The 461,373-nt window shown below is 36.0% G+C and carries 405 protein-coding genes, 7 tRNA genes, 1 pseudogene, 1 CRISPR repeat array and 1 riboswitch (2 of these 415 cut by a window edge); of the genes and pseudogenes, 187 read left to right on the plus strand and 226 right to left on the minus strand.

From position 1 onward, the window contains the following. Nucleotides 1-579 carry the 5' end (the start) of a response regulator gene (locus tag REB14_RS19265; protein ID WP_309523000.1) on the minus strand. 3,030 nt of this gene lie to the left of the window's left edge, so the window shows 579 of its 3,609 coding nt (coding positions 1-579); it begins with the start codon at nucleotides 577-579; the stop codon falls past the left edge of the window. Nucleotides 580-584: 5 nt separating this feature from the next. Next, nucleotides 585-2,060: a hybrid sensor histidine kinase/response regulator gene (locus tag REB14_RS19270; RefSeq protein ID WP_079241509.1), complete on the minus strand. Its 1,476-nt coding sequence runs from the start codon at nucleotides 2,058-2,060 to the stop codon at nucleotides 585-587. A gap of 309 nt (nucleotides 2,061-2,369) precedes the next feature. Here REB14_RS19270 and REB14_RS19275 point away from each other — a divergent pair. Continuing rightward, nucleotides 2,370-2,441 (plus strand) — tRNA-Arg (locus REB14_RS19275). Nucleotides 2,442-2,670: 229 nt separating this feature from the next. On the opposite strand, the gene REB14_RS19280 is transcribed toward REB14_RS19275, so the two are convergent. Beyond that, nucleotides 2,671-5,634 carry a response regulator gene (locus tag REB14_RS19280; protein WP_079241508.1) on the minus strand — a complete coding sequence of 988 codons (2,964 nt, stop codon included), beginning with the start codon at nucleotides 5,632-5,634 and terminating at the stop codon, nucleotides 2,671-2,673. 661 nt (nucleotides 5,635-6,295) lie between these two features. Here REB14_RS19280 and REB14_RS19285 point away from each other — a divergent pair. The 3 genes from REB14_RS19285 to REB14_RS19295 all read left to right on the plus strand — a co-directional run bounded on the left by REB14_RS19285 (nucleotide 6,296) and on the right by REB14_RS19295 (nucleotide 9,005). Beyond that, on the plus strand, nucleotides 6,296-7,321 hold the full coding sequence (locus REB14_RS19285; RefSeq protein WP_309523001.1) for an NAD(P)-dependent alcohol dehydrogenase: 1,026 nt from the start codon (nucleotides 6,296-6,298) through the stop codon (nucleotides 7,319-7,321). 230 nt (nucleotides 7,322-7,551) lie between these two features. Next, a complete protein-coding gene (locus tag REB14_RS19290) occupies nucleotides 7,552-8,580 on the plus strand; it encodes a LacI family DNA-binding transcriptional regulator (protein WP_079241506.1) in 1,029 nt (342 codons plus the stop codon). Between the two features lie 29 nt (nucleotides 8,581-8,609). Beyond that, a complete protein-coding gene (locus REB14_RS19295; RefSeq protein WP_079241505.1) occupies nucleotides 8,610-9,005 on the plus strand; it encodes a hypothetical protein in 396 nt (131 codons plus the stop codon). Between the two features lie 78 nt (nucleotides 9,006-9,083). Here REB14_RS19295 and REB14_RS19300 read toward each other — a convergent pair whose 3' ends face one another. The 8 genes from REB14_RS19300 to kduI all read right to left on the minus strand — a co-directional run bounded on the left by REB14_RS19300 (nucleotide 9,084) and on the right by kduI (nucleotide 18,688). Beyond that, the gene (locus REB14_RS19300; RefSeq protein ID WP_309523002.1) at nucleotides 9,084-10,697 is read right to left on the minus strand and encodes a UxaA family hydrolase; all 1,614 of its coding nucleotides are present in this window, start codon (nucleotides 10,695-10,697) and stop codon (nucleotides 9,084-9,086) included. A 5-nt stretch (nucleotides 10,698-10,702) separates the two neighbouring features. Further along, nucleotides 10,703-12,166 carry a tagaturonate reductase gene (locus tag REB14_RS19305; protein ID WP_079241503.1) on the minus strand — a complete coding sequence of 488 codons (1,464 nt, stop codon included), beginning with the start codon at nucleotides 12,164-12,166 and terminating at the stop codon, nucleotides 10,703-10,705. Nucleotides 12,167-12,215: 49 nt separating this feature from the next. Beyond that, entirely contained in the window at nucleotides 12,216-13,742 is a 1,527-nt protein-coding gene (locus REB14_RS19310) for an MFS transporter (RefSeq protein WP_079241502.1), read from the minus strand. Between the two features lie 216 nt (nucleotides 13,743-13,958). Further along, a complete protein-coding gene (locus tag REB14_RS19315; protein ID WP_309523003.1) occupies nucleotides 13,959-14,627 on the minus strand; it encodes a bifunctional 4-hydroxy-2-oxoglutarate aldolase/2-dehydro-3-deoxy-phosphogluconate aldolase in 669 nt (222 codons plus the stop codon). 2 nt (nucleotides 14,628-14,629) lie between these two features. Next, nucleotides 14,630-15,634, minus strand: coding sequence for a sugar kinase (locus REB14_RS19320; protein WP_309523004.1), 1,005 nt, complete (start codon nucleotides 15,632-15,634; stop codon nucleotides 14,630-14,632). Between the two features lie 10 nt (nucleotides 15,635-15,644). Beyond that, nucleotides 15,645-17,042 carry a glucuronate isomerase gene (gene uxaC / locus REB14_RS19325; protein ID WP_309523005.1) on the minus strand — a complete coding sequence of 466 codons (1,398 nt, stop codon included), beginning with the start codon at nucleotides 17,040-17,042 and terminating at the stop codon, nucleotides 15,645-15,647. Nucleotides 17,043-17,060: 18 nt separating this feature from the next. After that, a complete protein-coding gene (locus REB14_RS19330) occupies nucleotides 17,061-17,843 on the minus strand; it encodes a gluconate 5-dehydrogenase (RefSeq protein ID WP_309523006.1) in 783 nt (260 codons plus the stop codon). 8 nt (nucleotides 17,844-17,851) lie between these two features. Continuing rightward, complete coding sequence (kduI, locus tag REB14_RS19335; RefSeq protein ID WP_079241497.1) at nucleotides 17,852-18,688, minus strand: 5-dehydro-4-deoxy-D-glucuronate isomerase; 837 nt, start codon at nucleotides 18,686-18,688, stop codon at nucleotides 17,852-17,854. Nucleotides 18,689-19,564: 876 nt separating this feature from the next. Between kduI and REB14_RS19340 the strand changes: the two genes are divergently transcribed. From REB14_RS19340 to REB14_RS19405, 14 genes are all read left to right on the plus strand, one after another. After that, nucleotides 19,565-22,582, plus strand: coding sequence for a SusC/RagA family TonB-linked outer membrane protein (locus REB14_RS19340; protein WP_309523007.1), 3,018 nt, complete (start codon nucleotides 19,565-19,567; stop codon nucleotides 22,580-22,582). A gap of 10 nt (nucleotides 22,583-22,592) precedes the next feature. Then, nucleotides 22,593-24,428: a RagB/SusD family nutrient uptake outer membrane protein gene (locus REB14_RS19345; RefSeq protein ID WP_309523008.1), complete on the plus strand. Its 1,836-nt coding sequence runs from the start codon at nucleotides 22,593-22,595 to the stop codon at nucleotides 24,426-24,428. A gap of 75 nt (nucleotides 24,429-24,503) precedes the next feature. Beyond that, entirely contained in the window at nucleotides 24,504-25,526 is a 1,023-nt protein-coding gene (locus REB14_RS19350) for a pectinesterase family protein (protein WP_309523009.1), read from the plus strand. A 21-nt stretch (nucleotides 25,527-25,547) separates the two neighbouring features. After that, on the plus strand, nucleotides 25,548-26,963 hold the full coding sequence (locus REB14_RS19355) for a pectate lyase (protein WP_309523010.1): 1,416 nt from the start codon (nucleotides 25,548-25,550) through the stop codon (nucleotides 26,961-26,963). After that, nucleotides 26,950-28,008: a DUF4861 family protein gene (locus REB14_RS19360; protein ID WP_238594400.1), complete on the plus strand. Its 1,059-nt coding sequence runs from the start codon at nucleotides 26,950-26,952 to the stop codon at nucleotides 28,006-28,008. Before REB14_RS19355 ends, REB14_RS19360 begins: the two co-directional genes overlap by 14 nt. A gap of 11 nt (nucleotides 28,009-28,019) precedes the next feature. Then, on the plus strand, nucleotides 28,020-29,273 hold the full coding sequence (locus tag REB14_RS19365) for a glycoside hydrolase family 88/105 protein (protein ID WP_079241492.1): 1,254 nt from the start codon (nucleotides 28,020-28,022) through the stop codon (nucleotides 29,271-29,273). A 56-nt stretch (nucleotides 29,274-29,329) separates the two neighbouring features. Beyond that, nucleotides 29,330-30,973, plus strand: a complete 1,644-nt coding sequence (locus REB14_RS19370) for a glycoside hydrolase family 43 protein (RefSeq protein WP_309523011.1) — start codon at nucleotides 29,330-29,332, stop codon at nucleotides 30,971-30,973. A 6-nt stretch (nucleotides 30,974-30,979) separates the two neighbouring features. Then, nucleotides 30,980-31,825, plus strand: coding sequence for a rhamnogalacturonan acetylesterase (locus REB14_RS19375; protein ID WP_309523012.1), 846 nt, complete (start codon nucleotides 30,980-30,982; stop codon nucleotides 31,823-31,825). A gap of 1 nt (nucleotide 31,826) precedes the next feature. Beyond that, entirely contained in the window at nucleotides 31,827-33,494 is a 1,668-nt protein-coding gene (locus tag REB14_RS19380; protein ID WP_309523013.1) for a glycoside hydrolase family 28 protein, read from the plus strand. A 198-nt stretch (nucleotides 33,495-33,692) separates the two neighbouring features. Next, nucleotides 33,693-34,601, plus strand: coding sequence for an alpha/beta hydrolase (locus REB14_RS19385; RefSeq protein WP_309523014.1), 909 nt, complete (start codon nucleotides 33,693-33,695; stop codon nucleotides 34,599-34,601). Between the two features lie 16 nt (nucleotides 34,602-34,617). Beyond that, nucleotides 34,618-35,598: a pectinesterase family protein gene (locus tag REB14_RS19390; protein WP_079241487.1), complete on the plus strand. Its 981-nt coding sequence runs from the start codon at nucleotides 34,618-34,620 to the stop codon at nucleotides 35,596-35,598. Between the two features lie 300 nt (nucleotides 35,599-35,898). After that, nucleotides 35,899-36,633 (plus strand): rhamnogalacturonan acetylesterase, encoded by a 735-nt coding sequence (locus REB14_RS19395; protein WP_309523015.1) that lies wholly within the window; start codon nucleotides 35,899-35,901, stop codon nucleotides 36,631-36,633. A gap of 46 nt (nucleotides 36,634-36,679) precedes the next feature. Further along, nucleotides 36,680-37,018 (plus strand): cupin domain-containing protein, encoded by a 339-nt coding sequence (locus REB14_RS19400; protein WP_309523016.1) that lies wholly within the window; start codon nucleotides 36,680-36,682, stop codon nucleotides 37,016-37,018. Between the two features lie 369 nt (nucleotides 37,019-37,387). Next, a complete protein-coding gene (locus tag REB14_RS19405) occupies nucleotides 37,388-38,494 on the plus strand; it encodes a pectate lyase family protein (RefSeq protein WP_309523017.1) in 1,107 nt (368 codons plus the stop codon). A gap of 112 nt (nucleotides 38,495-38,606) precedes the next feature. On the opposite strand, the gene pelA is transcribed toward REB14_RS19405, so the two are convergent. Further along, nucleotides 38,607-39,626: a pectate lyase gene (gene pelA / locus REB14_RS19410; protein ID WP_309523018.1), complete on the minus strand. Its 1,020-nt coding sequence runs from the start codon at nucleotides 39,624-39,626 to the stop codon at nucleotides 38,607-38,609. Between the two features lie 70 nt (nucleotides 39,627-39,696). After that, nucleotides 39,697-40,884, minus strand: coding sequence for a DUF4861 domain-containing protein (locus REB14_RS19415; protein ID WP_309523019.1), 1,188 nt, complete (start codon nucleotides 40,882-40,884; stop codon nucleotides 39,697-39,699). Between the two features lie 216 nt (nucleotides 40,885-41,100). On the opposite strand from REB14_RS19415, the gene REB14_RS19420 reads away from it, so the two are divergent. The 5 genes from REB14_RS19420 to REB14_RS19440 all read left to right on the plus strand — a co-directional run bounded on the left by REB14_RS19420 (nucleotide 41,101) and on the right by REB14_RS19440 (nucleotide 47,380). Continuing rightward, nucleotides 41,101-41,454 carry a hypothetical protein gene (locus tag REB14_RS19420; protein WP_079241482.1) on the plus strand — a complete coding sequence of 118 codons (354 nt, stop codon included), beginning with the start codon at nucleotides 41,101-41,103 and terminating at the stop codon, nucleotides 41,452-41,454. A 188-nt stretch (nucleotides 41,455-41,642) separates the two neighbouring features. Beyond that, nucleotides 41,643-43,895 (plus strand): TonB-dependent siderophore receptor, encoded by a 2,253-nt coding sequence (locus REB14_RS19425; protein ID WP_309523020.1) that lies wholly within the window; start codon nucleotides 41,643-41,645, stop codon nucleotides 43,893-43,895. A gap of 3 nt (nucleotides 43,896-43,898) precedes the next feature. After that, nucleotides 43,899-45,344, plus strand: coding sequence for an ABC transporter permease (locus REB14_RS19430; protein ID WP_309523021.1), 1,446 nt, complete (start codon nucleotides 43,899-43,901; stop codon nucleotides 45,342-45,344). Then, on the plus strand, nucleotides 45,345-46,691 hold the full coding sequence (locus REB14_RS19435) for a DUF3526 domain-containing protein (RefSeq protein ID WP_309523022.1): 1,347 nt from the start codon (nucleotides 45,345-45,347) through the stop codon (nucleotides 46,689-46,691). It abuts the gene before it with no gap. Then, nucleotides 46,685-47,380 (plus strand): ABC transporter ATP-binding protein, encoded by a 696-nt coding sequence (locus tag REB14_RS19440; protein ID WP_034696659.1) that lies wholly within the window; start codon nucleotides 46,685-46,687, stop codon nucleotides 47,378-47,380. The genes REB14_RS19435 and REB14_RS19440 overlap by 7 nt, the downstream gene beginning before the upstream one ends. A 98-nt stretch (nucleotides 47,381-47,478) precedes the next feature. Here the strand turns inward: REB14_RS19440 and REB14_RS19445 are convergent, their stop codons facing one another. Further along, nucleotides 47,479-48,774 carry a cryptochrome/photolyase family protein gene (locus REB14_RS19445; protein ID WP_309523023.1) on the minus strand — a complete coding sequence of 432 codons (1,296 nt, stop codon included), beginning with the start codon at nucleotides 48,772-48,774 and terminating at the stop codon, nucleotides 47,479-47,481. A 194-nt stretch (nucleotides 48,775-48,968) separates the two neighbouring features. On the opposite strand from REB14_RS19445, the gene REB14_RS19450 reads away from it, so the two are divergent. Further along, on the plus strand, nucleotides 48,969-49,211 hold the full coding sequence (locus REB14_RS19450; RefSeq protein WP_114821848.1) for a hypothetical protein: 243 nt from the start codon (nucleotides 48,969-48,971) through the stop codon (nucleotides 49,209-49,211). Between the two features lie 160 nt (nucleotides 49,212-49,371). On the opposite strand, the gene REB14_RS19455 is transcribed toward REB14_RS19450, so the two are convergent. The 3 genes from REB14_RS19455 to REB14_RS19465 form a co-directional block, all read right to left on the minus strand. After that, the gene (locus REB14_RS19455) at nucleotides 49,372-50,136 is read right to left on the minus strand and encodes a hypothetical protein (RefSeq protein ID WP_309523024.1); all 765 of its coding nucleotides are present in this window, start codon (nucleotides 50,134-50,136) and stop codon (nucleotides 49,372-49,374) included. Next, complete coding sequence (locus tag REB14_RS19460) at nucleotides 50,133-50,627, minus strand: MarR family winged helix-turn-helix transcriptional regulator (protein ID WP_309523025.1); 495 nt, start codon at nucleotides 50,625-50,627, stop codon at nucleotides 50,133-50,135. Before REB14_RS19460 ends, REB14_RS19455 begins: the two co-directional genes overlap by 4 nt. A gap of 112 nt (nucleotides 50,628-50,739) precedes the next feature. Beyond that, entirely contained in the window at nucleotides 50,740-51,585 is an 846-nt protein-coding gene (locus REB14_RS19465; protein ID WP_309523026.1) for an AraC family transcriptional regulator, read from the minus strand. Between the two features lie 71 nt (nucleotides 51,586-51,656). Between REB14_RS19465 and REB14_RS19470 the strand changes: the two genes are divergently transcribed. Both REB14_RS19470 and REB14_RS19475 read left to right on the plus strand, forming a co-directional pair. Continuing rightward, on the plus strand, nucleotides 51,657-53,033 hold the full coding sequence (locus tag REB14_RS19470) for an MFS transporter (RefSeq protein ID WP_079241473.1): 1,377 nt from the start codon (nucleotides 51,657-51,659) through the stop codon (nucleotides 53,031-53,033). Between the two features lie 38 nt (nucleotides 53,034-53,071). Beyond that, nucleotides 53,072-53,461, plus strand: a complete 390-nt coding sequence (locus tag REB14_RS19475) for a hypothetical protein (RefSeq protein ID WP_309523027.1) — start codon at nucleotides 53,072-53,074, stop codon at nucleotides 53,459-53,461. Between the two features lie 68 nt (nucleotides 53,462-53,529). Here REB14_RS19475 and REB14_RS19480 read toward each other — a convergent pair whose 3' ends face one another. The 3 genes from REB14_RS19480 to REB14_RS19490 form a co-directional block, all read right to left on the minus strand. Further along, a complete protein-coding gene (locus REB14_RS19480) occupies nucleotides 53,530-54,180 on the minus strand; it encodes an HD domain-containing protein (RefSeq protein WP_309523028.1) in 651 nt (216 codons plus the stop codon). 91 nt (nucleotides 54,181-54,271) lie between these two features. Then, nucleotides 54,272-55,129, minus strand: a complete 858-nt coding sequence (locus tag REB14_RS19485; RefSeq protein WP_079241470.1) for a helix-turn-helix domain-containing protein — start codon at nucleotides 55,127-55,129, stop codon at nucleotides 54,272-54,274. Nucleotides 55,130-55,250: 121 nt separating this feature from the next. Beyond that, nucleotides 55,251-56,408, minus strand: coding sequence for an MFS transporter (locus tag REB14_RS19490; protein WP_309523029.1), 1,158 nt, complete (start codon nucleotides 56,406-56,408; stop codon nucleotides 55,251-55,253). Between the two features lie 192 nt (nucleotides 56,409-56,600). On the opposite strand from REB14_RS19490, the gene REB14_RS19495 reads away from it, so the two are divergent. Further along, nucleotides 56,601-57,212, plus strand: a complete 612-nt coding sequence (locus REB14_RS19495; RefSeq protein WP_079241468.1) for a GNAT family N-acetyltransferase — start codon at nucleotides 56,601-56,603, stop codon at nucleotides 57,210-57,212. 52 nt (nucleotides 57,213-57,264) lie between these two features. On the opposite strand, the gene REB14_RS19500 is transcribed toward REB14_RS19495, so the two are convergent. Both REB14_RS19500 and REB14_RS19505 read right to left on the minus strand, forming a co-directional pair. Continuing rightward, nucleotides 57,265-58,179 (minus strand): helix-turn-helix domain-containing protein, encoded by a 915-nt coding sequence (locus tag REB14_RS19500; protein WP_079241467.1) that lies wholly within the window; start codon nucleotides 58,177-58,179, stop codon nucleotides 57,265-57,267. A gap of 79 nt (nucleotides 58,180-58,258) precedes the next feature. Continuing rightward, entirely contained in the window at nucleotides 58,259-59,056 is a 798-nt protein-coding gene (locus REB14_RS19505; RefSeq protein ID WP_079241466.1) for an SDR family oxidoreductase, read from the minus strand. 134 nt (nucleotides 59,057-59,190) lie between these two features. Between REB14_RS19505 and REB14_RS19510 the strand changes: the two genes are divergently transcribed. Further along, on the plus strand, nucleotides 59,191-62,535 hold the full coding sequence (locus REB14_RS19510; RefSeq protein WP_309523030.1) for a DEAD/DEAH box helicase: 3,345 nt from the start codon (nucleotides 59,191-59,193) through the stop codon (nucleotides 62,533-62,535). A gap of 98 nt (nucleotides 62,536-62,633) precedes the next feature. On the opposite strand, the gene REB14_RS19515 is transcribed toward REB14_RS19510, so the two are convergent. The 5 genes from REB14_RS19515 to REB14_RS19535 all read right to left on the minus strand — a co-directional run bounded on the left by REB14_RS19515 (nucleotide 62,634) and on the right by REB14_RS19535 (nucleotide 68,051). Beyond that, a complete protein-coding gene (locus tag REB14_RS19515) occupies nucleotides 62,634-63,944 on the minus strand; it encodes a T9SS type A sorting domain-containing protein (protein ID WP_309523031.1) in 1,311 nt (436 codons plus the stop codon). 240 nt (nucleotides 63,945-64,184) lie between these two features. Further along, nucleotides 64,185-65,360: an acetyl-CoA C-acyltransferase gene (locus REB14_RS19520; protein ID WP_079241463.1), complete on the minus strand. Its 1,176-nt coding sequence runs from the start codon at nucleotides 65,358-65,360 to the stop codon at nucleotides 64,185-64,187. A gap of 157 nt (nucleotides 65,361-65,517) precedes the next feature. Beyond that, nucleotides 65,518-66,045 carry an endonuclease V gene (locus REB14_RS19525; protein ID WP_309523032.1) on the minus strand — a complete coding sequence of 176 codons (528 nt, stop codon included), beginning with the start codon at nucleotides 66,043-66,045 and terminating at the stop codon, nucleotides 65,518-65,520. Next, nucleotides 66,032-66,841, minus strand: a complete 810-nt coding sequence (locus REB14_RS19530) for a GNAT family N-acetyltransferase (protein ID WP_309523033.1) — start codon at nucleotides 66,839-66,841, stop codon at nucleotides 66,032-66,034. Before REB14_RS19530 ends, REB14_RS19525 begins: the two co-directional genes overlap by 14 nt. A 169-nt stretch (nucleotides 66,842-67,010) precedes the next feature. Further along, complete coding sequence (locus REB14_RS19535; protein WP_079241462.1) at nucleotides 67,011-68,051, minus strand: M28 family metallopeptidase; 1,041 nt, start codon at nucleotides 68,049-68,051, stop codon at nucleotides 67,011-67,013. Between the two features lie 161 nt (nucleotides 68,052-68,212). Between REB14_RS19535 and REB14_RS19540 the strand changes: the two genes are divergently transcribed. Beyond that, nucleotides 68,213-69,352, plus strand: a complete 1,140-nt coding sequence (locus tag REB14_RS19540; RefSeq protein ID WP_309523034.1) for an aminotransferase class I/II-fold pyridoxal phosphate-dependent enzyme — start codon at nucleotides 68,213-68,215, stop codon at nucleotides 69,350-69,352. 130 nt (nucleotides 69,353-69,482) lie between these two features. Here REB14_RS19540 and REB14_RS19545 read toward each other — a convergent pair whose 3' ends face one another. Continuing rightward, nucleotides 69,483-72,215, minus strand: a complete 2,733-nt coding sequence (locus REB14_RS19545) for a sodium-translocating pyrophosphatase (protein WP_309523035.1) — start codon at nucleotides 72,213-72,215, stop codon at nucleotides 69,483-69,485. Between the two features lie 135 nt (nucleotides 72,216-72,350). Between REB14_RS19545 and REB14_RS19550 the strand changes: the two genes are divergently transcribed. Then, complete coding sequence (locus REB14_RS19550) at nucleotides 72,351-74,072, plus strand: amidohydrolase (protein ID WP_309523036.1); 1,722 nt, start codon at nucleotides 72,351-72,353, stop codon at nucleotides 74,070-74,072. 83 nt (nucleotides 74,073-74,155) lie between these two features. On the opposite strand, the gene REB14_RS19555 is transcribed toward REB14_RS19550, so the two are convergent. The 15 genes from REB14_RS19555 to REB14_RS19625 form a co-directional block, all read right to left on the minus strand. Then, entirely contained in the window at nucleotides 74,156-74,767 is a 612-nt protein-coding gene (locus REB14_RS19555) for an inorganic pyrophosphatase (protein WP_047375226.1), read from the minus strand. A 17-nt stretch (nucleotides 74,768-74,784) separates the two neighbouring features. After that, nucleotides 74,785-75,297: a DUF7935 family protein gene (locus REB14_RS19560; RefSeq protein WP_062670185.1), complete on the minus strand. Its 513-nt coding sequence runs from the start codon at nucleotides 75,295-75,297 to the stop codon at nucleotides 74,785-74,787. Nucleotides 75,298-75,321: 24 nt separating this feature from the next. Continuing rightward, nucleotides 75,322-76,497 (minus strand): hypothetical protein, encoded by a 1,176-nt coding sequence (locus REB14_RS19565; RefSeq protein ID WP_309523037.1) that lies wholly within the window; start codon nucleotides 76,495-76,497, stop codon nucleotides 75,322-75,324. An 89-nt stretch (nucleotides 76,498-76,586) separates the two neighbouring features. Then, entirely contained in the window at nucleotides 76,587-77,519 is a 933-nt protein-coding gene (locus tag REB14_RS19570) for a phytanoyl-CoA dioxygenase family protein (protein ID WP_079241457.1), read from the minus strand. A gap of 73 nt (nucleotides 77,520-77,592) precedes the next feature. Continuing rightward, nucleotides 77,593-78,507, minus strand: coding sequence for a hypothetical protein (locus REB14_RS19575; RefSeq protein WP_079241456.1), 915 nt, complete (start codon nucleotides 78,505-78,507; stop codon nucleotides 77,593-77,595). Further along, a complete protein-coding gene (gene radC, locus REB14_RS19580) occupies nucleotides 78,504-79,181 on the minus strand; it encodes a RadC family protein (RefSeq protein WP_079241455.1) in 678 nt (225 codons plus the stop codon). The genes REB14_RS19575 and radC overlap by 4 nt, the downstream gene beginning before the upstream one ends. A 29-nt stretch (nucleotides 79,182-79,210) precedes the next feature. Beyond that, nucleotides 79,211-79,789, minus strand: a complete 579-nt coding sequence (locus tag REB14_RS19585) for a murein L,D-transpeptidase catalytic domain-containing protein (protein WP_079241454.1) — start codon at nucleotides 79,787-79,789, stop codon at nucleotides 79,211-79,213. A 13-nt stretch (nucleotides 79,790-79,802) separates the two neighbouring features. Then, nucleotides 79,803-80,471: an ABC transporter ATP-binding protein gene (locus REB14_RS19590; RefSeq protein ID WP_047431228.1), complete on the minus strand. Its 669-nt coding sequence runs from the start codon at nucleotides 80,469-80,471 to the stop codon at nucleotides 79,803-79,805. 483 nt (nucleotides 80,472-80,954) lie between these two features. After that, the gene (locus REB14_RS19595) at nucleotides 80,955-81,533 is read right to left on the minus strand and encodes a hypothetical protein (protein WP_309523038.1); all 579 of its coding nucleotides are present in this window, start codon (nucleotides 81,531-81,533) and stop codon (nucleotides 80,955-80,957) included. A gap of 5 nt (nucleotides 81,534-81,538) precedes the next feature. Further along, on the minus strand, nucleotides 81,539-82,105 hold the full coding sequence (locus REB14_RS19600; protein WP_309523039.1) for a DUF6705 family protein: 567 nt from the start codon (nucleotides 82,103-82,105) through the stop codon (nucleotides 81,539-81,541). A gap of 44 nt (nucleotides 82,106-82,149) precedes the next feature. Beyond that, nucleotides 82,150-82,713 carry a DUF6705 family protein gene (locus tag REB14_RS19605; RefSeq protein ID WP_309523040.1) on the minus strand — a complete coding sequence of 188 codons (564 nt, stop codon included), beginning with the start codon at nucleotides 82,711-82,713 and terminating at the stop codon, nucleotides 82,150-82,152. Nucleotides 82,714-82,725: 12 nt separating this feature from the next. Beyond that, nucleotides 82,726-83,871, minus strand: a complete 1,146-nt coding sequence (locus REB14_RS19610; protein ID WP_309523041.1) for a hypothetical protein — start codon at nucleotides 83,869-83,871, stop codon at nucleotides 82,726-82,728. 428 nt (nucleotides 83,872-84,299) lie between these two features. After that, on the minus strand, nucleotides 84,300-85,892 hold the full coding sequence (locus REB14_RS19615) for a 2-oxo acid dehydrogenase subunit E2 (protein ID WP_309523042.1): 1,593 nt from the start codon (nucleotides 85,890-85,892) through the stop codon (nucleotides 84,300-84,302). 108 nt (nucleotides 85,893-86,000) lie between these two features. Beyond that, nucleotides 86,001-87,002 carry a pyruvate dehydrogenase (acetyl-transferring) E1 component subunit alpha gene (pdhA, locus tag REB14_RS19620; protein ID WP_034696713.1) on the minus strand — a complete coding sequence of 334 codons (1,002 nt, stop codon included), beginning with the start codon at nucleotides 87,000-87,002 and terminating at the stop codon, nucleotides 86,001-86,003. Between the two features lie 317 nt (nucleotides 87,003-87,319). Next, nucleotides 87,320-87,748 carry an NIPSNAP family protein gene (locus REB14_RS19625; RefSeq protein ID WP_309523043.1) on the minus strand — a complete coding sequence of 143 codons (429 nt, stop codon included), beginning with the start codon at nucleotides 87,746-87,748 and terminating at the stop codon, nucleotides 87,320-87,322. A 200-nt stretch (nucleotides 87,749-87,948) separates the two neighbouring features. Here REB14_RS19625 and REB14_RS19630 point away from each other — a divergent pair, with 200 nt between their 5' ends. From REB14_RS19630 to REB14_RS19640, 3 genes are read left to right on the plus strand one after another with little or no spacing between them, the layout of a single operon-like run. Beyond that, on the plus strand, nucleotides 87,949-88,551 hold the full coding sequence (locus REB14_RS19630) for a phosphatase PAP2 family protein (protein WP_079241451.1): 603 nt from the start codon (nucleotides 87,949-87,951) through the stop codon (nucleotides 88,549-88,551). Nucleotides 88,552-88,559: 8 nt separating this feature from the next. After that, complete coding sequence (locus REB14_RS19635) at nucleotides 88,560-89,051, plus strand: BlaI/MecI/CopY family transcriptional regulator (RefSeq protein ID WP_309523044.1); 492 nt, start codon at nucleotides 88,560-88,562, stop codon at nucleotides 89,049-89,051. A gap of 24 nt (nucleotides 89,052-89,075) precedes the next feature. Further along, nucleotides 89,076-90,860, plus strand: coding sequence for a DUF4153 domain-containing protein (locus REB14_RS19640; protein ID WP_309523045.1), 1,785 nt, complete (start codon nucleotides 89,076-89,078; stop codon nucleotides 90,858-90,860). A gap of 64 nt (nucleotides 90,861-90,924) precedes the next feature. Here the strand turns inward: REB14_RS19640 and REB14_RS19645 are convergent, their stop codons facing one another. Together REB14_RS19645 and REB14_RS19650 are read right to left on the minus strand one after the other, a co-directional pair. Further along, a complete protein-coding gene (locus REB14_RS19645) occupies nucleotides 90,925-91,677 on the minus strand; it encodes a hypothetical protein (RefSeq protein WP_309523046.1) in 753 nt (250 codons plus the stop codon). A 138-nt stretch (nucleotides 91,678-91,815) separates the two neighbouring features. Beyond that, on the minus strand, nucleotides 91,816-92,166 hold the full coding sequence (locus tag REB14_RS19650) for an RNA recognition motif domain-containing protein (protein WP_034696719.1): 351 nt from the start codon (nucleotides 92,164-92,166) through the stop codon (nucleotides 91,816-91,818). A 367-nt stretch (nucleotides 92,167-92,533) separates the two neighbouring features. On the opposite strand from REB14_RS19650, the gene REB14_RS19655 reads away from it, so the two are divergent. The 9 genes from REB14_RS19655 to REB14_RS19695 all read left to right on the plus strand — a co-directional run bounded on the left by REB14_RS19655 (nucleotide 92,534) and on the right by REB14_RS19695 (nucleotide 102,393). Then, on the plus strand, nucleotides 92,534-92,947 hold the full coding sequence (locus REB14_RS19655) for a DUF6157 family protein (RefSeq protein WP_079241447.1): 414 nt from the start codon (nucleotides 92,534-92,536) through the stop codon (nucleotides 92,945-92,947). A 97-nt stretch (nucleotides 92,948-93,044) separates the two neighbouring features. Then, nucleotides 93,045-93,440, plus strand: coding sequence for an acyl-CoA thioesterase (locus REB14_RS19660; RefSeq protein WP_034696721.1), 396 nt, complete (start codon nucleotides 93,045-93,047; stop codon nucleotides 93,438-93,440). Next, entirely contained in the window at nucleotides 93,437-93,997 is a 561-nt protein-coding gene (locus tag REB14_RS19665; RefSeq protein ID WP_079241446.1) for a helix-turn-helix domain-containing protein, read from the plus strand. The genes REB14_RS19660 and REB14_RS19665 overlap by 4 nt, the downstream gene beginning before the upstream one ends. A 201-nt stretch (nucleotides 93,998-94,198) precedes the next feature. Further along, on the plus strand, nucleotides 94,199-97,060 hold the full coding sequence (locus tag REB14_RS19670; RefSeq protein WP_309523047.1) for a heavy metal translocating P-type ATPase: 2,862 nt from the start codon (nucleotides 94,199-94,201) through the stop codon (nucleotides 97,058-97,060). A gap of 4 nt (nucleotides 97,061-97,064) precedes the next feature. Further along, a complete protein-coding gene (locus REB14_RS19675; protein WP_309523048.1) occupies nucleotides 97,065-97,793 on the plus strand; it encodes a DUF72 domain-containing protein in 729 nt (242 codons plus the stop codon). A gap of 296 nt (nucleotides 97,794-98,089) precedes the next feature. Next, nucleotides 98,090-98,956, plus strand: coding sequence for a polysaccharide deacetylase family protein (locus REB14_RS19680; RefSeq protein WP_309523049.1), 867 nt, complete (start codon nucleotides 98,090-98,092; stop codon nucleotides 98,954-98,956). Nucleotides 98,957-99,030: 74 nt separating this feature from the next. Next, a complete protein-coding gene (locus tag REB14_RS19685) occupies nucleotides 99,031-99,690 on the plus strand; it encodes a YggS family pyridoxal phosphate-dependent enzyme (protein WP_079241442.1) in 660 nt (219 codons plus the stop codon). Nucleotides 99,691-99,746: 56 nt separating this feature from the next. Continuing rightward, nucleotides 99,747-100,931 carry a sigma-54-dependent transcriptional regulator gene (locus tag REB14_RS19690; protein ID WP_034696726.1) on the plus strand — a complete coding sequence of 395 codons (1,185 nt, stop codon included), beginning with the start codon at nucleotides 99,747-99,749 and terminating at the stop codon, nucleotides 100,929-100,931. Between the two features lie 100 nt (nucleotides 100,932-101,031). Further along, nucleotides 101,032-102,393, plus strand: a complete 1,362-nt coding sequence (locus tag REB14_RS19695) for an MATE family efflux transporter (protein WP_079241441.1) — start codon at nucleotides 101,032-101,034, stop codon at nucleotides 102,391-102,393. Nucleotides 102,394-102,535: 142 nt separating this feature from the next. Here REB14_RS19695 and REB14_RS19700 read toward each other — a convergent pair whose 3' ends face one another. Both REB14_RS19700 and REB14_RS19705 read right to left on the minus strand, forming a co-directional pair. Next, on the minus strand, nucleotides 102,536-103,039 hold the full coding sequence (locus REB14_RS19700) for a GNAT family N-acetyltransferase (RefSeq protein WP_309523050.1): 504 nt from the start codon (nucleotides 103,037-103,039) through the stop codon (nucleotides 102,536-102,538). 487 nt (nucleotides 103,040-103,526) lie between these two features. After that, nucleotides 103,527-104,090 carry a Crp/Fnr family transcriptional regulator gene (locus REB14_RS19705; protein WP_079241439.1) on the minus strand — a complete coding sequence of 188 codons (564 nt, stop codon included), beginning with the start codon at nucleotides 104,088-104,090 and terminating at the stop codon, nucleotides 103,527-103,529. A gap of 76 nt (nucleotides 104,091-104,166) precedes the next feature. On the opposite strand from REB14_RS19705, the gene REB14_RS19710 reads away from it, so the two are divergent. Then, on the plus strand, nucleotides 104,167-104,856 hold the full coding sequence (locus REB14_RS19710; RefSeq protein ID WP_079241438.1) for an HAD family hydrolase: 690 nt from the start codon (nucleotides 104,167-104,169) through the stop codon (nucleotides 104,854-104,856). An 87-nt stretch (nucleotides 104,857-104,943) separates the two neighbouring features. Here REB14_RS19710 and REB14_RS19715 read toward each other — a convergent pair whose 3' ends face one another. Beyond that, nucleotides 104,944-107,346, minus strand: a complete 2,403-nt coding sequence (locus REB14_RS19715) for a S9 family peptidase (protein ID WP_079241437.1) — start codon at nucleotides 107,344-107,346, stop codon at nucleotides 104,944-104,946. Nucleotides 107,347-107,464: 118 nt separating this feature from the next. On the opposite strand from REB14_RS19715, the gene REB14_RS19720 reads away from it, so the two are divergent. Then, on the plus strand, nucleotides 107,465-107,614 hold the full coding sequence (locus tag REB14_RS19720) for a bacteriocin-like protein (protein WP_309523051.1): 150 nt from the start codon (nucleotides 107,465-107,467) through the stop codon (nucleotides 107,612-107,614). 58 nt (nucleotides 107,615-107,672) lie between these two features. On the opposite strand, the gene REB14_RS19725 is transcribed toward REB14_RS19720, so the two are convergent. Then, on the minus strand, nucleotides 107,673-108,101 hold the full coding sequence (locus REB14_RS19725) for a DoxX family protein (protein ID WP_034696730.1): 429 nt from the start codon (nucleotides 108,099-108,101) through the stop codon (nucleotides 107,673-107,675). A gap of 68 nt (nucleotides 108,102-108,169) precedes the next feature. Further along, nucleotides 108,170-109,045 (minus strand): GTPase Era, encoded by an 876-nt coding sequence (gene era / locus REB14_RS19730; RefSeq protein ID WP_079241436.1) that lies wholly within the window; start codon nucleotides 109,043-109,045, stop codon nucleotides 108,170-108,172. A gap of 350 nt (nucleotides 109,046-109,395) precedes the next feature. Between era and REB14_RS19735 the strand changes: the two genes are divergently transcribed. The 3 genes from REB14_RS19735 to REB14_RS19745 all read left to right on the plus strand — a co-directional run bounded on the left by REB14_RS19735 (nucleotide 109,396) and on the right by REB14_RS19745 (nucleotide 111,371). Further along, nucleotides 109,396-109,959: a Crp/Fnr family transcriptional regulator gene (locus tag REB14_RS19735; RefSeq protein WP_079241435.1), complete on the plus strand. Its 564-nt coding sequence runs from the start codon at nucleotides 109,396-109,398 to the stop codon at nucleotides 109,957-109,959. Nucleotides 109,960-110,187: 228 nt separating this feature from the next. Further along, nucleotides 110,188-110,520 carry a DMT family transporter gene (locus REB14_RS19740; RefSeq protein WP_034696733.1) on the plus strand — a complete coding sequence of 111 codons (333 nt, stop codon included), beginning with the start codon at nucleotides 110,188-110,190 and terminating at the stop codon, nucleotides 110,518-110,520. A gap of 140 nt (nucleotides 110,521-110,660) precedes the next feature. After that, nucleotides 110,661-111,371, plus strand: coding sequence for a T9SS type A sorting domain-containing protein (locus REB14_RS19745; protein ID WP_309523052.1), 711 nt, complete (start codon nucleotides 110,661-110,663; stop codon nucleotides 111,369-111,371). A gap of 57 nt (nucleotides 111,372-111,428) precedes the next feature. Here REB14_RS19745 and REB14_RS19750 read toward each other — a convergent pair whose 3' ends face one another. The 5 genes from REB14_RS19750 to gpmI form a co-directional block, all read right to left on the minus strand. Next, nucleotides 111,429-112,196, minus strand: a complete 768-nt coding sequence (locus REB14_RS19750; protein WP_034696735.1) for a class I SAM-dependent methyltransferase — start codon at nucleotides 112,194-112,196, stop codon at nucleotides 111,429-111,431. Continuing rightward, nucleotides 112,196-113,005: a type I methionyl aminopeptidase gene (gene map, locus REB14_RS19755; RefSeq protein ID WP_309523053.1), complete on the minus strand. Its 810-nt coding sequence runs from the start codon at nucleotides 113,003-113,005 to the stop codon at nucleotides 112,196-112,198. Before map ends, REB14_RS19750 begins: the two co-directional genes overlap by 1 nt. 161 nt (nucleotides 113,006-113,166) lie before the next feature. Further along, entirely contained in the window at nucleotides 113,167-113,598 is a 432-nt protein-coding gene (locus REB14_RS19760; protein ID WP_034696738.1) for a BT0820 family HAD-type phosphatase, read from the minus strand. 88 nt (nucleotides 113,599-113,686) lie between these two features. Further along, entirely contained in the window at nucleotides 113,687-114,664 is a 978-nt protein-coding gene (locus REB14_RS19765; protein ID WP_034696739.1) for an acyl-ACP desaturase, read from the minus strand. A gap of 150 nt (nucleotides 114,665-114,814) precedes the next feature. After that, nucleotides 114,815-116,356: a 2,3-bisphosphoglycerate-independent phosphoglycerate mutase gene (gpmI, locus tag REB14_RS19770; protein ID WP_309523054.1), complete on the minus strand. Its 1,542-nt coding sequence runs from the start codon at nucleotides 116,354-116,356 to the stop codon at nucleotides 114,815-114,817. A 524-nt stretch (nucleotides 116,357-116,880) separates the two neighbouring features. Between gpmI and REB14_RS19775 the strand changes: the two genes are divergently transcribed. Then, entirely contained in the window at nucleotides 116,881-117,204 is a 324-nt protein-coding gene (locus REB14_RS19775; RefSeq protein WP_034696743.1) for a translation initiation factor, read from the plus strand. 2 nt (nucleotides 117,205-117,206) lie between these two features. Here REB14_RS19775 and REB14_RS19780 read toward each other — a convergent pair whose 3' ends face one another. Further along, nucleotides 117,207-118,106, minus strand: coding sequence for a leucine-rich repeat domain-containing protein (locus REB14_RS19780; protein WP_309523055.1), 900 nt, complete (start codon nucleotides 118,104-118,106; stop codon nucleotides 117,207-117,209). A gap of 57 nt (nucleotides 118,107-118,163) precedes the next feature. Further along, nucleotides 118,164-120,317, minus strand: coding sequence for an alkaline phosphatase PhoX (locus tag REB14_RS19785; RefSeq protein ID WP_309523056.1), 2,154 nt, complete (start codon nucleotides 120,315-120,317; stop codon nucleotides 118,164-118,166). Between the two features lie 338 nt (nucleotides 120,318-120,655). Here REB14_RS19785 and REB14_RS19790 point away from each other — a divergent pair, with 338 nt between their 5' ends. Then, the gene (locus tag REB14_RS19790) at nucleotides 120,656-121,066 is read left to right on the plus strand and encodes a helix-turn-helix transcriptional regulator (RefSeq protein WP_079241430.1); all 411 of its coding nucleotides are present in this window, start codon (nucleotides 120,656-120,658) and stop codon (nucleotides 121,064-121,066) included. A gap of 206 nt (nucleotides 121,067-121,272) precedes the next feature. On the opposite strand, the gene REB14_RS19795 is transcribed toward REB14_RS19790, so the two are convergent. After that, nucleotides 121,273-123,102: a cytochrome-c peroxidase gene (locus REB14_RS19795; RefSeq protein ID WP_309523057.1), complete on the minus strand. Its 1,830-nt coding sequence runs from the start codon at nucleotides 123,100-123,102 to the stop codon at nucleotides 121,273-121,275. A gap of 230 nt (nucleotides 123,103-123,332) precedes the next feature. On the opposite strand from REB14_RS19795, the gene REB14_RS19800 reads away from it, so the two are divergent. Then, the gene (locus REB14_RS19800) at nucleotides 123,333-123,818 is read left to right on the plus strand and encodes a hypothetical protein (RefSeq protein WP_309523058.1); all 486 of its coding nucleotides are present in this window, start codon (nucleotides 123,333-123,335) and stop codon (nucleotides 123,816-123,818) included. Nucleotides 123,819-123,840: 22 nt separating this feature from the next. Continuing rightward, on the plus strand, nucleotides 123,841-124,695 hold the full coding sequence (locus REB14_RS19805; protein ID WP_034696753.1) for a nucleoside phosphorylase: 855 nt from the start codon (nucleotides 123,841-123,843) through the stop codon (nucleotides 124,693-124,695). A gap of 190 nt (nucleotides 124,696-124,885) precedes the next feature. On the opposite strand, the gene REB14_RS19810 is transcribed toward REB14_RS19805, so the two are convergent. Beyond that, nucleotides 124,886-125,647 (minus strand): NAD-binding protein, encoded by a 762-nt coding sequence (locus REB14_RS19810; RefSeq protein WP_309523059.1) that lies wholly within the window; start codon nucleotides 125,645-125,647, stop codon nucleotides 124,886-124,888. Beyond that, on the minus strand, nucleotides 125,644-126,075 hold the full coding sequence (locus REB14_RS19815; protein ID WP_309523060.1) for a MarR family winged helix-turn-helix transcriptional regulator: 432 nt from the start codon (nucleotides 126,073-126,075) through the stop codon (nucleotides 125,644-125,646). Before REB14_RS19815 ends, REB14_RS19810 begins: the two co-directional genes overlap by 4 nt. A gap of 157 nt (nucleotides 126,076-126,232) precedes the next feature. Between REB14_RS19815 and REB14_RS19820 the strand changes: the two genes are divergently transcribed. Then, nucleotides 126,233-126,499, plus strand: coding sequence for a hypothetical protein (locus REB14_RS19820; protein ID WP_079241425.1), 267 nt, complete (start codon nucleotides 126,233-126,235; stop codon nucleotides 126,497-126,499). 78 nt (nucleotides 126,500-126,577) lie between these two features. On the opposite strand, the gene REB14_RS19825 is transcribed toward REB14_RS19820, so the two are convergent. Both REB14_RS19825 and REB14_RS19830 read right to left on the minus strand, forming a co-directional pair. Continuing rightward, the gene (locus REB14_RS19825) at nucleotides 126,578-127,855 is read right to left on the minus strand and encodes a hypothetical protein (RefSeq protein WP_309523061.1); all 1,278 of its coding nucleotides are present in this window, start codon (nucleotides 127,853-127,855) and stop codon (nucleotides 126,578-126,580) included. Nucleotides 127,856-128,113: 258 nt separating this feature from the next. Beyond that, entirely contained in the window at nucleotides 128,114-128,668 is a 555-nt protein-coding gene (locus tag REB14_RS19830; RefSeq protein ID WP_309523062.1) for a DNA-3-methyladenine glycosylase I, read from the minus strand. Nucleotides 128,669-128,807: 139 nt separating this feature from the next. Here REB14_RS19830 and REB14_RS19835 point away from each other — a divergent pair, with 139 nt between their 5' ends. Together REB14_RS19835 and REB14_RS19840 are read left to right on the plus strand one after the other, a co-directional pair. Next, on the plus strand, nucleotides 128,808-129,107 hold the full coding sequence (locus tag REB14_RS19835) for a DUF883 domain-containing protein (RefSeq protein WP_034697596.1): 300 nt from the start codon (nucleotides 128,808-128,810) through the stop codon (nucleotides 129,105-129,107). Nucleotides 129,108-129,227: 120 nt separating this feature from the next. Further along, entirely contained in the window at nucleotides 129,228-130,037 is an 810-nt protein-coding gene (locus tag REB14_RS19840) for an enoyl-ACP reductase FabI (RefSeq protein ID WP_034697597.1), read from the plus strand. A gap of 159 nt (nucleotides 130,038-130,196) precedes the next feature. Here the strand turns inward: REB14_RS19840 and REB14_RS19845 are convergent, their stop codons facing one another. The 6 genes from REB14_RS19845 to REB14_RS19870 form a co-directional block, all read right to left on the minus strand. Continuing rightward, a complete protein-coding gene (locus REB14_RS19845) occupies nucleotides 130,197-131,636 on the minus strand; it encodes a glycoside hydrolase family 30 protein (RefSeq protein ID WP_309523063.1) in 1,440 nt (479 codons plus the stop codon). 39 nt (nucleotides 131,637-131,675) lie between these two features. After that, on the minus strand, nucleotides 131,676-132,485 hold the full coding sequence (locus tag REB14_RS19850; protein ID WP_309523064.1) for a glycoside hydrolase family 16 protein: 810 nt from the start codon (nucleotides 132,483-132,485) through the stop codon (nucleotides 131,676-131,678). Nucleotides 132,486-132,591: 106 nt separating this feature from the next. Then, complete coding sequence (gene bglX, locus REB14_RS19855; protein WP_309523065.1) at nucleotides 132,592-134,814, minus strand: beta-glucosidase BglX; 2,223 nt, start codon at nucleotides 134,812-134,814, stop codon at nucleotides 132,592-132,594. Nucleotides 134,815-134,823: 9 nt separating this feature from the next. Then, complete coding sequence (locus REB14_RS19860; protein ID WP_309523066.1) at nucleotides 134,824-136,248, minus strand: glycoside hydrolase family 30 protein; 1,425 nt, start codon at nucleotides 136,246-136,248, stop codon at nucleotides 134,824-134,826. Between the two features lie 3 nt (nucleotides 136,249-136,251). Then, on the minus strand, nucleotides 136,252-137,790 hold the full coding sequence (locus REB14_RS19865; RefSeq protein ID WP_309523067.1) for a RagB/SusD family nutrient uptake outer membrane protein: 1,539 nt from the start codon (nucleotides 137,788-137,790) through the stop codon (nucleotides 136,252-136,254). Nucleotides 137,791-137,802: 12 nt separating this feature from the next. Next, entirely contained in the window at nucleotides 137,803-140,718 is a 2,916-nt protein-coding gene (locus REB14_RS19870; RefSeq protein ID WP_309523068.1) for a SusC/RagA family TonB-linked outer membrane protein, read from the minus strand. Nucleotides 140,719-140,894: 176 nt separating this feature from the next. On the opposite strand from REB14_RS19870, the gene REB14_RS19875 reads away from it, so the two are divergent. The 8 genes from REB14_RS19875 to REB14_RS19910 all read left to right on the plus strand — a co-directional run bounded on the left by REB14_RS19875 (nucleotide 140,895) and on the right by REB14_RS19910 (nucleotide 153,302). Continuing rightward, nucleotides 140,895-142,079: an MFS transporter gene (locus REB14_RS19875; protein ID WP_309523069.1), complete on the plus strand. Its 1,185-nt coding sequence runs from the start codon at nucleotides 140,895-140,897 to the stop codon at nucleotides 142,077-142,079. A gap of 16 nt (nucleotides 142,080-142,095) precedes the next feature. After that, nucleotides 142,096-142,884: an NUDIX hydrolase gene (locus REB14_RS19880; protein WP_052186977.1), complete on the plus strand. Its 789-nt coding sequence runs from the start codon at nucleotides 142,096-142,098 to the stop codon at nucleotides 142,882-142,884. A gap of 128 nt (nucleotides 142,885-143,012) precedes the next feature. Beyond that, a complete protein-coding gene (locus REB14_RS19885) occupies nucleotides 143,013-144,191 on the plus strand; it encodes an acyl-CoA dehydrogenase family protein (protein WP_034698448.1) in 1,179 nt (392 codons plus the stop codon). Between the two features lie 159 nt (nucleotides 144,192-144,350). Beyond that, nucleotides 144,351-146,309 carry a T9SS type A sorting domain-containing protein gene (locus REB14_RS19890; protein ID WP_309523070.1) on the plus strand — a complete coding sequence of 653 codons (1,959 nt, stop codon included), beginning with the start codon at nucleotides 144,351-144,353 and terminating at the stop codon, nucleotides 146,307-146,309. A 292-nt stretch (nucleotides 146,310-146,601) separates the two neighbouring features. Next, the gene (locus REB14_RS19895) at nucleotides 146,602-149,397 is read left to right on the plus strand and encodes a TonB-dependent receptor plug domain-containing protein (protein ID WP_309523071.1); all 2,796 of its coding nucleotides are present in this window, start codon (nucleotides 146,602-146,604) and stop codon (nucleotides 149,395-149,397) included. A 21-nt stretch (nucleotides 149,398-149,418) separates the two neighbouring features. Next, a complete protein-coding gene (locus tag REB14_RS19900; RefSeq protein WP_309523072.1) occupies nucleotides 149,419-150,639 on the plus strand; it encodes a DUF4876 domain-containing protein in 1,221 nt (406 codons plus the stop codon). A gap of 1 nt (nucleotide 150,640) precedes the next feature. Then, nucleotides 150,641-152,155 (plus strand): DUF6850 family outer membrane beta-barrel protein, encoded by a 1,515-nt coding sequence (locus REB14_RS19905; protein ID WP_309523073.1) that lies wholly within the window; start codon nucleotides 150,641-150,643, stop codon nucleotides 152,153-152,155. Nucleotides 152,156-152,162: 7 nt separating this feature from the next. Then, a complete protein-coding gene (locus tag REB14_RS19910; RefSeq protein ID WP_079243900.1) occupies nucleotides 152,163-153,302 on the plus strand; it encodes a cytochrome-c peroxidase in 1,140 nt (379 codons plus the stop codon). A 98-nt stretch (nucleotides 153,303-153,400) separates the two neighbouring features. On the opposite strand, the gene REB14_RS19915 is transcribed toward REB14_RS19910, so the two are convergent. The 7 genes from REB14_RS19915 to REB14_RS19945 form a co-directional block, all read right to left on the minus strand. Continuing rightward, complete coding sequence (locus REB14_RS19915; RefSeq protein WP_079241411.1) at nucleotides 153,401-155,764, minus strand: patatin-like phospholipase family protein; 2,364 nt, start codon at nucleotides 155,762-155,764, stop codon at nucleotides 153,401-153,403. A 186-nt stretch (nucleotides 155,765-155,950) separates the two neighbouring features. Then, the gene (locus REB14_RS19920; protein ID WP_309523074.1) at nucleotides 155,951-158,638 is read right to left on the minus strand and encodes a PD-(D/E)XK nuclease family protein; all 2,688 of its coding nucleotides are present in this window, start codon (nucleotides 158,636-158,638) and stop codon (nucleotides 155,951-155,953) included. After that, nucleotides 158,635-159,171 (minus strand): DUF922 domain-containing protein, encoded by a 537-nt coding sequence (locus tag REB14_RS19925; RefSeq protein WP_309523075.1) that lies wholly within the window; start codon nucleotides 159,169-159,171, stop codon nucleotides 158,635-158,637. Before REB14_RS19925 ends, REB14_RS19920 begins: the two co-directional genes overlap by 4 nt. After that, entirely contained in the window at nucleotides 159,171-159,575 is a 405-nt protein-coding gene (locus REB14_RS19930; protein ID WP_309523076.1) for a hypothetical protein, read from the minus strand. The genes REB14_RS19925 and REB14_RS19930 overlap by 1 nt, the downstream gene beginning before the upstream one ends. Nucleotides 159,576-159,637: 62 nt before the next feature. Beyond that, the gene (gene rsmG, locus REB14_RS19935; RefSeq protein WP_034698484.1) at nucleotides 159,638-160,273 is read right to left on the minus strand and encodes a 16S rRNA (guanine(527)-N(7))-methyltransferase RsmG; all 636 of its coding nucleotides are present in this window, start codon (nucleotides 160,271-160,273) and stop codon (nucleotides 159,638-159,640) included. A 98-nt stretch (nucleotides 160,274-160,371) separates the two neighbouring features. Next, entirely contained in the window at nucleotides 160,372-161,709 is a 1,338-nt protein-coding gene (locus tag REB14_RS19940) for a M20/M25/M40 family metallo-hydrolase (RefSeq protein ID WP_079241408.1), read from the minus strand. 69 nt (nucleotides 161,710-161,778) lie between these two features. After that, the gene (locus REB14_RS19945; RefSeq protein ID WP_309523077.1) at nucleotides 161,779-162,615 is read right to left on the minus strand and encodes a GLPGLI family protein; all 837 of its coding nucleotides are present in this window, start codon (nucleotides 162,613-162,615) and stop codon (nucleotides 161,779-161,781) included. A 178-nt stretch (nucleotides 162,616-162,793) separates the two neighbouring features. Between REB14_RS19945 and REB14_RS19950 the strand changes: the two genes are divergently transcribed. The 5 genes from REB14_RS19950 (at nucleotide 162,794) to REB14_RS19970 (ending at nucleotide 168,411) form a co-directional block, all read left to right on the plus strand. Beyond that, nucleotides 162,794-163,987, plus strand: coding sequence for a pyridoxal phosphate-dependent aminotransferase (locus REB14_RS19950; protein WP_079241406.1), 1,194 nt, complete (start codon nucleotides 162,794-162,796; stop codon nucleotides 163,985-163,987). Nucleotides 163,988-164,020: 33 nt separating this feature from the next. Further along, a complete protein-coding gene (locus REB14_RS19955) occupies nucleotides 164,021-166,960 on the plus strand; it encodes a M16 family metallopeptidase (protein ID WP_309523078.1) in 2,940 nt (979 codons plus the stop codon). Between the two features lie 146 nt (nucleotides 166,961-167,106). Continuing rightward, entirely contained in the window at nucleotides 167,107-167,739 is a 633-nt protein-coding gene (locus REB14_RS19960) for a peroxiredoxin (RefSeq protein ID WP_034698496.1), read from the plus strand. 115 nt (nucleotides 167,740-167,854) lie between these two features. Further along, nucleotides 167,855-168,163: a thioredoxin family protein gene (locus tag REB14_RS19965; RefSeq protein ID WP_034698499.1), complete on the plus strand. Its 309-nt coding sequence runs from the start codon at nucleotides 167,855-167,857 to the stop codon at nucleotides 168,161-168,163. Continuing rightward, nucleotides 168,163-168,411 (plus strand): DUF6952 family protein, encoded by a 249-nt coding sequence (locus tag REB14_RS19970; protein WP_002980002.1) that lies wholly within the window; start codon nucleotides 168,163-168,165, stop codon nucleotides 168,409-168,411. The genes REB14_RS19965 and REB14_RS19970 overlap by 1 nt, the downstream gene beginning before the upstream one ends. An 868-nt stretch (nucleotides 168,412-169,279) precedes the next feature. Here the strand turns inward: REB14_RS19970 and REB14_RS19975 are convergent. From REB14_RS19975 to REB14_RS19985, 3 genes are read right to left on the minus strand one after another with little or no spacing between them, the layout of a single operon-like run. Then, a complete protein-coding gene (locus REB14_RS19975) occupies nucleotides 169,280-169,969 on the minus strand; it encodes a Bax inhibitor-1/YccA family protein (RefSeq protein WP_309523079.1) in 690 nt (229 codons plus the stop codon). Nucleotides 169,970-170,008: 39 nt separating this feature from the next. Beyond that, a complete protein-coding gene (locus tag REB14_RS19980; RefSeq protein WP_238594396.1) occupies nucleotides 170,009-170,446 on the minus strand; it encodes a peptidylprolyl isomerase in 438 nt (145 codons plus the stop codon). A 47-nt stretch (nucleotides 170,447-170,493) separates the two neighbouring features. After that, nucleotides 170,494-171,528 carry an acyl-CoA reductase gene (locus tag REB14_RS19985; protein WP_309523080.1) on the minus strand — a complete coding sequence of 345 codons (1,035 nt, stop codon included), beginning with the start codon at nucleotides 171,526-171,528 and terminating at the stop codon, nucleotides 170,494-170,496. Nucleotides 171,529-171,587: 59 nt separating this feature from the next. Between REB14_RS19985 and REB14_RS19990 the strand changes: the two genes are divergently transcribed. The 8 genes from REB14_RS19990 (at nucleotide 171,588) to REB14_RS20025 (ending at nucleotide 180,815) form a co-directional block, all read left to right on the plus strand. Continuing rightward, nucleotides 171,588-171,938: a 4Fe-4S binding protein gene (locus tag REB14_RS19990; protein ID WP_034698512.1), complete on the plus strand. Its 351-nt coding sequence runs from the start codon at nucleotides 171,588-171,590 to the stop codon at nucleotides 171,936-171,938. A 107-nt stretch (nucleotides 171,939-172,045) separates the two neighbouring features. Further along, nucleotides 172,046-173,110 carry a 3-phosphoserine/phosphohydroxythreonine transaminase gene (gene serC, locus REB14_RS19995; protein ID WP_079241401.1) on the plus strand — a complete coding sequence of 355 codons (1,065 nt, stop codon included), beginning with the start codon at nucleotides 172,046-172,048 and terminating at the stop codon, nucleotides 173,108-173,110. 109 nt (nucleotides 173,111-173,219) lie between these two features. Next, complete coding sequence (locus REB14_RS20000; protein ID WP_079241400.1) at nucleotides 173,220-174,185, plus strand: D-2-hydroxyacid dehydrogenase; 966 nt, start codon at nucleotides 173,220-173,222, stop codon at nucleotides 174,183-174,185. A 2-nt stretch (nucleotides 174,186-174,187) separates the two neighbouring features. Then, nucleotides 174,188-175,432 (plus strand): DUF1015 domain-containing protein, encoded by a 1,245-nt coding sequence (locus REB14_RS20005; RefSeq protein ID WP_079241399.1) that lies wholly within the window; start codon nucleotides 174,188-174,190, stop codon nucleotides 175,430-175,432. A 54-nt stretch (nucleotides 175,433-175,486) separates the two neighbouring features. After that, nucleotides 175,487-176,890: a M28 family peptidase gene (locus tag REB14_RS20010; RefSeq protein WP_309523081.1), complete on the plus strand. Its 1,404-nt coding sequence runs from the start codon at nucleotides 175,487-175,489 to the stop codon at nucleotides 176,888-176,890. Between the two features lie 2 nt (nucleotides 176,891-176,892). After that, on the plus strand, nucleotides 176,893-178,251 hold the full coding sequence (locus REB14_RS20015; RefSeq protein ID WP_309523082.1) for a M28 family peptidase: 1,359 nt from the start codon (nucleotides 176,893-176,895) through the stop codon (nucleotides 178,249-178,251). A gap of 3 nt (nucleotides 178,252-178,254) precedes the next feature. Continuing rightward, nucleotides 178,255-179,613: a M28 family peptidase gene (locus tag REB14_RS20020; protein WP_309523083.1), complete on the plus strand. Its 1,359-nt coding sequence runs from the start codon at nucleotides 178,255-178,257 to the stop codon at nucleotides 179,611-179,613. A gap of 971 nt (nucleotides 179,614-180,584) precedes the next feature. Beyond that, complete coding sequence (locus REB14_RS20025; RefSeq protein WP_156106539.1) at nucleotides 180,585-180,815, plus strand: hypothetical protein; 231 nt, start codon at nucleotides 180,585-180,587, stop codon at nucleotides 180,813-180,815. Between the two features lie 95 nt (nucleotides 180,816-180,910). Here the strand turns inward: REB14_RS20025 and REB14_RS20030 are convergent, their stop codons facing one another. The 6 genes from REB14_RS20030 to REB14_RS20055 all read right to left on the minus strand — a co-directional run bounded on the left by REB14_RS20030 (nucleotide 180,911) and on the right by REB14_RS20055 (nucleotide 186,968). Continuing rightward, entirely contained in the window at nucleotides 180,911-182,518 is a 1,608-nt protein-coding gene (locus REB14_RS20030; RefSeq protein ID WP_309523084.1) for a reverse transcriptase domain-containing protein, read from the minus strand. 458 nt (nucleotides 182,519-182,976) lie between these two features. Continuing rightward, the gene (locus REB14_RS20035) at nucleotides 182,977-183,198 is read right to left on the minus strand and encodes a hypothetical protein (protein WP_309523085.1); all 222 of its coding nucleotides are present in this window, start codon (nucleotides 183,196-183,198) and stop codon (nucleotides 182,977-182,979) included. 147 nt (nucleotides 183,199-183,345) lie between these two features. After that, complete coding sequence (locus REB14_RS20040) at nucleotides 183,346-183,921, minus strand: hypothetical protein (protein WP_309523086.1); 576 nt, start codon at nucleotides 183,919-183,921, stop codon at nucleotides 183,346-183,348. 172 nt (nucleotides 183,922-184,093) lie between these two features. After that, nucleotides 184,094-185,131, minus strand: coding sequence for a peptidylprolyl isomerase (locus REB14_RS20045; protein WP_238594424.1), 1,038 nt, complete (start codon nucleotides 185,129-185,131; stop codon nucleotides 184,094-184,096). A gap of 82 nt (nucleotides 185,132-185,213) precedes the next feature. Further along, the gene (locus REB14_RS20050; protein ID WP_309523087.1) at nucleotides 185,214-185,726 is read right to left on the minus strand and encodes an FKBP-type peptidyl-prolyl cis-trans isomerase; all 513 of its coding nucleotides are present in this window, start codon (nucleotides 185,724-185,726) and stop codon (nucleotides 185,214-185,216) included. A 171-nt stretch (nucleotides 185,727-185,897) separates the two neighbouring features. Next, nucleotides 185,898-186,968: a branched-chain amino acid aminotransferase gene (locus REB14_RS20055; protein WP_309523088.1), complete on the minus strand. Its 1,071-nt coding sequence runs from the start codon at nucleotides 186,966-186,968 to the stop codon at nucleotides 185,898-185,900. Between the two features lie 85 nt (nucleotides 186,969-187,053). Here REB14_RS20055 and mnmC2 point away from each other — a divergent pair, with 85 nt between their 5' ends. Beyond that, nucleotides 187,054-187,728, plus strand: coding sequence for a tRNA (5-methylaminomethyl-2-thiouridine)(34)-methyltransferase MnmC2 (mnmC2, locus tag REB14_RS20060; protein WP_047431425.1), 675 nt, complete (start codon nucleotides 187,054-187,056; stop codon nucleotides 187,726-187,728). A 213-nt stretch (nucleotides 187,729-187,941) separates the two neighbouring features. Continuing rightward, a complete protein-coding gene (locus REB14_RS20065) occupies nucleotides 187,942-188,358 on the plus strand; it encodes an NUDIX domain-containing protein (RefSeq protein WP_079241390.1) in 417 nt (138 codons plus the stop codon). 25 nt (nucleotides 188,359-188,383) lie between these two features. Here the strand turns inward: REB14_RS20065 and REB14_RS20070 are convergent, their stop codons facing one another. Continuing rightward, a complete protein-coding gene (locus REB14_RS20070) occupies nucleotides 188,384-189,088 on the minus strand; it encodes a DUF4294 domain-containing protein (RefSeq protein ID WP_034698532.1) in 705 nt (234 codons plus the stop codon). A 51-nt stretch (nucleotides 189,089-189,139) separates the two neighbouring features. Here REB14_RS20070 and chrP point away from each other — a divergent pair, with 51 nt between their 5' ends. Next, nucleotides 189,140-190,213, plus strand: coding sequence for a chryseobasin maturation metalloprotease ChrP (chrP, locus tag REB14_RS20075; RefSeq protein WP_062670358.1), 1,074 nt, complete (start codon nucleotides 189,140-189,142; stop codon nucleotides 190,211-190,213). A 340-nt stretch (nucleotides 190,214-190,553) separates the two neighbouring features. Continuing rightward, nucleotides 190,554-191,204 (plus strand): ribulose-phosphate 3-epimerase, encoded by a 651-nt coding sequence (gene rpe, locus REB14_RS20080; protein ID WP_034698534.1) that lies wholly within the window; start codon nucleotides 190,554-190,556, stop codon nucleotides 191,202-191,204. 215 nt (nucleotides 191,205-191,419) lie between these two features. Here the strand turns inward: rpe and chrI are convergent, their stop codons facing one another. From chrI to chrA, 3 genes are read right to left on the minus strand one after another with little or no spacing between them, the layout of a single operon-like run. Continuing rightward, nucleotides 191,420-191,905, minus strand: coding sequence for a chryseobasin maturation helper ChrI (chrI, locus tag REB14_RS20085; RefSeq protein WP_238594395.1), 486 nt, complete (start codon nucleotides 191,903-191,905; stop codon nucleotides 191,420-191,422). Between the two features lie 38 nt (nucleotides 191,906-191,943). Next, nucleotides 191,944-193,041 carry an MNIO family chryseobactin maturase gene (gene chrH / locus REB14_RS20090; RefSeq protein ID WP_079241387.1) on the minus strand — a complete coding sequence of 366 codons (1,098 nt, stop codon included), beginning with the start codon at nucleotides 193,039-193,041 and terminating at the stop codon, nucleotides 191,944-191,946. A 3-nt stretch (nucleotides 193,042-193,044) separates the two neighbouring features. Next, on the minus strand, nucleotides 193,045-193,266 hold the full coding sequence (gene chrA, locus REB14_RS20095) for an MNIO class RiPP chryseobasin precursor ChrA (protein ID WP_309523089.1): 222 nt from the start codon (nucleotides 193,264-193,266) through the stop codon (nucleotides 193,045-193,047). Between the two features lie 154 nt (nucleotides 193,267-193,420). Between chrA and REB14_RS20100 the strand changes: the two genes are divergently transcribed. Next, the gene (locus REB14_RS20100) at nucleotides 193,421-195,268 is read left to right on the plus strand and encodes an alpha-L-fucosidase (protein ID WP_309523090.1); all 1,848 of its coding nucleotides are present in this window, start codon (nucleotides 193,421-193,423) and stop codon (nucleotides 195,266-195,268) included. Between the two features lie 79 nt (nucleotides 195,269-195,347). Here REB14_RS20100 and REB14_RS20105 read toward each other — a convergent pair whose 3' ends face one another. The 9 genes from REB14_RS20105 to REB14_RS20145 form a co-directional block, all read right to left on the minus strand. Beyond that, entirely contained in the window at nucleotides 195,348-195,764 is a 417-nt protein-coding gene (locus REB14_RS20105; protein WP_034687444.1) for a nucleoside-diphosphate kinase, read from the minus strand. A gap of 588 nt (nucleotides 195,765-196,352) precedes the next feature. Further along, complete coding sequence (gene rsgA / locus REB14_RS20110; protein ID WP_079241384.1) at nucleotides 196,353-197,279, minus strand: ribosome small subunit-dependent GTPase A; 927 nt, start codon at nucleotides 197,277-197,279, stop codon at nucleotides 196,353-196,355. Nucleotides 197,280-197,442: 163 nt separating this feature from the next. Further along, complete coding sequence (locus tag REB14_RS20115) at nucleotides 197,443-198,522, minus strand: chorismate mutase (RefSeq protein WP_079241383.1); 1,080 nt, start codon at nucleotides 198,520-198,522, stop codon at nucleotides 197,443-197,445. A gap of 400 nt (nucleotides 198,523-198,922) precedes the next feature. Then, nucleotides 198,923-199,498 (minus strand): hypothetical protein, encoded by a 576-nt coding sequence (locus tag REB14_RS20120; protein WP_309523091.1) that lies wholly within the window; start codon nucleotides 199,496-199,498, stop codon nucleotides 198,923-198,925. A 38-nt stretch (nucleotides 199,499-199,536) separates the two neighbouring features. Then, entirely contained in the window at nucleotides 199,537-200,622 is a 1,086-nt protein-coding gene (gene dnaX, locus REB14_RS20125; protein ID WP_309523092.1) for a DNA polymerase III subunit gamma/tau, read from the minus strand. Nucleotides 200,623-200,720: 98 nt separating this feature from the next. Next, complete coding sequence (locus tag REB14_RS20130; RefSeq protein WP_034698548.1) at nucleotides 200,721-201,353, minus strand: TetR/AcrR family transcriptional regulator; 633 nt, start codon at nucleotides 201,351-201,353, stop codon at nucleotides 200,721-200,723. A 5-nt stretch (nucleotides 201,354-201,358) separates the two neighbouring features. After that, on the minus strand, nucleotides 201,359-202,615 hold the full coding sequence (locus REB14_RS20135) for an aminotransferase class I/II-fold pyridoxal phosphate-dependent enzyme (RefSeq protein WP_079241381.1): 1,257 nt from the start codon (nucleotides 202,613-202,615) through the stop codon (nucleotides 201,359-201,361). Nucleotides 202,616-203,043: 428 nt separating this feature from the next. Continuing rightward, complete coding sequence (locus REB14_RS20140) at nucleotides 203,044-203,397, minus strand: helix-turn-helix domain-containing protein (protein ID WP_309523093.1); 354 nt, start codon at nucleotides 203,395-203,397, stop codon at nucleotides 203,044-203,046. 97 nt (nucleotides 203,398-203,494) lie between these two features. Beyond that, nucleotides 203,495-204,232, minus strand: a complete 738-nt coding sequence (locus REB14_RS20145) for a LuxR C-terminal-related transcriptional regulator (RefSeq protein ID WP_079241379.1) — start codon at nucleotides 204,230-204,232, stop codon at nucleotides 203,495-203,497. An 89-nt stretch (nucleotides 204,233-204,321) separates the two neighbouring features. Between REB14_RS20145 and REB14_RS20150 the strand changes: the two genes are divergently transcribed. The 3 genes from REB14_RS20150 to REB14_RS20160 all read left to right on the plus strand — a co-directional run bounded on the left by REB14_RS20150 (nucleotide 204,322) and on the right by REB14_RS20160 (nucleotide 209,320). Then, complete coding sequence (locus REB14_RS20150) at nucleotides 204,322-204,969, plus strand: DUF1349 domain-containing protein (RefSeq protein WP_309523094.1); 648 nt, start codon at nucleotides 204,322-204,324, stop codon at nucleotides 204,967-204,969. Between the two features lie 743 nt (nucleotides 204,970-205,712). Beyond that, a complete protein-coding gene (locus REB14_RS20155; protein WP_309523095.1) occupies nucleotides 205,713-208,703 on the plus strand; it encodes a sensor histidine kinase in 2,991 nt (996 codons plus the stop codon). Between the two features lie 5 nt (nucleotides 208,704-208,708). Beyond that, nucleotides 208,709-209,320 (plus strand): response regulator, encoded by a 612-nt coding sequence (locus REB14_RS20160; RefSeq protein ID WP_309523096.1) that lies wholly within the window; start codon nucleotides 208,709-208,711, stop codon nucleotides 209,318-209,320. A gap of 135 nt (nucleotides 209,321-209,455) precedes the next feature. Here the strand turns inward: REB14_RS20160 and REB14_RS20165 are convergent, their stop codons facing one another. Then, nucleotides 209,456-210,301: a hypothetical protein gene (locus REB14_RS20165; RefSeq protein WP_309523097.1), complete on the minus strand. Its 846-nt coding sequence runs from the start codon at nucleotides 210,299-210,301 to the stop codon at nucleotides 209,456-209,458. Between the two features lie 271 nt (nucleotides 210,302-210,572). Between REB14_RS20165 and REB14_RS20170 the strand changes: the two genes are divergently transcribed. From REB14_RS20170 to REB14_RS20205, 8 genes are all read left to right on the plus strand, one after another. Further along, nucleotides 210,573-211,529, plus strand: a complete 957-nt coding sequence (locus REB14_RS20170; RefSeq protein WP_309523098.1) for a helix-turn-helix domain-containing protein — start codon at nucleotides 210,573-210,575, stop codon at nucleotides 211,527-211,529. Between the two features lie 116 nt (nucleotides 211,530-211,645). Continuing rightward, entirely contained in the window at nucleotides 211,646-212,848 is a 1,203-nt protein-coding gene (locus REB14_RS20175) for an MFS transporter (RefSeq protein WP_309523099.1), read from the plus strand. Nucleotides 212,849-213,045: 197 nt separating this feature from the next. Further along, on the plus strand, nucleotides 213,046-213,459 hold the full coding sequence (locus tag REB14_RS20180) for a hypothetical protein (protein ID WP_309523100.1): 414 nt from the start codon (nucleotides 213,046-213,048) through the stop codon (nucleotides 213,457-213,459). Between the two features lie 133 nt (nucleotides 213,460-213,592). Then, nucleotides 213,593-214,192 (plus strand): Crp/Fnr family transcriptional regulator, encoded by a 600-nt coding sequence (locus tag REB14_RS20185; protein WP_309523101.1) that lies wholly within the window; start codon nucleotides 213,593-213,595, stop codon nucleotides 214,190-214,192. Between the two features lie 65 nt (nucleotides 214,193-214,257). Further along, complete coding sequence (locus REB14_RS20190) at nucleotides 214,258-214,878, plus strand: hypothetical protein (protein ID WP_079241369.1); 621 nt, start codon at nucleotides 214,258-214,260, stop codon at nucleotides 214,876-214,878. Between the two features lie 13 nt (nucleotides 214,879-214,891). Then, nucleotides 214,892-215,293 carry a DoxX family protein gene (locus REB14_RS20195; protein ID WP_079241368.1) on the plus strand — a complete coding sequence of 134 codons (402 nt, stop codon included), beginning with the start codon at nucleotides 214,892-214,894 and terminating at the stop codon, nucleotides 215,291-215,293. A gap of 139 nt (nucleotides 215,294-215,432) precedes the next feature. Continuing rightward, the gene (locus REB14_RS20200; RefSeq protein ID WP_309523102.1) at nucleotides 215,433-216,344 is read left to right on the plus strand and encodes a PhzF family isomerase; all 912 of its coding nucleotides are present in this window, start codon (nucleotides 215,433-215,435) and stop codon (nucleotides 216,342-216,344) included. A gap of 90 nt (nucleotides 216,345-216,434) precedes the next feature. After that, a complete protein-coding gene (locus REB14_RS20205) occupies nucleotides 216,435-217,673 on the plus strand; it encodes an RNA polymerase sigma factor (RefSeq protein WP_309523103.1) in 1,239 nt (412 codons plus the stop codon). A 47-nt stretch (nucleotides 217,674-217,720) separates the two neighbouring features. Here the strand turns inward: REB14_RS20205 and REB14_RS20210 are convergent, their stop codons facing one another. Then, nucleotides 217,721-218,368: a DUF1062 domain-containing protein gene (locus tag REB14_RS20210; RefSeq protein WP_079241365.1), complete on the minus strand. Its 648-nt coding sequence runs from the start codon at nucleotides 218,366-218,368 to the stop codon at nucleotides 217,721-217,723. A gap of 496 nt (nucleotides 218,369-218,864) precedes the next feature. Between REB14_RS20210 and REB14_RS20215 the strand changes: the two genes are divergently transcribed. Continuing rightward, nucleotides 218,865-220,280, plus strand: a complete 1,416-nt coding sequence (locus REB14_RS20215) for an aldehyde dehydrogenase family protein (RefSeq protein WP_309523104.1) — start codon at nucleotides 218,865-218,867, stop codon at nucleotides 220,278-220,280. Nucleotides 220,281-220,395: 115 nt separating this feature from the next. Then, nucleotides 220,396-221,193, plus strand: a complete 798-nt coding sequence (locus tag REB14_RS20220) for a helix-turn-helix domain-containing protein (RefSeq protein WP_079241363.1) — start codon at nucleotides 220,396-220,398, stop codon at nucleotides 221,191-221,193. Between the two features lies 1 nt (nucleotide 221,194). Here REB14_RS20220 and REB14_RS20225 read toward each other — a convergent pair whose 3' ends face one another. Together REB14_RS20225 and metE are read right to left on the minus strand one after the other, a co-directional pair. After that, nucleotides 221,195-221,905 carry a hypothetical protein gene (locus REB14_RS20225; protein WP_309523105.1) on the minus strand — a complete coding sequence of 237 codons (711 nt, stop codon included), beginning with the start codon at nucleotides 221,903-221,905 and terminating at the stop codon, nucleotides 221,195-221,197. Between the two features lie 209 nt (nucleotides 221,906-222,114). Beyond that, nucleotides 222,115-224,418: a 5-methyltetrahydropteroyltriglutamate--homocysteine S-methyltransferase gene (metE, locus tag REB14_RS20230; protein WP_309523106.1), complete on the minus strand. Its 2,304-nt coding sequence runs from the start codon at nucleotides 224,416-224,418 to the stop codon at nucleotides 222,115-222,117. 179 nt (nucleotides 224,419-224,597) lie between these two features. Then, nucleotides 224,598-224,783, minus strand: a riboswitch (cobalamin riboswitch). Nucleotides 224,784-224,978: 195 nt separating this feature from the next. Between metE and REB14_RS20235 the strand changes: the two genes are divergently transcribed. After that, nucleotides 224,979-225,440, plus strand: a complete 462-nt coding sequence (locus REB14_RS20235) for an Lrp/AsnC family transcriptional regulator (protein ID WP_309523107.1) — start codon at nucleotides 224,979-224,981, stop codon at nucleotides 225,438-225,440. A gap of 23 nt (nucleotides 225,441-225,463) precedes the next feature. On the opposite strand, the gene REB14_RS20240 is transcribed toward REB14_RS20235, so the two are convergent. The 6 genes from REB14_RS20240 to REB14_RS20265 all read right to left on the minus strand — a co-directional run bounded on the left by REB14_RS20240 (nucleotide 225,464) and on the right by REB14_RS20265 (nucleotide 230,158). Beyond that, nucleotides 225,464-226,231 carry a LytR/AlgR family response regulator transcription factor gene (locus tag REB14_RS20240; protein WP_309523108.1) on the minus strand — a complete coding sequence of 256 codons (768 nt, stop codon included), beginning with the start codon at nucleotides 226,229-226,231 and terminating at the stop codon, nucleotides 225,464-225,466. Between the two features lie 3 nt (nucleotides 226,232-226,234). Then, a complete protein-coding gene (locus tag REB14_RS20245; RefSeq protein ID WP_309523109.1) occupies nucleotides 226,235-227,257 on the minus strand; it encodes a sensor histidine kinase in 1,023 nt (340 codons plus the stop codon). Nucleotides 227,258-227,324: 67 nt separating this feature from the next. Next, nucleotides 227,325-228,062, minus strand: a complete 738-nt coding sequence (locus REB14_RS20250) for a hypothetical protein (RefSeq protein ID WP_309523110.1) — start codon at nucleotides 228,060-228,062, stop codon at nucleotides 227,325-227,327. Between the two features lie 211 nt (nucleotides 228,063-228,273). Next, on the minus strand, nucleotides 228,274-228,816 hold the full coding sequence (locus REB14_RS20255; protein ID WP_079241356.1) for a hypothetical protein: 543 nt from the start codon (nucleotides 228,814-228,816) through the stop codon (nucleotides 228,274-228,276). A gap of 105 nt (nucleotides 228,817-228,921) precedes the next feature. Continuing rightward, nucleotides 228,922-229,290 carry a VOC family protein gene (locus tag REB14_RS20260; RefSeq protein ID WP_309523111.1) on the minus strand — a complete coding sequence of 123 codons (369 nt, stop codon included), beginning with the start codon at nucleotides 229,288-229,290 and terminating at the stop codon, nucleotides 228,922-228,924. 7 nt (nucleotides 229,291-229,297) lie between these two features. After that, nucleotides 229,298-230,158 carry an alpha/beta fold hydrolase gene (locus tag REB14_RS20265; protein ID WP_167595387.1) on the minus strand — a complete coding sequence of 287 codons (861 nt, stop codon included), beginning with the start codon at nucleotides 230,156-230,158 and terminating at the stop codon, nucleotides 229,298-229,300. A 273-nt stretch (nucleotides 230,159-230,431) separates the two neighbouring features. Here REB14_RS20265 and REB14_RS24245 point away from each other — a divergent pair, with 273 nt between their 5' ends. Both REB14_RS24245 and REB14_RS20270 read left to right on the plus strand, forming a co-directional pair. Continuing rightward, complete coding sequence (locus REB14_RS24245) at nucleotides 230,432-230,575, plus strand: bacteriocin-like protein (RefSeq protein WP_002980068.1); 144 nt, start codon at nucleotides 230,432-230,434, stop codon at nucleotides 230,573-230,575. Between the two features lie 27 nt (nucleotides 230,576-230,602). Continuing rightward, nucleotides 230,603-230,749, plus strand: a complete 147-nt coding sequence (locus REB14_RS20270; protein ID WP_309523112.1) for a bacteriocin-like protein — start codon at nucleotides 230,603-230,605, stop codon at nucleotides 230,747-230,749. Nucleotides 230,750-230,864: 115 nt separating this feature from the next. On the opposite strand, the gene gwsS is transcribed toward REB14_RS20270, so the two are convergent. From gwsS to REB14_RS20325, 11 genes are all read right to left on the minus strand, one after another. Beyond that, nucleotides 230,865-231,953 (minus strand): grasp-with-spasm system SPASM domain peptide maturase, encoded by a 1,089-nt coding sequence (gwsS, locus tag REB14_RS20275; RefSeq protein ID WP_309523113.1) that lies wholly within the window; start codon nucleotides 231,951-231,953, stop codon nucleotides 230,865-230,867. A 163-nt stretch (nucleotides 231,954-232,116) separates the two neighbouring features. Then, nucleotides 232,117-232,953 carry an ATP-grasp domain-containing protein gene (locus REB14_RS20280; protein ID WP_309523114.1) on the minus strand — a complete coding sequence of 279 codons (837 nt, stop codon included), beginning with the start codon at nucleotides 232,951-232,953 and terminating at the stop codon, nucleotides 232,117-232,119. A 74-nt stretch (nucleotides 232,954-233,027) separates the two neighbouring features. Further along, entirely contained in the window at nucleotides 233,028-234,071 is a 1,044-nt protein-coding gene (locus REB14_RS20285; protein ID WP_309523115.1) for a hypothetical protein, read from the minus strand. 56 nt (nucleotides 234,072-234,127) lie between these two features. Next, nucleotides 234,128-234,388, minus strand: a complete 261-nt coding sequence (locus REB14_RS20290) for a hypothetical protein (protein WP_309523116.1) — start codon at nucleotides 234,386-234,388, stop codon at nucleotides 234,128-234,130. 554 nt (nucleotides 234,389-234,942) lie between these two features. Next, nucleotides 234,943-235,027, minus strand: a tRNA-Ser gene (locus tag REB14_RS20295). A 216-nt stretch (nucleotides 235,028-235,243) separates the two neighbouring features. Further along, a complete protein-coding gene (locus tag REB14_RS20300; protein ID WP_079241354.1) occupies nucleotides 235,244-235,738 on the minus strand; it encodes a hypothetical protein in 495 nt (164 codons plus the stop codon). 86 nt (nucleotides 235,739-235,824) lie between these two features. Continuing rightward, nucleotides 235,825-236,490, minus strand: coding sequence for a hypothetical protein (locus REB14_RS20305; protein ID WP_309523117.1), 666 nt, complete (start codon nucleotides 236,488-236,490; stop codon nucleotides 235,825-235,827). 2 nt (nucleotides 236,491-236,492) lie between these two features. Next, entirely contained in the window at nucleotides 236,493-241,295 is a 4,803-nt protein-coding gene (locus REB14_RS20310) for an RHS repeat-associated core domain-containing protein (RefSeq protein WP_309523118.1), read from the minus strand. An 18-nt stretch (nucleotides 241,296-241,313) separates the two neighbouring features. Then, entirely contained in the window at nucleotides 241,314-242,573 is a 1,260-nt protein-coding gene (locus REB14_RS20315; RefSeq protein WP_309523119.1) for a tetratricopeptide repeat protein, read from the minus strand. Nucleotides 242,574-242,578: 5 nt separating this feature from the next. Further along, nucleotides 242,579-244,741: a type VI secretion system Vgr family protein gene (locus tag REB14_RS20320; protein ID WP_309523120.1), complete on the minus strand. Its 2,163-nt coding sequence runs from the start codon at nucleotides 244,739-244,741 to the stop codon at nucleotides 242,579-242,581. Between the two features lie 547 nt (nucleotides 244,742-245,288). Beyond that, nucleotides 245,289-245,792: a DinB family protein gene (locus REB14_RS20325; protein ID WP_079241349.1), complete on the minus strand. Its 504-nt coding sequence runs from the start codon at nucleotides 245,790-245,792 to the stop codon at nucleotides 245,289-245,291. 157 nt (nucleotides 245,793-245,949) lie between these two features. On the opposite strand from REB14_RS20325, the gene REB14_RS20330 reads away from it, so the two are divergent. The 3 genes from REB14_RS20330 to REB14_RS20340 all read left to right on the plus strand — a co-directional run bounded on the left by REB14_RS20330 (nucleotide 245,950) and on the right by REB14_RS20340 (nucleotide 247,922). Further along, entirely contained in the window at nucleotides 245,950-247,086 is a 1,137-nt protein-coding gene (locus tag REB14_RS20330) for a tetratricopeptide repeat protein (protein WP_309523121.1), read from the plus strand. Nucleotides 247,087-247,179: 93 nt separating this feature from the next. Then, the gene (locus REB14_RS20335; protein ID WP_079243898.1) at nucleotides 247,180-247,515 is read left to right on the plus strand and encodes a nuclear transport factor 2 family protein; all 336 of its coding nucleotides are present in this window, start codon (nucleotides 247,180-247,182) and stop codon (nucleotides 247,513-247,515) included. A 62-nt stretch (nucleotides 247,516-247,577) separates the two neighbouring features. Continuing rightward, nucleotides 247,578-247,922, plus strand: coding sequence for a YciI family protein (locus REB14_RS20340; RefSeq protein ID WP_079243897.1), 345 nt, complete (start codon nucleotides 247,578-247,580; stop codon nucleotides 247,920-247,922). A 60-nt stretch (nucleotides 247,923-247,982) separates the two neighbouring features. Here the strand turns inward: REB14_RS20340 and REB14_RS20345 are convergent, their stop codons facing one another. The 4 genes from REB14_RS20345 to REB14_RS20360 all read right to left on the minus strand — a co-directional run bounded on the left by REB14_RS20345 (nucleotide 247,983) and on the right by REB14_RS20360 (nucleotide 250,623). Then, nucleotides 247,983-248,546 carry a DUF6624 domain-containing protein gene (locus REB14_RS20345; protein ID WP_079241347.1) on the minus strand — a complete coding sequence of 188 codons (564 nt, stop codon included), beginning with the start codon at nucleotides 248,544-248,546 and terminating at the stop codon, nucleotides 247,983-247,985. A gap of 42 nt (nucleotides 248,547-248,588) precedes the next feature. Next, on the minus strand, nucleotides 248,589-249,140 hold the full coding sequence (locus tag REB14_RS20350) for an AAA family ATPase (protein ID WP_309523122.1): 552 nt from the start codon (nucleotides 249,138-249,140) through the stop codon (nucleotides 248,589-248,591). 64 nt (nucleotides 249,141-249,204) lie between these two features. Further along, a complete protein-coding gene (locus REB14_RS20355) occupies nucleotides 249,205-250,200 on the minus strand; it encodes an MsnO8 family LLM class oxidoreductase (RefSeq protein WP_079241345.1) in 996 nt (331 codons plus the stop codon). 66 nt (nucleotides 250,201-250,266) lie between these two features. After that, complete coding sequence (locus REB14_RS20360) at nucleotides 250,267-250,623, minus strand: winged helix-turn-helix transcriptional regulator (RefSeq protein ID WP_105682708.1); 357 nt, start codon at nucleotides 250,621-250,623, stop codon at nucleotides 250,267-250,269. A gap of 106 nt (nucleotides 250,624-250,729) precedes the next feature. Here REB14_RS20360 and REB14_RS20365 point away from each other — a divergent pair, with 106 nt between their 5' ends. After that, nucleotides 250,730-251,875 (plus strand): MFS transporter, encoded by a 1,146-nt coding sequence (locus tag REB14_RS20365; protein WP_309523123.1) that lies wholly within the window; start codon nucleotides 250,730-250,732, stop codon nucleotides 251,873-251,875. 54 nt (nucleotides 251,876-251,929) lie between these two features. On the opposite strand, the gene REB14_RS20370 is transcribed toward REB14_RS20365, so the two are convergent. The 3 genes from REB14_RS20370 to REB14_RS20380 all read right to left on the minus strand — a co-directional run bounded on the left by REB14_RS20370 (nucleotide 251,930) and on the right by REB14_RS20380 (nucleotide 253,750). Further along, nucleotides 251,930-252,094, minus strand: a complete 165-nt coding sequence (locus REB14_RS20370; protein WP_156121439.1) for a bacteriocin-like protein — start codon at nucleotides 252,092-252,094, stop codon at nucleotides 251,930-251,932. A 69-nt stretch (nucleotides 252,095-252,163) separates the two neighbouring features. Next, complete coding sequence (locus REB14_RS20375) at nucleotides 252,164-252,409, minus strand: hypothetical protein (RefSeq protein WP_079241343.1); 246 nt, start codon at nucleotides 252,407-252,409, stop codon at nucleotides 252,164-252,166. A gap of 39 nt (nucleotides 252,410-252,448) precedes the next feature. Beyond that, complete coding sequence (locus REB14_RS20380; protein ID WP_309523124.1) at nucleotides 252,449-253,750, minus strand: Ig-like domain-containing protein; 1,302 nt, start codon at nucleotides 253,748-253,750, stop codon at nucleotides 252,449-252,451. Between the two features lie 236 nt (nucleotides 253,751-253,986). Here REB14_RS20380 and REB14_RS20385 point away from each other — a divergent pair, with 236 nt between their 5' ends. The 7 genes from REB14_RS20385 to REB14_RS20415 all read left to right on the plus strand — a co-directional run bounded on the left by REB14_RS20385 (nucleotide 253,987) and on the right by REB14_RS20415 (nucleotide 261,277). Further along, entirely contained in the window at nucleotides 253,987-254,871 is an 885-nt protein-coding gene (locus REB14_RS20385; protein WP_309523125.1) for a cupin-like domain-containing protein, read from the plus strand. 123 nt (nucleotides 254,872-254,994) lie between these two features. Next, on the plus strand, nucleotides 254,995-255,708 hold the full coding sequence (locus tag REB14_RS20390; RefSeq protein WP_309523126.1) for a hypothetical protein: 714 nt from the start codon (nucleotides 254,995-254,997) through the stop codon (nucleotides 255,706-255,708). A gap of 51 nt (nucleotides 255,709-255,759) precedes the next feature. Further along, nucleotides 255,760-256,296 (plus strand): TetR/AcrR family transcriptional regulator, encoded by a 537-nt coding sequence (locus tag REB14_RS20395; protein WP_309523127.1) that lies wholly within the window; start codon nucleotides 255,760-255,762, stop codon nucleotides 256,294-256,296. Nucleotides 256,297-256,306: 10 nt separating this feature from the next. Beyond that, nucleotides 256,307-256,840: a Crp/Fnr family transcriptional regulator gene (locus REB14_RS20400; protein ID WP_079241338.1), complete on the plus strand. Its 534-nt coding sequence runs from the start codon at nucleotides 256,307-256,309 to the stop codon at nucleotides 256,838-256,840. Nucleotides 256,841-256,906: 66 nt separating this feature from the next. Beyond that, complete coding sequence (locus REB14_RS20405; RefSeq protein WP_309523128.1) at nucleotides 256,907-257,290, plus strand: hypothetical protein; 384 nt, start codon at nucleotides 256,907-256,909, stop codon at nucleotides 257,288-257,290. 134 nt (nucleotides 257,291-257,424) lie between these two features. Then, nucleotides 257,425-260,235 carry a TonB-dependent receptor gene (locus tag REB14_RS20410; protein WP_309523129.1) on the plus strand — a complete coding sequence of 937 codons (2,811 nt, stop codon included), beginning with the start codon at nucleotides 257,425-257,427 and terminating at the stop codon, nucleotides 260,233-260,235. 7 nt (nucleotides 260,236-260,242) lie between these two features. Next, a complete protein-coding gene (locus tag REB14_RS20415) occupies nucleotides 260,243-261,277 on the plus strand; it encodes a phytase (RefSeq protein ID WP_309523130.1) in 1,035 nt (344 codons plus the stop codon). A 330-nt stretch (nucleotides 261,278-261,607) separates the two neighbouring features. Here the strand turns inward: REB14_RS20415 and REB14_RS20420 are convergent, their stop codons facing one another. Further along, nucleotides 261,608-263,857 carry an ATP-binding cassette domain-containing protein gene (locus REB14_RS20420; RefSeq protein WP_309523131.1) on the minus strand — a complete coding sequence of 750 codons (2,250 nt, stop codon included), beginning with the start codon at nucleotides 263,855-263,857 and terminating at the stop codon, nucleotides 261,608-261,610. A 51-nt stretch (nucleotides 263,858-263,908) separates the two neighbouring features. Here REB14_RS20420 and REB14_RS20425 point away from each other — a divergent pair, with 51 nt between their 5' ends. Further along, the gene (locus tag REB14_RS20425) at nucleotides 263,909-264,331 is read left to right on the plus strand and encodes a MarR family winged helix-turn-helix transcriptional regulator (protein ID WP_079241333.1); all 423 of its coding nucleotides are present in this window, start codon (nucleotides 263,909-263,911) and stop codon (nucleotides 264,329-264,331) included. A gap of 10 nt (nucleotides 264,332-264,341) precedes the next feature. Here the strand turns inward: REB14_RS20425 and REB14_RS20430 are convergent, their stop codons facing one another. The 9 genes from REB14_RS20430 to REB14_RS20470 form a co-directional block, all read right to left on the minus strand. Next, complete coding sequence (locus REB14_RS20430) at nucleotides 264,342-265,064, minus strand: sterol desaturase family protein (protein WP_079241332.1); 723 nt, start codon at nucleotides 265,062-265,064, stop codon at nucleotides 264,342-264,344. A gap of 80 nt (nucleotides 265,065-265,144) precedes the next feature. Further along, on the minus strand, nucleotides 265,145-265,414 hold the full coding sequence (locus REB14_RS20435) for a hypothetical protein (RefSeq protein ID WP_034698669.1): 270 nt from the start codon (nucleotides 265,412-265,414) through the stop codon (nucleotides 265,145-265,147). Nucleotides 265,415-265,494: 80 nt separating this feature from the next. After that, on the minus strand, nucleotides 265,495-266,835 hold the full coding sequence (locus tag REB14_RS20440; protein WP_309523132.1) for a S41 family peptidase: 1,341 nt from the start codon (nucleotides 266,833-266,835) through the stop codon (nucleotides 265,495-265,497). 6 nt (nucleotides 266,836-266,841) lie between these two features. Then, entirely contained in the window at nucleotides 266,842-267,585 is a 744-nt protein-coding gene (locus REB14_RS20445) for a hypothetical protein (protein ID WP_238594392.1), read from the minus strand. 180 nt (nucleotides 267,586-267,765) lie between these two features. After that, nucleotides 267,766-268,689: a T9SS-dependent choice-of-anchor J family protein gene (locus REB14_RS20450; protein ID WP_309523133.1), complete on the minus strand. Its 924-nt coding sequence runs from the start codon at nucleotides 268,687-268,689 to the stop codon at nucleotides 267,766-267,768. Between the two features lie 76 nt (nucleotides 268,690-268,765). Beyond that, the gene (locus REB14_RS20455) at nucleotides 268,766-270,058 is read right to left on the minus strand and encodes a hypothetical protein (protein WP_079241328.1); all 1,293 of its coding nucleotides are present in this window, start codon (nucleotides 270,056-270,058) and stop codon (nucleotides 268,766-268,768) included. A 320-nt stretch (nucleotides 270,059-270,378) separates the two neighbouring features. Beyond that, a complete protein-coding gene (locus REB14_RS20460; RefSeq protein WP_309523134.1) occupies nucleotides 270,379-271,665 on the minus strand; it encodes a hypothetical protein in 1,287 nt (428 codons plus the stop codon). A gap of 56 nt (nucleotides 271,666-271,721) precedes the next feature. After that, nucleotides 271,722-275,024 (minus strand): TonB-dependent receptor, encoded by a 3,303-nt coding sequence (locus REB14_RS20465; RefSeq protein ID WP_079241326.1) that lies wholly within the window; start codon nucleotides 275,022-275,024, stop codon nucleotides 271,722-271,724. 51 nt (nucleotides 275,025-275,075) lie between these two features. Further along, nucleotides 275,076-276,032: a FecR family protein gene (locus REB14_RS20470; RefSeq protein WP_309523135.1), complete on the minus strand. Its 957-nt coding sequence runs from the start codon at nucleotides 276,030-276,032 to the stop codon at nucleotides 275,076-275,078. Nucleotides 276,033-276,272: 240 nt separating this feature from the next. Between REB14_RS20470 and REB14_RS20475 the strand changes: the two genes are divergently transcribed. Continuing rightward, entirely contained in the window at nucleotides 276,273-276,899 is a 627-nt protein-coding gene (locus REB14_RS20475) for an RNA polymerase sigma factor (RefSeq protein WP_309523136.1), read from the plus strand. Nucleotides 276,900-276,992: 93 nt separating this feature from the next. On the opposite strand, the gene hxpB is transcribed toward REB14_RS20475, so the two are convergent. Both hxpB and REB14_RS20485 read right to left on the minus strand, forming a co-directional pair. Then, entirely contained in the window at nucleotides 276,993-277,640 is a 648-nt protein-coding gene (hxpB, locus tag REB14_RS20480; protein ID WP_309523137.1) for a hexitol phosphatase HxpB, read from the minus strand. 36 nt (nucleotides 277,641-277,676) lie between these two features. Next, nucleotides 277,677-278,297: a helix-turn-helix transcriptional regulator gene (locus tag REB14_RS20485; protein WP_309523138.1), complete on the minus strand. Its 621-nt coding sequence runs from the start codon at nucleotides 278,295-278,297 to the stop codon at nucleotides 277,677-277,679. Nucleotides 278,298-278,491: 194 nt separating this feature from the next. Here REB14_RS20485 and REB14_RS20490 point away from each other — a divergent pair, with 194 nt between their 5' ends. From REB14_RS20490 to REB14_RS20515, 6 genes are all read left to right on the plus strand, one after another. Next, nucleotides 278,492-279,118, plus strand: a complete 627-nt coding sequence (locus REB14_RS20490; RefSeq protein ID WP_309523139.1) for a superoxide dismutase — start codon at nucleotides 278,492-278,494, stop codon at nucleotides 279,116-279,118. Between the two features lie 23 nt (nucleotides 279,119-279,141). Further along, nucleotides 279,142-279,642, plus strand: coding sequence for a DUF2480 family protein (locus REB14_RS20495; protein ID WP_309523140.1), 501 nt, complete (start codon nucleotides 279,142-279,144; stop codon nucleotides 279,640-279,642). A gap of 4 nt (nucleotides 279,643-279,646) precedes the next feature. After that, complete coding sequence (locus tag REB14_RS20500; RefSeq protein WP_309523141.1) at nucleotides 279,647-280,216, plus strand: NADPH-dependent FMN reductase; 570 nt, start codon at nucleotides 279,647-279,649, stop codon at nucleotides 280,214-280,216. A gap of 1 nt (nucleotide 280,217) precedes the next feature. Next, nucleotides 280,218-281,270: an NAD(P)/FAD-dependent oxidoreductase gene (locus REB14_RS20505; RefSeq protein ID WP_079241318.1), complete on the plus strand. Its 1,053-nt coding sequence runs from the start codon at nucleotides 280,218-280,220 to the stop codon at nucleotides 281,268-281,270. Between the two features lie 5 nt (nucleotides 281,271-281,275). Then, the gene (locus tag REB14_RS20510) at nucleotides 281,276-281,599 is read left to right on the plus strand and encodes a 2Fe-2S iron-sulfur cluster-binding protein (RefSeq protein ID WP_079241317.1); all 324 of its coding nucleotides are present in this window, start codon (nucleotides 281,276-281,278) and stop codon (nucleotides 281,597-281,599) included. A 144-nt stretch (nucleotides 281,600-281,743) separates the two neighbouring features. Continuing rightward, the gene (locus REB14_RS20515) at nucleotides 281,744-282,094 is read left to right on the plus strand and encodes a 4Fe-4S dicluster domain-containing protein (RefSeq protein ID WP_079241316.1); all 351 of its coding nucleotides are present in this window, start codon (nucleotides 281,744-281,746) and stop codon (nucleotides 282,092-282,094) included. A 90-nt stretch (nucleotides 282,095-282,184) separates the two neighbouring features. Here REB14_RS20515 and REB14_RS20520 read toward each other — a convergent pair whose 3' ends face one another. From REB14_RS20520 to REB14_RS20530, 3 genes are all read right to left on the minus strand, one after another. After that, nucleotides 282,185-283,120 carry a ketopantoate reductase family protein gene (locus tag REB14_RS20520; RefSeq protein WP_309523142.1) on the minus strand — a complete coding sequence of 312 codons (936 nt, stop codon included), beginning with the start codon at nucleotides 283,118-283,120 and terminating at the stop codon, nucleotides 282,185-282,187. A 64-nt stretch (nucleotides 283,121-283,184) separates the two neighbouring features. After that, nucleotides 283,185-283,766, minus strand: coding sequence for a Crp/Fnr family transcriptional regulator (locus tag REB14_RS20525; protein WP_309523143.1), 582 nt, complete (start codon nucleotides 283,764-283,766; stop codon nucleotides 283,185-283,187). Nucleotides 283,767-283,956: 190 nt separating this feature from the next. Beyond that, a complete protein-coding gene (locus tag REB14_RS20530) occupies nucleotides 283,957-284,751 on the minus strand; it encodes a class I SAM-dependent methyltransferase (protein ID WP_309523144.1) in 795 nt (264 codons plus the stop codon). Nucleotides 284,752-284,878: 127 nt separating this feature from the next. Between REB14_RS20530 and REB14_RS20535 the strand changes: the two genes are divergently transcribed. Both REB14_RS20535 and REB14_RS20540 read left to right on the plus strand, forming a co-directional pair. Beyond that, complete coding sequence (locus tag REB14_RS20535) at nucleotides 284,879-285,703, plus strand: helix-turn-helix domain-containing protein (RefSeq protein WP_309523145.1); 825 nt, start codon at nucleotides 284,879-284,881, stop codon at nucleotides 285,701-285,703. Nucleotides 285,704-285,730: 27 nt separating this feature from the next. After that, nucleotides 285,731-286,891, plus strand: a complete 1,161-nt coding sequence (locus REB14_RS20540; protein ID WP_079241312.1) for an FAD-dependent oxidoreductase — start codon at nucleotides 285,731-285,733, stop codon at nucleotides 286,889-286,891. A gap of 114 nt (nucleotides 286,892-287,005) precedes the next feature. Here REB14_RS20540 and REB14_RS20545 read toward each other — a convergent pair whose 3' ends face one another. The 3 genes from REB14_RS20545 to REB14_RS20555 form a co-directional block, all read right to left on the minus strand. Beyond that, entirely contained in the window at nucleotides 287,006-290,008 is a 3,003-nt protein-coding gene (locus REB14_RS20545) for a reprolysin-like metallopeptidase (RefSeq protein WP_145953229.1), read from the minus strand. 645 nt (nucleotides 290,009-290,653) lie between these two features. Further along, nucleotides 290,654-292,078, minus strand: a complete 1,425-nt coding sequence (locus REB14_RS20550; protein ID WP_309523146.1) for a tetratricopeptide repeat protein — start codon at nucleotides 292,076-292,078, stop codon at nucleotides 290,654-290,656. Nucleotides 292,079-292,249: 171 nt separating this feature from the next. Continuing rightward, nucleotides 292,250-293,743: a tetratricopeptide repeat protein gene (locus tag REB14_RS20555; protein WP_309523147.1), complete on the minus strand. Its 1,494-nt coding sequence runs from the start codon at nucleotides 293,741-293,743 to the stop codon at nucleotides 292,250-292,252. A 407-nt stretch (nucleotides 293,744-294,150) separates the two neighbouring features. On the opposite strand from REB14_RS20555, the gene REB14_RS20560 reads away from it, so the two are divergent. Beyond that, complete coding sequence (locus REB14_RS20560) at nucleotides 294,151-294,639, plus strand: GNAT family N-acetyltransferase (RefSeq protein ID WP_309523148.1); 489 nt, start codon at nucleotides 294,151-294,153, stop codon at nucleotides 294,637-294,639. A 155-nt stretch (nucleotides 294,640-294,794) separates the two neighbouring features. Further along, nucleotides 294,795-295,661: an alpha/beta hydrolase family protein gene (locus REB14_RS20565; RefSeq protein ID WP_309523149.1), complete on the plus strand. Its 867-nt coding sequence runs from the start codon at nucleotides 294,795-294,797 to the stop codon at nucleotides 295,659-295,661. 110 nt (nucleotides 295,662-295,771) lie between these two features. Here REB14_RS20565 and REB14_RS20570 read toward each other — a convergent pair. Beyond that, nucleotides 295,772-295,844, minus strand: a tRNA-Lys gene (locus REB14_RS20570). 519 nt (nucleotides 295,845-296,363) lie between these two features. Between REB14_RS20570 and REB14_RS20575 the strand changes: the two genes are divergently transcribed. Continuing rightward, nucleotides 296,364-297,905, plus strand: a complete 1,542-nt coding sequence (locus REB14_RS20575) for an autotransporter outer membrane beta-barrel domain-containing protein (RefSeq protein ID WP_309523150.1) — start codon at nucleotides 296,364-296,366, stop codon at nucleotides 297,903-297,905. Nucleotides 297,906-298,676: 771 nt separating this feature from the next. On the opposite strand, the gene REB14_RS20580 is transcribed toward REB14_RS20575, so the two are convergent. Next, nucleotides 298,677-298,749, minus strand: a tRNA-Lys gene (locus tag REB14_RS20580). 326 nt (nucleotides 298,750-299,075) lie between these two features. Here REB14_RS20580 and REB14_RS20585 point away from each other — a divergent pair. Beyond that, nucleotides 299,076-299,237 (plus strand): hypothetical protein, encoded by a 162-nt coding sequence (locus REB14_RS20585; RefSeq protein ID WP_309523151.1) that lies wholly within the window; start codon nucleotides 299,076-299,078, stop codon nucleotides 299,235-299,237. Nucleotides 299,238-299,402: 165 nt separating this feature from the next. Here the strand turns inward: REB14_RS20585 and REB14_RS20590 are convergent. The 6 genes from REB14_RS20590 to REB14_RS20615 all read right to left on the minus strand — a co-directional run bounded on the left by REB14_RS20590 (nucleotide 299,403) and on the right by REB14_RS20615 (nucleotide 305,616). Further along, a tRNA-Lys gene (locus REB14_RS20590) sits at nucleotides 299,403-299,475 on the minus strand. A gap of 229 nt (nucleotides 299,476-299,704) precedes the next feature. Beyond that, nucleotides 299,705-300,337, minus strand: a complete 633-nt coding sequence (locus tag REB14_RS20595; RefSeq protein WP_309523152.1) for a DJ-1/PfpI family protein — start codon at nucleotides 300,335-300,337, stop codon at nucleotides 299,705-299,707. A gap of 105 nt (nucleotides 300,338-300,442) precedes the next feature. Continuing rightward, a complete protein-coding gene (locus REB14_RS20600) occupies nucleotides 300,443-301,444 on the minus strand; it encodes a GlxA family transcriptional regulator (protein WP_158521350.1) in 1,002 nt (333 codons plus the stop codon). Between the two features lie 195 nt (nucleotides 301,445-301,639). Beyond that, nucleotides 301,640-303,232, minus strand: coding sequence for an MFS transporter (locus REB14_RS20605; RefSeq protein ID WP_309523153.1), 1,593 nt, complete (start codon nucleotides 303,230-303,232; stop codon nucleotides 301,640-301,642). Next, nucleotides 303,225-304,289: an HlyD family secretion protein gene (locus REB14_RS20610; protein ID WP_079241303.1), complete on the minus strand. Its 1,065-nt coding sequence runs from the start codon at nucleotides 304,287-304,289 to the stop codon at nucleotides 303,225-303,227. The genes REB14_RS20605 and REB14_RS20610 overlap by 8 nt, the downstream gene beginning before the upstream one ends. A 4-nt stretch (nucleotides 304,290-304,293) precedes the next feature. Beyond that, complete coding sequence (locus tag REB14_RS20615; protein WP_079241302.1) at nucleotides 304,294-305,616, minus strand: TolC family protein; 1,323 nt, start codon at nucleotides 305,614-305,616, stop codon at nucleotides 304,294-304,296. A gap of 132 nt (nucleotides 305,617-305,748) precedes the next feature. On the opposite strand from REB14_RS20615, the gene REB14_RS20620 reads away from it, so the two are divergent. The 7 genes from REB14_RS20620 to REB14_RS20650 all read left to right on the plus strand — a co-directional run bounded on the left by REB14_RS20620 (nucleotide 305,749) and on the right by REB14_RS20650 (nucleotide 311,583). Beyond that, nucleotides 305,749-306,561 carry a helix-turn-helix domain-containing protein gene (locus tag REB14_RS20620; RefSeq protein ID WP_309523154.1) on the plus strand — a complete coding sequence of 271 codons (813 nt, stop codon included), beginning with the start codon at nucleotides 305,749-305,751 and terminating at the stop codon, nucleotides 306,559-306,561. 102 nt (nucleotides 306,562-306,663) lie between these two features. After that, complete coding sequence (locus REB14_RS20625) at nucleotides 306,664-307,095, plus strand: RrF2 family transcriptional regulator (RefSeq protein WP_079241300.1); 432 nt, start codon at nucleotides 306,664-306,666, stop codon at nucleotides 307,093-307,095. A gap of 54 nt (nucleotides 307,096-307,149) precedes the next feature. Further along, on the plus strand, nucleotides 307,150-307,599 hold the full coding sequence (locus REB14_RS20630) for a hypothetical protein (protein WP_309523155.1): 450 nt from the start codon (nucleotides 307,150-307,152) through the stop codon (nucleotides 307,597-307,599). 14 nt (nucleotides 307,600-307,613) lie between these two features. Continuing rightward, nucleotides 307,614-308,042, plus strand: coding sequence for a c-type cytochrome (locus tag REB14_RS20635; protein WP_309523156.1), 429 nt, complete (start codon nucleotides 307,614-307,616; stop codon nucleotides 308,040-308,042). Between the two features lie 43 nt (nucleotides 308,043-308,085). Further along, nucleotides 308,086-308,811 (plus strand): iron-sulfur cluster repair di-iron protein, encoded by a 726-nt coding sequence (gene ric / locus REB14_RS20640; RefSeq protein ID WP_079241297.1) that lies wholly within the window; start codon nucleotides 308,086-308,088, stop codon nucleotides 308,809-308,811. Nucleotides 308,812-308,824: 13 nt separating this feature from the next. Next, nucleotides 308,825-311,068: a nitric-oxide reductase large subunit gene (locus REB14_RS20645; protein ID WP_309523157.1), complete on the plus strand. Its 2,244-nt coding sequence runs from the start codon at nucleotides 308,825-308,827 to the stop codon at nucleotides 311,066-311,068. Nucleotides 311,069-311,130: 62 nt separating this feature from the next. Beyond that, the gene (locus REB14_RS20650; RefSeq protein ID WP_309523158.1) at nucleotides 311,131-311,583 is read left to right on the plus strand and encodes a hemerythrin domain-containing protein; all 453 of its coding nucleotides are present in this window, start codon (nucleotides 311,131-311,133) and stop codon (nucleotides 311,581-311,583) included. A 57-nt stretch (nucleotides 311,584-311,640) separates the two neighbouring features. Here the strand turns inward: REB14_RS20650 and REB14_RS20655 are convergent, their stop codons facing one another. From REB14_RS20655 to REB14_RS20680, 6 genes are all read right to left on the minus strand, one after another. Further along, entirely contained in the window at nucleotides 311,641-315,126 is a 3,486-nt protein-coding gene (locus REB14_RS20655) for a glycosyltransferase family 117 protein (protein WP_309523159.1), read from the minus strand. Between the two features lie 88 nt (nucleotides 315,127-315,214). Then, nucleotides 315,215-316,003, minus strand: coding sequence for an SDR family oxidoreductase (locus REB14_RS20660; RefSeq protein WP_309523160.1), 789 nt, complete (start codon nucleotides 316,001-316,003; stop codon nucleotides 315,215-315,217). Between the two features lie 97 nt (nucleotides 316,004-316,100). After that, on the minus strand, nucleotides 316,101-316,490 hold the full coding sequence (locus REB14_RS20665; RefSeq protein WP_079241292.1) for a RidA family protein: 390 nt from the start codon (nucleotides 316,488-316,490) through the stop codon (nucleotides 316,101-316,103). Nucleotides 316,491-316,590: 100 nt separating this feature from the next. Beyond that, entirely contained in the window at nucleotides 316,591-317,154 is a 564-nt protein-coding gene (locus REB14_RS20670; RefSeq protein WP_309523161.1) for a Crp/Fnr family transcriptional regulator, read from the minus strand. 38 nt (nucleotides 317,155-317,192) lie between these two features. Then, nucleotides 317,193-317,795: a TlpA family protein disulfide reductase gene (locus tag REB14_RS20675; protein ID WP_309523162.1), complete on the minus strand. Its 603-nt coding sequence runs from the start codon at nucleotides 317,793-317,795 to the stop codon at nucleotides 317,193-317,195. 157 nt (nucleotides 317,796-317,952) lie between these two features. After that, nucleotides 317,953-318,672 (minus strand): DUF6796 family protein, encoded by a 720-nt coding sequence (locus REB14_RS20680; protein WP_079241289.1) that lies wholly within the window; start codon nucleotides 318,670-318,672, stop codon nucleotides 317,953-317,955. 199 nt (nucleotides 318,673-318,871) lie between these two features. On the opposite strand from REB14_RS20680, the gene REB14_RS20685 reads away from it, so the two are divergent. From REB14_RS20685 to REB14_RS20695, 3 genes are all read left to right on the plus strand, one after another. After that, the gene (locus REB14_RS20685; protein WP_079241288.1) at nucleotides 318,872-319,855 is read left to right on the plus strand and encodes a helix-turn-helix transcriptional regulator; all 984 of its coding nucleotides are present in this window, start codon (nucleotides 318,872-318,874) and stop codon (nucleotides 319,853-319,855) included. 322 nt (nucleotides 319,856-320,177) lie between these two features. After that, a complete protein-coding gene (locus REB14_RS20690; protein ID WP_309523163.1) occupies nucleotides 320,178-322,508 on the plus strand; it encodes a TonB-dependent receptor in 2,331 nt (776 codons plus the stop codon). Between the two features lie 3 nt (nucleotides 322,509-322,511). After that, complete coding sequence (locus REB14_RS20695) at nucleotides 322,512-323,330, plus strand: DUF4249 domain-containing protein (RefSeq protein ID WP_309523164.1); 819 nt, start codon at nucleotides 322,512-322,514, stop codon at nucleotides 323,328-323,330. A gap of 51 nt (nucleotides 323,331-323,381) precedes the next feature. Here REB14_RS20695 and REB14_RS20700 read toward each other — a convergent pair whose 3' ends face one another. Next, entirely contained in the window at nucleotides 323,382-324,107 is a 726-nt protein-coding gene (locus tag REB14_RS20700; RefSeq protein ID WP_079241285.1) for a YoaK family protein, read from the minus strand. Between the two features lie 398 nt (nucleotides 324,108-324,505). Between REB14_RS20700 and REB14_RS20705 the strand changes: the two genes are divergently transcribed. Then, nucleotides 324,506-325,192 (plus strand): Crp/Fnr family transcriptional regulator, encoded by a 687-nt coding sequence (locus tag REB14_RS20705; protein WP_079241284.1) that lies wholly within the window; start codon nucleotides 324,506-324,508, stop codon nucleotides 325,190-325,192. Nucleotides 325,193-325,292: 100 nt separating this feature from the next. Further along, complete coding sequence (locus REB14_RS20710) at nucleotides 325,293-325,688, plus strand: VOC family protein (RefSeq protein ID WP_079241283.1); 396 nt, start codon at nucleotides 325,293-325,295, stop codon at nucleotides 325,686-325,688. A gap of 68 nt (nucleotides 325,689-325,756) precedes the next feature. Here REB14_RS20710 and REB14_RS20715 read toward each other — a convergent pair whose 3' ends face one another. The 4 genes from REB14_RS20715 to REB14_RS20730 form a co-directional block, all read right to left on the minus strand. Beyond that, a complete protein-coding gene (locus REB14_RS20715) occupies nucleotides 325,757-326,704 on the minus strand; it encodes an alpha/beta fold hydrolase (RefSeq protein ID WP_309523165.1) in 948 nt (315 codons plus the stop codon). Nucleotides 326,705-326,853: 149 nt separating this feature from the next. Further along, nucleotides 326,854-327,261, minus strand: a complete 408-nt coding sequence (locus tag REB14_RS20720; RefSeq protein ID WP_079241281.1) for an ACT domain-containing protein — start codon at nucleotides 327,259-327,261, stop codon at nucleotides 326,854-326,856. 479 nt (nucleotides 327,262-327,740) lie between these two features. Continuing rightward, nucleotides 327,741-328,394 carry a response regulator transcription factor gene (locus tag REB14_RS20725; protein WP_099049839.1) on the minus strand — a complete coding sequence of 218 codons (654 nt, stop codon included), beginning with the start codon at nucleotides 328,392-328,394 and terminating at the stop codon, nucleotides 327,741-327,743. Beyond that, complete coding sequence (locus REB14_RS20730) at nucleotides 328,372-330,105, minus strand: sensor histidine kinase (protein WP_309523166.1); 1,734 nt, start codon at nucleotides 330,103-330,105, stop codon at nucleotides 328,372-328,374. The genes REB14_RS20725 and REB14_RS20730 overlap by 23 nt, the downstream gene beginning before the upstream one ends. A 684-nt stretch (nucleotides 330,106-330,789) precedes the next feature. Between REB14_RS20730 and REB14_RS20735 the strand changes: the two genes are divergently transcribed. From REB14_RS20735 to REB14_RS20770, 8 genes are all read left to right on the plus strand, one after another. Next, nucleotides 330,790-331,977, plus strand: a complete 1,188-nt coding sequence (locus REB14_RS20735) for an FAD-dependent oxidoreductase (protein WP_079241279.1) — start codon at nucleotides 330,790-330,792, stop codon at nucleotides 331,975-331,977. Nucleotides 331,978-331,989: 12 nt separating this feature from the next. After that, nucleotides 331,990-333,765 carry a flavin monoamine oxidase family protein gene (locus REB14_RS20740; RefSeq protein WP_309523167.1) on the plus strand — a complete coding sequence of 592 codons (1,776 nt, stop codon included), beginning with the start codon at nucleotides 331,990-331,992 and terminating at the stop codon, nucleotides 333,763-333,765. Nucleotides 333,766-334,038: 273 nt separating this feature from the next. Then, the gene (gene panB / locus REB14_RS20745) at nucleotides 334,039-334,857 is read left to right on the plus strand and encodes a 3-methyl-2-oxobutanoate hydroxymethyltransferase (RefSeq protein WP_309523168.1); all 819 of its coding nucleotides are present in this window, start codon (nucleotides 334,039-334,041) and stop codon (nucleotides 334,855-334,857) included. Between the two features lie 17 nt (nucleotides 334,858-334,874). Next, nucleotides 334,875-335,837 carry a bifunctional helix-turn-helix transcriptional regulator/GNAT family N-acetyltransferase gene (locus REB14_RS20750; RefSeq protein WP_309523169.1) on the plus strand — a complete coding sequence of 321 codons (963 nt, stop codon included), beginning with the start codon at nucleotides 334,875-334,877 and terminating at the stop codon, nucleotides 335,835-335,837. Between the two features lie 3 nt (nucleotides 335,838-335,840). Next, a complete protein-coding gene (locus REB14_RS20755) occupies nucleotides 335,841-336,251 on the plus strand; it encodes a DUF2000 family protein (protein ID WP_309523170.1) in 411 nt (136 codons plus the stop codon). Between the two features lie 12 nt (nucleotides 336,252-336,263). Continuing rightward, nucleotides 336,264-336,665 carry a PaaI family thioesterase gene (locus tag REB14_RS20760; protein ID WP_309523171.1) on the plus strand — a complete coding sequence of 134 codons (402 nt, stop codon included), beginning with the start codon at nucleotides 336,264-336,266 and terminating at the stop codon, nucleotides 336,663-336,665. A 281-nt stretch (nucleotides 336,666-336,946) separates the two neighbouring features. Further along, complete coding sequence (locus REB14_RS20765) at nucleotides 336,947-338,086, plus strand: vWA domain-containing protein (protein ID WP_079241273.1); 1,140 nt, start codon at nucleotides 336,947-336,949, stop codon at nucleotides 338,084-338,086. Nucleotides 338,087-338,147: 61 nt separating this feature from the next. After that, complete coding sequence (locus tag REB14_RS20770) at nucleotides 338,148-339,602, plus strand: sigma 54-interacting transcriptional regulator (RefSeq protein WP_309523172.1); 1,455 nt, start codon at nucleotides 338,148-338,150, stop codon at nucleotides 339,600-339,602. A 75-nt stretch (nucleotides 339,603-339,677) separates the two neighbouring features. Here REB14_RS20770 and REB14_RS20775 read toward each other — a convergent pair whose 3' ends face one another. Beyond that, nucleotides 339,678-340,085 (minus strand): YybH family protein, encoded by a 408-nt coding sequence (locus REB14_RS20775; RefSeq protein WP_309523173.1) that lies wholly within the window; start codon nucleotides 340,083-340,085, stop codon nucleotides 339,678-339,680. Further along, nucleotides 340,085-340,333 (minus strand): hypothetical protein, encoded by a 249-nt coding sequence (locus REB14_RS20780; protein ID WP_079241270.1) that lies wholly within the window; start codon nucleotides 340,331-340,333, stop codon nucleotides 340,085-340,087. Before REB14_RS20780 ends, REB14_RS20775 begins: the two co-directional genes overlap by 1 nt. Nucleotides 340,334-340,496: 163 nt before the next feature. Between REB14_RS20780 and REB14_RS20785 the strand changes: the two genes are divergently transcribed. The 7 genes from REB14_RS20785 to arsB all read left to right on the plus strand — a co-directional run bounded on the left by REB14_RS20785 (nucleotide 340,497) and on the right by arsB (nucleotide 346,297). Continuing rightward, nucleotides 340,497-341,321, plus strand: coding sequence for an AraC family transcriptional regulator (locus REB14_RS20785; protein WP_309523174.1), 825 nt, complete (start codon nucleotides 340,497-340,499; stop codon nucleotides 341,319-341,321). Nucleotides 341,322-341,390: 69 nt separating this feature from the next. After that, on the plus strand, nucleotides 341,391-342,515 hold the full coding sequence (locus tag REB14_RS20790) for an agmatine deiminase family protein (protein ID WP_309523175.1): 1,125 nt from the start codon (nucleotides 341,391-341,393) through the stop codon (nucleotides 342,513-342,515). 126 nt (nucleotides 342,516-342,641) lie between these two features. Beyond that, nucleotides 342,642-343,583: a 3',5'-cyclic-nucleotide phosphodiesterase gene (locus REB14_RS20795; protein WP_079241268.1), complete on the plus strand. Its 942-nt coding sequence runs from the start codon at nucleotides 342,642-342,644 to the stop codon at nucleotides 343,581-343,583. A gap of 171 nt (nucleotides 343,584-343,754) precedes the next feature. Beyond that, a complete protein-coding gene (locus tag REB14_RS20800; protein WP_062670547.1) occupies nucleotides 343,755-344,084 on the plus strand; it encodes an ArsR/SmtB family transcription factor in 330 nt (109 codons plus the stop codon). 77 nt (nucleotides 344,085-344,161) lie between these two features. Further along, nucleotides 344,162-344,635, plus strand: a complete 474-nt coding sequence (locus REB14_RS20805) for a DUF6428 family protein (RefSeq protein WP_309523176.1) — start codon at nucleotides 344,162-344,164, stop codon at nucleotides 344,633-344,635. 16 nt (nucleotides 344,636-344,651) lie between these two features. Continuing rightward, nucleotides 344,652-345,263 (plus strand): arsenate-mycothiol transferase ArsC, encoded by a 612-nt coding sequence (locus REB14_RS20810; protein ID WP_079241266.1) that lies wholly within the window; start codon nucleotides 344,652-344,654, stop codon nucleotides 345,261-345,263. A 2-nt stretch (nucleotides 345,264-345,265) separates the two neighbouring features. Further along, complete coding sequence (arsB, locus tag REB14_RS20815; protein WP_079241265.1) at nucleotides 345,266-346,297, plus strand: ACR3 family arsenite efflux transporter; 1,032 nt, start codon at nucleotides 345,266-345,268, stop codon at nucleotides 346,295-346,297. A 53-nt stretch (nucleotides 346,298-346,350) separates the two neighbouring features. On the opposite strand, the gene REB14_RS20820 is transcribed toward arsB, so the two are convergent. Then, complete coding sequence (locus REB14_RS20820; protein ID WP_309523177.1) at nucleotides 346,351-347,643, minus strand: hypothetical protein; 1,293 nt, start codon at nucleotides 347,641-347,643, stop codon at nucleotides 346,351-346,353. Nucleotides 347,644-347,908: 265 nt separating this feature from the next. On the opposite strand from REB14_RS20820, the gene REB14_RS20825 reads away from it, so the two are divergent. From REB14_RS20825 to REB14_RS20835, 3 genes are all read left to right on the plus strand, one after another. Then, nucleotides 347,909-348,730 (plus strand): helix-turn-helix domain-containing protein, encoded by an 822-nt coding sequence (locus REB14_RS20825; protein ID WP_079241263.1) that lies wholly within the window; start codon nucleotides 347,909-347,911, stop codon nucleotides 348,728-348,730. An 81-nt stretch (nucleotides 348,731-348,811) separates the two neighbouring features. Next, complete coding sequence (locus REB14_RS20830) at nucleotides 348,812-349,378, plus strand: sugar O-acetyltransferase (RefSeq protein WP_079241262.1); 567 nt, start codon at nucleotides 348,812-348,814, stop codon at nucleotides 349,376-349,378. A 12-nt stretch (nucleotides 349,379-349,390) separates the two neighbouring features. Continuing rightward, nucleotides 349,391-350,440, plus strand: a complete 1,050-nt coding sequence (locus tag REB14_RS20835; RefSeq protein ID WP_309523178.1) for an alpha/beta hydrolase — start codon at nucleotides 349,391-349,393, stop codon at nucleotides 350,438-350,440. Nucleotides 350,441-350,676: 236 nt separating this feature from the next. Here the strand turns inward: REB14_RS20835 and REB14_RS20840 are convergent, their stop codons facing one another. Further along, the gene (locus REB14_RS20840) at nucleotides 350,677-352,272 is read right to left on the minus strand and encodes a tail fiber domain-containing protein (protein WP_309523179.1); all 1,596 of its coding nucleotides are present in this window, start codon (nucleotides 352,270-352,272) and stop codon (nucleotides 350,677-350,679) included. 374 nt (nucleotides 352,273-352,646) lie between these two features. Between REB14_RS20840 and REB14_RS20845 the strand changes: the two genes are divergently transcribed. After that, on the plus strand, nucleotides 352,647-353,435 hold the full coding sequence (locus REB14_RS20845; protein ID WP_079243892.1) for a PhzF family phenazine biosynthesis protein: 789 nt from the start codon (nucleotides 352,647-352,649) through the stop codon (nucleotides 353,433-353,435). Nucleotides 353,436-353,558: 123 nt separating this feature from the next. On the opposite strand, the gene REB14_RS20850 is transcribed toward REB14_RS20845, so the two are convergent. Then, nucleotides 353,559-353,669 (minus strand): Hsp20 family protein, encoded by a 111-nt coding sequence (locus tag REB14_RS20850; RefSeq protein WP_309523180.1) that lies wholly within the window; start codon nucleotides 353,667-353,669, stop codon nucleotides 353,559-353,561. A gap of 480 nt (nucleotides 353,670-354,149) precedes the next feature. Here REB14_RS20850 and REB14_RS20855 point away from each other — a divergent pair, with 480 nt between their 5' ends. Together REB14_RS20855 and REB14_RS20860 are read left to right on the plus strand one after the other, a co-directional pair. Beyond that, nucleotides 354,150-354,749 carry a lysoplasmalogenase gene (locus REB14_RS20855; RefSeq protein WP_309523181.1) on the plus strand — a complete coding sequence of 200 codons (600 nt, stop codon included), beginning with the start codon at nucleotides 354,150-354,152 and terminating at the stop codon, nucleotides 354,747-354,749. Continuing rightward, nucleotides 354,733-355,713, plus strand: a complete 981-nt coding sequence (locus REB14_RS20860) for a sterol desaturase family protein (protein WP_309523182.1) — start codon at nucleotides 354,733-354,735, stop codon at nucleotides 355,711-355,713. The genes REB14_RS20855 and REB14_RS20860 overlap by 17 nt, the downstream gene beginning before the upstream one ends. A gap of 393 nt (nucleotides 355,714-356,106) precedes the next feature. On the opposite strand, the gene REB14_RS20865 is transcribed toward REB14_RS20860, so the two are convergent. The 4 genes from REB14_RS20865 to REB14_RS20880 form a co-directional block, all read right to left on the minus strand. Next, the gene (locus REB14_RS20865; protein WP_309523183.1) at nucleotides 356,107-356,799 is read right to left on the minus strand and encodes a hypothetical protein; all 693 of its coding nucleotides are present in this window, start codon (nucleotides 356,797-356,799) and stop codon (nucleotides 356,107-356,109) included. Nucleotides 356,800-357,299: 500 nt separating this feature from the next. Beyond that, entirely contained in the window at nucleotides 357,300-358,469 is a 1,170-nt protein-coding gene (locus REB14_RS20870; protein ID WP_309523184.1) for a hypothetical protein, read from the minus strand. A 9-nt stretch (nucleotides 358,470-358,478) separates the two neighbouring features. Further along, complete coding sequence (locus REB14_RS20875; RefSeq protein WP_309523185.1) at nucleotides 358,479-359,591, minus strand: tetratricopeptide repeat protein; 1,113 nt, start codon at nucleotides 359,589-359,591, stop codon at nucleotides 358,479-358,481. A 5-nt stretch (nucleotides 359,592-359,596) separates the two neighbouring features. Beyond that, entirely contained in the window at nucleotides 359,597-361,063 is a 1,467-nt protein-coding gene (locus REB14_RS20880) for a hypothetical protein (protein WP_309523186.1), read from the minus strand. 302 nt (nucleotides 361,064-361,365) lie between these two features. Between REB14_RS20880 and REB14_RS20885 the strand changes: the two genes are divergently transcribed. Then, the gene (locus REB14_RS20885) at nucleotides 361,366-362,505 is read left to right on the plus strand and encodes a DUF3800 domain-containing protein (RefSeq protein ID WP_309523187.1); all 1,140 of its coding nucleotides are present in this window, start codon (nucleotides 361,366-361,368) and stop codon (nucleotides 362,503-362,505) included. 862 nt (nucleotides 362,506-363,367) lie between these two features. Here the strand turns inward: REB14_RS20885 and REB14_RS20890 are convergent. After that, a complete protein-coding gene (locus REB14_RS20890; protein WP_309523188.1) occupies nucleotides 363,368-363,832 on the minus strand; it encodes a transcriptional regulator in 465 nt (154 codons plus the stop codon). A gap of 907 nt (nucleotides 363,833-364,739) precedes the next feature. Here REB14_RS20890 and REB14_RS20895 point away from each other — a divergent pair. Both REB14_RS20895 and REB14_RS20900 read left to right on the plus strand, forming a co-directional pair. After that, complete coding sequence (locus tag REB14_RS20895) at nucleotides 364,740-365,561, plus strand: RNA polymerase sigma factor (protein ID WP_309523189.1); 822 nt, start codon at nucleotides 364,740-364,742, stop codon at nucleotides 365,559-365,561. Between the two features lies 1 nt (nucleotide 365,562). Then, complete coding sequence (locus tag REB14_RS20900) at nucleotides 365,563-366,657, plus strand: transposase (protein ID WP_309523190.1); 1,095 nt, start codon at nucleotides 365,563-365,565, stop codon at nucleotides 366,655-366,657. A 591-nt stretch (nucleotides 366,658-367,248) separates the two neighbouring features. Here the strand turns inward: REB14_RS20900 and REB14_RS20905 are convergent. The 10 genes from REB14_RS20905 to REB14_RS20950 form a co-directional block, all read right to left on the minus strand. Continuing rightward, nucleotides 367,249-368,217, minus strand: a complete 969-nt coding sequence (locus REB14_RS20905) for a hypothetical protein (protein ID WP_309523191.1) — start codon at nucleotides 368,215-368,217, stop codon at nucleotides 367,249-367,251. 453 nt (nucleotides 368,218-368,670) lie between these two features. Further along, nucleotides 368,671-369,219, minus strand: coding sequence for a DUF922 domain-containing protein (locus REB14_RS20910; RefSeq protein WP_309523192.1), 549 nt, complete (start codon nucleotides 369,217-369,219; stop codon nucleotides 368,671-368,673). Between the two features lie 19 nt (nucleotides 369,220-369,238). Next, nucleotides 369,239-369,529: a hypothetical protein gene (locus REB14_RS20915; protein ID WP_309523193.1), complete on the minus strand. Its 291-nt coding sequence runs from the start codon at nucleotides 369,527-369,529 to the stop codon at nucleotides 369,239-369,241. 191 nt (nucleotides 369,530-369,720) lie between these two features. Next, complete coding sequence (locus REB14_RS20920; RefSeq protein ID WP_309523194.1) at nucleotides 369,721-370,704, minus strand: hypothetical protein; 984 nt, start codon at nucleotides 370,702-370,704, stop codon at nucleotides 369,721-369,723. Nucleotides 370,705-370,828: 124 nt separating this feature from the next. Further along, complete coding sequence (locus REB14_RS20925) at nucleotides 370,829-371,248, minus strand: hypothetical protein (protein WP_309523195.1); 420 nt, start codon at nucleotides 371,246-371,248, stop codon at nucleotides 370,829-370,831. 226 nt (nucleotides 371,249-371,474) lie between these two features. Beyond that, nucleotides 371,475-371,858, minus strand: a complete 384-nt coding sequence (locus REB14_RS20930; RefSeq protein ID WP_309523196.1) for a DUF2750 domain-containing protein — start codon at nucleotides 371,856-371,858, stop codon at nucleotides 371,475-371,477. A gap of 205 nt (nucleotides 371,859-372,063) precedes the next feature. Further along, a complete protein-coding gene (locus REB14_RS20935) occupies nucleotides 372,064-372,603 on the minus strand; it encodes a suppressor of fused domain protein (protein ID WP_309523197.1) in 540 nt (179 codons plus the stop codon). Then, complete coding sequence (locus REB14_RS20940) at nucleotides 372,600-376,058, minus strand: DUF6443 domain-containing protein (RefSeq protein WP_309523198.1); 3,459 nt, start codon at nucleotides 376,056-376,058, stop codon at nucleotides 372,600-372,602. The genes REB14_RS20935 and REB14_RS20940 overlap by 4 nt, the downstream gene beginning before the upstream one ends. Before the next feature lie 6 nt (nucleotides 376,059-376,064). Beyond that, nucleotides 376,065-379,490 carry a hypothetical protein gene (locus REB14_RS20945; RefSeq protein ID WP_309523199.1) on the minus strand — a complete coding sequence of 1,142 codons (3,426 nt, stop codon included), beginning with the start codon at nucleotides 379,488-379,490 and terminating at the stop codon, nucleotides 376,065-376,067. A 7-nt stretch (nucleotides 379,491-379,497) separates the two neighbouring features. After that, nucleotides 379,498-381,042: a T9SS type A sorting domain-containing protein gene (locus REB14_RS20950; RefSeq protein ID WP_309523200.1), complete on the minus strand. Its 1,545-nt coding sequence runs from the start codon at nucleotides 381,040-381,042 to the stop codon at nucleotides 379,498-379,500. Nucleotides 381,043-381,909: 867 nt separating this feature from the next. On the opposite strand from REB14_RS20950, the gene REB14_RS20955 reads away from it, so the two are divergent. Together REB14_RS20955 and REB14_RS20960 are read left to right on the plus strand one after the other, a co-directional pair. Then, nucleotides 381,910-382,590 (plus strand): nucleotidyl transferase AbiEii/AbiGii toxin family protein, encoded by a 681-nt coding sequence (locus REB14_RS20955; RefSeq protein ID WP_309523201.1) that lies wholly within the window; start codon nucleotides 381,910-381,912, stop codon nucleotides 382,588-382,590. Between the two features lie 37 nt (nucleotides 382,591-382,627). Beyond that, nucleotides 382,628-382,945, plus strand: coding sequence for a DUF6922 domain-containing protein (locus REB14_RS20960; RefSeq protein ID WP_309523202.1), 318 nt, complete (start codon nucleotides 382,628-382,630; stop codon nucleotides 382,943-382,945). A 186-nt stretch (nucleotides 382,946-383,131) separates the two neighbouring features. After that, nucleotides 383,132-387,478: a CRISPR direct-repeat array (repeat unit 47 nt; unit sequence GTTGTGAATTGCTTTCAAAAATTATTATCTTCGTGATTAGTCACAGC). Nucleotides 387,479-387,535: 57 nt separating this feature from the next. On the opposite strand, the gene cas2 is transcribed toward REB14_RS20960, so the two are convergent. Genes cas2 through cas9 form a run of 3 tightly spaced genes read right to left on the minus strand, consistent with a single transcriptional unit; the run spans nucleotide 387,536 to nucleotide 392,958 of the window. Continuing rightward, the gene (gene cas2, locus REB14_RS20965) at nucleotides 387,536-387,874 is read right to left on the minus strand and encodes a CRISPR-associated endonuclease Cas2 (RefSeq protein ID WP_007842732.1); all 339 of its coding nucleotides are present in this window, start codon (nucleotides 387,872-387,874) and stop codon (nucleotides 387,536-387,538) included. Further along, a complete protein-coding gene (cas1, locus tag REB14_RS20970) occupies nucleotides 387,871-388,764 on the minus strand; it encodes a type II CRISPR-associated endonuclease Cas1 (RefSeq protein WP_309523203.1) in 894 nt (297 codons plus the stop codon). Before cas1 ends, cas2 begins: the two co-directional genes overlap by 4 nt. Before the next feature lie 12 nt (nucleotides 388,765-388,776). Continuing rightward, nucleotides 388,777-392,958: a type II CRISPR RNA-guided endonuclease Cas9 gene (gene cas9, locus REB14_RS20975; protein WP_309523204.1), complete on the minus strand. Its 4,182-nt coding sequence runs from the start codon at nucleotides 392,956-392,958 to the stop codon at nucleotides 388,777-388,779. 594 nt (nucleotides 392,959-393,552) lie between these two features. On the opposite strand from cas9, the gene REB14_RS20980 reads away from it, so the two are divergent. Both REB14_RS20980 and REB14_RS20985 read left to right on the plus strand, forming a co-directional pair. Then, the gene (locus REB14_RS20980; RefSeq protein WP_309523205.1) at nucleotides 393,553-393,825 is read left to right on the plus strand and encodes a DNA-binding protein; all 273 of its coding nucleotides are present in this window, start codon (nucleotides 393,553-393,555) and stop codon (nucleotides 393,823-393,825) included. Beyond that, nucleotides 393,812-394,114, plus strand: coding sequence for a hypothetical protein (locus tag REB14_RS20985; RefSeq protein WP_309523206.1), 303 nt, complete (start codon nucleotides 393,812-393,814; stop codon nucleotides 394,112-394,114). The genes REB14_RS20980 and REB14_RS20985 overlap by 14 nt, the downstream gene beginning before the upstream one ends. 49 nt (nucleotides 394,115-394,163) lie before the next feature. On the opposite strand, the gene REB14_RS20990 is transcribed toward REB14_RS20985, so the two are convergent. Further along, nucleotides 394,164-395,537 carry a site-specific integrase gene (locus tag REB14_RS20990; RefSeq protein WP_309523207.1) on the minus strand — a complete coding sequence of 458 codons (1,374 nt, stop codon included), beginning with the start codon at nucleotides 395,535-395,537 and terminating at the stop codon, nucleotides 394,164-394,166. A gap of 293 nt (nucleotides 395,538-395,830) precedes the next feature. Next, nucleotides 395,831-395,915, minus strand: a tRNA-Ser gene (locus tag REB14_RS20995). 232 nt (nucleotides 395,916-396,147) lie between these two features. On the opposite strand from REB14_RS20995, the gene REB14_RS21000 reads away from it, so the two are divergent. Then, nucleotides 396,148-397,839 carry a C1 family peptidase gene (locus REB14_RS21000; protein WP_309523208.1) on the plus strand — a complete coding sequence of 564 codons (1,692 nt, stop codon included), beginning with the start codon at nucleotides 396,148-396,150 and terminating at the stop codon, nucleotides 397,837-397,839. Between the two features lie 2 nt (nucleotides 397,840-397,841). After that, nucleotides 397,842-398,441 carry a hypothetical protein gene (locus REB14_RS21005; RefSeq protein ID WP_309523209.1) on the plus strand — a complete coding sequence of 200 codons (600 nt, stop codon included), beginning with the start codon at nucleotides 397,842-397,844 and terminating at the stop codon, nucleotides 398,439-398,441. A gap of 240 nt (nucleotides 398,442-398,681) precedes the next feature. On the opposite strand, the gene REB14_RS21010 is transcribed toward REB14_RS21005, so the two are convergent. Continuing rightward, nucleotides 398,682-398,769 (minus strand) — tRNA-Ser (locus tag REB14_RS21010). A 284-nt stretch (nucleotides 398,770-399,053) separates the two neighbouring features. Here REB14_RS21010 and REB14_RS21015 point away from each other — a divergent pair. Next, complete coding sequence (locus tag REB14_RS21015) at nucleotides 399,054-399,428, plus strand: helix-turn-helix domain-containing protein (RefSeq protein WP_309523210.1); 375 nt, start codon at nucleotides 399,054-399,056, stop codon at nucleotides 399,426-399,428. A 67-nt stretch (nucleotides 399,429-399,495) separates the two neighbouring features. On the opposite strand, the gene REB14_RS21020 is transcribed toward REB14_RS21015, so the two are convergent. Further along, the gene (locus REB14_RS21020) at nucleotides 399,496-399,708 is read right to left on the minus strand and encodes a glyceraldehyde-3-phosphate dehydrogenase (protein WP_142014796.1); all 213 of its coding nucleotides are present in this window, start codon (nucleotides 399,706-399,708) and stop codon (nucleotides 399,496-399,498) included. Nucleotides 399,709-399,916: 208 nt separating this feature from the next. Here REB14_RS21020 and REB14_RS21025 point away from each other — a divergent pair, with 208 nt between their 5' ends. Beyond that, nucleotides 399,917-400,768 (plus strand): hypothetical protein, encoded by an 852-nt coding sequence (locus tag REB14_RS21025; protein WP_309523211.1) that lies wholly within the window; start codon nucleotides 399,917-399,919, stop codon nucleotides 400,766-400,768. Between the two features lie 186 nt (nucleotides 400,769-400,954). Here REB14_RS21025 and REB14_RS21030 read toward each other — a convergent pair whose 3' ends face one another. The 3 genes from REB14_RS21030 to holA form a co-directional block, all read right to left on the minus strand. Beyond that, a complete protein-coding gene (locus REB14_RS21030; protein ID WP_306596096.1) occupies nucleotides 400,955-401,332 on the minus strand; it encodes a VOC family protein in 378 nt (125 codons plus the stop codon). 463 nt (nucleotides 401,333-401,795) lie between these two features. Next, nucleotides 401,796-402,737 carry a thioredoxin-disulfide reductase gene (gene trxB / locus REB14_RS21035; protein ID WP_105701657.1) on the minus strand — a complete coding sequence of 314 codons (942 nt, stop codon included), beginning with the start codon at nucleotides 402,735-402,737 and terminating at the stop codon, nucleotides 401,796-401,798. 285 nt (nucleotides 402,738-403,022) lie between these two features. Beyond that, a complete protein-coding gene (holA, locus tag REB14_RS21040; protein WP_114821601.1) occupies nucleotides 403,023-404,060 on the minus strand; it encodes a DNA polymerase III subunit delta in 1,038 nt (345 codons plus the stop codon). A gap of 7 nt (nucleotides 404,061-404,067) precedes the next feature. Here holA and REB14_RS21045 point away from each other — a divergent pair, with 7 nt between their 5' ends. The 4 genes and pseudogenes from REB14_RS21045 to REB14_RS21060 all read left to right on the plus strand — a co-directional run bounded on the left by REB14_RS21045 (nucleotide 404,068) and on the right by REB14_RS21060 (nucleotide 406,980). Then, nucleotides 404,068-404,499, plus strand: coding sequence for a type I restriction enzyme HsdR N-terminal domain-containing protein (locus REB14_RS21045; RefSeq protein WP_079241249.1), 432 nt, complete (start codon nucleotides 404,068-404,070; stop codon nucleotides 404,497-404,499). 30 nt (nucleotides 404,500-404,529) lie between these two features. Beyond that, a complete protein-coding gene (locus REB14_RS21050; protein WP_309523212.1) occupies nucleotides 404,530-405,150 on the plus strand; it encodes an HAD family hydrolase in 621 nt (206 codons plus the stop codon). A gap of 193 nt (nucleotides 405,151-405,343) precedes the next feature. Beyond that, a pseudogene (locus tag REB14_RS21055) lies at nucleotides 405,344-405,595 on the plus strand (thrombospondin type 3 repeat-containing protein); the annotation flags it as partial. Nucleotides 405,596-406,236: 641 nt separating this feature from the next. Further along, nucleotides 406,237-406,980, plus strand: coding sequence for a dienelactone hydrolase family protein (locus REB14_RS21060; protein WP_079241246.1), 744 nt, complete (start codon nucleotides 406,237-406,239; stop codon nucleotides 406,978-406,980). 63 nt (nucleotides 406,981-407,043) lie between these two features. Here REB14_RS21060 and REB14_RS21065 read toward each other — a convergent pair whose 3' ends face one another. The 10 genes from REB14_RS21065 to REB14_RS21110 all read right to left on the minus strand — a co-directional run bounded on the left by REB14_RS21065 (nucleotide 407,044) and on the right by REB14_RS21110 (nucleotide 413,547). After that, nucleotides 407,044-407,424, minus strand: coding sequence for a PEGA domain-containing protein (locus REB14_RS21065; RefSeq protein ID WP_079241245.1), 381 nt, complete (start codon nucleotides 407,422-407,424; stop codon nucleotides 407,044-407,046). 249 nt (nucleotides 407,425-407,673) lie between these two features. Further along, a complete protein-coding gene (locus REB14_RS21070; protein ID WP_079241244.1) occupies nucleotides 407,674-408,045 on the minus strand; it encodes a cupin domain-containing protein in 372 nt (123 codons plus the stop codon). After that, a complete protein-coding gene (locus REB14_RS21075; RefSeq protein WP_309523213.1) occupies nucleotides 408,042-408,569 on the minus strand; it encodes a GNAT family N-acetyltransferase in 528 nt (175 codons plus the stop codon). Before REB14_RS21075 ends, REB14_RS21070 begins: the two co-directional genes overlap by 4 nt. Nucleotides 408,570-408,572: 3 nt before the next feature. Next, a complete protein-coding gene (locus REB14_RS21080; protein ID WP_309523214.1) occupies nucleotides 408,573-409,175 on the minus strand; it encodes a DUF2911 domain-containing protein in 603 nt (200 codons plus the stop codon). A gap of 128 nt (nucleotides 409,176-409,303) precedes the next feature. Further along, entirely contained in the window at nucleotides 409,304-409,909 is a 606-nt protein-coding gene (locus tag REB14_RS21085) for a CDP-alcohol phosphatidyltransferase family protein (RefSeq protein ID WP_079241241.1), read from the minus strand. Between the two features lie 61 nt (nucleotides 409,910-409,970). Beyond that, the gene (locus REB14_RS21090) at nucleotides 409,971-411,017 is read right to left on the minus strand and encodes a bifunctional transcriptional activator/DNA repair enzyme AdaA (RefSeq protein WP_309523215.1); all 1,047 of its coding nucleotides are present in this window, start codon (nucleotides 411,015-411,017) and stop codon (nucleotides 409,971-409,973) included. Beyond that, nucleotides 411,014-411,781, minus strand: coding sequence for an isocitrate lyase/PEP mutase family protein (locus REB14_RS21095; RefSeq protein WP_079241239.1), 768 nt, complete (start codon nucleotides 411,779-411,781; stop codon nucleotides 411,014-411,016). The genes REB14_RS21090 and REB14_RS21095 overlap by 4 nt, the downstream gene beginning before the upstream one ends. 96 nt (nucleotides 411,782-411,877) lie before the next feature. Beyond that, entirely contained in the window at nucleotides 411,878-412,390 is a 513-nt protein-coding gene (locus REB14_RS21100; protein ID WP_079243891.1) for a methylated-DNA--[protein]-cysteine S-methyltransferase, read from the minus strand. A gap of 39 nt (nucleotides 412,391-412,429) precedes the next feature. Beyond that, the gene (locus REB14_RS21105) at nucleotides 412,430-412,975 is read right to left on the minus strand and encodes a DinB family protein (RefSeq protein WP_309523216.1); all 546 of its coding nucleotides are present in this window, start codon (nucleotides 412,973-412,975) and stop codon (nucleotides 412,430-412,432) included. A gap of 53 nt (nucleotides 412,976-413,028) precedes the next feature. Further along, nucleotides 413,029-413,547 (minus strand): Crp/Fnr family transcriptional regulator, encoded by a 519-nt coding sequence (locus tag REB14_RS21110; RefSeq protein WP_079241237.1) that lies wholly within the window; start codon nucleotides 413,545-413,547, stop codon nucleotides 413,029-413,031. A 69-nt stretch (nucleotides 413,548-413,616) separates the two neighbouring features. Here REB14_RS21110 and REB14_RS21115 point away from each other — a divergent pair, with 69 nt between their 5' ends. Both REB14_RS21115 and REB14_RS21120 read left to right on the plus strand, forming a co-directional pair. Then, nucleotides 413,617-414,471 (plus strand): hypothetical protein, encoded by an 855-nt coding sequence (locus REB14_RS21115; protein ID WP_309523217.1) that lies wholly within the window; start codon nucleotides 413,617-413,619, stop codon nucleotides 414,469-414,471. A gap of 30 nt (nucleotides 414,472-414,501) precedes the next feature. Then, the gene (locus REB14_RS21120; protein ID WP_079241235.1) at nucleotides 414,502-415,518 is read left to right on the plus strand and encodes a hypothetical protein; all 1,017 of its coding nucleotides are present in this window, start codon (nucleotides 414,502-414,504) and stop codon (nucleotides 415,516-415,518) included. A gap of 360 nt (nucleotides 415,519-415,878) precedes the next feature. On the opposite strand, the gene REB14_RS21125 is transcribed toward REB14_RS21120, so the two are convergent. From REB14_RS21125 to REB14_RS21135, 3 genes are all read right to left on the minus strand, one after another. After that, a complete protein-coding gene (locus REB14_RS21125) occupies nucleotides 415,879-416,931 on the minus strand; it encodes an alpha/beta hydrolase (RefSeq protein ID WP_309523218.1) in 1,053 nt (350 codons plus the stop codon). Then, entirely contained in the window at nucleotides 416,915-418,189 is a 1,275-nt protein-coding gene (locus tag REB14_RS21130; RefSeq protein WP_309523219.1) for a PepSY-associated TM helix domain-containing protein, read from the minus strand. The genes REB14_RS21125 and REB14_RS21130 overlap by 17 nt, the downstream gene beginning before the upstream one ends. Before the next feature lie 216 nt (nucleotides 418,190-418,405). Further along, nucleotides 418,406-420,556, minus strand: coding sequence for a TonB-dependent siderophore receptor (locus REB14_RS21135; RefSeq protein WP_079241232.1), 2,151 nt, complete (start codon nucleotides 420,554-420,556; stop codon nucleotides 418,406-418,408). Between the two features lie 199 nt (nucleotides 420,557-420,755). Between REB14_RS21135 and REB14_RS21140 the strand changes: the two genes are divergently transcribed. Continuing rightward, complete coding sequence (locus tag REB14_RS21140; RefSeq protein WP_079241231.1) at nucleotides 420,756-421,157, plus strand: nuclear transport factor 2 family protein; 402 nt, start codon at nucleotides 420,756-420,758, stop codon at nucleotides 421,155-421,157. A 144-nt stretch (nucleotides 421,158-421,301) separates the two neighbouring features. On the opposite strand, the gene REB14_RS21145 is transcribed toward REB14_RS21140, so the two are convergent. From REB14_RS21145 to REB14_RS21170, 6 genes are all read right to left on the minus strand, one after another. After that, nucleotides 421,302-421,802, minus strand: a complete 501-nt coding sequence (locus tag REB14_RS21145) for a hypothetical protein (RefSeq protein WP_309523220.1) — start codon at nucleotides 421,800-421,802, stop codon at nucleotides 421,302-421,304. Nucleotides 421,803-422,005: 203 nt separating this feature from the next. Beyond that, the gene (locus tag REB14_RS21150; RefSeq protein ID WP_309523221.1) at nucleotides 422,006-422,842 is read right to left on the minus strand and encodes a hypothetical protein; all 837 of its coding nucleotides are present in this window, start codon (nucleotides 422,840-422,842) and stop codon (nucleotides 422,006-422,008) included. 14 nt (nucleotides 422,843-422,856) lie between these two features. Then, nucleotides 422,857-423,294, minus strand: a complete 438-nt coding sequence (locus tag REB14_RS21155) for a hypothetical protein (RefSeq protein ID WP_079241228.1) — start codon at nucleotides 423,292-423,294, stop codon at nucleotides 422,857-422,859. A 118-nt stretch (nucleotides 423,295-423,412) separates the two neighbouring features. Further along, nucleotides 423,413-426,595, minus strand: coding sequence for a carbamoyl-phosphate synthase large subunit (gene carB / locus REB14_RS21160; RefSeq protein ID WP_309523222.1), 3,183 nt, complete (start codon nucleotides 426,593-426,595; stop codon nucleotides 423,413-423,415). Between the two features lie 160 nt (nucleotides 426,596-426,755). Then, entirely contained in the window at nucleotides 426,756-427,829 is a 1,074-nt protein-coding gene (locus tag REB14_RS21165) for a carbamoyl phosphate synthase small subunit (protein WP_309523223.1), read from the minus strand. A gap of 171 nt (nucleotides 427,830-428,000) precedes the next feature. Beyond that, nucleotides 428,001-428,891, minus strand: coding sequence for an aspartate carbamoyltransferase catalytic subunit (locus tag REB14_RS21170; RefSeq protein WP_309523224.1), 891 nt, complete (start codon nucleotides 428,889-428,891; stop codon nucleotides 428,001-428,003). A gap of 240 nt (nucleotides 428,892-429,131) precedes the next feature. Here REB14_RS21170 and REB14_RS21175 point away from each other — a divergent pair, with 240 nt between their 5' ends. Then, nucleotides 429,132-429,593 carry an Lrp/AsnC family transcriptional regulator gene (locus REB14_RS21175; RefSeq protein WP_034696246.1) on the plus strand — a complete coding sequence of 154 codons (462 nt, stop codon included), beginning with the start codon at nucleotides 429,132-429,134 and terminating at the stop codon, nucleotides 429,591-429,593. Between the two features lie 272 nt (nucleotides 429,594-429,865). On the opposite strand, the gene argH is transcribed toward REB14_RS21175, so the two are convergent. The 8 genes from argH to REB14_RS21215 form a co-directional block, all read right to left on the minus strand. Then, nucleotides 429,866-431,170: an argininosuccinate lyase gene (gene argH, locus REB14_RS21180; RefSeq protein ID WP_309523225.1), complete on the minus strand. Its 1,305-nt coding sequence runs from the start codon at nucleotides 431,168-431,170 to the stop codon at nucleotides 429,866-429,868. A 271-nt stretch (nucleotides 431,171-431,441) separates the two neighbouring features. Beyond that, nucleotides 431,442-432,524, minus strand: coding sequence for a M20 family metallo-hydrolase (locus REB14_RS21185; RefSeq protein ID WP_309523226.1), 1,083 nt, complete (start codon nucleotides 432,522-432,524; stop codon nucleotides 431,442-431,444). Beyond that, a complete protein-coding gene (gene argB, locus REB14_RS21190; RefSeq protein WP_309523227.1) occupies nucleotides 432,499-433,293 on the minus strand; it encodes an acetylglutamate kinase in 795 nt (264 codons plus the stop codon). The genes REB14_RS21185 and argB overlap by 26 nt, the downstream gene beginning before the upstream one ends. A gap of 68 nt (nucleotides 433,294-433,361) precedes the next feature. Beyond that, entirely contained in the window at nucleotides 433,362-434,318 is a 957-nt protein-coding gene (locus tag REB14_RS21195; RefSeq protein WP_079241222.1) for an N-acetylornithine carbamoyltransferase, read from the minus strand. 200 nt (nucleotides 434,319-434,518) lie between these two features. Then, complete coding sequence (locus tag REB14_RS21200; RefSeq protein ID WP_309523228.1) at nucleotides 434,519-435,658, minus strand: aspartate aminotransferase family protein; 1,140 nt, start codon at nucleotides 435,656-435,658, stop codon at nucleotides 434,519-434,521. A 111-nt stretch (nucleotides 435,659-435,769) separates the two neighbouring features. Then, entirely contained in the window at nucleotides 435,770-436,738 is a 969-nt protein-coding gene (argC, locus tag REB14_RS21205; RefSeq protein ID WP_309523229.1) for an N-acetyl-gamma-glutamyl-phosphate reductase, read from the minus strand. 52 nt (nucleotides 436,739-436,790) lie between these two features. Continuing rightward, on the minus strand, nucleotides 436,791-437,987 hold the full coding sequence (locus REB14_RS21210; protein ID WP_309523230.1) for an argininosuccinate synthase: 1,197 nt from the start codon (nucleotides 437,985-437,987) through the stop codon (nucleotides 436,791-436,793). Beyond that, nucleotides 437,959-438,648 carry a GNAT family N-acetyltransferase gene (locus REB14_RS21215; RefSeq protein WP_079241218.1) on the minus strand — a complete coding sequence of 230 codons (690 nt, stop codon included), beginning with the start codon at nucleotides 438,646-438,648 and terminating at the stop codon, nucleotides 437,959-437,961. Before REB14_RS21215 ends, REB14_RS21210 begins: the two co-directional genes overlap by 29 nt. Before the next feature lie 160 nt (nucleotides 438,649-438,808). Between REB14_RS21215 and REB14_RS21220 the strand changes: the two genes are divergently transcribed. The 12 genes from REB14_RS21220 to nhaA all read left to right on the plus strand — a co-directional run bounded on the left by REB14_RS21220 (nucleotide 438,809) and on the right by nhaA (nucleotide 454,318). After that, complete coding sequence (locus REB14_RS21220; RefSeq protein WP_079241217.1) at nucleotides 438,809-439,225, plus strand: IS1/IS1595 family N-terminal zinc-binding domain-containing protein; 417 nt, start codon at nucleotides 438,809-438,811, stop codon at nucleotides 439,223-439,225. 242 nt (nucleotides 439,226-439,467) lie between these two features. Next, nucleotides 439,468-440,847, plus strand: coding sequence for a porin (locus REB14_RS21225; RefSeq protein ID WP_309523231.1), 1,380 nt, complete (start codon nucleotides 439,468-439,470; stop codon nucleotides 440,845-440,847). Nucleotides 440,848-441,019: 172 nt separating this feature from the next. Then, the gene (locus tag REB14_RS21230) at nucleotides 441,020-442,600 is read left to right on the plus strand and encodes an MFS transporter (RefSeq protein WP_309523232.1); all 1,581 of its coding nucleotides are present in this window, start codon (nucleotides 441,020-441,022) and stop codon (nucleotides 442,598-442,600) included. A 43-nt stretch (nucleotides 442,601-442,643) separates the two neighbouring features. Further along, the gene (locus REB14_RS21235) at nucleotides 442,644-442,871 is read left to right on the plus strand and encodes a DUF6814 family protein (protein ID WP_034696261.1); all 228 of its coding nucleotides are present in this window, start codon (nucleotides 442,644-442,646) and stop codon (nucleotides 442,869-442,871) included. A gap of 62 nt (nucleotides 442,872-442,933) precedes the next feature. Beyond that, nucleotides 442,934-443,128, plus strand: a complete 195-nt coding sequence (locus REB14_RS21240) for a hypothetical protein (RefSeq protein WP_079241214.1) — start codon at nucleotides 442,934-442,936, stop codon at nucleotides 443,126-443,128. Continuing rightward, nucleotides 443,121-445,823, plus strand: a complete 2,703-nt coding sequence (locus REB14_RS21245) for an ATP-binding protein (protein ID WP_309523335.1) — start codon at nucleotides 443,121-443,123, stop codon at nucleotides 445,821-445,823. Before REB14_RS21240 ends, REB14_RS21245 begins: the two co-directional genes overlap by 8 nt. A gap of 9 nt (nucleotides 445,824-445,832) precedes the next feature. After that, nucleotides 445,833-446,192 (plus strand): response regulator transcription factor, encoded by a 360-nt coding sequence (locus REB14_RS21250; protein WP_079241212.1) that lies wholly within the window; start codon nucleotides 445,833-445,835, stop codon nucleotides 446,190-446,192. Between the two features lie 144 nt (nucleotides 446,193-446,336). After that, a complete protein-coding gene (locus REB14_RS21255; RefSeq protein ID WP_079241211.1) occupies nucleotides 446,337-448,235 on the plus strand; it encodes an AMP-binding protein in 1,899 nt (632 codons plus the stop codon). A gap of 52 nt (nucleotides 448,236-448,287) precedes the next feature. Beyond that, nucleotides 448,288-450,195 (plus strand): acetate--CoA ligase, encoded by a 1,908-nt coding sequence (gene acs / locus REB14_RS21260; protein ID WP_079241210.1) that lies wholly within the window; start codon nucleotides 448,288-448,290, stop codon nucleotides 450,193-450,195. A gap of 256 nt (nucleotides 450,196-450,451) precedes the next feature. Then, on the plus strand, nucleotides 450,452-450,817 hold the full coding sequence (locus REB14_RS21265) for a hypothetical protein (protein WP_079241209.1): 366 nt from the start codon (nucleotides 450,452-450,454) through the stop codon (nucleotides 450,815-450,817). Between the two features lie 109 nt (nucleotides 450,818-450,926). Beyond that, on the plus strand, nucleotides 450,927-453,137 hold the full coding sequence (locus tag REB14_RS21270; protein WP_034696272.1) for a RelA/SpoT family protein: 2,211 nt from the start codon (nucleotides 450,927-450,929) through the stop codon (nucleotides 453,135-453,137). Nucleotides 453,138-453,139: 2 nt separating this feature from the next. Beyond that, on the plus strand, nucleotides 453,140-454,318 hold the full coding sequence (nhaA, locus tag REB14_RS21275) for a Na+/H+ antiporter NhaA (RefSeq protein ID WP_034696273.1): 1,179 nt from the start codon (nucleotides 453,140-453,142) through the stop codon (nucleotides 454,316-454,318). On the opposite strand, the gene REB14_RS21280 is transcribed toward nhaA, so the two are convergent. Beyond that, nucleotides 454,315-455,328: a YihY/virulence factor BrkB family protein gene (locus REB14_RS21280; RefSeq protein WP_309523233.1), complete on the minus strand. Its 1,014-nt coding sequence runs from the start codon at nucleotides 455,326-455,328 to the stop codon at nucleotides 454,315-454,317. The genes nhaA and REB14_RS21280 overlap by 4 nt on opposite strands. Nucleotides 455,329-455,597: 269 nt before the next feature. Here REB14_RS21280 and REB14_RS21285 point away from each other — a divergent pair, with 269 nt between their 5' ends. Beyond that, nucleotides 455,598-456,071 (plus strand): 23S rRNA (pseudouridine(1915)-N(3))-methyltransferase RlmH, encoded by a 474-nt coding sequence (locus tag REB14_RS21285; RefSeq protein ID WP_047376769.1) that lies wholly within the window; start codon nucleotides 455,598-455,600, stop codon nucleotides 456,069-456,071. Between the two features lie 160 nt (nucleotides 456,072-456,231). Here the strand turns inward: REB14_RS21285 and REB14_RS21290 are convergent, their stop codons facing one another. From REB14_RS21290 to REB14_RS21305, 4 genes are all read right to left on the minus strand, one after another. Further along, nucleotides 456,232-456,684, minus strand: coding sequence for a tRNA (cytidine(34)-2'-O)-methyltransferase (locus REB14_RS21290; RefSeq protein ID WP_309523234.1), 453 nt, complete (start codon nucleotides 456,682-456,684; stop codon nucleotides 456,232-456,234). 68 nt (nucleotides 456,685-456,752) lie between these two features. Continuing rightward, the gene (locus tag REB14_RS21295) at nucleotides 456,753-457,565 is read right to left on the minus strand and encodes a tetratricopeptide repeat protein (protein ID WP_309523235.1); all 813 of its coding nucleotides are present in this window, start codon (nucleotides 457,563-457,565) and stop codon (nucleotides 456,753-456,755) included. Further along, nucleotides 457,562-458,128: a phosphatase PAP2 family protein gene (locus REB14_RS21300; protein ID WP_034696278.1), complete on the minus strand. Its 567-nt coding sequence runs from the start codon at nucleotides 458,126-458,128 to the stop codon at nucleotides 457,562-457,564. The genes REB14_RS21295 and REB14_RS21300 overlap by 4 nt, the downstream gene beginning before the upstream one ends. Before the next feature lie 2 nt (nucleotides 458,129-458,130). Then, entirely contained in the window at nucleotides 458,131-458,472 is a 342-nt protein-coding gene (locus tag REB14_RS21305; protein ID WP_034696279.1) for a Sec-independent protein translocase subunit TatA/TatB, read from the minus strand. Between the two features lie 322 nt (nucleotides 458,473-458,794). Here REB14_RS21305 and REB14_RS21310 point away from each other — a divergent pair, with 322 nt between their 5' ends. Next, nucleotides 458,795-459,742, plus strand: coding sequence for a hypothetical protein (locus REB14_RS21310; RefSeq protein ID WP_309523236.1), 948 nt, complete (start codon nucleotides 458,795-458,797; stop codon nucleotides 459,740-459,742). Between the two features lie 74 nt (nucleotides 459,743-459,816). Here the strand turns inward: REB14_RS21310 and REB14_RS21315 are convergent, their stop codons facing one another. Next, nucleotides 459,817-460,620 (minus strand): arylamine N-acetyltransferase family protein, encoded by an 804-nt coding sequence (locus tag REB14_RS21315; RefSeq protein ID WP_309523237.1) that lies wholly within the window; start codon nucleotides 460,618-460,620, stop codon nucleotides 459,817-459,819. A gap of 108 nt (nucleotides 460,621-460,728) precedes the next feature. Continuing rightward, nucleotides 460,729-461,373: the 3' portion of a TCR/Tet family MFS transporter gene (locus tag REB14_RS21320; protein WP_079241201.1), read on the minus strand. It continues 609 nt past the right edge of the window; only the last 645 of its 1,254 coding nucleotides appear in the window; the start codon falls outside the window, past its right edge; its stop codon occupies nucleotides 460,729-460,731.

Here is a 461,373-nt window from a genome sequence, read left to right on the forward strand (position 1 = left end):
GACAACAACTGCGGCAATGGCAGAAAAAAGGATAAAAAGAACGGTTGTACCGGACGAACGGTTGAGATCGTTATTTTTAATTTCAACCTGACTTTCTTCATATTGTACAAAATCATTGACAATTTTCCGGCACTGATCCATATAGGTTTTACCCTCAGTAATCTCCTGTTGCGTCATGATAATGCCTCTTCGTCTGTTCTCAACCAAATGTTTCAGGTTCTGCATTACCTGATCAACTGCTGCTTTTAAGCCTGCAAGTCTTTGAATTTGATTCTGATCATTGATATCCAAAGATTCAGCACGTACCAAAGCTTTAGGGTATTCTCTTAACCCTCGTTTATAAGGTTCAAGAAAATCTTCCCTTCCGGTAAGCTGATACCCTCTGTTTCCTGTTTCTGCATCCAGTAATGCAACCAGCACATCTTTCACCGCTGTTACAGAACGTCTGCTTTTGGAAAGACTTTCGCGGTGTTTCATTTGATTTTGGATACTCCAATAAGAGGCCAGTGAACTGGCTATTAAAATCAAAAGTGAAAGACCTACACCAAACTGAAGATTTCTTATTATTTTTTTCGGCATTAAAATTAGTTTAGTGGTAATGTGAAATAAAAAGTAGAGCCTTCATCTACTATACTGGAAACTCCAACGTTTCCATGGTGCTGTTTGATGATCTCGGAGCAGATAAACAATCCGATTCCCATTCCCTGGAACTGCAGTGAAGATTCTTCTACACGGTAGAATTTTTTGAATACAGCATCCTGTTTAAAATCAGGGATACCAATTCCAAAGTCGGTTACGTTCACTCTTACTTCTTCAGCTTCTTCATCTACAAAAGTGGTAACAATAACCTGATTATTATCTGGTGAATATTTTATAGCATTGGTCAGAAAGTTGATGAGTACCTGTTCTATACGGATTTCGTCTAAAGGAATTAAAATATCAGGTTTTGTTCCGTGACGCTCAATTTTCACTTCACGCTGATCGTGAGTTTGTATGATTGTTTCAATCGCATTACTGATCAAATTTTCCAGATTCACCGGCTTTTTATTAATTTTTAGCTTGCCATTTTCTATTTTAGAAACATCCAGCAGATCAGTGATCAATGTATTCAGCTTTTCAATCTGTCCCTGAACTTTCGTTACAAATCCTGCTTCAGAACTTTCTTTGTCGAGTTTCAATTTTCTTTCTAATAACTGAACATAGGCTTTAATACTCGTTAAAGGGGTTTTCAGCTCATGGCTTGCAATGCTTAAAAATTCATCTTTTTCTTTTTCAACTTTCTTCTGATCATCAATATCGGTAAAAGTTCCCACCCAGTTTTTAATACGGCCTTCATCATATACCGGCGTTACTCTAAGCAAATGATAACGGTAATTACCTGAAACCACATTTTTAATTCTAACTTCCAGCTCAAGAGCTTTTCCTTTTTTTCTGCATCTCTCAAACTCCTCTGTTATATCAGGGTCATCGGGATATATTTCAGGAAAATTCTGTTCAGAATCTGAATATTCATACCATTTACCATTCACAAAATCCACCGTTCCGGCTTCATTAAGGGTAAATGCAATTTGTGGAAGTGATTCCAGCATTAAGTGAAAATGGTCAATCTGCGATTTCATCGTCACTTGTGATTCACGTCTTCCTTTAACCTCCAGCTCAAGATTCTGTTGGGCCTTCTTCATCGCTATATTCTGCTCCTGAAGATTATAGAATGTTTTTACTTTCAGTAAAAGAATTTCAGGATCTACAGGTTTGGTGACATAATCTTTAGCACCAGAAGCATAGCCTTTCGTTATAAATTTCTTGTCTGTATTAACAGCAGATAAAAATATAATGGGAACTTCTTTTGTTTTACTGTAATCTGCAAGTGTTTCTGCTACTTCAAAGCCGTCCATATCAGGCATCTGAACATCCAGAATAATGAGGGCATAGTCGTTTTTAAGGGCTTTACCCAGAGCCTCTTCACCGGAATTGGCTGTTTCCACCTGAAAATCTTTGGACTCTAGTAATTTTTGCAGTGAATAAAGATTACTTTGATTGTCATCAACAATTAAAATCATAGAAGTTAAAATCAATAATTAGTTACAGATATTTAAACCTCAAAAATACTTACAATATTTCAAAACATAGCAATTTTTAAAGTATTATGAATAACTAATTCATACCACATTTTATGCTTTAAATAGGAATAAAATGAGGATTAAGGGAGCTCATCCCATTTAAAAAAAATTCTATAATTTCAGAGAAAGCCGGATTATAAAAGTCCTAAAACCTACTTGAGCATTTATTGTTAAAGTTTTTCTCTTGAATCAACATCCTGATCATTACGCTACTCCGGCAAATAATTTGTAATTTTATGATCTTAGCAAGGCCTCATAGTTCAATGGATAGAATAGAAGTTTCCTAAACTTTAGATCCAGGTTCGATTCCTGGTGCGGCTACAAAACTTGAACTCTTTGTTGAAGAATCTAAGAAGACTAAATGTTCTTGATCATAAATTATCTAATTTGACAATTAAGTTTTGAACCATTACAAGAAAATAATACTATTAAAAGGGGCTACCTTTTTAAGATAGCCTCTTTTTTATAGATTGTGTAAAATCTTTTTTGTAAAAGTAATTCTAAGTAAAAAGTAACTTAGTAGAAGAAATCGAGCACCATTTTCATAATTCTAAACACTAATATATTTTTTGAGTACTTCAAGAAGGTCTGCCTTTCTTACAGGTTTGGGAAGGAAATCATTCATTCCGGCTTCAAGACACTTTTCTTTTTCGCCCAGCACATTTCCGGCTGTAACGCCTATGATAGGTACATGTTCATATCCCGGCAGCATTCTAATATTTTGTGTTGCCTCAATACCACTCATTATCGGCATCTGTACATCCATCATGATAATGGAAAACTGCTTTTTCTTGCATTCCTCCACAGCCTGCAGCCCGTTGACCGCTTCTGTTAAGTGTATACTGGGAGCTAGAGACTTCATCATTCTATTATTCAGGACCATATTCACAACGTTATCATCCACCAAAAGCACTTCTAATTCCGGGGCAAATAAATGCGAAACTTTTTCAGACTGATCCTTACTAATTTCTACCGTATAACTTCGATCTACTTTTTTTAAGGTTTTGTATAGTTCATGTGATTTGATAGGCTTCAACAGTAAATGTGCATTTTGTATTTTCCTAACCGAGGCAAATATGCCCAGTTCTTCAGAAGAAGAAGAAAGAATTATAAATGGAGAAGTCTCTTTTCGCTGATTGAATAGCCCTGTCATTTTATCAATCGTTTCCAATCCGGACATAAGAGGCATATGATAATCCATCAGGATCACATCGAACCGTTCACCTTTCAACAAGATCTCTAATGCTTCCATCCCATTAGAAGCCAGGGTGGATTTTATATTTTTATAGCTAAGCATGTGCTCAAGAATGATCCTGTTGGTTTCATTATCATCAACCACCAGAGCCGTTTTAATAGTTATTTCATCTTCCTCTCTAAATTGAGAGATCTCGTAAGGAATCTCAATGTCAAAGAAAAATACAGAACCACTTTCCTTTGCGCTGCTCAGCGACAAATGGCTTCCCATATATCCCAGGATATTGTTCGAAATAGTAAGCCCTAGACCCGTGCCTCCATATTGTTTACTGATGGAGCTATTTTCCTGAGTAAAGGCATCAAAAATGTATTTCTGTTTTTCAACAGGGATACCGATCCCCGTATCTCTAACCGAGAAACGCAAAGCAATAGTACTATCATCCATGCGTAATTTCTCTACTTTTAGCTCGATCTCTCCCTTTTCTGTAAATTTCACAGCATTCCCAAGAAGATTGATCAAGATCTGTTTTAACCTTGCTTCATCCATAAAAAGTATTTTTGGAAGACCCGGCTCTATATTGAGAAGAAGTTCGATGTTTTTTTTCTGGGATTGATAAATAATAACATTTATAACCTGGCTCAACATATCATAAACATCACATTTTTCAATCAAAAGCTCCATTTTCCCGGATTCTATTTTAGAAAAATCCAATATATCATTGATGATGCTAAGCAGGTTTTCCCCGGACTCATTGATATAATTCAGATATTGCATCTGTGTTTCATTCAACGGTGTCGTAAGGAGAAGGTCTGAAAAACCAATAACTCCGTTTAAAGGAGTCCTGATCTCATGACTCATATTGGCAAGAAATTCGGATTTTGCTTTGCTGGCTATATCTGCTGTTTCCTTGGCATTTTTCAGTTCTTCATTTATCTTTACAGCATTTGTAATATTCTGTATGGAAATAATTACCCCTCCTACTTCATCTTTTGTAAGATACCAAGGTCCGACTTTAAGGTCATAATGCTGAATTTCTTCTTTTCCTTCTACCTTTAATGTATAGTCACTGTTGATATAGGTTTTTCCCAACAGCGCATTGTCATAAATCTCTTTTCTTTCTTTGGGAATATTAGGTGATATAGTAAAAAGATTATTACCAATAAGATCTACATTATTCATACTAAATTCCTCTTTCCATCTGTTGCTTACAGCAACATAGTTAAGGTCTTTATCAAACATAGCCAAAGGAACAGGAACATCAGTGGCAAAAGACTGCATTATAGCCTCCTTCCGGGTAACCTCCAGAAACATCTTTTTGAAGGCATCAATATCCTGAATGATTCCGAAAACTCTTTTGCAGCTGTCACCTTCAAATTCAGGAATCCCTTTTACTCTTACCCAGATCGTAATGCCATCATTACGCAAAAGCTGAAACTCCTCATCAAAAGTAATTCCTTGTTGTATTGCCCTGTTAAAAAGATATTTTATTCTCTCCCTACTTTTTCCTTTGTAAAATTCAAAGGCACTTTCGAAAGTAGGCTTGAAATCATCTTTTAGTTTGTGAATTTCTCTTGTACTTTGAGACCAGAAGAGCTTCCCGGTCTTCATATTGGCTTCCCAACCTCCCACTTGGGCTACTAAGCCTGTTTCCTCAAGCATTTCCTTAGTATAAAACAGATCTTTTTCTAACTTCCCACGGCGGATAAGGTCAGATTTTAGTTGTATATAAACAAAAATAGTTACACCAATGGCGGCCATGGCAGAAAAGACGATGAACAAAACGGTCAACTCGGAAGACTTGTTCAGTTCTTCATTTTTTATGGCAAGTTGAACTTCCTCCTTTTTTACAAATTTCTGAGCGAGCATGCGGCATCTGTCCATAGCTTCCTTGTTTTGTACAAGTTCTTCCGGACTCATTAATATCCCTTTTTTACGTTTCTCAATAAGCAATACATATTCTTTCATCACTATCTCTGAAGTATGCAGCAATTCATTTAGGATATTAATCTGATCTTTATCTCTAAGATGAAGTTTACCTTTGTTAGAAACAAGCAACGGATATTCACTCCTACTTTTATTGAAAGGTTCAAGAAAATTTTCTCTTCCGGTAAGCTGGTATCCCCTATTTCCTGTTTCAGCATTTAAAAGAGTATTTAAGATATCTTTTGCTAAGCTTATAGATTCCTTATTTTTTAATAAGTCTTTCCTATTCTCCATCTGCTTATGTATGCTTATATAAGATGCTACGGAACTAGTAATCAGAAGTATTAAAGAAATCACTACTCCAATTTGAAGATTTCTTATAATTTTTTTTGGCATTAAATAGTATTTTTGTAATAAAATACTAAAAATAGATCATTTTATAATATTAACAAATTAATTTAGAAATTTGTCAGCAGATAGGGGAATATGAGTACAATCCAAGTCGTTTAAAGATAGAGATGCCCAATTTAAAAGTTTATTTTGTATGCTTTCCTGATTGTTAATTATTATCTAATTTGACTGAAACGAATTAAATTTAGATGACAATATACTTAAATGTACTTGATCATATTTTTATAAATTTTGAAATCAAAATATTCATATATACTTTCTATCTGAAATAAATATTCTTTAAAAAATTTTGAAAAATCATCCGTTGGGGCTACATGTATCCTGTAAATCAGTATTTCTAATTTTATATTGAAATTTTTCCACAAAAAAACCTCCCGAAACAACGAGAGGTTATACTGTAATTTGTCAGAAATATGAAATTTTCAATGCTCAAATATAATCAACTGCTTACTCCCTCTAATATGATCTGAATCATACTGCCCCCAAAACCATTTGACATGTAGTTTAATATAATGATTTACAAGCAGACTATCAGGGAAATTTCCCCATAATTTACTGACATATATTAGTTTAATATCAATTAAATCACTCGTTATTCAAGATCAATTTTCGTATATTTAAGGTATAAGTTTTAAAATATTAAGTTATGAAAGCAGTACGTTTTTTCGGGCACAAAGATGTCCGTGTTGTAAATAATATGGAGAAACCGACTCCTAAAGGAGATGAAGTCTTGTTAAAAATCGGAGGAGCAGGTGTATGCCACTCTGATCTTCATATTATTGACGAGGGAACTGTAGGAGGTTCAGTATTCACATTAGGCCATGAAAATGCAGGTTGGATCGAAGAAATTGGCCCTGACGTTAAAGGTTATAAAAAAGGAGATGCCGTTCTGGTCTATGGTCCTTGGGGATGTGGCCATTGTAAACCCTGTCAGCAATCCAAAGAAAATTATTGTGATCATCAGTCAGAAATGGCTTATGGAGGCGGTTTGGGACTAGATGGAGGAATGGCTGAGTATATGCTTGTTCCTTCTTCAAGATTATTAGTTCCTATTTATGATCTGGATCCCGTGATTGCCGCTCCGCTTACTGATGCAGCATTGACTCCTTATTCCGCAATTAAAAGATCATTGTCTAAACTAACACCCGATGAGTATGTTGTAGTGATTGGCGTTGGAGGACTTGGGCATGTTGCTCTGCAGATTCTTAGAGAAGTTAGCGGCAGTACCATCATTGCCTGTGATGTGACAGAAGAAAAACTGGCCTTCGCCAAAGAACTTGGAGCAACGTTCACTGTGAACTCAAAAGATACTGATACTGCAGAACAGATTCAGAAAATCACAGGAATTAAAAAAGCTAAAGTGGTTATTGATTTTGTAGGCGCTACATCAACCATTGAACTTGGAACTAAAATTGTGAGTCTGGATGGAGATCTTACCATTGTAGGATTGGGTGGCGGTCATTATCAATACAGCATGTCTGGACTTCCATTTGGGGTAAGTATGACAAATCCTTACTGGGGATCAAGAGTTGAACTTATGGAAGTGGTAGGATTGGCAAGACAGAAAAAAATTCATATCGAAATTGAAAAATATAATCTGGATGAGGCCAATGAAGTTTATGATAGAATGAGAAACGGAAAGATCAAAGGCAGAGCTGTTTTGATTCCATAATAAAATGAAAATAGAATATACAGCCGGAAGTAGTTTTGCTTTCGGTTTTTTTATTATCTATCCATCATGAAATCAGAGGTTTAAATTTGATAAAAATAAAATATGTCCAAAATCTGCAGAAGGCCTACTTAAAATGCATCTTTTTGCTTTCAAATAGCTATAATTTGATTAAATTTACGTCAATAACGTCTGCTGTTCAGACTTCATAAAATTGCTCAGAAAAAATCAGTATGAATAAGAAAAGTGCCACCATCTATGATATTTCCAATAAGCTTAACGTAAGTGTGGCAACTGTTTCAAGAGCACTGAATGACCATCCGCGAATAAGTGAGGCAACCAAAGAGCTGGTTCGTAAAACGGCCAAGGAAATGAACTATAAGCAGAACAACCTTGCCAAAGCTTTAAAAAGTGGTGAAACCAAAAACGTAGGGATCATTGTTCCGTATATCAATACCAATTTCTTTTCATCTGTGATCAGAGGAATTGAGGAAGAGCTTTCCCCACTCGGCTATCATGTGATCATCTGTCAGAGCCACGAAGATGTCAATATTGAAAAAAGACAGCTTAATACGTTGCTGAATGCACAGGTAGATGGCATTTTTATGTCTGTTTCTAAAACGACAACAGATATCAGTCATATTCAAAGCATTATAGATACTTCCAATACCCCGGTTATCTTTTTTGACCGTAAAAAAGATATTTCAGGGATCAGCACTGTGACTATTGATGATTATCGTGGGGGCTATATGGCTACAGAACATCTTATCAAAGAAGGTTATAAGAATATATGCCATTTTGCAGGAGATCTTAACCTTGAAATTTATCAAAACCGTCTCAACGGATATAAACAGGCTTTGGCGGATCATCACCTTCCTGTAAAAGAGGATAATGTTATCTTCACAGGCAGTTCTATTGAGGAAGGTACAGAAGCCATTAAAAAACTTTGGAGTAAAAAATCTGTTCCTGATGCTATATTTTCTTCCAGTGATTTTGCCGCATTAGGTGCCTGCCAGGAATTAAAGAAACGAAATATCAAAATTCCTCAGGAAGTGGCTATCATCGGGTTTTCTAATGAGCCTTTTACCCAATTCATGGAACTTCCAATCAGTTCTGTGGATCAGACTCCTGTATTGATGGGAAAAATGTCCGGACAGGTATTTTTAGAAAGTGTAAAAGAAAACGGTTCCGGGGTTTCTATTGAGAAAAAAGTGGTACTTACACCGCAACTTTATATAAGGAAATCTTCTAAGAGAAAATAATCTTAGTTTAACTACATATAACAATCGTATTGGATAATCAATCTCTTTATATTTTTCTTGGTGGCTTTGGTCAAATCATTTTATGGTTATCTTATAAAAAATTGAAGAACAGAACAACATATTTGATTGTATTATTTTTCACTATTTTGATAGCCTTACTTGGTTACTTCAACTTGAACAGAGAATCATTGAAAATGCCAAACGGCAATGCAGCGACTTGGGCATTTTTCCCTTTGCTTTATATGATTTATTACTGGATATTTAGAAATTTATTTCTTATCATTTTTGGGAATGAACCTTTAATGACAGGTTATATGCAATCCAGTTGGGAACAGGGAGAATATCGAAAATTACATATAGGAGATGCTATTTTCACAGTATCAACTCTTTTTTTACCGTTTTTAACAACTTTATTATTTCAATAAAATATATAAAAAGAAAATGCCTCCTACAAAGTAGAAAGCATTTTCATCCCTAATTAATATTTATAGTCAAAAAACATTTTATAAACTAACCCCTCTTTTCCAGGGAATAAAGTCGTTTTGATTTAAAATAGCAGCCTTGGTTTTTACTTCTCCGCTGGCTACTTTGATGATGTATTCCAGCAGTTCTTCTGCTTTTTCGTCAATTGTCTTTTCCCCTGTAATCACATCACCTGTGTTGAAGTCGATGATATCAGGCATTCTTTCGGAAAGTGAAGTATTGGAGGATATTTTCACTACGGGAACGACAGGATTTCCGGTAGGAGTTCCAAGGCCGGTTGTAAACAGTACAATATTAGAGCCTGAGCCTACCAGAGCTGTTGTACATTCTACATCGTTTCCTGGTGTGCACAATAAATTCAATCCCGGTTTCTTAATATATTCTGTAAAGTCAAGAACATCATTAATAGGCGATGAGCCTCCTTTTTTAGCCGCTCCTGCAGATTTCATGGCATCAGTGATCAATCCGTCTTTAATATTCCCCGGTGACGGATTCATATCAAAACCAGATCCTGCAGCAACGACTGATTCTTCAAAATCTTTCATCAACTGTAAAAATCTTTCTGCATCTTTTTCATTCACACAACGGTTCACCAGCTGCTGCTCTACTCCACACAATTCCGGGAATTCTGAAAGAATAGTTGCGCCACCAATTCCGGCCATTAAATCTGACAACTGCCCTAAAACCGGATTGGCAGAAATTCCGGAAAAACCGTCTGAACCGCCACATTCTAATCCTAATACCAGTTTTGAAATAGGTGCCGGTTTTCTTTGAATCTCATTGGCTTTTTTAATCGCTTCATAAGAATCTTTGATAATTCCACTCAGCATTTCATCTACTGTTCCGGATTTTTGCTGCTCATACACAATAATCGGTTTTTTATTCTCAGGACTGATCTTGTCCAGAGCATCTTTGAAAATCTGTACCTGAAGATTCTGACATCCCAGACTCAAAACGGTTGCTCCGGCAACATTTGGGTTATTAACATATCCTGCCAGCAAACGCCCCAAAGCTTCTGCATCCTGACGAATTCCACCGCAACCGCCCTGATGAGTGATGAATTTAACGTCAATATTTTTAAAAATTCTTTCATCCTGATCTTCTTCCGCAATGGTTTCCGTATCTGAATTATTGATCAGAGATCTCAGCAAAAGCTGATGTTTTGTTACTTTTTCGAATAAGAGTTCTTTTTCAAAAACCTCTTTTAAAATCTCAACATTTCTGTTTTCACAAAAAACCAAAGGAAAAAACAACCATACATTTTCTGTTCCTACCTGTCCGTCTTCTCTGTGATATCCCATGAATATTTTATCTTTCCACTCCTCTACATTTGGAGCTTTCCAGGCAGTTGTTTCTGTTTTAGCTTGTACTTTTGCACTTTGATGTTTTACATTTTCAGTCGTGATGACTTCACCTTTTTGAATCGTTTGGCTGGCTTTTCCCACCAAAACTCCATACATGATGACAGCATCCCCCTCAGAAAGATCTTCCGTGACAAATTTATGCTTGGCATTCGTGTCTTTTATAATTTCATAGGTAAAATGATCCAAAATAACAGTTTCGCCCTGATGAAGATCAACGAGAGCTACAGCAACATTATCTTTGGGATTTACTTTCAATACTTTCTTCTGCATGATTTTTAAGAATAGAATTGAACAAAATGGTGATATGCTGTTTCTACATCGTGATGATCAATTTCCCACAAAGCTTTTGCTACAGCATCTTTCAAGCCTTCCGCTTCTGTGAGATCTGTATCCCAGAAAGAAATTTCACTTAAGGCAAATTCCGCTACCTTTTCATAATCACTGGTGGACCATATTTCTTTGAAACGATCAATAATTGTCTGTTCATCATTTAACGGAAGGGCTTTATCCCCGAAATTTCCCTGATAGAATCTGATGAGAGCAGCTAAAGAGAAAGTTAAATTAAGTGGTAATTTTTGATTGATTTCAACATATTTCAATAAGCTTGGAAGCACTCTCACTTTAAATTTAGATACAAAATATAAAGCGATACTTGCCAGATGATGTTTAATAAAAGGATTTCTAAATCTGTCGAAAACTTCTTCTGCAAAATCTTTCAATTCATTTTCATCCAATCCTAAAGTTGGATTGACTTCATTGAAAATGGTGTCTTTTAAAAACTGCCCAATGAACGGATTATCAATGGATTCTTTTACCGTTTCTTTTCCTGATAAAATGGTTGGAGCCAGCATCAAAGTATGTCCACCATTCAGAATTCTTACTTTTCTAAGACGGTACGGCAGAATATCATCTACCACCAGAATCTGCTCATTAATTTGGTCAAAAGGAATTCTTTCTTTTAAATTTTTAACTTCCTGAATGACAAATAGTAAAAAGACTTCAGAAACGACCATCATCCGGTCTTCGTAATCCAACTGTTCTTCGTAGGATTCTGCATCATCTTTAGGATATCCCGGAACAATTCTGTCTACCAAAGTATTGTGAAAACAATTACATTGTTCAATCCATTGCACAAAATCTTCTTTTAAATTCCATAATCTGGCATATTTAATAATGATATCTTTTAAAGCCAAAGCATTATCTTCAATCAGTTCACAAGGGATAATTCTTAATCCTTTTTCTGGTGCTCCTTTGAAATATTTAAATCTTTCATACAATAAAACCGTGAGTTTCGCAGGAAAGTTTTTATGTGGTCCTGCATGATATTCTTCGGTTTCATCATAGGCGATCCCGGTTTCTGTTGTATTGGAAAAGATAAATTCCAATTCTTCTTCTTTTGCTAAAGCCAGAAATTCGTCATAATGTGTATAAGGATTGATGGACTTCTGAATGGAAGAAATCACCTGTTTTTCATCAATAATTTCATCTTTCTTTATTCCTCTTGTAAAAAGGGTGTACAGATTATCCTGCTCTTCAAGCTTATGAACAGAACCTCCCGGTGTAGGCTGTACATTTACAATTCCTGCATTGAACGCTGCTTTTTTATTAAGCTGATCAATGACATAATCTGTAAATCCTCTCATGAAATTCCCGCCTCCAAACTGTACTATTTTAATAGGAAGTTTTTCCTGAAAACCATAGAATTCACGATTTAGTTTTTGTTTTATCTGATTTTCCATTTTTTTCTAATTTGAATGAAACTATCTTTAGGTTTGATAGTTTTTATTTCTACTTAATTACTTTGTATTTAGGAACCAAAGTCTTCATGACATTCCAGGCAATCAGGTAAGCGACTGCACACACAGAGAAAATGATCATGTATCCTTTATCAATTCCATCAGAAATAATAGCGCCCGATTTTTCCAGATCGTGAAGAAAATTCTCCGGCAAACGCTCATTGATGTATTGCGGATATTTCTCCAGCAAAGGCATTCCATCAATAGTAGTCCATGCTTTATGAGCATGATCAAATAACACACCTGATGATTTATTGATTAAAAAAGAACCGATTCCTCCTGCCATTCCACCAATTCCTGTAATGGTTGCAATGGCTTTTTTGGGAAACATATCGCCTACCGTTGAGAAGATATTTGCTGACCAAGCCTGATGAGCGGCTCCTGCCACTCCAATGATTAATACCGGAATCCAATATGAAACAGAGCCCAATGGCTGTGCCAATAATGCCAGCAAAGGGAAAAAAGCAAAGATCAACATCGCTTTCATCCTTCCAGAATACGCATCCATTCCTTTTTTCTCTACGAAATACTTCGGAAGCCATCCTCCAATGATGGAAAATAACGTAATCATATAGAGAACAAATAACGGTAAGGCACTTTGGGTAGAATCCATTTTATAAACAGAACTCAGATAGGCAGGTGTCCAGAACAAGAAAAACCACCAGATCCCGTCTGTCATAAATTTTCCGAAAGCAAAAGCCCACGTCTGCCTGTGACTGAAACATTCTTTGAAAGAGAATTTCTTCTCTGATGCTGATGAATCTCCTACAGCCAAATCGTCCTGATCCTGCTGAATATAAGTAAGCTCATGTTCATTGACTTTATGATGTTCGTGAGGTTTTTTGTAATAGAATACCCAAAGTCCCATCCAAACAAAACCTAAAGCTCCAATGATGATAAATGCCCATTCCCAACCCATAGATTTTGCAATAAAAGGAATGGTTACTGGTGCAGCCAAAGCTCCTACTGTTGCTCCTGCATTAAAAATACTGGTTGCCAGTGCTCTGTCTTTTTTAGGAAAATATTCTGCCGTAGTTTTTATCGCAGCAGGAAAGTTTCCGGCTTCCCCTACTGCCAGGACGAAACGGGCAAAAATAAACAAGGTAACACTGGTACTGATAATGGCACCCACATTATCAACTCCTCCGATAATCTCTTTAGATTCCTGAAAACCTACCCACCAGTTTCCTGTAAGAACTCCTGAAGTGGCAATTCCACAAAAGGCGTGAATAACAGCTCCTACAGACCAGATTCCTATAGCCCAGAGAAAACCTTTTTTGGTATCCATCCAGTCTACAAACTTTCCGGCAAAAAGCATACTTACGGCATAGAAAATAGAAAATAATGCAGTGATGTTCCCGTAATCATTATTGTTCCAGTGAAACTCAGGAGCAATAAAATCTTTCCAGGTAAGTGACAGCACCTGCCGATCCATATAATTGATGGTCGTTGCAATAAAAAGAAGCACGCAGATCGTCCATCTGAAGTGAGTCGGTTTCGGGGATATTTCTTTATTCATATCAATCGTTAATAGTATTGATTTTTATTGATTTTGACAACAAAATGGGGCAAAAAACTCCTTATCCATACTGCTTTAGCACGGAAATGATTGATTTTTTAAACCATTTGAATTTAATTAAGGGATTGATATTAATTAGATTGAATGTCATAATCTTGTTTGACCTCTAATTAATTTGTCCGAGTTCCCTTTATGGCTTTAAAATGATAAGAACAATTATGTTAGTTCTTTAATAATCTGTATAGAATGAGCTACAGCTTCTGTGATTTTTCCATAGTCATATTCCCCATTTTCATTTTTCACAAACAACTGCGAACCCAATCCTAAGCAATATGCCCCTGCAGAAATCCATTCACTTATGCTTTCTTTCGTGGGAATAACTCCACCTGTAGGCATTATATTGGACCATGGCATCGGACCTTTCACTGCTTTGATGAATTCCGGGCCACCTACTTGTGTTGCTGGGAAAATTTTTACAATCTCTGCTCCCAGTTCTTCAGCATAAGAAATTTCAGAAACAGAGCCACAGCCAGGTATCCATACAATTTTTCTCCGGTTGCAAACCTTGGCCACTTCAGGATTTAAAATGGGAGCTACAATAAAGTTCGCGCCATTCTGAATGTACAAAGAGGCGGTTGCCGGATCAAGTATGGAGCCAATTCCCAAGATCATTTCAGGAATCTCTTTGACTACGTATTTTACCAGCTCAGCAAAAACTTCATGGGCAAAGTCTCCCCTGTTGGTAAATTCAAAAACACGGGCACCGCCATCAAAACAAGCTTTCACAATTTTTTTGCATACATCTATATCTTCGTGATAAAATACAGGAACAATCCCTGTCTGCTTTGCCATCAAGGCAACTTCTATTCTATTAAATCTTGCCATAGTTATCTTTTTATTCTTCCCCCTGAATTTCCGTTCATTACTTCCAGAATATCTTCTGCACTTGCGTAGTTAATATCTCCGGGAATCGTGTGTTTGATTGCACTGGCTGCATTAGCAAAACTCAAGGCTTTCTGATGATCAAAATGCTTTAAACCATAGATCAGCCCAGCCGCAAAAGCATCTCCGGTTCCAATTCTGTCAACAACAGGATTAATTTCAAGGAGATCGGTTTCAAAATAAGTTTCATCTACCCAAGCTCTTCCCTGTGTTTGCTGTGTACTTGCTGTAACCCCAATTCTTATTTTATCAAAAATCCTTTGAACAGAAGGAATTTGTTGTTTTAATTCTTTACAGGCATAAATGAAGCCTTCTTTATCTGAAGAAAACTGAGTTCCGAGAATTTCATTAATTTCGTTTACACCTCCAATAAAAATAGTGGAATAAGAAACCAGTTCTTTAAGTACTTCATGTCCTTTTCTTCCATACTTCCAGAGATTGGAACGGTAAGCAGGATCTGTGGAAATCTCAATTCCTTTATTCTGTGCAGTTTTCAGACCTTCTTTCAATGCTTTATAAGCAGATTCTGAAATACCAGGGCTAATGCCTGTCCAATGAAAACACTCACAGCCTTCAAGTGCTTTTTCCCAGTCTATATTTTCTGCATTGATATTGGCAAAAGAACCATTCAACCTGTTATACGCAATTCTGCTGGCACGAACAGATGATCCCACTTCAAGAAAATACAGCCCTAAAGGATGTTCATTTTGATGAATGAAAGTGGTCTCAATTCCAAAGCTTTGAATGAAAGAAACTGCAGATTCGCCTACAAAATCATCCGAAACACAGCTGATATGTCTTACTTCACAACCCATTGTTGCTAATGAAGAAGCAACATTCAGTTCAGTTCCTCCAAAAAAGAACTCCATTTCGTGGCTTTGTTTCATCATTCTGTTTCCGGGTGGGGAAAGTCTCATGATCACTTCACCGAATGTGACTATTTTGCCCATAGCTTTTCATTTAAAAATCAAAATAGTTTTTCGCATTATGGTAGCAGATATCTGAAATGGTTTTCCCTATCAGCTCTATATCATCCGGCAATTCACCGTTTTTCATTTCTTCACCGAAAAGATTGCACAATACTCTTCTGAAATATTCGTGTCTCGGATAAGAAAGAAAACTTCTGGAATCGGTAAGCATTCCTACAAAACAGCTTATTAACCCCATATTGGAAAGGGCATTCATCTGCTTGATCATTCCGTCTTTCTGATCGAGAAACCACCATCCTGAGCCAAACTGTACTTTCCCTTTGATGCTTCCATCATTGAAATTCCCGATCATTGTTGCAAAAATTTCGTTATCAGCCGGGTTTAAATTGTATAAAATGGTTTTGGTGAGTTTATCTTTTCCGTCTAAAGTGTTCAAAAATCGGGACAACGTTTCTGCCTGCACAAAGTCTCCGATGGAATCCCAGCCGGTATCCGGTCCTAGAATTCTGTGCATTCTTTCATTATTATTTCTCAAAGCTCCTAAATGGAACTGCTGAACCCATCCGTATTGATGATAAGCTTCCCCTAAGAATAATAAAATGGTTGTTTTGAATTGATTCACCTGCTTTTCAGCAATCACTTTTCCGGCTAGTTTATCATTGAAAATAGCATTCACTTCCGCTTCTGTAGCTTCTTCAAAAGAAATATTATTTAAGCCGTGATCACACAGTCTGCACCCATTTTCGTGGAAATATTCGATTCTTTTAAGCAAAGCATCACATAAAGTCTGGTAAGAATTGATTTCAATCCCTGCTGATGCTCCCAGTTTTGCAATATAATCTGCGAAGTTGTGGTTTTCAATCAGAATAGCTTTATCCGGACGGAATGCAGTACTTACTTTGATACTGAAATCACTTTTCGCCAGATCATGATGGTAATTCAAAGTGTCTGTAGGATCTTCTGTAGTACATAGAGATTCCACATTCATCATTTTCAAAAGACCTCTGGTAGATTTTTCAGGGGTTTGAAGCTGAGTGGTGATGTTTTCATAGATTTCCGATGCATTATCTCCATTCAACAGTTCATCAATTCCGAAATATCTTTTCAATTCCAGATGAGTCCAGTGATACAGAGGGTTTCTCAAAGTATACGGAACTGTTTTTGCCCAGGCCTCGAATTTTTCTTTGTCTGAAGCATCTCCCGTGATAAATTTTTCATTGACTCCCATCGTTCTCATAGCTCTCCATTTGTAATGGTCACCTGCAATCCAGACTTTGGAGATATTGTCAAAAACAGTGTCTTCTGCAATATCTTTAGGAATCAAATGATTATGATAATCGATGATGGGCTGTTTTTCTGCGAATCTGAAGTAAAGTTCTTCAGCGCATTTATTTTGTAATAAGAATTGGTCTGTGATAAAAGGTTTCATTTTTTGTCTAATCTAGTGTTATTCATTAGCAGGTTTTCCAATAGTGGCAAGAATTCCTCCATCTACGTAAATAATCTGTCCGTTGATGAATCTGCTTGCATCAGAAGCAAGGAAAATAGCCGTTCCGGCCAAGTCTTCCGGATTTCCCCATCTTCCTTCGGGTGTTCTGCTGATGATAAAATCATTGAAAGGGTTTCCATCCACACGGATGGGTTCTGTTTGGGAGGTTGCAAAATATCCGGGACCGATTCCGTTCACCTGAATATTGTGTTTTGCCCATTCTGTTGCTAAATTTTTGGTAAGCATTTTAAGGCCGCCTTTTGCCGAAGCATAGGCTATTACATTATCACGTCCCAGCTCACTCATCATCGAGCAGATATTGATAATCTTTCCGGATTTCCTTTTAATCATATATTTCCCGATTAATTTCGACATGATAAAAGGTCCGGTCAGATCTACATCAATTACTTTTCTAAAGTCTTCCACTTCCATATCAATAGCCGGAATACGTTTGATGATTCCTGCATTGTTGACAAGAATATCTATTTTCCCATGAGTGGCTTCCATTAACGCTACTTTTTGGGCAGCTTCCAGTTCATCCGTCACATCAAAAATATAGCCTGTTGCCTTATACCCTTTTTCGTGGTAATAATGCAATGCTTCTTCCAGTTTTGAAGGTGTTGTACTGGTAATAGCCAGTTCAGCCCCTGCTTCAGCAAGTCCTTCTGCCATTGCCATTCCTAATCCGTGAGTACCTCCGGTAACGACTGCTACCTTACCCGATAAATCAAATAAATTCATTGGAAAAATTACTTTAGTTCGTTTGTTTTAATACCGTCCATATCTCCGTAGTCCATGTTTTCTCCGGCCATGCCCCATATAAAAGTATAATTTGTAGTTCCTACACCAGAGTGGATAGACCATTCCGGAGACAATACCGCTTGCCTGTTCGTCATAAACAGGTGACGGGTTTCGTGAGGCTGTCCCATAAAATGACTTACCGTCTGCCCTTCTTCCAGGTCAAAATAGAAATAAGCTTCCATTCGTCTGGTGTGGGTATGTGCAGGCATCGTGTTCCAGACACTTCCGGGATGGAGTTCAGTCATTCCCATCTGAAGCTGACAGGTTTCTACCACAGAATTGACAATCAGTTTGTTGATGGTACGCTTATTCGCATATTTTTCCTCACCCAGTTCCACAATTTCGGCTTCGTTTCTGGTAATTTTCTTTGTGGGATATTCATGATGTGCCGGAGCTGAATTGATATAGAAATAAGGCTGTTCTTCGCCTGTCTTTTCAAAGATCACTTCCTGAGCTCCTTTTCCGATGTATAGAGCTTCCTTGTTTTCAAGCTCATATACTTTTCCGTCTACTGTTACTTTTCCTGCTGCTCCTACATTGATAATGCCCAGCTCTCTTCTGTCCAGAAAGTTTTCAGCTTTCAGATCACCGGTAGGCTCCAGTTTCAAAGCTTTGGAAGAAGGCATTATACCTCCTACAATAAGCCTGTCATACATAGAATAGACCAGTTTTATTTTATCCTCATTGAATAAATCATCGATTAGAAACTCCCTCCTGAGATCTTCTGTGGTATATTTTTTCACATCTTCAGGATGATGGGCGTAACGAAATTCTGATTGTGCCATACTACTATTTTTACTTTTTCTTTTTACGGTTTTCGCAAACCTGTTAAACTAAATGTAATCGATTGCATAAAATTACACTAAAATTGCAGAAATACTTGTGGGGTTAAATATATAATTATTCTTTAAGTAGTTAACAAAAAATTAATTTTATTTTAAAAAAATCTGATTATCAAATAAATAAAATTAAGAACAGATTAAAAAACAGATAAAAAAGAGAAGGGAAATCTAAAATAAATTTCCCAAAATTAGAAACTAACCGGACTTAAAATATAAAATCATGCCAAAATAATACAGAAAACAAGCAGTGAAATATTGATTAAAATATCATCAAATTAATACACATATGATATATACTCGTAAATATTAATGAAAAGTACAAAATATAGAAGTGCTGATAATTTCAAAAAGATGACAAAAATCAGAAAATGATTAAAATTTTTCTTCCCGGACATTAATTTTGGGATTTTTTATATCCGAAAACAGACATAGTTTTAATCAAAATTTAAGTTTTATAAACATTAAACACTTCCTAAACACATTTTTATTGTGAAGATTTAGAAAAGAACAAAACATATATATACAACTGATTTACAATGCTTTAAATTTAAAAAACAAATATATGTAAGGCTAAACACATTGTATTAAACACATAAATTAATGAAAAAATAACATTTTTTTCTTTGCGTATTAAAAAATAATATTAGTTTAGAAGCCAGATTAATTTATTACAAATAATTACGCAATCGATTGCACAACAGCGTAAGAAAATGATTAAAATACGTAATGGCCACTAAAATCCGCAGAATACTTAAAAATCCTAATCAAAAAACGATTGAAAAAACTTTCAACCAAGAATTAAAACTATAAGGATACATAATGGATAAAAGAGTACAATCAATAAAGTGGTTATATTTAACTGTTTTTCTGCTTCCTGTCCTTTCCATGGCTCAGGAAAAAGAAACAAAAAAAGATAAAGAAACCAAACTGGATGATGTGGTTTTGGTAGGCTATACAAAAGTTTCCAAAAAAGATGTTACCAACGCTGTTTCTTCCGTAAAAGGAGAAGCTCTTAAAGATATGCCTTCTACTAATGCTGCTGAAGCCATCCAGGGAAGGCTTGCCGGTGTACAGGTTTCCCTGAGTGAAGGATCTCCCGGTGCAGATGTAGACATTGTAGTGCGCGGAGGGAACTCCATTACCCAGAGTAATGCCCCACTCTATATTGTGGATGGGATACAAATGGATAATGCCCTTACCATCTTATCTCCCAAAGAAATAGAATCTATTGAAGTATTAAAAGATGCCTCTTCCACTTCTATTTTCGGATCAAGAGGAGCTAACGGTGTAGTTCTAATCACTACAAAGGGCGGCCGCAAAAAAGGAAAAACAACAATTAACTATAATGGTTTTGTAGGGGTAAGAAGCATTCAGAATAAGATCAATGTACTTGATCCTTACCAGTATGTTCTTTATCAGTATGAACAATATTATAAGAATGGAGATGCAAAAGATATTGAAACTTTTAACACACGCTACGGAACTTTTGATCAGCTGGATAAGTATAAATCTGTCAAAAATGTAAACTGGCAGGATAAACTTTTCGGGAGAGAAGCATTCAATTTTACCCATAATGTGGCATTGTCCGGAGGATCTGAGAATTCTGCATTTTCATTGACCCTTAATAATGTGGAGGAAGACGGAGTGATGATTGGATCCGGATTCAAACGTAATATGGCCAACTTCAGATATGATTATGATATTTCAAAAAAACTGAGTATTGGCCTGAACGCTCGTTACAGCCGTCAGATGATCTATGGAGCGGGAACATCAGCTTCAGGTTCGCAAACCACCAACCGATTGAGAAATGCCATCAGATATCAACCTTTTGAGGGTGGTTCTACGGTAGATGTTGATGATTTTGATCCGTTGTTCGCAGACCAGACCAATCTTGTCAATCCCGTTTTATTGGCTAACGATGAAGTGAAGGAAAGTGGTAGAAACGATTTATTACTGAACGGAACAATTGAGTATAAAATCAGCAAAGATTTTACCTTCCGCAGTGTTATCGGTTATGTACAGAGGGATCAGATTGTGAATCAGTTTTCCGGTCCGGTTACCAGTCTTGCCAGACAGAATAATGATCAGCCAGTGGTATTTATGAGTAATTCTCAAACCAGAAGAATCACCAATACCAACACATTGAATTATAGAAGAACATTCGGTAATCATAAGTTTGATCTCCTGGCAGGGCAGGAAACGGTAAGAACCGATGGTGAATCTACCTCCATCAATATCAAGTGGTTCCCGAAATCTTCTTCAGCACAGGAAGCCTTTGCCAATTCGCAGCTGGCATCACCACCTTCAGGAATGGTTCAGGATGCTCCTAAAACCGCAAGAGAAGTAGACCGTCTGGCGTCTTTCTTTGGAAGGGTAAATTATATCTACAACAACAAATATATTGCAACGGTTTCCATGAGAGCTGATGGCTCGAGTGTTTTCAAACCTGGTCCCAATCAGTGGGGATACTTTCCTGCAGCCTCTCTGGCATGGAAAATCAAGGAAGAAAATTTCTTAAAACAAAGCAATTTTGTCAATGAACTAAAACTTCGTTTAGGATATGGAAAATCAGGAAATAACAGAATCGGAGCTTTTTTATATGATACCTTCTTTACATCTTCGTCAGATTACGGCTACGCTTTCGGAACCAGTGTTACGCCAGGGGCTACCACCGGAAATATCATGGCCAATCCTAATGTAAAATGGGAAACAGCTACTTCATACAATGCGGGAATTGATTTCGGATTGTTTAATGGAAGGCTTTATGGAACTCTGGATGTTTATAAAACAGATACCAAAGATCTTTTATTATTAGCCAAAATACCACAGACTTCCGGGTACGAGTATCAATACCAAAACTCAGGAAGCAGCGAAAATAAAGGGATAGAATTATCAATGGGAAGTACCATCATCAGTAAAGAAAACTTTTCATGGAAAATTGATGCCAATATCTCATCCAACAGAAATACGATCAAAAGTTTAGGAAATAATGCTTCTGCAAGTTCCAATTCCTACTACTACCCTTCCGGATGGCAGAATAACCTGTTTGATTTCCTTGTACAGGTAGGAAAACCGGTAGGAACTTATTGGGGATATGTAACGGCCGGAAGGTATGAAGTGAGTGATTTTAATTATGATGCAGACACTCAGATCTATACTTTAAAAAACGGAATAGCAAGCTCGGCTGCTGTGGCTAACGGGGCAAAAGCTGTACAGCCGGGAGATCTTAAACTTCAGGATCTCAATGGTGACGGAGTGATTGATAATAAAGACATGACCGACCTTGGAAGCGCACAGCCTAAATTCTATGGTGGTTTTACTCAAACATTCCGTTATAAGAACTGGGATATGAGCTTACTTTTCAATTTCTCCATAGGAAATAAAGTATACAATGCCAACAAAATAGAATACACGACTCAATATCTGTATAAGGATAATAACATGCTTGCTGAAGTGGCAGACCGCTGGAGATGGTTTGACAATGCTGGAAATAAGGTGACAGATCCTACCGCTCTTGCTGCTCTTAACGCCAATACAACGATGTGGACTCCTCCCGCAGGAGCTTATTTCCTACATTCTTATGCTATTGAAGACGGCTCTTTCTTAAGACTGAATAACCTTACGATTGGATACAGCCTTCCAAAAGGATCTCTTGAAGCCATTGGAGTGAAAAACCTGAGACTGTATGCTACCGTGAATAATTTATTTACAATTACCGGTTATTCGGGATTTGATCCGGAAGCCAATACCAGAAGAAATCCATTAACTCCTGGAGTTGATTATTCAGCTTATCCAAGAAGCCGATTTATCTTATCAGGAGTAGATATCACTTTCTAAAACGAACGCTATGAACAAAAATAAATTTTCAAGTCTTTTCTTATCTCTTGCCTGCGTGGTTACTCTTAACTCCTGCAGCGATTACTTAGAGGTAGAAAATCTTTCCAATACTGCTGAAAAGCAACAGTTCGACTCAGCTCCGGACACTTTTGCTGCCCTTGTCGGGGTTTATAACAGTGCCATGGGTGACAATACTTATGGACAGAGAATGAATCTCATTCTTTCCCAATCCGGAGACGATCTCAGAACCTCCGGAGATTATAACGCCAATGACAGAAGAGGAATAAGCTGCTTTGGAGCAGTTCCTACCAATACGGAATTATTAAGACCTTTTCTGGATACTTACACAGGGATTGAAAGAGCTAATCTTGTAATCAAAAATATTCCTCTTTCTCCAGTTTATCAAACCGGATCTGCAGCTGATAAAAAGCTGATGGACCGCTATTTGGGAGAAGCATTAACACTGAGAGCATTGTTTTATTATGATCTTATTAAAAATTGGGGTGATGTTCCTTTTCAGGATGTCCCTTCTGCTGATCTCCCATCCGTTTATATTCCGAAAACAGACCGCGATGTCATCTATGAAAAACTCCTTGATGATCTGGCAAAAGCATCAGCGCTGGTACCATGGAAATCTGAAGGAGGAACTACTGCACAAAGACTTTCCAAAGCAGCAGTAAAAGGATTAAGAGCCAGAATCGCACTGGCAAGAGCCGGATATTCTTTAAGAAGAAGTCCACAACTGATGGTACAGGGCACAAATCCTCAGAAATATTATCAGATTGCTTATGATGAATGTAAAGACATCATCACTTCCGGGCAGCACAAGCTGAACCCAAGCTATGAAGGACTTTTCAGATCTTTGCATACCAATACGCCGGACACGACGAGTGAAATTATTTTTGCTGTTGGAGCTTTTGGCGGAAACTCAAGAACAGATTCAAAAATCGGATATTATAATGGCTTAAGACATGATGATTCTGACTGGAAATCAGCCGGAGGAATCAGTGCTATTCCAACTTATTTCTATGAATTTAGCAAATATGATTTGAGAAGAGATGTTAATATTGCTATTTTCAGGGTGAGCACATCAAAACAGGAGGATCTTCAGACTTCCATCAACTGGAATGACGGAAAATTCAGAAAGTCGTGGACGAGTATTACAGGAACTTCACAAAATCTGGGAATCGACTGGCCGTTGCTAAGATATGCCGATATTTTATTAATGTTTGCCGAAGCAGACAATGAACTTCACAGTGCTCCTTCTCAGGAAGCCATTGATGCTGTAATGGCTGTAAGACAAAGAGCCTATACAGGTAATTTGGGTCAGATAGGAACCATTCCTACTTCCAAGAATGACTTTTTCAAATACATTGTTCAGGAAAGATTATTGGAATTCGGGGGCGAAGGGTTGAGAAAATATGATCTGATCCGCTGGAATCTTCTGGAAACAAAGATCAATGAAACCAGACAAAAGCTTACAGATTTCATGAACGGTACCGGAGCTTATGCGAACGTTCCCGAATATATTTTTTACAAAAAACCGGCTTCCACTGTTGTCAATTATGTTCCGACAAAAACTGCTCAGCAAAATGTACTGGATATGGACATTTATGTGAACGGAATCAATAAGGCTGATGTTTTTTATAATCCAAATCAAAGTGTTGCCACTCCTTCAGGATATACAAAAGTAAACTGGAGACTGGCTATGACACAGCCATACATTAGTGGAGATCCGGTGAAAAGTTATGCCTATTATTTCCAGCCCAATAAAAGGGAACTTCTTCCTATTGCACTGGATGTGATCAATTCAAATTATAACCTTACTCAGGATTACGGATACTAGATAGTTCAACATTCATATCAAAATACAGGCTGTCTTCCACCAAGATCAGTCTGTATTTTACCTCAAAACTGCTTTATGAAATTCTCCATCTTTTTAAAAAAGGCAACTCTGTTTTCCGTTGCTCTGATCGCTTTATTCAGCCTTCTTTCATTCAAAACCAAGGATAAAACCATCGTGGTTTCGAAAGATGGAAAAGGCGATTTCACAACCATCCAGCAAGCGATTAATGCTATTGAAAACAGTTCTTTAGTAAGAACAAAAGTTTTTATTAAAAACGGAATTTATAAAGAAAAGATTACCATCCCGGAAACAAAAGGAGCCATATTGCTGGAAGGTGAAAATCCAGAAAAGACAATCATTACTTACGATGATTATGCCTCAAAAAAGAATCCTGAAGGAAAAGAGATCGGAACGACAGGTTCATCCACAATATTTATTTATTCGAATGATTTTACAGCGAAAAATATTTCATTTAAAAACAGTTCCGGAAGAGTCGGACAGGCAGTTGCCGTATTAACCTCAGGTGACAGAATCGCCTTTGAAAACTGCCACTTTTTAGGGAATCAGGATACTTTATATTTAAAAGGTGCACAGGATCTTGAAGACAAGACAAAACCGTCAAGAAATTATTTTAAAAACTGTTATATAGAAGGAACAACGGATTATATTTTTGGAGCAGGAACTGCCGTTTTTGAAAATTGTATGATCTACTCCAAAGAAACAGCAAGTTATATTACAGCCGCTTCTACTCCACAGGGAAATGAATTTGGGTTCGTTTTTATCAATTCAAAGATTATTGGAAATGCAAAAGACCATTCCGTCTATCTGGGAAGACCGTGGAGACCTTTTGCCAGGACCGCTTATATTGACTGTGAGCTTAACTCAACGATAAAGCCTGAAGGATGGCACAACTGGAACAAAACGGAAGCAGAAAAGACTACATTGTATGCAGAAGGCAACTCAAAAGGAGCTGGAGCTAATAGTACTCAAAGAGTTCCTTGGTCACATCAATTAAATAAAGAAGAAAGAAAAAAATACACTCCTGAGAACATTCTTAAAGGAAATGATCAGTGGAATATAAAAAAGAGCCTACAATAATTCATACGAGCATCTTCAATTATGACAAAAAACTTCATCAAACTACTCACCACAAGCCTTTTATGCAGTATTTCTACGCTGGTTAGTGCACAGGAAATATTGAGTTTCCCTGGTGCTGAAGGCTTTGGAAGGTTCACCACAGGCGGACGCAGCGGAAAAGTATATTTTGTAACCCATCTGAGAGACGATAGCTCTGAAGGAAGTTTAAGATACGCTTTAGATCAAAAAGGTCCGAGGTATATTGTATTTAAAACCAGTGGAACAATTTACTTACAGTCTCCTTTAAAAATAAAAGAAGGCGATATCACCATTGCCGGACAAACCGCTCCCGGAGACGGAATTACCATTGCCAATTATGAAACATTTGTAGCAGCTGACAACGTTATTATCCGTTATCTGAGATTCAGAATGGGAGATCAGAAAAAATTAGAAGGCGATGCTTTGGGAGCTAGATTTATTAAAAACCTTATGGTAGATCATTGTTCTATGAGCTGGTCTACAGACGAAACAGTTTCAATTTACGCCAATGAAAAAACGACTCTTCAATGGTGTCTCATTACGGAAAGCCTTAGAAATTCAGTTCATCAGAAAGGGGCTCATGGCTATGGCGGAATTGCAGGAGGTAAATGGGCATCCTTCCATCATAATATCTATGCACATCACGACAGCAGAAATCCAAGACTGGGGGAATACGCAGGAAGTCAATTTGCGCTGACGGATCTTACCGATTTCAGAAATAATCTGATCTACAACTGGGGACACAACAGTATCTATGGAGGTGAAGCAATGAACGTAAATCTCGTTAATAATTATTACAAACCGGGCCCTGCAACCCTAACCAGACAACGGATTGTCGCCATCGATAAAAATGAAAACCAGGAAACAGAAGTTTATCATATCTGGGGGAAATACTACATCAATGGAAATGTAATGGAAGGAAGTCCGGAAATTACCAAAGATAATTGGACAGAAGGTGTTTTCAGCCAGATGAAACCCAGCTACAATTTAACGGAAAAGGATAGAAATTCTATTAAAATCAATCAGCCTCATGATATTGAAAATAACATCAAAACCCATTCTGCGGAGGAAGCTTACAGTAAAATGCTCAAATCCAGTGGAGCAAGTCTGGTAAGAGATGCTGTTGATCTTCATGTTTTAAAAGACATTAAAACCGGAAGCTTTACTTACACAGGCTCAAAAGGAAGTAAAAACGGTATCATTGATTCACAAAATGATACAGGAGGATTTCCCCATTTAAAACAGGCAAAACCTCTCCTCGATTCGGACAACGACGGAATGCCGGATGAATGGGAAATAAAACATCATTTAGACCCAAAATCAGCCAATGCCAACGGAAGGGATCTTGATAAAAACTATGACAATATAGAAGTCTACATAAATGATATTGTCCGTAGAATAACTGATGAACAAAACTAATAACCATGAAAACTCATCAACAGAAATCGGTAACCCAACAGGAAGAAGTATGAAATTCAGTTTATTTAAAATAATTATAGCAGGTGCTTTTATCAGCACAAATCTTTCAGCGCAGACTTCTGTGATTGAAGCCATTAAGAAAACCCCAAAAGCTGCATTTTCTTATGCTGAACTGTCTGTAAAAGAAGGCGGAAAATGGGAAGGGAATCAATACATTGGAGGGACTTTCAAAAATGTTCAGGAACTCACGCTTCCGGAAGCCCATACAGATCATTCTTCTTATATCAGATACGAAGGAATTGGTCTTGAAAATAATCAGGTTGGCTACAGACTCTATCTGGACTGGAGAAATGCTACTGATATTTTCGGTAAAAAAGTAACGGGACTCGTATTGCCTGAAGTAGGCCAGGACGGTTTTGAATCTTATCATCACGATGCTCCGTGGGGACAGGATATTTTGAAATCCGGACGTACCATAGGAATAGGCTCTTACGGAAGATATGATGAGCAGAATGATTATGTTGAAACCTTTAAAATCGTAAAAAATACGAATGCAAAAGTAGTCAATGAAAAAGATCAGTCTTATGCCCTTATTGCTTACAAAGGTTGGAAAACCTGGGGCAATCCCGTAGACCTGCAATCAAAACTAACAATTTTTCGAAAAGACCGTTTTGTAAAAGTAGAATTAAATCTGAGCAGCAGCCTTTCAGGTCTTTGTACCGGAATCGTCGCTTTCAAAGATATTCCCTTGAAACAAGGAGTCAGTAAAAATAAAAAATGGGGCTATATTGCGACTTATGGGCAACAGACTCTGGCCAAAAAAGAAGACAATCTGGGAATGGCAGTCTTCTATCCGCTTGAAAGCTTTGATAAATATGTGAAAACAAAATCTACCCATACCATCATTTTCAAAAAAACTAAAAATGTATCCTATTATTTTATGGGAGCATGGTCTCAGGAACCTAACGGCTTAACAACCGAAGAATCTTTTTACCAGGATCTGGATCAAAAACTGGATATTCTCGATCAAACTCACCAACTTTAAGGTTTACAATCATGAACTTTATCAATAGCTCTATTAAAATCTATGCGCTGGCAGCTGTATGCTCCGGATTCTTTTCTTCCTGCGCACAAAAGCCATTGCAAAACACTTCAACAGAAATACAATCAGAAGCCAACAGCAAAATTTCAGCTAAACTTCCATGGTCTCAGAGAATGCTTCTTTCTGAAATAAAAAGATTTCCGCAAGCGTGGATGCTGGATTATAACAAAGCCCCGAAATGGAGCTATCCCACAGCAATTGTCCTGGAAGGCGCAGAAAGATTGTACGAAAAAACCGGAAACAAAGAATATTATCAGTATATCACAACTTTCGGTGATACAATGGTGAAAGAAGATGGAAGCATCGTTTCTTATGATCTCTCCAAATACAACATTGATATGCTGAATTGTGGAAATGTCCTTCTCTACCTTTACCAACAGGAAAAAAAAGATAAATATTTAAAAGCTTTACAAACCCTGCGTTCTCAGATAGATGGTCAGCCAAGAACTTCAGAAGGCGGATTCTGGCATAAGAAAATTTACCCTAACCAGATGTGGCTGGACGGATTATATATGGGTGAACCATTTTACGCACACTACACTCATTATTTTTCAAAAGGTGAAGAGGCTGAAAAGGCATACAGTGATATCATCAACCAGTTTGACCTGATTCAAAAGCATCTTTTAGACAAAAAAACAGGGTTACTCTATCACGCCTGGGACGAAAGCCGTCAACAGCAATGGGCCAACAAAGAAACAGGTCTTTCACCCAATTTCTGGTCGAGAGCAATGGGCTGGTACGGAATGGCTATCGTAGATGTTTTAGACTATTTGCCTCAGAATCATCCCGGAAGAGCAAAATTACTTTCCTATTTAAAATCATATTGTGATGCAGTCATCAAAGTACAGGATTCCAAAACAGGACTTTGGTATCAGGTACTGGATAAAGGCGGAGAAAAAGGAAACTATCTGGAAGCTACAGGCTCATCTATGTTTGTGTACACCATGATAAAATCTGTCAACAAAGGATATCTACCCAAATCGTATAAAGCATCTGCGAAAAAAGGATACGACGGCATTATCAAAAACCTTATTACAGTAGATGAAAACGGTGTAGTAAGCTTAAATAAATGCTGTGCAGTGGCTGGACTAGGCGGAACACCATACAGAAGCGGCTCTTATGAATATTACGTGAATGAAGAAGTCCGTTCCAATGATCCGAAAGGAACAGGTCCTTTTATCCTGGCAAGTTTAGAATTTGAAAAATAAAAAAAGATTGGGAAACCCTCATCCTTGTCAAGATAACTTTAATGTTTAATGATTGTATGAAGACAAAAAGTATTTTAAATATCATTGCGATTACAGCATGTTCAGTGGCTTCACCCTATCTTCAGGCTCAGGAAAAGAACTATGTCTCCGATGTCTGGACTGCCGATCAGGGAAAGAACTACCGAAACCCGATTTTATACGCAGACTACTCTGATCCGGATGTTATCCGTGTGGACAACGATTATTATATGACCGCATCCAGTTTCAATGAAACTCCAGGGCTTCCTATCCTTCATTCTAAAGATATGATCAACTGGAAATTGGTTAATTATGCCATTCAGGACATCCTTCCTCTTGAACATTTCTCCACCCCGAAAAGAGGTGACGGAGTTTGGGCTCCAAGCATAAGATTCCACAAAGGAGAATTTTATATTTATTGGGGAGATCCGGATTTTGGAATTTATATGGTAAAAACTAAAGATCCTCTGGGAATTTGGGAAAAACCGGTTTTGGTGATGGAAGGAAAAGGATTAATAGATTCCTGTCCGTTCTGGGATGAAGACGGAAACGCTTATCTTATTCATGGTTGGGCGGGAAGCCGTGCCGGAGTAAAGAGTATATTAACCCTTAATAAAATGAATCCTGAAGGAACAAAAGTTCTGGATAAAGGTGTTCATGTATTTGATGGGCATGACGCTCATCCTACCGTTGAAGGGCCTAAACTATATAAAAGAAACGGCTACTATTATATTTTTGCTCCGGCAGGCGGCGTTGCAACAGGATGGCAGTTGGTATTGAGATCAAAAAACATTTATGGTCCTTATGAAGAAAAAACAGTATTGGAACAGGGCTCAACAGCCATTAACGGACCTCATCAGGGAGCATGGGTAGATACTCCTTCCGGTGAAGACTGGTTTTATCATTTTCAGGATGTGGATGCTGGAGGAAGAATCACTCACCTGCAGCCGATGAAATGGGAAAAAGACTGGCCGGTAATGGGAAATGATCATAATAAAAACGGAATTGGCGAACCTGTTTCAACCTATAAAAAGCCTGATGTTGGGCAATACTACCCTGCTTCAACACCTCCTGAAACTGATGAATTTGATGGTGAAAAACTAGGATTACAATGGCAATGGAGTGCTAATGAAAATATTGTATGGTCATCAAAACTTCCCGGACAAAAATTTTTAAGACTCTTCTCCATCAAAGTTCCGGAAGGAGAAAAAAACCTCTGGAATATCCCTAATCTCTTAACCCAAAAATTTCCGGCCCCGAATTTTGCCGCCACAACAAAGGTAAAATTAGTTCCCGAAGAAGCTAAGGAAGGCAAGACCTCTGGATTATTGATAATGGGGCTAGATCATGCATCATTGGTTATCACCAACAAACCTGATGGGTATTATCTCCAACTCAGAAAAGCGGAAAAAGCAGAAAAAGGTGGAGAAGAAAAAATGCTATTTGAAACTCCATTAAAAAGTAACGAAGTCTATTTGAAAGTCAATGTAAATGAGCCTAATGGTTTATGTCAGTTCAGTTACAGTGAAAATGGTAAAAATTTCATCAAAGCTGGTGATATTTTTCAGGCAAAACCAGGAAAATGGATTGGAGCAAAAGTAGGACTCTACAGCATCAGTACAGCAAAAGCACCTCGTGGAGGATATGCAGATTTTGAATGGTTCAGCATTACAAAGAAATAAAAAATCATGAAGAAAAATCTACATAAAACCGTTTACTTTTTGTTCAGTCTAACTCTCTTATCAGCATGCCAGTCTCAGGATAAGGCACAAAAAACGATTACAAAACTGAATAAAAAAGTTACTCATATCTACCTCATCGGAGACTCCACCATGGCCGATTACACCGGAGATTATGATCCCGGAAAAGACTATATGAAAGTGCGGTATCCCATTACAGGTTGGGGGCAGGTCTTTCAGCCTTTCTTTGCAAAAGACAGCATTGAAACTCTGAGACCAGCTTTCACAACTGATTCCGTAGTCGTAGTTGACAGAGCTCATGGCGGAAGAAGTACACGAACTTTTTTCCAGGAAGGAAGATGGCGTTATGTGTATGAGCATCTTCAGCCCAATGATTATGTGATCATGCAGTTCGGACACAATGATGGTTCAGAAAAGCATCCCGAACGTTACGTGAATATTCAGGGATATAAAGAATTTTTACGGTTATTCGTTTCTCAGACAAGAGAAAAAGGAGGAAGTCCTGTTATTGTAACTCCTGTAGCAAGAAATTATCCGTGGAAAGACGGAAAACTTGAAAATGTACACGGTGAATACTGGCAGGCTCCTATGGATGTCGCTAAAGAAATGAACGTTCCTTATATTGATTTAAACAAACTATCCATGGAGTATTTTACTAAAAAAGGACAGGATTTTACAACGAATTATTATTTTATGAATTTTCCGGAAAATACTTACGTAGCTTATCCTAAAGGGCAAAAAGACAATACTCACTTTCAGCCTGAGGGAGCAAAGATAGTTGCCGCTCTGGTCTATCAGGAATTTAAAAATATAATTAAAACTCAAAAAAAATAACATGAAGAAGTCACTTACCATTATCAGTTTAGCAGTAACCATGATGTTTTCCGGGCATGCCTATGCTCAGAATCTGGATATTTATAAAAACATTGAGTTTACAATGCCTCAGGTTGCGGAAACATCTTTTCCAGCCAATACGGTTTCCATTATCCAATTTGGTGGAGTTTCAGGCGGAAATGTAAAAAATACGCTCGCTTTCAAAAAAGCCATTGATGATCTTGGCAAAAAAGGAGGTGGAAAACTGATTGTTCCGAGAGGAATGTGGCTCACGGGACCTATTGAATTAAAAAGCAATATCAATCTTTATGTGGAAGAAGGCGCTTTCATTATTTTCAGCAAAGATAAAAATGATTATCCATTGGTAGATGTAAGTTTTGAAGGGTTAAACACGACACGTTGCCAATCTCCTATTTCAGCAAAAAATGCAACTAATATCGCCATTACAGGCAAAGGGGTCATTGATGGAAGCGGAGATGCCTGGAGAGCCATTAAGAAAAGCAAAGTGGCAGAATCTGAATGGAAAGAAATCGTAAAATCCGGTGGAATATTATCTTCCGATGGCAAAACATGGTATCCTTCAGAAAGCTATAAAAAAGGATTTGAAAGCAGCTCAAGCTTCAATGTTCCCGATAAAATATCAAAAGACGAACTGAACACAGTAAAAGACTTTCTGCGTCCGGTGATGGTGAGTCTGGTGGGTTGTGACAAAGTATTGTTAGATGGTCCTACCTTCCAGAATTCCCCGGCGTGGAATCTTCATCCTCTGATGTGCTCCAATCTGATTTTAAGAAATCTTACCGTAAGAAACCCATGGTTTTCGCAAAATGGTGACGGTGTAGATCTTGAATCCTGTAAAAATGTACTGATCTACGACAATACATTTGATGTAGGTGATGATGCCATCTGTATTAAATCAGGGAAAAATGAAGACGGCAGAAAAAGAGGAATGCCTACTGAAAATGTCATCATCAAAAACAATATCGTATATCATGGACATGGAGGATTTGTCGTAGGAAGTGAAATGTCCGGAGGTGCCAGAAATATTCATGTTTCCGACTGTACTTTTATCGGAACAGATATTGGGCTTCGTTTCAAAACAACCCGTGGAAGAGGCGGAATTGTAGAAAATATTTATATTAAAAATATTGATATGATTAATATTCCTACCCAAACGATTGGTTTCAATATGTTCTATGAAGGCTCTTCCCCTGTTTTAGAAGACGGACAGAAACAGGAAGGCAATAAAACCCCGGAAAAAGTATATCCCGTAACAGAGGAAACTCCGATTTTCAGAAATATATTCTTTAAAAACATCAATGCGGTTAATTCGTATGAAGCCATTACGTTATTTGGGCTTTCCGAAATGAATCTTAAAAACATTGTGATTGAAGATTCAAAATTCGATACAAAAAAAGGGTTGACTATTGTTGATGCAGACGGAATTCAGTTGAAGAATGTAACCCTGAAATACACGGAAGGAACGGGAGCAACGGTTTATAACAGTAAAAACATTAACCTGTCTACTGTGAAATTTGAATCACCAATCAAACCTTATATCAAAATCTTAGGAAACAAAACCGGAGCTGTAGCTTTACCTAAAGATTTACTCTCTGATAAAAGCACAGTTTCCATAGGAACGGAGGTAGCTAGAAACTCAGTAAAATAGTTGATTATCGCAAAGACGTAAAAGATTGAATTAACAGTGCTTTTAAGACGCAAAGATTTTATCTTCGATAAAATTGAAAGCTTCTCATTTTGCTGAAAATCTTTGATTTTCTCGCGACTTATAAAACAAAAGAAAGGATAAAAATTTTGTGCCTTTGCGTATTCCAACATTTATAAATTAAAGAAATCGCTTTATCAGATGATTTTCACCAAAAGACATACTTATATTTCTATTTTCTTCGTAGGGACGATGGCATTCGGGCAGGTAAGCAGACCGAATGCTTCTCCTTACACCAATGAAGGAACTTTTGAAAAATTAAAGAAAAAATACTCTTTCATAACTCCAATTGATCGCCCGGTTCCGCCAAATATTAAAATCGACAAGGATATTGAATACAAAAACATCAACGGAACATCATTAAAAGCCGATGTATACTACCCTCTTGATGATTCAAAAAAGCATGCAGGAATTGCAATGGTTCACGGTGGCGGATGGATTTCCGGAAGTAAGGATAATGAAAAATATATGGCAATGGAATTAGCTTCAAAGGGATTTGTTGTTATCGCTGTTGGCTACCGTCTTGCGGATGCTGCAAAATATCCTGCCGGAATTGAAGACATAGAAACCGCTATTCAATGGTTAACTACACATCACAAAAAATATTCTTTAGACAAAAAGAAAATGGTTGTTTTTGGGGAGTCTGCCGGAGCGCAGATTGCAACTTTGGTCGGAGTACAAAAGAAAAATAACATAAAGGCGATCATTAATATTGACGGAATTGTATCCTTCATTCATCCTGAAGCTGAAGAAAGTACTTACGCCTCCTATTGGCTGGATGGAGACCGGAATACCAATCTAAAAAACTGGACGGAAGCTTCACCGCTGGAATATGTTGATAAAAATACTCCGCCTATTCTTTTTATCAACAGTTCTCAACCCAGGTTTCATGCCGGAAGAGATGATATGATGAAAAAACTAAAGGCTTACAATATTCCTTGTGAATTTCATGAAATTAAAGATTCTCCACACTCATTCTGGTCTGCAGAGCCATGGTTTACAGAAACGTTGAACTATACCGTTGATTTTTTAAATAAAGTTTTGAAATAATTTTTAACCAGATCTTATGAAAAAATTATTTGTAATACTATTGCTGGCAGTTTCTCAATATATTTGGGCGCAAAGCAAACCTTATATCACCCTTACAGTTGCTCAGGATGGAAGCGGAGATTTTGCCACCATTCAGAAAGCAATCAATTCTGTAAGAGATCTTGGTCCGGCAGAAGCATTCATAAGAATCAAACCGGGAATCTATCATGAGAAAGTGGTCATTCCTTCTTCGAAACATAAGATCACACTGGAAGGGGAAAACAGAAACAATACGATAATTACCAACAATGATTTCTCAGGAAAAACAGATTCTTTCCATGAAAAGATGACGACTTTCAATTCCTATACTCTTCTGGTAATGGGTGATGATATCAAAATCAGCAACCTGACCGTTCAAAACAGTTCATGCAATGAAGGACAGGCGGTTTCGCTTCATGTAGAAGGAGACCGTTTTGTAATGAAAAACGCTGATATTATTGGTTGTCAGGACACTTTTTATGCTGCAACCAACCACAGCAGACAGTATTTTGAAAACTGTTATATAGAAGGAACTACCGATTTTATTTTCGGACAGGCAACCGTTGTTTTTAAAAACTGTACGATTAAAAGCTTAGCCGATTCTTACATCACTGCTGCTGCCACGGAAATTGACAGAAAATATGGATTTGTTTTTTTCGATTGTAAGCTTATTGCTAAAGATGAGGTGTCTAAAGTGTATCTCGGAAGGCCTTGGAGACCGTATGCTAAAACAGTTTTTATCAATACGGAAATGGGAAAACATATTCTCCCTGAAGGCTGGAATCCCTGGAAAGGAGACAAAATGTTTCCCGATAAAGAAAAAACCGCTTATTACGCAGAATACAGAAGCAAAGGCGATGGTGGAAATCCTTCAAAACGGGTAAGCTGGTCTCATCAACTGACAACAAAAGATCTTAAAAATTACAACTTAGAGAAAATATTTGACGGCTGGAACCCTAACATAAATAATAAGCAATAGGTAATAAGTAATATCCAATATACAGAAGATACTTAAATAAAAAAGCAAATGAAAAATAATGACCAATTTTTCTATCCCATTGACATTGGAATATGAAGCGTTAAAAAAATTATTTCTGTGAACGTTAAGAAAATTCTATTGTTTGAGCGCAACACCAGTAATGACCAGAAGAAGAAAAATCGAATTCGCATGAGTTTAGAATTTTTAGAGAATAGAATTAATTTTTAGCGGAAGATTCCCAGTCTTGAATTTTTGATTCTTTTGTTTCAAGACAAAAGAATTATACTAAATAAAATAAACATGAAAAAAAAACTTACCCTTCTTATCTTCTTCCTTTCCATCATCACCTATGCACAGCAACCTACGCTATTCCTCATTGGTGATTCTACCATGGCCAATAAAGAAAATCCGGACAAAAACCCGGAGCATGGCTGGGGACAAATGCTTCCATCTCTTTTAACAACTGGAATATCCGTTCAGAATCACGCCACCAACGGAAGAAGCTCCAAAAGTTTCAGAACGGAAGGCAGATGGAATAAAGTGATGAATCAGCTTAAGAAAGGGGATTTTGTGATCATCCAGTTTGGACATAATGACCAGAAAATAAATGACTCCACGCGTTTTACCAATCCATACACTCAATACAGAGCCAATCTTGAAAGATATGTCGGCGAAGCCAGAGCTAAAGGTGCTATTCCGATCCTCATGACTTCAATTGTAAGAAGGAATTTTAATGAGAACGGTGTTTTGGTGGATACACATAAAGAATATCCTTTGGTGGTCAGAATGGTTGCCAATGATCTTAAAGTTCCTTTTGTTGATTTACAATTATTGTCAGAGCAGCTGGAAATTTCCTATGGTCCGGAAAACTCAAAAAAACTGCATCTGCATTATAAAAAAGGTGATGAACCTTATTATCCGGAAGGAAAAGATGACGATACTCATTTGTCAAAACTAGGAGCCGAATCTGTTGCATGGCTGGCAGCTACCTCTTTAAAAGCCTTGAAAATCGGCTTGGAGAAGTATATTAAATAACACGGATTGTATTGATCCCACAAAATTGTAATTAAAAAAATATAAAATGGATTTCAAAAAAGAACCTTTCTTCGATAGGAACACTGCTTGGGAAGATTTAGGAAATGGTATTTCCAGGCAGTTTGTTGGATATAATTCTCAGGTGATGATGGTTATTGTAAAATTTGAGAAAGATGCTGTAGGAGCATTACATCAGCATTTTCATTCTCAGATCACGTATGTTGCTTCAGGAAAGTTTGAAGTTACAATAGATGGTGAAACAAAAGTTTTAAAGGAAGGAGATGGATTTTTTGCACAGCCTAATATTTTTCATGGGGTGAAATGTCTTGAAGAAGGAAAGCTCATTGATGCTTTTACGCCTTTCCGGGAGGATTTTCTTATTTAATTAAAAGAATGTTGGAAAACGCAAAGGCACTAAGTTTTTTTTTAATACCATTCGTTTTTAAGGCGCAAAGATTTTATCTCCGATAAAATTGTAAACTGCATCCTTTGCTGAAAATCTCATATGGGCAAAGTCAAATGTTCTTTGCGATAATCCAACAAAAAAACAAAGCATTAAAAATATAAAATACTGCCATTTTTAGTGACTCGTTTAAAGCAATAAATAAATTTTAAATAAAACATAAAATGCAACCGATTGATCAAATAAAATATTTAATATTGTAATTATATAAATATTAATATAGTAAAATATAAAATAATTTAATATTAATAATATAATTTTATACCAAGAACAAATCACAAAATATAAACTATGAAAACAACGTTCAAGGCGGCCTTATTAACAGTCGCTCTAAGCTCTGCTTTTACCTTAACCGGATGTGGTCAGGAAGAAATGAACAATGACCTTACACAAAGCGAACTCAACATCAAAAACTCTTTATCACAAAAGATTGTTCCTCTGGCCAATTGTGTCGCTCCGGGATGGGCTTCTCAAAACGGTGGAACTACCGGTGGCGGAACAGCAGCAGAAACAACTGTTTCTACTTACGCACAATTAAAAGCAGCTATTGAAAATACAGCCGTAAAAGTGATCAAAGTAACCGGAACTATTACCATCACTACCCGTTTATCTCTTCAGGACCAGACAGGAAAAACAATTTACGGAACAACCGGAGCCAAACTCGTTTCTACTGACCAGACGAAAGACGGTTCAGGTATTATCAATATTAAAAGATGTAATAATATCATTATCCGTAACCTTATTTTTGAAGGTCCTGGCGCTTATGACACCGATGGTTGGGATAATGCCATTCTGGACGACTGCCGAAATGTATGGATAGATCACTGCGAATTCAGAGATGGAGTGGATGGAAATTTCGACATTAAGAATAAATCCGATTATATTACTGTTTCTTATACGAAATTCCATTACCTGAAAGCCCCAAAACCTGGAGGCTCAGGAGGAACAGATGATCACAGGTTCTCGAACCTTATCGGATCCAGCGACGGAGCAACTGCTGATGCCGGAAAGCTGAATGTAACTTTTGTCAGATGTTGGTGGGCACCTGGGTGCAGGGAACGTATGCCAAGAGTAAGATTTGGTAAAATTCATATTCTGAACAGCTATTTCAACAGTTCTGTAAGCAACAAATGTATTGCAGCAGGGGTTCAGGCTAATATTCTGGTAGAAAGAAATGTTTTTGAAAATGTAAAAGAGCCTATCAACCTAATGAGTGGATTTACAGCGGTAACCCAATCCGGAAGCAGTTTCATCAATGTTACCGGAAATACAGCAGGAAGCGGAACAGCATTCACTCCGCCATACACTATCACAAAACTTAATGTAGCAGATGTAAAGGCAGATGTAACAGCTAATGCGGGAGCTACTTTGGGAGGAAATGTTTGTGATCAGTTTTAGCACAAGACTTCAGTAATAGTAGTCATAAAAGGAAGAGGGCGTCTCAGAAATGAGATGCTCTTTTTTATTTGAAAAAAATAAGCGGGTAAAACCCGCTCTTATTGAATACCAATTATTCATTTAATTTATTTTTCTCCAGCCATTTCGGGTATTCTTTGACTAAAAGCTTTTCTGCAAAATCACCAAACCAACTGTAACCGTTTCTTCTTTCTTCTGAGACTTCATTGTAGTTATATTTTACACTTCCATCACGGTCTCCAAACAAAGGTTTATTGGTATGAATATCATAAAATCTTGCCCAGATCACGGAATTTTTATCTTCAGCCAATACTCTTACAGCTTTTCCATTCTGTTTGGTAACATTGTAGCTGTACCCTTCTATTTTATTCTCTTTGAACCATTGTATGGCGGCTTTGATTGATTTTTCAATCTCAGGAGTTACCGGTTGCATCATTAAAAACCTTACAATTCCGACAGATTCTCCGGTGGCTAATGAAATGGGCTCAAAAGCTCTTGCTTTATCCGGCTGCAGTGTAATCTCATGATACTGATCTGCCCAAATGGAAGAAACTCCTTTCTGCAGGACCTGAGTTTTTAAAATACACCCAATTCCTTTTTGTACGGCAATTTTTGATTTTTCTTTTAATAACGAGGAAACCACATCAAAATTATTCTTTCCTTCCGCTGCGTTAAAAAGAACTGTCAAAGCGTTGATCATCGCATTATCATTATAGGTCACCTGCTTTCTGTAGAGCCCTGAATTAGGGTAATACTGAGGAAAACCTCCGTTTTCATACTGCATAAGAATGAGGTAACTGATTCCTTTTTCCGCTGCTTTTAAATAATCCGGATTTTTGGTTGTTGAATATGCTCTAATCAACGCATTGATCTCTCTTGAAGTAGCATTGTTATCAATCGTAGCATGATCATCACCTGTTGATTTTATTTTTTTTAAAAGAGCTTTATCAATCGGCTGATTATAGTTGACCACCGATTTATCCTGAAGCTGTTTTCCCCAACCGCCATTCGGAAGCTGATACACCAGCATTTTCTCCGCTAATGTATCTTTCACCTGGGCTGAACAGTTAACCGTCAGTATTCCTAATGCCAATGTATATATCTTTAAATTCATTTTCTAATATTTAAAATTAAGCTGAGCATTTCACCCTAAAACACTTCCAACCTACAACTCTCCCACTCTCTCACCTAATAACTTTCACCACCAATGGTTTCGCAATAATTTCCGACTGTTTCTGAAGCAAATTCTCCCAATCTTTCTGTGTCTGAACCTGTCCGCTTTTCTGCCACGCAAATCCGGCATAATAGGTTAAAACTTTTGAAGGCTTGGTGACAACATACAAATTGCTTTCATCTGGAATTTCAGAGGTGAAGGCAAGTGATTTTTCAACAATTCTGGGATCTATTACAATTCCTTCTCCTACAAATGCATCATCTATTTTTTCCCAGTGAAGATAATAGCCTTGTTGATTATTCAGCTGAGTTGTTCCTTCGTTTTTATGCAAAGTAATTCCTACAGTAAAATTCGGAACAGGTTTTTCCGTTTCAAAAGTGGATTCAAATTTTGAGAAATTAGAATCCAGATCTAAAGAAATTCTTTTTGTTTCTTTCACTCCATATTCACTCCATGGCTGGTAAGTAAGTTCAAAAACAGTTCTTAAAGGACCTTCTGCAATTGTTTTGGATGATATAAAGTTTTGGGAGGTCTGAAGTTTTTCATTTTCCCATATCCCGATTCCGCCCGTTCCACGGCTGTTTCCTACATGATAAGGATCGTAACCCTCACCTCTTGTATCTTTATGATAATACATAGGATCTGTAAGATAACCTTTGTACCATTTGTTGATAACAGGCAGATCTGTTCTTTTCAGCCAGATGTCTACACCGCTTGAAAGGGTGCTGCTTTTTATTCCTTGTAAAGCTTCCTGCTGACCCTTCGGACCGTATACCCTGAAGGCAACCTTATCATTTTCCCAGGCATAATCATCTACTCTTTCAGGAACCAGCCTCGAATAAGTAGAAACCCTGCTTTCCGGAATCTGTCTCTTTCCGTCTGTTACAATAGTAAAAGTATTTGTTTTCCCTGCATCAATATTCACCTGAAAAAGTAATTCTTCACCCTTTCCGTCACCATTATAATCAATCCACTGAATGGGAATCCAGTTTCCTTTTACATCTTTTATTCTAAGGTCTTTTTCAGTATGCTTACTTAAAAATGATTTCAATAAAGTATTGGGAATAGTTACCACTTCATTTCTGGCAAAACCCGAAGGGTTTGTAACCTGAACAATACTTTGAGCAGATAAAAATCCGAAAACAATGCAACCGATTGCGCAATTTAAGCCCCGAAAGGCAGTTTTTGATATCAACATAAATTTAATCAATTAGTTAATTGACCAAAAATATAAATAATTTACTAATATTTCACTGAAATTCATTTAAACTTTTAAGATTAAATTTATAATAACGATCGTGCTCCATACAGTAAATTTCAATCTGCTGATTTCAAGTAAAAGCTAAAAATATTCGCTACTTTTTATTCATCATTCAATTTTTATCAAATTAAATTGTACATTTGTCTTTCTATTATGCAAAAATTTCTCAGAGTCTTTTTTGTTTTTTCTTTACTTCTGATATTTGTTTCGAATGTCAGCGGGGTAACGACATGTCTTGATCATGCCAGGCACGCCAAAAGTAAAGTAATCTATAAAAAAGGTTCAAAAGAAGAGAAAATTCCTACCTTTTCCCAGGACGACGAATGTCAGTGTGCTCTTCATATGCATATGACTAATATTCTTCTTCCCGAACCCTTGAATTTGGATTTTGCTATCGACACTACTAATGATAACGAGATGCCGCAGCCGAAAGCCATTTCATATCGTTGTCTTCTTGATTTTTTCAGCTCCAGAGCTCCCCCATCCACATTTTCTACGGTAGCTTAATCTATGCTGCCCTAATATTTCGTTTACAGATTTTTGAGTCTGTACTGTAATTCCGTGGATACCTGTGTCTTCACATTAGTAAGGATATCCGTTTATTAATGGGCATTTTCGATGTCCGTACATCCCTATTCATGACTACCAGTAATTTTAATTATTCGGGAATAATTCATTGTATTTCCCCAAATTCTGTGAAACTTTTCAGTCTAAGTTTCATCACCGCATCGTCATTTCTGTATGCTCAGTCCCGTTCTGAAGATTCTTTATCTACAGTGGTTCAAACCGTTGAGGTCATCGGAAGAAAGTCTAAAGATTATATGTCCGACTACTCTTTTGCAGCCACCAAGATAGCTATGAAAAATAAAGATCTGCCTTTAACGCTTAATACCATTACCAAAGAGCTCATCACCGACCGTCAGGCTTTCCAGCTCGGAGATGTAATGAAAAATGTGAACGGAGTCTCTCCTTCCAGCTATTATAACCAATATAACATTCGGGGAATCAGCCAGAATGAGGAAGGTCAGATCATTAATGGAATGCGGACAAGACAATATTATTTCCTACAGCCTATGACAGCCAATATAGAACGTGTAGAAGTTTTCAAAGGTCCGGCAAGCATTACCATGTCCAGCGTAGATCCTGGAGGAACAATTAATATGGTCACGAAAAAACCATTATCAAATCCACGTCACGAAATCAGCTTATCGGGAGGCAGTTTTGAAACTTATCGTGTCACTACGGATCTTACAGGTCCTTTAAATAAGAGTAAAACTTTATTATATCGTTTTAACGGAGCGTATCAGAATGCTCATTCATTCAGGGATCATGTTAAAAACAGCGGTATTCTGATTTCACCTTCTATCACTTTTGTTCCAAATGAAAAAACATCCGTGAATGTAGAAATGATTTTCAATGATCTTTATGGAAACTTGGACAGAGGACAGCCGATTTTCGGAGCAGTTGCAGGAAAAACAGATTTGTACAGCACTCCAAGAAGTCTGAATTTAGGAGCTCCGGATGATTTTTTTAAAACCAGAGAACTCATAATAATGGGAACAGTTGCCCATCATTTTAACCAATCCATCAGTTTCAATGCTTCCTATATGAAGCAATATTGGAGAGAAAACCTGCAGGAGCACAGAACAACCAACTCTTTTGTGCCTGATATGGAGAACAAACCGGTTTCCAGCCTTGCCATGATGCAGTTTGTACAGAGAAAGCAAAACTGGGCTACAGATAACATTAATGCTTATTTTAATTTTAAATTCAAAACAGGATCTGTGCAACATCAGGCTTTGATAGGCTATGACAGTCAGATCTGGGAAAAAAGCAAAAGCGGACAACAGAATGCGGCAAGAGGATTTCTTTTGAAGAACGGTTCTGTAGCTTCTTCTTACAATCCAGCAAAAGCTTCGGAGTACCAAATCGTTAATTATAATGGAACAATCATTCCAATGCCTAATGTCACACCATTTGATCTGAATCCGGGAGCTGTAAATTATCAGGGTGTGGATTTTAATACACTTAATGTGATTACGCCTTTACCTTCTGCTCTTACCACAACACATGCAGCTTATATCCAGCATCTTTTGACCTGGAAAAAGTTTAAAATCTTATCGGGAATCCGTCAGGAGTGGTTTCAGGATATTACCAATTTCAAAGAAGCCAATGAAACCTCTTTTACCAATAACAAACTGCTGTACAGATTCGGTATTACTTATAGTGTAACGGATCATATCAATGTGTATGGGACTTATTTAACAGGCTATCAGCCTCAATCCAATACCGTAACGTTGATGCCTAATACCTCCAGTCTTACAGGATCTGCAGCCAGATTTAAACCTTTAACTTCTGATCTCAAAGAATTGGGAATCAAAGCACAACTTTTTGGAAGAATTTCCCTGAATCTTGCGGTGTATGAAATCAACCAGAGAAATATTCTAATCAATGCCAATAATCCTTCGGAACCTGACGAACTTGTACAGCGTGGTGCTGACCGAAGCCGTGGATTTGAAGCTGAGTTTTCGGGACATATTCTTCCTCAGTGGCATATTTACGGAGGCTACAGCTATATTGATGCTAAAATACTGGATGACACCAATCGTGATCTTGTAGGAAAAAGGAAAGAAAACACTTCTAAAAATTCGGTGAATATCTGGACCCGTTACAATTTTTCAACTATTGAATTCCTAAAAGACTTTGGAATTGGGGCCGGAATGCTTTATCAGAGTTCTAAAGTTCCGTGGTTCACAAGGAGTTTTGAACTTCCCGCCTATACTACAATAGATGCCGCTTTATATTATACACCGGCAAAAACTGTTCAGCTCTCTTTTAATCTGAATAATATTACCAACAAAGTCTACTGGATCGGGGCTCAGAACTACTTGAGGCTGTTCCCGGGAACTCCAAGAAATTATTTACTAACTGCTACTTATAAATTTTAAACTATGGCTATTTCAAACTTACAATTGATGGTAAGAAAAACCTGGCAGGATTTGTTTAAAGGAAAACAAAATCTGCTCACCACTGTTGCCGTACTCCTGTTCTGTATGCTGAGTATTGGCATAGGATATACAAAATACACGGATTCTTTTTCGAAAATAAAAGAATACCGGAAAGAAGTCCGGGAAAGCTGGGAGCACAGGCCTGATAAGCATCCACATCGTATGGCCCATTATGGTTATCTGGTTTTCAGAATCGGGCATCCCTTAAATATTTTTGACAACGGACTGGATGATTATTTAGGAAATGTCATATTTCTGGAGGCTCATAAACAAAATACTGCCAACCTTTCGGAAGCAGGAAGTTCCGGAACTTTAGTCCGATTTGGGGCGTTTAGCAGTGCCTTTATTCTGCAGAGTATTGTTCCATTGATTATTCTTTTTCTGGGATTTGGATTAATTGTTCAGGAACGGGAAAATGCCACTTTAAAGATCATTAGTGTGCAGGGAACTTCCGGAAGGGATATTATCTGGGGTAAAATCCTGGGACTCTGGCTGTTTTCTTTATGTTTCCTGATTCCGGTCATTCCTATTGTTTTCATGGCTGCCTTCATGTCGGAGACTACCAATACAGCGGATATTGTATTACGATTATCATTTCTGTTACCTGCTTATATGATCTACTACTTTTTTATCTGTACATTGACTGTTGTGGTTTCTGCGAATAGTAAAAGTACCTCATCTGCGTTGATCAGCCTTATTGGTTTCTGGCTTCTTTTCATCATTGTTTTGCCTAAAGGAATTCAGTTTGCAGCACAGAATTTATATCCTGCACCTTCCCGGATTGCTTTCGAAACCACTCTGGAAAAGGATATTTTAAAATCGGGAGACAGCCATAATCCGGATGATCCGCATTTCAAAAAGATTAAAGATTCTTTACTGGCAAAGTATCAAGTGAAAACAACCAATGAACTTCCTTTTAACTACGGTGGATTCGTCATGAAGGAAGGAGAAAAGATAAGTTCACAGATTTACATCAGACATCAAAAGGAATTGCAGACCATTTACAACAAACAGCAAGATCTGACAGATTTTTCAGGGTTGATTAATCCTGCCATTGCAATCAAAAATTTTTCCATGATTGCTACAGGCACAGATTTCTTCTCTTATAACCAGTTTCAGAAGCAGGCAGAAGAATATCGTTATCAGATGGCTCAGCATCTAAATGATTTGCAGATTGAGAAGATCAGTAATATTAAACCGGAAAATGGAGGGCCGCCTGCTGTCATCGACAAACACAACTGGGAAAAGTTTCCGGATTTTCAGTACCGGTATACTCCCGTTCTGGAAAGTCTGAAAAAACAACCCATACCTGCAGCTGCATTAGTTCTCTGGATGGCTGTCTGCATTATTGCGATTGAAATAAGTGGAAGAAAATTAAAATTAATCTAAATGAATCGTTATTTATATACCCAATTTTACCGTAACAAAGCCTATATTATCTCACTGCTGTTTTTATTGATAGCCGGACTGATGGCTATTTATACAGGGAAAAAATTTTTAGACAGAAACGAAGATATTATCTCCAAAAGTGGAGCATTTCAAAAAGAAAGTATAGAAAGGAATACAAAATTTCATAAGGATGATCTGGGACTGGTTCTTTACTATATTAAATTCAATCTGGTGAATGAAACACCTAAATTGGCTGCTTTAAATATCGGAATGCGTGATTTAAATCCTTCTATTCAAGGAGTAACCATCCGAAATCTGGAAGAACAACGCTACAATGCTGACTTTTATAATCCCGCCAATGCAGCGGTTGGAAATTTTGACTTTAGTTTTGTCATTGTTTTCCTTTTTCCACTGGTGATTGTGGCATTCTGTTATAATTTGATTTCTGAAGAAGAAGAAAGAGGAACCTGGAAACTGCTTTCCGTTCAAAGTGGTAATTTGCAAAAGCTTCTGGATCAAAAGATGTTCATCCGTCTTTTGGCTATGACGGCTGTTTATCTTGCATTAATTATCATCGCTTCGGTTTGGATTAAAATACCCTTAGACTCTTCCTATATTGTTTTTGTGATCAGCGGTTGGTTGTATATTCTGTTCTGGTTTGCCCTTTGCAGATGGATTGTTTCTTTCCGGAAATCATCAGCTCAGAATGCATTAATCCTTCTGATCGTATGGGTGGCAATCAATTTTATTATTCCGATGAGCAGTAATATTCTGATACAAAAGATCTACCCTGTTCATGAATCCCTTAAAGCAGTAATGGAACAAAGAGAAGGTTATCACAACAAATGGGATGAAGCCAAACGTCCTACCATGGAAAAGTTTTACAAAACCTATCCACAATACAGCAATTTCACTGTGGAAGAAAATGATGCGTTCACCTGGACATGGTATTATGCCATGCAGCATATGGGAGATCTTGAATCGGCAAAATCTTCAGAACAGTATACGGAAAAAATGCAGAAACGGAATCAGGCAGCAAACTATTTAGGCTATCTCCTTCCGAATCTTCATACTCAGCTTGTAGAAAGCCATCTGGCAAAATCTGATATGCAGAATCATTTGCAGTATGCTTCATCCCTCAAGAAATTCCATGAGAAAAAACGATTGTTCTTCTATCCTCTTATTTTTTCCGGAAAGAATGCTGAATCTATCAACTGGGCACAACAAACGATAGAGGTCTTCAAATTCTCTTCCTCTATTAAATGGATACAGATCCTTCTTCCCTACCTTATCTTCATTGCTTTATTCATCATCCTTTCACAATACAAATACAGAAAACTATGTTAAAAACGATCAACTTACATAAAAAATACAACGATTTTACTGCCCTTCATTCTCTCAATCTGGAAGTAAAGAAAGGAGAAATTTTTGCGCTACTCGGGCAAAACGGAGCAGGAAAAAGTACAACCATCAATATTCTTCTGGGACTCATTAAAGCGACCTCCGGAGATGCTTTCATTAATGATATTTCGGTAAAAGAAGAACCTCAAAAGATTAAGAAACACCTTGCGTACATTCCTGAAACAGTGCTTTTATATCCTAACCTTACCGGAATAGAGAACCTTGATTTTTTCTCCAAAATCGCAGGTTTTGATTATCAGAAAGATGAACTGGCTGCATTACTCAAACGTACAGGATTGCAGGAAATCGCACATCATAAAGCTTTGGGAGGCTACTCCAAAGGAATGCGCCAGAAAGTAGGAATTGCCATTGCTTTGGCCAAAGATGCAAAAGTACTTCTTTTAGATGAGCCTACCAGCGGACTGGATCCCATTGCTACAGCAGAATTTACAGAAATTGTACGTCAGCTGGGTAAAGAAGGAAGAACTGTTTTAATGGCTACTCACGATATCTTCAACGCAGTGAGTGTAGCCACCAATATTGGCATTATGAAACAGGGAGAACTGGTACAGAATTTACCTTCCAAAGCATTTACAGCACAGGAATTACAGGAGCTGTATCTGCAAACAATCTGATGACTCCGTTACTTCAGTAAGTAACTTTTCATATTAAATATCAATTGGTTGATGCCCGGTGACGTTTTCGTTACCGGGCATTTTTTATACTATATTATTTATGTTAACGCTTTCTTGTATTCTGATAAAGCTCTTTCACGGGCAAAAGTATGCTCTACGATTGGAGAAGGATATGCTGGTGTATTCCATTCCGGAAGCCATTTTTTGATGTACAGTAAATCTTTATCAAATTTTTCTGTCTGGGCCGTTGGATTAAAAACCCTGAAATAAGGAGCTGCATCACAACCTGAGCCTGCCGCCCACTGCCAGTTTCCATTGTTTGCGGAAAGATCGTAGTCGTTCAGTTTTAAGGCAAAGTAAGCTTCTCCCCAACGCCAGTCGATCAGCAGATGCTTACATAAAAAACTCGCCACGATCATTCTCACACGGTTATGCATAAAACCAGTCTGATTCAATTCTCTCATTCCGGCATCTACGATTGGATACCCTGTAGTTCCTTCGCACCAGTGTTTAAACTCATCTTCATTATTCCGCCAATGGATATTGTCATACTGTTTTTTGAATGAGTGATGAACCACCTGAGGGAAATGATATAAAATCTGCATAAAAAATTCTCGCCAGATCAGCTCCGAAAGCCATACCGCATTATGTTTCAGCGCAAAATCAACACACTTCCGGATGCTGATAGTTCCGAACCGTAGAGCAATGCCGAGTTGTGTAGTATGTTGTAATGCCGGATAATCACGAAACTTATCATAATTATCTATAATAGAAGCTTCCAAAATGGGTTTTTTAAAATCAAAATCCGTTTTTTTGAAACCAATCTCCTTTAAAGTCAGAATCTCAGAATATTTCTGTGGAAAAAGGTTTTTAAAATTTAATTTAAGAGATTGATAATATTCAGGTGTTAACGCTTCCCGCCATTTCTTGGCAAAAGGAGTATACACCGTATAGGGTGAACCATCTTTTTTAATGATCTGGTCTTTATCAAAAATCACCTGATCTTTATAGGCTCTAAAAGGAATATTCTTTTCCTTAAAAAAATAATAGACTTCCTTATCTCTCTCAATCGCCTGAGGTTCATAATCCCGATTACAGAAAACCCCTTCAATAGTATATTCTTCAGATAGTTTTTGGAATATTTCTATAGGTTTCCCATAATAGGTATTGACTTTTGAGTGGTATTCTTTTAATGAAATATTAATACCCGTCAAAGCCTGATGAATATAATCTACTCTGCGGTCCTCTTTATCTTCAAGCTTTTCCAGAATATCGGTATCAAATATAAAAATGGGTATTACCGGAGCATCAGACTGGAGCGCATGATGAAACCCCATATTATCCTCCAACCTCAAATCACGTCTGAACCAGAAAAGGGTGATTGTATTTTTCATAGAAGTTCTTTTCAATTTCATTGATCATTCCTGCTTGGGAATGACTTCATAACTAAGGATAAAGATACAGATTTTAACTTATAAATAATTTCGGTGATTTACAATATTTGGCTTTACCATTACAGTTTCTATGATGATATGAATTAAAATTTTCCGACATTTGCCCGAATTTAATTGAATAGAAACTTACATCAATGGAAGAATTTGAAGTACCCGTAATGTATAAAGGTCAAGAACTGCTTTTCAATGGAAAGCTTGCCACATTCTCTTATGGATATAAGCTTTATGTAGATGTGGATGGAACTGAAGTTGTTATTGAGCGTGATGATCACGGAGATTTAAGGGCTCTTCTGCCGGATGCTGCTGCAGAAAAAAATATAGATAAAGGACTTATTGAAGCCATCATTGAGGTTTTTAAAGAACTTCAGGTTTTATAATACGTTCTGCATAAAAAGTCGTCTCAAAAGTCGAACAATTTGGTTTCTGTCATTCTGACGAAGGAAGAATCTCATTAATAACCAAACATATGAGATTCTTAATTACATTTCATTTCATTCAGAATGATACCTTGGAGATAATCTTTTTCATTTAATTCGTTTATTCAAAAACTACATAATTGACCTTATCTACGCCGGTATTTCCGGTTTTTTCATGATAGGCATACAGAACAAACTCATAATTTCCCGGAGAATTGATTATGTGATTCCCTTCAAAAAGATTGGTTGAAACTAAAGACATATCAATATTCTTTACCCATTTTCCGTCTTTCTTCAGAATTCCTTTCACTTCTATTTCATCGGAATTCCATACTCCTCCTTTATCAATGACACATCCGCACATCATCACAATATTTGCCTGAAATAGGAAAGGCTTATCTTTAATACTTTTCAGGGCAATATACTGATGGGTTCTTGGTTTCAGAATATCAATAATATACCCAGGAATCTCAAGGATTATTCCTTCCCCAAGAATATGTTTCCCGGGAATTAGCCATAGTTCTGTACTTACCACTGCCTGAGCCTGCTTGCTATTCAAAGGAGAAATCACTTCTATATTCACAAATGTAGGTTCATCAATATCTATGGCAGCCATAAAACCTCCTGTCTGTTCGTCTGCAATGGTGTTTCCTCTGATTTTGGGTATTTTCATAATCAGATCGGTATTTCCTGTGCTTCCAGCGGTATTTCCTTCTGCCAGAATTCTTTGATTAAGCTTGTTTCTGATGATAATATGAGCTCCACCCAATGAAGTTCCGATAAACTTCGCATCTCTTGCTTTGGCTCTGATCATGATTTTCGTTTCCGTTGCCGAAATCAGATTCGTGGAAAAAAGAAATGCTGTAATGAGAATTAATGCTTTCATGATTGAATTGATTTTAAATATTCCTGTTTAAACCTGTGGTGAAAAGATTCATTTTTTAATTCCTGATCAATATGATCCAGATAAGCGAAAATCGAAAGATCTTTTGATAATACCTTCAGAATTGCTTTTTCACAACTGTCCCAGATCTGCTCAAGCTGAGGAAGCATTTCAATAGCTTTGGGAGATAATGAAATGATCTGTTTCCGTTTATCCACACGGTCTTTTTTGATGATAACATAACCGCTTTCGTTCATTTTTTTAACGATAACCACAACGGATGGATGCGAATATCCCAAAGGCTCAGCAATATCCGTAATTGAAATTTCACCCTTTTTTTGCAACAGCATAAAAACCAGATACCAATTGGGTTCCACATCAATTCCAAATTCTTTATAAAATTTCCGGACATCGTGAGACATTCGGTCACTGATCCTTTTCAACCTGCTATCCAAAGCTTTATAGCCTAGTTCTTTAATAAAGTCAAAATCCATCTGAAATATATTTACAGCAAATATATAAAAATATAAAGTCAACTATATAGTTAACTTTATATTTTTATGAGTTTAATTAAACCTTAGTAAAAAACTTTACTTCAAAATTGATCTATTTGAAACTTTTCCTGTATTCTCCGGGAGTTACTCCTCTATATTTTTTGAAAAGTTTGGAAAGGTGGCTTTCATCACTGAACTGGAGTTCATAAGCAATCTCACTTAACCTGACACTGCTGTATTTTAAATAGGTTTCGACCAGTTTCAATCTATAGTCCAGCAGATAATCCTGATAAGAAATTCCAGTCTGTTGTTTAAAATATTCTCCGAAATAATTCCCGGAAATTCCAAAATGATCGGCAATGGTCTGAATTCCTGTCTTATCCCGATCCTTTATATGTTGTTGAATATAAGCTATGATCTTCATGATGGAAAAAGCTTTCCGGTTTTCCTGCAGATCTGAAGTTTCACTCTGAATGATATTCCGGGCAATCAGGTTCAGAAGGATCGACATGCAATTTCTGATAATCAGATAATCTTCCGCCTTATTTTTGAATTCATTCGCAATTTGCAGAATAAGGGTTTCTGCAAAATGTTCATCATTGTTATTTCTGAAAACGCACCCTGCTCTTGCATGATAATTATGGCTGATATATTGTAACTTATACAAATTCTCACAACTTTCAATACGGTCTGCTTCCAGACGGATTTTATCAATAAATTCCACCGGACACTGAATGTTGATGAGCCGAGCAGCATCACTTTCAAAACGATACACTTCCTGCTGTGGAATAATGAAAAGCTTACCCTGAGAAAAATTAATGTTTCGCCCATCATAAGTAAGCGTTCCTTTTCCTTTGACAATATAAATGAATGAAAGAAAAGTGTTTGTTTTAAATACAATCTCTTCTTTCAGCTCTAATTCTCTTACATTAATCTCTTCAAGAGGTAATCCTTTCATGATACACTGTATTTTCCTCCAAAAGTACAATTTTAACAGAACACAAAGCGGGTAATTTTGCATAAAAAAATATGAATGTACATCCGAAACGGTGGCACGCACTCAATTTTTTGATTGCGGGTGCTTTTCTTTCACCACTGGATTATTTTATTGTCAATATGGCTCTGCCTTCCATCAAAAAAGCATTGAATGCCAGTGATCATCAGCTTCAGATGGTTATAGCCATTTATGGACTCACTTATGCGGCACTTGTTGTTTGTGGCGGACGTCTGGGTGATATTTACGGTCGCAAAAAAGTTTTCATATCAGGACTATACACTTTCCTGTTTTCATCTCTTGCCTGCGCTTTTTCTCCGGATGTTAAATGGTTGATTATTTTCAGACTTTTTCAGGGTATTGGCGCATCATTGCTTGCTCCACAGGTATTAGCTTCGATAAAAGACCTTTTCAACAGTCAGGAACAACCTAAAGCTGTCAGTCTCTTTAGTTCGGTATTTGGCCTTGCTTCGGTGATCGGACAGTTATTTGGGGGAATTCTTTTAAGCATGCATTGGGGAAATTTTTCCTGGGAAATGGTATTTCTTGTGAATGTACCGATTACGATGATCTGCATTCTCGGGATCCATTTTACAATGGATAACGGTACTAAGAAAGAGCAAACAGAGATAGATTTTGTGGGAGCTTTGTTATTAATCCTTGCATTACTCATGCTCATCTGCCCTCTTATTTTTGGTCAGAAATTCGGATGGGCATGGTGGATTTTCGGAATTCTTATTGCCGGAATTGTATTATTAATTTCATTTTTAAAATATGAAACTGTACAGCTTCAAGATAATCGTCCGATCCTCATAGATCCGGCTTTGTTGCTGCAGAAACCTTTTGCATTAAGTCTTCTGATTATTTTCTTTTATAATTTCACGGCAGGTTTGTTTATTTGCTATCCTTATTACCTTCAGGAGTTTCTTCATCAAAATACAATGCAGACAGGATTTGCCATCATTCCTTATGGTCTTGCTTTTTTTCTGGCACCCTTAATTACTTCCAGATTACAACTGACAGCATCCAAAATGATCTACTTAGGATTAGGTCTATTGACAACAGGCTTTCTGATGAGTGCGGTTACTTTTTATTTTCAGCAGAAACCCTCTTTTCTCACATTTCTGACCCTGTTTATTGCAGGATTTGGACATGGTACCATTATGCCGGTCATGATGCGGACGGCTATTTCTTTGGTTTCTAAAGATAAAGCTGGACAAGCCTCAGGGTTGGTAAGCATAGGAATTCAAATTGGGAGTGTAACCGGAGGAGCTATTATTGGTACACTGTTTTTTAATCTGATCCCAATTCTGGGATTCACAGAAGCATTTGCAGCCGCCATAGGAATGATAGGTCTTTTTCAGCTGGCTGGGCTTTGGGCAGGAAACAGATTAAGGAAAATTATTGACTGAAAGATAAGTTTAAATCAAAAAATATAATACATTTAACAATGAGCAATACAGAAAAGATCATTTGGGAAATAGAAGAATTTCACCGAAATATCGAAAAATGGTTTCAGGGGAAAACCAAAAATCAGGAAAGCCTTTATCAAGAGTTATTAGCCGGATTTTCACAAGACTTTAAAATGATTAATGGAAACGGAGATACTGTTGCCTTTTCTATGCTTGGAGACTGGCTTCCCACCGTATTTGGGAAATTTCCGGAGCGAAGTATTCAGGTGGAAAATATTGAAGTCAGCCATTCTGACGATCACGGACTTGCGACCTATATTGAAACACAAGTCACAGGAGAAATCATAACTAAAAGAAAATCATCAGCGGTCTTTCTGCTCGATAAGGAAAAAGCACTGTGGCTTCATCTTATTGAAAACTGGATATAAACAGTATATAACAGCCCTGACCCTCTTAGAAAGGCCGGGGCTTTATATTTTTTGAAAGAACTGTTTACCTATTCAGACCAAGGAGAATGTAAAATACAGTCGCAGAAGTTTTTTCTTTCAAAATTCGGGATCATGAAGGCGCAGACATCTGCTTTTATATTTCCGAAAGTAGTTTCTGTTTTATGTTCAAAACCACCGAAAAATGTAGGAATAATCTTCTTTTTGAAATCATTTCTCGGAAATGCTCTGATAATCTCTTCCCGATGTTCTGCACTCAGGTTTTCATATCCTTCTCCCATCACATCCAATCCCACTCCTGAATACATTAAAGCAACCTCATTTTCTTTATGTTCTGCAATTCCAATGGTAGTGTGAAGTGCAATGGCATCCCAAACGAGCTGAAGTTTATCCTGAGCAATACCATGGCCTTTCAAAAAGTCTCTGGCTGCATTGGCTCCGTCTACCTCAAATCTCAGATCAGTGCTGCTGTAATGAGAAACAAGTCCCAGATCATGAAACACAGATGCTATATACAATAATTCCGAGTCATGAGCTTTATTTTCACGCTTAGCATTTAATGATGAAAAAAGGAAAACACGCAGAGAGTGATTGTAAATAAACTCCGTTCCGTGTTCCAAGAGAAGTTCTGTGGCTTCGGTTGCAATTTTACTGTCCGGGATGATGATTCCCGCAACTTCTTTTATACGATGTACTGACATATCTTTATATATTTTTATCCAAAGATATCCTGATTGGAGAGGTCTGAGAATAGCAATAAATACCGATGAGATGTCAAAATTTCTGTCGAAACTATACTCCAATATGCATGAACTTACTGCGATAGTTGGCAGGAGATATTTCCGTACTTTTTTTAAAGAAATGGCTGAACTGTTCCGATGTACCGAAATGAAGCTGATAAGCAATCTCTTTAACAGAATGGGAACTGAACTGAAGAAGTCTTTTGGCTTCCGCGATAATCTGCCCGTTGATGATTTCTTTGGCACTTTTATCAGAACAACGCTTACACAATTCACTCAACCTTCTTGGTGTAATATTCAACCTCTCTGAATAGTCATTCACAGCATGAAGGCTGTGATACTGACTACTCAATAATTCCATAAACTTGCGGTAAATGATATAATCCTGGCTGTCAAAAGTTTCTTCTCTTATCATTTTTACATTCGCCAGCTTGATCATTATAATTTTTAGGTAGGCAGCCAGAACATCCATCTGGTTGGTATAAGATTCCGTTTTATACTCCGTTAGTAAGCTTTTAAATAAGCTTAAAAATTCATCTGTTTCGGTTTGATCCGGGATCAGTTTTTGATTCGCAGCAGCATTATTAAACAAAACTGCCTTGCAATTGCTGGCACTGGAAGGAACTCTTTCCCAGAAACAGTCTCCGAAGGAAATATGATAACCACAGACTTCAGAATCATTTTCAAATCTGCAGATCTGACCTTTGGAGAGTAAAAAAATTTCATGATCTGCAATATCAAAAGAATGCTCATCAATCACCAGTACTCCTTTACCCTTTTCAATGATTACAATATGATGATAATTAAGTCTCACAAAATCCACTAAATACGGTAGATCATCTTCCAATCGTTTTACAGAAAAAGAATGGTCAATAACAGATTCTGATACAATTCCTGAGACTGGTTTCATAAAAGGAAATTTTTAATAAAGATAAAAAGTATTTTAAAATGTAAGATTAGACAAAGACCATGAACCAGAACATGCCAAAAAACGCTTAAAAGATGTCAAAAATCCCTTAAAAAGAAATTGATTATGATTTCCTGAAGACTTTCATCTGACCCGCCATAATCGCCAGCAAAATTCCAAAGCAGGCAAAAAGACCGTATGAATACCTAAGATCAAAACTTTCTGCAATATATCCGATAAGAGGTGGCCCCATCAGAAATCCTAAAAATGATATGCTGGAAACAAATGATAAAGCAATACTCGGAGCCACCGTACTCACCTTTCCTACTGTACTGTAAACGGAAGGCACACTCAGGGAACTTCCAAGGCCAATGATCATAAAAGCAATAATGCAGATCCATAGCTCCGGAAAGAAAACACTTAGAAAAAGTCCGCTGCTCATCAATATGCCGCAACATTGCAGAACGATCTTTTTTCCATATTTTTCAATGATTTTATTCCCGATAAAACGACCTAAAGTCATCATTAAGATAAAACTTGTATATCCTAGAATAACAAGGTTTTCAGGTGCTTTAACTATAGTCTGAAAATAAACCCCGCTCCAGTCGAACATAGCTCCTTCAATCGCCATACTCAGAAAGCCTATCATTCCCAAACCAACTAGTGTAGGATTCACTGCTTTAAAAATTGACCTGGTTTGAGGTTCCGCTTTATGGATAATATTGGTCAGATTTTTTGTACTGTAAAACCAAAGTATACCGACCAGAATGAAAATAATAACAAAATGATAAAAAGTTCCCACATGGAGATTAATCATCAACAAACCTATGACTGCCCCTGTAAGACCGGCAAAACACCAGGCACCGTGATATGAAGAAAGAAGTGTTCTTTTCGTGATAGATTCTATTTCTATAGCCTGAGTATTAATGGCAATATTGCACATGTTTCCGGAAACTCCAAAAAAGAAAAGTACAGCACCTAATGTCCAGTATGAAGGTGATAAACCAATTAATAACAAGAAAAAAGGATACAGCATAAAGCATCTTTTAATAATTCCGCTGCTTCCGTAGATACTGATGAGTTTTCCAGCCAAAACCATTGTTGAAAGCTGTCCTATCGGCATAAGAAGCAAAAGTGTTCCCAATTGTGCTTCATTAATGGAAAGCGCTGTTTTAATGATAGGAATACGGCTCGCCCAGGAAGAAAAAACAAGCCCATGGGCAAAGAAAAGTAAAAAACAGGCTGTTGGCATTTTGCCATTAAAAGATTCTCTCTCGTTCATTATAACAGGGTGATAAAAATTCCTTTTGCAAATTTAGACACCCAACTCCATTAAAATCTAGTTCATTTTTGTCATTTTTATGTTCCATTTTAACCAATAACAGAAATTCAGACCTTATCATGGTAGAAAATCACTTTATTATTTGAAAACAGATATTCATTTTTTTTTAATTTCGATCTATAAAAATGAACCATGAAAGAAAAATGGATTGCCTATCCGACTATTTTGAAAGGAGAAACAATTGAATTAATTCCTCTTGAAAAACAGCATTTTGAAGAATTATATACTGCTGCTTCAGATAAAGAACTCTGGGAACTAATTCCTACAGACTGCTCAGACGAAACAGTGTTTTATAGAACCTATGAATTTGCCTTATCAGAAAGAGAAGCTGGAAATCAGTACCCATTTGTTATACGCCATAAAGAAACCGGAAAGCTGATTGGTTCCACACGCTTTTTTGAAATTTACCCTGCAGACCGGAAACTGGAAATCGGATGGACCTGGGTCACCAAAGAATTCTGGGGAACAACCATCAACCTTGAATGCAAACTCCTGCTCCTCACCTTTTGCTTTGACGTACTGAAAACCAACAGAGTACAATTAAAAACAAAAGATAATAACCTCAGATCAAGAAAAGCCATCGAAAAAATTGGTGGTGTATTTGAAGGTATTTTACGTAAAGACAAAGTTCTCAGCGATGGTAGTACAAGAAATGCAGCTTATTACAGTATTTTGGATGATGAATGGACCACTGCAAAATGTAAAATTGAAGCTTTAATCAAAGAAAAGCAACGTGTTGGCTAAAAAGCATACAATAAAAAACACCTGATATTTGAACCAAGTGCTTTTAATTTATTTAGTTAAAAGACTGTCTGTAGCTCAACGGTGTTTTATCGGTTTTCTTTTTAAACAGTTTGTTGAAGGACTGCGGATGTTCAAATCCAAGAGCATACGCTACTTCAGATACAGAAAAACCTGTGGTAGTAAGATATTCTTTCGCCTTCTCAATCAGTTTTTCATGAATATGCTGCTGAGCATTCAATCCTGTAAGATTACGAAGCATATCACTCAGATAATGAGGTGACAAATTGAGTGTAGAGGCCAGAAATTCTACTGTAGGAAGTCCTTTATTTAATGTTTCCTGCTGATTGAAATAGTTTTCCAGCACAACATCCATTTTGGTCAATAAATCATTATTAACCGCCTTTCTGGTGATAAACTGTCTTTTATAAAAACGGTTGCTGTAATTGAGAAGAACATCCATATAAGAAACAATAACGTCCTGACTTACTTCATCAATAGCGGTATTCAGTTCATTTCCAATATTGTCAAGTAACCCTGTAATGATTGTCTTTTCCTGATCAGACAAGTGCAGTGCTTCATTCGTATCATAAGAAAAGAAACCAAAGTTTTTGATATTCTTTGCCAAAGGATAACTTCTGATAAAATCCGGATGTACCATCAAGGTGTATCCACAATATTCCGCATTCTCATCAGTAGAAAGAACCTGTCCGGGAGCCGTGAACATCATTCCTCCCTCATTAAAATCATAATATCCCTGTCCATAGCCCATTTTTCCGTTGGTAGAATATTTATAAGAGATTTTATAAAAATTCAGGATAAAACTTCGCTTCAGCATATCCTTTTTGATACTCATCTTTGTATTATCAACAAGGCTTACCAAGGGATGAAGGGGTTTTGGGAGCTGCAGCATGCTGTGCAGTTCTGATATGGATGAAATTTTCAAAGGAGCATTATCTTTCTTTTCCATGATATAAAATTATAAATTATTTGGTGGAAAAGGCAGTATAAAGAAGATTTACTTTATGCTACCTTAAAAAAAATCCGGATTAAAGAAACTGTTTTCCTAACTGGTCTCTGAATATTTCATCACCCAATTCAAGACGCTGAGCATACAAAGCTTTAGCATCTTCTCCGGCTACATATCTCAGATTTCTTTTGCCATCAGTAGCTGCTTCATACACTACTTCTGCAATTTGTTCAGGAGTAGAAGCCACTTCCATCATTCCTCCCATTTTGGAAAACAAGGAATCTATCATTTCTTCATAGGCAGGACTTGAAGCGGAATCTAAAGAACGACTTACAAAGTCAGTCTTAATTCCTCCGGGAGAAACGGTTTTAATATCAATTCCAAACTGATTCAGCTCAAAAGCCATACTTTCGCTCCAGCCTTCCAACGCCCATTTTGTAGCATGGTAAATAGAATTTAAAGGGAAAGCTATCAAGCCACCAATGGAAGTAGTAGAAATAAACATTCCGTTGTTTTTCTCTCTGAAATATGGGATGAAGGCCTGCGTTACGCGAATAACTCCTAATAAATTGGTGTTTAACTGTCTTGCAATCTGGTCGTCCGATAATGCTTCCAGAGGCCCCATAAGACCATACCCTGCATTATTAAAAACCAGATCTACATCAGTGAGTTCCAAGGTTTGTTTCACTGTAGACTGTATTTGGTCGAAGTTGGTTACATCAAGAGGAAGTACAGTTACGTTTTCCAAAGTGGCAAGATCAGCCGCTGCTTCAGGATTTCTCATCGTTGCGATTACTTTCCATCCTTTGTTTTGAAATAATTGGGCAGTTGCTTTTCCTAATCCTGTAGAAGCACCTGTTATAAAAATTGTTTTCATTTTTCTTGGTTTAAAATTACAGGACAAAGTTCAGCATTAGAAGAAACGCAGGAGTTGCCAAAATGGGGTAAGCTGTAGCCAAAACGGATTCTTCAATACATTTGTTTTTTGTAAGTTTGTCCCCATCTATTTTTATGGCAGAATATATTCTTGACAACATCAATATCAGTACACTTTCCGTGTATGACCTGCTGAAACATACCTCAGACAGCGCATTTATCGGGATCAGGGATTTTCGTGAAATCTATCCGGTGGCTATTGAAAACAATACAGGAATATTTACAAAACAATCTTCTTCATTACAGGATTTTCCAGTGATTACTATCAGTAAAATAGGCAACTCCTTACTTTGTTCCTGTACCTGTGACCACGAGAAAAACCAGCTTTGTGCTCATCAGGCAGAGATTATTCACTGCATTATTGAAGATAAAAATTATCGATTGTTTTTTGATGAAACGCTACGCAAGAAAATATTTCTCCCTAAAGCTAGAGGATATGGTCTGGAAAACGAACCGGATCTGGATCAGTATTTTGAACTGGAATACAAAGATGGCCAAATTGGGATATTGCCCAAGATCAAGGAAATGCTTCCTGTAGATGATGTAATGCTGGCAAGAGATCTACTTCCTCAGCATCTTTCTAAACTGGATGAACTGGCAGTATTGGAATCGGGTAAAAAGCAAATATTGGTTATCGGTAAACACCGTTATTACAATCATATGACCTTCTCTCTGATGGAGGCAGAGGTGACGCAGACAGGAAAAATCAAAAATCCGGTCACTCCAATAGATGCCATGCAGCTGATATGGAAAGCAGAGAAACCGGCAGACATTAAATTTTACACTGCTATCACTTCTTTTCAGAATAATTATAATGAAGATTACAATCCGTCAGAACTGGAAGCTTTAAAGCTCATTGTACAGAATCCTCTGGAGCTGGAAGTCTATTATCATGACCGGGAAATCGCAGAAACCGTTTCCGCAAAGTCACTTTCTCATATTGAATTAAATACTTTAGATGCAGAGATTCAACTATCTGTTTTTAAGAAAGATCCGTTTTTTGAAATCAGCGGAGAATTACTGTTTAACGATATTGCTCTCCCATTTAAAAATATTGTTCTAAGAAATGAATATTTTGTCTATAACCGTAACGTTTTCAGCTTCGTAGATGATCCGGACATGCTTAAAATCATCAGGTTCTTTAAGGCTAATAATGAAATTTTACTGGTTCATTCTTCGAAATATGAAGCGTTTATGCACAACACCCTTTCCTCTATAGAAGAGCGTATTCATATTAATTACAGCTACATACAGCCTGCAACAGAAGTACAGCTTGAAGATAAAAATTATCAGACTGAAAAAGTCATTTATCTCCGTCAGCAGGAAAATTATATCGGAATTACTCCCGTTATGAAATATGGTGATGTAGAAGTTCCGGTGTATTCCAGAAAGCAGATTTTTGATACCGACCAGAATGGAAATCCTTTTAAAATAGAAAGAAATGAATCAGCCGAAGCCCGCTTTACTTCATTGGTGATGCAACAGCATCCTGATTTTGAAGAACAGATCGATGGCTATCAGTATTTTTATCTTCACAGAGACAAGTTCCTGGATAACAACTGGTTTATTGAAGCGTTTGAGACCTGGAGAAATGAAGGAATCATCATACTTGGTTTTAACGAATTAAAAAACAACAAATTAAACCCTCATCGGGCTAAAATCAATATTCAAATCACCAGCGGACTGGATTGGTTTAATGCCAAATTAAAAGTGAGATTTGGGCCTAAAGAAGCTTCTTTAAAACAACTTCACCGTGCCATTCGGAACAAGAGTAAATTTGTCCAGCTGGATGATAGCAGCATGGGAATTCTCCCTGAAGAATGGATGGAAAAAATATCCGCTTATTTTCGGGCAGGAGAAATTGATGAAGAACTCTTAAAGATTCCGAAAATCAATTTTACGGAAGTTACCTCATTGTTTGAAAAAGAAGTCCTGAGTAAAGAGGTTCAGGAAGAACTTACTTCATATTCCACGAAATTTTCAAAAGTAAAAGACATTCCGGAAGTAGCTATTCCTGCTGAGCTGAATGCTGAACTGAGGGATTATCAGCATGATGGACTGAACTGGCTCAATTTTCTTGACGAGTTCAACTTCGGTGGATGTTTAGCGGACGATATGGGATTAGGAAAAACGATCCAGATCATTGCTTTTATTCTTTCACAGCGGGAAAAACGAGGCCATACCACCAATCTGATTGTGGTTCCTACTTCCCTTCTTTTCAACTGGCAGGAAGAGATGAGCAAATTTGCGCCTTCTATAAAAGTTCTGCTTCATTATGGTACTGAACGGCCAAAAACAACGGCTCATATGCCTGATTATGAAGTAGTCCTTACCACCTATGGAATGCTTCTTTCAGACATTAAATTTTTGAAAAATTTTAATTTCAGTTATGTATTTCTTGATGAATCACAGGTGATTAAAAATCCTAATTCAGAAAGATACAAAGCAGCACGTCTGCTTCAGTCGAGAAACAGGATTGTACTGACCGGAACTCCTGTCGAAAACAGTACATTTGACCTTTACAGCCAGCTTTCTTTTGCCTGTCCAGGATTGTTGGGAAGCAAACAGCATTTTAAAGATATTTATGCCATTCCTATTGATAAATTTGAGTACAGTAAACGTGCAGCGGAACTTCAGCAAAAGATAAAGCCATTTATCCTCAGAAGAACAAAGAAACAGGTTGCTAAAGAACTTCCGGATAAAACAGAAACAGTCATCTACTGTGAAATGAATACGGAACAGCGCAAGATCTATGATGCTTATGAAAAAGAACTTCGTGAGTTTATTGCAGCCAATGATGACGATGATCTGAACAAGAACAGTATGCATGTTCTTACAGGCCTTACGAGGCTCAGACAGATCTGTAATTCCCCTGTTCTGATGAAAGAGGGATACTCCGGTGAAAATGCTGTTAAAATCGAAATTTTGATGGAGCAAATCCTTGGGAAGTCAAAAGATCATAAAATCCTTGTTTTCTCACAGTTTGTAGGCATGCTTGATTTGATCAAAATTGAGTTGGAACGTCATAACATTCAGTTTGAATATTTAACGGGTCAAACGAAAGACAGAGGTGAAAAAGTAGCTCATTTTCAAAACAATGAAGATATCCGTGTATTTTTGATTAGCTTAAAGGCTGGAGGAGTTGGTCTCAATCTTACCCAGGCAGATTATATTTATCTTGTAGATCCATGGTGGAATCCTGCAGCAGAAAACCAGGCTATTGACCGTAGTTACCGTATAGGACAGACCAAAAATGTAATTGCTGTACGGATGATCTGCTCCAATACTGTGGAAGAAAAAATTCTTACGCTTCAGAAAAAGAAAAAACAATTGGCCCAGAATCTGTTGACCACCGATGGAAAGAAACTTCAGGGACTTTCTAAGCAGGATTTGATGGATTTACTGGGATCTGGTTCATAATATTAAACTTAAAACCTGACAAATAAAAAACCGACAGGTAAAGGACCTGTCGATTAAAAAACAAAAATTGATATGGATATGATTTAGATATGATGTGTTTATTTTTTAATAATCTTTTCTGTGACTGTTTTATGATTTTTTGTCTGAATTTTAATCAAATAAGTTCCTGGAACAAAACTGTCCATAGAAACCGTCATCGAGTTACCTTCCAGCATCTTTTGTCCGGACATATTGTAAATCTGGTATTTCTCCAATCCTTCCTTCATCTTAATTGTTACAGAATTTGCGGTAGGATTTGGATATATTTTCACTTGGGCTGATGCCTCTTTAGAAACTTCAATGGTTGAAAGACTCTCAGGCTGAATATTTAAAGTATAATCCTCTGCCTGACCGATAAACCAACCTGAAGGACAAGGAAGATTCTTTAAAGCTCCCATCCATGAATTGGATTCGTATGCTTTTACCAGTCTGAAACGCGTTTCTCCCAACTGCGCTCCTGCCGGAATGGTGATATTACCTGTTGTAACTCCAGACTCATGACCGGAAACTGGATTAGAATTATCCAGATAGCCCAGATTAAATTGCTCATCAGCATCAAACTGATTATTATGATTAAAATCAATATAAGCATAAGCTGATACGGTAGTCTGGCCATGTGTACCTCCTGTAACTGTTATTGGATAGGTATTTCCACGGTTCACATTGAAAACTGTTGCTGTGAAATTTTCAAGAACATCAGAATTCCCGTCGAGCGCACTGTTTCTAACAACTCCGGCAAATTCTACTGTACTGATCTCACTAACTGTTAAGCTTGTAATATTTTCAGTTCCACAATAAGGAGCAGGGAAACTGACTGTATTTCCTATGATATTAACCGTATAATCTTCCGTCTGCCCTGCTCTTAAGCTGCTGTCACAAGCTGAACTTATAGAATTAGCTGCTGCCGGATTTGAATAAGCCTGAACATTGGTATTTTTAAGAACCCTCATTCTTGTACTTCCGTTGGCTGCAGTGGCAGGAATCGTTATTGTATTGTTGATAGTAAACGCATTCGCAGGATTGGCTGCTTCAAGTCTTCCAATATAGAAACTTTCTCCGGCATCATCAAAATTACCATTCTGGTTAAAGTCTATAAAAACGACTACATCGCTCGGAAATGTACTGGAAGGACCTTTCACGGATATTGGGTAAGAGCTTCCTGACTGCAAATCTGTAGAGATTGCCGTAAAGTTCTCATAAATTTGTGCATTTGACGACTGAACGGGTGATGAATTATTAATCATTCCGAAAGTCACATTACTGATCATATTGCTGTCAGCTCCATACTGAAAGGTTGGCATACAATATTGCAGCTGCGCATTCATCAGCGAGGCAAGTACAATACCAGAAAGAGTAGTTATTTTTTTCATTTTCTTCGTTAAATTTCTTGGCACAAATTTATATTTATTTAGAATGAATAAAAATAACAACGTAATGATATTTGTCAGTTTAGTAAAAATAACCTATCGGTGTTCTATCTATATACATTTAATAACTTGATTTACCAATGGATAATCAATCTGTTATCCATCCGAAAAGATCTTTCTCAATTTTACTTCAAGAAAGATCTTTTTAATAGCAAGGATAAAAATTTATGATATTTTACTGCTTTAGTCTATATTTTCAATAAGAACCGCGGAAGCTCCTCCTCCACCATTACAGATGGCAGCAATCCCATATCTTCCTTTTTCCTGACGTAAAACATTTACTAAAGTAGTCATAATTCTTGCTCCTGAAGCACCGATCGGATGCCCCAATGCCACTGCTCCTCCATAAACATTTACTTTACTGATATCATAATCCAGAATTTTTTGATTGGATAAAATGACTGATGAATAGGCTTCATTAATCTCGAAAAAGTCGATATCAGAGAGACTAAGACCGGTTTGTTTCAACAGTTTCTGAATAGCAATGGAAGGTGAAGTGGTAAACCATTCCGGTGCCTGTGCGGCATCTGCATAGGCAATTATTCTTGCTAATGGTTTCAGATGATATCGTTCTAAAGCTTCAGAAGATGCTAAAATGATAGCTGCTGCACCATCATTCAGATTGCTTGAATTGGCTGCTGTAAGTGTTCCGTCTGCTTCAAATGCTGGTTTCAACAAAGAAATTTTCTCTGGGATCAGTTTATCAATATCTTCGTCTTTATCAACGATTGTAGTTCCTTTTTTGCCTTCAATCGATATTGGGATCAATTCATTTGCGAACTTGCCATTTTTAGCCGCTTCCTGAGCTCTATGATAGGAAAACAACGCATACTCATCAAGCTCATGTCTGGTGAGTTCATATTTCTTAACGCCCAGTTCGGCTGCACTTCCCATGTGAAAATCATTGTAAACGTCCCACAGCCCATCTTTAATCAATCCGTCAGTAAGATTAGTATCTCCCAGCTTTGTTCCCTGTCGGATTTTGATATAATGCGGAACATTGCTCATACTTTCCATTCCTCCTGTCATAACAATATGATCCAGTCCAAGCTGAATCTGCTGAGCTCCAATCATCGATGATTTCATTCCGGAAGCACAGACTTTATTAATCGTGGCAGCATCTTTATCAACGGGAATTTCAGCAAAAATTGCAGCTTGCCTGGCTGGCGACTGTCCCAATCCGGCACTTAGTACATTTCCCAAATACACACTATCAATGTGCTCAGGAGAAAGTCCAATACTTTCATAAGCATTCTGAATGGCCAAGGCACCCAGTTGAGGCGCAGTAAATCCGGACAGGCTTCCCATAAAACCACCTATCGGGGTTCGTTTTGCTGCTACTATAAATACTTCTTTCATAGATTTTATTTTTTATAATATACCGATCAGTATATTTTTAATTAAAAAAAATCCCTTTTATTTTTGATCAGGGAATTACAACAAAGATAACCAAAATATACTAATCGGTATATTTATAAATAAGAAAAAATCTTACTTTTTTGTAAGACTTTATTATTTATGCTCTGCTTAGCTGATCTAATTTTTTCAACAGCGTAGGCATTCTGTAATCTCCATGCATCTGCTCTACTTTAAATTGAATATCATCCACATCTATTCCTCTGGAAGTTACAAAAAGAGGTGTTTTACTTTCTCCACGGAAAACACTTCTTCGCTGGAAATCCGGCGTTGTAAATTCATTTTTTGCAATCCCAACAATAGGATACTTTTCTTCCAATTCTTCGTAAAGGTGTCCACCCAGACCAATTTTTCCATCATTATCCAAAGTGACATATCCATCGACAATGATAATGTCCTCCGCTCTTAATGTTATTTTCTTCAACAGACTTAAAATACAGGGTAATTCTCTTTTGTAAAAGGCTCCGCTTTCATATTCTGAACTCACAGGAGTCTGTTCTATGAAAGTTTCCACTTCTTTTTCAGAAGTCCAGTCTTCAAATGCAATACACACTGTATTGGCATAATCCTCATAATAGTAGGTGTCGAATGCGTAAATCATATTTTTCTCTTCCTTAAAAAAACTCACCAAAATGCCACAATATCCCTGACGGATCGTGAACAAAACATTCTTTTCCCCAATCCATTGTTCTTACAGGAGTCAATTTTACATGTTGATATTTGTCTGTAAGTCCTAAAGACAGCAGTTCGTTCCAGAATTCATCGGTATTGGCAACTTCCATAAAAATCATGATATTGTCCACCCAGTCTTTTGCGTAATAATCCTGAAGATAAAAACCAATTTCTTCACGTATAAAAAGCGATAATTTTGGCTCCAGGATCACTTCTTCAAAACCCAGATCTTTATAAAAATTTCTGCTGATCTCAAAGTTTTGTGCTCCGATAAAAGGTCTGATGGATTTTAGTTTTGGGGTCATCGTATTTTTATTTTTCCAGTTTTCAAAAGTCATTTCAAACCTCATTTCTCCGTTTCCGTGAGTTCCGGCTTCCTTCCATCCAGATTTCCTGTAGAAGATTTCAGCCCTTGTTTCAGGTGAAGTACCCAGCCATACGAAATCTTTATTTTGCTCAAAATACCAGTCCAGCATAATATCATGGAGTTTTCTGCCGATTCCGTGATTTTCAAAATCTGGATGTACAAAAAGTGCCCAGATATTGTTTTCTTTCAGATCTGCAATGGAAAACCCAACAACCTGATCTTCTACTTCACAAACCCAGCCTTTTCCTCTTTGAAACAGAAACTCTTCACAATCTTTATCGGTAACCAATCCAGGATCTGACAGCGTGTTTTCTTTCACAGCATTTCTTACCTTCTGAATCTGTGGAATGTCTTCTGGCTTTGCTTCTCGGATTATGTTTTTCATGTTGATGGTTTGTTGATAAACGCAAAGGCGTAAAATATTTTATGATGAAATTTTTAAGGCGCAGGATTTTATCTACGATAAAATTGATTATGTTCAAAGCGCTGTAAATAAAAGATACTTTATGCCTTTGGGCTTAACAATGTATTTCAGTGTGCTCTAAAATTAATAATTATTTTCTGTCAACGACAATTCTTTCTTCTCTGTTGGCAATATCCCAGGCTGTAGTAAAAATAAGCTGGGTTCTTTTCTCCAACAACTGATAATCAATCTTTTCAGGATCATCTCCCGGTTTGTGATAATCTTCATGAATACCATCAAAGAAAAATGCTACAGGAATATTATGCTTGGCAAAATTATAATGATCTGAACGGTAATACAGTTGTTCAGGATCATTCAAATCATCGTATTTGTAATTCAATTCCAGGTTGTTGGTTCTTTTGTTAGCTGCTTCATTAATGACTTTAAGCTGAGAACTTAACATTTCAGAGCCAATCACATACACATATTGCTTTCCTCTGTTGGCAGGATCGTCACGTCCGATCATATCAATATTAAGGTCAACCACCGTATTCGCTAATGGGAAAACAGGATTTTCGGAATAATATTCTGAACCAAACAGCCCGTGTTCCTCTCCTGTAACATGTAGAAACAGAATGGATCTTTTAGGTCCTTTACCTGCTTTTTTAGCCTGTTGGAATGCCTTAGCAATTTCCATTACAGCTACAGTTCCACTACCGTCATCGTCTGCTCCATTGTATACTACTCCATTTTTTGTTCCTACGTGATCATAATGTGCAGAAACGACTACAATCTCGTCCGGTTTTTCACTTCCTTCAATAAAAGCTAAAATATTTTCGGAATCCGGAAGGTTCCCTCCTCCTCTTTTCTTCATGAATTCGGACGGTACTTTCTGATAGTAAGAACCTAATGCTTTTGGCGCTGCAATACCCAGATTTTTATAGTAATTAATCATATACTCACCCGCCTTTTTCTGTCCTTTGCTTCCGGTGTCACGCCCTTCCATATCGTCTGCTGCAATGACGTACAGGTTTTTCTTTAAATCCTCTGCATTAATCTCTTTATAGGCATTGTTAAATGCTTTGTTATGTTTTGTTGAAACAGGATGTGAAGCATTCCCGTCAGATATTTTTGCCGTTCCACAACTGGTTACTACAGCCACTGCTATTAACGGAATAAGTATTTTTCTCATAGAAGATAAATTTCTTAAAAATAACAATTTTTATTGAATCCCAGCATCAATAATCACGAGGACAAAATAATATGCAGTTCATTATAAATAGAACAACACATAGACTTTAAGTATAATTTTGATATTAAAATTTTATTATATTTGATTAAAATACAAAATAGGTGGATAAAATTTACGGATTTACTCATTATTCTTTTTTTACGGAGATGTCCGAGCTGGCCAACAGACATGGAAGTTTTGATCTTTCTTTAGGGCTCCCCGATTTTGATATTGATGAACGCCTTACGGAATTTTTAAAAGAAGCTGCTCAAAAAAGCACTTATCATTATGAACCTCTTGCCGGCAACCCTCTGCTGATTGAAAGTATTATTCGTTTCAACACAAAACGGGCTCACAGCATATCAGTCACGAATAAGGAAGTTACTATTGTTCCCTGTGCAACCTTTGCTTTATATACTTCGCTTAAATCAATTATGAATCAAGGTGATGAAGTCATCATTATCCAGCCATCTTACTATACCTATGGGCCAGCTGTTGTTATGAATGGAGGAATTCCTGTTTATTATGATCTTGATGGTGATTTTACCATCGATTGGAATCTGTTTAAAGATTGTATTACTGAAAAGACAAAAGCAGTCATTGTCAACTCTCCACAGAATCCCACCGGAAAAGTATGGAAAAAGGAAGATTGGAACCAGCTGTATGAAATGATTAAAGACCACGACATTTTTTTGATTTCAGAAGAAATATATGATACTTATTGTTATGATGAAACTGAACATTACAGTTCTTTCATCCATCCGGGGCTTAGGGAAAAGACTTTCTGTATTTTTTCTTTTGGTAAAATGTTTCATACTTCCGGATGGAAAGTGAGTTATATGCTTGCTTCTGAACGTTTGACCACAAGATTTCAATGCCACCAGCAGTATATTTCGTACAGTGCAAATGCTCCGGCACAATATGCTATCGCAAAATATCTGGAAGTATTTGATCCGGGTATCAATACAAAACTCATGCAGAAGAAAAGAGATATTTTTAGTGAAATGATTAAAGAAACACCATTTCTGATCGAACAACAAGCGGAAGGAAGTGTTTTTCAGGTTGTCAATTTCAGAAATATTTCTAAAAGCATGACCGATGTGGAGTTTTCCAAGTGGTTGACAATTGAGAAAAAAGTTTCCTGTCTCCCTCTTTCTGCTTTCTACAATTCAAGACAAAATTCAGATTATATCAGGTTTAGTTTTGCTAAAAAAGATGAATTGATTATTCAGGCACTGGAACATTTAAAAAAGAATCTTTAATGTTTTCCACAGATCGCAAAGACTTTCACAGATGATGGCGGATATTTTTTGCCTGTGTTTATTTTTTAGGACTTGAATAGATACAAAAAAGCACCGCCCGGGCGATTGCTTTCATTATATTTTCTTGATGTTAAAGAGCAAGTACTCTTACATCAATTCTTCTGTTTTTTGCTTTACATTCATCAGTGTCATTAGCCTCACATACAGGATGTTGTGATCCATACCCTTCAGCTTCTATTCTGTCTGCTGCAATCCCAAGCTCAAGCAGTTTAAGTTTTGCTGTTTGTGCTCTCAGATTGGATAATTTAAGATTACTGTCCTCATTACCACTATTGTCTGTATATCCGCCCAATTTTATTTTCAGATTTGGATAAGCATTTAAAATCTCAGACAAAGTGATCAATTGAAGGGCGGATTCTGTTTTCAGATCACTTGAACCTGTTTCAAAATAAAGATTTTCAATGGTGTACCATTTATTAGGATCTAAAGCCGATTTATCTTTTTGTTTCACCACATTATAAAGTTGATAAAGCTGGCTTCCATCACCTATCGCAATTGTTTTTCCTCCGTCCAGTTTTATTTTCTGAATATTGCCCGTTTCATATACAAAGTCTCCGTTTTCATTAAGATGTCCTTTAACTTCTCCCGGAATGACCGTAATTATTTTAGAATCTCCGTTTACCGTGGGTGCAATACTTGAAATTCCTGTAAGGCTTTCAATTTTTGCTTTTCTGTTCGCCTCAATTTTATCTTTATGTAAAACAGCTAAAGTAGGTGCAATCACTAAAGAAACAATTGACATTAATTTGATCAGGATATTCATAGATGGCCCTGATGTATCTTTAAACGGATCTCCCACAGTATCACCTGTTACAGATGCTTTGTGAGGTTCTGAACCTTTATAGTAGGTCTGCCCATTGATGTCAACTCCTTTTTCAAAGGATTTTTTGGCATTGTCCCAGGCTCCACCTGCGTTATTCTGGAACATTCCCATTAAAACACCACATACAGTAGCACCAGCAAGAAATCCTCCCAATACTTCAGGACCAAAAATAAATCCGATCAGTAAAGGGGAAACAATGGCAATAGCACCAGGAAGCATCATTTTTCTGATAGAAGCATCAGTAGAAATAGCAACACATTTTTCATATTCAGGCTGTGCTTTTCCTTCCAGAATTCCCGGAATTTCGCGGAACTGTCTTCTTACTTCTTCTACCATCGCCATGGCAGCCTGTCCCACTGCGGTAATTGCCAGTGATGAAAAGATAAACGGAATCATTCCACCTACAAAAAGTCCGGCAAGAACATCTGCTCTGTAAATATCGATACCATCAATTCCTGCAATTCCTACAAAAGCAGCAAATAAAGCCAATGCTGTTAAAGCAGCTGAAGCAATGGCAAATCCTTTTCCGGTAGCTGCCGTTGTGTTTCCTACAGCATCCAGAATATCTGTTTTTTCACGTACTTCTTTGGGAAGTTCACTCATTTCAGCGATACCTCCGGCATTATCTGCAATAGGTCCGAAAGCATCGATAGCAAGCTGCATTGCTGTGGTAGCCATCATTCCGGCAGCTGCAATCGCTACACCGTAAAGTCCGGCACATAGATAAGAGCCATAAATTCCTCCTGCCAGTACTATAATAGGAAGTAAGGTAGATTCCATCCCAACGGAAAGTCCACCGATAATATTGGTTGCATGGCCTGTAGAAGACTGTCTCACAATACTTGAAACCGGTCTTTTCCCCATAGCAGTGTAATATTCTGTAATAATACTCATTAAAGTTCCTACCACTAATCCTACCATTATCGCTCCGAATACTCCCATCTTCGTAAACTCATGTCCTCTCAGAACCATTTTTTCAGGAAGGATATAAGTTACCAGGAAATAGGAAGCAATGGCAGTAATTACGATACTTCCCCAGTTTCCAAGATTTAATGCATTCTGGACACTGGAAGTGGATGAACCTTCATTATCGTTAATTTTCACAAATAAAGTTCCGATCATTGAAAATATAATTCCTGTTCCTGCAATCAGCATGGGTAAAAGAATCGGGGCAAAACCTCCGAAAGCATCATCAGAAACAGTTTCTCTACCCAATACCATCGTGGCAAGAACTGTCGCTACATACGATCCGAAAAGGTCGGCTCCCATTCCGGCAACATCTCCTACGTTATCTCCTACGTTATCTGCTATGGTAGCAGGATTTCGGGGATCATCTTCAGGAATTCCGGCTTCTACTTTTCCTACAAGATCAGCACCTACGTCTGCCGCTTTTGTATAAATACCACCTCCTACTCTTGCAAAAAGTGCAATGGATTCGGCTCCAAGAGAAAATCCTGTAAGAATTTCAATTGTTCTTTCCATTTCATGGGAATCTACTGTAGCTTCAGGGGCAAAAATCTGTTTAATAATCAAAAACAAAGCTCCCAAACCTAAAACAGCAAGTCCGGCAACCCCCATCCCCATTACTGAGCCTCCCGTAAAAGATACTTTAAGCGCTTTTGACAATGAAGTTCTTGCTGCTTCCGCTGTTCTTACATTCGCTTTGGTCGCAATTTTCATCCCGATAAAGCCTGCACATGCTGAAAAGATGGCACCTACTGCAAAGGCGATACCGATACTCCAGTGTGAATTGGCATTCGTTGATCCCATCACTGCTAATAGAATGGCGACGACTACAACAAAGTAGGTTAAGATTTTGTACTCAGCCTTTAGAAAAGCCATTGCACCGTCTGCAATATGGCCGCTGATTGTTTTCATTTTTTCATTTCCGGCATTCTGTTTATTGACCCAGTTGCTCTGAAGAAATGTATAAAGCAAAGCTATGACACCAAAAATTGGCACTAACATAAATAGATCCATAGTTTATTATTTTATATTAAAAAATTGAGATTAGTCTTATAAATATAATGAAATTATAAACACATAATAAAATTCACTAATAATAATCTATTATTTTGTAAATTCGTTTCTCACCATGATTTGAATTAATTATTTATGAAAAGGATACTATATACTCTTTTGTTATCTGCAGGCATAAGCAGCTGTCATCATAAGATTCCACATGAAAAAGCTGAGATCCTCTATTTCGGAGGTCCCATTATAACAATGGAGGATTCTTCTCCCCAAGTTGAAGCTGTAGCAGTAAAAGATGGTAAAATACTTTTTGCCGGAACAAAGTCGGATGCAGAGCGTTTTTCACAGCCAGCCACCAAAATGATTAATCTCAACGGAAAAACTCTTCTTCCCGGGTTTATAGATGTTCATGGGCATCTTACTTCAAGAGCCGGGATAATGGATGCTGTAGACCTGTCTCCGGAACCTTATGGAACAGTGAATTCAATTAAAGATTTACAGATTACGGTTAAGAACTACATCAAAGACAATAAAATTACAGGTAAGCAGCCAATTATCGGAAATGGTTACGATGATGCGATTATGACAGAGCACCGTCATCCTACAAAAACAGAACTGGATGTCATCAGTAAAACCAATCCTATTATTGTTATTCATGCTTCTGGTCATGCCAGCGTAGCAAACAGTGCGATGTTACAACTTCTGGGAATCACAGAAGCCTCAAAAGATCCTGAAGGAGGACACATCGGCAGGGATAAAAAAACAGGTAAACTGAATGGTAAATTAGAGGAGAACGCAAGTTTCACCGCTTTATTGACCTTAACGGAAAAAATGAATAAAGGCAAGGATACTCAGGCTCACGCCATGGAAAATCTGATGAAGGCCCAGGATGAATGGCTCAGCTATGGACAAACTACTATTTGTGATGGAAGAACTATGGGAGAAAGTGTTGCTCTGTTAGAAAAGGCGGCGTCTCAAAACCTTTTTAAAGCTGATATTGTTTACTTTCCTGATTATGAATATTTCAAAAAGGATTTAAACCGTTTCAAACCAAAGTATATGAAATATGAAAATCGTTTGAAACTAGCCGGGTTCAAATTTTCTGATGATGGTTCTCCACAGGGAAAAACGGCCTGGCTGACTCAGCCTTATGTAGTTCCACCTGAAGGCCAGTCTAAAGACTACAAAGGATTCCCCATCTTTACGGATGAAATATTATACAACGATCTGAAAACACTCTTCCAAAATCATATCACCGCACAGCTTCATGTGAATGGAGATGCTGCAATAGATCAGGCTATACATGTTATTAAGAAATTAAAAGATGAAGACATTTACAAACCGGAACTGCGGGCAACATTAATTCATGTACAGAACAGCCGCCCTGATCATATTCAAAAGATAAAAGAATTAGAAGTAATCCCTTCTTATTTTTCTACTCATGCTTATTTATGGGGAGATTGGCATTATTCAAGTGTTTTCGGCCCTGAAAGAGCTTCTTTTATAAGTCCTGCAAATTCTGCATTGAAAGCAGGAATTACATTTACCATTCATCATGATGCTCCGGTTACACCACCCGATCTGATTACGGCAGTGTACGCAGCAGTGAATAGAAAGACACGGTCTGGAATGATTTTAGGCCCCAATGAAAGAATCCCCACGCTTGAAGCTTTGAAAGCAATCACCATTAACGGAGCTTATCAATTGCAGGAAGAAAACAGAAAAGGATCTATTAAAGTTGGTAAAATAGCTGATTTTGTTATTCTTAATCAGAATCCTTTAACCATAGCTCCTGAAAACCTCAGAAACATGAAGGTTCTGGAAACGATAAAAGAAGGAAATTCTGTATGCAAAAGAAACTAAACCTGTTGATATAGAGTAAAATATTCACAAAAAAAGCAGATGAAAAAATCATCTGCTTTTTTTGTATTCTAGGGAAGAAAATCTTATCCTCCGAATTTATCTGCATAGTCTGTTTGAGAAGCTTTGATCACTTTTCTTGCGTGTTCAGCTCCGTAAACTTCCTGGATTCTGCATTTTGCAGGCTCATCCGGTAAGTTTTTATACGTCAGAAAGTAGTGCATTAATCTTTTTACTTCTGCTTCTGGTAATTCAGAAATATCTCTGAAGTGTCCGAAAGCATGGTCGTTAATCATTACTGCAACAATTTTATCATCCGCTTCACCTCCGTCGATCATTTTGAAACCTCCGATTGGAATAGCTTCCATCAATAAACCTCCAGCATGGATGTTGTGAGAACTTAAAACACAAATATCAAGAGGGTCATGATCACCCATAGTAACGTCAGTAGCTCCTGATTCTACAGCAAGTCTCATCACTTCTTTATCACAGTATGTTCTTGGAACAAAACCATATAAAGCAGGGATAATGTTAGAGAATTTCTGTGGTCTGTCTACCTTTAAGTATCCTGTTTCTTTATCTACTTCATATTTAATAGTATCTGAAGGAACAATTTCCACAAATACGTTGACAACATTTGGCGCATCTTCTCCTGCAGAAATTCCGTGCCATGGATGTGCTTTAAAATTTGGAATCATTATTTATCTGTTATTTTTTAAGTTATTATTAAAATTTCTTTTCTTAAATCTTCTATGGTTTCAGCAATATAATCGTTGCTTTCCATATAGTTCATGATGAAAATCGTTTTGAATTCATCCAGTTGAACTTCTCCTTTCAACCCGTCATACGTTTTGTGAAGGAGTTCTATAATCGCATTCTTTGAGTCAACGATATTCTTCCATGAATTTTTTGTAATGTATAACTGTTGTGAAGAGTTATACTCAAATTCTTCATTAATTGCTTTTTCCGTCAGAAAAATAAACTCGTGAACAGCCAGTCCCCTGTCGAACCTTTGGATAAGGTTTGAAGGTTTCATTCTGTCCAGAAACAATGTCATTCTTTCATAGGAATGTGCTTTGTTCTCTGAATTTGATTTCACGGTGAGTAGTTTGATTTCCTGGTTCTTAAGCGTGATGTATGAGTGTACAAATTGTCTGAGCAAAACCAGAAAAGGAATTGCAATAATCAATGCAAATGCATAGGGTAAATATCCTGAAAGACTCGTCATAATTTTAGACTGCAAAATTACTAATTATTTTCCGTCTTCTAAAGAGTTTTTAAAGATATCCACTTTAGAAATTTGTATATAGACCAATGCAAGGATAATTATAATATAAAAGCCGAGCATCATCCTATTTACCAGAGACGGGAAAACTAAGAATCTCAGCAAAACAGTCCCATAAATAATTGCAAAAAACAAGGTCTGGGACTGGTTCTTTTTATTATGAAATGAAAAACGATTCGCCAAAATAACTACAATAAAAATCAACAGGACTGGAAAATAGGAAGCATTGAACTGTAGCATTATATTACTTTTAATAAATTGAAAATAATCTGCAAAGGAAAATGGATCAGGCTGCGACACAGGATAAATCTGCACTTTGGTAAACTGATTCATAAAAAGTGTAGACCACGAAACCTGATTAAAGGCCTGTATTAAAAAGAAGGAAAGAAATATATAGCCATATGATATCAATAATGAACCTGTTTTAATCTGAAGATTATTCCTGTAAAAATAAATAAAGGCATACAGGAATGAATACAATATAAAATATTCCGGTCTTGTGAGCACACATAACATAGCCAATATGCCTGCAAAAAATAAATTTTTCCTCACTAAAAATATATAGAAGCTCGAAAGAAGAAGCAGACATGATAAAGAATCTGCTGAAACATGTCGTGCTGCCTCTGGCAAAGGCTTAAATAAAGAAATTAAAATGGTGATCAGGAACGCAAGAGGATAATTTTTCAGAATTTTTATCAAGAAGCTGAAAATCAGGATAAGAATCAATACGTAAGAAATAACTGAAATCAAAGAAATAGATGTAGAAGCACTGAAACCAAGTTTAAACAATGACCAGCCGATAAAATTATAAAAAGGTTTTACCACAAAAAGCTGTAACTCTTCTTCGTAGGCTTTGGGATTTTGTGAGATTATTTTATAGTAAGTACTCTCCCCTTTTGCCACTTCCTCAACTATTGGATTAACAGGGCCAAGTCCTGCAAAGTCGGGATTCTTTTCTCTCAGTTCGTCATATACCTTCTGATGAATTTCTTCAATTTTCATTTCAGGATATTCCGTTCTATAAATCAATCCCATATAAGCTTCCATATCCGTGTTGTAATAATGATGGGTATACAGGTAGTATGACATCATGCATACATAGATTGAAAATATAAAAACAAGAATATTCTTCTTTTTTTCCATACACTGATATTATAAGAATACAAATGTAAAAAAACTATCTTTTTAAATCCGAATTCCTATAAAAGGCTTTACGAATAGGATTTTTTATATTAAAGTTCAAACAGAGCCGGTCTCTGTGTCACTTCATGGTAACAAACACTATTTTCATCAAAGAAATGGTAGACAAGACTTTTTCTCGTTCTGTTTTTATCTGTGTGAGGTTCTCCGCCGTGAAGAATATTGGCATGCCAGATTAATAAGTCTCCTTTTTTTGCTTTAAAAACTTCTTTCTTTAAACCTAATTCTTTTACTTTATCTTCAAGAAATGTTTCGTAGGCTCTGTAGCTTTTCTTACCAATTTTCAAAGATGTCCCTTCATTATCGTAATCAGAATTCAGGAAGTAAGGAAGTTTGTGGCTTTTAGGAATATAATGCAATGCTCCGTTATTTTCATCCACATCCTCCAGGGCAATCCATACTCCCAGCAATCCTCCCAATGGATATGTGGTCATGTGAATACTGTCAGAATGGGTTTTCTGCTGGCTACCGTTAATAAAATTGATACTTTGGAAAAGTTTTGATTTTCCGTCTAACAGAATAGATAAAAAATCTAACAGTTCTTTATCACTTCCAATATTTTTAATGATTTCTGAATGATGAATCGCAAACATCAGCTTACCGCCGTATATGAATTTCAAAGTCCCATCTTCCATTAATTTATCAATTTCAGTATTGATTTGATCCGCCGTTTCCGGAGTAAGGAAATTTCTCAGTATCATATAACCATTTTCATCATACTGAAGAGCACTTTCTTTATTTTCTTCGGAAAGCTTTTTAAAAAAAGGAGTTTCCTTGAGTTTGGTATCATCTAGTGTTCTTTCGCTAGCCGGAAGGTGCGCAAAATCTTTACTCGAAATACTTGAAAAATAGTTCTTATTGATTCCGTATTTTTTATATAATGGAATATTATGCTTTAATTTATTCTTTTTAAATAAGTTATAAAGCATGTATGATAATTTGTACTGACGAATCTGCTGTAACATAACTGTTTTACTAAGGATTTTATAAAGTTACGGAATATTAGTTAATTAGAACCAATCTAAACAATGCTTTTCATCATAAAAAAGACTTTCCTCTTAATACAAGATATCCTAACTTTTTGAAGAGGTTCTTTTTTGAATTCTCAATAATTCCGTAAGGTCTTAATTCGGGACGAAATCCTCTGAAAAACTCTTCAATATTGGGTAGTTCTCCCCCTTCAAAATCAAAAACATGAGTTTCTATATTTTCTTTAATGAGATGATCGATCAATACGGATGCTCCTGATAATTTGACATAATCTTTATCATTAAAATTTCCTAAAAGCGCTACCATATTACTATCCGAATAAGTAGCAATTACGTTAACAATTTTATGCTGATAGTAAAAAGCTGTAAATTTCAGATATCCGGACTTATAAAAGCTTTCAAAAATCCTCATGAATTCAGACAGATCATGGTCTTTATTCAAACCTATAGTATTGGATTCAATAAAAGTTTTTGCTTTTTCATAAGAAATCATTTTAATTTCTGATTCTTTTAAAACAGCTTCATCTAACCGAAGTTTTCTTTTTCTTTTGGGTGAATATTTCGAATAGACTTTCTCATAGGCCTCAGGATATAATAAAAAGTTTTTCTTGATTCTGATCTTTGTACGAAGCTGATTGACATCGTTAAAAGGATACGCCCTGATCATGTAATTTTTTTCCAGATATTCTAAAAAAGCCTCATTTAGATCTAAATCATCTTTGCCGGAAAAAACACCAAGCTGCTGACAAAGTTTAGGATTGTGTACAATTTTCATCCCATATTTTCTTACAAAAGGGATAGGCATTACCGCTTCATAATCCTTATAAACAAGAATTTCCCAAGGCATTGTAGAAGTAGTGTCTAAAAAGTATTTTGTAGCAGAATATTTTCTTTGTTCGGAATTTTCTAAACATTGAGCGTATTTTACAAAATCAATTTCATGATATTTCAATCTTCTAATCATAATAATCCTGCGTCTGAGAAACTAAAATAAGAATCCTGTGTGACAATAATATGGTCTAAAAGCTGAATACTTAATGTATTTCCTGCTTCTTTTATTTTCTGTGTGATATTGATATCTTCCCGACTTGGTTTTAAGCTTCCGGAAGGATGATTGTGGGCTATGATAATACCCGTTGAAAAATGATCCAATGCTAACTTATAAAGAGTTCTCACATCTACAATAGATTGGCTGATCCCGCCCTGTGTGAGCTGAGATACATGAATCACTTTATTGCTATTATTAAGAAAAATTGCCCAAAACTCTTCTGTTCTCAGATCAGAAAGCTGGTTTCTGAGAATTACATAAGCATCATGACTGTTTCCAATAATTGTTTTTTCAGGAATTTCCTGTACTGCCCTTCTTCTCCCAATTTCTAAAGCTGAAATAATTGAAATGGCTTTTGATTCTCCGATACCTTTGAATTTCATCAGATCTTTGGCAGAAAGCAAACTCAATTCATGCCAACTGTTATTGACAGAGGCTAAAATTTTTCTTGCTAATTCCAAAGCATCTTCCTCTCTATTTCCGCTGCCCATAATAATTGCTAAGAGTTCAGAATCAGAAAGTGAGCTTTTGCCTTTTTGCAAAAACTTTTCTCTGGGTCTGTCATCTTCGGCAAGGAGTTTTATGGCCATGGAAAAATAGTATAGATGAATAGTATCAATTAATAAAAAGCATATAAAATGACAGGTTTTGTAGACTTATCAATATATTTTGCTGTTTCTTTAAGTGCATTTACTGAAAGCATCGGGCATCCTAAGCTCAGACATGCAGGAGTTTGTGATTCTGTGTCAGGAATACATCCGTAAGAATGAAGAACTATTGCTCTTTGCAAGGCGTTGCTATTGGTAGCATCCAGCCCTGCCAGGCGATAAGCTTTACCGAACTTTCCTATATAGCTTTCTCCAATGACATATTTTCCAAGAGACGACTGATAAGAGCCTTCAATATTGCTGAATTTCAAAGCATCCGATTTTGCTATGACAGAGCCTGAACCATGAGAAACGACAGCCTGCTGCAGAATTGTATTATTTTTCAGGTTGTAGATAAAATAACGATACTTCCCGGAAGGAATTTTAAAGTTGATAAAAACAGCCAGTTCCTGATTGTACTCTTTTCCTTTAATATAATTTTTAATCTCTGAAATTCTTGTCTCAGGAATACCCAATGGGTTCAACTGCTGGGATTCAGCTTTTGAACAGGAAATTATAATTAAAAAAAGAAAAATAAAGTGTTTCATCATCCGGTTGTGTATACTACTCTATAATCATTCCGTCTTTCATAACGAGCTTGCGGTCTGTAATTTCTGCAAGATTCGGGTTATGCGTTACAATAACAAAAGTTTGATTGTATTTATCTCTAAGATCAAAGAACAATCGGTGAAGATCATCTGCATTCTTGGAATCAAGGTTACCGGTAGGTTCATCCGCAAAAATGATTTTCGGAGAATTAATTAAAGCTCTTGCTACAGCTACCCTTTGTGCCTCTCCACCTGAAAGCTGGTTGGGTTTATGATTCAATCTTTGTTCAATCTTTAGGTCTTCAAATAAAGCATAAGCCTTTTCAAGAGCTTCTCTTTCGTTGGCTCCTGCTATTTTTGTCGGAAGCAAGACATTTTCCAGCGCTGTAAATTCTGGAAGTAGCTGATGAAACTGAAATACGAAACCGATATTCTGATTCCTGAACTTCGACAGCTGCTTATCATTCATATTAATAAACGACTCTCCTGCTATTTCAATCTCCGTATCATACTTACCAGATTGGGTTGGATGATCCAGCGTTCCTAAAATCTGCAGCAGTGTAGATTTACCTGCTCCTGATTCTCCCACAATAGAAACCACCTCTCCTGTTTTGATATGAATATCAACTCCTTTCAGTACTTCTAAATTCCCATAAGATTTATGGATATTTCTTGCTTTAATCATGATTCAAAAGTAGTGAATTGCCTGCAAATAAAAAACCGCTTTTTGAAGCGGTTTATATTTTATTTTGTTTTTAAAGATATCAAATTTCTTTAATCCATTTATAAGGGACTTTTCTATTAATTTTTTTAATTATTTCTGTCTTATTTTTTTTGTAAAAACTTTTGTAATATAAACTTTTTTCTAAACCCATAAGGTTTTTGAAACCTTAGGGGTTTTGTTAGGAGTCTCCATTTCTATTTACCAAAAAACAGAAAAACCTCCTTGGAGGTTTTATTTTATTGTTTTGTTAATACCATTTTTTCTTGTGGTAATAGAGGGACAAAGCTGCTGAAATTTGGACATTTTGCAGGATTTAAAAGTCCATCTTTATCCTGGGAGTAATACAATGTCATTTCATTAGGATTGTTTTTTCTAGTTTCTATAAATACATTACCGGATTCTAAACAATTATAATTACCAACAAAATGTATTACATACAATCTTTTATTTATATAAGCTATCAACATATAATCCTTTTATAGGAATCATTTTGTCATTCTCTTTTTTATAATAAGCTTTAGGAAATCTTTCCCTTAGTCTTTTTTTAGATTTAATAATATAAGAAAAATTTTCTTCAAATAGCATTGGTTGAAAAATAACTTTATTCATTAATTTTTTATCTAATCTAATATCATTCCCTCTAAATGCCCATTTTCCATCAATTGATTTTGCAACAGTCTTATATTCATATTTTGGAAGATAAAAACTTCCATCAGATATTTTCTTAACAGATAAAAGCATATACTTATGTTTAGTAAAATTAAAATCCCCATAATGATCAAAAGAAATAAATTCTATTGTATCGCTATCATAGTTACCTCTTAATTTGTATAAAATATGATACTTTACTTTTATTGCATAATCGAGAAATGCAACTTTCATAGTATCATTTTCTATTTTAGGCGGGGAATAACTCTCTTCAGAAATCTTTTCTCCTATGAAAACTATGCTATCTTTTTTTAGTTGCGAAAAAGCATAGATACTGGTAAAACAAAGAAATATTGATAAGATGCTTCTATACATACATTTTATTGTTTTGTTAATACAATATCCTTCGGAAAATTGATAGGAAAATCACCATACTGATCTACATAAGCGTTATGCTGACAGTTAGGATCTATTATACTTGGAAGATATTCAAAATGTAATGTCATTTGATTTCCAGTAAAATTTGTGATATCCAAAGTTGCAGTTTTTCTACACATATTTTTAGGATAGAAATATAGTCGTTTTATATTTCCATTTTTTAAATTAAATCCAATTCCATCAAATTCAGGATGTACATAATCAAAGTTCAAAATTCGATCTATTTCAATATTTCCACTAGAATTAATTACCTTTCTTTCTCCCAAAATCATATCTTTATATATATAATTCGAATTATCTCCTAATTTATATTTATTTTTTCTTAAATCTAAATACAAAGTTTTCCCATTCCATACCCCTTTCCACATACCAACATATTTATCCAGTTCACCATCTAGGTCTTTGTAGTAAGCTCCATTTGGGACATCTTCTTTATAGTTTAAAGGATAAATTTGTGCATTACATGAGATTGTAATAAATACCAGTAATATTGATAATCTGTTTTTCATAATCTGTGTTTGGAAAGAAAACCTCTGGAATTGGAGGCTTTATATCATTGCTTTGTTAATACAATATCCTTCGGAAAATTGATAGGAAAATCTCCATACTGATCTACATAAGCGTTATGCTGACAGTTAGGATCTATAATACTTGGAAGATATTCAAAATGTAACGTCATTTGACTCACTGTAAAATTTGTGATATCCAAAGTTCCAGTTTTTCTACACATGTTTCTAGGAGAGAAATATAATCGTTTTATATTTCCGTTTTTTAAATTAAACCCAATTCCCCAAAACTCTGTTCCCTCACTTCCGAAATTAGAAATTCTATCAATTTCTACAGTTCCGTTTGAAGCTATAATTTTTCGTTCTCCCAATATCCTATCCTTGTAATATGGATGAGTTCCATCACTATAATCCTTAATTTTTTTTAACTCTAAGTACACTGTCTTTCCATTCCATGTTCCTTTCCATAAACCAACATATTTATCAAGTTCACCATCTAAGTCTTTGTAGTAAGCTCCATTTGGGACATCTTCTTTATAGTTTAAAGGATAAATTTGTGCATTACATGAGATTGTAATAAATACCAGTAATATTAATAATGCTTGTTTCATAATTATAATTTTTTAATTCGGACAATCAGCTTCCTGACGTGTTCCATTTACTAAAGTTAATGATGAATTTCCACTAGTTGTGGTTTTATAAAGTTTTAATCCATTCATATTCATTTTATCACTCATAAATTTAAGGAACTCTGTTTCTAACTTTTCCATATTATAAGTTGCATCTCCACTTACATTTCCTACAGTCACTGCCTTATTTAAATATTTATATGTATAATCTCTGTCTAAATCCTCTAATTGTTGTTGTGTATAGCTTGGTAAAGGAGCAGCAGATGTCCCATCGAAAATAAAAGAATAATTTCCATTACTTGTTACCAGGGTAAATGTAAGATTATTTAATGGTATCTTAGGTGTATTCGTAGGTATTGCGTTCCAATTCTGTGCCCAAACAATCCATTGGTTAAAGAAGATAATATCACCTGGTGAAAACATTGGATACAATCCGTCATAATGTGAATGCATTAGTGTTATTGTATTTGAAAATGCCTTAAGATCCACTTGTTGTGTTCCAGGTTTATTTTGTAGTATTTGGTTTTGTAAAGTACCATTAGAATTAGTTCCTATTCTATAACCACTTTCATAGTTATCACTTGTTTTTCCTTCGAGAGAAGTTATGTTATTTTTGAATGTAAGATTAGAGGTTTGTGTTTTCAATTTTGTACAAGGATCTTCTGTTTCTGGCGGATCTGGATACTCATAGCCACCACCTCCACCTCCGTCATCCAGCCCTATAGGATCAAATGTTTTGGGGGTTGTGCCGGGAGTCCATTTACAAATTGTTTCTGAAGTTGTATATGGAGTACAATTAGGCTCATTGTTGGTACATCCTATCGTAATCCATCTTGTACTACACACAAAAGTTGGTGTATTTCTTGATGAAACTCCGGTTTGAGGTTCTGTTTTCTCCCCATAATCGGTGATATTGGAAAAGATAACAGCATGGAAGAAATCAATCATTCTTTTGTCATCTTTTTCAAAGAAATAGACTTTATTTCCTTCCCTTACGGCTTCCATAAGGAGAACTACTCTGTTATCTTTTACTACAGGAACAAGCAGATATTTTTCTCCAAACTGGCCGAAGGTCATAGCATAATCCCAGTACAGCTCACCATATCTGCTTTTTACATGTTCAGCATTGGCTACTTTCATAAATACCTGCTGAACTTTATGGATGTATACTTCGTCTTCCTTCCAGAAGCTTTTTGAAGCAAATCTGGTAGAAGAACTATAAGAGTCTTGTTACGCAGCATCTTCTGCTGAGAATTCTTCGTTCCGGCAACACCATAAAGTGGACAGAATAGCAAACAGAAAGAATAATCGAAAAATAGTTTTTTTCATAGACATTTGGTTTTTATTGTGTTAAATATAATTATTTTTCAAATATGAGAGAAATAAATTATTATTCAAAATCTTTTTTTGCATAATTCTACCAGTATGAAGAAAGAATAGAGGAATTGAAATTACAAGTAAAGGAACTTAATGGAGAAATAAAGATCCTGAAAAAGTAATTTTTAAAATATATTAAAACCAAAAAAACCTCCCGATTTGGGAGGTTTTACTATTTTCAATTCAGAAAATTACAGTAACAAAGTTAATGGACTTTCCAAATATGTTCTTAATGTCTGTAGGAACTGAGCACCTGTAGCACCGTCTACCACTCTGTGGTCACAAGCCAATGAAAGTTTCATGGTGTTTCCAACTACGATCTGACCATCTTTAACGATTGGTTTCTCGATAATTGCTCCTACTGAAAGGATTGCAGAGTTTGGCTGGTTAATGATACTTGTAAACGTTTCGATTCCGAACATTCCTAAGTTTGAAATAGAGAATGTAGATCCTTCCATTTCGTTAGCTTTAAGACCTTTGCTCTTAGCTCTTGAAGCCATATCTTTTACAGATGCAGAAATCTGAGTATATGTCATCTGATCTGTATTTTTCAATACTGGAACTACCAATCCGTCTGGAATAGCTACAGCTACACCGATGTTGATATTTCCTCTGTGAATGATCTTGTCCCCTGCCCAGCTTGAATTTACCTGAGGGTGTTTTCTTAAAGCAATTGCAGTCGCTTTAATAATCATATCGTTGAAAGAGATTTTAGTATCCGGAAGAGAATTGATTTCTTTTCTAGCCTCGATCGCTTTATCCATATTGATCTCAACCATCAGATAATAGTGAGGTGCAGAGAACTTACTTTCAGAAAGACGTTTTGCAATGATATTTCTTACTTGTGAGTTTGGAGTCTCTGTATCTTCACCTTGTACAAAGCTTACTGCAACCGGAGCAGCGCTTGCTGCAGGAGCTGAAGCAGCTGGTTTTGCAGCTGGCTGATAATTTTCAATATCTTTTTTAACGATTCTTCCGTTTTCACCAGATCCCTGAACACTGTTGATATCAACTCCTTTATCCTGAGCCATTTTCTTAGCTAATGGAGAGATTGCTACTCTGTCAGAAGATGAAGAACTGGCAGCCGGAGCAGCTTTTTCTTCAACCTTTGCTTCTGCTTTTTGTTCAGCTGGTTTTTCAGTTGACTGACCCGCTGCTTTTGGAGCACCTACAGCGGAAACATCTGTTCCTGCAGGGCCAATAATTGCCAATACGGAATCTACCGGAGCAGCACCTCCTTCTTCTACACCTTGCTTCAATAATACTCCATTGAATTCAGATTCGAAATCCTGTACTGCTTTATCTGTTTCGATCTCAGCAAGAAGGTCTCCTTCTTTTACTGTATCTCCTACGTTTTTGTGCCATTTAGCTACCTTACCTTCTGTCATTGTATCAGAAAGTCTTGGCATGGTAATAATTTCTACTCCTGCCGCAACTTCTGCAGCAGGCGCAGCAGTTTCTGCTTTAGGCTGTTCTTCTGATTTTTTTTCTTCAGTTTCTGCAGCGGGAGCAGCAGCCCCACCTGTCAATCCTGAAATATCTTCTCCTTCATTCCCGATAATAGCTAAAACAGAGTCTACAGCAGCAGCACCTCCTTCTTCTACACCTACGTATAAAAGGGTACCTTCTATTTCAGATTCGAAATCCTGAACTGCTTTATCAGTTTCAATTTCAGCTAAAATATCTCCTTCTTTTACTTTATCTCCTACTTTTTTATGCCATTTTGCCACCTTACCTTCCGTCATTGTGTCGGACAGGCGGGGCATCGTAATTACTTCTGCCATAATTTATTTTAATTTGAAAATTTAGCAATCTGAAAATTTGAAAATTAAAAAAGGACATAATCTATCACATTTTCAAGTTCTCAAATTGTCAAATTAACTCATTATCTTTTAGTTTTCTAATTTGTCTAAGAATGGATAATCTTCCTGAGCATATACATACTCATAGATTTTTTCTGCATCCGGATACGGAGAGTTTTCCATAAATTCGATACACTCTTCAACAAAGTCTCTGGACTTGTTATCCATAACTTCCAGTTCTGCTTCTGTAGCCCATCCGTTTTCTAAAATTCTATGTTTTATCAATTCGATTGGGTCATCATTTTTATGAAGAGCTACTTCTTCTTTAGATCTATATGGCTCGGCATCAGACATAGAATGTCCTCTGTAACGGTAAGTTCTTGCTTCAATGAAAGTAGGTCCGTCTCCTCTTCTTGCTCTTTCAATAGCTTCGTAAGCCGCTTCTGCCACTTTTTCAGGATCCATTGCATCTACAGCAAGACAAGGCATTTCGTATCCTAATCCTAATTTATAGATATCTTCGTGGTTGGCTGTTCTTTTTACAGAAGTACCCATTGCATATTGGTTATTTTCTACAACAAATACTACTGGAAGTTTCCAGTTCATTGCCATGTTGAAGGTCTCATGTAAAGAACCTTGTCTTGCAGCACCATCACCAAAGAAACAGATGTTTACTGCTTTTCTGTCGAAATATTTATCCGCAAAAGCAATACCTGCACCTAATGGAATTTGTCCTCCAACGATACCATGTCCTCCGTAAAAACGGTGTTCTTTACTGAAAATGTGCATAGATCCACCCATACCTCCGGATGTCCCTGTAGCTTTACCACAAAGTTCCGCCATGATTCTTTTAGGATCTACTCCCATCGCCATTGGATGGATGTGACATCTGTATGCAGTAATCATGCTATCCTTTGTAAGATCCATTGCATGTGTAAACCCGGCAGGGATAGCTTCCTGACCGTTATACAAATGTAAAAATCCTCTGATCTTTTGTTTTAGGTAAAGAGAACGGCATTTGTCTTCAAACCTTCTCCACATTGTCATATCTTCATACCACTTCAGGTATACCTCTTTAGAAAATTCTTTCATGTGTTAGCTCTTGCTTTTTTATGATGAAATAGTTGAGCAAAATTATGAAAAAAACTTTGTTTTTATTCTATACATAGATAACTTTTCGATTTTTCTGCAAAATCTATTTGCGGGCTGTATGGATTATTCTTAATTTCCGACCCCCTGGAAGAGTGATAAAGCTACGTTTTATCCGTTACATTCTTTTCGTCAAATCTTAGAAATCATCCTATCCATAAGACTTTCCCGAAACAACACATAATTCGGAAACATTAGGATTCTTTATATTTCGTTCTCCTATTTCATTCCTCTTTAATTATTGTTAATATATATTTTGGTTATTTCAACAACTTCTTTTCGGGGGAAAAATCTGTAAGTTTCAGGCTTCTGTCTTCAATTTCATTGACGAAATTACCATATTGTTTTGCCGTTCTGGTTTTAATTTCCTTCCATTCTTTATCTGTCATAAATCCTTCCCACGCCATTTTCATTGCATGTTCATCTTTCCACTCAAGCAGGTAAACAAATTCTGTTTTTTCATTGAATTCCGATTCCCAGATCGACACAATGGTAAATCCATATTTCTTCATGATTCTCAATGCATGATCTCTGAAGCGATCCAGAAAAACCTGTTTATTTTCTTTTGGAATTTCATAGATTCTTAATTGATGGACAGGTTGTGGTGTAGAAATATTTTCCCCTGAAACCTTTTGTCCAAAAACTAAATAACCTGATAATATAAATAAGTATGTGAATAGATATTTCATGATAATAATGATTAAAACAGATCAATTAAAATTAAACATTTCTTGCAAAACTTAATACTAATTTAAAGACGCAAAAATATTTCACTCCATTAAAATCAACTGGTAATCAAACAACTTACCCATTAAATCAACTATTCCATCTCATGGTTTTCATTTGATTTTTGAGGTTATAATAGTATATTTGGTTTTTAAACTTGATTATGGAAGAAAAACAATCTTCATTATTACACAAAATTTCAAAAGTCATCTCTGATTTTTTTAATCCTTTGGTCTCTCTTATCATTTTCTTTATCTATATGAGCATCAGAGAATATTCCCTTAAAGATTCTATCCTTTATTTTCTTCCTGTATTATTAATGATCATTATCCCGGTTGTGATATGGCTGGTGTGGAATGTAAAGACGGGAAGATATACCAATATGGATGTTTCCAACCGTGTCCAAAGGAAAACGTTATATATATTTATTGCAGTCTGTGTGATCGCCTATCTTCTTTTTAATTATATCAGAAACGGATATATAGATCTTGTCATGCTATTTATCCTGGTGCTTCTTTTCGCTCTTCAGATCAGCAATCTTTTTATAAAAAGCTCAATGCATACAGCGTTCAATGTATTTGTAGCAGCGCTCTTTTTCTCACTTGACTGTAAAATGGGTCTTGCGTGGCTGGGAATCGCTATTTTGGTCGGAATCACCCGTATTATTTTAAAAAGACATACCGTAAAAGAAGTATTTATGGGGGCTGGAATAGCTTTTCTGGTATCTTTTATCTATCTTTATTGCAATATTCAATTTCAACATTAGAATACTCTATGAAAATAAATCATCTTACTGCCGCAGAAGAAAACTTTATGAAGCTGTTTTGGAGAATGGAATCTTTCTATCTGAAGGACGTTATGGAGCAGCATCCGGAACCGAAACCACACCAGAACACGGTTTCCACTTATTTGAAAATATTAGTTGAAAAAGGTTATCTCTCCACTGTAAAAGAAGGAAGAATCTTCAAATACAGCGTACTTGTTCCTTTGGAAGAGTATAAAAAATTTCTATTGAAAGAGCTTTCATATAACTTTTTTAATAATTCAGGGAAGGAAATTCTGGAACTTTTATTAAGTGAAAAATTAATCTCCCAGGAAGATATGAAAGGTTATTTTGATCTTAAAATCGAGATAAAGCCAGCCAAAATCGAAGAACCTAAGTTTGAAGTAGCTGAAGAAATCCTGAATCCTAAAAAAGAAAAGAAGACCAAAGGAAAAGAAAAAGACAAGGATAAGGATAAAAAGAAAAAAAAGAAAAAAGATTAATCTAAACCTTAAAAACACCAAATCATGAAAACAAAATTCCAGGAAACTCTAAGCCGGGCCAATGAAGTCATTTTCCGATATCCAATGATTTTGGCAATGGCTTTATTAGCTGCTATTGGCACCATATGCATTGTGGAAACGGAGCGTAGTGAAATTACTTCTTATATTAAGTTCACCATTTGTTCCTGCCTCGGAATTTCTCTGATGTTTGCACTAAAAATGTTGTCACAGAGAATCGGGAAAGAATTACTACTACACGTATCCGGTATAATTTTCCTTATAGGTTTTTATTACATTCTGCCTGATAAAAAAAACAGCTTTACAGAAGTTTATGCTTACATCATTGCTGTTACCGCCCTTCTCTCCCATCTACTGGTATCATTTGTTCCGTTTCTGAAGAAAGACAGAGAGCTAAGATTCTGGCAGTACAACAAAAATCTTTTTATCAATATCTTTCTCACTGCCGTATTTACTGGAGTTCTGACAGGCGGTATGGAATTAGCAATCTTAGCCGTTGACAAACTTTTTGACTTTAACTTCCATGACAGAATTTACAGAGATACATTCTTTGTTCTCTCTATTTTTGGAAGCAGTTTTATTTTCCTTTTATTTAATGATAAAGGATTAAATAACCTTGAAAAAGACGGCACCTACCCTGTTGTTTTGAAGTTTTTCACTCAGTTTATTTTAATTCCGTTACTCCTTATCTATGTAACAATTCTTTATTTCTATTCTGTTAAAATATTAATCAACTGGCAGCTTCCAAGAGGCTGGGTTTCTTACCTTGTTTTAGCCTATAGCATTGTGGGTATCCTTGCATTACTTCTGGTTCACCCGTTAAAAGAAGAAAACGCAAAATCCTGGGTCAGAATATTTTCAAAAGCATTCTATTATACCATTGTTCCTTTGATTATTCTGCTTTTCACGGCTATTTTTACCAGAATTTTAGAATATGGATATACAGAACCTAGGTATTTCGTTCTCCTGCTTGCTCTATGGCTGTTAAGCATTGTTGTCTACTTTATTTTCAACAAAAAAGCTACGATAAAGTTCATTCCTGTCAGCTTATTTTTATTTGGCGCTTTTGCATTGATTTTCCCTTACCTTAATGCATTCAGTGTAGCTAAGAGAAGTCAGAAAACAGAATTGATGAATATTTTAAACCAGCATCAGCTAATGAGTGCCGGCAAGATAAATTTTCAGAAAAAAGTTACTGATACTGTTCGTAATGAAATTGCTGATAAATTTGAATTTCTGGCTGAAAGAAGGCAAAGTGAATTCCTATCAGCTCTCCTGAACGAAAAAGATCAGGCTGAATTAGCAGATAATATTGAAAAAGGTACATTTTATAGTATCAATTACGACATTCAGAGTAAGTTCTCAGATGTGAATGTCACCGCAAAAAACAGAGCATATGAAATGAACAGAATCGTTCTTGTTCGTGAAGAACAGGCTGTAGAACTCGGGAATTATCAGTATTTAATTTCTTTCCATCGTTATAGCAGAGATCCTCAAAAACTGAATGATGACCAGTTTGAGCTGACAGATCAGCTGACAGAAGAATCCTCGTTAAAATTAAGTTTAAATTCTAAAGAAGAAGTAGACTTCGGACCACAGATTATTAAATTATTTGAGAAAAATAAAAACAAGAAAGGAAATGTAGTAATCCCCGAAATTGCTATGGAATCTGATTTAGGAAAGTATCACGTTAAACTTATTTTCAGTGAAATTACAAGAGAAAAGTATTCTGACAATGACACTGCCAGTATTTATTACGAAAATGTTTACATCCTTATCAAATTAAAATAAGCATTAAAATAAAAAAAGAGACTACCTTGTGGATAGTCTCTTTTTATTTTATCTAAATAGTTTGTTATCTATTAGTTCCTGAACTCCACAATGGAGTATAATCGTTATAAACTACTAAGTTTCCGTCATTTTGCACAGAAAGCTTGTTGGCTCCTCTGCGGGAAGTATTTGAGCTCCATACTGCTTTATTGTAAGAATCATAAACAACAAGATTTCCATCTGCCTGGAACTCCGCTCTGCTTCCTTTATTATCTGTTCCGGATGCCCAGATAGAATCTCCGTTATCATAGGATAAAACCAGATTTCCGTCATTTTGGAAAGTCAAATAATAGCTGCCATTAGGAGAGAATACTTTTGTTCCTTTACGGAATTTGTACCCAGTACTTATATTCCCATTTCCACGGCCAAAGCCATTGTCTCTTCCACTATTTTTCAAATCGCTTTTTGAGGCCCATAGCGGATTGGTACCATTATAAATGACAAGATTCCCGTCATCCTGAATAGTTAATCTTTCAGCTCTTCTTCCATTAGTATTAGAACTAAAAGCCACCCCATTTCCGGGAGTATAAACTACTAAGTTCCCGTCATCCTGAAAAACAGCTCTCACTCCTCTATTATTTGTTCCTGTATCCCACATTGCAACTCCGGCTCTGTTATATAAAACCAGATTACCATCATTCTGAAAGGTCAAATAGTATCGGTTGTTACTTGCCCAGTATTTTCTGTTTTGTTCTATGTTCTGCCCAGTATAAATGTTTTGTGCATTAATTAATAATCCACCAAACACCATCATTACGACTAATAAATGTTTTTTCATTATAATTACTTTTTGATTGATTGATAATTTTCTAAAATTATGCCAAAACATCATAATATTTCAACCCAAGTTATAATTAAATGATTTACTGGAAATTAAATTCCATAAAAAAAGCGGCTTAAAAGCCGCTTCATATTTTTACCAACGATTTCCGCCTCCGCCACGGTTGTTACCATAGCCTCCGCCTCTATTGTTGTTGTTACCATAACCTCCACCTCTGTTGTTATCGAAGCTTCTTCTTGGCTTCTCTTCTCTTGGCTTAGCTTCAGATACGTTTAGAGTTTTTCCGTTAAATTCTTTTTGGTTAAGAGCTTCAATAGCTTGCTTTCCTTCTTCATCACCCATTTCTACGAAACCGAAACCTCTGGAACGACCAGTTTCTCTGTCTGTAACGATTTTAGCTGATGATACATCACCAAATTCTGCGAATAGATCGTGCAACTCATACTCTTTAGTTGCGTAATTGATGTTTGAAACAAAAATGTTCATTTTAAATAAATTAAAAAATTAATAAAAATTTGGTATATAAAAGAAAAACAACATAAATTAATGAACAAATATTGATTCCAAATATAAACGTATGCAAGATACAATTAAAAATTTCAAATCAAAGCTTTTTTTAAATATTTCTCACATTATGTTGAATCTAAAAACAAAAAAAGCACACAAAACAAGCGTAATTAATTAAAAATCAATCAATTAGGTGAAAATAAATTTTATTATAAAATTAGTTAAAGATTTAAAACAAATACTAACGTTGAGCCCTCAAAATCAAGTTAATATGACATACAACATTCTATTTATCAGCTTCCTTACCGCCCTATTCTTTATAAAATTTTAAAACCTGAACCTAAATATGAAACTATACACCACAAATTATACCAACACACTCATTGAAGCTGCCGAAGATTGTCCTGTTTTCCGTGCACAGATTCCTCCGGAAAAAAAGGAAAAAACACTCGCTAATCTCCAATATGAGAAACTTATAAAAAGTCCTTATCAATATTCTTCTGATGATCTAATTTTTGAATGCTATGCCATTAAAAATGAAATTTCAGAAAACGAGAAAGAGGATGAAAGGGAAAAGTTCTTTTCCAAAGGCCAACCTTGTCTGCGGTGTTCTCCTTTGGCGAAAAAATATGGATTTGGATTTCATCATAATCAGGAAGGAAAAGTCGCCCTGATTACCATAGAAAGTGAAGAATATCAAATATTGCTGAATGATTCTTCCATAGCAAAAACGAAAGCCATGCGTTCCAAAAGAAAATGATTGAGAAAATGAATGATTCTTTTCAGATCAATAAATACTATTCTTTTGAAAAGATCAGCTTTTAACACTAAATTTGTACTGCAAATTATTAAAAGATATGAACTACCATACCAGAAAATGGGTGAAACCCGAAGACTTAAACCCCAATCATTCACTTTTCGGAGGAAGACTTCTTCAATGGATTGATGAAGAAGCTGCACTTTATGCTATTATTCAATTAGAAAACACAAAAGTAGTCACAAAATTTATTTCTGAAATCAACTTTGTCAGCTCAGCCAAACAAGGAGATATTATAGAAATAGGAATTGAAGCTACTCATTTCGGATCTTCTTCTATTACTTTAAGATGTGATGTAAGAAATAAAATGACTCATCAAACCATCATTACTGTAGAAAGAATTGTTATGGTAAACCTTAACGAAGAAGGCAATCCTGCTCCTCATGGCAAAACCCAGATAGAATTCGTAAAAGACAGGTTAAACAACAGCCTATGAAGATTTTCATAAAGAATATGGTCTGCAACAGATGCATTGCTGCAGTAGAAAATATTTTCCGTAATGCAGATATAAAAACAGCTAATATCTTACTGGGAGAAGTAGAAACGGAAGCTGATGTTTCTCCTGAAAAAATGCAGATCATAGAAAAAGAACTGCTTGATACAGGTTTTGAAAGGATTATGGATTCTGCTCATCAGACTGTGGAAAAAATCAAAAACCTGATTATTGTAAAAATAAGCGACCTTGATATCTCGGAAGACTTCCTGCTTTCCGAATTTTTAAGTTCAAAACTTCACAAGGATTACAGTGCTCTTTCCAAAACATTTTCTCAAAACGAAAATATCACATTAGAGCAATTCTTCATTCTTCAGAAAATAGAAAAGGTAAAAGAACTTCTTTTATACAACGAATTCAATCTTACTGAAATTGCAGGAAAGCTTGGTTATAAAAGTGTACAGCATCTTTCTTCCCAGTTCAGGAATATAACCGGATTCACTCCTACTGAATTCAAAAAACTCAAAGAACACAATCGCAAAGCGCTTGACAATCTTTAATACGTTTGAGTGTTTGAGCGTGAGTTAAATATTTCTATCACTCTTAAAAACGCTCAGACGCTCAAACCCTACAACTCTCAAACCCTCTTACTCTTATACTCTCAAACTCTTCCACTCCACCTAATTTTATAACTATTATCCTTAAATTTATAACAACCTTAGGTTTCCATTTTGGAAATTTGTACTATAAATTTAAGAATCATGGAACAACAGTATAAAATACTCGGAATGACCTGTTCCGGCTGCCAGAAAAAAATTTCCAATCAACTGAACAGTGTTGATGGTGTTAAAGCCGATGTTAATCTGGAAACTCATACCGCAACCATCACTTCTGATTATGGTGTGACACTTTCGGCATTAAATGATGCCCTGGCAGAAATAGGAAAATACAGACTTGAAGATCCCAATCATCCTGAGACAGCATTCATAAAACCTCAGGACCGTGTATCTCCGTCTTCGGTATACTATTGTCCAATGGAATGTGAAGGAGATAAAGTATATTTCAAACAGGGCGAAAGATGTCCTGTCTGCAAAATGTATCTGATTCCTATTGAAGAAAAGCTTGCTAAAGATCCTAATCATCAACCAACCTATTCATCAACCAACCTTCCTGAAAACTTTAAAGATAGTACCGGGAAGCATTATTGTCCGATGTTTTGCGAAGGGGATAAAGTATATGATGAAAAAGGCAGTTGCCCTGTTTGTCATATGGATTTAGAACCGATTACGGAAGAACTTGCCCAAAAAGCAAATTCTCACCAGCATCATTCTCATTCTCACAGTCATCATGATCACCACCACAGCCATAGTCATGAAACCCCTAAAGTAACTGATGAAATGGCAGGCAGATATTACTGTCCGATGTATTGTGAAGGTGATAAAACCTACGACTCCAATGTAGGATGTCCGGTTTGCGGAATGGATCTTGTAAAATATCCTGAAAAGAAAACTGCAAAATATACCTGTCCTATGCACCCGGAAATCATTCGTGACGAACCGGGAGACTGTCCGATCTGCGGAATGGATCTCATAAGAATGCCCGACAGCAGTGATGATGATGAAGATGAAACCTACACTATATTAAAAAGAAAATTCATTACTTCACTGACGTTTACTATTCCGGTTTTCATTCTTTCAATGGGAGGAATGTTGATCAACTTCCCTTTCTCTCATCAGATTCAGGGATTTATCGAACTTGCTTTAACACTTCCGGTGATGTTTTATTCAGGATGGTTTCTATTGAAAAGAGGCTGGGTTTCCTTTAAAACATGGAACCTCAATATGTTCAGTCTTATTGCACTGGGAGTGGCTGCAGCCTTTATTTTCAGTATTGTAGCTCTGATATTTCCAGACATTATTCCACATGAAATTCGTGGACATAATCATGAAATCCCGTTATATTTTGAAGCAGTCTGTGTGATTTTAACCCTTGTCATTTTAGGTCAGCTGATGGAAGCAGCGGCTCATAAAAAAACAGGAAATGCCATCAAAGAATTAATGAACCTTTCACCGGATGAAGCCAACCTTATGGTAAATGGTGAAGAAAAGAAAGTTCTGCTTTCTCAGGTAAAAATAGGCGACTTATTAAAAGTAAAACCTGGTGAAAAAATTCCCGTAGATGGAAAAATCACCGAAGGTAATTCTATTGTTGACGAAAGCATGATCACCGGAGAACCCATTCCTGTTGAAAAAAATGTAGACGATAAAGTATCTTCCGGCACAATCAATGGTAATCAGGTATTTATTATGAAGGCAGAAAAGGTAGGTGATGAAACCTTGCTTTCCCAAATTATTAAAATGGTTAATGAAGCCAGCCGCAGCAAAGCTCCAATCCAGAAACTTACAGATAAAGTATCAAAAGTATTTGTCCCTGTGGTAATTGTTATTGCAGTACTTACTTTTGTACTGTGGCAGTTTTTCGGTCCGGAAGGAAAAAGAACTTTATTTGCTTTCGTAAATGCGGTTGCCGTTTTAATTGTGGCTTGTCCTTGTGCTCTTGGGCTGGCAACTCCGATGTCCTTAATGGTAGGAATCGGGAAAGGTGCTAAAAACGGAATCCTTATCAAAAATGCAGAAGCACTTGAACAGATGAATAAAGTAAATGTTTTGATTACCGATAAAACAGGAACTTTAACAGAAGGAAAACCTTCAGTAGAGCATATTGAAACAATAAACGGAGATCAGCATCAGATTTTAAAACTGGCTTTTTCTTTGAATCAAAATTCTGAACACCCACTTTCCAATGCCGTAATAAAAAGAGCAAAAGAAGAGAATCTGACGGCGGAAAAAGTAGATCAGTTTGAGAATATCTCAGGAAAAGGAGTGAAAGGAAATATCAACGGAAAGACAACTTATCTTGGAAATGAAAGTCTCCTGACCTCTCATCAGATTATGATTCCTGACAGCTTAAAACAGAAAGCAGTAGAAGTTCAGTCTAAAGCCCATACGATTTCCTATATCGCACAGGATCAGCAGGTGCTGGGATTCGTAAGTTTTACAGATAAAATCAAAGAAAGCTCCAAAAAAGCTGTTAAACAGTTGATGAGTGAAGGAATAGACATCATCATGATGACAGGAGATAATGAACATACTGCCAAAGCTGTTGCTGATGAATTAGGAATTAAACATTTCAAAGCCAACTGTCTTCCTGAAGATAAGCTGAATGAGGTAAAGAAACTCCAACAGCAAGGTAAAATTGTAGCGATGACCGGAGACGGGATCAATGACTCTCCTGCCCTTGCCCAATCTGATGTGGGAATTGCCATGGGAACAGGAACAGATGTTGCGATTGAAAGTGCTGAAATTACTTTATTAAAAGGAGATATCTTAGGTGTTGCAAAAGCAAAACTATTGAGTGAAAAGCTTCTCAAAAACATTAAAGAGAACCTGTTCTTTGCTTTCATTTATAATGTTTTAGGAGTTCCGGTTGCGGCAGGATTATTGTATCCATTCTTTGGAATTCTTTTATCACCAATGATTGCAGCTGCAGCAATGAGTTTCAGTTCCCTGTCTGTGATACTGAATTCATTGAGACTCAACTCCGTGGATCTGGATATAAAATAATATCATGACAAAAGAAAATCTTTACATAGGATGTTCGGGATTTTACAATAATGACTGGAAAGGGTCTTTATATCCTGAGAATGCCCAAAGTAAAGATTTTCTTTCTTTATATTCAACAACGTTCAATGCCGTAGAAATCAATTCTACTTTTTATAGGAAACCAACCTCAAAAACATTGTTGAAGTGGTATGATGAAACCCCTGATGATTTCAGATTCTTCATTAAAATTCCCAAAGCCATCACCCATCAAAACCGGCTTGAAAATTCCAAGGATGAAATTGCTCTATTCTGTAATCACATTCAAAGTAATCTGAAGGATAAACTTTCCGGATTTCTATATCAACTTCCTCCTTCCTTTACAAATTCCGCAGAGAACACAGAACGAATCATCAACAATATTGATCATAGATTTCTGAATGTCATTGAATTCCGACACAACTCATGGTGGCAAAAAGAAGTATTTAATCTTTTAAAAAAGCACAATATTGTCTTCTCAGGTGTAAGTTTTCCTGGCAATCTTCCCGAAGACCTTATTATTAATCATTCGGAGATACTTTATTATAGACTTCATGGAAAACCTGTTCTTTACAAATCAGAATATCGTAAAGATTTTATGGATGCACTGGCTGAAAACATTAAAAATACCACGCAAACCACATTTATTTTCTTCAATAATACCTGGGGAATAGCAGCTATTAAAAATGCCCTGTATTTAAAAAGCATCTTAAAATAAAGATTCTATAAAAATTACCTTTTTTTGTTAAAATAAAATAATTCTCCGTTCAATGAAGAATATTAAAACACCAATGTATATAGAGAAAAACTATTGGTTTCGCATTTATAAATGTTAAAAAATAAGAAAAACAAAATCATATAATTACAATTCAATTCTTATTGGAAATCGCCTTTAAAATAAAGTTCTTAAAATAAACTTAAAAAGAAAAATAACTGCACAGCATGGCATATAATTTGTTAACTTTCAATTGTTATTTTTAACGATTTTTAACAATTTAAAATTCCATTACCTTTATGAGAAAAATTTTTGCGGGAAAGTCAAAAAATGCGACTTTTCTAGGGATGTTTGCATTGATGAGTGCAACTTCGGCTTTATTGTATAGCTGTAATTTTAAAAATGAAGTGAATAACGACCCCGTCGTCAGTTCACAGGAACATCCTTCCGCAGAAATAGTCCCCAATATGGACGATGAAGGTGTAGACCCGGATAAAAGAGTGATCTACCTCACCTTCGATGATGGTCCCAATCAGGGAACCGAAAATCTTTTAAAAATTCTGGACAAAAGAAATGTTTGTGCAACCGCCTTTCTGGTAGGAAAACATGCTTATGGAAGTAAAAAACAGAAGGATGATCTGTTGTTGCTTAAGCAAAACCCTTTGGTAGAGCTAGCCAATCACAGTTTCTCTCATGCCCACAACAAATACACAGATTTTTATAAAAATGCTGATGCTGTGGTTCACGATTTTGACATCGCAAAAGACAGCCTGAAGCTTACCGATAAAATAGCAAGAACTCCCGGAAGAAATATCTGGAGACTCAACAATATTAATGTAACGGATATTAAAAGTTCTACTGTAGCAGCAGATGGTCTTAAAAAAGCTGGCTATAAAGTAATTGGCTGGGATCTTGAATGGAGACCTTCTCAAAAAATGACTTTAAAAGGAAGTCATGAAGCCATGATCAAGAAAGTAGACAGTATTTTCCTGAACGACCTTGAGAAGACTTCAAGACACCTGGTATTCCTTACCCACGACCAATATCTGAGAGATGCAGACTCTATCAATGAACTGGATATGTTTATTGAAAAATTGCAGAAGAGCAACAAGTTTGTGTTCAGAAAAATCTCTCAGTATCCAAAGATCAATGAGGTCCTGAATTAATTTTACAGTAAAAGTACCGTGTAAAATGTATTCATAACTGGCAACTGTCAGGGAATTTTCGGAAATTTGCATCTATGAGTATTAAAGAAAATTATAAAGCTATAAAAGACCAGCTGCCATCAAATGTTCAGCTGGTTGCTGTTTCAAAAACCCACCCGGCTTCTGCAGTACAGGAAGTATATGATATCGGGCAGAAGGTTTTTGGAGAGAATAAAGTACAGGAACTGATGGAAAAAGCTCCTCTTCTCCCTCAGGACATCCAATGGCACCTGATTGGTCACTTACAGACCAACAAAGTGAAGTACATTGCTTCTTTCATAGATACTATACAAAGTGTGGATTCTGAAAAATTATTGACAGAAATCAATAAAGAAGCAGGAAAGCACAACAGGAAGGTTAAAGTTCTTCTGCAAGTAAAAATCGCGGCGGAAGAAAGTAAGTTCGGACTTGAAATTTCTGAAGCGAAAAATCTTTTCCAACAATCTATTGAAGGCAGTTTTCCCAATGTGGAGATGACTGGTTTAATGGGAATGGCAACATTCACAGATGATGAACAGCAGATTAGAAATGAATTTTTAATCCTAAAAAAGCTTTTTGATGAATTAAATCAATTAAAAACATTAAATACCTTATCAATGGGAATGAGTGATGATTTCCCGATAGCGATCGAGTGTGGAGCTAACTCTGTGAGGGTTGGATCTGCCATTTTTGGGAAAAGAGACTACTCGAAATAGAATATTTAGGTACAGTTTTTGCTAATAATTGAAACAAAAAATTTAAATTTGCAACTATGCAAAAAATCCTTATAGTAGAAGACGAAAAAGCAATCTCGGGAGTACTTCACAGTATTCTTTCGGATGAACTAACCGATTATGAATTTGTTATTGCCGAAGACGGCCTTGAAGGTTACAAACAGGTAGAAAAAGAAGATTTCGCCCTAGTGATTTCTGATATTAAAATGCCTAAGCTTTCAGGAACCGAGCTTTTGAAACAAAGTCTTGCATTAAAACCAGAAACTACTTTTATCATGATCTCAGGACATGCAGACATTGATTCCGCTGTTTCCTGTTTGAAAGAGGGCGCATATGATTTTATCTCCAAACCCATTGATATCAACAGACTTATTACAAGTGTGAAAAATGCATTGGTGAAAGAAACCCTGAAGAAAGAAAACAAAAATCTCCAGACTGAAAATAAAACTTTAAAGAGAAAAGTAAGTAAAAAATACCAGATGATCGGTACCTCTCCTGCTCTTCAAAAGATTCAGGATATGATTGAAAAGGTAGCTGCTTCTGACGCCAGAGTTCTGATCACAGGACCTAACGGTGCAGGAAAAGAGCTGGTTGCTCATGCAATCCACAATCAGAGTGAGCGTGCAAGAGGCCCTATGATAGAGGTAAATTGTGCTGCAATTCCATCTGAACTTATTGAGTCTGAACTTTTCGGGCACGTAAAAGGGTCTTTTACAGGAGCTATTAAAGATAAGCAGGGAAAATTTGAGCAGGCTAATGGCGGTACTATCTTCCTTGATGAGATTGGAGATATGAGCCTTATTGCTCAGGCTAAAGTATTGAGAGCGTTACAGGAAAGCAAAGTTTCTCCTGTGGGAAGTGATAAAGAAATCAAAGTTGATGTAAGAGTAATTGCAGCAACTAACAAAAATATGCAGAAAGAAATTGAGGAAGGAAAATTCAGAGAAGACCTTTACCACAGACTTTCTGTTATTGAAATCTATGTTCCACCGTTGGATGAAAGAAAAGAGGATATCAAATTATTGGTTGAACATTTTTCTGGTATGATTGCTGATGAACACGGTACTTCTGCGAAAAAGTTTGAAGATAAAGCTATTGATGCTTTAAAAGCGCTTTCATGGACTGGAAATATCAGAGAATTAAGGAATGTTGTAGAGAGGTTGATTATTCTTGGTGGAAACACTGTTTCTGAAGGTGACGTTGCAAGTTTTGTAAGGAAATAATAACGCTATTATTTACAATATATAAAAATTTGCAGTGTTCCACTGCAAATTTTTTTTTTGACCCAATTTGAATTATAAACTATATGAATCTTAAAATATTATGAACTTTTTAAACAAAAATTATACAAAAGAATGCCTGACTTTGGCTCTGCCTGTAATGCTTACTCAGGTGGGGCAAGTTTCAGTAAATTTATTCGATAATATTATTGTCGGACAACTTTTGGGTGCCGATGCACTGGCATCTGTTTCATTGGGAAATGCTGTATTTTTCTCCATATTTGTATTAGCATTAGGCTTTTCATTTGCTATCCCTCCGTTGGTTTCGGAAGCACATTCCAGAGAAGATCATGCTACAATCAATTCTGTATTCAGCCACGGTTTTATTATCAATATGTCTGTCGGAGTTATTCTGATGATCATTCTCCTTTTGGGAATGCCACTCCTCTATCATTCCGGACAGCCTGCCAAGATTATTCCTGATACGGTAAGCTTCTTAAGCATAATGGTAGTCAGCATGATACCAATTATGGCATTTCAGACGCTTCGTGAAGTTTCTGAAGGTTTATCCTATACCATTGGAGTTACCAAAGCAACCATTATTGCCAATATCATCAATATTGCTTTAAACTATGTCTTTATCAAAGGACTTTGGGGAATTCCGGCAATGGGCGTACAGGGATCTGCATTGGCAACCTTGATTTCCAGAATTTTCATGGTGGTTTTTCTTTATTTTGTTTTGGTAAAAGAAAAAAGAACAAGACGTTATATCAAAGACTTCTCTTTAAAAATTCAGGATTTTTCAAAACAGATGTTTGATAAAATGGTGAGACTTGGATTACCTACGGCTTTACAGATGTTTTTTGAAGTAACCGCTTTTGCCGGAGCAGCATTTATCTGTGGACTGATTTCTGCTCACGATATCGCTTCTCACCAGATTGCCTTAAGCATGGCTTCATTTACCTTCAATTTATGCGTAGGGTTCAGTGTTGCCTCTACGGTAATGATTGGCAGAAAACTGGGTGAACAGAATTTTGTGGAACTGAGAAAGGTAGGAATCAACAACCTGAAAATTGCCTTTATTTTCATGTGTATCTGTGGATTGGTATTTATTTTAGGCAGAAACATACTCCCGACTTTCTTCACAAAAAAAGAAGAAGTCGAAGTTATTACCCTGGCTGCAAAACTAATGATTATCGCTGCTTTATTCCAGCTTTCTGACGGAATTCAGGTGACCGCTTTAGGAATGCTGAGAGGATTACAGGATGTGAAAATCCCTTCTATTTATACCTTTATTGCCTATTGGGTAATTACTATTCCTTTAGGATATTTCTTGTGTGTTACTTTGGAAATGGGTGCATTCGGAATGTGGATCGCACTTGGACTGGGATTAACAGTCTCCGCTGTTTTCCTGGTGAAACGATTCCTGAATATGTCTGCAAAAAAAATTAAGCAGAATTCATAAAAACAAAAAAGACTGTTTCAATATTTGAGACAGTCTTTTTTATATTCATTAATTTACAACAGAACTATGCATATTTTCTAAACACAAACAGCACAAATTAAATTCACAGATAGGCACAAGCTTATTTGCTTATCTGCTCAATTTAATCTATCCTCTTCCCTAAAATCTTCAGACTTCTTTCTACACCATCCAGAATGGCTACATTAGGAAGACTTCCCCAATCTTCAAATCCAAAGTATCTGAACAGCTTCAAACTTGGTTCATTATGAAGGAAAATAAGGGCTACAAGGTTTTTTACTCCAAATTTTCCAGCGTTATCAATGCAATACTGAAGAATGGTTTTCCCATATCCTTTTCCTCTGGAAGTTTCGTCCAGATAAATGCTCACTTCTACTGTACCACTGTATGCTGCTCTTTCATGGAATGAACTGAAACTTACCCAACCAACGGTTTGCTCCTGGTCATCTTCAACTATCCAAAGAGGTCTTGTCTGAGAATTGTGCTCCTCAAACCATTTTAGTTTGCTTTCTACAGAAACTTCTTCCATATCTGCAGTCACCATCCTGGAGGCTATTGTTGAATTATATATGACTACAATTTTATTTAAATCTGCCAATTCAGCATTTCTGAACTTTAATTTTTCCATTTGACGAATATTCGACTTAATTTTACACAAAAATACTAAATTTCAAAAACACCCCATCAAAATCAACACTTAAATTATTAAATATTAATATTTAAAACAAAATACCCCTTAAAAACACATCAAAACATCAGTAGTAAAAAAAACTTTTTTTGATATATGCAAAGACGCAATGGAATTTGAAGATCAAATATTTTAAGGTGCAAAGATTTTATCTTCGATAAAATTGAATACTGGTTATTTTTTAATCATTTGAAGATTCTTTTAATTAAGCAAATTCTAATTAAAAAAGGGCTAGCACAGTTTCCGCAACTTGCAGAAAAATTAATAGTCATCGCTTGCTGAAAATCTTTGATTTTCTTGCGCCTTAAAATTATAAATAAGGATTAAAAAACTTTGCGTCTTTGCGATTTTCCAACAAAAGAATGATGTTTAAAAATTATAAATGAGCATTGAGAAAATCTTTACATCTTTTTGCTTGTCAACGAAATTATTTCAAATCCTTTAAGATTCTATTCAAACTTCTCACTGTAATACCAAGATAGGCAGCCATATCTTCTTTAGAAATCTGAATCCCCTGTTTTGACTGCATGTTCAGTAATTGTGTTACAGTATGTTCTACCGTATACAGCTGTTGATAAGATGCTCTGCTGGAAGTATTGATAATTCTTTCCGCAAATGAATCCAATAATAAATGGTTAAGAGCAAGATCATTTTTAATCAAAGATTTGAAATAGGAAACATTGACTTCATAAACAGTCACCTCAGATACTGCTTTAACCCCACATAAACAGCTGATATTCTTAATCAATTCTACTTCTCCAAGGATTTCCCCATTTCCCAGAAATTCAACAATATATTCTTTTCCGTTTTCTTCAGTGAGATAACATTTGGCAACACCTTCTTTGATCAGCATAACCTTTGACAGCGGCTGATCCTGTATCAATACATTTTCATCCCGGGAATAAGACTTTAATACCACTTCTTCTCTTCCCTCCTGCTTATGGTAGAGCTTTTCAAAATAACTTAGAAATTCCTGATTTGTTCTTAACATATTCACCCGGGACAAATGTCCTTTTCTTATTGAGTTTTTATATTGAATTTTGCGGACAGAAAATTACAAAACAAAAATGAATAATCATATTACTACGATTGCCTTTGATGCAGATGACACGCTTTGGATCAACGAACCTTATTTTCAGGAAGCAGAAAAAGAATTCTGCATGCTTCTTGAAAATTATCTTCCACGACATTCGGTATCACAGGAATTGTTTACAACAGAAATGCAGAATCTCCATTTATACGGCTATGGAGTAAAAGGATTTATGCTGTGTATGATTGAAACCATCAGTAGAGTTTCTAATAATACAGCGTCATTGGAATTAGTCAACAAAGCTATTCATTTGGGTCAGGAACTTCTTCAGAAACCAATAGAATTATTGGATGGCGTTACCGAAACCCTTGAAAGTTTAAAAGGAAAATACAGACTGGTTGTTGCCACAAAGGGCGATTTGCTGGATCAGGAACGTAAACTGAAAAATTCGGGGTTACAGGAGTATTTTCATCACATTGAAATCATGAGTGACAAAAAAGAACACGATTACAAAAAGCTTTTGAAACATCTGGACTGTCAACCTGAAAACTTTCTGATGCTTGGAAATTCTATCAAATCAGATGTCTTACCGGTATTAGAAATCGGTGGATCTGCCGCTCATATTCCTTATCATATCACCTGGAGTCATGAACAGCATGATGTAAACCTGGAGCATCCGAATTTTATGGAGCTTAAGAGTATTGATGAGATTTTGAAGCGCTTTTAAATACGATATAGTAACACCCCCAACTTCCTTATTATATTTTTTAATCAAAAAAAGAGACTGTTTATAGGAAACAGTCTCTTTTATTATTTATTTCTTCAGGCACTTTTCAAGGAACTGATCCTGTTCCCATAAAAGGTGGAAGATATTCTCTTTAGCCTGGTATCCGTGGGCTTCTTTCGGAAGAAGAACCATTTTTACCGGAGCTCCAAGATTTTTCAGTGCCTGGAAGTATCTTTCCGTCTGCAATGTAAATGTTCCCGGATTGTTATCTGCATCCCCATGAATCAAAAGAAGCGGTGTCTTCATTTTGTCTGCATGCATGAACGGAGACATCGTGTTGTAGATTTCCGGAACATCCCAATAGTTTCTCTGTTCACTCTGGAACCCAAATGGTGTCAAAGTTCTGTTATAAGCACCACTTCTTGCAATTCCACAGGCAAAAAGGTTAGAATGTGTCAGAAGGTTTGCTGTCATAAATGCACCGTAAGAATGTCCCCCTACAGCCACTTTTTTTCTGTCGATATATCCTAAATGATCTACGGCATCAATAGCAGCAGCAGCATTGGCTACCAACTGAGGAATAAAAGTATCATTAGGTTCCGTTTTTCCTTCTCCTACAATCGGGAAAGCTGCATTATCTAAAACAGCATACCCTTTGGCCGTCCAATATACAAAAGAGCCATACGTAGGAAATGTAAAGTCATTATCATTTTGAGTACTCTGCCCAGCAGTATCCTTATCTTTATATTCTCTAGGATAAGCCCAGATTAATAAAGGTAGTTTTTCTTTCTTTGCCTTTCTGTCATAGTTTGCAGGTAAATAAAGTGTTCCCGTTAGGCTAACACCATCATTTCTCTTGTAAGTAATCACTTCTTTGTAAACGTCTTTGATACTTTCAAAAGGGTTTGCAAAATTGGTTACGGCTTCTGCTTTATTAGATTTAATATTCTTTTTAAAATAATTCGGATATTGACTCGGCGATTGCTGAGTTGTCAGAATTTCTCCTTTTGAAGGATTTAAAATATCTACAATCCCTTCTTTGGCATTTTTAAGATCAGAGGTATAAAGTCTTTTCTTTTTCAATGATTTAATATCCATTTCGTCAATAAAAGGGTGCTGCCCATCTTTGGTAAATCCATTTCCGATAAGATAGGCTTTTCCGCCTTTCATATCGATTACAGATCTCCCATATTGGTTTTTCGTTGTATTAAAATTTCCAGGATCACTGTAAACATCCTGATAATTTCGGTCATCGAAAACTTTAGATTCTCCACTTTTAAGATCCAGCAGGTAAGATTTTGTATTTCTTGTATCATACCAGCCTTCAGAAACAATAGCATAATGATCATTAGTCCAGGTTACGTCCTTATATCTCTGCTTTGTTTTGAAGAAAGACTTCGGAGCCACTGTAAACGGAGCTTCCCAGGTAAATATCTCGTCTCTGTACTCTGCTGTTTTAGACTGATCTCCTCCATCCAAAGCTTCAGCATAGGTGAGAGTAGCCGGAGCGTCACTTCTCCATGTCATTTCTCTTTTCCCGGTTCTTACGGAGGAGAATCCTTTTGGCATGATTTCATTCAAAGGAACGTCATTTACTGTTTTTACAGCATTTCCTTTCATATCATACACTATTGTTGTTGATGGAAATCTACTGAGGGGTACAATATAGGAGAATGGCTTTTTAATAACGGTAGCCAACAGGTAATTTCCGTCCGGAGATAAACTTAAGCCGGCATACATATCCTGATCTTTCAGTTTCTTAAGATTTCCTGTAAGATCTACATTATAAATTTCAGAAGCAGTAAGGGTCTCAAAGTTCTTTTCGTCCTGAGGATTTTTCAAAAGATCCTGATAAGTCCTGTTTTGGGAAGCCTTACCATCTGCTGTTGAAACAATCGGGCCTGTCGGAAGATCTTCGTTTGCATTGATAAGAGCAGCTCTGTTTTGTGGAAGTGTTCTGATCAGGAAGCTTTGAGAGTCATTATACCATATATAAGGCATTCCTAAATTAGCATTCAGATTATCTGCTGTAATTTTTTTGGCGGACGCTGTTTCCATATCTACAATCCAAAGCTCTACCCCTTTAGCAGTTGTATTGGTAAAAGCCAGTTTCTTTTCATCCGGTGAAAACGAAAGATAGGCAATTTTTGAATTGGAAGGTAAATTTTTAACCTGAATCTCATTTTTATCATTAAGCTTTCTGATCTTCAGATTATTGGAGTAGATCATGCTGCTTGAAATATTTGTAACCGGATTGATTCTAAGTCCACCAAGTTTCATTTCATTCTGACTGAGGTCTTCCAATGTTTTATATGTAGGGCGATACGTAAACACAACCCAGTCTTTTTTGCTGTTCATCAGAACACTTGGAGGTCTTTCATAATCTGCGAGTCTTAAAATCTCAGCAGAAGGTTTCTGATAGGTAATATTTTCCTGTGCATCATAAAAATTGAGAAATGCCAGAAGGCAAATAGTCAGTTTTATCTTCATATAAATTCATTTTCTACGAATGTAGTGAATTTTAAAATAATTTTAACATTGATAAATAAGACTCCTTTTGGTGTCATAATTATTTTTTTATTACATTTATCTTACAAATTAAAATAATATGAAAAATTTAAAAAAATTATCAAAAGGAAATTTAAAAATGATTAACGGAGGAAGTGCTCCATTATGTGATGCAGGCTTTATGGCTTGCAGAGTAAGAGATGAAAACAGAGCCCTGATCTGGGAATGCTTACCTAACTGCAATTATTAGTAACGGAAAAGGCACTTCATTTTCTGAAGTGCCTTCTTTATTTTGTATGGTTGTAAGATTACCAGTCTGAAGCTCTTTTTCTTCTTTCAATCATATGATCTACTGAAACTTTTCCTGCTCCAATTACCATAAGCAAAAGATAAACAGAAAGATAGATAAGGCTCATTTCTCTTTTTTCGAATGGATCTGCTCCATGAACTACAAAACCTGCAATGATCATTGTAAAGATTAAAAATCCCAGAGCAACTCTTGTAAAAAGCCCTAATATCAGGAGTATTGAACATACAAATTCAGCAAAAACCGTAAGAATCAATGACACCTGTGGTCCTAATCCCATAAAATCAAAAAACTCTATTTTACCACCAGCCAATAGCATCTGAAGCTTTGGAAAACCATGAGAAAGCATGGCAAAACCAACAAACACTCTTACTGCCAGTAAAATAATATCTTTAGGTATTGAGCTGAAATTTGAATTATTATAGTTCATGTACTAAAAAATTTATACTAAGGTAGTAAAAAATCTTTTAATACAACGGGATTACAAGCTATTTTAGTCTATCTGTAACCGAAATTTTTAAGATCTCTATCGTTCTTTCTCCAGTCTTTTTTCACCTTTACAAAAAGGTTTAAATGAATTTTTTTGGTGAAAAACTTCTCAAGGTCTAACCTGGCTTCAGTTCCAACTTTTTTAATAGCTTCTCCTTTGTGCCCGATAATAATTCCTTTTTGGGTATCTCTTTCTACATAAATAATAGAGTCTATAAAGATAATTCCTTCTTTCTCCTTGAACTGTTCAGTCACTACTTCTACAGAGTATGGAATTTCTTTATCATAATTTAAAAGAATTTTCTCACGAATTGTCTCATTAACGAAAAATCTTTCAGGTTTATCCGTATACTGATCTTTATCGTAGTAAGGCGGATTCTCAGGAAGCAAAGATTTTATTTTAGGTAAAATAACTTCTGTATTAAAAGCATTCAATGCAGAGATAGGTAAAATCTCAGCCTTTGGAATTCTGGCATGCCAATCTTCTACCAATTTTTCAAGACCTGCCTGATCTGTCTGGTCTACTTTATTTAATAGAAGAAGTACAGGAACAGGGATTTTATTCAATTTATCAATTAAAAATTCTGATGGTTCTGCTTTATCGGTAACATCTACAATAAATAGAAAAACATCAGCATCCTGCAAAGAGTCCTTTACAAAATCCATCATTTTCTCCTGCAGTCCGTATTTTGGATCCAATACTCCTGGAGTATCAGAAAATACAATCTGAAGATCATCTTCATTATAAATACCAAAAATTCTGTGGCGGGTTGTCTGAGCTTTCTGCGTTACAATCGCCAACTTCTCTCCCATCAATTGGTTAAGCAAGGTCGATTTTCCCGCATTGGGCTTTCCAACTATATTTACAAATCCAGCTTTGTGCATAAAAATAATATTACGAACTGCAAAGTTAGTAAAACAAAATTGGTCTTTACGGTTAATCTTAACAATTAAAAGAAAAAAGAGAGTTATGTGCTTAAATATATCGTGAGGAAAGGAAATTTACAGTGAACAGCAATTGCTGGGCTAACTCTACCCCGTCAAAAAATTATTTGAATTTTCGGCACCCTCCAGAGGAAGGGAATTTGCTCTTTCCTTGGCAATTTTGACGATAAATAAGTTGAATTCGGAAGAATTTTGAATATACACATAGTAATATTTATTATAAAAATTACCTGATAATTTTGTATTGCATTACTTAAAACTGATATTTTTGACTATTAGAATTCATCTTTATGAATATAGACCAGATTCTTGATAAGGTTTACCTTCTTCCTGAGACCTCAAAAAACAGTTTAAAAGAGCATATCACCGAAGTTTCCCATCCTAAAGGCTTTTGTCTGATGGAGGCTGATAAAGTGATTCCTTATCTGTATTTTATCCGGAAAGGGATTGCACGTGCTTATTCTTCAACAGCTGACAATGATATTACTTTCTGGTTCGGAAGCGAGGGACAATGTATTCTCTCGATGAAAAGCTACGTGGAGGACAAACCCGGTTATGAAAGCATCGAATTACTTGAAGACTGCGACCTGTACAGAATGGAAACAGAAAATCTAAGGAAACTGTTCAATGAAGATATCCATATTGCCAACTGGGGACGAAAGCTGGCAGAAGCAGAGATGATAAAATCCGAGGAACTGATTATTTCCAGACAGTTCAAAACGTCTTTGGAACGTTATAAAGATATTATTAATTATCAGCCTGACTTACTTAAAAGAGTTCAGCTCGGTTATATTGCGTCTTATCTTGGAATTACGCAGGTGAGTTTAAGTAGAATTCGGGCGGAGATTAAATAAATTTAAAGATTTAAGAATTGAAATATTTAAAAATTCTTATGTTTTGGGTAAAGCCAAAGGAATGATCATTTTCTTTTGAAATGGGACTAAAGTCCACTCCTATTGATATAACCATTTTTTTCCTCAAGCTTCCATCTTTCTTTCTTAAAAACCATCTTCATTTTTTAACAATTGTAAAATTTTTTCTCCTGTCAAATTCTGAAATTTGCAGTAGTAAAATTTTAAAAAATGAATTGGTTAATATTAGTTATCGCAGGATTATTTGAAGTTGCCTTCGCATCATGTCTGGGAAAGGCAAAAGAAACATCAGGAACTGAAATGTACCTGTGGTATGCGGGTTTCCTGGTAACAATGACAATCAGTATGCTTTTACTGATCAAAGCTACCCAAACCTTGCCTATCGGTACTGCTTATGCGGTATGGACAGGAATTGGGGCTGTGGGAACTGCTTTAATGGGGATTATTTTCTTTAAGGATCCTGTAAGCTTTTGGAGAGTATTTTTTATTGTAACGCTTATTGGTTCTGTGGTAGGATTAAAGGCTGTTTCTTCCTCACACTAAAAAGCGCATAAACTTCTATCTATATTTAAAAATGGGAACCGTCTTCGTATTGAAGGCGGTTTTTGCGTTTCTATTTTTATTTAATCTAATGGAATTGAGAAGGACAAAATTCTTTTATCTTTGTGAGAAACTTTTAACCTATGAAAAAAATTCTATTCCTTTTAGCAGGTGGCTTACTGACTGCCCAGCAAACCTCCGAATTACTTTCCAATAACTGGTATATTTCCAAAATGGTAACAAGCAGTGGCCAGACTACCAATACACCTTTAATAGATAATGGAGTTCCCGCAACTACATTTAATTCGGCAGGAGGAACAAGCTATGTTATTAATTCCAGATATTACAATACTTCCATAATGGGTTTCGGGATTATGCCCGGAAGCAACAATCTTATCAAAACATCAAGCGCATGTACTCTTTTGTTTTATAACGGAGGAAATGCAGCGCCTGTTCGTGCTTATGATCAGAAAAACTGTGATATTTATGGTTTAGGAGCTTATGCCTCAATATACAGTTACCAAATTACAACCAACGGAAGTGTAAAAACTTTGGTGATTACAGATCCTTCAGGAAACAAAATTTACTATAACAATACTGACCAATTGAGCACTAAAGAAACTGCTGCAGTAACGAAAAATTTTAAAGCATACCCCAATCCTGTAAAAGAGGTTTTACAACTTGAAAATATTGAGAGAAACCTTCCCCTTAAGATTTACGATTTATCAGGAAAACTGGTATTTGAAACTACAACTAACAGCAATAAAATATCAATTGATACAAGCAGTTTACAGCAAGGGCAATATATCGTAACGATAGAAAATTATAAGTCCTACCCTTTTGTTAAAGAATAAAAACAGAACATTTCATATATATAAAAAACCGTTTCAGCTATTGAAACGGTTTTTATTTTATTTTTTATAAACTACAGGTAAGATTTCATTATGTCTTAACCCGAATTTTTTTATTTCTTCTTCAGAGAATTTCTGTGAATAGAAGTTGGGGTCTATTTCGAAGCCTGCCTTTCTTAAGCGGTCAAAATAATCCATTCCGTACCAACGAACATGATCGTACTGTCCGAAATGTTTCTGACGTTCTTTTGGATCTTTAATCGTGAAGTCTTCGTAGGTTTTCTCCAATGAATTTTTCATCGGAACCTGAAGAATTCCCCATCCGCCAGGTTTCATTACCCTGTAAAGCTCGCTCATTGCTTTTGCATCGTCTTCAATATGTTCCAGAACATGATTACAGAAAATGATATCAAAACTGTCATTTTCAAAAGGTAAATCCAGAATATCTGCTTTCACATCTACAATAGGAGAATAGAGGTCTGCAGATATATAATTCAGATTGCTCATTCTCTTGAATTTCCTTAAAAATTCCTGTTCGGGAGCAATATGCAGGACTTTATAATTCTTAATGAAAAAATCAGTTTCATTCTGAAGATACAGCCACATCTGACGGTGTCTTTCCAAACTTAACGTTCCCGGAGAAAGTGCATTTTCTCTTTGTTTTCCATATCCATAGGGAAGGAATTTTCTATAAGATCTTCCATCAATAGGATCAAAGAATTTGTCACCTTTGAAAAACTGATAAATAAGCGGTCTTGCCCAGATACTCATTTTAATAAGCATAGGGCGTGGAATTTTATTCAGTAAAAGCTTAGTTACCTTTTTCATTAAAAATCCAGTTGGAACTGCTTTTCTTCATCACTTACAATCCCTAAAGCTTCGTATACATAATCAAATGTAGAAAGCAATACCGGCTTACCATTGATCACAGCTACATCATGTTCGAAGTGAGCAGAAGGCATGTTATCTAAAGTCGTTACTGTCCAGCCATCATTATGGAACTTCACTTTTTCGGTTCCCATGTTCACCATCGGCTCAATTGCAATTGCCAAACCGTCTTTAATTACTTTTCCGCTTCCTTGTCTTCCGTAGTTAGGAACCTGTGGATCTTCGTGCATTTTTCTTCCCAATCCGTGTCCTACAAGCTCTCTTACTACTCCATACCCTTCTTTTTCACAGTGTGCCTGGATTGCATAGGAAATATCTCCTATTCTTTTTCCTCTGACAACCTGCTCAATTCCTTTGTATAAAGATTCTTTGGTAACCTGTAGTAATTTTTTAACCTCAGGTTTCACTTCCCCGATTTCAAAAGTATAGGCATGATCTCCTACGAAACCGTTAAGAATAACTCCACAGTCTACGGAAAGAACATCTCCTTCTTTTACGACATCCTTGTTTGGGAAACCATGAACTACCTGCTCATTCGGAGAGATACAAAGAGAATTCGGGAATCCACCGTATCCTAAGAATGCAGGTTCAGCACCATGATCTTTAATAAAATCATGAGCCAGTTTATCTAAATATAAGGTAGTAATCCCCGGTTTAATTTCTTTTGCCAGCATTCCCAATGTTTTAGAAACCAGTCGGGCACTCTCCTTCATCAGACGTAATTCGTCTATCGTTTTTAATTGAATCATTGTATATAGATGTTAGATATTAGATGTTAGAAGCTAGATTACAGCGTTATGCTTATTTTTACTTCTTATCATCTACTGAACTTTCTATTATAAATTATAAAAGACCAAAAGCACTTGATATTAAAAAACTAACCTTTAATATCTGGCTTCTAATTTCTATTTTACCAAAAAAGTCCTTTTTTCTTTTCTTTTTTAAGTTTTGAATAGGCAAGAACTTCTTTTCCTTCAACACGGAATTCTATTCTTTCCTGAATAATATTGTAGATCTCACCCCATCCCGGAAATCCTCCTAAGTTTCTGTCATCAATAAACCAATCTGCATCTAATTTTCTGGACTGATTTTCAGGATCAAAAACTTCTCCTTCAAAACTTGAGTTCACAGAATAAAATTCTATTCCGTTTTTTTTACAGAATTCTACCGCTTCATCTAATGTTTTTCCGTGTCTGTATGTCCAAAGTATCAATCTGAAACCTTCAGACTGAAGTCTTTTCAAAGTTTCGAATGCAAAAGTTTTCGGTTTTCCAATTGCCGGGTAAGCATCATCAACAATAGTCCCGTCAAAGTCAACAGCAATCTTCTTATTATTTAACATTTTGTTGTTTTTTTAGCTTTGCAAAGATAAGAAATAAAAAGAGTGCCAAAAAGAAAGGCACTCAATACTTTTATATTTTAAGATCTTATTAGCTTTTTACCCAGCTAAACTGGAACTGAAGATCAGGAGTAGACACTCTGTCTGTAATCTTCTGAAGTCTTGCAGGAAGCTTCATCAGGTATTCCTGAGCTTTTTCTGCTTTTTCTGTAAGTCCTTTTACGTGCTCAATTTTCCATTCATCTAAAAGGTCTTTCATAATATTGATGTAATCCTGACCTGTGTAGACCATACATCTTTGTGCAGCATCTGAAAAATGTCCCCAAAGTTCACCGGCTTTCTGTCCGGACTGTCTCATTAAGTGAGCAGGCATTACAATTTTCTTACGCATCATATCTTCGAAGGCAAGAATCATTTCTGAAGGATCTACCTCAAGGATTTTTGCTACGAAATGCTTGTATGCTTTAGCGTGTCTTGCTTCGTCTGCAGCAATAACACCGCACATTTTTGCTAATTTTCCGTTTCCGGATTGTTTTGCCAATGTTCCTACTCTTCTGTGAGAAATATTGGTTGCTGTTTCCTGGAAGCTTGTATAAATAAAGTTTCTGTATGGGTCCATACTTGTTCCCAAATCGAATCCGTCATTGATAAGGTATTGAGTTGTGATTTCCACTTCTCTCATGTTTACTCTTCCGCACAGATAAAGATATTTGTTTAATAAATCTCCGTGTCTGTTTTCCTCAGCAGTCCATGCTCTTACCCAATTCGCCCAGCCTACTTTTTCTTCCTGATTGATACCGTCAACACCCATCAACCAAGATTCATAGGAAGGAAGTGCTTCTTCTGTGATACAGTCACCGATCAATGTTACAAAAAGATCATAAGGCATTTCGCGGGCAAAAGTCTGAATTTCTTCTAAGTCATGTTTGAACTCATCGCTTGAAGGATCTGGTAAATAATCGGAAGGCTGCCAGATTTTTTCAATTGGCGTTAAAAATTTATCAAGAAAAGAACCTACTTCCTTTTCCAATAATCCCATTACTTCTTTCCTAACAAGCTTTTGATACATTTTACTATTCAGTTTTAATTTACAAAGATAAGATTTATTTATTATTTAACGCATAATAAAGTATGCAAGTCATACCTTATCTGACATAAATCATAAAAAAAATGCCGCTGCAAAAGCATAACGGCATTTTTTTAACAATATTATTGAATATTAATTAACCAAAACTTCTCCAGTCATTGCATCTGGTATTTCAACGCCCATTACTTTAAGAATGGTAGGGGCTACATCCCCCAGTTTTCCTGGTTTTAAATTCCATGTGTGGTCTTTATCCATAACGATAAAAGGAACGAGATTCGTAGAATGCTGGGTATTAGGAGTTCCATCTGCGTTGATCATAACATCAGAATTTCCGTGGTCAGCAAGAATGAAAACAGCATATCCGTTTTCATAGGCAGCAGTAGCTACTTTTTCAATGCACTGGTCTACCACCTCAGCAGCTTTTACGGCAGCTTCAAAAACGCCTGTGTGTCCCACCATATCTGTATTGGCAAAATTTAAACAAACAAAATCAGCTGTTCCCTGCTCCAGTTCCGGCACGATAGCATTGGTGATATCATATGCTGACATTTCCGGCTTCAGATCGTAAGTAGGAACGTCTTTCGGGCTTGGGCAAAGAAGTCTTTTCTCTCCTGCAAATTCCTCCTCTCTTCCTCCTGAAAAGAAGAAAGTAACATGCGGATATTTCTCTGTTTCTGCAATTCTGATCTGGGTTTTTCCATTTTTTTCAAGAATTTCACCCATTGTTTCCGTCAGTACATTTTCATCAAAAACTACCTGTACATTCTGGAAGGTTTTATCATAGTTCGTTAATGTGATATAATAAAGGTTAAGCTTTTTCATATCATATTCCGGGAAATCTTTCTGAGAAAGAACTTCCGTAATCTCTCTACCTCTGTCTGTACGGAAGTTGAAACAGATTACAACGTCATTATCAATGATTTTTGCCACTGGTACTACATTTCCTGTAGCCGTAGTATTCATGAGAATAATTGGTTTCAGGAATTCATCAGTAACGTTGTTATCATAAGAAGCTTTGATAGAGGCCAATGCGTCTGTTGATGGCTCTCCAACTCCTTCTACAAGGGCATCATAAGCCAGTTTTACACGCTCCCATCTTTTGTCTCTGTCCATCGCATAGTATCTTCCTACCACTGTTGCCAGTTTTCCTGTAGTAGCTTCCATATGCTTCTGAAGTTCATCGATAAATCCTAATCCTGAATGTGGATCACAGTCTCTACCGTCGGTAAATGCATGAACAAAAACGTTCTCATTCAACCCGAACTCTTTTGCAGCAGTCAGTAATCCTTTTAAGTGATTGATATGTGAGTGTACACCTCCATTGGAAACCAACCCGATAAAGTGTACTTTTTTATTTTCTCTTCTAGCATATTCAAAAGCATCCTGGATCACTTTTTCCTGGCCCAGTGTTCCGTTTTCAACGGCCATGTTCAGTTTTACCAGGTTTTGGTAAACTACTCTTCCGGCTCCCAGGTTCATGTGTCCCACTTCAGAATTTCCCATCTGCCCGGCAGGTAAACCTACAGCCAATCCACTTGCTTCAAGCGTAGTATGTGGAAATTTCTGGTAACAGCTGTCTATGAATGGTGTGTTTGCTTTATCTATTGCAGAAACGTTAGGGTTTGTTCCCAATCCCCATCCGTCAAGAATGGCCAGTATTGCTTTTTTCGACATTTTATAAAACTTTTGTTAGACAAATTTACCTAATTTCCTATGAATAGAAGAATTTGAAGGCTCGAATTTTATGGATTGCTGATCATCAATTCATTACTTTTAAAATCACAATATATAAAAGTGGTTTAATTTATTCGTTTTCAATCCCTGTCAAAGTTTAAAATCTTTAATTGGTGAAAGGTCAGTCAGTTATTGTCTTTTTAAAATAAACCTGTAATAGACATATATTGTTCCAAATAATATCATTGAAACACCTGAAACTAGATTAGTATTATCTAAAGCAAACACTACATTAATAATAAAAAAAGTAAGTAAATAAATTACTATCAATGTAATTACAGATATAGTTAGTAATCTCATATTTTAAAATTTAAATGTTCATCTTTTTGTTTTATCACAGAACTTTTTTGTCAATTTATTAACGATCTTAAAATAATCCGTGTCTTGGCAAATCTACATATCTTTTTATAAAATTTCACCTCTATTTCCCTTCATTAATCAGTAAATCTTTTTAATTTTGCAGTATGGATTTACGAGATCAATTGAAGAATCTTTTTCCTGATCATGAAGAGCAGGATTTTGAGATGCCTGAAGAGCAATTCAAGCAGAAAGAGCCTTTGGTATGCAAATTTGAGAAAAAAGGAAGAAATGGTAAGCCTGTAACGATTGTTGAAGGCTGGGAAGGCAGTGAGGAAGACCTGAAAAAAATCTCAAAGAAAATAAAAACCACCTTGGGTATAGGCGGCTCTGAGAAGGATGGAACGATTATCATCCAAGGGGATAACCGTGATAAAATCATGAATATCCTTAAAGAAATGGGATATAAAACCAAACGTGTTGGCGGATAGTTCTAGAAATAGATCTGGGTCTCCGGCAGTAAGGTTTTTAAGTTTTCAATGGTAGATTTTTCTATAGGATTTCCTGTAAGAATCAATGTCTTCAGATTTTTAAGCTGTTTGATTTCTACAGGAATGTCTTTCAGATTATTATTGGCCAGATTCATGCTGACGATATTTTTCAGCCCTTTTACTTTGGGTGACAGTTCTGTAATATTATTTCCACTTACATTCAAAAATTCCAGATTCTTTGATTTGAAAAGATTTTCCGGAAGTTTTATGATCGCATTCTGCTGCAGTTCAAGATATTTTAAATTTTCAGGAAAAGACAAATTTCCAAGGTCATTGATCTGATTATCTGATAGGTTCAGGAATTTCAGATTTTTGATCTGATTAAGTCTGTCCGCAATAAAGCTGATCTGGTTTCCCTGAAGGTTTATTTCTTCCAGTGTCGGAATTTCCATAAGAGCTTCGGGAAAAGTATTCAGATTATTGGCATCAAAATGTACCACTTTTAGGTTCTGAAGTTTTGCAAGATTAGGATTAATGCTTGTCAGGCTGTTCAGATTCATTGAAAAAGTGGTCAGTTTCTTCAGATTACTTACCTCATCGGGGATATATTTAATGCTGTTTTCATTCACATTTAAAATTTCCAGTTCTTTTAAAGCAAAGAGTTCATGGTCCATTTTCTCAAGCTTATTGGCCATAATATTCAGAAAGAATAATGAATTCAGTTTTACGATCTGAGGAGGAAGATTAAAAAGGCCTTTCTCTCTGAAACTCATGCTGTACACTGTTTTTTCACTCTTTAGAGCCTCTTCAATATTAGTAAAAGTGGGATACTTCACCGGATCAATCTGTGCTTTGATCTGAGAAAGTGAGACTATGGAAATCAGTAAGAAAAGCTTTTTCATAAAAATAAAAGGTCTGCCAGCAACCAAAGCTGCCGACAGACAAGAATTATAAATAATTTATTTCTTTAAAAGTTTAACTGTTTTCTGGAATCCTCCTTCTGCTTCAATATTTAAAACTAAAACTCGTGATCCTTCCAACTGCTGCGTGAAATCAAGGTCCAATACTTTGTTGGTCCCGTTGAACTTCTTTGTATAAACAATTTTCCCGTCCATGCTGTAAGCTGTTACAGAAATATCTTTCAATCCTTTTACAGAATTGATTTTCACGATTCCTGAAGTTGGGTTTGGAGCTACTGTTACTGTATTTTCTTCAATTTTACTATCAATAGTTCCTAAAGTTCCTTCAACTCCCAGGTTGCTTTTAAGGGCAATTACAATTGTTGCTGATTTTCCTTTATAATCAATTGTATTTCCTGTTGCATCCACATCTGTAGAAATGGTTGAATCCGGATGCTGAATAGAGAAGAAACCGAATTTGTGATCAGGGGTAAATGTCAATCCTGTAGGTTCTGAACCAGCCGGCATAGAAGCAAATAATCTTACTTTAGGATTAGCCTGTGTATGATCCGGAGCAATGACCCAGATATAGTTTTTTCCTCCATCCTGAAGTACCCAAAGGTTTCCAAGCTCATCGAAAGTAAGGTTGTCATTTCCGTCTCCCCAAGCTTCAGATTTCATTCCCTGAGCAGTATTGAAAGAATATACAGAAGAACCTCCTCCTACAAATGTTTCCACCTGAGAAGCGGTAGTTCCGTTATCCTGTAAACGATATACTCTGTCTAATCCTTTTGCAGTAAAATAGATTCTGCCATCCAGAGGGCTGATATCAACATCTTCAACTCCATTGAATTTTGTTCCGCCTAATGACAACGCATTGGTATTGGTATTGTTCTGGTCAACTTTAGTTTTGTTCGGAACCTGAATCCATGTTGCTGTAGTTCCTGCCGGATCTCCTGCAGCCGTTAATCCCTGATCCAGTTTCAACACATAAAGGTTTCCTGATGAAAGATCATTTGGAGTATCCATTACATATTTGTATACCATGTGAGTTCCACCGTCTTCTCCATAATATGCTATAGTTCCTGCATTATTGATCACTACATTTTCGTGGTTCATGATTCCCATCTGCCATAGTTTTCCTTTGGAACCGTCAGCATTTTTAGAAATAACCTGTGCTGTTGCAGGATCAATTTCTACTAACCAACCGTAATCTTTGTAACCATCATTATTCACATCATTGGAAGTAACAGATTCTTCAGCCGTCACCACAGTTCCCCAAGGCGTAATTCCTCCTGAACAGTTTCTGATCGTTTGTACCAAACTTGGAGCTGAGAAACTTACCGCTCTTGATTTGGTCAGCTGCCAAAGTTTTGAAGTCGCGTTATAGTTAATCTCTGCCATGGTAACTCCTCCAGGATTGGTTTCATGGTTTACAGAAAGATATCCGTTGGTACTGCTTCCTGTTTTTGGAACATAAGCCGTAAAGTCATTCTGACCACCTACCAATCCTCCGCCTTCAGTATAGTTGTCTCCTTCTTTTAAAATCAGCTGGTATTTGTGCTCAGCAGGGATAATTAATTTATTAGTCTGTGCGGTAGGAACAATGGAAGTAAAGCAGCTGATGTGTGTTCCGTTACAAGCTACAGGGATAGTTGTATTGGTAGTTGTTTTCAGATAAGCATCAATTCTTAAATCTGAACTGGTTGTACTTCTGTTATGTAGTTCAATAGAAAATCTGTTAACACCGTTTACAAATTTTGACTTTGGAATAGAGAAAATGTTATAAACGCTCTCTGCTGCCCCATCAATGGTAGTACTGGAGAAAGTATTGAATGTTACAGCACCCGCAGGCATATTGTCTCTTACGACTTCTTCTCCGTTAAGGTATACAATAATACCGTCATCTCTCATTACTCCAAGTTCCATAGTATCGGAAAGTGTTGAAAGATCTACTGTAAAATCTTTAGCAAAATAAGCAGTTGTAAGTCCTGAGTTGATTGTCGTTGTTACAGGATCTCCATATCCTAACGGGCCGTTTCCAACTGCCCATGTTGAAATGTCATACGTCTGAGCATTCCATCCGGCTGGCTGCGCCTGGTTGTTATCTTTGTAGCTCCATGACGCATTCTTATTGAATATCAGAGTCTGCGCCTGAAGACCAGAACTGGCCAGTATAGCCAAAGCTCCCACTGTTAGTAGTTTTTTCTTCATTTTTTATTTGATTTATTAGACCCTGCAAAACTATTTTTTTAGAACTTTTTCTCTGTTAATAGGATTTTAAATCTAAAACGCCCAATATTAACTTATCAAAAACCTAATGTTAAGGGGATTAATTTTGTGTTAAGTAATCCGGGATACGAGGTTCGGGATCTCGGGTTGGAAGTGAAATGCAATTATTTTATTTACTAATTGTTACCAAACAAGATCTATTAAACACGATAAATCTGCCAGAAAAGAGAAATTTTTATTCGAAACATGAGTATTTTAGAAGATAATTTATTTTCAAAACGAGCTTTATTCTTATCTCTTAAAACTTTATATTTGTTATTATGATTGACACAGCTATGCAAAATAAAAAAATACATCAGGGCAGAAATATCAAACGTTTCCGTGAAATGCTTGGTATCAAGCAGGAAGCTTTAGCTTTTGAATTAGGTGACGACTGGAATCAGAAGAAAGTCTCTCTTTTGGAACAAAAAGAAACTGTAGAGTCTGATGTTTTGATGCAGGTAGCTCAGATTTTGAAGGTTCCGGCAGAAGCAATTGAGAATTTTGATGAAGAACAAGCGATAAACATCATTTCTAATACAGCGTCTTTTGATAATTGTCAACAACCAGCCTTTTTTAATAACCAACCCACCTTTAATCCCCTTGACAAAATGGTTGAACTTTACGAGCGTATGCTGAAACAACAGCAGGAAATGATTGATAAGCTGGAAAAGCTGATCCAAAACAAATAAACAGACAGGTTGATCCGATCTGTAAAACTTTAGGCTAAATTCTGAAACCAGCGTAGGTCACATTATACAAGTTTCAAAATTTAGCCTATTGTATTAAAACATATCATTCCTACCGAACCCCGGTCCTCACAAACCCGAAATCCCGAATCTCTACAATCTCACTCTCAAACTCTCCCACGCTCCAACCCACAAACCCCGTAACCCGCCTACTTCGCTTTACTCACATCCGTAAGAGCATTCAGAAAGGCTATAATCTGTTTGATTTCTGTTTCGGTAAGGTTTAATTTATCTGGTGCTAGGGTTTGATTTTTCATTTTTAATCCTAATCCTTCTCCTCCTCCTTCATTATAAAAATCCAGAACTTCTTCTAAAGTATTGAAAGCCCCGTTATGGAAATAAGGTTTGGTAAGGGCAATATTTCTAACCGTCACTGTTTTGAAAGAATAATCATAAATCCATGATTTTTCCTTTTTCACCGGACTGTTTCCTCTTCCTAAGTCCTGATCAAGTTCTATAGGAAGCTGTTTGATGGGTCTGGTAGTGATTCCCAGTACTTCAGATTCATTTTCATTAAAAAATGGAGGCACTAATCCGGAAAAGGTGGGTGCAAAATGACAGGTTGCACAATTGGCTTTTCCCATAAAGAGGTTGAATCCTTTTTTCACATCGTCGGAAACATTCTTTTCATTCCTCATGAAACGGTCAAAATCACTGTCAAATGAGTACAATGAAGCCACATAAGAACTTAATGCTTTTGAAAAATTCTCTTTACTGATCTTTCCATCTTTGAAAGCTGCACGGAAAGCCTTTTTATATTCAGGTTTTGTTTTTAGTTTCTGAATAATATTTTCATAGCTCGTATTGAATTCCTGCTCATTATAAATGACGTGTTCCGCCTGCTGTTCAAGGTAAAAAGCACGAAGATCATAGAAAAACCTTTTGGCAAAAACAGCATTATATAAAGACGGAGAGTTTCTCAGAACCGTTTTCCCTTCCACATTACTTTGTGATTTTGCTTTCAGATCTGTAAAGGCATTTTCCTGAAGGTGGCAAGTCGCACAACTCATTTTCCCGTTACCACTTAAGTTCTGATCGTAGAAAATGGATTTTCCAAGGTTTCGGAGTTCCGGATTATCTTCTGAGGATTTCAATAAGGTATAAAAATAAGGATCCAAAAAATCACTGCTGAAAAAATTTTTGTTTCCTACGTTCCAGCCTGAAAATTCTTTAAGATCATCCGGTCTTCCATCCCATTTCCCTAATTCTTCGTATAAAGGTTGTACATATTTTTTATAAAATTCAATCCTGTCGAAAGTTTCAAAATCGGTATTTTTTGAAAGGTAACTAATGGCTTCTGTTAAAATCTGGTCAGCCTTTTCAGTATTATAATTTTTAAAATAAAGATCATCATTGATGTATTTCTGCATTCCTGCAAGAGCATGGCTTGTTTCCTCAGAAATATTCAACGAACCCGGTGTATCAAAACCTGATACGCCAAGTGAATAGATCCTGATCAGTTCTATACGTAACGGTAATGTCTTATTATTCCCTTTACTCAGTCCATTTTTTAATGCACTTAAATAAAACCCGGCATAACTGTTATACAAAAAAGTAGTAATTGTTTTAATCTTTTCCTTTTCATTTCCTGCTTCGTCAGAAAATATAAGTTCATCCAATACCTGCAATCCTTCAGGTGGAAGTGTATATGATGATGTCCCAGCAGCTTCGATGTGAAACAAAGGTGCTGCGTTAAGGTGAGTCTTGGTAAATTCAGGATAATGATAAGCGATATAGAATTCAACTTCTTTGAATGAATTTCTTGTGCTGCTTAGTGATTTCTGCAGTTCTTTCAGAGAAATACGGTCTTCAGAGAACTTATCAACATCTGATTTCAACTGTTCAAGCTTGTTTTTAAAGTCGGACAACCCTTTATTGACAAATGTATTTTCGCTTTCTTTTCCTTTATAAACAGGATTAAAAGACATTACTGCAAATCCTATCAGAAGGACGATTACAAGCAGTGGATAAGATCTCATGAATTTTTAGCGGCAAAAGTATTCATCTGATGTTATCTCAGTTTTAATAGCAGATTAAATAATGTTTATATTTCTGGTACAATATTTTTCACTAATTTTAAACCCCGAAATCAAATTCATTATTCTAAAGAGAACGGTTCTTCGAAATACCGGAAAAATAATGGCGGGAGATTATTGGGAGAGGATTTTTTTAAATTAAATTCAACACATCAAAAAAACTAAATAGGAGTATGAAAACAAAACTATGGTTTGCTGTTATGGCAAGTTTCCTTTCTATGACGGCATTTTCCCAGAAAAAAAAGCAACAGGAAAAGCCATCCGGAAAACCACAGGAAATGGCTGTATATGCCGAGAAAAGAGGATCTGATTATTATTTGGTTCGTCTGGAAAAAGATAAAAACATTCCCAATGTCTATGTACATTCCAATGGGGTAACCAAGCCTTATAAAAATTATTCTGATCTGAAAGATATTGTTACAGAGTTCCCCGGAATGATGACTTCCAACAATTCAACAAAGGAAGAACTGATTTCTATTCTTAAAAAAGAGGATCACTTCTACGAAATCACTTCACAGAGGAAAGATCCTAAAAACATTGAAAAGACAGTTATTACTGTATATGAGGTAATGAACGGTCAGAAAAGGATAGTAGAAGAATACAACGACATCTACGAGGTTATGGCATCTCCTTATAAAGAAGCCATTATGATTAATTAAAAAAACAAAAAATATACATATTATGCTAAACAAACTTGCTGCCTCAGAACTTGTTCTGAATGAAGACGGAAGTGTATACCACCTGAATCTTTTACCTGAAGATATTGCTGACAAAATCATCCTTGTAGGTGATCCTGACAGAGTGGCAAAAGTTTCAAAGTACTTTGATACTGTAGAAATCAAAAAAAATAAAAGAGAATTCTATACCCATACAGGAACACTTCGTGGAGAAAGAATCACCGTAATGTCTACCGGTATCGGAACTGAAAACATCGATATCGTGATGAACGAACTGGATGCTTTGGTGAACATTGATCTTCAAAACAAAGAATTCAAGACTGAGCACAAGGCTCTTGAGCTTTTCCGTATGGGAACTTGTGGTAGTGTAAACCCTGATGTACAGGTAGATAATATGCTGGTTACCCAAAATGTAGTAGGTTTGGATGGATTGATGCATTTCTACCAGGACTACAATTTCGAAAATGAGTTTTCTAAGAGCTTCTTAGAAAAATTCCCTTACGAAAGAATCAAGCCGATGCTTTATTTCTCAGACTGGGCGGAAGAAATGGGAGAATACTACAAAGATGCCAAATACCACGGAAATACGGCAACATTCCCGGGATTCTATGCTCCACAGGGAAGACAGCTTCGTTTAAAGGCAGTAGATGATCAATTCTTAGAAACACTGAATGATCTTGGAATCACCAATTTCGAGATGGAAACCTCTGCGATCTATGCTCTTTCAAAATTATTAGGACACAAAGCCATTACCGTAAATAACGTTATTGCCAACAGAAGACGTGGAGAATTCTCTGCGGATCACCATGCTTCTGAGAAAAACCTTATTGAATGGGTATTGGAAAGAATTATTAAATAATTATTTTATTGATAATAAAGATAAAACCTCTGGAAACAGTTTCCGGAGGTTTTTTTATTTTTTATCCATCCAGCTTATCATTCCGTAGAATCTAAATACTGATTTTTAAAAGCTACATAGAGATTCCTACGGAATGACAAAGGTAGTAAAGGAAATTCTGTAAGTAAAATGAATCAAATATCATAAATAATTACAAATGAAACGTACTCGGATCCGGATACTGAAATACGTAATCCAGTTCTGAAACCAGCTTTGAAGACAGAACCTTCTTCCCTTTCACCTCAAATACTTCATCATCTTCAATATTTTTCTGGGCATTAATAACCTGGCTTTTTGGCGGATGAATGGGAGCTGTAACATTATATAGTTTTGATTGAATTTTCTTTTCAATCATTTCCGAAATAATCCCACTGATATCAGCATAATGAATATGATTTACAGCGTGATCCAGATTGCTCACATTATAGTTTTTCAGAAGTCTGTTATCTCCCATCAGGCCGCCAAGTCTCAGAATATTAAGCTGCGGAAACTTATTTCTAAGCATTCTTTCACCTGCTACTTTTTCCAAAGGAATATCTTCTTCTGTAAAATCCTGGGGCAGATCAGGATAAACACCTGTAGAGCTCATCAGAAACATCTGTCCTTTAAAATCCCCTATAAATGTTGACAAATTCTGAATCCTGTTATATAAAGAGCTTACACAACAACTTTTTTCATTGACAGGAATGGTAATAATTAAAACATCAGCATTCTTAATCTCAGACCATTCATTATAGGGTTCTGCCAGTTGATAGTCCGGGAAAGAAGCAAGTACAGCATGAATTCCTTTACTGTTGAGATCCTTTACTTTATTTTCTGTTGTAGTCGTTGCTGCTATGTCGTATTTTCCGGATAAGGAAGAGGCTATTCTTTCTCCCAACCAGCCACAGCCTATAATTCCTATTTTCTTCATATGTCAGAAACAGATTGTATTGTTAATATATTCTCTAAAGAAGCCATTAGCTGGGTCTTTACATCCTCACTCAGATTCATGCACTGCTGAACAGCTTTGGGAATATGTTTCGCTTTTTCTTTAAGCTTTATTCCATTTTCGGTAAGATTAATCAATACAACTCTTTCATCTTCTGCACTGCGGGTTCGGATGATCAATCCGTTTTTTTCCATACGTTTCAAAAGCGGGGTAAGTGTTCCGTTGTCAAGATGCAGATGCTCACCAATCTTTCCGATATTCATTCCGCCATGTTCCCATAAAACAGTCATGACAAGATATTGAGGATATGTAAGTAAAACTTCTTCCAGGTAAGGCTTATATAAGCCCGTGATATATCTGGAAACGGCATACATTTTAAAACATAAATGTTCGGATAATGGGGTCATCATTTTCTTTTAAGAAACAAAGATAATCCATTTATTTTGTGCACAATATTTTTGTTTAAAATATTTTTTTATTCAATTAAATAAAAAGAAACATCTTAGTTTCAGGCTGTGATTATTTTGTTATTTTAGCTCAACTAAAACCATACAACTCACTGTGAACATGAAAAACACGCCTCAAACAGGAAACAATAAACTTTCAGAACTCTCCATTGAGGAACTGACAAAAGAAGAAAAAAAACGTTCTGCTGCTCATATTTCCTTTTGTATTATTATGGGAATACTGATAGGCGCCTGCATCTATGTTACCATTAAAAAAGGGTTCAATGGTATCACTCCGCTTCCTCTGGCTTTTTCCCCTTTATACCTTATTATTAGAAAAAGCTGGCAAAATGCCCGAAAGGAACTTCAGTCCCGAAAACTTAATTGAAATTGACGGTCAATAAAAAAAGGACTTCCAGTCCGGAAGTCCTTCACACCATATCAACTATAATAAAAAACCTATTATTTAAAACTCATTGATCATCACATAAAAATGTCCGGAGTACAAACTGTTAGCTGTTCCTGAAATATTAGTGAGATTAATTGTAATACTGGAAGCAGAAGTCAACCTTGGATTCGAGATGGAAAATGAGGAATTTCCTACAAAATCTCCTGCCGGAGAAACTACGACTACAGCTCGCGTAGAGCCAGGTTGATATCCTGATGGAACGGGAATATCAATGGTTGTAGATTTTCCCGGAGGCAAATTATTAATCGAAATCCCGGGCCATGCTTCAAAGCTGATCTGACTTTTCTGAACACTACCCTTTTCGCCCAATTTAAACTGTCCGCTTACATCCAATTTTGCAGAGACATTCGGAGTTCCGGTACCAATGCCTACATTTGCATTATTATTTCCCAAAACAATGGCATTGGCCTGTGAAGTTGTAGCTCCATACCCTACTGCTGTCGAAAATTGCCCCAAAGCATTGGCTTCTGAACCTAAAGCTGTTGAATTCTGACTATTTGTTACCGCATTATATCCTAAGGCAGTTTCACTATTCGTATTCGTTTTTGCGTTGTATCCTAATGCGATGGACTGAAATCCATCTGCTGAGGAGTTGTTTCCTACTGCAACAGATTCATTACTGCCGGTCTGCGCGTGAAAACCTATGGCTGTAGACCTGAATCCTGCTGCAGTGGTTTTATTTCCTACTGCTAAGGCTTCATTTCCGGAAACTACAGTTGCATTTCCAATAGATATTCCCATAAATGCCGAACTAGCGCTTCCCAAAGCAATACCATTCTGACCGGCCACAGATCCTATTCCAAGGCTTACAGAATTGTCAACTCCCAGTTTTCCTGCTGTTAAAGCGTTGACTTTAAAGATCAGATCATCGTAGGTTTTTGTTCCTAAAGCCAACGTTGTATTCGCTCCTCCATAATTTCCAACGTTCGTACCTGTAAGATTCCAGTTTGTTCCATCTACTATTTTAGTGGGGTCACCTCCGTTTGCCAGAATTTTATTCCATTTTGATTCAAACCAGTAATAAAATCCAATATCTGTAAGGGTGGAGCTTCCGTTATTCCACACGATAAGTCCGTCCGCCGGTGAAGGTACTGTAATATTGTCTGTTGTAGCAGTTAAAGCAACACTTGGAAGCAGCACTCCTTTACTGCTGGCATTGATATGAAGCATTGCTGAAGGTGCAGGATCAGGAGTTCCTATCCCAACCTGAGCATATATAAAACAAGTAAAGAATAATAAAAGTAAAGTGTAGTCTAGTTTATAGTTTTTTTGCATTTCCTCTATTTTTAGGAGGTGCAAATATACAAATTTTTAATAAATCATTGATTTTATTGAAAAAATCATAATTAAAAACACATTATGGTGATTAAAATAAAACTTAATCACGAAACATTGAAAAATGTTTAAATATCAGCTACTTATCAAATACAGCATCCATTAGGCTTTTCAGATATCTCTAATTTTCTGCTTAATTTTTTTAATTATATAATTAGCAATAAACTTCACTAAAAAATGAATAAATATCAACGGTTATTATCTGATAAAACAACTTTTTAAATGATCGTTCACCATTCCCGTAGCTTGCATATGGGCATAAATGACGGTAGATCCAACAAATTTGAATCCTCTTTTTTTAAGTTCTCTGGAAATAAGATCAGAAATCTCTGTTGTGGCAGGAACATCAGACAGCTTTTCAGGATTGTTATCAATTGGTTTTCCATCAATAAAACCCCAGATATAGTTGGAAAAGCTTCCAAACTCCTTCTGAACTTCTATAAATTTCTGAGCATTGGTAACAGCTGACAAAATTTTAAGCCTGTTTCTGATAATTCCGGGATTATTCATCAATTCCTCAATCTTTTTGTCAGAATAAGTTGCCACTTTCTTATAATCAAAATGATCGAAAGCTCTCCTGAAATTTTCTCTTTTGGATAAAATCGTATACCAGCTCAATCCGGCCTGAAAACTCTCAAGAATCAGGAACTCAAATATTGTTTCATCATCATACACAGGTCTTCCCCACTCTTCATCATGATATTTTCTGTAGAGATCATCTTTTTCGCACCAGCCACAACGTATTTTTTCCATAATAATCAATTTTTATCACTTAAAGTTACTACTGATTTAGAAAAATATAACAAAATATTATGAAAAGTTTAACAAAGAGGTTCAGTTTTAGGAATGGTTATTGTTTAATTACTGATACCAAACTAAAATTTATACTATTATGAACAATTCAGAGTACAACAAAGCGGAAAATGCAGTAAATAATGTAGAAAATTCTTTACAGAATGCAACGGACAAAGCCAAATGGAAAATCAATGAATTGGCAGACAAGGCTAAAGATTATATCAATGAGAAAAGGAATAATGATCAGGAAGCCAGCCAGGAAGACTGGCTCGACAGGGTAAAAGCTAATGTATCCGATGCCTGGGAGGATATCAAAGATAAAGCGGATGAAGCATGGGAAAAAACCAAAGATGCGGCAGAGGATGTAAAGGCAGAATGGAATAAGAAAACCAATTAGTATTTCAGTCATATAAATATTTTCAATAAAATGGAGTCTTAAATTGATAAGGCTCCATTTTTTATTATGCCATAAGCACAATTATTGTTACATTTGTATTATAATAAACATTAAAAAATTATGTCATACGGTTTACTTAAAGGCAAAAAGGGAATTATTTTTGGAGCCCTTAATGAACAATCTATCGCATGGAAAGTTGCTGAAAGATGCCATGAGGAAGGTGCTGAATTCATTTTATCTAACGCTCCTATTGCTTTGAGAATGGGAGAACTTAATGGTTTAGCAGAAAAAACAGGTTCTGAAGTAATAGGTGCTGATGCTACTTCTATAGAAGATCTTGAAAAACTTTTTGATGCCGCTGTTGCAAAATTTGGAAAAATCGACTTTATCCTTCACTCTATCGGAATGTCTATCAACGTAAGAAAAGGAAAACACTATACAGAAATGAATTACGACTGGTTGGAAAAAGGCTGGGATATTTCCGCTGTTTCTTTCCATAAAGTAATGCGTGTAGCTTGGGAAAAAGACTGTATGAATGAATGGGGAAGTATTTTGGCCCTTACTTATATTGCAGCTCAGAGAACATTCCCAGACTACAATGATATGTCTGATAACAAAGCGTATCTGGAAAGTATCGCAAGAACTTTCGGAAACTATTGGGGAGAAAGAAAAGTACGTGTAAATACGGTTTCTCAGTCTCCAACAATGACTACTGCCGGTAGTGGAGTGAAAGGTTTCGGAGGATTCCTTGGATATGCTGAAGATATGTCTCCACTAGGAAACGCTACAGCTCTTGAATGTGCAGATTACTGTGTAACTTTATTCTCTGATCTTACTAAAAAAGTAACCATGCAAAATCTTTTCCATGATGGAGGTTTCAGCAGCTCAGGGGTTACTCAGAAAGTGATCAGTAAATATGACGCTGAATAATAACGAACTAACAAAGTTCCGTTCAAAATAAATAAAACCCATGAATTGTTTCATGGGTTTTTTGTTTTTATCATGCTGATATTCATCATTCACAAATAAAACCGGCGACCTCTTCGAGGTCGCCGGATCTGTCAAAAATAATATTAAATTAATATGAAATTATAAAATTACGGTCTGTATAGAGTGTGCAGGAGCATTCAGCTTTGCAGCCATTCCTTCTATCCAAAGATTGGTTTCAATATCATTGTCTGAATCGTTCATGATAACGGTTACCAGCTGTCCGTTTTCGTTCATAAAAGCAGAAGATGTAAGGGCTGCTCTGTTGGAAGAACTTCCGATTCTCTGGGCATTCGGTTTGATATATTTTGAAACATGTCCTATATAATAGTATTCATAAGTATAGAACACCTCTCCTGTTTTGGTATCAGCAATAATTGGGGCAAAGCAGAAGTTTCCTTTGTGATTAGGCCCTCCGGTTTCATCCAATAAAATATTCCAGTCAGTCCATAAAGCATTTCCTTTATTGAAGTCGTTCAGCATATTTTTGCTGTACAGCTCTCCCAGGCTTACATCATAGATTTTATCCATGTTGAACTGTTCTTTACATCCTTCGGTAAAAGCAAGAAATTTATCAGGAAAAGCCCTGTGGGTTTCTGCTAAATTGTCAAAAAGCTGAGTTTTGTTATTCCATGTTTCATACCAGTGATAACCAATACCATGGGCGTATTTTGAGGTTTCCGGATCACTTAAAGTAGTCGTTGCTCTCTGATAAATCAAGTCTCTGTTATGATCCCAGATCATTACTTTTTTATCTTTATATCCGTTTTTCCAAAGGGTTGGACCGAGGTTCTTTTTCAGGAACTCTCCTTCTTCTTCAGCAGTATAAATACATGATTCCCAGCTTTGCGTGGCCATTGGCTCGTTCTGGACAGTCAATCCCCAGATATTAATACCTCTTTTTTCATATTCCTTAATGAATTTGATATAGTAATCTGCCCACGTCTGGTAATACTGATTTTCCAGTCTTCCTCCTTTGTATAAACTTTGGTTTGATTTCATCCATGCCGGTGGACTCCACGGAGAGAAATAGAAGGTAAAATTATTCCCGATCGCTTTCTGAGCTTCTTTAATCATCGGAATTTTATACTTCTCATCATGAGCAACGTTAAAAGTCTTTAGAGAAGTATCATTATCCTCTACATAGGTATAAGAATCACTGGAAAAGTCACAGGAATTCATATTGGTACGAACTACTGTGTAACCCAATCCGTTTTTTCCAAAATAAGCATTCAGAATTTCTTTCTGCTTGTTTTTTGGCATTTTATAAAAAGTTTCTGCTGAGGCGTCTGTAATAGCACCTCCTATTCCTATTAGTTTCTGATACTTAAAATGGGGAGCCACAAAAATACAGGCATCCGTTTCTTTAGGCTGCCCGAACTGCTCAAATGTAACTGCTCCTTTATCCACCATTTTCTCATTCACCTTCGAATTGGTAAGAATTACTTTAGCTGTTTTTCCTGCATTTTTTTTCCAATAATTCTGCGCATTGACATTGAAGGCAACGCCTACTACAAAACAACTTACAATTAGTTTTCTCATGATTTTTTCTGTTTCCGGACTCATTGGTCCTCATTTTCATTATTTATTTTGATAGACTCTTACGTAATCTATGTAATACTTCTGTGGAAAAACCGCATCATCAATACCTTCTTTTCCGCCCCAGAACCCTCCTACTGCGAGATTTAAAATGATAAAATAAGGTCTGTCAAAAGGCCATGCTTCATTATTTTTCTCTTTATTCTCGTAGGTGAAAAATTTCTTATCATCGATATAGACATCGATTTTTTCGGGAGTCCAGTCTGCTTTATAGATATGAAACTTTTCGCTGGCATCCTTTACAAACAGTGTATCTGTTTTCTGCGTTCCCTGGATATGATTATATTTTTTGGTATGAACGGAAGCATGGATATAGCCCTGGTTATAGCCCACATGCTCCATGATATCCAGTTCACCGTCGTCCGGCCATTTCTTCATATTTTCGCTCATCATCCAGATGGCAGGCCAGGCTCCACGTCCTTTAGGAAGTTTTGCCCTGACTTCTACTGTACCATATTGAAAAGCAAATTTCCCTTTGGTTAAAAGTCTTGCAGAAGTATACTTACTGTTTTCCCGATTTTCTTTTCTGGCTTCAATGATGAGATTTCCTTTTTCCATTCTGGCATTTTCAAGCCTGTTTTTGGTGTAAAACTGAGCTTCTTCATTTCCAAAACCACTTCCTCCGGTATCATAATTCCATTTTAATGAATCCGGAAGTCCTTTGCCATTAAATTCATCACTCCAAATCAGTGTCCTGCGGGAATCTGGCTTGTTTGAAGCACAGTTGAATACAGAAAGGGCGAAAGCTCCTGCTGCACAAATTCTGATGAGATTTTTAGCCTTGAGATTCATATGTATTAGATTTTAAGTTTTGGCTAAAGCCATTTTTCTGACGTTTTAATGAGCGGGTTTCCTTCGTCTCTGCTCAGGATTATAGCCCGCTTCCATTGAATTCAATTTATTTCGTCCAGGTGATTCTTTTGGTCTGAACATGTTGCGAATCAGTTCCTATCATAATGTCAAATTCTCCGCTTTCCCAATCAAAATTCAGATTGTCATCAAAGAATTTCAAATCTTCCGGTGTCAATTTGAAATCGATCTTCTTACTTTCTCCTTTTTTGATAAATATTTTCTGGAAACCTTTCAGTTCTTTTACGGGTCTTACTACCTTTCCAAAAAGATCTCTGATATAAAGCTGTACCACTTCTTCCCCGTCATATTTCCCTGTATTGGAAACAGTAACACTGATGTTCAGCGTCTGATTTCCTGTAAGACTTGTGGAGCTTAGAACCATGTCAGAATATTTGAAATCTGTATAACTTAAACCATATCCAAACGGGTATTTTGGATCATTATCAAGATCTATATAGGCTGAAACATAGTTTCTGTCTGTATTATTTTTTGCGGGTCTTCCTGTATTATAATGATTGTAGTATACAGGAATCTGACCTTCTGTTCTCGGAAACGTCATTGGAAGTTTCCCTCCTGGATTCACAGTACCAAACATAACATCTGCAATAGAATTTCCGGCTTCTGTTCCCAACCACCATGTATACATAATGGCAGGAATATTATCTGATGCCCAGTTGAAAATCAGAGGTCTTCCGGCATTAATCATCAGAATAATAGGTTTCCCTGTTTTCGCAATTTCTTTTAACAAATCTTCCTGAACACCTGTAAATCCTATAGTACTTCTGCTTTTCGCTTCTCCACTCATCGCATGGCCTTCTCCCAGCGTCATGATAACAACATCAGCTTTTCTTGCAGTTTCTATAGCTTCAGCAAACTGGCTTTTATCCTGATCATCCACATTACAGCCTTTGGCATATAATAAAGTGGAGTTTTTATCCAGCTGGTTTTTAATTCCGTCAAATTGTGAAATGATTCTTTGATTATCATCTTTAAACGCAACAGACCAGAAACCATGATTGGCTACTGTTTCTTTACCGAAAGGGCCAATCAGAGCCACTGTTTTTGTAGTTTTTGAAAGGGGAAGAATATTTCCCTGGTTTTTAAGAAGAACGATACTTTTTGAACCGAATTCTCTCCCAAATTTTCTGTTTTCCTGATTATCGGTCTGCTCTTTTTGTCTTTTCTCATTACTGAACCTGTAAGGATCATCGAAAAGCCCCATTTCAAATTTCTTGGTTAAAATTCTTCCCGTTGCATCATCTACCAGTTTGGGATCTACTTTTCCTTCTTTAACCAGTTTTGGAAGTTCTGCCATATAGACGCGGCTTTCCATATCCATATCGCTTCCACCCTGTATTGCTTTTTCAGCGGCTTCGGCACCATCTTTAGCATAACCGTGAGGCACCATTTCTCCGATGCTTCCCCAGTCTGATACTACAAAACCTTTATAATTCCATTTTCCTTTTAAAAGGTTTCTCTGAATATATTGATTGGCTGTTGCAGGAATTCCGTTAATATCATTGAAAGAATTCATGAAAGTAGCCACTCCTGCTTCTGCTGCCGCTTTGAATGGTGGAAGATAAGTTTCGTTAAGCTGTCTGAGACTCATATCTACAGAATTGTAATCTCTTCCGCCTACAGCGGCTCCGTAGGCTGCAAAGTGTTTTGCACAGGCCATTACCGCGTCAAGACTTCCCAGACCTCTCCCTTGAAATCCTTTGATTCTGGCTAAACCAATTTTTGTTCCCAGATAAGTATCTTCTCCTGAACCTTCCATTACTCTTCCCCATCTCGGATCTCTGGCAATATCCACCATGGGTGCAAACGTCCAGTGAATACCGTAAGCTGCGGCTTCCGTTGCTGCAATCCTTTCTGACTTTTCTATCATAGCCAGATCCCAACTTGCCGCCTGTCCAAGATTGACAGGGAATGTGGTACGATAGCCATGGATAACGTCCTGCCCAAACAATAAAGGGATTTTCAGCCTTGACTGCATAGCCAGTTTTTGAAAAGCTCTGGTTTCTTCAGACCCTGCAACATTGAGCATGGAACCTACTTTTCCTTTTTTAATTTCTTCTAAAACAGCAGCTGAATTGGAGTGCTGCGGTCCTGTGGCATATTCAAAACCACTGTACTGAACCATTTGTCCTACTTTCTCTTCCAAAGTCATTTTAGACAGTAGCTCTGCTACTTTCTGATCAATGGTCTTTTGTCCGTAAGCATTCAATCCCAATGCAGAAAATGCCAGTAAGAAATAAACTCTTTTCATAGTATCAAATTAAAAAATATAGGTTGCTGTAGAACGTCCTGAAATTGTTACTGCAGCGGTTTTGCCGGCAAATTTAATATTAAAATTCTCATCTGCCTGATTATCGTTCTGCACAATTAAAACTATTTTCCCAAATTGAGTCTTAAAAGCCGCCGTTGAAAGTTGATCCGTCTGTGTGGAAGCGATCCGTTGAGAACCTGCAGGGATAAATTTTGAAGCATGTGCAATAATATAATAGGAAACATTCCTGGTGAAATTCTCGCTGTCGGAAACGGTTATAGCTCCTTTACATTCTGTACATCCGCCAGCTGTATGAGGGGCAAATTTCGGATCATTGGCAAGATTCCATTCAAGAGCTGTTTTGCTCCAGTTTCTCATAGAGCCTATGATTACATTTTTTGTATGCCAGTTCAGATCTTCGGTAAAAGTTCCTTTTGAACCTGTCCACTGCTCAGTAAAATATAAGTTTTTATCAGGGAAAGCATCATGTACTGTACTTAAAGCTGAAATATCTCCTTCGTACAGATGAAAAGCAGATCCATCTATATACTGATTGGCATCAGAATCTTTTAAAATATCAATCGCATATTCAGGTTTGTTGCAATTATGATCATACACAACAATTTTGGTGGTGATTCCATTGGCTTTAAAAACCGGACCAAGATGGTTCTTAATAAAATCTCCCTGTTGCTCAGACGGCATATACAAACTTGGATTATTTCCGGGATGTAAAGGTTCATTCTGAGGAGTTACAACATCAATGGTGATTCCTTCTTCCTTCATGCCCTGAATGTATTTTACAAAATATTGCGCATACGTTCCATAGAATTCAGGTTTTAAGCTTCCTCCTTTTGATTTTCCGTTGTCTTTCATCCAAACCGGAGGAGACCACGGTGCTGCAATGATTTTAATGGAAGGATTAATCGTTAAAATTTCTTTCAATATCGCAATCAGATTTCTATCTTTTGCCAGACTGAACTTTGAAAGTGAAGCATCAGTCTGTCCTTCAGGAAGATCATCGTATGAAAACACTTCACCATCAAGATCGGAAGCTCCTATACTTAGTCTTAAATAACTGATAGAAATTGAGTTTTTGCCATTTCCAAAAAGTTCTTTAAGCAGCGCTTTTCTTTTGGAAGGTGACAACCGGTTGATTACCTCAACGCTTCCTCCTGTTAATGTATATCCAAAGCCGTCAACATATTGAAACTTTTGAGTGTCATCAATTTCAATATTCTGAAAGCTGTTGGTATTATTTACAAATGTAACGGAAGTCTGCTGCTGTAATTTTACGCTTGCATCACCTTTTGTAAGCCAGTACTGCACTTCGTTTCCTTTATTGGAAGCCACTGAGGTACATGATAAAGGAAAAAGGGCCACACCACTAAGTAGTGCGGCACCTCTAAAGAAACTATATAAGTTGTGAAACTTCATGTGTTAGTAACCAGGATTTTGTTTTAAAGCTGTATTTGTTAATTCATTAAATGGAATAGGCAAAATTTCGTTCTTGCCCGTTTTAAATCCTCTGGCTCCAAGTTTTGCGGGAGCATCGCCCCATCTCACAAGGTCAAACCATCTGTGTCCTTCTCCTGCAAGCTCTCTTCTTCTTTCATCTTTAATAGCCTGCAAAGAAACAGGAACTGATGCTAATCCAACTCTTGCTCTTACTGCATCTAACAAAGCCTGAGCTCTTGCTCCTCCACCTCCTAAAGCTTCTGCTTCCATCAGATAAGTATCAGCTAATCTTATAGCGATATAATTTTGACGGAAATTTAGTTCTGTAGGACCTGGAAGATTAGATTTGTCTGCATTTCTTGGTAAATATTTATTTAAAAAATATCCTGTATCCTTATATCCTGGTGAATACGTAATTTTACCTTCATTCTTGAATTTTTTACCATTGAAGATTGTAGCATCCAAACGAGGGTCTCCTTGCATAAAATTAAACAAATCGTCAGTAACCGGATTAAATCCCCAGCTCGCATAAAGGTCGGGAGCATCATTATTAGGTACATTGGCAACACGTCCGTAAGATTTAATACCTAGCATTACATTTACAGAGTTACCTTCATCCTTACCTGAGCCCCAGAATGACCAATCAGCATTACTTACATTGGTATGCATTACTTCAAGAACTGCTTCTGTAGTGAATTTATTATCAACCTTCCATAAGTCGGCAAAGTTGTTGACTAATTTATACCCATACTGACTTGTTTGCCCTGGTGTACCATTAACCATTTCAAATTGAGCAGCGGCTTCAGTATTCTTTTTATCATATAAATAGATCTTACCTAAAATGGCTCTTGCAGTCCCCTGTGTAATTCTTCCTTTTTCACTTGCTCCGGATGGCATCAACATCAGATCAGGTATAGCAGAAACAATATCAGATTCTATCTGAGCATATACTTTTGCAGGATCTTCCTGAGGAATATTATAGAAATCATCAGTGGCCAAAACAGGTTTCAGAATAAGAGGAATATTTTTGAACATTCTTAATAATTCAAAATAGTATAATGCTCTTAGGACTTTGGCTTCTGCAATAAATCTTTTTCTGGTCTGATCATTCATCGTTGCACTTGGAATCCTGTCTAATAAAAGGTTGGCCTTTGCAATTCCCTGATAATAATCTTTCCAGTAGCTGGCAGGCATAATAATAGGATTAATGGAATAATTGGAAAATCCTTGAATACCCGCACCATCTGAAGAATTTCCACCTCCGGAATAGAAATCATCAGAGGCTCCGTTAAAGAAAGTCACCATGTTTTCAAATCCTCCAGCATATTTTCTCAGCATATCATAAGTAGCGACCAAACCACTGAATGCCTGTTCTTCATTTTTAAAATAGTTACCTGAATCAAAAGTTCCTGTATTCTTTACATCTTCCAGGTTTCCTTTATCACAGGACACGGCACCAAAACTTATACCTGTTAATAATAAAACAGCTACACTTTTATATATAAATCTTTTATTTTTCATTTTTTTTTGTCATTAAAATTGAACATTAGCACCGAAAAGGAAAGTTCTTGCCTGTGGATAGAAAGCTCTGTCTATACCATAAGTATCAGTACCAGCAATTTCAGGATCGTATCCGGTATACTTTGTAAAAGTTGCAAGATTTTCCCCTGTCACATAAAATCTGATTTTTGAAGCACCAATAGTTTTTGCAGCATCTTTAGATAAAGTATATCCAATCTGAACTAATTTAAGACGTAAGTAATCTCCTTTTTGAAGATAATAATCTGACATTCTGGTATAGTTCTGATTGTCATCATTTCTTGTGACTCTGGCTATTGTATTAGAAGTTCCTTCTCCTGTCCAACGATCTAAGATTGATGTTTGGTAATTTGCTTCCTGAATATCCAGTCTTCTAAGCCCCTGGAAAATTTTATTACCCGCTTGTCCCTGAGCGAAAATCATCAAATCGAAGTTTTTATAATTCATATTGATGGTTAAACCAAATGTATATTTTGGTACAGAATTCCCAAGGTTTACAAAATCTTTCTCATCAATCACCCCATCTCCATTTGCATCAAGTCTCTTGAAATCTCCCGGTTTTGCATTAGGTTGAATCAAAGCACCATTTGCATTTTTATAGGCATCAATTTCTGCCTGATTTTGAAAAACTCCCAGGTTTTTATATCCATAGAAAGAACCGTATGATTCACCAACCTGTAATCTAGATACAGTTCCCAACGTCTGGAAACCAGCAAAGTTTACATAGGGCCTGTTATCCTCAAGTCTTGTAATTTCGTTTTTCAGATAGGCAAAATTACCATTCGCAGAAAAACCAAAGTCTCCCCAGTTCTTTCTGTATCCTAGACTTACTTCAACTCCATCATTGTTCATATCCCCAATATTCCTGTATGGATTATTGATTAATCCTAAATAACCAGGAAGTTCAACTCTTCTCAGGATATCAGTACTTTTTTTCCTGTAAACGTCAACACTTAGATCAAAATTTCTAAAAATCTTAAGATCTGCAGCAATATTGAGTTGTGATGTTCTTTCCCATTTCAAATTAGGGTTTTCCAAAGTACTTGGCGCATATCCGACACGGATTATATTATCTCCAAATGTATAATTGCTTCCGGCCACCAGGAAGTTGGCAAACTGGAAATCATCAATAGCGTCATTACCCAGTACTCCATATCCTCCTCTAAACTTTAATGAAGTAATTACTTTATTTTCAGGCCAGAAATTTTCGTTAGACACATTCCAACCTAAAGACATTGCAGGGAAATTCCCCCAGTGATTGTTGCTTCCGAATTTTGAAGACCCATCTCTACGAATTGTTCCTGTAAAAAGGTATTTGTTATCATAATCATAAACTACTCTGGCAAAATAAGAAGCTTTGTGGGTTTGTTTTCCATCCCAAGCATTCCCAGTTTTATTTTCCTGAGCAATATCAAAATTGAAAGATGCATCTTCCCAATTATTTACAGGAAGATTGGTAAACCTTATATTTTGTCCCGAAGAAATATTATACTCATAATACCCTTGCCCTAATAATACATTTAAGTTATGTAATCCAAATTTATTTTGGTATGTCAATGTATTTTCAGTACTCCATTCAAACTTTTTATCTGTCTGCCTGAATAAATTATTGATATCATTCTTATTAGCCGTACTTAGGTAATTTCTCGGAGTAAATGCCTGCTCACCCCAATAGGAAAGTTTCCCGTTCATACTGGATTTAAAGGCAATGTGTTTATTCAGCTTTAATTCAGCAAATACATTGGCGATAATATCATCAGACCATTTGTATCTTCCTAATTGGGTTTGTCTGAAGGCCAACGGATTACTCATCTCTTTACTTACATACTGAGAAATTCCATAGGCATTTCCATTGGGATCTCTTACATAATTTGGATTATTAACATAATCACTATAATTAGGCTCATTATTGATCCCGTTAGTGACAACTACAGGAGTTAATGGATCAAGATTTATCGCAGAACTTAACGGCCCCCCGAATTCTCCGTTGTCCGTAACTCCCTGCCATCTTGTGTGAGTATATGCAAAGGTTTGACCTACTGTCAAGAAATCAAAAACCTTATGCGTTGAATTTAATCTTGCATTAATTCTTTTATAGTTTGAAATATCTCTCAGTACAATTCCCTGCTGATCATAATATCCGAAAGATGAATAAAAAGTGGATTTATCATTTCCTCCTGCAATACTGAATTCATGAGATTGGCGCTGTGCACTATTAAATATTTGTTTTTGCCAGTCTGTTCCTGTTCCATAAGATGAGGGATCTCCTAATACAGGCTTCAATCCATCGTTGAGATATGCCTCATTCATAATGGTTGCATATTGCGAGCCATTCAATAAGTCTAACTTTTTAGATACTGTTCCCACCCCAAAGAAACCATTATAAGAGAGATTTAATTTCCCTTTACTTCCTTTTTTTGTGGTGATCAGAATAACACCCTTCGCAGCAGACACCCCATAAATAGCAGCAGAAGCCCCATCTTTAAGAACTTCCATTCCTTCAATATCAGACTGATTCAGCCATCCAATATTATCTACTACAATTCCATCTACCACCCATAAAGGATCATTACTTCCAGCTCCAAAACTGGTAATACCACGTACACGAACAGTAGCAGCAGTTCCCGGCTGGCCAGAATTTGATACAACAGAAATACCTGCAGCTCTTCCCTGCAGAACCTGCTCCGGCCTTCCTGCTGTAGGAGCATTCTCTATATCGCTGGCTTTAATACTCGCAATAGCTCCCGTCACATTACTCTTTTTCTGAGTACCGTAACCGATGACTACCACTTCTTCTATTTTGTTTTCTTTCGCAAGTGTGTCCTTCACCTTGGTGGTCTGGGCACTGAAGTTGGCCGTAAAATAGAGGACGGCAACCACTCCTACGCTTCTTGATATTCTTACATTCATATACAGTTATTGTTTAATTCTCAAATTGAGACAATAAAAATATATTTTTTTTTAATTAGTTAACATTCTATTCATAAATATTTTAATTTTTCTTTTATTTTTCAGGGTTAGAAGCCCTATCTTCGCATCAATATTTCATAAAATTTCATAAAAAATTAATAAAGTTATCTCCCAAAATGATCGCCAAGCCATTCAAAATTTCTCTTCCGCTAAAACTTACCTTTCTCATTTTTTCAATGGTTCTAAACTGTATGGGACTTGTGATTCTGCAGTTGTCAGAAGAGAAAATCACCTATGGAGAACTGGGACTTTTAGAATCTTTTAAAGATCTGCCCATTGCCTTTATTTCACTTTTTGCAGTAAGCTTTATCAACAAAACCGGACCTAAAAAAGCATTGATTCTCGCCCTGGCTATCGTTGGATTCTGTTGCTGCCTTCTTCCCTTTGTAAAAGTTTTCTGGTTTTATAAATTGTGGTTTGCGATTATAGGAGCCTGTTTCGCTATTGGTAAAATCTGTGTTTTTGGAATTATCAGAAATAATATTTCGGATGAAAAATCTCTGGCAAAGACCATGAATAATGTAGAAGCTTCTTTTATGATCGGGATTTTCGTAGTGAATACGGGTTTTGGATGGGTGATTTCCAGCCAGTATTCTGAATTCTGGAAGTTTGGTTTCGTGCTGATTGCTTTATTATCTGTACTGACTATTTTTTTGCTTTCGAAAATAGAAATAGTAGAGTCCAGGCCTATGGAAAGTAAGAGTATTCTCTCAGAACTGTCTGGGTTTACCACCCCTGCAGTAGCTTTGTTTTTAGGAGTGGTCTTTTTTATCGTCTTCGTAGAACAGGGATTCAATTCATGGCTTCCTTCTTTTTATAAAAACCATCTGAAAGTCAATTCTTTTTTTGCGCTTCAGGCCACTTCTTTTCTATCCATTTTTTCTTATGCCGGGCGAACGGTTACTGCCAATATCATCAAAAGGTTTTCGTTACCCAGGTATTATATCATTTGTATGAGTCTTATTATCACCTTACTGATCATTATACTGGGCATACAGTATTTTGATTCGGAAGATTCCAGATTCTTGCTTTTTTTATTTCCGGTTATTGGCTTGTTTCTTTCACCCCTCTATCCTGTGATCAACTCAAGAATGATTGCGCAGGTGGATAAAGATAAAATCAATCTTTTCACCTCTCTTATTGTTATTTTTTCTTCTCTGGGCAGCTCTGTAAGCTCTATTATTATGGCTGTTTTGTTTGAAAAGCAATTGTTGAATTATTATCCATTATACATCTTATCTTCTGTAATTCTGCTATTTGTGATTAGTTTTATATATTTTACTGTCACAAATAGAAAATAGTTTTATTTTTACTGCCATGAAAATCAAAGACACAAAAAGTAAAGAAACGCTACAGGAACTCATTGACACGAAAGATTTCGTAGCGCATATTTCCGTTGACTGCACCATATTCGGCTTTCATAATAACATTCTGAAAGTTTTGCTTTTAAAATATCATGATCTGGATCTGTGGTCACTTCCGGGTGGTTTTGTTTTCAATGACGAAGACCTTAGAGAAGCTGCTGAAAGGGTTTTGTTTGAAAGAACCCATCTTAAAGGATTATTTTTGAAACAGTTTCACACCTTTGGAAGAATAGACCGTACCGAGAACAATGTACACCAGATTCTTCTTAAAAATAAAGGTATCACCGTACCTGAAGATCACTGGATTTTCCAGCGTTTCGTTACAGTAGGATACTGCAGCCTTATTGATTTTTCGCTGGCTGATACCTTCCCTGATGCTTTCAATGAAAGCTGTGAGTGGTTTGAAGTAAACAACCTTCCTAAAATGGCATTCGACCACGACAGAATTATCGAGACAGGTCTTGAATATCTGAGAATGAATATCAATACAGAGGTTGCAGCAAGTAACCTGCTTCCGGAAAAATTTACCATGAAGGATCTTCAGGCTCTTTATGAAACTATTTTAGGACAGAAATTCAGAAGAAATAATTTTCAGCGAAAAATTTTAAGCCTAAATATACTGGACAGAATGGAAAAACTGTATGACGGCTCAGCCAATAAAGCCCCATATCTGTATAAATTTAAAACTGAAGTTCATAATTCTACCAATCAGTATCCTATCTCTAATGATGAGGAGTCATAAAAATATAAATTTAATTAAAATCATAAACAAAGTAGCAGTACACCTCTGAAAATCAATAGTAAAACAAGTTTTCAAAAAAATTTTCTAGACACCACGAAAAATGTTACTTTTAACCAAATCAAAAAATCATGTCATATTATCCTCTTACTAGCATCCCTGATTATTATGGAATTGATGCTTTACTTACTGAAGAACATAAACTAATCCGACAATCTGTAAGAGACTGGGTGGAAAGTTTTGTAATGCCGCAGATAGATCAGGCCGCTCAAAATCATACAGATATTCCTAATCTTATGAGAGAATTGGGGAAAATCGGAGCACTGGGACCTTATATCCCTGTTGAGTATGGCGGTTCAGGATTAGACCAGATTTCTTATGGTCTGATTATGCAGGAGTTGGAAAGAGGAGATTCTGCAGTACGTTCTGCAGCTTCGGTACAAAGTTCATTGGTGATGTTCCCTATTAACGAATTCGGTTCTGAAGAACAGAAAAAGAAATATCTTCCAAAGCTTGCTGCCGGAGAAATGATTGGATCTTTTGGATTGACTGAGCCTAACCATGGTTCTGACCCAGGTTCAATGGAAACTTATTTTAAAGATATGGGTGATCATTATCTTTTAAATGGGGCTAAAATGTGGATCACCAACTCTCCTTTATGCGACATCGCTGTAGTATGGGCAAAAAATGAGGAAGGAAAAGTACAGGGATTAATCGTTGAAAGAGGAATGGAAGGCTTCACTACTCCTGAAACTCACAATAAATGGAGCTTAAGAGCTTCCAAAACCGGAGAACTGGTATTTAATGATGTAAAAGTTCCGAAAGAAAACCTTCTTCCTGGAGTAACAGGATTAAAAGGACCTCTATCTTGTCTGAACTCTGCAAGATATGGAATCTCATGGGGAGTAATTGGTGCTGCTATTGACTGCCATTGTACTGCTGTTCAGTATTCTAAAGAAAGAAAACAGTTTGGAAAACCAATTGGCTCTTACCAGCTTCAGCAGAAAAAACTGGCTGAATTCCTGACTGAGATTACAAAAGCTCAGTTACTTTGTCTTCAGTTAGGAAATCTTAAGAATGCTCACAAAGCAACTCCTGCTCAGATCTCTATGGCTAAACGTAATAACGTACATATGGCTATTGAAATAGCCAGAGAATCCAGACAAATCCTTGGAGGTATGGGAATCATGGGTGAATTCCCGATGATGAGACATGCGGCAAACCTGGAATCTGTAATTACTTATGAAGGAACGCATGATGTTCATTTACTGATCACCGGATTGGATATTACAGGAATCAACGCTTTCTAAAAAAGATAAAAATATAAATAAAGAGTCTGGCCAATGGTCAGACTCTTTTATTTTACTCACTTTGCTGAGAATTGATATTCAATGAATAATTATTAATACTCTAAAGTTTTCGCTTTTTTATTAAAATTATTACTTTAATACCACACAAAAACAAACAATATGAAAAAAATCACAACTTTTTTACTAAGTCTTACAGCTCCTTTTTACTTTGCACAGCAGGCTGGTGATGTTGTAAGTGCCGAACAGAAACTGGATTTAACACCTCAGGGAGTCATCAATTTTATCGCCAGTAATCTTGGTGATCAGAATGCTCCGGAATTTGCAAATTATCTGAACAGCTTCAATCTTGGGCTGAAAGGATACAAAATCACTTATTACACCAAAAATGAGAACAATGTTCTTGTAAAAGCAACAGGATTATTGATGTATCCTAATGTACCCTTTAAACTTTCAACTGTGGTATCGGATCACGGAACTACAGACAGCAGGCATAATGTTCCGTCTAATTTTAAAGGAGCTTTAACCGCTGGATTTGTTGTTGAACTATCCTATGTACTCAACGGTTATATTTTGATGGCACCCGACTACGTAGGGATGGGAACTGGGGACGGAACTCACCCTTATGTAGATTATGCCACAGAAGCCGGAGCGACCATAGATTTTATAACAGCAGCGAATAAAGTATTGGCCCAACTGAACCTTAAACGTTATGACGAATATTTCCTGGCCGGATATTCGCAAGGCGCTCATGCTGCTATGTCAACGTTAAAAAGATTAAGCGTTTCAAATCCCAATCAGATAAAATTTAAGTACGCTTACATGGGAGACGGACCTTATGATTTTTCCGGAGTAACGTTAAATAAAGGAGTCCTGGAAAAAGATATCTATCCTTTCACCTCATTCCTGGCCAATGTACTCCATACCTGCAACAATACAGGTTATAAAACCTATAATAATGATATTTCAGAAGTTATTTCTGCTGAATACCTCGATAAATACAACTATCATGTGGTTCAGGATAACGGAGGACTTTTATGGGGACCTTTTATCTGGAGAAAACTCTTTACCACCAACTTCGTAAATGATGTCACCAACAATCCCAATAACAAGCTAAGGCTATGCATGAAACCTAAGGATGTGTATGACTGGTACAATAAAACACCAATGACATTGGGACATTCTACTGTCGATTTAGCTATTCCGCCTGAAAATACTTCTAAAACTATTGATGTTCAGCGTGGCTATTATCCATGGTGGGATCTGAATAAGTATAAACTGGATTCTTTTTATTGGGGACCACTGGGCCATGTGGGAGGAATTCTACCCTTTACATTAGCTTCTAATGCTAAATTCAATACGCTGAGAAGCGGTGGGCTTCTAAATGAATGGGCTATTGCAGGATCAATTTTTGGTAAGCAGTCAGCAGAGAAAACATCTGAAAAACCTTTCCTTCTTTCTTCACAGATCAAACCGGATTTGGGTAATATGCAACTTGTTGAAATTACAGATTTCAATAAAGAAAAAGCACAGAGCAGAACAGCCATTAATCAAAATTTATCAACTTTAAAAGACGGAGTTTATTTATTGAAAGTATCGGAAAACAATGAAAATAAAATAATTCCATACATTAAAAACACGCCTCAGGAAGTTACCGAAAACGAAATTGTACAATCTGTGAATACATCCGTTTTGAAATTAAAAGTAAATCAGGAGGAACTTAGTGCTGTACATATTTTTGATGAAAATAAAACATTGGTCAAAAGTATTTCGCAAAAACAATATCGTGAGACCGGAGGAATCAACATTCTGGAGTTGGAAAACAAAAACTATACGTTTGAAGTGGTTACACCTTACTATAACCTTCAGTTCAGTAAAGCGGTTGGAGGGACAATATCATCAGAAAATAACACTGATATTTATACTCAGAGACAACAAATTGTAGCGAAATCCGGCAATGATATTAAAAACATCAGCATTTATAGCATTTCTGGTGCTCTGATTATTCAACAGGAAGTTAATAAACCTGTGTTTGAATCCAGAAACTTGGAATCAGGAGTATATCTTGTACAAGTCACCCTTTCTAATGGAAAATCCATCAACAAAAAAATAAAACTGTAAAAACAATCACTCTTCATATCTCATTTCAAGTTAATTTTGGCACTTCAGCAATGAAGTGCTTTTTTATGGATGAATAACTCCACTAAAAATGATTGGAGATAAATTTTATTTTAAAATACTTAAAATTACATAATCCATTATTAACTATCATTTTACGACACCAATTTTCAACTTCCAGCAAAAATTATATTAAAATAACATAAATGATTCTTGTCATTTATTTTGAATTATTCTAAATAAAATTAGCAAACTTCTACTGAGCATGCTACTTTTGCCGAAAGAATAATGCCAGATGGTACATCATGACTCCCGCTTTCCTTTGAGGCTTCGATTTTTCAGTTTTCTTATTTTTATCATTACGATGACAGCCTTCAAGGCACAAAACCTACAGTTTAGAATCACTTTTGAAACAAAAAGCAAAGATCCGGACTTAGTAAAAGGTTCTGAAATTAAGATTTCCAGCGAAGAAACTGCATATTCAGTATTTACCGATGATAAAGGAACCGCACAACTCTCTCTTGTGCCTGGAAAATATAAAATAGAAGCCTGGAAAAACGGGATTTCAGTATATTCCGGGAAGATATCCGTCACAAAGACAGAAGATTTCACGCTGCACTTTCAGGAGAAACTCAACACCATTGAAGAAGTGGTGATTACGGCAAAAGAAGGAAAAGGGCTTACCTCTTCCTCTATCATTAATCAGCGGGCTATGCAACATTTGCAACCTTCAAGTTTTTCCGAGCTTCTGGAACTTCTTCCAGGTGGAAGATCCAATGATCCGGTTCTTAATCAGACCAACAAGATCAGTCTCCGTGAAACCGGAAGACCTGGTACTGATTACGATACTTCTTCGATGGGAACTACATTTTTGGTGGATGGTGCTCCGCTCAACTCTAATGCCAACCTGCAGTATTCTTATGATTTTTTAGACAAAACAAATAACGGACTTAAAAGAAGGCTTAATATAAACAGCGGTATAGATATGCGAACGATCTCGACAGATCAGATTGAAAGCGTGGAAGTTCTTCGTGGAATTCCTTCCGCAATCTATGGAAATCTTACGTCAGGAATTGTAAAAATCACTAATAAATCCGGCTATACAAAATGGAAAGCCAGGTTTAAAGCAGACGGTTACAGCAAACTCTTTGCAGTAAGCAAAGGTTTTGAAAATAAAGAAAAAGATCTGAAAATCAACACAGGCCTGGATTATCTGAATGCAAAGACCGACCCAAGAGACCGCTTGGAAAGTTATAAAAGAATTACCGCCCACCTTGGTATCATGAAAGAAAAAAAGTATGATCATGGAACAGCAAAATGGCAAAGCAATCTTAGCTATACCGGTTCACTGGACGGTTCAAAATCTGATCCTGACATCGATTTGTCGGAACTGAATTCTTATGAAGTGAATACTCATTTCCTGAGCCTTTCCAATGTATTCAATTATACTAAAAACGAACCGTCATTCTACCGCTCCACTGAAATTCAGGCAACGGCTAACCAAAGATTTGACAAAATAAAGCAAACCAAGTTTATCCAGCTTGAAAATGCAACGGCCTTTCCTCTGTCCGGAACTGAAGGAGAATACGATGGTTACTACCCTGAACCACGCTACATTTCAAATTATACAGTAGACGGAAAACCTCTTGATCTGTTTGTCAAAATGACTAATAATTTTCAGCTTAATTCTCAATCGATGACGCATGAGTTCAATGCAGGATTCGACTGGCAAATGAGCAAAAACTGGGGGAAAGGACAATTATTTGATATCTACAGACCTATTGATCCTAAAGCTACCTTCAGACCGCGTGCGTATCGTGATATTCCTTCTTATATGACTTCTGCGTTGTTTATGGAGTCTATCAACTCTTTACATGCAGGTAAGCATAAACTTACACTGGCATTAGGACTGAGAGGAAACACCATGATGAATTTACCTTCTTCTTTCAAAATGAACGGAAAGTGGTATGCAGATCCAAGAGCCAATTTTCAATGGGAACTTCCCTCTTTTGAGTTGATGCACAAAAAGACAACTTTAGCATTAACCTTAGGATATGGTAAACAAAGTCTGTTTCCCGACCTCAATATTCTGTATCCTGAACTTATTTATAAGGACATCCAGCAGCTGAATTACTTTCATAATAATCCAAACTACAGAAGAATCAATTATAAAACCCTGATTTACAATCCGCAGAACCCGGATCTCGAACCCGCTATGAATGAAAAATTTGAAGCAAGAGTTGATTTCAGTCTGGGAGCACATCAGCTGTCTGTTACTGTTTTCAAAGAAAATATGCGCAATGCATTCCGTTCTATGAATGAATATTCTCTGTATCAATACAAAAAATACGATACTTCGGGACTGAATCATGATGCCATCACTTCTCCGCCGGATGTAAATACACTTCCCTACCAGACAGTGAATGAAAACTTTCTCTATACCACTCAGCGAAACGGTAGCAAAGTGGACAAAGAAGGGATTGAATTTCAATATTCATCCAACAGAATTCCTGTGATCAATACAAGGCTTACCTTAAACGGAGCGTGGTTCCGAACAAAATATGGAAACAGCCTGCCCGTATACAGAGGACGAGATTTACTGATCAACGGAAGACCTTATCCTTATCTTGGATTATATGAAGGGATGGAACCCAATTCGGTGAATGAGGTCTTGAATACCAATCTGATGCTGGACACTTATATTCCCCGTCTGGATCTTGTTTTTTCTTCATCATTCCAGTTTTCCTGGTATTCTATGAGACAAATTCTTCCTATGAGCGGAGTTCCAAGCCATTATGTGGATCAGAATGGTACTGTTCTTCCCTATAACCCTGATTCTGTAAAAGGAACTATTCTGGAAAGCCTGATCATTGCTCAGAATGAAGATGTATACAATGCCACCAGAAGACCTATGGAAATGAATCTTAATCTGAAAGTGACCAAAAGTTTCAGAAACAAAGCAGTCGTGGTCTCCATGTTTGCCAACCGATTATTCAGTTATTATACGCCTTACGACATCAACGGATTTACCATCAACAGAAAAGGAGCTTATGATCCTTATTTCGGAATGGAAATCAATTTCAACTTATAAACAATTTCAATTCAATAAATTATGTTAAAACATGTATTAAGAACACTGTTCGTATTGTGTGCAGCTTTTGCCATTACAGCCTGTTCTTCAGATTCCAATGAAGCTCCGGAAGCAAAAACCTCCTTAAAACTGGAGCTTAAAGTCGTTCCAGACAATATTCAGGTTAAAGAATATAAAAACCTTACGATCAGCTTCAAAGAGTTAAACTCAGGATTTACGATTACTCAGGAACTTAAAAATAACAATATTTTGCAGGTTGTTCTTCCTTCAGGAACGTATAACATTACTGCGGAAGGAAGCATCGTATATGGTGACAACTCCGGATCGGTAGAAGCTAAAGTTGCCGGTGTACAAAACGGAATCGTTATCAATGGTAATGAAACCAGTAAAACGCTGGATCTCTCTTTGAAATCGGGTAACAGCGGTGATCTGATCTTAGAAGAAGTCTTCTTTACCGGAACAAAAACACCGCAGGGAGCGATGTATTTCGGTGATCAGTATTTTAAAATTACCAATAATACGGACAAGACTTTGTATGCAGATGGTATGCTACTAATCCAATCCAGTTTTATGACCAATGAAAAACAGGATTACAGCCCCAATATCATGGCAACTACTCTATCTGCAGGTGCTATCATCAGAATTCCGGGAAATGGAACGATGTATCCTGTAAAAGCCGGAGAGTCTATTATTATTGCTGAAGATGCTATTAATCATAAAGATTTTAATCCTTCATCCATTAATCTTTCCAATGCCAACTTCCAGATTTTCAAGGAAGACTCAGATGATATAGACAATCCTTCCGTTCCGAAAATGGTAAATGTTTTTGAAAAAATGGTGATCCATACCCAAGGATATTACGCTTATGCATTGGCACGTATGCCACAAGGAATGACTAATGAAGCATTGGTTGCTCAAAACTCTTATACTTATACATATAACCTTACCATTAACGGTGATGTATATCCTATGGACGGAACTGCGGTTAAAATCCCCAATGAATGGATTACAGATGCGGTTAATTTAAGTGTACAGGATTCATTCCAATGGCTGGTAACGTCACCTTCTTTGGATATGGGATGGACTTCCGTAACTACTTTTGACGGAGATAAAAACCGTTTCGGAAAAGCTGTCCGCAGAAAAGTAACAGGAAAAACAATAGATGGTAAAAATATCCTTAAAGATACCAATAACTCCACAACAGACTTTGAACATGGTGTAAAGCCATCTTTATTCAATTAAAATGAAATATTTTCTTTCCATATCGATCCTGTTCAGCTCCTTTTCAGGGATAAGAATGCATGCCCAGATCAATGACACTATCACAGAGAAAGTGCGTGAAGAATATAGCTTTGAAAGGCTTATTAAAAACAGTATTACCATTAATCCGGCCAGTTATTCCGGGGCAAGGAAGTATAGCAGCACTATTTTTAATGTATTGACAGAAAAAAGCAACACTCCTAACCAGCTGCAACAAAAAGGAAAAGGAATAAACTTATGGGGCGCGGAAGTGTACAGTTTACAGAAGCTCGATGATAAAACTTCAGTTTGGGGAAATGCTTCTTACACACAAGGGAAAAATAAGCACATGGTATGGAATGAAAATTCAGATTATGATCTCATCTATCCTTATGTAGCAGCGGACAGTGTGGGTGGTGATATGAAATTTGAAAACTATAGCTTTTCAGGAGGATATTCCAGAAAAATAGACACTTACACTTTAGGAATTACAGGAAGTTACCAGGCAACATTGAGTTACAGAGATATAGATCCACGACCGAAAAATACAGCGGCTCATTTTTCTTTGGCAATGGGAGCTGATAAACTGATTCTGGGGAAGTTCAGAGTTGGAGCTTATGTACATGCTGAAAAATATACTCAAAAACACTATCTGAGCTTTGTAAGCAATCAGGGATACCCTATGATTTATAATATGAGCGGATTGGGAAATTACAACGAGCTGCTTTCCGGAAAACTTCGTCAGGCCTATTACGAAGGTTGGTCTTACGGAGGAGGTTTACAGATCTTTGAAGCAGACAACAGAAACTGGTATCTGAATATAGGTCTTAAAAAGTTTAATCTTGATAAATTATTGACAGAATATGCAGATCTGAATGCCTCAAAAATTGATGAACAGCAGTTTACCTTTTCGGCTGGAAAATTCTTTGATTCAGGAAAAACAGTCTGGGGAATTTCTGCAGAAGGAAGCAGTACAGAAAGAAAAGGAACAGAAAACCTCTTTATGAACGAGAACTCAAGAAATTATATACAGATCGGAAGTGTGGAAAAATACAACCATAAGATCAATACTATTATTTTCAAAGGGCTTATACAGGTGGGCAATGAAAAGGCAAAATCATCTCTGCTTCCCTTCTTTGGATGGGTTCAGGAAAAAGAAAAGTACAGCAGTCCTCTATCAAGAATAGAATTAAGTAAACTTATGTATGGAGCGGATTATCAATGGTTGAAAACTTTCGAAAATCTGCAGACCTTGTCTGTTGTAGCAGGACTTTCAGCTACCAATGTCTATCAAAAAGATGCGCTTTTCAACAATTCCGGAAAATCTTCCATCAATACAATGCTTCAGGAAAATTATGTCTTTCAGTCTTCTGATTTCTGGCAGGCAAAACTTGATATTCATTTTCATTTCAACTTCCCTGTCGTGAAAAATGCTTTTGTAGGAGCTAAGATGATCTACAGTAATTTTAACAATGGCAGCAATACTTTATTGGCAGTCAGTATAGGAAGTATATTTTAAACACATGATGATAAAATTTTCAGATATTAAATTATTCGTTGTTCTTGGAGGAATTGCTCTATTCTCTATGCAGCATACTCTTCAACAATACAAAGTAGACTATGGAGAAACTATAGAACAATATAAAAGACCTGTACAATACTGGCCCAAACCTACAGTGGATGCAGAGGTGAAATGGAAAGAATTTGAAGCCATAGAATGGGATTCCAATTATTATGATACACAGGAATTACCCGAAGTAATACTTGGAAAAAAGCTGTTTTTTGATCCCAAACTGTCACAATCCAGCCAGGTATCTTGCAGCAGCTGTCACAACCCTGAACTGGGCTGGGCAGACGGTCAGGAAGTGGCATTGGGAACCGATCATTTGCAGGGAAAAAGAAATACACAATCGCTTTTCAATATTGCGGATCGCCAATCCTATTTCTGGGACGGAAGAGCCAAGACATTGGAAGAACAACTTGTAGGACCTATTTCTGCTCATAACGAAATGAATATGAAGCCGGAAAAGCTGGCCGGAAAACTTTCAAAATTTAAAGAATACAAGAAGCTTTTTAAAGATGTCTATCAAACTGATAAGATTACATTTGATAAAATCGCCAAAGCTCTTTCTACTTTCCAAAGGACAATCAGAAGTCAGCCCAGCAAACTTGATAATTTCATTAAAGGTGATTATAAAGCCATGAGTGATAAGGAAATCTACGGGATGCATCTCTTCCGTACCAAAGCAAGGTGCATGAACTGTCACTACGGAAAAAATCTTACAGACGAATCTTTTCACAACATAGGGCTTACTTATTACAAACGGGAATATGAGGATCTGGGTCTCTATCATATCACCAAAAATTCTGATGATACCGGTAAATTTAAAACCCCTTCGCTGAGAGATCTTGATTACACTGCTCCATGGATGCATAACGGACTGATGGATGACATGCATGGTGTTGTCAGTTTATACAACAGCGGAATGCAGATGATTAACCCTACTCCGGAAGAAAAAAAAGCTGATCCTAATTTTCCGGTCACAGATCATCTGATAAAGCCTCTACATCTGAATGAGCAGGAGATAGATGCCATTGTTGCATTTTTAAAAAGTATGTCCGGAAGCTATTACAAAATGCCAAGACCGGAAATCCCAAGAAAATAGATTAAATAATTGATTCTATAAACAGTAAATCCTTTTATCTAAAGTACTTATTTAGATAAAAGGATTTTTACTATCTTCTAAATTGATAAAATTTTTGTTTAGAATTTGAAGCCAATACTGAAATAGATCCTTGAAAAGTCAAGCTGGCTGTTTCTGGAAATATTCATACTGATAGGACCGATAAGAGATTCGTAGCCAAGGTTTAGTCCATAACCAAACATATCAAAACTGTCATTAAAAGGAGAAAGTTCTTCACTTACCTTTCCATAGCTGAACGAAGGGGTAAGATAAAGTTTTTTCATAATTCTGTACTGAAATGAAATGGCAGCCTTAGCTACCGAAGTCATCGGAAGTTCTTTTTGGCGAAGACCGTTGAATTCAGGGCTTAGCAGATCGTAATTGTATTCGCTCCCTCCCAGATTATACTTTTGATTCAAAAACAGATAGGGAACCTGATCTTCTTTCTTTGATCCAAAACTCGCACCCAAAAACACGTTAGCCTTTACCGTCAGCCTTCTTGTGATCGGGTAAAAAAAGTTCTCATTTAATGTGAATGAAACAAGGTTTTTAGGCTCGGAATAGTAAGATTCTTTTGGATTAAGGATCAGGTACAAGAGAGGCTGCACGGTGTTCAGATCATAAAGCTCATACTGATCTCCGTAATAAAATCTTGTACTCACCTGAAGATGATTTCCTTTTGTAGTAAAATATCTTTTATTAAGATTGTTCTGTTCAAATTTCAGGAAAGTATTGAAATTACTGTGGTTATAAAGCTTCTTGCTGTAATTATCTACTTTTGATTGATCGACCTTATCCAGTAAACTATACATTCTTTCCGTACTAAATTCCGTTCCCAGAGATAGATAAGCATTGGGATTGATGTTATAATTCAGCGCAATCTTTCCGGTTATATTACGGTACATATGGTTAGGAAAACGGTCCCCGCCATCTTCACTGATATCATACAGCCTGAAGTTCAGGTCATTACTTTTCAGGTGAACCATTTTGGCTTCCAGATCCAGCCACAGACGCTCTCCACTGTCTAAGAACTGCTGGTAAGCAAGTTTAGCTTTGAAACGTTCGGAAATATCCACTGTTGCCAGAAATCTTGATCGGTTGAGAAGAATATTTCTGTACGTATAATTGACAATAATCCCTACGGACTGTTCAGTATCATAGTGCAGCGCGAGTTTAAACGCTCCTTTTTTCGCTCTTTTCACAAATACATTCATCACAAGACCATCGTTTACATTCGTGTAGGTATAATACACTTTAACGTACTGGCGCATTCCAAACACACGGTCTATAGCTTCATTAACGGTTTTTGCATCGTAATACTTCCCTTCCGTAAGCCCCATCTGCTTTTTCAGTACTTCAATTTCTGCCGCATCAGTAATAGGCGTTCCGTCTTCTTCATTAAAAGTAAATTTTGTGGTGGGCAGTTTCACCTCTTCAATCATCATATGTTCATACGTAATTCCGGCTTTTCGCTGCGCCTCTGCAAGAGCTACAAACTCAGGCAGGTGCTTTCTGGCTTCAACCTCTCCTATTTTGATAATCTTTCTGAATCTGGCAAAATCCTTCGTTGTAATTTCTCCCAATGGATCTACAAAATCTACGAGAATATTAGAGAGTTCTTTTTGATGCTTAAAATCCTCCACCGAACGGATAGCATGAGTCTGATAAATCATCTTCATCGGGTTTTCAATCTCCTTTTTCGTAAAAAGCCTGAAACCCGTGTATCCACCAATAACAAAATCAGCACCCATCTCACGCACCTCATTGGCTGGATAATTACGATCCAAACCGCCATCCACCAAAAGTTTCCCATCAATATAAACAGGAGCAAAAGCGGCAGGAATGGCCAGTGTAGAACGAATAGCCAACGGTAGTGATCCTTCTTTCTGCATTACCAGACCTCCGTTTTCAATATCGGAAGAAGTAAGCTGCACGGGAATCCTCAGTTTGCTGAAATCGTTGATATGTTTTGCATTGAAAGTAAGCGTATTAAGAACCTCTCCCATGTACTGTCCTTCAATATAAGAACTCGGAAGAGTCGGAAATCCTTTGACTACCGGAAATTCAAGAATATATTTGTCGTATTCATCCTTTTCACTGATATTGACTTTATTATAAGGAATTTTATTGCTCAGAATCCTGTTCCAATCCATTTTATAGATTGTATGTTTCAGCTGATCTGCGTTATATCCCATTGCATATAAACCTCCCAGAATACCTCCCATACTGGTTCCTGTGATATAATCTACTTTAATTCCCAATGAATCAATCATCTTGAGAATTCCGATATGGGCAAACCCCTTTGCACCTCCACCACTAAGAGCAAGCCCAAATTTTGTGTCTTTAGTTACATTCTGAAGAGCAATATTCAGAGAATCATTCTTTTGCTGAGATTTGATAATAAGAGAAAAAGCAATAGCTAAAAATATCAGGATCTTTTTCATTGGTGCTGCTTAATGTATCTGATTTAAACTTTAAAAGTTTTTAATAAGTAGTAAAGATACACAAAAAGTTACCTGATTAACTGACTATTCTGTGAAGTAAATAAATGCATTTCAGTCTATAACTTAAAAACAAATATTCGCTCATTTTTCAGACCAGACATGTTTCCCAATACATGTCAGCTATTTTTAATACGTTTTTATAGTTTCCACGAAATTAATATCCGGGTTAAGGATTTCAAGAATAAGGCTTTTAACCGATTTCATGGCATCGTCAATATTTCCTTTATCGAACTGCAATGAAACCATTCCTTTCTTAGCGTCTGCAAAACTCCATATTCCTGTTTCAATCGGGAATCCCCAAAACTCAGGAAGGTGCTGAACAACGTAATGATAAATACAAAGCTGAAGTGCCTGCTTCCTGTCGCTGTTATGAAAATATTCATCTACATTATCCTGATCAATCTTTACATTGAGATTTTTAATCTTCGCTGTCTTATAATCAATAATTCTTAGAGTACCGTTCAGCTTATCAATCCGGTCAATGAATCCAAAGAAAGAAATTTTATCATTTCCATCGAGAGGAAAATCTATATTTTCAAACCTTCTTTCAATATCAATGATCTCCAGTTTATTGCCCTGTTTTATGAGTTCAAGATCATGATTCAGCACATTTTCAATTACCTTTTTAGCAATGGCCTTATGGATATAATTCATTCCTTTTTCATAGAATTCCGGCTGGTGCTTAAGTTTTTCAATAGCAATATTTATATATTCATCTACTGCTTTAACTGAATTCTTTAAATCACTTTCTTTTAAAACCTTACCCTTCAATACCTCATAAACTTCTTGAAGTGAATAATGGACTAGATTTCCATAATTTTTTATCGACAGCTCCTCTTCAATTTCATCCGTTTCCGAAGTGTTTAAAATCTTGGAAAGGTAGAAATCAATCGGATTATAAAGATAACTCGTCAGATGGGAAGCTGATACTTTTTCCTTCCATTTTTGAAGACGATCCTGTACAATTTGTGTCTTGGAAATTTCTATGGGTTTGGTGGCAATAGGTTCAGAAGAATTTTCAATAATGAGATGTTCGATGTCATGAGAACTCTCCATCTCGATCTGTGTAATGAAACGGCTCTTCTCGCCGGTATTCACTCCAGAGCTTAAAGCATTGTACAGCAAATGTACATTTTTCGCATCCTGAATCAGCCTGTAAAAGTGATAGGCATAAATGCTGTCATTTTCAAGAAAAGTATGAAGATCAAAGAACCTTCGGATATCAAAAGGAATATAGGTATTCTGAGAGTTTCCAAGCGGAAGTTTTCCTTCGTTTACAGAAAGCAGAATAACGTTTTCAAAGTTAAGAAGACGCGTTTCCAGTAGTCCCATGATCTGAAGTCCTCTCAGAGGTTCTCCCTGAAAATCAATACTCTCAGAATTGATATGCTGATTAATCAGGATTTCCAGCGTTTCCATTTTGATCTCAATATTGTAGGGAGTCAACTGGTTTTTGATGATTCTGAATGCATTTTCAAAGTGAGAGACATTCTCATACTGAATATCATCTATCTCAAGCCATTTTACCTGCTGGCAGAACTCAATAAGCATATCCAGATAGCCGTTGGTTCCTGTTGCTTTTTGAAGAAGTCCATAATAAGACAGACCACTAAGCAGTTCATGTAAAAGTTTTCGAGAAATATAGACAATATTCCTCTCTTCTACTTTGGCTTTAAAATCATTGATAATCTGTTCATCTTCTACAGATTTGGGAAGTTCTTCCAAAATGGGGAAAACATCTCTGTAATAATAAGACAGTTTGTTTTTTTCCAATTGTTTCTGCAGGTAGAAAAGACGTTTCACTGCATTGGAGAAAGATAAGTTTTTCAACGGAAATCCCATTGTAATATTCAAATTATCAACACCATGCATCACATCAAGGCTGGCAGGAAGAAGGTTTTCATCCAGCAGCACTACCGCAGTATTGGAGTAAGTTTTATTATTGATCTCTTTAAAGATCTCAGGCAATACTTTGGTCTGGGTTACATTCCCGGACACTTCGTATACCTTAATTTTTTTAGGTTGATTAAAATCGTCTTCTATCCACTGAAAAGCCCTGTTATCATCAAACTCTTTCCATGTTTTATGATTTCTAAGGAATTTTCCGGCTTCCTGTCTCTCATCATCGAAATAATAACGGTCTGCCTGAAAAAAGCACTGCGCTTTATTCCACTGCAAAAGGCTTCTTACAAGCTTTTCTTCTACGGGAGTAAAGGCATTGAAACCACAAAAAACAAATTCTTCTTTGGTATTTTTTGCAAAGTCGGCAATCCTGGCTTTAGCCGCCTCGTGAATCATTCCGGAAGTTGCCCAGTTCCTCTCCTGCAATCTTTCTTTTAGAACAGGGAGAAAAACGTTCATATTCTGCCAGAAATTAAGAAACTTTTTTCTTGGAACATCGTCATCCTCTCCAAGGTCCTGAGCCCATTCTTTGATCCTTTCCTCATCAAACATATACTGCAGAACTGCCTGATCACTGTCTGAAAATTTGAGAATATCATCCCAATCCTTCTGTAAGGTGGGAAACCATTTCAGAAAATCGGAAAAATCATCTCTTGGGATAAGATTCAGGCTTCGGTATACATCAAAAGAGAAAAGCCACAACGGAATTCCCTGAATAGTCTGATGATCCGCTATTTTATTGATAAGCTCCTCGATGGTAAAAAAGTTGGGAAGAAACCCTGAATAGTTATTTTCCTCCAGAATCTGTCTGACAAACACAATGGGACGTTTTCCGGGTAGAATGATATTAAACGCAGAAAGGTCAGTGTTTTGTGATAGCAGTTCGTGGATGATCTTATTGAGGAATTTCAAAGGGTTTTATAGCTTTTTAAATTGTCTAGTTGTTCAGAAATCAACTGATTATATTCGGTTTGTTTTTCTTTATCGATTCCATGACGGGTTTCGCTGTCATAGGCCATCTGGAAGTTTTTATAATCAATAGCGATTCCGTTATAAATTGCTTTGAAATATTTATTATAATCTCCAGAATTTTTAATTTTTTCAGCAACAGCCTTTCTGAATTTTCTCACAAATAATTCTGCAATATCAAAATGCTTTTGCTCATGCAGCAGGATATAATCATCCATTCTTTTGACATCTTTCCAGGATTTATCTTCATGAAAGAGCGTTTTAATGGTAATCGTAACCGGCGCTTTTGGATCGGAAGATTTTTCAGAATAAAATTCCCAGCCACAATGGGTGTAAGCCGCTACATCAGGATTCTTTTTCTTGCTAACCGGGCTTTTAAAGTTATCCCAAGTTAATTTTTTGCCTTCTTCCCAGATAATTTTCTGTCCGGATACAGTCTGTGCTGCCAATAAACATAATACAAAAGTCAATCTCATTATTCCACTACAATTGTTTTGGTAATCCAGTTATTTCCTCCATTCCAGAATTTAAAAGTATAAGTACCTTTTCTTTGAGGGCTGAAGTTGATTTTACTCGCTGCCACGTAATTCCCTTGTGTACAAGGTCCGTTGGTAATATATTTATAGGAAGTAACCGTTCTTTCCAGATTGGTATTGTAAACATAATCATATCCGTAAAAACCCTCACAATGAGACGGATAAGTGGAATAAGTTTTGATACTCTGTATCGCAAAGACATCCATGGTATCATTGACAATTTTTACGCTGTCTATTTTGATTTTACCAATAGATTCAATGGTATGATAATCATCATCATCACACGAAACCAGAAGCACGCCTAGCACGAATACTGAAAATCCAATATTTAAAAGTTTTTTCATAACCTTTACTTTTCTGATTATTAACAAATATTAGCAAAAATTATTCCTTATTCACATAAAAATCAGGAATTAAAATTACCTTTTGATACATAAACTACTTTCTTCGTATCAAAAAACTCTTCATCAAAATAGTGTTTAAGATTGAAAATTTCACATTTAAGTCCGGCAAGCTCTTCAGCAAGATCACCGCCTTTCAAATATAAAATTCCGTTATGTTTAGGGTTAAACTGTTCTTTTTCAAATTTCCCCTTCAGCCATCTTAAAAATTCCGGCATTTGAGTTACCGCTCTGCTGACTACAAAGTGGAATTTTTCTTTAAGCTTTTCTGCCCTTCCATGGATAGCCGTTACATTAGTAAGTCCTACTCCATCTGCCACAGCCTGTACTACACTGATTTTCTTACCAATAGAATCAATCAGCGTGAATTCTGTTTCAGGAAAAAGGATTGCCAAAGGAATACCTGGAAAACCACCTCCGGTTCCGATATCCAAAACTTTGGTTCCCGGTGCAAATTCCATCACTTTTGCAATTCCCAACGAGTGCAGAATATGCTTTTCATACAGTGATTCCATATCTTTTCTGGAAATTACATTGATCTTTTCATTCCATTCATTGTACAGACTTTCCAGTTTTGAGAACTGTTCTTTCTGTTTTTCAGTAAGATCCGGGAAATATTTTAATAGTAACGATGCAGACATGTGAATTATTATAAACCGCAAAAATAAGTTTTATTTCTCTTGTATTCAAATCTACTTTTCCTGATCCGGCAGTAAATTCTGGTTTTCAGTAAAATCCATTACTTTGCAATTCCTGGTATGACAGGGACACTCAGGTTTCCTGACGAGCTCACGCTCTGTACAGCAAAAATATAATTGTCTTTCGAAAGCGGAATCTTCATAGAAAGTTCAGTGGTGAATATTTTTTTCTGCCATACCGGACTGTCTGTTTCCCTTGCCAGCACATAATATCCTGCGGGGATTCCGGATTTTGGCTTTTCCCAATGTAAAGTTGTTGAATTTGTCAGTTCCTTCACATCCATTTCAACTTTCTCTGGTTTCGAGGTAGATTTTGCAAGACTTGCCAATACGGCAACATTAGCTGCGACATTCTTTTTCAGATATTTAAAATCTATAAACTCAGGAAGATCACCATACTGCTTATTGTTTTCAATTCTTATGTCCTGATGCTGATGATCGTAATTTTCATAATATTCGGTCAGTCTTACAGAAGGAAATCCGTTATTCACAAAGCTGGTATGATCTCCTCCACGCAAAAATCTGTCATTTCTATAGATCAGTTTAATCTCCAATCCGTTGACATATTGTTCTGTAATTTCTTTGATATAACGAGCCAGCTGCCTGGATTCACTATCATTTTCAAAACCAAGATTTCTGATTGTCATTGCCTTTTTATCCAGATCTTTGTAAGGCAATCCTTCACTAAACACACGAAGTATACGGGTGTTGATTTCTCCAGTTTCTCCTGCTTTGGGATTACCAATCATGTCATTATTCAAAACAGCTTCCAGTTGCCCATTTTCTCTTTTAATTTTTTCAGCCAATTGTTTAGAGCCTAACAAAGATTGTTCTTCTCCCGAAAAGGCCACGAAAATGACAGACGCCGGAAACGAAGATTTGCTCAGTATTCTCGCAGACTCTATCACAGCACTTACTCCACTCCCATCATCATTGGCACCAGGTGCTTTGGAAGTCCTGTTCATCACATCAGTAACTCTTGAATCCAGATGGCCTCCGATCAGGAAAATTCTCTTATCATTCGGATCTGTTCCTTTGAGAAAAGCAACAGCATTTCCAAGATTTGCCACTTTATCAATTCGTTTTCCATCCGGCTGAATATCTTCCTGCTGTAGATATACTTCCATTCTTCCACCGGAATTTTTAGCATATTCATTGAATTTCCTGATCACCCAATTCCTTGCGGCACCTATTCCGTGTTTAGAATCATCTATCGAACTCAAGGTATGCCGGGTTTCAAAGCTTACCAACTTTCCTATATATGATTTTAATGAATCCTCATTCACCTGCGAGACATATTTTTTCACTTCGTCATCTTTTGAATGCTTCTGAGAAAAAACAGTACAGGAAATCAGTAATAAAAAAACGGAATACCTCATATAACAGATCTTAGATTGTTAAAGATACAAAACCCTACGCTGCAAAATCATCCCTTATGAGAAATTATTTTAATCTCTTTCAATAGGATTAGTGCCCATTTTTAGCATTTCTGCGATCACATCATCCATTTTTGCTCCATATTTTTTGAGCTTATTGATATCCAGCTGAGCAACATAACCGTCCTTCAGTTGCATTTCCATCGTTCCGCTTTTGGAATCCATATTCATCGCCGCAATGTCTTCTGCCGGATTAAAAGTATAATTCTTAATAAGCTTTCTATATTCTTCACCACTCATCTGCTTATTATTTTTCGGTACAAAAGCTGTGATTGCTTTAATTTTCTTAATCTGAACCAATTCAAAACCATGATCATTGTCCCCGTCCTTAATGGCAACAACAAGCCCCGGAAGACCACTGAATTTGTATGGGCCATCGCTTATGGGAAAATCCTTGCTAAACCACGCTTCCCAAGTTCGGCCTTTATAATCTGCAACCGCTTTCTGGCAGTTCAGATCGTTGATCTTTTTAAACTCATTTTCAATTTTCCATTTTGGGATTTCCTGATCTATAGTTACCAGACTTACGCTTTTGTATTTATCATACAGGTTTATCGTCTTTTGGGAATAGTTTTTCTCAATAATATAGTTCAGATTACGGTCATAATTTTTGCCTTTCAACAATGCAGAATAATTTTTGTCTGCCCGATATACTGAATCTCTTTCATATTTAACAGCATTAGTGAAATAGGATTTTTTTCCATCCGTATCCAGGTTCATATAATCAATCACTACAGAATCCTTTTTTTCAATATTTGGTTTCATCTTATACTCGTAGACAAAACGGTAATTCTGTGCATATAAAAGCGGCACGGATAACAAAAAAAGTGCTTTGAATATCTTCTTCATGGAATTAAGTTTTTGGCTAAAATAAGATTAAAATTAGTCTCATACACCAAAAGAAATGATTTTTATAACCTAAAAGAAGTTTTGACTAAAACCTGACAAAAATCTTTAAAGTGCCTTTATTTTTATTACCTCCACACCACGTTTTTATTATATATTTGTTAAAATTCAAAAAAATACAATGGATAAACTTTCAGATAGAGTAAAAAGATTAGGATACTCCCAGACATTTGTAATGTCAAACAAAGCCAGAGAAATGAAAGCCAGCGGAATAGATGTGATTAGCTTAACTCTTGGCGAACCGGATTTCGATGTTCCGGACAATATCAAACAGGCAGCATTCGATGCCATCAATCAAAATTACAGCCACTATTCTCCTGTTCCCGGATTTCTGGAACTGCGTGAGGCTATTGCATATAAATTAAAAAGAGATAATAATCTGGAATATAAACCTACCCAGATTTGTGTTTCCAATGGAGCTAAGCAGGCTATTATCAACGTTTTGGCCGCTATTATCAATGATGGTGATGAAGTTCTTCTTCCTGCACCATACTGGGTAAGCTACGATGAAATGGTAAAAATGATGGGTGGAACTTCTGTAATGCTTCCTACATCTTATGTTACCGATTTCAAAGTGACTGCAGAACAGCTTGAAGAAGCTATTACTGAGAAAACCAAAGCTGTACTTTTTAGCTCGCCATGTAATCCGTCAGGAGGATATTATACCTATGACGAATTGAAATCCATTGCCAAAGTAATTGCTAAATACCCTCAGATAACGATAATTTCTGATGAGATTTATGAATACATTAATTATGAAACGAACACCACTTCGATTGCTCAGTTCCCAGAAGTGTATGAACAGACTGCGGTAATCAATGGAATGTCAAAAGCATTTGCTATGACCGGATGGAGAATCGGGTATTCTGCATGTCCGGAATGGCTGGCAAAAGCTTGTGAAAAAGTACAGGGACAGATGACCAGCGGCGCCAATACGGTAGCACAAAGAGCTTCTATTGTTGCCCTGAAAGCAGATCCTTCCGAATACAGATACATGATTGATGCTTTCAAAAAAAGAAGAGATCTTGTCTATGAACTGATCAAAGAAATCCCAGGATTCAAAGTGGTACTTCCAAAGGCTGCCTTCTATTTCTTCCCGGATATTTCTTACTATATTGGAAAAACCCTTGATGGAACAGAAATTAAAAACTCTGACGACTTTGCCATGTTCCTTCTGGAAAATGCTCACGTTGGATGTGTAGGTGGATTCTCTTTTGGAAGCCCGGAATGTATCAGATTCTCTTATGCCGCTTCTGAGGAAGATTTAAGAGAGGCCATGAAACGAATTAAAAATTTATTGGAAAAATTCAATTAACAAATTAATAACCCAACATAAAACACGACAGCAATGAATCTGTTAAAAAAACTAACCATCGCTACAAGTATTGCCGCTGCAAGTTTCGCAGGATATGCTTTTGGCCAGGATTTCCAATGGAAAGAAGCGACTTCCAATGGCTACAAGTATAAATATGTAACCAATGACCCAACTTCCGCAAGGTATTATACTTTGAAAAACGGATTAACGGTAATTTTGAGTCCTACCAATAAAGATCCGAGAATACAAACGTATATTGCAACAAAAGCAGGAAGCAAAACCGATCCTGCAGACCACACAGGTCTTGCCCACTATCTGGAGCACATGCTTTTCAAAGGAACAAACCAGTTTGGATCTAAAGACTGGGCAAAAGAAAAACCTCTTTTAGACCAGATTGACGCTCTTTACGAAAAGTACAACCAGACCAAGGATGAAGCCAAAAGAAAAGAAATCTACAAAGAAATTGACAGAGTTTCCGGAGAGGCAGCAAAATTTGCAATCGCAAATGAATACGATAAAATGATGGCTGGTATGGGAGCTGATGGCACCAATGCCTTCACTTCTTTTGAACAAACGGTGTACACAGAAGATGTACCTGCAAATGTTCTTGACAAATTCCTTGCCGTACAGTCTGAAAGATTCAGAGAACCGGTTCTAAGACTTTTCCATACAGAGCTTGAAGCGGTATATGAAGAAAAAAACAGATCTCTTGATGATGACGGAGATAAAGTTTTCGATACGATGTTTGCCAACCTTTTCCCTAATAACAATTATGGAAAGCAAACCACTATCGGAACCATTGAACACCTGAAAAACCCTTCTCTACACGCGATCAGAGAATATTATAACAATTATTACGTTCCGAATAATATGGGAATCATCATGTCCGGAGATTTTAATCCGGATGAAGTGATTGCAAAAATTGATAAGGCTTTCTCTTACATGAAACCTAAAGCAATTCCTGAATATAAAGTCGGGCAGGAAAAACCTATCACCGCTCCGGTTGTAAAAGAAGTGGTAGGACCGAATCCTGAAAACGTAATGCTTGGTTTCAGATTTCCGGGAGCTTCTACCAAAGATGCCAGAATGCTGAATCTTGTTGGAAACATGCTTACTAACGGACAAGCAGGATTGATCGATCTTGATCTGGTAAAAAAACAGAAACTACTGGGTGCTTATGCCGGAGCTTATGCTTTGAAAGATTATTCTGTTTTACTTTTACAGGGTAAGCCCACTGAAGGACAGTCTCTGGATGAAGTAAAAAATCTTCTTCTTCAGGAAATTGATAAATTAAGAAAAGGGGATTTTTCTGATGACCTTATCCAGTCTATCGTAAACAACGAGAAGAAAGGTATTATTCAGAAAGATGAAAAATATTCGTCAAGAGCAAGCATCCTGATGGATGAATTCACTTCAGAAGTTGATCACAAAGCATCGCTTGAGTATGTTGATGAGATTTCAAAACTAACGAAAAAAGATATCATGGATTTTGTATCCAAATATCTTCAGAACAATAACTACGTTGCAGTTTACAAAAGAAAAGGGGAAGATAAGAGCATTGTAAAAGTTGATAAACCAACCATTACACCGGTTTCCGTTAACAGAGAAGACCAGTCTCCTTTCCTTAAGAAGATTGATGAAATGCCTGAAAACCCTATCGCTCCGGTATGGTTGAATTATGACAAAGACATCGCTAAAAACAAATTAGCTGCTGTAGATGTACTTTCTGTAAAAAATACAGACAACGCTTTGTTCAGAATGTATTATCACTTTGATTCAGGAAAATGGAACAACAAAATTCTTCCATTAGCAGCAGAATATCTTCAGTATTTAGGAACGAAAGACAAGTCTTCTGAAATCATCAGTAAGGAATTCTACAAACTTGCCTCAAACTTCAATGTGAGTGCAGGAAACGAGGAAACTTACGTATCACTGGAAGGTTTAAATGAAAACTTTGATAAAACCATTTCCTTATTTGAAGATTTAATCAAAAACTGTCAGGCAGACCAGGCTGCTCTTGATGCTTACAAAGTTAGATTGAAGAAAGCCAGAGCAAACGCAAAACAGAATAAAGGAGTAATTATGTCCGGGTTGAGAAGTTACGCTCAATACGGTGCACAGAATCCTTTCAATAATGTACTAAGCGATGCTGAACTTGATGCATTAAAAGCTGAAGACTTAATTAATGTTCTTCATGATTTATTCAATTTCAAGCACAAAGTACTGTATTATGGTCCAAAATCAGGAAATGATGTAGTAGCAGCTTTGAAACCTGTTCACAAACTTCCTGCTACCCTGAAAGATCTTCCTAAGTCTAAAACTTTCGCTCAGATCCCAACTGATAAGAACAAAGTTTTATTTGCTCATTATGATATGGTACAGGCTGAAGTTTTCTGGGTAAGAAATTCTGATCCGTACAATGCATCCACTACTCCAACGGTAAGCTTATTTAACAACTATTTCGGAGGCGGAATGGGATCTATTGTATTCCAGACTATCAGAGAATCAAAAGCACTGGCTTATTCTACCTATTCTTATTTTGCACTTCCAAGTAAGAAAACAGACAAAGACATGGTTATGGCTTATGTTGGAACGCAGGCAGACAAATTCAATGAGTCTACAACGGCTATGAATGAGCTTCTGACGACCCTTCCAAAGTCTGAGCAGTTATTCGAAACAGCGAAAAGCGGATTGAAAAAATCAATTGCTTCTGAAAGAATTACTCAGGACGGAATCATCTTCTCTTATCTGAAATCTCAAAAGCTTGGAAACAACTTTGATATGAGAAAGAATGTTTATGAACAGGCACCAAAACTGTCTTTCACAGACATCAACTCATTCCATGATAAGGAAATGAAAAACAAGAACTACACCTACTGCCTTGTCGCTTCTCAAGACAAAGTGAATGAGGCTGATATGCAGAAATTAGGCGAAGTAAAAAAACTTAATTTAACTGAAATATTTGGTTATTAAAATAAACAAAAAGCCCTGATATCAGGGCTTTTTTATTTAACATCACACCAAAAACAATTATAGATTTTATTTATCGATTTTAGTTTGTTTGATAGATGAATCTTTTATATATTTGCATTAGAAATTTAAATATAAAACAGAAAATTATGTCTTTAGTAGGAAAAAAATTCCCAAATTTAACAATCGACGCAATGTCTGAAATGGGTGACGATTTAAGAATCAACATCCTTGATGAAGCAGTAAACAACCAGCAAAAAGTTCTTTTATTCTGGTACCCTAAAGATTTCACTTTCGTATGTCCTACTGAGCTTCACGCTTTCCAGGAGGCTTTAGGTGAATTCGAAAAAAGAAACACTAAAGTAATCGGTGCATCTTGTGATACTAACGAAGTACACTTCGCATGGTTGAACACACCAAAAGATAACGGAGGAATTGAAGGAGTAACTTACCCACTTTTAGCTGATACTCACAGACAATTGGCTAACACTTTGGGAATTGTTGATCAGGACTTCGAATATGACGAAGATGGAAATGAAGTTTTCACAGGTTCTAACGTAACTTACAGAGCAACTTACCTTATCGACGAAACTGGAAAAATCTTCCACGAAGCGGTAAACGATATGCCTCTAGGAAGAAACGTAAAAGAATTCTTAAGATTAATCGACGCTTACACACACGTACAAAAGCACGGTGAAGTATGTCCTGCAAACTGGGAAGAAGGGAAAGACGCTATGAAAGCTGACAGAACTTCTACAGCAGAATACTTAGCGAAGAACTAATAGAATGTGTTAATATTGAAAATGAGATAATTGGAGGATTATCAAAAATTATCTCATTTTCTTCTTTACAAAGCATTAGCACATTTTCAAATTAATAAATTTTCAAATTACAATCATGTACACAGAATTAACCGAAGATACATTACAAAATATAGTGAACGACAATGAAAAAGTAGTTGTTCAGTATGGCGCAACATGGTGCGGAAACTGCAGAATCATGAAGCCGAAATTCAAAAAATTAGCATCTGAAAATGACTCTATTCCATTTTTATATGTTGATGCTGAAAAGCTTCCTGAAAGCAGAAAATTAGCAAAAGTAGACAACTTACCTACTTTCGCAATCTTTAAAAACGGAGAATTGGTTAACCAAGTTCAATCAAACCAGGCGGAAAGTTTAATTAACCTTTTTAACGAATTAGCATAATGAAATTACCCGTAATCAGACAGTTTTATCAGAATCAGACTCCTGAAAATCTTGAAAAGACTTTAGAAGTACTGGAAAGTTTCTGCGAATTCAGAGGAACAAGCGAAGAAGATCTGAATGTTGCAGGAGAATTGATCACCAACATCTGTGGAGCTCTGGAAGTTCACGCTAATGTACAAAACGGAATGAGCGAGAAGGATGCTTTAAACTCTTTTGCTCAGAAGGTTTTAGGGTCAATTGACAAATAACATCTTACGATTATTTTTAATCAAAAGACTGTAAAAACACAAACTATACAATACCTGAGGTTTTCCTCATTACTATACTTTTTTCTATTCTTTAAGAATCTTTTCTTTCAACTTAAAATATACTTCAAAGGACTTTAACCAGTCATATGAAGCCGGAAGTTGTATGAAAAATTGTAAAGAATAACCAATTAAAATCCTGGTGATATTTTCATCAGGATTTTTGGGGTTTACTTCTGAAACCACGAATAACACAAATAATTTTCACCGATATCACAAATATTAATACAGCTGTTCAAAAATCATTCATCAAAAAAAAAGATATACAAATCACACGTCCTATTGATATTATTAAATTCGTGTTTATTCGTGAAATTATTAGTGACATTTGTGTTTAATTTTAAAAACCACAAGTAACACAAATATTCCTTCACAAATAACACAAATAAATATACGAAAGCATCCGTATCAATCTGTGGGATACTTATAAGTTTTGGCTTAAGCCGTTGGAAGATGTTCATAATGATAAAACGGGCTAAAGCCCGTTCCTACTGATATATTAAATTGTGTTTATTCGTGAAATTATAGTGACATTTGTGTTTAATTTTAAAAACCACAAGTAACACAAATAAATATACGAAAGCATCCGTGTCAATTTGTGGGATACTTATAAGTTTCGGCTTAAGCCGTTGGAAGGCATCCATAAAATATAAAACGGGTTAAAGCCTGTTTCTATTGATATTATTACATTCGTGTTATTCGTGAAAACATTTGTGAACTTTGTGTTTAAATTTTGTGTTTAAATAATAAAAAAATCCCGATGAAAGATCACCGGGACTCTATATTTTAAAAGATAAAATCTACTTATCAATTAGCTTCTTCTGCTCATCAGAATACTCAGAATGTACCAGAATAAAAGCATAATTGAAGCAAAAAGCTGCAATGCCGCTCCTACATACTGATTCGTTCCATAAGAATCTTTTAATTTACTTGTCTGATATAGAATGGTAGCTGACGCTAAAATCACCATTCCAACAGAGAACCACAACCCAAGGTTAAATCCGAAGATCATCCCTCCTACAATTAATCCAATGGAAATAAATCCACCGATTACAATGATATTTCTCAAGAAAGAAAAATCTCTTTTAGAAGTGAATGCTACTGCAGAAATCCCTGCAAACATAGCAATCGTTAAAGTAGCAGCCTGGAAGATTACATTGGCACCACCCGTCATATTGGTTGCAATAAAAAGCAGAGGTAAAAAGATAATCGCTTCCAGCAAGATATAAAAACCAAGCCCCATATATTGGGTAGATTTACTTTGCGAAAGTGACCATTTGGAAGCTAAAACCGAAGCTAGCCAGAAAACTCCGATAATCAACAGCCAGATATACCTTTGGCTAAACATCATCGCAATAAGTTCTGCCGGAACAGTTTTCAATAATATCGTTTCAACTCCAATAAATGCAAGAATAGATAAAGCAACATGCAAATACGTCTTCTTGTAAAAACTCGCCTTCTCCACGTCCGAAGAATGAGCGACTAAAACATCTGTCATCATAGTTAATATTTTTTTTAGTTAATCGAAAATAAATTTTATTTACTTCGCAGGCAAAACACCCAGGATTTTACCATCATCTTCAAATACTGCTGTAATGGCCTCTTTTGAAGATGATTCTCCTGCATATTTATATTTAATACTTGGATGATTGGTTCCATCCATCGTTTTATAGTATCCTGCTTTTAAGATTTCAAGCTTTTTATTGGGATTAATACCTTCTTTGACTTTTTTAAGAACATCATCCGTAACAATTTCCTTTACCTTATCAGAAAGCAATCCATCAATGGTTGTACGGTCAGAAGCCTGTAAAGCTTCAACGAACTTCAGGAAGTTTTCATTATACAAACTAACCTTCTCCTTACTTATACTAGCCTGCTGCTCTTTTTTGGGACTGTTTTCAATCTTTGCACCTGTTACTTTCTGTGCAAAAATCAACTGTCCGCCCACAAGAGCAAGTCCCAGCAATAATTTTTTCATAGTATTCATTTTTGTTCTGGTGAAATAAGTGATGGAAGATACGAAAATCAGACCAGTTCTAAAAATTTCATTGTATCTACATTATCCGCATACGTATCAAGTCCCGGATTTTGTGCTTCACCAAACGGGATAGCATCCAATCCGACCTCTTCTTTTGCTACTACACACTGGATATTTTCCTCATTTTCAACCATAAAGCTTTTCACATCATCCAACGATTCATATCTGCTGAAATTAATTACAGAAAGTGGGCTGAATAGCTTATCATCCTCTTTCAGCATTACAAAATTATTATCCCAGAATTTATCCTGGTTCAAAAGATAAACCGCTCTGTTATAATCATAATTATTTGCATATTTATTATGATTGATAATATCCTGGAAGCCTATGAAGTTTTCAAACAACCTGTCAATAATAAAATCCTGCGGAATGAAAATTCTCGTCACATTTCTGCATCCTAATCCGAAATATTGGAAAATATCTTTTGCCAGAAGCTGCAATTCTTCATTCGTTTCATCTCCTTTCAACACTGCAACGGAAGTTCTGTTCTTACGGATAATATTTAAATGATTTTTAAAATAATATTCCAGATATCTTGCTGTATTATTACTTCCGGTAGCAATAACTGCATCAAAATTTTCCAATTTTTCAACAAATTCAAAAGCTACATTCCCATTGGAAAACTCATTCCACTTTTTTAATAAAAAAGGGATCATATACTTATCCTTTGAAGACAGCTTAATGACAGGAATGTGGTTGCTTAGCACAACAGACATCACATCATGAAACCCTACCAAAGGGATATTTCCTGCTAAAATAAGTCCAACTCTTTTAGAAATTTTAGAGATTGAATAATTTCTCAGCCAGTTTTTGATATTTTCTTCAGTCAGAAGATCTGTCCATTGCTGTAAAGCAAATTTCTGATTATCAATGGTAAACCACGGATTCTCTATTTCAGATCTTTTTAACAATAATTCAATATCAACATCATCTTCATTGTGATTTTTCGGTTTCTTAGCTAAAAACGCTTTTATATAACCACTTAATTTAATAAGTCCTAAAACTTGATTTTCGGTATTCATAATTACTTTAAAATTGGGTAAAATTTTGTAATTTTGTGCAAATTTAAAAAAAATTAGCGATGGCTATTAAAATAACTGATGAATGCATTAACTGTGGGGCTTGCGAACCGGAATGCCCAAACAATGCAATATATGAAGGAGCTGTAGATTGGAAAGCTTCTGACGGTACGGCTCTTCAAGGTACGATTACGATGCCGTCAGGACTTACTGTAGATGCCAATTCACCACAGGAACCTGTAAGTGATGATGTATACTTCATTGTAACAGATAAATGTACAGAGTGTAAAGGATTCCATGAAGAACCTCAGTGTGCAGCGGTATGCCCTGTAGACTGCTGTGTACCTGATGAAGATCACGTAGAATCTGAAGAAGCTCTTCTTAATAAAAAAGCATTCTTACACGGTGAATAAAAAATTCCGTCTCATCATCTGTGAGGCGGTTTTTTTAACCCAAAATCCAATTAAATCAAAATAAAGCAGAAGGATAATTAATTCCCAAAGCATCCAAAAATAAAAATATGAACAAAAAACACAATTTTAGCGCAGGGCCATGTATTTTGCCACAGGAAGTATTTGAAAAATCAGCACAGGCTATCCTGGACTTTAACGGTATTGGATTATCTCTTCTTGAAATCTCCCACAGAAGTAAGGATTTCGTTGCTGTAATGGATGAAGCGCGTGCCATTGTAAAAAGATTGATGAATCTTGGTGATGATTATGAAGTACTTTATTTAGGAGGTGGTGCCAGCCTGCAATTTGCAATGGTTCCTTACAACCTGATGAAAGTAGGAGGAAAAGCAGCTTACCTGGATACAGGAACTTGGGCGGCCGGAGCTATTAAAGAAGCAAAAAAAGTAGGAACAGTAGATGTAGTAGGTTCTTCAAAAGAAGAAAACTATTCTTTTATTCCTAAAGATTATACGGTAGGTGCAGAATATGATTATTTCCACTGTACTTCCAACAACACCATTTATGGAACTCAAATGAAATCCTTCCCTGAAGTAGATACACTGATGGTATGTGATATGAGTTCTGATATTTTCTCAAGACAACTGGATTTCTCTAAATTTGATCTGATCTTTGCCGGAGCTCAGAAAAATATGGGACCTGCAGGAGTTACTTTAGTAGTTATAAAAAAAGAAATTCTTGGTAAAACAGGAAGAGAAAATATGTTCTCCATTCTGGATTATTCTCAGCATATTGCTAAAGAATCCATGTACAATACTCCACCGGTATTCCCTGTATATGCTTCTTTACTTACTCTTCAGTATCTTGAAAGAAATGGAGGAATTGCTGCTGCAGAACAAAGAAACGAAGCTAAAGCCAAACTTTTATATGACGAAATCGACAGCAACCCGTTATTCGAAACTTTCTGTGTAAAAGAAGACCGTTCACTCATGAATGTTTCTTTCAAAATTACAGACGAAAGCAAGAAAGAAGAATTTGACAATGCGTGGAAAGCAGCAGGGATCAGCGGATTAAACGGACACAGAAGCCTGGGCGGATACAGAGCTAGCTTATACAATGCCTTACCTATCGAAAGTGTACAGGTTTTGGTGGATGTAATGAAGTCAATAAAATAGCTTATATTAGGCGACCGAAAAATAAAAGGATATAAGACAAAAGATGTCAGATAACAGACCTCAAAATCTAACTTCTGACATCTTCAATCTAACATCAATAAAATAACTCATGAAAGTTTTAGCAAACGACGGAATTTCAAAAGCAGGAGAAAAGGCTCTAAAAGAAGCCGGAATTGAAATTCTGGACAATAGAGTGGCTCAGGATCACGTTATTAATTTTATCAACGATAATAATGTGGATGTTCTTCTGGTAAGAAGTGCAACGAAAGTAAGACAGGATCTGATTGATGCATGCCCGGGCCTTAAGATTATCGGAAGAGGCGGTATCGGAATGGACAATATTGATGTAGAATATGCCAAAAGTAAAGGCATCAAAGTCATCAATACACCTACAGCATCTTCAAAATCAGTGGCAGAACTGGTTTTCGGACACTTCATTTCATTGGCAAGATTCCTTCACGAATCGAACAGATTGATGCCTCTGGAAGGAGAAACTCATTTCAATGCTATGAAAAAGTCATTCAGCAATGCGTATGAACTTTCAGGAAAAACATTAGGAGTAATCGGCTTTGGAAGCATTGGCCAGGAAGTCATAAAGATAGGGATTGCTTTAGGAATGAAAGTAATCGTTCTGACAAGAAGCCCGAAAACAGAAGTTCTTACACTGAACTTCTTCAACGGACAGTCTGTGAACTTTGAAATCACTTCCACCAATGATATGAATGCATTCCTTAAAGAGGCGGATTTCATCAGTATTAATACGCCGAAAACGAATGAGTATATTATAGACACCCCTCAGTTTGAAAAAATGAAAGATGGAGTCTATATTGTAAATACTGCAAGAGGAGGTGTCATCAATGAAGTGACCCTTATCGATTTTATCGAGTCAGGAAAAGTAGCCGGAGCTGCATTGGATGTTTTTGAAAACGAACCAAGTCCGGAACTGCCTTTACTGATGAACCCTGCATTATCACTTTCCCCTCACGTAGGTGGCAATACGGTGGATGCGCAAGAAAAAATCGGTATCGAACTTGCAGAACAAATTATTAAGCTACAAAAAGAAACTATAAGATAAATATGCCTGTTTTTAAACCTTTCCGTGGAATAAGACCTCATAGAGACTTTGAGAGCACTTTCCCTACCCATCCACTGGATAATTTCACCCAGGAAGAGATCGCAGAGAAGGCTCAAGTTGAAAATACTTACATCAATATGATTAAACCTTATGTTGTAAGTAAATCTAAAGATATTGACCGGAACCTTCGAAAGATCCGTTCCACATTTGAAGAGCTTCTGGAAGAAAAGAAATTGGTCCAGGACAACTCAGCCTACTATCTTTATGAGCAGATCTACCCCAACAAACAGATGTTCAGAGGACTTCTGGGATTGGCAAGTATTGAAGATTTCTGGAATGGAAAAATCAAAAGACATGAAAGTACCATCCCGCAAAAAAAGGAAAAACTGGCTCACTACCTTGAAAAAGTAAACCTGCAGGCTGAACCTGTGCTTCTTACCTACCCTGCCAATTCAAAAATTGAATTGCTGATGAATCATGAGGAAAAAAATGTTCCTATCTTCAATCATGTAGATTCTATGGGTATCAGACATAAAATCTGGAGAATAGACAACCGCCTGAAGCTACAGCAATTTAAAGAAGTGATTGATCAGATTGATTCGTTTTATATTGCTGATGGACATCACAGAATTGGTTCCACTGCAATCAATGCAAAATATCACAAGGAGAAAAACAAAAAGCATAATGGTACAGAACTTTACAACTTTGTATACAGCTTTATTGTCTCCAACCAGTCGATAAAGATTCATGATTACAACAGAATCTTACACGATCTGAATGGTACTTCTCCGGCAGATTTCCTGAAAGAGCTTGAGAAATATTTCCTGATTCACGAAAAAGGAGAAGCATCATACTATCCTTCTCAAAAATTCCATATTTCAATGTATATGGATGGGAAGTTCTATTCTCTTCACGTGAAGCACGATCTTCGTTCCAAAGAAATGTCTCTTGACAATCTGGATCACCATCTTTTAGATAAGTATATTTTCAAAAACATTCTGAAAATTGAAGATCCGGACAGCTCTGAACTTATTTCTTATGTAAAGGGAACTTCCAATATCAATGGAATTAATCTTTTAAAAGAAAAAGTAGACAACGGTGAAGGTAAAGTTGGTTTTGGAATTTACCCTGTAAGTTTTAATGATATGATTAAAATTTCAGACTTAAAATTAAGCATGCCTCCAAAATGTACATTTATTGAGCCCAAATTAATTACAGCCTTATTAATGTACGACATGAAACCTTAATAAATTCCTATTTTTTCCCTACTTTTATCAATGGAAAAGATAAGTAAATAAAAAATGAAAAAAATATTCATTATACTTCCACTCTTTTTGAGTGGATTTTTATTTTCTCAGAAAAAGCCACAAAAAAGCCCGGCAAAAAAAGGTACTGTTGCCAAATTTAATTATCATGATGAGTTCAGAAAAATTTCAGATGAAATTATGGCTAACGGTACTGCTTATGATAATCTTGGAGAACTCACCAAAAGAATTGGTCCGCGTTTCAGTGCAACTCCCGGTTATACCAAAGCTGTAGAATGGGCAGAAAAAAAATTTAAGGAAATCGGTATTAATATGATCTGGAGACAGGAAGCCAAAGCACCAGTCTGGATCAGAGGAAAAGAATCCTTACAAATCAAAGCAGGAAATGGAGATTGGAAAAACATCAGAATGCTTTCTTTCGGAAATTCTGAAGGAACAGGCGGAAAAGATCTGGTGGGTGAAATCGTTTTAATCAATTCCACATCAGAGCTGAATGCCATGTCAATAGGCCAGTTAAAAGATAAAATAGTTTTTGTGAATGTTCCTATGGACCCGAAAATTATTAATACAAGTGATTCCTATTTACAAACTGCAAAATCAAAATTAATTTCCGCTTCTGTGATTGCTAAGACAGGTGCAAAAGCATTAATTATAAGGTCGCTGACCACAGCTAATGATGACACTCCTCATGCTAAAATGATTTATTACGAACCTGATGATAAAGTTAAAATTCCAGCTTTATCAATTGGAGTAAGATCTGCAGATGAATTGGAGAAAACTTTAAAAAAGCAAAAAGTCACAGCTAAAATCAATATGACCGCCGAAGCGAAAGGTGACACTACAAATCCCAATATCATTGCTGAAATTGGAGGCAAAAAAGACTCTAAAGTAATTGTTTTAGGGGCTCAACTGGATTCGTGGGATATTGGTGAAGGTGCAGTGGATGATGGAACAGGTGTAGTGCAGTGCATCGAAGTGTTAAGAACTTTGAAAGCACTTGGATATGAAAATAACCACACCATCCGTGTAGTTTTGTATGCCAACAGTGAAAACGGAGGACAAGGCCGTGAGATGTATGCTGCATATGTAAAAAAGAAAGACGAAAAGCATGTATTTGCCTTAGGAACCGATGCCGGAGGATATTCTCCACGAGGATTTTCCTTGGATATGTCTCCTCAGAGAAGAAGACTGGTGTATCCGTGGAAAGAATATTTCCTTCCTTATGGCGTTTATGATTTCGACCAGACAGAAGCAATTCAGGATATTTCACCTTTAAAAAAACTCGACATTCCTTTAGCAGAGCTTGTGGTAGATACACAAAGATATTTTGATTATCACCACTCCGAGCAGGATACTTTTGATAAAGTAAATAAAAGAGAGCTTCTTCTTGGGGCTGTCGCCATAACACAGATGATTTTTATGGTTGATAAAAACTGGTAACAATGAAAAAAATAGCAGGAACAGCATTATTGCTTTTCGGAATGGTCGTTTTTGGACAGACTAAAGATGATTCCATCCAATTCAAAAGAATTTCCACTGAAATTCTAAATAACGGTAAAGGATACAATGAACTTAGAGAACTTACCAAAACCATAGGCAACCGTTTAAGCGGTTCTGAAGCCTATGAGAAATCCGTACAGTGGGCTGCCCAGAAGCTTCGTGATGCCGGAGCCGATAAAGTATGGCTTCAGGAAGTCATGATTCCGGTTTGGGTAAGAGGAAAAGAGTCATTGCACATCAAAATTTCTAATGGAAATTGGAAAAGTATGAAAATGCTTTCCCTTGGAAATTCCGAAGGAACAGGAGGAAAAGATGTCTCAGGTGATATTATTATGGTAAAATCACTGGAAGAATATGATAAACTTCCTGCAGAAAAGGTGAAAGATAAGATTGTATTTTTCAACTACCCTTTTAATCAGGAAAATGTACAGACCTTCATTTCTTATCGTGATGCAGGAGCTTATAGACGAACTGCCGCTTCATTGACAGCTAAAAAAGGAGGAAAATTTGCCATCATCCGGTCACTTTCTTCCGCTTTTGACGATGTTCCTCACACAGGCAATATGCGCTATGACGAAAATATTTCCAAAATACCAGCCATAACCATTGGAAATACATCTGCTGATGAACTGGAAGCTTTATTGAAAAACCAGAAAGTAACAGCAAAACTCAATTCCAACTGTGGAATGAAAGGAGAAAAACTTTCCCACTCTGTTATTGGGGAAATTACCGGTAAAAAAGACCAAAGTGTTATTGTTGTTGGTGGACATTTAGATTCCTGGGATGTTGGAGAAGGTGCTCATGATGACGGAGCCGGCATTGTTCAAAGTATTGAGGTATTAAGAACCTTTAAAAAATTAGGTATTCAGAATAATCATACCATTCGCGCCGTTTGTTTTGCCAATGAAGAAAATGGTACAAAAGGCGGAAAACAATATGGCAAAGTTGTCAAAGAAAACAACGAGAAGCATCTATTTGCCATAGAATCGGATGCAGGAGGATTTTCACCACGGGGAATTTCTCTGGAAATGAATGAGCCTCAAAGGAACCAGATCAAAAGCTGGGGAAATCTTTTTTTACCTTATGGTGTTTACAACTTTGAAGGTAAATATTCCGGATCAGACATCGCTCCACTTCATGAAATGGGAGTTCCCACTGCTGAACTGGTACCGGATCCGCAACGCTATTTCGATATCCACCATACCGAAGAAGACACTTTTGAAAAAGTCAACCGTAGAGAACTTTTACTGGGTTCTGCGGTGATGACACAACTTATTTATATGATTGATAAAAATTGGTAAACAATGAAAAAGATACTAGGAACTTCATTATTGCTTTTTGGAATGGTCGCTTTTGGCCAGTCTAAAGAAGATTCTATCCAGTTCAGAAAAATCTCAACAGAAATTCTGAACAACGGAAAAGGATATACAGAGCTTAGAGAGCTTACAAAAAATATTGGCCACCGTCTAAGTGGATCCGAAGCTTACGAAAAATCGGTAAAATGGGCTGAACAAAAACTTCGTGATGCCGGCGCTGATAAAGTATGGCTTCAGGAAGTCATGATTCCGGTATGGGAAAGAGGAAAAGAATCTCTGAATATCCAAACTTCCACCGGAAAATGGAAAAGCCTTAAAATGCTTTCTCTTGGAAATTCTGAAGGAACCGGAGGAAAAGATGTTTCCGGGGAAATCATCATGGTAAAATCTATGGAAGAATATGATAAACTTCCCGCTGAAAAAGTAAAAGATAAAATTGTATTCTTCAACTATGCTTTCAGTCAGTCTTTCATAGAAACCTTTAAAGCCTATGGTGATGCTGCAAAATACAGAACTACCGCAGCTTCTCTAACCGCTAAAAAAGGAGGTAAATTTGCCATCGTAAGATCTCTGTCTTCTGCTTTTGATGACGTACCTCACACTGGAGCAATGCGCTACGAAGACAAGGTTTCCAAAATACCGGCAATTGCTATCGGAAGCACAACTGCAGATGAACTGGAAGCTTTACTGAAAAGCCAGAAAGTTATTGCAAAACTCAATTCCAACTGCGGAATGAAAGGAGAAAAACTATCCCATTCTGTGATCGGAGAAATTACAGGTAAAAAAGACCAAAGCGTCATTGTTGTCGGTGGACACCTTGATTCCTGGGATGTAGGCGAAGGCGCACATGATGACGGAGCCGGAATTGTACAAAGCATTGAAGTATTAAGGACTTTTAAAAAGTTAGGTATTCCGAACAACCACACCATCAGAGTTGTTTGTTTTGCCAATGAAGAAAATGGAGTAAAAGGCGGAATCCAATATGGTAAAACCGTAAAAGAGAAAAACGAAAAACATCTTTTTGCCATTGAAACAGATGCCGGAGGTTTCGCACCGAGAGGTATTGCATTGGATATGGATGATACCAAAAGAAACCAGATCAAAAGCTGGTCGAGTTTATTCCTTCCGTACGGAGTTTACAATTTTGAAGAGCGATTTTCAGGAACAGACCTTTATCCGCTTCACGACATGGGAATTCCTGCAGCTGAGCTGATGCCGGATTCTCAACGCTATTTCGATATTCACCACACAGAAGAAGATACTTTTGAAAAGGTGAACCGAAGAGAGCTTTTATTGGGAGCAACCGCTTTAACCCAGATTATCTATATGATTGATAAAAATTGGTAATACATATGAAACCGTCTTATAAAGGCGGTTTTTTATTTTACTATTAATGACTCTTAAATTTACAATGAACTTTACAGTATTTCATTAGTGGAATTTGTGGTTCTTAAAATTAAACACAAATTTCACGAATGATTTCACGAATAACACGAATTGAATATTATACGGATGTCAAGTGACTTTACCCAAAACTTAAATATTTTTTCGCAGATTTTGCAAATTGAAACGAATGATTTGTGAAATTTGTGCAAAACATTTGTGACATTTGTGGTTTGATTGATTAAACACTAATGACACTAACGCTTTCACAAATAACACCAATTCCGTACGGCGTTTATGATGCTATCCTGAATATTTTAATACCTTTCAGCTTCGTTAATAAACTTTTATGATTGCATGGGAAATATAAAAAAATAATTTCACCGTAATATTTTCTTTACTTCAGAGTATTCAAGCTTAAAAACAGAAAATTTTTCTTTGTTTAAGGAAATAACAGATAAAAAACACGTTTCACAATAATCTCATCAATCCCGTGAAACAAAGTGTTAATCGCAAAAACAGAACTTTGGCATGATATTAGCATGTAAAATATTGAGAAAAAATTAAAAAAACACTAAGGATGAGAAAAGAGGTTTTCTGTGGATTTTCAGTTTTTCCACCGATTCAAGTTCATATCTAGTATATGAATCCTTTTTTTTCTACGATGCCGTAAAAGATACGGGTCCGTGATTAACTAACCCCCGTTAGTTCTTCACAGCAGTTTTGCACCCCGTATCTAACTGGTATCACAATAAGCAAGAATCTTTATTGATTCGAAAAAAACAAAAATATCCCGGACTTTCAGCCCGGTGTTATGATATAAATAAATGGCAAAGTCATCGTGAACCTTAGCCCAGTAAAGGAATTTATTCTTTTTACCGTGATGAGTGCGCCTTTATCCTATTAATTAATGTATAACCCTTAAAATGTTAGTAATGATGAGAGCCTTTTTTGAAATGATTTTTAAGAGAAATGAAGATGCTGCAAAATTGCATATATGGAGCCTATTGCTGGTATTAAGTTTTGCTGCATTTTCTGTGTTGGTATACGCCTTAGAACCAAGCTTTAACAGCTTAATTATATACCTGACGGCATTTGCCGCTTATATCGGGTTTGGCCTTGTATTCATCAGTTCTTTAGCCGGAACGAGTATGAAGAAAAGATAACAGAACATATAACTTTCAATTTATTTTTACTGAAAAAACCGCCCTGTTTGGGGCGGTTTTTTATTTTTAAACTCATCTTAAATTTAATAGTAAGATTATTCATTAATTAAGATATTTAGTTTTTTCCAATGATTTTTGATTTGATTCTTGATTTTATTTGTAATCATAATTTCACTAGCTTTTCTAGCATATGATAAAAAATTCCCCCAATCATAATAATCTGATTTTATAAATTCTCTTTTATTTTTATCATAAATAAATTTTCTTCTCCTGTTCGCACCAAGGATTGAAAACTTTTTATAAATCCTTCTTCTAAATAATTCTCCTCTATTTTTATTTTTCCTTTTTTTTGAATAATTCTTCGCTCTATTAATAGACCTACACATTTTTCTATAATAAGTCGATAAACTTGCCGACTTAAGCAAAACTGTATCACCATCAAATTCAAAACCTAGATAAATAAGATTTTTATTCCAATTAATCCCTGAAGTAAACTCTTGACCACACACTAATCTTTCCCCTTCTTTCTTAAAATAGAATATCTGTGTTTTAGATTCCTGTATTTCTAACTTAAAGTTTTGAATTTTTTTGTAAACACTATCTTCAATATTATTTTTTAGATTTATTGGACATACAACTATCATGTCATCCGAATATCGTCTATAAATACCAAAATTTTTAACCAAATTATTTATTTCAATATCAAAATCAAGCAAATACATATTAGCCAAAATTGAACTAATTGGAGACCCTTGAGGAATTCCAAAATTCCTTTCAATCAAATTACCATCTTTCTTTACTTTTTTCGAATTCTTTAAAAGTTTATTTTTCTTTTTCAAAAATTCTTTGACTGTACAAAAAGCTATTGTATCTTGATTTCTTAAAAATTTTACCCTTGATACCCTCTTAGTCTTAATTTTGCCATACAAATTGTTTTTATATTTTCTTTGGGTATAAATTACATTTTTAAATTCTTTAAAAATGTCAACTATATCAACATAGCTATATCTAGTTATATTTTTGAAAACATTAAAATGGTCAGGAGGCAACCTGTCAACTTCTAGAATATTCATCCAAACATTTCTAAGTAATTTATGATCTAAATTATCAAAGAAGCTCTTTATATCAAACGTAATTACAACAAACTCTTGCTCTTTATAGTCTTTTATATATTTAAAAACGTCATTTGCAAAATCAATATTACATTTATTCCCTTTATGAGGATTATTAATATCAATTGGCACAGATCTGTAAGCATTAACTACATCATGCAAAGATTTTTTTTCGATAATTAATTCATATTTATCTGATAATCGTTCTGAATAATAACTAAAAATCAAGGAATCAAGATGACTTGCGTAATACAACTCTCTCTCTTTCGTAGTAGAGATTCTTAAGGATTTCCCATTCTCTGATTCTATACAATTGCCATTATCAAGGGAATATTCTTTTCTAAACTTACGAACTTTAGATGTTTTATGAATAAATGGTAAAAAAGAATGTTTTTTAATATTTTCAGGATTTAAAATATAATTTTCAATCCATTTATATCTATCACTGTCTTTTAATGGAAATCCAATATGTGGATATTTTTTTATTTTAAACCAATCTTTTTTAACCATAGCTTTTAATTGTTTAAGTTGAAAAGAGAGAAGCCCAACACGAGGCCAGCTTTTACAATATAAATATTGTGGTAAATGCATGCTCTTTCGACGTTTTAAATAAATCTCAACGCCGCCCCGATTCAAGTTGGGTAGTAAATAATTGTCGTATCTTTACGTCTTAAAGCATTACTGTCTATGAGTAAACAAACAACATTGAAGGTCATTGCAACTATCAGTATTTATAGCCTGGTAAGTCTACAATGGTTAGCCTGTGATGAGATTATACATCTTCTCACTTGCATATATAAAATACCCTCACCTCAATAGCTTTTAATATTGAGCTAGATTAAATTAATAATCTATTCCCTTAAACGCATCCACCGGCACTTCTCTCTAATTCAACAAATTCAATTTCTTAATTAAGTGAAAACAATTTTACAAAATTAAGTATATATAAAAATACGGGAAACCGTATTTCCACGGTATTTCCAACCAAAAAAGCCACTCCATCCGGAGCAGCTCTGGTGATAACAAAGTTATCTTAACATCGTAAAAACTTATTCTTTAAACAGATCCTTCATCATTTCTTCAAGGATCTTTTTGGTTTCTTCTTCAATCATTTTTCCTGACTTTTCAACAAGCTCTTCTCTAAAAGGTTCACAGCAGGCTTTTATTCCAAAGCCTTCTTCTGTTTTTACAAATTCCGGATGCATGCCGTGTTCTCCGCATACTTCAGATTCTATTTCCTTCTTTATCTGATCGTAATTCAGGTTAAACATATTCTTTTATTTTGTTCTTTTAAGTGCATGATAAAGATAGAGGTAATAAAGCCTTGCCGAAATCCGTATTTCTACGGTATTTACAAAACAAAAAAACAGCTTTTTCAAGACGTAAAATCTTAATATGATAGTTAATTGCTCAATCCTTTAGAATTTATCCAGAATTTTCTTCGGTAACACGGTCAAAAGTTCTTTCTTATATTGCTTTTCAAGAATCACAAATTTCCACACCTTTTTATCTTTTGAAACCGCACAGGCTTTCATATTAGCGTTGATGAGATACGAACCCTCGTTGGCCAGATACTTCACATTATTTGCACCATATTTGGCTGTTAAAGCACTGGTCATTTTCTTTTTTATTTCATCGTTTAATGAACTGACATTACATTTCAGCTTCAAAAAATATTGGGTAATGGAAAAATATTCACCGGTAATGAGTTCAGGTTTTTCAATATTTCCAAACTTCAGATCCTGTACTTCAATTTTCATGAATTGATTATTGTAAGTCATATTCAGAATCTGCGTCATCTGCTCTTTTGAAACTACAGTGAAGTACTTTGGATATATACAGCTTACTGCCTGATCTATGTGTTTAGATTGAATACTGTTTACAAAATAGGTAAGTGATTTTTTTATCGCTGAATCATCAGGATTGGCCTTAGCCTGCGAAAAAGTCATTAACGACAGCAGAACGAACAGAAACAGAAGTGATTTGGTTTTCATTGTTGCATGATTATTATAAATTTGAAAATTACTTTTTACTGAAAAAACGGATAATCTTTCCAGATACTAAAATGGGTCGTAACCTGTACGTCAATCGTTACAGAATGTATTTGAGACCAATAAAAAAAGCCATCCTTTCGGACGGCTTTTTGATAATATCTTGAAGATTCAATTATTTTACTTTTACAAGCTCAACATCGAAAACTAACCAGGAATTTGGCGGGATCACTCCTCCTGCTCCTCTTTCTCCGTAAGCCATTGCAGGCGGGATCAATAATGTAGCAGTTTCACCTTCTTTCAATAACAGGATACCCTCATCCCATCCTTTGATTACTCTTCCCATTCCGATTGGAATTTCGATAGGTTCGTTTCTTTTGAATGAAGAATCAAATTCAGTTCCGTCTACCAATTTACCTGCATAGTGTACAGATACATTGTCACCCGCTTTTGGAGCTTTACCATCAGCTGTTTTTGTGATTTTATAGTAAAGACCTGATTCAGTTTTTTGCATACCAGCTTTCAGGTTTTCCACCATTTTTTCCTGGTTAGCTTTGAATTCTTCTTCTCTTTTCTTCTTTTCAGCCTCTTCTTTAGCGATAAAAGCCTTATTATTTTCTGCGATTTTAGCTTTTCCTTCATTGAAAGTTTTAGCTGCATCGTAGTGCTTGTACTCATCACCTTTGCTGAAAACAGAAACTTTTTCTAAAACGATATCAGTTTTAGGCTTATCCTGAGCTCCTTTTTCAACGTTAGCAATCGCATCAATTACATCATTTCCTTTTACCACTTTTCCGAAGATCGTGTGTCTTCCGTCTAACCAAGGTGTAGCAACTTCAGTGATAAAGAACTGAGAACCGTTTGTATTAGGTCCTGAGTTTGCCATAGAAAGAACTCCTTTTCCTGTATGCTTAAGGTCGTTTCTTTCATCCTCGAATTTATATCCAGGATCTCCCATTCCAGTTCCCTGAGGATCTCCTCCCTGGATCATGAAATCTTTGATTACTCGGTGGAAAATAGTTCCGTCATAGTAAGGAACTCCTTTAGCCTTAGCTTTGTTGTCGATTTTCCCTTCTGCAAGACCGATAAAGTTGGCTACAGTTACTGGTGCTTTCTTGTCCTCAAACTTTACAATTAAGTTACCTTTTGTAGTTTGAAGATTGGCATAAAGTCCGTCATTAAGACCTTCGTAAGTTTCTTTGTCTACGTTCATTTTTTTATAAATTGGGGTACAACTCATCAGCGAAATACTTGCCGCTGCCAGAATTATATTCTTGTTAAACAATTTCATGTATTTATAAAGCTTTTAATTTTATGATTAATGGAATGTCGTTGTCTATTTTCTTTTCGTCTCCGTAAGTTCCGTAGGCTAAAGAAGACGGCACCAAAAGCGTTACTTCCTCTCCATCATGTATAAAACGCAAAGCGTTCTCCACTGCTCTCAGTTCATCAAAGTGCCCGAATCTGGCATCTCTTCTTTCAAAAGGCTGATCGTAGATTTTAGTCTGATCAAAATCATACAGATCATAAGAATAGGAAATTGTAGTTTCATCTTTCCTTCTTTCTCTTTGATCATAACCTTCTACCGTTACCCAATAATTAAGCTGCGTTGGATAATACTTCACAGACTGACCGCTGATCCAATCCTGAATCTGCCCTCTTTCTATGACATTCAAATTTTTCATCCTGTTCTTAGAAACATCCAGATCTTTTTGGCTTAAAACCCCACCAACAGGAGGATGCGCCGTCTGTGTATTTCTGTTGCAGCTCAACAGGCTTATAGCTGATATGAAGAGTATTTTTCTCATAAACTTTTGCGAAAATACACATTTCGGGAATCAATTACAAAACTTGACACAGAAATATGTGAATGGAAGAATGTATTCATCTTCTACAAAACTATTCTTCCATTTTATATCAATGCATAAATACAAAAAAGCCGGGAAAAACCCGGCTTTCATATAGTTATTTAATTACTATTAAACTGTTTCAAGTGCATGATCTACCATAACTCTCCATCCGAAAGGATCTTCAGAAAGGTTATTTTGAAGATCTACCAAATCTTTCTTAAGAAGAGCTGCGTAGCTTTCTTCGTCAGATAATCTTGGAAGCGCAAGCTTTTCACCCTGGTATCCTAACGCCTGGAACTGTGTAGTTACTACTGCCGTACCTACTCCCCAAACTTCTTTAAGCTCACCATTCTTTAAAGCTTCAATAACTGTTTTCACAGGAATTGGTTCTACTTTTACTTCAATACCTCTTTTCTTAGCTAACTGGATGAAGCTGTCTCTTGTTACTCCGTCAAGGATTTTCTCAGATGTTGGAGGTGTATAGATGGTATCGTTAATTCTTACAAATACATTCATTGTGCCACTCTCTTCGAAATATTCGTGAGTAGCATCATCTGTCCAGATGATTTGCTCATATCCTTCTTCGATTGCCAACTGAGTTGGATAGAAAGAAGCAGCATAGTTACCTGCAGCTTTCGCGGAACCTACTCCACCGTTTGCAGCTCTTGAATAGTGATCAGAAATTTTTACAGATACCGGTTCAGAATAGTAGCTCTTCGCAGGTGTTGCAACGATAGCAAACATATATTTATTAGATACTCTTGCTTTCAAAGCTTCTTCAGTAGCAAAAATCAAAGGTCTGATATAAAGAGACATTCCTTCCCCCTGTGGAATCCACTCTCTGTCGATATCTACTAATGCCTTTAATCCGTCTAAAAACATTTCTTCAGTCACTTCCGGCATTGCAAGACGCTTCGCTGACTTGTTGATACGTTCAAAATTCTTTTCAGGCCTGAAAAGGAAAACCTGCCCGTCTTTGTCTTTATAGGCTTTCATACCTTCAAAACAAGCTTGTCCATAGTTTACTCCCATCATGGCAGGTGTAAATGGAATCGGACCGTAAGGAACTAATTTTACATCACCCCATTTTCCATCTTCGTACTCACAAATGATCATATGATCAATAAAAGTACCACCAAATGAAAAATTGTTAGGGTCAAATGTAGAAATTCTGGAGTTTTCAGTTTTTTGAATTATCATTTTTTAAAATTTTTACGATGTTCTACAAATTTAACATAATTTTCTAAATATAAAAATTTTAGAGTAAATTTGACAAAAAAATAGCTTGAAAAGAGAAATAAAGACCACAAACGACGGTAGTAAAACATTGTTTATCAATGATTTAAACGAAAATTACCATTCTCATCATGGGGCACTGCAGGAAGCCGAACACGTGTTTATCAAAAACGGACTTAATTTAATAAATGATTGCGAAATTAATATTTTAGAACTCGGTTTTGGAACAGGTTTGAATGTTTTAGTAACAATTAATGAATATTTAAAAACTGACAAAAATCATGTCATCAATTATTTTTCGCTAGAAAAATACCCCATAAATGAATCCGAAGTTAAGGATTTGGCTTACTTTGAACTTTTTGATAACCCAGAGTTTAAAAATATTTATCAGAAAATTCATCTGGCAGATTGGGAAAAGTCAGTAGAAATCATTAGTGGATTCAATTTAAAAAAGATAGAATGTGATTTTTTCGACCTGAAAGACATTGATCTGCCCAAAATCAACCTTGTTTACTTCGACTGTTTTGGAGCCAGAGTACAGCCAGATCTTTGGGAAAAACCATTATTCGAACTGGTATCTGACAAAATGGCCATTAACGGATTATTAACCACCTACTCTTCTAAAGGAAGTGTAAGAAGAATCCTGCAGGAATTGAATTTCCAGGTAGAGAAAAAACAAGGCCCTCCAGGAAAAAGAGAGATGATTAATGCCATTAAGTTATAGAAGGAAGCTTGAGGATGGAAGCTGGATGTTTACGGTCGGCTCCTTAAATTAATTCTGATTTTTTATTTTAAAATAATAATCAATAATAAGATACATTAGTTCAACATTATTAAGAATAAATAGTGTTAAAACTTCCAGCTTCGCACTTCCAGCTTTCGGATTTTTCCAACAAAATTACTTACATTAGCTATACAAATATTATACATTATATATATGATAGATAAGATCAACATTAGAGTGTATGCCTGTGCGGTAAAAGATAAACAAGTTCTGACTTTATTTGAAGAATATGCCGGCGAGCCTTTAATGAAATTTCCGGGTGGTGGATTGGAATACGGTGAAGGAGTACTGGAATGTCTGCATCGTGAGTTTGATGAAGAACTGAATGTAAAAATCAATGTGCTGGAACATTTCTATACTCAGGAAAACTTTCTGGTATCCCGTTTCAAAGAAAACGAGCAGCTTCTTACCATATATTATATAGTAGACATCGTCAACGAGGAAGACTTTATTATTTTGGATCCCTGCATCGAAAAAACAGAATGGATTGATATAGACAGACCAGACAATCCTTTTCCTCTGCCAATAGATAAAATTGTATTCGATAAATTAAAAGAAAAATTCCTGTAAGCATATTCTTACAGGAATTTTTATATTATTTCTTTACTTTAAAATCATTTGCTCCGGGATAAGGCTGCAGATAACCTGAATTCCAATTAGACTGTAGTAATGACTCTATAAATTCGTCACTTCTGTTAGCGTGAGGATCATAGCGCTCTTTCAGATCAATATCAGCCATTTTTCCTTTTACATTCCACCAGAAAGCACTCCATCCGCCTCTTAATTCTTTGATAATCTCAAATACGTTTTTTCCGGTTGCTCTGTTCATCAGCTTTGCAAAAACCTGCCCTTCGGTAGTAGTAAGATCTCTTAGTTGCTTTTCATATTGGTCTGCAAGCATATTCTGTCTTTCTCTTACAAACTTTCTTTTGGCTTTGCTGTCCATATCATTCATGTCTTTCTGGATATCTCTGTACTGCTGTAGTGCAGTAACAAATAAAGGATATACTCTGTACAGCTTTTTATTCAGAAAATAATAGTAATTCTTATCCAGCTGATTATTAAATCTCGGTTTATTCACTAAAACCAACTCATCCAATACAACTACAGGCTCTCCATTGATTTCATACACCTTAATCTTCTGCTGTTCGTCATAATAATACTTATTACCAAATTCATCCACTTTCAGGGATTCGGGCGGATACTGATTGAGTGGTTTTGCCACTATTCCATCTTTCTGACCAAAAACACTGACTCCAAAAAAGAAAATAAAAAGGCAGATAATCTTACTAAAATTCATTATTTTTACACTTATAAGAAGAAAAATTAAACGCAAAAATCATTCCTTTTTATGAAATTTGAAAAGAAATCTTTGAAATTTTTAGAGAAATATTTAAACACATCATCCCCAACAGGTTACGAACACAAAGGACAAGAAGTCTGGATGGACTACATCAGACCTTATGTGGACAAAATAGAAGTAGACCATTATGGAACCTGTTATGGGATCATTAATCCGGAAGCTGAATTTAAAGTAGTGATTGAAGCACATGCTGATGAAATTTCATGGTACGTCAATTATATTACGGATGACGGATTGATCTACGTCATCAGAAACGGTGGTTCAGATCAAACCATTGCCCCTTCAAAAGTAGTTCATATTCACGGTGAAAACGGAATTGTAAAAGGAGTATTCGGGTGGCCGGCTATTCATACAAGAACCAATCAAAATGAGCCTACTCCAAAAATCGAAAACATATTTATCGACTGTGGTGCTACTTCCAAAAAAGAGGTAGAAGAAATGGGAATCTTTGTAGGATGTATGATTACTTATCCAGATGAATTCTTTGAAATGAATGACAGATATTTCGTCTGCAGAGCTCTTGACAACAGAATCGGTGGTTTCATGATTGCCGAAGTGGCCAGACTTTTAAAAGAAAATAAGAAATCAATCCCATTCGGGCTTTATATTACCAACTCTGTACAGGAAGAAGTAGGTTTATACGGAGCAGACATGATTGCTGACACCATCAAACCCAATATCGCGATTGTAACAGATGTTACCCATGACACTACAACTCCGATGATTGAAAAGAAAAAAGAAGGAGATCAGAAATGTGGCGCAGGACCAGTAGTATTTTTTGCTCCAAGTGTTCATCATACCATCAGAGAATTAATTATTGATACCGCAAAAACCAAGAAAATTCCTTTCCAGAGAGCCGCAGCAAGCAGAGCTACAGGAACCGACACAGATGCCTTTGCCCATTCTAATGGCGGAGTACCAAGTGCTTTAATTTCCTTACCTTTGCGTTATATGCATACTACGGTAGAAATGGTATCTAAAGAAGATGTAGGTAATGTGATCAAACTTATCTATGAAACCGTTCTTAAGATCAAGCCGGAAATGAAACTGAAGTATCATTAATTAAAATGAAAAACCTCTTTTATCATCTGATCCGAAAACCAACATTAATATCAATTTTAACTGCTGTCTTTTTTAGTTATATCATTTTTTTAGCGGTATATAAAATATTTTATCCTCCCAAAATAGGGTCGGCATATAATATGATCCTTGAGATGCTGTTAATTGTCAGTGTTGTACCTTTAGGATTATTTATAATTGACAGGTTATTAGTTATTAAAATTAATAATATGAAATTAACAATCATAGAGACTATTATATTTGGAGGTATTTCCTTATATTATTTTTTGGTTGTTAATCCATTTTAAAGAAAGAAATCTAAGTAAAAGTATAAAAAGTAAAAATGAAAACGAAGCTTATTGCTCCATCCCTTTTATCAGCAGACTTTGGGAATCTGCAGAGAGACATTGAAATGCTGAACAATTCTCAGGCCGACTGGTTCCACATTGATGTAATGGACGGCAGATTTGTTCCCAATATTTCTTTTGGTTTTCCGGTGATGAAAACTGTTCAGCAGCATGCTAAGAAATTTGTAGATGTTCACCTGATGATCGTGGAACCTGAAAAATATGTTGATGAATTTATCAATCATGGTGCTGATCTTGTTTCTGTACATTATGAGGCATGTACCCATCTTCACAGAACTATTCATCACATTCAGAGCAAAGGAGCAAAAGCAGGTGTTGTTTTAAATCCTTCTACTCCGGTATTAATGCTTGAAGACATTATTGCAGATGTTGATCTTGTATTATTAATGAGTGTGAATCCAGGATTTGGAGGTCAAAAATTCATTGAAAATACTTACAAAAAGATTGCTGAAACCAAGGATCTGATCTTAAGTAACAACTCTACAGCACTTATCGAGGTAGACGGAGGAGTAAACCTTGACAACGCTTCTAAATTATTTGAAGCCGGAGCTGATGTTCTTGTTGCAGGAAATGCTGTTTTCTCAGCTGAAAGTCCTGAAAGAACAATTGAACTTTTAAAGATCTAAAAAATTATCTTTATAAAACAAAAGGCAGCCAGTGGCTGCCTTTTCTCTTGTTTGGAAATTTAAGTCGTCTTGGTTATAATCTTTTTTTCAACTTATTTGAAAATGTTTAAAACTATCTTGCTAACAACACAAAGATCTGAATAAAACCCTACGTACACATCCGTAGAAACACCTAATTTAACAGTAAGTATTTTTACTTAATTCCATTATATTTTTCAAACTTCTTTATTCCAGACACAGGCACAGACTACAAGAATGATCGAAATAACTGAAAAGACTGTTCTGATATTATTCAGAAAATTCCATCTGTTTTCAAAATTTTCCCGCATCTTTCTGATGACTTCTGTTGTAGATCCGGATATATCAAACTTATCCAAAGTATCATTCATAGGAACATTTCCGGCAATTGTTACTCCAAAAACACCAATCGCATAAGCCAGTGTAGCCAACAGAAGAAAAATAAAAACAGGTTGCTGTCCACGGAGTAAAAAGGTAGATACAGGAAGAAAAATCACTGTTCCCATAAAGCTCATAAAGAAAACAGGATTTAGGATTTCCCGGTTAATGTTCTGCATTGCTTTCAGGTATTCTGTATCAGAAAGTTTTCCGAGCCCAAGAACAACTGAGCATGAATAAGCATAGAAAAGTCCTCCTATCAGAGCAGTGAGGACAGCGGTAATGATCAATACTAGTGTTGTCATTTTCATATAATTTGATTTTGGTTATCAGAAGAATAGAATTAATAGGGATTCCATTTTTTAATGATATTCTTAGCTGTAAGAATCATTTCAGAATCCCATTTCTCTGTTTTAAAATAATGAAAATCCAGATCTTTAATGGTTTCAACATTTGAATTATCATACAGAAATCGGGTAAGCCTTGATTGTTCTTCATATAACACCAAGTCTTCTAAAGGTTTTTCCGAGTGTTCCACTTCCATCTTATTCCAGCTACTTTTTTCCTTCCCATTAAAATCTGAAGTTTCAATAATGGCTTTAACTTGATTAAAATCATTCAGGAAATCATCTCTTTCTTGTTCTGTTTTCATAGTATGCCCCAGCCTTTCAATGATCACATATTCCAGGTTTCCACATTGTGTAAGTACAGATGGCAGAACAGAAAGAATATCCTGGGGAATAATATCATCATGAGTATCTCTTCTCACCTGCTTTTTTCCATATACACTATCCTGCCAGCTTCCTCCGGAAAGATGGATTTCTTTTACCTTATCCAAAGGATATAAATCAATGATCTCCTGCATTCCTAATTCGAAATTACATGATTGGCAGTAAATATTATGAAGATCAAGAATCAGGAAGCCATTGGTATCTTCCGTCAGCTTGTCAAGAAAAACGCCTTGTTCTTTAACATCATCTATAGAAAATGAGAATGCTAGATTTTCTACCCCTACAGGAATGTTTACAGCATCCTGTAGTCTGCATAACCTGTCTTTTCCTATTTGTAAAGTTTTGGAATGTAAAGATACCGGCAAAGGTACTCCCTGATGAAAATTCTCAGTATTCATGAAACCAAAATGCTCCGTAATATGATTGTATTTCCGCAGACTGACTTCTTCTGTTAGTTTTTTCAGCCATTCTTCCTGTCTTTCTGTCCATCTCGCATCAAACAAAGAATAATACACTCCATGTCCTATCAGACGGTCATTTTCTGCGTAGAAATTCAACAGATCCCGAAGCCAATCCGGTTCATTGGTATGATAAAGGGTATCAAAAGACCATTCCATCACTTTGATAGAATTATTCTGCAACAATGGCAAAATAGCAGAAACAAAATCTGCCTCTGCCATCATGGATACACCTAACATTGGCTTTCTCATCTTCTACCCCATTCCGCAAGCCGGACAGCCGTGTCCACGAAGCACAAGTGTATCTTTTTTAACAACCGGTTTAGGTGTTCCCGGTTTTTTCTTTTCAACGGTATCCGTAGAAGTGGCTTTCTTTACTTTTTTAACAGGTTTTTTCGTTTTAGTTTCCGGTTTAGTCGTTTGTGCAGACACGCCCACCGCTAATAAACTTGCCATTAATATTGCTGGAATTTTCATAATTTCTTTTTCAGATAAATTTTACAATAAACGTTCCATTTATAAAAATACAATAATAAGAAACGTTTTGATAACAATTATTAATAAATATCAGCAACCCTTATATATGGTACCATTATCTTTATCTATATTTAGTGTTAAAATAAATCTATATATGAAAATAAGTCTGATTAAAGCTGTTTTCCTTGGGTTGATATTATCTGCAAATCATATCAGCGCACAGGTTCAGATAGCTGACAACAGCAAAAAAATGGAATGGTTCAGCAATGCAAAACTGGGTATTTTTATTCATTGGGGAATCTACTCTGTTAACGGAATCTCAGAATCCTGGTCATTCTTCAATAATTATATTAACCACGAAAATTATATGAAACAGCTGAATGGTTTTTCAGCTTCAAAATATCAACCTGAACAATGGGTAAATCTCATTAAGGAATCCGGAGCAAAATATGCTGTCATTACCACCAAACATCATGACGGAATTTCGCTATGGAATTCAAGAGCAGAAAAAGCGACAAGCATTCCTCAAAACTCTTTGGCAAAAAAGGATGTGTTAACTCCTTTTGTATCAGCGCTGAAAAAATCAGGATTAAAAACAGGACTTTATTTCTCTTTGCCGGATTGGAGCCATCCCTATTATGATATCAATACCCGGACAAAAAAACGCTACGAACTCAAAAATGATCCAAAGCGCTGGCAGAATTTTATCCGCTACTACCAAGATCAGCTCAATGAGCTTTGTATCCAATATTCTCCTGATCTTCTTTGGTTCGATGGAGACTGGGAACATACTTCTGAAGAATGGAAATCGGCTCAGACCCTGGATTTACTCAAAAAATACAATTCTAATATTATCATTAATTCAAGGCTTAATCATCACGGAGACTATGATACTCCCGAGCAGGGCATTCCTGTTGTTCCACCACAAAATCCATACTGGGAGCTTTGTTACACCATGAATGATTCCTGGGGATATCAGCCTTTTGATAAAAATTACAAAACTCCCAATATGATTGTCAGAACTCTGGCTGATGTGATCAGCATGGGAGGAAATCTTCTTCTTGATATGGGTCCGAAATCAGATGGAACGATTCCTGAGGAACAAATTGAGATTCTTAAAAATCTTGGGCGCTGGACTTCCAAAAATCAGCATGCTATCTATGAAACAACCCGCGGAATTCCTTTTGATAATTATAAAGGGAAGTCTTCTTTATCAACTTCTAAAAAATCTTTATTCCTATATCTGGAAGAAACCAGAAAATTCACAAAAATTTACGGACTGGCAACCCCGCCTGCATCAGTAAAAATCATTGGAGATCCATCCGCTGTTGTTACAATGAATTATAATGCAGAAAAAACACTGACACTGAATTTCTCCAATGTAAAATTTGACAAAGATGTCACTGTGGCAGAAATTACTTTTGACACATCTCCTGCATTTTTGAAAGATTTTAAGAAGGAAAAACATACTCTTCCCGAAATACTGGAAAACAAAAACACCCAGGAAGCAGTCTATGAGATTGCCAATGCCCTGAACTATGATCAGAATTTAGTTACAAATGATGGTCTTACAAATGATGGTCTTGACATAAAAATTAAAAAAACGTCTAAAACAAATCCGGAAACCATAGAATGGATAAGTAAGCATACTGAAGCTTTGTTTGAGACAGGAAAAGGTCTTCCGGCTGGTCACTACCCAGGAATGAGCGCTTTATCAAAAGACAAACAGACTCTTTATCTTTTTGTGGAAGGAATACCTACTGGGCCTATTGCTCTGAAAGGAATAAAAAATGAAATTGCCAGAATAAGAGTTGTTGGAGAAGGCACTATGCTGCCTCATACCATCTACAATAAGCTGTACTGGAGTGACAGACCGGGAATTATTTATATTGACGTTCCAAAGGAAAAACTGGACAAGCAAATGACCATCATTGCTGTATTATTGAATAAACCTCTGGAACTCTACAGAGAAAATGTGGGAGCAATTGAAAACAATCTTTAGTATATCTGAAAGATGCATTCATATAAAAACAAAATCCGGAGAAAATTCTCCGGATTTTTTATTTTGTAAGATGATTTTCTTAGAAAATCTCTCTTCCTGAAAAATGGAATTGAGCTTCGATTAATGCATTCTCGTCAGAATCTGAACCGTGAACAGCATTTTCTCCGATGCTTCTTGCAAACATTTTTCTGATAGTACCTTCTGCAGCTTCTGCAGGGTTAGTAGCACCAATTAATGTTCTGAAGTCTTCAACCGCATTGTCTTTTTCTAAAACTGCAGCAACGATAGGACCAGAGCTCATGAATTCTACTAATTCTCCATAAAATGGTCTTTCAGCATGTACTTCATAGAATTTTTTTGCATCAGCAACTGTAAGCTGAGTTAATTTTAAAGCTTTGATTTTAAAACCTCCTTCAGCAATCTTACCCAATATAGCACCGATATGTCCGTCAGCAACAGCATCAGGCTTAATCATAGTGAATGTAATGTTAGACATAAATGTATATTTTTTTAATGGCGCAAAATTACAAAAAATATCTTTGATTTTTATTTTAATTTTTTTTTAACATAAAAATAACTTTTATTAAGAAATTGTAAACTAAACTTTGGCACAGTAATTGTTTATTCTATTGCGATTCTCATGTTTAATTTGAGTTTTCATGGTTATTAGTTTTTACCCAGCTTCGGCTGGGTTTTTTATTTTCAAAAAACACCCTATATTTTTATCAATTTAATAATTTTTTAACTCAAATAAACCCATATACAACATTATTGAAACTTTTATTGAAATTAATACAATATCCAAAAATCGAGTAATATCATTTTTCAGATCGGAAAAAATGTGACAAAAGTGGAGTTATGTGCCGAAAAAAGAGTGCCAGAAAGTAGAGTTATCTAAAAAGAGATTTTTTTTCATTAAAAACTAAAAAAAATAAGCTAAAAAAATACACATTTCAAAACAGAATTAAATACAATCTTTAGAGAAATGATTTTTTAGAATATTATTCTAATATAGTGATACATAAAATAGTACAGATTGTCCGAATTAATCTGTAATTGTTAAAAAGAGAATGTCTTTTGCTGCTTATTTTTGAGAAGCCTCTTCTGCTTCATCCATCAATTTAATATATGTAGCATAGCGGGAATGTTGAATCTCGCCTGTTTCAAGAGCATCGATAACGGCACATTTCGGTTCATTGATGTGAAGACAGTTGTGAAATTTGCACTCTTCTCTCTTTTTAAAAATTTCAGGAAAGTAATGCTGTACTTCTTCTTTTTCAATATCAATCATTGCAAATTCACGAACTCCCGGAGTATCGATAACGTTTCCGCCAAAATGCCAGAAGTGCATCTGAGCAAAGGTTGTGGTATGCTTTCCTTTCAGGTGAGTATCTGAAATTTCAGATGTTTTTAAATTTAATCCTGGCTGTAAAGCATTCACTAAAGTAGATTTCCCACAACCTGAGTGGCCGAAAAATACTGAAGTTTTATCTTTAAGAATCTCCTGAAGCTGATCAAGATTCAATTTCGAATAGGAAGAAATTTCCAAAGTATCATATCCAATTTCCTGATATAGGAATTCAACATCCTTTACAATTTCAATTTCTTCGTCGTGTAAAACATCGATCTTATTAAAAAGAATGAGTGGGGTAATATTATAGGCTTCACAACATGCCAGAAACCTGTCCAGAAATCCTAAAGATGTTTCAGGATGTTTCAGAGTGAAGATAAAGCATGCCAAATCAATATTGGATGCAATAATATGGGCTTCTTTTGAAAGGTTTACGGATTTTCTGATTAGATAATTGGAGCGCGGTTCAATTTTTGTGATCCATGCGATATCATCCTGCTCCAGTTGAAACTCAACAAAATCTCCTACAGCAAGTGGATTGGTAAGTCTAGTTTTTATTAATTTGAATTTCCCCCTGATTCTGGCCTCGAAAATTTTATTTGTTTCCAATTCCAAAACCTGGTACCAACTGCCTGTAGATTTAATGATTTTTCCTTTCATAGATAATGCTGGTGCAAATATACGCAATTAGGGCTTAGCATTCAGGAAATAGGTTTAAAAACACATGTTTCAATTGCCCTAAATGCTGATGTCTAAGCCCTAATTTATTTTTTAGCTGAAAATTTAGTAAAAGTATTAGTCTCTTTTACTTTTTATCCACAGCTTATCTCTCAATCATAATGTTATTCTGAACTTCAATAGACTCTTCGTGAATAGCTTTGAATACTTTTTCAATAAACTCCTGAGACATTCCAGTTTCTTTTGCTTTCTGAGTAGCGTATTCTGTAATTACTTTCCAACGTTCAGGCTGGAAGATTGCAATGTCATTTTCCTTTTTAAGTTTACCGATTTTCTCAGAAATTTTCATTCTTTGAGAAAGAAGTTCAATTAACTGGAAGTCAAGATCAGAGATCAAAGTTCTGTGTCTGCCCATCTCTCCCTCAAAACCTGCAAGATTGGAGCTTCTTACCTTCAGATTACCAATAAGATCTGCAAGAACTTCAGGGGTAATTTGCTGAGAAGCATCACTCCACGCCTCGTCAGGATTGCAGTGCGATTCAATGATCGCTCCCTGGTATCCTACGTTAAGTGCTTCCTGTGTAATATCAGCAAGACCAGTTCTGTTTCCGCAGATGTGAGAAGGATCGATTAACATTGGAATATTTGGGAACTGGCTTTTGAAATCAAGGGCAATCTGCCAGTTTGGATTGTTTCTGTATTTTGTTTTCTGGTATGTTGAAAATCCTCTGTGGATTACTCCCAGGTTTTTAATATCCTGTCCTAAAAGTCTTTCCAACGCTCCGATCCATAGTGCAAGATCCGGATTTACAGGGTTTTTCACGAAGACAGGCTTATCGGTTCCTCTTAAAGCCATCGCAATTTCCTGTACTGTGAACGGGTTCACTGTAGAACGTGCTCCAATCCAAAGAACATCTACATCTGCTTCCAGAGCTGCAAACACATGGTGTGCATTGGCTACCTCAGTCGCCGTTTTAAAACCGTACTCTTCTTTTACTTTTTTTAGCCAGTTCAAACCGATCACTCCTACTCCTTCAAAACCGTTTGGTTTGGTACGAGGTTTCCAGATTCCTGCACGGAAAACCGATACATTAGCATTGGATTCTTTAATTCTCCTGGCTGTTTCAAGCATTTGAGTTTCACTTTCTGCACTACATGGCCCTGCAATCATTAGAGGTTGTGTAAGCCCATCGATCCACTCATTTTTTAAATCATTTAAATTCATTATTCTAAATTTTATTGTTTTTTTATATAATTTTTTCGTTAACAGCAATAGCCCTTTGGATTATAAAATTTAATTTATAATTCTTTTCAAAAAATGCCGTTCAAAATTGTTTAAAGGAATCAGGAAAATAATAGGGCTCTACTTCTCCTGTATTTTTTGGAAAGAAATTCAGTTAACAGTACCAATAAAATCGGTAATACGTTCTGAAATTTCTATAATAAGAAGCAGAAAAACTAAAATAACCGCTAAAAAAGTAATTAGCGGGTGCAAAAAAAGACTGATATGTGTTAGTCAAATTTTCCATTTTATTCTGGAAATGTCTTTATTTAGCGTTTCTGGTTGTAATTTGTTTTTGTCAAAAACTTATTTTCGACAGAAATATTTGACAAATATATAAAAATTATGTCAAATCAAACTTCATTAAATCATCAAGATCTTTCAAAAGTGGATTTTTTTCTATAAATTTTTCAAACATTTTTCTTTTCGTCACCACCTCAATCTTCAGATTTTCAACGTCTCTGACGTATTCTACCTCAATAATATGATTCTGAATTTTTCTTTTAAAATGATTAAAAAATTCTCCACTTATTTTATCAAATTCTACTTTTGCAGAATCTGAAGGGAACAAAACTTTGATTTTATGCTCTTCAGCTTTTACCAGTTTGAAGGTCTTAACTGCATTAAATACAAAATTATTTTTTACCTGAAGCTGTTTAAGCATAATTTTCCATTCCACCTGCAGATCTGTATCTGTAAAATGGTTCTGAGGAAGATTATCAGTTTTTACCACAACATCTTCTGTTGTTTCTACGTTATCTTCTTTATTCAAAAAGGAACTGATGCTGAAACCGGAAGAGATTCCCGGTCTTGACAATGGCTTGGTGGTTTTTGTTACTGAAACTTCCTGAACTGCCTGGGAAGCAGCAGGTTGTTGTCCTGTTTTAATTTCTTTCTTCTCCTGGGCCTTTTCCGGCATCTTCACCTCCTGTTTCTCACTGAGAAACGGAGCCAGTATCAGGAACTTTTTTTTTTAGTATCACCTAAATTAGCTGTCAGTGAAGCCAGCTGCATTAAAGCAATTTCAACCGTAAGTCTTGGGTTTTTGGAATTCTTATAATTAATATCTGCATGGTTACAGATCTCAATGCCATCAATAAGCTGCTGGGCGGCCCATTTCTGTCCTTGCTCTACAAATTTAGCCTTTGTTTTCTCTCCTACTTCAATGAGTTCCATGGTGGAAGTATTCTGTGCCATCATCAAATCTCTGAAATGATTTCCTAATCCGGCAATGAAAATATGGGGATCAAAACCTTTTTTCACAATCTCATTGAACGCAAAAAGCACTTCAGGAATTTTGTTTTCCTTCGCAAGATCCACAATGTTCAGATATTGATCATAATCCAGAATGTTGAGTACTTCTGCGGCTTTTGCCAGTGTAATATTTTTCTGGGAGAAGGTAGAAAGTCTGTCGAAGATAGAAAGTGCATCTCTTAATGCGCCATCTGCTTTCTGAGCAATCAGATACAGCGCGTCATCTTCATACTGAATATTTTCTTTTTGGGCAATATCTTTCAGATGATTCTGGATGTCTTCAATGGTAATTCTCTTGAAGTCATAAATCTGACAACGGGATAAAATTGTTGGAATAATTTTATGTTTCTCCGTTGTAGCCAAAATAAAAATAGCATGAGCAGGCGGCTCTTCCAGCGTTTTCAGGAAAGCATTGAAAGCGGCAGAAGACAGCATATGAACCTCATCAATGATATATACTTTGTATTTACCAACCTGAGGTGCAAAACGTACCTGATCTATAAGTTCTCTGATATCATCTACAGAGTTATTGGATGCTGCATCCAGTTCATAGATATTGTAAGCAAAGCCATCTTCTGAAACCGAGCCATCTTTCTCATTGATCTTTCTTGCCAGAATTCTGGCACAGGTAGTTTTACCCACACCACGAGGACCGCAAAAAAGTAATGCCTGAGCTAATTGACTTTCTTCAATTGCATGTTCTAAAGTATCCGTAATATGGGATTGCCCTACAACCGTATCAAACTCCTGAGGACGATATTTTCTTGCAGATACTATAAAATTTTCCATTGGCCAAAAGTAAGAAATATAGTTTTAATTTGAAAATTAAAAGTTTTCAAATTATTAACAAAAACGTATTTCTGCTCAAATCGGAAAACTTTTAATTTCTATTTCTTTTTGCTGTATGCAAAGTCGATCAACTCAACAATAGCGGCTTCAACCTCTTTTCTTCCTTCTTCAGTTTTCAGATCAATACCACAAAACTTATTGGCGTTGTATCCTGTATAAAGGTTGAGATAGTAAGCTCCAGACACAATCAAAGCCATAATTGCTCTGTGTCTTGTTGCTACTCCTTCACCAAAGTAAGGATCTGAGATGTTTCCAAATAAAACCTCTCCTACTTCTTCACGTTGTTCAACCAATTTCTTAAGAATAGGCTTACTTTCCGAAAGCTCCCAAAGGATGATCTTCTGAAGTTCTTTATTTTTCTTCAGGTTTTCGAACTGGTTCAATACAACCATTTTAGTAAGTTCGTGCCCACCGTCCGAGAAATCCATATCAACATCCTGGTTGACCTGGCTCCAGTAATCCTGAGATTTGATATATTCATCGATCAGTTTATCAGTACTTCCAAAGTACTCATAGATCAATTTTTTATCAAATCCGGCAACGGCAGCTATCTTGCTTACTTTTAATCCGGAATATCCTTTTACTCTTAAAATTTTACCAACTGCAGCAAGCAGTTTCTGCTTTGTTTTTTCTTTGTCCCTAATGGGGCCCTGCACTACTTTTCTAGGCATAATTATTATTTTTTCGCAATATGCAATTTTTTATTAATATCATCAAACGCATTAAGCGTTTTGTCGAGATGTTCTTTTTCGTGTCTTGCCGTTACACTCATCCTGATACGTGCGTCTTTTCTTGGTACAGCCGGATAAAGAATCGGGTTGGTATAGATTCCCATTTCTATTAGTAGTTTTCCTACATCTCCTGTTACATAAGGATCTCCAATTTTTACGGGAACGATCGCGGAGCAGGTAACTCCTGTATCTAATCCTAAATCATCCAGTCCTTTTTTGAAATAATTGATGTTATCCCAGAGTTTTTCTCTCCAGATAGGTTCTTCGTCAATTAAATCAATGGCTTTAACAATTCCTGCGGATGATGGTGGAGCTGTGGCTGAGAAGATCTGCTGGCGTGAATGGAATCTTATAAAGGCAGCTATTTTTTTATCTGCAATGACATAACCTCCCAGATTTCCAAATGTTTTGCTGAATGTACCTGTGATGATGTCTACTTTATCCAATAACCCAGCCTGCTCCAAAGTACCTCTTCCGGTTTCTCCAAGGATGCCGACACCATGTACGTCGTCTACCATTAGAAAGGCATTGTACTTTTTCACAAGGTTATAGATCTCATTAATACGGGAAGTATCACCATCTTGGGAATACACTCCGTCCACAATAACGAGTTTCGTACGGTACAGATTTTCAGATACCTTCAAAATGTGTTCCAAAGATTCCAAATTATTGTGCGGAAATGTTTTTTTATTGGTAAAAGCACATCCTTCATGTACACTGGCATGCACTGCCATGTCTAAAATAGCAAGATCTTCTTTCTGCATTAAACACTGTAAACTAGCGCTGTTAGCAGTATATCCGGTAGTAAACACTACGGCTTCATCTTCTGTTCTTTGAAAAAAACTTGAAATTCTTTTTTCTAAAGCATTGTGATAATCAAAGTAGCCACCGATAAGGGGCGTAGCTCCTGTTCCCGTTCCATATTTCTCTATTCCTTCGATAGCAGCCTGCTTTACTTTCGGGTGTTGTGTAAATCCTAAATAATCACTTGATACAAAACTAACAAATTCTCTGTTTTGGTCTGCAATATTTACATTCAGTATTGCATTGGTTCCTGAAGTATTCTTCAGTCTGTAATTCATGTGTCCGTTAGACTTTACAAAGTCTAAATATTCATAAAAAATTTCAGCTCTTTGAGCCATATCATTATCTGGTATATTCTCAAAGTCTTTAATAGTTGCTGTTGTGAAATTGATGCTCATCCTTAATCTTGTTTGTTGTGGTTTAAAAGAAACAAATATATAACTATTTAAAAGGCTTAAGTGCCTCTGTTAAGATTAAATATTATTAAAGACACAATATTTTTATCTTATTATCTGGAAACCAAAGTATTTAAATATACATCTATCTTTTTTAACGTTTTCTGCTTTTGAATTAATTAGTTTTTTCTTACCTAAATTTAATAAAAAAATCAAACAATAAAGAAATATTAATACATAAATAATAAAAAATTGTAATTATTTTTCACAAACGACTCATTTATAAAAGATTATTTTTTTATTATTTTAACATTTTAATTCACTAAACAGCCTTTAAAACACATCAATCTGAACGTTCAAATCCCTACTCTGAGACAAAAACCAGCGCAAATCTCTTGCAACAACAATATTAAACAAAAAAAGTAGTCAATTTAAACTTTTTTGGAATTTCTGAAATTTCCGGGAGTAAAGCCAGTCATTTTTTTGAAAAATTTTGAAAAATTGGAAGGATCATAAGTAAAAATACGGGCAATTTCTGCCACAGACTGATCGGATCCCACGAGCATTTTCTTGATCTGATCAATAATTTTTTCATCATAAAAGGAGCAAGGGTGCTGTCCGGTTTCTTTTTTAACGGTATCGGTAAGGTGCTTATGGGATATAGCGAGCTCTCTGGCGATCTCATTCAGTTCCATAAATTCAGGATCAGCACCGGAAATAACCTCCTGAATATGCTTATCTAAAAAAGTAAAATACTGGCGGGTAATTTCTTCGCTTCTTTTCATCGTGTATGTTTCTTGCTAATGTGTATTCAAGATATAAATTTAATCATTAAGATACAAAATAACAAGGTAAGCTTTTCGGATATTTCAAACTGGATATTTAAGAAAAACTATCTTTAAAAGCTTGTGTAGAATTTTTTACTTTTAACTTTTCCAGGATATTCTGACGGTGTCTGTTGACCGTATTGACGCTTATAGAAAGAAGACCTGCAATTTCTTTGCTTGCATATCCCTCTCCAATCCATTTTAAAACCTCCAATTCTCTGAGGCTTAAAATATTTTTATAATCAAGTTTATCTTTTACAACTACTTCCCCTTTTATCATATTAACAATCATAAAATCAGGAACACCAGATGAAGTCAATGCAATATTATAAAGACAAAGAGCCAGCCTAAGCCTGCCGTTATCGGGCGAATAAACATAAAACATACGGTGCTTCACCCATCTGTAGTCTTCATTTTTATCTTTCATTCTTATTTTTGAAACCACACTATATGCCGTACGTTCTTTTAATTCCATGGTATCCAGCAATTTGAAAAAACGGAGTTCATGGATGTATTTTTTCAGGCGGTCATCAGGATGTATCTTTTTCAGCATTTCTTCTTCCCAGATAGAGTCTATTTCCGTAGGGTTTTCATCCATCTTTAGCCCAAGTTCGTCTGCTGCCGCAGATTTATAAATAAAACTTTTATTCTCCTGCATATCGCTCAGCACAGATATTGCACCTTCCATCTGAGAGTATGCTAATGCTCTCTGTTTATAGATCTCTAGATCAAGTTGGCATTTTTTCGAAGCGTTATCCAGTAATTGATCACTAAGTTGTTCACGGATTTCCATAATGGTTATTTATCAGTATTGACGCAAATGAAGTTTAATAATACTTTTGCTAAAATAATAATTTACCCTTAGAACTTATCCCAAAGAGAATGAAGAAACTGATTTTCGGCTTTTGCATCTTATTCCTGATTCAAAAGTTTTCCGCCCAGAGTCTTGAGAAAATGACATGGTTTAATGAACCTGAAAAATGGAAAATCAAAAATAATAGCCTTTCTGTGTTTGTAACACCACAGAGCGATTACTGGAGGGTTTCACATTATGGATTTACGGTAGATGATGCCCCTTTTTACTACACAACATATGGCGGTGAATTTGAGGCAAAAGTAAAAATAACCGGCAGCTATAAAGCAAGATTTGACCAGATGGGGCTTATGCTGAGAACAGATCAGGAACATTATATCAAAGCCGGAGTAGAATTCGTAGATGGCAAATACAATCTCAGCACTGTGGTCACCCATAATAAAAGTGACTGGAGTGTCATTACATTAGAAAAAACGCCCCCAGCTATATGGATCAAAGCAGTGAGAAGACTGGATGCTGTTGAGATATTTTATTCTTTTGATGATAAAAATTATATCATGATGCGAAATGCGCCTCTTCAGGATAACATTCCTGTAATGGTTGGGTTAATGGCAGCCTGTCCGGACGGAGAAGGATTCACTGCGGTTTTTGAAAACTTCAGAGTAAAACATCTGCCGGATCAGCGCAGACTCAAGTGGCTTGAAACCCACCAATAACGATTGAATTACACTTCAATATACAGTCAATTTTATTCACCTCCCATCATTTCCGGGAGGTTTTTTTTGATTTAAAAAGGATTCTGAATGTTTAAAAATAAAAAAGAGACTGTTTACTTTTAGTACAGTCTCTTTTGTTTTTGAGATAAAAACCGTTTGTGTTCTTAGAATCATTATTTTGACAATAAAGCTTCTTAATTGTTGTGAGAATATTTTTGCAAAAATATGAATATCCATAAGCCCTGACAAAGTTATCATGTAGAATAAACCATCTTTTTTTTGTCGAAGTTTTACTACAAAATCAATTAAACAAAACTTTAACCATTAATTTAAAAACTAATAAAATTATTCAAGCACGAAAATATTTCTCATTTATAAAATTCTAAAACAATTCAGAAATCCAGCACAATACAGAGATCTACAAAAGATGATTTAAAATGAATGTGATATAAATTTATCACTTATTATTGAAATATGATAATTTGTCAAAAAAAATTGAATGGCCTATTGTCTGCAATACATGATAAAACTTATAGAAAACAAAATATGCAATACTAATTTATCGCCATAATTTCACTATTTTTACACGATCAAAAAATATAAAACACAAAAGACCAGAAAACTTCAATGATAAAAATTTATTTTCAATCGTTCCTGCCCTTTAAAAAAACTTTGACTTGTACAAATACTATTATTAACCGTCTATTGCATTAGCAGCAGATATAGATCAGTTTTGCACATATATGAGAGTTTGGGCATTAATTTTTGCTTGTATCTATCTAAACATTTCCGGGCAGCACTATACATCTACGTGGTATAACATAGATAACGGGCTTCCCCAAAGCAGTGCAAAGGCCATTGTCAAAGACAAATATGGCTTCATCTGGATTTCTACTGAAAACGGGCTGGTACGGTATGACGGGAGCTCTTTTATTACCTTTAATAATTTCAGGGTAAATAATCTTCATTTTGGTGAGTTTATAGGAGATCCCTGCCTTGACAGCATCACCGTTCTTAATAATTTCCAGGAAAATAAAATCATTATCAGAAACAGGTTTCCAAAGTTGGCAAGCCTTACTAAGGGTGATAAAATGACCTATTCTAACGGTACAGATATCCTGCATCGCATTGCCAATAATATCATTACATCGGATTTCTATAATGACATCCAATATTTTATTCAGCTTAGAAATTCTGTTTATCATTTTACAGAAAAGAATGCCATCATCTATAAGGAAGGAAAAAAGGAAATAAAAATTGCTTTTCCTTTTACCAATAAAGACCTGAACTATATTTTTGTACTGAATAACCACCTGTTCGTCAATGATCTGAAAAAAAGAAAAACCTATTCCATCTACAAAGGGCACCTTTCTGTTTCTGATAAACCTACACTTTTTAATCATCCTGACACTAAAATCTATTGGCAACAGATCACCAATCAGACTTTTATTATCAATCATGACAATATTTACCTTTTAGAAGGAAATGAAAAGGATCTCCGTTTGAAATTTCTTGTCAACTTTGAAGAAATCGGTAATCACTCATATTGCTCCATGTACTATGATGAGAGTTTCAACAAATTGTATCTGGGAACTCTTAATAATGGATTGAATGTGCTGCAACTTTCCAATTTCTATGTTTCAAGGAAAGAGGCCGATTTTTCCAGTAATGTATATTTTGCATCACTTCCTTTCAGTAAAAATACGATTATTGCTGAGGACGGAACAGAATTCGGACGAAATGGGATTGTAAAAAACCATCTATTCGGAAACAATGACAATTATCTGATGATGTATGACCATTCCGGAAATATTCTGATCAGAAAACGAAACACTATTATCAGGTTTTATAAAAATTCGGGATATAAAAAAAAGGATTCCACTTTTGTTAAAAAGGGACTTGAAACATTTATGAAAAGCGGAAGCCTTTACGGCACTACCTTCACAGATCTTTCAGGAACTCAGCTTCATCTTTACAGAAAGGACATATTTAAACAACCGGATTTTACCTATACTTTTAAAAGTTTTGTCAATATTTTTTATCAATACAATGAGAATGAAATTCTGACAGGAAACAGTGACGGACTTTATTCTATCACACTTGGCAGCAATACCATAACTCCGTTAATCAAAAACATACATGTCAAAAGTATTATCAGAACAAAGGACAATCTGATATGGATTACTACAAACAAAAACGGATTCTATCTTTTCAGGAATCACAAGCTTATCAAGATGCCAAACGACGTGAACGATTATCTCCAGTCGGCTCATTATATTCTTGAAGATCAGAAAGGATATTATTGGATTTCTTCGAATAATGGAATGTTTAAAGTCGCTAAGAAACAATTACTGCAGTATGCGGAAGGCAAAAAAACTCCGGTTTTTTACTATCGTTTCACTAAAAAAGACGGTTTTCTGACCAATGAATTTAATGGAAGTTCAGAACCTAATGCTTACGCTCTTGAAAATGGAGATTTTGTGTTTCCTTCCATGGATGGTTTTGTATTTTTCAATCCGGAAAATATTCAGACTTATTATCCTGGAAGAAATAAAATTTACATTGAACGGGTAAAAATAGGAAATTCTGAACCTCAGTATTTTCATCAGATCCTTGATTTGAAAAATGATTACAAAACAGCGGATGTCTTTATTGATATTCCTTATTTTTCCAATCCTGAAAACCTTTATATAGAGGCAAAAATATCAGGAAAAGAAAATACCGAATGGGAAAAGATTGCCACAGGAAAAGAATTAAAATACACCATCAGCAACCTTTCTCCCGGAGATTACTCCTTGAGTGTAAGAGTATTGATTTCTGCTGACGGGAAATATGAAGAAAAGACCATACGTTTTAAAATCCAGCCTCTTTTTTATCAGACCTTGCTTTTCAGGGTTTCTGCGTCCATTATTATCCTTATTATCATCATCATTATTGTTCAGTTAACCACTAATTTTCTAAGGATAAAAAATAAAGCTTTAAAACAGATTGTTCATAATAAAAACTCTGAACTGAAGGAAACCTCTCTTCACCTGGAGGTCGTAAAAAACAACCTGCAGAAAGAAACGGAATATCAGAAGAAACTTGTGGAAACTATCAGTCATGACATTACCACTCCGATCAGATTTATTGCCATGCTTTCTCAGAAACTGCATGAATCTGATGATGTAGAACTTCAGAAAAAGTACTTTGACAGTATTTATAAATCTTCTGAACAACTGTATCAGTTTACCCTGAATTTGAAAGAGTACACTGAACTTTATAAGGCTGAAAATATTTTTGAAGAAAAAGAATATCCCATCAACAGAATTCTGGAAATCAAGAATAAATTATTCTGTGAAATTGCAAAAGAAAAAGGGACTACAATTACCAATCTTACTGAAGGTATTATATTTTCTAGGGTAAACGAAAGTATTTTAACTGCTATTATTCATAACATCCTTGATAATGCAGTGAAAAATACCTTTGAAGGAAATATAACCCTTACTATTACCGAAAATCCACAAAAATCCACCATACTCATTACTGATACAGGAACAGGAATGTCTGAAGAACAGATTTCTATTTATATGAACCTGTTCAGAAATCCAAAACTGGAAACACCCAGCTTTAAAGGAAAAGGATTGGGTCTGCATATGGTTATCCATCTGGTAAAAAAGATCAATGCTGAAATGAACTTCAGACAAAACCATCCTAAAGGAACTGTTGTGGAAATAACACTCAAAAAAAACTAATCTTTATGAATGAAAGAATTTTAATCGCTGATGATCATTATGTGGTAAGAGCAGGAACCTCTCTGGTTCTTGAAACTGCTTATCCGGGGCTGAATATAGATTTTGCGGAAAATTATGACCAGGTGAAAAAGAAGTTGGAAAATCAACGGTATGACCTTATTATTTTAGATATTGATATGCCGGGAACTCAGTATAAAAAAATGGTCCCGGAGCTTAAAGATATACAGAATGACCTTAAAATTCTCATATTCTCAGGATATGACAAAGATGTAGCCATCCAATATATCAGAGAAGGAGCTGAAGGCTATCTTAATAAACAAAGCAGTGAAGAAGAAATTAAAAATGCTGTGAAAACTGTAATTGAAAAAGGATATTTCTATCCTGCAGAGCTGATTGGTCTTATTATTCAAAACAAAAGAAATAATCCCGTAGAAAAGTTATCATCCAGGGAATACGAAATCTTCAAACTTCTGGCGGATGGCAATGGTAATCTGGAAATTGCTAACAAGCTCAATATTCAGATGTCTACAGTAAGCACTTATAAAAAAAGGATTTTTCAAAAGCTTACTGTCGGAAATATTGCAGAACTGATCAAAGTCTATGAAATGATGCATTAAGAAAACGGGGCCGGAACTTCATAGTATTCCAGCCCCAGAAAAAACACAAATCTCATTAGATTTTTAAACAGCTAACCCATTGATTTTGTATAATTTTATAGAATCATTGTATTTTTAGAATCTTCAGGCGACTAATTAATACAGTCTCTGTACAGAGAGAAACAACTCCCTTGTGTTATCCGAAGTATTGGAATCTGTGGTTGTAGCATCACTGCTTCCTGTTGTAGATTTATTATCTACGCGAAATGCATAATACACTCGGTACCATCTTGGTTCGGGTTCTTGTATCGTAATATCAAATGTTACGGTCTCATTATGGGTCTGAGTAAGATAAACACCATCATCAAACTGTCTGTAAGCTCCTGGTGATAATTTAATATTTCCGTTGTCAGAATCACCGGTATGGGTAGACATTTCTGAAACCCATATTTTCACATCTGAAGTTCCTACATTATAAAGTCTCGGATTAAAAGTGGTAGCTGCTCCGGTTCCTGCTGAACTGCTGTTAAATTGTGCATCAAGTCTTAAGAAACCTCCTAAAACAGGAAGGTCTGTAAGATAGGTACTTGCTAATGTGGTCGCTCCGGAAGTACCTGCAGGGATGCTTCCATGATAGTAGATTAAATCTCCGATCGTAATGTCATCATCTTTTCCTCCGAAAGCAAATTTCCAGGTGGTTCCGTTGAACATATAGTAACCGGCTTTATCTACTTTGGCCGTTTTTACTGAAGGGGCAGTTACTGCTTGAGTGACATAGACCAAAGCTCCTGTTTGAGCCGCTAAATAGACATCGTCTTTAGCTCTTAACTGGTCTCCTGTCATTCTGGGAGCCATTACACCATCAGGCACGGTAGCCACGTCCGGTTTTCCTTCTACATGTAATGTTACTTTAGGGGAATCTGTATTAATACCTACCTGGGAATATGCGGCTAGTGAAAAACACATCATTATGCTGGCAAGAGGTAATTTTATTTTTTTCATTTTAGTATATTTGTTTAAAAATTATTTGATTTATTTAAGAATAGAATAAATCATTTAGGGTCAATTGATAGATCATCAATCAGCCTTTGTTGAGCTAGCTGATGCAAAGTTATCTGCATTGATAAATCAAATTCATAAGGAATCAATGAAAAACCGGAAACAGCTCACAAAACACAAATAATTAATAATCAACAGATTAAACCAGTCATTTTCTAATATCTGACTGTTATGAGAAGATATTGAAATGATTTAAAATTACCTCCTACCACAAATGACCGCCGACAAAGACATAAAAATTGAACAGTACAAAAGACAGCTGGTTTATTATTACAACATTCTGATGTCTGTCATTCTTGCGATATTTGGGTTGATATTTACCTTTGTCATTCCTGATAAAATAATGGCATGGTATCTTTTTGGAGGACTTTTTTTATTGGATTATACTTATCTGATTGTTCGTAAAACCTATTCCGTCAATGTAATGGTACATTCTTATATCATTATTGCGACACTTTACAATTTCTATATTATGCTTGCTTTCTGGAACAATTCCATAGCAAGTTTTGTCTGGCTTATCCCCATTCCGCTGGCCGCTTATGTTTTCTTTCAAAGGAAGTATGTATATATTTACAGTTTATTTGCTTTGCTGAATATAATTGCAGGCTACCTTATTTCCAAAACCTTCAGCTTTAAATTCCCTGTACACAGACCTGAGGATGTGAGAATTACAGATACAATCCTTATGGTTTCCAACGTAGCTGTCATAGCACTCCTGCTCTATTTTAAGGATAAAATAAAACGAGTTGAAATTTACCATGAAATTGAGGAGAAGGCTCAGAGTACAATAATACAGTCTGTTTCAACACCTGAGAAGGCTCCTTTTGCTGATGAACTGTTTGAAAAAATTGAATCTGTGATGACAGAAAAACATTTGTATAAAGATGTTAACTTCAATATATCAAAGCTTTCTACAGAAATGGAAATCAACAGCAGTTATATCTCAAAGTCCATTCGTGCAAAAGGATATCCCAACTTCAATAATTATCTGAATATGCACAGAATTGCATGTGTAAAAAGGCTGCTTAATGAAAATGATATTGAAAAAGTGACCCTTATGTATATTTACACTGAGGCAGGATTCTCTAATCAGTCTACCTTCAACAGGGTTTTCAAACAGATGGAGAATATTACTCCTTCAGAATACATCAACAGTCTGCAGCTTCATTGATTTGTTTCACCAATATATATTATTGAGATAATGATTTTTAAATTCGGAAAATAATCAGGAAATTTACAGCACTTAATTTTTCCATCAAACCACTGCATTTTAATTGCAAAAAAATCATGAATTCATCTGAAAAAGCACTTCAGGGAAGCTCACGTTTCCGATATATAAAACTTTGTATTTTCTTTTCAGGACTCTCGGTTTTTGCACAGCTTTATCTTTTCCAGCCGATGCTGCCAATGGCTGCACAACAGTTCGGAGTATCTGTAGGTGATACTTCTCTGCTGGTATCATCATCCACAATAGGTATGGCATTGGGATTACTGTTTTTTGCTTTTAAAGCGGACAGCTATTCCAGAAAAAATCTCATGGTTTTTTCATTGATTTCATCTGCTGTACTTACTATTATCTCAACCTGGATTCCAAGTTTAAGCCTCCTGATTGCTATCGGAGTATTGAAAGGATTTGTTGTTTCGGGCGTCTCAGCAGTTGCCCTTGCCTATCTTACAGAAGAAGTAGATGCTCTGGCAGTACCTGCAGCCATCAGTATGTATCTCAGCGGAAATACAATCGGAGGAATGAGCGGAAGGATAATGGCAACTCTTTTTGCAGGGGAATTCGGATGGCGTAATGCTGTTCTTCTGATTGGCATAGAAAGTTTCATTCTCGGTGCCGTATTCTGGAAACTGTTTCCGGAATCAAAGTTTTTTAATCCTCAGAAAACAGACTACCATCTTAAGGTAAAACAGATGAAGTTTTTTCTTACCAACCCGTATATGCTCCGTTTATATTGTACTGCAGCATTATTAATGGGCGTTTTCGTAAGTGTTTATAATTACCTGACATTCAGACTAGAGGCCAAACCATTTTCATTAAGCCACTTTATCATTGCCTTTATCTTTTTGATGTATATTTTTGGAGTTTTCGGAACGATGATCGTAGGCCGCCTTTCAAGAAGGTTTCCCATGAATAATATTCTTAAAGCATCCATCCTGTCTATGATTATCGGAGCTGCTTTATTGCTGTCTGAAAACATTTATATCCTTATTTTCGGACTTGGGCTTTTCACCCTTTCATTCTTCGCAGCCCATACTATGGCAAGCCAGATGACCGCTTTGTATGCCAAACGTGGGAAATCTTCAGCCACTTCTATTTACTGGCTGTTTTATTATTTTGGCTCAAGTATTCTGGGAAGTGGTACCGGTTATCTGCTTCATGCCTATTCCTGGAATGTTTTCATAGGAGTTCTTATCATATCCGTTATTATAGCTCTTCTTCTGACAACTTTTAATACCACTCCAAAAGCAAGAGTAAAAAACTAATACCACATACATACCACATTCTATATTTCATGATAGCGTGACAAACCCTTTATAGACGTACTATTTTAACATATCATTAATTTTTTATAGCAAAAATTTAACCTAATCTTCACCAAAACAAGGCTTAACAATACAATGCCGGGCATACTATTTGCTGTTTATCTGAGACCATATCATCAACTAAAATTCAAAATATTATGAACGTAGCAGATCTAAAAATCAAGAACTTGGTCGAGTACAAAAATCAGATTTATACGATCACTGAGATCTTCCATAATGTTGAACAGGCTTATTTTGTTAAAATTGAAAATGATATTCAAAGTATTTCAGTTCCGGCAGCCTCCATCAAACCTATTAAGATCACTGAAGAATGGCTTGAAAAGCTTGGATTCTCAAGAACGTACAGTTCTGAACAGAGTATCCGATATGAAAGGCCGGAATCCTTTATAAAATACGATATAGACCTGAGCTCCAGAAAAATACTGGAAGGGCTGAAAATATACGGGAACGCCATAAAATGTAAATACATCCATGAGTTTCAGAATATTTTCTCAAGCTTATTCGGAAAGGAAACTGTTTTACATTATGGTTATTTGAAAACAGAATCGTAGTTAAATAGTTCTTAGTTGAGGAAGACCACAATTTAGCCCGTAAATTGTGGTCTTCTTATGTATAATCGTTTTATCTCAATCCTGGTAATTTCTGTAAATTTGCATCTGTACGACATACTTACAAAATCTAACGATGAATGCAGATCCAATTCTTTTACAGCTGATAGAACATTTTAAAGAAATAGTTACTTTAGAAGATCAGGATATTGACCGTATTACTTCCAAATTGGAAATCATTCAGCTTAAAAAGAAAGATTTTCTGCTTCGCGAAGGACAGATTTCAAGACACATGAGATTCATTGCAAAGGGAAGCCTGTTTGCTTATCATATTGACGAAAAAGGAAAAGAAAATACCACTCAGCTTGGCATTGAAAACTGGTGGGTGAATGATCTTTACAGCTATCTGAGTGAGTTACCTTCAAGAATGTTTATTCAGGCTAATGAAGATACCACCATCATCCAGATCAGTAAAAGCAATCTGGAATTACTGTACAAAGAAGTTCCGGCTATCTCAGAATTCTGGCGTCTGAAAATGCAGTCTGCCTATGTTACTTTACAGGAAAGAACTTTTGAGCACTCTCGCGTTGATGCCTACACCAAATACAGAACATTTGTCACTACTTACCGTAATATCGAGCAGCGTTTCCCTCAATACATGATCGCTTCCTACCTTGGAATAACGGTAGAATATCTGAGTTATCTGAGAAAAAAACACCTGTCTGATGTTTCTTAAGATTTCTTAAGTTTATTCCCCTCCAGCCCGAATAATTTTGCTCTCAGAAATTTAAAGAGTGAAATATGAAGGCAAAAATTATCGCTATAACAGCTCTGGCATCAGCTTCCTTGAACCTGAATGCACAGAAACTTTCCTATACCCCGGATCTTGTTTTAGGACATCGTTCCTATACTTATATGCATAATGTCAATTTTCAACTGAATGACCGGTTGAAATTGAACAATCTCACCTTATTTGATACAGAATATACCAAAGACAAAGAGAATATATTCTTCATCAGAAATACCCTATCCTATTCTCTTACCAAAAGATTGAGTGCCAATGCTGCATTTGGAATGAAAAACCCGGGAGCATTTTTCAGTGCTTACCTGCAGTATAAGATTATCCAACCCTCCTATTCTCTCTCCTATTCTATAGGAACTACGTATCAGAAAGGGTTTTCTCTGGAACAATCTATATCATTTGAGTACACTCCTTATCTGACAGAAAATTTCAAAGGATATTTCAGTGTACTCGCTATTGGGAATATTGATGACAGCGGATATCCCAGAGGTTTGCAGTTTATCAGACTAGGAGTAAAACAGGATAAAATGATGTACGGACTGGCTTCCAATTTCGACCAGTTTAATAATGGAAAAAAGACCCTGGAAAATATCGGGGCATTTGTAAAATATAACTTTTAAATAATGATAAGAAATGAAAAAGAACATTGATTTAGGACTACTTATTACCAGAGTAGCAATCGGGTTTCCCATGTCTGTTTATGGAATCAGTAAGTTGATTAACGGAATTGGGTTTATTCAAGACATGATGATCATGCATGGCTTACCATCATTCTTTGCCTATGGTGTGTTTGCCGGAGAAATTATAGCTCCTGTACTGCTAATCATAGGATTCAGGGCTCGTCTTGCAGGATTGATCTTTGCTGCCAATTGCTTCACGGCTACCATACTGGCACAAACAGCCAATATTTTCAAGCTTAATGAATTTGGAGGCTGGGCTTTGGAACTGCTTGTGATTTATATGCTTGTAAGTCTAAGTTTTTTCTTTACTGGTGCTGGAAAATATGCAGTTTCAACCCAAAATAAATGGGATTAAAATTCCCCCACAAAAACTTTCTATTCATTGATAAATCAGAATCTCAGGATTCTGGTTTATTTTTTACCAAATGACAATAAAAACAGGCATTAGACACCGGTTTCATTCCGTATTTTTACAGTAACCTTAATCGTTAGTCATGAAAGAAGTAATCGTGTATCAAATTGATTCCTTTACCAAAGAAAAATTCAAAGGAAATCCTGCCGGAGTTGTATTAAATGCAGAAAATATGACCTCTGAAGAAATGCAGCTTATCGCCAGAGAACTGAACAATTCTGAAACCGCATTTGTTTTTACATCTGATTCTCAAGAAGAAAACTTTGATTATAACGTTCGCTATTTCACTCCTACCACGGAAGTTCCATCCTGCGGGCATGCTACCATTGCAGCACTGTATGCAAAAGCTCAGGAAGAGCAATTGGATTCCTGTACCATTAGAATTAAAACACAAATCGGAATATTACCGATTTATATTGAAAGAAAAAACAATGATTATCTCATCACGATGACACAGGGAAGTTTTGAATTGAGTCCTGTTTTTGATGTTCAAGCCACTCAAAAAATTGTGCAGGCTTTGGGATTTACCATAGATGATCTTGATGAAAAATGTCCGGTACAGATTGCTTCAACAGGCCATTCAAAAGTAATGATCGGCATCAAAAGCAATATAACTTTAAATCAACTGACACCTGATCTTTCAGCTTTAGCAAAGCTTAGCAAAGAAATCGGATGTAACGGATATTTTGTATTTACTTTCGATACAGATGAAAAAGATATTTTAACCAATGGAAGAATGTTTGCTCCAGCCATCGGTATTTCTGAAGATCCGGTGACTGGAAATGCCAACGGTCCTCTGGGAGGTTATCTTATTCAAAACAAAATCAAAGAAGCTGCTGATGGTATTTTTGAATTCACTGGAAAGCAAGGTGAAGCTATCAACAGGATTGGTAAAGTAAAAGTAAAGGTCAGTATCAAAGACAATCAACCTGATATCATACATATCACCGGAAGTGCAGTATGTGTTTTCAGAACAACTATGAATCTGCAATAATACCGATATTAAGAGAAAAATGTCCCTATTGAAGACCATTGATCGTCATTAAAGGTAAAATAAAAATTGGGCAGACCCTTTTCATATACCATGACAAATCCGAAGGAAATTACTCCACATTTATTCAGAACCGAATACAGCAAAATCGTTGCGGTGCTTTGCAAAACATTTGATATAAAACATATCGAAATTGCGGAAGATATTGCCAGCGAAACTTTTCTGAAAGCTTCAGAATATTGGGCTGTAAACGGAATTCCTGATAATCCTGCAGCGTGGCTTTACACAGTGGCCAAGAATAAAACAAAAGATTATTTCAAACACCTTTCCGTGGTTGAAAAAAACAAACAGGAAGATATAAAAACAACTGAAATGGAGTTTCCAGCAATAGACTTTGATACCAAAAACATCTCCGACAGTCAGCTGGAAATGATTTTTGCGATCTGCACCCCAGTCAATTCTCAGGAAACCCAAATATCTCTGGCATTGCAGATTCTCTGCGGTTTCAGCATAGAGGAAATTGCCAATGCTTTTCTCTCCAAAAAAGAAACCATAAAAAAACGATTACAGCGGGGGCGACAAGCTCTCAGAACGCATCATTTTACCATAGATTCTTTGAGCGAAAAGGATATTTATCAGCGTTTGGAAACCGTACTGACTACTTTATATTTGCTGTTTAATGAAGGGTATTTTTCCAGAACTAATAATCTTTTAATCCGGAAAAACCTTTGTCTGGAAGCGATAAGACTTACTCTGATTCTTACTGACAACCCCTTTACCAACACCCCTAAAACCAATGCTTTGCTCGCTTTGATGTGTTTTCAGAGTTCAAGGCTGGAAGCGAGAATCAATGATGAAGGAGAAGCTACTCTTTTTGATGAACAGGATGAATCATTGTGGGATCAAGCTTTGATTGAAAAAGGTAACTATTATCTGATAGAAGCCTGCCAAACTCACAGCAATGAAGTTTCAAAATACCATCTTGAAGCAGGAATTGCGTATTGGCATACTACATCTGCCAGCCAAGATAAATGGCAGCATATTTTAACCCTTTACAATCAGCTTATCATTATTGAATATTCTCCTGTTACTGCTTTAAACAGAGCTTTTGCTTTTTCCAAAGTCTATGGAAATGAGAAAGCACTTGCTGAAGCAGAAAAACTCAATCTCATCAGCAACGGGTATTATCATGGTTTACTCGGATATTTATATTCTGAACTTCATATTGATAAGGCGATTCATCATTATGAAGAAGCGATTCGTCTGACCCAATCAAAACAGGAAAAGCAGACTTTGCGGAAACATATTCATCTTTTACAACATCCAAACTAAAATATAAATAAACCGCCTTCCGATCAATAACCGGAAGGCGGTTTTAATTATTGATCGTCTACCGTATTGAGAAAAAAATCTTCTTTTCCTATAAGGTATGTATTAATCAATGCATGCCTGTTGATCTCGATCCGGTCACCGTTGGTAATTTTATATTTCTTCAGCAACGGTTTTTGATTAAAATAAACTGCATCAGAATCAAGCAGGAAGTTCAATTTATAGGATGAAAGACCTAAACAGGTTCTGAGTACTGTTGAAACTCTCATATTAAAATTAAAAAGAGACTGTATTTGAAACGAAACTACCTCGCTCTCCATATGGATAAGATCTTCTACCGGAAGATTGGGATACAGAATTTCATACTCTACACTTTCCCAGTCGGCCTCTACATTATTTTTTCTTCTTATTTCCTGTGAAAAGGCATATTGCCAGGCAATTTCCGTATTGTTTTCTGAAAATTTGTTGAATATTTCTTTACTGATAGATTCTGTTCTGATTCTTGAAAATACCGTCATATTATAGGTGTTGTTACATTTTACACATCGATAAATCAGCCATATATCAATATTCTTTTTCTGCGCATTCAGTCTGAATTTATCGCTGCATTGAAATCTGTCGCTGCTACATTGATTGCATTTCTTTTTGAGTAAGGGAGTATTTTTCGCTTTTACCTCCCAGATATGTTGGGTATTCATTACTTATAATCGTGCTTAATATTCTTTGTTGGATTTTTTCCATAGTATTCACGCATTACAAGGGTTACATATATCCGGATTATAGCTCAAAGATTATTTCTTAAGCCATGGTCTTGCTGTATATTTCAGTTTTGATCAATACTCAAAGCAAAAACAGCAGATAAAGTCACCTTTAATAGGTAATACGATAAAATAATATGATGAAATAAAAACCTGTTCGGGTAGAATTACCCAAACGAAAGAACGATCAGCCTGTGGTTACTGAGACTGATACTAAGCGAAAATAAGTTTAAGAGTGGTTCTCAAAACGAGTTATTTACTTGGTTATGATAAAAATAGTCAATTTTATTGAAGAACAGAGCATTTTCACAGATAAATTCAAAAAAAACAAAATGCACAAGTTATAAAATGAACCACACAACAAAGAAAAATTGGGCTATACAACAAACCTATCCTTTCCGTTTCTGCCGAACTTTGTGGTATTAAAATCATCAAAATGAGACAGATTAATAAAATTTACATCAACGGCGAATTTGTTACGCCAAAAGGAACAGAGACTTTTGATCTTATCAATCCGGTTACCAATCAAAAAACAGGAGAAGTGCTTCTGGGAAATGAAGAAGATACAAGAATAGCTATTGCAGCTGCAAAAAAAGCTTTTAAAACATTTTCAAAAACAACAAAAGAAGAACGAATCAGCCTACTTAGAAAACTACACGCAGCCGTAAGCAAAAGAGAAGATGAACTGGTTTCTGCTATGGTGAATGAATATGGCGGAACATTACAATTCTGCAGAATGAGTGTTCAAAATGCAATCTCTGCCTTTACAGCCACCATCAACACCTTAGAATCTTATGATTTTGAAAGAACGGCAGGACATTCTAAAGTACGTTTTGAATCCTTAGGTGTAGTTGGAATTATCACTCCATGGAATGCCAGCAACAGCTTCATCTGTAATAAACTGGCTACTGCCATTGCTGCAGGATGTACAGCCGTCATCAAACCTAGTGAAATGAGTGCTGCACAAACCCAATTGCTTACTGAATGTTTTCATGAAGCAGGGTTACCTGAAGGAGTATTCAATATTGTCAACGGGTTAGGAAATGTAGTCGGAAATGAAATTACACAGCATCGTGATATCGCTAAAATATCTTTCACCGGATCTACATTAACGGGAAAGTCAATTGCTAAAGGAGCTGTAGACACCATGAAAAGAGTAACCTTAGAACTTGGAGGAAAGTCTCCTAATATTATCCTGGAAGATGCCGATCTTGAGAAAGCAATTCCTATGGCAGTTTTCGGGGCTTATATGAACAATGGACAGGCATGCATTGCTCCTACCCGCCTTCTTGTTCCGAGAAACAAACTGGAGGAAGTAAATGAACTTGCTAAAAAAGCTGCAGGACAGGTAAAAGTAGGAAATCCTAACGAAGAAGATACTCTTGTAGGTCCGATGGTAAGTGCCAAACAATTTGAAAGAGTACAAAGTTATATCCGTCTGGGACAGGAAGAAGGTGCTGTTCTCCTTGCAGGTGGTGAAGGTAAACCGGAAGGTCTTGAAAATGGTAATTTCGTGAAAGCGACCATCTTTACCAATGTTCGTAATGATATGCGTATTGCGCAAGAGGAAATTTTCGGGCCTGTACTGTCTATTATTCCTTATACCAATGAAGAGGAAGCTATTGCTATTGCCAATGACACCACATATGGTCTGGCAGCTTATATCAGTTCTGCCGATCAGGAACATGCAGAACGTGTAGCTGCACAGATTGATGCCGGAAGAATCTGCATTAATGGGTTTGCCCATGATCCTTATGCTCCTTTCGGTGGTTTCAAACAAAGTGGTATCGGGCGTGAGTTTGGTGTATTCGGATTGGAAGCTTATCTGGAACCCAAAGCAATTCTGGTTTAATATGATATTCTTCACAGCAAAATATTCTTATGATTGTTTTGCTGTGAAGATTCTATCATCCTAAAAAGTTTTGTAAGTTTGAATAAGAATCTATCAAGAAATACCTATCTGAGCCATGAGCGAAAATAATATTCCTTTTCCCATCAATTATTCCTGTCACTTTTCAGAATTCAGGGAAGGAGAACAATTTGCACGGATTCACAGTCTGGGTCTTGTTCTTTCGGGGGAAATGGAACTGAATGACGGAATCACAAAAACGATATTCAAGGAAGGAGAACTCTATTCTGCAAGGAAAAACAGTTTACTGAAATTCGCAAAATATCCTCCTAAAAATGGAGAAATCAGAACCATATCCATCTATTTTGATGATGCCATGCTTCATGATTTCAGCCGCGAGTATGGATATCAGGCCGAAAAGAAAGACAATGTTCCTGCCTATATAAAACCGGAACAAAAGGCATTACATTCATTTATGTACTCATTATTGCCTTATGAAGATCTTCCTGCCTCTGAGGAAATTCTTCGGCTTAAACAAAAAGAAGCTCTCCTCTTGCTGCTGAATTATGATCCGGGTCTTAAGGATGTTTTATTTGACTTTTCTGAACCATATAAGATAGATATTGAAACTTTTATGAACAAAAACTTTCATTTCAATGTCAATGTAGAGCGTTTTGCTTACTTAACGGGGAGAAGTCTGTCTGCGTTCAAAAGAGATTTTCAAAAAATATTCGGAGTTCCGCCAAGACAGTGGCTGCAGCTTCGTAGATTAAAGGAAGCCCATTTTCTGCTTACTCAAAAAGGAAGATCCGTTTCTGATATTTATCTTGATCTTGGGTTTGAAAATCTATCCCATTTCTCGTTTGCATTTAAAAAACAGTTCGGCTATCCGCCAAGCGCATTACAGGCAAAATAACTTAGATCTCCTCTAAAAAGAAATACCTGAAAGCAAGAATCACCAGAATAACGACTGCTATTGTAATAATTTTCATCTTCATATCACTCTTAAGATTTTCAGGAGCATAACGCAGTGTTTTTTCATCAAGATAAAAGTCTTTGTATACTTCAGGGTTAATTTTCAAATCTGGGCGAAACACATGTACACCTTTCAGAAAATGCCCGATAAGATCATATCGGTTTTTAAGCGGAATCACATCCAGATTGACCAGTTTCTTCTGAGGGTTTCTGTTTTCATCTTTTTCATGAACATACAGATTCTTTCTGAAATCGCTGTACTTTCCGGAAGCGCGGGATTCTGAAAATATATCTTTTGTATAAGGATTATCACTCTTTACCAAATCATAATATTTGATTGCTGACAGCACTTCATCATTCCTGTTGAGGAACAGAATTCCCTGATGATTGATGAGCAGACCACTGATTTTTTCATCCTGATTCCTCATCATTTCATACACCAGCCAACCCGCCAGTGAACCTGCAATAAGAAACAGTAATAAAAAGATCATATCAGAAGCGGTGTCTGTAGAAGGGTCGGATAAAGCATCAATAAAAAATCTCAGTAAAACAACAGCAATGGCAGCAAAAAGAATGACAATACTCCATCTCAGCCTGGCGATGTATGTAGGATTATAAGTTTCCGATCTCATTTCAGGAAATGCTTCTTTCATGGTTTTAATGTATAGTGTATTAGTTTGACCAGCTTTTAACATCTATTTAAAAGATAGTGTATCAAAATTTGCCGAGCTGCAAAAATAGAATATAAAAATGAATAGAATATTATAGAATATTCATTATTTTAACCTTTAGAAATAACAGATCGTGCCATGAAAATCATGACACGATCTGAATTATTGAATCTAATTATTTTAAAAATTTTCTACATTGCATATTCTACTGAAGCTTCTTTAGCAGCGGCCACCATTGCGATTAATGCTTTTTCTGTTTCTTCCCAATGTCTGGTCTTCAGTCCGCAATCAGGATTTACCCAAAGTTGGTTGGCAGGAATGACATTCTGAGCCTTTCTCAGCAGTTCAATCATTTCTTCTTTTGAAGGAACTCTTGGTGAGTGAATATCGTACACTCCAGGACCAATTTCATTCGGATATTTGAAATCTGCAAAAGCGTTCAGCAGCTCCATCTGAGAGCGTGAGCATTCTATGGTAATCACGTCAGCATCCATATCGGCAATGTTTTCAATAATATCATTGAACTCAGAATAACACATATGAGTATGAATTTGAGTGGCATCTTCTACCCCACTTGCTGAAATTCTGAACGCTTCAACGGCCCATTTCAGGTAATTCTGCCAGTCAGTTTTTCTTAATGGAAGTCCTTCTCTGATTGCAGGTTCATCAATCTGAATAATTCTGATTCCTGCTTTTTCCAGATCCACCACTTCATCACGGATTGCCAAAGCAATCTGCTTACATGTTTCTGAACGAGGCTGATCATCACGTACAAAAGACCACTGTAAAATCGTAACCGGACCTGTCAACATACCTTTTACCCATTTTTCAGTCTGAGATTGTGCATATTCAGACCAATACACGGTCATTGGAGTCGGGCGGGAAACATCACCGAAGATCACAGGAGGTTTTACACAACGGCTTCCGTAGCTTTGTACCCAACCGTTTTTAGTAAATACAAATCCTTCCAACTGTTCTCCGAAGTATTCCACCATGTCGTTACGCTCAAATTCTCCGTGAACCAATACATCAATTCCGATGTCTTCCTGCCAGCGGATTGTTCTCTGCGTTTCTTCTTTCAACAAGGTATCATATTGTTCTGCGGTAAGCTCTCCTTTTTTGAATTTTGCTCTCCAGCTTCTTACTTCTGTGGTTTGCGGGAATGACCCGATGGTGGTGGTTGGAAATAAAGGAAGCTGCAATACTTCCTGCTGTTCTTCTTTACGGATCTTGAAGGTATTTATTCTCTGAGCATCTTTTTCAGTAACTGCATTCGCTCTTTGTTTTACCTGATCATTATGGATAAGAGAAGAAGTTCTTCTGCTTTCAATTGCTTTTTTATTTTCTTCGAAAGTTTCAAGAATCTGTTCATTTTCCGTTCCGGATGCCAATTCTTTAAGGGTTACTACTTCTGTCACTTTTTGTTTAGCAAAAGCCAGCCAGTTTTTAATTTCAGGATTAAGATTGGTTTCAAAATCAAGGTCACAAGGTGAATGAAGCAATGAACATGATGGTGCAATGAAAATTCTTTCAGAGCCTAATTTTTCAACAGCTTTTCTGATGAATGACAATGATTTCTCATAATCATTTTTCCAGATATTTCTACCGTCGATTACTCCTAATGAAAGGCTTAAACTTTCAGGAATAACATTCAGAATCTCATCCAGTTGTTCAGGATTTCTCACCAGATCAACATGCAATGTATTCACAGGAAGGGAAACAGCAAGTGACGCATTATCTTTTAATCCGTCAAAATACGTAGCTACAATAAATTTCAGTTTCGGGAAACGTTTTCTGATTTCGGCATACACAGAAAGATACGTTTCTTTGGCTTTTTCTGTTAAATCCAATGCAAGAAAAGGTTCATCAAACTGAATCCATTCTGCTCCCTGATCCTGAAGTTTAGTTAAAATCTCTGTATAAACAGTAAGAAGATTTCCAGCCAGATCCAATTTATCGAAGCCTTCTTCTTTTTCTTTTCCTAATAACAGATAAGAAACCAGTCCGATAATCACCGGTTTTGCATTGATTCCAGCTTGTTTTGCTCCTGCAAATTCATTGAAAATTTTATCTGAGCTCAGTTTAAACTGTTGATTTTTATAAAATTCCGGAACGATATAGTGATAGTTGGTATCGAACCATTTGGTCATTTCCATTGCGGTAATGTCCAATCCGTCTTTCTGATATCCTCTTGCCATCGCAAAATAAAGATCCAACTCAGTATTGTTCTTTTTAAGCACTACTTCATGATAACGTGTTGGAATTGCTCCTACTACAAGGCTCATATCCAATACCTGGTCATAGTATGAAAAATCATTACACGGAATAAGGTCTATCCCTGCTTCTTTCTGGATATTCCAGTTTTGGTTACAGATCGTTCTTCCGGTATTCAGAAGTTCTTCCAAAAGGATTTTACCTGACCAATACTGCTCGCAGGCTTTTTTAAGTTCTCTTTTGCTACCAATACGCGGATAGCCAAGGATGTGAGTTTGCATTTTTTTAAACTTTTTAATTAAACTTATTGGGAAAGTTCTTTAAAAGGCTTCGTGATGTTTTAGCAGAAGAAGATTCAGGAAAGTCATGACATAGCAGACAGTGTAATTTCCTTTAAAAAAGAAAATACTCAAATCCGATATATCATCTGTATGACCCCAAAGCTTCAGACCGCGAAAGCATTGTCAATTCAGTAAAGGCAGGTCTCCTGACTTGTAACAGTTTCCGTCATCCTTCCCGCTTTTGGCAGTGGATCTGCAAGGACAGAAACCTTTGGTGTGTTACTTACAGTTGCGCGACAGCTCGTGATTTGCACACGATTCCCTATTAATCTACCTTAAGTAAAACCTTTCCTGTTTGATGAAGTATCTGTAAAGAACTGTACTTTTACCTTTGACTATGGCCATCAGTAAAAGCTTTTAATTTTGTGTAAAATTAACAATACAGAATAAAACTACAACCAACATCAAATAATTAAGCAAATTAAACTTTATAAAATACAAATAGAAGAATATAATTCTGTACATTTGACTGTTTTAATCATTTAAAAGAATAATATTCTGTGGAACAACTCGATGATAAGGATTTGCAGCTGCTCAGGCTGCTCCAGAAAAATGCTAAACTGACCGTTAAGGAACTTGCAAAAGAAATCAACCTATCCACCTCACCTGTTTTTGAAAGGGTAAAAAGACTGGAACAGGATGGGTTTGTTAAAAGATATGCAGCCGTTCTTGATGCTGAAAAACTGAATCGTGGGTTTACTGTTTTCTGCCAGATCAAACTTAAAATTCATGACAGATCTGTAGGCTATGATTTTGTAAAAGAGATTTTAGAAATTGAAGAAGTTGCCGAATGCTACAATATCTCCGGAGATTTTGATTTCCTTCTGAAAGTTCAGGTAAGGGATATGAAGCATTATCAGGATTTTGTATTCAATAAGCTCGGATCTGTAGATTCCATAGGAAGTACGCACAGTACTTTTGTGATGGCTGAGGTAAAAAATAACCATGGACTCACCATTTAATGGAATAAAACCGGAAAACTCATTTATTCTTCAATCCATTTTCTGAAAGCAGATGTGTTGCTCTGGCTTGTGATAAGATGATCTTTCTGCCCTTTTATCTGAACGGAAAGTGTATTTTTATTGTACCGCTCTATTCTTTCAATATGATGTTTCTGAACAAGCTCACTCCGGTTGATCCTGAAAAAATCAGAAGGATTCAACTGCATTTCAATTTCTTTTAAAGTAGATTCATTCAACAGATGTTTTTTTCCTGCTGTATCAAAAGCAAAAACAACTCCTTCTTCTGCTCTAAAGAAAGAGATCTCTTCCGTATTGATAAAATAAAGTCCCTGGTGTGAACTGACAGTGAATCTTTTCTTATAATTTTTCTGGGTATGGTTGTTATTCAGCATTTCCTGAAGTTTTGCCAAAACATCTTGCGGTTCTGAATGAGTTTTTCCTAATAAAAGAAATTTATCCCATGCTTTTTGGAAACGGTTCTGTGAAAAAGGCTTTGGTAGATATTCAATTCCGTTGCTTTCAAAGGCATTCATCCAGAACTGATCATATGCTGTGGTGAAAATAACCGGACATGAAATATTCACCTGATCATAGATTTCAAAGGCATTTCCATCCAATAGTTCAATATCGGAAAAGATCAGATCAACAGATGAGTTTTTTAAGAAAACAATTGCCTGTTCTACGATATCAATTTCCGCAACAATTTCAATAGGAGTTTCCAGTTCGCTGATGAAACGTTTTAATTTATTTCTTGCAGGAATTTCGTCTTCAATGATTGCTACTTTTATCATATTTTATGCTGGAATTACAGGAATGGTAACCGAAAATTCAGTTTCAGTTTTTAAAACATCTACCTGATGATCAGTTGATAAAGCATATTGCTCTTTGAGATTGTTCAGTGCCCTCCCTGAAGTTTTTTTACGGTTTCGTTTAGGGATTACATTATTCGAAACGGTTATTGTCTTGTCTATTTTTATTATGATCCGGACAGGTTTATCAACAGTACCAAGGTTATGTTGAACCGCATTTTCAAGTAACAATTGTAATGAAAGCGGGATGATATAACCTGATGATTTAACAGAATTGATTGTTAATGAATACGCATTTCCGTATTTGTATTGTATCAGGTTAAAATATTTCTCTGCAAAGGCCAGTTCTTCTTCCACAGACACTAATTTTTTATCAGAAACGTCTAAAACATAACGGTATATTTCGGCAAATTCATTCAGAAAATCTGAAGCTTTATGTTTGTCTTCTTCTATTAACTGATCCAGAATATTGAGATTATTGAATAAAAAATGAGGATTAAGCTGGGTTTTCAACTGATTAATTTTACTTTCAGACAGGGCATGATCATATAGAGCCAGTTGTTTCTGATATTCTGTATTTTTTTTGTAGTAACGGTACGCCAGAAAAAAACTTCCATAGATAAAGCCTCCGATCAAATCTGAAAAAGTAGAGAGAATAACAACTTCCTGATTAAAATTTTTCTCAACTTTTCCAAAAATAAGAGCAATCACAAAGCCTATTATTTTCATCACCAACAAGTAAGTCAGCAATGAAAAGCTGAATATTTTCAAGACTTCAGCAATGCTGAACGTTGATGATTTCTGCCAGTTTTTAATAAAAAAATCAATGACAAAAAACAGAATACAGGAACTGATGAGTGTAACAACAGCCGCTTCCGGAGTGAAAATATACCAATCCAGTGTTCTTCTTATGCCAATACGGGTATGAATAGACTGTACATAGGCAAACAAAAGGATAAACAGCAGGAAATATCTGTTTTGATTAATTTTGTTTAAAAGGGTTTTCATCGGTTTTATGAAGGATCACTTTTTTACAAAAATAGCCTTATATTTTTACAGGGGTGTTTTTACAGTATTATTTTTTTTCAGGAAATGATGCGGTAACGTTTCCGTTATCATCTAAAAAATCCAGTTTGGCTTCATTATTTTTATCTACACAGAATCTGGCTCTGGGCTTTCCTTTGCTGTCAAATAAAAAGAGCCCGTTATGTTCATCTTTGGTTTTCCCAAGCATCATTCTTGGTGCGCCTCCAATAAGTCCCTGCTGTTCATATTCTTTGTACTTTTTCTGTGCTGCTTCAGGATCTTTCATCTGATCCAGCTCCGCAAAGATTTCCCCTGTTTTTATTTGTGATTCTTTTGAAGGACGGTCATTGAAATAAAGTCCGCTGGATACTACTCTTTTGTCACCTTTCTTATAATCCTGGGTCAAAAGCTGCATGACCTGATCTCCGTCATATTGATCGTAAGTTAGAGATAATCCTGAACTGTGGCCGTTCTGATTTTTCTGTCCGTCATAGATAAAACCTCCGCATTCGATTCCTTCTTCATTGAAAAAGAGCATACCGGAACGTTTCTTTCTTGTTTTATTGGTGGGCCTGCTGTTTATTTTTTCTTCTCCTGAAGGAAATTTTCCAACATTGGTAATGATCATTTTTACCGTACCGTCTTTTTCTACGATATTAATTCTTTCCACATCTATTTCTGTAAATTTCTGATTTCCTGATGTTTTAAAGGCTGAAGCGGTTAAAAATACAATTCCAATGACTGCTGTAAAGGCAAATGTTCTTAAAAAAATGAGCTCTCTGTTCATACTGTTATCTTATTAATTGTTTTGACAGGTCAAAGCTATGATAACCGTGTATGCCATTCAATCAGAAAACAATGAACTAAGGAAATAACGAGATGAATGAATGACTTTCACCATTGAGTATTTTTATATCCTTCTTCTTTCATATTTGATCCGGGAAATAAAAACACCCATCAAAAAATGACGGGTGAGATATAATGGTAATTTTCAGCAATTAATTGACTGCCGGATCAATAAGCGTTGGTGTTAAACCTAATGATTTCAACAGGTTTTTGCTGTCAAAAAACAATGTTGCATAATGTTTTCCTTTTTTAAAAACCAGTTTTGATCCACCTGGGAATTCACTGTCAGCTCCTAATTTTTGTGTTTTAGCATTGTATTTAGTGAACCTGGTTTTACTATCCTGTAATGTACTTTTATTCAGAACAAGGCCAAAAGGAAGTCCTTCCACCACTAAAGATTTATTGTCTGAAGTTGTGAAAAACATCTCATTGACAACATTATCTTTTGCAAGACCACAATAAAGCTCCAACCCTGTTTTCATTGGCCATTTTGCATATTTTTCTTCATTGGCATCTTCATAAAAAACGGTTTTTATATTCAGTGCTTTTGATATTTTATCGGGTGTCTGTGGGAAGATAAATTCTGAATTCTTATCCAATAAAGAATTCAAAGCGGCTGTTTTTTGTGAAAATACAGTCACACTTAATGCCAGAAAAAAGAGGGTTACAATGAAATTAAATGGTTTCGTCTGCATGAGAATGTTTTAAAATTTTAATAATTTGATGATTAAAGGTATTAAAATTACACAATTTGTGTGATATAATTCTATGGTGAAACCTTATCTGTAAAATTCCCGATTTTACTTCTTTTGCTGCAAATTAAACACCGTACCAGCAGGATCAGTAATCCAGTGCATGTTGTCAGGAAGTTCTTCAATCTCGTCACAGGTTTCCACACCATTTAACTTCAAATATTCTGTTGCCGTTTCTACGTCAGGGACAGTGAGTTGTAACCAGGTTTCGGAATGGGTATAATTGTCGACACAATCCAGCCAAATAATATTATTCCCGAATTTTACCTCGTGAGTTCTGGAAACAGTAGGATTATTAATGGGTCTTTCCTCCACTTCTAATTTTAAAATTTCTCTGTAGAAGGCAACTGTTTTTTCATATTTATTTTTGGGAATTTTTATAGCGATATTAATTCCTGCTTCAAATTTTGGATTCATCCTCAAGCTATTTTAAAAAATTATTCAGATAGTTCAGAATCATTGCCGTCTGCATCATCAGACTCACATGAGTTTGTCCCGGGGCAATAGCCAATTGAGATTTCGGCATAGCCCCCATGTCTGCAAAAACATCACCGCCTAATAGTTTATAGGTTTTTGAGAGTTCTGTTTTGTCCAGTCCATCATTATCTCCGGCTATAATTAAAACAGGTACAGGAATTTTAGAAATATTACTATCACCAAGATCAAAAGGTTGTCCGGCGGAAGCCATCATCTGCTCCAGAAATGGAGTCCATTTTGTTTTATCTGGTGCTACAGCATTATAGGCAGTATGCATAGGACTGTTTGTAAAGAGGTCGGGTTTCATTCCTTCAAGCGCTTTATTTACTTCGGGCAGCCAGCCGTTAGTTTTATAGGTTGACGAAATAATAACCAGTTTGTTCAATCTTTCCGGACTCTGTATCGCTAATTGATAAGCCACTTCCCCACCAAAACTATATCCTGCAACATCAGCTTTATCAATTTTCAGATAGTCCATTACCTTTGTAACATCACTGGCTAAAGTTGCATGGGATAACTTCCGTTCTGAAAACGGGGTATGTCCGTGTCCCTGTAATTCAATCGCTATTACTTTCCTGTTTTTAGACAATTCAGGAATCAACTCGCCCCAATTCAGATCAATGGTCATAAAGGCGCCATGTAACAGCACAATAGGCTTTCCTTTACCATAAACTTCATAATACACTTTGATTCCGTTGGCAGGTGCATAGCCGCTTTCAGATGGTTTTATTTTTTGCCCATATATCTTAGATACTGTAAGAAAAACAGTTAGGACCAATAATGCAGAGAATTTGAATAAATTTTTCATAATATTATCAGATTTGGTGGATTAAACTTTTAATCAAAATTACCAAGTCATTCTGAAACCAGACTTGTCACAAGGCAAGATTTTATTGAAATAAAATGAATTTAAAACAACTGAATCTCAAAACTTTCTCCACAAAATATTTTTACGCAATTCCATAAAACAAATACAAAACATCATACAATTAATCAATTAAAAATAAATATTTTTACAATAATTCTACAATAGTTGATAAAATTTGATTAATTTCGAATAGAACTAAACTTAAAAATTATTATGAAAAATTTAAAGAAAATCGAAAGACAAGAATTGAAAACAATTAAAGGTGGAATTGACTGCAGAGGTGGTCAGCTATGTTTAATCGGTGGTAAGTGGCAATGTATGCCTTACGACGGATGTGGCGGTGGAAACCAGCCTTAATCTTAAGTTTAATACAATTACTTGACTATGAAAAATTCTAAAAAAATTTCAAGAGACCAATTAAAGAGTATTAATGGCGGAGCGGTAAGCTGTTCTGAAGCATGCTGCCCACCTCCGGGAATCAAAAGATGCCCTTGGGTGATTTGTGTAGCACCATGTGAGATTTTAAGTTAAAGAAGACTCTATTCTCAACAATAAACCCTGCAATTTTGAATTGCAGGGCTTTTTATATTCGTAAATATATAATTCAGATAGAAAAAATCTAAATGTCCTTTTCAAAAACAATAATTTATTTATTTACAAAATTTTGCATCCTATAATGCTCAATTGCTCTTTGTTTAAGAGGGTTTCTACTCCATTCTTCCCATTCACCAGTGTAAGGATTATAACCACATTTCAAAGGCTTGGATATATCGAGGCCTTCATTGTTTATGCCTGTTTGTTCAGTATAGGCTCTACAATCGGTACAGATATAACGGAATTCGCAATCTTTACAGACCTCAATACTATCTTTAGTTAAGTTCCAGTATTTCTTAAATTCAGGATGATTGAGAGCACTTTCCAATGTTGTACCTTTTATATTTCCAAAACTTTGAGGCATTGAGGGACAATTTTTAATGTTGCCGTCTGTATCAATTGATATTTTTTTGTGAAGACAGGAATTATGCTGCTTTGCTTCAAGATAAAAGTTACGGTTAAGATTGATATTTTTTAGATCAATCAGCCCACAACTTAAAGGAATATTAATTTTATTTTTAATAATACTTAAATGAACATGATCTAAAGTTTGAGTACCTTGTTCATTCGATGAATGCAATATAAAATGAAGAAATTTATTTGAAATTTTGTAGTGATTTTCTTTGACAAATGTGACCAATTGTGGGTCATAATTTACAACAACCGACACTTCATTAATACTGGCATCATTAAACAAATTTAATTTACTAATCACTTTTATTACATCATTTAATTCCAGTTCTGAAAATCTGATTTGTATATATTTAATTTTCAAATCACAAATCTGTTGTACTAGTACACCATTTAAAACATCAGAATTGTTCGCATCCAAAATTAAATAGTCAACATAAGAAGGAGTTTCTTTAAATTCTGATGTATTCTGAAAAGTTGATAATTCTTTCTTAGAATTTAGAATAACACCTAGTTTATTCTCTAAGATGAAATTAAGGTACTCTTCTAATACTTGTGAGCTTTCATTATCTAATTGTTTTTTTAATACAGAATAGTTTTGATTTTCATTTGATAATAAATCAAAAAGAGCAATTGGAATAAATTGTAAAAATCCAGTACTAGCATCTAAAATAATAGAATTTTTAGCACCTCTAGTAATTTTAACTGAATCAAATAGTTTTAAGAACATGTTTAATACAAAAGAGAATAATGTTTTTGTGGACGAAAAATCTTTGTTTTTCTACTTTGTTTATATTTATTTTCGGAATATTTAACCTGAGACACGCTGTTACTTTTCTCCCATTCTTGTAGAGAATATTCAATTCCTTTTAAGTATAGTTCTTCTTTTTCTTTTATAATAAATCTGCAATATATTTTTCTATCTGATAATTCCCATAATGACTGACTTGGTGAAACTGTCCTAATGGATTCACTTCTAAAAAATAGTATTCTTCATCAGACTTTAATAAATCAACTGTCCCACACTTTAAGTCGAGTTTCCTTGCTAATTTTAAAATTCTCCTTTTCAGCTCTGGTGGAAGCACAAAAGGGAGGTACTTTTTGTCTTTCTCTTTTATGTTCCTAATATCAACACCACCCGAAAAATCAAATGTAGCAATTGCCCAAATTTGTTTTTCAAAAAAAAACACCCTTATTTCATAAAGACAATGAATTTTTCTTTGGATTAATGAAGGTATAATATTCTCTTTTTTATTATGAATACTATTTAGGTCTAGTGCATGTGTGTAGTTCAAGTACAAGTCATCTTCAATGATAATAGGCTTCATTTCAGAGACTGCTTTTGTAATATAATCCTGAGACATATCAATCTGTCCCAAGTCATTCATTCTTGATAAAACGTAAGTATCTGGAATTTTTAAGCCCAAAGATTTTGCTAAAAGTAAAACTTCTAATTTATTAACTTCTTTGGTAAAGAGGTTTCCAAAGACACGAACACCATTTACCTTGAAATAATAGTAGATAAAATCTGATATGGATCTAAGTTCCGAATTATAAAAATCAACTAAACTACTATCTATTTCCCCTGTTATTGTATTGTAATAAATTCCCCCATTTCTATAGAACACTGAACTGAAGTCTTCTAATTTATACTCAACGTCTCCTATAGAAATTTTGAAAACATTATCTTTTAAATCAAAAAAAAACTTTATTGATATGTTGATTCTCACTTAAACGAACAAATTCTTTATTTTGATAAGACAACCAAGTACAAATTTCATCGGTCATAGTATCATTATCAACACTAATGAGTAGTATCATCTAACTTAATTAGGTACTTTTTAAATAACTCAGCATCATTATTATTGTTAAACTGAAAACCCTCTATAGCAATATGCGTAAAAATATAGTCCTTATTATTTAAAAAGAATATATTTTTTTGAGCTTCTTCTTCAGTTGATGTCAGACCTATTAATTTTCTTTTTCTGTCGATCTCTATTATTTTAGTATTTACTTTTGCAGCTCTCTTTTCTGGTAAGATTGCTTCAGATATATAGCAGCAATCTGCTTTCTCATCTTTCAAAATAAATTGATAAATTTTAAAAAATGAATAATCCTTTGTTCCATTATTTAAATCAAATAATTGCCCTGCTACATGGGGATTAACCTTTCCTTCATTTAAGGCCTTTACTAATTCATTTGAAAAATTAACTTTCTGACTACTATAAAGATTAGTTGCTAATTGATGCCAAATAATGTAATAAAATTTTTGATAAAACATATTATTTGCCGAAGTCAGTCCTATATTATACTCATTAGGAAATCCTTTTTTTTGAATCAATTTAAGTAAGTTTACAGATGCAATACTGTCACTTTTAGTAAGTTCTTTTTTGTAAGCATTGTAATTTCCTCCTGATAATTTTCTATAATATTGGTCAATCTCATATAATGAATCTAATTTGGTTTTATATTGTAAGTCAATCTTATTTTCACAAGATTTTACTTTGTATTGATTTAAATTTTTAAAATTTTCAGAAGCAAAATCATTTTTAAATTCTTTTCCTAAACATTTCAAAGATTGATAATTGTGATAAGCAGTTTCAAAATCCCTTGTCTTTAGAGCCACATTCATGCTATTTTGTAAATCTTTTGCATGAGGATACTTAAACTCTTGAAAAGCTTCTTTATATAGATTGTTTGCAGCCGCCAAATCATTGGTAATAATTTTATATTCAGCTCCATTTGTTAGCTTATAATATTTAATAAGATCTTGATTTGTTAATTCATAATCTTGGGCATAGGATAAAAAATTGACTACTATAAACAGAAAAACTAATATATTTCTCATTGATATTTATTTATAACAAATGAGAAGCATAATTGCTTCTCATTTATTTTTAATTTTTAAGGATTACAAGACTTATCTATTGGATATGTTCCATTATACCCCATACCTCCGTTATGGAAATCCAAATCACTTGTATACCCTGTACATACACATGCTCCTCCAGGACCAGAAGGCAATTCAACTTCCCCACCACCCGTAACACTTGGCTCAACAGATAAAAACGATTTTACAGGTTTTCCTTCTCCTCCTAAAATCTTGCATAGCATCTCATTTTGAAGTTGAAAACTTCCTAATTTTTGTAATGATTTTGTTTTCATCAAATAATTTTTTTAAATATTAATGTTTTGTTATTAGATTCATTGTAAATCACATCATTTATCAATGAATCATATAACAAACAAACATATTCCCCAGAACAAAATCAAATTTTATTAGATATATTTAAAAATTTTAGTTATTCAAATTATTTAATATATTAATACAAACATTCACAATAGTTTACATTTCATAAAAAAATTAAATACGACCGCTATTTCATCAACTAACTGAGTGGTTTTTTGATTTAAATTTTAAATATTTATCATTTGTATTTACAGACTGATCTTATTAAAAAAAACTATTTAATCCTCAATATTAAGAACTCATTTCAGGATTGGTTCATATTCCTATAGAAAAATAGTGTGCTATTTTCAAGGTATAAGATCAATAACAGGATAAGAATTTGGTTTTAATCAGAATATAAATCCTTATTTAAGTAAATACTTTTTAATAATTATCTTGAGTATATAAAAGCCCAGAAAAACAGAAAGAAGAAAAAATAAAAAATAAAAAAACCTACTGATAAAATCAGTAGGTTTTTATTTAATATTTGCGGAGAGTGAGGGATTCGAACCCCCGGACCTGTTACAGTCAACAGTTTTCAAGACTGCCGCAATCGACCACTCTGCCAACTCTCCTTTAACTCCGGTAGTACCGTTGTTTTCAGTGGTGCAAATATAGAAAGTTTTTTATTACTGACAAAATATTTTTTCAATAAAATTCGAATTTCTTGGAGTTTTAAAGGGACAGTTGTGTTCTCAATTAGAGAAAACATAGACTCTACAATCTCAACATCAGATATTTAAACTCAGAAACGAAATATTTCTACTTGTATATTTTTTTAAAAATATTTTTTATCCGTAATAATATTCGGTAGTAACATCTCCGCTGAATGCTGGGTATGCATCCTGTTTCTCCATATGTAGCTCAAATAATCTTTCGCCATTTTGACTTCCTCCCCGAATCTTTAAAGAATGCCATCCGTTTTCCAACGATAGCGTAATACTGTTTTCCTCATTAATGGTAGTAATATCTTTTAAATAGCCAATTCCTACAATTTTCACTTCATTATTAGCCGTCTGAAATACCCAGCCTCTTGACTCGACCTCTACTTCCTCATCATTCAGAATTTTTTCTTCATTTACAGAAACCCGGAATGCGTAATAGTCTTCCTCCACCCCTATAATTGGAATAGCAATTCCTGATTTTGTTATTTCATCCCCATGTTCGTTTTCTACAAAATATTTTAAAATATTATTACCTGCAAGATGATTTTCTTCCAGATATTTTGCTAAAAGCTGTGGACTAAACACCACGAAGCCTTTAAGTTCTGAGAATATTTTCTTCATAATATATTTGAATTGGATTTGGATTAAATATTTAAACTCTATTGCTGTGCTTTTGACTTACGGTCCATTCCACATCAATACAGCAATCAGGTTTTTCTTAGAATTTCAGATAAATAATTGTCTTTCTCTATGAGAAAATCATTAATTATGACAACAACTTCATCTATATTTTTTAAAAAGATTTCCTGATATTCTCTTGCCGGCTTATCCAAACTGTAAACAATTTGGGAATATTCATATTTTGATAATCCGATATAGATATAGTAAGGTTTTTCGGAATTCCGATTGTAGGTTATGTCTATAAAAAGTTTTCCTCTTACTGCTGAAAAAATCAATTCTATATCATCATACAAACCTTCATCTCTTATCAGATTATTATAAACAATGGTCCAGCTTGAAATTTTTAAAGGGATGAGCTCTTTTTTTGATGGATTCAGATATTCTGATAATGCATTGTAGAATTTATCAATTTGATGACCTGTCTCTATCGTTTTATAAATAGTTGCACCATCATGATGCCATTCTCCTAGCCTTCTGGATAGTATGCACAAATCAAAAGAATATCCTACATTGATATTTTCATAGGAAACTGAAATAGTTTTTCCTGTAATGTGATTTACAGCACTAAACAATAAGGTATCATCAAAAGGGATATCCTCTATATTATAATTTTTGTCTATAAAAACGTTTGCATCAATACTCCATCCGCCTTCCACCTGAATTCCAGTATTTACGATTCCTTTATCTTTCATTGTTATGGATAATTTGCTTTTTTTATATAACTATTGGCATCTGCTTCTGATATCGGATGGCTGTGTATGGTACCAGAAGCCACTTCCACTCTCATAAACCTTGTTTTTTCTCCCATATTATATCCAATATCGGTAGGATGTTCATAAATATAGTAAGTAACTCCACCATTCGGCACTACATTACCCTTTCTCATAGCATCAAATGCGGCTTTTTTCTCAAAATTTTTGAAGTTATCTTTTACTACATCCGGGAAATATGATCCTTCGGGTTTGCCACCTACTCCTTTAATACTTCTGGCTTTAGCATCTTCCATAGAAGTTGCCTGAATATGTTTAGTAGCGTGAATAGACGGAGGTGTAGGCCTTTTTGATTTTATAATTGAGCCTCGTTCTGCTTTTCTTCGTGACCAACCACCATCAACCTCTATTAATCCCAGCGGATCAATTTCCGAATTACTATCATGAGTATAAGCATACAGATTAGGATTATCTCCAAGCGGGCCTATTGGGTCCTGAGAAAGATAATTCCCGTTTTTCCCATCATAATACCGGAATCTATTATAATAAAGTCCCGTCTCTTCATCTTCATACTGTCCTTGCTGCCGGAAAGGAATGAAGGATTCTTCTCCTTTTACATTTTCAATTCTTCCGAAAATATCATATTCAGCACTCCAGACCAGATTTCCATCCTCATTATAAGCCTGCACAGGTCTCCCTATATAATCTGAAATAATGGAGGCCTTTCTGTTTCCTTCAATCTTTGCAGATGGCACATGGCTTCCTGTTTCATAAACCCATGTTATTAAATTCTCTATGGGCTCTTGCCTATTTATAATATTTCCTTCATCATCAATTTCATTGACAGGTCTTGCCTCAATATCATAATTCCATTCATGTAAAAGAACATTACCATCCCAAATATAACGAGTTATTTTCTGCCAGCCAATTTTAGAAATTCTTCTCCCCAGTGCATCATACTCAAAGCTTACTTCCTTGCCATCCGGACGTTTAATTTTGGCCAGCATTCCATTAGCACTCCAGGAATAAGCCCAGTCACCGGATTCCCATTCCGTTTTTTGAATTTCTGCTGAGGAACTATCATTCACATTAGGTAAAATAATACCTTCCGGCATTTTCGGGCGACTAAGCCAATCTGAGGCAATAGCTTTGTAATAAGGATGGGCATTGTCTGATTTTTCTTGATGTTCCGGTCTTACATTATTGATCACCCTTTTGCTCTTTAATAACAAATTTCCTTCTTCATCATAATGATAAAACCAGTTTTTGTCACGCATCAGCTTTCCACCTTTATCATAGATACGGTCGGTACGTTGTATACTTTCATATAAACAGCCTGTTTCATCAGGATTTTTATGCTGAACTTTTCCGTTGGAATATTCTGCAGCAGCAAGACTCCCGAATGCGTCATAATCAAATCTTGTTCTACCACCTTTTACTCTGTCAAATATAGTCAACAAACGGTTTCCTTCTCCCCATATATAGTCTTTATGAAAAGTAGTATTTGTTTTATGAGTAATTACTTTCTGACTAATAGGCATTCCGAGATGATCAAATTCAAAAGTACTTTCCACATTCCCGGTCATTTGACGGCAAATCATTTGCTCATTTCTACGGGTTTCAACATTCATCTGCCAGGGTAAAATTACCTCTGTAGTGCTGGCGGAAATATTTCTAAGCTGTCCCAGATCAGTATAGGAATAATCAATTTTCGCTCCTAAGCTACTTTCCAGACCAATAAGATTAGCCAGCTGATCATATTTATATTGAACTAAATGTTCCCCTTGTTTTTCATGGGTAATCTGCCCCAACTGGTTTCTCTGAAAGCTAACACTACTATCTTCGTTATCCGCTTTGATAAGCAATCCTGAAGTATCATACTGATATGCTTCCCAGGCTCCGTCCGGATAATCCACCTGTGTTATTCTTCCTGCCAGATCATATTCATAAAAGATTGTACTTCCCTGAGGGGTTCTTCTTTGGGTTATCAAACCATCTTTATCACGGATAAAGACAGTTTTGTGTCCCTCAAAGCCTGTTTCACCAATAATTTTGTTATTATTATCTCTTTCAAAAATATAGACCTCTCCTTTTTCATTGGTCATGCTTACTAAATTTTCGTAAGCATCATAGCCAAATGCTAGTGCTTCTTCTTTTTTATTGGTGAATGCATTCCGGCGGATCTGCCGCTTCAAGCTTCCCATTGGAGTATAACTCATCAACCATTCTGCACGGCCATCTGTAGCATAGACAGGGAGGTCATAGGCATCGTAGCGAAGTTTCAATGGCAATTGCCCCTGTTCATTCACTTCAACCACCCTTCCCATTTTATCTCTTTTCCAAAGAGTTCTGCTTAAAGGTTTCGGGCTAAAGACCAGCAACCTTCCATAGGCATCAAATTTCCAAAATTGCTCACTTCCGATAGTATTGGTAAGCTGAATAAGCTGCCCTCTATCATTATATTCGTAAGATGCCGTAACATTTTCTCTTATGCACCTTTCCGGAAGCCTTTTCCCATCAGCATATTCATAATAAACATTTTCTTCTGCCGCATCTGTATGACTGATTAATCTTCCGTGCTCATCATAATTCCATGTTTCAGAAGCTCCCGAAGGTGAAAAACGGGCAATAACCTGTCCGAACTCATTATACTGATAATGATATTCTTCTCCATCAGGACTGTGAAAAGTCTTGATATTTCCCATTTCATCATACGTATACCCCTGAACACGTCCTTCCGGACTTCCTATCATTTTCAGTTCATTGTATGTTGTAAAGTCATACCAGGTTTCTCCGCCTTCTCCATCTACTTTTTTATATACAAGAAAATGATCATCATAATAATAACGTTCTGTTTTATTATCTTGTTTAGGGTATATTACTTCTGTGAAGCCTTCTTCATCATTATAATGAAAACTTCCTTCCATATATCCATCCAAACCATTAGTATATACTACCCTACCTTTTTTATCATATTTCCAGATATAGCTCATCCCATTCCGGTTGACTCTTCTTACAATCTGATTTTTCCCATTATATTCAAAGACAATCGGTTTTTTGTGAATATCCCAGACATGAGTAAGATTACCCCGTTCATCATAATCGTAGCGGACTTGCACATCTTTTTGGTTTTTATAACAGTAATAAACTGCCGTTATCTTTTTATACTCAGGGTGAATAGTGGTTTCTATACTCGTTTCAGAATTAACATCTTTTATCCTTTTTAGAACAATATTGCGGCCTTCATACTCATATTCACGAATGGTTCCGTCACCATATTCGATCCTTGCAACTTTATATATCACTCCTTCTGTAACATGATGAAAGCGGGTATAAGTGTAGATATCAGTACCTTTGCGAACAACCCAAATACTGCTGTTAGGTCTGTACTGCCAGATTTTCTGATCTCTGAAGTAGGTCATTCCTTCTCCGATCTCAGGTACGGGAACAAGCATGGCTATATTTTCTTCAGGATGCATCCATCCGGCAAATTTGTTATTCTCTTCAGGAAGGATAAACAGATCGTGATTATTAAAAACACCGTTTCCTAAAGGTCCAAAATCATAAGGTCTATCGCTGTGCCATTTATTTTTCCAGATTAAAGGGGTGTTCCCCAGAATTTCGAAATCCTCCCATTCAAAAAACATAGCACCCGTTGCAAAATTAACAGGTTCCAGTCCCCAATGACATAATTTCTTAGAAAGAGCATTTGAAAATTTAAACTTATTGAAAGGAGCTTTTTTAAGGACACTGTTATTAAGCTTTTTTAAACCATTCGCTCCCAGTTTCCCTATTTTCTTGGTTAAACTTCTCATTAAAAACATTCCGGCAAGACGCATCAGCATTTCTCCGGGTGTATAAGTATGAGGAATAAATGCTCCTCCCACCAATACAGGTCCGCCCGTATTGATCTGGATATACATGCTTGAAAAGTTATTATAGAAAGCAAAATAAGCCAATGGATTTTTCTTCGGTTTATCAGGCATTGCAGGCAGCATGGTCATTCCGAAAGGGAATCCCATACAGGTTAATACCTGTTGAGGCTGATTTCCGCTCATTTTACTTCCCTGTGCCAGAACGGTCTGTGAACCGTAATACACTTCTCCTTCATGGGGAGCTTCCTGAGGGAAAGGAATGAGATACACCGGAATAAGCGATGTAACGTGTCTGAATGGAATAACCACTCCCATCACACTGGTTGTAGTGGTTGCCTTATGTCTTCCGTGAACATATATTGAGCCTCCCATCGGAATACTTTCTGGAAGAGAGGGCATCAGATTTCTTGCAAATTGCGGAATCGGAATCTTGATAGTAATATAATCCATAATATCAAAAACAATCCCGATAAACGGATGTGGCAATGGCAACGGAATAAACATGAATGAAGGTGGTGGCGGAATGAGAGTCCAATGGATATCAATGGCCAGCACAATATCAAAATGTTTACTTGTATGCTGAATGGCTGTGGAAGGCATTGCAGGGTTATTGATTTTAATCAGTTTTACTTTGCTTTCCGGAGCTGCTCTTTCTGCGGTCACAGCACTGTCTCCACCTCCGCCTCCGCTACTTTTTGCTGACTGATCTGCATCTCCGCCAGCAATGGACTTCACCATAGAAACAGGATTCAGGGAATCAAAATTATTTTTCATTCCGTTCTTCCAGCCCTGTGTGGTTTTATCCCAACTTACCGAAGTAACGTCTGCGTTTACCTTCCAGGAGCGGTCCGGGTTCATGTCCGGTTTTGCTACCTTGATCGGTTTTACTGTTTTTTTATTCAGATCTGCCATGATTCTTTTAATTTGAGATTACCCTGCTTTTGGTTTTTCTACACTCACCTTCCAGTCATCACCAAAATAAGTCTTCATTTCATTGTCTAGTATTCTTTTTTTATCAGTGTCGCTTTCATATTTTAGAATAAGCATTGAGGCTACAAACCTCAGACTGCTCTGTTCTCTTGCTGAGGAATCCATTACTTTTGCTATATCCAGACATTTTTCAAAATATCTGATCATTTTATCTTTTGTCAGAACCGTATCATTCAATGTAGCGATGATTCTGTAACACTCAATTGCCATTGCATATTCTTCTATTTTCTGAGCGGTTTCTGCAGCTTTTTCAAATATTTTTTCTGCTTTGGATTTTTTGGAGTTTCCTAACAGATAACTACCATAATTCATATACATCTGAACTGCTAAAGGGCTTTCCGATTCTACTTCTTCCAATATTGTACGGTAGGTATCTTCTGCCTTTTCTTTCTTCCTGTCTGCGGTATAAGCCTGGGTAAGCATAAAATAAGCAGAAATCTCTCCTTGCTTATTCTTTTGTTCTTTAGCAAGTTTCACAGCTGTTTTCAATGCATGCTCTGCTTCTTTGAATCTTTCTTTGCTTAAATGATTACTTGCGATAAGAATCTGCTGTTGAAAATCCGTATCAGGACTATTCTTTTTACGGTTAGTATGAGCTGCCGTATTCTGCATTAACTGATGAATGTCTACTTCCACTCTGAAGCTATGCGCAGAAGAGATATTGGGCAAGGTTCTGTAGGTATGATGTTCCGCCCAAACCAGTTTAATATCTTTATTTTCTGAGATCTCACAGATCCTGCACCACTCTTTCACCCACAAAGAAAGTTCCTCGGTATCACTGATCCTGAGCGGAGCAATGTAGATATAGATTTTAGCATCCTGAATATTAGGGAAGTTCTTCTTTAATTCCATCAAAGGATAAAATGCCTTATATGCATCTGTTGTAAAGTTTTCTTCTGGGTTTTTCAGGTCCCATTGGGGAATATTCTCTTCGCTTTTTTTTAACATCTCATAGAACTCAGTCCATTCATCCAATAAGGTTTGCCCGAAAGAGTTCATTCCGTTAAATTCCTGATAGTGGAGTAAAAAAACATCATCACTTTCTTCATCTTCAGAAAGTTTCGACTTGATAAACCCATCAAAAAGATCCGTTTCATGTTTTTCTCCTATACAGATCAGCATGGGTTTTTCTTCATTTTTTGAAACGACTTTCTGCCATTGTCTTTTTAACTTCACCAACTCCAAATCTACTGGATTCATCTGCCTTAATTCAGTTTTACAGTTCCACTTACAATATTTGTTTCACTTCCTCCTCCAACATTGATTTTTCCTCCACTGCTAAGATTAGCTTCAGTATCACCCCTCATAGAAAGTGTATTGGTTCCGATATCGAGCGTATCAGATTTGATTCCGACACCCGAAGTAGGTTCACCGTCTTCAGGTCCTACTCCTACTCCGATACTCGTTGTTCCACCAACACCAATATTGACTCCCTGTACAAATATTTCTTTTCCTTTAATCTGAATATTTCCATCTTTATCCATGTAGATTGAACTGTTTCCGCAACTCAGGGTAATAGAAATTTTACTGTCTATCGTTATATTTCCGGCTCCATCTAGAAAAACAGAATTTTGATCTTTATCTTTTACTGTAATTCCACCAGCATCGTCCAGACTCATCGTATGTCCGCTTTTACTGCTTAAGCTTTTAATATTATTTCCGGCTCCACCGCCTCCGCCAACGCCTCCATGGAACATTCCTCCCATCACAAACGGACGGTCAGGATGTTGATGTGCGAAATTGACCACCACCTGATCTCCTTCTTCCGGAATCGCCATGAAACCACGATTTTTACTCACTTTTTCACTTCCTCCGCCATCTGGAGTCATTACCCTGATATATTCTGTTGTGGTAGAGCCGTTTTGCCAGTCGAACTGTACTTTAACTCTACCCTGATTCAAAGGATCTACATTGGAAATTACTTTGGCAAATTGAGCATCTGCTTTTGGTGTATGGAACTCCGGACGGGGAATAAATCCGGTATCAGAAGCTATTGCCTCAAAAGTTCCGGTATAATATCCTCTGGCATCTACCTCATGATACATATCTGTAATCATCAGTTTGGTAAAATAAGTCGTTTCACTGCTTTCTGCTTTTCTCATTTCGATATCCGCGATACAGCCAGGATAAAGAAATGGCACTGTAGTAATTCCTGAAATAACAAATACTTCAGCAGCCTTACTTCCGGCAGTTCCTTTCTGGGAATTTTCCACATCCATGAAAGAGACAGCTTTTATGGGAGCTACTCTCAGTGAGGGAGTTGTAAAAGTTTTTTCTGAAATTTCATATGCTCTTTTGGCTATATCTGAGGTATGATTAATTTTTGAATTTCCTGCTGTTAATTTTTCATTTTTACTACTGTTATAGCCATAAAATGAAGGATTCACGTGCTGTGCTTTCATTTTTATCTTGACATCACTTACACTGCTTCCATACGTAAGTTTCACAGGTTTTTCCTGAGGTGGAAGCTTTCCGAAATGCAATACTTCACCATCGTAATAGAACTGTTCGCCATAGGCTTCTGCAATTCTGGCAAGATAGTTATAATGAGTCTCTTCATATTGTGAGCTGTAAGAAACATTTCCATGGGCTGCATCTACCCTGAAATCAAAACTGTTTTGTCCGAGTCCTTCTTTGATCACCTGATCTGCAATACTGTTAAGACTGATTTCCTGTGCTCCGCCAAAACTTTGAATATGAGGAGCTGCATCCAAAAGAACCGTAGGGCTTGATCCTGTAAGAACAATATTTCCCAGGCTTCCTTTTTCCTGGCTGAAACCTACTTCTGTGATCACTCCTACAAAGTTTCTTTCCGGGCCGTCTTCAACGTCTTTATATCTGAAAATCACAGTAATTCTCTTTCCAAGAAAGTTTTGGGCCTCTTCAAGATTATGATTTTCTGAGCTTCCTAAGATATCGTGGGCCAGCATCAAATCAAATTCATGATGTTTTACAGCACTTTGTTTAAGCTGAAAATGCTTGAAATGTTTAATTACCTTTCCGTCAATTACAATTTCAAGTTTTATCACACGATTAATTCCTGCAACCTGATTTCCAGGGATTGTATTGGCATTATAAATTCCTGAAGTTGGCTGTTTGGACCATACTTTATCTTCTACCAGTGTGGGAGGGTTCGGTTGTTTAACCTGATTCATAAACATTTGAGAACCGTTTTGAACCAGCCCTGTATACGCCTGAGCCTGAGCCATTTTTTCTGTAGCTTTCTTAATGGTTCCGCTCGATTTTTCATGTACTTCCTGAGCAGCTTTGCTGACAGCCTGATCTGTCAATGTTTCTTTAATATTCTTTACAGTTGAAATTTTATCTTTGGAAACAGGCATTTTGGGTGAATGATCGTCCTGAAACATAATTGTAATATTTTGATTGATTGGGTGTCAGTTTTTTTAAGTCTGAAATTGATCTGGACAGCAAGGTTCAGATACATTTTTCGTTATCCGCACTCCATTGGTAATGGTGAAATCCGGATATTGATATCATAACAGGGTATTAAAAAGGAAAAATATAAGAGTAAGCTTACTTTATAACCCTGTTGGAATTTCAAGATTTCTCTTGATGTTATTCTTGTAATATGTGGGTTTTAATCATTATTAATTTTTTGTAATTGGATTTGTGGTATTACAAAGATAAAACGGTAATTGCTATTCGAAAAATTTTAGACACTTAATCTGAAATTTTGTCGTAGTTCTACTACTTTTCATAAATAATTCTAAAATGAATGATTAAAAAAAAGGAATAAATACCTCTATACCAAATAAATAATTAACAATTTTTAATAAATGCAAACAAACAATTTATCACTTAAAATAGAAATAAATTAAAATATAAGATCTTTTAACAAGAAAAACCAGCTATACATTGACAGCTGGTTTGTATTTTTAATAGTCTGATGATCTTTTATAATTTCACACTGATCTCCTGCACTTCCTCTGCAGAAAGCCCGTAAATTTGAGGTGTTTTTACATCCAGAAGGTTCAGGTAGATATATAATTCTGCCCTGTGATGAATTTCATGTTCTATCATGGCACGAAGCCATTTCCATACGGAAATTTCACTATTGGCAGGTGTAAGACATTTCCTGGTAAGATCTTCATCTGATAGTCCTTCAATAATTTGAAGAGTCTGTCTGTGCATTTCGTTGAAAAACTTCACTGTATTTTCATAACCGTCGGCAAGATCCTTACCACATCCAGGATAAGCACTTCTCCTTCCTGTAATAGTTTCTCCATACATATACCGTTCAATGGCAGCAATGTGTCTTATCTGATCGCCAATAGTAAATTTCCCGGGTTTATAAGAAAAATCAATATGTTCAGGAGGAACAACTTCAATAATACGATTGGTTCTTTCTCTTATTTTCCTATAATACTCAAGGAATGAGTGTACAGTTTTTATTTCCATATCTTTTGCTTTTTCTGTAAAGTGAATATAAGAAATCTAATAATATTTGGTTTAGGGTTTTATCATAAATCAATCATAAGATTAAAAAAATCCCCAATAAGTGAGTCTAAAATTTGGAAGCTCAATAAATAACCAATATTTTAGTTAAAAAATAACCATGATGAAAAGAGGAATTTGCTTGTGTATTATCCTGTTAAGTTTTAAAAATCTTACTGCCCAGTCTGCAAAAATTGATACTGAAAAACTTCTTGAGTATTATGAAACACAACGTTATGCTGATGCAGCTACTTATCTTCAGAGCATATATCCCGGAGATACACAGGATATAAAAGCCCTTTCACAAATTGCTTACTGTAATATGATGGCTGGAAAACTGCCGGATGCAGAGAAAAGTTACCTGAAAATCAACACTATTCAACCCAACAACCTGCCTACTCTATTCAGCTTAGCAAGTATTAATTCCAGACGTGGAAATGTTTCTAATGCCAAAACCTATCTTCAACAGATTATTCTGCTTGACAGTCTTAATTTCAATGCTTATAAACAACTTGCGGCTTATGCAGAAACACCTGAATCCAGACTTAATTATCTTAAAAAAGCCAATACCTTGAATGCCACCGATCCTGATGTAGCTTATGATCTTTCCATAACTTACAGCGGTCTCAAACAATATCAACCCGCTTATGATGTATTGAAAACAGCAATCGCTGCTGATACTGAAAACTTTACTTTACAACAAGCTCTATTGCCGGTTGCCAATCAGTTAACCCAATATTCTGAAGTGATTGAAATTGGTGAAAAACTACTGAAAAATCATGCTGATGTGAATGTAATGAACGATATGGGACAGGCTTATTTTTATGTAAAGGATTATAAGAAATGCATTATGCTTTACAAAGCGATGGAAGATATGGGTGTACAAAATGAAAGCACATTATATTTTCTGGCACTGAGCTATCGTGAACAGAAAGATTATAACAATGCAGCCATCTATGCACAAAAGACTATTGATGAAGCTATTTCAGACCACACCAACCTTTACTATGCTGCGCTGGCGGGTATTTATGAAGCCCAAAACCAATATAACGAGGCGGTAACAGCTTATAAAAGAGGACTGACTTTTGGTACCAGCAATATTATCTATTACCGTTTGGGACTTCTTTATGATCTCAACCTGAAACAGCCTAAGAATGCAGCGACATACTATCAGATGTATCTTAAAAACAATCCGGATCAGAACAAAGAAAAAGAACAGATTGCCTATGCAAAAGGAAGAATTCCTGTATTAAAATAAATTCAAAAAGAGATAAAAGCATTTTGTGATTATAGTCACAAGGGAATGCTCAGTGAACCTTTAATTTTGTATTCAACAATAAAAACAATCTTTATGAGCAATACCATTCAAAACATTGCAGAACAGTTTATCCACTATTTAAATCAAGAAAATTTTGACAAGGCGGAAAGCTGTCTCGATCCTGGCTTTAAGTTTATAGGAGTATTGGGTATGAGAGAAGGAGCTTCTGTTTATATGAAAGATATGAAGCAGATGAAATTTAAGTATGAAATTCTCAGGACTTTTACTTCCGGTGAAGATGTATGTTTTTGGTATAATATTAACATGGGAGAAAAAACAATAGAATCTTCGGGATGGTATCACATACAGAATGGAAAAATCAAAACCTTAAAAGTTCTGTTTGATCCCAGACCTTTATTGGATAAATAAAAACACATTAAAAACGCTGTCCCTGTTCATCTATCTTAATCGTCATAAAAAAAAATATGATTATGAAAGAATTTGCATTGATCTTCAGACTGAAAGACATTTCTGATTTTAAACCTTCTCCTGAACAGATCCGGGAGCGCATGATCTGGCTTGGAAACATTGCTGCACAAAACAAACTGGTGGATGAAGGAAATACTTTATTACCCGCTCCGGGAGCTGCCAAAACTGTAAAACCAGATAATATGGTAACGGATGGCCCTTATACCGAGATCAAAGAATTCATTAGTGGATATATTATTGTACGGGCAGAATCTATTGATGAAGCCGTTGAAATAGCGAAAGGAAACCCAATTTTTAAAATTGGAGGAAATATTGAAGTTCGTGAAGTCTTGAAGACCGGCAAGTAAGGTGGAATTTGGGAGGAATTACAGTTTAAGTTGAAAATTTCTTCATGCATTCAGCATTGCCTAAATCCAGCCTGCTTTTTTTCTCCAAACTGTATATTCAACATCTTTGCTATCAATTTCCGGAATGACTTCAGGTTCCGGAATTTTGTTAATATCTGATTCAGGCAGGACCCGCAGATTTACCTTTTTACGTTCTGCATTTAAGTTTTCTTTATTTTCTACGGGATAAATTGTTCCTTCAGAGGTTAACTGTGTCCCATATTTTTGAGGTTTACTCTGAAAAACCTGAATCCTGTCGTATAAATAGGCTTTATGCAAAAGATTAATATCATTGGAATGCTCTTCCATCATAGCATAACACGTTTTCATAAATTCAGGTTCACCGATGGCATGCTGGATAATCAGCCAGGTTGCATCATTAGCTTTCTCGCCGACTTTTGAGATGGTAGGATAACCTATTTCTGCTATAATTTCCCGCAGCCGTTTTGCATTGGCTCTATGAATATTTTCCATTTCAGGATGATAGCCTCCGGATAATTTTCCAGCCAGCAATAGTTTTTCTCTGACGGACAGATCCTGGCCAGCCATTTCGATCAGTTCTTTTTCAAAAGGAAGATTGTTCATATAGTAGTTGATAAATGATGATTGATGAATGAGCGTCTTTCTCTATGTGATTCGATCAAGAATAAAGTGCGCTCTGTTTTCTACTGAAACTTTAGGAACTTCGATAACAGTATAACCATATTCCTGATAAATGTCTTTCATACACTCAAAGGTTTCCACCGCTTTTTGAAAGGTTTGTTTTCTTTCAGGATCGTTTTCATAAATCTCTTTCCATGGGGGAAGAATGAAAACATTATGATGATAAGCCATTTCTCTTGCTTTTGCTACCATAGATACCGGAATTAAAATGTGTTCAAGTTTCATATAGCCCAACGTATCCAATATCCCACGGTCAAAGAAAACAGGTTTCTTATGGGACAACTTGCTTATTTCCATGTAGGTTTTTACAGATTCTTTAAACATCAGTTCTGCAAAAAGTTCTTTGTTAAGCCATGGAAGCCCTTCACCACCAGAATCAATCTGCTCTTTAATGATTTTTCTTCCTTCTTCAGGCACAGTTATCAATTCATGACGGGTTAATTCATCCAGCAATGTTGTTTTTCCTGCTCCGGGACCTCCGGTAATGATATACAATGTTGAAATATTCTGCTTCATGAGTGTACATTCTAGTGTATTTATAACCCCATAGCACAACAGAATTTTTATAGAAGCCGTAGGGTTAGTTATTGTTTTTAATGATACTTTTATAAGTGTTGATACGATCTTCTTCCCGGTACATATTACACAATATCAGGAGATCATCTGTATTGTACCTTTCCGCAACCTGATGTAATTTCTGATCTACGGATTCTGGTGTTTCAATCATAATTCTGTTTAAAGTAGTAAAGAATTCTTCTTCATCCTTTGTTCCCAAAATTTTCTGTTCTACTGCTTCCGGAGAAAGAACCGCATTGGGACTTGCCAATTGTCTGGATTGCAAAAACTGATAGGCCATTCCATAAGCATTACGTTTGGCATCTTCAATGTTGTCTGCTACGGATACAGCTATAGCAACCTGTAATGAAGGCTGAGGAAAATATTGCGTGCTATCAAATTCTTTGAGATAAGTATCGGTATTTTCCTTTCCATTTTTACTATTCATAAAAGCAGCGAATGAATATCCGACCCCGTGCCTGGCCGCTTCTCTGGCAGAAGTTATTCCTGAACCCAGCCACATAATTTCCGGAATATGCAGTACATGAGTCGGCTGTGCAATAAGCCCATCATATATCCCTTCTTCATCTTTTATGAATTGAATGATCTCTTCCAGTTTTGTTTCCATATTGGATAAAATGACTGGTTTATGATTGTTCAGTGCCATTACAGCATTTTTTAATCCTCCCGGTGCTTTTCCCAACCCGAGAATAAACCGTTCAGGATAAAGGGTTGACAGCATTTTGGACCATTCCGCAATTTTATACGCAGAATAATTTCTCATCATAATACCGGCTGTTCCTACTTTGATCCTGTTTGTTTTACTGAGAACAATAGCAGCTAATAATTCAGGGCTGGAGCTTCCATAGGCTTCTACGCCATGATGTTCGGAATACATAATGCTATGAAATCCTATTTCTTCAGCCAATACAGCAAGGTTAATACTGTTTTTCAATGCGGATGCTGCATTGCCACCCATGGTTGTAGGTGACTGATCTAATATCCCCAATTTCAGCTTCATACTATTGAATCAATTTTATGGTGAAGTTATGAAAAAAGCGTTACGTAATGGAAAAATATAATCTGATCATTCTTTAGGCGGGAAGACAATTCCTTCATCCTTAATCAGCTCATAGCCAAACTTCATAATGGTTTCAATCACCGGAATGGCTTTTTTTCCTTTTTCTGTAAGACTATATTCTACTTTTGGAGGAACTACCGGAAACACTTCTCTGTAAATCATCTCTTTCGCTTCCAGTTCGCGCAGCTGGCTGGTCAGCATCTTGTCTGTGATATGCGGAATGTCTTTTTTAAGTTCACTAAAACGAAGAGGTTTCTCCTGTAATCTCCACAGAATAGGCATTTTCCAGGTTCCTCCGATATGACTTAAAGCGAATTCAATAGGAGTATAGTACAATCTTTTATCATGGAAAAATTCAGGCATAATAATTTTTTTTAGGATCACTTTCAAAAAGGTAAGTATAGAACTAAAAGGTAAGTATATAGTTTTCTGAAAGTATATTCTGCAAATTTGCAAAAAAATAATGAAAATGAACAGAAATCTTTATGTGCTGGCACTCGGTGTTTTCGGAATTACCACTACTGAATTCGGAGTGATTGGAGTATTGCCAGAAATTGCTTCTACATTCCGGATATCCATTGAAAAAGCAGGCTGGCTGCTGAGTGTATTTGCATTGATTGTGGCTGTCTTTGGACCTTTTATGCTGCTTTTATGTTCTTCATTCAAAAGGAAAAATCTACTGGTCTTTTCCTTATTTATTTTTGTTGCCGCTAATATTCTATCTGCGTATATCACCAATTTTTATCTGCTGCTTGCCGTCAGAATGATTCCGGCATTTTTTCATCCGGTATACTGGTCCATTGCCTTATCTGCTGCCGGACAGACCTCAGATCCTAAAGAGAAATCAAAAGCGGTAGGCATTATTTTTTCAGGCCTTACCCTAGCCACCGTCATGGGTGTTCCATTGGCTACTTTTATGTCTGATCTGTTTTCCTGGCAGTCTTCTTTTTTACTTACTGCTTTTATTAATGGCGTTGCACTGGCAGGAGTATGGATTTATTTACCATCGATTCAAAATACCAATGCATCATCAAATAAGTTTCCCTTTAAAATATTTAACAATAAACATCTATGGATTGGGCTTTTTCTGGCATTCTTTACGATTACAGCAATGTATTCAACCTATGGTTATATGGCAGAATTTTTAAAGAGTATTACCAAAATGAACGGAAAACAGATCAGTCTGATGTTCTTCCTTTTTGGAACAGTGGGAATTGCAGGAAATAAAATTGCGGGAAAATATATGAGCAGATTTCCGTTTCAGACCACTCTTCTGTTTTTAATTCTATTATCAGGAATTCATTTGTTAATAGGACATTATGGAAATCAGTTTCTACCTATGATATGGATTATCGGATGTTGGGGGCTGGTTCATTCCGGAGGCTTTCTGATCAGTAATATGAATGTCACTTCTTCCATTTCCGGTTCTTCGGAGTTTATCAATAGTATTTTTACTTCCTGCGGGAATTTTGCTGTTACTGCCGGCACTCTATTCGGAGGATTCTGGATTGCCCGTTATGGGTTAGAGCACATAATTTGGTCAAGCATTATAGGATTAACTCTCGCTCTTATACTGGTGCTTATCAAAAGGAAGTATACAGAAACTAAACTTTAATATAAAAAATAAAACCTTCCTTATTCCGGAAGGTTTCTTTCTTTATAAAGATGATTATGCACATCTGATATCAGCACAACCACCTCCACCTCCGTTTCCGTTTTTGTAATAACATGCTGATGTAGGGCATCCACATGCTATACACTCACTCTCTGCAGGTGGACGACCACCCGTGATTGTCTTTAAATTTTGTCTCGCGATTTTCTTTAGATTTTTCATAATAAATAAGTTATTAGTTTGAAAAAGTAATTTAATAAAAAAATCATTGAACAGGTTTGATTCCAATTGTTAAAGTTTTATTTTTCTTAATATATAATATAAAAGAGTCAGTAATAAAGCACCTCCCATAATGATCAGCCACCAATAAGGTAAAACCCAGAGTACAAAATATTTCATGGAGTTCATCAGATAAGAAATCAGATTCTCTGATGGATAAACCTGTCCTAAAGCAGAGTCTGTAAGCCCTAAAATATAGGCTATCAAAGACAATATCAAGATATTTATCATCAACACTTTTAGTATATTTTTCTTCATAGTCATATTTAAAAATAAAAAAGTTGAATCGCTATCTAACTATTTATTCCCCGTTTTAAACTTTATAAGAAGGTTCTCATCTTTCAGAGGATACCCATCTTTTGAGATAAAACTTTTATTGGTCATTACAAATTCATACTCTTTATTAGGTTTAAGATCTGCCTGCAAAACCAACGTTTTATTATCGTTTTCCATTCCTACAACTTTAGTAAATGGAAAATACTCTTTTCCTTTATCAGAAAGGTTAAAAGAATAGCTTTTGGGAGTCATTTCTTTTGAAAAGGTAATTCTTATTTCTTTTGTATCTGCACTTACATTTGCAGAACCGTTTTCAGGCTCTATTTTTACGATATAAGGTAGATTCTTATCATATTCATTGATCAACTTTTGCTTATCAATTTTTTCACTGAAAAATTTTGATTTGTTCAGGAAGCTTTCAACAGATTTATTATCACTATAGTTCAGTTCAATAATATCTTTGATGGCCTGTTTTTTATCTTTGGTATTCTGGTAATACATTTTACTGATCACATATCCCACATAATAACCTAAATCCGCGCCCTCTTCTTTTTGTCTTCCATTATAAAACCAGTTGGCAAGATTACCGGTAAACATTTCTTTTTTAAATTGAGCTTTAATTTCAGCTTCATGAGCCATTCCGTAAGAAACATATTTTCTTTGCGGAGATTCATTCATCACAAGTTCTGCAATCAGATCGCATGATCCTTCCTTTATAGCCTGATTTAAAACCCTATTTTGATATCCGGTCTGCTGAGTATGTATATATTCGTGAATATTCAGAAAAACGATATTATCCAGAGACTGATTTGCAAACATACCCTTAAGCCACTCATCTTTAAATTCTGAGACATCTGTAGAGCCAATCCCCGTAGCAAGTTCAGTGCCTACCAATACCATATTTCCACTCACAGTTCCTCCAGCGTTAAGCCCGCCAATTGTAAAATACATTTCGGCATCTTTAAGTTCAGGATACAATTGCTTCAGCCTGACAACACCTGCTTCCAACTCTTTGGTCTTAGTTTTTATCGTTAAGGTATTCGGCCTTACTGAATTCCAGAATTTAGGATATTTTTCTATGACTTTTACATACACACTATCGTTATAATCTCTGGCATTCATAAAAGCTTTTAAGCCTTTTGTTGCTTTATCAGTATATAATCTTTTGATAAGATCCAGCTTTCCGGAATAATCATTTGTTTTTTGAATGCTGTCATAAGCCACCCAAAAGTTATCAATATCTGAAGTGAAAATCCTGGTTGATTTCTGTGAAAAAGCAGTGGCAAATACAAGTGAAAAAATAATTGTAGTAAAACGTTTCATGGCTATTTTTAATATGGCAATTATACATACAATTATTGTATTTCACAACCATCTTTTACCTCATAAACACTATAGATTTTAAAAGAATAGAAGGTAAAATCATATTATAATAACTCTAAAAAAAGCACAACCGAAATAGGGGTTTTATTATTTATTTATATTAATTCCAAATAATTTTAATTCTTTCCATTTTATTGTCGTAAATATTTAATACTTTAGCTTAATAATTTGAACGAATGGGAATAATCCTTAAACCAATTGATATTGTAGATGACATTTCACAAGAAGATTTCCGTGAAAAATATCTAAAGCCATGTAAGCCAGTGGTAATCAGAAATATGACAAGAAAGTGGCCCGCCTATCAAAAATGGACGATGGATTACATGAAGGAAGTAGTAGGCGACGTTGAAGTTCCCCTTTATGACAGTTCCAAAGCAGATCCTGCCGCTCCTATCAATACTCCGACTACGAAGATGCCTTTTCGTGATTATGTTGACCTTATTCAGAGAGAGCCTACAGATCTGAGAATTTTCTTCTTTGACCCTATAAAATTTGCCCCAAAACTGCTGGACGATTATGTTCCGCCAAAGAACCTTATGGGTGGTTTTTTAGATAAATATCCAAGTATGTTTTTCGGAGGTAAAGGTTCTGTGACTTTTCTTCATTATGATATCGACATGCCACATATTTTCCATACTCACTTCAATGGAAGAAAACATGTCCTTCTCTTTGAATACAAATGGAAAACACGTCTGTATAAGCTTCCTTATGCCACCTATGCACTGGAAGATTATGATATTGCCAATCCTGATTTTGAAAAATTCCCGGCATTGGATGGTATTGAAGGAATTGAATGCTTCCTGGAACACGGCGATACATTATTCATGCCTACAGGTTGGTGGCACTGGATGAAATATCTGGATGGATCTTTCTCTATTTCCCTGCGTGCATGGGATAAAAGCTGGGCTGTAAAAGCACATTCTCTTTGGAATCTTGCTGTTCAGCGTAATTTTGATAATTTCATGAAAGGCCGATACAAAAAAAGGTATATGGACTGGAAAGAAAGAAAAGCAGTAGAAAGAGCTCATATTGCTTGGAAAAAAGGGCTTCCCAAAAAGTAATAAAACTTTTTAAATAATTAATGAGTGGATGATTTAACCTGAATCATCCACTTTTTTATTATCTTTTAAGATGCAATTCAAAAATTAGTTAAATTGCAAAATGTTCCCTTAATATCAGTCTATATGTTTGAAAAGTTGATCGATAGTTTTGAGAAGCTGTGCCTGCAGATTATTATTGAAATATTGTTGGTTCCGGTAACCATCTTCAAATTGTTTCAGGATCCCCGCCGCTGCTATGACCTGTCTGTTCATGAGATGGAAAAAGAAGAAACTGAGCGTTTCCACGACTACCTCTCTCCTATCAAACTTTCTGTTTACACCTCAGTCATTGTCTCCGTACTTTTAATGGATTATGGTGGTGAGCACAATATTATCTCAAAGATCAAAGGGCTAAGTATGGTAGAAAAAGCTCTATTTATATTTTTGATGAATAATATTACTGCAGTTGTATTCAGTGTTGCTTTATTATGGTACAAAAAAGAGAAAGTGAATACAATAACCTTCCGGACATTATTATTTTCTTTCATTTATACAACGGTGTATACCTCTACTCCTTTTTTTATATTAATCAGTTCGGCTATGTTTCTGGGGCAAACATTGAATGTAGATGCTTATATTGACCGTTTGGATAAATTGAGTGAATATGGAACCAGAGACTATTTGTTTTTCCTGGTGTTCCTTGTTTTCATCATCATTGGAACCATCGGTGTTTTCAAGCTTTTCAAAGCGTTGCATTATATTCTGAAAAATAACTTCAGCTATCACCCGTATGTTGTATGGTTTTTCACGGTACTTTTCTTTGTTATTCAGCTATATTATGCGAGAGGATTTATTTAAAAACCTACCAGTCTGTTCATATTTTATTTAAATTTGTAAAAATTTTACATCATGCCCAAACCTCGAGAAAGAATAGTAAGCACTGCTATGGTTCTCTTCCATAGACAAGGTTACAACAACACGGGCATCAATCAAATCATCGATGAAGCTGATGTGTCCAAAGCAAGTTTTTACCAGCATTTTAAATCTAAAGATGATCTTTGTATTGAATTCCTTAACAAAAGGTATGATTACTGGGTGACTGAGCTTGAAAAATTCACATCGGAAGCTGAAACATTGCAGGAAAAGTTCCAGAAATCCTTTGATTTCCTGATTTACATGAATGAAAGAGAAGATTTCAGAGGATGCAGCTTTCTGAATATTCTGTCGGAAATTCCAGCTGATAAAGAAGAAATTCACAAAGTCATCCGTCATCATAAAAATAAATTGAGAGAATGTTTCAATGAAGACATTCAAAACGATATAATCTCAGCACATATCTATCTTCTTTTTGAGAGCTCCATACTGACCAGCCAGCTTTATAAATCGAATGAATTGATCGAAAAATCTAAAATAATCGTACAGGATATATTGAACGTCTCCCATTAATCCTTCAGATATGCACATTCCGGATCTTCATTCTTTTTTGAAAACTGATCTTCATTTATCAGCTGAAATTACTTATCCTGCTAAAGCAATCCTGCTTGAGGAAGGAAAAATTTCCGATAAGATGTTCCTTGTAAAAAACGGAGCTTTAAGGGTATTCTTTTATCAGGATGGAAAGGAACTTACATTGGATTTTATAACAGAAAATCAGGCTGTATCATCTTTTGACAGTTTCCTGAATGGCATTCCCTCTGATTTTGTTATTGAAACTCTGGAACCTGCTACAGTCTATGAACTTCATGCTGACACTTTTCAAAAGCTTTTGGAAGATCAGGAATTCCAACGTACCTTTTATCCGCTTTTTTACAAACGTTTCAGTGAAATCAATAAACGGCTGATCTCTTTTCTCAGGGATTCTCCTCAGAAAAGGTATGAACAGCTTCTCAAAAACCGACCTGAGCTTCTTCTGCGCTTTCCACAGCATTATATTGCCTCTTATCTTGGGATTACAAGTGTTTCATTAAGCAGGATACGCAACCGTAGGTAATTTCTTTACAATTGTTATCGTTCAGTCATGAGTCTGTAAGGTAATTTTGTTTCAAATAATAAAGTTATGAAGCATTTTATCCAACAGGTTTTCAGCGAAGTTCTGGAAAATCCGGTATTTGAAGAAGTATTAATCGAAAAGTATTTTTCAAAAGAATACATTCAGTTTGTAGATCATGCTCAACTGAATTACGATGAATTTGTCCTTCACATCAAAAAGCTCAAAGAAAAAGTAAGTGAACAAAAGCTTGAGATTATTAGCCATGCGGAAAACGGTAATATCATATTTACCAACCACATCGCAAAATCTACCCTAAAAGATGGAAGTAAGGTTGTACACAAAGTACTGGCAGAATTTACAATCCAAAATTATCAGATTATACGATGTGATGAATTGACTTTACTTGTGGAGGGTAATGATGCTGCAAAGAAATTAGGATCTGAGAGGTAGATAACACCTTTATGTCCCCCTTCACTACTCAGTTTCTATGTTAACAATTCTTAAGAAAACCTTAATTTTCTCTTCAACTCCTTTTCCAAACAGACGTTTAATTTTGTTGTGATTTTTATCTAAAACTAAGAAAAGTGAAAAAAATTTTTACGTCTGTTTTATTTTGTGCTTCAATTTTTTTCTATGCACAAACCGGTTCTCTTTCCGGAAATATCAACGATGATTCGAAGATAGCCCTGCCAGGAGCCAAGATTTCCCTAAGTCCGGGAAATATCTATACAACTTCTGATGAACATGGAAACTTTGTATTCCTGAATGTCCCACCAGGAAGTTACACCATGAAAATTGATTATCTAGGTTATGGCGTACATGAATATAATGTAACCGTAGAATCTGAGAAAAATACCCGTCAGAATATTATTTTCGACAAGAAAGAAACGTCTATTGCAGAAGTTGTAGTCTCAGGAGCTACTTTAAAAAATCAGGCGAGAGCTTTAAACAAGCAAAAAAATAACGCCAATATTACCAATGTGATTTCTTCAGATCAGATCGGGCGTTTTCCTGATGCCAATATCGGGGATGCCCTGAAACGTGTACCGGGAATTACCATACAGAATGATCAGGGTGAAGCCAGAAACCTTATCATCAGAGGGCTTGCACCGAATCTGAACTCCGTTACCCTGAATGGAGACAGAATTCCGTCTGCTGAAGGAGATAACCGTAATGTCCAGATGGACCTGATTCCTTCCGACATGATCTCTACGATAGAAGTTAATAAAACCCTGACTCCGGATATGGATGCCGATGCCATCGGAGGTTCCGTGAACCTTATTACCAGAGCTTCTCCGAACGGACAGAGGATTTCTGCGACAGTTGCAGGAGGATACAATCCCATTCGTGAAAAAGGAAATTATACAGCGGGATTTGTGTATGGAAATAGATTTCTGGATAAAAAACTAGGAGCTGTATTCAGTTTTTCTTATAATAACAACAATTTTGGTTCAGATAATATTGAACCTGTATGGAGCCAGGCTAATGATCTTGCCCAAACGGTGTATGTCAGCAAAATGGGCGTACGTTATTATAATGAACATCGTATCAGACACAGTTTTGATCTTAATATGGATTATGAGTTTAATTCTAAAAACAAGATCTATGCTTCTGCCATGTACAATTTCAGAAATGATAAAGAAACCAGACTGGCCTTAGGATATAAAATAAAACCTGTCTACAGCGCCGATGAAACGGAGATTACTGATTGGAAAGGCAGTATTACAAGACAGAATAAAGGCGGTGATGCCGATAACGACAATACCCGCCTGGAAAAACAAAGAGTTCAGAACTATGCTTTAAGAGGAGAACATTTATTAGGTTCTAAAGTAGATCTTGACTGGTCTGTCAACTATGCCATAGCCAGTGAGGATAAGCCTCATCAACGCTATATAGAATTTGAAAACAGCAAGATGAATTTTGCTCCAGACCTTAGTAATCCTGAAAAACCAATGTTCAATCTTCTGGCAGCAGACAATTTGGGAAGCTATAAACTCAGTGATCTTTCGGATGCCAATAACTTTACCCAGGAAAAAGAGCTTGGAGCCAAAGTGAATGTACGTTTTCCTTTTTCTGTTATTGATGGTCAGAAAGGAAGGCTTCGTACCGGTTTCCGTATGCGTTTGAAGAAGAAGGAAAGAGAGAATGATTTCTATGCTTTTACTCCGGTCAGCAATATGGGAAGTCTCTTATCTGTACCAACGATCAATCTTGATGGTCAGAATTTCCAGGCCGGAAATTATGTTCCGGGAACTTTTGTTGATCCTTCTTTTCTTGGAGGATTAGATTTATTCAATCCAAATTTGTTTAATGGTAAGCTGAAACCTGAAAAATACCTTTCCAGTAACTACAATGCAAAGGAGCAGATTTATGCAGGATATATCCGATGGGATCAGGATTTTAATGATAAACTATCGATGATCGTTGGAGCACGTATTGAAACAACCCAGATTGATTACACCGGAAACTATGTGATGAATGAGAAGGATCTGGTAGGACAAATTAATAATACCAATACATACACAAACGTCCTTCCTAATATTTCCTTTAAATATGTTCCGATGCAGGATCTGGTACTTCGTGCAGCATTTACAACAGCTCTTGCCCGCCCGAACTATTATTCACTGGTTCCTTATCTGAATGTTATTTCAGAGGATGAGATCGTTGCAGCAGGAAATCCAAACTTAAAGGCAACCTATGCTTATAATTTTGATTTCATGGCAGAAAAATATTTTAAGTCTGTGGGAATTCTTTCCGGAGGTATTTTCTATAAAAACCTGAACGACTTTATTTATACCTATTCCAAAAGAAATTATACGGCTAATGATTTTGCCAGCGATTTTGCAGGACAGTCCAACCCTATTCCTGCAGGAGAAAGCAACTGGAAGTTTACCCAGCAGCGCAATGGTGACAATGTAGATATTTATGGATTTGAAGTCGCTTTGCAAAGGCAGCTTGATTTTATTCCCGGAGCTTTCTGGAAAGGGCTTGGAGTGTATGTAAACTATACCTATACCAAATCCAAGGCAAAAGGAATTACCAATGAAGATGGGGTGGAAAGAACAGATGTAGGGCTTCCGGGAGCTGCTCCTCATATGTTCAACGGATCGCTTTCGTGGGAAAACAAACGTTTCTCAGCCAGAATTTCCATGAACTATGCCTCTCATTATATTGATGAGCTTGGAGGCAAGGCATTTGATGATCGTTATTACGACAAACAGTTTTTCCTTGATGCCAATGCTTCTTACAAAATTACAAGCCAGCTGAGAATTTTTGCGGAAGCCAATAATCTGACCAATCAACCGTTAAGATACTACCAGGGAATCCAAAGCAGAACCGCTCAGGCTGAATATTACAGACCAAGGTTTACGATGGGAGTGAAATTTGATTTTTAAAATACACATGAAAAACATACATTATATAATAGCCCTTTCAGTTCTTCCACTTGTGATCAACTGTACCGGGCAGAAAGAAGTAACAGAAAAATTAAAACCTACAGTGATCACAGAAACAGTGGTTCATGATACGGATGATCCCGCCATATGGATCAATCCTCAGGATGCTTCAAAAAGTATTATCATTGGAACAGATAAAGATACTGATGGCGGATTGTATGCCTTTGATCTTAACGGGAAAATTATCAATAAAGTGCTAGGATTGAAACGTCCCAACAATGTTGATCTTGAATATGGTTTTATTTTAAATGGGGAAAAAACAGATATCGCAGCGGTAACTGAAAGGGAAACCAATAAAGTAAAATTATACTCGCTTCCTGAACTAAAAGAAGTGGGAGAAATCTCAGTATTTGAAGGAGAAACAGAACGTGGTCCGATGGGAGTTTCAATGTATAAAAATCCGGAAAAAGGGGAAATATTTGTCATTGCCGGAAGAAAATCAGGACCAAGTGACGGCTACCTTTGGCAATATAAACTGGTTGAAAAGAATGGTGTTATAACAGGTGAGGTGGTTCGTAAATTTGGAAAATACAGTGGTCTGAAGGAGATTGAAAGCATCGCAGTAGATGACGAAATGGGTTATATCTATTATTCTGATGAACAGTTCGGGGTTCATAAATATTATGCAGATCCGGAGAAAGGCAATGAGGAATTAGCCGTTTTCGGGAAAGGGGATTTTAAATCTGATGTGGAAGGAATTTCCATCTACCCTACTTCTAAAGGGAAAGGATATATCCTTGTTTCCAATCAGCAGAATGATACCTTCAATGTTTATTTAAGAGAGGATCAGTCAAAAGGAAGAATTGCAGAAATTCTGGTTTCTACCCTGGAAAGTGATGGGTCTGAGGTGGCGAATGTTAATTTGGGTTCAAAATTTCCCAAAGGCGTTTTTGTTGCCATGAGTAATGGCAGGGTATTTCACTTTTATGACTGGAGAATCGTTGAAAAAGCCATTAAGTCTGCCGTGAAATCTGCAAAATAAAAATTAATCTTTTAAACCATTAAGGTGGATAAGATTGTAAGAGTATTAAGTTGAGTTAAAGTCACGAGATTGCTTCACCTGCGGCTCGCAATGACAACATAGCTCATCTTAATACTCTTCACTTTTTCATTCTTCTTAATGGTTCATATCTTAAAGTTTTTCAACGCAAAGATTATTTTGCATTACATATTATTTTAAGGTAGCTAAGAAGAGTCGATTTTTAATCGACTGATAAAGCAGAATGTTTATTCATAAGCAGCAATGCTGCTGTACATTGCCTCTTCAAAATAAGTCATTTGCATGATAAACTTTGCATTTAATATTACTTTCTTACTGCACTTGTTTTCTCAAAAACTCTGCGGTATATGATATTTTGTTTTTCAATAACTCCACCGGAGTTCCTTCAAACAATACTTCCCCACCAAATTTCCCTGCACCGGGCCCCATATCTATAATCCAGTCTGCCTGCGAAATAATATCAAGATTGTGTTCTATAACAATCAGCGTATTATTTTGATCTACAAGACCATTAAAAAATGTCAGCAGTTTTTGGGTATCACTGGGGTGCAGTCCTGTGCTGGGTTCATCAAGAATAATGATCTGATTGGTATTTTTCAGCTCTCTTGTCAGTTTCAGACGCTGTCTTTCACCTCCGGAAAAGCTATCCAGCCTTTGTCCTAATGTCAGATAATCAAGACCTAATTGTATCAGCAGATCAAAATTTTTAAGAATAAATTCTTTCTTAAAAAAATCAGATGCTTCAGAAACCGTCATATTCATCACTTCTACAATTGTTTTTCCGTTGTATCTGTATTGCAGTACATCAGGATCAAATCCCGAACCTCCACACACTTCACAAGGCTGTTCAATATCGTCCATAAAAGCAAGGTCAATTTTTTCTATCCCCAATCCTTTACAGTTTTTACAGGCTCCTTCACTATTTCTGCTGAACAGCTTATCTGAAACATGATTAGACTGTGCAAAAAGCTTACGGACAATATCCGATATTTCCAGATACGTAAGCAGATTGGAACGGACACTTGCAGCAAACAAAGATTGATCAACAATGGTCACATCCGGATAAAGTTCTGGCAGAATACGATTAATCAGAGTACTTTTACCAGATCCTGCAACTCCTGTTACGACGGTCATTACTCCGGTCGGAATATTTACGGTCACATTTTTAAGATTATATCTATTCGCGTTTTTTATTTTCAGATAGCCATCCGGCTTCCTGAATTTTTGTTTGATGGAAGGTTTCTTTGCGAAATAAGAACCTGTTTTACCTGCCGAGTTTCTCAGGTTTTTAAATGTTCCGTCGTATACCACTTCTCCTCCATTTCTTCCTGAACCAGGGCCTATATCAATAATCCGATCCGCCATTTTGATCAGATCCGGATCATGTTCTACAATTAATACAGAGTTTCCTTTGTCCCTTATCTGCTGTATAATAGTGATGATATTCTGCAGATCCTTGGGATGAAGGCCAATGCTGGGTTCATCAAATATATATAAAAGATCAATCAGGCTGTTTCCAAGGCTTCGTACCATTTTGATACGTTGAGATTCTCCTCCGGAAAGCGTATTGGTACTTCTGTCCAGCGTCAGATACTGTAGTCCTATCGTGATGATATTCTGCAGTTTTGCGGAAAGTTCTTTGATGACAACTTCATATGGTTTTGAATCCAGTGAAGTAATAAATTCAAGCAGTTCATCCACTGAAAGAGCCATACAATCAGCAATACTTTTACCTTTGATTTTGCAGGACAATATTTTTTCATTCAACCGTTTTCCGTTGCATGACGGGCAGGTTTTGGTGATCACAATATTCTTCAGAGCATCTTTTCTTGTGATGTTTTCTTTAGAATCTTTTTTCAGAAACGCTTTTTCAATTCTTGGAACAATTCCTTCGTATTTTACTGTTTTTCCCCATTCTTTATGAGGGTGTTTCGGTTTGTGTTCCGGTGCATACAACAGAGTTTCCCATTCTTTATCGGTGAAATTCTTTAGCTTTTTATCATTATCAAAATAACCTGACAAAGTATATCTTGTTAAGCGCCATCCTCCAGGCTGAAAAGTAGGGAAACGGACAGCTCCTTCATGTAAAGACTTTTCTTGATCAATTAACGCATTCACATTCAAAGTCTGAACAAAACCTAATCCCTCACATTCAGGACACATGCCCTGAGGATGATTAAATGAAAAAACGTTAGAATATCCTACAAACGGCTCTCCCATTCTCGAAAACAGCAACCGTAGGGAAGCAGACACATCTGCCGCTGTTCCCACAGTAGATCTTGCATTTCCCCCCAAACGTTTTTGATTGATAATGATGGGAACATTCAAATTTTCAATTTTATCTACATCAGGCAGGCCATAGTGCTGCAGACGGTTTCTGATAAAACTGTTCTGTGTTTCATTAATCTGTCTTTGTGCTTCAGCTCCGATGGTTTCAAAAACCAATGATGATTTTCCAGATCCTGATACTCCCGTAAAAACGACAATCCTGTACTTTGGAATTTTTATGGAAATATTTTTGAGATTATTTTGCCGGGCATTGGTAATTTCTATATTTTCCATATTTAAAATGCTTAACTTTGTTAATAATTAACTAAGTTAAGTATATTTATCATGAAACCCATTGAAAAAGAATTTTTTAACACATTTACAAGTTTCCAATGTCTTATTCTGGCGCATATGAACCGGGGAAATATCAATGGAGTCACTGCAGCACATTATAATATCCTTGAATTTATTTTAAGAAAAGGAACAGCCACAGGAAGGGAAATCTCAGGAGCATTTAATATCAGCCAGGCAGCTATCTCCAAGCAATTGAAATTTTTGATCAGCAATGATTTGATTATTAAGAAACAGGAGAAAACAGATCATAGAAAATTCAACCTTTCAGTCACGAATAAGGGCAGGTTTATTGTAGATAATTCTGAAACTTTCCGCAAAGCGATCACCCAGCAAACGGCTTCTATACTTACTTCTAAAGAACTGGAAAATTTTAATAATCTGCTGGCCAAAGTTTTGAATGAAATAAAATTGTAGTATTCGCCTCTTACTTATAGGTGCCGAATACTCTGTCCCAGATAGAAGTATAGAATCCGAAATTTTTACTTTCATCCAAATGGTGTTGGTTGTGAAATCTGGTTGTTCCTACAAAGAACTGGTCAAAAGAAGCCGGAAAAAATTCTCTGTTAAGGTGTCCTATCGTTCCCCAGATGAGATTAAGCAAAAGATAAACTGAAATGGAAATCACAGAAAAATCATAGCCTAAAAGTAAAACCAGCATCATTAGTCCAAATCCTATGGTTTCAAAAGGATGCAGAACAAAAAGGCTCAAAAAGTTGGTACTGATATGTTCATGATGTTTTCCATGCAAAACTTTGTAGATAAAAGGTAAATGTGCAGCACAATGAAAAAAATACATCAGAAGATCCATTAAGAGAAGCAAAGCAACAACTTCCGCTATTATCCCAATTACAGATTGATTCTGTCCCAATACAATCCATCCGGTTTTCCATAAGAAAGCTCCCAAAAGCATTACAAAGCTGTTACATGCTATAGTAAGCAGACTAAGATAAAAGTCAGATCTGGTAACAGGATGATTTTTTTCCTGCAACTGACTTTTATGGCAAGTCTTTTCAATAAAAATATACAACCCTATAGAAAACAGATATAGGAAAATATTAGCAATCAGGCTGAATATAATCCATTGTGGCCAGGAAAACTGCCAAAATATCTGTAAATAACCGGAAAGTTCTGTTTGATTAAAATTCATAAGCCCTTCATCCTTCAGCTTGATGTCATAAAGGTATGAATTTCAAAGTAAAATTAATCGATAAAGTTATATTCCAGACCTTATTTCTGTCTTGCCTTTCTTCTCAACTCCCGCAGTCTTGACGTCAGTTTCTTTCTTAAACTGTTATGATATTCCCGATAGTTTTTAATGCTGTTCTCCAGATTTTTCTTATTCAGAAGATATTCCTCATACAGATGACCCAGTTCTGAAATCTGAGTAATGACTTCTGAAGGCTGGCTTTCGGGATCTTCCGCAGCTTCTATCAGCAGACGGTAATATTCAATACGGCTGGTCAGGTTCATGTGAAGTTTTGGTTCTATTCCCTGCATGATTTTATCATTTTAGTTATTTTGTGAATTGGTAAAGGATAAAGATATTTTTTATATTATTTTTTGTTTTTGGATCCAGCTTATTTTTCCATCATAACCGGAGGTACATCACTCTGAAATAAAATTTTGATATGTCCATTCTTTTCGTGAACTGCTGATTTGAAATATCCTCCGTTAAGAGCAGAAGAAATAAGGGTTTCATTAGGATCACCCAAAGGTAGTAATGGCAGTCCGGCAAATTCATTGACATTGACCTGTGGTGAAATTCCATTGCTGTATTCTCCGCCTCCGTTGGCATTAAAGACTTTATAGATCACCGGATGAATCTGCCAGGAAATTTTTCTCGGTTTACGCTTGTCTTCCACAACAAATCCTGCCATATCTTTCCCCAGCGTAGTATCTCCCAGCTGAATAACCTGCATATAAGGTTTCAGATTATTAACTACAATTTCGGCTGCAGAAGCCGTACTGTTTGATGTGAGGATAAACACTTTCTGCAGCCCCAATGCATTCGCACGCAAAACCGTAAAGTCCAAAGCTTTGGGATCGTAAGCAATCTGTTGGGCAAATGTTCTTTTTACTTCGCCTCCGTTTTTATTTCCTTTAAAAATGATGAAAGGTGAACCAGATGATAATCCTGAAGGAATCAGGGAACAAAGTGCTGCTGCAGATGATACCGAACCACCATAATTGTATCGAAGATCCAGAATTAATTCCTTTACTCCTGCGGCTTTCAATTCCCCAAACTTTTGATATAGCGTTTGAGTCATTCCGTCAGGGAAATCATAGATATACAGATAACCTACTTTTTTACCATTTTTTTCAAAAACTTTGGATAAAACAGGCTGCTCAAAAGAGAAACCATAGTACACGGTAATGTTTTTTTCATCCGTAACGCTTCCATTTTGCCACTTTCCAACGGTAAGTTCTACAACCGTCTGGTCTTTAATGGATGAAGCCATTGCTTCGGCATTTGCGGCTGTCATTACTTTTCCATTCACTTTGGTAATGATCATTCCTCTTTCCAGTCCTGAATTGAAAGCAGGAGAATTTTGAAGCACCAGCTTAACCACCGTAGCAACCTCATTATTGCTAAGCTGAACAACCGTATAATCAAAACCGTACATATTCCTTATTGAACGTGGATACGAAGAGGAATCTTCCGTATTCACCATGAAAGAAAACCGATCCTTGGAAGATAACAGACTTTTGAAAAAATCTTTTACTGGAAGCTGATAATCCGGTTTTACGGGCATCTCATCTGCCCAATAATAATAACGTTTCATACTGTCCTGAACCCATAGATTCACAGATTCTGTACTTCCTTCCGGAAAAACGGGTGCGCTTTCGTCATTATTATTGGTACACGAAATGAGAAAGATTATGATGGCAATATATTGAAGTTTTAAAAAGTTTTCCATATATAATTACAGATATTCTGCTACGTCAATATCTCCTTTTACCACCCATTCTCCATTTTCAATTTTTTCCTGAAGGATAATCATGTTAGCCCCTGTGTGCTGTTTTAATTTTACCTGAATCATTTTAGTTCCTGCATAAGGCTCCGTAGCTCCCGGTTTGTATAATTCAAGATATACCGGAGCTGTGGAACTGAAAAAATTATAAATCTTTACAGCCGTAAAATTGTCTTTCCCTATACTATCAAATTCTGCCAGTACTACTCCGTTTTCTCTTTTCAAAATACCTTTCACATTTTTCAGTGAGGTTCCTGAAAATTCTCCCAGATTGGGAAAAATAAATTCAAAACCTACTTTCCCAAAATTAACCTGAGGTTTTACCGCATACGTCTGCAGGTAAATTCCCGGAAGATTAAAAAAGTACAGGTCTTTATAGTCTTCTATATTGTCATATGTAATATTGTATTTTGCAATTTCGGTGCCTGTTTCATGGTTATAGACAGACAGTTTATTGGTTTCTCCCTGATCCAGTACAAACTGAAGCTGAGTTTCTATTTTATTGGTATAGGACGTTTTTCCGTCAATGGATACAGGTTGTCCGTTGAATCTCAGCTGAAGAGCATCCGGTTTGGAAAATCCCTTGATATTAACGTCTCCGGGTTTCTGTACCTTATCAGACAACTCCATCGTATTGCTGTCTGTGCATGAAAAAAGTACCGTAAAAAATAGGAGTAATGCAAAGATTTTATTCATCTTTCTCAATTATTTCATTGTAAAACTTAAAAATATTGCCCAGCCCTATAAGCGGGGCAATATATAATTATAAAAAAACTAGTTGGATATATTCTGAATAGCCTTCTTTCAAAGACTACCCATTATTTTATATAAAATTTCATGGTGTTCCTAAAATCAGATTTTAAGGAGCCAGAATGCTTATTTTTTAATAAATTTCAGTCTTTCCGTTGTCTTTCCGTCTGTAACTTCTGCGATATACGCTCCTGCTATAAGACCAGCTATATGAATACCTTTGGAATACTGAGTCGTCAATACTTTTTGTCCAGCTGCATTGTAAATATTAACTACCGTTGTAGTTTCTTTCAATGATGGATTAAGCTGCAGCTGTAAAGATTCTTTTACCGGATTTTCAGCTATTTGTGTTGTAATTTTGTTTCTTTTTATCTCCTTAGTTCCTAAAAATGAAGTAGCATAAATTCCTATTTCATCAATATTAATGTTCTGGATATTATTTCCACTTGCTTTTCTGTTCGCCCACATTCCGATATAGATTTTCTTCCCTGCGAAAGCAGAAAGATCTACAAGAGATTGTACAAACTCGGTAAGATCTGCCGGAAATGGATTGGCTGAATCTCCTACCTGTATTTTATAAAGACTCTGAATATCATTACCACCTGCATCTACCGTCATAGCCTGAAAATCAGCTAATGTAGGAACTTCTTTTTGTGGTGTACTTACATAGATAAAAAGATCTCTGGCAACAATAGTATGGGTAGTTCTCTGCCTTCCGATATTCGCAGCTAAAGTAACGGTACCTGCAGTATTGGTAAGATCAATCTGAGGAGAAATGATCCAGTCGTTTTCCCCAGTAAAGCCATTAGCATTTCCACTTGGCACCAGACTGATAGAATGACGAAGAACGCCGGTAGTTCCATAAGTAAGAGTAGTTCCGTTATGGTAAATGTTTTGTCCCTGTACCCATCCGTTACCATTGCTGTTCAGATCATGGAATGTCCATCCCTGAAGATCAGCAGGAGTATCAAAAGAATTTCCCCATACCAGAGACTGCGCTGCAGCCAGGTGAGATAAAAACAGAACAGATGATAAAATTAATTTTTTCATAATACTGATTATTAATATTTTTGAAGTAAAAGCAAGGAATCAGCATGTGCTGTTCCCTGCTTTTTAAAAGTTTTTATTATTCTACAATTGTGAAATTGTATTTTGTCCAGATTCCCTGGAAGTTTCCACAGTTTCTTGGAGATACATTCCAGCTTCCTTCGTTGAAGAATGGCTGGCTCATCCCCCATAGAGATGCAGGTGTTCCAGTTAATAGGTTAGCTGCAGGGATTCCTGCTGTTCCTGTACCTGTAACTGAAGTAGTAAATCCGTGAACCTGAATCGTGTTGTATGCTGAAGCTGAAGAAAGCTCAGAACCTGTACCTTCTACTTTGATTCCCACAGGATATCCTGTAACTACAGCGTTATTTAATGTTAATCTTCCGTGTCTTCTGATGTGGATTCCGTTTTCATACAATACTCCTTTATTAGAGTTCTTAGCTCCAATGATGGTAAGGTTGTTGATTACCGGATGAGTCAACAATGTTGTAGAAGAACCGTCTGCGTTGTTATCAAGCTCGATACCGTTAGAATCCGGGCTTGATCCGCTAAGACTGTGTGTAGAGTTGTAATCTGCCAAAGCTAATGCACAAGTGATTGTTCCTGTATATCCGTTATCGAAGTCGAAGTTATCATCATCTGCAGCAAAAGAAACAAGGTTTGAAGCGTTTACTGTACCTCCGAAGAATTCAAAAGAATCATCTTTTCCGAAAGATACCTGAATATGATCCAAAGTAGTTCCGTTCCCTACTCCTCCTAATGTAAGACCATTGATTTCGTTTCCTGAGTTTGGCGCTAAAAGATCGTACCCTGCAAACTCAATACGTACATATTTCAATGTTCCACCGTTGTGAGAAGCATTTGTACCACCGTAATAGAAATCAGGTCCAGATAATCCTTCAATCGTTTTTGTGAAAGGTGTGTTTGTAGGAGCGTCCCCTAAAATGATAACCCCACCGAAATCACCAGGAGCAGCAGTTGTATCTTCGTTTCCGTCTAACAACTTGTAGCTGGTGAAAATGATAGGTTGAGCTTCTGTACCCGCTGCGTTGATTTTTCCTGTTTTAGAAATTACCAAAACTCCTGTAGCTGTATTGTTTGTGCTTGGTTTAGCTTTAATGAATGTACCCGGTTGAATTGTTAATGTAGCCCCATTTTTTACAGTTACAACTCCATTTAATTCAACTACACCACTCCATGTAGTATTTGAAGTAATATCACCGCTTACGCTGGTTACCGGAAGAGCAGAAGCTGTAAGGTACTCAGCAGAAGTAGATTTCATTTCGAATGGAGAAGATGAATCCGCCAGTTGATCGTTTTGACAAGCTGTAAGAGATAATGCTGCCACTGCAATTAGAGTTAGTCTTTTCATTGTTATAATTTTTAATAAATCCGGTCGTGTTATTTTATACCAGATCAGTTTTTTATTCAGGAATATCTTCCTCTCTATTCCTTCGATTTGTTTTTTGGTGTTCATCCCATCGCTGCAGGAGGAACTGCATTGCGGGAGTTCCCATGGAAATCGTTAAAGCGTGGGAAGAGCTGTTAACGTCCGGTTTTTTCAGAACTGTACTGCTGTGCGCATCATCAGTTTTTTTCAGTTTTGATCAGGTTACCGAAACCTGTACGCTTCTATAATTAAGATATCTTTTTACTCTAAGTTCTATTTCCATGCTCATAAGGCTCATTTCCTTATTCTAGAATGGAGAAATTATATTTGGTCCAAAGTCCTTGAAAATTGCCACAATTCCTTGGTGATACATTCCATCCTCCCTCATTAAAAAATGGTTGATTCATTCCCCAACCGGAAGCAGAAAGTCCAGTAGATAAGTTAGCCATAGGAATTCCTGATGTACCAGCCCCTGTGACGGAAATTGTAAATCCGTGAACAAGAATGGTATTATAATTAGAGGCAGAAGCAAGCATTGAACCTGTACCTTCTACTTTGATTCCAACAGGATATCCTGTAATGGTAGCATCATTTAATGTTAATCTTCCATTTCTTCTGATATAAATTCCATTTCCGTACCTAGCACCCATAGTGGATTTCCAAGAACCTATTATTGTAAGGTTATTCACTACAGGATGTGTTACTAATGGTGTAGAGGTTCCATCAATATTATTATCGAGTTCAATACCGTGAGAATCATTGACGGCCCCACTGAGACTATGTGTAGAATTATAGTCTGCCAAAGCAAGTGCACATGTAACAGTCCCAGTATATCCATTATTAAAATCGAAATTATCATCATCTGGTGCAAAAGAAATGAGATTGGAAGCATTTACGTTTCCTCCATAAAATTCAAAGGAATCGTCTTTACCATAAGACACCTGAATATGATCGATAGTGGTACCGCTACCTACTCCGGCTAAAGTAAGGCCGTTAATTTCATGGATTGTATAGGGGAATATATCTGTTCCTCCGAATTCAATACGTACATATTTCACGATTCCTGCGTTATGATTTTGGTTAGTCCCACCATAATAATAATCAGGTCCAAAAAGTCCTTCAATGGTTGTTGTAGAAGGAGTATTCGTTAAAGCATCCCCCAGCAGGATCAATCCACCAAAGTCGCCAGGCTCTCCAATAGTATCTTCATTACCGTCCAACAGCTTATAACTTGTAAAAATAATCGGCTGACTTTCTGTTCCTACTGCATTGATTTTCCCTGTTTTTGTGATGATCAGAACTCCTGACGGAGCTGTTGTTCCTTTTGGTTTTGCTTTAATATATGTTCCTGGAAGGATTGTCAGTGTAGCTCCATCTTTTACTGTTATTATTCCATCCATTTCGATGACTCCACTCCAGATTGTATTAGTGGTAATATTACCACTTACAGTAGTTACCGGAAGTGCAGAAGCTGTAATATATTCAGATGAAGTAGCCTTTATTTCAAACGAAGATTTCTTATCCTCTAATCCGTCATGCTGACAAGCTGTAAGGAATGATAATATTATAATTGGAATTAACTTTTTCATTGTACCGCTTTAATTATTGTATTCTATTTTATTTAGACCTATATCTTGATTGTGTTTTAAAACATATAGTTCACACTTAGGCTGAACATTCTTCCACTATAGGCCCGAAACATAATCTTATCAATATTCTTATCATATCTGTCTGTTGCACCGGGCAAAAGTCCCCAGGCTTCCCGCTCAGTTCCAATGGCACTCCCCAATCCCAAGGGTATCACATAGGAATTATAATTATTATAGTATTCCTTCACTCTGTTGAATAAGTTTCTGGCATTTAATTTTAATTCAAGATTTTTATTCCGAAGAAATTTGTAGGAGATCTGTGCGTCTGCCACAGCATAAGGACGCTGTATTTCTTCTCCTTTGTAAGCATACCCAACAGTAATATACTGATCGCCTTTAGCATTATATAAAAAGCTAAGTCCCAAACGATCACCATCATAGGTCAATCCAAGATTATAGGCATAAGGAGTCTGTCCATAGAGCGGACGTTTTACTTCATAGGTTTCATCATTCTCACCTGTTTTATAAAGATCTTTAAAGGCTACTACCTTTGTATGATTATAGGTGAAGTTTCCGCTTATAAAAAGTTTTTCCAAAAAGGTTCCGTCTGCAATAAATCCTAAATTCTTTCTTACCTCAGCCTCTACTCCCAATAATTTTGCGTTTTTCGAATTACCATTATAGAGATATAGATTTCCTTCGCTGGAAATATGTCCCTCACGTTCTATAGGTCTGTCTATATTTTTATAATACAACCCTGCAGAAAAGATTTCTCCCAATCCGGGAAACCATTCAAATTTGAAATCATAATTATTGATGACTGAAGATGTCATTTCTGTATTATAAATCAAACCATTAGCTATCGGGTCAAAATAGGGTAAACCAGTTCTTTCATTAAACTGCGGACGAATTACAGATCTGTTGTAGGCAAGCCTGAGATTCATTTTATTCGTAGGACTGTAGGTAAAGTTCATAGAGGGCATCCATTGCCACGGTTTATCCTCAATGGCCGCTCTTTCTACATTCTTGGTATCACTGGGGTCTAATTGTTGTGAGATAAGATTATATTTAAAATATTCTGCACGAAGTCCCCAAACTAACCTTAATTTCTTCCAACGGTTATCAAACATGACAAAAACCGCGTGTTGATTAACTTCTCCTTCATATTTATCATTTTTATACAGTGCCCGGGTTTCCCATCCAATACCTCCCGGTACATAGTGAGATCCATTGAACCAATCTGCAAGAGCTCCATACATTGTCAAATAATTTTTTTCACTATTCGGAACATTTCTGTTCTCATCCACCCGTAGGAAGAATTTTTGTTGTTGATTGGTATTATTTTTCAATGTTCCTGCATATCCTGTCTTCACCGTATTTTTTACGTTTCCAAAATCCAGATCCCATTTAACTGAAGCACCATAATTGTAATCAGTTTCTTTATTGGCTATATATCCTCTATAAAAATTTCCTCCTGTGTTATAGATTTTATGATAAGTCAGGATCTCACTCCCAATAAAATCATATAGCGTCAGATACTGGGTATAATCTTTAGTATCGGATGTTATCCCGGTTCTTGCTGCAAACCAGTTGACTTCCGCATTTCCTATTTTATGATTCCCTTCCAGTTTATTTTGTAGGAGCATCTGAAAAATGGGATAATTCGTATTATCAGTATAAGGCCTGTCTAAGTTTTTGATCTGAGCAGGATCATTATTGGGTATAATTCCGTTATAAAAATAATTGTAGGCTAATTCTGCATTGGAAGCCATGGCACTACCCGTAGTATATTCATTCCAACCGGTAACTCTGGTCAGGGTATTATCAAAAATATGGGTATAGGAATTACGGAATGAAATTCTGTTTTTCCCTAACTGAAGTCCGAAATTAAGCATCCCCGCAACTGTAGAGTTGTAATTATAGGAAGCACCTTTATTTTTGAAGTTATAAAATGGTATAGGAGCGACTCCTTTTGTTTCCCAATCTGCAATATAAGGTCCCGTGGTATCCAGCCAGTTTCCTCTTCCTGTGTGGTCAATGTCCAGTTTATTCTGTTCATTTCTGATGACAAATGCTCCTGCAAAACCCCATTTATTATTGTTTTTAAGCGCATATGTTCTTCCTAATGCCAGCTGTATATTAGATCCCATGTCACCTCTGGTTTTATAGGTGCTGAAATTATCATTGGTAAACTGTCTGGATTGTTCAAAAAATCTTGGATCTGTCCAGTTCATCGGTTCAAGTCCTTTAGGGAAATCCCTGCTTCCGTCATCATATCCGAAATAATCATACTTTCCACGTTTACGGGTCAGAAATTCCTTGAAGGCCGACTGATCATTATAAGAAGTTCCCAACGTTACGGTTGTAAAATTTTCATTGGGAATATCTTTGGTCCTTACTTCTACGTAGCCTCCTGCAAAGCTTGCATTCATATCAGGTGTTGCAGATTTGCTTACCACTACACTTTCTACCATTGCTGTAGGAATGATATCAAATGAAAAGTTCTGGTTATAGGCTTCCGTACTTGGCAGGTTGATTCCGTCCATGGCAGCAGTATTCCAGCGTTCTCCCATAGATCGTACCACTACATATTTATTATCAATAGTGGTGATTCCTGTTACTCTTTTCAAAGTTCCTCCCACATCGCTGTCCGGCGTTTTGGAAATCTGCTCCGCTGAAATACCATCACTCATCTGGGCTGCTTTTTTCTGCTGGGCAAGAAGTCCCGCCTGAGTATCTGCTTTACGAGATGCAGTAATCACAACTTCCTTAATGTCTGTAATTTTATCCGAAGCCTTATTTAAAGCAAATGAAACAGCATTGGTTTCTTTATTGGTAACAGATAGTTTTTCAACTCTCAGCGTATTATATTTAGGAGCTTTTATCGTCAGATTATATGTTCCTGAAGGAAGATCTATGGTGAAATCTCCGTTATTATCTGTGACTACAGTTTTCTGAGCAATAGTAACTTCTGCTCCGGTAATGGGATTTCCCACCTCATCCACTATTTTACCGGAAATTCGTCCGTTTCCCACTGCAGAAATAGTAGAGCTTTCATATTTTATCGAAATAAGGTCACCATGCAGTCGGTACACTATAGGAAGTCCGTTGGTAATATCCTTCAGACAATTGTTGACAGAAGTATTTTCACATTTCACTCCTTTTACCTTCAGCTCTTTAATGTCTACCTTGGAATAAGCCAGTCTCATTCCCGTTTTTCCGGCAAATTCTTCTAAAACTTCAATCAACGGTCTGTTGGCAGGTACAGAAAATGTCACTTTCTGCACCAGCTCCTGAGCTTCTGCGGCTACAGTAAAAAATAAGGCTGCTATGGTAATCCCACATTTCAAACTTTTCATACTTAATAGTGTTCTCTTGATTATGATTATTTAATTTTTTTGAATAATGATTTATTTCTTAAGGATATAGGTGCTTTCTTTTTTCTGTACTTCCAATCCGAGGATAAAGGCCAGGGATTCAATATTTTCACCGACGGTTCCTCCAGTAAAATCGGCAGTAATCTTTTTATTTTCAGCTTCTTTAGGATACAGAACCGTTGTACTGTAATTGCTTTCCAGGACTGCTACTACTTCTTTTAAAGGAACATCGTTAAAGCTCAAAGACAATATTGCAGGAGCTTTATTTACTGAGTTTTTTACAGGCTTCAATGAAATAACCGCTGTAGTATGAGCAATTCCGAAATTGGTCCACTTCTGATTCGGTGTAAGGAAAGAAACAGCAACTCCAGGAGAGGATACCGCTACCTTGCCTTCATACAGATCCACAGCTTTATTCTTCCCTGATTGTGAGATTTTAAATACCGTTCCCAATACTTTGGTACTGAAGCCATCCGCACGAACGATAAAAGGATGTATTTTAGATTTTGCCACAGAGAAGATTGCATCTCCTTTTAAATCTACTATCCTTGTGGACGCAGGAAAAGATTTCTCTACAGTCAGTACAGCGCCTGATAAAAGAGTAACTACAGATCCATCTTCAAGATGAACAATACGGTTTCCGGATTTTGCAATATATACATCAGGTTTAATGAACATGGTGTAGGTAAATATTCCGCCCAATGATAAAAGCAGAATAATAACTGCAGCTATTTTATAGAGATGGGTTGTAAAGCTCTTTGCAGATTGGATAGAAATAATATCTGTTTGAGGAAAGTAATACTCCAGCCCGGATAATATCCTTTCTCTGGATTCTTTAAGATGAACAATATCCAGGTCTTTTTCTGCAATATTCTTCCATTGATTTAAAAGTTCATTTTCTTTTTCAGAGATTGAGTCTTCCGAAACTTCCCGTTCCCAAAGTCTGAAAACAAAGGCTTCAATATTTTTATATGGTAAACGTTTTTTCATAAGGTCTTTCATGTATTCACAGATACTTCTATCTATAAGACAGTGAAAATGAAAAACTTCCCCAGGGCATCCTTAATGTTATATTCACATTACAACCAAATTGTTAATAATTTTCATCCTTTTTCACATTTACTCAACATTAACGTCACATTTGAGCCCTGTTTTTCAGAAATATTTAATCTTATCACACCCAAAGTTCACAAAAAGTTAATTTTCCTTTAGGTAATTTTGTATCACAATATGAGCCCAACAGACTATACATTATTAAAGAAAATAAAATCAGGCGATCGTCCTGCATTTATGCTGCTGTATGACCGATACTGGGATAGTCTATATCGCTTTGTTTTTATACGGACACGGGATAAAGAAGTCTCTGAAGAAATTCTCCAGAACTTATGGATGAAGATTCTTGAAAATACAGACGTGATACAAACCGATGATACAGAAAGTGCGAAAGGCTACCTTCTCCGCCATCTTCATTACAGAATCATTGATTTTTATAACAGCTACAAAAAAGCACCTCCTACGCTGAGCATTGATGAGTTTGATATTCCGAATGAAATTGAGATCGCAGATTCAGATTATTTTGAAATTCTTGAGGAAAATGAAATTTCTGCTTTGTTATCCATGATTGACGAGGTGGTTGCTCAACTTCCCTCAACGGAGCAGCAGGTCTACGATATGAGAATCAGGAAAAATATGTCGGTCAATGAAACAGCAGAAGCACTGGGAATCAGCAACAAGACGGTAAGTAATAAATTAAGTAAAGCGTTGGGAGAAATCCGAGAACAGCTGAACCCTGAGTATCAGTCGTCAAAGAAACTGGTTTCTATCCTGCTTTTAATGGAGGTTTTGACAAGGTATTGAGAATGGGTTGTGAGGTTCGGGATTCTGGGTCGAGTCAATCGTCAGTTTTTATAACAGCTATCAAGATTCACAGCGAAGCGTATTCACTATTGACTATTCACTAAACACTGGGAGCAAAGCTTTATTAAAGTCCAGTATTTTAAAATCTGCAAGGTTTGAATCTATGCTTTCATTATTATTCGTGAAAATTACGGTCTGCATTCCGGCCTCCTTTGCAGCCTTTAATCCTGAGTGGCTGTCTTCAATAGCAATACAGTGTTCCGGAGAAATTCCCATATTTTTTGCAGAAGTAAGATATACGGCCGGATGGGGTTTTCCCTGAGTTTCAAACTCTGATGAATGAACGGTATCAAACAGTTCACGAACCTGAAGCTTTTCAAGAACCACATGGGCTACACGCAAAGGAGCATTGGTTGCGAGCCCTATTTTATATTCTTTACTCTTAAGATTTTTAATAAACTCCTGTACACCAGACATTGTACAGTCCTGACCTTGAATCATTTCGATTACTCTCGTTACTACTTTATTTTCCAACTCAGAGGCATCAAAATTTTCCCACGGGAATCTTTCATACCAGAATTCTGTGACTTCCTGAGTGGTCATATATTTGGTTTGTGCCGCAAGATCATCTGTAACCTGCACTCCATAGGATGAAAATACATCCAGTTCTGCCTGAGTCCAGAATTTTTCTGAGTCTATCAAAACACCGTCCATGTCAAATATTACTGCTTTTAAAACCATTTCTTGAATGATAAATGAGGGATTATGAATAATGAATTATTGGCTGATTTTATACACGCAGCGCTGTCCGCCGGAAATGATGTGATCTACTCTTTCCACTTTGTACTCCTTTCCTATCAGAGATTGGAAATTGGATAATTCAGCCCGGCAGAAACCCTGGCATTCTGTTGCAGCAGCACATATCGGACAATGGTTTTCAATCAGAAAATAATCTTCACCTTCTTTTTTCCATTCTGCCATATAACCTTCATCACTACGAACCTTTGAAAGAGATTCAAGACGCTGTTCAAGAGATTTCGCCTTAGACAAAACTTTTTCATACCGTTCATGGGTATTTTTTTCCCGATCACTGATCAATAATTCCAAAGCATTTTCCCCTAAAAGATTTTTTACTGATTTCAAAATCTGAACCGTGACATCTGCGTGCGTATCCGGAAATTGAGACAATCCTTTCTCTGTAAGCGTATAATAAGTAGAAGGACGGCCCACTCCTTCGCTCTTCACCGAAGACCGGATCAATCCTTCCTGAGCAAGGTTCAGTAAATGCTTTCTAGCCCCTTCTTTAGTGATCGAAAGCTCTTCAGCAATAAGAAGCGATGTAGCTTCACCTCTCATCTTTAAAAACATCAGAATACGATCCGCAGCCGGCTTCTTCATTTGACAATATTTAGGTTGTTTTATTTTTCAACAACAAATATAGTCATTTTCTATAACCTCAAAAATCAAAGCTTAAAACAAACATTTACAAGATATTATACTTTCAAACGACAGAATCAATAAAACAACCTAAAAGTTGTTTTATTCAAATATATTTCTACCTTTGTCATACATTAATCAAAAAAATAAATACGATGAACCCATTTACATTACCCCAATTACCTTATGCTTATGATGCTTTGGCTCCTTTTATAGATAAAGAAACAATGACGATTCACCATCAAAAGCATCATCAGGCTTATGTAGATAATCTGAATGCTGCACTGGCACAAACCAATGAAATCAATCCCGACCTTGATTCTTTATTACAAAGAATCAGCGAATACAGTCCTGCCATAAGAAATAATGGTGGCGGCCACTATAACCATTCTTTATTCTGGGAAACTCTTTCGTCTCAGCCTAAGATTATGCCTGAAGGGATGCTTCATAATGATATTACAGCCACTTTCGGGAGTATTGACAATCTAAAAGCAGAAATGAAAAAAACAGGTTTATCACAGTTCGGTTCCGGATGGGTATGGTTATTTGTGAAGTTCAACGGATCTCTGGCCATCAGTTCTACTCCTAATCAGGATAATCCGATGATGGATATCCTTCCCACAAACAGAGGTTTTCCGATTCTTGGAATAGACGTTTGGGAGCATGCTTACTATTTGAATTATCAGAATAAACGTGCAGATTACCTTGATGCTTTCTGGTCTGTACTGGATTGGTCTGCCGTTGAAAGAAAATATGAAGAAGCTTTGTCAAAAGTAAGATAAATAATATTGAATATAAACAAACTATGACTGAGGAAAATTTTATCAATAAAGCAAAGGCTTCAGGCATTATTGCCCTTGACCTTTCAGACTACAAACCTACTACGGAAATTGTAGAACTGGATATTAAAGATCATCTTTTTATGGAAATGATTGTGAAGGAGAAAGAATTTAAGGAATCAATTGCTGTGGTGGATTTTTCTATATACAATGAAAAAGCAGTAGGTATTATCTGCTCTACGGATGCCATTATTCCTCCCTGGGCTTACATGCTCATTATGGAAAAACTGTCTCCTTATGCTTCTTATGTGGATTTAAACAACGCAGAAACAATACTGCTTGATCTATGGAAACGCCGTCTTATTTATGCTGACCTTAAACAATATAGAAATCAAAAAGTTGTAGTCCGGGCAAGTACCAGTCATGATCCTGCTTTGTATTTATTAGCAGCAGGATTATTAAAACCTTTAGTAAAAACACTGATGTACGGTGAGATAGGATTACCAAAAGTAATTTTTAAACAATAACAAAATGAAAGCAATTATATTCAACGGTTCACTGGAAAGAAGAACTTTATCTACTTCCGGACTGATTTCAGATTATTTGTCGGAACGTCTGAAAACGCTGGGAATTCAGACTGATATTTTTACGCTTGCAGATTCCGGCATTCCTTTATTTGATGTTACCCTTACCAAAACTCCTTTGGCTGTAGAACGTATGACTCAGATGTTTACTGATGCTGATCTTCATATATGGCTGGCTCCTCTTTACCACGGAAGCATTCCGGGCGTGATGAAAAACTGTCTGGACTGGTTTGAAGTGACCGCCAACAGCTATGAGCCTTATCTTACAGATAAAATGGTAGGCCTGGTGTGCTGGGCAGATGGTCTGCAGGCTATGCAGGGAATCAATGCTATGGATTCTATTGCCAAATCATTGCGTGCCTGGCCATTGCCATTCAGCGTTCCCATTGTCAGATCATCATTATTCGCAGCTGACCAATCTACGCAAATTTCGGATCTCTATTCCGGTAAGTTTGATAAGCTTATCACCATTGCAACTTCTAAAAAAATAGAAAAAACGACTATAAACCATTCATAACATGATAGAAACAGATATACTGATCATTGGTGCCGGCCCTGCAGGGTTATTTACGGTATTTGAAGCCGGCCTTCTCAAAATGCGATGCCATATTATCGATGCATTGCCACAGATGGGAGGCCAGTTATCAGAATTATATCCCAAGAAACCTATTTTTGACATTCCCGGATTTCCAACTGTACTTGCCGGAGAGCTCATTGATAACCTTTATGAACAAATCAAACAGTTTGAACCAGGCTTTACCTTTAATGAAACAGCCATACATCTTCTCAAACTGGAAGAAAATCTTTTTGAAGTCATTACTGATAAAGGAACAAAACACCGAGCGAAAGCCGTTATTATTGCCGGAGGACTGGGAAGTTTTGAGCCTAAAAAACCACCTATTGAAAATATTTCAGCGTTTGAAGAGCGTGGAGTTAATTATTTTATCAAAAATCCGGAGGACTATGCCGGAAAACATGTGGTAATTGCCGGAGGTGGAGATTCAGCACTGGACTGGACCATTCATCTTGCTGAGATAGCTTCCTCTCTTACTCTTATTCACAGAAGAAATGAGTTCCGTGGCGCGCTGGATTCTGTTGAAAAAGTGAAAAAATTAAAACAGGAAGGCAAAATCAATCTGATTACTCCTGCAGAAGTAATAGGATTAAAAGGTAATGATCATTTAAAGGAAATTCTGGTTGAAAAAGAAGGTTCAATACAGTCTATTGAAACAGATTATTTCATTCCTCTTTTCGGATTGGTTCCAAGGCTGGGACCTTTAACAGAATGGGGAATTGAACTGGAAAAGAATGCCATAAAAGTAAACAACAGTACCGATTTTCAAACCAATATTTCGGGAGTCTATGCTGTGGGTGACATTAATACTTATCCTTATAAAATGAAACTGATCCTGTGTGGATTCCATGAAGCGGCCATTGCCTGCCAAAGTATTTATCAGCGTCTTAATCCAAATAAAAAATTTGTTTTAAAATATACCACAGTAAGCGGAATCGAAGGTTTTGACGGAACAAAAAAACAAGCAGAAAAACAGATAGTAACCACTATTGACTAAGGATTATGGAGAACGAGATTACCATTACTGTTATCGACCAAAGCGGTAATACACACACTTTGCTATGCCCTTTAGAAATGGGGCTTACCCTTAAAGATATCTGCAAAGCTTATGAATTACCTATGGAAGCCATGTGTGGAGGTATGGCCATGTGTGCCACCTGTCATTGCTTTGTTTTGAGTGAAACATCTGCTCTTCCTGAAAAAAATGATATTGAAGAAGCTTTATTATCAGAGCTATTTACCTCCAAAGCTACAAGCAGATTAGCCTGCCAGATTCATCTTACAGCTCAAATGGATGGGCTGTCGGTAGAAATTGCTGCAGATTAATGAGTTAAAAATAAAAATTAGCACACTTTATGCTGCTTATTTTCAAAGAACAGTGTTGAACTGCTGTAATTAAGTTTAGCGGGGATTTCCGAACCATTCAGCGTTGAAGAAATCCCTTTTTTAAACCCTTTAAATTCAAACAATATGGCTATAAAAATAACAGATGCCTGTATCAACTGTGGAGCCTGCGAGCCTGAATGCCCCAACTCAGCCATTTACGAAGGTGCTATCGACTGGCGCTGGAAAGACAAAACCAAGCTTTCAGGACATATTACATTCCCCGACGGCACAGAAGGTGATGCTGATACCTACCATCCGGCTGTCTCGGATGAAGTATATTATATCGTATCCGGAAAATGTACGGAATGTAAAGGTTTTCATGAAGAGCCTCAATGTAAAGCTGTATGCCCTGTAGACTGTTGTATAGATGATCCTGATCACAGGGAAACGGAAGAAGTACTATTGGACAGACAAAAATTCATGCACAGTGCTTAATCAACTTCTATCTTTTATATTTAATTTCAATAGAGGCGGGTTTAAACCCGCCTTTTTTATCATTCTTTTTCATTCGGCTTTAGCCTCAACTTATATTGCTTTAATCTCAGTATAAATTTTTTGAGTGAAAGGAGTTTCTACACCTGTTTCAGCACCATATTTCAATACAGCACCTGCAAACAATTCCAGTTCGTTATTCTTCTTTCCAGAATGGATATCAAGCTGTAAGGAAGTAGGCGTTTCAAAAGGAAATGTAGAGGCTTTTTCAAATGTTTTATCAATGATATCTTCCTGAAGATGGATTTCTTTTTTAGCAGCAATCTGTTGTATTTCTTTCATAATTTCAGTCGCTTCCTTCTTCTGTTGCTCGTCCGTACATACAGTTCCGATGGATGAATTATGCTTTGCCGTTACCAATCCGAAACTGGCAATGAAAATAAATTTTGTCCAGATATCCGTTAATGAATTATCTTTGAAATCAAAATCAATTTTACTTTCACTCAAAAGGTCTGTAACCCATTCCACTGGAGTGGAAAAATGCTCAGGATCTCTACCAATAACCATTTTCCCGGCTTTTCCTTTATGCTCTACAATTCCTCTCTCTTTAATATGAGAAGCTACATAAATACAGGTTGGAAGAACGGTATGATCCGGAATAACGGTACGTATTCTGTCATAGATATCTGCTCCGTTCATCATCGGAAGAAGGACAGTATCTTTATTAATGACTGGCAGCAATTGTTTGCAGACATTTTCAAGATCGTATTCTTTTACACAAATCAACACGAGATCAGGATTTTTGATCTCACTGATGTTCTCTACTATATTATTAGGATGAGTCTGTGAATTGGAATGCTCCGGAGACAGCAATGTCAATCCGTTTTCTTTTACTTTCTCATAAGTTTCTCCACGGGCTACAAAAGAAACAGAATATTTTCCTGTAGTTTCATTGGTCTGATTGATTTTAAAACCAAAATAACCACCTACACCACCCAATCCTACTACAACAATATGTTTTTTGTTCATGAAATTATTTTTAAGCAAAGATCAGGGATGACATTTAAAGTATCACTTGACAAATGAAAAGAAATTAGAGTTTATGAATATCTCTTCTGATCCGGCTCAGGGAACTGTCTTTAATTCCGAGGTAAGAAGCAATTACCTTCAAAGGGACATGCTGAAAAATATCCGGATCTTTCTTCATCAGGTTAAAATATCTTGTGGAAGCCTTCTGACTCGCCATTTCGATCAACCTGTCATGAATATTATAATAATTAAGAACAAAAAGAAGCCTGCTGAACTCTCTAAACTCAGGAATATTATGGAAATTATGCTGTACATTTTCCAATCCTGTTTCCCAGAAATTGCAATCTGTAACAGTTTGATATATTTCTTTGGTAGGCTGCTGCCTGAAAAAGGATAAAAAATCATTAACAAAGCAGGGAGCTTTATAAATATTGGTGGTAATCTCCTCATTATCTTCATTCAGTATATACGAGCGGACATACCCTTTTTCAAGAAAATAGGTTTTGGTACTGATGGCATCTTTATCCAGCAAAATTGTATTGGCTTTCAATTCAAAGCAATTAAATTTTTCAGTGATCTTTTCAACCACTTCTTTTTCAATACTGAATAAGGAATGAAAGTAGGTATTAAGTGATGATTTGTCCATTAAAATGTCCTCTTAAATATACGTTGAGCCGTCTAAAGTAGCGATAATTCATGGAAGTATGGTTAATTTGAAGCGGTAAAACCAGACCGTCAAAAATTTTTGAATTTTCGCCACCCTTCCAAAGGAGAGGAATTTCTCACGTCATTAGAAATGACACTCCTAAAAACCGTTGAGACTTACATGACTTGTATTATTTCAATTTCACGGCTTTTGTTGCTATGAAAGTAGGAAGGTACTGATCAATTAAAAAACGTGGATTGGGTTGCATTTCTTCTGTAAAATCTGCAATCATAAAACCTGCCTTCAACTGTCCTCCGATAAGATCTGAAAGGGTATGTCCGAAAACCAAAGCTTCATTATTTTCCAGCTTTCTATTAATCTGATCCTGATCCAAATCTTTTATATCGGCATAAGGAAGCGTATATTTCGGTCTGATAATTCCCTCTTTTATATCCTGAGGATTCCTGTCTGCTACGAACACCACAGGATTGAAAAAGCTTGCCAGCAATGCTCCTCCTTTTTTCAAGACTCTATAAGCTTCTCTCCAAACCGGATTCACGTCTTCTACATAATGATTGGAAATCGGATGGAATATAATATCAAAGGTTTCGTCTTCAAATACACTCAGGTCTCTCATATCGCCCTGAAGTGTTTGCAATGACAGTCCATCACGTTCTGCTACTTTTTCATCCTGTTTCAGCTGTTCCCCGGAAATATCAAAAACTACAACAGAAGCTCCTGCAGCAGCCAAAACCGGAGCCTGCTGCCCTCCTGCTGATGCCAGACACAGGATCTTCTTTCCTTTTACCTCTCCCAGCCATTCTTTATTCAATGGTTTTGGGGTCAGGTGAACATCCCATTTTCCTTCTTTTGCGTCATTAATCAATTCAGAGCTTACCGCTTTTGACCATTCGTTCTGTGCTAATGCCTGTTTGTTCCAGGCCGACTCATTATGGTGTAAAAAATCTATTTCTTGCTCCTTCATATTTTTCATTTTCTGGTCATTTAATTGACAATTTACAAAAATATTGTATTCAGAAGTCATTCAACTGGTGCAGATTTTCTAAAATGTGCTGGTCCAGTCGAGCCCTCAGAAATCATAATGAATTCTAATGGACTTTGCAGTTTATCACAAATTTTGTAATTTTCTTCATCAAAAGCAATCTGCTCAGTTAATTATTATGGACAATGATTTCACTTATACCTTCATCGAACCTGACAAAGAGCTCGCAGATTTTGTTGAAAATCTGGGAACTTTTCAGAACCTTTCGGATGAAGCGAAAGAAGTGGTTATCATTCCTGACGGAAGAATTGATTTATTTTTCTCACAGTCGGCTTCAGAGCCATTTCATATTACCCTTCTCGGACTGGAAACCTATCCTGAACAAAGGTATATCGATCCCCATACAACAGCTTTTATCGTTAGTTTTAAACCTCTTGCTGTGGAATATATTTTAAATACCTCCATTGCAGATTTATTGAATATCGGAAAAGAGCTTTCTCCTGATTTCTGGAATTTTAAAAGTGATGACTTAAAGGATTTTAATCATTGCTGTACGAAAGCCACTCAAAAAATACAAGCGTTGCTACCTCAAAAAGCAGATGAAAGAAAAATCAAACTTTTTGAATTGGTGTATGCTTCAAAAGGGGAAATGAGCGTACAGGAACTTTCAGAGAAAACAGGCTGGAGCAGCAGACAGATCAACCGGTACTTTACCAAACAACTTGGTTTGTCATTAAAAGCCTACTCTACTATTTTGCGTTTCAGAGCATCATTGGAACACATTGCTCAGGGAAGACTTTTCCCGGAACTCAATTATACCGATCAGAATCATTTCATCAAAGAAGTAAAGAAATTTTCAGGAGTTGCTCCTAAAGAATTATCCAAAAATAAAAACGACCGATTTGTACTATTATCTGTATTGAAAGGAAAATAAATTTGCATTGTAAAATTTAAATCAACAATGCTGATAGACAATAAATCAATAGCAATCGTTGGTGGTGGCCCTGCAGGGCTTACACTGGCAAGACTTTTACAATTAAAAGGTGCAGATGTAAAAGTATATGAAAGAGATTTTAATAAAAATGCCCGTGTACAGGGCTCCCCTCTTGATATGCATGAAGATTCAGGTTTGGCTGCCATACGCAAAACAGAACTTCTGGAGGAGTTTAAAAAGACTTTCCGTCCGGGTGCAGACAGAACTCTGATCATGAATGAAAAGGCCGAAATATTTTTTAACGATCATGAAACAAAGCCTGAAGAAGATTTTGGACATGAACATTTTCGCCCTGAAATAGATCGTGGTCCATTAAGAAATATGCTGCTGGAATCCCTATTTCCTGAAACGGTAGTATGGGACAGTCATTTTCTCTCTATGGAGCGGCAGGATAAAGGTTGGCTGCTACATTTTAAAAATGGAAATTCTGTGTACGCTGATCTTGTCATTGCTTCAGATGGTGCCAATTCTAAAATCCGCCCTTATCTTACTGATAATAAACCTGTTTATTCAGGAATCATTATGCTGGAAGGAAATATTTCAAAAGAAAATGCCCCTCAGATTGATGCTTTGATCAAAGGGGGAAAAATAATGGCATTCGGAAATTCTCAAAATATTTTACTGGGACAAAAAGGCAATGGAGATCTCGGATTTTATGCAAGTTTTAAAGCAGATGAAAACTGGCCTGCCACTAGCGGTCTTGATTTTTCTGATAGTGCACAGATGCTAAAATGGTTCAAAACAGAATACTCGGAATGGGCTTCTATCTGGGAGGAATTGTTTGAAAATGCTGCAACTCCTTTTGTTCCACGTCTGATTTACTATATGCCGTTAGATCAAACATGGGAAACTCAATCTAACCTCACACTGATTGGGGATGCAGCTCACGTAATGCCTCCATTTGCTGGAGAAGGCGCTAATATGGCTATGCTGGATGCCCTTGAACTGAGTGAATATTTAACGGATAATCATTATAATACTTTACAGGAAGCTATTTCCGGTTACGAACAGACAATGCGAACAAGAGCTGCGATTGCCACGGAAGAATCCCTTGAAAATGGAGAACGAATGCATTCTGAAAAATCATTAGCCACTATGCTTGATTTTTTTAATAGCCATTTGGATTAGTTATCGTCAAAAATCAAAAGGCTGCCTTCTGTTGAAGACAGCCTTTTTTCCCTCTTGAAATAATTCTTTTTCTCTCCGCTTTTAGATCCTGATACGGAGATTCATTCATGCTGTTTATTTTTTGATTAATTTGGTGTTGTAAGTATTTTTCTCATCTTTTATGGTGATCACATACATTCCTTTTACAAGAGAAACTACATTTATTTTTCCATCAATCTTACCTTCCTGAACAAGTCTTCCATCCGCACTGTAAATTTTGTAATCACCTTTACCTTTAAGGTTTTTCACTTCTACAAATGTATCTGCAGGATTAGGATAAATAGATACCTCTGATGATTTTGTATCTACCGTTTCTCTCACAGCAAGGGTGCTAGCAGTAATTTTCACAGGAAGATCCATAATACCTCCGGCCTGGCTTGCCAGCTCACCACATACGCTATTCAAAGCACTCGTCGCGAATTTACCAACCACTCTCATTCTTAACACCTTATCTCCAGAGTAAGAGGTAGCAGGAACGGTGAAGTTAAAACTTGGTAACCCTATATTACCTGCATTCGTTGTCGCTGAAGTCTGCCCTACCCTTTCTGTAGATTCAAATACTCCGTTTCTATTGTAATCAATCCAGGCAGATAGATTTACCGGCATTCCGTTTTGCAACAGATTCCCTATTCTAGGCGTAAGCGTATAGGTACTGCCTTGTGTCAAATTAACAACCTTAGTAAGATCTTCGCTTAAATCTTTATAGGATCTTGCTGTAAGATCACTATAATCAAGATTTGCAACGGTAACTTTTAAGATGGCTCCTACATAAGGTGAACCTGAATTTAAAAGGCAGTAATCAACTCCTGTCTTTAATCCTTTTGTTTTGAATGTATAATTATTAGAGAAAGTCCCGGAAACAGAATTAACTACAGCAGCTACCTGTACTTCATAATTGGTTTCATCTTCTAAATTATTCAGAACTACAGAATTTGCCTGACTCACAGCATTAGACCAATTTCCTGCTCCTGTTTTTCTGTAATTAACAGAGTAAGTAGCTCCCGGAACACTATTCCAGGATACTCTTGCTGTTGTTTTGAAAATCTCAGTATCTGTTGTAGAAATGCCCGTAGGTGCTGATGTAGGAGATGTAGGTGCACTGCCCACATTTATAGCAGGAGAAACAGCATAAAAGATATTTCCTACAGCTGAAACTCTTAGTTTTATAGCTCCATTTATATTTCCTGGCATTTGTGCGCTATAACTTCCGGTGTTTGGTGTTGCAGCAACCAGATTTGTCCAGGTTGTTCCATTATCTGTAGTGTAATCTATTTTCACACTCGCTGTATTATAAGGTGCCGCATTTGTATTGGCAACATCCCAGTAGATTATGTTTACAGCATCATTATACAATATTGAAGATGCAGTAAGCCCATTGAATTTGAACGGTCCATCATTCCCTACGGTCACTGTAGTTGTTGAACTTGAAACCATAGGACGTTGAGCGTTTTGATCTCTTACTGTTACAGCATAATTCAATATTCGAGGGATATAAGATACCGTTTCCCATGTTTGCTTGTCTGTTAGGTTTCCGTTCATAACACTCGCTAGCTTTGGAAAATATCTTCTTCCGTTTGCTGTACCAGGAACTGACCTTGTTAAAGCTCCTTTTGGATTGTATCCCCATCCACTATCCCCTGAAATTGTAGAAAACTCATCTGTACTGTCATTCTGTTCCCAGGTATAGTTTACAGGATCATTTTCGGCATCAGTAGCTGAAGCTTCAAGATAATAAGCGGTTCCTTTAGGAATATTATAAGCTACCAACGGATTAATAGCTGGTGCAGTATTATTGTTTATATTTTGAGAGGCTCCGCAATTAAGTTTATTTTCTAAATTAGTTAATACCTGATCAATGGATTTATAATGGAAATATCCATCAGCATTAGCCTGCACATTATCATACGTAATCCCGGCATAGCCCATAATAGTAGTACCTCCTCCAGGTTCTACATTAGCTCCCTGATTGGCATCTGTGACAGAAGTATTTGAAAATGTGTGATTAGCTCCTAATTGATGACCCATTTCATGAGCTGCAGTAAAGTCGAAAACTTCACCTACAGGAACAGGTCCCTGAGTGTAAGCGGAACCCTTTTTTATTTCAGTATTAGTGGCCGGATCCACACAGACAATTCCGATTCCTCCTGCATTTCCGCTTCTTTCTGCATTTTGGTTAAAAACATGCCCGATATCATAGTTGGCATTTCCAACTACAGAGGTAAGGGTCTGTTGCAGCTGAAGATTTAAATTATTAGAGTAAGGATCTGTTGCCGGATCAAGATAAATGATATCCGGAAGGTTCTGAACGGTTAGATGAGCTCCAAAATCACGTTCAAAAACTCCGTTTATGCGGGTCATCGTATTATTCATGGCAGCCAGTACCACTCCTTTTTTTACATCGTTGGTCGCATTGGCCGGAGTTCCTGCTGCCGTTAATTGATATTGGCTGTATTCTCCTGTAACGGACAATGCCATTCTAAAATCTCTGTATTTTGTATTAGTAGGTCTGCTGGCGATTCCTACTCCCGAAAGCATTTTTTTACCATTCTCTACCAGTTTATTAATATTCTTAAAATCATGTTCTCCGGTATCACATTTAAAGCCATGTTCTCCTTCATCCTTTGTTTTATAGAATACTCCATAAGTTTGTTTATCAGCACTTATCGGTTCTATAAACTGGAATATACCATCTTTAATGATCATAGACTGCATATCATTGGGAGATGTACTGAATCTTACATACTTAGACGGATCATCTACGCCCACTCCTACATATGATCCGAGCTGATATCTTTCGGCCAGTGATACATCCATCACAGGATTGCTATAAACAGCAAATTTTTCAATCTTTCCTTCTACAGTAGGTAAAGAAATAATTACCGGTCTTGCACTTTTCCCGGTTTCTTCAGCATTTCTTAGCATTTCTCGAAGAGATTTCAGATCCACTCTATAAGAATGTTGTACTGCTACTCCTTCTCTTATCTGTGAAGTTTTCTGAGAGACAGATTCCCATCTCTGAGCATTGAAAACCGTAAAACAAGATGCTAATGCACAAACGAATAAAATTCTTTTTTTCATAGATTTATTTATAATTACTTTGGTTGTATGATTAATAGGTTTCTTATTTTTTATCAAAGATCATTTTGGAGTGTAATTAATACCATTTAAAAATTGCCATAAATTCAACAAAACAAAATCAATGATGAGAAATTCACAACAAATCACTTCGCAAAACTTGTATATTCTAAATAAAAAACAAAAATAAATGATACTACACGTATACAACAGCAACGACAATCAATTAATTATCAACCACTTATATTTAATGTCAAATTTTGTCTCAAATAGCTCTGTTTTATCAGTAAGTATTATTAAAAATTGCACCTTCAAAACGGATGAAAAAACAATACTGAAAATCAGATAAAAAAAAGATGAATTAAAAAAAGAATAATCAAAAACATAGTCTAAAAAGGGAGACATCCCAAGAACTCTTGCTCTTTTTCAAAAATAAGTCAACAAATCGACAAGAAATCACAATTATTTAAATATCAGACATTTAAATAATCAAATATACCATGTAGTACCCGTGTAGTATAGTCTTTTTTCTTGTTTCCATTAAAAATTTTCATATTTGACCATTGAGACCACTAAAAAAAACCGAGTGGTGAAAAGAGAATATTTCGAGTACTGTCTGACCTGATAAATCAGACAGTTTTTTTTGGATTATTGTAAGGTATTAAAGAAATGATAAATATCTGTTTCACCCGGAATATTTAACTTTTTTCTGATCCTGTATTTTTTCTGCTGAATACTCCTATGCTGAACCATCGTATAGTTTGCTATTTCTTTAGAAGTAAAATGAAGTTTAAGCATCGCACAAAAAATCAGTTCAGAATTTTCAAGATTTGGGTTAATGGTTAAAAGCTGAGCGATGAACTCAGGGTAAGTTTCTTTAAAGCGATCCAGAAATTCAGGGTCATTTTTTTTACCCAGTTCTATAACTTCTTCCTGCTTATTGTCATTCATTCTTATTTTCAGGTTTTCAGCTTCTATAGCAAGAACTTTTTTCCGTTTCCTTAAAGCAAGAATAATTCTCCAGGCATATAATCCCAGCAGACAAAGACCAATAAACGACAGAGAAACAATCCAATAGATTTTACTTTTATGATGATTAGCATCCTGTTGGGCAACTGTAATAAAAGACTCCATATCCTGATTGATGGTAGCCAGTAAAGAGGTATTGGTCCGATAAAAAGCATCTGTATAGGCTTCCAAATAAAAATAGGCCTTTTCTTTATCACCGGTACGTTCATATAACATTCTGAGATCGTTATAGATATACTTACCATAATAAGCATAGACCCGTTTTGTTTTATCATTGATTTTCAATGCTTTATTCAGAGCCTGTTCTGCCTTATCATATTCTTTATAATAAAGAAAATATTCCCCCATAATGGTATTGGCATAAAGAGCTATTCCGTCCTCTTTACCTCTCATATTGGCTTTGTTATAAGCTGTCGTTATATATTTATAGGCAGAATCCTTGTTTCTCCGTATATAAACATAATCACTGATCGCACAATCTGTAAGACCTGTACCATCCAGTTTTTTCGCTTTATGGAAATATTCAAGGGCCTTTCCATAGTCTTTTTTTTGAACAAGATAAATAGCCTGTCGGAAATAAATACTAAAAAGCAGATCGTTTTTAAGTTCTGACGGATCACTTTTCTTTATAAAGTTCATGGCTTCGTTATTATATTGAAAAGCTTTATCAAGCCTTCGAAGTTCTATATTGAAACGGCCATAGACGTTATAAAATCTGGCTTTGTGTATGTTGTCTTCCGAATTATCCAGAATCTCTTTTGCATTATCAAAGAGAATTTGTGATTTCTGAAAATTTTCCAGGGATATATTGAGTTCTGCCAAATTGATATAGCAGAGTGCCTTCCCATCTGCATAATTCATTTCATCGGCCTTTTTGTAATATCTTTTATTAAGATTAATCAATGAATCATATGCTCCGGCAATTCTGAACTTTTCATTCTGTTTCAGCAAGGCAACGTCAAATTTCTTTTCAGCCTCTTTCTTTGAATGAGAATGGCACGAAACTAAAACAAAAAGTAAGACAGAAAGAAAAATACGCATCATGTGTTTCTCTAATTAAGCTAAATTCCTATATAAATTTATGATTTAACAATGATCTTCTTAAGATAACGATTTTGTATAATTATAATATTTTCAATGGTTATTTCGGATGAGATCAACAATAAAATCTCTTCATAAAACAGAATCCTACTGCTTTTATTGTGATATAATGCTTTATTCTGCTAAGTTTTCAAAAAAATCATAAATATCTGTTTCCCCTGGAATATTCAGTCTTTTTCTGATCCTGTATTTCTTTTGTTGAACAGATTTATGCTGTACAAAAGTATAATCTGCAATCTCTTTGGATGAAAAACGTAATTTCAGCATTGCACAGAAAGACAGCTCTGAATTTTCAAGATCCGGATTAATCTCCAGAAGCGACTTAATAAATTCAGGGTAGAATTCCTTAAATTTCAATAAGAAAGAAGAATCATTCCTTTTAGCAAGTTCAATCACTTCCTGTCGCTGCTTTGTCTGGACATGGTTTTTCAACGTATCGGTTTGTTCTTTTAAAGTATTCTTCTTCTTTTGTAACCTATTAATTATTTTCCGCACATATACCCCTGAAACGGTAAGTACTGTGATAGACAATGCGATAAACAACGGAAGGTCATTTTTATGCCAGTCTGATTCCTGCTTCATTTCTGAAATAAAATCTTCGGTAGCTTTATTCATAACAGCAAATCGTTCTGCATCAAACCTTCCCTCCTCTTCCATATATTTCTTCAGATAAAAATAAGCCTTACCTCCGTCATTTTTTTTCTTATATAATTCTGCAAGCGCTTTGTAAACTTCTTTTATATGGGATGAATAGGTTCGTCTTGTCTTAATGTTGATCTCCAGTGCTTTTTGTAATGCTTTTTCAGCCTGTTCGCTATTATCTATTTCATTATAGTAATATCCCATTGTATAATAAACCCAAAGAGATTCCACATCCGTTGTTTTCTGGCTGATCATTTTTTCATCTGCCCTGGCAATGTATATACCCGCAGAATCAGGTTTATGGGTAAATAAATAATATTGTGCTACCATACAATTGGTATACGCTGAATTTTCCAGCATATTTGCTTTGGTAAAACATTTCAAAGAAGTTCCAAACCATCCTTTCCAAGCATAGTAAATTCCTTTGTTTACATAAAGTCTCGGCAGAAGTTTTTGGGTGAGTTTCGTTTTTTTTGCCTGTTTTAAATAATAAAATGCTTTGTTATTACATTCTATCGCCTTATCATTGAGTTTAAGATGAGAATAATACAGGCTGTAATCATCATAGAAGACTGCTTTATGGTAAGTATTTTCAGAGTTGATCAGGTCTTTTTCGGCTTTATTGAAAAAAAATCGGGCTTTTTCATAATTCCCTGCAGAAACATTTACCCCTGCCATATTCAGATAGCAGAGTCCTTTTCCTCCTGTATATCGCATTTTGGCGGCTTTCTTCAGATATTCTTTATTAAGCTTGACGAAAGCTTCATATTCACCGGACAGCTGAAGTTCTGAACTTTCAGTCAATAGAGATACATCAAAGTTTTCTCTATCTGTATTTTGAGGTTCATTATGACATGAAAATACAACCAAAAATATTCCCATACAGATTGTAAAGGCTATTATTTTCTTTATACCTTCTGAGTTTGTCTTTATATTTTTAAAGATGATTAAGTCAATTTTTCCCATCACCACCACTTTTCCCTATATCTACATATCTACCTATTCACTTATTTGCAAATAAGTTGATATTTTTTTGTCGTTATTTAAATATTATTCCCCAATGAGTGTTATAAATATACATAATTTATCATGTTCCTTATGAAATAAACGAGTTATTTCGCAAAAATGTAACATTCAAATAAAGTAATGTAATATTCCCCCTTTAAACAAACACTTTTCAAAATTTACAGACTGCATTGATGTGCTTTTCTGATCAAAAAAGGTATGTTTTGTTTATAATAAGACTATCTGAAATGAAAATTGTTACAAATAGATGAGATCGTTTTAAAATTTTAACCAATTATATAAAATTCTGTTGCTAAATAAAATTATCTCCATCTTTGTATATTAATGTAAATGAAAACCTGATCAGCATGAATATTATTAGCTATCGAAAACTTCTTCCCGAAGAAAGCAAAACATACCGAACAATCCGCCTGGAAAGTCTGGAGCAGTTCCCGGAATCATTTGGAGCCAATTATCATGAAGCTCTGAAAATTGAAAAATTTCAAATAGAAAGCGATATTGAAGAACAGACTTTTGGAAGATTTGTATTGGGTGCCTACGCAAATGATCTGCTTATAGGCATATGTACTTTTGTTAAAAGTGACGAAAACTCCGGTACTATTTACCAAATGTATGTAAAAAAGCAATTTCAAGGAAAGAATATAGGTCAAGGATTGATTGAAGCTGTTATTCATGAAGCAGGCAGACGATTTAATGATATTGAAATTTTTTTAGAAGTTGCTCCGGGAAATGATAAAGCTTACAATTTATACAGAAAGACAGGATTTTTGGAAGTAGAAAACAATTCTGCCCAAGATATCAGCAATTGTATTATGATGAAATATATGCCTAAATAAAAATTGAATACCCCTCAAAATCCTGATGCAGAAACCTAGTACTGCATAGTTAAATATTATAATGGAATCAGGCTATTTACTAAATTTAACAACAAAAAAAGGATACAGCTATATACCATACAATGTATCATTAATTTTTTAAGTTAAATTAAAACATGAAAACGGAAAATTTTGAAACAATATGTGATGACGGTATAAAGCTTAAAGGTATTCTTCTTATTCCGGATCATCCAAAAGCAGTAATTCAGTTTAACTGTGGCACCGGAACAAAAAAAGAATTCTATTTGTCTTTCCTTACCTATCTTACTGAAAATGATTTTCTGTGCTGTCTTTGGGATTACAGAGGAAGCGGAGATTCTTTTTCCGGAAATCTGAAAACCTGTGAGTTTACCTTTTCAGATTATGGAGTAAAAGATATGCCTGCCATCAAAGATTTTTTAAATAAAAAGTTTCCCGATCTTCCGTTTATGATTGTAGGGCACAGTGCCGGTGGGCAGCAAATCGGATTTATGAAAAACCTGGATAATGTAAAGGGAATGATCAATTTTGCTGTATCTGCAGGCTATTATATGAATATGCCGTTCTCATACAGAATGAAGGCCTATTTTTATTTTTATATGTTTGTTCCCATAAGTGTTCTGATGACAGGATACGTAAAAGCCAAAACCTTTGGATTAATGGAAAACCTGCCCAAAAATGTAGTATATGAGTGGCGAAACTGGCTTGAAAAGAAAGATTATTTTTTTGATGCTCAATTTTATGGTACCACTGTTCCTATAGGGCATTTCAAGAATTATACATTCCCCATTCATCTATTCTGGACTACCGATGATACCATTTCAAGCCAGAAAAACACCGAAACATATTGGAAGCATATTGGCAGTAAAGAAGATATCACTTTCACAAAACTGGTTCCTTCAGAATTAGGATTGAAAAAAATAGACCATTTCGGTTTTTTCAAAAAAAATATGAAAGACAGGCTTTGGATACATGTCGTAGATAAATTAAATCATTTTATTTAAACATGTAATTCTGAATGTATTCATCTCAACTTGTATTGATATCACAAAATTAAAATCTCAGTATAAAGAAAAACGGACAAACCATTATAAAATAGTTTGTCCGTTTGTTGTGACCCGGCTGGGATTCGAACCCAGGACCCATACATTAAAAGTGTATTGCTCTACCAGCTGAGCTACCGAGTCGGACACTTACTTTTTTAAGCAAATCCCTTTGTTTAAGGGACTGCAAAGATAGAAACTTTTTCAGTAAATCCAAATTTCTCTCCGTTTTTTTACTTAAAAAATTGAGCAAAAAAAACAAAAAAATGACAAGCTCTATAAACTGATCAACATCTAAATCATCATTCCCTTTTCATAAACATTTGTTTATTAATCGATTTATATCCCAAAGTACTACCAGCAGCGATTCAACGATTTTTTAATCTTTGAATCACCAATCATTCAGCTTGGCAAAAGTATTGTGGTCGGAGAAAATCTATCAAAGAGATTCGTGAAAAAAATATATAATGGACATATTATACCTAGTATCAATTGTTATTATTACAACTGCATTTCCTAAATACAAACAAGCTTCTGTGATACATACACATATGATGTATTTATGATGTATGCTTGGTGTATATATGATGTATATAAAAACAAGACCTTGCATTATTTCTAGCCATAAATTTGCATTAATCTTATAAATAAAACAATTTTGAAATGAAAAAAGAACTATTACTAGCAAGTATGCTCGTTACCTGCACCCTTGTAAAGTCTCAGGTGGGGATCAATACCCAAAATCCTCAGGGAATATTTAACATTGACGGATTAAAAAATAACCCGACAACAGGAATTCCTACGGCCATTCAGATGAAAGATGATGTAATGGTAGCTTCCAATGGTAATCTGGGATTAGGAGTTACAAGCCCCGAAACAACATTGGATGTAAACGGTGCGATAACCCATCGGGAAACCGCTTTACCCGTTTCTGGTAATGCTGCTACAGTACCCACTAATGTAAGTCAGGTACAGCTCACAGGTGCTGCAACAGGAACAGTAGTGATTACTGCACCTGCTGCTCCTAATGCTGGTCAGCTTCTTTTAGTGTATAACAATACTACCGGAGGATTTGGGGCTACATTAGGAGGAGTTACCGTTCCCAATGGAAAAGCTCTGGAATTTGTTTATAGTAATTCATCCTGGATTTCTACGGAAGGCGGTCTTTTGGGAGCAACTCCGGTGAATATCTATACAGCAGATGGTACTCTTACAGGCAACAGAACAGTAACCACAGGGGCTAACACCCTCGCATTTACAGGAACTGCTTCAAATGCATTCTCTGTAGACGGCACTACCCTTTCCGTAGATGCAGCCAATGACCGTATAGGAGTGGGAACAACCACTCCAGATTCTAAACTTACAGTCAGTACCCCGGATAACAGTTATGGTTTCAGCCATACCAATGGTACAATAAGGCTGAAATCTTTTATTGGAAGCGGAGTTGCTTCTTTTGGAACTTCTACTAATGATGATATGAGATTTATGACAAATGCCTCTCAAAGAATGACTATTACTGCCGGGGGAAATGTCGGGATAGAAACAGTAACTCCTCAAAAAAAGCTGCATGTTCACGGATCATTGCAGCTTGATGATGAACTTAGCCTCGGAGGTACTGCCACTACTGTAGGATCAGCAGGAACTGCGGGGCAGGTACTTAAATCCAATGGCCCCGGGACATCACCTTCCTGGCAGACATTAGCAGGTGTTCCGAATGCTACAGGAACAGTAATTGCGGTGAATGGACAGTTTTTAGTGGCTCAGGAAATATCTGTACAAATGACTAATGACTTTACAATAAGTGGAACTGGTCCAGCCTTTCCTATAGGAAATTTAACCAATGAAATTATAGACAATGAAAACCTATATACAGGTTCATCTGCTAACAATTCATTTAAGGTGTCGGCCGATGGTGTTTATTTGATAACAATTAATGTCCAGTTATATACCACTAATGGTACTATCCCAGCAGTTGGCATCTGGGATAACGGAACCGCCAGCTGGGTGGCTCGTGTGAATGACTATTATTCAGCACCGACAAACCTACTACAAACTTATACCTTAATTACTTCTATTCCTATGCTTGCTTCGACTACTTATTCATTCAGAGCAGCAAATACAGCTGATACAGTAATAAGATCTAATAGTATAGGAAGTACAGGTTCTGGCCCTGTCACACAGATATCCGTGAAGCGATTAAAGTAAAATTTACAAAACAGATTCATTAGTTGTGAAAAAGCGAATTCAAACACTAAAATTTCTGAAAAAATCATTTTGTTTAAAAATCATTTTGTTTAAAGTAAACAGGTCGGGTTGTAACTTAAAATTATGACTCTGCCTGTTTTTCCTTTATTAACAAAAGACATCTTGATTTTCTTAAAGTCAATATTCCTTATTCATATTGGAGTTTCTTTATTATCTGCAATATTGGTTTAACATACAGGATAAAGATAATAGGAATTCAATTAGTTATCATTGATTTAAAATTGAGATATTGATCTGATAAAATAATACAAATCTATTTCAGTATCAATGTACAGTTTTTTACGTATTCTATATTTTTCAGAAAAACGTTAATGTGTTTTAGAAATCAACAACACTTATGTAAGAATCGGTAGTACTGTCAGCTAAAGCATTCAAAATAACCATAAATGTTATTCTTGCAGGTAAATGATGTAGATATAATGTACCTCTTATTTAGACAACGATAGAATTAAATATTAGTTTTATAGAATTTCTATTTCTTATTATCCTTCAAAGAAACCAAGTTCTTATAACATATTTACTTTTCTTCAGCCAGAGTATTTCATGAACCTCCTAATTAGTATTGCTTCTATTTCTGGCTGAAGGTTTAAACTGATCATATACAATAAAATTATTATCAGATCTGTTTATTAAAATTCACTCCCGATATCACCTCTGCTGCCCCTTCAAATAAAAAAGACAAACCATTAAAAATGATTTGTCTATATGAAGTGACCCGGCTGGGATTCGAACCCAGGACCCATACATTAAAAGTGTATTGCTCTACCAGCTGAGCTACCGAGTCGGACACTTACTTTTTTAAGTAAATCCCTTTGTTTAAGGGACTGCAAAGATAGAAACTTTTTCTTTACTTACAATACTTTCGCAAAATTTAACGAACTGAATTTTGCTAACTTTTATAAAATCAGCGACAAAAATTTTACGCTCTGGAGCAGATTGGTTAGTTTGAAATTCAAAGATGAACAAAAAGGCTTTCAATGAAAAAATGAGCACTTCACTGAATCTCTTGTTTATCATGATTTATTACTACAAAAATCTCATTTTTAAAAATTTGAAACAGCCTTACAATCAATAATTTGTTTTTTTCAAATAAATTCACTATATTGATATATGAAAAAAAATGAACGTCAGGACAATATAACACACGCTGGCAAAATTAACGAACGAACAAAAGCATTGGAAGTCCTTGAAAAAGCGAAAAAAATACAAGGAAAAATTACATTTCTCCGTCAGGGAGCCGGGAGAAACTTTAAGCCCAAAAATGAGGAGTAAAGATATAACTGAATTTCAATTGCAAAAGTACGAGTACAATCAACTGGTCCGTTAATTTAAATAATCGGCCATTTTGAAACATTATAGCAAACACTATAAATAAAAAACCTGCAAATTATTTTTGCAGGTTTTTTTATGCTTTTGAAAATTCTCATTTTCACATTGTGACCCGGCTGGGATTCGAACCCAGGACCCATACATTAAAAGTGTATTGCTCTACCAGCTGAGCTACCGAGTCGGCCACTTACTTTTTCAAGTAAATCCCTTTGTTTAAGGGACTGCAAAGATAGAAAAACCCTCTTTAAATCCAAATTTTTTCAAGCTTTTTTATGATAAATTTTATTCTTTAAAATTTAAACACCTGTTTATAAATCATTTACAGATTACATTTTATTCATTAAAAATATAAGGTATAGTTTTCGCTGATTATACAATCGGCGAAAACTTTTAATTCAAGATTGTATATTTTAAAGAGAATTTTCAGATTTTCTGTTGTGATATTCAAAAATCTCAATAATGCTATCCATTGTCTCCTTACCGAGATGTTTTCCAATCAGATAAAGAGCAGCGTCAATTCCAGCGGTAATTCCAGCAGTAGTTATCAACTGTTCCTGATCCACATAACGGACATTTTTAACCACATTAGCTTCCGGATTATATTGTTCTAAAGTATCTAACAACATGCTATGGGTGGTGATATCATGATCTGCGAGGATCCCCGTTCCGGACAATAGCATACTCCCTGTACATACTGTAAATACAATAGTTCCGGTATCATAATGAGTTTTAATCCATTGTAAAACGGTTTCCTGAAAATCATTATCCTTAAGGTATTTCATAATATGTTCAGGATTTGCTCCCGGAACCACAATCATATCCGGCTTAGGACAGGTATGTATATCGTAAGTAGGAATAACAGCCATCGTATTGGCTTCCATATACACCGGTTCTTTTGTTTTTCCGACCGTAAAGCAATGATAAGAGTTGGGATGTACAACATTCGCCTTAACGAAAACATCCAAAGGCCCATTTAAGTCAAGAGCTTCTACCTGATCATAAATTAAAAATGCGACATTCATTGTTTTAGTGTCTTGTTTCATAATTCTTTTATTTTTAAGATGATTATTTTTTGGATAAAGACATAGTTCTTCCCTACCGATCATTGATAACGATCAGTTTCATTTTAAATCCGTAAGAGAAAAAATTTATTCTGTAGTTTTAAACGCTTTCCGGTATTGAGCCGGAGAAAGGGAAATATTTTTAAGGAATACCCGGCGAAGCGAAACGGCATTGCTAAATCCACATTTAACGGCAATCATGTCAACACTCATCTCAGTATATTCCAGCATATTTTTAGCCTGATCCAGTCTCATTTTTTCAAGAAACCGGCCGGGAGTCATTCCTGATTCTTTTAGAAATACCCTGGAAAAATTACGGGGACTCATATTCAGTGACTCAGCGATATATTCTACTGTTATGGCTTCATTCAGTTTATCTTTCAACAGGTCACGAACTTCTTTTGTAAAAGGAGACATTATTTCATATTCCGGCAGCGCATCTCCAAACTGAGACTGCATTCCGGATCTTTTTAAAGGCAAAACAAGATGACGGGCAACTTCTGTAGCCAGAGGCTTTCCAAAATCTTCTTCTAAAAGTGCCAGTGCAAGATCCATCCCGGAAGAAACACCTCCTGAAGTATAGATAGGTTTATCACAAATAAAAAAAGGATTGACATTCACTTCCAGCTTTGGATAACACTTTTGAAGTGTATCTGCAAATTTCCAGTGGGTAGTTACCTGCTTGCCATCCAACAGACCTGCTTTGGCAAGAACAAATGCCCCAACGCAGACAGATCCCAGCCGTCTTACATCTGATTTTATATTCTGAAGATAATGATAGAGATCATGGCTGATTTCCTCCAGTACACTCAACGTTGTCCCTGCTACAAGCAAAGTATCTACAGCGAAATCAATATCATAAATGGTATGGCTGCATGATAATGGCATTCCTGAGCTGGAATAGATAATCTTCTCTGATGTTCCGGAAACGAGATATACATGATAGCCGCTATCCTCTTTATCAATGTTCAGAAAACGGTTGGCTGCTGTAAAAACATCCCATGGTCCGGCAATATCAAGCAGCTGCACCTGTGGTAACGCCAGAAGTACTATATTTTTTATTCCTTTATGTTTTCCTTCTTTCTTCATATCTCGTTCTGTATGAGTACAAATGTAGAGAGAAAGGATCTTGTCTGCAATGACAAAAAACATACAATTCCGGCCAGAAGTGTTCATCCATTTTCTAACAAAATAAAAGAGACTGCCTTATCAGACAGTCTCAGCACTCTACTATAAAATTAGCTAACAAGCTATACTTTTGATTGATAAACAATACAATTTCACTTATGCAGGTGAAAGTCTGCGGGATTTCAGATAAAGAGCGGTTCGGTTGAGGTATGGGAAAAGAAAAATCAACAGCAGTGAAGCGGCAAGAAGCCACACCATCATTTCATAATAATCCATCGCAAAACGCACATGATTCTGAATATTCATTCTTCCTACCAATAAATTATCAGCAGCTTTTACAGCCTTATCTTCAGACATTCCTCTTGCAACAAGCTTAGCCGTCTGATGGTGAAGAAAATTTTTAACTTCCGGATCTACCACACTTAAATGATCCTGAAAAGCATTGTAATGACGGCTTTTTTCAAAGAGTTCAAAAAAATTGATCAGAGCAATGCTGATACAAAATCCGAGATATCGTATTGCTAACGCTGTTGCGGCAGCTGAAGGTCCAATAATAGCGGGAACGGAAGAAATAATATAAATAATCGTTGGAACCATTATCAATCCTACCCCTAATCCCTGAAGAAATAACGGAACGTAATAATTAAACTCATCAGCCTGAACATCAAAAGAATAATACATTAATCCATGAAAGATCAATAGCATTAAAAAACCTGGTCCCCAGATATATCGTATATTTTTCTTTTGCAAAACCATACAACAGGCAATAATGACCCCAATAACCAACCCTGCAAGATTGAAAATATTAATATAGGATATATGGAATGGATCTAAATGCAGCTCTGAGGCAAAATAGGTATTGACAATTCCTGAGGCAAACCGGCATATATACATGACAAAAAGAATCAGTAAACCTACTTTAAAGTTCCTGTATCTGAAAACCTGCAGATCAATATAAGGTCTTTTGATCGCTTGCTGACGGAATATTGATATTCCCGCCAATACAACAATCCCAATGACGCTTCCCAGAATCCGGCTATCTTCCAGCCAATAATATTCCTGACCAAAAATGGTAATATATCCTATTAAAACCAATATCGTACTGAAAAGTCCAAAACTCTGCCAGTCGAGTTTATAGAGATGAAATCTCGCATGGGTTCTGTAGTTGCTCATTGCAAGAGTGAGGAAAATAAGTCCCGGAAGGTATGAGAAAATTGCTGTTTTATAAACAATATTAAAATTGTAGGAATCAATAAGATCTGCGGTAATCAGATTATTGAATGGCAAAGCACAGATCAGAATTCCGAAGAATACTGAAAAACTGATTTCCCTCCCCCTCTCGTTGTTTAGTCTCGTAAAAATAAGGGTAAGCGAAAGGTTTACATTTCCGGCAAATAACATTCCCTGCACAAAACGAACCGGAAACAAAATATAGACTTCACGGGTGAAATAGCATATCAGACAAGCCAGAATCTGCAATGTGGTGAACAGAAGAAAATATTCTTTTGCAGCCAAAAAACTAAAAAATCGTCTTTCCAGGCTATAAAAACCTACATAACCTGCATAAAACATGGCTACTGAAAACTGGATATCCGCTGGTTCACATCCATAATATCCGGCTGCGGCATTCAGATTAGACAATGGCAGAAAAAAGATAATGATTCCCGGAAGCGTCATTGAAAAAAGAATAATCTTCACCAACCATTCCGGAGCCCATTTTTTGAAATAGGGCATTTGTCTTTTAGCCATTGGAATGCTTTTTATTGGCGTAAACATTCACATTCATTCCTACTTTCAGAACATCAATCTGACTTCTTTGTCCATCCACTCTGATTCTTACAGGAATACGCTGGACAATTTTCACGTAATTCCCGGTGGAATTATCTGGTGGAAGCAGTGAAAAACTTGAACCTGTTGCAGGAGAAAGGGAAATAATAGTTCCCTGGAATTCTTTGTCCGGATAAGAATCCGCCACAATTTTCACATGATCTCCGATATGCATATCCTTAATCTGAGTTTCTTTATAATTGGCTACCACCCATTTATCAGTTTCATTATTGACTATAAAGGCCAGCGTTTCTCCGGCATCAATCATCTGCCCAACCTCAACGGTTCTTCTTCCCATTCTTCCGTCATATGCAGCGGTAACAGCCGTATAACTTACATCCAGTTTATGACGGTCCAGCAGTGCTTCCAGTCTTGCAATTTCGGCTAAAACAACTGTTTTTTCTGCCCGTATATCATTGATCTTGGATACCGAAGCTGCATAATTATCCTGTGAAGATTGATAATCGCTTTCATTGACATCCAGGGTTGCTTTCACCTCCTCAAGACGTTGTTTGGTAGCAGATTCTTCATCATAAAGCTTTTTATATCTGTTATAATCAAGTTGCTGTTTCCAGACTTTCGCTTTGCTTGCATCTATCTGAGCCATTGCTGCTGCTGCTTCCTTTTCTGTAGTACCTGTAGTACTTTCCAATACTCTCAGTTGTGCACGGGCTTTCTGAATGGCAGCCTGTGTCTGTTTTTCCTGAAGAATATATTCTCGGTTATCAATAATCAAAAGAGTATCACCTTTTTTAACTTCCTGGTTTTCTTCAAACTTTACGGCTACAATGAATCCTCCAGCTCTTGAAATAATAGGGTTTACATATTCCTGAACCTGTGCATCATTGGTCTGCTCATATGCATAATAATTTTTTAAGGTAAAACCGCCCCAGACAGTAAGTGCAGCAACGATTACAACTGAAATCCATCCTGTGATCTTCGTGATCATTCTATCGGTGGGAGTATATTTTTTTTTCATTGTATTATAAAACGCCTGTAATGTTTTGTAGTAAATAATAATTGTTCTGTGCCATAATCTTTGCCGCTTCAAGCTCAAATTTTGTCTGAAGCAGCTGTATATCTGCATCCAAAAGTTCAGTGATAAGTGAGGTCTGGCTGAAGTAAGTATTTTTGATAATACGTGCATTTTCCTTTGCCTGAGCAACATTGGCTTCTGCCACTTTTATCTGTTCTAAAGCTTCCTGGTAACGCAGATAAGCTTCTTTCACCTGTTGCCTTACTTTATCTTCCGTATCCTTGTGTACTTCTTCTTCTTTTTCAAACTCCAGCTGGGCAGCTTTCACTTTATGAGTGTTGTGGTAAAGGGAAGAAATAGAAAACGATGCTTTAATTCCAACGATTCCCAGTGAATACCAATAAGGATTATAGGGATAAAGGAAAATCTGCGGATTGGCGTAATAAAATTCACCATACATCCCTACTTTAGGTCTTACATTGGCTTTTACCTGTTTCAGTTTGATTATGCTAAGCGCTGTCTGCTGCTCAGAAACATGATAATCAAAAGAATGATCCAATGCCAGTTTGAGATACTCATTATAAGTTGTACTCTCATTCCACTGATTAAACGGTGCTTCAGGAATAACAATCTGCTCATCCGGAATTCCAAGAATAATATTCAGTTTCTGCATTGCAATCAGGATATCATTTTCTATAGTCACCAGAGTCATTTTTCTTTTGGAAAGTTCCAGTTCAATCCTTAAAACATCACTTTTCAATACCACTCCATTTTTATAAAGAGTCTGTATCTCTTTAAGCTGTGTTTTTTGATCAGTGATATCCTGTTTGATAAGATCTCTGAAGATTAATGTTTTCTGTAATTCAAGATAAAGAGCTGCTGTTTTGTAATGAATATCAGAAACCGATTTTTCTTTCTGAATATCTTTAATTTTCTGAAGCGTCTGATTTTCCTTGATCTTAAGATTCAGCTTATTTCCGTTATAAATGTTAAGGTAAAAATCTGCTCCGGCTCTGTAAAGCGTATGAATCACTTCATGCTGTGTAGGTTTGGAAAAAATTCCGTTTTCATAGATGGGAATGTTGGAAGCTTTTTCTGCAGAACCTTTGACTTCTATTTCCGGAAGGCGTTCTCTTTTGGCATCTTTTACTTCAGCTTCAGCAATGTCTACATTGATGGTATTGATTCTGATATGACGGCTATTTTCTTCCGCTTTTTGCCATGCGTCTTTTAGGGAGAGTCGTATGGTATCCTTTGTTGGACTGCCGGTCTGAGCTGATATAGTGGAGGAAATTCCGAGCATCAGCAATCCGGCGACATAAATTTTCATTTGAATTTTTGAATTATTGCATTGCAAATTTATCAGCAATCCGGAAATTTTATTTATCTAAAATAGTCAACTTTTACATGATTCCGGCCAAATGATTATATTTGCATTTCCAATGGGATTTTAAAATTTTTTATGGGATTAATTGCTGCCCTTCCGGACATTGATAAAGACGATAAAAGTGTATTTGTTATGCACGAAAAATCAGAAAAACTGATTCCTTTTCACAAACATACGAAAGGACAGCTGAGCTATGTGGAAGGAGGAATCGCCTATATTACGATTGATAACAGAACCTATGTGGTTCCGGCAAGACATTTCTTCTGGATTCCGCAAGGAATGGAACATATTTTAGAAATCGGATATACGGCAACGGTTCTGCGTTCTCTTTATTTCTATGCCCATGATGATGTCTCTGATCCTTTCTACAGCAGATTGGGCATTTATCCGGCATCAGAACTCCTGATCCAGATGATCAAATATTCTGAAATCTGGGATGAAAAACATGTAACGGCAAAAGATGAAAATTTTGAATTTTTGGTAGCTTTAAAAAAAATCCTCCCAAAAACTCACAAACAGCCATTACCCATTATTTTGCCCGCCACCCATAACAAACAGATGATGAAAATTGTATCTTATCTGGAATGGAATATCGGAGAAAAATTGACTCTGGCCAATGTCAGCAGCAAATTTGGTTTGAGTGAGCGTTCTCTGTCACGACTTTTCAAGGCTGATATGGATATTTCTTTCCTCCAGTATTTAAAAACATTAAGAATCATCAAAGCGATTGAACTGCTTTTAAATACAGACAAACCCATCAATGAAATCGCCGATGATGTGGGTTATAGCTCTATCAGTGCTTTCAGTGATACTTTTCATGAGTTTACCCAATCGAGACCATCTGATCTTAGAAAGAGTAATAAAACAATTCAAAACATGATGGGCTAAACGCTTCACGTATGATCTTCATCACATTGATAAAAAAATAAAAGACCAATATGTCTTTTATTAAAAATATCTTTCTATATTTGTCCTATAAAAATCAGTAAAATGTTTTCAAAAACGTGCGAATATGCTTTAAGAGCCTTGATCTATATTGCCCAGCAGTCTAAAAATGACAGCAGGGTCGGGATTAAAGACATTTCAAAAAGCATCCATTCACCAGAGCATTTTATTGCTAAAATTTTGCAGGATCTGAGCAGAAAAGGATTTGTACAATCTGCCAAAGGTCCGAACGGAGGTTTCTATATGGATCAGAAAAACCTGAATACCTCCATTGCCGATATTGTCAGAGAAATTGACGGAGACAAACTTTTTACCGGTTGCGGTCTTGGGCTTGATCAGTGTTCGGAAACGCATCCGTGCCCACTCCATGATCAGTTCAAAAGTATCCGACAGGATCTTCGAATCATGCTTGAAACCTCAAAAATTCAAATGTTTGTTGATAATCTGGACTTACAGCTTACTCATTTGAGGGCTTAAAAAAATTTAAACAAATAAAAGATAAAAAGATCTTTTAATATTAAATGAATCAAAATGAAATTAGAACTCAAAAATCCTTTCGTATTGATGTTACTCTGTCTGATGACCGGAATGTTTTTTACCATCAGTTTTCTGGAAACACCAATGAAGTTTCAGGTTCCGGGAATTACCCTTCCTACCGCATTAGGTTTAGGAAAGCTCATGTTTGGATTCTCTTCAAAAATACAATGGGGATTTCTTATTGTAATACTAATACTGATGTCAGTCAGTTGGAAAAATTATACGAAAACTGACTTTATAATTCTGGCTGTTTTAGTTTCTATCCTTGCTGCAGAACAGTTCTGGCTTCTGCCGGTACTTGATTCCCGTGTTGATTTACTTACATCAGGAAAAACATTATCTCCTACTCCATTACACGACTATTTTATTTATGCTGAAACCGCAAAAGCATTGATGTTCATCATAGCCATCATATTACAATTCAAAAGAAATACAGTTCAATAATAACACTATTCATTATGAAAAAACTCGTTCAAAATACCATTATTGTATTGACTTTAACTACATTATTATTCTCCTGTTCAAAACCGGAAACAACTCCCATTCCACAGGCCGAACCTTATTCCGAACAACAAGTTGTCCAACCACAGCCAGTCGAAACAGTTCCTGAAACTGCAGCTTCCTCAGGTGCATCAAAACATGAAGGATTGAAATTAATTGAAGGAACGGATTGCCTTACCTGTCATAAAATAGATTCAAAATTAATAGGTCCTTCTTATCAGGAAGTTGCAGCAAAATATACAGATGCTGATCTTGATATGCTGGCACAGAAAATCATTGAAGGAGGCAAAGGCAATTGGGGCGAAATTCCCATGACTCCTCATACAGGATTGAGTAAAGAGAATGCCCGACAGATGGTAAAATATATTTTATCTCTTAAAAAGTAATTAAAAAATTTTAAAATAATAAAAGACAAAAAAGTATTATATTATGAATACAAGAACAGACTTTATAGGAAATATGGTGGCTGAAGATTTCAGAACAGCTGCAATTTTTAAAAGACATGGTATCGATTTCTGCTGTAAAGGAGGAAGAACCATTGAAGAGGCATGTAGCAATAAGAAACTTGCTCCTGAAAAGATTTATGAAGCACTGGAAGCCCTTCCAAAAAATCAAGATTCTGCAATAGACTTTAACAGCTGGCCGCTAGATCTTCTGACAGATTATATTGAGAAAACCCATCACCGTTATGTAGAAGAAAAGACCCCGGTTTTGCAGGCATTTCTTGATAAATTGTGCAAAGTACATGGAGGAAGACATCCTGAACTGTTTGAAATCAATTCTTTATTTAATGAATCGGCACACGATCTGGCTGCCCATATGAAAAAAGAAGAGCTGATTCTGTTCCCGTTTGTAAAAAATATGGTGAAGGCTAAAATATCCGGAAGTTCTCTTCCAAAGCCTCATTTTGGAACTGTAGAAAATCCGGTTCACATGATGGAACATGATCACACAGTAGAAGGAGACCGTTTCAGAAGGATCGCAGAAATCACCCAAGAATATCTTCCACCTGCAGATGCCTGCAATACTTATAAAGTAGCTTTTGCGATGCTTCAGGATTTCGAAAATGACCTGCATAAACACATCCACCTTGAGAATAATATTCTTTTCCCCAAAGCCATCCGACTGGAAAAAGAATTTGCCGTTGAATCTTAAAAATTAATATAGAATGACACCTAAAAAACTTTGGATATGGCTTGCTGTAGTAATGGTTGCTTCGTTTGCGGTTCTTATCTTCTACGGGACTGAAATTTACAGGAAAATACCACCCATTCCGGGCAAAATAGTCAGCACAGATGGAACTGTGATGGCTACCGCACAGGATATTAAAGACGGACAGAACGTCTGGCAGTCTATTGGTGGGCAAACAGTAGGAAGTATCTGGGGACATGGTGCCTATATTGCTCCGGACTGGACGGCTGATTATCTTCACCGTGAATCTGTTCTTCTGCTTGATGAACTGGCAAAAAAGGATGGAAAAGTTTATCAAGAACTTCCGGATGAAGAACAGGCAAAATATCAGGTACTGTTAAAAAAAGAACTTCGTACCAATACTTTTAATGAAAGCAATAATGAAATTGTTTTCTCCCCGGAACGGGCTGAAGTGCAGAAACAGCTTTCACAGTATTATTCAAAATTATTCATGAATGATGCTTCCATGGCAAAACTTCGTGATCAGTATGCTATTCCTGAGAATACCATTAAAGATACCGGAAGAATGGCTAAAATGAATGCTTTCTTTGCATGGAGCACATGGGTTTGCATCACAGAAAGACCAGGAGATGATGTAACCTATACCAATAACTGGCCCCATGATGAATCGGTTGGAAACATTCCTCCTCCTTCATTACATTTATGGTCAGGGTTAAGTATATTACTTTTATTAGGTTGCGTAGGTCTTTTGGTATTTTATCATGCCCGAAACAAAGAGGAAGAAATCAGTGAAGCTCTGCCACTGGAAGATCCATTACGAAATATGAAACCTACCCCTTCTATGAAAGCCACTTTGAAATATATTTGGGTCGTTGCTCTGCTGATCCTTGTTCAAATGCTTGCCGGTGTAGTTACAGCCCATTATGGTGTGGAAGGAAGCGGATTTTATGGGATTCCTTTGGATCAGTTTTTACCACAGTCGGTTTCCAGAAGCTGGCATGTACAGCTAGCAATATTCTGGATTGCCACTTCATGGCTGGCCACAGGACTTTATATAGCTCCCGCAGTTTCAGGGCATGAACCGAAATATCAGAAACTGGGAATCAATATATTATTCGGAGCCTTACTGATTGTTGTACTGGGATCATTAACCGGGCAATGGCTTGGTGTAATGCAAAAGCTTGGTCTGGTTGATAATTTTCTTTGGGGACATCAGGGTTATGAATATGTGGAACTGGGAAGAGTATGGCAGATCTTACTGCTTATCGGGCTTATTCTCTGGTTGGTTTTAATGGTCAGAGCATTGCTTCCAGCCTTGAAACGTAAAGATGGAGACCGTCATTTGCTGACCCTATTTACCCTTTCATCCGTAGCCATTGCATTATTTTATGGAGCAGGATTAATGTATGGAAGACAAACTCATATGGCGATTGCCGAATATTGGAGATGGTGGGTTGTTCATCTTTGGGTAGAAGGATTTTTTGAAGTATTCGCAACGGTAGTGGCTGCCTTTTTATTTACAAGGCTGGGATTATTAAGGTTGAAATCTGCCACCAATGCCGTTTTATTTTCTACCATTATTTTTCTTGGCGGAGGAATTCTGGGGACATTTCACCATCTGTATTTCAGTGCTACGCCTACCGCTGTACTCGCCTTAGGAGCTACTTTCAGTGCCCTGGAAATAGTGCCGCTTGTTCTGATAGGCTATGAAGCATACCAGAATTATCAACTGAGTAAATCAACCCCATGGATTCAGGCTTACAAATGGCCTATCTACTGCTTCATTGCCATGTGTTTCTGGAATTTCCTTGGCGCTGGAATCTTTGGATTTGCCATCAACCCACCTATCGCATTGTACTATATCCAGGGATTGAATACCACTGCAGTACATGGTCATGCAGCCTTGTTCGGAGTTTATGGGATTCTGGGAATCGGATTAATGATGTTTGTTTTGCGAGGACTTTATCCTGACCGACAATGGAATGATAAATTAATTGGCTGGGCTTTCTGGATGATTAATATCGGACTGCTGGTAATGGTAACGATAAGTCTTCTGCCGATAGGTATTATGCAGTCGGTAGCCTCTATAAAAGAAGGTTATTGGTATGCACGTTCTGCAGAATTCATGCAAACGGACATCATGCATTTTCTGAGATGGATGCGTGTGCCGGGAGATATTTTACTGGCTGCTGGTGAGCTGCTTCTGGTAATTTTCATCATCGGACTTAAATTGGGTTGGTCGTTGAAAGAAAAACGTTAGCATTCTTTATTCAAGCCTCATGAGTTAACTTATGAGGTTTGATTATCTTTAAATAAAAAATCATGAAACGCAATCAAAATATTATCCCGCTTTCCAAAGATCATCATTTCGGGCTTCTTTGCAGCTGGAAAGTAAGACAGGGACTGAAAAAAGAAACTGAGGTTTCGCCGATAAGAAATTATATCCTGTATTTCTGGAAACATCATCTGGAAAAACATTTCATGGAAGAAGAACAGATTTTATTTCATTATCTTGAAGATGAATATAGAGTTCGTATACAGAAAGAACATAGAGATATTGAGGATATTGTTTCAAAAATAAGTTCCTCAGAAAATACAGATCTTATGTCAGGTTTTGCCGATCTTCTGGAGCAGCATATCCGCTTTGAAGAACGGGAATGGTTTCCCCATCTGGAGGAAAAACTGGATCCTTCTGCTTTTGAGAAAATAGGATCAGAGCTGCATCAGATTCATAATAACGAAAAGGACGACTATGAAGATGAGTTCTGGAAATAAATCTGCAGTAAATTAAAAAGCCTTTAAACATCTAATTTAAAGGCTTTTATTTAAGTTTTACTGTGTCACTTTCATCATTGCATTGGTGATTTCAATTTCTTTTTTTCTGGAATATGTGGAATCAAAAGGCTGCATGACATTGAACAAATATTGATAAAAAGGAGCGATCTGGCGTATATTTTCAGCTTCCTTCACTGCTTTTTGTTTGCCCATCTGTTGAAGTCCTTTGATAAAAACACTGAATTTCTTATCGATAGGTTCTATTGATTGTAAAAGGTAAGCATGGGCTTTTTCATTCTGTCCCAAAGTTTTGTAGGCATCTGTAACAGCTGCAACAACAAGTGCATATTCCATTGGTTTTGACCTCATCTGCCTTTTAGCCATTGCTTTAAATGAAGGAGAAAGATTCTGGTAATAATCATATTCTTCAAATATTCTTTTTTTGAGCATTTCTGCCAGCTGAAGACCTTTTTGTTCCTTTCCTGCAACAATATATCCTGTAACCATTGCACTTAATGAACGTGGATCACTGTATTTCTCCACAGGAATTTCTTTTGCGGCAAGATCCAGTAACTCCAACGCTTTAGCTTTCTGCCCATTGACAACCAATGCAGACACTGCCCTGCTGACAGACATTCTGTAGCCCAATATATTTGACGTAGCCGTTTCATCATAATAAATACTCAGATCTTTAAAATTTCCCCATCTGAAGTTTTTTACCACATGATAAAGAGAATTCGCATCTACCCTTCCTTTGTCTCCATCCGGACTCTGTGGAGTATGAATAGGAACCAGCCTGTAGCTGAAACCGTCAAACTGAAGATATTCATCCAGATAAAAAATATTTTCGCTGTCATACATTCCGCCAGAAGAGAAATTGATCGGACGTTTCCAATCGAAATTAGCCAACATATCGAGCATCATCAAATTACTTTTATAAAGTGTGTTGGCTTCATAATTAATCGTGATCTGATCTACAGCTTTTGGAAGATCTGCCTGAGTAATGATCCCGGCTTTCACCGCATTTGCCTTATTTACCGGAAGAATAAATTTACTCACCGGAAGAATATTGTATTTTTCATATTGTTTTTCTCCGAAATACATTTTAAGCAATTCATCTTTATCAGAAGATTTCAATTTCAGAAATTTCATAGCATCTTTCAAAGTCAGAGAATCCTGAGTCAGATATTTTCTGAATTCCTGAAAAGCAGTATCCGGAGCTCCCTGTTCTTTCAGCATTTGGAAAAGTTCTTCCCAGTTTTCTTTTTTCATCAGATAAACCTGATCATTAACGCCATCTCTATATTCTTCATGCGTTAATTCACCCGGAATCCCTTTCGCATTGTAAGTTCTTCTTTTCACCTGATCTATATTCCATGGAGTAGCCAAAAGGGTAAAGTTGACCGTTTTCACATCATCCCTGAATCTTTCTGTTTCCTGAATGGCCCATACCGGAAAGGTATCATTATCACCATAAATAAAAATAATATCATCTTTCGGCAATGACCGTAAAAATGACCAGGCATAGTCACGAGCTGCAGTCTTCTTACTTCTGTCATGCGAAGTGTAATTCTGAAATCCCATCATCAAAGGAATTCCTAATAAAATAAGCCCAAGAATAATGTTGGCAGCATTGGATTTAACCTTAGACTGAATCATCAAAAGGATGGCTCCGGCTCCCAGACCAATCCAGATGGCAAAGGCATAAAATGAGCCTACCATGGCATAATCTCTTTCTCTTACTTCAAATGGTTTTACTCCGGTATAGAAAACAATTCCCATACTTGTCAGAATAAACAAGGAAAGAATGGCATAAAACCGTCCAAAATCTCTGTTCAGCTGGAAAAAGAAACCAATCAATCCTACAATCAATGGAAGAAAGAAAAACTTTACGGTACTTTCATTTTTAAATTGGGCAGGCATATGATCCTGATCTCCCAATAAAGCATTATCAATAAAAGAAAATCCTGAGATCCAATTTCCATTGGTGTTTTCCATGTGTCCCTGAAGATCATTCTGTCTTCCTGCAAAATTCCACATCAGATATCTGACAAAATAATATCCGTTCTGGAATGAAATAAAATAATCCATATTCTGGGCAAAAGAAGGACGCTGTACCTTGATCAGATCATAAGGTTTCACTTTCAGATAATCTTCTGCTGTGATGGAGTCTCCTTCATATTTTGCTCTCAGTTCTTCGAAAATTCTTTTTGCTTCGGGATTGTCTGCCACATCTTCATTGTCATAATTAAAGGTGAAATCAGGTGCTCCATACAAAGAAATGTAATTCGCAGTCACTTCTTTATCTTCGTTGAACATCCTTGGCATAAAGCTTATGTGAGATTTATTAAAAACATAATTGAATCTTTCCCCGGTCTTTCTGTAAGTTCCGATTTTTTCATCTTTTTCGTAAATATCTCCGGTAATCTCCCTTTTGTAACTTCCGTCTTCATCTTTTTCCAGTCCGTTTTTATCAAGAAATGCAGTGTAATTCTGTCCGTAAATCGTAGGCCAGTCACCGTATTGCACTCTGTTATAATAATCTCTCATTCCGATGGCGGTATCAGGATCATTAAGGTTCATCGGAGGATTGGCGTTGGCTCTTATCGGAATCACCAGCCAGCATGAAAACCCGATGATCATATAGACCAGAGATAAAACAACAGTCTGATAGAGTTTTCTTTTTGTTTTTCCCGCATATTTAATCAGAAGATAACTTATGATGGTCATGAGAACAAATGCCACAATGGTCCCTGAATGGAAAGGAAGTCCCAGCCCGTTCACAAAGAAGATTTCAAGCTTTCCGAATATTGTCATAATCAAAGGGAAAATCATCTTGAATACGAAGGCAAGAATCCCAAGTGTAATCAGATTGGCCACTATAAAACCCTTCCACGAAAAAGTATAATTTCTGGCATAATACACCAGGCATATCGCCGGAATAGCCAGCATACACATCATATGTACTCCTACGGAAAGCCCAATAATAAAGAAAATAAGAATAATCCATCTCTCGCTGTCGACTGCTTTATATTCGTTTTCCCATTTGGTGATGAGCCATACCAGCAAAGCGATAAACATCGAAGCCATTGCATACACTTCTCCTTCTACTGCTGAAAACCAAAATGTATCTGAAAACGTAAAACATAAAGCTCCGATTACTCCGGAAAACAGAATCGATATTTCCTGATGTCTTGTAATTTTTTCAACATCTTTATGTAAAAGTCTTCTTAAAAAATGGGTAATCGTCCAGAACAGAAACAGGATTGTAAATGCACTGAATAATGCTGACATGGCATTGATTACAATAGAATAATTTTCTGCATTCCCCAATGCAAAAATACTTGCTACCGCTCCCATAATCTGGAATAAAGCCGCTCCCGGAGCATGGGTTACCTCCAGCTTCACGGCTGAAGAGATATACTCTCCGCAGTCCCAAAAACTCAGGGAATGTTCGATCGTTGAAAGATAAGTAATAAGCGCAATAGCGAAAAGGAACCATCCCAGTACGGTGTTCCATTTTTTAAAAGACCAGTTTTTCATATCATATTTTCCAATATTGATATGACAACCAGAGGAAAGAGTTTATTACATGAAAATTTTATTTATTTTCTTAATAATTGATTGATTATTAATACGTATTATTCAATCCTCCATCCAAAGGAATACTTGTTCCGGTAAGATAGCCTGCATATTCTGAAGCGAGAAAAGCTACAAGATGTCCATATTCTTCAGGTTTTCCGAATCTTTTCATAGGAATTTTATTTTCCCTCGCCATTCTTATTTCCTCTGCTTTTGAACCACTTTGCTGAGCCTCATGAGCCACCAGTTTTTGAATTCTTTCAGTATCGAAATATCCTGTTAAGACATTATTTACCGTAATATTATGCTGTGCAATCTCATTAGAAAGGGTTTTTGCCCAAGCGATTACTGCAGAACGTATAGAATTGGACAAGGCCAGATTTCCAATCGGTTCTTTTACGGATAAAGAAGAAACATTAATGATACGCCCTTTTTTCTGTTGAATCATATGCGGTAAAGCCAATAATGTTGTTTCGCAAACAGTTTTAAAGAGAAGGTCAAATGCTTTCTGATAATCATCTGCGCTTTTATCCAGTGCTAAACCAGGTTCAGGACCATTGGTATTATTGACCAGAATATCTATCGAATGATCATTAAAAAATCCTTTTATAATTTTCTTATAATTTTCAAAATCCGAAAAATCAGCTACCAGATATCCATGTTCCTGTTCCGGATTGATGACCGGCAGTGAAGAAACAAAGGCTTTAAGTTTTGTTTCATTACGAGCCATAACGGTAACATTAGCACCACATTTTGCAAGTTCTAAAGCAATTCCGGCACCGATTCCCTGTGTAGCTCCACCTACTAAAGCATTTTTTGAAAAAAGTTGAATATTCATATGATCTTTGGATATACTAATTGGTATAGGATAAATGTAAGAAAAAACCTTCAAATTTATATTTTGAAGGTTTAATTTTTTAAGCTCTGTTTCTCATTTATTTTACGGCTGTAGCTTCAAGTTCCACCTTTAAAGTTTCAAACAAACTTTTTACTTCAAGCATTGTTACGGCCTGTTGAAGCTTATGCCTTGCAATCCACTCCTGAAGAATGGGAAAGTGAGGCCAGAGCTCTTCAGTAGAAGTTGTATAGATATTTAATCTTACTATATTTCCACATTCATATCCTGCTGAATAGATCACTTCTTCCAGATTGGCAATAGCCTGTTCCAGTTGCGATTTCATATCATGAGTACTGGATATTCCATCAGGATCAATAGCTGCCTGTCCGGAGCAGTATAAAGTACTTTCAACATTTTTTACTTCTACAGCCTGAGAATAGCTTCTCTCTTCCTGCCATTTCCATGGATTAATGGTTCTTTTTTCCATTGTTTTGAATTTGTTATATGTTACTCTACAAAATTGCAGAACAAAAGCCTCAAATTCCGGTGATCAGAGTCACGATTATGCTGTGATCATCGTCACAATTTTATAGTGACAGACGGCTCAGTGTCTCTCTTGAGACTCCTAAATAAGCTGCTAAAAGAGATTTTGGAACCCGCTGAACCAACGAAGGATATTTTTTCAAAAGCTGCTGATACCGTTCCTTTATTCCGGTTGTCATCATGGAAATAGTCCGCTGCTGAGCGGTAATAAATCCCATATAAGCTTTTTCAAGAAAGAAATGTTCCAGTTTCGGAAGCTGTGCACAGAGTTTTTTATAATCATCCAGCTTAATGCATAATACTTCTGTCTCTTCAATGCATTCCAAAGACATTGTTGCTGCAGTTTGCTGATAATAAGCCGGAAAATCTGTTTCCCACCAATCTTCCATAGCAAATCCTATAATATGTTCTTTTCCGGTTTCGTCAGCATAAACCAATTTTAACAGACCTTTCAAGACAAAATAGTTGTAAGGAACAGCTTCTCCTTCCTGTACTAAAAACTGATGCTTTTTATATTTTTTATAGGTAAAACATGATGATATGAATTCAAATTCATCATCGTTAAGAGGAAGTATTTTTTCGATGTGGATTCTTAGCTGTTGCATCATATTCTGTTTCTTATGATTTAAAAATACGATTTAAATAGCTAAGGATTTTGTTTTAAAAGCTGATCAATCTGTTTATAAAATGAATCTTTACTATAGTCTGCCAGTCCTTTATGATGCAGGCGTATTTCTCCCTTTTTATCCAGTACAACAGTGGTTGGTAAAGATCCACTATATAATGCATCAGGAATATTTCCAGCCGGTGTAAGAAAAGGAACTGTAAAGCCTTTTTCTTTTAAATAAGATTTTCCAAGAGCTGCATTATCGTCCAGATTTACCGTAAGGAATACTATCTCCGGATTGTTTTTGTACCGATCATACAGTTTCTGAACAGACGGAAACTCGGCACGACACGGAGGGCACCATGATGCCCAAAAGTTAATGAAGACTACTTTATTTTGTAATGCCGAAGTATCTGTAATCTTTCCTTCTTCATTCTTCAGCATCAATCCGGCATAGGAAACTTTAGCTGAAGTATTTTGTGTTTCTTTTGGTTCTGATATACTGGCATTGAGAATTCCTGTGGAAGCCACCTGTCTCATCAGCCATGCCTTTGCATCTTTATTCACCAAAATGATAATAAACAATATTGTAAGGACTACAGTAGAGCCATTTTTTCTTAACCAGATTTTCAGATTTTCCATATTCTCCCGCTTAATTCCCTGCCAATATAGGATTAATATTTTGATCAAAAGAAAGGAAGGACTGTTTTTAAAACAAAAAAGCCTTAAAATACTAAGATTTAAAGGCCTTTCTCTGTGTTTTATTTTAAGTTATTATCATGGTAAGATTCTTTAAAAACTATATCTTATGGAACAGTTTCTTTCTGAAAAGGAAAAGCAGTGAACTGAAAAATGTCAGATAGGCAATATTGAATATCGCTCCTCCTACCCAACCTGAAAAAGGAAGAGGTAAAAGATTTTTTACAGGAATGATAAACAAAGTAAGTGCAAATGGAGTCAGCAAAGCCATCCATCTCGGCAACAGGGTTTTATTGAAAAGAATACAAACAGCAAAGGAAATCCATCCGACTGCCAGTACACCAATAGCTGTTCCCCAGGCGATGTTCAGCATTTTCATAAAACTTCTTCCCGTTTCCAGAAGATAAGGGTGAGAAGCAGAATCTGTATGGTAAACCGCTTTATAAATCTCCCCAACATAAAAGAATCCGGCATGTCCTAAAGGTGATAAAACCGCTCCTGCCAGTAAGATCCAGTACACCAAGACTGCGTACCATTTTTGAGTGTCTTTGAAAAACTGATACACTAGCCACGTGGCAGGAAGCAGTAAGGGTCCGGTAAGAGCACCAATCAAAGCTCCAAACATCAACCTTGGAGTGGAACCTTCCAGCATTAAAGTTGCAAATTCTACATTCACCTGATCTGCATAGGTCTTTGAAAACAAAGGATAATCAGAAGGATTCGGATCAAATCCGGCAACGTAAATATCACCAATAATCCAACATATTGACACTGCAATTGCTGCAGCAAAAGACCAGTTTATTTTACCTGAATATTTCATAAGTTTTCAACAATTAATTTTATATAAAATGTACATCGTTTCATTATTTTTTTCCATTATTTAAAAGCAAATTTTAATTATTAAGAATCATTCTAAATAATTATTACCTTTGTGCAAACTTAGTCTAAACATTCAACAGAAAGGGTCTGTAAAACGGAATAAAAAGTCCGTAAAAAGGAAATTCTAACAAAAAAAGGAAATGACAGTACGGCTATATGATGAAAACCTTGGGAATATGCTCATGGAGCGAAATTATCCTTCTTCTTATTTCTTACATGATGGAGGCATCCAGGAATGTATTACCCAGCTCATTCCTCCTTATGGAAATGGTTTTTATCACGAAATTAGTTTTACTCATGTCCACATCGGTTTTGGAAACATTGTATTGAACAAACCGCTTGAAATATACCTTGAAAGTGATTTTGATTCGGTAGAAATGCATTTTACCCTGAAAGGAAAAAGCAAAGCAATTTCGGGTAACTTCCAGAAAACTGTAGTGTTTGACAGCTATCAGCACAACATTATTTATGCCCATCATATGGAAGGCAGAATGGAATTCGAAGGTCCGGAAATGTATGTATTCGAAATCAACCTTGCCCCTGAGTTCTTTAAAAAATTTCTGCCTGAACATTCAGGACTGTTTGAAATATTCAGAAGTTCGATTGACAAGCAGAATTCATCTCTCATTCAGACTGAGCATAACCGCATTACCCATGAAATGTATCAGATTCTGAACGATATCATTTATTGTAACAGGAAAGGGATATTCAAACGAATTTATATTGAAGCTAAAGTAAATGAACTTCTTCTGTTACAGCTTGAACAGTTTCTTGACAGTGAATCCTTACCTTCTTCTCTTCAGAAAAAAGATATAGAAAAAATGTACGCTGTGAGAGATTATATTGTAAAGAACCTGAATGCAGACAGCTCTCTGAATGATCTTGCGCATCTGGTGGGAACCAACGAATTTACTTTAAAGAAAGGCTTCAAAGAACTTTTCGGAACTACCGTTTTCGGATACTGGAACGATCTCAAAATGGAACAGGCAAAAAGAATGCTTCTCGATAGTAATCTGAACATCAGTGAAATTTCCGATCATATCGGCTATAAAAATCCGAGACATTTTTCATCGGCGTTTAAAAGAAAATTCAATATTCTTCCCAGTCAAGTAAGAAAGAGATAACATCGTACAGTCTTTTAAGAGCTCATTTGTCTATTTTTTATACGGGACAATAATAAAAACTAAACAATCCCCGTTAATAATTTGTTTTTCAATAAAACCAACTGAAAAACAATAATAAATCAATATACAATGCATAATATTATTGTTTATGTAACCATCTTATTTTATCCTTGCTTTTACCATTTCCGGGAAGCTGTTTTTTCACCGGATTTATTTCATAATTAAATTGTTACGTGTAACAAATCCCCTATTCATCTAACTAATCATACATCAATTAAACATTAATTCCTATACAAGAGATCTACTACTTTAAAATAAACTAATGCAAACATCCTTTTTCAAAATCACCGCAGCCACTGCTGCGCTCTGTTTCAGTAGCCTGGCAATAGCCCAACAAACGTATTCCGTAAGTGGAACCGTAAAAGACAAAAAAAACGGTGAATTGCTCATCGGAGTCTCTGTAAAAGTAAGTGAAGATCCTACTATTAATGTTGTAGCCAATGAGTATGGATTTTACTCACTTTCCTTACCTGAGGGAAATTACACCCTGATTATTTCCTATCCTGGATATCAGGATTTTGAACAGCAGATCAAAGTAGATCAGAATATAAAAGTTGACCTTCCCCTCCTTCCTGCAGAAACTGTAGCAAAAGCAATTGATGAGGTGGTGATAACCGGCATTAAAAAGGATAAAAACCTGACTTCGGCTCAAATGGGAGCAGAAACGTTAAACATTAAAAATATAGAAAAACTTCCTGTCCTGTTTGGAGAAAAAGATGTGATGAAAACCATACAGCTTTTACCCGGTATTAAAAGCAGCGGTGAAGGAAGCAGCGGGTTCAGTGTAAGAGGTGGTGCTACCGACCAAAACCTGATCTTACTGGATGAAGCTCCGGTTTATAATGCCTCTCACCTTCTTGGTTTTTTCAGTACATTCAATAGTGATGCCCTGAAAGATGCCAGCATCATTAAAGGAAACAGCCCTGCACAGTACGGAGGCCGTCTTTCTTCTGTATTAGATGTTAAAATGAAGGATGGAAACAACAAAGACTATAATGTCAATGGAGGAATTGGTCTTATCAGCAGCAGATTAAGTGTGGAAGGCCCTATCCAGAAGGAAAAATCTTCATTCATTGTTTCGGGGAGAAGAACGTATGCCGATTTGTTTCTTAAAACCAACAAAGATTATAAAGACAACAAATTATATTTCTATGATCTGAACCTTAAAGCCAATTATCAGATTAATGAAAACAACCGTATTTACCTGTCCGGATATTTTGGAAGAGATGTTCTGGGATTGGGAGATACTTTCAATACAGACTGGGGAAATACTACCGCTACGTTGAGGTGGAACAGCATTATCAGCAGTAAACTATTTTCCAATACGTCATTCATTTACAGTAATTATGATTACAAGATCAGTCTGAAAAATGATGATACCGTATTTGATTTAAATTCAAAAATCCGTGACTGGAATCTTAAGCAGGATTTTACCTGGTTTGCAGGAAACAAACATTCTGTACGTTTCGGTCTGCAATCTATTTATCATACGCTTACTCCGAGCAGTGCTTCGGGGACTACGGTGAGTAGTTTTTCAAGAAATCCGAGATATTCATGGGAGAATGCTGTTTACATTAATGATGATTATAAAGCAACGGAAAAGCTAACGATTAATTATGGCGCAAGACTCTCCATGTTTAGTGTTTTGGGAGGAGACACATTCAATACCTATGAGAATGGTGTGCTAACCGACAGTAAATTCTTAGAAAAAGGAAAATTCGGGAAAACCTACGTGAATATTGAGCCACGTGTTAGTGCCAACTACCGTATCAACGAAGTCAGCAGTGTAAAAGGAGGTTATTCCAGAAATACTCAGAATCTTCACCTTCTGAGCAACAGCAACAGTGGAAATCCTACCGACCAGTGGATAGGAAGCAGTTACACGGTAAAACCGGAAATTGCAGATCAGATCAGCCTTGGTTACAGCAGAAATTTCAACAACAATAATTATGAACTGAACGCTGAGATTTATTATAAAGATATGAAAAACCAAATCGACTTCAAAAACGGAGCTCAAATTGGTTTTGATACAGGAGCAGATGTAGAAAGTGAATTGCTATTCGGAAAAGGAAGAGCTTACGGTCTCGAACTTATTGCCAAAAAGAAAAGCGGAAAACTGACAGGATGGATTTCCTATACCCTTTCTAAAACAGAAAGAAAAATCAACGGAATCAATAATAACGAATGGTATAACGCCAGAATGGATAAAACCCATGATCTCTCTATTGTTGCCACCTATCAGCTTAATCCAAAGTGGAGTTTTTCAGGGCTTTTCGTATATAGCACAGGAAATGCTGTTACCTTCCCTACCGGAAAATATGAACTGAACGGACAAACCATATTCCAGTACAGCAACAGAAATGCAGACAGAATGCCGGCCTATCACAGAATGGATCTGAGTGCTACTTATGAACCCAGTACCAATAAACGATTCCGTGGTTCATGGACATTTGGTATTTACAACCTATATGGGAGAGAAAATGCCTACACCATCAACTTTGAAGACAATCCTGACCGTCCCGGAACAACCCGTGCAATGCAGACCTCTTTATTCCGTTGGGTACCCAATATCACTTATAATTTCAAATTCTAAATCATGAAAAATACATTATATATCATAGTATCTCTCCTTGCCTTAACTTCTTGTGAAAAAGAGATCGACCTGGATCTGAATGATCAAAGCGGAAATATTGTCATTGAAGGAAATGTAACCAATCAATCAGGACCTTATACCGTAAAAATTACAAAGTCAGTAAGTTTTTCATCACCTAATCAATATCCGGCGGTCACTGGCGCTGAGGTTATTTTAAGTGACGATATAGGACAAACAGAAACCCTTCATTATGTAGGAAACGGAATCTATCAAACGACAACTTTCACCGGAGAGCCTGGCAGAACTTATACTTTAAAAGTTCAGGCCGAAGGAAAACAATATACGGCTCAAAGCAAAATGCCTGAAGTAGTTTATTTTGACGGATTACAGCAGAGTTCTTTCAAATTCGGAGATAAAACTACATATACCCTCTTGCCATTATTTACAGATCCATTACCATTAGGAAACCGCTACCTTTTTAGCTTTACCATCAATGATCTTACTAAAAAGTACATGAATACTTTTTCAGATAATGTAAATAACGGATTACCCAATCAACAGCCTTTAATTCTTCCTAATGACGATAATAAAGGCAGAGATCATGAAGTGGTAGTTGGAGATAAAATTCATGTAGAAATGCAATGTATTGACAACAATATATTCACATATTACAGTTCTTTGCTTCAGATTTCAGGAGGCAATGGCGGAACAGCCACTCCTGCCAATCCACCAAGTAATATCAGTAATGGAGCATTGGGATATTTTTCAGCCCATACAACAGATACGGAAACTTTTGTCATTGAACAGATGACTACTCCATAAATTTAAAAAAGGATATTCCCATCATTGGAATATCCTTTTTTATTTTCTGTTTTATCTTAATCTCCTTTTTAAGGCATAATATCTGTACAGAAGCTTATCATACCTGATCACCAAAAACAGTAATCCTGCAGTCACCATCAATGTTTTTAGGCGGATCATACTGTAGCCCAAACCACCAATGATGCATCCTGAAAAAAAGCAGGCAATAATCACCAGTTTAAGAGCGATATTCTTTTTAAGTTGTCTCTTTTCATTTTCCCGTTCTTTAAAGAAAAGTTTTGAAAGTTCTATTCCCAGATCAGTAAATAATCCCGTAAGATGAGTCGTTCTCACCACAGACTGGGATACTCTTGTTACTAATGAATTCTGAACACCCATTGCAAAAAGCAAAAGACCGGCAGTAGTATAAGAAGATATTGATAGTTTCAGTGTCTCATCATCTGATAGTCCCACAAAACCTAATATCAGAATTTCAGTTATCAAAGGAATAAGATGTGGGCGAAACATGCTACGTCCGGAAGAAAATTCAACCATAAAGCTTGAACAGAATGCTCCTCCCAGAAAACACATAATAAAGACAAGATAAGTAAGAGCTTTACTATAATGACTGAGTAGAATTTCTTCGGAAAAGAAGGCAAAGTGCCCCGTTATATTGGTGGTGAGCACTTTAACGGACATTACTCCTACAATATTCACTATTCCTGCAACAAACGAAAGTACGGATGCAAGCTTAAGATTGTGAAAATAAGTCCTGTATTTCCCTCTGTGCCTGAACATTATAAATCTCTATAAGGGTTGTGTATTTTTCTTTTTTTAAGATTTTACTCAAAAAAACAGCTGGATAAAATAGATAAGCAAAAAAAATAAATTAGAAATGTCAGCATAAAGCCGTGAAAAACATGTCCACTTAAATATTTATCCAGTGTTCTTTATAGAGTTACTATGTGCCCTAACGTAAAATCCTACTTTTTCCGTAACAAATGACAGATCGGCATATGAAGTGAAAATACTTTTCAAAAACCTCTCTGAAATGTTCTGTTTCTTATTTCAGCACCAATTTTATTACTTTTGTAAAAGTAATTCGTTCAGAAAAAAAACCTTGTGACATACATGGGTTTAAAATGTGATTTAAGTTAAAAACTGAGTACGGATTCAATAGCCTGTATAGAAAAATTATGATCTCAAAATTTATTTTCAACAATCAATATCTTTTTGATGAACTCCCAGAGTATGATAAAAATCTGCTTACAGGAGCTATGAAAACCAAAAACTACCGTAAAAATGAACCCATATTTACTGACGGAACAAAACCTAACGGTGTTTACTACCTTAATGAGGGTAAAATAAAGAAATACAAAGTTGATAATGATGGAAGGGAACAGATTATTTACATCTACAGTTCCGGTGAATTTTTCGGGTATTCTGCGATCCTGAGCAACGAATCTTATGGAGATACGACCTCAACACTGGAGAATTCTGTCATTTCCTTTATTTCAAAAGACAGCTTTCTGGAGATTCTAAGCCAGTCATCAGTGCTTTCAAGGCTGTTACTTAAATCTTTGAGTCATGAATTCAGTGTGATGGCCAACCTTATTGCTGTTCTATCTCATCGCACCGTAAGAGAAAGAGCTGCTCTCAGCTTGCTGATTCTCCATGATAAATATAAATCAAATGATACACCTGATGACGAAGTATTTATTACTCTTTCCCGTGTGGATCTTGCCAATATGGTAGGAACTGCCAGAGAAACTTTGGCCCGTATAATCAATGATTTCAAACAGGAAAAACTCATCAGGTCTGAAGGAAGGAAGATACAGATCATCAACTTTAAGCGGTTAATTCATATTGCTAATTTTTATTAATAAAGCCATTCAGATTAAAATCTCACACTTCTACTGACAGTCTGTTGTCATAACTACTATTACCTTTGTTGAAAATTAGTTTAAACAAATAAGTATCCTTATGAAACTTACCTCATTAAGAATTATCAGCAAAGACATTAAAGCAGCAGCAGCATTTTATGAACAGATAAGTGGTATAACTGCTACATGGTACACGGAAGATTTTGCAGAACTTGCTACAGATTCTATTACTATTGCTATCGGAAGTACAAGGACAATGCAACTATTTTCGGAAGGCCTGACTGACTTCGCAGGAACAAAATCAACCATTATCGAATTTTTGGTTAAAAACGTAGACGAAGAATATGAAAGAATCAAAAATATAACTTCCGAAATTATTCAGGAGCCAACAACAATGCCATGGGGAAACAGATCTCTCCTGTTCTGTGATCCGGACGGCAATATGATCAACTTTTTTACTCCTGTGAGTGAAGAGGCTGTGAAGAAATTCAGCTAAGTTTCTGTAAAAAATAAAACCTCACTGTTGATTAGTGAGGTTTTTATTCTAATTTTTAAAAATCAATATTATTTTCCAAGGAATTCAATGGCTTTTCCAACAAATGTATCATGATACTGATAGAAAGAAGTATGCCCTGAATCCGGGAAAATTACCAGTTCCGCATGGTCTAAATGCTGAGCCATATTTTTCGCATTCTGAACAGATACCGGAAGATCGTTTTCACCATGAACAATCAGTACCGGATTTTTAATCTTTTGAATTTCCGTAAGGGCATCAGCATTAGGTTGAGCCCAACTCAATACAGCGGTAAACTGCGAGTTTGAAGTGGCATCACTTAAAGGAAAATCCCTATCTGTAGTTCTAAGCTGAACTCTTGCAAAAGAAGCTTTCCCCTCTGCAATGCTTTGAGCAGATTCTGTAAAACCAAATTTCAGGAAGGAAGCTTCCGGGCTTAATCCTGCTGTTCCTGCAATAATATTTGGAAGATTAGATAATCCTATGGCTCCCTGCGGACCAGTACCTGTTAAAATCACTTTATTGATCAGGGATGGATTGGTCAGTACTATTCTCTGTGCAATAAATCCTCCCATAGAAAATCCCATAATATTCACTTTGGTATAATTTAAAGCTTTAATAAAATCTACAGCATCATCTGCCATCGCCTGAACAGTATTGGGCGTTGTTCCTTTTGAAGAAGCGACACCTTTATTGTCGAAAATAATGACCTGGTATTTCTTTGCCAATCCATCAGTTACTGCAGGATCCCAGTCATCCATTGAGCCTCCTAATCCCGGGAGAAGAACCAAAGGAACTCCGTCTTCTTTTCCTAAAACACGGTATGCTATGGCATTTCCTTTAACGGTTATGAATTGGGTTTTGGCAGTTTGGTGGCTGTTATTTTGTACTTCCTGCGTCGTGGGAGGCTCATTTTCTTCATTGCAGGATACGGTCACTACCATAAAAAGAGTTAAACATAATAAGCTTACGGCAGAGATTTTTCTGATTGTTTTCATTGTTGTTTATTTTTGTATGATTATGGTGCAAACATAAAACACAAAAACTCGCAGAACACTCAAAAGCTTTATCAACAGGACATTTTAGCAGCCCAATTAGACATTTTAGAAGGTGAAAATAAAAAAGTGAAAAATTCAAAAAACAATTTTTAAGGTTTCTGAGCCAATCTCAATGCATAAAGGGCTTCTATGGCTTTTTCAGCATCCTTTTCAGCTACAAAAATATGATCGTGAAAATAAGCAGCCACTACATTACAGCTTATATTCTCCTTTTTCAAGGCATTGGCAAAAGCTGCAGTAAGTCCTACCGCTTCAAGAGAAGAATGAATGTTCAAGGTAATCCAGGAAGAAATATAACTATAGTCTAAAGACCATTCATCTGCAATATTTTTTTCTAAAACAATAGTCACCGCTTCAGCTTCCCGAAAGAAAAACAGAATTCTTTCGATATCCGGTATTTCACTTAAGGTTTCAACAGTACAAAATACATATTCTCCGGTATTCACTACTGGTTCCATATTCTGAATCAGTACCGCTAAGTCTTTTTCTCCTGACATCTTTTTTTGATACAAAACTAAGGCATCAATGGCAGCATTTGTTTATCATTTGATAAAAAACACAAAAAGGAGGCTGTATGCCTCCTTTTTGTGTTTGTAATGTAACCTATCACTGAACCTCACTATATGTGTTTGTGTTTTTTTCTGATCATTTGGCTTTTTTAAGAAGTCCGGTTAAGGTTATTCATACACTTCTTTAATTTCATCAGTGTTTATTAATTTTTCATCATTTGTGTTTCTATAACTACCGTTTATTATTTGTATAGTTATAATCATTTGTTGTTTTTGTGTTTGAAATTTCAGAAGTTAAAAAGCATTTCTCAGTTGCTTTTTCATTACTTAAATTTCACATTACAAAGGAACAACATTCCCAAATAAAATCCCCTATAAACCCCATCGATACATATCGACCGACTTGTAGATATTTATCGATGAAATATAATATTCTGACTCTTTGAAGTGATGATTACCTTGAAACACTATAGTTTATGATGGGTTTTGACAAGTTCTACAAGCTCAACCATATTTTCGATCTTTAGTTTTTCAAAGATATTTTTTTTGATTGTGCTTACTGTATTTTGTTTGATATTCAGACTGTTTGAAATTTCCAGGTTTCCATATCCATCAGCATAAAGTTCTGCAATCTCCATTTCTCTTTTGGTTAAAATGTTGAGTGGACTTATCAGATCCGGGTTGTATACAAACTGTACCAATAGATTTCGTAAAAGAGCAGAGAAATATTCTCCCTTCTCGATAAAGGTTGTGACTGCTTCCCTTACCTCTTCCTCTTCACTCAATTTACTCAGATAACCGTCAGCACCTGCTTTGATGAATTTAAGACCATGAAGCTCTTCTTCAAGTCCTGTAAAAATCAAAATTTTAAGATCAGGATTTACACTTTTCATCTGCGGTAAAATATGAAGACTATTTCCATCCGGGAAATGGGCATCAATGACAGCCATCTCTATTCCTTTTGATTCTATGAGCTCCAATACCTGATGTAGAGATGATGTCTGATACACTTTAGCGTTAGGAACAATATCACTAATCACAATTTCCATTCCCTGGCGTACAATGCTGTGATCGTCTGCCAGAAGGAATATAATTTCTTTATTTTGAATTGGTGTTTCCATTATTATTACTATTTAAATTGATCCTGAATGTCACTTTCGTTCCTTTATGCAATTTGCTTTCCACGGATATATCGCCATCGAAAAGTTCTACAATTTCTTTTACCAGATTAAGCCCAAGTCCCGCTCCCAGATTATCAACTTCATCAGAAACCATTCCCTGATAATAAGGATCAAAAATTTTACCAAGATCCGATTCTGATATTCCTACTCCGGTATCTCCTACCGTTGTAATCAAAGAAATTTTATTGTCTCCTAGAGACTCTGTTGACATTACGAGATCAATCTGTCCGTTTTCTGTGAATTTGTTGGCATTTCCCAGAATATTCATAAAAATCTGATTGATTCTGATATTATCCGAATACGCCACTACATTTTCAGGAATTCTGTCTGTCACCACAAACCTGTTATTTCTTGTTTCCAGATAAGGAGTAATCACCTTTACAATAGAACTTATTTCATCTTTAAGATTGAAAACTGACTGTATAAGCTCTTTTTCAGCATTTTCGTTTTTGGTATATTCCAGAATCTGGTTAGACTGCAGAAGCAAAGTGCTGTTGGTAAACTTGATGGATTTAAGATAATCCTTTATCGTTTCATCTTCAGTAGTTCTGTGGATTTTATCAATGAAAATATTAATGATTTTCAAAGGAGATCTGAGATCATGACTTAGCATTCCCAGAATCCTGTTTTTGAAATTAAGGTTCTTTTTAATTTCCTTATTGGCTGCATCCAGTTTTTGTTCATAAACAAAAGCCATTCTTGTAAAATACATGATCAGAATAGAGACAATAAACATCAGAATCATCAGTCCCAATACCAGATACGTTCTGATTTTGTTATTGTTGGAGCTCTGTTCGTTGTATTCTCGTTCCAGTTCAGATTTAAAATCTTTGATGGCATTTTCGTACACTTCTATTAAGTTATTACTATACACCAAAAGCTTACTGAAATTACTGTAAAACTGTAAATTATTTTTCTGACTAAGGGCTGCAAGTAGCTGAACCTTCTTCACTTCGGCTGCATAATGCTTGTCAATAGACTTTATCGTATTGTCCATTTTGGATTTTACCTGGGAAAGATCTATGGTTTTGTTGTTGGTCATCGTAATCACCGTACTCTCCTTCTGAACATCTACTTTCCCTGTTACAGCATCTTTCAAGCGCCCAAAAAAGCCTTTCTTTTTTACAGTATCCGCATAAGTACGGGTTTGAATCTTGAAATCTTCAAAATCATTTTTATACTTGGCAGGCTCATACTGTTTATCCTCAATTTTTGCCGGTGGATTCAGGGAAGTCTGATACACTGAATCTATTAATGTTTTCAGTTTTGCCGTCTTCAAAGTATCCTGGCTATGAAGTGCCAGATTTTTTTTCAATCTTGGGCTTGTATTTTCGTATTCACCAATTTTATCAAAATTAGTCTTAAGTTTTCTCAACGACTGGAAATATAGTTGCAGATCATTATTATCCTGGGTAGCCATATATTTTTGAAGATGATCCTGTGCATCCATGAAATCTTTCCTGGAATTATCAGTCAATCCTCCCAATGCACGGCTTTCCTCAAGCTGATCTTTAATAAACTTCAGCTTCTTCCCGTTGACAAATTCATTGTAGAAAAATATGGCAATAATGACCTGTATCAATAAAATACAAAGGATCAAAGAGTAATGAACAAGTTTTCTCAATTTAAAATTTAAGAATTTATTTTTCATATTTGTTTATCAGTTAAATTAATTTCCTGATGACATAAGTCCATTAGATATTAGCCTTTAACAATATAGCATTATTTTCAATAATTTCATAATAAGCATATATCATTCAATTGGCAAAGTTAAAGTAATTTTTGTCTTCTTATAATAATGAATATTTGATTAAACTCACAGAATTTATTTTTTTTTACTATTAAAACGCTTTGTAAACACTCAGTTTTATGTATGTAAATCTATTTTTTTAGATCAATTGCAAAAAGTTGAGGTTCAGTAAAATATTATTTTTCTGTTCATTTTATTACAAATAGTAAACAATAAGTCAAAAAAATGAACAGATAATTCATAGACCATTAATTCCATACCCTCTTTATAATTGCTGAATAACCTTCCGGAAATGGATTTCCTATCATTCCGTATTTCTACTCAATGCAATATTTGGTTATTTACACTCTAAGAACTTATTCCCTCTTCTTTGTTACTTTGAAATGCTTATTAACAGTGACAATATTCAATGGAAAACCAGAATATTCACATGTACCGGAAGATTCGTCTCTACACTTAAACTATCGTAGCAAATAAGGTTCGGAGAGTATTAAAAATCAGTAATGATGGTACATTTCTTCATATTGATGTCTTTACTTTTCTGTATCTCTTCTTACGATTATAAAACATAAAAACAAATAACCTATGATTACAGAAAACTACGACGTAATCGTCATTGGCGGAGGAGCAATAGGACTTGCTACGGCTTATCATCTCGGCCAACGTCAGGCTAAGACTTTAGTATTGGAACAATATACTTTTGTGAATCAGTTGGGCAGCTCTGCAGGGGTATCACGTCAGTTCCGGATTCCTTATCCGGATGAATATATGGTACAAATGGCTCTGGATGCACAGCCTTATTGGGATGAACTGCAGAAAAAGACAGATGCCCAATTGCTTGATAAGGTAGGAACCCTATGGTTTGGAGATCCTGAAGTACACTCCACTGAAGGAAATATTGCTGAAGCAGAAAAAGCCTTACAAGCTTTAGGAGTTCCTTATACTACTTTAACATCAAAGGAGATTGAAGAGCAGTATCATTTCAAAAACTTGCCGGATAATTATACAGGATTATTTCAACCCGATGGTGCCAGTATCAATTTTAAAGCAACTATTGAAACACTTTTAGATCTTTGTCAAAAGGAAGAAACCGTAGAGTTAAGAGAAGATTCTCCGGTGCTTGAGATCAAACAAAACGGTGATCTTTTCGAGCTTACCACTCCTAATGGTATTTATATCGCCAAAAAGCTGGCCATCATTCCCGGACCTTATATCAACAGTGTGATCAATCTGCTTGATTTTAAAATAGAAGCCACTTACTGGAATATGTCTTCTGCTTATTTTAAAAAGACCGACCCAACTATACAATATCCAACATGGTTTGTATTTCAGAATGCAAGCGGAGAAAACGGGAATCAATTCTACGGATTTCCTTCCGTGGGATGGGATCATCCGGAGTACATCCGTGTAGCACCGGATTTTGTGATCAAACCCTTGGAAGAACCAAGCGACAGAACATTAATCCCGAATCCCCAGGAACTGGCCTACACTTCTGAATGGATAAAAAACCATATGACTGGCCTCAGCATTGTTCCGGAGTATACTTCAACATGCCTTATCGCTTTGAGCACAATCCCCAATAAAGAACTGCTGATTGATTTTGCTCCATCTTATGTTCCCAACCACAAAAACATTGTGGTGTACGCTACCGGATGGGCAGCCAAATTCACTCCTTTCCTAGGAAAAATCATGTCGGATCTTGCATTGGACGGACATACAGATTTCGATATTACACCCTTCCGATTAGGATATAAATATTTCTTAGCACTTTAAAATTATAGAACCATGAATCAAGAAAACGTAAATAAAAATACACCGCTGTATCCGGGAATGCAGCCCGATCTGAAAGTAGAAGTAGCCATCATCGGTGCAGGAACTTCAGGATTATACACCGCTTTCCGTTTGGTAACAGATAATAAATACAAAGCTCATGAAGTACAGATCTTCGATATGAGTGACAAATTAGGTGGAAGACTTGAATCCGTAATTATGCCGGGAATGAATTTCTGGGGTGAGCTCGGAGGAATGCGCTATCTGACTTCTCAGGAAATTGTAACAACACTGATTGAAGGTTATCCTTTAACAGAAAAAGATCTGAGCAAAAGAAGCCCGGTTCTGAAAGATAAAATGACTCCTATCCCTTTCCATATGGGAGAACCTGAGAAACTGTTGATGTACATCAGAAAAGAACGTTTCAAACAAAATGCATGGACAGAAGAACAGAAACAAGGCAATAAACTGATTACACGCTATTATCTGAATGAAAATGATGAAGGTTTCAGCTCTGATCAGCTATTCAACAAAATTATCTATAATGTCTTAATGGCAGATCCATGGGTAGCTGAAACCTATAAAAACCTGATTATTGCTGACCCTAATGGTTATGACTATACATTCAAACTAACCAGCCGCGACTGGGATGCTATAAAACCAAGAATGGTTTACAACTTCCCTGGTTCTCCTTATGATAAACGCCTGGTAAACGATATTGGTTTCTGGAACTTAATCAAAGACCAGGTTTCTCAGGAGGGGTATGAATTCTTAGCCAATGCCGGCGGCTATTATTCCAATACCATCAACTGGAATTCTGCAGAAGCGTTTCCGTATATGGTTGGAGATTTCTCTGCTGATACTACCTACAAAACCATTGAGGAAGGCTATGACAGTATTGCCTATGCAGTAGCCAACACTTATATGGAATATGAAGGAGCACGCATCTGGTCAGAAAACAAACTGATTACTTTCACCAAAGACCATCACTTGACCGCTACTCATAAATATGAATTAACTTTTCTGAATATACAAAGTAACGAAACATGGAAAGTTTACGCCAATTCAATCGTATTGGGTATGCCAAGAAAATCACTTGAACTTCTGGATCAGAACAACTTCTTTTTTGACGCCAGCAGACACCAGAAACTGAACGAAAATATGCGCTCTATCATTATGGAGCCCGCATTTAAAATCCTCATGGGCTTCGAAGGCCCGTGGTGGCGAGAAGATCTGGAAATAGATTCCGGGCATTCTATCACAGACTTACCGATGAGACAATGCTATTATTTCGGTACCGATACTGAAACCAAAAACTCAATGTTATTAGGAAGCTACGGAGATATGGAAACAGAAACATTCTGGAAAGCGCTTTCTGATGACAAAGTTCTGTTTAAAGTAAGAGCTGCCAGATCTGCCTCATTAGAAGAATTGCATAAGTTCGATGATGTTCAGGCTACAGAATTCATGGTGAATGAATTGATGAATCAGCTGAAGGAATTACATGGGATAGATATTCCACAACCCTATGTAACGTATTTCAGAGACTGGACAGATGACCCTTACGGTGCAGGATACCATGCATGGAAAGCAGGTTTTTCCGTAAAAGATGTAATGCCTTATATGAGAAAACCGCTTATAGATGAGCAGATTCATATTATCGGGGAGGCTTATTCCGACCAACAAGGATGGGTGGAAGGTGCTTTCTGTGAAGCGGAAAAAATGCTCCAGACCCATTATAAATTAGACTGGCCGTACTGGCTGGATCCTGATTATTATTTAGGATGGTAATCTTAAATACATAATAGTAAGATGATGTGTATAGATAAAGCTCCGGAGTATTTCGGAGCTTTATTATTTCCTTATTTACAGTAAATCATTGCACGGACAATCTTCTGTAAGATCTTCTATGACACTGTTTTAAATACAATTAATAATTTTAACTCAATACTTTTATGATGGTACTTATTAATTTATTACATTTGCATAACTAGTTATATAATTGGTTATTTTATAATAGTTATATAAAGTACAGGAATTTAGTGTAAAACAAAAAACATAAAAATGTCAGTTCATAAAGACGATAAGAAAAAGATTACCACGCTTCAATTAAAAAAAATGAAGGAGCAAGGCGAAAAAATAAGTGTTTTGACGGCTTATGACTATACAACCGCAAAAATCATTGATGAAGCAGGAATTGATGTAATCATTGTGGGAGATAGTGCATCCAATACAATGATTGGAAATCCAACGACTTTAAGCATCACCTTGGATCAAATGATCTATTACACAAAATCAGTAGTGAATGGTACCAAAAGAGCTTTGGTGATCGCTGATATGCCATTTGGGACCGTGTCTGGAAATCCCTTGAAATCTCTTGATGCAGCTATCCGCATGATGCAGGAAACTGGTGCAGATGCTATTAAAATTGAAGGTGGTGCAGAAATCAGGGAGGATGTAAAAAAAATAATTGATGCCGGTATTCCTGTAATGGCTCATTTAGGGTTAATGCCTCAATCCATCAATAAATATGGAACGTATGCTGTAAGAGGAAAAGATGAAGACGAAGCAAAAAAACTGGTAGAAGATTGCCATTTAATGGAAGAATTAGGAGCATTTGGAATACTGCTTGAAAAAATACCTGCTGATCTTGCTGCTCAAATTTCTCAACAAATTTCTATCCCGACAATAGGAATCGGTGCCGGTGTGAGTACAGACGGACAGGTACTGGTCATACAGGATGTAATGGGAATGAATAAAGATTTTTCACCCAAATTTTTAAGGCGATACGCAGATCTGCATACCGTAATGACAGAAGCTACACAGCATTACATAGATGATGTAAAAACAATGAATTTCCCTGCCAAAACTGAGAGTTATTAATAAAAAAATCTTGAAATATGGACTTATTCAACAGAACAGGTAAAATGGCGTTAGGTAGCAGGCTCCGTTTGCTTACAGCAAAAGTGACTGAAGATGCCACTAAAATTTATGAGTTGTATAATGTAGAAAACTTTTCACCCAAATGGTTTCCTGTATTTTTTGTATTGCATGAAGAAAGCAATCAAACCATTACTGAGATTGCCGAACAAATTGGACACTCTCAACCTTCAGTAACAAAAATTATCAAGGAAATGCTGAAGGCAGGATTGGTTGAGGATAATCTGAAATCAAGTGATAAGAGAAGAAATATTGTAGGCTTAACTGCGGAAGGGAAACAGATCGCAGAGAAAATGGTAACAATACAATGTGCAGATATAGATCTTGCTATTGACGGAATTATTGAAGAAGCTACACACAATCTCTGGGAAGCACTTGCAGAATGGGAACATCTTTTTGAACAGAAATCCTTGCTTTCAAGAGTAAAGGAACAGAAAAAGACCCGCGAAAGTAAAAACGTAAAAATCGTTGATTATAATCCGAAATACCAATCTGTATTCAAAGCACTTAATGAAGAATGGATCTCCGCTTATTTTAAAATGGAAGACGCCGACTATAAATCATTGGATAACCCTGAAGAATATATCTTAAATAAAGGAGGGAAAATACTTGTCGCCCTCTATAATGATGAACCGCTTGGGGTCTGTGCTCTCATCAAAATGGAAGATCCTGATTATGATTTTGAGCTGGCAAAAATGGCTGTTTCTCCAAAAGCACAGGGAAAAAACATAGGCTGGCTGCTGGGACAGGCAATCATCAACACAGCCAAAGAATCCGGTGCATCAAAAATATATCTCGAAAGTAATACCATGCTGAAGCCCGCCATTAACCTGTATTATAAACTGGGATTCCAAAAAGTATCCGGTCGCACAACACCTTATCAGCGCTGTAACATTCAAATGGAATTATCTCTAAAAAATTAAGATATGTACGATAAAAAAGTAGCCATTGTCATTAAAGATGATCTCTTGCCATGGCAAAAACTAAATGTTGTTTCTTTTCTGGCGGGAAGCATTGCTATTGAATTTCCGGAAACTCATGGTGAAAAATTCGTAACTGCGGATCAGGAGGAATTTTTAGCTTTTATAAAACATCCTACCCTCATCTATAAAGCAGACAATACAGAAAAACTTCAGCGCGCATTCCGCCGTTCAAGAGACCGTGAACTGTCCATTGGGGTTTATACCCAACAGCTTTTTGCTACCCGCTCCGGTGAAGAAAATGTTCTGGAGATCGCAAAACATCCTGTAGACCATCTGGATCTTGTGGGGATTATCATGTATGGTGAGAATAAAAAAGTAGATAAAGCGCTGGATGGATTAAAATTTCATGAATAAAAATCAATCATCATGTACAATAAAATAAAACAAAGCTTTGACAAGCAGGGAATCATGAAAACAATTGGTGCCCAATTAGAAGAAGTTCAGCAGGGACAGGTGAAAATTACCTGCAAATTTTCTGAAAACCTAACCCAGCACAACGGCTTTTTTCATGCAGGCGTTCTCACAACTATTGTAGACAGCGCCTGCGGATATGCAGCTCTAACCACAATGCCTGAAAATGCCAATGTATTGACTGTAGAGTTCAAAGTTAATTTTATGAAGCCAGCCAATACGGATAAGCTTGTTGCCATTGGAAAAGTTTTACAGGCAGGAAGAACCCTTACCATCTGTGAAGGATATGTCTATGATCAAAAAGAGGAAAAACTCATTGCAAAAATGACCACAACCATGATTGCTATTCATTCATAAAACAAATTTTCTCCCATAACATTTAAAATGCACAAATCTTTATTTGTGCATTTTCAGTATAAATAAATGATGTAGAAGGTTTTTTAACCCACAAAAACAGCAAGCTATTATATTCTTATTCCATATCACCATCATTAGTATTTTCTATTTTTCTAAGGAAATCTTGCCATGATATTTTCCTAACTTTTCAGTTTGAAACGAAATAAAGAATACTTCAGACAATTCATTACATTTTCTGAAATATTCAATAGCAAATAACTGCAAAACCTCTTTATCATCTTATGACAGATAAAAATTTTAATCAGGGAAAAGGATTTATATTCAGTAAACATGTGCCGGAGGAATTATCACATTTTGACCGCGTCTTTGATGTTTTCAAAGATTTGCTTACCCACACCTCTGGAGATATTGAAGAAGCTTTCGAGTGGCTGGACATGCTTGATCAGGAATATGATATTTTCAGTGATGAATACACCCTTCAGGATTTTGAAGAAGATCTGAAAAAACGAGGCTATATCAGGGAAGAAGATCCTGAAGAAGGCAATACGGGAAGTGGAAAAGGTAAAAATATATTAACACCTAAGCTTGAAGCTGCGCTTCGTGAATATGCACTGGATCAGATTTTTGGAAAACTAAAGAAAAACGGAGCAGGAAATCACCGTACCAACAAAACAGGAATTGGGGATGAAAGAGATGGAGAAAACCGTTCCTTCCAATACGGAGATGATCTTGCTGCCGTGAATATGACAGAAAGCCTGAAAAATGCACAGATCAACAACGGAATCTCAGACCTTCGCCTGACAGAACAAGACCTCATCGTAGAAGAAACCAAACATAAGGCACAAATGAGTACCGTTCTGATGATTGACATCAGCCACTCTATGATCCTGTACGGTGAAGACCGGATTACACCAGCCAAAAAGGTAGCCATGGCTCTCGTGGAATTGATCAAACGCAAATATCCAAAAGATTCCATTGATATCATTGTTTTTGGAAACGAAGCCTGGCCTATTAAGATCAAAGACCTTCCCTATCTGAAAGTAGGACCTTATCATACCAATACCGTAGCCGGACTTGAGCTGGCCATGGATATTCTCCGCAGAAAAAGAAATACCAACAAACAGATTTTTATGATCACCGATGGAAAACCCAGTTGCATTCAGCTTCCCAGTGGTGAATTCTATATGAACAGCTTTGGCCTGGATGAAAAAATTGTGAACCAATGTTTCAACAGAGCAGCACAGGCAAGAAAACTGAAAATTCCTATCACTACCTTTATGATTGCCCAGGATCCTTATCTGCGTCAGTTTGTGGAGGAATTCACAGCTCAAAACAAAGGAAAAGCATTCCTGACCGGATTATCAGGTTTGGGACAGATGATTTTTGAAGATTACGAAAAAAACAGAATAAGAAGAATATAAAGATCAGATTTTAAACGACTTAACATACAAACCTGGTCAGATAACATAGTATTACAAGACAATGAAAAACGATATTACATTCAAAGAATTAAAAAAATCCGGTTATACTCATAAAACGATTAATGAGGAAATTCAAGCTAATTTAATTGCCAGAATTAAAGCTAAAGAACCTGTATTTGAAGGACTTTGGGGTTATGAAGACACGGTAGTTCCCCAATTGAAAAAAGCAATTCTTGCCGGTCACCACATCAACTTGCTGGGCTTACGCGGCCAGGCAAAAACCAGAATTGCAAGAAGTATGGTTAATCTGCTTGATGAATATATGCCCATCGTAAAGGGATCCGAAATTAATGATAGTCCTTTTTATCCGATTTCAAAGTTTGCCAAAGATCTGCTTGCTGAATTAGGTGATGAAACTCCAATTTCGTGGGTACACCGTTCTCATCGTTTCTACGAAAAACTGGCCACTCCTGACGTGAATGTTGCAGATTTAATTGGTGATATAGACCCTATCAAAGCGGCTACGCTGAAACTACCTTATTCCGATGAACGTGTTTTACATTACGGAATGATTCCTCGTGCCAACCGTTCTATTTTTGTTTTGAACGAATTGCCGGATCTGCAGGCCAGAATCCAGGTTTCCCTGTTTAATATTTTGCAGGAAGGAGATATTCAGATCCGAGGATTCCAGCTGAGAATGCCACTTGATATTCAGTTTGTTTTCACAGCTAACCCGGAAGATTATACCAACAGAGGAAGTATTGTAACTCCGTTGAAAGACAGAATCGGATCTCAGATCTTTACCCATTATCCAAAAACCATTGCTCTTGCAAGACAGATTACAGAGCAGGAAGCATTGATTTCTGCTGAAGATAAAGCACAGATTCAGATTCCTGATCTGGCGAAAGATCTTTTGGAAGAGGTTGCTTTTGCAGCCCGTATCAGCGAATATGTGGATGCGAAAAGCGGAGTCAGTGCCCGTCTTACCATCAGTGCTATGGAAAATTTAATCGCAGCAGCGAAACTACGTTTGATTGAATCCGGTGCAGAAAAAACCACTGTACGTCTGCTTGATTTTATGTCGATCATTCCATCAATCACAGGAAAAATTGAACTGGTATATGAAGGTGAACAGGAAGGAGCTGATTATGTAGCCAAAATCTTAATTGATAAAGCCGTCATCACCCAATTTGAAAGCCTCTTCCCACGTATTTCAAAACTGGAAAAAGAAGGGATCAAAACACCGTACACTGACCTGATCAGGTGGTTCAACAAAAATCATTTAGAACTTAATTACAATGATACAGATGAAGAATTTTATGCTAAACTTGATAAGATATTACCTCTGACAACTGTAGTGGAAGAAAATACTTCAGAATTGAGCAAAGAAGACCAGAATTTCTGCAAAGAACTTATATTATGGGCATTAACTATCAATAATAAAATTGACAAATCTGAAAATCAGAATGCATTCACTTTTGATTCTCCCGGGATCGGTCAATTCTTACGTAACTAAAAATCAGTAAAATAATATAAAAGTAAAACCTTCAGTTCATCTGAAGGCTTTTATTTTTTAAGAAACAAAATCATTTTATACCAGATTGTCATTTTTAAGCACAGCAGAGCCAAAAGGATTGTCAACCAACCATAGCCACTCTCCTTCTTCATTTCTTTTCATAACACAGGATGTATTGCCTTTCATATGAATAGGATGCCCATCCGGAGCAGCTCCTGTCATTTCCCACTGATCCTGCCACATCGCCAGATCATTTACAACTATGATATGCGGAGTTTCACCTTGAATATCCAGTTTTAAGCAGCAAATCTCATTCATTGCCTTTTCTATCTGCTCAAGTCCTCTCCACTCTCTTCCATCGCGGTCTATATAAACTGCTTCAGGATAAAAACAGCTTAATGCTCCTTTTATATCTCCGTTTCTGATGCAATAACGAAAATAGGCTACAGCACCAGTTTCTGTTTTTCTGTTAAATTCCTGCATTATTTCATATTTCTGGCGTCCATTTCCCTTTTCAAACCTTTCTTATCTTTATTCCAGCTGTTGGCCACAAAAAAAGCAAGAAGTATGGGTAAGAAAGTAGTGAAACTGATCCCTTTGGTTATGGTACTGTAAATAGCAATTCCAGCTAATACTCCCAGGATGATAGCATTCACAACATTTCTGGCTTCAATAGTTCTTTTTTTCTCTATCAGCTCCTGATCCGTTAATTCTGACAAATCTTTTTCCATGCTTAATAGTAATTTCTTGGTTGTTTTTGTTATAACGGTAAAATTTATTGTTTTTAAATCTATTTTTACCGAAAGCTAAAATACAATATTGTCAAGATATTTTTTTATTTCTTTTATTTGTAATTTATTTCTTACTACCAGTTTCGGAAAAATTTCAATGCTTATGGAAGACAACCTGAATTGTATTTACAGAGTTATCAATTTCATGGAAAAGAATTACGACCAGCCTGTTTCTGTAAAGGAGCTGGAAGACATTTCTCATTATTCTTACCGGAATATCCAGCGTATTTTCAAGTACAGCTGTGGGGAGACAATAGGTGCTTTCCAGCAAAGGTTAAAAGTAGAAAATGCCTATAAACGGATTCTTTATACTCAGGAAAATCTCACCTCCATCGCCATTGAAGTAGGTTTTGCCAATATCGCTTCTTTTTCCAAAGCCTTTAAACAACATTTTGGGATTTCCCCTAAAGTTGCAAGACAAAGTAAAGAACAGCTTCTTTGTGGAGATGCAATCATCCCTGTTACCTCAGAGGTCTTACTGAAACCCGAAATTGTATATCTGAAGCCCGTACAGGTATATTATCAGAGCATTAACACCTATTATAACAATGAAGAAATTGAAGTGTTATGGGAAAAGTTCATGGAAAATGATTTCCCTGACTCTGGGGTAGAATATTTTGGAGTTATAGCCGATGAACCTTTGATTAAAACTGAAATCAACTGCCGCTATGATTCATGCTCATCTGTTCAATCCGGAAATAAAAAGCTTCCTTCAAAAATGATATTCGGTGGTAAATATGCCCGCTTTACCCATTCCGGAAGCTACGAAACAATAGACGACACCTACACGAAGATCTACTCCCGCTGGATTTTTAATTCAGGTCTTGAGTTTTCACACACTCCCATCATTGAAAAGTATGAAAATCATGCTGAAAACGGAAACGACAAGGAAAAACAGCTGACCTATATTTTATTGCCATTGAAGTAAGTTGTCAATTTGGGACAACTTTCAAAACTTTTGCTGATCTAATTTTGCCCTGTTAAAAATAGATCAATTATGCAAAAAAAGAAAATCATGTTCCTGTTATTACCTGCTCTTCTACTTTCCTGTTCTCAAACAGATCCTATAATAGAGAATCCGGATACAGTGAACCCTGCAACAGCTCTTTATAAAATGCCGGAAGAGTCTGCAACCCATGAAGGAACCTGGCTTCAGTGGCCACACCAGTATCAATACGGAACTACCTACCGAAACCGTCTGGATGCCACCTGGGTAGCCATGACCAAAGAGCTTGTACAAAGTGAAAAAGTTCACATTATTGCTTATGACGGTGCAGAAAAGAATCGTATTGTAGGACTACTCAACACTGCAGGAGTTCCTCTTACCAATATCAACTTCAAAATTTATCCTACAGATGATTTCTGGGTAAGAGATAACGGTCCTATTTATGTAAAAGATCAGAACGGACAGTTATTTATTCAGGATTGGGGATTTAACGGATGGGGAAATAAGGCAGATTACAGTAAATGTAATGCAATTCCATCTAAAATATCAGCAGATACGAATATTCCAAAAATCAATCTTAATTCAGTCATGATTAATGAAGGAGGAAATGTGGAAATTGACGGAAACGGAGTATTGATGGCTTGTAAAAGTTCTATCCTGAATAACAACAGAAATCCGGGGATGACGCAACAACAGGCAGAAGCCATATTTACTAAAAACCTCGGAGTTACCAAATTTATCTGGCTGAATGGAAAAGCCGGTCTGGATATCACCGACATGCATATTGACGGGTTTGCCCGATTTGCCAATTCATCTACCATTATCACAATGAATCCGGACGATCTTGCCTACTGGCAGGTTCCCAATGGAGATATTGATAAACTGTATGATGCAACCACAAAAACCGGAGCTGCCTATCAGTTTGTAAAAGTGCCTTTAACAAGAAATGATGTGATCACTACTTACGGAAAAAACGTAGGTCGTGCCTCATACATCAATTATTATATTGCCAATAACCGTGTATTGGTTCCTAATTATAATGACCCGAATGATGCAGTTGCCAACAACATTATCCAACAGCTGTATCCTGGCAAGCAGGTAGTTGGAATTGATTGTCGTAACTTATTTGCCAATGGAGGAATGGTTCATTGTGTAACCCAGCAACAGCCTCAATAAAATAATAGTCAAAATAAAGCCTGCTCATTTTCAGCAGGCTTTACTGATTCGGAGATTCTGTCATCAAAAAATAGCGTAAATTTGCTTTGTCCATCCCCAAAAAGATGGTTTTCTATTATACGTATTATGAAAAAAACAGCACTTTCTTTATTGGTTCTTCTGAATATTGTTTGCCAGGCACAAAATTTTGATGTAATTCCCTTAGGAATATATGGTGGTGAGCAGGAAGACAATTTATCTGCCTATCTGGTAGGCGCTCCGAAAGACAATGCATTTCTCTGCCTGGATGCCGGTACCGTAAATGCAGGAATCCGAAAAGCGATTGAACTAAAAAGTCTAGAAGGATCAGCAGAAACGGTTTTAAAAGATCAGATAAAAGGATATTTTGTATCCCATGGTCATCTTGATCATTTATCCGGCCTTATCATCAATTCTCCGGCTGATTCTAAGAAAGATATTTTCGCTATAGCTCCTGTGATTCAAATTTTACAGAATCATTACTTTATTACAGATACCTGGATCAATTTTGCAGATCAGGGACAGAAACCTATCCTTGGAAAATACCATTACAATGAGTTGCAGGCAGGAACTGAAATTCCCGCACCTAAAACACCTTTTTTTATAACAGGTTATGAATTGAGCCACGTAAATCCATATAAAAGCAGTGCCGCATTGGTAAGAAGAGAGAATCATTATCTGCTTTATCTTGGAGATACAGGAGCAGACCGTATAGAAAAATCTGACCGTCTGGATCAACTTTGGAATATAGCAGCTCCTCTTGTTAAAAAAAGACAGCTTAATACGATATTAATTGAAGTTTCTTTCCCCAACAGTCAGCCAGAACATCTTCTGTTTGGACATCTTACTCCTAATCTGCTGAATGAGGAATTGAGCAAACTCAAAGAAAAGACCGGACAAAGCAGCCTTGAGGGTCTCAACATCGTGGTTACTCACAGAAAACCTACAGGCGATAATCCTGAGCTTATCAAAAAGGAATTATTGAAAAACAATCCTTTAAAAGTAAATTACATCTTCCCTGAACAAGGCAAAAAGATTAGTTTACCATAACAACAAATAAAAGATGAAGCCTGTTTTTGCTTCATCTTTTTATTTCAGACATGATTCATTGAATTTTAAAACAATGACAATCAATAATTTAAATATCAAAAATTAAAATTATGAAATTTTTTCATTGCTTAATTAATTTATCATCGTAATATTGCAATATAAAATACAATAATGGGAGTTACTAAAACAGAAATTTATACTGACGAGCAAAATAAGCTGGCTTCTCTGCTTAAAGTTTTGGGACATCCGGCAAGAATCGCTATTTTACAGTATATCATTAATCAAAAAGCATGTATCTGTAATGATCTTGTTGAAGAACTTGGATTGGCACAGGCTACGATCTCTCAGCATTTAAAAGAGTTGAAGAATATAGGAATTATCAAAGGTTCCATTGAAGGAAAATCTGTATGCTACTGCATTAATGAAAGCAACTGGAAGCAGTTTCAAAATGAATTCAACCTGTTTTTTAATCAGGATGTTAGTATAAAACAATGCTGTTAAGGCATTTTTTTTGAATCAACATATCGTAATATTGCAATATAACATTATAAAATTATAACACTAAATTTTAATTTACTATGAGACTATCAGAAATTAAGGAAATTCTTCCCACCCTGAAAAATGTTGAATTTCAATTAGAAAACGGAAATTTTGTCCCTGAACATTTCCATGTAACAGAAGTGGGTCAGATCATTAAAAACTTTATCGATTGTGGCGGAGTAATCAGAAATGAAAAAGTGGTCAACTTTCAGCTATGGGATACTGATGATTATGAACACCGACTGAAACCGGGAAAACTGCTTCATATCATTCTGCTTTCTGAAGAAAAACTCGGGATAGAAGATAACGAAATTGAAGTTGAATATCAGGGAGAAACCATTGGAAAATATAACCTTGAATTTAACGGAAAAAACTTTGTACTGAAAAATAAAACAACAGCCTGCCTTGCACAGGAAGCCTGCGGAATTCCTTCCGAAAAACAAAAGAAAAAACTGTCTGAATTATCTGTAAACCCAGCATCAGCCTGCACTCCGGGATCAGGATGCTGCTAATTAATACGAATAAATTATGTATCAAGAATTATTAAATACGGTTCAATCTCTGAAATGGGACGCTATAGATACCGATAGAAAAGAGGTTTTGAAACCATTGATCAGTTTTATACAGCAAAAAGTGGATGATAGCCAAGAAATCAACCTGAATTTTATCTGCACCCACAATTCCCGACGAAGCCATCTGGCACAGATTTGGGCACAGGTGGCAGCTTCTTTCTTTACCATTCCGCAAGTCCATTGCTATTCCGGAGGAACGGAAACAACGGCATTATTTCCTAAGATCGCGGAAGTTTTAGCAGAACAGGGCTTTTCAATTTTCGGCATTGCCGATACAACCAATCCTGTATATGCTATAAAATATGATGATAACAGCCTTCCAATAATTGGCTTTTCAAAAAAATACGAGAGTCTGTTCAATCCTGTTTCGGGATTTGCAGCAATTATGACCTGTTCGCAGGCAGATGGTGGATGTCCTTTTATTCCCGGTGCAGAAAAAAGAATTCCGATCACATTTGAAGATCCTAAGATTTCAGATCATACACCGGAACAAACAGCAGTATATACTGAAAGAAGCTTACAAATTGCAACAGAAATGTTTTATGTTTTTTCTAAAATCAAAAAATAATCATGCAGCCCAGATTAAAATTTCTTGACCGTTATCTTACCTTATGGATCTTTCTGGCTATGGGGATAGGAATTGCTTTGGGACATTTTTTCCCGGTCATTCCTACTATTATCAATTCACAGTCGGTGGGTACTACTAATATTCCTCTGGCCATCGGACTCATTTTGATGATGTATCCGCCATTAGCTAAGGTTGACTATACTCTTCTGCCGTTGGTTTTTAAAGATAAAAAAGTAATCAGCATTTCTTTATTGCTCAACTGGATTATTGGCCCGGTTCTGATGTTTGGTCTTGCCATCCTTTTTTTAAGACATGAACCTGATTATATGTCAGGCTTAATTCTCATTGGATTGGCCAGATGTATTGCCATGGTTATTGTCTGGAATGATCTCGCCAAAGGAAACAGAGAATATGCAGCATTATTGGTGGCCTTAAACAGTATCTTTCAGGTGTTCACTTACAGTTTTCTGGTTTGGCTGTTTATCAATGTACTTCCTACTCAACTTGGTCTGGCAAGCTTTAATGTGAATGTTTCTATGAGGGACATCACAGAAAGCGTATTGATTTATCTGGGAATTCCTTTTCTGGCAGGATTTCTTAGTCGTTATTTCCTGATTAAATCAAAAGGTAAAGACTGGTATAACAGAAAATTTGTGCCTAAGGTATCTCCTGTGACATTGTATGCCTTGTTATTTACCATCGTACTGATGTTTAGCTTAAAAGGTTCTAAAATACTGGAATTACCAATGGATGTCATCAAAGTAGCCGTCCCATTGGTTATCTATTTTGTTTTGATGTTTTTTATAAGTTTTATGATCAACAAAACATTAAAAGTCTCTTATGATAAAAATGCATCTATAGCCTTTACTGCTACCGGAAATAATTTTGAACTGGCTATTGCTGTGGCCATCTCAGTCTTTGGCATTCATTCACCGCAGGCATTTGTAGGCGTGATTGGTCCATTGGTAGAGGTTCCGGTTTTAATACTTCTGGTAAAAGCCAGTTTATTCTTGAAAAAGAAATGGTATCATTAATCTTATTACAAAATAAGAAGCATCACCGAAATAGTGATGCTTTTTTATGGATATCAGTTCTTAATCAATTTATAATTTCCATTGTCTTCATCTTTAGCTATGGTATAGCCGTCTGTCAGTTCAAGGATCCACCCATCCCCTGATACTTTTTTATTTTCAGTTTTCACTGGATTTGATATTGAAATTTTATCCCAGTTGGGGCTCATCAATGCTCCATTTTCAACTGTCAGAATACCCCACAAATCAGTAATCCGGATATTGGGATATACTGTCCCTTGATCTTCTACAGGCACAATATTTCTTGGATCAAACGAAACATTCATTTTTTCAAATTTGACTTCAAAGTGAGGCTGTTGAATGAATTTAAGTTTGTATTCAGCAATACGTTTTTTCATTTGTTCTTCTCTATCGGTTTCCTGTTTTATAATTGATGTACCATTATAATTGTCAGATAGTTTTTCAACTGCTTTTTGCAGGTCAGTCTGAATCCTTATATCAAATGCTTTAATGAAATAGCCGGTCAGATCAGTTTTTGCATTAATTTTTTTGTTCCAGTCCGGATCTTTAAGATACAGCAAATATCCATAAACAGGTGTTGTATAATAAGCAAATGAACGTACAAATGTTGGATTTTTCATAAAACCATCAATGCCATTCAAAAGATATAATCCTGTCTGATCTTTATTTCTGCCACTCACAATCAGCCCTGTAAACTCAGCAATTCCTTCATTCAGTTCCAGCAGGTTTTCTGTAGTCTCTGAACCTTTGTAAAGCCTATTCCTATATTTTCTAAAGGTCAATGCATTGGTGAGGTGATGGGTATATTCCTTTTCTGAAGATGATCGGACTGCCTGCTTTAGCGCTTCCAATTCGAGACGAAGGTAAATCCTCCCTTCTTTCTGATCCAGATGATTATTTTCTGCATTGTTAAGAGTAAATCCCAATGAAGGCTGAATGCTGTGAAAAGACTCATGAGCCAAAAGATTAATCCTGTTTTCCTTATTTTGAGAAAGAGGAAGCATGATCATTGCCCATCTTTTTCCACCCCAATTCATAGCGGTATTTGCGATGTTGACAGCAGCAGGCAAAACTCCGGAATAGATAGTGCCATTACGTTTCAGAATTCCCTCCGAATCCGGCTCGTTGGCAAAAAATTCCCTGGTTTTCGGATCGATTAACATCATAGGACCATATAAATCTTTGTTCCAAAGTCCGATATTCTTTTTTGAAGCGGTGTTTAGCTCATCAAAAAAAATAGAAATTGTATCAGAGGAAATAGATTGTTTTTGTGCTTTTACACCCAATACAAACAAGAAAAAGAATGCTGTAAGAACAGTCTGCTTCATGGTTAAATTCTTTGTGGTTAATGTTTTTCTGTGAAAATAGATCTTGCACCTTATAGGTATACACACATAATAAGTGCAAATTAATACTTTAGGCAGCTAATATAATGAATTACAATGATGAAGAACAATTGCAACCATCAAAAAATAACCTGCAGATAAATTGATTGATGAGCTTCTAAGAAATATATATTGAGCCGTAAAGAAAAGAAAACTTAGCATTTAATAACTAACTTTGTTATTACAGACCTTATATTTTTAGCACAAGATGGAACAGACTGACCTATTGAAAACCATAAATTACTCAGGAATATTTTTTTCCTGTTTTTCGGATTACAGTGAAAAATGTATTCATGCAACTCCCGAACATGTACTGCTCTATTTGTATTCAGGAGAACAAATCATTGAAGACCGGAATACAAAAATAACCATAACAGCAGGAGAATGTGCTTTTATACGGCGTAACCATCGTCTGCTAATGTATAAAAACAGTAAAGGTGATGAACTTTACAAGGGTATTTCATTAACCTTTAACCGTAACTTACTCCGGGATTTTTATCATAAACTAAATAAATCGGATCTGCCTCAGAAGGTTCATTTTTCTGAAGAAAATGTATTTAAAATAGAACCGCGTGCCGATATTACAAGCCTATTTCAATCGCTTACTCCTTATTTTGAGGAGAATACAAGACCGACTGAAGGGGTTGTTCATCTTAAATTACAGGAAGGAATCTACGCCTTACTCAATCATTCAGAGATCTTTTTTCCTATTTTGTTTGATTTTACAGAGCCGTGGAAAATTGATATTATGGAGTTCATGAATGAAAATTATATGGATGAGCTTACCATGGAACAAATTGCTTCCTATACCGGCCGCAGTCTTGCCACTTTCAAGCGTGATTTCCAAAAGATAAGTGACCTGAGCCCGCAAAAATGGCTGATCAGAAAACGTCTTGAAGCCGCCTATTTCAAACTGAAAAACGAAGGCAGGAAAGTACAGGATGTTTATGTAGAGGTTGGATTTAAAAATCCTTCACACTTTTCCACAGCATTCAAAAAACAATACGGATTTTCACCGAAGGAAATTTAACCTGAGCTTCAGAGAAAAGTTATTTGAGCCTCGCAGTAATAGTACTGTGAGGTTCACTTTTTAATTTTGTCCTGTAAATAAATGATAATGAAAACACAGGATATTTTTGAACGGCTCACAGAAGGGGAAACAATTCCTGCAGATGATCCGCAGGCCTTCAGAATGCGTGAAGCCTCTTTTGAAACAAAGAAATTACTGATCAGAATGAACAGTTCTTCTGATCCGGCAGAAATCAGGGAGTTTCTAGGTCAGATCACCAGTAAATACATCGAAGAAAGCACGACCATCTTTACTCCATTATATATCAATTACGGAAAGAATACAAAAATCGGTAAAAACGTGTTCATCAATTTCGGCTGTACATTTCTTGATCTGGGAGGTATTACAATAGAAGATCATGTTTTAATCGCTCCCAACGTCAGTTTACTTTCTGAAACACATCCTGTTTCTTCAGTAAACCGCCACTCTCTTATTCCCGGACGTATTCATATTAAAAAGAATGCATGGATTGGAGCTAACGCAACCATTCTTTCCGGAGTTACCATAGGCGAGAATAGTGTAATAGCTGCCGGAGCAGTTGTCAATAAAGACATTCCGGACAATGTCATTGCGGGAGGAGTTCCTGCAAAAATCATTAAACCTATCTAAAGAAATATTCCCATGAAAAAATGGACAATTTTAACAGCATTTGCATTGCTGTTAACAGGAAAAGCTTATGCACAGCAAAATGAAAAGAAAATGAAAAATACAGAAAAAAACGAACTCTATACTTTTAAACTGAGTGACAATGTTATCCGTAAAAAAGTACATTTTAAAAATCGTTACGGAATATTACTTACCGGTGATCTATACAGTCCTTTATCCCTCGTTAAAAATAAAGGGCTATCAGCTATTGCCATAAGCGGACCTTTTGGGGCAGTAAAAGAACAGTCATCCGGTCTCTATGCCAATCAGATGGCAGAACGTGGATTTATTGTATTGGCATTTGATCCGTCGTATACCGGGGAAAGTGGCGGAGAACCGAGAAGTGTGGCATCTCCTGATATCAATACGGAAGATTTCAGTGCTGCAGTAGATTTTCTGGAATTACAGAAAGAAGTGGACAGAAACCATATAGGAATTATCGGAATATGCGGATTCGGAGGGTTTGCATTAAATGCTGCAGCAGTGGATCAACGGATAAAAGCGGTTGCAACAACCAGTATGTATGATATGTCACGGGTAATGTCCAGAGGATATTATGACGCCATCACTCCGGAACAGCGTACGCAATTGTTACAGCAACTTGGTGAACAACGCTGGAAAGATGCAGAAAAGGGAACATTTCAGCCCGGACCAAGGCTGAATGCTGAAAAACTGAAAGGAGATGAACCTCAGTTTGTAAAAGAATACTTTGATTACTACCGTACTCCGAGAGGGTTTCATAAACGTTCATTAAACTCAATTGGTTCCTGGAATGCAACCAATGCACTCTCTTTTATGAATATGCCATTACTCACCTATATCAAAGAAATTTCTCCCCGTCCAGTACTGATTATTGCCGGAGAAAAAGCACATTCCAGATACTTCAGTGAGGACGCTTACAAGATGGCTGCCGAACCTAAGGAGTTAATAATCATTCCTGACGCTGTACATACAGATCTTTACGACAAAACAGAAATTATCCCTTTCGATAAACTGGATGTTTTTTTTAAGGAAAACCTGAAATAAGATTATTTGTAAAACCAGATTCATTAATACAAAAGCCTGCAGATAGCAGGCTTTTGCGACGTATTGGAAAATAAAAAATTTGAATATTTTAAACCCTAAATCCCGGAATATTTTAATAAAAACAGAGGGAATGTTTTATTAAAATAGTCTTCCAACAGGATAAGGTATTCTTTTTAGTGTGTGTTCTTAGAATCGGAAATGCAATAACTTTAAGTCCAAAATATTGCACCAGTTTATTACAATCCCAGTTTCTTTTTGATGGCTTCCATTTCTGCTTCTATTTTTTTGATTTTGGTTTTCTGTTCTTCTATCTCAGCCTGCTGATCCTGAATAGCTTTTGTAAGGGCAGGAACAAGTGAAGCGTAGTCAACAGCCCAGGCTTCTCTGGTATCATCTTTTGGTTTATAGACGGCTTCAGGAATTATTTTATAGAGATCCTGTGCCAGGAATCCTATTTTATGCTGAGTCTTCTGTGTCGGATTTACAGCCGGTTTACCTTCTTTAATCTGATTATTGGCTGACAGCTCGTATTGTTTCGGCTGTAATGCCATAATGGTACTGAGACCATAGCCTATTTCTTTAATCTGGGTTTTCAGACGCATATCCGAAGTATTGACAAAACCACCTGCAGCACTCACCAACCCGTTACCATCAATTGTCACCTTAGTGCTTCCGTTGTAGCTGTACTTGAATCCTTCCGCCCCAAGATAAATCTGGGTTACAGAGCCATTCAGCGTATTGTATCCGCTTAAATCAAGATGTCCTTTGGTGGCTGCCACTTTATTTCCACCAATACCACCAACTTCCGGTCTGTTCATATTGATATCTCCATTACCATCGATGTCAAGCATACTGTTAACACTGTTACCATAATAGTATCTAAGACCTTTAGTGCCAAGTGTTACCTGAGCAAATGCAGGATTATTACTGTTTCCTTTTAAAGTAAGAAGACCATTGAAAGCATTCACTGAATTGCCGGCAGTCCCAAAAGCTGTAATATCACCGTCTCCATTGAAGTTAAGCTTTCTGTCTCCGTTAAAAAGGTAATCTCCTCCATTCGCCTGGCTGAGCTTCAACTGGGCAACATTATTATTTCCTGCTATCGTTAGCGCTCCTCCAATATTGTTTATGATTCCTGCATTAGCTCCACCTTCAGTTGTTTTGGTGGAAGAATTAAGAAACATATCCATAGAAGTTCCCACATCATTCGTGAGCCTTAAAAGAGCGGAAGCATTAGTTCCGGAATTCGTATTGCTGATGGATGTCAGTCCTGCACCATCTACATTGCTTCTGAAATATAATGCTTTGTCCAAATAATCAATGGCTGTATTCTGTAAAAGTGTACCGCCAAGTCTCACCTCCTGCCCTACAGCTGTAAGGCCGTTGCTTGCCGTTACATTTGCGCTTCCTGAGATATCCCATGTAGAAGCAGCTCCCGTAAGACCTGTACTGATCAGCTGAAGACTCTGATTAGGACCTACTGCCATACTTGCATTACCATTAATTGTTTCTGAAGCTGAAGGAGTTATTGTAATGGTAAAAGCCGTATTATTTCTGATGGTATACATACGGCCTTTGAAATTACCTGTACCAGATATTGCTGTTGGTAATGTAAAAGCAGCATTAGTAGTTCCGTTATACGAGATATGAAAATCTGCAGAAGTCATTGTATAAGCTGCGGAAGTAACAGCACTGTATTTCGCAGCTAAAGATCCGTTTACGTCCAGTGTTGAACCTGGTTGAGCTGTATTGATCCCGACACTTTGAGCAGACACAATACCGTAAGAGAGCAAAGCCACTGCTGCTGATAATGTAGTAAAGTTTTTAAACATTATTATTTGATTATGAGTTATTAATGAAGTGAAGAAATCTTAGGAAAACAATTGCCGATTCAGAGTCTTTTCAAAAGATTGAAGACTTTAACCATGGGTATTCCCGAAAGACTTGAATGAAGAAAATCATGATTATATTTTTTCATTGTTTCCCGTTTTATTTAGTACAAAGCTAAATTTTCAGAAATCCTTTTTGAAAAAATAGATGTAAATAAATCTCCATTTTAGTGTGGAAAAATTATTACAAAACAGGACCATAAAAAGTCATTATTTATTTGTATAAAAATAGAATCTGAAATATTTTTCTCATGAATATCAGAGGACTTCCTGCAGGAAATGAACTATCTTTATTCTTCACAAATTTTTCACAACCTATGAAGTTAGAATTATATCAGATAGATGCTTTTACAGAATCTGTTTTCCATGGAAATCCTGCCTGTGTTGTTCCATTAAAAAACTGGTTACCAGATGAAACCCTTTTAAAAATAGCCCGTGAAAATGCAGTAGCAGAAACCGCTTTTTTCATTGATAACGGTGATACCATTCACTTAAGATGGTTTACCCCTGAAATAGAGATGGATTTATGTGGGCATGCTACTCTTGCTACCGCTCATTGTCTTGTTTCCCTCTTACATTATCAGGGTAATAGAATCATTTTTGAAACCAAAAGTGGTGAACTGACAGTAGATGTTAAAGATGGAATGTATTATATGGATTTTCCATCAAGAATGCCCGAAGCCTCTGCTCTTCCGGATATTATATCCAGATCACTTACTATACAGCCGAAAGAAGTCTTAAAATCAAGAGATTATGTACTGGTATACGATTCTGAAGAAGATATAAAGAATATCAACATTGAAAGATCCGTTTTTGATCTTATCAATCTGGATCCTGGCGGCGTTGTAGTAACAGCAGCGGGTACTGATTGTGATTTTGTCTCAAGATATTTCACCTCACAATCCTCCATTCTTGAAGATCCGGTTACCGGCTCTGCACACTGTTCACTGATTCCCTTCTGGTCATCAAGATTAGGAAAAGATAAGCTTTTTGCTCGTCAGATCTCTGAAAGAGGCGGACAGCTCTATTGTGAGAACAAAAACGAAAGGGTAATTGTGGCGGGGAAAGCCCAAACATACTCTGTGGGATATTTCTGGGTAGAGTAAGAGAATATAATATTGTAATACATCTTTGAATCAAATAATTCAAAGATGTAAGTTAATCTGTCTGTATTTTCAAAAATAAAAAAAAATTGGCTACTCTTTTGGTAGCCAATTTTGTAGTTATTTCTAAGATATTTTAATCATTCTTGGTGGTTTCCGCTTCGCATCTTCTTTTTTCGGGATGGTTAACATTAAAAGGCCATTTTCATATTTTGCATTAATATTATCCTGATCCACAACATCTTTTGGAAGCTCAAAACTTTTTTGATAGATTGGTAACTGAATTCTCTTCTTGTGAAATTTTCATCTTTTGTCTCTTTACGATCTTCCTTCGCTGATGAAAATCATTTTTATCCATACCTGGTGCTGTAGCCTGAACTTCATAAGCCTTTCCGTTGTGATTAAACTGTATAAACTTAAATAATATTTCTAATAATAATAGTCTATTTCTAAAACATAAAATAAACTAAAGTGTGATGCATTGTATTTTTATATTTCAAAAGTATTTTATCTCAATTTTATTTGTAATTTAACAATCTGAGCTAAGTGCCACATATAGAATAACTTGGCACAAACCTGAGATATACCCATATTGTAACAAGAAAAAAGATAATTAAAAGATTGCAATAAAAAAGTACCATGATAAAGTCTGTGAATATCAAATTGTTATTAGTCCTTCTTGCCATTGTTTTTGCATTTGATTTAATATTTATAGCTATGGATCATAGTTCCTGGCGATTTTTTACCAAGCCACTGTTGTTACCTATTATTATCTGGTTTTATTTTACTTATTCTCAACAAAATGTATTTCGGATCAACCAATGGTTTTTATCTGGATTAATTTTGAGCTTTTTGGGTGATGTGTTTTTGTTATTTGGATGGGGATTTATGCCCGGTTTGGGAAGCTTTTTATTGGCTCATATTTGTTACATCGCTTATTTTTTTAAGATTAAAAAGAAAAATGCATGGAGTTGGCTTCCCTTTGTTTTTCTATATTTAGGTTCATTTATTTACTATATATATCCTTATTTAAACGAAATGAAGATACCCGTGGTAATTTACGGAATTACCATTGCTACGATGCTGTATTTTAGTATCAGAACTTATTCTTCATTATTAATCCTGGGAGCTGTTTTGTTTGTAATATCAGATTCTGTATTGGCCATTAATATTTTCGTACAGCATAGTATTGGGAAAGAACTTGTTGTGATGATTACTTATGTTTTAGCCCAATTGATATTGGTGTTGGGAGTGGTTGGTATTGAAAAAAGAACAGAATTATTCGATAAAGTGAAGCCTTATGAAAAGAAAAGATAACCGATTTTTTCATAGTATTGGGCTATTCTGTCCATTGGATTTTACTGATCCTGTTACTTATTTTATTCCTGTGTTTATCTTGTTGATAGTAGGGGAAATATTTTTGTATCAGATTCCTCAAAAAGTATTCACAAAAAGACTCATCAAAGATAATGTATCGAGTATCGGATTGGGGATAGGGGCAGTAATATTAGACTTTGGGATGAAAGCTATTTCATTGTCCTACTTTTTTTGGATTTACAATCATTTTAGACTTACTGATATTTTCGGGATCAAAGATTTCAATAAATTCTTCACTTTAAAATGGCATGCGGATCACTGGTGGCTTTGGTTATTGGTTATGATTGTTCAGGATTTTGGCTTTTACTGGCATCATCGGTTGAGTCATAAAATCAGATTATTTTGGACAGGTCATGTCAATCATCATTCGGCTAATCATTTGAGTCTTGCTATTGCATTACGTCAAGGGTGGTTTGAAATCATATATCGAGACATTTGGTATATCCCTTTTATTATTATTGGTTTTCATCCTATTATGATTGCTATGATGCATCAATTTAACCTGATTTTTCAATTTTGGCCGCATACCAATGCTATTGGAAAATTAGGGTGGTTCGATAAAGTATTCAATTCTCCATCCAACCATCGGGTGCATCATTCCCGAAAAATTAAGGATTTAGATAATAACTATGGGGGTATTTTGATGATTTGGGATCATCTTTTCGGCACGTACAAAGCGGAAGAAAAGAAAACGACGGATTACGGAATCTATCATAACATTCATACTTATAATGTTTTTCATATCGTCTTTGATGAGTTTGGAAATATGATAAAGGATGTCCGGAATGCACCTACATGGAAAGCGAAATTGGGGTATATATTCAATGCTCCGGGCTGGCATCACAATGATAAAGATGAGCGGATTTCTACTTTGAAGCGGGAATTAGAAGAAAAGATGAATTGATGGTTGTCTTGCATGAAAACAAATACGATTCTCTTCAGGTATGCAAATTTTTCATAGGAGGAGCAATTACCCTATCACATAATCACTTGAAAATGAAATAAAAAAGGATAAACACGACTCCCTTAAACTGTATGACAGGTATTTCGAGGAGCTGTTAAGATTTACCCGTACATTCCCACATTACAAAGCTATTATTACTGATAAAAATTCATTATAAATCGAAAGGCAATCATAGACCTTTCATGAGGTTTTAGAAAAGAGAAATTCCCTCTAATTTTAGGGGGAATTTTTATTTCTCTATATACGTAACAACATAAGTGCTTTATTTTACACACCTAAACACTGATTTACAAACACTTATCAAAAACAAAAGGCAGAACGAAGAAAATGGGTTTATTTTATGCTTTCTAACTCTGAAAATTTTATCTCATCTCTTCTAAATATAAGCTTTTTGCTCTTGGCTTTATCAAACATGAAGAGGTAATTTTCCGTCATGCCAACAAGTAACAAATTCTTATCTTCTTTGTACTCGATATTATTAACTGTAAAGATTAACCTTTCACGTTTCGATTCCCCACTATACCTGATTTTATAGAAATCCTGAATGGCTTTGCCTATGGTTAAAAATAACATAATGACAGCCAAATACCTAATTAACTTTTGAAACTTAATATTTCCTTTTTTAACATAAGCATAAATTACTGCATAACCAATTATCCATGTAGCCAAAGCATCTACTCTAAACTCTTCAATGCAGGAGACAATAATAAAACTCACAATACCAACGAGCAGGAAGATACTAAGAGCCCTATTCTCAGGAACTTTATCAAAAATATAGACTTTAGACAAAAAAATATGAGTTACTAATAAAAACAAACAAGTCAATGAAAGCCCCATCAAATACTGCACACTCAGGAGGATAACCTCACTTAAATTTAAGTAATTAATTATGTCGATATTCCAGAAAAAATAATAGGATAAAGTATGTACAACCCCTATAGTGGACATATACAAAGAGATAGTTGCCAGATTTTCTTTTACATAATCAATAAAAGATTTCATGTCAAGCTTTTGATTTTCATCCATAATTAGTCCTTTACAAAATTGAATTCTAGATTGTTAATACAAAAAAAACAAAGGAAAGCAAAAATAGTATAGACAACAATACTATAATGAAATCTTGGATTTTCATTTTTTTATGATTAACTGCTATTGAAACAATTAATACAACCTGTATTATAAGACCTAAATAATACCCAAGATTAAAAAGCCCTTGCAATTGTCTGGGATTAATGACTTCATAAATCGAACTTGGGATTAATTTACTGTATAAATTATATCTTACTAATAAACAGATTACTAATGTCAATGACAGGAAAAAGTTTTTCATTTTCATATCATTGCATCTTGTTAGTTCCAATATTGTTATAGCATTTATTTTTTTTGAGTTCTTTGATTCCAGGTCTCAATCTGTTTTTTTTCTTTGTTCACATTGTAATTCCAATATAAAAATATCCTATACCCGATATATAGCACTGCAAGTATTGAAAGTAAAATAACTATTACAGTTTTGTTTTTTTTCATAATTAGTTCCCTGAATTTTTAACTGGTGTTGAACGAGGAAATAAACCTTTATACCTATTGAGTAAATAACCGTTTTGCATAGACCTTAAATCAGCTTTACTATCATTCCTATTAAATTTTAAAGCTCCATCTTTAGTGTCTTGTAATGAAAAACCTAAAACATTCATGTAGTGTCCCCAAATAAAATTCCCAGCATCTAAATGATTGTATGTCTGATAGCCATCTCCTTGAAAGATGTAAAGAGGCCCTTTATCTTTCAAGATTTCAGTAGCAGGATTCCAAGTTTCTCCCTCTCCTTGTTGCATTAAAAAATCAGATAGATTATAAACAGATGCATCCATTTTTCCACCTGCTGATTCCGTTAGTGCCATAAAATTTCTTCCTATGTAACCTTGCTTACTAATTCCAGAATCTCCTTCAAAAAAAGACATCCAATCATTGGTTATTGAGAATACAAATTGATGATTTTTGAAATCACTACCAAACTTATTCATGTTATATTTAATTGCAGCAACATCCGTTTTAGGGTCATTAAATTGATAAACAGTCTGTTGTTTGCTTTTGGAATTTTCAATAACTAATTGGTCAGGTTTATCATTCTCATCAACTCTAACAAATTTTCCTTCTTCATTAAATACATAATCATCTTCCAATAGACCTGTTGGGTCACTAAATCTTAAAGGATTATTAAAAGCAAATCGGTAAGGAGTCCAATCACTATGCTCTTCACTCAAAGGGTCAGGTGAAAACCATCTCCCTGCTGTATCTAAATAAGGCTGTGCATCTGGGTCACTCAAATCTATTTCTCTGAACTCTGTTATCTCCTTGGTTTTTCGATTGTATTTTACAGAACCAATATTAACAACAGCATCCATATCATGGAATTCTAAGTACTTCCCTTTGCTCAGTGTGGCAATTTTAGGATAATAACCACGGTCTTTAAAAGGATTTCCAATAGCAATATTTTTCCTTCTTCTTTCAGCTTCTTCAGGAGTGATGGAATCTCTGGTTTTCAATACCTCATCCATATAAGGTCTGTTTCTCTCTTCTTTGGTAAGTTTAACAGGATTTACCCATTTCTTTTCAGCTTTTGGCTTAGCTTGGGTTTTCTTGACTTGAGCTTGTGTAATCCCTGCCAGAAGTACAAAGCCAGTAAGTATAATTCTTTTCATTGTCATTTGTTATTTCGTAAAGTTATTTAATAATTTTTTATTCTCATATTTATTTCTCTCTGTTTTAAGAGATACCAACCAGTCTAAATACATTTCTTCGGGCATCTGACGATAGCCTGTCTCATAGATATGCCCATATTCCTGTGTCATAAGCTCCATGAGTTCTTTAGCCTTTGGGTCTTGTTGAACCTTTTTAAGGTTTTCAGGATTGGTGGAACTCAAATTCTGTTTATCCATCAGTTTTTCAAACTGTGCTTTATGAGTTTCAGCCCTAAGGATAAGAGCTTTAGCAAAGTTGGGATAAATCTCTATTGCTCTGTTAACTGCTTTTAGCACAAAATCTCCATCATTATCAGGAAAGTTTCTGTTGTATGCTTGTGCTAAATCAAATAGGCATAAAGCAAGGCTTTCTTTGTTGTTCAGGGCTTTCATAAACACCCCATTTTTGATGGCATCCAAATGAATGTATCCAGAAGCCATCAGCCATGAATCCTGGGGAAATATGCCACTGGTAAGCTCTGTGTTATACCAACCATCCGATTTAATTTGATGTTTGATATATACATGATTAGGAGCTAAGGCTAAATTGGCTGTTTCTCCTAATTCCTCTGCTAATATCTTGTAGAGGTAAGGCATAGAATTGCAGTTCCCTTTCTTGGTAGCTAATAATTTTGATACAAATAAGTTGGTTATATCATTATGTCCAAATACATCAGTAAAGTCATAATTAAAAGGTTTGTATTGTATTACAGTATCTTTTATAGCAATAGGTAAAGTTTGACACATAATAGAATATACTGCTGCATATTTGCTTACTTTGTCTTTATCAGATTGTTTGTAATTTAAATCCCTATTAGCTACAATAGCTTTGGCAAATTTTGTTAAAAACCTGATTTCGTTATTAAGCTGTACCGTATCCAGCTTTCCCTGAAAATAAGCATTCTCCACACTGAATACAGCATCTTTAAAGCTATATTTTTGCTTATCATTCAGCATATTATCAATTGTCTGATAGGCATCATTATAAAACTGGTTATTCTGAGCTTTAACTATTCCTGAACTTAGCCATACCAACACTAAGAATAAAAGGGGTACAATTTTTTGGGATAAATATCTTTTCATTATTGTTATAAATGTTTTGGGTCTATTGGGAAGTACTGGGCTTTCTCCTTAGGTTGTTCAGATTCTTTTTTCTTTTGTTCCTGGGCCCTTCTCAAAGCTTCCTGTTGTTTCTGCTTTTGCTTTTCAGCATTAATCTGTTTCATTCTTTCAGCAAGAGCTTCACTTTTCTGCCTGTTGGCTTCACCTTTCATATTCCCCAACCATTCTTCATAAGCACCATCAGGCATCGGAACATAACCCAGATTGTCAATATTATTGAACTGAGCTTTAGTTTCCTGCAATAGAGTTAATGCTCTTGGATAAAATCTGATATTTTGTAGTTCCTCAGGATTTTCAAGGTTCTTAATTCCCAAATGCCCTGCTACATATTCCAGTTTAGCCTGTTGAAAAGTTGATTTTAGCAGGTTGGCATAAATGTTATTGGGTGAGTATTCCAGTGCTTTATCCAAAGCTTTTCCTACAAACTCATCCATTCCGTATTTGTGGGCATAACCATTGGCTAAATCTGCATAGAACTGGGCTAATAGTTCTTTTTTGTTTTGCTCTTTCATATAAATATCATTCTGCAAAGCTTCTGATTTTATATAGCCTGATTCCAAAATAATTGAGCTTGTAGTAAATATTCCATTGGTAAGCTCTGCATTTTGCCATTCCTGCTCTTCATCCTTAAACTTCACATAAGTATGGTTGGGAGCAAAGGCTAAATGAGCATCTGCATTCATTTCTTCTGCCAGCATTAAATAATACAAAGGCATTGAATGACATTGCCCAGAGCCTGTTTTAAGGAGTTTGGAAACAAACATTTTGCTCCAATCCTTTTCACCCATATAATCTTCAAAATCATACTTGACAGCTTTATGCTGAACTCCTCCCAGCTTCATGCCTTTAGAAAGGTATTCAAAAATCATCAGGTTTTTATCTGTATTGCTTTCAGTATTCTGCTTTCTCTCTTTCATTTTCTGTAAGAGCTGTTTTGCTGTTTTCTGAATTCCAGATTTAAACTGATTATAATTTTGTTTATTCCCATAATAGGCATTCTCCACAATGAAATTGGCTTCACTTATAGAGTAATTGTCAGTATTGAGTAAGGCTAATTGATTGTAAGCATCATAATAGGATTGTGTGCTTGCTTTTCCTGAAAATGAAGGCAGGTTATAATAAGAATCTTCTAAGGCTTGTTGTCTGTAATAGTTCTCCTGTTTATTTCTGAGTTCCTCTTCCTGAGCCACCTTTCTAAAGTCTTCTTCCATCATTTTTGCATTCTGTTTCTGAATCTGTGAACTTCTTTGATTATATAAACCACCATCAGGAACAGAGGGAGCAACAGACCTTGCTGCACTTCCGTAATTTGGATTTGAAAAGTTACCTAGATTGCTTGGTGTGGGAGCTTGAGAAGTGGGAAATTTAGGAATTTGCCCAAATCCATAAATACTTATACACAGTAAAGGCAAAATCTGTATTTTTTTCATCATAAATACTCTTATATTGTGTTTTTTAGAGGTTCATAAATCTACAAAAATTCATTGAATTGTGAAAATTACATCCAGTATTAAACTTACATTTAGACAAAAGTATATGAGGGTAACGACAAAAACATGTCACATTATAATTAATTTCTGAAGAGTCTTCGTTTTAATATTTTAAAAATTCATTCCAATATAAAAGTTATAATTAATTCCGTTAAAATGCTTTTTAAAAAGGAAATTAAGACATAGTATTTTAATTAAGCATTGTTTATTGTATATTTGATAGAAACCACATGAAAACTTAGAAGATGGAGAAATATTATGTATTTGGTGATGAATCTGGAACACCTTCAAAAAATGATGGTATAAGTCATTTCATTTATGCTTGTGTTCTTATTAAGGAATCAGAGTTACACAAAGCTAGAGAAGTTAGAAACTACATCAGTCAGCAGTTTCTAGATGGACATATAATTAAAGCAAGCAATAGAGCAATAAGTAAAAATTTTTCAAAGAGGATTAAAATCTTAAAATACTTATGTGAAAACTTAGATTTTCATATATATTCTTTAGTCATTGATAAAAAGGCTCTATTCAGTAAAGGTTTAGATATTAAAACCAGCTTTATAAAATTTTTCCAAAGGATTTTACTAAATGATTTAGCAGGAAAAGTTTCATCATTCCATGTTTTTATTGACTCAACAGGAAATGATGATTTTCAAATCAGTCTTAAAAAATATTTAATTACAAAGATTCCTGAGTTTCAAACTAACCTTTTTAGTCAAGAAAATAGTTATCATTTAAAAAGGGATGATGAGGAAGAACTTATTCAATTAGCTGATTTAATTTCCAATTCATTAATGATGATTTATTCAGAATCTAAAAGAAATGCTAATTGGGAAGAATTATTTAATACACTAGAACCTAAACTGTTTCAACCACTTGTTTTTCCCTACAATTCTATTCTAAATCAAGAAGATGATGAAGAAATTTTTAAGGTTTCTAAGTCAATATATAGTAGTGTTCTAGAGACAATAGAAAGGTTTAAAGAGGGAAATATTGACAAAGTTAAAAGTGTCATAGTTAATCATTTAGTATACATATCAAGAATATTCCCGACTCGATTAATAGAAACCTACGAATTAAAAGATGAGATAAAAAGAGTTCTAAATCTGGAAGTAAGTTTAGAAAATATTAGAATTCATATAAGAGATTTAAGATATAAAGGGATTTTAATCATATCAAAAGCGGGTAAAAGTGGTTATAAAATAGCTGTTAATGAACAAGATATCAGCTCATATTTTCAACATTATCTATCGTACATCATTCCAATGCTTGAAAAAGCTAATATTGCTGATGAAGCACTAAAAATCAGCATGGATTCTACCAATTACAGCAAGATACATAAGTTTATTAAGGCTTTAAAGGAACCTGATATATTAGAAAGCTAACGTATTAATCAATACAAATTTATTAATTTCTAGAAAATATAACATCAACTATAAAAACATGAACATTTTTAAAGAACCTATTTTAAAAAAGCACAAGAATTAAGTGAGGAATATGCTTTCATATATGAAAATGCACTTGTTAAATACATCAAGAATCTAGGGAAAATATGGGGAAGAAAACTTTAATAAAAAAAAAAAACAAAACCCACTGATTATCAGTGGGTTTACATTTAACTATTGCGGAGAGTGAGGGATTCGAACTTGGCAATAAAAACTATCTGAATATGGGATAATTAAAATAAAATTCAGACTATTGCCACGAATTTGCCACTACTCTATATTTTTAATCTGCAAAATCTTAACTCTTGACTAAAGAACTCTTTAGTTTGAATATACAAATATAAAACATTTTACCTTAAAGGATTAATACACTATAATTTATTTAAATATTGCCCAATAAAAGAATCAGGTTCTGCATTGAAAAGATGGCGATAGGTATTATGCTAAATTTGGTTAATATCAATGATTTTAGAAGAATTATTACGCCTAAGAAATTTGACCACTCCCTGTATATGATCTAAACTTTTCTAAGGCCTAGCCTTCACTATTAATTTTTTCCAAGTCTTTCATTATATAGTCCTTAACAGTTTCAGGATATCCGCTGTCGATCACGGTGTATTTGATTGGTAGTATCATTGCCGAAGCATATTAACAGACAATCTCCATCCTTGCCGGATATGCCTTAATATGAATGTTCATAATATAGCTATTAGTTTTAACTAATTTATGAAAAGTAAATCATAGTGTATCGTCATGAAACCACAAGATAAAACATTGCAATTGAATAGGGAAAATGAAAATATTATTTACCATTTCCATAAAGCTTTTCAAAAAGCTCTCCCAATTTCTTTCCTACTGCCTTTTCAATAAGAATTAATTCAAATGCTTCTAAAGCTCCTTTGCGAAAATATAGCTCAGATAGTCTAACCTCAGAAATACCTGTTTTAGCAGAAATTTCTTCAATGGTATTTGTAGATACTTCCACTTCTCTCATTATTGAGCCAAAAACATTTCTCTTTTTTTGATTATACTCTTTCAACTTATAATCTTTTAAATTAGGATATGTGAAAGATATCGCTGTTGAAAAACTATCTTTAAAAGCTGTAACTAATAAATAAAAGGTTTCAGCAGATAGCTTTTCTACAGAGCCATTTTTCAACTTACTTATTTGCCCTTTAGATAAACCAGACTTTTCTACTAATGATTTATCTTGCCAATTAAGATCCTTTATTCTTTTAGTAATGTATTTATCAATCTTATGATTCATATAAAATTATAATTTCTTTGTTTTAATATTTTGTAATTAGGAAACTAATTTGTATATTTGCTTTAGCGATTTGATAATTAAGCCAATGGCATTAATTAACGATGTTTTCTCGAGCCAAACGACCAATTTTCAACCGAGAGAACCGTGAAATCGCTTCATGTCTAAAAAGTTCATTACTTTTGTATCGGCATGGAGTGGTTCTCACGTAAGCTTTAGGTTGAAACTTTATAAATCTTTGGATTTAAAGTTGGGTTTGGTCGCCCATGGCTCTAAAGTGTGAGACTACTCTTTGCTTTTTACAAGGAATCCCTCATATTTGAAAACATCGTTCTATACCAACATTTAAAAAAGTTAATATGAGAACGAAACTATTCAACATTCAAATTAAGGAACCACCAGCAGGTTAATCTTCTATTTTCATAAAGGCCATCAGCTCTATACCTAATATTAAAGTGAGGTAGGTTTCAACATGAATTTACAAAATACATTGCCACTAAATTTGGACTTCTTTTAAACTCGCACCTTAAAAGTAGTCTTTTTGTCTCATAACTACCAAATTCTGTTTCTATAAAGGCAAAAGAATAGAGGTATAGAGCCGTTTTTTAGGTAAAACATTATTCATATCAATCAAGATGCCTAAAAGCTTAGGGGGAAAACTGCTTTCTCTACCCAAAATAGCAGAGAAAGCAACTAAGTTTGAAGACCTGACAAAAATTGGATAAATCCAATAAATAAATTTTGATTTTCCCTAGTTTTCACGCTCATGATTGTCAGCTTGAGCGCTCAGAAAAAAATAAAGTCCGAAGATGCTCTATTTTCATCAATATGCGTTAATCTCTTGGAAGTTGTTAACGATACTCAAAAGACCATAGATTTATCCTCAGATTTTTAGTTAAATACACTGCTTATGAAACCAACAGATTCATTACCATTACCCCGGATGTTGAATGATCATCAGCTATATGAACTGCTGAAAAAAGGTAACCCGACTTCCTTAGATCATATATATTTACGCTACAAAAGACTTCTATTGTGGCTCGGAAGACAAATGCTTGAGGATGATTTTGTAGTGGAGACACTTGTGCAGGACACTTTCCTTAAACTCTGGTTATACCGTGACTCTATTGAAACTCCGAATCATATTCTTGGCTTTTTACGGTTTGTTTTGAAAAGAGACTGCATATCATATTTTAATGCTCCAAAAAATAAATTCACCCGCTTAGTTGATTCCCTTGAACGTTTTGAGAATTATCAGGATTATCTTATCGGTTATGATCCCATGCAAGATAAAGAGCATCTTATCCGTCAGGAGTCCGATCAAAAAGATTTTGATGAAGTTAATAGGGTTTTAAATGTAATAAGTCCCAAAAGAAAGCGCCTGATCAGACTTTGTCTTGAGTACGGCTTTCAGTACAAATCCATTGCAGAGGCAATGGGAAGCAGCGTAAAAGACATAAGCAATGAGGTTAACAGAGCCATAGACGATCTTCGGAAAATTCTTAATAGAAGTTCTCTTGAAAAACCAAAGGAAAAACCTTCCGATAGTGAAGAGCAACCAAATAAATTAAGCAGTCAGCAGCTTGAGATTATGAAAAGAAGGGTCGAACAAAAATCTTCTTTCATAGTAATTGCCAAGGAACTTAAACTTTCTGAAAAGCAGGTCCATCGGGAGTTTCTATATGCTTATCAATATCTACAAAATAAAAACATCTCCGAAAAAGCTCTTTGAAATGGAAAAATCAACGATTACACTTACCCGAAAAATTCAGCTGCTGATCGACGTTCCTTCCAATGAAAAAAACGAAGTGTGGGAAAAGCTCTACCGTTATCAGAATCGCTGTTTCCGAGCGGCTAATTTAATTGTTTCCCATCTGTATGTTCAGGAAATGATTAAGGATTTCTTTTATTTCACCGAAGAAATCCAGTACAAGCTGGCTGATGCAAACAAAGATCAAATGGGAATATTTACACGTTCTAAAACAAACACAACGGCACGTATGGTTTTTGACCGATTCAAAGGTGAGATTCCTACCGATATTCTTGGAAGCCTGAATAATACGATTCAATCTACTTTCTCTAAAAACAAAGCCGATTATTGGCAAGGCGTAAAATCTGTAAGAAATTTTAAGAGAGATATTCCCATTCCGCTCCCGGTTAAATGCATCAGCAAAATGAGATATGATCCTGAAAAGAAAGCATTTTGCTTCAATATGTTCGCTATTCCGGTTAAAACGTATTTAGGGAGAGACTTCTCTGATAAGCGCATAATAATGGAACGTCTTTTAAGAGGTGAAATAAAGCTTTGCACATCACAGATTCAGGTGAAAGCCGGGAAAATCTATTGGCTTGCAGTATTTGAATTTGAAAAAGAAGAGAATCATTTAAAACCCGAAATCATCGCTGAGGCTTCCTTGTCTCTGGAACATCCAATAGTAGCAAAAACTGGCAATGTACGAATCAATATTGGCACAAAAGAAGAGTTTTTATATCGCAGGCTTGCCATTCAGGCAAGTCAAAAGAGAATTCAATCCAGTATTGCCTATGCGCGTTCTGGAAAAGGAGCTAAACGCAAACAAAAAGCATTGTATAAAACTGAAAATTTGGAGAGCCGATATGTAAGTCATCGACTTCATGTGTACAGCCGGAAGCTTATCGATTTCTGCATCCAGCAACAGGCGGGCACACTAATTCTTAAAAATCAAGAGGACAAAATTGGTATCGCAAAAGAACAGGAATTTGTACTTCGCAACTGGAGTTATTATGAATTACAGACCAAAATAAAATATAAAGCAGAAAAAGTTGGTATCGAATTAATCATTGGATAGCTAAAAAAAATGACGAGGGTGCTTGTAAACCCGTAGGGTGAGGTTATGAACTCTCACTAAATACTTGAATAGTATATACAACGGCGTGGGTTCTTTTTTTACTTATAATATTGAACAGAAAATATATAAGAGAAAAACACAAAACGCTTTACAATAATGTTTTGAATAAAACAAGAGGCTTTAGCTCTTGACTCAATCAGAAGAAATTTCTTTCTCAAAAAGGAAGAAACGAAATATAATTTTTTAACTGAACAAAATAGAGTTATCTGACTAAATTATTAATGCTGTATTAAATATTCTAAAAGGATCTAAAAACAAATATATTTCCAATTTTAATAGTCGTTTAATTGTTTTTTCCATTGAAAATTTTTGAGTTCTTACCCTAATTCCCCGACGATTAATTATATTTTTCAAAAGAAAAAGGAAAAAAAGAAAGCACAAAATTCATTATGAAAGATTTTAAAAAGCAAGTTTATGATGAAAAATACGACCTGCAAGGTGGAGATTTTTTAGCATATCGTTTGGACCTGAATTTGTCTTTTAAAAATCTGAAACAATACCTTTGTTTTCTTTTATGAATTTTTGCCAGTTCTACTGTGACCTCTTTATCTTTTTTCTTTTTTGTTGAACCGGAATATTTTCGGTATTATATTGTAAACCATGATTATCAAAATTCAATAACGAAAAGATTTCTAAGCTGCTGTCAGCATCTTTAAAAATCTCCTCTAGTGATGAAAAAGGAATCTTATTTTCTTCAGAAACTTTTTTACAAACACTGCCAAGTATTGTTACTATTTTTTCTTTGGTTGTATTAAATAATTTTGGCTGTTTAAATTTTTCAAACTGTATGGCCTTTATAATTGTATCCTTCACTGAATTGAAATAAATCTCCTTTTCTTTCGTGTATGCAGTAACGTTAGACAAAACAAATGACAGCTTGTTTTTTAATAGTGATACTTCTTTAGTTAACTCAATATTCTTTTGTTTAAGCTCAGTAATTATTTTGGTTTTGGATTGAAGAATTTCTTTATTTTTAAGCAGTTCTATATTATATGACTTAAAAACTCTCTCGTAGTTTTTAATCGTTTTATCTGTTTTGATTTTACGAAAGCCTAAGAAATCATTTTCTTTTACTATAAGATCTTCAAATCTTTTAGAATTGAGCGCTGCCTTCATTTCAGCTATTTTGTTGTTTAGCAACAAAAGTTCTTCTTCTCTTTTTTGAATTTTAAATTCTATGGCTTCAAGCCGTCCTTTGGAGCCTGAAACACCTCTATCCATTTCCAGATATTCAGCCGTAATATCCTGCATTTTTGAATAATGAAATGATTGATGCTTCAATGTTTTTCCAGTTTCTAAATCCTGCCAGTCGGCTACTAAATGAGCATGATAATTGGGCTTCCATTCTTTAGAGTCCTTATCATAATGTCCTTCATCTTTATGAATGGCAATTTGAAAAATTCTTATTCTTAGTTCTTCTTCTAGCCTTTTAGAGAGCCTATGCAGATCCTGCATCGATGTATCCTCTTTAATTACAACTACAGCTTCACGAATTGGCAATGCATTTTTTTGTAATTTTCTTCCAGACTTTTCCTTGCAGTATGCTTCTATTGATTTAAACCTGTCTGAAATTTTATCTTTGATCCAATATTCGTTTTTTTCTGTAAGATCCTTTTTTATATAATCGAAGGTTTTTCTTCTGAAATTGTGCGCTTCGGAATCTGTTTTCACCGCCTTAAAATTGATAGATGTTTTCACGGCAATAAAATAATTTACCTAATCATTATTTTTAGATAATAAGTCCTATAGGGCTTCGATTTTCACTCATTGGCTTAATAAAATAATCCGCATCGGTTAGATACGGATTTATATATTAGTAAAAAAATGAACTTGATAACAGAGCATTGAGTAAAAGACTCAATAAAGGGTATTTTTTACTTTCATATATAGAATAATTCAGACCCAATTGAAAATTGTATTTTTCGAAGTATCTCCAGGGGTATTTCTATTCTTTTATTTTCTTTTCTTATTTTCTTTTTTATTAAATGTATCATTTACCATTCTCTCAATAATACCATTATATTTATTTTGCTGTTCTAAATTTGCGCCATGTTCTGTCTCTGAGTCATACCTAGCCTGAAAAGCACTGTATTCAACAAAATTCGCGTCGTATAATTTTTGAAAATTATCATTAAAATCTTTTGTACCTTTAATCTGGCTATGTATAACATTTTGAAGTTTATCAGCAAATACATGAGCAATGTCAAAATGCTTCTGTTCATGATTGAGGATATGACTATTAGTAATATATTTTTTATTTATCCATGATTTTTCAGGGTAAAATATCGCATCTATTTTTATTTTGATCTTACCAGTCCATATGGAATTAGAAACAATTTTATAATCCATTCCAATATATGATTCTGCACCTGTACTATTATCTTCCTCATGTGTAGGATGAGCAAAATCTTTAAAATCCAACTTCCGATCCGTTGACCATTGAATTGCTTGACTTAATAAATTTTGAGAAATTAATAAAAAAACAATAAAAATTTTATACACTACATTATTATATTTTAATTTACGATCTAATGTTGTTGAATTCTTTCAATTCAAAATAACAGTTCTCACAAACAAGTGTTATTCCCGCGAATTTCTCAGACTCTTCATCCCATCCATCATATTCATTTCTGATTTTTTCACACTCACTACACCAGGCCTGTAAGTCTTCCTCTTCTTCTAAATCCATTCCCTTATAAGTATCAAATGCTTCTTCAAAACCTTTTGGAGTTTCGAGATCTAAATGCTGACATACAAAAGCAGATCTTGAATATCCATGAGTACAACAATCAACATTCTTTTGCTTCAGCATTCTTACATCTGATGAATCTTCATCAACAACATTGATGATTAACCACTGTTGACTTTATATACTCCCATACCTTTCAAAAAATCCAGGGAGGTTGCTTAAAGCCTGGATAGTAATAAAAAAACCATAGCAACATACGTATTTTCAAGGAATTTCTTTCCCTTAATTTTCAACTTAAAAGGAAAATACATTGTTCATTTTGGGGTTTCTTCCGCAATCCATTTCGCTGATTTTAAAAATCGTTTTGATACATCATCACTCCATTCTGTACCATAGTCGATCTCATAAGTCCTGCAATTCTCATTTCCTAAAATAATTTGCACGACCTGTAAAAGTTTATTCTTTTCTATAATTACTGACACTTCTTGAAGCTTTCTATTCCAGGCAGGAGAAGGATTAGCACTTCTAGCTGAATCTAAAAAGTTAAGCAGCTGAACTTTAATTTCAAAGTCTTTCCAAATATCTTCTGATATCTCCAAATTCATAATATCATTAAGGATCTTATAACAGCCTTGTTTATTCTCTACTTGAAATTCCTTCAAATAAGCAATTAACTCTACATCGGTTATTGAAACTAATTTTAAGATCTTTTTAAAACCGATAATATCATGGTGGAAGGTTTTCTGATATAGTATGTGCAATATGTTTTTCAAAGTTTCAAACTTAATACTTGCTGAAGCTTGCTTAATAATACCCCGAACATTTTCTATTTTAAGAATGTCCTCCAAAAAATTACTGTTAGGAGAAATAAAATAATTCTCCCGGAGATAAGCCGTAACGTGCAAAAAATCTTCTGGCGAATAGACAATCATCCTATCTTTAACAAGCTTAGATATCAAATTATCTCTAAGCAATGCACCAATCCGTGCTACATATAGTGGTCTTAAAAAAGCTCCATTGAAAACATTATTGTAGTTTAATAATTTTGGAAGAATATATTTATAAATTTTTCTAGCAATTCCTGATGAAATTAGGTCATTGAATTGCATCTCCAATTCGTGTTCAAACTTTCTTTGTATTTCAATATTACTAGTTGCTTCTTCATGCTTCAATAATAATAAGTCAAACCAATACTGGATATTATTAAAATCAGCTTTAGAAATATTTAACTCTTTGGCTAATACTTTTGATTTCGCAAGTTCACTGTTTTTAAAAATCCAATATGAATTATCTGTCATAATTTCCTTTTAATTTAATACTCCGATCTGATGCTTCCTAGCTAATTTGCAAAGTGTATTTATTAAAATTTAGGGTGTTAAAAAATAATGCTCTAAATAAACAACAAGTTTTTAAATTTATCTTCTATTGGGTTTTGCAAATTTCAGAAGCGAAGACATCTCCTTCAAATTGAGTCTCAATAATAGCACATTTCCCCTCTATCTTTTTGATTGTACAAAGATAACCACCATGAGAGTTAATATACTTATCAGTTTCGTCATGCTGGCTTTTGGTAAGATCTAATAGTAATATATATTGGCAGTTACTCTTCCATAGTATCTTATAGTATCTATCCTTCGATATTTTTTTATTTGTAGAAAGATCAAACGTTTCTTCTATTTGAAAATCATTAGATCTTTGTATAAGGTATCTCTTATTTGTTTTTTTATTCAATAATTCAAACTTCCCAGATTTAAAGTCTGAACAAGTAGAATAATCTGTATCAATTATTTTCGAATTATCACTGATAAAAAAACTAGCAAAAACTATAAATATTAATTTCACGAAAACGCTTTTATTATTATGAAGATTAGCATAGCATTTTGATATGCTAATCTTGAGTTATTTTTAGATTGAGAGTTACTCTTCTTCATCCTGACATATTTCAATTTGTTTATTTTAAGATAAGCTACATAATTTGTGGCTTATCTTTTTGTAGTATTTAGTAAGGTGGCTTTATGGTATTGCTCCACCTTAAAATCTTATAAACCTATATTACTTAAACTTATGATTATCCATAGTTCTTCAACTCATCACTTAAATCCTTAGAAAATTCTGTCAAATCAACAACAAATCCTGTTCTATCAAAAATTGGAAAGACATTAATTAAACAACCATGATCAGCAATAAAATCAATAATTTCATCTTCCAGATCATCCAAGTCTAGCTTTTTGACTTCACAATTTTCCCACCCATTAACCTTACAAAGTTCTGCATATTCCTGCGAACTCCACAACGGGAATAATTCTTCCTCGTCAATTTTTGACACTACGTAATCTCCAGTAGCATCTATGAGAGTATAAAAAAACTCAGAATCAGCTACTTTTTTTATAAAGTACTTATACCTTTCTTTCGGCTCTAAAGCAATAACACTTTCAATCTCTTTTTGATTCATTGTTCATATTTTCTAATTATGGTTCTTTCTGTTTTTAAGTTTTCTGAGATATCATAGTAATACGCCAGTCTGATGTTTCCTACCTGATCGGTATGGCCAGTCTGTTTTGAAATTAAAAATTTAGGGTATTATAATACAATACCCTAAATTTTATAAGTTGTCACATCCGATCACTGGGATAGTCTTACATAATCTTTTACAAATCTTACCATACATAAACTTCCCTATTCAAATCCCAAAGATTATCAATTTCATTTTCTTCAAGAAATTCTTCAAAACTATTCCATCCCTTTTCTCTTATCAACTGAGCTTCTTCATTATAGACTGGAATTATCAGTGGGAAAATGACTGATCTTTCCTCCAAATCTAGCTGTTGTAAATTTTCATCAAAATAAAAAGGCAAAGTAAAATATAATGAATTCATTTTAGTCTCTGAAGTCATCGTAAAATCAAATGATATAACATCGCCTCTCTGAACATTTATTTTTTGTTCAATTACATATTCAGAAAAACTCGTTAAGAAAGAAGCTATTTCATCTTTACTAAACTTATTTTCACATACGAGAATAAATTCAAAATAATAACCAACAAAGTAGCGATTAAGCCCTAAAGTTGAATATGTTCTTATTTCTTCAAAGGGAATATTCTCATATAATGATATTGTAACTTCATATCTTTTATCTGTAATATTTATGGCATTGGATATTTCACCAATATATTTTTCTAGGTGCTTTACTATTTTCATCTGTGAAATCTTGAATCGTTATCTTTTGCGGATCGGTTACAACCGAAACATTCTACTTCTACTCCTGTATTATAATTATCTAATTGTTCCTTTCTTGTCATTCCATCATGATTTCTATTTACCCACGAAGGATAGTGGCTTGCATCCCAACCATCAGGACCACTTCTTTTTTCTCCTTTGTGTGGATTTCCCTTAACATTCTTTTTACATGTCGGACACATTTTGGTATTTGGTAATGTGCCATCTTTTGCGTTATCCCAAGCATCTTTCAATGTTTTTTTCCTAAATGATCCTCGTTTAGCAATCACTCTTCCTTCAGCAGCGGCCTTGGCTTTTCCTGTTAATTGTTTTGCAGCAGCTTTAGCTTCTTGTATTGCTTTTAAAGCCGGAGCCTTACCTCCTTGTGCTGTTAATGCTCCTTCAGGTCCACCAAAAGCTGCCATTCCTAAAGTGGCTAAATCAAAAGAACCATTTACAACTTTTTCTTTAAAGGATTCTTTAGGAACACCAGTTAACAGAGTTAAACCACCATCTTCATCAACTACATATTTATTTCGTACGGCATCGTTGGTAATTACATTAGCTGTTCTTACAACATTGTTTGAAAAGGCTGCTCTTATGCTATTAATTCCTCCACCTATGAATTCTGCAAACTCTACCGGGTCTCCAGGTAGGTCCTGTTCTCTTTTGGTGCTTTGCCACTCTAATCCCTCTAATTCTCTTCCATCAACAACTCTGTTTTCCGAGAAATTATAATGTGACTGATAGGCATATTTTTCACTTAAAGGGTCCACATTAAAGAACCTCGCCATACCAGCATCATAATTCCTCCATCTGTAAGAACTCCATTTGGTATCAATCTGGTTTTCCTGTCCCTGAGTAGAATATCTATAGCTTGGGGTTACTGTACCATTAATATTAAAATCTCCACCAAACTCAAGCCCGAATGGATAGTAATGGTTGGTTCTATCTATTTTCAGGCTGCCGGAAGCATCTTTGTAATACGCTAATCTGACATTTCCGACCTGATCTGTATAGTTGTAAATATACAGATTTTTAATAAAATCATAATACCCTTCCGCTGTGGGAACAAAGCTTAAAATGTCATCAGTATACTGAAATCCATCGAGATAATCAGTTTTGCTTACAGTTTCAAACTGTCCTCTTCCTGTTCCATATGTGTAGATTTTTCTCAGTTTGGCTCCGGCAGCATTATACAGATATTTTGTATTGACATTGTAAGTCTCAAGATCATGAGTGTTATATAATTTATTAAATTTTATGTAGTTGGGAAGGCTAAGGAAATTATAATCTATCTGCAGCATCCCCCTATCCTCATGGGTAATCATATTTCCGTTACCATCATAAGGAATTGGAGTTGATACTGAAGCCGGATAACCTGCATAATTACTTGAAGCATCACTAACTGTATTAACCCTGTTCCCAGCATAAGTGTAAGTAAGATCATCAATCTGTTGTGCTCCAAATCCTGTCAAAAATCTGTTTCTTCTAAGGGTTTGAATATTCCCGTTGACATCATAAGTCAGGGTTTCGTTATAATAATTATTCTTTGGAACTGTGGCATTGGGTTCAGAATAAATTCCATTTTTCAACCTTTCTAATCCGTCATATTGGTAATTATATCTTCTGAATGTTCCATTATCAGCACTTGACCAGTCTATTTCTGCAATATTCCCATTGTATTTGCCTGTAGAAACCTCTGAATAAACAGGATTATGGTATTTAAGCTCATAGGCAAATAGCTTTCCGTTTAAATTGGCAGGGTCATTCACTTTCGTAATCCATCCACGGATATTGTAGGTCTGATCTATTGACTGTAAAGGAATACCCGTGGTATTACCTGTCTTTTTATTGATAAGCTGCCCGAGGTCATTATAGGTATTTTCTACAAGAAGTTCTTCTGTTAGACTGTTTACCTTATGATAGTGCTTCAACAGTCTTTTCTGGTCATCATATACAAGTGTTTCTTTGATAACCACTTCAATATCCGCGTTTCCTTTTTTATGATAAGTGTAGCTTTCATCCACAGCACCAGAGAAGTCAAGCTTGAATTCCTTTTTGGTATATCCACCTAAATGATTCCAGCTTTTTTCACTTACTTTTTCCCCTTTGGTGTTATAATAGAAATACGTTTTTGTCCAGTTATCGTCCTCAATGTTTTTTACATAGGATGCTGTAGGCAGCCCCTGGGTATTGGCACCTCCGTTAAGAGCTTTGTCTTCGTTCACTACATATTGATCGAGGATTTTCGCTGGCGGAAACTCTTTTGTATCCCTTGGATAAGAGTCATAATAATTAACAGAAAGAAGTGTCTGAAAATTAGTAAAAAGAGTATTGGTGTAATACACAACAATACCATTTTTAGTAAAACCTGTAGCAGTAGGGGTTTCGCTGATAACAAGACTGTTAATCTGTCCTTGCAGATCCGCCCGGGTTCCTCCATCAATAAGCCCGGTATAGGCCACACGGCCAAAGGCATCATACTTGGTCAATAGCCACTGTCCTTTATTTTTCAGGTTCACATCCTGCGAAAGTACCGGACGGTCTGCTGCATCATACACCACAGATTCCCAATCATCTCTTCCGGGTAATCTTTTCTCCACCAGTCTATCCAAACCATCATATCGATATTGGTAACAAAGGCTGTTTAGAATATCGGTGGTTACAACATTGTTATTCTGTTCAATTTTCTTTACTGCCAACGCAGGAATCACAAATGCCTTTTGTCCGTATTCATTGTATACATAATAGGTATCTATGTTTTGTGTTCCATCTGTTCTACGTACCAGTACAGTTTCCCCACGTCCGTTCTGAAACTGGATAACCGGGGTTCCATCTTCATCAGTTACCGTATTTTTGTATAATATTCCCGCGGCATAAAACTCACTTCCCGGCACTATGGATACAGAAGAAACAGTTTTGTTATCTGTTCCTGTGGTTGTATTGGTGATAAATTTCTTTACCTCTGTTCCCAGATTTACTTCATATTTAAGCTTTTGGGTATGTCCGGCCGCCATTTTCCAGGGATCACCTGGCTGGGCCACTTGCTTCACCCTGTCTAAGGGAGAATTTTCAATCTCTTTTTCCGTATAGGCATTGGCTGCTCCGTAATAGGAATTTGCCGTACTTTCGTTGACAATCCCGGTATGGATCGCCGAATTGAGCGAATTGGCAGGAACAGGAAGAATATCTTTAACCTGTCTTCCAAATGCATCATAAGTAATCGGGGTAACCAGGTCCTTTCCTGTGCTTGTTGCTTTTACACTGACAATCTGTTTTGGTCGTCCTAATCCGTCAAAATAGGTAATGGTCTCAGTCTTCTTACTGCAATCACCACTTAGGCAGGTTTTGGATTGTATATAGTTTTCTGTTGTACTTTGTGCATAGGTCATCATCACTGTAAACAGCAGACCTAATAGTTGTATTTTTTTCATTTGTGTTTACTGCTTATAGTTATACTTGATTTCTTTAACAACCTTATAACTGTAGGTTCCAGCGTTGTCTCTTTCCCTTACCAGAACCTGCTTCAATCGGTTTGCTGTATCATAGACATAGAGTTCCCTTTTTCCTGATGGGGGTGTTATCGTAGTGATCCCCACCAAAGGATCATAGGTATATTTGGTCGTCATTCCAACGGGCTGAAAGGCATCAAGAGCCAGTAAGAACTCAGCCTCTTTGGTAGGATCCGCTGCATCTTCATTGGATTTCGCCACGATAGTAGTGATCATCCCTTCTATCTGGCTATAGAGTACACCTACAATTTTTGCAATTGGTCTGGTTTTGTTATAGCCCCAGACAATACTTACGGGGGTGCCGTCTTTCTCTCTGTACTGGAGAATATTCCCATTTTCATCATACTTTTCGTAAGTAACATCCTTAGAAGAAATAGCCGGGTTAAGGGTATCATAAGAATAGTCAAACAGCGGAAGCACTAAACTTCCGGTAACCGTATGAGGCAACGCCGTTGGATAAATAGTTTCTTCCCTTGATGTTACTTTGGTAATATTATCTACTGTTTGCTGTGCTTTCGTTTCCAACGAAATACCCACCATATTTTTATCAATCATCAACTGATTGTTTTTCTCATGAGCGTACTGATATGTTTTTTCCGTTGTAGACAGATCTGGGAATATGGTTTTTTCCGAAGTTATCTGGGTATGTTTAGGATTATTATAGAAATACTGGGTTTCTGTTTTCATCGCATTTCCGTTCAGGTAATCTATTGTTTTCTGGGACTTCAGATATTCAAAATGGGAAATGTTTTTGTATTGCATAATGTCCAGGTTATCCAATTTATCTTCATAAGTAATAGGCCCTACCGGTTTACCAAAACAAACATCATTATAGGATTGAGTAGTATTTTGCGCCCCTGATCCCTGGCAATTCTTATAACCATCTAAAGCATTATATCGGTGAGAATGATTGGCTGCACAATAGGTATACGAAATGGTTTTTACCACATCTTCTGCCGTACAGAGCTTTGTCTCATTCTTGGTAACAGGATTATCATAATTTTTTCTGATCGAAAAGCCATCCACCTGATATTTTCTGTTGTTATCTTCTTCATAATTCATCTCTACACTTCGCATCAGATTACCTCCGGCATCCAGATATTTAGTCAAAAGTTCGCGTCCATTTTTCCACCCAAAATTTGTCCAAACTGAGTTTCGGATATTATCTCCATGAAGTACTTTACCAAAATCATCTGAACTAATAGAATAATTATGGATAATATTGGATTTCCCCTCTACAATTTCCTGTACCGTTTTATAGAATACATTGGGATGGGTAGCAAAGAGTTGGTTAATATTGGAAGAAGTCACCATTGTATAAGGAAATCTTTCTACACCTGTAGGAACAGATCCGCTTGGTAAGTTAGGGTTATTTGTGCTACAGGTTCTGGTATAAAGAAGCTGCTCCTCAAATGCAGGAGTTCTTAATACCACGGCTTCTGTATATTGATCATTCAAATCACGGTAAATAAACTTTCTTGTATTGGCTACACCATTTTCAGATGTATCTACAATCTTTGCGATTCTTAACCCGCCAATAGGAGCTTCCCTGTCTCCATACACTGCCTCTTTAGTGGTATAGCTTGCTGATGCAGTAGAACGGGTACAAACAAACAGCGTCCAAAGCTTAAGGGTTAAAGGCTCATCTTTCTGAACATGGGCAAAAAGGCCTGCTCCATTATTAGTAGGAAAAGTAACCGAATTACCAGCACTGGTAACAATTCCGGTAGGGGTTTTAAAATATAATGGGACAGCCTGACCATTAGAATTTAACAATGAAACAATTGCTCTGTGTTTCCCCGTAACCTGCTCAGCAGGATCGCATGAACTGTTAAATTGTGCACTTCCTCCCAAAGTGATGTCTTCTGTCCGAAGCGGAGTAAAAGCTACTGTATTTTCAACATGACCGTTAGTATCATCAGCGGTGGCTTTGATTTGAGTTCCAGTTCTTTCAGAGGGACTGAGCATTACATTTTTTTCTATCGCAGTATGGTTTTCGTAGAAAAACTCTGTTGATCCTTTAGTAGGATAAATAATCTTTTGAAGTATCCCAATAGCTGTATTTTGCGGAACAACAGACTGTGATGCCCCATTATATGAACTCCACATAGATACCTTTTCTATATTAGGAACCAGATTGGTATTGGAGGTATTACCATTATAATATCCCCAGCTATCCCTGCTAAAGGCAAGTCTTTGAGGAAATCCATCTGGTAAGTTGTACTGAAATCCATAGGTCGTGTTTAAAACACTATCCACTACAGAAGTAAGAAACAGACGGTTATTTGCTGTAAGGTTGTAATTGAGAGTAACGTCATTAATAATACTACCATTAACCTTTTTGGTAACTTTCTGTAATCGTTTATAATCACCGCTACCTCCCGATTGTAGATAATCAAAAATAATTTCTCCATAAGATGGATTGTTACTGTATATTCTTTTAATCTGTTTTCCAGCCACAGTCTGGTTATGGTTGATCAGTTCACTTACCTGAGGGTACCTTATAAATGCGGAATTCCCACAGCTTGATGTCATTGGACCCTCGTTAGGTGATGTATAGGATAATGTTTGTGACTGACTCATAGTCGCAGTATATCCGCCATCCACATTCTCAAAAAATACAACTTCTCCGCTGGATATGTCTTCAATTTTTGTCAGATACCACGCTGTGGTAGAAATTGATATCAGAGAATGTCCGGCTCCAGCAGTACGGTTGGAAGTCGTCTCTTTGTCTGTAAAGTAATATTTGATTCCATTATCTACTGTTATGATAAAAGAATTCCCTCCACTTGTCCCCTCAATAACAACATCCTTTTGGGAATAAATCACAGGAATTCCTTTTTTGTCAAAAACAAATTTAATCTGCATTCCCCCAAAGCTGGCCATATACAAATCCTGCTCCGTATCTATATCATCAAAGGAGGCATCCTGGAAAAATTGCATAGCAGCGGTTGTATTAGCACCCAAATCTCCAATATTGGTTGGAATGTTAATATTGGATTGATTGTCCTCATCAGGAAGATCTCTTATTACCCTTGTAATAACACCACCTGAAACAATATTCCAGCCCAATCCGGTAGAGCCGTTCATGTCGTCTACCTTGATTCCATTGGAAAAATAATTGAGCCTGATTGGGATGTTAATATTTCCAGCCTCAAAAGATGTTACAGGAATATCTACATTGGCATTCCCTGTAAAAAGGCTTACAGGGATGTTTCCAAATGCTCCCAGTTTATAAGACTCCGCGGATGGAGGTATAATGTTGGGTAGCGTTGATGATTTGCTACCTGTAGTTTGTGCGAGAGCTACCCCCATAGACAAGTAAAAAAATAAGCTTGTAATATTTCTTTTCATTGTGTTTTTATTTCTTAATTAATTTGGCGTTAACCATTTTATTAGTATCAGTTTTAATCGTCACCAGGTAAGCTCCCTGAACTAAAGCTTGTGTATTGATCTTCGTAACTCTGTTCTTAGTTTTCAGATTCTGAAGCTGTCTCCCAGACATATCATACAACAGAATATCAGCCTGTTTGAAATCATTGAATCCTATTTCTACATAAGCATAATCTGATACAGGGTTCGGATAGATTTTGATATCGTATTTTTCAATCAGCTGATCAACCTGTTTGTCTCCCAATTTCACAATCTTCCAGTTCTCTTTGCCTAATTCTTCTGCACTGGTTCCTGCCAATACAATAGAACCATCTCTATTAAGTTTTAAATCTGAAAGTCTCTCTTCTTTTTTTCTGGATTCTCCTTTGACATATTTTCTCCACTGCTCATTGCCATTTTGATCTAAGTAGAGCATCCAAAAGGTTTCATCATCAGTTTCTATTCTTCCTTCTGCCTGAGTGTAACCTCCTAACAAAATTCCTTTTGAAGACTTATCATCTGCTGAATGAAGAACGCTCATACTCATCAGTATGTCCCTGTTTTTGAAGTTGTAGGATTTCTGCCACTGATCCTCTCCTCTTTCATTTAAAGAAATCAGCCAAAGGTCAGTTCCTTCTTCCAATCCAACCGTTTTATTCCCTGATCTTTCTGACCTGGATTCTCCACCAATGATAAAGCCAGTTGAAGTTAATGCCAGGGTTCTCAAATGGTCATCTCCTTTACCTCCAAAATTCTTTTCCCATTCTACCCTTCCGTTTTTGTCAAGCTTCACGATCCAGTTGTCTCCCTCACCAAAGTTTTCAGTTTTCTTTGTTCCTCCCAGCGAACTTCTGGAATAAATTCCAAGCAATGCTCCGCCATCTTTCGTTGGAATCATCTTCTCTACTTCATCTAAGCCTTTTCCCCCTAAGATTATTTGGGATAGCTCTTTTCCATCTTTATCCAGCCGGGTAATGAAGACATCTTTGGAACCATATCCTTTTGAGCCATTCTGTATATTTCCGGCAACCACGAATCCGAGGTCTGTTGTCTGTATAACTGCTCTTGCTTCTTCGTCCGAAGAACTTCCTAATGTTTTCTGCCATAATTCATCACCGAATTCATTGATCCGGATCAGCCAGATATCAGATCCTCCCTTAGAATCATCTTTCTTATCCAAACCTTTCCCTGAATACGAAGTACCTGCTAACAAACTTCCACCATCCTGTGTAGTAACAGTTGCTGACAAATAATCATGATTCCGCCCGGAAAAATATTTTTCCCACACTTCTTCTCCCTGCTGGTTTAGTTTTACCAAGTGAAAATCATAACCGTTGTTTTGCTTATTTGCTTGCTGAAGTTTGTCGCTCTGAATTGAGCTTCCCGTGATCACATACTGCTGATCGATGGTTGTAGTAACCTGGCTTAAAAAATTCTGGGTGGAGGATTTTATATCCTTCTGCCACACCACTTCCTGAGCAGATATGCCCAAGACCGTGCATAGAGTGAATGCACCGAAATAGATTTTTTTCATATATGTTCAAATTCTGCACGAATTTAATATTAGTTGGTATTATACAACATGGGGAAAACCCCATATTTTTTATAGTTTTTTCGTTAGCTTTAGTCATGAAATATTTACAGATCTATCGTAGATATGTCTTAAATTCTGATACAAAAGTATATTGTCATTACGACAGAACTTGTCGCTTTTTTATTACTATTAAATACTTTAATAATTCATGCGTAAAATATATCGCAAATCAAATCCACAGTAATAAATTAAAAGTTAGTTTAGTAATAAATACTTCTCTAAAAAGTAAATATTCTAAATAAATAATGATTGTATATTCAAAATCACTAATCTTCCAAAACAAAAAATCTATACTAAAAAATATCAAACAAAAAAAGTCTCACAGAGCGAAGCAGCAACTTTGTTAGGACGTCAGGACTTTCAAAGTTGCGAATGAGCTCCTAACTTTTCCGCATAGTTATAAGACGCACGCATATTATTAGACAATATATCCGTTTTTAAAACAGAATCTTAGGAACATTATTTTTTATAATGCAGGGGTTTTTGTTAATCTTTTAAAAGTATAAAACAAAGCCATCTACATATTATAGATTTTAAGGTATCCAACTAAAAGGCAGACTTCTTAAAATTACAAGAGCCAATTAGAAGCACAAACTATCCTAAAATTTAAATTAACTCTATCAATGTGCAGGTACATACTTACGTATCTACCAACAGAAATAAATTAGTGAGTCATATTATTAATACTTCCATCAATAAAGGGCTTATAATTTAGCTTTCATCGCTAATCGAAGCCAAATAGTTCCTTGTAAAGCCCTTGTAGAGACATACCTCATTTTCAGAATTAATTTTCTGAAAAATGAAAATATGCTATATAAAGAAACTGTCAGTAAGGAAATGTTGGAACTTCTGCAAAAACTGATGAAAGAGGAAAGACTAAAGGACTTTACCCTGGTAGGTGGTACTGCACTCAGTCTAATGCTTGGTCATCGTTTAAGTATTGATATTGATCTGTTTACAACTAAGCCGTTTAACGAGAAGTCCATCCTAAACTATCTTTCGAATAACTATCCTGTAGAAGTTAAAAATACATTTGAAAATACATTACTTTTGAAAATATCTGAAATCAAGGTCGATATTCTTGCCCATCAGTATCAATGGCAATTGCCTACAATAATAACAAAAGAAGCCATTAGGTTGGCATCCCTTGAGGATATAGGCGCCATGAAACTTCACGCTATATTTCAAGATGGAAGCAGAATAAAAGATTTCGTTGATATGCATTTTCTATTGGAACACAATTCTCTTAAGACTTATCTTGATTTTTATCAAAAAAAGTATGGAGGAAATCCCTCACTTGCTGCCTTAAGTTTACTACATTACGACAGTATTGATAGGAATGTACAAGTCAAGATGATAAAAGGTAAAAATATAACCTGGCAAAATATAGAGGAGAGATTAAAAAAATCAGTCCATAACCCATTACTTAAATTTACTGAAATCAAAGAGCAAAATAATAAACAAAAGAGACGTGGATTCAAGCGTTAAACTTTTATATATCACTATTATTCAGTAAATTTATGCTATGAAAACAGGAAATAAAAAAAGACCGTGCTTTGATATTGATCCTTCATTTTTTTGGGATTTTGATTTAGATGCGATGGATCTAGATAAAGCCTATAAGTCAATTATTGCCCGCATTGTTGAACGTGGTAATCAAAACGACATTGATAGAATTGTAGAATTTTATACTTACGAAAGAGTAGTCAAAGCAATTCGTGAAGAAATCCATTTCCTACCAAATTATGCAATTGATAAAGCTATAGAGTTTTTCCCCGAACTTAAAAAAGAGGAAATGCACTGCTATATTAATCGTAAGGATAAACCATATCATTGGATATAGCTAAAAAACTACTTATTTTAGCTATAAACTCAAAATCAGTTATATTTTTGAGAAAACAATTTCTTGTATTAAAAATTGAAAGGTGGTACATTGGAAATAACAATGACAATAGTAATGGATGAACAATTAATTACTATCTTTCCAACCACCTACAACAGCCTAAAATCTTTCACGAGACATTGCATAGATATGAATTTCTTCCCAAAGTTATTATCTTAGTAATTACTCACAGCTGGAATCAGGTTTGGAATGTTGTGAATTGCTTTCAAAAATTATTATCTTCGTGATTAGTCACAGCTCTGCCTGGCAACGCCTACACGCTCAGCCCGTTGTGAATTGCTTTCAAAAATTATTATCTTCGTGATTAGTCACAGCCCTAAAGTAAGTGATATGATTACCATGTTGGTTGTGAATTGCTTTCAAAAATTATTATCTTCGTGATTAGTCACAGCCCGATCAATATCAGCCCATAGAACTATCGGGTTGTGAATTGCTTTCAAAAATTATTATCTTCGTGATTAGTCACAGCCCGGGAATTTAAATCAAGAAGTTACAATAAGTTGTGAATTGCTTTCAAAAATTATTATCTTCGTGATTAGTCACAGCATTAGAAAAATAAATGATTTTATCACAGAAGTTGTGAATTGCTTTCAAAAATTATTATCTTCGTGATTAGTCACAGCCCATCTTTACGGGAAAGATCATCAATCCTAGTTGTGAATTGCTTTCAAAAATTATTATCTTCGTGATTAGTCACAGCAAGAGTTAAAATATACAAAGAAGCTGATGTGTTGTGAATTGCTTTCAAAAATTATTATCTTCGTGATTAGTCACAGCTTTATAGGAAAATTATCACACCTTTTTGTAGTTGTGAATTGCTTTCAAAAATTATTATCTTCGTGATTAGTCACAGCTTTATAGGAAAATTATCACACCTTTTTGTAGTTGTGAATTGCTTTCAAAAATTATTATCTTCGTGATTAGTCACAGCCAGACAGTTTAACGTATTTCAGAATGCAGAGTTGTGAATTGCTTTCAAAAATTATTATCTTCGTGATTAGTCACAGCAACAACCAAGCCAATACTAAAGTGAATTCTGTTGTGAATTGCTTTCAAAAATTATTATCTTCGTGATTAGTCACAGCTATGGTAGAACTACTGAGACTTATCCGCGTGTTGTGAATTGCTTTCAAAAATTATTATCTTCGTGATTAGTCACAGCCAACAGGCAAGGCTTCAAACTGAACAAGCTGTTGTGAATTGCTTTCAAAAATTATTATCTTCGTGATTAGTCACAGCCGGTTCTAAGAACATCAAGTCTATTTGCATGTTGTGAATTGCTTTCAAAAATTATTATCTTCGTGATTAGTCACAGCAATCCTTCTGGGTTGTTTAGTGAGTATTCCGTTGTGAATTGCTTTCAAAAATTATTATCTTCGTGATTAGTCACAGCATGACAACGTGCGTGAAGCTCACGCCATTCGTTGTGAATTGCTTTCAAAAATTATTATCTTCGTGATTAGTCACAGCGCAGGCAAAAAATTTAAAATAATCATAGATGTTGTGAATTGCTTTCAAAAATTATTATCTTCGTGATTAGTCACAGCTATAGCTTAAATAGAATATTCCACCAAATAGTTGTGAATTGCTTTCAAAAATTATTATCTTCGTGATTAGTCACAGCAAACAACCCTATTTATATTGGAAAAAAAGTGTTGTGAATTGCTTTCAAAAATTATTATCTTCGTGATTAGTCACAGCGCTGTAGCGTCAAGCATACCTAATGCTTTTGTTGTGAATTGCTTTCAAAAATTATTATCTTCGTGATTAGTCACAGCGCGAATTATATTGTAAAAAACGGCGAAAGGGTTGTGAATTGCTTTCAAAAATTATTATCTTCGTGATTAGTCACAGCAAAAGAACGTGAATATCAGTTTGATATGTAGTTGTGAATTGCTTTCAAAAATTATTATCTTCGTGATTAGTCACAGCTTAGATACATTTTTGCAGGTAATGTTCCTAGTTGTGAATTGCTTTCAAAAATTATTATCTTCGTGATTAGTCACAGCAGCTCTTACATATGGATTAACTCCACACACGTTGTGAATTGCTTTCAAAAATTATTATCTTCGTGATTAGTCACAGCAGGTCAAAAACAGTAACCAAAACTTAAAGTGTTGTGAATTGCTTTCAAAAATTATTATCTTCGTGATTAGTCACAGCACAACTATCAATTTTGACTCCAATGATACTGTTGTGAATTGCTTTCAAAAATTATTATCTTCGTGATTAGTCACAGCCATCATTTAATTTATAATTACTTTCCGCATGTTGTGAATTGCTTTCAAAAATTATTATCTTCGTGATTAGTCACAGCAATCAATGTCTTTTTGTAAATATTCAGATGGTTGTGAATTGCTTTCAAAAATTATTATCTTCGTGATTAGTCACAGCAATCAATGTCTTTTTGTAAATATTCAGATGGTTGTGAATTGCTTTCAAAAATTATTATCTTCGTGATTAGTCACAGCTAATAACAGCTTGCTTAAAAAAGACAGGCTGTTGTGAATTGCTTTCAAAAATTATTATCTTCGTGATTAGTCACAGCGGATATGGAGCAAAGGTGGATTACTTCAATGTTGTGAATTGCTTTCAAAAATTATTATCTTCGTGATTAGTCACAGCTTTGAATTCAACAGAACTATTGTGCCAAGGGTTGTGAATTGCTTTCAAAAATTATTATCTTCGTGATTAGTCACAGCCTACACTCATAACACTTACCACATGGGTAAGTTGTGAATTGCTTTCAAAAATTATTATCTTCGTGATTAGTCACAGCACCGTTTGTAAATGGCACTACGTAGAACCGGTTGTGAATTGCTTTCAAAAATTATTATCTTCGTGATTAGTCACAGCCTAACCAAATTTTATTATACGCCAAAAAAGGTTGTGAATTGCTTTCAAAAATTATTATCTTCGTGATTAGTCACAGCACCTGCAAAACAAGAGGGTGGCGAAACTGGGTTGTGAATTGCTTTCAAAAATTATTATCTTCGTGATTAGTCACAGCACCGAACATGCGTAAAGTCTGTTCTAACATGTTGTGAATTGCTTTCAAAAATTATTATCTTCGTGATTAGTCACAGCCAATAAAGATCTGCATGGCTCCATAAAATCGTTGTGAATTGCTTTCAAAAATTATTATCTTCGTGATTAGTCACAGCTTTCTAATTTCCATAAATCCATTTTTTATTGTTGTGAATTGCTTTCAAAAATTATTATCTTCGTGATTAGTCACAGCTTAGATGGCACAGGGGGGAATGTTATTATAGTTGTGAATTGCTTTCAAAAATTATTATCTTCGTGATTAGTCACAGCCAAACGGAGCTATTCCAATAGCGGTTCAGTGTTGTGAATTGCTTTCAAAAATTATTATCTTCGTGATTAGTCACAGCAAAACAATGTCAATAACCGCGGTTGTTCCTGTTGTGAATTGCTTTCAAAAATTATTATCTTCGTGATTAGTCACAGCAAGATATTTTTGGAATTGCATATTGGTATAGTTGTGAATTGCTTTCAAAAATTATTATCTTCGTGATTAGTCACAGCATGTATTTATTTTTATTAAAAAACTCAATAGTTGTGAATTGCTTTCAAAAATTATTATCTTCGTGATTAGTCACAGCTTTTACGTGAGAGATATTATCGATCAAGTCGTTGTGAATTGCTTTCAAAAATTATTATCTTCGTGATTAGTCACAGCATTCAAATCAGGAATGTGTTTGGTCCGATAGTTGTGAATTGCTTTCAAAAATTATTATCTTCGTGATTAGTCACAGCATGGTGAGTTTATCAAAGTAACCAGCTACAGTTGTGAATTGCTTTCAAAAATTATTATCTTCGTGATTAGTCACAGCATATTGATGATATAGCAGAAGTGAAATGTCGTTGTGAATTGCTTTCAAAAATTATTATCTTCGTGATTAGTCACAGCTCAGCCACTTACCATTACCTTATGATCCATGTTGTGAATTGCTTTCAAAAATTATTATCTTCGTGATTAGTCACAGCAAAAAGAATTCATTCAATAACGTAAGGATAGTTGTGAATTGCTTTCAAAAATTATTATCTTCGTGATTAGTCACAGCACTACTTTTTTAGTTCTGCATCCTAAACTAGTTGTGAATTGCTTTCAAAAATTATTATCTTCGTGATTAGTCACAGCATTCTGATGAAAACACAGCCAATGTTTTTGGTTGTGAATTGCTTTCAAAAATTATTATCTTCGTGATTAGTCACAGCTGATCAAGAATTTATTCTTAGGAAAATACTGTTGTGAATTGCTTTCAAAAATTATTATCTTCGTGATTAGTCACAGCTTCGCATTCAGGGCCGTCCATATCCTATTGGTTGTGAATTGCTTTCAAAAATTATTATCTTCGTGATTAGTCACAGCAAGTATCAATAAGTGATTTTGTATTGTCTTGTTGTGAATTGCTTTCAAAAATTATTATCTTCGTGATTAGTCACAGCCTCAAAAAATAATCTACTGAAAACCAGTAGATTATTTTTATGTTTAGAATTTAAAATTTAGAATAATTCAAGCTGCTGAAAGGTTGGAGGTGGCTCTTCTTTATTCCTGGCAAAGAAGATTTCAATATCTCCAAATTGTTTGTCTGTGATACACATAATGGCAACTTTTCCGGCTTTTGGAAGCATAAATTTAACTCTTTTAATATGAACCTCAGCATTTTCCCGGCTCGGACAATGGCGTACATACATTGAGAACTGAAACAAGGTGAAACCATCATCAATGAGTGCCTTCCGAAAGCGGTTAGCATCTTTCATATTCGCTTTGGTCTCAGTCGGGAGATCATATAATACTAAAACCCACATAATCCGGTATGCATTAAACCTTTCGGCGTTCATAACAGTTCAGGATAAGAAATTAATCTTTTTTCTCCTGTATAGCATTTGTAAAGCGACGACACCGTCATTTTTACAGCAACCAGCAATGGTCTGGTTTTATCATCAATACGCACATCTTTGGTTGCAATCTGCAGAATATGAGCTTTAAATTCTTTCGTCAGTTCTTCTGCATCAGGATGAATTTCCAGCCACTGCATTACTAGTAAATCAATAAACGGACGATAAGGTTCCATCAGATCATCGGCAAGACAGTAAGGATTATATTTATTTTTATGAAAAATTCCCAATACGGGCAATAATCCTGTTTCAACAATAGCCCTAGCGACAATACTTCTGAGAACCGCATACCCGAAATTAAAGAACTGATTGGGTGATTCTCCGAAACGCTGTCTCAAAAAATCAAGGCTGATCAGATATTTCCAATAATGCTGAGCTGCAATACCTTCCATATTGGTTAAATCCCCAGACTTTACATTTCTTTGGTATTCAACCATTGGTTCATAATAGTTTTCCAATTTCATCAGAACATTTTTCTGATTTTCAATTTTACATTCCACGGTTTGCTTCCAAAGCTGTTTTTTCAATGGTTCACTTGCTTCCAACTGATCTTTTACCCTGTCGGAATGTTCAGTATGACCATACAACGGTAACATAATTCCATGCGGCAAATGATGTGCATCACAGCTTACCACCACAACATTATTCCCCATCATTTTTTGGATCAGATTATGAGAAATAGTAATTTGAAAATGGTCCAACATCAAAAGCCCTAAATCTTCCACAGGAACACTCCCCTTTTCCGTTTTGGTTTCTGGACAGAGAATTTTCATCTGCTCATCTTTTAATTTGAGATAAGCGGGATTGCCGATGTAAATGGTGCGGGTGATCATACTATAAAAGTTTTAATATTCTCCTACCTGAACTATTTTTCCCACGTGATTTAAACGAATCTTCAAAACACCTTTTAATCCACTTAGGCCTTCTCTTCTCCATGTAATACCTTTCAATGCTGAATTATCTTCAACTGTAGTTTCTAAGTGATGCCTGAAGAAATAATCTCTGATTGTAAATTTCTGAACTCTAAATAAATTTTTAGAGATTAAATTAAGATTCCTTTCATCAAATAAATCATTTTCTTTCGGGTCAAAATCTTCTGATGGAAATAAAAACATTTCATTCTGTTTCATTGTAAACAAGAATTTCCAACCTAACCCAGAATTATATTCTTTGTCAATAACTGGTAAATTTTGATTTACTCTTTCTACAGCTTCATAAAAACTCATAACTTTTTCCTGTAGATTGCCATTTTTATCTTCATAAATTGCAACATGATGATTATTTCCTGTACTCACGAAATCAACGGCTATCATTTGACCATTTTCATCTAAAATATTTTTTCCTAAATGATCTTTTTTGTAATGTAAAGCTTCGGCATTATTAATCCCTGTAATAGTAACCGCCTTTATTGAAATTCCTTTTGATTTATTAAGCCATATTGGATTCTTTTCCAAATCAGAAAAGGCTTCTTTAGGGTTGCCGTTAAATTGTTTTAATCTTTCACTTAGAATATTACGAACGCCTCTATCAATAACTTTTTCAATATTTTTAAAATCTTTAAAAATATCAGGATTAACAGCTTTTCTAATCGTATAACCAGTTTCATACCATGCTAAAGTTACAGTTTCAGGTAATTGCTCCGTTTTTTCGACATTAAGAAATATTGGATTTTTAGAAATAATATTTTTTCCGGTGAATGCTTTCTTAGAATCACTACCAAACTCCTGCAATCTTTTTAGCAGAGCATTTCTATATTTTTCATTTTTAACTTTCTGAATAGTTTCAGCGTCAAATTTTCCTGATACTTTTTCTTCTTTTGTTGTAAGAAATTTTGAACTTCCGTAAATCGTTTCTTTATGAAGCTGTCCTCTTGGAGTAAGTTCAGTTTTTGCAATTACGCTTCCTTTTTTCTTAATTTTATTGATGTTTTTGGTAACTACTTTATTTTTAGTTTTATGAGAAATCAATATTTCATCTAAATGTTTTATAGCTTCAGCTCTAAAATTTTTGAAAGGCTTTTTAAATCTTCTTTCCTTTGAGCCATTTTTCTTTTCAATTATTTCTGTGATATTGTTTTCAATATTTGTAATTATTTTATGCTCTTTATGTGCTTCATTTTTTCTTGCATTTAGGTAATTTAAATACTGAATATGATTATGAGTAGTAAAAGCAACCGTTAAAGCATCCATTGCATGGTGACGATGGTCGTTTCTTTTTGTCCAGTCTATAATTCTTTGCTTCTCTTCCCCTTTTGAATTGATCACCGTTTCTGTAAGTCCTAATTTTCTGTATTTTTCCAAATTAAGTTCTTTCATGGTGTTGACAAGATTCCAATCCTCACGAAGTTTATCCGTTATCCTTCCAGAAGTGGGAACTACAGAATTGGTTATTCCAAAAAGTATTTCCTTCGATTTTCTTGCAATATACTGTGTGTTTCGCAAATCTCTTTCAATAAAGCCATCCCCTATTTCAGAGCTTTTTTTCTGTAGCTTTTCATATTTTGCTTTAGTAATCGCTCCTTTATCATACAAATCTTTTACAATATTTAGAAACTTCTCTAATTTTTCCTTTCCTTCAATCTCAAGATAATCGAAAGCAGTAAAATTCCCTTTTTTAAGATTAGCACTTCTTGGGACTAAAACTTTATTGGAGAAACTATCATCAAAGAAACGGGATTGCGGAATGATGTGATCGATGTCATATTTCTCTGTAAATAATTTCTCTCTTTCAATTTTTATATCTGTGTATAAATCTTTAAAGCCATTATTCGCCAATTCTAAGTATAATTTATATCGGATGATATCATTTCTTGAAGGACTTTTTATACCAAATTCTTTTTGCAAAACCTCCACATATTTCTGATGTTGTATGGTAGCTTTATTAATTTCGGAAGTCATGGTAGCGCGTTCTTCCGCATTAAGTTTGAGCTCTCGCGCCAATTCAATTCTTATTTCATCAGGTTTTCCGTATTCCTTAGAAACTTCATTCACAAGATTAATCATTTGATTCAAAATCTTTTCAACTACAGGATTCCGTAAAGAGTTTTTAGGAAGAATATCCAATTTTTCTTTCAAAATCCGGTTCTCCAGTTGCTCTCTGGTTAAAGAATTTTTTGAATGATTATAACCTGCATAATTACTGGCTATGCTGTATTTATGTTCTTTAATGTAGGGATAAATCTTTCGCATCGCCTTAGAACTAAGACTTCCATAATCCTGGGAAAAACCAATCTCAGCTAATTGTTTGGAATGTTCTTTTTTGAATCCAAATTTCTTTTCCAGCAACTCATACAATTTTTCATTTCCAGAAGGTGAATCATCGCCTTCATAGGAATACAGCAAATGCCATAGTTGATAAGAAGCCTGTTTTTCAAAATCATTTCCTTCCAATTCCGGGTTAAAATCCAGAATAGAAGTATTAACTCCCATTTCTGACAGCTTCTCTCTAACAAATAATTTTATGATCTCTGCAGAAGCATTTATTTTAGAAACTTTAATTTCATCATCAATGGTTAATTTATATTCTTTTGGAAATTCTACTCCTTCATCTGCTATCATTCTAAGAAAAGCATTGTATAGGTTTTCATTGGTATAATTTCCTTCAATCTCTTTGAAATTAGTTTTCCATTCTTTACCTGGATAACCAGCAAGATCTAAAACTTCTTTTGCAGAAAGTTTTCCTTTTATATTTACTTCATCAAAAATGGATTGTTTAAAATCTAAATCTATTGGGAATACTTCCTTTGTTTCTATATTTTGAAATTGTAAATTATTTAGAACCTGCCAGATTTTAAACTCCTGAAACAAAGGTGATGATTTCGGCGCCACTTTTAATCCAACTGTTTTCTTTTTTGTTTTTCCGTTTTCTGTAATTTCAATTTCCCTATTTTCAAACTCGCAGATACTGATTAAACCTTTCTGTGATTTGAGCTTCCTTTGATAGAAAATAACAATATCCCGAATTTCTTCCTTTAATTCCTTCGTTAGCTCTTTATAATACTTCGATTGAGTTCCCCATATCTTCTCAAATTCGTCCAGATAATCCTGTCTGTAGAAAACCTGGTTTTTAAGCTTGGAATGAGGGTTCACTTTCAACTGCTGAAATAAATATTCCCCAACCGTTTGATTATGAAAATACAGCTCCTTACTCCGATCGCTGATTGCTCCCAAATAACCACTTGAATTATTCAGGTTGCTATTGATCTCCTGAAATACAACAGCCAGGCTTTCAAAATCCAATTGCTTTTTTACTGCTTCACTTCTCCAAAAATATTTTTCTACTTTTTTCTCCTGCATTGTTCCGATTTGCTTGATTCCAACGAGAGAAAATGGTTCTTTCAAAATTGCCCAAGTTGCATTTTTATTTTTGCCGTGTAATTCTTTATAAAGGTCATCGGTTAAGATTTCTGAATAATATTGTTTTTGAAAATTCCATACTTTATCAAATTCCGCCTGTAAATCTGAACGGTAAAAATCAGGCAGTTGCTTTTTGCCCTGCTGTAAAAGTTGATATGAATATTCTCCGGGTATTAGATTCTCTTCATACAATTTTTTAGCAACAGCCATTCCGTCCACAATCTGTCCATCCTCTTCATTTTTAGCTTTACGACTGCTTTTATATCCTCTTTTCTTATTGATAAGAAGCAGAACTCTGGCCAATTCTGAAAGCTCTATTTTTTCTTTTGCTGCCTTTGCTCTTAGCTCCTGAGTCTGAAATGTTGAATTTTTGCCAACTTCGGCAAGTAAGTCAGATTCTTTAAGAATATTATTTTTCTTTAAAACATCAATAAGATTGACTCTTCTTAACTTAAACCTTTGAAGATTTCTTCTCGCACTTCTGGCTAAAGTTCTTCCTGCATTAGTTGTAATCGGTTTTCCTTTTTCAAAATTCAACTGTTCATCAACAGTTAATGGATTTACTCGAACCCCTAATTTGATAATTTTATTGTTTTCAGAATTTTTAGAATCCTCCTTAACGTAAGCCCAGCCAATTGATGAAACTCCCAAGTCTAATCCAAGTATTTTCATATTTATTATTTTTTTCAGTTTTACTCTACAAATATAAATATTTTAATTACCTTTACACAGAAATAAGATTTTTCTTGACGAAGAATTATTTTTGGATTCCAAACCCAATTTATCAATATCCCAAGTATTGATACCTATTTCAGCATAACTCTTTATAATTAAATAATTGTTTTATTTAATTATTTGTAGAGTTTTGTGAATTGCTTCACAAAATTTCAAGGATTCCAAATTGGAGTCCTTGTCTTGCTTATAAATTTAAAGTTAACTTTTACAAAATAATTACGGTTTTCCGTAGTCGAGAATATAATTTTTCTTATATATTTGTAATATAATTTTGAAAAGCAATTCACAATAAGGATTATTCCGTTGTGAAAACATTTAGAGCCTCGACTATCTTCGGGGCATTTTTTGTATAAACAATATAAATGTTATTTAATAGAATCCTCTAACAATTAATCTATGTTGTAGATTATCTTTTAATGTTTAAAAGCTATTAGCTAAGAAATACAAAGAAAAATCACGCCCATAACTTCCTCTTTTAGGATATCTGTAAGTCTAAAGTTTAAATTTTGAATTAAATCAAAATTTATAAATATGGATACAATAACAAAAAATGATTTAGTAGCATTGAGAAACCTTATAGTTTCGGATATTGAGAACCTAATAAAAGCTAAGATGGCTAATTCAAAAGAGCATGAAGAATTTGGCTGGATGCGAAGTAAGGTAATTCGCAGAAAACTGAATATTTCTGCTTCGACATTGCAAAATCTCAGGATCACAGGCAAAATTCGATTCAAGAAATTATTAGGCTCCTATTATTACAATTGGGAAGACCTTCAACATCTATTTGACTATGAAGAGGAGTAATATGCAGCACTGGTTTGATTTCCTTGATGAAATCCAAAATGATCCAAAACTGAATGTTTGGCATATTGCTTTGTTGATTGCAATTGCTCGCCTTGCCTACAAACAAAATGAAAAATGGGTTATCAGGGTGAGCAGGAGAAAGCTTATGGCGTTTTCGCACATCACTACAATAACCAGTTATCATAAATATTTTAAGCAGCTTCAGCAGTTTGGATACATTAGGTATATTCCATCTTATCATCCAGATTATCGCAGCACGGTAGAAGTTCTGTCTAAACAGAAAAGCTGATTCAAAACAATTCCCTCAATACTTCAAGATTTTGAGGGAATTGTTTTTATTAAATAATTGCCTTTGCTCTGTTAAGCATATTTTCAAAAGCATTACATCTGTCAGTAAGGGAAATCTCTGAATGAACGTTCTGAGCGTTTTTTAAATTATGAAATTCTTTTTCAAGCTGCTCAAGAAATTTCACCAGATCACTATTGAAATTACCCGTACCTCTTAGCTTTACTTCAAGTTCTTTCATTTCACGTGCAATTGATTCCTGCTCGGTGATTGCATAATCCTCGGTCTGTTTCACTGAATGATGGCCCAGCATTTCTTTAACAACGTGTATCGATACACCGTTGTTTAAAGTAACTGTACTGGCAAAGGTACGTCGTGCTTTATGAGTATTAAGTGTTAAATTCATATTACATAAAACCGCTATCTCCTTTAGATACTCATTCATTTTCTGATTAGATCGACCAGGCAGTACAGTACTTCTTTTTAAGCATAATGGATTATCCCTATATTTAGCTATAATTTCCAACGCTTTAGGTAGGAGCGGTATATCTGTGTCAGATTTTGATTTTTGCCTACTGGACATGATCCAAGCGCTTCCATCATCAGCTTCTTTAATGTCTACCCATTTTAGCTGGAAAGCATCGATGTAGGACAATCCTGTGTAACACTGAAAAACAAAAATATCCCGTACTACTGACAGCCGTTCTGAGCTAAATTCTTTTTCTTCAATTCGTCTGAGTTCAGCTTTTGTCAAAGGTTTCTTTCTAATCTTAGTCTTCTTTCCGATAAAAAGCTTAAACGGATCCTTAGGAATGATCTCTTTGGCAATAGCTCTCAGTACTATTTTCTTAAAATTGCTGATATACTTCAGTGAAGTATTATTCGAACATTTCCTTACTGTTTTTAGGTATAAATCATAATCCTTTACAAACTCATAGTTCAGAACTCTGAACTCTATGTCATCTTTATTATATTGATACTTTATAAATTCCTGGACATGAGACCTTGCAGTGATATAACGGTCATGTGTTCCTTTGGTATATTCTCCGGTCTCCACCAATTTGCCCATCTCATCATTATGTTCCTGAAATTCTTCAAGTACCTTATTGCGAGGCTTATATTTTCCGTTTACAAAATTTATAAGATCAATAGAGGTAATGGGAATACCATTATTCATGAGCTCGGTTCTGTAGCTGTTCATCTTAGTCATTAAAGATTCAAGGAAAAGATTGATAGTCTTTGCGTCTTCTTTCGTCCCCACAGCTTTGCCTTCTTTCTGATCCCATCGGTTGGGATACCATTTTCTTTTCGTAGAGGTTTCTTTAGGAATGCCATCTACTGTTATCCGTACATAAATATGGCGGATCTTTTCATTTTTTGAGCTCTTTAAAAAGAAAGTGAGCCCATAGCTTTGTTCTACTAACATAATTCAACATTTTTAAGGTTATAAATGTCAAACTAAAAGTTCCTCGAATCAAGATGTTTAGATTTACAACACGTTCATTACAAATTAATTAAACGCATTTTTACAGCTTTTTGAATCTTCTTTTGTGGCAATTTTTAAGCAATTTAAAAACTGCCACACAATTGCCACAAACTTTTGGAGTATTTTTGAAAATTACAGCAATTGCCATAAATAAAAAAATCCTGCAAATCATTGATTTTGCAGGATATATCTATTTTTTGATGCCTTTTGAAAACTTTCGTTTTCGCCTCTTGCGGAGAGTGAGGGATTCGAACCCCCGGACCTGTTACAGTCAACAGTTTTCAAGACTGCCGCAATCGACCACTCTGCCAACTCTCCTTAAGCAAAACAAATGGCAGATTAGGTTTTAAAGTAAAAAATCAGCTAAATACATCACTATTTAAAACAATATAGTACCCATAACTACTTACATTACTCTCAAACTCAATAATTGGATAAAAAAGTTTTTTAATGTGTCAAGTTTTGTCGCTTTGCAGATATAAATTTGTTTCAGGAATTATTTACAAAACAAAAAATCAATAAATTAGCAACTTTAATAAAAATAATTTTGATGAAAAAACTTAATCTTTTAATGCTTTTGGCATTAACTCTCCTTATGTTCGGCTGTAGGACTGAACTTTCAAGTGAAGAAACCAGTCTTACTCAATCAGATTTCAGGAAAACTATTAAATTAAAAGAAGCTTTAGCTTTCAAAAATTATCTTATTGAGATAAAAAACAACCCTTCCAATTCTTACAGCAAAAACGAAGATTTTTTCTCTTCATTATCAGATGATGCAACTGTAACAGTAATTACACAAAATAATGTTACTTCATACAGCACTGTAGTAAGACATTTAGACAGATCATCAGATGTTTTGGTATATAGTGTTGATAATGAAAATAAAAGTATAGGATTTATAGCAAAATATAAACCTGCTGATTTAACAAAAAACTATCAGATTGATAATTTCACGGGTACAGTTGAATATACTACCATAGATGGCAGACCTATGGGAACTAAAGAACTCTCGAATGGTACACCACTTCCCGACAAAGGAACAGGAACGAAAACAACTGCAAATAAGGTGAATTGCTCATTAAGTATTAGGCTTATTGAGGTAGAATGTAATGGAGAGCATCACACACCATCTCAGTATGCACAATGTACTGCAAATGAAAAACCATATTATATTGTAGAAATTACAGAGGTTTGTCCAAGCGGAGGACAGCCTCCAAAAGGTTTTCCCAACATGGGAATGTATGATGGTGGCGGTGACACTGGTGGCAGCACTACATCTAATGAAATGTCAATCCAAGATAGTTTCAATTATATGTTGAGTGAAAGTGGCTTTGCAGAGCTTTCAGTAGATGAGTACACTTATATCCAAAACAATCAATACATAGGTGGGCAATTACTTTCTTATTTCTACAATAATTTAAGTCAAAACAAAAATTTACAATTGTTACATTGGTCTATTGATTATTTAAAAATTTTAACAAATCCAAATATTAGTCAAAATACTACTTGGAATCAATTTGAGACAACATTAAACTTCGCTCAACAATTTTTTGTAAATAATCCAAATTCCTCATGGGAAAATTTTTTGTATAATAAACATTCAAACGAACCAAACTCAAGTATTGATGTAGAGAATAATGTGTCAGGAAATTATGATGAGAATACTTATGCTAATTTTGACTTTGAAAACCAACAAACTCAATGGCCAACAATAAACAATGTCATTCCTGTTACAGATTTTATAGGATGGAATGCTCCTGGTATAAGAAGAAATTGTATGGATTATGCAAAGGCACAAATTGCTAAAAAAGGTTATAAAATCTCAAACTATTATGACGTTGATTCACAAGGTAACAAACAGACTTTTCAAATATATACAGAGCAAGATGGAGTTAATTTAAATGACCTATACAAAGGTGTTAGTTACCTAAAATATGCCCTATCAAAAGGAATACCTGTTATTGTAGGAATAGATGATGCAGCAGGACATCCCGGAAATTTAGATAAATCTACTGACCATTTTGTTGTAATTGTTGGTATGGGAACGGATTCAAATGGAAATTTTTTTAGATTTTATGACAATGCTTCAGGTATTGACCCTATAAATCAGGGAGCAAATTCTGAAAATAAATTATATTATAAATATCCTCAAAGAATATTTACCGGAAAAACCAATTGTACTGCATATAGAGCAGGTACTGAACACGATTATATAGTAACTATGATTAGAAAAAGTAAATAACCATGAATAATAAAATTAAAGTTCTTTTTTCACCTCTTTTTTTGTTGTTTATTACAATTGTAAAATCACAATCAAATGATACAATTTTTATAAAAAAAGATTCATATCAAAGTATTTACATCATAAATAATAAAAACTCTGAATTATATAATTCATTAGTTAATTATACAGATTTCAATGTTAATAGAAATAAACAAAAAATTAAAAGCTTAAAACTAAATTCTAAATGGTTACCCCTATACAAGTATGAGGGCAAATATTATCTATATACGCCATGTGATGAGATAAATAATATTACATATGTTATTGATGATTCAAATATTCAAATAAAATCATCAGAAGTAACAGACTTTTTAATAAGCTCAATAAAAAGAAAAAAGGAAAATATCATTATTAAATACAGAGAACCAAATTTTAAATCTGAAACTATTTTAACAATAAAACCCATTAGTAAGAAAAATGGGATTTATAAATTTATTACACGTAAAAAAAACTTTAAATATGAATTTATGATGCTTGAAGCAAATCAATATAAAAATTATGATATTATTGTGAATAATTGTATTAACAATAAGGTTAGTGAATTTAAGTTTGATAAATAATCTTAGATTAACTGAATTAGTCACAATTTAATCTGGGAAGTATAAAAAATGATTGGTTCTACCACAGACGTGTAAAGCCAATCATTCTTGTTTTAAGCCACTTTCAGTGACCTATTTTGATATATTCACCATAGGTCACTTTTAATATGGCCTTTTTTGATTTTTTTGATACTAACGTAAAACAAAAAACGCTGTAAACATTAATGTTTACAGCGTTTTAGCTTATTTTGGTTTCTAACCTGGCGGAGAGTGAGGGATTCGAACCCCCGGACCTGTTACAGTCAACAGTTTTCAAGACTGCCGCAATCGACCACTCTGCCAACTCTCCCTAAACTCCGGCTATACCGTTGTTTTCAGTGGTGCAAATATAGAACGATTTTTAATTTCTGCAAAACTTTTGCCACACAAATTTTAACAAAACTTAATAATAGACTAGAAATCAAGGGAATTATTTTTCACTCTTTCGCTATAGTTTCAATATAAAAATCTAAAACACCCATGTTTTGAGGGAATCCCATTGTAGAAAGGTATTTGTATGACAAAACTTACGGCTCTATTTACAAACACACATATTTTTCACTACATTTGTAAAAACACAGGTATCCTATGACAATGGAAAAACTAAGAACTTTAAGAAAACAGAAAGGCTATACGCAACAGCAGATTGCGGATCTTCTTGCCACCGACGTCTCCAACTACAGCAGAAAAGAAAGTGGAGATGTCAGAATATTTGATGACGAATGGGAAAAACTGGCCAAAGCACTAGATGTTTCTGTAGAAGATATCAGAGAGGAGAAAACAGCAACTGTTATACAGAATCTTACATTCAACGATAGTAGCTCTAATACCAGCAATCAATCTGGCAACTATAATCAGTATTGCAATATTCCAGAATATTTATTAGAAAACCAACAGGAATACATTACTTTTCTCAAAGAGCAGATTAAGGCTTTAAAAGAAGAAAATGAAAGACTAAAAAAAGGATAATCACTTTATATAAAATAAAAACGGCTTCTATTGGAAGCCGTTTTTATTTTATACCTGTAAAAAGCTCCTATTCACGGTCAACAATGGCAATGAAGCTGTTTTTTAAAAGATCAGACGGATATACAAACTGATCTCCATCTTCTCCCTTTACTACAATAGCGCCCTGTTCATCGTTAAGGCATTTGTCCAATTGGGTTTTCATGTCATTAAGTGCTCCATTGGGAACTTCGATGATATAAGTTCCGGTAACGTGGGTAACCTTTATGATTTTTGTTTCCATTTTATTTTTGATTTGAGGCTAAATTTAGGAATTTTACTTTAGGTATAAGGTGGTTTCAGGAAGAGATACGAATGGATATGTATAAAAGAGTACAGAAATACACTCTTCAGGAGTTACAATACGAGAAGTTTCTTAGCTAAAAGGACAGTCATCAGAATCAGAATAGAGTATATTTGCAGAAATTAAAAACTAATAACACTATATTCAGATGCTTATTCAATCTATTATTAAAAAATCGGTTATTACCGCTTCATTAGCCATCACCTCTATGGCTTTTGCCCAAAAAATGTCTATGTCTGTGCTTCCTTCCGGTCATCTGGTGGTAGGCGCTGAAATAGATGGCAAAAAGGGAAATTTTATTTTTGACACAGGAGGAGGAATCAATCTTTTCCTGGGAAACTTTTCCAAAGGTCTGGAACCCAAAGAAACGTATAACTATTTAACCGCTTTTCGGGCAACCGGTGAGAAAATGACGATTCCTCTTTTCAAATCAAAAGAGATTATTTTTAATGGTAAAAAATTTAAAGATACCTGGTACTCCACGCATGATATGGAGATGAAAGGAATTGACGGTTTAATTTCCCTTCCAATGCTTTATGATACAGAGTTTATCATAGACTATACCACCAACGAGCTTATCTTTCCAAAAGAAAAACTGAATGGCAAGAAAGTAATGGATATCCAGCTTTCTACCAATGCAGACCAGTCGATGGATATTACAACCTATGTGCTTCTGAACAATAAATATAAGATTAACGTTCTTCTGGATTCCGGTTCCGGCAAAGATTCTTTCTGGCTGAACGAATACCTGATGAAAACAATGGATATCAAAAAAGAAGGTCTGAATGTAGTAGAGAAAAAAAGCGAATTTAACCCTGACATAACGACCAAATTTTACAAAAGTGATATTGGCTCTATTTCCACTCCTTTTGCCACAGTAGAAAAACCTGCTGTATTTTTTGTAGAAGGCCTTATTTATGAGGGAAAAACAAGTATCAACTGGCTGGGGAAAAAACTGGGATTCAATCTTAAGGAGAAGAAAATCTATATTCTGGATTAGACAGAATAATATCATAAAAAAAAACGGTTTTCTAAAGAAAACCGTTTTTTTTATGATTTGCTGAGAAAACCACCCCGTCAAAAATTCTTTGAATTTTCGCCACCCCTCCGAGGGAGGGGAATAATTACGTCTTCAGTTGTTATATAGGTGGTAAAGTTTTCAGAAATTCTCCGGAAAACAAACTGGCTACTCCCCTGCCGGCTCGAACAATTCGATTTTATTTCCTTCCGGATCAAGGATATGGACAAACTTTCCATATTCATAGGCGGCGATCTCATCCAGAACTGTTACCCCTTCTTTCTTTAATTCCTCTACCAGCGCTTCGATATTCTCTACATGATAATTGATCATAAATTCTTTGGCAGAAGGTTCAAAATACTGGGTAGATTCTTTAAAAGGACTCCAAAGCGTATATCCTTTCTTATCAGACTCTTCATCTTTCCAGTCGAATTTGGCGCCATAAGGGCTCGTTGGTAATCCCAGATGGGTTTTATACCATTCATTGACTTGTTCCGGGTCTTTACACTTGAAGAAGATACCTCCAATCGCGGTTACTCTTTTCATTTTTTATTCGTTTTTTTAAGTTTATATTAATGGAATGCAATTCGGGCTTGTTTGCAATTTCACAAATATATTAATGTTTTCATTAGATATTTCATGAATTTTCTACTAAATATCGGATATGGAGAAATATTTTTGTTGGAAAACGCAAAGACGCAAATGATCTTAAAAAGACTGTGTTTATAAGGCGCAAAGATTTTATCTCCGATAAAATTGATGATCGCGTATATTTTAAGCCTCCCGTTGAAAATCTTCTGAAACATTTTATAATATTAAACTTAAATAAATAAGATATTAAGATAAAACACTACGCCTTCTAAAACATCTTAGATGTTTCCTTAACTTTCCTTCACAGCTTCAAGTTCCTTAATGGTTCAAAATAATTTGAAAATACCTGCTCCTTTGTGTTTTCAATAAAAAAAGCGCACCCATCGGGTACGCTTTGTATTGTATAAACTGAATAGGACTAGTGTAATTCAGCTAAATATTTTTCTGCATCCATAGCAGCCATACATCCGCTTCCTGCAGCTGTAATAGCTTGTCTGTAGATATGATCCTGAACGTCCCCGGCAGCAAATACCCCTGGAAGATTCGTTCTTGAAGAACCTTTTTCAGTTACGATATATCCGTTCTCATCAAGATCTACCTGACCCACGAAGATATCTGTATTCGGTTTGTGACCAATCGCGATAAAGATTCCTTCAACATCCACTGTAGATTTCTCCTGAGTTTGGTTATTGATGATTACAGCTCTTTCTACAAGGCTGTTTTCTCCTTCAATCCCGATTAATTCATGATGGAATTTCACTTCGATATTCGGAGTACTTTCCACTCTGTGAACCATTGCTTTTGAAGCTCTGAAAACATCTTTTCTCACCAACAGCGTTACTTTCTTACATAGTTTTGCAAGGTAAGTCGCTTCTTCAGCGGCTGTATCTCCTGCTCCTACTACTACAACGTCTTTTCCTCTGTAGAAGAATCCGTCACACGTAGCACAAGCAGAAACACCACCTCCTGCATATTTTTTCTCATCATCAAGACCTAAATATTTTGCTGTAGCTCCTGTAGAGATGATTACTGTCTTAGCAAGGATTTCTTTGTTTCCTGCATATAATTTGTGAACACCGCCTACTTCCTTAGAGAATTCAGCTTTAGTGATCATTTCGTAATGAACTTTGGTTTCAAATCTTTCTGCCTGTTTTTGCAGATCCATCATCATTTCAGGACCTGTAATCCCGGCTGGATACCCTGGGAAGTTGTCAACTTCTGTAGTGGTTGTTAATTGTCCGCCCGGCTCCAAACCTGTGTATAATTCAGGTTTTAAGTCTGCTCTTGCTGCATAGATAGCAGCGGTGAAGCCAGAAGGCCCAGATCCAACGATCACACAATCTAAAATGTTTTGCTCCATAATTTACTTTGTTCGAAAAGATTTAATTTGAATTAAGACCGCTAATTTCGGAATTTTTAATTTCTTTTTAAAGTTATTTTAATGATACTTGTCAATATCTGATATGTTGAATTTCGATGGCAGCTGTTGTGGGGAAATTTCAAGTTTCGGGATTCGAGATTCGGGTTATTGTGTTACAGGGTTTAGGTTGGTAAGAAAATTTAAAACTTTTTTCTTTTTACCCTCCTATCTCAAACTTCGAATCACGTATCTCATTATCTCGGAACACGTATCTCACAATTCGCCTCACACTTTCATCTTAATCTTATCTACATTGATAATCTTGTACACCAGTTCTCTGATCAACTCTGCTTCCCCCATATTTACCGCTCCAAGTCCTTTACCTTTCATATCGAATTCACGTAAAATAGAAATGACTCTTGTGGCATGTTTCAGAGGATAAAGTCTGGCACTTTCCGCATAATCTTTGATAAAATAAGGGTTAACTCCCATTTGTGAAGCAATGGTCTGAGGAGACTGCCCCGCCATAGTCTGGTAAATAATAACGTTTGAAAAATAATTGTAAAGGCTTGCCAGCATCATGACAAAAGGATTATTCTTCGGGTTTTTACCCATAAAATGAGCAATCTTAAAAGCTGCATTGGCATTTTTCGTTCCCAAAGCCTTCTGAAGCTCAAAAATATTATATTCTTTACTGATTCCAATATGATTTTCAACGATGGTTCCGTCAAGGATTTCTCCTTCTTTAAGGATCATCTTCAGTTTATTTAGTTCGTTGGAAATTCTTGAAAGGTCATTTCCAAGATATTCTGCCAGAAGATGAGAAATATTAGGAGCTGTATTGATTTTCAGCTTTGCGCATTCATCTGAAATCCATTTCGGCAAGTTGCTTTCCTTTACAGATTCACTCAGGAAAAGTGCTTTGGCTTTATCTAAGGCTTTGGCTGCTTTTTTTCTGCTATCCAGTTTCTTATGCTTATGAGCAAAGACCAAAACAGTAGAAGGAACAGGGTTGTCTACGTAAGATTCCAGAATTCTGTTTTCCTCTTCATTGAATCGTAAATCCTGAGCTTCTTTCACAATAATCACCTGCTTATCTCCCATCATCGGAAACTGTCTTGCCAGGGAAAGAACTTCCTGATAAGAGGTATCTTTTCCGTAAGTAACCGTTTGGTTGAAGGCTTTTTCATCTTCTTCCAAAAAGTTATGTTCAAGGGCTTTTACAGCAACATCAATGAAGTAAGCTTCTTCTCCATGGAAAAAATAAATAGGTAAAACTTCTTTATTTTTAATATTTTTGAGGATTAAATCTAATTCTTTCATCTTATTAATGGAACTTCCAAAACTGAATTTTCAGGAAACTTTTGATTTTAAATTCAAGAAAGACAAAGATAAGTTTTTTATTTATGATTTGGTTCGCAAAACTTATCTTCTGCTCACTCCTGAGGAATGGGTCAGACAACACTGGATACATTATTATCTTACTGTAAAATCTTACTCTACATCTGCTCTGATTACCGAAAAAAAGATTATTCTGAATGGCCTTACCAAAAGAATTGACCTTCTGGTTACTGAAAAAACAGAACCCGTAATTCTGATTGAATGTAAAGCTCCGCAGATCAAACTAACAGAAAAAACATTTGAGCAGACTGCCAGATACAATTCTATTATCGGAGCCAGAGAAATTATTCTGACTAACGGACTTCAGCATATCAATGCTTATTATGAAGACGGACAGTATCAGTTTTACAGACCTGAATAAAAATAACAACAATTCACAACCATATTAATTATGAAAATAAAAAACATCATATTCGATTTCGGAGGCGTACTCATGGACTGGAATCCGAGATATTATTTTAAAGATTATTTTAATGATAACGAAAAAATGGAATATTTTCTTGAAAATATTACCCATGATGAATGGAATATTGAACAGGACCGAGGAAGAAGTCTTGCCGAAGGAACAGAAATCCAGGTGAAAAAATTCCCGGAATGGGAAAAAGAAATCCGCGCTTTCTATGACAACTGGACGGTAATGCTGAAAAGCGATATTCCACAAAATGTAGAAGTACTGAGAAAACTGAAAAACACGGATTATCAACTGTTCGGGCTTACCAACTGGTCTGAAGAAACCTTTCCTTACGCATTGGAAAATTATGATTTCTTCCAGATCTTCGACGGAAAAATTGTGGTTTCCGGAACAGAAAAACTAATCAAACCTGATCCTAAAATATGGCATGTTCTGTTAAACAGATACAATATCAAGGCTGAGGAATCAGTTTTCATTGATGATAATACAAAGAATATTGAAATGGCACAGTCACTGGGATTCATTACTGTTCAGGTTACATGTGACACCAATCTGGAGCAGGAATTAATCAAGCTGGGCATTTTCAGTTCAGATCAATAAAAATTTTATAATATTTACCGTCCTCACTATTAAATTGTATTTAACTAATTTAGGTGAGGATTTTTTTATAACTATGAGAAAGATTTTATTGCTGTTGATCTTCGTGGGAATTTACTCTCACGCACAAAGTATTGAAAACAAAGAAACATTAAGAAAATGCCGTAAAGAATTCAATAAAAAACATTGCCTTTCTGACGAAGATAAAGACAATATTCCATTGTATCTTGATAAATGCCCTATAGAAGCAGGCCCAATAGAAAATAACGGTTGTCCATGGCAGGATACTGATAAGGATGGCATAATAGATAAGGATGATAACTGCCCTACCGTTGAAGGCCCTATAGAAAACAACGGTTGCCCATGGGAGGATACAGATGGTGATGGTATTTTGGATAAAGATGATGCATGTCCTACAGTTCCGGGGCCGGCTCATGCTAATGGATGTCATGTAATAGTTTGTTCTTTTGGGAACGATGATGTCAATATCCGAATGGAGAAGATCAAGATGAATGTTAAAAATATTGAAGGTATTTACAACATGATCAACAAGAGAGTTTTAGATGATCTTGTACAAACAATATCTAAAAAAGATCTTGCTGGCCGAAAAGCTTTTTTCCATATTCAATACATAGACAAAAAGTCTTACATTGATATTGATACGCCTGATGAGGGTATTTCTCCCGGATATAATTTTCTGATCATCAGATTTTGGAATAAAAACGTCCTTGAATATGCCCGTACAAAATATGGTATGGATATCTATTTGTCAACATCTATCATCCCTGAAAGTATTAATGCATATCGCAAAATAATCGGTAATAAAAATTTCGATTATCTTATAAAATACTATGATCCGGAATCCTACAAAATAAAAATAAAAGGCAAACAGGCAAGCACCACCGAATTCCCAATTAACATCTTATTAGATTTTATTACTCCTTATAAAATTAAAGCAAGCTATAATCAAAACAGTGTAATATATGAATATAAAAATAAGAAGTGGGAACTTCAGAGAAACAATACTCCGCAATAAGTTATTTTCATTAATTTAGTTGAGGATTTCAAAAAATTACAAAATAAAATAATATGATACGTTCCATCTTATTAACCACAATGATTATGGCTTCAGGAACCCTTTTCAGTCAGAAACTTAAAACGGTTTCCTATCAGGACGGCGCACAGAAACTGAATGGCTTAATTACCTCCAATACAGGAAAGAAACTTCCGGGAGTTCTTATTCTCCCAGCCTGGAAAGGGATTGATGAAGAAGCTAAAACAGCCGCTCTTGAACTAGAAAAGCAAGGCTATATTGCTTTTATTGCTGATATCTACGGTGAAGGAAAAATTCCGACTGACAATGAATCTGCTGCTAAAACTTCCGGATATTACAAACAGAATTATCAGGAATACCAGAAAAGAATTTCACTGGCTTTGGAACAACTGAAGAAAAACGGAGCCATTTCTGATAAAGTAGCAGTTATCGGGTACTGTTTCGGAGGTACAGGAGCTTTGGAATCCGCAAGAGGACATCTTCCTGTTGCAGGTGTGGTTTCCATCCACGGAAGTCTGGGCAGAGATCAGAGCAGAAAAAATGAGACTTTGACGGCTAAAATCCTGGTTGAAAATCCGGCTGATGATAAAAGTGTAACTCCTGAGGATTATAATAACCTCATCAAAGAAATGAATGAAGGAAATGCCGACTGGCAGATCATCACATATGCTCATTCTAAGCATACATTCACAGATCCGAAATCACCGGATTACAATGCAACAATGGCCAAAAGAGCATGGAATCATACGCTGCTCTTCCTTAAAGAAATTTTAAAATAAATATAAAAAGGCAAATTCATGAACTGATGAATTTGCCTTTTTACTTTTATATTGTTAGCTTAATTACGGTTTAGCCTGAAGCTCAACATCATATTTTTTTGGAGAATACTTGGTAAGAGAACCTGTTGCAGCATCAATTCCTACTCCTATTGCTCCTCCCAGAATAATATTTAGTAAAGTCACGGCATTAAAAGTTTTTGTCAACTTTATTTCTTGCTTCTCAAATCCTTCTTTTTCAAATGTGACCATCTGCTTCCCTAAAGCTCTTGGGATTTTTGTGGTACAAGGTGTTGTACACTTTTCTATTCCTTTGTGAAATACTTTTGCTCCTTCAGGGCTTGAAGAAAAAGCGATTGAATCCTGAGTTCCTGTAAAAATGGTTGCACATGAAGTAGTAGAAAGTGCAATCCCCAGCATGAATACAATTGATAATTTGTTTTTCATAGATTTTAATTAGTTCATTTTTTTAAGTCCGCGAACTTACAAAATAAATTAAAATTATCAAGCATGAAAAAGAAAAAACTATGGCGAAACCTAGTATTGACAGGCATTCTTAATAAAAATATATTGAAAATTAACATCAAAGAAATCAGCAATCCATGATTATTTTTTCATGATGGAGTAATTACACAAAAAAAAGCAAACCCACCTTTCCGCAGATTTGCTTTTTTTGTATATTTTTTTAATTATTTATTAGTCTACACCTTCCTCTTCCCTATGTACCAATTCCATAGAAAATGCAGGAAGACAGATTGCAAGATATTCGCAAGGTTCTGAAAACGGATTGCTGTAACGGATTCTTGCTCCTTTTTCAATAAGAATACTCTGTCCTTTTTCAAGAACAACAATTTCTCCGTCTATTTCAAATTGTTTTTTCCCTGAAATAATGTAGGTAAACTCATCAAATTCAGGAGTCTGGTGAGGTTCGCTCCAATCCGGAGGAGCCACCATGTGAGCAATAGAAACAGTAGAATTTCCCGTAGAGTTTCCCCAGTGTTCTTCGATCAGTTTCCCATCTGTTGTGGGAACTACAAATGGAGACTGCTGGATTTTATATTTTTTCATGTCCAATCTTCTTTTTTAATTTCATACACAAAATTGGTTCTTGTAGGCTCTGCAAAATAAGCTACTTCTTCTTCAGCAATTTTTTGTCCCCCAAGTCTTTCCAAAGCTGTCTGCGAACGGAAATTCTCTTTTCCAATGTGGAAATGAACTTTGTCTACAAACTGGAAAATATAATCCAACATCAGCTTTTTAACCTGCGGATTGATGCCTTTCCCCCATGATTTTGTACCGTAGAAAGTATATCCGATGAAAATATGATTGTCTTCTTCATCAAAATTATAATAACGGCTGCTTCCTAATACATCTCCGGTGGCTTTCTCCATAATTTTGAAAGCTCCTTTACTCTCCATAGCTCCTGTGAAAAAGTTTTCAAAAACTTCTCTCTTGTAACGATCTTTGTTGGGATGTTGTTCCCAGACTTTCGGATCAGAAGCTACGTCATATAAAGATTCAAAATCCCCTTTCTGTAAGGGGATTAATTGAAATTCTTCATTCTCTAAAACAGGCTGAACAGAAAAATTCATTATTTAGCTCTTTTTAGTAGAATCTGATTCTATTTTCTTGATTTCTTTCAGTTTGTCAGAAATCTTGATGACAGTGTCTAGTTTTGATGGCTTCAATGGAACTTCTGCCTGAGCCATATCCCATTTGATGACAAGGTTTCCTGTATTTTCATCAGTAGGATTTAAAGTGATTTCAAACCACTCCTGTTTGTCGGTCAACTTGTTAACAGGTACCGTAACGTCTACTACATCCTGTTTAGGATCGTAAGTATAAGCTCCCCATTGCTGGAAATCTTTATTAAGGATAACTTTCCATTCTTTTTCTGTAGGAACGATGAATAATCCGTATGTTCCTGCAGGTACTGTTTTCCCGCCGAAGTTAACGGATTGTCCGAAAGTAATTTTCGTAGAAGAGTTCGCTCCCGCTCTCCAAACCTGACCATAAGGAACCAATTCTCCAAAAATCTTACGTCCTTTCACTCCTGGTCTTCCATAATCGATAGAGATTTTGGACATAGAAAACTGCTGCTCAACCTTCTGACGCGGACTTGCTGCCGGTACAGAATAATCCTGAGCAAAACTGAATGCTGAAACTGAAATGCAAACTGCTATTATTAACTTTTTCACGTGTAAATTTTTGCTTAAAATTACAAAAATCAAAACGAAATAGCTTTCCCAAACTTCGTTAAATTTTGTTTTACCGATATTTTTCTATGAAGGTATTTTTTAATCAAATCCTTATAAAAAATAAATGATTAACTATTGAATAATTTACTTTTCCTAATCGTTTTCCCTTTTCTCAGTTGTATGGAATGAAAAATGGAAGGAACATCATTGGTCCAGGTTTTCAGTATAAGAAGAATAGCTATAATCTCTGCTCTGGTAAGTAAACCAACCCAAAAACAAAGGTTAAATAAAACAATGGATTGGCATTGTAAAATAACCTGAATCAGTGTTCCAAAAAGTAATAAAGTCCAGATCTTGGCGCCAATAGAGTGTGTAGCAACCTCCTTTCGGAATTTTAAAAAGCTTACCAGATAAATAAGGGCTTCAGATCCTGCAAGAATGATTATTTTGGAAGCGTTTGTTTTGAAAAACTCAGGACATTGTATATACGCTGCAACTCCTACCGAGATAAAGAAAATCTGATCAACAGTAGAATCCAGACGTCTGAGTTTCTGAGTTGAAATCTGAAGATGCCTTGCTATAATTCCATCAAAAATATCAGTTAATAACCCGATTGATAACAGAATAACAATAATAATCTGATAGTTTTCGATTTTAATTACACTTAAAAAAATGATGATAAACCCAATAATCAGTCTGGAAAAAATTAAAATATCCGGAATTTTCGATTTCATAAAAAGAGGGAAAAACTTATTGTAAATAGCGAAAGATAAGGATAAAATTCTTTTTATATTTCTAAAACAAAATAGCCTTTTCCAGTTCCAGTAATTTTTGCTTTCTCCAGATTCCTCCTCCATAGCCTGTTAATTGTCCGTTGCTGCCAATTACACGATGACAAGGAATTATAATGGATATCTTATTCAGACCATTAGCATTGGCTACAGCTCTTACGGATTTAGGGTTTCCCAGAATATCTGCCTGTTCCTGATAGCTTCTTGTTGCACCGTAAGGAATTTCCTGAAGAATATTCCAGACTTCTTTCTGGAAAGCTGTTCCTACAGGGGAAAGAGGAACTGTAAATATGGCTCTTTTTCCTTCGAAATACTCTTTCAATTCTTCTTCCAGAGTAACAAAATGAGGATTATCTCCCTGAATAATATTTGCTTTAAAATAGTTCGCAATACTCTTCAATTCTGTGGGAAGCGCTTTTCTGTCGGAAAATTCAAGAAGGCAGATTCCATGTTCATCGGCACAGGCTATCATGGTTCCCAGCATCGTTTCTACTCTCTTCAGATCAATGATTTTTTCCATGGTATTATTCTTAGGTGATACGCCAAAAATATTTTTAAAACTCTCATTAAAACCGCTCAGACTTTCATATCCTGTGTCAAATGCTACTTCTGTAACTGATTCTCCATTTTGAAGCTTTTTAAAGGCAGTATTGAGTTTTGACATTCTCTGGAAAGCATGAAACGTAATTCCATGGTGTTTCAGAAACCATCTGCGTACTGTTGCGGGTTCCAATCCTCTTTTTACAAGATCGTAATCTTTAAGCTTTAATATAGGATCATCGGCAATTTCTTTCAGTAACTTTTTGATATATGAAGGTGTAGCATTAAGATTTTCCAAAGGCCGGCACACTTTACAAGGACGATACCCTTTGAGCATCGCATCTTTGGTATTGGAAAAAAATTCTACATTTTCAAATTTCGGTTTCCTTGCGGTACAGGTCGGTCTGCAGAATATTCCTGTGGTTTTTACGCCCATCCAGAATATCCCTTCAAATGAAACATCTTTGGTATAAGATGCCTCATACATGATTTTTTCTGTAAGTTCCATCATTCAATAAAAAGAGGTGAAAAACTTCTTGTATTTGTAATTTTCTGACTTGCTTTTTCAAGCTCACTGTAGATGTGTCTGTACATAAAAGCACCTGAAGTAACTCTTTTTACACCTAATGTTTTAAGCATATCAAAATCCGGTAAATCAGGCAGCGCCATAACATTCACAGGAAGAAAGGTTGCTTCTGTAATCGTTCTGATGTCATTTTCAGCTGTCATCCCCGGAACGAAAACACCATCAGCATCAAGTTCTTCAAACAGTTTAATTCTCTCTAAAGTTTCTTCCAATGCATTTTCAATATTCAGTAAAAAAGGGTCTGTCCGTACATTGATAAATATTTTACCTCTGTTTTCTCCTAATTTGATAAAAACATCTTTTAATCTTTCATAGAAGACATCTCTTTTTAGCAGTTTTCGTATTCCGTGAATAACGTTTGTATCTTCAATATTAATTCCCGATACTCCAATTTCTATAAGTTTCATGATATTCGAAACTACCGTATCATTTTCAAGACCATATCCGGATTCCAGATCTACCGACAGAGGGATTGAAACGGAGGTTCTGATCCTCTTAATGATATAAAAATATTCTTCAAAGGTCATCTGTTCTCCATCTTCATATCCTAAACTCAATGCGACTGCCGAACTTGAGGTTGCTAACGCTTTACACCCCTGCTTTTCGTATGCCTTTGCGCTTTCTACATTCCATACATTACCCAATATTAATGGATATTCATCATGATGTAACTGTTTAAAACTGATCATATTTTTTTTATTCAAAAGTAGAAAGATTACTGCCTGCTCTACAACCGAAAAATGAACACCTATTTTTTATAATTCTCTGAATCCGAACTTCGGTTTTTAAAATAGAATTGCCTTTTCAAGCTCAAGCAGTTTTTGTTTTCTCCAGATACCACCTGCATATCCAACCAACTCACCGTTTGAACCAATCACACGATGGCAGGGAATTAAAATAGCAATTTTATTGATTCCGTTGGCTGTTCCTACGGCACGTATCGCCTTGGGATTTCCTAATATTTCTGACTGCTGTTTATAAGTTCTGATTTCTCCCATCGGAATTTCACGGAGAAGTTGCCACACTTTTTCCTGAAACTCAGTTCCGGTAGTAAACAATGGAACTTCAAAATGGTTTCTTTGTCCGCCAAAATATTCTTTCAGTTCTTTTTCAAGCTGAACAAAATGAGGATGTTCTTTTTCTACAATTTCTGCATTCAGAACCTTTGATAAAGCCTTCAGTTGTTTTTCAATATTTTTCCGGTCTGTAAATTCCAGCAGACAAATCCCCTGATCTACGGTACAGGCAATCATTTCTCCCAATGGGGTTGATATGTTTTTTTGGTGTATAATTTCCATTAGTTTAAAATTAAGCTTTTTGGAAATCATAATTTGTTTTTAATCCGTTAAAATTCTTTTTATCTGTTCAACATGTCTTGCATTATGATAAATAACAAAACGAAAGGTATCTCCAAGCTTTAGTTTGATTAGTTTTGAAATGCTTATACTTGTTTTTGTCTTTTCTAAGTCAATATATTGTGCTTCTTCCAATAACTCAAGTAATTTTCCTTGATAGTTAATGAACGTATCCACTACACTTTTATCCAGATTGCTGTGGATAGGATTCATTGCTTTAAGTGTTTTCATTGTATTTAGATTCTGTTTGGGAAGCATGCTTTTAGCAAAATAATTTCCAAGAATTCCGGGTTTAAAATAAGATTGTGGAGACTTATTGGCAGAAGAAATAATACGGCTAATTTCAGGAATATAAAAATCTCCATAGCGGATAAGATGTTCCAGACATTCCAATGTACTCCAGCTTTCTGTTGAAGTTCTGAAATTCAGATCATGTTCCGTCTTTAAAGACAACATTTCAGCAAACTGTAAATGTTCTTCAGTTCTATTTCTTAATTCGTTCAGTAATTCTGCGGTTGAAATTTTCATTACGTTTTTTATGCAAATATGCTGATCTGAATGTTCTTAAATCTTGACTGAACTCAAGATTTTTTAAGTCTTGACAAAGTTTCCGGCGACATTCTAAGATAATTGGCGATGTATTTATTGGGAACTTCCTGAAACAGTTTCGGACTTCGTTTTAAAACTCTTTCAAAGCGTTCACCGGGAGCATTGATCAGCAAGTCTTTTTCTCTTTCAAGCTGCTGCAATACGAGATCTTCCAGAACATTCATCCAGAATTTCATATGTTCTTCATCCGATTGCACAAACGTATAGAAATCCTTTTTCGAGGCCATTCCTACCGTTGTTTTTTTAATTGCCTGAATATAAAGATCAGAAGGCTTTCCCGATAAAAAGGAATCCAGGCTTACAATAATATTTCCGGTATATCCAAAACGAATAATTCTTTCTTCATGTTCATCCATCATAAAGATCCGAACGCTTCCGTTTTCAATAAAATAAATATAGGTGTCTACACTGCCTGAAATCTTCAGGAATTCGTTTCGTCTGAATTCTTTCTTTTCCCAATGGATTCCACTCTGAAGCAATTTTTCAACCATTTCATTTTATTATTTGCTTTTCCAAAGATAATAGGTAATTTTAAAGTTTTAAAACACTAATCACTTATAATGCTCAAAAAAACAGTACTTTTCATACTGCTTTCGGCTGGATTTTACGGTATGAAAGCACAGCAGACCATTCCTTTCCGGATCACCAAACACAATAATATTATTGTCAAAACTCTTGTCAACCAAAAGGATTCGCTGGATCTGATGTTTCAGATAGCGATGAAAGATTATTCAATTTCTCCTGATGGCAAACAGAAAGCAAATCATATTATTTTCAACAAAGAAGAACTCAGCGACCACAATACGGTACAAATCGGGGAAATTGTCCAGAAAGAGGTTCGTTTTTTTGACAATCAGTTAACAGGGCATGAAGCAGACGGAAAAATCGGGACCGGAATTTTTGAAGGGAAAGCATTTAAAATTGATTATGACAACAACCAGTTTGTAATCTATGACAAAATGCCGGATCTGAAAGGTTACCAGCCTATTAATATTATCCTGGATCATGATGGATTTTATCTGGCAGCAGACAATATCCTTGATGGTGATCAGCAGCAGGAAGCCTATTTTGTTTTACAATCCGGATTTTCCGGAGCGCTTCTGTACAGCAATGAGTTTGCAGAAGAAAAGAATCTGGAGAAAAAGCTTAAAGTAACGGGAGAAAAAACATTAAAAAATTCTGAAGGTAAAACTTTAACTACCAAACAATCTGTTCTACCATATTTCAAGTTGGGAAATAGTGTTTTTAAAGATGTTTCCGTAGGATTTTTCTCCGGTGAACTGAAAACACAAAATGTAAGTTATCTCGGGGCTGACATGCTTCGCAGGTTTATATGGATCTTTGATGCTGAAAGGAAAATAGCTTACATCAAACCCAGCAAATATTTTTCAGAACCTTATTACAAAATGAATTAAAATATTAATAACTCTTTACTATTAAGAAAGATGATGAAGATCAAAACTGTCGCAGCACTTATCTGTTTTCAACTGGTTATGGTGAGCTGTCAAAAAGATGAAAAGAAAACAGTTACCACAGAAACAAAAATCACGAATGATACTATAAAAACAGCAAAAACTGAAGAGAAAATAGATTATACCAACTTTAATATTTTCAGCCTGTCTGTTATTTCATCAGCTGAAAAAGATTCTGATATGGATATTTTCATTTCTGTTTCAGATATCTATAAAGGAGAGCAACCGATACCTGCCGAAATTGTTAAAAATCATAAACAGATGTCTTTCGAAGAACTCCAGCATTTTGAACTGGATGCACCCAGCAGAAAAAAATTGCTCAACGGAATTCAGCTCACTGAAAATGATTCCCTGTACATCTATGAGTATGGCTCTAACCAACTTCAAAGAATGCCAGTCAGCAAGCTAAAGGCTGTGGCTTATTTAAGTCCTTATTCTGATGATCAGGATTTAGATCCGGATTCTTATATGATGGGATTCCAGGTAGCCACTCATCAAAAAACAACAGAATACGACCGTTATAATAATGCCGTCGCTTATTTTGGAAATAAAAACCCTTTCGTAGACAATAAAATGAAAGCGGTGAAATGGCAAAAAGGCAGCGCTGATGTTTCAAAAAAATATTTTTCTCACTCAAAACTGGCTCTGGGAAAAACTTATCAGTCACAATATGAAAATCTGACCTATTATCTGCAGGATTATCTTGAAGAAGGAAATATTGTTGAGCGTAAACTTGCAGTCATCAATGATCGCAAAGAAAAAATTGCGGAGAAGACATTCAGTCTTGCAGGAAGTGATGGCGGAGAATTCATGCCTCTTTATGGAATAGATGCTGATGAAGCCAATGTTTCCCAATGGACAGGCCATCTTTTCAAAGGAAAACCTCCTGTTATTTTTGGGTTTATGGCTCAGTCTTTTGGCTGTCCTTCCATTAGTTTTTTAGATCAAAAGGAGAAGGATTTCCCGATTAATTGCGATAACAGACATTAATAGGATAAACATGCTAAATGGTAAAAAAGCTTCTAAAAGAATCGGTTTAGACTTCTACCGAATGTCAAATTCTTTGGATAAATAAAACGTTTAGTTTGTCCATTCCGTAGGAATCTAGATCTTGTATTTAGATGGTAAGAGTATAGATTCCTACGGAATGACAAACTGTGCGGATAGATTTTTGGAATTAGGATTCATTTCAATCACCAAAAGAAGATTCAAGAGGAATGGGCTTTAGCCCGTTTTTATTTTTTAGAAATATTCCATTGGCTTTAGCCAAAAACTATTATAAGAATTCTTATCCATGTATAAAAAAAGCAAATCGTTCATCAACGGATTTGCTTTTTTATTTTGAGTGTCTTATTTCTTAGAATAATATTTGTCTTTCACATTCATAAAATAAGTTTCTGAGTCTTTAAAACCATTACTTTTCATAAATTTGATGACTACATTCAGGTAAGTTTCTGAAGGGATAAATTCTGCTCCCATTTTTTCGGAAAACTTTTTATAATCTTCTTCAAGCATTTTGGGATTTTTGGCCAACTGTTTTATATCGGTTCTGAAACCTTTAAATATAAATTTCAAAGCTTCATAATTTCCAGGATAGGAAACGGTTCCGTGGGTCTCACCTTCGAAGAAACGATGTTTATAGTTTAAAGATCCGTTCTTTTCTATGATTCCTTTAAATTCTTCAATGGCCTGAGTCATATCAGAATTCCAGTTTTTCTGCTGTTCTTCATTATCTGCCTGAGAAACATACAAAGATTTTTTCGCAGGAAATGTCTTATTTTTTTCCAGATATTCTTTTGTTTTTACAATCATTACTTTATTATCCCACCATAGGCTAGGATCATTGGCAACATAAGCATTAAAATAATCCGGATGCAAAAGGAAGGTATTAATAGCAAATAATCCTCCGAAAGAGTGTCCTACCAACACAGAATAATCCTGAGTTCTGTAGGTTTTACTAATGAATGATTTCAGTTCTTCCTGTATAAATTTTACAAATTTTTCACTTCCTCCACTGTCTGCAAAAAGAATAATGTTGGGGTTTACAGGACTTTTCTTCTGAGCTTTAGTGGGTGTAAGGTCTCTTGTTCGTTCTGTATTTTTAATGCCTACCACAATACATTCCGGAATATCAGCATAGGGTGTTCTGGCAATGAAATCCGTTAATCCTGTATAATATTCAAAATTGATTTCTCCGTCTAAAAGATAGATGACCGGATATTTTGCAGGATTGATGGTATTGTCGTTATAAGTTTTGGGCAGATGAACCCAGATTTCTCTGTTTTCATTTAGAACTTTTGAAAATACATTTTGCTTCTCTCCAATGGTCAGTTTTTCCTGAGCCTTTCCTGCTATGAAGAATAAAAATAAGGGAAGGTATATAATTTTAAACCAGTTGTTCATGGTGTGAATCTTTTCTGTGTTGATGAATATTTTTAATTTCTTTATTCTTTTTGGGTGATTTATTCCTTCTTCCCCACCAGATCAGAAATCCGGTAATAGGGAGGCTGGTACAAATAATCCCGATAATGAATGTGAATATTTTACCGAACATTCCGCCCCAATAGCCTACATGCAGGTCAAAATTCATATGCTCAATGACTTCATGCATCTGAACTTCTTTGGGATAATCTATCTCATTCCCGGTATATTTATTCGTTTCTATACTTTTGCCATTGACAAGGCTTTTTAAACCAATAAACTGAGCTATGCCCACGTGATAAACTGTTGCTGAATCATTTCTGGGAATACTCATCCTGAATTGCTTTGCTTCAGGAAACTCTTTAAATTTTTTCTCTACAAAATCAGTATATGATAATGCTTTTTTCTCAGGATCAAATTTAGGTTCATACTTTTCTGCAATACTATGGGCATCTACAGTTCCTCCGAAAGCCTGCTGGGTAAGATTTGTTAAAACCTCATAGGCCATAATCAACCCTGTAATGGTAATAAACACTGCCGGCAGCAATGAATAAAACCCAAAAACATTATGAAAGTCGTAGTTTTTCCTGCGCCATTTTGTTCCGGATTTGATTTTAAAAGCTGTTGTTCTTGTTGTTTTGTTCCATTTTTTTGGCCACCAGAGAATCAGTCCACCGATAAGCTGAACAAAAAATATGATGGAAGCAACACCGACTACTGTTTTCCCGAATTTCCCCGCCAGTAACTGTGCATGAATATGGGCTACAACATAGAAAAACTCATAGCTTTTTGTGAAACCCATTACTTTTCCGGTGTAAGGATTAAGATAATGGTAGGCAAATACACCTCTTGGACCGCGCCCCTTTTTCTTTGACTTTTCTGCTTTGTCCACACTTTTATCTTTAGGTGGTTTCGTTGCCGATGCTACCCTGAAACTTCTGTCTGCTTCTTTATACGTATCAAAATAGAATGCTTTTCGATCCGGAACCTGCTGATGGAACTGAGCCAGCAATGCTTCAGGCGTCATTTTTTTAGCATGAGCCGGAGCCTGAACATATTTGGCACTTCCTCCACACCAATCAATGATTTCGTCACAAAAGACAAATACAGTTCCCGAAAGAGTAACAGTAAGCACAATGATTCCGGAAACCAGCCCGAGCCATAGATGCAGCCAGCCTGTGATTCTTTTGGTAAGGGATTTCCCTTGCTTTTTTTTAGGATTCGTTTTTTTATTTTCCATATCTGTTTTCATCCATTCAAAAATGTAAGTGTAGAAAATGCAAAGGCGCAATTGTATTTATAATGGCGTGTTTGTAAAGTGAAAAGAGTTATTCCTGCTGCCGTTTACTTTAGCATATTTTAAGGCATCAGAAATAGATATATTATAAATCAAAGCTTTGCACCTTTGCGGTTTTCATCCTTATATTTTCGTTGAAATTATTTTTGTTTTCAGGTATTAAAATTTGAATGCAAAATTGGCAAGGATTTCTCTTGGCTTCTGTGGCTGTCCGTAGAAGTTCCAATAGTTTTCATTCAGCGCATTATTCATTTTCAGACCGATTCTGTATTTTTTCTTGTCATAGAAAATGGTAGCACCTACAGTAGTATAAGACGGAGCAAGGAAATGATTGGTAATATTGATATAAGTTTGATCTACAAAATTAAATCCAGCTCCGAAACCAAGTCCTTCATAAGCACCATCCATAATTTTGTAGCTCGTCCATAGATTCGCTACATGTTTTGGTGTCCATGCGATTCTTTTTCCGCTATCTTTGCTTCGGTCATCATATTTGTTATCGTTATAACCATATCCGGCCACGATATTCCATCCTTTGAAAGGGTTGGCAATAATTCCAATTTCCAATCCCTGACTTTTGATATTACCATCCTGAATGCTTCCTATTCCACCCGGATCTGCAACCAGTCTGTTTTTAACATTAATATTATAATAACTCACGGTCGTCAGTAATTTTTTATGAAAAAGATCTACTTTAAACCCTGTTTCAACCTGATTTCCCTGCTCAGGATCCCATTTTGTCAAAACACCAACTTCATTTAATGATGGAGCATAGTTTTTAAATCCGTTCACATAATTGGCAAAGAATGAAATCTGGTCTTTTACGATTTCATATACCAATCCGAACTTTGGTGAAAACTGAGTCTGGCTGTACCCTGTCACTTTATTTTCAGGATATCCGTTTTTTGTAGAGATTTCCACACCGTTTACCACTGTATCATCATTTTTATAGCTATCTACTCTTAAACTGGCCATTACCAGCAAGTTATCTGTGATATTTAAAACATTGGAGATATAACCACTGATCGTTCTGAAAGTTGTAATATCAGATTCTGTAGATTTTCTCTCCTTGTTCATGAATTTGTTTCTTGAGATAGGATCCCACGCTGAAGAGCTGTCCAAGGTTACTTTGTCATAAGGCATGAAAACATTGCTGTATCCATTGGCTTCATAATAAGGGAACTGATATTTTGTTCTTTGCTGGAAGTAATCTATTCCCACTACCAGTCGGTTTCTTAAGCCGCCTATTTTAAAATCTCCTGTAAAATTCTGTTGAATATTGTCTGTGGTTACTTTAAAGCTGTCGAAAGGACGGATCATTCTTTCTACCTGATTATTATTCAAATATCTAAGCACTAAAAAGATTGATTCATTTTCATTGGCTTCTCCTCTTTGGTAAGAGGTTCTTGATGTCCATTGATCGTTGAATTTATGAGTAACCTCCGCCATCGTTACAAAATTGGTTCTTTTGGAACCGATATCATTACTTGTAAATGCTCTTTTATAGGCAACTTCCAGGTCTTTCATGGAATGTAAAGTCAGTTTTTCTGAGTTTCTTACATAGGCATTCAATGTTTTATCCGGAGCATGGAACTCGGTGTCTAACGTTACAGTGGTTTTATCACTTACTTTATACAAAACACTTCCTGAGAAAAATAATCCTTTGTTGTAGCCTGCATCCTGGAAAGAATCCTGAGAGTAAGCTGCTACGTTGAATCTTGCTAATGCTGTTTTTTCTTTGTTCAAAGGGGTGTTTACATCCGCTGTGATTCGGTTCATTCCCCAGCTTCCGGTGGTATAATTGATAATTCCTCCAAAGTTTTCCTGCGGTTTTTTAGTAACGATATTCACCACTCCGCCATAGTTGGCTAAGGTTCCTCCGAATAAAGTTCCGGATGGCCCTTTTATTACTTCTATCCTCTCGATATTAGCGATCTCGGACTGAACTCTTGGGTTTTGAACCAATCCGTTTCTGAAACTGGCATTTGAGCTGAAACCTCTCATGAAAATATCATTTCCGCTGTCGTTTACACTGTTGCTTACCACTACTCCAGGGGCAGAAGCCATCGCTGTATTGAAGTCCATTGCTCCCATTTCACTAATGATTTCTTTGGGAACGAGGTTGTAAACGGTAGGATTTTCAAGATTTTCAAGAGGAAGTCTTGCTATAGATTCAGATTTTTTTGTTCTGTAATTGTGAGTTCCCTGAAGGGATACAGACTGGATTTCAGCCACTTTGATGGTATCCGTTTCCTGGGCACTCAGCATTGTTACGGCTAATAGAGCTGCAGAAATAATAGTTTTTTTCATGTTTATAATTAAGTTAGTTTTGCAAAATTATCTTATTTTTATTAATTCTAAATAAAAACATGATACAAATCATAAAACTTGCTTAATGAAATAACCGATCAATAAAGGATTTTATGAAAATAAACAACAATTAGAATGTAAATTTTTCATATCTTCATAACTCTATACAAAGTCAATTATTGATTATAATTTTCAAGAAATGAGCAGCAACATCCAAGAAACCATTCAACAATTTTTACAGTTCATGTCGGAAAGAAATCTGATAGCATTAACCAACCTTTTTTCTGATACCGTGGATTGGTATATACCTGGGGATGAGCAAAAAGTGGCCTGGCTGGGAGTAAGAAATAATAAACAGGAAGTCGCCGAATTTTTTGAACTGCTATGGAAAAATACAGAACCTGTTTCTGCAAAAATTGATCATATTTTTACCGATGATGAAAATGCCGTGATTACAGGAGAATTTGTAACGAAAATGCTTGAAACAAGCAAAATTGTAGAGTCTTTATTCTGTATACAGATGTGCATTCAAAATAATAAAATTATACGCTACAGACTATTGGAAGATAGTCTGGCGGTTTCAAAGGCTTTGGATAAGTAGTTAAGAACTCTCTGTTTTGATAACAAATAGACTATTAATGAGATTCTTCCTTCGTCAGAATGACAAAAGTCGAATTCTTCGACTTTTGAGGCACTCTATTTGATAAAATTAGGAGTTATTTCTGTTGAAGTGTAAGATGAACTTTTATATCACAGCAGAAGCCATCATAGACATATAGTAATTGGCACAGTGTAGAGCATTAATTAAAACGATTTCTTTTTCCGGAAATGTCTCAAAGGCATCAGAGGTGGTAATCTGGTATTCGTAATTCATGGAAGTCCATTTCAGATGTGGCTTTATGATCATCAGTTCTACACCTTCCTGATCTGTAAGGACAAATGATTCTTTAAAAATCCCTCTGTGTTTAAAAAGATAACCATTCTTTATGCCGTCAAAATAAGTCTGTACCACAATTTCACCATTCCAGTTCATTCTGAATTTCAGAAGTACTCTTTCATGGTCTTTCAGTTCAATGGTGGTTCCCCAAAAACCTTTTGGCTCTACCTGATAGCTCTGACCCTCTGCAATTTCAATGGCAGCATTAAATTTAAACCAGCTTGTATAAGTAAGTTTCCCAATTAATGTCTCTTCTTTTGTGACTTCAAAAGATAAAGAATTGCTTGATTTTGCGTAATATTCTGCCATGGTTATATCTTGATTTGGTGAAGTTTTTATTAGTTTTTAAATAGCAATAACAGCTTGAATTTTAACGCTCTAATTTATAAATAATTCTTCAAACATAATCTACTTTTAAGATGATAGAATAAAAACTATTGTGAATTAATTCTGAGAATCTTTTTTATAATGAAAGTTTGCTTCAAATATGTAACTGTACAACCTCCAGCTTATTATTTGCTTCCGAACCAATACTCCCACTTTTCATTATCAATCCCGAATTTTCCCTGCCACCATCTCGCAGGGTAACCAACATCATCATTTCTTATAGGTCTGTGCTCTCTTTCAGGATAGGTAATGTAATGATCTGCATATCCAAAATGCTCATCATCATGTAAAATTCCAATGATTCCTAAAATTTCCAATACTCCTAACCGTTCTTCATCATTTGATTTGAAAGTTTTAGAAATTTTCTTTTTGAGTTGAGAAATTCTGTCGTTTGGATCTGTTGTCTCCATGATTTTTTTCAGTTCATTGAGTATGCTGTAATCATTTTCATTGGGTTTGACAGCCGGAAGCTTTGGAAATTGTTCTACATCAAATAAAACCTGAATTAAATTATCAAAACAGGCTCCATCTTTATACTTGAAATAATTGATCGTATTGAATTCGATAGGATCTTCAAATTCATAAGCATGAATGCCACACACCGCACAGATACCTTCATTAGGTTGTGGGCTTGGTGTAAAGCTATGCTCAGTCAGACTTTGGGCAATACAGTAGCTGGACAAGAATGAACGGTATTCCAACTGCCTTGTACTCAGGCTGTAAATAAAGGCATCAACAACGTCCTGCTTTGTAATATTAGCAACAGCTTTTTTAATTCTACGGCAAATTTCATCATGGCTTATTTCTTCCTGATCATACATTACCGACTGCTTCTTTGCATACTCAAAATCATCTTCGGTGATGTATTGCATATAGGTTTCCCAATAAAACCAGTCGCTTAGACTCTCATCCTGAGAACTTTTTATGGTTTTCAATAAAATTTTTATGGCTTTTTTATCCATTATAACTTTTTTCTTTATTCAATTTTAAAAATATAATCATCTTTAACGTTCTCAGATTTTTTGGCTATTTCGTCTATACTATATTTTTGTCCGTCAATTTCAACATCAACAATATACCATTTCCACATAAAATTATGTGTTTTTTCAATCCGTACTGTTGAATGGGGGTTGATTTCCAGCATAACACCAGAGCTGTCCATCTTTTTTTCAAGAGATTTTAGATTTTTAGTTTTTCTGAAAAATTTTGGCTGTACAATATCATTCTCATAATTGAAACTAAATGCACCATAAGAACCTTCAGATAATTCTTTTACCATTCTTTTTTTATAATTAATTTTTACTGTTTTTTTTGTTTCTGTTAAATTTTGAATATAAAAATCTGTTGGTATCGAACATCCCCAAAATACAAGCACAAAAACAACACTTAAAACTCCTTTAATAATTGCATTCATATAATTTTATCTTACTTGGTTTTTGCAAAAATAAACAGATTCCTCTCTGTTTAGATTAAATGATAAAAAAATTCCGCAAGAAAACTTGCGGAACTTAAGTATTTATTTCTGTTCGAAATTACATCGTCTCCATTTTGAAACTCATGCTTTCGATTACTTTTAAGATCGCTTCTACCGTATCCATTGAAGTTAAACAAGGAACTCCGTTTTCAACGCTCATTCTTCTGATCTGGAATCCGTCTCTTTCAGCTTGTTTACCTTTTGTAGTAGTGTTCACAACATACTGAACTTTTCCTTTCTGGATAAGGTCGATAAGGTTTACATCTTCTTCTCCGATTTTGTATCCTATTTTGCAAGGAATTCCTTTTTCTTCGAAGAATTTCGCAGTACCTTCCGTAGCCCAGATTCTGAATCCTACTTCATGGAATCTTGCTGCAAGAGCTGCTGCTTCGTCTTTATGCTTATCTGCTACTGTGAACAGGATAGATCCGTGCATAGGAACTTTTCTTCCTGCGGCAACCAATCCTTTGTACAATGCTTTTTCAAGGGTTGTATCTTTCCCCATAACTTCTCCTGTAGACTTCATTTCAGGGCCTAAAGAGATGTCAACTTTCGTTAGTTTAGAGAAAGAGAATACCGGAACTTTTACAAATACTCCTTCTTTGTTTGGAACCAATCCGTTTTCGTATCCTAAGTCTTTCAGTTTTTGTCCTAAGATTGCCTTTGTTGCAAGGTTAGCCATAGGAACCTCTGTGATTTTAGATAAGAAAGGAACTGTTCTTGAAGAACGAGGATTTACTTCGATTACATAGACGTTTCCTTCGAAAAGAACGTACTGGATGTTCATTAATCCGATCACCTTCAGTCCTTTTGCCAGTCTTTTCGTATAGTCTACCAAAGTATCAATCTCACTTTGAGAAATATTTTGTGGTGGATATACTGCGATTGAGTCTCCGGAGTGAACTCCCGCTCTTTCGATGTGCTCCATAATCCCTGGAATCACTACAGTTTCTCCGTCACAGATGGCATCTACTTCAATTTCCTTTCCTACCATGTATTTGTCAACCAATACAGGGTGCTCAGGACTTGCATCTACCGCATGCTCCATGTAGTGAGCCAGTTCTGCTTCTGCGTATACAATTTCCATCGCTCTCCCTCCAAGAACGTAGCTTGGACGCACCAATACCGGATATCCGATTTCGTTAGCAATTTTTATCGCTTCTTCTTTCGAAGTTGAAGTTCTTCCTTTTGGCTGAGGAATTCCCAGTTCCTGAAGTGCTTTTTCAAATTTATCTCTGTTTTCAGCTCTGTCAAGATCTTCTAATGAAGTTCCTAAGATCTGTACTCCGTGAGAGGCTAATTTATCGGCAAGGTTAATTGCAGTCTGCCCTCCGAACTGTACCACTACTCCTTTAGGCTTTTCAAGCTCGATGATGTTCATTACATCTTCTTCTGTAAGCGGCTCGAAGTATAGTTTATCAGAGATAGAGAAGTCTGTAGAAACTGTTTCTGGGTTATTGTTGATGATAATCGCTTCATAACCCATTTCTTTGATTGCCCATACTGAGTGAACTGTTGCGTAATCAAACTCAACTCCCTGTCCGATTCTGATAGGTCCTGAACCTAGTACGATGATTTTTTCTTTGTCAGAAACAACACTTTCGTTTTCTTCTTCGTAAGTTCCGTAGAAATAAGGGGTTTCAGATTCAAATTCAGCAGCACAAGTGTCTACCATTTTGTACACCGGCATTACTCCGTTTTCTTTTCTGAAGTTGAAAACCTCGCGTTCTTTTACATCCCAAAGAACAGCAATATTGATATCTGCGAAACCTAATCTCTTCGCTTCAATTAATGTTTCTTTATCGAATTTGTTTTCAGCGATTACTTTTTCGAAGTCAACTAGTTTTTTCAGTTTCCAGATGAAGAACTTGTCGATTTTACTCCATTCTACAATCTGTTCCCAGTCGTATCCTCTTCTTAAAGCATCTCCGATAATGAACAATCTTTCATCATCACATACTCTGATTCTTCTCTCGATTTCCTCAGCAGTAAGCGCTTCCGCCTGCTTAGTTTTTAATCCTAAATGCTTGATTCCTGTTTCTAATGAACGGATCGCTTTCTGTAAAGATTCTTCCAGGTTTCTTCCGATCGCCATTACTTCTCCTGTTGCTTTCATCTGAGTAGAAAGTCTTCTGTCCGCCGTTTCGAATTTATCGAATGGGAATCTTGGGAATTTCGTTACCACATAGTCAAGAGCAGGTTCGAAACATGCGTATGTTTTTCCTGTTACCGGGTTCATGATTTCATCCAGCGTTAATCCTACAGCAATTTTTGCAGCAATTTTTGCAATCGGATATCCTGTTGCTTTACTTGCTAGCGCTGATGAACGGGAAACTCTAGGGTTTACCTCGATGATATAATACTCGAAAGAGTGTGGATCTAAAGCTAACTGTACGTTACATCCTCCTTCAATTCCTAACGCTCTGATGATTTTCAGGGAAGCATTTCTCAGTAACTGATACTCTCTGTCTGAAAGCGTCTGAGAAGGTGCTACTACGATAGAGTCCCCTGTGTGAACTCCTACCGGGTCTATATTTTCCATGTTACAAACCACAATAGCGTTGTCGTTTGCATCACGCATTACTTCGTATTCAATTTCTTTGAAACCTGCGATTGATTTTTCAATAAGACACTGGGTAACCGGACTGTGTTTTAGTCCCAATTCAGCAATCTCTTTCAATTCAGCTTCTGTAGAAGCAATACCTCCTCCGGTACCACCCATTGTAAAGGCAGGACGAACAATTACCGGGTAACCGATTTCGTTTGCGAAAGCAAGTGCTCCTTCTACCGTGTTTACGATATCAGATTCCGGAACCGGCTCATTCAATTCTCTCATCAACTCACGGAAAAGATCTCTGTCTTCAGCTCTGTTGATGGCAGAAAGCTTTGTTCCCAATACTTCCACTTTGCACTCTTCAAGAATTCCTGACTTCTCCAATTCTACCGCCATGTTCAGTCCTGTCTGACCTCCCAATGTTGGTAATAATGCATCCGGACGTTCTTTTCTGATGATGTGGCTTACAAACTGTAATGAAATCGGCTCGATATATACTTTATCAGCGATTTCCACATCCGTCATGATTGTTGCAGGGTTTGAATTGATCAAAATTACCTTGTAGCCTTCTTCTTTCAGAGACAGACAAGCCTGCGTTCCTGCGTAATCAAATTCAGCTGCCTGACCAATGATAATAGGTCCTGAACCGATTACTAAAATTGTTTTTATATCTGTACGTTTTGCCATTTTTCTTTTTTTAGATGCTAAAAATTTGAGCTTAGACTTTTAGCATTGTGCTTTATTTAAATTGAATTAACACACTTTGTCATTCCGTAGGAATCTAAACATACTTTATAGAGATTCTTCACTACGCTATTGCTTCGTTCAGAATGACAATTGTACCGTTTTACTTCTTAAAGTCCTCCATCATTTGAATGAACTCATCAAACAGGTAGTTTGCATCTTCAGGGCCAGGACTCGCTTCAGGGTGATACTGAACGGAGAAACAAGGGTGGATTTTGTGTTTCAATCCTTCGTTTGTTCTATCATTCAATGCGATGTGTGTTTCGATAAGGTCTGTTCCTTTTAAACTTTCCTGATCTACAGCATATCCATGGTTTTGAGATGTGATTGCTACGGTGTTCTTCTCCAGATCCAATACCGGGTGGTTTCCTCCTCTGTGTCCGAATTTCAGTTTGAAAGTTTTCGCCCCACAAGCAAGACCAATCAATTGGTGTCCTAAACAGATTCCGAAGATGGGAACTTTTCCTAATAACCCTCTGATCATATCTAAAGCGTGTGGTACATCTTCCGGATCACCAGGACCGTTTGACAACATAATTCCATCCGGATTCATTAGTAGAATTTCTTCTGCTGTAGTATCCTGAGAAACCACGATAATGTCACAGTTTCTTTGAGACAGTTCTCTGATAATTCCCAGTTTTGCACCGAAATCTACCAATACAACTTTGAAACCTCTGTTCGGGTTTGCGTAAGGTGTTTTTGTAGAAACCTCCTCAACCTGATTGGTTGGGAAAATTGTTGTTTTCAGCTCAGAAGCTACCGCAGCTTCATCAGCATCAGCGTTTACAATTTTTCCTTTTACGACTCCATGGTTACGAAGAACTCTTGTCAGTCTTCTGGTGTCGATTCCTGAAATTCCTGAAAGGTTTTTCTTTTTAAATAATTCATCTAAAGTAATCTGAGTACGGAAATTGGAAGGAAGATCGCAAAGTTCTTTTACGATAAGCCCTTTGATTGCCGGCTCAATACTTTCATAATCATCACGGTTAATACCATAATTTCCGATAAGCGGATAGGTCATACAAACTATCTGACCGCAGTATGATGGGTCAGAGATCAATTCCTGATACCCTGTCATTCCGGTATTGAAAACTACTTCCCCTGCAGTTTCCAATTCTGCTCCGAAACCTTCTCCATGAAACACTTCACCGGACTCCAGTATTAATTTTTTCTTCATTTTAAACTATTATCTCTTATTATTTATTTATATGTCATTAACAGGTCGCCCTTACAGGGCTTGGATTATATAAATCCTTTATTTCTATGGGCTTCCCCATTGCTATTAGCAGGTTGCACCTCTGAGGCTCTTTAACTTCTTACTTTTAACCTGGCTCTTTTACCTTTCTTCTTATTTAAAGGTATACCCTTTACTTTCCAACGCTTCTTTTAAAATGGCCATTCTGGCGAAAACACCGTTTTCCATTTGTTTAAAGACTCTTGATCTTTCACATTCTACAAGATCTGAATCTATCTCCACTCCTCTGTTAATCGGGGCCGGATGCATGACGATTGCTTCTTTTTTCATGGCCTGTTCTCTTTCTTTGGTAAGACCATATCTTTTATGGTATTCTGAAGCAGTGAAACTCATTGCTGCATCATGTCTCTCGTGTTGGATTCTTAGCAGCATTAAAACATCTACTTCAGCGATTAGTTCGTCCACTGACATATATGTTCCGTTGATCAAAGCTCCTTCGTCAAACCACTGTTCAGGTCCTGAGAAGTATACTTTTGCTCCCAATCTTCTTAATGCTTCTGCATTTGAATTGGCAACACGACTGTGTTTTACATCTCCTACAATTCCCACTTTCAGTCCTTCAAACTTTCCGAATTCCTGATAGATGGTCATCAAATCCAGCATACATTGTGAAGGGTGGTTTCCTGTACCGTCTCCTCCGTTGATCACCGGAATCTTAATATTTTTCAGTTCCTCGAAGTATCTGTCTTTCTTATCACGGATCACCACAAGGTTCACTCCTATACTTTCAATCGTCTTTACAGTGTCATAAAGACTCTCACCTTTGTTTACCGAACTGTGTGATGCATCAAAAGGAACTACCTGAAGTCCTAGTTTTCTTTCTGCAAGATCGAAGCTTGTTTTCGTTCTTGTACTGTCTTCGAAGAAAAGGTTTGAGCAAAAAACTTCTCCTTCAATTTTAGCAGTTTTACCGCTTGCAAAAGCCAGTGCTTCTGTCAGTATACTGTTGATTCTCTCGGTGCTTAGTTCTGTAATCGTAAACATAATTCTAATTTTTGGGCATAAAAAAAGCGAAGACAACTATCTTCGCTTAATAACAATAAATATCGTAAAGGGCGCTTTCGCCCGGTAAATCTAATGATATAAATGCTTTTTTATTCATTAGGTGCAAAGATACAACAATTTTATGAACCTACAAAAATTATGTTTAAAATAAATTAAAAACTTCAGTCTTTCCTTATTCTCATTTAAAATTAATATTTTTGTTAGCACACAACTTTATTTATGGATTTAAAAGACAAAATGATTCTCAGTATTATTCAGGAAGACTCTACACTATCGGTTAAGGAAATTTCCGAAAAGATAGGTCTTACCTTTACTCCTACGTATGAGCGAATCAAACAATTGGAGAAACAGGGTATCATTGAAAAATACGTAGGTCTTTTAAACCGTGAAAAACTGGGACTCAATATCATCGTTTATTGCAATGTTCGTCTTAAGGAGCAATCCAAAAAAGTATTGGAAACCTTTGAGGACAACATTTCCAAATACGATGAAGTTCAGGAAATCACCAGCCTTTCCGGGGAATATGATTATATGCTGAAAATTATCGCAAAAGATATCAATTCCTATAATGAGTTCGCCGTGAGTGTGATTTCAAATCTTCCCAACATCGGACAATACCATAGTTCCATTGTACTTCATGAAGTAAAAAAATCTACCAAGTTTAAAATTGATCTGGAATAACTCTTCTGTTTTTAAACCATTAAGAGCTTTTAAGAGGTGAAGAATAATTAAGGAATTCGTAAGCGAATTTTAAAACTTTTATATTCCTTAATGGTTCAATTTATCAATCATCAAATTCAAAGAGCGGAATTACAATCCAGCCATTAAGATCACTTAAGCAATTAAGATTTATTAAAGATTAAGGTTCACAAACGAAAAGACAGCAGGCTAAAAATTACTTTTAGAATTCTACTGACAGTGCCTAAGTTTTGATGACCTTAACGGCTTAGATTCTAACCCAATAATTTATTTTTCAGTTTATTGAACTGATATTCTATTTTATCCAGACAAAGATTCCCGATACTTCCCTGGTGGGTATGTTCAAGATTTCCAGGTTCAAATTCAAACTCGTTGTTTTCAATTTCCTGCCCTACTTTTACATAAGCATCACGGAATGAGCTTCCGTTTTTCACTTCTTCATTAATCTTTTCTACACTGAAAAGATATTTATACTTTTCATCTTCCAGAATTCCGTCTTTTACCTTAATATTCGGTAAAGTATAACTTAGGATTTCCAGACATTCTTTTAAAGAGTCTATCGCAGGGAAAAGTATTTCTTTCGTCAGTTGTACATCTCTGTGATAACCGGAAGGCAGATTATTTGTCAAAAGAATTAATTCGTTGGGAAGTGACTGAATTCTGTTACATCGTGCACGAACCAGCTCAAAGATATCCGGATTCTTTTTATGAGGCATAATACTGCTTCCTGTAGTAAATTCCTTTGGAAAACTAATGAAGTCAAAATTCTGGCTTAGATACAAACATACATCATAAGCAAACTTCCCAAGCGTTCCTGCTAAAGTAGCCATGGCCATTGACAGCATTTTTTCCGACTTTCCACGGGTCATCTGAGCATATACCGAATTATAATTCATCGACTGGAAGCCTAGATCATAAGTGGTACTTTCACGATTGATTGGGAAAGACGAACCATAACCAGCCGCTGATCCTAATGGATTTTTATTAATGATATTCTTTACTGAAAACAGCATTTCCACATCATCCAAAAGCGCTTCGGCATAAGCTCCAAACCACAATCCAAATGATGAAGGCATCGCAATCTGCAAATGAGTATACCCTGGAAGCAAAACGTTTTTATGCTGATCTGCCAGTTGAATTAAAATCTGGAAAAATTCGTCTGTAAGTGCTGTAATTTCACGGATTTCATCCAATAAGTACAATTTTATATCCAGTAAAACCTGATCATTTCGTGATCTCGCTGTATGGATTTTCTTTCCTGTATCGCCTAATTCTTCAATAAGAATGGCTTCTACCTGAGAATGGATATCCTCAGCATCTTTATCAATTTCAAAACTACCTTCTTCAATTTTATTTAAAATAGTATTCAAAACAGATAACATCTGTTCTGATTCTTCCTTTGTAATAATTCCGGTTTCTGCCAGCATTGTGCAATGGGCCATAGAACCTTTTACGTCATATTTCGCTAAACGTTCGTCAAAGTCAAGGTCTTTACCGACTGTAAAGTTATTGACTAATATATTGGTGGCAAGGTCATCCTTCTGCCATATTTTTTTCATATTCTTTGATTTAAAATACTGATGGGTTTTGACAAGCCCAGCAAGGCAATCCTTATTACTATTAACTATAAAAAAACATTTCCTTATGTAAAGCCTTCATTTCTAATTTTCTTTTTGCATAAATCTTATTAAAAACTGAACTTCTAGTGCCTGCCGGGCGGAGTCAAAACATATATTTCAGAGATTAGAAATTAGATGTTAGAAATTAGTTATAACCTCATATGGTCTTTTTCTTACTAACTTCCAGTCTCTAGCTTCTAACTTCTCTCTTTTATAACACTTTTTCTAAAACTCTGATGTAGATTTCTATTCCTTCTTCTATTTCATGGATATAGATAAATTCATCTGCAGTATGAGAGCGCCTACTGTCTCCAGGCCCCATTTTCACCGATGCACATGGGATAATCGCCTGGTCAGAAGAAGTTGGTGAACCGTAGGTGGTCCTTCCGATTTCAACTCCTGATTTTACAAACGGATGATCCAGTTCGATTTTGGAGGAATTCAGTCTGAACGATCTTGCTATTAACGTTGACTTCATCTGAGACTGAATGATATCAAACGCTTCCTGATTGGAATATTCGTCTGTTACCCTTACATCCAGTGTGAAATTGCAGGACTCAGGAACAACGTTATGCTGTACCCCTGCATGAATTCCAGATAAAGTAACTTTCACTTCGCCCAGATATTCTGAAACCTTTGGAAATTTAAAAGCTAAAATATTCTGGAGATCCTCCATACATTTTACAATCGAGTTATCATCATTAGGATGAGCGGCATGAGAAGGAGTCCCTTTCATTTCTCCATCAATTACAAGAAGTCCTTTTTCTGCAATCGCCAGATTCATCTGCGTGGGTTCTCCTACAATAGCGAGTTCTACATTGGGTAGCTGCGGAAATAAGGCTTCAATTCCATCAAATCCTGAAATCTCCTCCTCTGCCGTCAAAGCAATAACTAAATTATATTTTAAATCTTCTTTATCATAAAAATGTAAAAAAACCTGAGCCATAGAAACCAAAGAAGCTCCGGCATCATTACTTCCCAAACCAAACAGCTTACCTTCTTTTTCAATAGGAATAAACGGATCCAGCGTATAGGCTTTGTTGGGCTTTACCGTATCATGGTGAGTATTCAGTAAAACGGAAGGCTTAAATACATCAAAATGTTTATTCACTGCCCAGATGTTGTTTTTAAAACGTTTAGTAGGAATCTGATGTTTTTTGAAAAAATTCTCAATTTCTACTGACGTATTGAACTCATCTTTACTGAATGAAGGAATCTCAATCAAATTTTTAAGCAATCCGACTGCATTATTCAATAGCTCTTCTTTATTATAAACAGATTTCAGTTCCTGCATGATGATTTTCTATATGGTTTTTCAATTCTGTTTCTTTGATCAGAAACACTTTATCTACATTATTTTTTATGGCTCCCAGAGCATTTTCCAGTTTGGGTAAAATCCCTTTGTGAAGTTTTCCTTCTTCTTTTAATACGGTAAACTCTTCCTCAGTTACATTTTTGATCACTGATTCCGGATTGTTTACATCTTCTAAAACACCTTCTTTATCAAAACAATACAACAATTCAACTTCATATTTCTCTGAAAGGGCCTGTGCTATCACCGAAGCAATGGTATCCGCATTGGTATTGAAAAGATTTCCTTTTCTATCATGGGTAATTGCCGAAAACACAGGAACAAGGTCCAGCTTGATGAGTTTTGAAATCAGCTTTCTGTTCACACTTTTCTTATTGATATCTCCTACAAATCCAAAATCGATTTCAGGATGTTCTCTTTTTTTAGCTTTAATCAGATTTCCGTCCGCTCCTGAGAATCCAATGGCATTGCATTTTTTCTGCTGCAGCTTTTCAACAATATTCTTATTGATTCCTCCCGCATATACCATCGTTACAATATCCAGTGTCTCTTTATCCGTAATTCTCCTTCCGTTGATCATTTTTTGCTCGATACCCAGTTTATCTGCCAGTGTTGTTGCTAGCTTTCCACCGCCATGAACAAGGATCTTTTTTTCCTGAATTTCAGAAAATTGTTCTAAGAATTGGTTTAATAATTCCTCATCATCAATTAAAGCTCCTCCAATTTTTATGATGTATAACTTTTCTTTCATTGTCAACTTTTTGAGATCCTTACCTCTTTCTACCCCTGTCAATTTTTAAAACCTTGACAAGGATTATTTCAGGCTTTTAATTCATCTAAAATTTCACTAAACACTGCCTGTGCAGAGAAAATTCGGTTTTTAGCCTGTTGATAGATGATAGAATGATCTCCATCCATCACCTCATCACTCAGCTCTATATTACGACGAACCGGAAGACAGTGCATTACTTTCGCAGCGTTCGTATTGGCTAATTTTTCATTCGTAAGCATCCAATCCCCTTTTACTTCAGGCATTGCAGCATAGTCATCAAAGGAAGACCAGTTTTTCACATAGATAAAATCTGCATCTTTTAGGGCTTCATCCTGGTCATGGATCACCTTCACATCTTTTGTGAAGTTTTTATCCAAATCATACCCTTCAGGGTTTGCAATCACCAATTCCACATCCATTTCCTGCATCCATTCTGCAAAAGAGTTTCCAACGGCATGGGCAATAGGTTTGATATGTGGAGCCCAGGTTAATACCACTTTGGGTTTGTGGTCTTTTTTCCAGTTTTCTGTAATGGTAATACAATCTGCCAGACTTTGCAGCGGATGGCGTGTTGCAGATTCCAAAGAAACAACAGGAACTTTCGCATGTTTTTCAAACTGGCTTAAGATACTTTCATTCACATCATCTTCCTTGCTCTTCATCCCTGCAAAACAACGTACTGCAATGATATCGCAATATTGATTTAAAACTTCAATAGCATCTTTGATATGTTCTACAGTGTCACCGTTCATTACAGCTCCATCAGCAAACTCTAAATTCCACGCTTCCTGTGCTGCATTTAATGTCAAAACATTCAACCCTAGATTTTGCGCTGCAATCTGACTACTCAAACGGGTTCTTAAGCTTGAATTTAAAAATACAAGTCCAATTGTTTTTCCCTTTCCTTTTTCTGTTTCAGTAAGGGGATCTGCTTTTATCTGTAAAGCTTTTTTTATGATTTCCTGTAAGTTTTCTACATCACTTACAGAGGTAAATTTTTTCATTTTAAAATTGATTTTAAAGATTTTGTTTACACATTAATTGTTGATCTAACCACAAAAGGCACAAAAGTTTATTTTTTTTAATATATAAGCTCACATAAGAAGAAAATCAAAGATTTTCGAAAACTTAAGGATACTTCTTAAGCGTTTAGTATTTTCTTAAAATCACTTAAGTGTTTAAATTCTTTTGTGGCTTTTGCGGTTTAAATCTTCCCCAATACCATTTTCAGGGCATTGATGAAAAGATCGGTTTCCTCTTGTTTGATATTCAGTGCAGGAAGAATCCTTAAGACACTTTTATCATTAGAGTTTCCTGTGAAAATATGATGACCGAACAGTAATTCTTTCCTTACTTCTGAACAGTCTCTATCGAGTTCTATTCCGATCATCAACCCTTTCCTTCGGATGGATTTAATATGTGGTAAATCTTTAATTTCATTTTCAATATACTCGCCCATTTTCTGAGCATTTTCGATAAGATTTTCATCTTTCATGACATCCAGAACAGCAATTGAAGCCGCACAAGCCAGGTGATTTCCTCCAAATGTAGTTCCCAACAGACCATTACTAGCCTGAAATTTAGGATGAATCAAAACTCCGCCTACAGGGAAACCATTCCCCATACCTTTTGCGGTTGTAATAATATCCGCTTCTACTCCAAACTCCTGATGAGCAAAGAAATATCCGCTTCTTCCATATCCTGACTGTACTTCATCCAAAATAAGAACAACATCATACTTGTCGCACAGTTCTTTAATTTTAGATAAAAACTCCGGGGTAGGAATCATAATTCCGCCTACTCCCTGAATTCCTTCAATGATAACAGAAGAAATTTCATTTCCTTGTTTCTCAAAAGTTTCTTCAAGCTGCTGCACATCATTCCAGTCTGATTTGATGAATCTTTCTGAAAAATTAACCGGAGCCACAATTTTCGGATTATCAGTTACGGAAACAGCTGCAGAAGTTCTTCCATGGAATGAACCGGAAAAATAAAGCACTTTGCTTTTCCCATTATGAAACGATGCTAGTTTTAAAGCATTTTCATTGGCTTCAGCTCCTGAATTACATAAGAAAAGGTTATAATTTTCATATCCTGAAAATTTTCCCAGCTTTTCCGCCAGTTCAGTCTGTAATTCATTCTGAACCGAATTGGAATAGAAAGAAATTTTTTCCAGTTGATCTTTCAGCTTATTCTGATAATGCGGATGGTTATGACCAATAGAAATCACAGCATGGCCTCCGTAAAAATCAAGATACTGTTCTCCTTTATCGTCCCAAAGAAAAGATCCCTGAGCTTTAACAGGATTTATATTGAATAATGGATATACGTTGAATAAATTCATTTTTGTTGCTAGTTGTTAGTTTGATGGTTGATGGTTGAAAGCCTGCAGATCTAAAGTTATTCTTCACACTACTGCAACCTATCATCTACAACCTTCTACCTTATTAATAAATTAGAATGCTATCGGTTTCAGGTTCAGCCCTGCATTTTCTTCCCAGTTCATTGCCAGATTCATATTCTGTACTGCCTGTCCTGAAGCACCTTTTAACAAATTGTCAATCGCTGAGTGAATAACGACAACATTTCCACTCTTTTCGATCTGAATCACACAGCGATTGGTATTGACAACCTGCTTTAAATCAATTGCCCTGCTACTTACCGTAACGAAAGGCTCCTCCGCATAAAAATCCTGATACAATTGTTCTATTTCCTCCAGCTTCAGATCCGTCTTCATGGTGGAACTTGTAAAAATTCCTCTTGCAAAATCTCCTCTCCATGGAACAAAATTCAGGTTTACTTCTTTTTTATTATTGAATGAATTCAGCTGCTGCAAAATCTCATCTACATGCTGATGAGTTAATGTTTTATAAGCTGATACATTATCATTTCTCCAGGTAAAATGAGTGGTTGCCTGCAGAGACTGTCCGGCCCCTGTAGAACCTGTAATCCCTGTAGTAAAAACTTCATTTAATACTCTTTTTTCTGCCAATGGCAATAAAGCCAATTGAATGGCCGTAGCAAAACATCCCGGGTTCGCAATACTTTTAGCACCTACCAGTTGTTTTTTATTGATTTCCGGCAATCCGTAGATAAAATCTCTCTTTCCGAAATTTCCTTCCAAACGGAAATCGTTTCCAAGATCAATCACCAGCGTTTCATCTTTAACAGAATTCTGAGTTAACCAGTTTTGACTTTCTTTATGGGGAAGACACAGAAAAAGAATATCTACGTCTCCAGATTTGTCCGTCAAAACCATTTCACAAACTGTCGTTAAATCCGGGTACAGATCCGAAATTCTTGTTCCCGAATTCGAACGACTATATAAAAAACTCAATGTCACATGTGGATGAAAAGCCAGTAAGCGTATCAGCTCACTTCCTGTATAACCGTTAGCACCAATGATTCCTACTGTTTTCTTCATTTTGATTCTGGCAGAATTTTATGCTGCCTTTCATTACATTGTCCTTTCGGAACTAGTTGATATTCTGGTTAATCTGATGGTATATATTTAAAGAATTACTTACAATCTTCGTATATCCTTTCACATCTTCTCCTGACCACGCTCTGTTGGCTTCTCCGTAGCTTCCGAATTTATCAGACATCAGATCATGAGCAGATTCAATTCCATTAAGAATAAATCTGTATGGGTGAAGAGTCACAAATACTTTTCCGCTTACTGTTTTCTGAGAATCCACTAAGAAAGACTCAATATTTCTCATCACAGGATCTAAAAAAAGTGCTTCGTGAAGCCAGTTTCCATACCAGTCGGATAACTGAGACTTCATCATTTGCTGATATTTTGAAAGGGTGTGCTTTTCCAATAAATGATGCGCTTTGATAATCACCGATGCCGCTGCTGCTTCAAATCCTACTCGTCCTTTAATCCCAACAATGGTATCACCTACGTGAATATCACGACCAATTCCATACGGTGAAGCTAATTCCTCTATTTTTTGAATTGCATATACAGAATGCTCAAAGCTTTCTCCATTCACTCCGATCACTTCTCCGTTTTTAAACTCGATCTCCATTTCTGAAGGCTCTGTTTCTTTAATCTGAGAGGGAAAAGCTTCTTCCGGAAGATAATTTCTGGAAGTCAATGTTTCTTTTCCTCCTACCGAAGTTCCCCAAAGACCTTTATTCACTGAATATTGTGCCTTATGGAATTCCATTTCATATCCGTTCTCCTTCAAAAATTCAATCTCTTCCTCACGGGACAAAGCCATATCACGGATGGGTGTAATGATTTCAATATTTGGGCACATCACCTGAAAGATTAGATCAAAACGAACCTGATCATTTCCAGCTCCTGTACTTCCGTGTGCAATTGCATCTGCTTTTACTTCAATCGCATATTTTGCAATTTCCTGTGCCTGAATGGTACGTTCAGCGCTTACGGAAAGAGGATAGGTATTATTTTTCAGTACATTCCCGAAAATCAAATATTTCACACATGAATTATAATAATCTTCCTGAGCGTTTACGCACCTGTATTCCTTCACCCCAAGGTTTAAAGCTTTTCTCTCCAACTCTTTTTCTTCTTCTTTTGAAAAACCTCCGGTATTTACAGTAACTGCATACACCTCATACCCTAGTGTTTCACTAAGATATTTAGCACAATAGGAAGTATCTAAACCTCCGCTAAACGCTAAGATGACTTTCTTTTTCATCTGGACTCTTTTTATTTTTATTAATTGTCATCTGAAACTCTCCAATAGAATTCTGAGCAGCATACCCAAAATCACCTTGACTCGTTCCATTATATTTATTTTCAGGTAGATTATCTACTACCTCATCTTTTTTTTTATCATTTTCAGGAACAAACAACATCGCTGTACACAGACAGTTTTTGCGTTCCTTCATCATTAAAATCTCATAGTTCACGCAGTTTTTGCAGCCATTCCAAAATTCCTCATCCTGAGTCAGTTCAGAATAAATTACCGGTTTATAGCCTAAATCACTATTGATTTTCATCACCGCCAAACCTGTTGTCAAACCAAATACTTTTGCATCCGGATATTTATCTCTAGATAATTGGAAAACTTTCTGCTTAATCTGAGTAGCTACTCCTCCGTTCCTGAATTTCGGTGACACAATCAATCCCGAATTAGCCACAAACTTCCCATGTGACCAGGTCTCTATATAACAGAAACCTACCCACTCACCGTTTTCAGTGGCTACCACAGCATTGCCTTCTGAAATCTTCTTACTCAAATATTCTATAGAACGTTTTGCGATACCCGTCCCTCTACGCTGTGCAGAATCGTACATTTCCTGCTGTATTTCACTCACATACATTAAATGTTCGCATGAGGAAATTTCTATTTCCATTTATTTATCTAATTTTTTTGGCAAATTTAAAATATAATTTCTTTAAAAACCAAATAAAAAAGATATTTTTTTTGTTTTAAAATTTTAAACAGGTAAAATTATCTTTATTAAAAAATATACATTTGCTAATTTATTATATATTTGCTAAAATAATATAGTTATGGAAAATACCTGCCCTAAATGCAACAGCAGCAAAGTAGTAAAAAGCGGCATCATCAATGAAAAACAACGCTTCCACTGCAAAAACTGCAACTATTATTTTACCGTCAAAAAACTGGGAAAACAAATTGATGATTATTATGTCACGAAAGCGCTTCAGCTCTATCTGGAAGGTTTAAGCTACCGTGAAATTGAAAGAATTATCGGAGTTTCACACGTTACAATAAGTTCATGGATTAAAAAGTACAATATTACCAGACCTCCTCATTCTGAATTCCATCCTGTTTATAAGATATTAAAACAAAATGAGTTGATTGACTATATTGCCAAAGAAGAAAACATTAAAAATTCAGGGATTATCATTACTCAGTTTGCAGATAAATACATGCTGATTAAGTGGGAAAGGTTTAAGAAGTAGTGCGGGACGCAAGGTGCGAGTTACGGGATACGAGGCGCGAGCCACTATATTTAATTATATTTCTTAATATCAAATACTTACAAACCGATTAGATTAAAATCCCGGATCTCGAAATCCGAACCCATATAACATTAAACACCCCATAACTATACTATTACCACTAATATATATTAAATTTTCATAAATAAATTATTAATTACAATTTGGCATTCACAAAAAACAACGCCAAAAATTGATAATTTATGAAGAAATTACTTACATTCATTGGATTAGCCTTAATCAGCAGTTCTGCCTACTCACAAGGCTCTCCTGATTATGGCAATGGCTTAAAAATTAACCTCAACCAAAACGGTGATAAATTCGTCAGATTTATTTTATGGGACCAGTTTTGGCTAAGAAACACTTCTATGAACCCCGGAACCATGGTAGGAGGAGAACCTACCGACAATTCATGGAGCCTGGGAAACAGACGATTACGAGCTTTAACCTATGCGCAAATTTCTAAAAGATATATGATCCTACTCCATTTTGGGATTAACAATCAGACGTTCATCAATGGCGGTGCTACAGGCACTTCAGGTACAGGAGGTTATGGAAACGGAAAGAAAACACAATTATTTTTTCATGATGCCTGGAACGAATATGCAGTTATTTTACCTGGAGAAGCAGGAAAATTCAGTTTAACTTTAGGAGCAGGTCTTCATTACTACATGGGGCTTTCCCGTATGACCATGGCTTCTACCCTTAATTTCCTCACATTAGATTCACCTGTTTTTTCATGGCCACTGATTGACAATTCCGACCAGTTTGCAAGACAACTGGGAATGTTTGCGAAAGGAAAATACGGAAAACTGGAATATCGTTTCAGTTTAAATAAACCTTTCGCCACAGATATGATTCCTGTGAATGTAACAGATCCTTCGAAGGCTATAGCTGTAGACAACAACGGAAATCCCAGTTTTTCAAAAGCAGGATATGTTGAATATCAATTTCTTGACGAAGAATCCAACGCATTACCTTTCAAAGTAGGCTCTTACCTTGGGACAAAAAAGGTTTTCAATGTAGGCGCAGGTTTTTATCATCAGGCTGACGGAACAAAAACTTCCGTGAATTCAAACATTGAGAAACACGACATTACTCTTTTTGCAGTAGATGCTTTCGCAGATATTCCCCTGGGAGAAGCAAAAAACAAAATGACCGTTTCTGCATATGCCGGATATTACAACTACAATTTCGGACCTAATTATGTAAGAAATCTGGGAACGATGAATATTGGAGCATCAGATCCTAATTTCATCGGCAATAAAGCCATTGCAGGACCAGGAAATCTACAACCGACTATCGGAACAGGTAATATTATCTACGCACAGGCTGGTTTACTTTTACCAAGTCAGGCAGAAAAGCCAAAAATCAGAATACAGCCTTTTGCCGCTTATACGCACAAGAGTTTTGAGGCTTTTGATAAATCTTCATCACAGTTTGATGTAGGCGCCAACTGGTTCATAGACGGACATCATGCAAAAATAACCACACAATATTCAACAAGGCCTATTTATACAAGTCCTACAGAAAGCCCATCTTCTAAAGGGGAATTTATTGTACAGTTTCAAATCTATTTATAAAACTTGACCCATTAAAATTAAGATAAGTTAAGCTCCATCAAAGATGGATAAAGCATTCACCTTAATAATAACTTCAGTTATGCCTTAATTATTCTTAACCCCTTAAAAGCCCTTAATGGTTTAAAAAAATCAATTTAAAATCCTATTCCCATAACATCAAAAACTAATCGATATGAGCGAAAATCATCACGAAAGCTACGAAAATATGACCGACAGGCAGAAAAACCGCACCATCTGGAGCGTAATCACTGCCTCATCCCTCGGAACATTAATAGAATGGTACGACTTCTACATTTTTGGAAGCTTGGCCGTTGTTTTAGCTACCAAATTTTTCCCTGCCGATAATCCTACTGCCGCATTTTTATCTACCCTGGCTACTTTTGCTGCCGGATTTGTGGTAAGACCTTTTGGGGCGTTATTTTTCGGAAGACTGGGAGATATTATCGGGAGAAAATATACTTTCCTTGTTACTTTACTGATCATGGGATTTTCCACTTTCCTGATCGGATGTATTCCAAGTTATGAAACCATTGGCTTTATGGCTCCGGTTTTGGTTTTAATTTTAAGATTACTGCAGGGACTTGCTCTGGGAGGAGAATATGGAGGGGCCGCCACCTACGTTGCAGAATACGCCCAACCTCATCGAAGAGGTTACTGGACATCATGGATCCAAACTACTGCAACAGCCGGACTTTTCATTTCATTAATTGTCATTCTCATTACTAAGACAACGTTGTCTGCAGAAGAATTCGATACCTGGGGATGGAGAGTTCCATTCTGGATCTCGATTTTAATGGTTGCCGTTTCTTATGTCATCAGAAAAAACATGAAGGAATCTCCTCTTTTTGCCAAAGCTAAAAGTGAAGGTAAAACATCTAAAAATCCGTTAAAAGAAAGTTTTGGAAATAAATATAACTTCAAGTTTGTCTTATTGGCTTTATTTGGAGCTGCGATGGGACAAGGGGTAATTTGGTATACAGGTCAGTTCTACGCAATGAGCTTCCTTCAAAAGGTAATGAATGTAGAATCTGCACAGGTAGACTCACTAATGGCAACAGCCTTATTTTTAGGAACTCCTTTCTTTGTATTTTTCGGATGGCTGTCTGATAAAATTGGGCGAAAAGCAGTGATGATGACCGGAATGCTGGTTGCTATTTTAGCCTACAGACCTATTTACGACAGCATGTTCAAGAGTGTAAACCTTGAAAGTAAAACAGTTGCAGCTAATGGAATTACAGAAAAAAGAACGGCAAAAATTCATAATGACATCGCAACAGACAGTTTAGTTACTTTTCACAAGGAAACTCTTTATACCGATGGAACCTTAATCAAAAAAGACAGTATTGTTCACTGGTCGCCTGCAGGAGTTGTCATGAAAGACGGAAAAGCTGAGGAAGCCAAAGTCTCTCAAAGTTTAAAATTGAGTGATAATACTAAATGGTATTTGATTTTCCTCGTATTCATCCAGGTGATCTTTGTAACAATGGTATATGGCCCTATTGCAGCTTTCCTTGTTGAAATGTTCCCTGTAAGAATCCGATACACTTCAATGTCATTGCCTTATCACATTGGAAACGGAGTATTCGGTGGACTTCTTCCGGCAGTGGCAACTTATCTGGTCACTACAGGAAAAGAAGCAGGACATGCAACATGGTACTTAGAAGGGCTTTGGTACCCGATTGGGGTTGCAACAGTATGTTTGGCTATCGGATTGTTTTATCTTAAAAATAAGAACAATAATCTTCACGATTAGGTACTGAATCACTCAAATTTTTATTAATTTTAAAACTACTAAAATGAACGGACTAAAAAAAATATTAGGCATTCTCTGGATCGCTATTGCGGTGATTGTAGGATATTTCGGAATTACAGTATTGGGAATCCCAAAAATTGCTTCCGGAAAACAGGAAGATCTGGTTTTTGGCATTATCATCCTTTTTGTACTGATGCCGATTATCTCAGGTGGAATGGCCATTTTCGGGTATTATGCCTTAAAAGGAGAATATTCTGACGATAAAATTTAAAAGTAATAGAGATAATTGATGAATACAGTCATTCATCAATTATCTTTTATCAAAAATCATTTATGAAAAAAAGACACGAACAAAAACTTATCATACTGAGCGCAGGGCTTATGATTGCTTTCAGTATTCCTATTTCATTGCTTTTCAACAGTGACAGGGAAGTTTTGGGCTATCCAATGATCCTGATCTATCTGTTCGTGATCTGGATGATCTCCATTGTGATTTCTTTTGTAATTGTAAAAAGACATGATGAGTAGTTTCGCATTATTTTTTGTAGTTCTGTTTTACCTGGCTCTTCTTTTCTTAGTTGCTTATCTGGCAGAGAAGAAAAGAAGTAAGCGATGGATCAACAACCCATACATTTACGCCCTTTCTCTTGCAGTTTATTGTACTGCATGGACCTATTATGGAAGCATTGGTGTGGCAGCTACAAGCGGATTAAATTATCTTCCGATTTACATTGGTCCTATTATGATTATTCCGGCATGGATCTACATCAATACCCGGATTGTAAGAATTTCAAGAGTCAACAAAATAAGCAGCCTAGCCGATTTTATTTCATTGAGATATGGAAACAGCAGAAGCCTGAGTGCCATTATTACCGTGGTTTGCCTTCTGGCAATTGTTCCTTATATCGGACTACAGATCAAAGCCATTTCGGAAACATTTCATCTGGTAACGGAAACTCCGATGTCTAAAGATATTCTAACAGACAACGCCACTTTTGTAGTGGTTTTAATTGCCTTGTTTTCCTCTTATTATGGAACACGATATGTAGATGCTTCAGAAAAACGTCTGGGAATCATCTCAGCTATTGCACTGGAGAGCTTTTTAAAACTGTTTTTTATTATTATTCTTGGACTTTTCGTGATTTATTATGCTTTTGACGGATTCTCCGATATTTATGAGAAAGCCAGCAAATTTGAAGATTTTAAGGAAAAAAATACCTTCAACGGAATTGAAGGAGCAATGAACTGGATGGTTCTGTGTATGATTTCAGCAACAGCCATCTGTATTCTTCCCAGACAGTTTCACACAGCCATTGTTGAAAACAGACAGGAAAAACACATCAGAACAGCCATTTGGTTTTTCCCACTTTATCTTTTAATCTTTACTATATTTATTTTCCCGATTGCCTGGGGAGGAAGGCTGATTTTTGACGGACAAAAAGTAAATCCTGAGTTCTACTCTATTCTCATTCCACAGCATTTTGATAATACTTTGATCACGGTACTTGTATTTCTTGGTGGACTAAGCTCTTGTATTTCCATGATTATTATTTCTGCCATCACTTTATCCATTATGCTTTCTAACAACCTCATTATTCCCTACGGATTGCTGGGAAAATTAAAATCTGAAAATGAAGAAAAAAATACAAGAAGCATTACTAATATCAGAAAATTCAGCATTTTCGCACTGATTATTATGGCTTTTGCCTTCTACAAATATTTCATTCTGAAAACCTCGCTGGATTCTGTAGGGTTAATTTCATTTGTTGTAATTGCACAATTGGCTCCTGCATTTTTCGGTGCTTTATTCTGGAGAAGAGGAAGTTATAAAGGAGCTGTTACAGGGCTTATAGCCGGATTAGTGATTTGTTATTTCGGATTGATTATTCCACAGTATTATTTCTCTTATAATCAGGAATTCAAGGGTGTAATCAGAGAAATGTATAATGCTTTCGGCTTTTTCACCATCCCTTATTTGGGAAGAATTCCGCAGATATTTTTTTGGTCAATGCTGGTCAATACAAGCCTGTTTACTATCGTTTCAGTAAGTTCTAAAGGAAATTACCGCGAAAGAAACTTTGCTGAGCTGTACGTAGATATAGACAAGTATATTCAGAACCATGAAAATGCTTTCATCTGGCGGGGAACGGCTTATATTTCAGATATTCAGAATATCCTGGAGCGTTTTTTAGGCAAAAATAAAACAGAACAGGCCTTAAGAATTTTTAATTTAAAATATAATATTGATTCAAAAACGGAAACTGCTGACTCAAGATTTATCAAATTCTCAGAAAACCTTTTAGCCGGAAGAATTGGTACCGCTTCAGCCAAAATATTGATTGAAGGCGTTACCAAAGAAGATAAAATATCTTTAAAAGAGGTTTTAAATATCCTCGAAGAATCTCAGGAAAACATCAGCTTAAATAAAAAACTTACCGAACAGTCTGAAGAATTACAAAAACTCTCTGATGATCTAAGAAATGCTAACGAAAGTCTGATCATTAAAGACCGTCAAAAAGACGACTTTCTGGACTCTGTTGCCCATGAATTAAGAACTCCGATTACTGCAATCCGTTCTGCAGGAGAAATCCTGGCTGATGATGACGATATTCCCTTTGACATTAAGCAGGAATTTTTGAACAATATCATCACAGAATCCGACAGATTAAGTGAAATCATCAATGATATTTTGTATCTGGACAAATTACAGCATGGCGAAATCTCTTTACACATTCAGGAAAATAATATTATTGAAACGTATAAAAAAGCCTTAAACCCTCTCCTTCATCTGATACAACAGAAAAATATTCATTTGAGTGAAGTTAATCTTCTGAATCAGTTTATATTTGAATATGATGAAGCGAGAATGATTCAGCTATTTCAGAATATCTGGGGAAATGCCTTAAAATTCACAGAAGAACAAGGAACCATTCAGACTAAAATATTTGAGAAAGAAGGTCAGCTGATCATCACCATTTTCAATACCGGAAAACATATTCCGGAAGAGGATCTGGAAATGATTTTTGACAAGTTTTATCAGTCGAAAAACCAGAATATTTTAAAACCTACAGGAAGCGGACTGGGACTGGCCATTTCAAAGAAAATTGTACAGGCACACAGAGGAAGTATAAAAGCAGAAAACAGTGGGCTTGGGGTCACTTTCACCATCAGCATTCCTGAAAAAACCAAAAAAGAGATTATAAATGAAGTTGAACACCATTAAAACCTTATTATGAGAAAGATAATTATTGCGGATGACGAACACAAAATATTAATGTCGTTAGAATACAGCTTTAAGAAAAACGGCTATGACGTTTATATTGCCCGTGACGGAACGGAAGTCCTTGAATTCCTGAAAACGATGGTTCCTGACGTGATTCTTCTCGATATTATGATGCCGAATCTTGATGGTTACAGTACGCTCGATCTCATTAAGCAGAACGAAAAACTAAAGGATACCAAAGTCATCTTTCTGAGTGCCAAAAACAATCCCAGAGATATTGAAAAAGGATTGGAAATGGGAGCAGATGCCTATGTCACAAAGCCCTACTCGATTAAGAAACTGATGCAGCAGATTGAGGAAATGTTTTAAAAAAGAATCTAGAATCAAGGTATAAGACTTCAGACAACGACTTAATAAAAAACCTTATGGCTTCGCCTGCGGACCGCAATTATCCTTGTCAAGGTTTAAAACCTTGACAAGGATAAGCAAAAAATCAAACACACAACTATTGACATGGAAACAGATACATTATTTAAACAAAGCATAGAAAACAAAGAAGACTTCTGGAAAAAACAAGCAGAAGAAATCAAATGGTTTGAATTTCCACAACAGATTCTTTCAAATGGAGAAAACGATTACCCACAATGGTTTTCGGACGGAAAGCTCAATATGTGCTATTTGTGTATTGACAAACACATTGAAGACGGTTTCGGAGATCAGGTAGCAATTGTTTACGATTCCCCTGTAACCAACCAGAAAAAAACCTACACATTCCATCAGGCGAAAGAGGAAATTGCAAAGCTGGCAGGAGGATTGATTTCTCTGGGATTAAAAAAGGAAGATACGGCCGTCATTTATATGCCGATGATTCCGCAAACACTTTTTGCCATGCTTGCTTGTGCGAGAATCGGGGTTATTCATAATGTGGTTTTTGGAGGCTTTGCTCCACATGAGCTTGTAGTGAGAATTGATGACTGCAAACCTAAAGTTTTAATTACCGCTACAGCCGGTGTGGAAATTGCCAAAAGAATTCCTTATCTGCCATTAGTAGAAAAAGCAATTGAACTGGCACAGGATAAAGTAGACAATATCATTGTATATAACAGAAAATTAGTAGATAATCAGGATGAAATGTTCGAGGGACTGATTGATTATGAAGAACTGGTAGAAAAATCTACTCCAGCAGACTGTATTTCTGTAGAATCTACTCATCCGCTTTATTTGCTTTACACCTCTGGAACTACCGGAAAACCTAAAGGCATCGTTCGCGACACCGGAGGTTATGCCACAGCATTACAGTTCTCAATGAAGTATGTTTATGGTGTAAAACCCGGTGAAACATATTGGGCAGCTTCAGACTTCGGATGGGCTGTAGGACATAGTTTTTCAGTATACGGGCCATTAATCAACAGAAACACAACGATAATTTTTGAAGGAAAACCCATCATGACTCCTGATGCAGGAACTTTCTGGAGAATTATTTCAGAATATAAAGTTTCGGTGATGTTTACAGCTCCTACTGCCATCAGAGCGATTAAAAAAGAAGATCCTAATGGAGAACTGGTAAAAATATACGATTTGTCACATTTCAAAAAACAGTTTCTGGCTGGTGAAAGATGTGATGTAGCCACTCTGGACTGGTTTGCAGAACATATTGGCGTTCCTGCAATAGATCACTGGTGGCAGACAGAATCCGGCTGGCCTATGCTTGGATTGCTGACTCACGATGAAAGTTATCAGATCAAAAGAGCATCAGCCGGGAAGCCTGTTCCTGGATATGACATTAAAATCTTTGATGAAAACGGATTGGAACTAGATCCTCATCATGAAGGCTATCTGGTGATCAAACTTCCTCTTCCACCTGGCACCATGCTTGGAATATGGAAAGACTACACCCGTTTTGAAAGCAGCTATTTGTCTCAGTATAAAGGGTATTATTTTTCAGGAGACGGTGCAATTCAGGATGAGGATGGTTATATTTTTATTACAGGAAGAGTGGATGATGTGATCAACGTAGCTGGACACAGACTCTCCACTTCTGAAATGGAAGAAATTGTCTCATCCCACCCCGATGTTGCAGAATGTGCGGTAGTAGGTATTGATGATGATTTAAAAGGACAGGTTCCTTTTGCCACAGTTGTTGTAAAGAATGGTTCAATTATTTCTGAAGAAGAGATTGAAAAGGACATCATTCAGATGGTCCGCAACAAAATTGGAGCTGTAGCTTTTTTAAAAAATGTAATGGTTGTCAAACGCTTACCTAAGACAAGATCAGGAAAAATTTTAAGAAAACTGATCAGAACGATGCTTGACGGAAAAGATTTTCAGATTCCATCCACCATTGATGATGAAAAAATCATTGATGAAATTCAGGAAAAAATCCAGGTTTATAGAGCTAAAGCCAGAAATTAAACATAAATTTAAAATACAATAAATTCAAATTTCAAAAAAAAACGAAAGGGATATGAGAAATTACTTAATAGAAGATTTACCACAATATTTTGAAGACTATAAAAAGTCTATCAAAAATCCTAAAAAATTCTGGGATAAAGTAGCGGATCAAAACTTCGTGTGGTATCAACGATGGAGCAAGGTTGTTAAGTACGACATGAATGAAGCTAAGATTACCTGGTTCAAAAATGCGAAACTCAATATTACCAAAAACTGTATCGACAGACATCTTACCATAAGAGGAGAAAAAACAGCAATCATCTGGGAACCTAACGATCCTAAGGAAGAAGCACAGCATATTTCTTACAATGAATTATATACGCGCGTTAATAAAACAGCCAATATTTTACGTGATATGGGAATTGAAAAGGGAGACAGAGTCTGTATTTATCTTCCCATGATTCCTGAGCTGGCCGTTACGATGCTTGCCTGTGCAAAACTGGGAGCTGTACATTCCGTGATCTTTGCCGGATTTTCAGCTTCTGCAGTGGCTTCAAGAGTCAATGACTGTGAAGCAAAAATGGTCATCACATCAGATGGCAGCTATAGGGGAAATAAAGTTCTGGATCTGAAAACTATTGTGGACGATGCCCTGGAAAAAACGCCGACTGTTGAGAAAGTTCTTGTTGTAAAAAGAACCCACAACGAAATTAAAATGAAAGAAGGGAGAGATCACTGGATGGCTGATTTATATGAAAAAGCTTCTGCTGATTTCGTTACCGTAATTATGGATTCTGAAGATCCGCTTTTCATTTTATATACTTCCGGATCTACAGGAAAACCAAAAGGAATGCTGCATACCTGTGCAGGCTATATGGTATACACCGCTTATACCTTCAAAAACGTATTCAATTATAAAGAAAATGATATTTATTGGTGTACAGCAGATATCGGATGGATTACAGGACACTCTTATATCCTTTATGGACCATTATTAAATGGAGCGACTACCGTAATCTTTGAAGGCGTACCTACTTACCCTGAACCGGATCGTTTCTGGGAAGTGATTGAAAAACATAAAATCACTCAGTTTTACACCGCTCCTACCGCCATTCGTTCTTTAGCAAAAGAAAGTACAGAATGGGTGGATAAACATGATTTGAGCTCTCTGAAAGTAATCGGATCTGTAGGAGAACCTATTAATGATGAAGCATGGCACTGGTTCAATGATCATGTTGGAAAGAAAAAATGTCCGATTGTGGACACATGGTGGCAAACGGAAACAGGAGGAATTATGATTTCACCATTACCTTTTGTAACACCTACCAAACCTACTTACGCCACGCTCCCATTGCCTGGTGTACAACCTGTATTAATGGATGATAAACGAAACGAAATTACAGGAAACCAGGTGACCGGAAATCTTTGTATCCGTTTTCCATGGCCGGGAATTGCCAGAACCATCTGGGGTGACCACCAAAGATATAAAGAGACTTATTTTACAGCATTCCCTGGAAAATATTTTACAGGTGATGGAGCTTTAAGAGATGAAGTTGGATACTACAGAATTACGGGACGTGTAGATGATGTGATCATTGTTTCAGGACATAATCTTGGAACCGCACCTATTGAAGACAGCATCAACCAGCATCCTGCCGTTGCTGAATCTGCTATTGTAGGTTATCCACATGACATCAAAGGGAATGCACTGTACGGTTATGTGACACTTAAAGAAACCGGAGAAGGACGTGATAAGGAAAATCTGAAAAAAGAGATTAACCAACTGATTTCAGATCAGATCGGACCGATTGCCAAGCTGGATAAAATTCAGTTTGTCTCAGGTCTTCCAAAAACACGTTCCGGAAAAATTATGCGTAGAATCCTGAGAAAAATTGCAGAAGGAGACTTCAGTAATTTCGGAGATATCAGTACGCTTTTAAATCCTGAAATTGTAGAGGAAATCAAAAACGAAAGAATATAAATTTCATCATTTTTTTAACCAATAGAAGCCCTGGAAGTCATTTTCAGGGCTTTTATTATAGAACAAGAAAATTATCCTGAGATGAAGACGAATATTATCCAATTGTTAAAATTAAACACCTGTTCAACAACTATTCTTAAACATTATCATTATCTATTGAAAACTGAATGTTAATTAACAAATTATATTGACTCAAATGCAATGATAATCAGAAAATTATTACTAACTTTAATGAGAACTTTAAAACCAATTAACTATGTCACATATATTAGCTGGAGTATTTGGTCATCACAGCGACTACAAAAAACTGGAAAGTGATCTGGAAAATTCAGGATTCGGAACTTCAGATTACATTGTATACCTTAATGATGGTTCCGGTAATTCCCAATATTTGGCAAGTGTTACCGTTAATGATCTTAATCAGATTGACCTTGCACGAAATGCATTTGTTCAGAATGCAGCATTGAAATCCTATCTATTTGAAAACATGAAGATCAATGAAACCAATTACGATACCATCAAAAAGTATATTGATGCAAGAAACAGAGCAGAAATCCACAGCAGCCCTGATATTAAAATCAAAACATCAAGTGACGGTATGAATTCTGAAGTGAAATTCTAATCGATATAAAATCTAATAGCCGAAGATCCGTAGTGTATACTGCGGATCTTTTATGTTTGAAAAAACTAAAAAATTTCGTATTTTCGTCTAATTATAGGCATGTGCACAAATGAGCTACGATTTAGAACAAGAGAATAAAGAGATCCTTGCCAGATATAAGGATCTGATTTCTAACACATACAGAACATTGGATGAGGAAAACAATAAGCTCATCCGAAAGGCATTCGATATTGCGCTGGATGCCCACAAGGATCAAAGGAGAAAATCCGGAGAACCTTACATCTACCACCCTATTGCTGTTGCTAAGATTGTAGCAACAGAGATTGGTCTGGGTGCTACTTCTATTGCCTGTGCGCTTTTGCATGATGTGATTGAAGATTCTGATTATACCTACGAAGATCTGAAGAAAATCTTTGGTGAGAAGATTGCCAATATCGTGAATGGACTGACCAAAATTTCCATCATGAACCATCAGAATATCTCTGTGCAGTCTGAAAACTACAGAAAACTGTTATTGACATTATCTGAGGATTTCAGGGTTATTCTGATTAAAATTGCTGACCGTCTCCATAATATGAGGACTCTGGAAAGCATGGCTCCGGACAAGCAGAAAAAAATTGCTTCCGAAACGGTTTATATCTACGCCCCAATGGCTCACCGTCTTGGATTGTACAATATTAAATCTGAATTGGAGGATCTTTCCTTAAAATATAATAGTCCCGAAGTATATAACGAGATCACGGAGAAATTGGAACTGGCCAAAGAAAGCCGTGAAAGATATATCGAAGAATTTAAGAAAGAAGTATCTGAAAGACTTCATGAAGAAGGCTTAAACTTTAAAATCAAAGGCCGTGCAAAAGCGATCTCTTCCATTTACAGAAAGATGCTGAAACAGGGAGTTTCCTTTGAAGAAGTTTTTGACAATTACGCCATCAGGATTATTTATAAATCAGATGCAAAAAATGAAAAATTCCTGGCGTGGAAGATCTACTCTATCGTTACGGATGTATACCACAGTAACCCTTCAAGAATGCGTGACTGGATTACGCAGCCCCGTTCTACAGGATATGAAAGTTTGCATTTAACCGTTTTAGGGCCGGACAGAAAGTGGATTGAAGTACAGATCCGTTCGGAAAGAATGGATGAAATTGCTGAAAAAGGAGTTGCCGCTCACTATAAATACAAAGAAGGTTACAAACAGAGTTCTGATGACAGAAACTTTGAAAAATGGGTGACCGAGATCCGCGAGGTATTGGAACAACAGCAGAACCTTTCCACTTCGGAACTTTTGGATAATATTAAACTTAATTTATATTCAAAAGAGGTTTTTGTCTTTACTCCAAAAGGAGAAATTAAAATCCTTCCGACAAATGCTACCGCTCTGGATTTTGCCTTCTCTGTTCACTCCGATTTGGGAATGAAGTGTCTGGGAGCTAAAATTAATGGAAAACTGGTTCCTATTTCTTATATCCTTCAAAACGGAGATCAGGTAGATATTCTTTCTTCACAGAATCAGAAGCCAAAATCTGACTGGCTGGAATTTGTAGTAACTTCGAAAGCCAAATCCAAGATTAAAAGTTATCTGAACTCTCAGAAAAACCAATTGGTAGAAGAAGGAAAAGAAATTTTGCAGAGAAAACTTCGTCATGCGAAAATCAATTTTAATGATGAAGAAATTAATAAACTTCAGAAGTTCTTTAATTTAAAATCATCTCAGGAGCTCTTCCTTAAATTCCAAAGTAATGAACTGGATGTAAGCAGCCTGAGAAAATATATAGAAAGTAAAAACGTATTCAATAACTTACTTTCAAGATTCAGAAAATCACCTAATAAAAGCCAGCATTTTGAGGATCCGAAAGAGGAAAACCTTGACATGATTGTCTTTGGAAAGGACGAAGAGAAGCTTAACTACACGTATGCAAAATGCTGTACCGTGATTCCGGGGGACAAAATTTTCGGATTCATCACGATTTCAGATGGAATCAAGGTTCATAGTGACAACTGCCCGAATGCCATCAATCTGAGAGCTCAGTATGATTACCGTGTTATTCCGGCCAAGTGGGTGAATGCAGAAAGCTTCAAAAACAGAGTAAAAATTGAAATTGAAGGACTTGACAGAATGGGTATGATTAATGATATCACCACTGTCATCAGTGGAAGTATGGGAATGGATATGAAAAGTATGTCTATTGAATCCAACAATGGTGTTTTCACAGGAAATATCAACCTCGAAGTCAAAAATAAAGGTCAGTTAGAAGAGACCTTTAAAAAACTTAAAAATATTAATGGTGTTTCCAGAGTGAGACGAGTACAATCGTAAACATGAATTTATCTCTTTATTTTAAAAAATTTTTCAACAACAGTCAGTCCTCAGGAATTATTCTTATTTTCTGTGTGCTTATTTCATTGCTTATTGCCAATTCATCTGCTGCAGAGAACTTTCAGCATTTTTTAGACCAGGAAGTAGGAACTCATCTTTTTGGTTTGGAATATCCTGTCAGCATCTGGATCAATGACGGATTAATGGCAGTTTTCTTCCTGCTGGTAGGTCTTGAAATAAAACGTGAACTTGTAGAAGGTGAACTTTCATCCTTTAAAAATGCCTCCCTTCCTATTTTTGCAGCAGTAGGCGGAATGCTTGTTCCTGCTGTAATCTACAGCATTTTCAATACAGGAACGGAATACAGCAATGGTTGGGGAATTCCTATGGCAACCGATATTGCATTTTCTTTGGCTATTATTTCGATGTTGGGTAAAAAGATTCCTAATTCTATCAAGATATTTTTAGCAGCATTAGCCATTGTAGACGATCTGGGGGCTATCCTCGTGATTGCGATTTTCTATACAGAGCAAATCCACTGGAGCTATCTTCTCTTATCTTTTGGAGTGACTGCCCTACTTTTTATTTTAAATTTTTTAAAAGTAACCAAAACAATATTTTATATCATTCCGGGACTGTTTTTATGGTACTTCCTTCATCATTCCGGAATTCATGCGACGATAGCAGGTGTTTTGCTTGCATTTTCCATTCCTACCAATGCTTCGAATGTAGAAATTTCACCACTGGAAAAGCTGGAGCATCAGCTTCATATTCCGGTAAGTTTTCTGATTATGCCCATATTTGCTTTAACGAACACCAATATTACTTTTTCCAGTGAAATGGTGGCAGGAGTTACAAGTACATTAGGATTGGGAATTATCTGTGGATTGGTATTGGGTAAGCTGATCGGGATCAATTTATTTTCATTGATTGCCATCAAATTAAAACTCAGTTCCCTGCCCCAAAACAGCAACTGGCTGCAGATGATTGGTGTAGGATTGTTAGCCGGAATCGGGTTTACCATGTCCATTTTTATTGCATTGCTTTCTTTTAAAGGAGAAATTCCGATTCAGGATGAAGCTAAGTTTGCCATCCTGATTGCGTCCTTTATTGCTGCCATTGCCGGATTTACGATATTAAGCGTAAGCTCAAAAGAAAACCCTGAACTGGAAGAGAATTAATCTTTCTTCCGGTTTTCCAATTTTCTTTTATGTTCCTCATCACTATCAAAGTCAGGTTCAGTAATCTGGGCATGATATCCTGAGGCTTCTTTCTCAATCTCATCAGACAACAGCTTTTCTATTCTGAGTTTTCTGATCGCCATATTCAACTCATTTCCGAATAAAAGGAGATATACGTTGACATTCACCCAAACCATCAGTAGAATCATACTGCCGATGGATCCGTAAAGTACATTATATCGGGCTATATCTTTTACATAAATGGCAAAAATATACGTTGTAACCACAAACAATACAGTGGTAAGAATTGCTCCTGGAACCGCTTGTCGGAATCTTGTAATCTTCACAGTTCCCAACCAATAAAATAAAGTCAGAAGTATAAAATAAAAAAGCGGGAAAGAAACAAACCCGATAATTTTCGAAAGGTTATCTACGAGCCACGTTACATCATAAGCCGGAGTAAAAAGCTTCATTACAACCTCTGCATAATATACTCCGAACAGAGTTAGAAAAACAATGGTGATAAAGCCTATCGTAATAAAGAATGAAAGGATAAACTCTTTTACATCACTTAATTTTTCATCCGTATTTTCATTAAAACCGTTGATCAGGGAAAATGTACCATTGGTAGCAAAAATAAGAGCCAGAAGAATGGTCAGGTTACTGATTCCTTTCATGTTCGGAATGATATTGCTTACAATATATCCTTTCACATCTCCTTCCATGTTGGAAGGAAAAACATTATGCATCAGCACATCAAAAATATAAAACTGAAGCTCATCATATAGCGGCATATGAGGCAGCACAGAAAGCAGAAACAGAATAAACGGAAAGAGGCTTATGGTAAAGCTCCACGAAATAGCTGCTGCTTTTCTTCCTATTTTTCCCTTAAAAATCCCGGAGATATAAATCTGAAACATCTGCCAAAGTGATATTCCCAAAACAGGAATATGAATGCTGTCAAAAAACTCTTGAATCTTTAAAATAAATTTAGGAACCTTTACACTCATCGATCTGTTTGTCTTTATACAAAGGTAGGGGAATTAAATTAAATAGGGAAAAGATAGGTGGCAGATGTTAGGTAGCGGGTGGTAGGTTTTAGGGATTAGTGGTTTGGGAGTGGGAAGGCTTTAGAGTTTAAGGTAACCCGCAACCAATATAACTTGCAACTCGAATCCCGAAATCCGAAACAAATAACCGTGAATCCCGATACTGCACCCAAAAAACCAGCAACAAATTAGCCGCGAAACCCTATCTTTGCATTCTGAAACTTCTTACAATGCGAATCAGTTTACTTTGTATCGGTAAAACAGATGATAAAGAAATTACCTCTTTAATCAATTATTATCTCAACCGTTTACCAAAACACTGGAATTTTGAAATCACAGAAATTCCGGATGTAAAAAATGCCAAAAACCTATCCCCTGACCTTCTTAAAAAAGAGGAAGCCAAGTTATTCTTAAACCATATTGATAAAAATGATCTGGTTGTTATTCTTGATGAAAAAGGAAAACAGTTTACCAGCCGTGAGTTTTCTCAGAAAATTGATACCTGGATGAATTCTTCTGTAAAAAAAGTACATATTCTGATTGGAGGAGCTTATGGCTTTTCTGAAGAGATCTACAGCAGAGCCAATGAAAAAATGTCTTTATCTAAAATGACTTTTACCCATCAGATGATCCGCCTGTTTATTGTAGAACAGCTTTACCGTGCTGACCAGATTTTACAAGGAAAACCTTATCATAACGATTAAAACAAAAGCGGCTCTCAAGAATGTCATTCTGACGAAGGAAGAATCTCACCAATACAATTTATGAGATTCTTCACTACATTTCTGAGCTACGTTCGCGGACTTTCGGTCTGTGTTCAGAATGACAAAAGCCAAATAATTTGACTTTTGGGTCCACTTCTCTCTATTTCAGACTGATCTGTCTCTTTGCCTCTCCTACTACAAAAGCAACGGAATTAGCAATATTAAAGCTTCTGATGAGTTTCGACATAGGAATGGTCAGATGATTTTCAAAACGGTCCAGAACCTCTTTACTCAGTCCTACACTCTCCTTTCCGAAAACCAGCCAGTCTCCATCCTGAAAGTCAGTTTCAAGGTATGATTTTTCGGCATGCGAACTCATTAAAAACACCCGTGACGTATCAGGGATTACTTTAATCCATTCTTCCACATCTGCATATTCAGTAACATCGAGATGCACCCAATAATCCAACCCGGAACGCTTCAGGTTTTTATCATTAATTACAAATCCAAACGGATGAATCAGGTGTAATCTGCTTTCGGTTCCTACACACAATCTTCCGATATTTCCGGTATTATTTGGTATTTCGGGCTCTACAAGAACAATATTCAACATCTTTCTATCTCTTTATTCTTTTTTAGTATGGATTTTATTTAAATGATTTGGGCAGAATATTTTTTAATTTATTTCTTTACACATTTAGCATAAGAATCAGTAAGGACTGCTTTTTCATAGCCTAAAGCAACTGCTTTATCCAGATTTTCACAGGCTTCCTTAAGTTTGGAAGTGTCCATCAGAATCATGGCTTTGCTCACATAAGACTGTGCAAATTTCGGGTCTATAGAAATTGCTTTGTTGGCGTCTACCAATGCTTCTTTATATTTTTTCATTTTAAAATAGACGTCTGCTCTTCCGTTATAAAGCAGTGATTCGGGTTTTTCAGCAAGAAGTTTATTATAATCTTTTAAAGCTCCGTCAAGGTCGCCATTATTCTTTTTCAGATTGGCCAGTCCTGTCTTTGCAAAAAGATTGTCAGGCGCAAAAGTCAGAATCTGATTTAGATCTTTGATGGCAAGGTCTTTTTTTCCCTGGCTGTCGTAAATTTTGGAACGTGTAAGGTACAGATCCGGAGTTTCAGCATTCACCTGAAGTCCTTTTTCTATATATTCCAGGGCTTTTACCTTATTTCCTTTCTGGCTGTAAAGCGATGAAAGATTTGCGTATACAGAAACCGACAAGGGATTTGCTTTCAGAGCCGAATCGTAGGATTTAAAAGCCTGGGTCGTTTTTCCAAGCCTTCTCTGAGCTGTTCCGAGATAATCGTAATATTCCGATTGAAATTTTTGGATCTGTTCTTTTTCTGCCAGTTTTAAATATTGCTCTTCCGCACATTTATAATCAGCTTTTTGGAAGCATTCTTCAGCCAGTTTTTTATCCTGGGCATAGAAATTAAGAGCAAAAAAGAGGGAAATTACGGCTAGTAAAGTTTTTTTCATGAATTTATAGTTTGTTTGTTGATTACTTTTTTGGCGAGTGCACCAAATATCACTCCCAATAAAGATCCAACAAACGCCCCCACCAAAATATCTATCGGGAAATGCACTCCTAAATATATACGGCTGTAGGAAACCACTATAGCCCATACAAATATAGCATATGGAAACCATTTAAGCTTATTTTTTAATAAAATACTTAAAAAGGCTGCCAAAAAGAATGTATTGGAAGCATGAGCAGAATAAAACCCAAACTGTCCACCACATTTCACGATTCTCATGTGATGTTCCAGAGTAGGATCATGACAAGGTCTCAACCTTGCCACACCATATTTGAAGACACTGGCCAACTGGTCAGAAACCGTTGCTCCAATAGCCAAAAATATAAGAATAAAAACTAATGATCTTAGTTGATAATTTTTGTATAAAAAATAAAGAAATATAATATAAAGAGGCACCCAAATCCAGGTACTGGAAATCAACATCCAAAACTGGTCGAAAGATGAATCGCCCAAATTATTAAGGTAAAGAAATACCTTCTTATCTTCCTGAATGATTTCCTCCATCGTTATCTGCTTACAGGTCCTTCGTAAGTCTCATCATCTGCAGGCTTCGGTTTTGGAGGCTCATTAGAAGCCACTGAAGAAGGTTCCGTCAGAATATCTTTCTGAATATCATTCATCGGGTTGAAATCCTTTGCAGCATCTTTTACCTTCTCAATCTCACGTTTGATTTCAGAAACAGGATTATCCGTTTCCTTCATAATTTCAGTTTTGATATCTTCCACTGCTCCACGCATCTTTCTAACGCCTGCACCTAAGTCACGCGCAATCTGAGGCAGTTTATCCGGACCGAATAATACAACGATTGCAATGGCAATGAGTGCCATTTCTCCAATGCTTAATTCCATGGCGTAAAATTACGAAAGATTATTGCATTTATGGACTGTAAACTAAAAATTTAAACAAATTTTAAGATTTTATAATGAAGTTCAAGGTTCAAGGTTTAAGGTTTAAGGTTTAAGGTTTAAGGTTTAAGGTTTAAGGTTTAAGGTTGGAAGTTAAGAAATTGAATATTGATCATTTCAAGCAAGAGCTATTTTCTAATCCCTGCTACCTAACATCTGCAACCTGCAATCTTGACTTATTAATTAACAAATATTTAATTCAAAACAATGAGAATTAAGCAACAATTACGTATATTTATGACACACAATCAAATAAATATCAATTATGAAAAAACTAGTGACTACTTTTAAAGTTTTCGCCGTGTTATCGGTAATGGTACTCCACAGCTGCCAGAACGAAAACAACGAAATGAGCCAGCAGGAAGCGGTTCAGGCTAAGACAACCATCGATGAGCTGAAAAAAGAGATTACTCCTTCTTCTTCTCAACTTGTTCCTGAAGCAGTACAACTTCAACTGAATGAATCCACCAAAAATCTTGAAACCTATTTAAAAAATGATTTACAAATTGTTGGTGTAACTGTACTTGGGAAAATTTCAACCCAGCAAGGGGTAGAACTTTCCAAAAAGCTGATTACTGATAAAGATCAGTTCATAGCTTCCGGAAATATTATGGATCCATCCTCTGTAAAAATCGGAAAAATTGGAGATTTGTATAATGGTGAGGATTTAACAATCGCACAACAAGGATTAAAAGAGGCTATCACCGAAGAAGTAAAACCCGGCACTCAGGCTATGGAAGTAACATGGAGCGGCAAAAACGGAAAATTTACTACATTATGTTTTTATGGTGATTCAGGAATTATCTGGGACAATATCTTTGGAGGTCTTGTGATGATGGACACCCGCGGAAATTCAGAATCATCGAACAATCAGGCTTCAAAAGTGGTTTCTACATGGTATAAACAATGGTGGACAGCCAACTGGCTTTGGGGTTCTAAGAGAGGTGAAGCGGGATATCAGATTACCATTTATTATTCAGGATCTACGGTGTCCAATGCAGATGTAAGTGACTGGGGATATATCAGTTTAGGAAAAGCAAAAAGTGAAAGTAAGATTACCAAAAAGACAGGGGCTTACGGACAATGTCGTTATGCACTGGGACTTTGTACACCTACAGGTTCTTTAAGCTTTAATTCCACTAATTTCTCTGTATCATTCTCCGGATTAGGCAGTAATATTGTAAGTAACGGGACAAAATCCCTTTATCCATAGTTATTTTCATAAAAATCAGATTTTAATCAAAACGGGAAACTCAGTGAGCTTCCCGTTTATTGTATTTATAAGTACTACCAGATTCTGACTTTTGACTTCAATGCCTCTACTGCATTTTCTTGAAGTCCAAAAGTATTAATCAATATCTCATAGAGCTGTACATCATTTTCTATCCTTATAGATTCTTTTTCACCATCATCAGACCGGATATTCAGCATATGGTCTGTATAAGTGTAGCGGGCATTCTCATCTACTTTTGAAAGAATAAGTCTGTTCTTAAAATGAGAATCCGGATGAGTAGACAAATACCAGTTGGAAATATCAAGATCAACAGGTTCTACATACTCAGGAATAAATCGGTACACCGGAAGCCATTTCTCTTTCCACATCCAAAGTGTATAGGTTTCTTCTTTATGGGAAACTTTAAATATTCCGTTGGGTGTTTGCTGCTGTTCTATTTTGTTTAAAAGTACAGGTGCAGTAAGGGTGGCTGTTCCAAATCCACAATCTACTACATATTGATCTCCATCAAAATCGACAATAAGCAAAAGATGCGTCTGCGCAGCAATACTATCCTCCTGCCTTCCCCACACTACCCTTCCAAGCTGGAGCTTTACATTGAATCCTAATGTTTTTAAAACTTCACTTAAAAGCAGATTCTGTTCATAGCAATATCCACCCCTGGATTCAATCACTATTTTTCTGAAAACATCATCTGCATTCAAAGAAGGAACCTTTCCTGTATAAGAATCAATATTCTCAAAGGGAATATACTTGGGATGGAGTTGATGTATTCTTTTCAATGTCTCCATACTCAATTCCGGAGTTCCGGGGAAATGAATCCGTTCAAAATACTTTTCCAGATCTGCTGTATTCATAATTTGGTTTTTCCTGTTTCAACAATGAGTAAAACTATTTCACTCCTGTAAAATTATTGAAAGATGTAACCCAAAATCATCTATATCTCATCAATAGAACAAATCTATTTAATGAAAATCTTTTTTTGAAGTCACATCAACTAAATTTTTATTTTTCTTCTGAAAAGCAGAATAGGTAATAACTACGCTGATTGCCATTAAAACAAACGCTAAAAAGAAAGGTGCGCCTGAAAATTTAAACGGTGCTTCATCATGGGTGAAATAGTAAAATAAATTGGTCATCATCGGAGGTCCGATAATGGATGTGGCACTCATTAAACTCGTTAATGCTCCCTGAAGTTCTCCCTGTTCATTGGAAGGAACACTTTTCGTGATGACAGATTGCAAAGCCGGTCCGCAAATTCCTCCTAAACAGTATGGCACCAGAAACACAAACATCATCCAGCCTTCTGAAGCAAAGGCAAACAACAGCATTCCTACAGCATAGAAAGCTAATCCGTAATAAATACTTTTCTGTTCTCCCAGCCTGGGAGTCGTATATCGGATAAGACCACCCTGTACGAGACCTACCAATAAACCAACAACTCCTAACGAGATGCCAACCATTCTTTCTGTCCAGCTGAACTTATACATGGTAAAGAAACTCCAGTTGCTCTGTACAGCATGACCTGCAATATAGATTAAGATCAACGAAACGATTAGTCCGGAAATTTCAGGGTGCTTGCCTAAAAACTTAAATGAACCTATAGGATT

Source organism: Chryseobacterium metallicongregator, assembly GCF_031324065.1.
Lineage (GTDB): Bacteria > Bacteroidota > Bacteroidia > Flavobacteriales > Weeksellaceae > Chryseobacterium > Chryseobacterium metallicongregator.

Excerpts from the sequence above, each read along its gene's own strand:
- cas9 (WP_309523204.1), bottom strand. The coding sequence starts at position 392,958 with ATGAAAATACTTGGATTAGACTTGGGAGTTTCATCAATTGGCTGGGCT.
- REB14_RS21265 (WP_079241209.1), top strand. The coding sequence starts at position 450,452 with ATGTCACATATATTAGCTGGAGTATTTGGTCATCACAGCGACTACAAA.
- kduI (WP_079241497.1), bottom strand. The coding sequence starts at position 18,688 with ATGGCACAATCAGAATTTCGTTACGCCCATCATCCTGAAGATGTGAAA.
- REB14_RS19385 (WP_309523014.1), top strand. The coding sequence starts at position 33,693 with ATGATTTTCACCAAAAGACATACTTATATTTCTATTTTCTTCGTAGGG.
- REB14_RS19625 (WP_309523043.1), bottom strand. The coding sequence starts at position 87,748 with ATGAAATATCTATTCACATACTTATTTATATTATCAGGTTATTTAGTT.
- REB14_RS19830 (WP_309523062.1), bottom strand. The coding sequence starts at position 128,668 with ATGGAAAAAATACGTTGTGGCTGGTGCGAAAAAGATGATCTCTACAGA.
- REB14_RS19740 (WP_034696733.1), top strand. The coding sequence starts at position 110,188 with ATGAATTGGTTAATATTAGTTATCGCAGGATTATTTGAAGTTGCCTTC.
- REB14_RS20555 (WP_309523147.1), bottom strand. The coding sequence starts at position 293,743 with ATGGGAAAAATTGACTTAATCATCTTTAAAAATATAAAGACAAACTCA.
- REB14_RS20900 (WP_309523190.1), top strand. The coding sequence starts at position 365,563 with ATGGAAAAATCAACGATTACACTTACCCGAAAAATTCAGCTGCTGATC.
- REB14_RS20320 (WP_309523120.1), bottom strand. The coding sequence starts at position 244,741 with ATGTTTCAGGACGATCATTCACCCAAAATGCCTGTTTCCAAAGATAAA.
- REB14_RS20215 (WP_309523104.1), top strand. The coding sequence starts at position 218,865 with ATGAGACAGATTAATAAAATTTACATCAACGGCGAATTTGTTACGCCA.
- REB14_RS19505 (WP_079241466.1), bottom strand. The coding sequence starts at position 59,056 with ATGAAAACAATTTTTATAACAGGTGCTTCTACAGGATTAGGAAAAGCA.
- REB14_RS21245 (WP_309523335.1), top strand. The coding sequence starts at position 443,121 with ATGAGTAGTTTCGCATTATTTTTTGTAGTTCTGTTTTACCTGGCTCTT.
- REB14_RS20915 (WP_309523193.1), bottom strand. The coding sequence starts at position 369,529 with ATGCTGAAGCAAAAGAATGTTGATTGTTGTACTCATGGATATTCAAGA.
- REB14_RS21305 (WP_034696279.1), bottom strand. The coding sequence starts at position 458,472 with ATGGAATTAAGCATTGGAGAAATGGCACTCATTGCCATTGCAATCGTT.
- panB (WP_309523168.1), top strand. The coding sequence starts at position 334,039 with ATGTCAGTTCATAAAGACGATAAGAAAAAGATTACCACGCTTCAATTA.
- REB14_RS20330 (WP_309523121.1), top strand. The coding sequence starts at position 245,950 with ATGATGAAAAGAGGAATTTGCTTGTGTATTATCCTGTTAAGTTTTAAA.
- REB14_RS19915 (WP_079241411.1), bottom strand. The coding sequence starts at position 155,764 with ATGAAAAAGATCCTGATATTTTTAGCTATTGCTTTTTCTCTTATTATC.
- REB14_RS19365 (WP_079241492.1), top strand. The coding sequence starts at position 28,020 with ATGAACTTTATCAATAGCTCTATTAAAATCTATGCGCTGGCAGCTGTA.
- REB14_RS20290 (WP_309523116.1), bottom strand. The coding sequence starts at position 234,388 with ATGAAAACAAAATCATTACAAAAATTAGGAAGTTTTCAACTTCAAAAT.
- REB14_RS19345 (WP_309523008.1), top strand. The coding sequence starts at position 22,593 with ATGAACAAAAATAAATTTTCAAGTCTTTTCTTATCTCTTGCCTGCGTG.
- REB14_RS19380 (WP_309523013.1), top strand. The coding sequence starts at position 31,827 with ATGAAGAAGTCACTTACCATTATCAGTTTAGCAGTAACCATGATGTTT.
- REB14_RS21075 (WP_309523213.1), bottom strand. The coding sequence starts at position 408,569 with ATGAATTTTTCTGTTCAGCCTGTTTTAGAGAATGAAGAATTTCAATTA.
- REB14_RS20035 (WP_309523085.1), bottom strand. The coding sequence starts at position 183,198 with ATGTTTAACCTGAATTACGATCAGATAAAGAAGGAAATAGAATCTGAA.
- REB14_RS19585 (WP_079241454.1), bottom strand. The coding sequence starts at position 79,789 with ATGATGAAACACTTTATTTTTCTTTTTTTAATTATAATTTCCTGTTCA.
- REB14_RS20755 (WP_309523170.1), top strand. The coding sequence starts at position 335,841 with ATGTACGATAAAAAAGTAGCCATTGTCATTAAAGATGATCTCTTGCCA.
- REB14_RS20055 (WP_309523088.1), bottom strand. The coding sequence starts at position 186,968 with ATGATAATTCAAAAAACTGAAAACTCCAGAATTTCTACATTTGACCCT.
- REB14_RS21290 (WP_309523234.1), bottom strand. The coding sequence starts at position 456,684 with ATGTTGAATATTGTTCTTGTAGAGCCCGAAATACCAAATAATACCGGA.
- REB14_RS20730 (WP_309523166.1), bottom strand. The coding sequence starts at position 330,105 with ATGAAAAATAAATTCTTAAATTTTAAATTGAGAAAACTTGTTCATTAC.
- REB14_RS19305 (WP_079241503.1), bottom strand. The coding sequence starts at position 12,166 with ATGGAAAATCAGATAAAACAAAAACTAAATCGTGAATTCTATGGTTTT.
- REB14_RS20690 (WP_309523163.1), top strand. The coding sequence starts at position 320,178 with ATGCAAACATCCTTTTTCAAAATCACCGCAGCCACTGCTGCGCTCTGT.
- REB14_RS20735 (WP_079241279.1), top strand. The coding sequence starts at position 330,790 with ATGATTACAGAAAACTACGACGTAATCGTCATTGGCGGAGGAGCAATA.
- REB14_RS21140 (WP_079241231.1), top strand. The coding sequence starts at position 420,756 with ATGAGCAGCAACATCCAAGAAACCATTCAACAATTTTTACAGTTCATG.
- REB14_RS19835 (WP_034697596.1), top strand. The coding sequence starts at position 128,808 with ATGAACAATTCAGAGTACAACAAAGCGGAAAATGCAGTAAATAATGTA.
- REB14_RS20485 (WP_309523138.1), bottom strand. The coding sequence starts at position 278,297 with ATGAAGAAGCCGGCTGCGGATCGTATTCTGATGTTTTTAAAGATGAGA.
- REB14_RS20780 (WP_079241270.1), bottom strand. The coding sequence starts at position 340,333 with ATGGAAAAAGATTTGTCAGAATTAACGGATCAGGAGCTGATAGAGAAA.
- REB14_RS19670 (WP_309523047.1), top strand. The coding sequence starts at position 94,199 with ATGGAACAACAGTATAAAATACTCGGAATGACCTGTTCCGGCTGCCAG.
- REB14_RS19330 (WP_309523006.1), bottom strand. The coding sequence starts at position 17,843 with ATGAATTTATTTGATTTATCGGGTAAGGTAGCAGTCGTTACCGGAGGT.
- REB14_RS21095 (WP_079241239.1), bottom strand. The coding sequence starts at position 411,781 with ATGATCAGTTTTAAACAGTTACATCATGATGAATATCCATTAATATTG.
- REB14_RS20325 (WP_079241349.1), bottom strand. The coding sequence starts at position 245,792 with ATGGAAATAAAAACTGTACACTCATTCCTTGAGTATTATAGGAAAATA.
- REB14_RS20890 (WP_309523188.1), bottom strand. The coding sequence starts at position 363,832 with ATGAATCATAAGATTGATAAATACATTACTAAAAGAATAAAGGATCTT.
- REB14_RS20170 (WP_309523098.1), top strand. The coding sequence starts at position 210,573 with ATGACCGCCGACAAAGACATAAAAATTGAACAGTACAAAAGACAGCTG.
- REB14_RS20105 (WP_034687444.1), bottom strand. The coding sequence starts at position 195,764 with ATGTCTAACATTACATTCACTATGATTAAGCCTGATGCTGTTGCTGAC.
- REB14_RS19990 (WP_034698512.1), top strand. The coding sequence starts at position 171,588 with ATGGCTATTAAAATAACTGATGAATGCATTAACTGTGGGGCTTGCGAA.
- REB14_RS20775 (WP_309523173.1), bottom strand. The coding sequence starts at position 340,085 with ATGCAGGAATTTAACAGAAAAACAGAAACTGGTGCTGTAGCCTATTTT.
- REB14_RS19980 (WP_238594396.1), bottom strand. The coding sequence starts at position 170,446 with ATGAAAAAATTATTGCTGGGACTTGCTCTTGTGGGCGGACAGTTGATT.
- REB14_RS20715 (WP_309523165.1), bottom strand. The coding sequence starts at position 326,704 with ATGAAAACAATCAGAAAAATCTCTGCCGTAAGCTTATTATGTTTAACT.
- REB14_RS20885 (WP_309523187.1), top strand. The coding sequence starts at position 361,366 with ATGGAGAAATATTATGTATTTGGTGATGAATCTGGAACACCTTCAAAA.
- REB14_RS21240 (WP_079241214.1), top strand. The coding sequence starts at position 442,934 with ATGAAAAAAAGACACGAACAAAAACTTATCATACTGAGCGCAGGGCTT.
- REB14_RS19810 (WP_309523059.1), bottom strand. The coding sequence starts at position 125,647 with ATGAAGAAAATAGGAATTATAGGCTGTGGCTGGTTGGGAGAAAGAATA.
- carB (WP_309523222.1), bottom strand. The coding sequence starts at position 426,595 with ATGGCAAAACGTACAGATATAAAAACAATTTTAGTAATCGGTTCAGGA.
- REB14_RS20435 (WP_034698669.1), bottom strand. The coding sequence starts at position 265,414 with ATGCAGGGAATAGAACCAAAACTTCACATGAACCTGACCAGCCGTATT.
- REB14_RS19360 (WP_238594400.1), top strand. The coding sequence starts at position 26,950 with ATGAACAAAACTAATAACCATGAAAACTCATCAACAGAAATCGGTAAC.
- REB14_RS20030 (WP_309523084.1), bottom strand. The coding sequence starts at position 182,518 with ATGCATTTACCACAATATTTATATTGTAAAAGCTGGCCTCGTGTTGGG.
- REB14_RS20565 (WP_309523149.1), top strand. The coding sequence starts at position 294,795 with ATGAAAACGGAAAATTTTGAAACAATATGTGATGACGGTATAAAGCTT.
- REB14_RS20685 (WP_079241288.1), top strand. The coding sequence starts at position 318,872 with ATGACAGTACGGCTATATGATGAAAACCTTGGGAATATGCTCATGGAG.
- REB14_RS21235 (WP_034696261.1), top strand. The coding sequence starts at position 442,644 with ATGAACGGACTAAAAAAAATATTAGGCATTCTCTGGATCGCTATTGCG.
- REB14_RS21135 (WP_079241232.1), bottom strand. The coding sequence starts at position 420,556 with ATGAAAAAAACTATTATTTCTGCAGCTCTATTAGCCGTAACAATGCTG.
- REB14_RS20225 (WP_309523105.1), bottom strand. The coding sequence starts at position 221,905 with ATGAAAGAAGCATTTCCTGAAATGAGATCGGAAACTTATAATCCTACA.
- REB14_RS20610 (WP_079241303.1), bottom strand. The coding sequence starts at position 304,289 with ATGAAAAAAAAATATACTCCCACCGATAGAATGATCACGAAGATCACA.
- REB14_RS19970 (WP_002980002.1), top strand. The coding sequence starts at position 168,163 with ATGAAATTACCCGTAATCAGACAGTTTTATCAGAATCAGACTCCTGAA.
- REB14_RS20025 (WP_156106539.1), top strand. The coding sequence starts at position 180,585 with ATGATGAGAGCCTTTTTTGAAATGATTTTTAAGAGAAATGAAGATGCT.
- REB14_RS20470 (WP_309523135.1), bottom strand. The coding sequence starts at position 276,032 with ATGAAAAAACGTTTACCATATAAAAATATTGAAGCCTTTGTTTTCAGA.
- REB14_RS19415 (WP_309523019.1), bottom strand. The coding sequence starts at position 40,884 with ATGTTGATATCAAAAACTGCCTTTCGGGGCTTAAATTGCGCAATCGGT.
- REB14_RS19645 (WP_309523046.1), bottom strand. The coding sequence starts at position 91,677 with ATGAAAAAACATTTATTAGTCGTAATGATGGTGTTTGGTGGATTATTA.
- REB14_RS20660 (WP_309523160.1), bottom strand. The coding sequence starts at position 316,003 with ATGAATATTCAACTTTTTTCAAAAAATGCTTTAGTAGGTGGAGCTACA.
- REB14_RS19485 (WP_079241470.1), bottom strand. The coding sequence starts at position 55,129 with ATGAAACCAGTCTCAGGAATTGTATCAGAATCTGTTATTGACCATTCT.
- REB14_RS19285 (WP_309523001.1), top strand. The coding sequence starts at position 6,296 with ATGAAAGCAGTACGTTTTTTCGGGCACAAAGATGTCCGTGTTGTAAAT.
- REB14_RS19890 (WP_309523070.1), top strand. The coding sequence starts at position 144,351 with ATGAAAAAAATCACAACTTTTTTACTAAGTCTTACAGCTCCTTTTTAC.
- REB14_RS20575 (WP_309523150.1), top strand. The coding sequence starts at position 296,364 with ATGAAAAAAGAACTATTACTAGCAAGTATGCTCGTTACCTGCACCCTT.
- REB14_RS19940 (WP_079241408.1), bottom strand. The coding sequence starts at position 161,709 with ATGAGGTATTCCGTTTTTTTATTACTGATTTCCTGTACTGTTTTTTCT.
- REB14_RS19960 (WP_034698496.1), top strand. The coding sequence starts at position 167,107 with ATGTCTTTAGTAGGAAAAAAATTCCCAAATTTAACAATCGACGCAATG.
- REB14_RS19420 (WP_079241482.1), top strand. The coding sequence starts at position 41,101 with ATGCAAAAATTTCTCAGAGTCTTTTTTGTTTTTTCTTTACTTCTGATA.
- REB14_RS20825 (WP_079241263.1), top strand. The coding sequence starts at position 347,909 with ATGGAACAGACTGACCTATTGAAAACCATAAATTACTCAGGAATATTT.
- REB14_RS20855 (WP_309523181.1), top strand. The coding sequence starts at position 354,150 with ATGGATCATAGTTCCTGGCGATTTTTTACCAAGCCACTGTTGTTACCT.
- REB14_RS21065 (WP_079241245.1), bottom strand. The coding sequence starts at position 407,424 with ATGAAAAACAAATTATCAATTGTATTCATGCTGGGGATTGCACTTTCT.
- REB14_RS19950 (WP_079241406.1), top strand. The coding sequence starts at position 162,794 with ATGGATAAACTTTCAGATAGAGTAAAAAGATTAGGATACTCCCAGACA.
- REB14_RS19630 (WP_079241451.1), top strand. The coding sequence starts at position 87,949 with ATGGAAGAAAAACAATCTTCATTATTACACAAAATTTCAAAAGTCATC.
- REB14_RS20100 (WP_309523090.1), top strand. The coding sequence starts at position 193,421 with ATGAAAATAAGTCTGATTAAAGCTGTTTTCCTTGGGTTGATATTATCT.
- REB14_RS19530 (WP_309523033.1), bottom strand. The coding sequence starts at position 66,841 with ATGAAAAACATAATCCGAGAAGCAAAGCCAGAAGACATTCCACAGATT.
- REB14_RS19475 (WP_309523027.1), top strand. The coding sequence starts at position 53,072 with ATGAGCAATACAGAAAAGATCATTTGGGAAATAGAAGAATTTCACCGA.
- REB14_RS19315 (WP_309523003.1), bottom strand. The coding sequence starts at position 14,627 with ATGGCAAGATTTAATAGAATAGAAGTTGCCTTGATGGCAAAGCAGACA.
- REB14_RS20585 (WP_309523151.1), top strand. The coding sequence starts at position 299,076 with ATGAAAAAAAATGAACGTCAGGACAATATAACACACGCTGGCAAAATT.
- REB14_RS21155 (WP_079241228.1), bottom strand. The coding sequence starts at position 423,294 with ATGAATGCAATTATTAAAGGAGTTTTAAGTGTTGTTTTTGTGCTTGTA.
- REB14_RS19435 (WP_309523022.1), top strand. The coding sequence starts at position 45,345 with ATGAATCGTTATTTATATACCCAATTTTACCGTAACAAAGCCTATATT.
- REB14_RS20650 (WP_309523158.1), top strand. The coding sequence starts at position 311,131 with ATGAAACGCAATCAAAATATTATCCCGCTTTCCAAAGATCATCATTTC.
- REB14_RS21150 (WP_309523221.1), bottom strand. The coding sequence starts at position 422,842 with ATGGATAAAAAAGCCATAAAAATTTTATTGAAAACCATAAAAAGTTCT.
- REB14_RS20550 (WP_309523146.1), bottom strand. The coding sequence starts at position 292,078 with ATGATGCGTATTTTTCTTTCTGTCTTACTTTTTGTTTTAGTTTCGTGC.
- REB14_RS20930 (WP_309523196.1), bottom strand. The coding sequence starts at position 371,858 with ATGAATCAAAAAGAGATTGAAAGTGTTATTGCTTTAGAGCCGAAAGAA.
- REB14_RS19900 (WP_309523072.1), top strand. The coding sequence starts at position 149,419 with ATGTTAAAACATGTATTAAGAACACTGTTCGTATTGTGTGCAGCTTTT.
- REB14_RS20460 (WP_309523134.1), bottom strand. The coding sequence starts at position 271,665 with ATGAAAAAGTTAATTCCAATTATAATATTATCATTCCTTACAGCTTGT.
- REB14_RS21030 (WP_306596096.1), bottom strand. The coding sequence starts at position 401,332 with ATGAAAAGAGTAACCGCGATTGGAGGTATCTTCTTCAAGTGTAAAGAC.
- REB14_RS20510 (WP_079241317.1), top strand. The coding sequence starts at position 281,276 with ATGGAGAACGAGATTACCATTACTGTTATCGACCAAAGCGGTAATACA.
- REB14_RS21250 (WP_079241212.1), top strand. The coding sequence starts at position 445,833 with ATGAGAAAGATAATTATTGCGGATGACGAACACAAAATATTAATGTCG.
- REB14_RS20015 (WP_309523082.1), top strand. The coding sequence starts at position 176,893 with ATGAAAAAAATAGCAGGAACAGCATTATTGCTTTTCGGAATGGTCGTT.
- REB14_RS20710 (WP_079241283.1), top strand. The coding sequence starts at position 325,293 with ATGAAACTTACCTCATTAAGAATTATCAGCAAAGACATTAAAGCAGCA.
- pelA (WP_309523018.1), bottom strand. The coding sequence starts at position 39,626 with ATGAATTTAAAGATATATACATTGGCATTAGGAATACTGACGGTTAAC.
- REB14_RS20445 (WP_238594392.1), bottom strand. The coding sequence starts at position 267,585 with ATGAATAAAATCTTTGCATTACTCCTATTTTTTACGGTACTTTTTTCA.
- chrP (WP_062670358.1), top strand. The coding sequence starts at position 189,140 with ATGAAATTTGAAAAGAAATCTTTGAAATTTTTAGAGAAATATTTAAAC.
- REB14_RS19720 (WP_309523051.1), top strand. The coding sequence starts at position 107,465 with ATGAAAAATTTAAAAAAATTATCAAAAGGAAATTTAAAAATGATTAAC.
- REB14_RS19595 (WP_309523038.1), bottom strand. The coding sequence starts at position 81,533 with ATGTATAGAAGCATCTTATCAATATTTCTTTGTTTTACCAGTATCTAT.
- REB14_RS19565 (WP_309523037.1), bottom strand. The coding sequence starts at position 76,497 with ATGGAAAAAAAGAAGAATATTCTTGTTTTTATATTTTCAATCTATGTA.
- REB14_RS21025 (WP_309523211.1), top strand. The coding sequence starts at position 399,917 with ATGCTTATTCAATCTATTATTAAAAAATCGGTTATTACCGCTTCATTA.
- REB14_RS21255 (WP_079241211.1), top strand. The coding sequence starts at position 446,337 with ATGGAAACAGATACATTATTTAAACAAAGCATAGAAAACAAAGAAGAC.
- REB14_RS19480 (WP_309523028.1), bottom strand. The coding sequence starts at position 54,180 with ATGTCAGTACATCGTATAAAAGAAGTTGCGGGAATCATCATCCCGGAC.
- REB14_RS21220 (WP_079241217.1), top strand. The coding sequence starts at position 438,809 with ATGGAAAATACCTGCCCTAAATGCAACAGCAGCAAAGTAGTAAAAAGC.
- REB14_RS19750 (WP_034696735.1), bottom strand. The coding sequence starts at position 112,196 with ATGAAAAAGGTAACTAAGCTTTTACTGAATAAAATTCCACGCCCTATG.
- REB14_RS20750 (WP_309523169.1), top strand. The coding sequence starts at position 334,875 with ATGGACTTATTCAACAGAACAGGTAAAATGGCGTTAGGTAGCAGGCTC.
- REB14_RS20415 (WP_309523130.1), top strand. The coding sequence starts at position 260,243 with ATGAAAAACATACATTATATAATAGCCCTTTCAGTTCTTCCACTTGTG.
- REB14_RS20040 (WP_309523086.1), bottom strand. The coding sequence starts at position 183,921 with ATGAAAACCAAATCACTTCTGTTTCTGTTCGTTCTGCTGTCGTTAATG.
- REB14_RS20530 (WP_309523144.1), bottom strand. The coding sequence starts at position 284,751 with ATGAAGGAGCAAGAAATAGATTTTTTACACCATAATGAGTCGGCCTGG.
- REB14_RS19610 (WP_309523041.1), bottom strand. The coding sequence starts at position 83,871 with ATGAAAGTAGCCAATGCTGAACATGTAAAAAGCAGATATGGTGAGCTG.
- REB14_RS19430 (WP_309523021.1), top strand. The coding sequence starts at position 43,899 with ATGGCTATTTCAAACTTACAATTGATGGTAAGAAAAACCTGGCAGGAT.
- REB14_RS20255 (WP_079241356.1), bottom strand. The coding sequence starts at position 228,816 with ATGCAGACGAAACCATTTAATTTCATTGTAACCCTCTTTTTTCTGGCA.
- REB14_RS20785 (WP_309523174.1), top strand. The coding sequence starts at position 340,497 with ATGGAAGACAACCTGAATTGTATTTACAGAGTTATCAATTTCATGGAA.
- REB14_RS20505 (WP_079241318.1), top strand. The coding sequence starts at position 280,218 with ATGATAGAAACAGATATACTGATCATTGGTGCCGGCCCTGCAGGGTTA.
- REB14_RS19660 (WP_034696721.1), top strand. The coding sequence starts at position 93,045 with ATGAACTACCATACCAGAAAATGGGTGAAACCCGAAGACTTAAACCCC.
- REB14_RS19760 (WP_034696738.1), bottom strand. The coding sequence starts at position 113,598 with ATGTTAAATAATAAGAAGATTGCTGTTGACTTTGACGGGACTATTGTT.
- REB14_RS20135 (WP_079241381.1), bottom strand. The coding sequence starts at position 202,615 with ATGAGCATCAATTTCACAACAGCAACTATTAAAGACTTTGAGAATATA.
- REB14_RS20560 (WP_309523148.1), top strand. The coding sequence starts at position 294,151 with ATGAATATTATTAGCTATCGAAAACTTCTTCCCGAAGAAAGCAAAACA.
- dnaX (WP_309523092.1), bottom strand. The coding sequence starts at position 200,622 with ATGGAAAATTTTATAGTATCTGCAAGAAAATATCGTCCTCAGGAGTTT.
- REB14_RS21120 (WP_079241235.1), top strand. The coding sequence starts at position 414,502 with ATGATGAAGATCAAAACTGTCGCAGCACTTATCTGTTTTCAACTGGTT.
- REB14_RS20740 (WP_309523167.1), top strand. The coding sequence starts at position 331,990 with ATGAATCAAGAAAACGTAAATAAAAATACACCGCTGTATCCGGGAATG.
- REB14_RS20770 (WP_309523172.1), top strand. The coding sequence starts at position 338,148 with ATGAAAAACGATATTACATTCAAAGAATTAAAAAAATCCGGTTATACT.
- REB14_RS20200 (WP_309523102.1), top strand. The coding sequence starts at position 215,433 with ATGAAAGAAGTAATCGTGTATCAAATTGATTCCTTTACCAAAGAAAAA.
- REB14_RS19340 (WP_309523007.1), top strand. The coding sequence starts at position 19,565 with ATGGATAAAAGAGTACAATCAATAAAGTGGTTATATTTAACTGTTTTT.
- gpmI (WP_309523054.1), bottom strand. The coding sequence starts at position 116,356 with ATGTCGAAAAAAGCAATACTGGCCATTCTTGACGGATGGGGATTGGGA.
- REB14_RS19715 (WP_079241437.1), bottom strand. The coding sequence starts at position 107,346 with ATGAAGATAAAACTGACTATTTGCCTTCTGGCATTTCTCAATTTTTAT.
- REB14_RS20765 (WP_079241273.1), top strand. The coding sequence starts at position 336,947 with ATGACAGATAAAAATTTTAATCAGGGAAAAGGATTTATATTCAGTAAA.
- REB14_RS20185 (WP_309523101.1), top strand. The coding sequence starts at position 213,593 with ATGAATGCAGATCCAATTCTTTTACAGCTGATAGAACATTTTAAAGAA.
- REB14_RS19825 (WP_309523061.1), bottom strand. The coding sequence starts at position 127,855 with ATGCAAAAAAACTATAAACTAGACTACACTTTACTTTTATTATTCTTT.
- REB14_RS20535 (WP_309523145.1), top strand. The coding sequence starts at position 284,879 with ATGGACTTTGCAGTTTATCACAAATTTTGTAATTTTCTTCATCAAAAG.
- cas2 (WP_007842732.1), bottom strand. The coding sequence starts at position 387,874 with ATGAACGCCGAAAGGTTTAATGCATACCGGATTATGTGGGTTTTAGTA.
- REB14_RS21060 (WP_079241246.1), top strand. The coding sequence starts at position 406,237 with ATGATACGTTCCATCTTATTAACCACAATGATTATGGCTTCAGGAACC.
- REB14_RS19355 (WP_309523010.1), top strand. The coding sequence starts at position 25,548 with ATGACAAAAAACTTCATCAAACTACTCACCACAAGCCTTTTATGCAGT.
- REB14_RS19785 (WP_309523056.1), bottom strand. The coding sequence starts at position 120,317 with ATGAAGAAAAAACTACTAACAGTGGGAGCTTTGGCTATACTGGCCAGT.
- REB14_RS19535 (WP_079241462.1), bottom strand. The coding sequence starts at position 68,051 with ATGAGAAAAATACTTATTCCGTTAATAGCAGTGGCTGTAGTAACCAGT.
- REB14_RS20265 (WP_167595387.1), bottom strand. The coding sequence starts at position 230,158 with ATGAAAAATTTATTCAAATTCTCTGCATTATTGGTCCTAACTGTTTTT.
- REB14_RS21230 (WP_309523232.1), top strand. The coding sequence starts at position 441,020 with ATGAGCGAAAATCATCACGAAAGCTACGAAAATATGACCGACAGGCAG.
- REB14_RS19680 (WP_309523049.1), top strand. The coding sequence starts at position 98,090 with ATGAGAAAAATTTTTGCGGGAAAGTCAAAAAATGCGACTTTTCTAGGG.
- REB14_RS20050 (WP_309523087.1), bottom strand. The coding sequence starts at position 185,726 with ATGAGAAAAATACTCTTCATATCAGCTATAAGCCTGTTGAGCTGCAAC.
- REB14_RS20005 (WP_079241399.1), top strand. The coding sequence starts at position 174,188 with ATGCCTGTTTTTAAACCTTTCCGTGGAATAAGACCTCATAGAGACTTT.
- REB14_RS20020 (WP_309523083.1), top strand. The coding sequence starts at position 178,255 with ATGAAAAAGATACTAGGAACTTCATTATTGCTTTTTGGAATGGTCGCT.
- REB14_RS19455 (WP_309523024.1), bottom strand. The coding sequence starts at position 50,136 with ATGAAAGCATTAATTCTCATTACAGCATTTCTTTTTTCCACGAATCTG.
- REB14_RS19375 (WP_309523012.1), top strand. The coding sequence starts at position 30,980 with ATGAAGAAAAATCTACATAAAACCGTTTACTTTTTGTTCAGTCTAACT.
- REB14_RS19870 (WP_309523068.1), bottom strand. The coding sequence starts at position 140,718 with ATGAATGTAAGAATATCAAGAAGCGTAGGAGTGGTTGCCGTCCTCTAT.
- REB14_RS19520 (WP_079241463.1), bottom strand. The coding sequence starts at position 65,360 with ATGAAAGAAGTATTTATAGTAGCAGCAAAACGAACCCCGATAGGTGGT.
- REB14_RS19390 (WP_079241487.1), top strand. The coding sequence starts at position 34,618 with ATGAAAAAATTATTTGTAATACTATTGCTGGCAGTTTCTCAATATATT.
- REB14_RS21295 (WP_309523235.1), bottom strand. The coding sequence starts at position 457,565 with ATGAAAAAAACTTTACTAGCCGTAATTTCCCTCTTTTTTGCTCTTAAT.
- REB14_RS20870 (WP_309523184.1), bottom strand. The coding sequence starts at position 358,469 with ATGAAAAGAATTATACTTACTGGCTTTGTACTTCTGGCAGGGATTACA.
- REB14_RS20070 (WP_034698532.1), bottom strand. The coding sequence starts at position 189,088 with ATGAATTTTAGTAAGATTATCTGCCTTTTTATTTTCTTTTTTGGAGTC.
- REB14_RS19405 (WP_309523017.1), top strand. The coding sequence starts at position 37,388 with ATGAAAACAACGTTCAAGGCGGCCTTATTAACAGTCGCTCTAAGCTCT.
- REB14_RS20130 (WP_034698548.1), bottom strand. The coding sequence starts at position 201,353 with ATGCCTAGAAAAGTAGTGCAGGGCCCCATTAGGGACAAAGAAAAAACA.
- REB14_RS20625 (WP_079241300.1), top strand. The coding sequence starts at position 306,664 with ATGTTTTCAAAAACGTGCGAATATGCTTTAAGAGCCTTGATCTATATT.
- REB14_RS19640 (WP_309523045.1), top strand. The coding sequence starts at position 89,076 with ATGAAAACAAAATTCCAGGAAACTCTAAGCCGGGCCAATGAAGTCATT.
- REB14_RS19860 (WP_309523066.1), bottom strand. The coding sequence starts at position 136,248 with ATGAAGTTTCACAACTTATATAGTTTCTTTAGAGGTGCCGCACTACTT.
- REB14_RS20595 (WP_309523152.1), bottom strand. The coding sequence starts at position 300,337 with ATGAAACAAGACACTAAAACAATGAATGTCGCATTTTTAATTTATGAT.
- acs (WP_079241210.1), top strand. The coding sequence starts at position 448,288 with ATGAGAAATTACTTAATAGAAGATTTACCACAATATTTTGAAGACTAT.
- REB14_RS21050 (WP_309523212.1), top strand. The coding sequence starts at position 404,530 with ATGAAAATAAAAAACATCATATTCGATTTCGGAGGCGTACTCATGGAC.
- REB14_RS21315 (WP_309523237.1), bottom strand. The coding sequence starts at position 460,620 with ATGAATACAGCAGATCTGGAAAAGTATTTTGAACGGATTCATTTCCCC.
- REB14_RS20120 (WP_309523091.1), bottom strand. The coding sequence starts at position 199,498 with ATGCCGGAAAAGGCCCAGGAGAAGAAAGAAATTAAAACAGGACAACAA.
- era (WP_079241436.1), bottom strand. The coding sequence starts at position 109,045 with ATGCACAAAGCTGGATTTGTAAATATAGTTGGAAAGCCCAATGCGGGA.
- REB14_RS20495 (WP_309523140.1), top strand. The coding sequence starts at position 279,142 with ATGACTGAGGAAAATTTTATCAATAAAGCAAAGGCTTCAGGCATTATT.
- REB14_RS20165 (WP_309523097.1), bottom strand. The coding sequence starts at position 210,301 with ATGAAAAAAATAAAATTACCTCTTGCCAGCATAATGATGTGTTTTTCA.
- REB14_RS21015 (WP_309523210.1), top strand. The coding sequence starts at position 399,054 with ATGGAAAAACTAAGAACTTTAAGAAAACAGAAAGGCTATACGCAACAG.
- REB14_RS20260 (WP_309523111.1), bottom strand. The coding sequence starts at position 229,290 with ATGAATCCAAAATTTGAAGCAGGAATTAATATCGCTATAAAAATTCCC.
- REB14_RS19510 (WP_309523030.1), top strand. The coding sequence starts at position 59,191 with ATGGCAGAATATATTCTTGACAACATCAATATCAGTACACTTTCCGTG.
- REB14_RS19975 (WP_309523079.1), bottom strand. The coding sequence starts at position 169,969 with ATGATGACAGATGTTTTAGTCGCTCATTCTTCGGACGTGGAGAAGGCG.
- REB14_RS19690 (WP_034696726.1), top strand. The coding sequence starts at position 99,747 with ATGCAAAAAATCCTTATAGTAGAAGACGAAAAAGCAATCTCGGGAGTA.
- REB14_RS19560 (WP_062670185.1), bottom strand. The coding sequence starts at position 75,297 with ATGACGAGTCTTTCAGGATATTTACCCTATGCATTTGCATTGATTATT.
- REB14_RS19555 (WP_047375226.1), bottom strand. The coding sequence starts at position 74,767 with ATGATTCCAAATTTTAAAGCACATCCATGGCACGGAATTTCTGCAGGA.
- REB14_RS19515 (WP_309523031.1), bottom strand. The coding sequence starts at position 63,944 with ATGAAAAAAATAACTACTCTTTCTGGTATTGTACTTGCCTCGCTGATG.
- REB14_RS19545 (WP_309523035.1), bottom strand. The coding sequence starts at position 72,215 with ATGGATCTATTTATGTTAGTGCCAATTTTTGGTGTCATAGCTTTGCTT.
- argB (WP_309523227.1), bottom strand. The coding sequence starts at position 433,293 with ATGAAAGAAAAGTTATACATCATAAAAATTGGAGGAGCTTTAATTGAT.
- REB14_RS20490 (WP_309523139.1), top strand. The coding sequence starts at position 278,492 with ATGAACCCATTTACATTACCCCAATTACCTTATGCTTATGATGCTTTG.
- REB14_RS20670 (WP_309523161.1), bottom strand. The coding sequence starts at position 317,154 with ATGATGCAACAGCTAAGAATCCACATCGAAAAAATACTTCCTCTTAAC.
- REB14_RS20175 (WP_309523099.1), top strand. The coding sequence starts at position 211,646 with ATGAATTCATCTGAAAAAGCACTTCAGGGAAGCTCACGTTTCCGATAT.
- REB14_RS19665 (WP_079241446.1), top strand. The coding sequence starts at position 93,437 with ATGAAGATTTTCATAAAGAATATGGTCTGCAACAGATGCATTGCTGCA.
- REB14_RS20795 (WP_079241268.1), top strand. The coding sequence starts at position 342,642 with ATGAAAAAAACAGCACTTTCTTTATTGGTTCTTCTGAATATTGTTTGC.
- cas1 (WP_309523203.1), bottom strand. The coding sequence starts at position 388,764 with ATGATCACCCGCACCATTTACATCGGCAATCCCGCTTATCTCAAATTA.
- REB14_RS20725 (WP_099049839.1), bottom strand. The coding sequence starts at position 328,394 with ATGGAAACACCAATTCAAAATAAAGAAATTATATTCCTTCTGGCAGAC.
- REB14_RS20705 (WP_079241284.1), top strand. The coding sequence starts at position 324,506 with ATGATCTCAAAATTTATTTTCAACAATCAATATCTTTTTGATGAACTC.
- REB14_RS20315 (WP_309523119.1), bottom strand. The coding sequence starts at position 242,573 with ATGAATCCAGTAGATTTGGAGTTGGTGAAGTTAAAAAGACAATGGCAG.
- REB14_RS19590 (WP_047431228.1), bottom strand. The coding sequence starts at position 80,471 with ATGATTAAAGCAAGAAATATCCATAAATCTTATGGGAATTTAGAAGTA.
- REB14_RS20405 (WP_309523128.1), top strand. The coding sequence starts at position 256,907 with ATGAAGCATTTTATCCAACAGGTTTTCAGCGAAGTTCTGGAAAATCCG.
- REB14_RS20310 (WP_309523118.1), bottom strand. The coding sequence starts at position 241,295 with ATGGCAGATCTGAATAAAAAAACAGTAAAACCGATCAAGGTAGCAAAA.
- REB14_RS20810 (WP_079241266.1), top strand. The coding sequence starts at position 344,652 with ATGTATCAAGAATTATTAAATACGGTTCAATCTCTGAAATGGGACGCT.
- rpe (WP_034698534.1), top strand. The coding sequence starts at position 190,554 with ATGAAAACGAAGCTTATTGCTCCATCCCTTTTATCAGCAGACTTTGGG.
- REB14_RS20390 (WP_309523126.1), top strand. The coding sequence starts at position 254,995 with ATGTTTGAAAAGTTGATCGATAGTTTTGAGAAGCTGTGCCTGCAGATT.
- REB14_RS21090 (WP_309523215.1), bottom strand. The coding sequence starts at position 411,017 with ATGATGGAACTTACAGAAAAAATCATGTATGAGGCATCTTATACCAAA.
- REB14_RS19460 (WP_309523025.1), bottom strand. The coding sequence starts at position 50,627 with ATGGATTTTGACTTTATTAAAGAACTAGGCTATAAAGCTTTGGATAGC.
- nhaA (WP_034696273.1), top strand. The coding sequence starts at position 453,140 with ATGAATTTATCTCTTTATTTTAAAAAATTTTTCAACAACAGTCAGTCC.
- REB14_RS19705 (WP_079241439.1), bottom strand. The coding sequence starts at position 104,090 with ATGTTAAGAACAAATCAGGAATTTCTAAGTTATTTTGAAAAGCTCTAC.
- REB14_RS19495 (WP_079241468.1), top strand. The coding sequence starts at position 56,601 with ATGAAAGAAAAATGGATTGCCTATCCGACTATTTTGAAAGGAGAAACA.
- REB14_RS19710 (WP_079241438.1), top strand. The coding sequence starts at position 104,167 with ATGAATAATCATATTACTACGATTGCCTTTGATGCAGATGACACGCTT.
- REB14_RS19675 (WP_309523048.1), top strand. The coding sequence starts at position 97,065 with ATGACAAAAGAAAATCTTTACATAGGATGTTCGGGATTTTACAATAAT.
- REB14_RS20805 (WP_309523176.1), top strand. The coding sequence starts at position 344,162 with ATGAGACTATCAGAAATTAAGGAAATTCTTCCCACCCTGAAAAATGTT.
- rsmG (WP_034698484.1), bottom strand. The coding sequence starts at position 160,273 with ATGTCTGCATCGTTACTATTAAAATATTTCCCGGATCTTACTGAAAAA.
- REB14_RS20760 (WP_309523171.1), top strand. The coding sequence starts at position 336,264 with ATGTACAATAAAATAAAACAAAGCTTTGACAAGCAGGGAATCATGAAA.
- bglX (WP_309523065.1), bottom strand. The coding sequence starts at position 134,814 with ATGAAAAGAGTTTATTTCTTACTGGCATTTTCTGCATTGGGATTGAAT.
- argC (WP_309523229.1), bottom strand. The coding sequence starts at position 436,738 with ATGAAGAAAACAGTAGGAATCATTGGTGCTAACGGTTATACAGGAAGT.
- REB14_RS20680 (WP_079241289.1), bottom strand. The coding sequence starts at position 318,672 with ATGAAATATTCAGGTAAAATAAACTGGTCTTTTGCTGCAGCAATTGCA.
- REB14_RS21145 (WP_309523220.1), bottom strand. The coding sequence starts at position 421,802 with ATGGCAGAATATTACGCAAAATCAAGCAATTCTTTATCTTTTGAAGTC.
- radC (WP_079241455.1), bottom strand. The coding sequence starts at position 79,181 with ATGGCCATAAAACTCCTTGCCGAAGATGACAGACCCAGAGAAAAGTTT.
- REB14_RS20800 (WP_062670547.1), top strand. The coding sequence starts at position 343,755 with ATGGGAGTTACTAAAACAGAAATTTATACTGACGAGCAAAATAAGCTG.
- REB14_RS19905 (WP_309523073.1), top strand. The coding sequence starts at position 150,641 with ATGAAATATTTTCTTTCCATATCGATCCTGTTCAGCTCCTTTTCAGGG.
- REB14_RS19865 (WP_309523067.1), bottom strand. The coding sequence starts at position 137,790 with ATGAAAAATAAAAGATTTATATATAAAAGTGTAGCTGTTTTATTATTA.
- REB14_RS20630 (WP_309523155.1), top strand. The coding sequence starts at position 307,150 with ATGAAATTAGAACTCAAAAATCCTTTCGTATTGATGTTACTCTGTCTG.
- REB14_RS20645 (WP_309523157.1), top strand. The coding sequence starts at position 308,825 with ATGACACCTAAAAAACTTTGGATATGGCTTGCTGTAGTAATGGTTGCT.
- REB14_RS19445 (WP_309523023.1), bottom strand. The coding sequence starts at position 48,774 with ATGAAAAATACAATCACCCTTTTCTGGTTCAGACGTGATTTGAGGTTG.
- REB14_RS21110 (WP_079241237.1), bottom strand. The coding sequence starts at position 413,547 with ATGGTTGAAAAATTGCTTCAGAGTGGAATCCATTGGGAAAAGAAAGAA.
- uxaC (WP_309523005.1), bottom strand. The coding sequence starts at position 17,042 with ATGAAACCTTTTATCACAGACCAATTCTTATTACAAAATAAATGCGCT.
- REB14_RS20160 (WP_309523096.1), top strand. The coding sequence starts at position 208,709 with ATGAATGAAAGAATTTTAATCGCTGATGATCATTATGTGGTAAGAGCA.
- REB14_RS19695 (WP_079241441.1), top strand. The coding sequence starts at position 101,032 with ATGAACTTTTTAAACAAAAATTATACAAAAGAATGCCTGACTTTGGCT.
- REB14_RS19945 (WP_309523077.1), bottom strand. The coding sequence starts at position 162,615 with ATGAAGAAGATATTCAAAGCACTTTTTTTGTTATCCGTGCCGCTTTTA.
- REB14_RS19875 (WP_309523069.1), top strand. The coding sequence starts at position 140,895 with ATGATCGCCAAGCCATTCAAAATTTCTCTTCCGCTAAAACTTACCTTT.
- REB14_RS19310 (WP_079241502.1), bottom strand. The coding sequence starts at position 13,742 with ATGAATAAAGAAATATCCCCGAAACCGACTCACTTCAGATGGACGATC.
- REB14_RS20115 (WP_079241383.1), bottom strand. The coding sequence starts at position 198,522 with ATGAATTTAAATGATTTAAAAAATGAGTGGATCGATGGGCTTACACAA.
- REB14_RS21170 (WP_309523224.1), bottom strand. The coding sequence starts at position 428,891 with ATGTTTACGATTACAGAACTAAGCACCGAGAGAATCAACAGTATACTG.
- REB14_RS20945 (WP_309523199.1), bottom strand. The coding sequence starts at position 379,490 with ATGAAAAGAAATATTACAAGCTTATTTTTTTACTTGTCTATGGGGGTA.
- REB14_RS19500 (WP_079241467.1), bottom strand. The coding sequence starts at position 58,179 with ATGGAAAAGAAAGATAATGCTCCTTTGAAAATTTCATCCATATCAGAA.
- REB14_RS19655 (WP_079241447.1), top strand. The coding sequence starts at position 92,534 with ATGAAACTATACACCACAAATTATACCAACACACTCATTGAAGCTGCC.
- REB14_RS20010 (WP_309523081.1), top strand. The coding sequence starts at position 175,487 with ATGAAAAAAATATTCATTATACTTCCACTCTTTTTGAGTGGATTTTTA.
- REB14_RS20830 (WP_079241262.1), top strand. The coding sequence starts at position 348,812 with ATGATAATGAAAACACAGGATATTTTTGAACGGCTCACAGAAGGGGAA.
- REB14_RS20655 (WP_309523159.1), bottom strand. The coding sequence starts at position 315,126 with ATGAAAAACTGGTCTTTTAAAAAATGGAACACCGTACTGGGATGGTTC.
- REB14_RS19955 (WP_309523078.1), top strand. The coding sequence starts at position 164,021 with ATGAATCTGTTAAAAAAACTAACCATCGCTACAAGTATTGCCGCTGCA.
- REB14_RS21005 (WP_309523209.1), top strand. The coding sequence starts at position 397,842 with ATGAATAATAAAATTAAAGTTCTTTTTTCACCTCTTTTTTTGTTGTTT.
- REB14_RS20985 (WP_309523206.1), top strand. The coding sequence starts at position 393,812 with ATGAAGAGGAGTAATATGCAGCACTGGTTTGATTTCCTTGATGAAATC.
- REB14_RS20355 (WP_079241345.1), bottom strand. The coding sequence starts at position 250,200 with ATGAAGCTGAAATTGGGGATATTAGATCAGTCACCTACAACCATGGGT.
- REB14_RS19795 (WP_309523057.1), bottom strand. The coding sequence starts at position 123,102 with ATGAGATCTTATCCACTGCTTGTAATCGTCCTTCTGATAGGATTTGCA.
- REB14_RS19850 (WP_309523064.1), bottom strand. The coding sequence starts at position 132,485 with ATGAATCTCAAGGCTAAAAATCTCATCAGAATTTGTGCAGCAGGAGCT.
- REB14_RS20250 (WP_309523110.1), bottom strand. The coding sequence starts at position 228,062 with ATGAACAGAGAGCTCATTTTTTTAAGAACATTTGCCTTTACAGCAGTC.
- pdhA (WP_034696713.1), bottom strand. The coding sequence starts at position 87,002 with ATGAAAGAATTTTCTAAAGAGGTATACCTGAAGTGGTATGAAGATATG.
- REB14_RS21225 (WP_309523231.1), top strand. The coding sequence starts at position 439,468 with ATGAAGAAATTACTTACATTCATTGGATTAGCCTTAATCAGCAGTTCT.
- REB14_RS19700 (WP_309523050.1), bottom strand. The coding sequence starts at position 103,039 with ATGGAAAAATTAAAGTTCAGAAATGCTGAATTGGCAGATTTAAATAAA.
- REB14_RS21000 (WP_309523208.1), top strand. The coding sequence starts at position 396,148 with ATGAAAAAACTTAATCTTTTAATGCTTTTGGCATTAACTCTCCTTATG.
- REB14_RS21200 (WP_309523228.1), bottom strand. The coding sequence starts at position 435,658 with ATGAATTTATTCAACGTATATCCATTATTCAATATAAATCCTGTTAAA.
- REB14_RS19270 (WP_079241509.1), bottom strand. The coding sequence starts at position 2,060 with ATGATTTTAATTGTTGATGACAATCAAAGTAATCTTTATTCACTGCAA.
- REB14_RS21105 (WP_309523216.1), bottom strand. The coding sequence starts at position 412,975 with ATGAAAATTTCAACCGCAGAATTACTGAACGAATTAAGAAATAGAACT.
- REB14_RS20665 (WP_079241292.1), bottom strand. The coding sequence starts at position 316,490 with ATGGAAAAAAGAACCATTAATCCATGGAAATGGCAGGAAGAGAGAAGC.
- REB14_RS19775 (WP_034696743.1), top strand. The coding sequence starts at position 116,881 with ATGGATTTACGAGATCAATTGAAGAATCTTTTTCCTGATCATGAAGAG.
- REB14_RS20360 (WP_105682708.1), bottom strand. The coding sequence starts at position 250,623 with ATGCCTGAATTTTTCCATGATAAAAGATTGTACTATACTCCTATTGAA.
- REB14_RS19290 (WP_079241506.1), top strand. The coding sequence starts at position 7,552 with ATGAATAAGAAAAGTGCCACCATCTATGATATTTCCAATAAGCTTAAC.
- map (WP_309523053.1), bottom strand. The coding sequence starts at position 113,005 with ATGATTCAATTAAAAACGATAGACGAATTACGTCTGATGAAGGAGAGT.
- REB14_RS20195 (WP_079241368.1), top strand. The coding sequence starts at position 214,892 with ATGAAAAAGAACATTGATTTAGGACTACTTATTACCAGAGTAGCAATC.
- REB14_RS19845 (WP_309523063.1), bottom strand. The coding sequence starts at position 131,636 with ATGAGAAAACTAATTGTAAGTTGTTTTGTAGTAGGCGTTGCCTTCAAT.
- REB14_RS19600 (WP_309523039.1), bottom strand. The coding sequence starts at position 82,105 with ATGAAAAACAGATTATCAATATTACTGGTATTTATTACAATCTCATGT.
- REB14_RS21115 (WP_309523217.1), top strand. The coding sequence starts at position 413,617 with ATGCTCAAAAAAACAGTACTTTTCATACTGCTTTCGGCTGGATTTTAC.
- REB14_RS19300 (WP_309523002.1), bottom strand. The coding sequence starts at position 10,697 with ATGCAGAAGAAAGTATTGAAAGTAAATCCCAAAGATAATGTTGCTGTA.
- REB14_RS19820 (WP_079241425.1), top strand. The coding sequence starts at position 126,233 with ATGAAAAACACGCCTCAAACAGGAAACAATAAACTTTCAGAACTCTCC.
- REB14_RS20155 (WP_309523095.1), top strand. The coding sequence starts at position 205,713 with ATGAGAGTTTGGGCATTAATTTTTGCTTGTATCTATCTAAACATTTCC.
- REB14_RS19765 (WP_034696739.1), bottom strand. The coding sequence starts at position 114,664 with ATGTATCAAAAGCTTGTTAGGAAAGAAGTAATGGGATTATTGGAAAAG.
- REB14_RS21285 (WP_047376769.1), top strand. The coding sequence starts at position 455,598 with ATGCGAATCAGTTTACTTTGTATCGGTAAAACAGATGATAAAGAAATT.
- REB14_RS21130 (WP_309523219.1), bottom strand. The coding sequence starts at position 418,189 with ATGGAAAATAAAAAAACGAATCCTAAAAAAAAGCAAGGGAAATCCCTT.
- REB14_RS21175 (WP_034696246.1), top strand. The coding sequence starts at position 429,132 with ATGGATTTAAAAGACAAAATGATTCTCAGTATTATTCAGGAAGACTCT.
- REB14_RS19465 (WP_309523026.1), bottom strand. The coding sequence starts at position 51,585 with ATGAAAGGATTACCTCTTGAAGAGATTAATGTAAGAGAATTAGAGCTG.
- REB14_RS20940 (WP_309523198.1), bottom strand. The coding sequence starts at position 376,058 with ATGAAAAAAATACAACTATTAGGTCTGCTGTTTACAGTGATGATGACC.
- REB14_RS20695 (WP_309523164.1), top strand. The coding sequence starts at position 322,512 with ATGAAAAATACATTATATATCATAGTATCTCTCCTTGCCTTAACTTCT.
- REB14_RS21195 (WP_079241222.1), bottom strand. The coding sequence starts at position 434,318 with ATGAAAAAATTTACCTCTGTAAGTGATGTAGAAAACTTACAGGAAATC.
- REB14_RS19745 (WP_309523052.1), top strand. The coding sequence starts at position 110,661 with ATGAAAAAAATTCTATTCCTTTTAGCAGGTGGCTTACTGACTGCCCAG.
- REB14_RS19815 (WP_309523060.1), bottom strand. The coding sequence starts at position 126,075 with ATGATGACCCCATTATCCGAACATTTATGTTTTAAAATGTATGCCGTT.
- REB14_RS21070 (WP_079241244.1), bottom strand. The coding sequence starts at position 408,045 with ATGAAAAAATATAAAATCCAGCAGTCTCCATTTGTAGTTCCCACAACA.
- REB14_RS20045 (WP_238594424.1), bottom strand. The coding sequence starts at position 185,131 with ATGAACGTAGACAAAGAAACTTACGAAGGTCTTAATGACGGACTTTAT.
- REB14_RS20790 (WP_309523175.1), top strand. The coding sequence starts at position 341,391 with ATGCAAAAAAAGAAAATCATGTTCCTGTTATTACCTGCTCTTCTACTT.
- REB14_RS20305 (WP_309523117.1), bottom strand. The coding sequence starts at position 236,490 with ATGAAAGATAAAGGAATCGTAAATACTGGAATTCAGGTGGAAGGCGGA.
- REB14_RS20545 (WP_145953229.1), bottom strand. The coding sequence starts at position 290,008 with ATGAAAAAAAGAATTTTATTCGTTTGTGCATTAGCATCTTGTTTTACG.
- REB14_RS20395 (WP_309523127.1), top strand. The coding sequence starts at position 255,760 with ATGCCCAAACCTCGAGAAAGAATAGTAAGCACTGCTATGGTTCTCTTC.
- REB14_RS21280 (WP_309523233.1), bottom strand. The coding sequence starts at position 455,328 with ATGAGTGTAAAGGTTCCTAAATTTATTTTAAAGATTCAAGAGTTTTTT.
- REB14_RS20450 (WP_309523133.1), bottom strand. The coding sequence starts at position 268,689 with ATGAAAAAATTAATTTTATCATCTGTTCTGTTTTTATCTCACCTGGCT.
- REB14_RS21300 (WP_034696278.1), bottom strand. The coding sequence starts at position 458,128 with ATGGAGGAAATCATTCAGGAAGATAAGAAGGTATTTCTTTACCTTAAT.
- REB14_RS20990 (WP_309523207.1), bottom strand. The coding sequence starts at position 395,537 with ATGTTAGTAGAACAAAGCTATGGGCTCACTTTCTTTTTAAAGAGCTCA.
- REB14_RS20920 (WP_309523194.1), bottom strand. The coding sequence starts at position 370,704 with ATGACAGATAATTCATATTGGATTTTTAAAAACAGTGAACTTGCGAAA.
- REB14_RS19800 (WP_309523058.1), top strand. The coding sequence starts at position 123,333 with ATGAAAACAAAACTATGGTTTGCTGTTATGGCAAGTTTCCTTTCTATG.
- REB14_RS19370 (WP_309523011.1), top strand. The coding sequence starts at position 29,330 with ATGAAGACAAAAAGTATTTTAAATATCATTGCGATTACAGCATGTTCA.
- REB14_RS20845 (WP_079243892.1), top strand. The coding sequence starts at position 352,647 with ATGAAGTTAGAATTATATCAGATAGATGCTTTTACAGAATCTGTTTTC.
- REB14_RS19615 (WP_309523042.1), bottom strand. The coding sequence starts at position 85,892 with ATGGCAGAAGTAATTACGATGCCCCGCCTGTCCGACACAATGACGGAA.
- REB14_RS20300 (WP_079241354.1), bottom strand. The coding sequence starts at position 235,738 with ATGAAGAAAATATTCTCAGAACTTAAAGGCTTCGTGGTGTTTAGTCCA.
- gwsS (WP_309523113.1), bottom strand. The coding sequence starts at position 231,953 with ATGTTCTTAAAACTATTTGATTCAGTTAAAATTACTAGAGGTGCTAAA.
- REB14_RS20875 (WP_309523185.1), bottom strand. The coding sequence starts at position 359,591 with ATGAAAAGATATTTATCCCAAAAAATTGTACCCCTTTTATTCTTAGTG.
- chrI (WP_238594395.1), bottom strand. The coding sequence starts at position 191,905 with ATGACAACACTAGTATTGATCATTACCGCTGTCCTCACTGCTCTGATA.
- REB14_RS20365 (WP_309523123.1), top strand. The coding sequence starts at position 250,730 with ATGAACAGAAATCTTTATGTGCTGGCACTCGGTGTTTTCGGAATTACC.
- REB14_RS20635 (WP_309523156.1), top strand. The coding sequence starts at position 307,614 with ATGAAAAAACTCGTTCAAAATACCATTATTGTATTGACTTTAACTACA.
- REB14_RS20620 (WP_309523154.1), top strand. The coding sequence starts at position 305,749 with ATGGGATTAATTGCTGCCCTTCCGGACATTGATAAAGACGATAAAAGT.
- REB14_RS20955 (WP_309523201.1), top strand. The coding sequence starts at position 381,910 with ATGCTATATAAAGAAACTGTCAGTAAGGAAATGTTGGAACTTCTGCAA.
- REB14_RS19350 (WP_309523009.1), top strand. The coding sequence starts at position 24,504 with ATGAAATTCTCCATCTTTTTAAAAAAGGCAACTCTGTTTTCCGTTGCT.
- REB14_RS19575 (WP_079241456.1), bottom strand. The coding sequence starts at position 78,507 with ATGATTAGAAGATTGAAATATCATGAAATTGATTTTGTAAAATACGCT.
- REB14_RS20210 (WP_079241365.1), bottom strand. The coding sequence starts at position 218,368 with ATGAATACCCAACATATCTGGGAGGTAAAAGCGAAAAATACTCCCTTA.
- REB14_RS20350 (WP_309523122.1), bottom strand. The coding sequence starts at position 249,140 with ATGAAGCAGAATATTTCAACATTGTATATCATTACCGGAGGTCCCGGA.
- REB14_RS19985 (WP_309523080.1), bottom strand. The coding sequence starts at position 171,528 with ATGAATACCGAAAATCAAGTTTTAGGACTTATTAAATTAAGTGGTTAT.
- REB14_RS24245 (WP_002980068.1), top strand. The coding sequence starts at position 230,432 with ATGAAAAATTTAAAGAAAATCGAAAGACAAGAATTGAAAACAATTAAA.
- REB14_RS20540 (WP_079241312.1), top strand. The coding sequence starts at position 285,731 with ATGCTGATAGACAATAAATCAATAGCAATCGTTGGTGGTGGCCCTGCA.
- REB14_RS20345 (WP_079241347.1), bottom strand. The coding sequence starts at position 248,546 with ATGAACAATCTTCCTTTTGAAAAAGAACTGATCGAAATGGCTGGCCAG.
- metE (WP_309523106.1), bottom strand. The coding sequence starts at position 224,418 with ATGCAAACTCACATCCTTGGCTATCCGCGTATTGGTAGCAAAAGAGAA.
- REB14_RS19400 (WP_309523016.1), top strand. The coding sequence starts at position 36,680 with ATGGATTTCAAAAAAGAACCTTTCTTCGATAGGAACACTGCTTGGGAA.
- REB14_RS20425 (WP_079241333.1), top strand. The coding sequence starts at position 263,909 with ATGAAACCCATTGAAAAAGAATTTTTTAACACATTTACAAGTTTCCAA.
- hxpB (WP_309523137.1), bottom strand. The coding sequence starts at position 277,640 with ATGGTTTTAAAAGCAGTAATATTTGACATGGACGGTGTTTTGATAGAC.
- REB14_RS20000 (WP_079241400.1), top strand. The coding sequence starts at position 173,220 with ATGAAAGTTTTAGCAAACGACGGAATTTCAAAAGCAGGAGAAAAGGCT.
- REB14_RS20180 (WP_309523100.1), top strand. The coding sequence starts at position 213,046 with ATGAACGTAGCAGATCTAAAAATCAAGAACTTGGTCGAGTACAAAAAT.
- REB14_RS20605 (WP_309523153.1), bottom strand. The coding sequence starts at position 303,232 with ATGGCTAAAAGACAAATGCCCTATTTCAAAAAATGGGCTCCGGAATGG.
- REB14_RS19790 (WP_079241430.1), top strand. The coding sequence starts at position 120,656 with ATGATTGACACAGCTATGCAAAATAAAAAAATACATCAGGGCAGAAAT.
- REB14_RS20420 (WP_309523131.1), bottom strand. The coding sequence starts at position 263,857 with ATGGAAAATATAGAAATTACCAATGCCCGGCAAAATAATCTCAAAAAT.
- REB14_RS19965 (WP_034698499.1), top strand. The coding sequence starts at position 167,855 with ATGTACACAGAATTAACCGAAGATACATTACAAAATATAGTGAACGAC.
- REB14_RS20960 (WP_309523202.1), top strand. The coding sequence starts at position 382,628 with ATGAAAACAGGAAATAAAAAAAGACCGTGCTTTGATATTGATCCTTCA.
- REB14_RS20455 (WP_079241328.1), bottom strand. The coding sequence starts at position 270,058 with ATGAAAAGACTAACTCTAATTGCAGTGGCAGCATTATCTCTTACAGCT.
- REB14_RS19550 (WP_309523036.1), top strand. The coding sequence starts at position 72,351 with ATGAAAAGGATACTATATACTCTTTTGTTATCTGCAGGCATAAGCAGC.
- REB14_RS20240 (WP_309523108.1), bottom strand. The coding sequence starts at position 226,231 with ATGATAAAAGTAGCAATCATTGAAGACGAAATTCCTGCAAGAAATAAA.
- REB14_RS19440 (WP_034696659.1), top strand. The coding sequence starts at position 46,685 with ATGTTAAAAACGATCAACTTACATAAAAAATACAACGATTTTACTGCC.
- REB14_RS20145 (WP_079241379.1), bottom strand. The coding sequence starts at position 204,232 with ATGGAAATCCGTGAACAACTTAGTGATCAATTACTGGATAACGCTTCG.
- REB14_RS19470 (WP_079241473.1), top strand. The coding sequence starts at position 51,657 with ATGAATGTACATCCGAAACGGTGGCACGCACTCAATTTTTTGATTGCG.
- REB14_RS20205 (WP_309523103.1), top strand. The coding sequence starts at position 216,435 with ATGACAAATCCGAAGGAAATTACTCCACATTTATTCAGAACCGAATAC.
- rsgA (WP_079241384.1), bottom strand. The coding sequence starts at position 197,279 with ATGAAAGGAAAAATCATTAAATCTACAGGCAGTTGGTACCAGGTTTTG.
- REB14_RS19895 (WP_309523071.1), top strand. The coding sequence starts at position 146,602 with ATGGTACATCATGACTCCCGCTTTCCTTTGAGGCTTCGATTTTTCAGT.
- REB14_RS21085 (WP_079241241.1), bottom strand. The coding sequence starts at position 409,909 with ATGAAATCGAAAATTCCGGATATTTTAATTTTTTCCAGACTGATTATT.
- REB14_RS19605 (WP_309523040.1), bottom strand. The coding sequence starts at position 82,713 with ATGAAACAAGCATTATTAATATTACTGGTATTTATTACAATCTCATGT.
- REB14_RS19395 (WP_309523015.1), top strand. The coding sequence starts at position 35,899 with ATGAAAAAAAAACTTACCCTTCTTATCTTCTTCCTTTCCATCATCACC.
- REB14_RS20430 (WP_079241332.1), bottom strand. The coding sequence starts at position 265,064 with ATGAATTTTAATCAAACAGAACTTTCCGGTTATTTACAGATATTTTGG.
- REB14_RS21165 (WP_309523223.1), bottom strand. The coding sequence starts at position 427,829 with ATGAAGAAAAAATTAATACTGGAGTCCGGTGAAGTGTTTCATGGAGAA.
- REB14_RS20285 (WP_309523115.1), bottom strand. The coding sequence starts at position 234,071 with ATGAGAAATATATTAGTTTTTCTGTTTATAGTAGTCAATTTTTTATCC.
- REB14_RS19725 (WP_034696730.1), bottom strand. The coding sequence starts at position 108,101 with ATGAACTATAATAATTCAAATTTCAGCTCAATACCTAAAGATATTATT.
- REB14_RS20520 (WP_309523142.1), bottom strand. The coding sequence starts at position 283,120 with ATGAACAAAAAACATATTGTTGTAGTAGGATTGGGTGGTGTAGGTGGT.
- REB14_RS19450 (WP_114821848.1), top strand. The coding sequence starts at position 48,969 with ATGGAAGAATTTGAAGTACCCGTAATGTATAAAGGTCAAGAACTGCTT.
- REB14_RS19685 (WP_079241442.1), top strand. The coding sequence starts at position 99,031 with ATGAGTATTAAAGAAAATTATAAAGCTATAAAAGACCAGCTGCCATCA.
- REB14_RS20950 (WP_309523200.1), bottom strand. The coding sequence starts at position 381,042 with ATGAAAAAAATCTATTTCGGTGCATTCACTCTATGCACGGTCTTGGGC.
- REB14_RS19490 (WP_309523029.1), bottom strand. The coding sequence starts at position 56,408 with ATGAACGAGAGAGAATCTTTTAATGGCAAAATGCCAACAGCCTGTTTT.
- REB14_RS20220 (WP_079241363.1), top strand. The coding sequence starts at position 220,396 with ATGAGCGAAAATAATATTCCTTTTCCCATCAATTATTCCTGTCACTTT.
- REB14_RS20980 (WP_309523205.1), top strand. The coding sequence starts at position 393,553 with ATGGATACAATAACAAAAAATGATTTAGTAGCATTGAGAAACCTTATA.
- REB14_RS20895 (WP_309523189.1), top strand. The coding sequence starts at position 364,740 with ATGAAACCAACAGATTCATTACCATTACCCCGGATGTTGAATGATCAT.
- chrH (WP_079241387.1), bottom strand. The coding sequence starts at position 193,041 with ATGAGAAAGCCAATGTTAGGTGTATCCATGATGGCAGAGGCAGATTTT.
- REB14_RS20675 (WP_309523162.1), bottom strand. The coding sequence starts at position 317,795 with ATGGAAAATCTGAAAATCTGGTTAAGAAAAAATGGCTCTACTGTAGTC.
- arsB (WP_079241265.1), top strand. The coding sequence starts at position 345,266 with ATGCAGCCCAGATTAAAATTTCTTGACCGTTATCTTACCTTATGGATC.
- REB14_RS19735 (WP_079241435.1), top strand. The coding sequence starts at position 109,396 with ATGAATATAGACCAGATTCTTGATAAGGTTTACCTTCTTCCTGAGACC.
- serC (WP_079241401.1), top strand. The coding sequence starts at position 172,046 with ATGAACAAAAAACACAATTTTAGCGCAGGGCCATGTATTTTGCCACAG.
- REB14_RS20065 (WP_079241390.1), top strand. The coding sequence starts at position 187,942 with ATGATAGATAAGATCAACATTAGAGTGTATGCCTGTGCGGTAAAAGAT.
- REB14_RS20865 (WP_309523183.1), bottom strand. The coding sequence starts at position 356,799 with ATGGATGAAAATCAAAAGCTTGACATGAAATCTTTTATTGATTATGTA.
- REB14_RS20150 (WP_309523094.1), top strand. The coding sequence starts at position 204,322 with ATGAAGAAACTGATTTTCGGCTTTTGCATCTTATTCCTGATTCAAAAG.
- REB14_RS21210 (WP_309523230.1), bottom strand. The coding sequence starts at position 437,987 with ATGAAAAAGAAAGTCATCTTAGCGTTTAGCGGAGGTTTAGATACTTCC.
- chrA (WP_309523089.1), bottom strand. The coding sequence starts at position 193,266 with ATGAAAATTCCAGCAATATTAATGGCAAGTTTATTAGCGGTGGGCGTG.
- REB14_RS19805 (WP_034696753.1), top strand. The coding sequence starts at position 123,841 with ATGCTAAACAAACTTGCTGCCTCAGAACTTGTTCTGAATGAAGACGGA.
- REB14_RS21310 (WP_309523236.1), top strand. The coding sequence starts at position 458,795 with ATGAAAAAACTAGTGACTACTTTTAAAGTTTTCGCCGTGTTATCGGTA.
- REB14_RS20340 (WP_079243897.1), top strand. The coding sequence starts at position 247,578 with ATGAAAGAATTTGCATTGATCTTCAGACTGAAAGACATTTCTGATTTT.
- REB14_RS20700 (WP_079241285.1), bottom strand. The coding sequence starts at position 324,107 with ATGTTCAGGCACAGAGGGAAATACAGGACTTATTTTCACAATCTTAAG.
- REB14_RS21100 (WP_079243891.1), bottom strand. The coding sequence starts at position 412,390 with ATGGAAATTATACACCAAAAAAACATATCAACCCCATTGGGAGAAATG.
- REB14_RS21215 (WP_079241218.1), bottom strand. The coding sequence starts at position 438,648 with ATGGAAATAGAAATTTCCTCATGCGAACATTTAATGTATGTGAGTGAA.
- REB14_RS21125 (WP_309523218.1), bottom strand. The coding sequence starts at position 416,931 with ATGAACAACTGGTTTAAAATTATATACCTTCCCTTATTTTTATTCTTC.
- REB14_RS19570 (WP_079241457.1), bottom strand. The coding sequence starts at position 77,519 with ATGTTACAGCAGATTCGTCAGTACAAATTATCATACATGCTTTATAAC.
- REB14_RS20615 (WP_079241302.1), bottom strand. The coding sequence starts at position 305,616 with ATGAAAATTTATGTCGCCGGATTGCTGATGCTCGGAATTTCCTCCACT.
- REB14_RS20335 (WP_079243898.1), top strand. The coding sequence starts at position 247,180 with ATGAGCAATACCATTCAAAACATTGCAGAACAGTTTATCCACTATTTA.
- REB14_RS19280 (WP_079241508.1), bottom strand. The coding sequence starts at position 5,634 with ATGCCAAAAAAAATTATAAGAAATCTTCAAATTGGAGTAGTGATTTCT.
- REB14_RS20140 (WP_309523093.1), bottom strand. The coding sequence starts at position 203,397 with ATGAAAAGAAGCGAAGAAATTACCCGCCAGTATTTTACTTTTTTAGAT.
- holA (WP_114821601.1), bottom strand. The coding sequence starts at position 404,060 with ATGAAAGAATTAGATTTAATCCTCAAAAATATTAAAAATAAAGAAGTT.
- REB14_RS20190 (WP_079241369.1), top strand. The coding sequence starts at position 214,258 with ATGAAGGCAAAAATTATCGCTATAACAGCTCTGGCATCAGCTTCCTTG.
- REB14_RS20385 (WP_309523125.1), top strand. The coding sequence starts at position 253,987 with ATGGGAATAATCCTTAAACCAATTGATATTGTAGATGACATTTCACAA.
- ric (WP_079241297.1), top strand. The coding sequence starts at position 308,086 with ATGAATACAAGAACAGACTTTATAGGAAATATGGTGGCTGAAGATTTC.
- REB14_RS20935 (WP_309523197.1), bottom strand. The coding sequence starts at position 372,603 with ATGAAAATAGTAAAGCACCTAGAAAAATATATTGGTGAAATATCCAAT.
- REB14_RS19880 (WP_052186977.1), top strand. The coding sequence starts at position 142,096 with ATGAAAATCAAAGACACAAAAAGTAAAGAAACGCTACAGGAACTCATT.
- REB14_RS19885 (WP_034698448.1), top strand. The coding sequence starts at position 143,013 with ATGTCATATTATCCTCTTACTAGCATCCCTGATTATTATGGAATTGAT.
- REB14_RS20835 (WP_309523178.1), top strand. The coding sequence starts at position 349,391 with ATGAAAAAATGGACAATTTTAACAGCATTTGCATTGCTGTTAACAGGA.
- REB14_RS20720 (WP_079241281.1), bottom strand. The coding sequence starts at position 327,261 with ATGTCAGGAGAAAAAGACTTAGCGGTACTGATTCAGAATATGGAACCA.
- REB14_RS20880 (WP_309523186.1), bottom strand. The coding sequence starts at position 361,063 with ATGATGAAAAAAATACAGATTTTGCCTTTACTGTGTATAAGTATTTAT.
- REB14_RS20270 (WP_309523112.1), top strand. The coding sequence starts at position 230,603 with ATGAAAAATTCTAAAAAAATTTCAAGAGACCAATTAAAGAGTATTAAT.
- REB14_RS19840 (WP_034697597.1), top strand. The coding sequence starts at position 129,228 with ATGTCATACGGTTTACTTAAAGGCAAAAAGGGAATTATTTTTGGAGCC.
- REB14_RS20600 (WP_158521350.1), bottom strand. The coding sequence starts at position 301,444 with ATGAAGAAAGAAGGAAAACATAAAGGAATAAAAAATATAGTACTTCTG.
- REB14_RS20380 (WP_309523124.1), bottom strand. The coding sequence starts at position 253,750 with ATGAAACGTTTTACTACAATTATTTTTTCACTTGTATTTGCCACTGCT.
- REB14_RS19930 (WP_309523076.1), bottom strand. The coding sequence starts at position 159,575 with ATGAAAAAACTTTTAAATATTGGATTTTCAGTATTCGTGCTAGGCGTG.
- REB14_RS19320 (WP_309523004.1), bottom strand. The coding sequence starts at position 15,634 with ATGGGCAAAATAGTCACATTCGGTGAAGTGATCATGAGACTTTCCCCA.
- REB14_RS19780 (WP_309523055.1), bottom strand. The coding sequence starts at position 118,106 with ATGAAAAAGCTTTTCTTACTGATTTCCATAGTCTCACTTTCTCAGATC.
- REB14_RS21270 (WP_034696272.1), top strand. The coding sequence starts at position 450,927 with ATGAGCTACGATTTAGAACAAGAGAATAAAGAGATCCTTGCCAGATAT.
- REB14_RS19635 (WP_309523044.1), top strand. The coding sequence starts at position 88,560 with ATGAAAATAAATCATCTTACTGCCGCAGAAGAAAACTTTATGAAGCTG.
- REB14_RS20400 (WP_079241338.1), top strand. The coding sequence starts at position 256,307 with ATGCACATTCCGGATCTTCATTCTTTTTTGAAAACTGATCTTCATTTA.
- REB14_RS19650 (WP_034696719.1), bottom strand. The coding sequence starts at position 92,166 with ATGAACATTTTTGTTTCAAACATCAATTACGCAACTAAAGAGTATGAG.
- REB14_RS20525 (WP_309523143.1), bottom strand. The coding sequence starts at position 283,766 with ATGGACAAATCATCACTTAATACCTACTTTCATTCCTTATTCAGTATT.
- REB14_RS21020 (WP_142014796.1), bottom strand. The coding sequence starts at position 399,708 with ATGGAAACAAAAATCATAAAGGTTACCCACGTTACCGGAACTTATATC.
- argH (WP_309523225.1), bottom strand. The coding sequence starts at position 431,170 with ATGAAAAAAATATGGCAGAAGGATGACCTTGCCACCAATATATTAGTC.
- REB14_RS20515 (WP_079241316.1), top strand. The coding sequence starts at position 281,744 with ATGGCTATAAAAATAACAGATGCCTGTATCAACTGTGGAGCCTGCGAG.
- REB14_RS20465 (WP_079241326.1), bottom strand. The coding sequence starts at position 275,024 with ATGAAAAGTTTGAAATGTGGGATTACCATAGCAGCCTTATTTTTTACT.
- REB14_RS21185 (WP_309523226.1), bottom strand. The coding sequence starts at position 432,524 with ATGCAGGAACTGAAATCTGTTTATAATAAAGAAGAGCTATTGAATAAT.
- REB14_RS20840 (WP_309523179.1), bottom strand. The coding sequence starts at position 352,272 with ATGTTTAAAAACTTTACTACATTATCAGCAGCAGTGGCTTTGCTCTCT.
- REB14_RS20245 (WP_309523109.1), bottom strand. The coding sequence starts at position 227,257 with ATGAAAACCCTTTTAAACAAAATTAATCAAAACAGATATTTCCTGCTG.
- trxB (WP_105701657.1), bottom strand. The coding sequence starts at position 402,737 with ATGGAGCAAAACATTTTAGATTGTGTGATCGTTGGATCTGGGCCTTCT.
- REB14_RS20440 (WP_309523132.1), bottom strand. The coding sequence starts at position 266,835 with ATGGAAAACTTTTTAAAACTTCAATATATTGCCATCATAATCTTTCTC.
- REB14_RS20860 (WP_309523182.1), top strand. The coding sequence starts at position 354,733 with ATGAAAAGAAAAGATAACCGATTTTTTCATAGTATTGGGCTATTCTGT.
- REB14_RS19910 (WP_079243900.1), top strand. The coding sequence starts at position 152,163 with ATGATAAAATTTTCAGATATTAAATTATTCGTTGTTCTTGGAGGAATT.
- REB14_RS19925 (WP_309523075.1), bottom strand. The coding sequence starts at position 159,171 with ATGAGATTGACTTTTGTATTATGTTTATTGGCAGCACAGACTGTATCC.
- REB14_RS21045 (WP_079241249.1), top strand. The coding sequence starts at position 404,068 with ATGGAACTTCCAAAACTGAATTTTCAGGAAACTTTTGATTTTAAATTC.
- REB14_RS20475 (WP_309523136.1), top strand. The coding sequence starts at position 276,273 with ATGAGCCCAACAGACTATACATTATTAAAGAAAATAAAATCAGGCGAT.
- REB14_RS20370 (WP_156121439.1), bottom strand. The coding sequence starts at position 252,094 with ATGAAAAATCTAAAGAAAATCGCGAGACAAAATTTAAAGACAATCACG.
- REB14_RS20500 (WP_309523141.1), top strand. The coding sequence starts at position 279,647 with ATGAAAGCAATTATATTCAACGGTTCACTGGAAAGAAGAACTTTATCT.
- REB14_RS20375 (WP_079241343.1), bottom strand. The coding sequence starts at position 252,409 with ATGAAGAAAAATATACTAAAAGTGTTGATGATAAATATCTTGATATTG.
- REB14_RS20820 (WP_309523177.1), bottom strand. The coding sequence starts at position 347,643 with ATGAAGCAGACTGTTCTTACAGCATTCTTTTTCTTGTTTGTATTGGGT.